This window comes from Bordetella bronchialis (assembly GCF_001676705.1).
Classification (GTDB): Bacteria; Pseudomonadota; Gammaproteobacteria; order Burkholderiales; family Burkholderiaceae_B; genus Bordetella_C; species Bordetella_C bronchialis.
In genome coordinates this window covers 2,383,909-2,845,281 of the sequence record NZ_CP016170.1, presented here as the reverse complement: position 1 = coordinate 2,845,281, position 461,373 = coordinate 2,383,909, and the positions used below count along the sequence as shown (strand labels likewise).

Genomic DNA, 461,373 nt, shown 5'->3' with positions numbered 1-461,373 from the left:
AGTGACGATGACGCGACCGGCAAGCCGTGGTCCGCCAAGGCCGCGCGCCGCGGCATTCCCGCGCATCCGGGGTGGCGTCAGCGCCCGCCCTGCCCTTGCCGCTGCAACACGGTGGTATAGCTGAAGCGGTCCGCCGGATGCAGGCTGACCGCGACCTCGAACAGCTGTCCGGTCTGGTCGTAGTACTGGCGCACGAATTCCAGGGCGTGGGCGCCCGGCTCCGTGCCCAGGGTTTCGGCCAGCGTGGCGGGCACGCCGACGGCACGGACGGTCTGGCGGATTTCCTTGACCACCCTGCCGGTGGCCTGGCAGATCAGGTCGCAGACCAGCGCCTGCTGGTCTTCCATGGACTTGCGGATGCGTGTGCCCATCTCCTGCGGCACGTACAGATGGGACCATGCCAGCGGGTAATCGGGGGAATGCGGATTGGTGCGCGAGGTCTGGATGTGTATCCACCGGGTGCCGGGCGGCAAGCCCAGCCGGGACGCCAGCGCCATGTCGACCACGATGGTGCGCAGGCTGTGCACGACGCGCCGGGTGTCGGCGCCGTACTGCACCAGTTCTTCCACGGTGGAGATGGTGGGACCGTATTCGGTGGCGCGCGGCTCGGCGGCCTCGACGCGGGTGCCCGCCCTTTTCCGCCGCGAAATCAGGCCCAGGGTCTGGATGCGATCCAGCGCGACACGGACGGTTCCGCGGCTGACGCCGTACTTGCTTGCCAGTTCGATCTCGGAAGGCAGGCTACCCCCTACGGGGTAGACGCCGGCGGCGATGTCTCGAACCAGCGTCCTGGTCAGTTCAGCGTAACGCGGCTCCATCGGACGGCGCGACCTTTCCATGCGTTTGCGACGGGGCATTGTATATCGCGAACTGGTGCATCGAGCCGCCACGCGCGTCCAGCGCCACGGTGACTGGCATGTCGCGCACCTGGAACTCGTAGATGGCTTCCATGCCCAGGTCCGCGAAGGCCACGACGCGCGCCGAGCGTACGGCCTGCGAGACCAGATAGGCGGCCCCGCCGACGGCGATCAGGTAGGCGCCGCCCGCTTGCCGGATCGCCGCCGCGGCCTCGGGCCCGCGTTCGGCCTTGCCTATGGTCAGCAGCAGCCCCGTGCGGGACATCAAGGCCGGCATGAATTTATCCATGCGATTGGAGGTGGTGGGCCCCGCCGGTCCGACGGCTTCTCCCGCCACGGGATCGACCGGCCCCACGTAGTAGACGGCGCGGTCGCGCAGGTCCACCGGCAGCGGCTCGCCGCGATCCAGCATGTCCGCGAGCCGCTTGTGCGCGGCATCGCGGGCGGTCAGCAGCGTGCCGGACAGCAGCAGGGTTTCACCGGCGCGCCATCGCGCCACGTCCTGCCGTGTCAGCGTGTCCAGGTCGACGCGGCGTCCTTCGTCCAGCGGCAAGGCGTCCGGCAGGCCTTCCCATAGTGCGGGATCGGGCGGCTCCAGCCGTGCCGGGCCGGAGCCATCCAGTTCGAAGGACACGAAACGGGTCGCCGCGCAGTTGGGCACCATCGCGACAGCCTGCAAGGCCGCATGGGTCGGCGCTTCCGCCACCTTGACGTCCAGCACGGTCAGGTCGCCGCCCAGGCCCTGCGCGCCGATGCCCAGCGCGTTGATGCGCTCGTAGAGCTCCAGGCGCAGGGCCTCGGCCGCGGTCGCGGCGCCGCGCGCGCGAAGCTCGCCGATATCGATGGGCGCGAACAGCGCGCGCTTGGCGTTGAACATCGCCTGCTCCGGGCTGCCGCCCACGCCGATGCCCAGGCTGCCGGGCGGACACCAGCCCGCCCCCATGCCGGGCAGCTGCGCGACGACCCAGTCGGCCACGGAGTCGCTGGGATTGAGCATGGTGTAGCGGGCCTTGACGTCGCCGCCGCCGCCCTTTGCGGCCACGGTCAGGTGCAAGCCCTCGCCTTCCACCAGTTCGACGTGCAGGATCGCCGGCGTGTTGTCGCGCGTATTCGTGCGCTTGCCCAGGGGATCGCGGATCACGGACGCCCGCAGCGGATTGTCGGGCCAGCCATAGGCCCGCGCGACGGCCCGGTTGGCCAGGGACTGCAAGGTGGGCGTGGGCGATCCCGGCTCGCCCACCACCCGCGCGTCCATGCCCAGCCGGGCATAGACGTGGACCACGCCGGTGTCCTGGCAGATCGGCCGGCGGGCCCGCGCGCTCAGCCGGCTGTTGATCAGCAACTGCAGCATGGCGTTGCGGGCCGCCGGCCGGGTTTCGGCGTCATGCGCGCGCCGCAAGGCCCGCACGAAATCCGCCGGATGGTAGTAGCTGACGAATTGGAGTGCGTCCGCGATGCTGGTGACGATGTCTTCGGCGTGGATGTCGCGCATGGCTGGGCCGGGATAAGGCGGCCATGCGGCCGCCGGGTAAGGTCATTGCTTGGGAATATGCGCCTGCTCGATCACGCCGGCCCAGCGCTTGACCTCTTCGGCCGTGAACGACTGGAAGGCCGCCGGCGCGTATTGCCCGGCATCGAGCAGTTGTATGCCCTGCTCCGTCATCTTGCCCGTGAAGTCCTGGTCCTTCAAGGCGTGCTGCCAGGCGGCGTACAGCGTGTCTATCACCTGGCGCGGGGTCCCCTTGGGCGCATACAGGCCGTACCAGGTGGACGCTTCGAAGCCGGGCACCGCGCTTTCGGCGACGGTGGGCACGCCCGGGAACTGCGCCATCGGCGAGGTGGACGTCAGCGCCAGCGCGCGTATCTTGCCGCCGCGCGTCTGCGGCAAGGCGGTATTGGTCTGGTCGAACATCGCATCGACCTGGCCACCCATCAAGTCGTTCATGGCCGGGCCGGCGCCCTTGTACGCGATGGGCGTGATGTCGATACGCGCCTGCGCGGCGAACATGGCGGCCACCAGGTGCGAGGTGGATCCCACGCCGGCATTGCCGAAGTTCAATTTGCCGGGATTCGCCCGCGCATAGGCGACCAGCGACTTGACGTCCTTCTGCGGCGACCCCGCGCCGACCAGCAGCACCAGCGGCGTATCGGGAAAGCGGAAGACGGCGTCGAAGTCCTTGACGGGGTCGTACTGCAGGCGCTGGTACAGCGAGGGCGCCGCCGCCATATAACCCACGTGGCCCACCAGGAAGGTATAGCCGTCCGGCGTGGACTTCGCCGCCTTGGCGGCGCCGATGGTGCCCCCCGCGCCGGCGACATTCTCGATCAGGATGGTCTGCTTCAGTTCCTGTCCGACCCGGTTGGCGATATTGCGCGCCATGGCGTCGGTGGGACCGCCGGCGGCGAAGGGCACGATCCACGTGATCGCGCGGGACGGATAGTCCGCCGCAACGGCGTTGCCGGCAATACCGGCGGCCAGCGCCAGCGCGCCGACGATGAACTTCGATTTCATTAACTCCTCCGGGTCTGTGTATATGTCTATATTAATTATTAAGTATGGACATATTATCCAGGCGTTCCGGCCTCTGTCAATGGTCATCGCCGAAGCTGTCGTGGCGGGAAATCACACGGGGAATTACCCAGCCGCCCGACGGGGCGGGCCATAGCATTGCGCAGGGGCGACGCGGAAGTATGCGAACCGCTCGGAAACCCGCGCGGATTCCTCACGGAATATCCGCCGCGCGAGCCCCATCAGCCTGTCCAAGGCGAATTCATGGGGTTCCTGGTAGATGAGGCCGCGCAAAGGCCTACGGCACTTCTGGCCGTGGCGACGTCATGCCTGGCGACGTCATGCCGTTTGAAACGCTAATTCCTGGGGCTGCCGCCGGCCGGCACGCGATCCGGCGCGCGGCCGCGCAACAGCGCTTCGGGATGGGTTTGCAGGTAGTCCGCCAAACCGCGCAGCGAACGCGCGGCGCGGTCCAGTTCGCGCATGGTGCGCTCGGTGTTCGCCGCCAGCCCATACTCGGAGGACAGCATATTGCTGACCTCGGCCAGGGATCTGGCGGCCTCGCGCAGCGCCTTTTGGGCCTCGGGCACCACCTGCTTATCGAGCCGCGCCAGCAGGCGCGATGCGTTGCCCAGCGTAGTGCGAAGATCGGCGCCGATCTGGTCGAAGGGAATCTTCTCGATCTTGTTCGCGATGCTGACCAATTGCTGCTGCAACTGCTCCAGGTTGTTGGGTACGGTGGGAATGTCCGCCGGAATACTCATCCGGAACGACGCCGGCGGCGCATTGGGGAAAACGTCAAGCGCGACATACAGCTGGCCGGTCAGCAGATTGCCGGTGCGCAGCTGCGCGCGCATGCCGTTCTCGATCAGGCCCGCAAGCAGGCGCCCGGTGGGACGCTCGACGTCCTGCCCCATGTATTCCTGGCGCACCACCCGCGCCACGGAGCCCAGCCGGTCCGGATAGATCGTGCCGCTGACCACGGCATAGAAGCGCTTATGCTCCACATCCAGGTCCATGTCGATGGCGTCGACCTGCCCCAAGGCGATGCCGTTGAAGTCGACGGGCGCGCCCACGCTCAAGCCGCGCACCGATTGGTCGAAGCGCATGCGTATCTTCAAGGCCAGGGTATCCGGCATGCTGCGCGCCGCCTGCTCGTTGTCGTACACGCGATAGCTGGTGTCGGCCGCCGCGACGGCCTGGCCGCCGTCGCCGATATCCTCGAAAGCCAGTCCGCCCAGGGCCACCGACAGCAAGGACTGCGTGCGGACCTTCAAGCCGTCCGCGCCCAGGCTGAAATCGAAGCCGCTGGCATTCCAGAAGCGCGTGGCCTGGGTGACGAAGCGGTCGTTGGGCGCATCGATGAAGATCTGCACATCGACGCTGCGCCCGTCGTTGCTCAATTGATAGCCGATGACCTGGCCCACCGGGATGCGGCGGAAGTACACCGGCGACCCGATGTCCAGCGAACCCAGCGTATCCGTGCTCAGGCGAAAGCGCTTTCCCGCGCGGTCCTGCGCCACTTCCGGCGGCACTTCCAGTCCCGCGAACTCCGTCTTGGTGCGCTTGTGCTCGACATTGCGCGGGGCGTCCACGCCGATATAGGCGCCGGACAGCAGCGTTCCCAGGCCGGACACGCCGCTCAACCCCAGGCGAGGACGCACCACCCAGAAAATGGTGCCTTCCTGCGCCAGCGATGCGGCCTCCTTGACCAGTTGGGCGGTGGTGATCACGTGCGACCGGTCGTCGCTGAGCCGGATGCTCTCGATCAGGCCGACGTTGACATCCTTGTAGCGGATTTGCGTCTTGCCGGCCTCCAGCCCTTCCGCCGTCTGGAACGTGATGGTGACGGTGGGGCCGGCCTGCAACCAGGTGCGCAGCACCAGTAGGCCGCCCGCGATGGCGGCCACGATGGGCACCAGCCATATCCAGGACAGGCGCCGCTTCTTGCGGGTGATGGACGGATCGCGGACCTCCGTCCCATCCGGCGTGCTGGAACTGGCCATGGCCGCACGCTATCGCGTCACGTCACGTCACCGCGACGTATTTGACGATTTCCTGGGACGCTCCCGTGGTCCAGGTATCGATCAGGGGCTTCAGGCTGTCCAGGCGGACGCCGCCCTGGGCCTCCGTGGACTTCTTGATCTCTTCTCCTGTCCCGCCGCGCACCGCCGCGTAGAGGACTTCATTGGTCACGCTATCCGTGACCGAGGTCTCGATGGCGACCGTCGCTTCCTGGGGACGCCCGCCCTCGATGGCCGCCTTGGCGCCGGTCACCACCAGTGCGATGGGAATGTACTGGTAAGGCGCCAGCGGCTCGTTCTCGCTGCCGACCGCGGTGAGCGCGATACGGATGCGCGCGACGCCGGGTCCCGGCCTGTCCACCAACCGGACCTGGCTACCCAGCTTCTGCCGCAGCGACGTATCGATATAGGTGCGGAGCTGGTTGAGGGTCTCCATGGAGACGTTCTCGGTGGGTTGCGGCTCCGGGTAATAGACCACCGGCTCCAGCAGGACGGCCTTGTAGTTGGCCGGCGTGAAGCGCGGATTCAGGTAGGACAGGCGGGTACCGCCGCCCGGCGCGTCCATCTTGTGCATCTTGGAGTATTCGTTGCCCAGGAATCCGGATTCCTTGGGCGGCGGTGTCGTACAACCCGCCAATGCAATAACCACGACTCCGATACCGATTGCTTTTATTGTGTTCATCATTACTCCTTCCGGGACATGGCCCAAACGCATTGAACGACTGGGAACGGCAAGGCTCGAATCGCGCTTCGCATACCGGCCAGGGCGGCGGCGATGGCCTGCTGCCGGACGGCTGGATGAACAGATGTACTTTCTCACTTGCTCTGGCGCCGCGCGTCGGCCGAATTTACCACCCATGGTCCAATCCGCTGTATGTCCGTCCACGTGTGTTCGCCGTAGAGCGTCATTTCGGCTACCGCGCCCATCGCGGTTTCCGCTAAAAAACAAGCTCGTTCGGACTAGGCCGTTCCTCGCGCGCACGGCCGATCTCAGGTGCGGATTCCGCCCAAGGTGATCCAGATGTACTACCGCCATCCCCGTATCGGCCTTGCCTTCGACCTGCCCGATGACTGGCGATTCGACAGCGCGCACCTGTCCGCGGACGGGGCCAGGGTGGTCCTGCGGCTGGGAGACACCCGCCTGCTGCTGCAGGTGCGCCGCTCGCAAGGCAATGCGGCGGCCCGGCTCAATGTCATGAAGGAGCACCTCGAATCTGTACGCGCCGGCCGCATCGCCCCCTGCCACGCGCCGCCGTTCGGGCAGTCGCGCGATATCGTCGCGCTGAGCTATTTCATCGGCGGGCATCAGCAACGCTGGATTTCCGTGGGCCAGGACGGCTACGACTACACGCTGAGCCACACCGACGACTGGCAGGACGTGGCCGGGGCCGTGGACCGCCTGTCGGCGTCCTTCGTTTTTCCGGCGCCGGCGCAGCTAGCCCGCGCGCTTGCGCACGCGGCCGCCACCGCGCCCGCCGGAGCGGCCTTCGAGCGGCCGGCCGCCGCGCAGGACGCCTATCCCGCCGCCGAGCCGGCGCAGCCCTGGCATCCCGCGGACGCCCCGGCCGCCGTGGCCGCCTTGTGGCACCGCGTCAGCGAGCGACTGCGGCGCGTGGCGCGGCCGCAGCATTAGGCCATGGCGCGCCGCCGCCCCTCAGGGATAACCGCAATACGCGGGCGCCCGCCAAAAGCAGGGTTTCACGGGCGTTCGGTGTTATAAGTGTCGGGCCTGCCATCCACGCCTGGAACAGCAGCGTTCCGCACCGGCGCGGGCGGGCAGGAATAAAGAAAGTCCTGATCGCTGACACCGCTTGTGATCGGGCGTCTCCGCGATCGGCACCTATAACATCACGGAGATAAGCCTCATGAAGTCCCTTTCCTCGATCGCGGCCGTCGTGCTTGGCCTGACGCTGGCCGGCGGCGCGCAGGCGCAGTCCTCGGCAGCGGCCAACTATCCCGATCATCCCATCAAGCTGGTGGTGGGCTATGCGCCTGGCGGCGGCAACGACGTGGCGGCGCGCCTGATCGCCAAGGAACTGACGCCCATCCTGAACCAGAGCATCGTGGTAGAGAACCGGCCCGGCGCGGGGACCAATATCGCCGCATCCTACGTGGCGCGCTCCGCGCCGGACGGCTACACGCTGTCGCTGTCCTCCACGGCACTGGCCGTGAACGTCACCCTGTATCCCAAGCTGGATTACGACGCGGTGAAGGATTTCGCGCCCATCGCCATCTTCGCCGAGGCGCCCAATCTGTTGATCATCAATCCCAAGCTGCCGATCAATTCGGTGGCCGAGCTGGTGGCCTATGGCAAGAAGCATCCCGGCAAACTGAATTTTTCGTCGGCGGGCAGCGGCAGCACGCAGCACCTGGCGGGCGAGCTGTTCAAGACCAAGGCGGGATTCGACGCGACACACGTGCCGTACAAGGGATCCGCGCCGTCCCTGACGGCCGTGATCAGCGGCGAATCGGACTTTACCTTCGTCAACATACCCAGCAGCAAGCAGCTGATCGAAAGCGGTCAGGTCAAGGCGCTGGCGATCACCAGCGCGAAGCGCTTCCCGGCCGTGCCGAATATTCCGACGATGGCGGAAGCCGGCGTCCCCGGCATGGAAGTGGCCACCTGGTATTCCATACTGGCGCCCGCGGGAACGCCACGGCCCATCATCGACAAGCTCAACAAGGCCGTGAACCAGGCGGTAGCCAAGCCGGAGTTCCGCAAGCAGCTGGAAGACCTGGGCACGGCGCCGATGACGGAATCGCCGGAGTTCTTCCAGAAATTCCTGGCCGAGGAAATCGTGCGGTGGCGGCAGATCGTGCAGCAGTCGCACGCCACCGTGAACTGAGCGGCCGCATGCCGGTGCGCGGGGCGCACCGGCGCGAACCTACTTCCTGGTGCTGCCGCCCAGCCCGCCCAGGCCGGCTGGCGCGCCCGATCCCCCGGCGGGCGCGGCCGCGCCGCTGCTGGACGAGGCCGGGGGATTGTCCGCCGACTTGTTGCAGGCCGTCAGGGCCATCGCCATCATCAAGGCTGCAATAGTGGTCTTCATCATCGTGGGTCTCCTTGCAGGAAGCCGCCGCGTGGCGGCGCCTGCTCTGCCTGCAACCCACATGCCGCCTGCTTACATATTCCTGTGCGTCCCGGCGCGCACGGTGGCGCCGGTCGCGTCACGTGCGGGACAAGGCGCCCAGATCCAGCGTCAGCGTGGGCCGGAAACCCTCCTGCTCGCCCTTGGCCTCATAGCCCAGCGGATTGGACACGACGCGGCAGCCGTCCTGGACGTAATCGAAGGCATGATGCAGATGCCCGTGCAGCCACAGGTCGGCCCGCGGGATCAACTCGTCCAGGCTGTTGCAAAACCCCGCGGTGCCCGGCGTCAGGCCATAGCGGGGGTCCGCGCTGGATAGCGTGGGCGCGAAATGCGTGACGGCCACCGTGGGCCCGTCGAAGGGCTCGGCCAGCGCCTGCTTGAGCCACGCCTGGCACGCCAGTCCCTGTTCGCGCAGTTCCTCCGCCAGGAACGGTTTGCCGCCGCGCGTCGTCGCGGCTTTTTCCAGATAGAAGTTCGCCGCGCGGAAGGCCTTGCCGCGTTTGGTCAGGACCTGCGTCAGCGTATCGCCCGGCTGGACCATTGCGTCGAAGTCCGTCCACAGCGTGGTGCCGATGAAGCGTATGCCGTCGATCGCCAGCGTCTCGCGCTCCAGCCACTGGATGCCCAGGCGTTCGCACCAGGCCCGCAGGCTGTCATGCGTGGCATCGAAATCGCGCGCATCGTATTCGTGGTTGCCCGGCAGGTACACCACGGGCACCGGCCAGCGGTCGCGCGGAGAAAATCGGCGCAGGCCGAAGTCGTCGTCCGCCAGCCGTGAGCCGTGCTGGTAGGAACCGATGTCGCCCGCCAGGATCAGCAGGTCGGCGTCCGGCGCCGGGGTCGGGATGAAATCGGCGTTGGTCTCGAGGTGCAGGTCGGAAAGCAGCTGTATCTTCATGCGGGTAGCGTACCCCATACGCAGGGCTTTCCCGCCCGTCATGCCTGCCGCATCGCCGGCACGCGCAGGCCGCCATGCAGCTTCACCGTCAGCGTGGCCAATAACACCAGGTTCACCACGTTGGCCGCCACGCCCAGCATGAAGGCCGGGTCGTAGCTGGCATACCGGTCATACAGGAAGCCCGCCACCCAGCCGCCCGCTGCCATGCCCGAGCCCGTCATCAGCAGCATGGCGGGCACGCGCCAATAGGCGTCGCGCGGCGGGAAGATCTCGCGCACGGACAGCACGTAGGCGGGGATGAGCGCGCTGAACCCCAGGCCATAGGCGATGGACACGGCGAACAGCCCGAACTGCTGCTGCACGTATAAATAGCCGGATACCGCGACCATCTGCATGAAGGAGCTGATCAGCGCCGTGCGCACGCCGCCTATCCGGTCGGCGACCAGCCCCCAGCCCTGGCGGCTGAGAAACGCCACCGCCAGCAGCGAGGACAGCATGGCGGCGCCGACGGTTGCCGGCAGGCCGCGGTCGCTGCACAGCGCGACCAGGTGGCCTTGCGGCATGGCCATGGGTACGCAGCACAGGAAGCCCGCGACGCCCAGCATCGCGAACACCGTGTTCGGCCGCATTCCGGCCAACTTGCCCGCGCGCGATGGCGCGGCCGCGCCGGCCGGCGTGCCGGCCTGCGGCGGCGGACGCAGGAAAATCATGGCCAGCGTGGCCACCAGCGACACCTGGACCAGACCGTAGCCCACCATCGTGGCGCGCCATCCGAAACGGTCGATGACGGACTCGAAGATGACCGGCCAGACGATGCCGGCAATGTAGTTGCCGCTGGACAACAGCGCCAGCGCGGAGCCGCGGCGGCGCACGAACCAATGGCTGATATAGACGTACAGGGGGGCGTTCAGTCCGCTCAATCCGAGCAGGCCGATGAAGACGCCGTGGCCCAGGTAAAGCGCCCAGGACGTGCCCAGGGTCGAAATCGCCAGGCCCGCGCACACCGACAAGGCGCCGCCGATCACCGTCCAGCGTATGCCGAAGCGATTCGCCAGCCGGCCCATCAGCACACCGCCCACCGCCGAGCCCAGCCAGGCCAGCGAGCCCGCCAGCGCGGGCACCGAACGCGCGTCGCCCATATCCGCGGCAATGGTCTTCAGGCCGACGATGGCGATCAGGGGCGCCCCGAAGGACAGGCCCAGGCAGGCCAGCGCCATGGTCGCCACCATCCAGGCGCGGCGCGTATCCAGAAGGTCCTCCGGCCGGCCGTCATTGTGTGCGTTCGAGGGTCCCCGCCCCGGGGCCTGGGGCTGTGCGCGCCCCTGATGTTTCGTCTCCATGCGCGGCACTATACCAACGCGGGCCCTTCCGGACGGCAATACCCGACTGCGCGCGGTGCGTATGCCGGTGGCCATCGGGCCGCCCGGGCCCGGAAATTGCTGACACGCGCCGCTTCGCCGGCCGCGCGCGAAGCCGGCGCGATCCGCCGCGAAAAACGGCGCCGGGGCAGTGATATCCTTGGGTCCGGCCTGCCACCGGCGCCGCGCAATTCTCACCGCAACGGAGCTATCCCGGTGCCGCATGAAGACACCCTTTCCTACCCGCAACCGGACCTGGACCGTTGCGCGCAAGAGCCCATCCGCATCCCCGGCGCCATCCAACCCTACGCGGCGCTCCTGCTGCTCGCCCCGGACACGCTGGAAGTCCTGACCCGCAGCGCCAACACGGAAGAAATCCTGGGCATCGCCGTGCAGGCGGGCCAGCCGCTGCGCGCCGGACGCGACGCACCGGGCCTGGAAGCGCTGCTGCAAGCCCTGCGCGGCTGGGACGCGGATGCCGATGCCGCGCTCTCGCTGCAGGTCCATTGCGGCGGCCATTACCTGCATGTGTCCGGCGCGCGCACCGCGCAGGGCCTGCTCGTGGAGCTCGAGCCCCATGACCAGGCGCAGAGCGTCACGCTGGATGCCCTCTACCCGCGGCTGCGCACCCTGCTGGACGACATCCCGCCCGGCGGAGAGCCAGAGCTCATCCTGCAGCGCGCCGTCGAGGAAGTGCGCAGGCTGACCGGTTTTGACCGCGTGCTGGCCTACCGTTTCGATAGCGACGGCCACGGCACCGTGGTGGCCGAAGACGGCACCGGCGCCCTGCCTTCCTACCTGGGCCATCGCTTTCCGGCGGGAGACATCCCCGCCCAGGCGCGCGAGCTGTACTGCCAGAATCGCGTGCGCCTGATTCCCGACGCGGACTACCGGCCGGTTCCGCTGGAGCCCGCGCTGATCGGCCCCGATCGCCAGCCGGTGGACCTGACCGCCGCCAACTGGCGCAGCGTGTCGCCCATCCATCTGGAGTACATGCGCAATATGGGCACCGGCTCGTCCATGTCGGTGTCCGTGGTCATAGACGGACAGCTGTGGGGCCTGGTGTCCTGCCACAGCGCCGGCCCGCGGCTGGTCGGCCCGCAGATACGCGCGGCCTGCGAATTCCTGGGGCGCATCGTTGCCCACCAGATCGGCGCGCACGAGCGGATCTCCGAACATGCGCATCGCATCGAGCTCAAGAAGATCGAAATCGAACTGGTGGAACTGCTGTCCCGCGCCAGCACGCTGCTGGAAGGCTATACGGAACGCGATCCCGCCTGGACCCGGCTGCTGAACGCGCACGGCGCCGCGCTGGTGTGGCAGGACGATGTCCACACCATGGGCAATACGCCGTCCAAGGCGCAGGTCCTGCAAATCGCCCGCTGGCTGCATGCCAACAATGTGGAGCAGTCGTATCACACCGACCGCCTGCCGCTGGTCTGGCCCGAGGCCGCCGCCTTCGCCGAAGTGGCCAGCGGCCTGGCCGCCGCGTCCATCTCCAGCCTGCACACGGCCTACCTGATGTGGTTCCGCCCGGAAGTCGTGCGCACCGTCCAGTGGCGCGGCGACCCGCGCAAGCCCATGGACCCGGTATCGGGACGCCTGCATCCGCGCAAGTCCTTCGAGCTCTGGCAAGAAGAACTGCGCGGCCGCGCCGCGCCCTGGCGGCGCTCCGAAGTGGACGCACTCACCGATTTCCGCACCGTCGTGGTCAACCTGATCCTGAAACGCGCCGAGGAAAGAGCGGAACTCAGCGAGCAGTTGCAACGCAGCAATATCGAACTGGAGTCGTTTTCCTATTCCGTCTCGCACGATCTGCGCGCCCCTTTCCGCCACATCGCGGGTTTCGCGGAACTGCTGAAGCAACGCGAGAACAATCTCGACCAGACGTCCACGCGCTACATCGAGAACATCATGCGGGCCGCGGTCATGGCCGGCAGGCTGGTGGACGACCTGCTGCGCTTTTCGCACCTGGGGCGCGCCGCGCTGACGCCGTCCGAACTCGACATGAACAAGCTGGTCGCGGAGGTCCGCCAGGCCGTCGAACTGACTTTGCCGGAAAGAAAAGTGCAATGGCGGATCGAGCCGCTGCCGCGGGCGTGGGGCGATGCGCAATACATCCGCCAGGTCTGGTACAACCTGCTGGAAAACGCGGTCAAGTATTCCGGCAGCCGGCCCGAATCCGTCGTCACGGTCGGCGGACAGAATTGCGGTACATTCACCCTATTCAGCGTTGCCGACAATGGCGTGGGTTTCGACATGGCGTATGCCGGCAAACTGTTCGGGGTGTTCCAGCGGCTGCACCGGCTGGAAGACTTCGACGGGACCGGCATCGGATTGGCCCTGTGCAAGCGCATCGTCGAAAAACATGGCGGGTGGATCAAGGGCGAAGGCGCCGTCGATCAGGGCGCCAAATTCTCGTTCGCGCTGCCCAATCCGTAAACACGTAGTGCATTGCCAATAGAATGAACGACCTACGGCCTATCCTGCTGGTAGAAGACAATCCGAACGACATCGAGTTGACGCTGACGGCGCTCCGGCAGTGCAACATCGCCAACGAGGTCATCGTCCTGCGCGACGGCGCCGAAGCGCTCGACTACGTCTATCGGCGCGGCACCCATGCGGGCCGCCCGGTGGGCGAGCCATCCGTCATCCTGCTGGACCTGAAACTGCCCAAGGTGGACGGACTGGAAGTGCTGGAACGCATCAAGTCGGATGCCGACCACAAGCAGATCCCCATCGTGATGCTGACCTCGTCCAAGGAAGAAAAAGACCTGGTGCGCAGCTATCAGTCCGGCGTGAATTCCTTCGTCGTCAAGCCGGTCGAATTCTCGGAATTCTTCGAGGCGATCCGCAATCTCGGCATGTTCTGGGCCATCCTGAACCAGCCGCCTCCTCTGCGCCGGGACAGCGCCCGCATCGACGGCCGGGAACAACCTTGATTCTGCTGCTCGAGGACAATGACCTGGACGCCGAATTGATGATGCATCATTTGGCGGACGCGCTGCCCGACATCGCCCTGCGGCGGGCGCATGACCGGCGCTCGTACGCGCAGGCCCTGGACGGCGGCGATATCTGCCTGGTCATTTCGGATTTCTCCCTGCCCGACATCGATGGCTGGGAAGCGCTGTCCATGGCGTCGGGCAGGCTGCCCGAGGTCCCTTTCATCTTCGTGTCCGGCGTCATCGGCGAGGACCTGGCCGTCAAGGCGCTGAAAACGGGCGCCACCGACTACGTCCTGAAGCAGCGCCTGGACCGGCTGGGCGGCGCGGCGCGCCGTGCCTTGTCGGAAGCCGAAGACCGCCGCGAACGCCGGCGCGTGGAACAGGCGCTGCGCGAAAGCGAAACGCGTTTCCGGGCGCTGTCCGATTCGGCTCCGGCCCTGATCTGGGAGACCGACGCGTCCGGCCAGGTCACCTTCGTCAACCGCCACTATGAAACCATGTTCGGCATGCCCTGCGAGGCCATGCTGGGCAAAGGCTGGCACCGCATGGTGTACCCGCCGGACCTGCCCGTCCTGCTCGGCGCCTTCGACCAGGCCGTCGCGGCCCGTGCGCCCCTGCAGGTCGAGATCCGCGTCGTCGATGCCGGGAAACGCCTGCGCTGGCTGGACTGCCGTGCCGTGCCGCGCTTCGACGGCGCCGGCCGCTTCCTGGGGCTGACGGGCACCAACGTCGACGTCACCGACGCCAAACTGGCGCGCGACGAGCTGGAACACATCGTGCAGGCGCGTACCGCCGAATTGCTGCGCACCAACGAGCGCCTGCTGCAGGAAATGCGGCAGCGCGCCGACGCCGACGCGGCGCGGAAACAGGCAGAAGAGCAACTGCGCCAGTCGCAGAAGATGGAAGCCTTCGGCCAGCTGACCGGCGGCGTGGCCCACGATTTCAACAACTTCCTGACCGTCATCCTGGGCAACCTGGAAACCCTGGAGCGCCAGCTGTTCAGTGGCGTGGGCAAGCCGGACCCGGCGCGCCTGCAGACCGCGGTCAGCCATGCCAAGCAGGGGGCGCAGCGCGCGGCGGCATTGACCCAGCGCCTGCTGGCCTTCGCGCGCCGGCAGCCCTTGCAGCCGCGCAGCGTGGACGTCAACGACCTGATCGCCGCCACCACCGAAATGCTGACCCGCATGCTGGGCGAGGAAGTCGATGTGCGCAACGACCTGCAGGCCGACCTGTGGCCGGCGCATATCGATCCGCACATGATGGAAAGCGCGCTGCTGAACCTGGCGGTCAACTCGCGCGACGCGATGCCCGAGGGCGGCGAGATCGTCATCCGGACCCGCAATGCCGTGCTGGACGAGACCACCGCCGGCCTGGAACCCGCCCCGGGCGATTATGTGTGCATCAGCGTTTCCGATACGGGCGTCGGCATTCCGGAAGACCTCATGGACAAGGTCTTCGAACCCTTTTTCACCACCAAGGACATCGGCGTGGGGACCGGCCTGGGACTGAGCCAGGTGTATGGCTTCGTGAAGCAGTCGGGCGGCTACGTGCGCCTGGACAGTACCGTCGGTCAGGGCACCACGGTCCATATCTACCTGCCCCGCCAGGCGCAGGCGCAGGTACATCCGGGCGAAAGAACGCACAGCGGCGCCATGCCGGTCGCCGCGCGCGGCGAGACCATCCTGGTGGTGGAAGACGATGAAGCCGTGCGCGCCCATTCGGCGGCCGCGTTGATGGAGCTGGGCTACGCCGTCCACCAGGCCGGCGATGCGGCAAGCGCCCTGCAGTGCCTGCGCGACCGGGACGATATCGCGCTGCTTTTCACCGACGTGGGCCTGCCGCGCGGCATGAACGGCCGCGACCTGGCGGACGCCGCGCGCCAACTGCGGCCGGGCTTGCCCGTCCTGTATACCTCGGCCTATGCGGAAGGACGCCTTACCCACGACGGCAAGCTGCCGCCCGGCGTCGCGCTGATTCCCAAGCCCTTTACCTTCAGCGAGCTGGCGCAGCGCGTGCGCGAGATCCTGGACGATCCGGCACACGCGGGCGCTGGCGAGGCCGCTGGCCCGGCCGCGGTCCCGGCGCGGGACGGCATGGCCGCCACCGCGGCAGGCGGCGTGCGCGTGCTGGTGGTCGAGGACGACGAACTGGTGCGGGAGCTGACGGCGGAAGCGCTGATGGAGTTCGGCTACCAGGTGGACGAGGCCGGCACGGGCGCCCAGGCCCTGGCGTCGATGGAAGCCGCCGGCGGCAATGTGGGCGCCGCCATCGTGGATCTGGGCCTGCCGGACATGCCGGGCAAGGCGTTGATCCTTAAGCTGGCGCGGCGCCATCCGGGCCTGCCCATCGTCGTGGCCAGCGGCTATGGCCAGGTCGACCTGGGCGCGGACATGCCGGCCGCGACACGCGTGGCATTCATCCAGAAACCGTACGAGCTGGACAGCCTGTACGCCACGCTGAAGGACCTGGGCGTTACGCCGTAGCGGACGCCCGGTACTGGCCCCGCGCGCGCAGCCAGCCGGCCAGGGTATCGAAGGCATCGCAGGCGCCGGCCACGGCTTCGTCCACGTCTTGCGGGGTTTGCAGCGCGAGCGCCAGGAAGGCCATGAATTCCTTCCACAGCACGGCCAGGTCCGCGCCGTAGCCCTCCATATAGTGGAACTGCCGGTCCGGCCAGGCCTGCTGCAAGCGCTTGGCCATCATGCGGCCGCCCAGTTGCGAGCCTTCGATCACATACATCACACCCAGGGCATAGGCAGCCGACCGGCCGACGTCGGGGATATCCGGGCATGGGGGCGCCGGTGGCGGCTGCATGCCCAGCGCGCGCGCGGCCTGGAAATCGCTATCCATCCTTGCGGCCTTGTCGCGGCGCCGGTCCGCTCGCAGCGACGCCGGCCAATCGCGCGCCCACAGGGCTTTTTCCACGGGTTCCAACCAGCCCCGCAGCGCGGCGATATAGGCCAGGTAATCGCGGTAATCGGCCTGGCCCGAACCGATACGCAGGCCGCTATCCAGACGCTCGTGGCGCTGCTGGGTGGCGTTTCGTAGGGTGGCATGGACATCCATGAAGCAGGCATCCCCGGGCGGCGATATGAGACAGGCTTCATGATACCGGAGGCCCCTGCCCATCCGGCGGCCCGATGGCGCGATGCGACAATGCCGGCATGGCCACGCTTATCTGGTTCCGTACCGACCTGCGCACGCAGGACAATCCGGCCCTGTCCGCCGCCCTGGCCGATGGAACGGCCTGCGCGCTGTTCATGCCCGCGCCCGGGCAGTGGCGGCGCCACGGCGATGCCCCGGCCAAGATCGACTTCTGGCTGCGCAACCTGGCCGAACTGGGCAAGCGCCTGGCGGCGCTGAACGTGCCGCTGAAATTCAGCGCGGTCCATGATTGGTCCGCGGCACCCGATGCCCTGGTTTCATTCTGCCGGCTCCACGGCATCCAGGCCGTACACGCGAACGCCGAGTGGGGGATCGATGAATGGCGCCGCGACGACGCCGTGGCGCGCAGGCTCGCCACGGAAGGCATCGCGTGGACCGTCCATCACGGCGCCACCCTGCTGCCGCCGGGATCGGTGCTCTCGGGCAAGGGCCAGTGCTACAAGGTCTTCAGCCCTTATGCGCGCGTCTGCCGGGAGCGCCTGGCCGCCGCACCGCCCCGGCCCGCTCCCGCGCCACGGCGGCAAGCCGCGATGCCGGCTCGCGCCGACCCCCTGCCCCCGCCGCGCGCCATGCTGGGCGACGCGCCGCAGCCCGGCGATGGCATCCGCGCCTTATGGCCCGCGGGCGAGGATGCCGCGGCCCGCCGGCTGCGGGCTTTCATCGATACCGCCGTGGCGGACTATCCCCGGGACCGCGACCTGCCCGGCGTGGACGGGACCAGCCGGCTTTCGCCCTACCTGGCCGCCGGCGTTATTTCGGCGGGCGCCTGCCTGCGCGCGGCCCTGTCCGCCAACCAGGGCGAGATCGACAGCGGCCAGGCCGGCATCCGCGCCTGGATCACCGAACTGCTCTGGCGCGAGTTCTATGTGCATCTCCTGGCTGCGCATCCGGCACTGTCCATGCATCGCGCCATGCGGCCGGAAACCGAGCACGTCCCTTGGCGCGAGTCGGAGCGGGATCTGCAAGCCTGGCGCGATGGGCGCACGGGCTTTCCCATCATCGATGCGGCGATGCGCCAGCTGGCCGCCACGGGCTGGATGCACAACCGCCTGCGCATGATGACGGCGATGTTCCTGAGCAAGAATCTGCTGCTCGATTGGCGCAAGGGCGAGGCCTGGTTCATGGCAAACCTGGTCGATGGCGATCTGGCATCCAACAACGGCGGCTGGCAATGGAGCGCGTCGACCGGGACCGATGCGGCGCCCTACTTCCGCGTGTTCAATCCCGAGACGCAATCGCGGAAGTTCGATCCCCGCGGAAGCTTCCTGCGGCGCTGGCTGCCGGAGCTGGCCGGCCTGGACGACCGGGCCATCCATGCGCCCACCGACGCACAGCGCCAGGCCACCGGCTATCCGGCGCGCATCGTCGATCTGCGCGAAAGCCGGCTGCGCGCCATCGAGGCCTATGCCGGGGTAGCCAAACGCCGGGCGGAATGACGGGCTTCGGTCATGGCTGCCCAGCGGGCGGCCTGGCGCGCCGCGGCCGGCCGGGTTTCCCTTGCACGGGGATGCCCAGGCGGGCGGCGCGGCGGCGCAGGTTGGCGCGGTCCACCCCCAGTTCGCGCGCCGCGGCGCTCCAGTTGTTGCCGTGCCTGGCCAGGCAGGACTCGATCGTGGCCTGCTCCACCGCCAGCAGTGTCTGCTGCAAGGACAAGGGCGGGTCGCCCGCCGGCCCGCTTCCCGGCATGCCGCCATGCGGCGACGACGCGCCACCCGGAAGGGCTCCGCCCCACGGCGCCGAGCCCGACGCGCCAGCAGCCGACCGCTGCCCGCCCGACGGATCGCCGCCCGACGGATCGCCGTCCGACGGATCGCCGCCCGGCACTTCGATATCCATATCGTCCGCGGTCACGGTCAGGATGCGCGGACGCTGCGCATGCCGGCCCAGCGCCTTGAGCACGCCGCGGCTGATCACGTGTTCCAGTTCGCGGACGTTGCCGGGCCACCCGTAGTGCTGAAGGGTGGCATGCGTTTCCGGCTGCAGGCGCAAGGCGCCCAAGCCCAGCCGCGCGCGGTTTTCTTCCAGGAAGGCCCCTGCGAGAAGCAGCACATCGCGCCCGCGTTCGCGCAGCGGCGGTACGCGCAGCGGGTACACGCTCAAGCGATGGTAGAAGTCCGCCCGCATGCGGCGCGCGCGCACTTCCTCGGCCAGGTCGCGGTTGGTGGCGGCGATCAGCCGTACGTCCACTTGATGTTCGCGGTCGGACCCCACGCGCTGCAGCTGGCCGCTTTGCAGCACGCGCAGCAACTTGGCTTGCGCGCTCAAGGGAAGCTCGCCCACTTCATCCAGGAACAGCGTGCCGCCATGCGCGAGCTCGAATTTACCCCGCCGGTCCTGCACCGCGCCGGAGAAGGCGCCGCGCACATGGCCGAACAGTTCGCTTTCGATCAGATTGTCGGGCAAGGCCGCGCAGTTCACGCTGATCATGGGCTTGCCGGCGCGCGCCGATCCCGCATGCAGCGCCTGCGCCACCAACTCCTTGCCCACGCCCGTTTCGCCCGTGACCAGGACAGTCAGATCGCTGGCGGCCACCATCTCCACGTCCTTCATGAAGCGGCGAAAAGCCGTGCTCTGCCCCGTCAGCCGGCGGGCGGGTCCGGCCACCGCCAGGCGGTAGCTTTCGGCCCGCCGCCGCTCGTCCTCCGCCGTGACCGCCAGTTGTTCGATACGGGCGGCCACCGCCACCGTGGCGGCGGCCAGCCCGGCGAAGACGTCCAGCACGGCAAGATCGTCGTCCGAGAAGCGCCCGGGCTGCAAGGCATCCAGCGTCAGCAAGCCCCATTTGCGCTGGCCTACCGTGATGGCGCAGCCCATGCAATCGTGCACGTGCAGCTCGCCGCCGTCTTCCACCAGGCCGTCGTAGGGATCGGGCAGGCTGCTGTCCGGCGCGAATCGCATGGCTTCGTCGGCCTCCAGCAGCGCATGCAAGCGCGGATGCTGCGCGACGCGGAAACGCCGGCCCATCGCATCGGGACTCAGGCCCTGCATCGCCAGCGGGATCAAGGCGTCGTTTTCCAGCCTTAGCAGGGCCACGGCGTCGCAAGGCAGCAAGGCGCGCAGGGCATCGAGCAGGCGCCGGTATCGTTCCGCGGGCGGCACATCGCGGGCCAGGTCGGACACCAGCGGAATGACGGCGCCCATCAGGGGATTCTGTGTTCTCATCACGCCCCGAGCATAACGGAATCCGCGGCAGGATATGGGTTAACCCGACTCCTTATATCAACAAACGGGTCTATAAAACTCACTTTTCGAGGCGAAGTCCCTGGCTCGATGCCGCGCCCGCGGGGAGACCCACATGGCATGGATGTTGCATTGCAATCCATGACCGCCTTCGCGCGGCCGGCCTGCCCATCCTGAACGAACACGCTGCGCGGCAGGCCCCAACAGGAGTTCTCCAACATGCTCGACTCGAACCAGCTCGCCATTATCCGCGCCACCGTCCCCTTGCTCGAAACGGGCGGCGAGGCGCTGACCACGCACTTCTACCGGATCATGCTGGCGGAGCATCCCGAGGTACGGCCTTTGTTCAACCAGGCCCACCAGGCCAGCGGCGCGCAGCCGCGCGCACTGGCCAATGGCGTGCTCATGTACGCGCGCAACATCGAGCGCCTGCAGGCGCTCGCCCCGCTGGCCTCGCAGATCGTCAACAAACACGTCTCGCTGCAGGTCCTGCCCGAGCACTATCCCATCGTCGGCGCCTGCCTGCTGCGGGCCATCCGGGAAGTGCTGGGCGCCGAAACCGCCACCGACGAAGTCATCGCCGCCTGGGCCGCGGCCTACCAGCAGCTTGCCGACATGCTGATCCAGGCCGAAGCGGCGGTCTATGAGGCGCGGGCGCACGAGCCGGGAGGCTGGCGCGGCGCGCGCCCCTTCATCGTGTCGAACAAGGTCGCCGAAAGCGCCGAGATCACATCGTTCTACCTGCACCCCGCGGACTGCGGACCTTTGCTGGCCTACCGCCCCGGGCAGTACCTGGGCCTGCGCCTGGACGTCGACGGCGAGGAAATCCGCCGCAACTACTCGCTGTCGCGCGCGCCCGATGGCGCGCAATACCGCATCAGCGTCAAGCGCGAGCCGGGTGGCGTCGCGTCCAACTTCCTGCACGACCGCGTGCGGGTGGGCGATACCCTGGATGTGTTCCCGCCGGCCGGCGATTTCGTGCTGGAGGAAAGCGAGCGGCCCCTGGCGCTGATCAGCGCCGGCGTGGGCGTGACGCCCGTGCTGGCCATGCTGGAGGCGGCCTTGCGCGAGAGCCAGCGGCCCGTGTACTTCATCCACTACGCGCGCAACGGCCAGGTGCATGCTTTCGGCGACTACATCGACCAGCTGGCGGCGCGCCATGCGCACCTGCGCCACTATGTCTGCTACGAGGACGAAGCCGGCGCGGCGCGTCGGCCGGACGCCGTGGGCCGCGCCCATGCGGAGCAATTGCGCAAATGGCTGCCCACCGCGGCGGACCTGGATGCCTACTTCGTCGGACCCAAGCCCTTCATGTCGCTCATGAAGAAGACCCTGGCAGCCCTGGGTGTGCCCGAGACCAACGCCCGCTACGAGTTCTTCGGGCCGGCGGCGGCGCTTTAGGCCGCGATGTAAAGACCGGCGCGGCGCACGGCGCGCGCCGCACCGGGCTCATCGCGGCCAGTTGGTCTGCGCCAGGTCCATGACCTCGTCGCCGCGCCCGCTGATGATGGCCTTGAGCATGTACAGGCTGAATCCCTTGGCCTGTTCCAGCTTGATCTTGGGCGGAATGACCAGCTCCTGCTTGGCGGTCAGCACATCGACCAGCGCCGGCCCGTCGTGCGCGAAGGCCTGCCGCAGCGCGGACTCCAGGTCTTCGGCGTGCTCCACCCGTATGCCCAGGATGCCCATCGCGTTGGACATGGCGGCGAAGTCGGGATTGCGCAGGTCGGTATTGGTGTCCAGATAGCCGCTGGCCTTCATTTCCATCGCGACGAAGCCCAGGGTGCCGTTGTTGACCACGACCACCTTCACCGGCAGGCCGAGCTGCGCCAGCGAGATGAAATCCCCCATCAGCATCGAGAAGCCGCCGTCGCCGGACAGCGAGATGACTTGCCGCCCGGGGAAGGCCGCCTGCGCGCCGATGGCCTGCGGCAAGGCATTGGCCATCGAGCCATGGTTGAAGGAGCCCAGCAGCCGGCGCAGGCCGTTCATCTCCAGGTAGCGCGCCGCCCAGACCGTCGGCGTCCCGACGTCGACAGAGAAAATCGCGTCCTCGGCCGCCAAGCGGCTGACGACGCGCGCCAGATATTGCGGGTGGATGGCGCGGCCGCGCGGGGATGGCACCGCCAGGTCGTCCAGCGCCTTGCGCGCGTCGGCGTAATGCCGGCGCGCCGTATCCAGGAAGCCGCGGTCGGCCTTGCGCGCCAGGCGCGGCAGCACCAGGCGCAAGGTCTCGCGCACGTCGGCGGGGATGCCCAGCGCCAGCCGCGCCCGCCGTCCCAGCGCGGCCGGATCCGCATCGACCTGGATCACCCTGGCCTGCCGCGGATAGAAATGGCGATACGGGAAATCCGTTCCCAGCATCAGCAGCGTGTCGCAATTCAGCATGGCATGGTAGCCGGAGCTGAAGCCGATGAAGCCCGTCATGCCGACGTCGCAGGGGTTGTCGTATTCGATGTGTTCCTTGCCCCGCAGCGTGTGCACGATGGGCGCGCCCAGCGCATCGGCCAGCGCCACGACTTCGTCATGCGCGCCGGCGCAGCCGGCGCCGCACAACAATGTCACGCGGCCGCTGCCGTCCAGGAGGTCCGCCAGGCGGTCGACGTCCTGGTCGGCGGGCAGTACCCGCGGCGGCGCCAGCGCGGGCCACGGCGCGGACGGCGCGGAGGCCTCCAGCAGGGCCACGTCGCCGGGCAGCACCACCACCGCGACGCCGCGGCGCAGGATCGCCGTGCGCATCGCCCGGTGCAGCACTTCCGGCATTTGCGCCGGGTTGGTGACCAGCTCCACGTAGTGGCTGCATTCCTTGAAGAGCTCCTGCGGATGGGTCTCCTGGAAATAGTCCAGGCCGATCTCGGAGGACGGGATATGCGCCGCGATGGCCAGCACGGGTACCCGGCTGCGATGGCAATCGAACAAGCCGTTGATCAGATGCAGATTGCCGGGACCGCAGCTGCCCGCGCACACGGCCAGCCGTCCGGTCACGGCGGCTTCGGCGCCCGCGGCGAAGGCCGCCACTTCTTCGTGGCGCACGTGCATCCAGGCAATGGTTTCGAGCCGGCGCAGGCTGTCGTTCAAGCCATTGAGGCTGTCGCCGGTGACGCCCCAGATGCGTTTTATTCCTGCTTCGGCGAGCGTGGCGGCGATCTGGTCGGCAAGCGTGATCCTGGGCATGGCGGTCTCCGGAAAAGGGGCGGAAGCGATACACCGCGCGGCGCGACGGACGCCACGGTTTCCTGCGTGCGCATAAGACCATACGCGATAAGCGCGACGCTGTCTGTGCCCATCCCTTGAATGGACCTGCCGCGATGGACGATCAGGCCGCGGGGGCGGACCACATCCGCAACAAGGCGCGCGTCTGCTCGCGCACTGTCTCCTTTACGAGCGCCGCGCGCGCGGCATCGATCTGCTCCCAGCCCAGCAGCGATAGCAGGCCGCGCTTGGCGGTGTGGAAGACGACCAGCTGGCCGTGCAGCGTGAAGACCCGGACCATGGTCTTGGGATCGTCCATGGACGTGCCGGTGATGCGCGCCACCAGGGCCAGGCAGATATCGTTCAGCGGCTTGCGCAGGCGCTCCTGCAGGATGTCGGAGGCGATGGGCGGCTCGTGCCCGGCCTGTTCGCGGGCGAAGAACAGCCGCTGGTCCGGTCCGCAGGGTATTTGCAGCATGCGGTCGGCGATGGCGTCCTGGAGGGCGACGAAAGCGTCGATCAAGGCATCCGCGTCGGCCGCGCCGTCCAGGATGGCGCGCGCCTGCCGCATGGCCGGCTCGAAGGCGGCGCGCGCGCTGTCGGCGATGTGTTCCGCACAGGCCCGGTACAGCCCTTCCTTGCTTTCGAAGTAGTACTGCAGCGCCGGCGCGTTGACGCCGGCGTGCGCGGCGATATCGCGGGTGGAGGCGCCGCTGAAGCCGGCTTCGCCGAAGCGCTCGATGGCGGCCTCGATGATGCGCAGGCGGGTTTCGTCCCCGCGGGCATAGCCGCTACCGGCCGGGCGCCGGCCGCGCTTGGTGTCGTTCATGGGGTCTCCCGCGCTATCTGGAGCCTGTGCCAGGCTTTTGCCACCGCAAAATATAACACTTGATAAATTTATTCCGTCCGATAAAAATATTCCGTTCGCTCAAAATTCCCTGGATACCTGCCCGCCATGTCCGCATCCGATGGTTCGTCTTCCCCGGCCGCTGCCACCGCTCTGGCGGCCACCGCTCCGGCGGCCGCCGCTCCGGCGGCCGCCGCTCCCGCGCGGCCGTCCCCGCCCGCCGGCGGTCGGGCTCCCGCCACGCGCCGGCGCCTGATCCTGGGCGGGGCGCTGCTGGCGGCGGCCGCGGCCCTGGCCTGGGGCGCGCAGTGGTGGCGGGTCGGCCGTTTCATCGAGAGCACCGACGACGCCTATCTGCAAGCCGACAGCGTCACGATCGCGCCCAAGGTCAGCGGCTACGTCATGGAGGTTTACGTCGGCGACAACCAGGTCGTCCAGGCCGGAGATTCCCTGGTACGCCTGGACGGCCGCCAGTACCGCGCCGCGCTGGACCAGGCGCAAGCCACCATCGATGCGCGGCAGGCCGACATCGCGCGCGCCCAGGCGGAGATCCGCCAGCAGGATGCCAACGTGGCGCAGGCCCAGGCCCAGGAGCGGGTGGCGCGCCTGAACGCCCAGCATGCCCAGGACGAGGTCAAACGCTATCGGCCGCTGGCGGCCACGGGCGCGGAAACCAGCGAGCGGCTGGCCAACCTGGCCAACCAGCGCGACCAAGCGCTTGCCACCCTTGCCGCCAACCAGGCCGCGGTGCAGGCGGCCCAGGCGCAGATCGCCGTCAGCACGGCGCAAATGGCGCAGGCACGCGCCCAACTGGAGGCGGCGCAGGCCAGCGCCCGCCAGGCCAACCTGGACCTGCAGGACACGGTGGTGCGCGCGACGCAGGCCGGCAAGATCGGCGACCGCACCGTGCGCGTGGGCCAGTATGTCCAGCCCGGTACGCGCATGATGACCGTCGTGCCGGTGCAGGACGTCTACCTGGAAGCCAATTTCAAGGAGACGCAGATCGGCCGCATGCGTCCCGGCCAGCCCGCCACGCTGCACGTCGATGCCCTGCCCGGCCGCGACCTGCGCGGCGTGGTGGACAGTTTCTCGCCCGGCACCGGCGCGCAATTCGCCTTGCTGCCGCCGGAGAACGCCACCGGCAATTTCACCAAGATCGTCCAGCGGGTGCCGGTACGCATCCGCATCGAGGCGGACGCGGACACGCGCAAACTGCTGGTGCCGGGCCTGTCGGTGACCGCCGAGGTCGATACGCGGTCTTCGCCCGGCGCCGCGCCCGGCGCGCCGGAGGCGGCCAGCCATGGCTGAAGGCAACGCGTCCGCGGCGGCGCCGGCGGAGCCGCGCGCGAGCGCGGCGGACTGGGTGGCCGTCGCGGGAGGCGCGCTGGGCGCGCTGATGGCGACCCTGGATATCTCCATCACCAATTCCGCCCTGCCGCAGATACAGGGCTCGATCGGCGCCACGGGCACCGAAGGCACCTGGATATCCACCGGCTACCTGATGTCCGAGATCGTCATGATCCCGTTGGCGGCCTGGTTGACGCGGGTGTTCGGCCTGCGCAATTTCCTGCTGGGCAACGCCCTGCTCTTTGCGCTGTTCTCGGTGATGTGCGGCCTGTCGCACAGCCTGCCGCAGATGGTCGCCGGCCGCATCGGCCAGGGCTTTACCGGGGGCGCGATGATCCCGACCGCGCAGACCATCATCCGCACCCGCTTGCCGCGCGCGCAGATGCCGGTGGGCATGACGGTGTTCGGCCTGATCGTGCTGCTCGGGCCCTTGCTGGGGCCGGTGGTCGGCGGCTGGCTGGCTGAGAACATCAGCTGGACGTGGTGCTTCCTGGTGAACCTGCCGGTATGCGCCGCCCTGGTGGCCCTGCTGCTGGGCGGCCTGCCCGCGGAACGGCCGCGCTGGGGCGACTTCCTCAAGGCCGATTGGCTCGGTATCGCCGGGCTCGCGATAGGCCTGAGCAGCCTGACGGTCGTGCTGGAAGAAGGCCAGCGCGAACGCTGGTTCGACTCCCACATGATCGTCGCGCTGACCGTCGCCACGCTGTTCGGAATGGTCCTGATCGGGATTTCGCAAGCGACGGCGCCCCGGCCCATCCTGCGCTTGGGCCTGCTGCGCAATCCGCGCTACGCGGCGGTCATCGCCATCGTCGTGGCCATCGGCGCGGGGCTGTACGGCGTCTCCTATCTGGTGCCGCAGTTCCTCAGCCTGATCGCCGGCTACAACGCCGAGCAATCCGGCGCCGTCATGCTGGTGGCGGGCCTGCCTTCTTTCCTGATGATGCCTTTCCTGCCCAGGCTGCTGGGCAGGGTGGACTTCCGTATCCTGGTCATCGCCGGCTTGCTGATGTTCACCGGCAGCTGCCTGCTGGATATCGGATTGACCGCGCAAAGCGTGGGCCACGACTTCTACGGATCGCAGTTCCTGCGCGGCATCGGCCAGATACTGGCGATGATGCCCTTGAACCAGGCGTCGATGGCGGCGGTGTCGCGGGAAGAGTCCGGCGACGCGGCGGGCCTGTACAACATGGCGCGCAACCTGGGCGGCTCCGTCGGCCTGTCGCTGATCGGTATCGTCATCGACCGGCGCAACACCTTCCACGACCACATGCTGCGCGAGTCCTTGACGGCCAATTCCGTCCTGGGGCAGGACCGCCTGGCGGCGAACACGGCGAACTGGTTCGCCCAGACCGGCGACATGGCGTATTCGCATATGCGCGCCCTGGGACAGATGGCCGCGCAGATCCGGCAGCAGGCCGCCGTCATGACCTACTCCGAGACCTTTTATCTGCTGGCCCTGGCCCTGCTGGCCTGCGTGCCCCTGGCCCTGTTGCTGCGCACGCCGCGCGGCGGCGACACGCCCGGCGCCGGGCACTGAGGCCACCATGCGCCCGCGCGATCCGATGCCCAAGACACCGCACACCCCGACCATGCCGTCCCCGCATACCCCGCCCCTTCCCCGCCCCGTCCACGCGGCCCGCCTGCTTATGCTGCTCCTGGCCGGAGCATCGGCCCTGGCCGGCTGCGCGGTCGGACCGGATTATCCCGGCGCGCCCGATGCGGCGCCCGATGCCGCCCGGCAGCCGGCCTTCGTGCGCGCGCCGCGGGACGCGGTGGCCACGGGCCACGCGGCCAGCCTATGGTGGCTGGCGCTGGACGACCCGCAATTGAACCAGCTGATCGAAGCGGCGCTCGCGCACAACCCAGACGTGCATGCGGCGCAGGCGCGGCTGCGGGCCTCGCGCGCGCAGCTGCAGCAGGCAAGCGCCAACGGCATGCCTACCGTGGGCGCGCTGGGAGCCGCCGTACGCACCCGTTCGCCGGACACGTCGGCATTGATACCGGCCGGGGAAAGCAATGGCGGCGGTTCCGGGCGCGGGCCGGTGCAGTTCTATACGGCCGGCTTCGACGCCTCCTGGGAGCTGGATCTATTCGGTGGATCGCGCCGCGCCGTGGAAGCCGCTTCCGCCGAGGCCGACGCCGTCCAGGCGGATCTCGCCGATACGCAGGTGTCGCTGGCCGCCGAGGTCGCGCAGGCCTATATCAGCCTGCGTGACCAGCAACAGCGGCTCACGCTGGCGCGCCGCTCCGCCGAATTGCAGCAGCGCATGCTGGACCTGACGCGGCAGCGCCGCGCCGCCGGCACCGCCGCCGACGTCGATGTCGAGCGGCTCGCCACCCAGGTGTCGACGACCCGCGCCACCCTGGTGCCGCTGGAAGCGCAGATCGACGAGTCGCTGGACCGCCTGGCGGTGCTGACCGGCCGCGAACCCGGCGCGCTGGACCGGCAACTGGCCGCCGCCGCGCCCCTGCCGGCCTTGCCGGCGCGGGTGAGCGTCGGCGATCCGGCCGCGATGCTGCGGCAGCGGCCCGACATCCGCGGCGCCGAGCGACGGCTGGCCTCGGCCTACGCGCAGATCGGCGAGCACACCGCGGACCTGTTTCCCAAGGTCACGCTGTTCGGCGACCTGAGTTTCAGCGCCGCCACGCTGGGCCATCTGGCCCGCAAGGAAAACCTGAGCTGGGTCGGCGTGCCCTACCTGCAATGGAACATCCTGGACTTCGGCCGCACCCGCGGCGCCATCCATGCCGCGGAGGCCGCCCGCGACGAAGCGCAGGCCAAATACGCGCATACCGTGTTGGCGGCCTTGCAGGATGCCAATACCGCGCTGTCCCGCTACGGGCACCAGCGCGAACACCTGGTGCGGCTGCGCCAGGTGCAGGACTACGCCGAGCGCTCCGCCGAACTGACGCGCCAGCGCTACACCGCGGGGGTCGCCACGCTGATCGATCTGCTCGACACCCAGCGCAGCGAATTCGCCGCCCAGCAGGACGTGGTGGCGGGCCAGGCGGAACTGCTGCAGGACTTCGTATCGTTGCAGAAAAGCCTGGGCCTGGGCTGGCAGGCGGGCTGAGGCGCGCGGGACCGGCCCGAGCCGGTGGCGTGCAGTCAACGGCTCGCGTAGTATCCCAAGGCCCCGATGCCGGTCCGCCGCCGTCCTGGCGAATGGACAAGGGCAAACGGCATCGCGGATTGCACATCGCAACACGACGGACGCAAGATGAAGCTTCCAATCCAACGCAGGCTGGCCGGCCTCTGCCTGTCGGCGATGGTGTCATGGCTGGCCGGGTGCGCCACGCGCACGCCCGAGCCGGCTGCGCCGGGGCCCGACCAGGTGCGCGCGGAAGTCGCCAGGCGCCTGCCGCCCGGGGTGGACGACGCAGCCGGATGGGCGCGCGATATCCAGGTCGCGCTGACGACGCAGGAGATCGACGCCTCGCCCGCCAACCAGTGCGCCGTGATCGCCATCATCGGCCAGGAATCCGGTTTCCGCGCCGATCCCGCCGTGCCCGGGCTGCCCAAAGTGGCACGGGCGGAGATCTACCGCCGCGCGGCTTCTTTGCACATTCCCGCCATGCTGGTGGACGCCGCGCTGGGTTTGAAGTCGCCCGATGGCAAGACCTACAGCCGGCGCCTGGATACGGTGCGCACCGAGCGCGACCTGAGCGAGATGTACGAGGACTTCATCGGCATGGTGCCCATGGGCCGGCAGTTGTTCGGCGGACTGAACCCCGTCCACACGGCGGGCCCCATGCAGGTCAGCGTGGACTTCGCGCAGGCGCACGCCGCCGGCTATCCCTACGCCATGGACAAGGGCCTGCGCCGGGAAGTCTTCACGCGCCGCGGCGGCATCTATTTCGGCACGCTGCACCTGCTGGGCTACACCGCCAACTACGACGCGATGATCTACCGCTTCGCGGACTACAACGCCGGCTGGTACGCCAGCCGCAACGCCGCATTCCAGAACGCCGTCAGCCGCGCCACGGGCATCCCGCTCGCCCTGGACGGCGACGTGCTGCGCGAAAACAGCATCGAGCCCGGCGAAACCGAACGCGCGCTGCGCACCCTGCGGTCGCGGCTGGATATGAGCGAGGACGCCATCCGCCGCGACCTGCGCGCCGCGGATCGCCTGGATTTCGAGAAGACCCTGCTTTATCGCCGGCTGTTCCAGATCGCCGACAAGGCGGCGGGCGCGGCGCTGCCGCGCGCCGTGCTGCCCCGCATCACGCTGCAAAGCCCGAAGATCACCCGCACGCTGACGACGGCCTGGTTCGCCGAGCGGGTCAACCAGCGCTGGAAGCAATGCATGGCGCGCGACGGCGGTTGATCGCGCGCGCATCGAGCCCCGGCCGGGCCTGCCGCGTCAGGCAAGGGCATGCCGCTTCCGGCGTCAGCCCGGCAGCCCCGCCCTTTCCAGGCCATCGGCGAAAAGCCGGATGTTGTCCGGCCGATGTATCGGCAGCCAGTCGGTCAGGTTCGCCAGGCACAGGTCCGGACTGGCCCGCCGCAGGTCCAGCATGACGCGCCGCGCTTCGGCCTCCTGGCCCAGCAGCGCCCGGCTGGCCGCGATCACCGCCAGGGCCAGCATGAAGCCGGGCAGCTCGCGCAGGGCCTTCTCCGCCCACGCGATGGCTTCCTCGTTGCGCCCCGCGAAAAGATGGGCGATGGCGATCCCCGCCTGCATGCGGTACAGCTCCGGATCCAGCGGGCTCAGCCGCATGGCGCGGGAAAACGATGCGATGGCGTCCTCCGTCTCGCCGTGCCACACGCGCAGGAATGCGCCCAGGAACCAGGCGGACGCCAGGTTCGGATTCAGCACCAGCGCGCGGTCTATCAGGGCGATGCCGCCGGACAGATCGCCGGCCAGGTGCGCCAGCGCATGGCCGCCGCGCGTCAGGGCCACCGCGTCGCCCTTGCCCAGGTCGATGGCGCGCCGCGCCAGCTGGATGCCTTCCGCGGTCTCGCGCGGCGCATCGGCCATCCAGTGGTTGACCTTGCGCCAGCAATGGCACCACGCCGCCATGGCATGGGCCGAGGCGAACCCGTCGTCGGCCCGCATGGCGTCCTGGAAGCGTTGCAGCGCCAGCCCGATGCTCTCGCGGGTGCCGCGGTGCAGCTTCGCCATGCCGCGCAGGTAGTAGTCGTAGGCGTCCAGGCTGCCGGTCGGCTTGTGCGTGGCGCGCTCGATCTCCACCTGTTCCAGCTGCGGCGCCAGGGACCCGACCACGCTTTCGCTGATCTGGTCGTACAGCGCGAAGATGTCGTCCAGCACGCCTTCGAAGCGGCCGGCCCAATGGTGCGTGCCCGTGGCGGCATCCACCAGCTGGCCCGTGATGCGCACACGGTTGCCGGCGCGGCGGAAACTGCCTTCCAGCACATAACGCACGCCCAGTTCGCGGCCTACCTGTTTCACGTCGACGGCGCGCGCCTTGTACATGAAGCTGGAGTTGCGCGAAACCACGAACAGCCAGCGGTGGCGCGACAAGGCCGCGATGATGTCCTCGACCACGCCGTCGGCCAGGTATTCCTGGTCCGGCTGCCCGCTCAGGTTGACGAAGGGCAATACCGCGATGGAGGGCCGGTTCGGCAAGGCGGGGCCTTCTTCCGTGGGCGGCTCGGCCCGCGGGCCGGCACTTGCGGCGGCGGACTCGGCGGTTTCCAGATCGACCTTGCGCACGTCGGCCACGAAGCGGAATCCCTTGCGCGGCACCGTGCGGATCACCCGCTGCTGCTGGCCGTCGTCGCCCACCGCCTTGCGCGCCGCGTTGATATGGCTGGCAAGCGTCGATTCCGACACGATGCGCCCGCCCCACACGCCGTCGAGCAGGTCGTCGCGGGTAACGACACGCTGGCGATTGCAAGCCAGGTAAACCAGCAAATCGAACACTTGCGGCGTGGTAGGAACCACCTGGGCCGAACGGAACAGCTCCCGCCTGTCGGTATCCAGCGTGCAATCCTCGAACATCAGCGGCATCCGGTCTCCCTTGAATGGAATTCCAAGGGAATTCCAAAGTTCCGGCAAAGTATTCCACACCGCGCGCGGGCATAGTTCATACACCGGTCGCCATATCGACGGCCGAGGACGCGAATAGGGAGCGAGATCATGAAAATCGTCGTCATAGGGGCCAGCGGCCTGATCGGATCGAATGTAGTGAACCGGCTGCGCCGGCAGGGCCACGAGGTGGTGGCGGCCTCGCTGCGCACGGGCGTGAACCTGCTCACGGGAGACGGCGTGGCCGACGCCGTCCAGGGCGCGGACGTCGTCGTGGACGTCTCCAACTCGCCGTCTTTCGAGGACAAGGCCGTCATGGAGTTCTTCCAGACCGCCGGCCGCAACCTGCTGGCGGCCGAAGCCGCGGCCGGCGTCAAGCATCACGTCGCGTTGTCGGTGGTGGGCGCGGACCGCCTGCCGGACAACGGCTACATGCGCGCCAAGGTCGCCCAGGAAGCGCTGATCGCGGCCTCGGGCATCCCGTACACCATCCTGCGCTCGACGCAGTTCTTCGAATTCGTGGACGGCATCATCAAGTCCAGCGGCGGCGAGACCGTCCATCTGTCTCCCGCCTTGCTGCAGCCGATCGCCTCGGACGATACGTCCGCGACGCTGGCCGACGTGGCCGTCCAGCCGCCCGTCAACGGCGTGCTGGAAGTGGCCGGACCGGAACTGATTCCGCTGGACGAACTGGCCCGGATGTACCTGGCCGCGCGCCACGACGAAACGCGCAGGATCGTCGCCGACGTGCACGCGCGCTACTTCGGTTCGGTGCTGGACGACCAGTCCCTGACCGCCGGCAAGGACGCCCGCATCTGCGCGACGCGCTTCCAGGATTGGCTGAAGCACGCGCCGGCACACGCCTGAGATTTCGCCGCGCGCCATGCGCGCGGCGATGCGCGCCCGCATGGCGGCACGCAACCGTCTACCTTTTCCAGGAACCATCATGATCCATTCCACGAAACTGGCCGCCCTGCTGCTGTGCGCGGCCACCGCGGGCTGCGCCTCGCATGCCCATCGGGCCGCCGCGCCGCAAGCCGCGGGCGCGTCCCCGGCCCCCGCCAGCAGCGCGGCCGCCGCCCAGCCACCCATGGCGGAAGTCGTCGAGCTGATGAGCAAGCCGCTGCCCGACTATCCGGGCAAGGAGGCGGTGCTGATCCACGTCGAATACCCGCCGGGTGGCGCCGACCCTGTCCACCGGCACGACGCGCACGCCTTCGTCTATGTGCTGGAGGGGTCGATCGTGATGGGCGTGCAAGGCGGCAAGACGGTCACCCTGAACGCCGGCGACACCTTTTACGAGGGTCCCGAGGACCTGCACACCGTCGGCCACAATGCCAGCGCCACCCAGCCCGCCAGGTTCGTGGTCCTGCTGTTGAAGAAGCAAGGCGCCCCCATCCTGACCCCCGTGCAATGAGCCACGCCGGTGCGTCGGACCAAGCCGGTGCAGGAGGCGGTGCACAGCGCTTTTCCTTATTTCCGGAAGGGGCATTCAAAGGACCGAAACCAAAGTTCCAGGTATATGCTTAGGGTAATTTCTTAGTTAGTTCCGGGCCTGGCCATCCATAGAATGGTGGCGTTGTAGACATATTTCATATGCGCTGTGAGCTGCTCACCACGCATGTGAAGCCCCGCCACCATGCCCGATTCTCCCGTACACGCCGCGCGCGCCGACGACCGGACCTCCGATGTGAGCGCCGGCGCCGACGCGTACGCGCGCATACGCCGGGACGTGATTTCCTGCCGCCTGGCGCCGGGCGCCTTCGTCACCGAGCCGGAGCTGATGCAGGCCTACGGCATCCGCAAGACCGGCTGCCGCATCGCCCTTACGCGGCTGGCGCACGAAGGCTTCGTGCGGTCCCGGCCGCGCAAGGGATACCAGATATCCCCGATCACCTTGCGCGACGTGGAAGAGGTCTTCACCCTGCGCGTGCAGGTCGAGCCGCTGGCCGCGCGCCTGGCCGCCGGGCGCGTCGATATCGACCTGCTGCGCCGCCTGGAAGCCGCCTGCCGGGTACAGCATCCCGTGCTGCAGCTGAGCGACCAGATCGACGTCTTCATGGACGCCAATAAGGCCTTCCACCTGGCCATTGCCGCCGCCTGCGGCAATGAACGGCTCTACCGTCTGCTCAGCCAGCTGATGGACGAGATGTCGCGCCTGGTCGCGCTGGGCTTTGGCGTGCAGCGGACCAAGCCCGAGATCAAGCACGATCACAATGCCATGATCGACGCGCTGGCCGAGGGCGACGGCAAGCGCGCCGAGACCATCGCGCGCCGCCATATCGAAACCTTCCAGGTCATGACCCTGGAAAAACTCTATGCCAGCCTGACGCAGACCGGCGCGGCCATTCCCGTTCCGGCGGCCCTGAACGGGAGCGGGCGATGACCGGAGCCGCCGTGCAATCCAAAGCAAACACCCGGGTATCCGCCGATACGCCGCGCGCGGACCAGGCGGCGCCGGCCGGCGCCGGCACCGCCGCGCAGGCCGACGCGCTGGACGTGCGCCACGTCTCCAAGCATTTCGGCGCGCTGGAAGTGCTGCGCGATATCTCTTTCACGGTGGGCCGCGGCGAGATCGTCGCCCTGCTGGGCCCTTCCGGCTGCGGCAAGAGCACGCTGCTCAACATGGTGGCCGGCCTGGAGCCCCATGACGCCGGCGAGATCTTCCTTGCCGGCCGGCCCCTGGCCGCCTACGACCAATGGCGCCACATGGCCTACCTGTTCCAGGAGGACAGGCTGCTGCCCTGGCGCAGCGTGCGCGACAACGTCGGCTTCGGACTGGAAGCCGCCAATGTGCCGAAAGCGGAACGCCATCGTCGCGCCGATGCCGTGCTCGACATGGTGGGCCTGACCGGTTTCGGCGATGCCTGGCCGCACCAGCTGTCCGGCGGCATGCGCAGCCGCGTGGCGCTGGCCCGCAGCCTGGTCATCGAACCCAGCGTGCTGCTGATGGACGAGCCCTTTTCCAAGCTGGATCCGCAGACGCGCACGCAGATGCACCAGGAAGTCCTGCGCATTCATGCCATGAAGAATATGACCGTGCTCTTCGTCACGCACGACGTGGAAGAAGCCGTCATCCTGGCCGACCGCATCGTCCTGATGGCGCCGCGCCCGGGCCGCATCCGCGAGATCGATCCGATCGCGCTGCCGCGCCCGCGCCACCCCACCGACCGCGACGTCGCCGAACAAACGCGCCAGCTGCGCATGAAGGTGCAGGAATGAGCGAACGCGCGAACAGCAAGGGACTGGACGCCAGCGCCGTGGATATCGGCGCATCCACCATCAGTCTGTCCGGCGGCGCCGCGCCCGGCAGGCGCTGGCGGGGACTGGGCTGGCTGCTTCTGCAGCGCGCGGCGCTGGCCGTGGTGTTCGTGGTGCTGTGGTCGCTGGCCGCGTCGCACGTGCCGGCCTTCGTGCTGCCGGGCCCGGAAAAAGTCATCCAGGCGCTGGTCAACCTGACCCGCTCGGATACCTTCGCGCACGATGTGCTGACCACGCTGATGCGCATCCTGATCGGCTTCGCCCTGGCGACGGCGGTCGGCACCCCGCTCGGCCTGGCGCTGGGTTCCAGCCGCGTGCTGGCGACCTTCTTCGATCCCCTGCTGGCCGTGATGAACACGGTGTCCTCGGCCATCTGGGCGGTCTTCGCCATCATCTGGTTCGGCATCTCCAACGCCACCACCATCTTCGTCGTCTTCATGACCGCCATGCCGCTGATCCTGACCAATGTCTGGCAGGGTTCCCAGAACGTCGACAAGCTGCACGTGGACCTGGCCCGCAGCTTCCGCATGTCGCGGGCACAGATCCTGCGGAAAATCTATCTTCCCACCATCCTGCCCTACTTCTTCTCGGGTGCGCGCCTGGCCTTCGGTTTCGGCTGGCGGGTGTCGCTGGTGGCGGAAACGCTGGGCTCGTCCGATGGCATCGGCTATCGCCTGCGCCAGGCCGCCGACCTGGTGCAGACCGACCAGGTATTCGCCTGGACGCTGCTGCTGGTGGTGCTGATGCTGCTCTTCGAGGGCGGCCTGCTCAAGCCGCTGGAGCGCCGCCTGTTCCGCTGGAAGCCGCTATGAGACAGGCGGAAACCCGCCCGGACCGCCCGACCGCCCACCCCCCACCGCGTATCGCCTACTGACTGGAGCCACATCATGCTATGGAGAAAACCCCTCTTCGCCGCGCTGCTCGCCCTTGCCGCGCTGGCGGGTCCGGCCGGCGCCCAGGCGGCCGACAAGGTGCGCATCGGCTACTGGAGCAGCGGCGTCAGCCTGGGCTTCGGCGCGGTGCTCGAAGCCACGCCCTTCCTGAAGCAGCAGAACCTGGAAGTGGAGTTCTTCCGCTTTCCCGACGTGAACGCGCCGCTGCGCGCGCTGGCCTCCAACTCCATCGACCTGGCCTATGGCGCGCCGGCCGCCGGTGTCTTCAGCAGCGCCGCGGAAGGCGTGCCCCTGAAGGTCTTCGCGGCCACCCAGCCGGCCGACGTGCAGTTCGTCGTGCCGGAAGGCTCGCCGATCAAATCGCTGGACCAGCTGCGCGGCAAGAAGGTCGGCATGTCGCCGGCCGGCAGTTCCGTGGCGGTGATCGCGGGCGCCATCCTGGCGGGCAACCATGGCATCAAGCCCAACGATTTTTCGCTGGTCGGCGGCAATGAATCGCGCCTGGCGCAGTTCCTGGTGCAGAAGCAGGTGGATGCCGCCGCGCTGCGCTCCGTCACCGTCGCGCAGCTGAACGAACTGAAGGTCACCCGGCTGGGCAGCTTCGCCGACGAATGGCGCAAGCTGACCAAGTCGGATTCCGTGCCCTATATCGGCATCGGCGCCGTGCGCAGCGAATACGTGCAGGCGCATCCCGATGTGGTGGCGCGCGTCATCGTCGCCATGCGCAACGCGCTGGCCTGGGCGCAATCGCACCAGCCCGAAGTCATCGCCATCCTGCAGAAATCCGCCAACCTGCCCGAGAACGACGCCAAGGTCTACGCCGGCCTGTGGAACGACATGTACCGCATCGCCTTCGAACCGGCGGATATCGACACGCTCAAGCGCGAACACCAGGTCTTTACCGAGACCGGTGTCATCAAGGGCGCCCTGAAGGACGATCTGTTCGTCACCGGCCCCTGGCAGCAGGCGAAATCCATCAAGTAAGCACGCAATCCAGCCATCACCGCGACATCAAGGAAACCATCCATGAGCAAAACCATGAAAGCCCTGGTCCTGGACCAGCACGGCGGCCTCGATCAACTGCGCGTCGTGACCGACAAGCCGGTCCCCGCCGTCGTACCGGGCCACGTCGTCATCCGCGTGCGGGCCTCGTCGTTCAACTACCACGACGTCTTCACCGTGCAAGGCATGCCGGGCATCAAGGTACCGCTGCCGGTCGTGATCGGCCTGGACATGGCCGGCGAGATCGCCGAGGTCGGCGAAGGCGTGGAAGGCTGGAAGCCCGGCGACCGGGTCCTGGTCAATCCCCTGAACAAGGCCAAGGGACTGATGGGCGAGATGCTCGACGGCGGCATGGCCGAGTACTGCCTGGTGTCGGCCGGCCAGTTGATCGCCATGCCCGACAACGTCAGCTTCGACGACGCCGCCGCGCTGCCGGTGGCCTACGGCACCGCGCACCGCATGCTGATCACCCACAACACCGTCAAGGCCGGCGACAAGGTGCTGGTCCTGGGCGCCAGCGGCGGCGTGGGCACGGCGTGCGTGATCCTGGCCAAGCAGCTGGGCGCCGAGGTCATCGCCTGCGCCGGCAGCGACGCCAAGCTCCAGGCACTGAAGGAGCTGGGCGCCGACCACCTGATCAACTACCGCGAGACCGATTTCTCCAAGTGGGCCATCGGCCAGTACGGCAAGCCGCAGCGCCGCAACTACGAAGGCGGCGTCGACGTGGTGATCAACTTCACCGGCGGGGACACCTGGGTGCCGTCGCTCAAGTGCCTGAAGCGCGGCGGCACGCTGCTGGTGTGCGGCGCCACGGCCGGCCACGACCCCAAGGAAGACCTGCGCTACGTCTGGAGCTTCGAACTGAACATCAAAGGCTCCAACAGCTTCTACGACGACAACCTGAAGGCGCTGCTGGACATGGTGTCCCAGGGCACGGTGGATCCGCTGATCGACCGCGCCGTGCCGCTGGAGCAGGCGGCCGAAGGCCTGGCCCTGATCCGCGACCGCGAAGTGCTGGGCAAAGTCATCGTCAACCCTTGAATCACCGATACGGATAAGCGCAATGACCGATAAAGCACTCCCCACCAAAGAAGACATCCAGGCGCGCCTGCTGCGCGGGCCCTATCACCAGTGGCTGGGCATCGAAGTCCTGTCCGTGGGCACGGGCGAAATCGAGCTCAAGGCCAAGTGGCGCGAGGAATGGGTCGTCAACGCCGACAAGGGCTACACGCACGGCGGCATCCTGGCCGCGCTGGTCGACCTGACCGCCGACTGGGCGCTGGTATCCGGCACCGGCCGCGGCGTGCCCACCATCGACCTGCGCGTGGACTATCACCGCGCCGCCATGCCGGGCGACCTGACCGCCAAGGGCAAGGTCATCAAGTTCGGTTCGCAGGTGTCCGTCGCGGAGGCGCAGGTCTTCGACAAGGACGGCAAGCTGGTGGCCAGCGGACGCGGCGTGTATTCCACGCCCCCGGCGCAGGCCTGACCCCACCACGCGATACTCCCGCGGCTGACAAGATGCACACACCCTACAACCTGGGCGACCTGATCGATCCCTCGGCCGATCCGTCGCGCATCGCCCTGATGGGCGTGGACGCCGAGCTGCACGAAACGCCGTGCACCTATGCCGAACTCGATGCGCTGGCCGAGGGCGTGGCCCAGGCGCTGCGCGAGCGCGGCTACGCCATCGGCGATCGCATCGCGCTGCTGTCGGCCAACTCGGTGCGCTACGTCGCCGCGGTGCTGGGCATCATGCGGGCCGGACTGGTGGCCGTGCCGGTGAATTTCAAGTTCCCGGCCGCCACCATCGCCTACGTGCTGCAGGACAGCGGCGCCAGGCTGGTGCTGTTCGACGAACCGCGCCGTGCCGGCCTGCCGGCGGGACTGGAAGCGATCCGCATGGACGGCCAGGAATTCCTGGACTTCCTGCGCCCCGCCGGCGGCCAGGCCGGCAGGGAGCCGGCGGCGCGCGTGGCGCCCTACCGCCCGGGCCCGGGGGATGTGGCGCTGATGCTGTATACGTCCGGATCCACCGGCCGGCCCAAGGGCGTGCGCCTGTCGCACGCCAGCCATCTGTGGACGGTGCAGGCCCGCCGCAAGGCCACGCCGCTGGACGACGAGCGCGCGCTCATCGCCGCGCCGCTTTACCACATGAATGCGCTGGCCCTGGCTTTCCTGTCGGTGGGCAGCCACGCCACCACCGTGCTGCTGCCGCAGTTCACCGCCCAGGCCTATATCCGCTGCATCGAGCGCTATCGCTGCACCTGGCTGACGGCGGTGCCGCCGATGATCGCCATGATGCTGCGCGAGCGCGACCTGCTGGCCCGCACGGACTTGTCCTCGGTCAAGGTCATACGCATGGGATCGGCGCCCGTCAGCGCCAGCCTGCTGGCGCAAATCCATGCCATGCTGCCCAACGCCCGCGTGATCAATGCCTTCGGCACCACCGAAGGCGGGCCGGTGGTGTTCGGCCCGCATCCGCAAGGGCTGCCCACGCCGACGACCTCGGTGGGCCATGCGCACCCCGAAGTCTCGCTGCGGCTCGCGCCCGGGCCGGGCGACGGACCGGACCAGGGCATCCTGGAAATGAAAAGCCCCGGCCTGATGCTGGGCTATCACCAGCGCCCCGACCTGGCCAACCCCTTCACGCCGGATGGCCACTACTCCACGGGCGACGTGTTCCGCCGCGATGCCGACGGCTTCTATTACTTCGTCGGCCGCCGCGACGACATGTTCGTCAGCGGCGGCGAGAACATCTACCCCGGCGAAGTCGAAAAGATGCTGGAGCAGCATCCCGCCGTGCAGCAGGCCGCCGTGGTCCCCGTCGAGGACGACATCAAGGGCCAGAAACCGGTGGCCTACATCATCCTGCGCGCCGGCCATACCGCCGATGCCGACGAGATCAAGCGCTATGCCCTGGAACATGCGCCGGCCTACCAGCATCCCCGCCACGTCTGGTTCGTCGACCACCTGCCGCTGGCATCGACCAACAAGATCGACCGCGGCCAGCTGCTGCGCGACGCCGCCGCGCGCGTGGGCAAGGCTTGAACGCGGCCGGCGGTTTATACGATGAACGGGCGCGCGGCCCGGCGCCATCGCGGCGCTCCGGCCGCGCCCCTGACCTTCCACCCGTTTTGCAAGGACTTTCCATGCGTCTTTCCACTGTATGCGCGCTGGGCGGCCTGGTGGCCGCGCTGGCCGCCACGCCGGCCTTCGCCCTGGATGAAGTCACCGTCGCCCTGGCCATCCCGCCGGCCGTGCACGACGGCGCGCCCTACGCCGCGGCCGACGAACTGGGGTACTTCAAGCAGGAGAACCTGTCGGTCAAGACCATCGTGTTCCAGGGTGCGGGCGCCCTGCTGCCGCAGGTGGCCAATAAGCGGGTGACCTTCGGCTATCCGACCTCCGAGCCGGTGATCTCCAGCTATTTCACCGGCAAGGACGTCCTGCCCCTGCGCTACTTCTACAACGGCGTGCCCGGCAACACCATGGAGTTCGCGGTGCTGGCGAATTCCCCCGTCAAGACGCTGGCCGACTTCAAGGGCAAGGAGATCGGCGTGGGCGCGCTCACCTGGGGCACCATCCCCGGCGGCCGCGCCGCGCTGCGCACGGCCGGCCTGACGCCGGGCAAGGACGTCGACTACGTGGCGGTGGGCGCGCTGGCCGCCGGCTTCCAGGCATTGAAGACCGGCAAGGTGGAAGCGCTGAACTTCAACAGCAGCTGGAACGACATGCTGGAGATGTCCGGCACGCCCATCCGCCGCATCGCCTATCCCGCCGTGTTCGCCGAAACGGCCGGCAACGGCTTCATCGCGCATGTCGATACCTTCCGCGACCATCCCGACCTGATGGTGCGCTTCGCCCGCGCCTACACCAAGGCCCAGGTGGCGTGCTCGGCCAACCCGGAGTTCTGCGTCAAGGCCTTCTGGCGCGCCAACCCGCAATCCAAGCCGGCGGGCGACGAGGCCCAGGCGCTGAAGGACCAGGCCACGCTGCTCAGCCGCCGCCTGCAGCGCGTGCTGTACACGCCGTCGGGCCAGCCGCGCGTGCCCGGCTACTACGACTTGAAAGCGATCCAGGCCGGCATCCAGGCCATGGCCGCCGCGGGCGAGTACCCCTCGGCCGACGTGCCGGTGGACAAGATCTTCTCCAACGAGTTCATCAAGCAGATCAACGATTTCGACGCCAACGCGGTACGCGCGCAGGCAAAGGCGGCGCAATGAGCAGTCTTCCGCAAGAACCGGGCGCGGCGCGCGCCACGCTGCGGGTGGAGCCCGCCGACGCCGCGCTGGACGTGGCACGCCGCATTGTCCTTGGCGGCTTTCCCGCCGGGCCGGTGCGCGTGCGCGCCGAGCTGCGGCACCCGGACGGCAGCATCTGGCAAAGCCAGGCCACCTACAGCGCCGGGCCCGACGGCACCATAGACCTGGACCGCCAGGCCCCGGACGCCGGCGATTGGGAAAGCGCCGATGCCATGGCCCTGGTGTGGGCCATGAAGCGCACGCAGGCGCCCACCGACCCCGAGCGCACCGACGAAACCGACACCCTGGCCATCGCCATCGACGCCGAGAGCGCCGACGGGCGGGCCAGCGCCCATGCCACGCTGGTGCAGCGCTACATCGTGGACGGCGTGACGCGCCAGGAAGTCGACGAGGACGGTCTGGTGGGCACGGTCTTCCGTCCCGCCGGCGGCGGCCCGCGTCCCGTCATCATGGTACTGAACGGCTCGGGCGGCGGCATTCCGCGCCAGCGTGCCGCGCTGTACGCGGCCCATGGCTACACCGCCTTCGCGCTGGGCTACTTCAAGGCGCCGGGCCTGCCGGCGCATATCTCGCGCACGCCGCTGGAATACTTCCAGCGCGCGCTGCATTGGACGCGCGCCAGGCTGGATCCGGCGCGCGGCTTCGTCGCGGTAACCGGCCAGTCGCGCGGCGGCGAACTCACGCTGCTGCTGGCCTCGCGCTTTCCCGAGCTGGTCAACGCGGCCATCGCCTACGTGCCCAGCGCGGTCGTCCATGGCACCTTGCGCGCCGGCGCGCCGGGCGAGGCGCCCGACTCGCCCACCTGGACCTGGCAAGGCGCACCCCTGCGCAATGTCTGGCAGGACAATCCCCAGGCGGACTGGGCGGCCTTCAACCAGACCCGCGACGACGGCCAGCCGGTGCGCCAGGCGCCGGCCTTCCATACGCCGCTGCGCGACCCGGCATCCGTGGCCGCGGCCCGCATCGCGGTGGAAGACATCCGCGGGCCCGTCATGCTGGTCTCCGGTACCGACGACGGTTTCTGGCCATCCACCCTGTTCAGCGAACAGATCGCGGCCACGCTGTCGCGGCACGGACACCGCTGGCCCGTGGAGCACGTGTGCGGCCATGGCGCGGGCCATGCCATCGGCCTGCCCAACGTGCCCACCACGCTGATCGCCAAGCCCCACCCGGTGGCGGGCGTGGTGCTGACCGGCGGCGGCACGCCCGAAGCCAATGCGCGGGCCAACCGGCAGTCCTGGGACGCCGTCCAGCGCTTCCTGGCCGCGGCGGTAGCCGCGCATGGGGGTGCCGCATGACCGGCCGGTCCAGCCAGCCGGCCCGCGGCACGCGCCATCGCCCGCCCGCACCGCGCCGCGGGGCACAGGCATGAGCGCCGCCCTGAGCTTCAAGGGCGTCGGCCTGACCTACCCCACGCGGCGCGGCCGCATCCAGGCGCTGGCCGATATCGACCTGGACATCGCGCCCGGTGAATTCGTCGCGGTGCTGGGCCCTTCCGGTTGCGGCAAGTCCACGCTGCTGAAACTGGCCGCCGGCCTGTTGCATCCGACCCAAGGCGAGGTACGCCTGGGCGGCGAGACCGTCGTGCGTCCCAGCCGCCGCGCCGGCGTGGTGTTCCAGAAACCCAACCTCCTGCCGTGGAAGACGGTGCTGGACAACGTCCTGCTGCCTGCCCGCACCATGAACCTGCCGGCCCGGCCGGCGCGCGAACGCGCACTGTCCCTGCTGGAGCTGGTGTCGCTGGGCGGCTTCGCGGGCAACTATCCCGGCGAACTCTCCGGCGGCATGCAGCAGCGCGTGGGCATTGCCCGCATGCTGCTTCCCGATCCCGACCTGCTGCTGATGGACGAGCCCTTCGCCGCCCTGGACGCCCTGACACGCGAGGCGCTGACGCTGGAGCTGCAACGCATCTGGAGCACCCAGCGCAAGTCCGTGCTGTTCATCACGCACAGCATTCCGGAAGCAGTGTTCCTGGCCGACCGGGTGCTGGTCATGTCGCCCCGCCCCGGCCGCATCATCGAGGACTACCGTCCCGACCTGCCGCGCCCGCGCACCCTGGACACGCTGGGCGACGCGGCCTTCAATGCCGCATGCCAGCACCTGCGCCGGCATTTCACCCATGCGGAGACGGCGTAATGTTGAAACGCCTGGACATCACATCCTTTCTCTATCCCCTGATCAGCCTTGCGGTGCTGATCGCCGCCTGGCATTGGGCCATCCAGGCCTTCGCCATCCCGGACTACCTGCTGCCGCCGCCCGCGGCGGTGTTCCGCGCGCTGTACGACGGCTTCGCCAGCGGCACGCTATGGCCGCACATCTGGGCCACGCTGGCGGAATCGCTGGCCGGCTACGCCATCGGCTGCGGCCTGGCGGTACTGCTGGGCGCCCTGCTGGCCGAATCGCGCACTTTCGAACGCTTCCTGTACCCGCTGCTGGTCGGCCTGCAAGCCATGCCCAAGGTCGCCCTGGGGCCCATCATCCTGGTGTGGTTCGGCTTCGGCATGTCGTCCAAGGTGGTGCTGGTCGCGCTGGTGTGTTTCTTTCCGCTGTTCGTCAACACGATCAACGGCATCAAGCGCACGGACAGCGAGCTGCTGGATGCCTGCCGGGCGTTCTCGGCCTCGCGGGCCTACCTGTTGCTGCACGTCAAACTGCCCGCCGCGGCCGGCGATATTTTTTCCGGCCTGCAGATCGGCGTGGCGATGGCGCTGATCGGCGCGGTGGTGGGCGAATTCCTGTCCGCGCAAGAGGGCCTGGGCTATCTGATCGCCTCGGCCTCGGTCAGCATGAGCCTGTCCACCATGTTCGCCGGCGTGCTGCTGCTGGCGGTGATCGGCCTGGCCGGGTCCATGCTGATGCGGCAGGTGCATCGCCGCGTGGTGTTCTGGGAATCGCGCGGCGACCGCGACGCCTAGGGCCTGTCGACGCTGGCCCCTGCCTGGGCATCCACGTGGATGCCGAAGCCGGCCCCGCCCGGCGCCAGGCCGGGCCGCAGCGTCAGTTCGGGGATCAGGTAGTCGCCGTGGTTCTGCCGCCGGAACGGGATGGGAGGCGTGGTCCACAGGGCGTCCAGCCTTTGCCCCAGTCCCAGCCGGATCCGGGCATAGCGTTCACTGTCCATGCGGCCGGTGCGGTAGATCACATAGGGCGGCAGCACGTCGAAGCCCGGGTAGTACAGGATCCCGTGGTGGATGGGAAACAGGATGTCGTCGATGGGACCGTTGATGCCGCGCGGCGCGTAGTGCGACTCCCAGCCCCCGGCCGTCACGACCAGCATGGCCCGTTTACCGGCCAGCATGCCCTCGCCATAGCGGTCGCCCCAATGCGTGTCGGAGTGCTCGCCCACGCCGTAGGCGAATCCGCAGGCATACACGCGCTCCACCCAGCCCTTCAGGATGGCCGGCATGGAGAACCACCACAGCGGAAACTGCAGGATCAGCGCATCCGCCCAGCGCAGCTTGTCCTGCTCGCGCGCGATATCCGGCGCCTGGGTGCCGTTCTCGTAGGCCAGCCTGGAATCCAGCGAGGGATCGAAGCGCGTGCCGGCCGCCCTGGCGGTGTTGTCGGCACTATCCAGGGCGGCCTTCCATTGCATGGCATAAAGATCCGACACCTCGACCTCGTGGCCGGCGCTGCGCAGATGTTCCACGGCGAATTCCTTCAGCGCGCCGTTCAAGGAACGCGGTTCGGGGTGGGCGTAAACGATAAGGACTTTCACGATACGGTGCTCCATGACGCGATGGGCACACGATAGGCCGGCCTGCGATATAGTAGAAATGAATTCCCAGAATTCCAGGTATTGCCATGGACAATTCCTTGCGGCGGCTGGACCTGAACCTGCTGCTGACGCTGGACGCCCTGCTGGCCGAGCACAACGTCACCCGCGCGGCTGAACGCCTGCATCTGTCACAACCGGCGGTGAGCGTGCAGCTCGCCCGCCTGCGCGAGGCTTTCGGCGATCCGCTGCTGCTGCCCGGGCCGCGCGGCATGCGGCCCACGGCCAGGGCCGAGGAATTACGCGAACCGCTCCACCAGGCTTTGCAGGCCCTGGGCCGGGCGGTTGCCCCATCCCGCCCCTTCGATCCCGCGCAGGCCACGCAAACCTGGCGCGTGGCGGCCTCGGACTACGGCGAGTCGACGATCCTGCTCCCCGCCATGCGCCGGCTTCGCGCGGCGGCGCCGCGTACCCGGCTGGCCGTGCTGGAACTGAATCCGCCCGCGCTCGCGCGCCAGCTGGACCAGGGCCTGCTGGACCTGGCCTTCCATATCGGCACGGAAGCCCCACCCGGGCTGCGCCGCCGCCCGCTGTTCGTCGAACGCTATGTCCTGGCGGGGCGCCATGGGCATCCCGCCCTGAAGCGCCGGCCGACGCTGGCGCGGTTCTGCAAGCTGGACCATGCCATCGTATCGCCCGACGGCGGCGGCTTTCACGGTGTGACGGATGCGGCGCTGGCGCGCGTGGGCGTGACGCGGCATGTCGCGCTGTCGGTACCGCATTTCCTGTTCCTTGAATCGGTGCTGGCCACCACCGATCTTGTCGCGATGGTGCCCGAGCGCCTGGTGCGCGGCCATGCGGCCCTGCGGGTCGTCGAACCGCCCGTCGACATACCGGGCTTCGAGATGGCGATGCTGTGGCACGAACGGGTGCATCGCGATCCCGCCCATGCCTGGCTGCGCGACCTGATCGCCAAGGCCGTGTGAGCGCGGGCCGGCGTATCGCGCCGGCCGATACCCGGGCGGCCCGGCCTTACTTCTTCGGTATGGGGTTCGCCACGTTGTCGAAGGCGCGGTCCAGGTTGTCCTGCGCGGCGGTCAGGCGATCGCGCGCCGCCTGCACCCAGGCCACGTCGGCGGACAGGCGCTGCTTGGCTTCGCTGAGCATGCGCGCCACTTCGGCCGGCTGCGGCCCGCCCTGCCCCTTGCTGGAGGCGATCATGTTCTGTGCCGTGAGCACCTGGCGGAAGCGCCCTTCGTCCAGCGGCAGCTTGGCGTTGTCCACGCCGTTGGCCTTGGCGGACGCCGCATAGATGCGCTGCGCCTCCGCATAGGGAAAGTCCGCCGGCTTCAGGTTGTTCTGCCTGCCGTAGGTGACCAGCTCCGAGGCGAAGTGATGGCCGATGCGGAACGGCACGTTGGCCTCGCGCTGCAGCACGTCGGCCAGTTCGGTGGTGGTCGAATAATCGGCGTCCACTTCGGCCAGCGCGCGTTCGCGGTTCAGCACCAGGCCGCCCAGCATGTCGTCCAGCTTCAGGTACATGTCGGTGGCGGCGTCCACCGCGTCCTGGGCCTCGCCGCGCTTGTAGTCGGGCATGCCGGGGGTGACGTTGTGCGCCACGACCAGCGCCGTCATCGCATCGCCCACCGTCTCGCTCGCGGCCAGCCGCACGTCGTTCAGGGCGTAGGGGTTGCGCTTCTGCGGCATGATGCTGCTGGTGCCGGTCAGCTTGCCTTCGGTCAGCATCAGCCAGGGCTTGGGCTGGTGGTACTGGGTGTGGATGTCCTGGACGAAAGCCCCCACGCTGAGCGCCATGGTGCTGGCCACGCTGGCGGCCTCGGCGCCGACATCGATTTGCGAAAACTGCGCCGCATCGTAGGAATTGTCCACGACGCCGTCGAAGCCCAGCAGGTCCGCCAGGCGCTTGCGGTCGATGGGGAAGCTGGACGTCCCCAGTGCCGCGGCGCCCATCGGGCTGAGGTTGACGCGGGCATAGGCTTCCCTGAGCCGCGCGGCATCGCGGTCCAGCACGCTGGAGAACGCCAGCAGGTAATGGCCGTAGGTGGTCGGCTGCGCCTGCACCCCATTGGTATAGGCGGGGACGATGGCGTCGGCGTACTTCTCGGCCAGCGCGTTGACGGACGCGTGCGCCTGGTTCAGCGCCTCGTAAAGATCGAGCATGCGGTCGCGCAGCATGACGCGCCGCGTGGTGGCCAGGATGTCCTGGCGGCTGCGCCCCGAATGCATGCGGGTGGCGTCCGGCCCGGCGATCTTGACGATCATGGGCTCCAGCTGCAGGTAGTCGCCGGGCCGCTTGCCGCCGGGCTTGTCGCCCTCCGCGATGACCTGGGCCACGGCGCGCGCCGTCTTCTGCGCGATATCGGCCGGCAATATGCCCTGTTCCGTCGTCATCACGATGGAAGCCTTGTTGAACTGGCCCAGCCAGAAGAAATTGTCGTGCAGGCCGCTGGCGCCGCCACTGGCGGCCTCGGCCTGCACGCCCGGCAGGGCCAGCGCCAGCAATCCGGCGGCGGCAAGACGGCGTGAGGCGCGGCGCGTGGGCCGGACGGGGCGAACGGGATGGGTCATGACGGTATCCTTGCTGTGCATCCATCGGGCCGCGCGGCGCGCCAGGCCCGGAAAAGCAGGATGATACCGTTGTCGCCCGGGCCGATCGAGAACAACAAGGACGCGCGCGCTATGACGCGGCGCCATCCACCGGCGGCGCCAGCGATACCACCAGCTTGCCGCGGATATGCCCCTCGCTCAGCAGCCGCTGCGCGCGTTCCATTTCGGCGAAGGCCAGCACCCGGCTGATATGGACACGTACCCTGCCCCGGTCGATCAGGTCGGCGATGCGGGCCAGTTGCTGCCCGTCCGGCCTGGCGGTGTAGCGCGCCGCGCGCGCGTTTTTCCGCCTGGCCATTTCCTGCGACGGCTCGTTCAGTGTCGAGACCAGCACGCCGCCTTCCTTCAGCACGTCCCAGGAGTGCTCCTGCGTTTCGCCGCCGATCAGGTCGAACACCACGTCGACGTCGCGCACCGCCTGGACGAAGTCCTGCGACCGGTAGTCGATCACGTGATCCGCGCCCAGGCCGCGGAGGAAGGCGGCGGCATCGGCCGATGCCGTGACGATGACCTCCGCGCCCTTGGCCTTGGCGAATTGCAGCGCCAGATGGCCCACGCCGCCCGCCGCGCCATGGATGAGCAGGCGCTGGCCCGCCTTCAGCGCGCCATGATCGAAGATGCCTTGCCACGCGGTCAGGCCCGCCAGGGGCACTGCCGAGGCCGTGGCGAAATCCAGCGATAGCGGCTTGCGCGCGATGCCCGCCAGCGGCACCGCGGCGTACTGCGCGTAGGCGCCCTGCCCCTGTCCCACGAAGGCGTACACGGCATCGCCGGGCTCGATACCGGGCAGCCGCTGCCGGGTTTCCTCCAGCACGCCGGCGCAGTCGCGGCCCAGCGTGTAAGGCAGGCGGTCCGCGCGGACCAGGGGGTATTTGCCCTCGCGCGTCTTGAAGTCCACGGGGTTCAGGCTGGCGGCCAGCACGCGTATCAGCCCTTCGTCGGGTGCCGGCTCGGGCACGTCCACCCATTCTTCCTGCAACACCTCGGGACCGCCGAAGCGGTGGATACGATAGGCTTGCATCCGGCTCATATGGCCCTCCTGGCTGAACGAGTCCGCACAACGACCCGTTATACACCCTGTGGAGCAAGGACAGGCATGCCCGCGCGGGGGCATGCGGCCTGCCGAAGCGCCGAGCGCCGGCGGACGATGCCGGCCGCGTACCGCCCGCCGGATGCAGGCGCCGGCACGCCGCCGGATGCAGGACTCAGGCGGCCCGCTGGTAATAGAGATTCTGCGGGTGCCGGGCCTCCGCGAAGAAAAACCAGCGCTCGGCCAGCAGCCCCAGATACTGGATGACGAAGGCCGCGGCCAGGATGGCGACGGGGGCCGCCAGCGAGGACCCGAACATCACCAGGATGAAGGGCACGACGAAGGCGCCCAGCACGAAGCCGGTCTTCACGGTGGCCAGCATCGCCGGGCTCTTGCCGTGGAAGAACTCGCGCATATTGAAGGAGCTGGACGTAAAGCCCTGCGACTTCTGCACCACCTTGTCGGCGCGGATGCCCGTGGCGCTTTGCAGGGTGGATTTGGGGTACAGGCGCGCGTTGCGCGCCAGCGAGGCCATGCGCGACATGCAGCCGGCGGCGATCAGGATGCAGGCGCACGGGCCCAGCACCCGGACCAGCGGCGGATCGCAGGCGGCGGCGACCAGCGTCGCCAGCGTGAAGCCGGAGGCACAGCCCAGCAGCACGAAGTTCACCAGCGTGAAGGGGCTGGCCCACTCCTGCAGGAAGCGCAGGCAGGCATAGATCATGGCGGTGCACAGGAACAGCACCGCGGCCGCGCAGGCGGCCACGACGCCGATGGCCAGCGTGTGGGGCCACCCCAGCACGTGGGCCAGCCCATACAGGAAGGTCAGCGCCAGGAAGGCCGGCACGGCCAGGCATTCGCGCGACAGCCAGGACGTGCGCCACATGGCAATGGCGCGCCAGGCGCGTTCCGGGTGTCCCAGGTGGAAGAACGAGGCCAGCAGGCCCAGCGCGCCCAGGACGACGGAGACGCCCGCTCCGGCGACGAAGAACGCTTGCGGCGGCATCGCCAGCGTGCCGGCGGACGCGCCGATCTCCATGCCCACCAGGGCGATCAGCAGCCCTTGCGCGGCGCCGCAAAGCGTGGTCAGGAAAACGACCGAGAATGGGGGTCGCATGTGTGCCTCCTCAGTGGGACGACGCGACGGCCGCCAGGTCCAGCTGGCCACGGTCCAGTTGCGCTTCGATATCCGCGGGCGCGGCGGAAGCCTGCGCCGAGCCGCAGGAACAGGCCGCCGAGCCGCAGCCCTGCGCCTCGGTCTTGCGGCGCGGCAGATAGTGATTCGCGGGCCGGGTGCCCCACTCCGGCATCAGTTGGTAGCCGCCGCGATCCCGGATCGCCTGCGAGACTTCCGATTCCGGGTCGTGGATATCGCCGAACAGCCGCGCGGAGGTCGGACAGGCCAGCACGCAGGCCGGCTTGCGGTCACGCTCGGGCAGCGCTTCGTTGTGGATCCGGTCCGAGCACAAGGTGCACTTGGTCATTTCCTTGCGCTGCGGATCGAGTTCGCGCGCACCGTACGGACAGGCCCATGCGCAGTAATTGCAGCCTATGCACTTGTCGTAATCCACCAGTACCAGGCCGTCGGCCTCGCGCTTGTAGCTGGCCCCGGTCGGGCAGACCGGCACGCAAGGAGGATCCTCGCAGTGCAGGCAGGACTTGGGGAAATGGATGGTCTCCGTCAGCGGGAATTCGCCGGCCTCGTAGGTCTGCACGCGGTTGAAGAAGTTGCCGCTGGGGTCGGCATCGTAGGCGCGCTCGTCCGCCAGGCTGCCGGCTTCGCCGGAGGTGTTCCATTCCTTGCAGCTGGTCACGCAGGCGTGGCAGCCCACGCAAACGTTCAGATCGATCACCAGTGCCATCTGCGTCATGTCGTTTTCCTTACTTGTTGGACGCCGCGCGGCGCAGGCGGCCCAGGAATTCGCCCTTGCCGGCGAAATAGGTCTGCACCAGGCGGGTCACGATATTCAGCGACCCGGGCAGCGGTTTCATGGGCGCGAACTGCGGCAGCGTGAAGTCGGCATCGGCCTCGGCCGGATAGATGCGCACGCGCAGGTCGTACCAGCCGGCCTGTCCCGTGATGGGATCCGAATTCGACACCCTGCCCGGCACGCCGTCGGTGCCGCCCGGCAGTTCGTCGGTGATCAGGTGGTTCAGCAGGAAACCGCGGCGCGACTCGTTCGCGTCCGGCCCCAGGTTCCAGGCGCCGGCGGCCTTGCCGATGGCGTTCCAGGTCCACACTGTGCCGGGTTCCACGGCCTCGCTGTAGCGGGCCATGCAGCGCACCTTGCCCCAGGGCGACTCGACGTAGATCCAGCCGCCGTCGGCGATGCCCTGCTCCCCGGCGGTACGCGGATTCACCATCAGGTAGTTTTCGCCATGGATCTGCCGCAGCCAGGCATTCTGCGAGTCCCAGGAGTGGTACATGGCCATGGGCCGCTGCGTCACGGCAGCCAGCGGGAAGGCCTGGGTGTCGGTCACGCCGCGCTCGATGGGTTCGTACCAGAACGGCACGGGATCGAAATAGCGCTCGACCCGCGCGCGCAGATGGTCAGGCGGCTGCCGCCCTGCCGTCCTGCCCTGGGCGGCCAGGCGGAATTTCTGCATGACCTCGGAATACAGCTGGATGACGATGGGCGTGCCGAACTTGCGCATGCCGGTTTCCACCGACCACTTCAGGTAGGGGCCGTTGCAGTTGCGCATGTACTGCATGTCTTCCGGCAGCACATAGTGGTAGTGGCAGTTGTTCTGGGCATACTGCTCCCACTGGCGCGGGTTGGGCTCGCCCACCAGCGCCTTGTCGCCATCCTTGCCGCGCCAGCCGATCAAGAAGCCCACGCCGGAATCCGGCGCGGTCTGGAAATTGACGATGAAGTCCTGGTAGCCGCTGAACTTGCGTCCGCCGTCCGGCCGCGTGAACGCCGGGAAACCGAGCCGGCCGGCCAGCTCGATCAGCACGTCCTGGAAGGGGCGGCATTCGCCGGTGGGCGGCACCACGGGGATGCGCACCGAATCCACCGGCCCGTCGAACTCAGAAATCGGGCGATCCAGCATGGACATGGCGTCATGCCGTTCCAGGTAGGTGGTGTCGGGCAGGATCAGGTCCGCGAAGGCCGTCATCTCGGACTGGAACGCATCGCAGACCACCAGGAAGGGAATCTTGTATTCCCCGTCCTCGCGCTTATCGGTCAGCATGCGCCGCGTTTCCACCGTGTTCATCGACGAATTCCACGCCATGTTGGCCATGAAGATCAACAGCGTGTCGATGGGGTACGGATCGCCGCGCCAGGCATTGGTGATGACGCTGTGCATCAGGCCGTGCACCGCCAGGGGATATTCCCAGGAAAACGCCTTGTCGATGCGTACCGGACCGCCCTGCTCGTCGATGAACAGGTCCTCCGGCGCGGCGGGCCAGCCCAGCGGGCCGCTGGGCAGGGGCGTATTCGGCTGCACGTCGCTGGCCTTGTTGGGCGGCTTGGCCGAGGGCGGGACGGCACGCGGATACGGCGCCTTGTGCCGGAAGCCGCCCGGGGTATCGATGGTGCCCAGCAAGGTCATCAGGATGGAGAGCGCCCGGATGCTCTGGAACCCGTTGGAATGCGCCGCCAGGCCGCGCATGGCATGGAAGGCGATGGGCGCGCCCCGCACGGACTCGTGCGTGACGCCCCAGGCATCGGTCCAGCGGATCGGCAGCGTCACCTGCTGCTCGCGCATGACCTGTATCAGCTCGCCCGCCAGGCGGCGTATGGTCTCCGCCGGAATGCCGGTGATTCCGGCCGCCCATTCCGGCGTACAGGATTGCACGCGTTCGCGCAGCCGCGTAAAGGACGGCGTGACCGGCGTGCCGTCGTCCAGCACATACTCGCCGTCCAGCGCCGGTTCCGCATCGGCCGCGTGGTTGACCACCGGGCGGTTGCCGCGCTTGTCCCACCACATGCGGTTCTGCGGGAACAGCGCGTTGACTTCGGGACTGGACGCGTCGCGCACGAAAAGCCCGTAAGTGTCGCTGTCCTCGCGCAGGTCTATCAGCTCGCCGGCATTGGTATAGCGCGAGACGAACTCGTGGTCGTAGGCGTCCCGGGCGATCAATTCGTGGATCAGCGCCAGGAACAACGCGCCGTCGGTGCCCGGCCGGATGGGTATCCATTCGTCGGCCACCGCCGCGTAGCCGGTACGGACCGGGTTGATCGCGATAAAGCGGCCGCCGGCCCGCTTGAATTTCGATATGGCGATCTTCAGCGGATTGGAATGATGGTCCTCGGCCGTGCCTATCATCAGGAACAGGCGGGCGCGCTCCAGGTCGGGGCCGCCGAACTCCCAGAAAGACCCGCCTATCGTGTAGATCATGCCGGCCGCCATATTGGCCGAACAGAATCCGCCGTGGGCGGCGTAATTGGGCGTGCCGAACTGCTTGGCGAACAGTCCCGTCAAGGCCTGCATCTGGTCGCGTCCCGTGAACAGGGCGAACTGGCGCGGATCGGTGGCGCGCAGGTGGGCCAGGCGCTTCTCCAGCACCGACAGGGCCTCGTCCCAGGAGATGGGTTCGAACTCCGCCGTGCCCCGTTCGGATCCCGGCTTGCGCCGCAGCGGCCGCGTCAGGCGCGCCGGCGAGTACTGCTTCATGATGCCGGAGGAACCCTTGGCGCAGATCACCCCCTGGTTCAGGGGATGTTCGGGGTTGCCGTCGATGTAGCGGACCTCGCCGTCGCGCAGATGGACCCGTATGCCGCAGCGACAGGCGCACATGTAGCAGGTGGTGGTCTTGACCTCCAGATTCTCGCGCTGCGTGCGATGCCCGTGTTCCATGCTGACTCCCGTGTGCGGTCCGGCGTACGCCCCTCGCCGGCTGGCGGCGGTGCGGGACCGATCATACGGAGGCGCGCATGGGGAGAAAAATTGTGATTTCGTATTTTAGTTATAAGCAAAGCCGATAAAGTAATTTAGGCCGTCCATCCACGCCCGGTCCGCCCCAAGTCCGGCGATGTCACGCATGGGATAAGTGAAAAGAAAGAAATGCGCGGCGTTCAGTCCGAAATGCGCGAGGATCGCGGCATAAAGCCCGCCGTGGCGATACGCCAGGCCATAGCCCACGCCGGCCATGCTGGCAAGCAGCACCCATGGCCAGCCCCCGGCGGCATGGGCCGCGCCGAACAATAGCGCCGCCACCGCCAGCGGCAGGCCGCCCTGCCCGGCGCGCGCGCCCAGCAGGCGCGTCAGCCCGCCTTGCACGTAGCCGCGGAACAAGGCCTCTTCCGCGAAGCAGACCAGCAGCAGGTTATTGACCGCCCACAGCAGGGCCTGGTCCGGCCATTTGGGCGCCCAGCCCGTCAGCCCCAGCCCGAAGGCCGGCACGAGGCAGCAGGCGGTGGTCGCGAGCCAGGCGGCGATGGCGGCGCGCGCCGCCCTGCCCGCCGGCTGCGCCGCCTGGACCCATGGCAGGGCCAGGATCAGCCAGAAGCCCGTCAGCGGCTTGTCCAGATTGAGGTACATGGTGAAGGGCACGGCGTCCGGCGCCAGCCTTTCGGGGCCGATGACCCGCGGGTTATGGAAGCCGGGCAGCCAATGCAGGCTCAGGCCCAGCGCCAGCGCGACGAACAGCACATGGCCGGCCACCCGGCAGGCATACGGCCGGGGCGGCGCCACCGCCCATGCGGCGGCAGCCAGGGCGGCGAACGCCGGCAGCGCCGCCGGACCCAGCAGGCCCCCGGCATAGGCCAGTCCCAGGGCCGCCAGCAGCAGGCCCGCGCCCAGCCGCCGCGTCGCCGGCGCCCAGATGGCCGGCACGGCAAGAAACAACGCGATCCACGGCGACATCGCCATACCCCTATCCCCCAGCGGAAAAACCGGGGCAATAGTAGTGCAGCGGCCTGCCGCGCGCGCGGCGGCGGGCGGGACCGCGCCACAGGCGTCGAACGATTATTTGAAAACCGCTCCGGCATCGTCCTGGCCGCCGCCGTAGACGCTGCCGCCGTAGCCGCCCTGCACGTCTATCTTCACGGACGCCGGATCGACCTGGGACTGGTCGCCCTTGTAGTGCATCACCATGGCGGGCATCAGCATCACCGCGGCCACCATCAGCAGCTGGATGACGATGAACGGCACCGAGCCCCAATAGATCTGCCCGGTGGTCACCGGCGCGATCGTGCGCCCGGTCACCTTGTCGCGGTACGGATCCTTGGGCGCGACCGAGCGCAGGTAGAACAAGGCAAAGCCGAAGGGCGGATGCATGAACGAGGTCTGCATGTTCACCGCCAGGATCACCCCGAACCAGATCAGGTCTATGCCCATCTTGTCGGCCACCGGCCCGAGCAGCGGCACGATGATGAAGGCCAGCTCGAAGAAGTCCAGGAAAAACGCCAGCACGAAGGTCAGCACGCTGACCACGATCAGAAAGCCCCACTGCCCGCCCGGCAGGCCGGTCAGCAGGTGCTCCACCCACAGGTCGCCGTTCACGCCGCGGAAGGTCAGGCCGAACACCGTGGAGCCCACCAGGATGAACACCACGAAGCACGACAGCTTGGTGGTCGTGTCCATCGCCTGCTTGAGCAGGTTCAGCGTCAGCCGCTTGCGCGCCACCGCCATGGCGATCGCCCCGACCGCGCCCATCGCCCCGCCCTCGGTGGGCGTGGCCACGCCGATGAAGATCGTGCCCAGCACCAGGAAGATCAGGAACAGCGGCGGGATCATCACGAAGGTGACCCGCTCGGCCAGCGCCGACAACAGCCCCAGGCGCAGCACCTTGTTGACGATGGCGATCACGAAGGCCGTCAGCCCCCACAGCAGCAGGCTGAGCACGATGCGCTCGTCGGCCGGCGCCGTGTCGTTCTCCATCCACTGGCCCAGCGCCCAGGCCACCGCCACGGAGATGGCCATCAGCACCAGCAGCGAGCGGCCCCCGCGCGTGCCGTTGGCCTCGCGAAAGCGCCGCGCCTCCTCGGGCAGCGCCGGCGCCGAGGCCGGCTTGATCACGCACATGATGGCCACGTACACCACGTACAGCCCCGCCAGCACGAAGCCCGGCACCATGGCCGCGCGGTACATGTCGCCGATGGACCGGCCCAGCTGGTCGGCCAGGATGATCAGCACCAGCGACGGCGGGATGATCTGCGACAAGGTCCCCGAAGCGGCGATCACCCCGCTGGCCAGCCGCCGGTCGTAGCCGTAGCGCAGCATGATGGGCAGCGAGATCAGCCCCATGGAGATCACCGAGGCCGACACCACGCCCGTGGTGGCCGCCAGCATCGCGCCCACGAACACCACCGCGAAGGCCAGGCCCCCGCGGATGGTGCCGAACAGCTGCCCGATGGTCTCCAGCAGGTCCTCGGCCATGCCGGATCGCTCCAGCACCAGCCCCATCAGCGTGAAGAACGGCACCGCCAGCAGCGTGTCGTTGGAGATGATGCCGAACACCCGCTGCGGCAGCGCCTGGAACAGCGCCGGCGTCAGCAGCCCCAGCTCGATGCCGATCAGCCCGTACAGGATGCCGTTGGCCGCCAGCGCGAAGGCCACCGGAAAGCCCAGCAGCAGGAACACCACCAGGGTGGCGAACATGATGGGCGCCAGATTGGCGATAAAGAATTCCATCTCAACGCCCCCCGTCGCGCGGCTGCGCCACCGCCGCGGCCGCGGCCGCTTCGCGCGCCTGCGCCTCGCGCGCGATTTCCTCGGCCAGCTCTTCCTCGGCCGAGCGCGCGCCTTCGCGCCGCGTCGGGTCCTCGCAGCGGCCCAGCAGGAAGCCCACGCACTTGATCAAGTGCGAGACCCCCGCCAGCACCAGCAGCGCGAAGCCCGCCGGAATCAGCAGCTTGACCGGCCAGCGCACCAGCCCCCCGGAGTTGGAAGACTGCTCGTTGGTCAGCCACGATTCCGTGAACACCGGCCAGGACAGCACCAGGATCAGCACGCAGGCCGGCAGCAGGAAAAACACCACCCCGAAGATCTCGATCCAGATCTGCTTGCGCCGCGACAGCCGCGACGACAGGATGTCCACCCGCACGTGCTCGTTCTTCAGGAGCGTATAGCCCGAGGCCAGCAGGAACATGGCCCCGAACATATACCACTGCAGCTCCAGCCAGGCGTTCGAGCTGGTGTGCAGCACCTTGCGCACCACCGCGTTGCCCGCGCTCACCAGCACCACCAGCAAGGTCACCCACGTTACCGCGCGGCCCACGCGCAGGTTTATCGCATCGATCAGACGCGACAGGCCGATCAACCACCGCATTGCATTCCCCTTTTTCGTGTTGATATCCGTCACGTGCCCCTGCACGGTCCTGCTTCCGGCGCCCGTGCCGCGGCGGCGGTCCGGTATGCCTCAGCGGTCCTCCGCATGGCGGCGCCACGGCGTGGCCTTGCGCTCCAGCCAGGCCAGCGCGCCGAACAGCGCCAGGCCGATGAAGGCCAGCACGAACAGCGCCGCGAAGACGCGCACCGTATCGAAGGTGCCCTGCGCCGTCATGATCACGTAGCCCAGCCCGCTTTGCGAGGACACGAACTCGCCGACGATGGCGCCCACCAGGGCCAGTGAAATAGCCACCTTCATCCCGGCCAGGATGGATGGCAGCGCGCACGGCAGCCTGACCTTGAAAAAGAAATCCCGGCGGGAACCCTTCAGCACCCGGCCCAGGTCCAGGACGTCGCGCGGCACGGAGCGCAGCCCATGCACCGTGTCCACGATCACCGCGAACACGGCGATCAGGAAGGCAATGGCGATCTTCGGCTCGGCGCCGGTTCCCATCCAGATGACGAACAAGGGCGCCACCGCGACCTTGGGTACGCTGTTCAAGGCCACGATCAGCGGCTGCAGCACGCTTTCGAACCAGCGCGATCCCACCAGCAGCACCGCGATCGCCACGCCGCCCAGCACCGACAGCGCGAAGCCGGCCAGCGTGGTCATCAAGGTGTAGGCCGCCTGCCCGGCGTACCAGCCGGCCTCGCCGGCCAGCTCCTGGCCGATCTTCGACGGCAGCGGCAGCATGATGGGCTTGATATGGAAGGCGCGCGCCAGCACTTCCCACAGGGCCAGGAAAAGCACCAGGGTGCCGGCGCCGGCCGCGCCATGCAGTAGCGTGCGGGTGGACGGTTTCATGCGTGCCCCTTCTCGTCGATCAGACCCATGTCGTGGAACAGGTCCCGGATGCGCCGCACGTAGGCGCCGAATTCCGGCGACTCGCGCACCGCCAGCGGCCGCGGCCTGGGCAGGTCGATGTGCAGGGTTTCCACGATGCGGCCGGGCCGCGGCGAAAAGACGATCACCGTATCGCCCAGGAAGATGGCCTCCGCGATGCCATGCGTGACGAACAGCACGGTGTTGCGGATCTCCATCCAGATGCGCTGCAGCTCGACGTTCATCTGGTCGCGGGTCAGCGCGTCCAGCGCGCCGAAGGGCTCATCCATCAACAGCAGGCGGGGATCGTCGATCAAGGCGCGGCAGATGGCCGCGCGCTGGCGCATCCCGCCGGACAGTTCATGCGGATAGCAGTCGGCGAAATCCCGCAGGCCCGTCAAGGCCAGCAGCTCGCGGGCCTTGGCGGCATAGCCCTTGACCGGCTTGTGCGCGAACTCGATGGGCAGCAGCACATTGCGCCGGATGCTGCGCCAATCCAGCAAGGCGTCGCGCTGGAACACCATGCCGATGCCGTCCGGCGGCCCCTTCACCGGCCAGCCTTCCACGCGCAGTTCGCCTTCGCTGATGGTTTCCAGCCCGGCGACGCAACGCAGGAAGGTGCTCTTGCCGCAGCCGCTGGGGCCCAGGATGCTGACAAAGCGCCCCCGCGGCAGCTCCAGGGAAATCGCATCCAGCGCGCGCACGCCGCGTTCGCCCGCATACTGCTTGCCGACGCCCCGCGCCGATACCGCCCATTCGGTCATCGTCCCACCATGGCATCGTAGCGTTCGGGGTGCACCATGCCGGGGGCATAGAACCCCGCCGGGTCCGCCTGCCCGCCGATCAGTCCCACCGATGACAGCGTTTTCACGGCCTGGACCCAGTCGTCCGGCACGGGCGCGCCGATGCGGCCGTCGGCCGGCGGCGTGCCGAAGTAGGCCTTCAAGGCATCGATCTGTCCGCGCAGCACCTTGGCGTCCAGGCGTGCCTGCGGGCGCTGCGCCAGGATGGCCTTGACGGCCTCGTCCTCATGGCCGGCATAGATGTATTCCCAGGCCCGGGCGGTCACGCTGGCGAAACGACCGATGGCGTCCCCGCGCGTCCTGAGTTTTTCCTCGCTGGCGAACAGGCCGAAGCTGGGCATGTTCAGCCCGAAATCGGCGAAGCGCACGGCGGTGGACGGCCGGGTCTGCGACACCACGGGCAGGAAGAAAGGAATGGTGGAAAATGCCGCGTCGGCGCGGCCGACGGCGTAGGTGGACGCCTTGCTCGCGGCATCCACGTTGATCAGCTCCAGATCGCCGCGCTTGAGCTTGCCAGCCGCCAGGAAAGCATCGATGAACGGCGCTTCCAGGGAACCGGCGGTATAGGCCACCTTGCGGCCCTTCAGCGCCGCCGGCCCCGCGATGCCGGAATCGGCGGGCACCAGCAGGCCGATATCGCTTTGCCGCGCGAATACCGCCACGGCCTTCACGGGCAGGCCCTTCTCGCGGGCGATCATCATGGAGGCCAGCGCGGCGTGTCCCACGTCGAAGGCATCGCTGGCACCGACGATCTGCACCGTGGTGACCGAACCGTTGCCGTCCTCCAGCGTCACGTCCAGGCCGGCCTGCTTGTACCAGCCCTTCTGCTGCGCCAGGTGGAACGGCGCCTGCACGCCCCAGGGCGTCCAGTCCAGCCGCACTTTCAGGGCCTCCGCCCCCTGCGCCATGGCCAGCGTGGACAGGGCCCAGAGGGCCGCCGCGCCCACGGCCGCCGCCCCGCGACGCCACGCATAGGCATGCATCATTCGCATGAACTTCCCCTTGGAGTAATGTGCGCCGATGAAAGCCGGCCTAGCCGCCGCGGCCGAACCACCTGCGGATGCGCGCCCACAGCACCTGGAAGAACATGCCGGACGCATTGAAGGAGGCCGGGGCCGGTTGCGCGTCCGCGGTTCCCGCCATGCGGGCGGCGACATTGCGGCCGAAATCGGCGATCATGCGCCGCACGAAATCCTGCACCAGGCCGGAACGCGAGAACTGCGCCAGCGGCCCCTGCAGCGAATAGGCCATCTCCACCCGCACCCGTGCGCCGCCGTTGCCGGCATCCTCTACGCGATAGACGATGTCGCCGTTGGCGCGCGACCGGCTGACCGTATCCTGCCCCGCCCCACGAAACACCGCGCGCATGGCCGCGTCATCGCGGTCCAGCCGCGCGGCGCCATTGAACGCGGCACGCATGGGGCCGAACTTCACGGAAATCGTGCCCTTGACGCGATCGCCCTGCTGTTCCTCGATGGCCGCGCCCGGCAGGCAAGCGGCCACCGCCGGCAGATCCGCCATGAAGGCCCATACCTGGCCGGCCGTAAACGGCACGTCGAACGTGCCGTCGATCCGGTTCGTCTTGCCAGCGGCCGCGCCAGCCGGGGCGCCGGTCGAAGCGGTGGCATCGCCCGCGAGCGCCGCCGGCCGCGCGGCGGAACGGGCCTCAACGCCCGGCGGCCGCGCGTCCTTCGCCGCGATAGCCGCCGCGGCAGCCGTGGCGGCGGCCGGTCCGGCCGTGGCGGCCGTGGCCGTGAAGACTTCGAAGGCGGCCGGCGCCTTGGCGGGCGTGCCGCCGTCGCCGCGCCGCACCGCCGCGCGCAATTGTTCGACCTCCGTATCCGCTGCCTCGCGCAAGGCGCCCAGCACCGACATCACCGCGGCCACAATGCCCATGTATCCCGTACAGCGGCATAGATTCCCGGACAGCTCGACCCGCACGCGGGCCTCGTCGGCATCCGGCAGGCGCAGCACGATGTCGCGCGCCGTCGCCAGCATGCCTGGCGTGCAATAGCCGCACTGCAGCGCGTGATGGCGGGTAAAGGCCTCGCGCAGGCGGCGCATGACCGGGTCGGCGTCATAGCCTTCGATGGTCGTCACGCGGCGCCCGTCGCAGGCCACCGCATAGGAGATGCAGGAACGCACCGGCTGGCCGTCCACCAGCACCGTGCAGGCGCCGCAGACGCCGTGCTCGCATCCCAGGTGCGTGCCCGTCAGGCGCAGGCGATCGCGCAGGAAATCCCCCAGGTGCATGCGAGCCGGCGCTTCCTCGGCCACGCGGCGGCCATTCACTTCCATCGTTACTTGCGTCATGGTTGCAGTCCTTTGCCCGTCGCCTGCGCCAGGCAGCGGGCCACGGCGGCGGCGTGCAGCTGGCGATGGGGGTCATCCTTGTCCGGCATGGCGTCCGCCACTTCCCGGGCGATCCCGGCCGCGTCCAGCGCGGCCGCGCCTTCGCGGGCCACGCGCGCCGCCAGCCCCGGCAGCAGGCGCGGCGGTCCGTCCAGCGCCCCCAGGGCGACGCGCGCCTGGCCGCTGGCCGGATCGAACCACGCGGCGCAGCTGGCCTCGGCGAACTCGCCGGTCTTGCGGCAGAACTTGTAATAGCCCCAGCGGGCGCGCGGGCTGCCGGCCGGTACATGTACCGCCTGTATCAGCTCGTCCTCTTGCACGGCCGTGGTATAGGCGCCTTGCATCAGCGCGTCCGCGCCAACGTGGCGCACGCCGGACGGGCCGGCCAGTTCGATGCGCGCGCCCAGGGCCGTCATCGCCACCACCCAGTCGGCGGCCGGATCCGCATGCGCCAGGCTGCCGCCCAGCGTGCCGCGATTGCGCACGGCCCGGTAGGCGATGCCCGCCGCCACCTCGCGCAGCGGCGAATCGCGCAAGGCCTCGTGCACGCCGTCCTCGATTTCCGCGTGCGTCACGGCCGCGCCGATGCGCACCGTGTCGCCGTCGCGCGCCACTCCGCGCAGATCCCGCAATCCCGAGATATCGATCACCACCGCGGGCCTTGCCAGCCGCAGGTTCAGCATGGGTCCCAGGGATTGTCCGCCCGCCATCAGCTTGGCCAGTCCGGCATGCTCGCGCAGCGCGCCCAATGCCTGGTCCACCGAGTCCGGCCGGATATAGTCGAATTTCGCCGCTTTCATGGCTTCCTCAGGCTGCCTTGGCCTGGCCGGCGTCCTGGCGCCGGCCTTGCGCGATCGCGTGCAGGACGCGGTAAGGGGTAAGCGGCGTATGGTTCAGCTCGGCCGCGCCCACGGCGCGCAAGGCGTCGTTCACCGCGTTGAACAGCACCGCGGGGGGCGCGATGGCGCCGCCTTCTCCCATGCCCTTGGCGCCGAACTCGGTATGCGGCGACGGGGTTTCGAAGTGATGCATGCGCAGATGCGGGACCTCCGTGGGCCCCGGCAGCATGTAGTCCGCCAAGGTAGAGGCCAGGGGCTGCCCATTGGCGTCGTAGGGCGTTTCCTCATAGAAGGCCGTGCCTATGCCCTGGGCGATGCCGCCCATGGTCTGGCCCTCCACGACCATCGGGTTGATCATCGTGCCGCAGTCTTCCACGACGACATAGTCCAGTATCTCCACGCCGCCCGTCTGCGGATCGACGGCGACCACCGCCGCCTGGCTCGCATAGGTAAAACAGCCCGTGTCGACCTTGGGCTTGTAGCCTACCGTGACCTCCAGCCCCAGCGGGTCGACATCGGCCGGCAGCAGATGCGGCTTCAGGTACCACGCATCGGCCACTTCGCCCATGGACACCGAGCGCTCGGCCGCGCCGGCGGCGTGGAAGCGCCCATCGGCCACGGACAGTTGTTCCACCGGCGTTCGCAGCAGGTGCGCCGCGATGTGCAGCACGCGCGGCAACAGGCGCTTGCAAGCCTGCGACACTGCGCCGCCCGACATCACCAGCGACCGCGACGCATAGGTGCCGGTGGAATACGGCGTCTGGCCGGTATCGCCGTGCAGGACCTTGATGCGCGCCACCGGGATGCCCAGGATCTCGTTGGCGATCTGGGCGAAGGTGGTCTCCATGCCCTGGCCGTGCGAGTGCACGCCCACGCGCACCTCCAGCCCGCCGTCGGGCGTGATGCGCGCCGTGGCCTGGTCGAAGCCCGGTATCACCGGGGTGCCCCAGGTCGCGAAAACCGAAGTCCCGTGCGCCGCCTGTTCCGTATAGGTGGCCACCCCCACGCCGATCAGCCGCCCGTCGCCCTGGGCCGCCTGCTGGCGCGCCCGTACCGCCGGGGCATCGATCATTTCCAGCGCCTTGCGCAGGCTGGCCGGATAGTCGCCGCTGTCCAGGTGCTTGTTGGTCACGTTGACGTACGGCATCTGCTCCGGCTGGACCAGGTTGTCCAGGCGCACGTCCCAGGGCTCGCGCCCCACTTCCCGCGCGATGGCGTCCATCATCAGCTCGATGGCGAAGCACACGCCGGTGCGGGCCACCCCGCGATACGGCACGAAGCCCGGCTTGTTGGTCGCGACCGCGCGCGTCACGCAGCGATAGCCGCGAAAGGCATAGGGCCCCGGCAGGTTGCCCACCGCCTGCCCCGGCTCCAGTCCTATCGTGAACGGCCAGACCGAATACGCCCCGCCATCCACGGTGATGTGCGCGTCCAGCGCCAGCAGTTTGCCGCGCCGGTCGACGTAGGCCGTCATGTCGTAATGATGCTCGCGCGAATTCGCGCCCGCCGTCAGGTGCTCGCGCCGGTCCTCGATGAAGCGGAACGGCCGCCGGTGGGTCAGCGCCAGCCAGGCCACGCAAAGCTCTTCCTGCTGCAGCACGCACTTGTAGCCGAAGGCGCCGCCCACGTCGGGCGAGATCACCCGCACGCGTGCCTGGTCCAGCCCCAGGCATTCGGCCAGCACCGTCCGTATCATATGCGGCACCTGGGTGGCGCTGTAGACGACCAGCTGGTCCGCCTGGTGGTCCCAGTACGCCAGCACGGCCTTGCCTTCCATCGGCACCATGCACTGGCGCGCCAGGCGCATCCGCCGCTTCACGACCACGTCCGCCTGCGCGGCAAGGGCATCGAACTCCTTGTCGGCCGTCAGGGTGACGAAGACGTTGTCCTTCCACTGCTCGTGCACGAAATCCGTCGTCGCGGCCTGGGCGGAGAACACATCGGCGTAGACCGGAAGATCCTCGTAGTCCACGTCGATGAGCTCGGCGATGTCCTCGGCCTCCGCGCGCGTGGGCGCGAAGGTCATGGCCACCGGCTCGCCGACGAAGCGCACCTTGCCGCTGGCCAGCGGCGGCTGCGCCGAGGACTGGTACGTGGGCAGCGTCGAGTCGGCGACGATGTCCCTGCACTCCCCCATGTCCGCGCGCAATACCACGCTGCCGGCCACGCTGTCGTCCACCCGTACGCCCGCGATGCGCGCATGGGCCAGCGGACTGCGCAGGAAGGCCACTTCGCACAGGCCCGGCATGGCCATGTCCGCGACGAAGTTGCCCTTGCCATGCAGATGGCGCGCGTCTTCCTTGCGGGGCACGCGCGCCCCCACTCCCTCGGCCTTGACCGGCCTGCCGTGTTCCACCGTCATCCCTGCTCCTTGTGCCGCTTACTTGGACTGCGCCCGGCTCACCTCGGCGAACGTGTAGTTGTCCAAGGCGTTCTCGGCGACGCGGAACCAGCCGGCCTCGTCCTGCTGGAACTTCTTCCATCCCGGATAAAGCGCCTTGAAGTCCGGGTTGCTGGCCGACAGCTCTTCCCACAATTCCTGCGAGGCCTTGTAGACCGCGTCCATCACCTCTTTGGGAAAATAGCGTACCTTGGCGCCGTTGGCGATCAACTGCCGCAGCGCCAGCGGGTTGCGCGCGTCGTAGTTGGCCAGCATGCGCATGCTCTGTTCGCCCGCCGCGCACTCGAAGGCCGCCTTGTAGGCCGGCGGCAGCGATTCCCAGGCCTTGTCGTGCACCATGGATGTGATGGACGCGCTGCCCTCGAACCAGCCCGGCGAATAGTAGAACGGCGCGACCTTGTTGAAGCCCAGCTTGGCGTCGTCATACGGGCCTATCCATTCCGCCGCGTCGATGGTGCCCTTTTCCAGCGCGGGATAGATGTCGCCGGGCGGGATCTGCTGCGGCACCGCGCCCAGCTTGGACAACACCATGCCGCCGATGCCGCCGATGCGCATGTTCAGGCCCTTCAGGTCGGCGACGGACTTGATCTCCTTGCGATACCAGCCGCCCATCTGCACGCCGACGTTGCCGCAGACGTGGTTGACGATGTTGTACTTCTTATAGAGCGTGCGCAGCTGCTCCAGCCCGCCGCCGTAATGGATCCAGGCATTGTGCTGCCGCGCGTTCAGGCCGAAGGAAAGGCCCGTATCGAACGTCAGGGCGGTGTTCTTGCCGATGTAGGCGGTGCTGAGCACGTGGTTGCATTCCACCGTGCCGTTGCTGACGGCATCCATGTTCTGCGCGGGCGGCACCAGCTCACCGCCCGGAAAGGGGCGTATTTCGAACTTGCCGTCGGTCAGCTGCGCGACGCGCTTGCAGAGTTCGTCCGCGGACCCGTAGATGGTGTCCAGGCTCTTGGGCCAGCTGGTGGACATGCGCCAGCGCACGGCCGGATTCGCCTGGGCCACCGCCGGCGCGGCGACGGCAGCCAGGCCCGCGCCCGCGGCTCCCGCGGCCTGTGTAAGGAAACGGCGTCGTTGCATAAGTCTGACTCCTGGAATCGCGGACCGTGGATGTGCCGCTGGAACGGGAACAACGTTGATGAAAAAACGTAAGTACACTGACTTGTTAGTCAGCATACTGAGAGACTTTTTGAGTGTCAACGATGATTACCCCAGTATCGGTGGCCGGGCCCCGTGCGTGAAAAACACTGCGCCGGATTGGCTCCGCCATGCGCCGTAACGGACCGTCCATGCACCACGCCGGCCCTATAAATACAGGGTTTTCCCTTCATCCGCCGTCCAACTCGGCGCCCGCTTTCCATGCGCGCGTCGGAACCGTCGCCACACCAGGGAAATCCCTAGCAGTTCGCGCCTTTTTATGCGCAGTACACTGACCAGAATTACTCAGCATACTGACGAGAAAGAGATGAACTGGACGAAAATCGCGACGACCGATGCGCTGGAGGACGACGAAGTCATGGCCGTGGATGCGGCGGGCAAACAGCTGGCGCTGTATCGCAGCGAGGGCGAATTCTTCGTTTCCGACAACGTCTGCACGCATGCCTACGCCCTGCTTTCCGACGGCTACCTGGAAGACGGCTGTATCGAATGCCCCCTGCACCAGGCCCGCTTCGATATCCGCAGCGGCAAGGCGCTGTGCGCGCCCGCCACCCACGATATCCGCGTGTATCCGGTCAAGGTGGAAGGCAGCGACATCCTGGCGGACGTGTCGGAATGAGCGCCACCGCGCCCACGTCCATCGTCATCGTCGGCGCCGGCCAGGCCGGTGCCATGGCCGCGACGGCCTTGCGGGCACAGGGCTATGCCGGGCGCCTGGCGCTGGTCGGGCGCGAACCCCATGCGCCCTATGAACGCCCGCCGCTCTCCAAGGCGGTGCTGTGCGGCGCCGACGCCGAAGCCGCGGCGGCGATCCACGCGGATGCGTTTTATGTCGACCAGGACATCGCGCTGATGCGCGGCATCGAAGCCGTGGCCCTGGACCGCGCCCGACGCGAGGTCCGCCTGGCGGACGGCACCACCCTTGCCTACGACCGCTGCCTGCTGGCCACGGGCGGACAGGCCCGCGAACTCGCCTTGCTGCCGCGCGGCACGCCCAATGTGCACTACGTCCGCACCCTGGACGATGCGCGCGGCCTGCGCGCCTGCCTGCGCCCCGGGGCGCGCATGGTCGTAATAGGCGGCGGCTTCCTCGGCCTGGAGGTGGCCTCCACCGCCCTGGGCACCGGCGCCGACGTGGCGCTGGTCGAATCCGCGCCGCGCCTGCTGCCCAATGCGCTGCCCGCGCCCTTCTCCGCCTGGCTCGCCGCGCGCGCGGCCGCCTCCGGCCTGCGGCTCTGCCTGGGTAGCCGCCTTGCCGGCATCGCGACCGGCGCGGACGGCCGTACGCCCGCCGCCGTAACCCTGGAAAGCGGCGAGATGCTCCCGGCGGACGCCATCGTCGTGGCGATCGGCCTGCAGCCCGACGTGACGCTGGCCCGCCAGGCCGGGCTGGAGATCGACGCCGGCAATGGCGGGATACGGGTGGACGCGCTTTGCCGCACCTCGGATCCCGACGTGCTGGCGATCGGCGACTGCGCCAGCCAGCACCGCGATTTCCTCGGCCGCCATGCACGGCTGGAGTCCTGGCAGAACGCCAACGAGCAGGCCCGCGCCGCCGCCGCGGCCATGCTGGGCAACGATCCGCCCGCCGCGCCCTACCCCTGGTTCTGGACCGACCAGTTCGGCTGCAACATCCAGATGCTGGGCATGCCGGACGCCGGCCTGGCCTACATCTGCCGCGGCGTGGCCGAGCCGGCTGCGCAGGCGCCCCGTCTCATCTGGCTGGGCCACCGCGATGGCGTGCCGGTGCATGGCGTCGCGGTGAACGCCGCGGCGGACCTGCGCCAGCTGCGGGTGCTGTTCGAACGGGGCACCCGTATCGAACCGGCCGGCTTCACCGACGCGGGCACCGCGCTGAAACCCTGGATCAAGGCCTGCCAGCAGGCCGCCGCGCCGGCGTGAAACGCCCGGCCGCCGTCGCAACCCTAGGAGTCTGACATGTACCAATCCCAAACCGTGATCGGCCGCACCGCGGGCGAGAAGGATGCCGACCTGGCGCAATGCGTCTGGCCCGAGGACAGCCTGCACGCCATCCCCGACTGGGTGTACACCAGCAATGCCGTCTACGAGCGCGAGATGGAGCGGATCTTCCGCGGACGCAGCTGGAACTACGTGGCGCTGGAGGCGGAGATCCCCCATCCGGGCGACTACAAGCGATCCTACGTGGGGCCAACGCCCGTGGTGGTCTCCCGCGCCGACGACGGCTCGGTACACGTGTTCGAGAACCGCTGCGCGCACCGGGGCGCCGAGTTCTGCCGCAACGCCCAGGGCAATACCAAGGAGTTCGTCTGCCCCTATCATCAATGGTCGTATGACCTGAAAGGGAATCTGCAGGGTATCCCCTTCAAGCGCGGCGTCAACAAGGAAGGCGGCATGCCCAGGGACTTCCGCAACGAGGCCCACGGCTTGCGGCGCCTGCGCGTGACGACCCGGCATGGCGTGGTCTTCGCCTCGTATTCCGAGGACGTCGAAACCATAGAGGAATACCTTACGCCGGAAATCCTGGCGGACTTCGACACCGTCTTCCCCGGCAAGCCGCTGAAGATACTCGGCTACTACCGCAACGAGTTGCCCTGCAACTGGAAGATGTACCACGAGAACCTGAAGGACCCCTATCACGCCACCTTGCTGCACTCCTTCCTGGTGGTGTTCGGCCTGCTCGTGGCGGGCAACAAATCGGCCATGCTGGTCGATACCGTGCATGGCCGCCACGGCACCATGGCATCGGCCAAGAGCGAAGACAAATACGCCAGCGTCAGCGAGGAGAACAAGAAAGAGATGCGCTCCTTCCATGACGGCCTGCGCCTGCGCGACGACCGCTTCCTGGAGTTCGTGAAGGAGTTCGACTCGCCCTGGTCGGTGACCATGCAGACGATCTGGCCCAACCTGGTCGTGCAGCGCGAAATGAATACGCTGGGCGTACGCCACATCATTCCCAACGGGCCGGACAGCATGATCATGCAATGGACCATGTTCGGCTATGCGGACGACACCGAAGCGATGACGCGCCACCGGCTGCGCCAGGGCAATCTGATGGGCCCGGCCGGCTTCCTGGGCCTGGAGGACAACGAAGCGATGAAGTTCGTGCAGGAAGGCGTGCGCCGCTCGACCACGGACGTGAACGTGCTGAAACTGGAATCGAACAAACTGGGCACGTCCAATACCTTGATATCGGAAGCGGCGATCCGCTCGATGTACGGCTATTACCGCTCGGTCATGGGACTCTGAAACGATGAAGACGAATTTTTCCTACTCGCCCCGCCGCATCGACCTGGCTCGCGCCATCGCCCTGCGCCAGGAGATCGAGGAATTCCACGCCGACTATTGCGCCGCGCTGGACGCCAACCAGATCGAGAGCTGGCCGGACTTCTTCACCGAGGATGCCCTGTACCGCGTGACGGCGCGCGAAAACGCCGACCGGGGGCTGCTCGTGGGGCTGGTCTATGCCGAGGGCCGCGACATGATGCAGGACCGCGCCATCGCGATCTCGCGCACGCAGATGTTCGCGCCGCGCCATATGCGCCACCTGGTCACCAACACCCGCGTGCTGGACGAATCGCCGGACGGCATCGAGGCGCAGTCGTCCTTCCTGCTGTTGCAGACCCTGGTCGAAGGCCCCACCACGCTGCACCTGGCGGGCTTCTACCACGACGTGTTCGTTCGCGCGGAAGGCGCAAGCACGTCGGGCCCGCTGAAACTGAAGGAACGCCAGGTAATCTACGACACCGAAATCCTGGCCAACGACCTCGTGTACCCGGTGTAGGAGCGCGGCGGCGCGCCGCCGGCGCTTCCTCGTGCAGGGACCGCGCTAGCGCTGCGCGGTAGCGGCCTGTGCCTCGATACGCGTCATCACGTTGGCGTATTTCTGCGCCATATCGAACAGATTGGCCTCGTGCGGGCCCAGGGCGCGATCGCCCACGCAATCCGAGACCACCAGCGGCCGGAATCCGTACTGCATGGCGTCGACCACGCTGGCGCGCACGCAGCCGCTGGTAACCGCCCCCGCCACCAGCAGGGTCTGCACGCCGCGCTGCGACAGCCAGGCGGCAAGCCCGGTGCCGAAGAAGGCGGACGGCACCGTCTTGCGCACGATGAGCTCGCCGGCGCGCGGCGCCAGTTCCGGCACGATGGCGCTGCGCGGATCATGCTCCTTCAGCGTCAGCATGCCCGGCACCTTGATGCTGAAGATATTCGAATCCGCGCCGTCGTCCGCGAAGACAATGCGGGTGTGGGCCACCGGCCAGTCCAGCCGCCGCGCGTGCGCCAGCAAGGGCACGGTGTTGGCGATCGCCTGCGGGATGTTGCCGCCGCCGAACACGGCCGGGTCGGCGAAACCGTTGACCAGGTCGACGATCAGCAGCCCATAGGGCGGCCGCGGCGCCAGCTCGGCGCCGAAGCCTTGCCTCAGGTAGGTTTGTTCTTTGCTTTCCATGCGCGATTCCTTCAGGCCTCTTCGTTGACCACCTTGCCATCCCGCACCACTTCCTTGCCGTCCAGGGTCACCGTGCAACGGCGCAAGGGAATATCGATGTGGCAAGCCGTCGTGCGCGATCCGCCGGCCTCGTTGTTGGGTCCCAGCGAGAACAGGAAATTGCCTTCATAGGCGCGCGCATCCATGCCCAGGGTGGCCTCGCGGTCGTACATCGCCAGGGTGCTCCAGTGCGCGCGCGGCTGCAGGCCCCAGCCGATGTGCGAGATCGCATAGGCCTCCGGATCGTGGAAGCTTTCCATATACGTGCGCAGCAGTTCGGCATCCACGCCGCCCTCGATGCCCGTGGCATAACCGTTTTCCACGGTCAGGACGATGGGCTCGCCGGCATAGGACTTCTGTGGCAGCACGATGTCGCCGCGGTCGATCACGATGGTGCCGTTGGCCGCGCCTTCGTTGGGGAAGGTCAGCACGAAACCGCTGGGCCAGTGGTCCCAGCGGCCCGGCTCGTCGACGTAGCCATATTCGCCGATCACGGGAAATTCACCCAGCGGGCAGCGCAGGTCCGTACCCGCCGCCGAGGCCACGCGCATCTCGCGCGCGCCCTGGATGCGCCGGGCGGCGGCCTGCACGCGGATACGGTCGGCCTCGGTGGGCACCAGGCGGGCAAGGACCTCCGGCGGCTCGACGGCCAGCAGGATCTTCGTGCCGCCTTGCAGGATGCGGTGCTGTTCCGGGGAGAACAGCAGCGTCATCAGGTCCAGCACCAGGTCGCTGGCCTGCAGCGCCGCCATGGCGGCCTTGTTGCCCGTGAGCGGCGTGGTGCCCAGGTAGGCCAGCGCATCGCGGCTCAGCGCCTTCTCGCCATTGACGGGCGGCAGGTCCAGGCGGTTGACCACCGCCCCCATGTCCTGGCAGGCGATCAGGGCCGTGGAAAGGGTCTGCGGATGGGTGGCGGCGCCGGTCAGTATGGTCACCGCCTGGCCCGGCTGCAGTTTGGACAGGGTCAGCACCTGCTTCCAGGCGCGGATCAGTTCATAGTCGCTTACTGGCATTGCGCGCTCCTTGCGTGGTCCATGCCTATCCCGGCAGGCGGTCGCCCAGGAAATCGCCGAAGGCGGCATAGAAGCCCGGCTCGTTGTCCCAGGGAATCATGTGTCCGGCATCCGGCACCCGGACATGGGCCGCGCCCGGCTTCAGCGCCTGGATTTCCGCGACGTCCTCGTCTTTCACCACGTCGCCGCGCGCGGCCGTGACCAGCAGCAAGGGCACCTTCACCGCCGGCAGGTTGCCATGGATGTCCTGGGTGTGGAATTCGTCGAAGCTCTGGCGGATGGCGCGCTCGTCGCAGGTGTGCAGCCATTCCGCCCGCAAGCGCAGCTGCGCGTCCGTCCAGGTCGGGCAGAAATGCCGCATGTCGTCCGCGCCCATGCCATGGCGCGCCTGCGCGATGGAGTCCACATACCAGGGGAGCTGCGCCGGATAGGCGCGCCGCCCGGGCCCGGAAACCGGCGGATCGACCGCCACGACGCGGGCCAGGCCCGCCGGCGCGCGGCTGGCCGCACGGATGGCGATGCGCCCGCCCATGGAGTGGCCGACCAGGCTGTACCGCGCCAAGCCCAGCGCCTGCGCGAAGGCCACCACATCGGCGGCTTGTGCGTCCAGGCCATAATCCAGGTCCTGCCCCGCCTGGGACAGGCCGCGCCCGCGCACATCCAGCACATAGGTGTCGAACACCTGGCCGAAGCGCTCGCCGACGAAACCCCATGTGATGGCCGGGCTGGTGATGCCGGGGACGATGATGACTGGATCGGTGCGGCGGACGTCCGATTGGACGCTCGGCGGCGCATAGCGCAGGTAGTGCTGCCGGATGCCGTTGGCGTGCACGTTGGCGCCATATCGAAATGTGCTGGACATATCGCTACGCTCCCTTTGCGGGGCTGCTGCGGTCGCCCGTCAGGGGCCGGGCGCGTACCCTGTCCGCTCGCGCGGCGCGGAACCTCAGTAAGCGCCGGAAAGCAGCGCACCCGCGCCCGGCACGATGCGCTCCATATCCAGGGCCTTGAGCATCGCATAGGTCGTCGCGATGGCGGCGGTGATGACGGGCTTGCCGGTCATGGCCTCCACCCGCGCCACCACGGGCAGCGAAGGCATCTGCACGCAGGCCGACAGCACGATGGCGTCGGCGCGCGACAGATCCATGCCGGCGACGATGGCGGGCAGGCGGGCGGGATCGTGCCGCCCTACTTCCAGGTTGTCGGGGATCTCCAGGGCGCGGTGGTCCACGACTTCGTAGCCTTCGTTGGCGATGTAGTCGATCACCAGCTGCGTCAGCGGCTTCATATAGGGCGCGACCACGGCGATGCGGCGCGCGCCGATGACGTCCAGCGCCTCGATCAGGGCCCCCGCGCTGGTGATGACCGGCGCATCGGCGCCATTGGCCGCCGTATGCGCCTTCAGGCGGCTTTCCGACTGCCTGTGGTAGCCGGGCCCCATGGCCATGATGGCGACCAGGCAGGCGTAGCCCAATACGTCCACGCGCGCATCGCTTAGCTCGACGGCGCAGCGGTCGGACTCGGCGTCCATGGCGGCCAGCTCCTCTTTCACGACCTTCTTCATCCGCATGCGGCTGGAATGGAAGGTGAAGCGCTCCGGCCGTATCTGCTGGCGTGCCAGCAGCATGGCGGGAATTTCCGTCTCCATCGTCGTATTGGAACTGGGCACGATCTGGCCGATGCGATAGGTGCGTTGCATGCTGGACTCCTGCGGCGCGCGGTGGCGGACGATGGCTGTCAAAGCTTGAAGAGGCGGCGGGCGTTGCCGCTGCAGACTTTTTCCCGGACGCGTTCGTCCATGGGCGTTTCCTCGATGAAGCGGGCGGCGACGCGCGTCGACTCATAGGGATAATCCACCGAGAACATGACGGCGTCCTCGCCCATTTCGGCGATGGCGCCCAACAAGGTGGGAGACGAACACACGCCAGAGGTCGTGATCACGATGTTGCTGCCTATGTATTCGGACGGCGCGCGCTGTAGCGTGATGCCGTGCGAGTAGACGGCAAAGCGGCTGTCGAAGCGCCAGCGCTGGAACGGAAGGCCCTCTCCCATATGTCCCAGAATCAGCTTGAGCCTGGGAAAGCGGTCGAAGACACCGCCGAAGAGCAGGCGCAAGGCATGCGTGGCGGTTTCGACGCCCCAGCCCCACGATGCCCCCACGAGTTCCGGATGGCCCTGGCAGGCATGCGGCACGACATAGGGATCGACGGGGTGCAGGTACAGGGGCACGTCCAGGGACTGCATGCATTCCCAGAAGGCGTCGTAGGCGGGGTCGTCGTAGTAGCGGCCATTGGTGTGGCCGTTGACGAGCGATCCCTTGAAGCCATACTGCGTGACGCAACGTTCGAGTTCGCGCGCCGCGGATTCGGGATCGTGCATGGCGAGTACGGCGAAACCGCCGAAGCGGTCCGGGTGGCGTGCAACCTGCTCGGCCAGGAAATCGTTATTCTGCCGGGCGCGGCTGAGCGCCAGCGCGGGATCGGGCTCGGCCTGAACACCGGGGCCGGTCTGGGACAAAATGACGTAGTCGATGCCGGCTTCGTCCATTTCGCTCAGCCGCAGCCGGTCGAAGTCCTCCAGCCTGGCGCCGATGTCGGCGAAGACGGCCGGGTCGATGTGCTGCGAAAAGCTCTTCGTGTAGTCCTTGAAGCCTACCGCGGTGTAGTGCTCTTCAAAGGCGATCTTGCGCACCCTGGCCATGCCTGTGCTCCTCTTGGTTCGATTTGCCGGGTCGGGATGTTCCGACCTATTTCTCAGCATACTGAGTATGGATCTGGATTTTTGCCCTGTGCGTGGCGAGCCTGGGCGGAAGTTTCGGGGGCCTTCGGTCGCTCTTTTGGCGGGTTGTATGTCAGTATACTGACTTTATAGTCAGCGTACTGACAAATTAGGGAAATCCTGGGTATTGGGGTGTCGGTGGGGGTTGGGGTGTCGGTGGGTGTCGCTGCTGGTTGGCGTGCTGGGGCCGTCCGTCGGGGTGGTCGCCTGTCGGGGCCAGCCTGATCGGCCGGTCCGGCCCCCGGGGGCCGGACACCGCTGCGCTAATCTCGTCCGGCGGGCGTTTGTCGTTTGCGTTCTTCTTCATGGCATCCGCGCCACGCCTCCCTTCGATTCCGCTCGCTCGTCCTCAACAGGCTGGCCCCGACAGGCGACCACCCCGCCGGACTCCGGTGTCTCTCACTCAAGACCGCCGGGGCGAGCGGGGTTCTTGCGCTTCGTGGACGTGGTTCCTGGAGCTGGAAGATCGTACAGGGCTTGTGAAGCCCGGCCGCCCAGCGCGGCCGCGCTTCACGTACGAGCTCGGCTTGCCACGTACGAGCTCGGCTTGCCACGTACGAGCTCGGCTTGCCACGTACGAGCCTCGGCTTGTGACCGGGCCTCGCAACTGTGGCCAAGCCGCCTCTGCGAAAGCCTCGTGGCAGAGGCACGGCTTCCACTCCGAACCCCAGCCCAGGCATGCCAGCACCCCCACAATGAACGCAAACGCGTAGGTCGTTTTCCGGCCGCGCTGGGCGGCCGGAAAACGACGGGCACGCCAAGATTCTCCCCCCACCCCAGAGGCCGCCGACGAAGCAAAAGAACGCAAGCCGTCCCAGCACCCGTGAATGAGAGACACCGGAGTCCGGCGGGGTGGTCACCTGCCGGGGCCAGCCTGTTGAGGACGAGCGAGCGGAATCGAAGGGAGGCGTGGCGCGGACGCCATGGAGAAGAAAGCGCACAAAAAACGCCCGCCGGACGAGATTAGCGCAGCGGTGTCCGGCCCCCGGGGGCCGGACCGGCCGATCAGGCTGGCCCCGGCAGGTGACCACCCCGCCGGACGGCCCCAGCACGCCACCCCGCACCCACCAGCAACCAACAACGAACAACCCGGCCGCCTAGAAAGCCCGTAACTGCGCCCGCCCGTATTGATTATTGGCCTCCACCAACGTAGACAACAGCTTCATGAAGATCTGCTGATTCCGAGGCGATAAAGGCTCGAGCAGCCGCTGCTGGGCCCGCGCCATCCCCGCCTGCAGCAACCCCATGATCCGCATGCCTTCTTCGGTGATGACGGCCTGGCGCGAGCGCTTGTCGTTGGGATTGACCCGCCGCTGCACCAGCCCCCTTTCCTGCAGCCGCTTGATGACGTCCGCGGTGGTCGTCCTATCCAGGCCCAGTTCCATTCCGATCGCCGTCTGGTCCATCCAAGGGCTGAGCGATAGCGCCGTCAGTACCCCGTACTGTACCGGCGTGATGTTCTGCGTCTTGCATTCCTCGAAGAACATCGCGTAATGGATCTGGTTCAGCCGCCGCACCAGATACCCCGGCCGCGCCCAGAGCACCTGCTTGGCCGGCGCGAATACGGTATCGTCCGGCCCCGACGTTGCCGGGATGCGTCGCCGTCTTGTTGCCTTGGTCTGGATATCCGCGTCTGCCATGGGTAAGGACTGCGAGGTGGCCGCAAAAAGTTGTTAGTACACTGAATATTACACGATCGGCCCCCGGCCAGGCCCCCTGCCCCGCCCCTGGAGCGCGGCCCCCGCCACACGGCGTGCTACTTCAGCGGCGCCTTCCCATCGCAGATATCCATGATCATCCGTGACGCCAGGTACATCCGCGGCACGATCGTCTTGATCTCGATGTATTCGGCCGCGTTCGAATGCGCGCCGAAGCCGTTCACCCCCATGCCTTCGATCACCGGCCCGCGCGCCTTCAGCGCGGCGAAGGCGGCGTCGGTGCCGCCGCCGGCCGCGCGGTCGATCACGTTCATCGGCATACCCAGCTCCTGGTAGATCGCCTTCCCATGCTCGGCCAGCGCCCGCGAAGCCGGCGTCGCCTCCAGCGGCGGGCGGCGCACCTCGAACTTCATGCTGACCTTGGATTCGGGAAGCAGCTTGTTCTTGACGCGCTCCTGCAGCGCCTTCTCCAGCGCGTCGAAATCCGCGACCCGCAGCGCGCGGGCATCGGCCTGCGCGGTGGCATTGCCGGGAATCACGTTGCGGTTGGTGCCCGCCTGCGCCACCGTCCAATTCAGCTTCAGGCCCTCCTGCGGCTTGGACAGATCGTCCAGCTGCAGGATCTGGTGCGATAGTTCGTACAGGGCGTTGACGCCGCCCTCCGGCCGCGAGCCCGCGTGCGACGTGCGGCCTTCCACGGTCAGATAGGCCGCGCCGATCCCGCTGGTCGCCAGCCGCAGATCGCCGTGCGAACCGCCGCCCTCGAACGAGAAAACCGCATCCTGGTCGGCGGCCACCCGGGTAATCGTGCTGCGCGCGCCGGGGGAACTGATTTCCTCGTCGCCGTTGAACAGCACCGTCAAGGTGCCGAAGTCGTCGAACTTCAGCTTTTGCAGCAGCGCGACCGTATGGATCACCAGCGCCACGCCCTGCTTGTCGTCGGCGATGCCCAGGCCATAGGCGCGGTCGCCATCCACGCGGAAAGGCTGGTCCTTCAGCATGCCGTTGCGGTACACCGTGTCCATATGGGCGATCAGCATGATCTTCTTGCTGCCCTTGCCCTTGAACTCCGCCTGCACCATGGGGCCGATTTTCTCCGGGGTATCGCCCATGCGGAAGACGTCGGTGGGCGCGATCACCTGCACCGAGCCGCCCAAGGCCTTGAGCTTGTCGGCGACCAGCGCGGCGATCTGTTCCACGCCCTCCACATCGCGGCTGCCGGATTCGATCCCCACCAGCTCCCGCAAGGTGTCCAGCATGGGCTGCTGCTCCGCCTTGGCGGCGTCATGGACCGCGGCGACCGGCGCGGCCTGGGCGGCGGCCCCCAGGCCCACCAGCGCCAGCAGTGCCGATGCGGCGGCGCGACGAAAACACAGCGCAGTGAACGACATGGCGATTCTCCTTTCCCGTGTTGTGGTCCAGGGATGATAGACCCGCGGCGCGGCCCGCGCGAACCCGACGCGACCCCCGGGGTCCCGGCAGTAGACGCCGGGCGGGCGCCGATGCTAATCTGCGCCCATATTCCAACATTCGTGAACCAGTTCCCAAATTTTAGGAAATATGGATATGCCGGATTCCATGGTTGCGCCGCTGTCGGGCATCAGGGTCATCGAAATCTGCAACGTCGCCGCCGGCCCCTTCTGCGGCATGCTGCTGGCCGACATGGGCGCGGACGTGATCAAGATCGAACACCCGGAAGGCGGCGACACGCTGCGCAGCTGGCCGCCGATCTCCCAGGGCTACAGCGAGAACTTCGCCTCGCTGAACCGCAACAAGCGCTCGGTCACCCTGAACCTGAAAGACGCGGGGGATATCGAACTGGCCCGCGCGATGATCGCCGATGCCGACGTGCTGCTCGAGAACAACCGGCCCGGCGTCATGGACCGCCTGGGCCTGGGCTACCAGGCCTTGCGCGAGCGCAATCCCCGCCTGCTGTACTGCTCGATATCGGCCTATGGCCAATCCGGGCCGCGCGCGCAGGAAGGCGGATTCGACCTGACGATACAGGCCATGAGCGGGATCATGAGCGTGACCGGCGAGCAAGGCGGCGCGCCCGTGAAGTGCGGCGTGCCGGTGGCGGATTTCTCGGCGGGCCTGTATGCGGCATTCAGCATCGCCAGCGCCCTGCGCCAGGTGCAGGCCACCGGGCAAGGCGCCCACGTCGATGTCTCCATGCTGGGCGCCACGCTGGGCATCGCCGCGCTGCAGACCTCGGAGTTCTTCGGCAGCGGCCGCGATCCCGTCAAGCTGGGATCGGCCCATCCGCGCAATGCGCCCTACCAGGCATTCCGCTGCCGCGACGGCTATTTCGGCATGGCGGCAGGCAACAATGCGCTTTGGAAAAACGTGTGCGCCGTGGTCGGCCGCGAAGCGCTCTACGCGGATCCGCGCTTTGCCGATACCTCGCTGCGCGCGCGCAACCAGGATAGCTTGCGCGACATGCTGGAAGAAATTTTCCTGCGCGAGGACGCGGAATACTGGCTGGCGCGATTCCGCCAGGCCGGCGTGCCCTGCGCGCCCATCAACTCCTATTCCCAGGTGCTGGAAGATCCGCAGGTCGCGCACATGGGCTGGGTCCAGCCGGTGGAATTGCCCAACGGCGTGCGGACCCGCACCTTTGGCATGCCGGTGCGTTTCGACGGCCGTGCATCCCCCATCCGCCAGCGGCCCCCCGCGCTGGGCGAGCACAACGACGAAATCCTCGCCCCCCTGCGCGCCGCCGCCACGGAGACCGCCAAATGAGCGGGCCGGTACGGATCCGGCGCGAAGGCGCCGCCTTCCACATCGGGCTGAACCGCCCGGAAAAAATGAACGCCCTGTCGGCGGACATGGTAGAGGAACTGATCGCCGCCGTCGCCCACGCGCAGGCATGCAATGCCGATGTGATCGTGCTGGAGGGCGAAGGCAGGAACTTCAGCGCGGGCTTCGACTTCGCCGATCTGGACACGCAGTCCGAAGGCGACCTGCTGCTGCGCTTCGTGCGCATCGAAACCCTTTTGCAGGCGCTGCGCGCGTCGCCCTGCCTGACCGTCGCCCTGGCGCATGGCCGCAACTTCGGCGCGGGCGTGGACCTGTTCGCGGCCTGCCGGCTGCGCTATGCGGAGCAGGACGCCACCTTCCGCATGCCGGGGCTGAAGTTCGGCCTGGTGCTGGGCACGCGCCATTTCGCATCGCTGGTGGGCAGCCAGGCGGCGCGCACCCTGCTGGAAACGGCCGCCACCTTCGATGCCGAGCATGCGCGGGAGCTCGGCTTCGTCACGGCCATCGCGCGGCGCGACGGCTGGGAAGAATTGCGCGCCCAGGCCGTGGCGCGCGCCGCGGAGCTGCCGGCGGGCAGCCGCGCGGCGCTGTACGAGACGCTGGCCGACCGCGGCGCCGACGAAGACCTGGCGCGCCTGGTGCGCTCGGCCGCCGCGCCCGGACTGAAGGCACGCATCGGCGCCTATCTGCAGGCGGCGCGCAAGTAGGAACGACAGGATATCCAAGGAGACACGCATCATGGGATCCGGCTTCAATGCAAACCCCAAACAGCGCAGCCTGGCGGAACTGGCGGCGCTGATTCCCGACGGCGCATCGGTCGCCCTGGGCGGCAGCTTCCTACATCGGGGGCCCTTCGCGCTGGTGCGCGAACTCATACGCCAGGGCCGCCGCGACCTGGAATTGATCAAGCAGTCGCCGGGCTACGACGTCGACATCCTGTGCCGCGCGGGCGTATTGCGCCGCGTACGCGCCGGCATCGTCGCCATGGAGGGCAACTTCGGGCTGGCGCCGGGTTACCGCAAGGCCGTCGAACAGGGCAAGGTCGAGCTGGAGGAACATGCCTGCGCCAGCCTGACCGCCGGCCTGCGCGCCGCCGCCTACGGCGTGCCTTTCATGCCCTGCGGCGGCCTGCACGGCAGCGACCTGCCCGCGCTCAACCGCTGGGCCTGCCTGGACGACCCCTACGGCAGCGGCGCCAAGACCTGGGTGATCCCCGCCATCCGCCCCGACTTCGCCGTCATACACGCCAGCGAAGTCGACGCCAAGGGCAATGTGCGCGTGCGCGGCACCTATCACTGGGACCGCATCATGAGCCGCGCCGCGGGCAGCGTGCTGGTCGTGGCCGAGCGCATGGTGGACAGCGCGGTCTTCGAGCGCGAACCGGAGGCGACGGTGGTCCCCTATTTCATGGTCCAGGCGCTGGCCGTGGTGCCGCGGGGCGCGTGGCCGGGATCCTGCTGGCCGGACTATGCCATCGACTATCCGGCGGTGGAACGCTATATGGACACCAGCCGCGGCCTGGATGCCCATATGGCCGAAGCGCCGGAAATCCGGGAGACCGTCCATGCGTGAAAACTGGTCCGCCTTTTCCTACATCGCGATCAACCTGGCGCGCTTCATCCGCCCCGACGAGATCACCTTCAGCGGCGTCAATTCCACCTTCCCCATGCTGGCCTGCCTGCTGGCCAAGCAGGCCTACGACTGGGACTTCGTCTATATCAACGTGGCCGGCGGCGTGGACCCGCGGCCCTCGCATGTGCCCTTGTCCAGTTCCGATCCGGTATTGGCGGAGCATTCGGCCTCGATTTTCGCCAACGAGGACTTCTACGACCTGTGCACGCGCGGACGCATGGACCTGACCTTCCTGGGCGCGGCGCAGATAGACGGCAACGGCTGCGCCAATAACTCCAGCATCGGCGACTGGCACCGGCCCAAGGTGCGCCTGCCCGGCGGCGGCGGCGGCGCCGTCATGCTGCCGACGGCGCGGCGCGCCTGCACCTGGCGTACCGAGCACTCCACCCGCACCTTCGTGCGCAAGCTGGATTTCATGACGTCCTGGGGCGGCTTTCACGGCGTGGTCACGCCCATCGCGGTGTTCGTCAAGCGCGATGGGCGGCTGGCACTGCAGTCCTGGCATCCGGAGTCCAGCCTGGACGAAGTGCGCGCCCGCACGGCCTTCGAATTCGACGCCACCGGCGCCGCGCCGACGGCCCCGCCGACCGCCAGGGAAAGCGCCGCCTTGCGCGCGCTGGATCCGGACGGCCAGTTCGAACGCGACGCGGCCGTGACGCTGCGCTGACACGGCCGCGGGCCGTGTCCACCCCCGAAGGAGCCGCCGTGCATCCAGACCACCACGACACCAGCCTGCCGGCGGCGCTGCGCGACCGCTGGCGCGATCCCGCGTGGGCCGCGCGGCCTGCCCTGGTCCACGATGAAGACACGCTGACGTACGCCGGACTGTCCCGACGGGTCGGCGCCCTGGCCGGATGGCTGCGCCAGCGCGGCGTCCCGCGCGGGGCCTGCATCGGACTGGCGATGGAGCGCTCCCCCGCGCAGGTCCTCGCGCTGCTGGCGGCGCTGGCGGCCGGCGCCTGCCCCTGTCCGCTGGAGCCCCGCATCTCGGCGGAGGAAACGCGCCGGCGCGTAAACGCCGTCGGCCTGTCCTGGCTGCTGCACGATCCCGCGCATGCCGCGCTCGCCGGCGCCTGCGGGCTGGCCGAAGGACGCGTGCTGGACTGGAGCGCCCGCGACGAGAACGCCGCGCCCGGCTGGGACACGGACGTGGCGCCCGGCGATCCGGCGCTGCTGCTGTTCACCTCCGGCAGTACCGGCCAACCCAAGGGCGTGCTGCTCAACCACCGCGGGCTGCTGTGCAACGCGCGCGGCGTGGCCCTGCATACCCGGTTGCGGCAGGACGACCGCCTGCTGCACGTGATGCCCCTGCATCACACCAACGCCATCAACAACCAGATATTGGCGCCCTTGTATGCCGGCGCCGCCGTGGCCCTGGGCGGGCGCTTCCGGGCCGAGGACATGCCCGGCCTGATGGCGCGGCACCGGCCCACCATCATCACCGGCGTGCCTACCATGTATGCGCGCATGCTGGATCTCTCCTTCGACCCCGGCGACCTGGCGCGCCTGCGCTTCGCCCGCTGCGGCTCGGCGCCCATCACCGAGGCCCTGCACCGGCGCATCGAGGATTTCCTGGGCTGCCCGCTGGTCGTCTCCTATGGCTTGTCCGAAGCCACCTGCACCTCCACGATGAACCCGCCGCACGCCCGCCGCATCGGCACCGTGGGAACGGTACTGCCGGGCCAGACGGTATTCCTGCGGCGGCCGGACGGCAGCGTGGCCGGTCCCGGCGCCGAAGGGGAGATCTGCATCGCCGGAGACAACCTGATGACGGGCTATCTGGGCGCGGCCGATCCCGGCATCCATGGCGGCGTGCTGCGCACCGGGGACCTTGGCCGCTTCGACGCCGACGGCTATCTCAGCATCACCGGCCGCATCAAGGACGTGATCATTCGCGGCGGCGAGAACATCTCGCCCTCCCTGATCGAACGCGCGCTGGCCGCGATGCCCACCGTCGCCGCGTGCGCCGTGGTGGGCGGCCCGCATGCCGATCTGGGAGAGGTGCCGGTGGCCTTCGTGGTCGGCCGCGGCGGCGCCATCGATGAAGCGGCGCTGCGCGGTGAAATGCTGCGCGTGCTGGGGCGCATCTACGTGCCGGAACGCATCATCGCCGTCGACGCCCTGCCGGAGAACGCCGTGGGCAAGGTAGACCGCAGCGCCCTGGCCGCGCGCCTGCGCGCCGCACCCGCATGAAACCGGCCGTGACCCGGCGGGCGGCGCCGCGGGCCCGCCGCCGGGTCCGGCGCGCCGGCCCGTCCAAAGAGGTATGCCGGGCCCGCATGAGCAAGCAGTCGTCATGCCGCATCGAAGAATGCGGCGCATACACAAGCCCCCAAGGGGATACTGAAGGAGACTCATCATGCATCACCACTGGCGTACCCTCGCAGGCACCCTCGTGCTTGCCCTATGCGCGGCCGCGGGTCCCGCGCACGCGCAAGCCGACAACTGGCCGGCGCGGCCCATCAAGCTGGTCGTCCCCTTCCCGCCCGGCGGCGCCAGCGACGCCGCCGGCCGCATCTACGCGCAATACCTGACCGACAAGCTGGGCCAGCCCGTGGTGGTGGAAAACCGCGCCGGCGCCGGCGGTGAAATCGGCGCGGACCACGTCGCCAAATCCGACCCGGACGGCTACACCCTGCTGCTGGGCGCGCTGGGCAGCCATTCCATCCATGCGGCACTGGGCGAAAGCCCGTACGACCTGGGCAAGGCCTTTGTCGGCGTGTCCATGGCCTCGACCGTGCCCATGGTCGTCGCCGTCAATAGCAAGGTCCCCGTGAAGTCCGTCCACGAACTGGTGGCGCTGGCCAAACAGAAGCCGGGCCAGCTCACTTTCGGTTCCGCCGGGCCGGGCACGCCGCAGCAGATGGCCGTCGAGCTCTTCAAGGCCGACACGCATACCAATCTGATGCACGTGCCCTACAAGGGCAGCGGCCCTTCGGTGGCCGCGCTTTTGGGCGGCCAGGTGGACCTGGTGTTCGAGACCCTGCCCGCCTTGCAGGGCAATATCAACGGCGGCCGCATCCGGGTGCTGGCCGTGACCAGCGCCAAGCGCTCGCCCAGCATGCCCGACCTGCCCACGCTGCAGGAAGAAGGCGTGCGCGGCTACGATGTGACCAACGCCTACGCCGTGCTGGCGCCGGCACGCACGCCCCAGCCGGTCGTCGACAAGCTGGCCGCCGCGATGAAGGCCGTCGGCGCCATGCCGGAGGTGCAGCAGAAGTTCCGCCAGCAAGGCGCCGAGGCGGTCACCACCACGCCGGACGAGACCACGCGCATGCTGCAGGCCGAACTCAAGAAGTGGACGGCGGTCGTGCAGGCCGCCGGCGGGCGCGAGATCGCGAAGAAGTAGCGCGCGCCGCCGCCGGCGACGCCAGGCCCGCCGCCAGGGAGGGAAACTCGCTGGTTTCGCGGGCCAGCTCGGCGATGGCGCCGACCAGCGGGTCCAGTACGTCGCGCTTGTACAGGGCGACGAATTCCACCGGCGGCAGGGCCGGCCGGGTCTTTATGATGCGCAGTTCCCCGGCTTCCAGCTCCTTGCGGCAGGAACGCAGGGGCAGCAGGCTGACGCCCAGGCCCGCCATGGTCAGGTCCGCCAGCACGCGCACATTGCTGCACGACACCACCGGCTGGTAGGACGCCTGCCCGGCGCTGAACCACTGTTCGATCACGGGGTAATGATGCGAGGCCTGCGACAGGCCCAGCACCGGCCGGCTCGCCAGTTCGGCCGGGGTCAGCGCGTGGCGCGGCAGGCGCATCGCCGGCGGCGCCATCCAGACGAACTCGTCATGGCCCAGCGGCAGGCATTCCAGGCGGCTGCCTTGCACCGGCCCCGTGGCGATGGCCAGGTCCAGTTCGCCGCTGGCCAGGCGCTCCACCAGCGGCGTGGTCAGCGCGATCTCCAGCTGCACCGTCACGGCCGGGAACCGCCGGCGCAACGCCGCCATCAGGCGCGGCAACCAGGTCATCGCCACCAGGCCCGCCACGCCCATGCGGATGACGCCGCCGGCCGCCCGGGCGTCGCCGATGTCGCGCACGATATCGGCGGCCAGGCCGACCACCTGCCGCGCCCGCTCCAGCAGCGCGCGGCCGCGCGGCGTCAGCACGGCGCGATGGCCGCTGCGGTCGAACAGCGGCACGCCCAGGGCGCCTTCCAGTTCGCGCATCCGCGCGGAGATCGTCGACTGCGTCGTGTGCATGGCGTGCGCCGCGCCGGCGAAGCTGCCGGTATCGACAATGCGGATAAAGGTCTCCAGCTGGCGTATGTGCATGCCGCCCCCGTTCGTATCATCGAAGTATGCGATCAATCTTCTTAGAAATAAATCGCTTTCTTCGATATACCGCCAGGCCTAGACTGTCCATCGGGCCGTGCACCCGCCGGGTCGCGCGGCCGGCCGAACAGGAGGAAGACATGGGCGCCATCGAACGCATCCTTACCGAAAACCACGGCGACGCCGCGCAGGTGCGCGACACGCCGTTCCAGGGCCCCATCGTGTGGCGCCGCGAGACGCTGGCGCCGGACGACGGCATCGTCGCGCTGGACGCCGGCTGCCGCCGGGAGCTGGACGAACTCGTCGAAACGCTGCGCCGCAACCCGCTGGCCACGCCGCTGCTGCAGCTGGAGGACTTCGACCTGCCCGCCTGCCGCGCCATGATGACCCGCGCGCGCGGCGTACTCGAACACGGAGTGGGCTTCGTCATCATCGACAAGCTGCCCATGGACGACTACACCGTCGACGAGGCCCGCGCGGTGTACTGGCTGCTATCGCAGATGGTGTCGCGGCCGGTCGCGCAAAGCTGGGACGGCAAGGTGATCTACGACGTACGCGACCTGGGCAAGCCGCCGGGCAACGGCGTGCGGCCCGACATCACCAATGCGGAACAGAACTTCCATACCGACAACAGCTATAACCTTTATCCCCCCGACTATGTGGCGCTGCTGTGCCTGCGCCCCGCCATGGAAGGCGGCATCAGCAGCATCGTCAGCTTCTATTCGGTCTACAACGAAATGCTGGCCTCGCATCCGGACCTGGTGGAGCGGCTCTTCCAGCCCTACCTGTTCGACCGCCAGCGCGAGCACGCGCCGGACGACGCCAGGCTGATCAGCCATCCCCTGTTCCAGACCCGCGAAGGCCGCACCCTGTGCCGGCTGTCGCACCGGCATGTGGTCACGGGATACGCCATGGCCGGCCAGGACATGGACGAAATGACCAAGGCGGCCCTGTTCACGCTCGAGGCCATCATGATGGAGCCGCGCTGGTCGCGCGAATTCTTCTTCGAGGCCGGCCAGATCCAGATCGTGGACAACACGCGCCTGGGCCACCGCCGCACGGCCTTTGTCGACTATCCGGAGGAAGACCGCAAGCGGCACCTGGTACGGTTGTGGCTGCGCAACCACGGACGGCGGTTCTATAACGGCTGAGGCGGGCGCCCGCGCCCCGAAGCCGGTCGGCCTCGTTCAGCCGCCGGGCGCCCGGTGCCCCATGAGCTCGGAGACCTCGCTGGCGCGAGCGGCCACGGTGGGCGCCAGTTCACGCATGCGGGCGGCGGTCAGCCGCTCCAGGGGCCCCGATATGCCCAGCGCGGCGATGGGCTGCCCCAGGCCATTGAAAATGGCGACCGCCACGCCGCCCACGGTGGCCCGCCACTCGCCCCGATTGATGGCATGGCCCTGGCGGCGTATTTTGCGCATTTCTTCTTCCAGCGCGTCCAGGGTCACGATGGTCTTGGGCGTGTGGGCTTGCAGCACGCCGGCGTAGCGGGCGATATAGCCTTCCGGCTGGTGCGCCAGCAGCACCTTGCCGGTGGCCACTGCATAAGCCGGCGCCCGGCCGCCGATGTACGAATAGGCGCGCACCGGCTGCGCGCTGTCTATCTTGTCGATGTAGACGACCTCGATGCCGTCCAGCAGCGACAGGTGCACGGTCTCGCCCGAATGCTCGGCCAGGCGCCGCATCGCGGGCTGCGCCAGCTTGCGCACGTCCAGCTGGGCCAGCTGGCGCGCGCCGAGCTCGAACAGGCGTACCGTCGCGCGGTATTCGCCGCTGGCGTCGTCCTTCACGATATAGCCGGCATGCGCCAGCGTCTGCAGGGTGCGGTGCGTATTGCTGCGCGTCAGTCCCACCCGGGCGGCCAGTTCTTCGATGGTGCGCGGCCGGTGGTCCACCTCGGTCACGGCCTCGAGCACCATCAGCCCCTTCAATAGCGTCTTGTCCATAAGGGATCCTCTGTGGCGGCAAAGATATCACGCCCCCGCTCCCCGCACGCATCGACGCGCGGCGGGCGGAACCTCGCGGCACGCGAGGCGACGCACGCGCGCCTATTCCAATAATTCTGCTCGAGGTGCCCCGATGATCGTCATCAGTCCGATGGTTCGCACGATCCCCACGTCGCTGGAAATTCCCACCATACCCGTCGATGCCTATGTCAAGCGCGACGTCCTGGCCGAAGCCACCGTCGGCTTGGAACGGGCCGCGGCGCCGCAAGGCCCATTGACGCTGACCACGGGCTTCAAGCTGGATCCGCGCGTGGTCCAGGCGCTGGACGCCTGGGTCGCCAGGGCCGGCACCGGGGAAGACCGCGCCACGGCGCGCAGCCGTATCGTGGAGACGATGGCTCACGATGCCCGCAAGGCGCGGCTTTCCCTGAAAGGCCTGGGGCTGCGGGAGGTGCCGCCCGTCATCCCGGATGTCTACAGCCTGGATGTGTCGGACAACCGCATCGTCGACCTGCCCCCGCTGCCCTGCGGCATCCAATACCTGCTGGCCGCGAACAACCGCATCGCGGAATTGAAGTATCCCTTGCCGGGCGACCTGGTGGTGGCCGACCTGTCCCACAACAGGCTGACCGAGCTGCCGGAGACGCTGCCCGGGCGCATGGTGCGGCTGGACGTGCAGAACAACGCCTTGAAAACGCTGCCCCGCAACATGTCGCGCGAACTGCGCATCCTGAATGTCGATGAGAACGCGGCGGACCTGTCCAAAGCCGCCGCGGATTGCCTGTCCAGCCGACGCGTGCTGCGCGTCTTCGATGTTTCCTTGGGCGGCCCCGGCCTGTCGGCCACTCGCGCCGCCCGGAAACTGGACACGCTGCGATGCACGGCCAATCGGGATCATCACCTAGCCGCGATTCCGCTCGTCAGGGCGTGAATCCGGCCCCGTCATCCGTGCCTTGCATTCACGCCAGGCCGGGCCGCGTCAGGCCGGGCCGCGTCAGGCCGGGCCGCGTCAGGCCGGGACGCGCCAGGCCGGGCCGCGCCAGGCCCGTCGCATCCCACATCATTGCAGGTACGCGGGCGTGTCCAGGCTCAGCGAACCCTTCACCGTGCGGCTCAGCTCGTCGATCAGCAGCTCGGGCTGGTCCGCGCGGATGGCGGCGACGATCTTCTCGGCGGCCACGGCCGGCGAGGTCTTGGGCGCATCGATGCGCTTGACCATGTCGGTGTCCATATAGCCCACATGCACGCCCGTGACGTGGATGTTCCGGTCCTTGAGCTCCCGGCGCATGCCGTTGGTCAGGGCCCAGGCCGCCGCCTTCGAGGCGCTGTAAAGCGTCGAGCCTTCGATCACGACCCAGCTCAGCACGGACAGCACGTTCACGAAGGCGCCGCCGCCATTGCGGGCGAGGATGGGCGCGAAGGCGCTGCTGACATTCAGGACGCCGAAGAAATTGACGTCGAACAGGCTGCGGATGCGCGCCGGCGCATCGTCGCCCAGCGCGGGACCGGGCAGCGAGATGCCGGCATTGTTGATGACGATGTCCACGTCGCCGCAGCGCTCCGCCGCCGCGCGCACGCTGGCGGGGTCCGTCACGTCCAGCGCGACCGGCACGACGCCGGGCAGATCGACGCTGGCGGGATCGCGCGCGGCCGCATATACCTTGGCGGCGCCGGCCTGCAGCAGGGCCTGGGCGATCGCCTTGCCCAAACCGCGGTTGGCGCCCGTTACCAGCGCCACGTGTCCTTTGATTTCCATGATGCACTCCTGTCGGGTTACGCCGGTCGGGATCCACCCTCCGGCCCGCGGCCGGGCCCGATGCCCGGCCGGCGTGGTTAGATGTCAAGCGACATCTAATTAGATGTCGGGTATCATCTAAATGTCAACCACTTTTTTGGCAGACAGGCGATGCGAAAATCCCGCGAAGAAACCGCCCGCACCCGCGAACGCATCATTGCCGCGGCGGGACATGAATTCCGCCGCAACGGCATTGCCGCCACCGGACTGGCCGGGCTCATGAGCGCCGCCGGCCTGACGCACGGCGGCTTCTACAAGCACTTTTCCTCCAAGGATGAGCTGGTCGCGGAGGCCTGCGGAAAATCCATCAATGGAACGCTGGACGACCTGGTCGAGCGCGTGGCCGCGGAGCCGCCGGAACGCCGGCTGCGGGCCTTCCTGGCCGCCTATCTGTCGGCGGCGCACCGCGACCACCCGGAAAACGGCTGCGGGCTGGCCGCGCTGGGCAGCGAACTGGGCCGGGCCGGCGATGCAACCCGGGCGGCCGTCACCCGGGCGTTCGAACGCATGGTGGACATCATCGTCCAGTACCTGCCGGCGCCACAAGCGCCGGACGCGCGCGCACGGGCCCGCACGATCATGGCGGCCCTGGTCGGCACCGTCGCCATGGCCCGCGCGATCGACGATCCCGCGCTGTCGGACCGCCTGCTGGAGGACGCGCAGGACTCCCTGGCCGCCATGGCGGGGCCGCCGGCGGGCTGACGCCCCGCGCCGCACGGCTGGGCATGGCGCATGCTGAAGCGCGCCGTTTCCGCAGCCACGCGGCGCTGCCCAGGGCGGCGTCCCCAAGAACGAGGAACAGCCTGCCCATGATAGAAGCGGTCTGGTACGTGCTGGTGGGCGGCCTGCTGATCGCCATGGCGCTGGCGCGCAATGTGATCGCACGGCTGCCCGTGACCGGCGCCATGATCTACCTGGCGGTCGGATTCGCCCTCGGCCCCGGGGGCGTCGGCCTGCTGGACGTGGACATATACCGCGACACCCATGCCCTGCGGGCGATCACCGAAGCCGGCTTGATCGTCGCCCTGTTCGCCATCGGGCTGCACCTGCGGGCGCCACTGGGCCACCGGCTATGGTCGCCGCCCTTTCGCCTGGCCTTGCCGGCAATGGTGGTCACCATCGCCATCATGGCGGCCGCCGCGCATTTATGGCTGGGCTACGCATGGGGACCCGCATTGCTGCAGGCCGCCGCCCTGGCCCCCACCGACCCCGTCCTGGCCAGCGAGCTGCGCCCAAGGGAGGCGGGCGACGACGATCCGCTGCGGTTTTCCCTGTCCGGCGAAGGCGGCGCCAACGATGGCGCGGCCTATCCTTTCGCGCTGCTGGGCATCATCCTGTGCACGATGCCGGCGGGCGGGATCGAAGCACCCTGGAAGCTGGCCGCCGAGCTGGTATGGGGTGTCGTCGCGGCGGTCGGGATCGGCTGGGTCATGGGAACGTATACGGAGATCCTGGTCGCGCGGCTGCGCATCCGCTATGCGAAGGCGCTGGGTTTCGAGGGCTTCCTGGCGCTGGGCCTGATGGCCGCCTGCTATGGCCTGACGCTGCTGGCGCACGGCTATGGTTTCCTGGCGGTGTTCTGCGCGGGCGTGGCGCTGCGCCGCCGCGAAATGCAGGCCACGGGCGAAGCGACGCCCAGCGAAACGCTGCACGATGTGCCGCGCGGCGAGCGCCGCCAGGCCGCCAAGGATCCCGAGCTGGCGCATGCCTATCTGGCCGAGTCCATGATGGCCTTCTCCGTCGAAATGGAGCGCATCGTCGAGCTGGCGCTGATGCTGCTCGTGGGCAGCGTGATTTCCGCGCACTGGCGCGAAATGCTGGGCTGGGCGCCGCTGGCCATGATCGCGCTGCTGTTCTTCGTGGCCAGGCCCGTGGCCGTGCAGGCCGCGATGGCGGGCACCGATGCGCCGTGGCGCGAACGGCTGGTCGCCTCCTGGCTGGGATTCCGCGGCGTGGGCACTTTTTTTTATCTGCTTTTCGGCCTGGAACACGCGCCGGAGCAGGTCAAGCCCCTGATGCCTATCCTGCTCGGCGCCATCACCGTATCGGTATTCGTGCACGGCATTTCGGCCCTGCCCGTGCTGACCTGGTACTACCGCGAAAAACCGGTAGAGGAATGACGGCCCGCGCAATGACGAACGGGGCGGATCCCGTCGGCATCCGCCCCGCCCATCGCGCCGTTGCGGCTCAGTCCGAACCGAGTTGCAGCGAATTCGGCTGCCGCTTCTCGATATTCCACTTCAGCAGCGCCGCGCTGCGGTAGATGCCGTGCGCGAACTTGCCGTATGGCAGCGTCAGGAACAGCGCCATCACGGTACCCAGGTGTATGGACAGCAGCAGGCCCATCGCCCCGGTGTCGCGGCCCGCCAGCAGGGCCAGGCCGGTCACCGATATCAGCAGCAGCAGCACGATGAACCCCCGGTCCATGGGCCGCTGGGCCACGTCGCCCTGCTCCGGATGGCGGCGCAGGTTCAGCCACAGCAGGCCCGCCGGGCCGATCACCAGGCCGATGCCGCCCAGCGTGCCCAGCACGACCGGCGCGCTGAAGAAGGGATAAGGCGCGTGGTAGTCCAGCAGGTAGTGGTACAGCGTGGCGACGCAGGTCGCCGCGAAGCACAGCATGAAGCCGTAAAAGGTGAAGTGATGGAAGCGGCGGCGCGCCAGCGTGAACGCGTCGTCGTTCTCATTGCAACCCTTGCCGTGGCCGCCGTCCAGGTAGCGCAGCCGCAGGGCGTCGTGCGCGGCCTCGGCCACCGCCGGCCCGCTTGCCTTGCCCGGCGACACATTGCGCCAGAAGCGCGTCACGCCTATGCCCAGCGCCAGGATGGCGAACAGGAAGACCACCCCGAACAGCAGGGCCAGCAGATTGTGCGGGAAGATGGCGTAGAAGTTGCCCGCCAGGGGGGCATGGATCAACGAACCCGTCGACGCCATGGCCAGCACCAGGAACAAGGCCAGCATGGCGGCGGTGGCCAGCGATACCGTCAGGCCGTTGCGCTTGTACAGCGTGCCCAGGGCCGCCGGCCAGGCGTAATCGGTGTAGGTCTGCACCCGCACCTTGGCCATGGCCTGCGGCACGTTGACGCCGAACTCATGCGGCGGCGCGTACTGGCAGGCGTACAGACAGGCCCCGCAGTTGTGGCACAGATTGGCCAGGTAATTGACGTCGGCCTTGCCGAACTCCAGGCGGCGCGTCATGGCGGGAAACACCGCGCAGAAGCCCTCGCAGTAGCGGCAGGCGTTGCAGATCTGCATGACGCGGGCGACTTCGGTTTCGTTCTCGGTGGTCGGCGCCTGCGCGCGCACGAACTTCACCGGGGTTTCCTTCATGGCGCTGTGTCCCTCGGCCGTGCGGGCCGGGGTGATGGACGCATCGGGCGTCACGACGTGCATGGCGCTCGCCTGTTTGACGAGGGCTTCAAGCTGTTTCAAGGGAGGCTCCCATGGATGATTTCTTTCCCGCGGCCTGCGCGGCCTGCGTACCGGCGATACGGCCGAATGCCGTGCCGATCGACATGCCGACACCGGCGGTATAACCCTTGCCCAGGACGTTGCCGGCCATCATTTCGCCCGCCACGAACAGGTTGTCGCTGGGCACGCCGTTGAAATGCACGGCGGCCCGGTCGTTCACCTTCAGGCCCAGGTAGGTGAAGGTGATGCCGGGACGCAGGGGATAGCCGAAGAACGGCGCGCGGTCGATGGGACGGGCCCAGTGCGTCTTGGCGGGCGCGATGCCTTCGGTGTGGCAGTCGTCCAGCTTGGTGTGGTCGAAAGTGCCGACGCGGCAGGCCGCGTTGTACTCGCGCAGCGTCCGCATGAAGCGGTCCTCGTCCAGTCCCAGCTTGCGCGCCAGTTCTTCCAGCGTGTCGGCCTGCGTGCCCGGGAATACGGGCGGCATGAAGCGGCCCACCGCCTTGGCGTCGATGATGGAATAGCCGATCTGCCCGGGCTGGCCCGCCACCAGGCGGCCCCAGATGGCGTAGCGCTTGGGCCAGAAGTCCTCGCCTTCGTCGTAGAAGCGCTCGGCATCGCGGTTGACCACCACGCCCAGCGACACGCAATCGATGCGCGTGCAGATGCCGCCGTCGTACAGCGGCGCGCGCGCGTCGATGGCCACGCAGTGCGACTGCGACGGATCGCCGATGATATCCGCGCCCGCGTCCATCATGAACTTCAGCAGGACGCCCTTGTTGAAGCGCGTGCCGCGGATCAGGAAGTTGTCCGCGGGCCATTCGCCGCGCTCGTTCTGGCCCCAGGCCTCGCGCAGCCATTCACGGTTGGATTCGAACCCGCCGGCGGCCAGCACGCAGGACTTGGCCTCGATGCGCTCCTGCCCGACGAAAGCGGCGACGAAGCGGCCGTCGCGCAATTCCAGGCGCTCGACGGGCGCGTTGTAGCGCACCTGCACGCCCAGCGACTCGGCGCTGCGGTAATAGGCATTGACCAGCGCCTTGCCGCCGCCCATGAAGAAGGCGTTGGTGCGCGCCACGTGCAAGGCGCCGGACAGCGGCGGCTGGAAATTCACGCCGTGCTTGCGCATCCAGGGCCGACAGGTCGACGAGGCGCGTATCGTCAGCCGCGCCAGGTGTTCATTCGTGATGCCGCCGGTGACCTTCAGCAGATCCTGCCAGAATTCTTCTTCCGGATAGGCTTCCACCAGAACATCCTGCGGCGCATCGTGCATGCAGCGCAGGTTGCGCGTGTGCTGCGAGTTTCCGCCGCGCCATTCCTTGGGCGCGGCCTCCAGCATCAGGACGCTGGCGCCGGCCTCGCGGGCCATCAGCGCAGCGCAAAGGGCGGCGTTGCCGCCGCCGATAACCAAAACATCCCACATGGCTTCGTAGCCCTCCTTGGACAGGTGCGGACTTTAGACCAGAAGCCATCCGGCCGTAAGGGCTTTTATTTCAATGGGTCTTCACGAATTTTGAAGACGGGCGCCGGGCCAGCCGCCCTCGTTGACCAGCTCTCGCGCCACATCGCCCAGGACGACCCGGGCCGCAAGGCCGGCCGGCGAAAGCTCGTCTTCAGGCAAACTGACGAGGAGATTCTTGCGATGCAGGTCCGGCCCGGTCAGCCAGATGCGCCCCAGCGTCGGGTCCGCCGCCAGCGCGGCGCCCGGCTGGATGGTGGCCACGTGGCCCACCTTGACCATGGCCATCAGGGTGGCCAGGCCGTCCACTTCCGCGACGATATTGGGTTCCGCGCCCAGGCGGGCGTAGGCGCTGTCCACCAGGCTGCGCAGCCCGTGGGCCGCGCTGGGCAGCACCAGCGGGACGCGGGTCAGCTCGCCCAGGCTGGCGGTTTCCGCGGCCGGCCAATACGGCGTGGTCGGCTGGCCGATCAGGACGAGCTGTTCGTCCAGCAGCGGCAGCACCGTCCAGCGCTGGGCGGCATCCGTATTGAAAACGATGGCCAGGTCCACCTGGCGGGCGTTCAGCATGGCGGCCAGATGGCCGGACAGGCTTTCCGTCATGCGCAGCCGCACGTCGGGATAGCGCTGCTGCATCGCATGGATGAAGCGCGGCGCCAGCACTGTCGCGGTGGTGGAGGCCAGCCCCACGCTGACCTGGCCGCTGAGGCGGGCTTCGCGCGCGGCCATGACCGCCGCGTCGGCATGGCGGATCGCCAGCTGCGCCTGCCGCAGGAAGGCCCGGCCGGCGTCGGTGGGCACCACGCCGGTGGACGTCCGCTGCAGCAGCCGGGTGGCCAGCTCGCTTTCCAGCCGGCTGATCTGCTGGCTGAGCGCCGACGTCACGACCCCCAGCTCAGCCGCCGCGCGTCCCATGCTGCCCAGTTCGACGATGCGCGCGAAGGCGCGCAGCTGCCGCAATTCCATGACCTGTTCTATGAATAAGTAAGCCGTCCCGATAGCCGGATTGTGACATGGCGGCCCAGCCTGTCGGGAATTACCCGTAGAGGGCCCGCCCAGAGCCATATCGGGCCATCAGTCCCCTTAGAATTGCCCGGTCTTCGCATCGCCGAGCCCGCCAGAAGCGGCGCGCCGCCCGATGCGGGCGCGACGGCAGCCGCGCGACACCAGACTCCACATATCCAAGAGGACAGCCACATGCTGAAGAAAATCACCTTGTTCGCGGGTACCGTACTGCTGGCCGCCACGGCCCAGGCCCAGACGAAATGGGATCTGCCCAGCGCCTATCCCCCCAGCAACTTCCATGTGGAAAACCTCAACCAGTTCGTCAAGGACGTCGGCACGCTGTCCAACGGCAAGCTGGCGATCACCGTCCACAACAACGCCTCGCTGTACAAAGCCCCGGAGATCAAGCGCGCCGTGCAGGGCAACCAGGCCCAGATCGGCGAGATCCTGCTGACCAATTTCGCCAACGAGGCACCGGTCTATGCCCTGGACGGCCTGCCCTTCCTGGCCACCGGCTACGACGCTTCATTCAAGCTGTACCAGGCGCAGAAGCCCTTCCTGGAGAAGAAGCTGGCCTCCCAGGGCATGATGCTGCTGTACGCGGTGGCCTGGCCGCCGCAGGGCATCTTCGCCAACAAGGACATCAAGTCCGTCGCCGACATGAAAGGCCTGAAGTGGCGCGCCTACAGCCCGGTCACCGCCCGCATCGCCGAACTGGTCGGCGCCCAGCCGGTGACCGTCCAGCAGGCGGAGCTGGCGCAGGCCATGGCCACAGGTGTCATCGACTCGTATATGTCTTCGGCCTCCACCGGCTACGACACCAAGACCTACGAGTACATCAAGAAGTTCTACGACACGCAGGCCTGGCTGCCCAAGAACGCCGTCATCGTCAACAAGCGGGCCTTCGACGCATTGGATCCCGCCACGCAGGACGCCCTGAAGAAAGCCGGCGCCCAGGCCGAGGAGCGCGGCTGGAAGCTTTCCCAGGAAAAGAACAAGTGGTACCAGCAGGAGCTGACCAAGAACGGCATGGCCATCGTCGCCCCCAGCGATGAGCTCAAGCAGGGCCTGCAGAAGGTGGGCGAACAGATGATCGCCGAATGGGTGAAGAGCGCCGGCGCCGACGGCCAGGCCATGATCGACGCATACAAGAAGTAGCCATGCGACGTTTCCTGGATGGCCTCTACGGCCTGGGCGCCGTGCTCGGCGCCCTGTGCACGGTCGGCGTACTGGTCGCCGTGCTGGCCGGCATCGTGGCGCGGGAGGCGGGGTGGAACATCCCCGGCACCGATGCCTATGCCGGCTATTTCATGGCGGCGGCCGGTTTCCTGGCCCTGGCCAGTACGTTCAAGCATGGCGAGCACATCCGCGTGACGCTGATCCTGAATTCCCTGGCGCCGGCCGGCGGACGCCGCCTGGACATCTTCGCGCTGGCCGTGGGTGTCCTGCTTGCCGCCGCCTTTGCCTGGTACAGCGTCAAACTGGCGCATGACTCCTGGGAGTTCAACGACGTATCCACCTCCAACGACGCCACGCCCTTGTGGATACCGCAGATCAGCATGGCGCTCGGCACACTGCTGTTCTTCATCGCGCTGGTCGACGAACTGATCCGTCGCATCCGCGGCCACGCCGCTCCTTCCTCGCAGCAAGTCCATGAATGACATCGCGGTAATCACCCTGCTGATCGTATCGATCTTCCTGCTGCTGGGCTGCGGCGTATGGGTCGGCCTGACGCTGACCGGCACGGCCTGGATCGCCATGGAGATTTTCTCCAGCCGCCCGGCGGGCGACGCCATGGCCGTGACGGTGTGGGGGGCGGCCTCCAGCTGGACGCTGACCGCCCTGCCCCTGTTCCTGTGGATGGGCGAAATCCTGTTCCGCACGCGGCTGTCCGAGGACCTTTTCAAGGGCCTGGCGCCCTGGCTGGAGCGCCTGCCCGGGCGGCTGCTGCACACCAATGTGATCGGCTGCGCCATCTTCGCGGCGGTGTCCGGCTCTTCGGCGGCCACCTGCGCCACCGTCGGCAAGATGACCATCCCGGAATTGAAGCGGCGCGGCTACCCCGAAAAGCAGGTACTGGGCACGCTTTCGGGCGCCGGCACGCTGGGACTGCTGATCCCGCCGTCCATCATCATGATCGTCTATGGCGTCGCGGCCGATGTATCCATCGCCCATCTCTTCATCGCCGGCATCATTCCGGGCATCCTGCTGGCGGGGCTGTTCATGGGCTATATCGCCTGGTGGGCGCTGCGCAATCCCGGCGCGATACCGGCCCCCGAGCGCACCCTGCGGCTGTCGGAAAAGCTGCACGAGGCGCGCCATCTGATTCCGGTCATCCTGCTGATCGCGGCGGTGCTGGGCTCCATCTACACCGGCCTGGCCACGGCCACGGAAGCCGCGGCGGTCGGCGTGGTGGGCGCGCTGATCCTGTCGGCGCTGCAGGGGTCATTGACCCGATCCAGCTTCATCGACTCGCTGATGGGCGCGACGCGGCTTTACTGCATGATCGCGCTGATCCTGGCGGGCGCGCAGTTCCTGACCCTGGCCATGGGCTATATCGGCCTGCCGCGCCAGCTGGCGGAATGGATAGGCGGCCTGGGACTGACGCCATTCTGGCTGATCATGGCGCTGATGGTGTTCTTCATCATCCTGGGCTGCTTCCTGGACGGCATCTCCATCGTCGTGCTGACCATGGGCGTACTGCTGCCCACCGTGCAGGCCGCCCACATCGACCTGATCTGGTTCGGCATCTTCATCGTGTTCGTCGTCGAAATGGCGCAGATCACGCCGCCCGTGGGCTTCAACCTTTTCGTGCTGTCCGGCATGACGGGGCGCGAGCTGCCTTATATCGCCCGCGCGTCCGTGCCGATGTTCCTGCTGATGATCGTGGCCGTGCTGCTCCTGTACGTGGCGCCCGGCATCGCGACCTGGCTTCCGCAGCACATGCGCATGTAAACCCCGCGACGGCGGCCGGGCGCGCCCTCAGCCCGCCTGGTTGTCGTTGCGCGGCTCGGGCGCCCGATAGCCCGTCAGCGTCACCACCACCTGGCGCTGGTGGGGACGCTGGCGGTGCTCCCACAGGTAGATGCCCTGCCAGGTTCCCAGGTCCAGCTCGCCGCCGGAAAAGGGAATGGACAGGCTGGCGCCCGTCAGCGCGGCGCGGACGTGGGCCGGCATATCGTCGGGCCCTTCGGCGTCATGCAGGAACAGCGGATCGCCGTCCGGAACCAGGCGCGAGAAATAACGCTCCAGGTCGGCCCGCACCTGCGGGTCGGCGTTCTCGGTGATCAGCAGCGAGCAGCTGGTGTGCCGGGTGAACACATAGGCCATGCCGAATTCCAGGCCGCTGTGCGAGACCATCGCGCGGACGGAGCCGGTCAGTTCGACGAAACCGCGCCCCGGCGTAGCGACGTCCAGTTCATCCCGCAGCATGGTGTTCAGGGGCATGACACGGGCCTTGGTCTTTCGCATAGTCGCTCCACGGAAACATTGCCCGACACCTGCATCGGGTATAAAAAGTTTAGCCGCCTTGTCGATTTCCCTTGCGGCCGTTCGTCGTGTGACAGGCCTACCCCGCCGCGGCCTGGCCCGCCGCCTAGCTGAAAGGAAGCTTAACCATGCCCAAGCCCTCTGCCCATCCCATCCCGCCCGGCATGCATAGCCTGACCCCGCACCTGGTCTGCGCCAATGCCCTGGATGCCATCGAGTTCTATCAAAAAGCCTTCGGCGCCCGGCTGGAAGGCAAGCTGATGGCGCCGGACGGCAAGACGCTGATGCATGCCATGCTGCGCATCGGCGATTCCGCCCTGATGCTGGCCGACGAGTGTCCCGAATGGGGATCGCTGGGCCCGCAGGCCAGCCAGGGCAAGCCCGTGGTGATCCATCTGTACGTCGAGGACGTCGACGCCACGGTTGCCACCGCCACGGCCGCCGGCGCCAAGGTCGTCATGCCGGTCAGCGACATGTTCTGGGGCGACCGCTACGGCCAGATCGACGACCCCTTCGGGCATCGCTGGTCCGTGGCCACGCACAAGCTGGAAATGACGCCGGAAGAAATGAAGGAAGGAATGGAGAAGAGCTTCCGCGAACATCAATGATGCGCGGAGACGATGCGCGGGACCCGCCGGCTGGCGGGGCCGGGCCTTCGGCCGCCGTACCGATACGGCGCCCCGCCGGCCGGCGCCCGGCCATCCTGCCACGCGGCAGGTGAGCCGGCGCGGATCAGCCCTTGCGCGCCAGCGCCAGGAAACCCGGCACGGCCAGCAGGCCGGCCAGGCGCGCGAAGGCCACCATGGCGGTCTCCACGCGCTCCGCGGGCATCAGCAGATTGAGCGTGCCCAGGCAGGCATCGTTGGCGACCACCGGCACGTTGATGACCGACTTCAAGCCCAGGGCCAGGATCGCATCGTGGTCATCGAAGGACTCGCGGATGGCCGCGGTGCCCTCGCCCACGTAGATGCGCCGCTCCAGCAGCACATGCTGGCCCCAGCGCGTGCCGGCCTTTTCCTTCGATCCGCCGGGCGGATACGAGACCGGATCGGAGCTATACAGCCTGACCACCGCGATGCGCGCCGGATCGAAGCGGTTGACGGTGCACAAGGTGTGGCGCAGCACCGGCTTGGCATAGGCGTCGATCGCGGCGAACAAGGCGATCGGATCCGTGCCGGCGCAGGCCGCGGCAATCGCATCGATGCCCTTCAGCACCGCCTGCTGCAAGGGGATGCCGTTGATGGAGAAAGCGGTGTCCGTCATGAAACAGCTCTGTCTTGATGAGTGGCGCGAATGCATGCGCCCACGGGGCGCAGCGGCACCCCGTGGACGGACCGCGAATTACTCGTCGGCCTTGATATTGAGTTCGCGCACCAGCTTGCCGTACTTGTCGGCATCGCGCTCCAGCGTCTTCTGGAACTCGGCCGGCGTGGTCTGCATGACCTGCACGCCGATATCGCCCATCTGCTTCTGCACTTCGGGCAGGGCCAGGATGCGGTTGATCTCGGTGTTCAGCTTCTGCACGATCGCGGGGTCCATGCCCGCCGGACCGAAGGCGCCGTACCACACGGCCAGCTCATAGCCCGGCACGGTTTCCGCCACGGTGGGCACGTCGGGCAGCAGCGGCGAACGCTTTTCTTCCGTGACGGCCAGCAGCTTCAGCTTGCCGGTCTTGACGTGCGGCAGCGTTTGCGTGCCGGCGCTGAACAGCAGCTGGGTGCGGCCGGCCACCGTATCGAGCACCGCCGGCGCGCCGCCGCGGTAAGGCACGTGCACCATCTGGATGCCGGTGGCCTTCTGGAACAGGGCCGCGCTCAGGTGGTTGGTCGAACCGGCGCCGGCCGACGCGTAGGCGATCTGGTTGGGATGCGCCTTGGCGTAGGCGATGAACTCGGCGACGTTGTTGGCCGGGACTTCGGGATTGATCACCATGGTGTTGGTCACCAGGGCCAGTTCGGCGATGGGGCTGAAGTCCTTGACGCCGTCGAAGGGCATCGTGGCGTACAGCGCCTGGTTCATGGTGTGCGTGCTCATCGAGCCGATCAGCAGCGTGTAGCCGTCCGGCTTGGCACGCGCCACGAAAGCCGAACCGATGTTGCCGGAGGCGCCGGAGCGGTTTTCCACGACCACGGACTGGCCGAAGGACTGGCTCATGTGCTGGGCCAGCAGGCGCGCCAGGATATCGGTGGAACCGCCGGCGGCCCACGGCACGATCAATGTGATCGGCTTTTCAGGATAGGCGGCCAGGGCCAGCCCGGGCAGGATCGCCAGCGCGACGGCTGCCGCGCGAAGTAGACGTTGTATCGATTTCATAGGAATCCCCACGATAAAAGCGCGCGCGATGCGGCTGCCGCGCGCTGGACTGAAACAGAATGGCCGCGGCCCGCGTGCCGCGGCCTTGGGACGCCGCGGGCCTAGCGGCCCACCGCGTACCCTTGCATGCCGCGCGGGTTGGCGCCCGCGCGCAACAGGCGCCCGCCGCCCGCTTCGGGTTCGCGGGTGCAGGCGCTGATACGGCCCTCCGACCAGTCGCCGCCCAGCTTGACCTCATGCCCGGCCGCGCGCAGGGCATCGATGGTCGATGCCGGAAAGCGCGATTCCGCGGTGATGCGATTCAAGGTGGTCGTACGCGGCCAGAAGGAGCCGGGGAAATGATCCACGTGCCAGGACGGGCACTCGATGGCTTCCTGCAGGTTCAGGCCGTGCAGCGCATGGCGCAGGAAGAACGCCACCGTCCACTGGTCCTGCTGGTCGCCGCCCGGCGTGCCGAAAGCCATATAGGGTTCGCCGTCGCGCAGCGCCATGCCCGGCGAAAGCGTGGTGCACGGGCGCATGCGCGGGCGCAGCGTGCCGGGCAGGCCCTCGTCCAGCCAGGTCATCTGCAGGCGCGTCGTAATGGAAAAGCCCAGTCCGGGCACCGCGGGGCTGGACGACAGCCAGCCGCCGGACGGCGTGGCCGCGACCATATTGCCGTTGCGGTCGATCACATCGATATGGCAGGTATCGCCGACGAATACTTCACGCTCCAGCCACTCCCGCACCGGCGGCAATTGCGCGAAAGTGGGCTCGCCCACGCCAAAGCGCGTGTCCGAGGCGGCCAGCGTGCGCACGGCGGCATCCAGGTCCGGCAGGCGGAACTCGCGCCCGCCCGGCCGGCCCGGACGCAATTCCGTGGAGGCGCGATCGCCGATCAGGGCGGCGCGCTCGCGCGCATACTCGTCCGACAGCAGCGCTTGCAGCGGGACGTCCACCGCATCGGGGTCGCCGTACCAGGCCAGTTTGTCGGCGAAGGCCAGCTTGGCGGCCTCGGCCACCTTGTGCACGAATTCCGGCGAGTCGGGGGCGACATTCTCCAGCCCCAGGTGCTTGAGCATCGCCACCTGCTGCAGGAACACCGGCCCCTGGGACCAGGGACCGCACTTGGCCACGGTGTAGCGGCCCAGCTGGGCGGTCGCGGGCGCCTCGTAGCGCGCCTGCCAGGCGGCCATGTCGTCCAGGCGCAGCAGGCCGGTGTTGCGTTCGCCGGTGGTGTCGCGGATCGGCTCGGTGCGATAGAACCGGTCGATGGCCCGCGCGACGAAGCCGCGGTACCACACGTCGATCGCCGCATCGATGCGCGCGCGCCGGTCGCCCTTGGCGCTGGCTTCGTCCAGGATGCGGGTATAGGTGTCGGCGATGGCCGGCGTGCGGAACAGGCGCTCCGGATGCGGCACGCGGCCGTCGGGCATCCACACGGCGGCGGACGACGACCATTCGTCGCGGAACAGCGCCTGCACGGCATAGATGGCTTGTACGATGCGGGGCACCAGCGGGAAGCCGTTGCGCGCGTATTCGATGGCGGGCCGCAGCACGTCGGCCAGCTCCCAGGTGCCGTGGTCGCGCAGCAGCGTCAGCCACGCGCCGAAGGCGCCGGGCACGGTGGCCGGCAGCAGGCCTATCCCCGGCACCATGTCCACGCCCAGGCCCCGGAAGTACGCGGGCGTGGCCAGGGCCGGCGCGCTGCCCTGCCCGCACAGCGACTGGATGCGCCGATCGCGCTCGTTCCAGAACAGGATGGGGACTTCGCCGCCGGGCCCGTTCAGATGAGGCTCGACGATCTGCAGCATGAAGCCGCCGGCGGCGGCCGCGTCGAAGGCATTGCCGCCCCGCTCCAGCACGCTCATCGCGACCTGGGAGGCCAGCCAATGCGTGGAGGAAACGACGCCGAAACTGCCCCGGATCTCCGGGCGCGCGGTGAATGCGGAGGTGGCCATGACGCCCCCCAAAGGTTGAAACACAAAGTAAGTATAGGCCGCGAGCAATAACGGAACTCATGTTTTTTATAATGGCGCGATAACCGGATGGTTATGGGCGCGCGGGCCGAACGTACCGCGCCCGTCCCTGCCCGTCCGGCCGGCCATTCACCCTCGATCCACCGGCCATGCACCGGCATATCGCCGGCCCCTTCCACCACCGGACCCCCGCCATGGTTACCGCATCGTCCCGCCTGCTGTCCCGCCTGAAGCTGCGCCACCTGACGCTGCTGACGCGCATCGCCCCCGGCGATTCGCTGACGCGCGTGGCGGAATCCATGGGCGTCAGCCAGCCGGCCGCCACCAAGTCCCTGGCGGAAATCGAGGACCTGTTCGGCGGCCCCTTGTTCGTCCGCACGGCGCGCGGACTGCATCCCACTCCGCTCGGAGAACTGGCGCAGGTGCGCGCGCGGCACATGCTGCAGGACATCGACCACTGGGCCATCGAGATGGACGCGCTGCGCGGCGGCCATTCGGCGCACCTGCACGTGGGCGCCATTCCGTTTATCTCCGCGCGCATCCTGGTGCCCACCGTGGAACGCCTGTACGCGCGGCACCGGATCACCGTCAGGCTGGAGCGCGCCACCACGGACCAGTTGCTGCAGTCGCTGCGGGCGCACGTGCTCGACTGCGTCATCGGCCGCGCCTCTGTCATGGTGGGCACCGACGACCTGCATCACGAGGTCCTGTATCCGCAGCGCCCCGCGCTGATCGCCAATCCCAGGCTGGCCCGGCGCATGGCGCGGCGCCAGCCCGATTGGCGCGAACTGGCCGGCATGAACTGGATCCTGCCCACGCCCGCCACGCCGATCGGCAACATGGTCAGCGAGCTCTTCACCCGGGCGGGCGTGCGGCCGCCATCGCCGCGCATGCAGACGTATTCCATGGACGTCATCGCGGCCCTGATGCGCAACGACGACAGCCTCGTCTCCATCGTCCCGGAAGACATTGCCGACGACCTGGCCCTGGGCGGCCACGTCACACGCATTCCCTGGCGCTTCGACTGGTCGCTGCCGCCCATCAGCCTGATCCGCCGCCGCCGCGACGTCGCGCTGGAAGCGGAAGAACGCTTTGTCGAAATCCTGCGCAGCGTCTGCCGCGAGACCGTGGCCGACGCGTCGGACCAGGATATCCGACCGGGCCCGCCGCTGGCCCATGCCGGCGGCGATGCCGCGCACGGCCCCGCGCCACGGGCCGCGGCAGCGACCGCGCATCGTGCGCCGGCAAAAAGGCCGCGCGCCAACGCGGCCGCGCGCCGCCGGCCGCCTCACAGTCTGGAAGACTCGTAAGCAATGGCAAGGCCGCTTGCCGGGTCCGGACGCGGGCCGGCGGCGGTCCTCCCTGGTACCGCCCGGCCTCGGCCGCCATGCGCCCCCAAGCTGACAGTACGATTCATCACCAAATAAGGGGGACGGCACAAATTCGCGCCATGGCGCATGCGTATCCTTGGCAGCGCTTCCCGGACGGCCATGCGGTTCCCGCTGGCCGACAGGACATGTACCCCGCATTTCCCAAGGAGAACAGGATGAAATTGCGCATCACCGTGCTGGCCGCGTCCTTGCTTTTCGGCACTGCGGCCCTGGCGCAAACCCAGGCCGTCAGCGCCACCGGTGCGCCGGCGGCGTCCCAGGCCGACGCGCGTATCGAGCAGCACATCAAGGCACTGCACGCGCAACTGAAAATCACGCCGGCCGAGGAACAGCAGTGGTCCGTCGTCGCCCAGACCATGCGCGACAACGCCACGCAGATCGACCAGCTGATTTCCAAGCGCGAGAGCCGCGACACGATGACGGCCCTGGACGACCTGGACTCCTATGCCCAGATCACGCAGGCCAACTCCGACGGCGTGAAGAAACTGGCCGCCGTGTTCGCCCCCCTGTACAACGCCATGCCCGACGAGCAGAAGCGCAACGCGGACAAGGTATTCGCCGAATCGCACGAGCGCCACGCCGCGCGCCGGGGCAAGGCCCCTGCCCCCGCCGCACCGGCCCCCGGCAAGGGCTGAGCCCCGGCCATAGGACCCGCCACATGAAACGAGCCATCCTGACCGCCCTGGCCGGCGTCGCGGCGGCGGCCGCCATTCCCGCCGCCCAGGCGCAAGTCAGCATCAACCTGGGCATCGGCACGCCCCTCTACACCGCGCCGCCGCCCGTCGTCGTCGCGCCCCGCCCGGTATATGTCGCGCCGCCGCCCGTGGTCTATCGCGGCCACGACGAATGGGGACACGCGCGGCGGCCGGTCGTGGTCGTGCACCACGACGATCACCGCCACCATCGCGACGATCATCGCGACTACCGCCACTGAAGCCCGCGGCGCGTGCGTGCCCGCGCGTGCGCGCTATTCCAGGGTGATGTGCATGTCGTCCCCCAGCTTGCGTATCGTCGCGACATAGTCCTTCAGCATCGCGTCGAACTGCTCCGGGGTACTGGACTGCGGTTCCGCGCCCAGGTCGTTCAGGCGCTTGCTCACTTCGGGCAGCGCCAGTACGCGGGCGATTTCAGCGCTCAGCTTCTGGCGCACGGGCATGGGCGTCCCGCCCGGGACCAGGGCGCCGAACCAGTCGTCGGCATTGAATCCGCTCATGCCCGGCTTGTCGACCACCGCCACGCCGGGCATGAACTTGTCCGCGGCCGCCGATGTCGCGCCCAGCACCAGCAGGCGTCCGTCGCGCGCCAGGGGCAAGGCGTTCGGGCCAGGGGCGAAGGCATATTGCACGCGGTTCTGCATGACGTCGGTCACCGCTTCCGGCGTGCCGCGGTACGGGACGTGTACGGCCGCGAAACCGTAGACCGCCGCGAACTGCGCCGCATGCAGGTGTCCCGTGCTGCCCATGCCGGCGGAGCCGTAGCTCACCCCTTCGGGCCGGGACTTGCCATAGGCGGCCAGCTCGGCCAGCGACTTCACGCCCAGGCTGGGCGACACCACCAGGAAGCTGGGCGATCGCGCCATCAGGCCCACGCCCGCCAGGTCCTTCAAGGGGTCGTAGGGCAGCCGGCGATCCAGCGCCGACCGTACGCCGAACGCACTGGGCGCGACCAGTACGGTCTGGCCGTCGGGCTTGCTGGACACCACGTACGAAGCCCCGATGACACCGCCCGCGCCCGCGCGGTTGTCGACCACCACCGGCACGCCCCACGATTGCGAGATGTGCTGCGCCACGACGCGCGCGATGACATCGGTCGGGCCGCCCGGCGTGGCGGGGACGACGAAGCGGATGGGACCGCTGGGATAGGATGGCGCGCCGCCCGCCATGGCGGATGAGGCGCCGAGCACGACACACGCCAGCGCCCCACGCAGGAAACGGGATCGAGATATGGACATGATGGCAAAAGGCGCCCACCGCGAGACGGCGCGGCGCCACTCCTGTGACGATTGAACACAGCGCCGCCGCGCTCCGTATCCGGAGCGGCCACGGCGTCCCCGCATCGGTCCCGTGCATTGCTGTCCGCCGGCACCTATGCTTTGCCGTCTCCACCCTTACCCTGGTGGGACCTTCCGCGCCCTGCGGCGCGGACCCTTATGCCGCGGCCGCCTGGCGCGACTGCCACCAGTGCCTGAGCCAGCCTTCGTTGCCGCCGCAGGCCAGCAGCTCGCGCAGCGCCTGCGGCACCGGCGGCAGCTCGCGCGAGATGCCACGGCTATGGTTGACGAAGCGCCCGTCCAGGAAATCGACTTCCAGGTCGTCGCCGGTCTCGCAACACGCGGCGATGCCCTCGCAGTGGTTCAGCACGCGCAATCCGGTGCTGATGGCCGCGCGGTAGGCCTGCACCGACATCGATTCGCACACCAGGCCCAGCCCCAGGGCCTGCATCGCCACATAGCCGTTGCCCTTGGGCCCCATGCCGAAATTGCGGCCGGTGACGATGATATCGCCCGGCCGGCAGCGCTCGTGGAAGCCGGGATCGGTCTCTTCGAACAGATGCGGAACGAGCACCTGGGGATCCATTTCGCGCGCGGTGATGAAGCGCGCCGGGATGACGCCGCCGGGATGCGGCACGTCATCGCCCAGCCTGTAGCAGCGGCCGCGCAGTACCCACTGGTAGTCATTCATAGGCGTTCTCGCTCAGGTCGGACAGCGCGGCATCGGCCTCCACGCCGCGCGGATCGGCGATACAGCCCGCCACGGCCGAGGCCGCCACGGTGGCGGGATTGCCCAGGAACAATCGCGCGTCCACCGGACCGAAGCGACCGGCATTGTTATTGGTGGCCGTGGATATCGAGGCCTCGCCCGGCGCCAGCGGACCGACGACGGCGTCGTTGCAGGGCCCGCAGCCCGCCGGCAGCAGCATCGCGCCGGCGTCCAGCAGGATCTGCATGACGCCGTCGCGCGCCAGGCGCCGCGTGGAGCGTTCCGTGCCCGGCACCACGAACAGCCTGACGTGATCGGCGACCCGGCGCCCCTTCAGGATGCTGGCGGCGCGCAGGACGTCCTCGTAGGTGCCCGAGCCACAGGAGCCGATGAAGGCGTGGTCGATACGCGTGCCGGCGGCCTCGTCGACGTCCACGGCATTGCCGACATTGCCCGGCAGCGATACCTGGGGCGCGATATCCGCCAGCGCGATGGCATGGCGCGATTCGTATTCGGCGTCGGGATCGCTATAGACCGGTTCGAACTCGCGCTGGGCATGCCGCCGGCAGTACGCCAGGATGGCCGGAGAAGGCGGCACGAACACCCCGGCCGCCCGCATTTCGGTGGGCGTGCTGCACAGGGCCACGCGCGCGCCGAAGCCGAAGGCATCCAGCTCCCCGCCGTACTCCAGCACCCGGTAATCGAGGTCGATATCCAGGGCCTTGCGCTTGACCTGCCGCGCCAGATAGAAACCGATATCGCGCGCCATCACCCCTGGCGCCAGCCGCCCGTGCAGCGTCAGCAGCACGGTGCGCGGTACTTCCACCCATGTCGTGCCGGTGGCCAGCACGCGCGAAATCTCGTTGCCCACGCGCATGCCGAAGGCGCCCACCGCGCCGGCGTTGGTCGCGTGGGTATCGTTGTCGAAATAGAACATGCCCGGCAGCACCTTGCCGTCTTCCATCGGGAAGATGTGGCCATGGCCGCCGCGGCCCGCGTCGTAGAACTGGCCCACGCCCCATTGCGCCGCCGCCTGCCGGTTGTAGGCGCCGCGCTCGGCCGCCCGCGCGCTGCCATAGACCACGTCGTGGTCGCTGACCATCATCACTTTCTTCGGCTGCATCACGCGGCCGATGCCGATGCGGTCCAGCTCCATCTTGGCTTCTTTCACCAGGCCGTCATGGATCATCACCATATCGGGCTCCGGGTAAACCAGGTCGCCGGCGCGCACGCCGGGTTTACCCGAAGTTCGCGCCAAGACCTTCTCGATCGCGGTATAGCCCATATCCGTGGCCCTGCATGAAGTAGCGATGCGACAGTGTCAGGCCATGACGTTGATAAGTAAAATAACAGTAGCCTATCCACTCATTGCAGACTTTTATGAATCTGAACCTGCGCCAGTTGGAAGCCTTCGTGCTGCTGGCACGCCTGGGCGGGTTTTCCCGTGCCGCGGACCAACTGCATCTGACGCAGGCCGGCCTGAGCATCCTGATCCGGCGCCTGGAGGAAAGGCTGGATACGCGCCTGGTCGAGCGCACGACGCGCAGCGTCGCCCTCACCCCCGCGGGCAAGCAGGTGCTGCCCATCGCCGAACGCATGCTGGCGGACGCCCAGTCCATCCTGGCCTGCGGCCGCGGCATCGCGGCGGACCAGGCCGGCCGGATTTCCTTCGGGCTGGCGCCCCAGTTGGCCGGCACCGTCCTGCCCGAGGTCCTGAAAGCCTTCCGCGCGGACTATCCGCGCGTGTCCGTGGTGTTCCGCGAATGCGTGAACGAGGAGATCATCGGCCGCATCTATGCGCGGGAAATCGATTTCGGCCTGGGCTTCGGCATCCAGAAGAACAGCGAACTGGACAGCCAGCCGCTGACCGAAGACACGCTCGCGGCGGCCTTGCCGCCCGGCCACGAACTGGCGCGCAAGCGCGTCGTGCGGTGGAAGGACGTCCTGCAGCAACCCATCATCACGCTGACCGTGGGCAGCACGGTCCGCACCTTGACGGAGAACGTTTTCCTGGCCGCCGGCCAGGCCTTGCAGCCCGCCTACGAAGCCAGCAACACGATCACCGCGCTGGCGCTGGCGCGAGAGCAACTGGGCATTGCCATCGTGCCCACCAGTATCCGCCCCGCCGCCAGTGCCCAGGACATGGTGCTCAAGCCGCTGCGCGATCCGCTGGTGCGGCGTTCGCTGAACCTGATCACGCGGCGCGGTTCGGTGCTGTCCGAACCGGCGCTGCGCTTCATCGAGCTGTTCCGCGGCGCCGTCGCGCAGATCGGCACGCAGCCGGCCGAGGGACGCAAGGGCTCCGGCGCCCGGGCACACCCGCCGGCCGATCTCAGGGGTTCATCAGCGCGGTAAGTTCGCGTATCTCGTTTGCGCAGGCCGCATGGGCGCGCGCCTCGATACCGCGATACAGCGCGACGATGCGCTCGCCCACCGGCGTCAGGCTGCTGCCGCCGCCGCTCACGCCGCCCGGCCCGGATTGCGTGGCGGGCTCGCGCAGCGCGCGATTCAATTCGTCGATCAGCAGCCAGGCGCGGCGATATGACATGCCCAGGCTGCGCGCCGCCGCGGAGATCGACCCGTGTTCGGCGATCGCCTCCAGCAGGGCCACCTTGCCGGGCCCGATGGCCAGCAGGTCTCCCTTGCGGATACGCAGGCGGAACCGCACGTCGGCCTGGCCGGCCGGCGTATCGGAACCGGATGTCTTGATGGAGGGTGTCGCCATGGGCGCAAGGATACTGCAAGCGGCCGGGCGGGTTGCACGCCCGTGGCGCCTCGGCCCCTGCGCGGCACGCCGCCGCCGCTCAGGCCAGTAGCGACACGGACTTGATTTGCGCCCAGAAGCGCTTGCCCGGGGCGACTTCCAGGCGGTCGTGGGAATAGCGCGTGATGCGCGCCAGCAGCGATGTGCCGTCCGCATCCAGTCGCACCATGACGTGGGCGGGATTGTCGGCCGGCGTGCTGCCTTGCACGGTGACCGGCAGGATGTTGAGCATGCTGCCGTCCTCCTGCCGGGTGCGCGCCAGGCTGATGTCGCGCGCGTTGACCACCAGCCGCATGGCACGGCCGGCGGGCACGGCCGCATGCACCACGCGCAGGATGGAGCGGCTGCCCGGCAGCGCCACCGACAGCAGGCGGTAGGCATCGTCGTAGCCGGTCACCACGCCCTGGACCATGACCGCGGCCTGTTCGCCGCGCGCCGGCGGCAAGCCCAGGTCGGCCAGCGTCCCCGCGATCGGGCCGCTGGAAAGGACGCGCCCGTTTTCCATCAGCACCACGTGGTCGGCCAGGCGCGCGACCTCCCGCGCGGCATGGCTGACGTAAACGATGGGAATGTCCAGTTCGTCGTGCAGGCGCTCCAGATAGGGCAGGATCTCCTGCTTGCGGCGGTCGTCCAGCGCGGCGAGCGGCTCGTCCATCAAAAGCAGGCGCGGGCTGGTCAGCAAGGCGCGCGCGATGCCCACCCGCTGGCGCTCGCCGCCGGACAGATGGTCCGGCATGCGCGCCAGCAGATGGTCGATGCCCAGCAAGGCGGCCGCCTCCGCCGGCTGTATGCGCCGCGCGGACGGCGCCACGCGCTTGTAGCCATAGGCCAGGTTGGCGCGCACGTCCAGATGGGGGAACAGGTTCGCGTCCTGGAAAACATAGCCGACCTCGCGGCGATGCGGCGGCAGCGCGTGGCGGCGCGCGGTATCGAGCCAGGTCTCGCCGTTTACCCGCAGATAGCCGGGATCGGGCATGGCCAGTCCCGCCAGGCATCGCAGCAGGCTGGTCTTGCCGGAGCCGGAAGGCCCGAACAGCGCCGTCACCCCACGGCCCGGCAGGCGCAGATCGACATCCAGGTCGAAGCTGCCCTGCCGCAGGCGCAGGCGCGCCTCTATGACGCTATCGTCCGGCGGACGCGGTGCCGGGGCGGCAGGCACGGCGCCGGCATGCGGCATGGCTTGCGGCGAGGCGCTCATGGCCTTCCCCCGGCGCGGTCGCGCCGCGCATAAAGCAGCAGCAGCACCAGGAAAGACAGCACCACCATGCCCGCGGACAGGACGTGTGCCCGCCCGTATTCCAGCGCTTCCACATGGTCGTAGATCTGCACGGACACCACGCGGGTACTGCCCGGGATATTGCCGCCTATCATGAGCACCACGCCGAACTCCCCGACCGTGTGGGCGAAGCCCAGCACGGCGGCCGTCAGGTAGCCGGGCCGGGCCAGGGGCAAGGCGACCGTCGCGAAGCGGTCCCAGGGCCCCGCGCGCAGCGTGGCGGCCGCTTCCAGCGGCAAGCGGCCGACGGCGCTGAACGCGTTATGCAGGGGCTGCACCACGAAGGGCAGCGAATACACCAGCGAGCCCACCACCAGCCCCGCGAAGCTGAAAGGCAAGGTGCCCAGGCCCAGCGCCTGGGTCAGGCGCCCGATGGTGCCGTTCGGCCCCATCGCCAGCAGCAGATAGAAGCCGATGACGGTGGGCGGCAGCACCAGCGGCAAGGCCACGACCGCGCTGACCGGGCCGCGCCAGCGCGATGCCGTGCGCGCCAGCCACCAGGCGATGGGCGTGCCGATGACCAGCAATAGCAAGGTCGTCAGGGCCGCCAGCTTGAGCGTCAGCCAGATGGCGGCGGCGTCTTCGGCGGTCAGCATGGGCGGGTCCCGTCAGCGCTTGTAGCCATAGGACAGGATGATTTTTTCGGCCTGCGGGCCCTTCAGGAAATCGACGAAGGCGCGCGCCGCGGGATTGCCCGCGCCTTTCCGCAGGATGACGGCATCCTGGCGGATGGGCTGGTGCAGGGATTCGGGCACCACCCAGGCCGAGCCGCCGGTCAGTTTGCCGTCCTTGTAGATCTGCGACAGCGCGACGAAGCCCAGTTCGGCGTTGCCGCTGGCGACGAACTGCCGGGCCTGGCTGATGTTCTGTCCTTCGACGATCTTGGGCCGCAGGGCGTCCAGCAGGCCGAGTTGCTCCAGGGTCTGCAGCGCGGCCAGTCCGTACGGGGCGGCCTTGGGATTGGCGATGGCCAGATGGGCGTAGGCATTGCCCCGGAGCACCTGGCCATCCTGGTCGACGACGCCCGCCTTGGCGGACCACAGCGCCAGGGCGCCGACCGCATAGGTGAACCGAGAGCCCGGCACGGTGGCATTCTCCTGCTCCAGCCGCGCCGGCGTCGTGTCGTCGGCGGCCAGGAAGACCTCGAAGGGCGCGCCGTTGCGGATCTGCGCATAGAACTGCCCCGTCGCGCCGTAGGCGGCAATGACCGTATCGCCGGTCTTCCTGTGGAACGCGTCGGCGATGGCTTTCATGGGCGCGGTGAAGTTGGCGGCCACGGCCACCTGCACCTCCGCGGCCAGGGCGGGAAGCGCCCCCGCGGCCGCGAGCAGGCCGAGCGCCAGTGCAACGGCACGCGGTTTCATGCGGACTCCCATATCCATGCGATGGACTCCCAGTGACGGACTCGTTATGTCCGGATGTATACGACGGGCGATATAGTACGCCAGAAACCGGGCCCGAAGGCCGACGATTCAACGCAGGCCATACGCCGCGCGCGCTTCCCTCTTTTAGAATCGATGCCACCGCCCTTGTCTGTCCGCATGCCCTCGCCCATGCCGATGTTCCGCACGCCCGCCCAATTGCTCCAACGCTGCCTTGCGCCGGCGGGGCGCTGGCTGCGCCGGGCGGGCGCGGCCGCGCTCGTGCTGGTCCTGGCCGCGTGCAGCACGAGCTACCAGCCCATGGGCCCCGCGCGCGCCACGCCGGCCCTGGCCGGCGATACGCTGGTGGCCATCGATGGCGCGCGCCTGCCCTTGCGCACCTGGCAGGCGACGCCGTCGCCCTGGGCCGCCATCGTCGCCTTGCACGGCATGAACGATTATTCCAATGCCTTCGACCAGGCGGCGCGCTACTGGGCCGCGCAGGGCATCGTCACCTACGCCTACGACCAGCGCGGCTTCGGTGCGGGGCCGCGCCCCGGTATCTGGGCGGATACGGCCACCATGGTCGCCGACCTGAACGCCGCCGTGGATGCCGTGTCGGCCGCCCACCCCGGCCTGCCTGTCTACGTCCTGGGCGAAAGCATGGGCGGCGCCGTGGTGGCGACGGCCCTGGGCACCCCGCCCATGGGCGGCACGGTGCCGCTGTCGCGCCGCATCGCCGGCGCCATCCTGTCGGCTCCCGCGATGTGGGGACGCCAGGTGATGAACCCCTTCTATCGCTTCACGCTCTGGGTGGGCTACAACACCATGCCCGGCATGGAGGTCGAGCCCCCGCGCGGCCTGAAGATCATGCCGTCGGACAATATTGAAATGCTGCGCGCGCTGGGCAAGGACCCCTTGGTGATCAAGCGCACGCGCATCGATGCCCTGAAAGGCCTGGTCGACCTGATGAGCAGCGCCGAGGCCGCCCTGCCCGCCATCCCGCCCGACGTCCCGCTGCTGGTGCTGTTCGGCCGCCACGAACAGGTACTGCCGGACAAAGTGGTGGCGGAAACCCTGCGCCGCATCGAGGACAGTCCCGCCAATGCCCGCCCGCGCGTCGCACTGTACCAAGACGGCTACCACATGCTGCTACGGGACCTGCAGGCCGAAACCGTCTGGCGCGACATCGCCGCCTGGATGCGCGCGCCGCTGGTGGCCGCGCTGCCCAGCGGCGCGGAACAGCATTACCCCACGGCCCGCGCGCCCGCGCCGGACGCCCGCCAGGCGTATGCCGGCGGCAGCGGTCCGTCGTCCGCCACGCCACGCTAGCTTGCCGTACACGCCGCGGCTGGGGCGCCGGTCAGCGCCCGGGCGCCGGTAGCCCGCGCGCTTTCAGATCGCGCAGCACGGCGGGTATCGAGGCCGGCAGGTCTTCCGCGATCAAGCCCGGGCCATGCAGGGCGGCGGCCGCGCCATGGATCCAGGCCGCCGCGCAGGCAGCGTCGAAGGCCTCCATGCCCTGGGCCAGCAGCCCGGCGATCATTCCCGTCAACACATCGCCCGTGCCGCCGGTCGCCAGGTCGGGCGGCGCGTTGGCATTGATGGCGGTACGGCCGTCCGGCGCTGCGATCACCGTGTCGGCGCCCTTCAGCAGGACCACCGCCCCGCTGCGCTGCGCGGCCCGCCTGACGCGCGCCAGCTTGTCGCCGGCGCGGTCGAACAGGCGGCCGAACTCGCCTTCGTGCGGGGTCAGCACGCAAGGGCCGTGTATCGCGTGGAACAGCGCGGCGGGCTTGTCGGCGAAGGCCGTCAGCGCATCGGCATCCAGCACCACGGCGCGATGGGTAGCCAGGGCGTCGAGCACATGCGCGCGGGTGGCATCCGCCACGCCGGCGCCGGGACCGATGGCGATGGCGTTCTTGCGCGTGTCCGCCAGCAAGTCGGCGAATGCGCGGTCGTTCTCCATCGGCTGCACCATGATGCTGGTCAACGCGGCGGCGTAGACGGCCCACGCGGGGCGCGGGGCCGCCACGGTGACCAGGCCCGCGCCGATGCGCGCGGCCGCCAACGCGGAAAGGCGCGCGGCGCCCGTCATGACCGCGCCGCCCATGACCACGGCGTGCCCGCGGGCATACTTGTGCCCGTCCAGCCGCGGCCAGGGGAAACGCGGCAGCCAGGCGGCCGGCGTGTTCTCGTGCGCGTGGGAGGCCACCGTCCGCAGCACCGCATCCGGGATACCGATATCGGCCACGATCAGCTCGCCGCATAGTGCGCGGCCGGGCAGTAGCAGATGGCCGGGCTTCTTGCGGAAGAAGGTCACGGTGCAGGCCGCCTGCATGGCGATGCCGCGTACTTCGCCGGTGGCGCCGTCCACCCCGCTGGGCGTATCCACCGCGCAGATGGGCAGGCCGGCCTCCGCGGCCGCCCGCAGCGTGGCGGCCGCCAGGCCCTCTACCGGACGCGCCAGGCCGGCGCCGAAGACCGCATCGACGACCAGCCCCGCGTCTTCCAGCACGGACGGCGTCAGCGGCAGCACGTCGCCCTGCCACAAGCCGGCATGATGGGCGGCGTCGCCCTTCAGTTCGTCCACCGTGCCCATCAGCGCGACCGTGACGGGCCAGCCGGCGGCCCGCAGATAGCGCGCGGCGACGAAGCCGTCGCCGCCGTTATTGCCCGGACCGCACAGCACCGCCACGGGACGCGGCGACCAGCGCGCCCGGACGGCGCGCGCCACCGCGGCGCCGGCGTTTTCCATCAGGGTGACGCCCGCATGGCCGGCCAGCATCGCGGCGTGGTCGGCGGCGGCCATTTCCTGGGGCGTCAACAAGGCGTGGTCGTTCATGGGCGGGCCTCCGTCGTCATACCGGGAAGGCGCACCCGCGCCGCCGGCCTGCGTAGACTGTAGCGCAGCCGGCGGCGGTGCTCACCCCGCCAGAAGCAGGTGCAGGCCCAATACGCCGATGCCGGCGAAAAAACAGCGGCGGAAGACCGTCGCGCTGACCCGGTGGCGCAGCCATTGCCCCGCCATCATCCCCAGCAACGCGGGCAACAGGGCCAGCAGCGAGGCCCAGGCTTCGCGCCCGCCCAACTGGCCGCCATGGATCAGGTCCCCGGCCAGCGCCACGGTGGATGCCGTGAACGCCAGCCCCATCGCCTGCACCAGCTCGTTGCGGTCCAGGCCCAGGGCCTGCAGATACGGCACGGCGGGAATGACGAAAACGCCCGTCGCCGACGTGATCGCGCCGGTGGTGGCGCCGACGAGGGGGCCCGCCCAACCCTGAGCCTGGGCCGGAACGCTGAGCCGCACGGCACTCAGGCCGAGGGCGGCGTATACCAGCAACGCCGCGCCCAATGCGTGGCCGGCCCACGCCGTCTCGCGCCCGGCCAGCCACAGTCCCGCCGCCCAGGTACCGGCGACGACGCCCACCAGCATGGTCCACAGGCGGCGCAGCAGATACACGAAGCGTCCGCCGGCGGCCAGTTGCCAGACGTTGGTCACCATGGAGGGAATGATCAGGAGCGCGGCAGCCTGCGCGGGCGCCATAGCCACACTGAGCAGCGCGATGGAAACGGTGGGCAGGCCCAGGCCGATGACACCCTTTACCAGGCCGGCCACGCCGAAGCTGGCGGCCACCAGCAGCGCCAGGGCCACGCCGCCCTCGCGGTAGAAGTCGAACAAATTATTCATGCCGGCATCATGCCCGCCGCGCGCGCCGCGGAAAAGCGGTATTACACTTAGGGAGCCTTCGGACCATCCGAAGGCTGGACCCGCCCAGGAACCGCCGGGCGCACCCCATGGACATCGCTTGCATTTCGACCTGACCGATCTCCGGCTGTTCCTGAACACGACCGAAACCGGCAGCATTACGGCCGGCGCCGCCCGCACCCACCTTGCGCTGGCATCGGCCAGCGCACGGCTGCGCGGTCTGGAAGACTCGCTGGGTACCGCCTTGCTGACGCGCGGCCGCCGCGGCGTGCGGCCCACGCCGGCCGGCCAGGCGCTGGCCTATCATGCGCGCAGCCTGCTGCAGCATGTGGAACGCATGCGGGAAGACCTGGGCGACTACGCCAGCGGCTTCAAGGGCCGCGTACGGCTCCTGTGCAACACCGCCGCCGTCACCGAGCACCTGCCCGAGCCGCTGGGCGCTTTCCTGCGCGATCATCCCAGCATCGACGTGGACCTGCAGGAAGAACCCAGCCACCGCATCCTGCCCGAATTGCGCGCGGGCACGGCGGACGTGGGCATCGTCTCCGACGCGGTGGACCTGGGCGGCCTGTACGCCACGCCCTTCCGGCGCGACCGGCTGGTGCTGCTGGCGCCGCGCGGCCATGCGCTGGCGCGTCGCGCCCGCGTGCGATACAGCGAAACCCTGGACCATCCCCACGTGGGCCTGCCGGCCACGACGGCCTTGTGCGTCTACCTGGACGACCAGGCGGCGCGCATCGGCCGCTCGCTGCCCGCGCGCGTGCGGGTACAGGGCTTCGATGCCGTGGCGCGGCTCGTCATCCAGGGCGCCGGCCTGGGCATCATGCCCGAGTCCGCCGCGCGCCGCTGGCGCGGCCGCGGCGGCGCCCGCCTGCTTATACTGGACGAGACCTGGGCCGATCGCCGACTGATGCTGTGCGCGCGCACGCTGGAAGGCCTGCCCCATTACGCGCGCGCCCTGATCCTGGCGCTGCAGCCGAAAGCCGGAGACCCGTTATGACCGCCCCCACCCCGCCCCGCGTCGCGATCACCTATTGCACGCAATGCCAATGGTTGCTGCGCGCGGCCTGGATGGCCCAGGAACTGTTGTCCACCTTCGGCACCGACCTGGGCGAGGTCGCGCTCATTCCCGGCACCGGCGGCATCTTCCAGGTGCATTGCGGCGGGGCGCTGGTCTGGGACCGCAAGGCCCAGGGCGGCTTCCCCGATGCCAAGACCCTGAAGCAGCTGGTTCGCGACCATATCGATCCCGGGCGCGACCTGGGCCATATCGACCGCGACCATCATGCCCAGGGCCGTTAGGCCGATACCGCCGACGCCCGGATACATCGCGCCACCGCCCCGCTTGACAACCGCATGAACTTCGACTTGGCAGACCTGCGCGCCTTCGTGGCCGCCAGCGATCACGGCAGTTTCCGCGCCGCCGCGGAAGTCCTGTGCATTTCCCAATCCGCCCTGAGCCGGCGCATCGAAAAGCTGGAAGGCGCGCTGGGCATACGCCTGTTCGAGCGCACCACCCGGCGCCTGGAACTGACCACCGCGGGGCGTGGCTTCGTGCACAAGGCCAGGCATGTGCTGAACGAACTGGAAAGCGCCCTGCTCGGCACGCGCGACCTGGCAGACCGCATGTCCGGCGAGGTCACCATCGCCTGCGTCCCGTCGGCGGTCGCGTTTTTCCTGCCGCGCGTGATCAAGGCCTATCACGACGAATACCCGCGCATCCGCCTGCGCATCCGCGACGAAACCTCCGCGGAAATACTGACTACCGTCGCGCGCAGCGAGGCCGACTTCGGCCTGACCTATATCGGCACGCAGGAGCCCGACGTGGAGTTCGAGCCGTTGATCGAAGACCCCTTCGTCCTGGCCTGCTCGCGCGAACACCCCCTGGCCCGCAGGCGCAAGGTACGCTGGGCCGAGCTGGCCGGGCACGACTACGTCGCCGTCGCGCAGGGCAGCGGCAACCGCATGCTGATCGACCAGGCACTGGCCAATACCGCGGCCCTGCCGCGCTGGTTCTGCGAAGTCCAGCACGTGCCCGCGCTGGTCAGCCTGGTGGAAGCCGGGGTGGGCGTGGGCGTGGTGCCCAAGCTGGGCATGCCGCACCTGGGCCATGCGACCCTGGTCAGCGTGCCGCTGGTGGAGCCGGCCATCGCGCGTACCCTGGGCCTGATCAAGCGGCGCGGCCGCGCGCTGTCGGCCGCGGCGCAGCGCCTGTACGACTTCATCGTGCAATCGCGGCCTTAGCGCCGGTCCGGCGGCCACCGCCGGACCCGCCCGTCACGGCGTCGGATAGGTGCCCGGCATCAGGATTCCGCGATCGATGTCGTGGATGTTGCGGTGGCCGCACAGGGCCATGGTGACATCCAGCTCATTGGCCAGGATCTGCAGCGCCTTGGTCACGCCTTCGCGCCCGCCCGCCCCCAGGCCGTACAGGAACGACCGGCCGATCAGCGTGCCCCGCGCGCCCAGCGCCACGGCGCGCAGGATGTCCTGCCCCGAGCGTATCCCGCTGTCCATCCATACCTCGATGCGCTTGTCCACCGCATCCACGATGGAAGGCAGCATGCTGACGGCCGACATCGCGCCGTCCAGCTGGCGCCCGCCATGGTTGCTGACGACCAGGGCGTCCGCCCCGGTATCGGCGGCCAGGCGCGCGTCCTCGGCATCCAGGATGCCTTTCAGGATGAGCTTGCCGCCCCAGCGCTTCTTGATCCATTCGACGTCGCCCCAATCCAGGCGCGGATCGAACTGCTCCGCCGTCCAGGACGACAGCGACGACATGTCGCCCACGCCCTTTGCATGGCCGACGATATTGCGGAAGGCCCGCCGCTTGGTGCCCAGCATGTGGTAGCACCAGGCCGGCTTGCCCATCATGTTCAGGATGTTGCGCAGCGTCAGGCGCGGCGGCGCCGTCAGGCCGTTGCGCAGGTCCTTGTGGCGCTGGCCCAGGATCTGCAGGTCCAGCGTCAGCATCAGCGCCGAACAATTGGCCGCCTTGGCGCGGTCGATCAGCCGTTCGATGAAGTCGCGGTCGCGCATCATGTACAGCTGGAACCAGAAGGGCTTGGTGGTGTTTTCCGCCACGTCCTCGATGGAGCAGATGCTCATGGTGGACAAGGTGAACGGCACGCCGAAGGCTTCCGCCGCCTGCGCGGCCAGGATCTCGCCATCGGCATGCTGCATCCCGGTCAGGCCCGTGGGCGCCAGCGCCACCGGCATGGCGGTGGGTATCCCCACCATCGTGGTGGCGATATTGCGGTTTTCCATGTTTCGCGCCACGCGCTGGCGGAAACGGATCTTCTGCAGATCGGCCTCGTTGGCGCGATAGGTCGATTCAGTCCATGAGCCGGAATCCGCGTAGTCGTAAAACATGCGCGGCACCCGCTTTTCGGCGATCTTGCGCAGGTCTTCTATGGTGGCGATAAAGGATCGTGACGGCAAAGGCATGGTCGAGTAGGCAGTCCTTGGTTGGCGGCGGTCTGAAAGGCGATCTGGAGTGACGCGAGGCGAGAGCTTAACCCAGGCCCCGGGACGGGGCGGCCGCCCCGGCCCGCCGCGACGACCGCGGCGTGGCGGCCGGACCGGTAGCGTCATTGAACCAGGGCACCCACAAAAAGCAGGATATCAGGGCAAACCCCTCGTTTATCCGCCTTGCGCTTTGCCGCGCCATGCCCAAAAATAGCTGTTACGTTTCGTAGTCTTCTAGCAGCAGTCCGAGCCGCTTACGTCCCGGGAGTCGCCGTGTCGGTAGTGCAATTGGCATTGCGGCGCCCTTATACGTTCATCGTGATGGCGCTGCTGATCATCCTGGCCACGCCATTCGCCTTGATGCGCATGGCTACGGACATCTTCCCGGAAATCAATATTCCGGTCATCAGCATCATCTGGAACTACAACGGCCTGTCCGCCCAGGAAATGGGCGCGCGCATCGCCGCGCAGAACGAGCGCAGCCTGACCACCACCGTCAGCGATATCGAGCACATCGAATCCACCTCGCTGGCCGGCATTTCGGTCATCAAGATCTTCTTCCAGCCCACCGCCAACATCCAGACCGCCATCGCCCAGGTCGTGGCGGCCGAGCAGACGCAGGTGCGCCAGCTGCCGCCCGGCATCACGCCGCCCCTGGTGATCAAATACTCGGCCTCCAGCATTCCGGTGATCCAGCTGGGCCTTTCGAGCCCGACGATGCCGGAACAGGCCCTGTTCGACGCCGCGCTGAATACCCTGCGCCCCCGGCTGATCACGATTCCCGGCGTGGCGGTGCCCTTCCCCTACGGCGGCAAGAACCGCGTCATTTCGGTGGACCTGGATTTGCAGGCGCTGCAGGCCCGCGGCCTGTCGCCGTCCGACGTCGTCAACGCCATCAATGCGCAGAACCTGATCCTGCCCTCGGGCACGGCGAAGTTCGGCGAGACGGAGTACAACGTCCGCATGAACAGCTCGCCGGAGACGATCGCCGGCCTGAACAATCTGCCGGTCCGGGCCATACCGGGCGGCGCCACGACCTACCTGCGCGACGTGGCCTATGTGCGCGACGGCTACAACCCCCAGACCAATATCGTGCGGCAGGACGGCGTGCGCGGCGTGCTGCTGTCGGTACTGAAGAACGGCGGCGCGTCCACGCTGGACATCGTGTCCAACCTGTACGAGCTGCTGCCCAGCGTGGTCGCGACCCTGCCGCCGGAAATCAAGCTGACGCCGCTGTTCGACCAGTCGGTGTTCGTGAAGGCGGCCGTCAAGGGCGTGGTGCTGGAGGCGATCATCGCCGCGCTGCTGACCGCCACCATGGTGCTGCTGTTCCTGGGCAACTGGCGCAGCACGCTGATCATCGCCCTGACCATCCCGCTGTCCATCCTGGCGTCCATCCTGGCGCTGAAGGCGCTGGGCGAAACTTTGAACCTGATGACCCTGGGCGGACTGGCGCTGTCCGTGGGCATCCTGGTGGACCAGGCCATCGTGACCATCGAGAACATCGAGCGCCACATGCACCTGGGCAAGAAGCTGGAGGCCGCCATCCTGGACGGCGCCAACGAAATCGGCGTGGCCGCCTTCGTGTCGACGATCTGTATCTGTATCGTCTTCGTGCCGATGTTCTTCCTGTCCGGCGTCGCGCGCTTCCTGTTCGTCCCGCTGGCCGAGGCCGTGGTGTTCGCGATGCTGGCGTCCTACGTCCTGTCGCGCACGCTCGTGCCCACGCTGGTCATGCTGCTGATGCGCAATCACGGCAAGGAAGATCCGGATGCCCGGCACAGCACACTGCAGCGCGTGTACCGCGCCTTCGACCAGCGCTTCGAACGCATGCGGCGCGCCTACACCCTGCTGCTGTCGGCGCAACTGGCGCGCCGCAAGGCATTCGCCCTGCTCTTTCTGGGCTTCTGCCTGCTGTCCTGCCTGCTCTATCCCTTCCTGGGCCGCGACTTCTTCCCGTCCGTGGACGCGGGCCAGATCCGCCTGCACGTACGCATGCCCACCGGCACACGCATAGAGGAAACCGCCCGATTGGCCGACGAGGTGGAAAACCATATCCGCGAGTTGATTCCGGCCAGGGATCTGGAAACCATCCTGGACAACCTGGGCGTGCCCAATAGCGGCATCAACCTGTCCTATAGCAATGCCGGCACCTTCGGCTCGCTGGACGGCGAGATCCTGATGTCGCTGCGCGACGGCCACGCGCCCACCGACGACTACATCGCCCTGCTCCGCGCCGAGCTGCCCAAGCGCTTTCCCGGCCTGGAGTTCTTCTTCCAGCCCGCGGACATCGTCACGCAGATCCTCAACTTCGGCCTGCCCGCCGCCATCAACGTCAAGTTCACCGGCGCCGACATGGAAGCCAACGCACGGCTGGCCGCCGAGCTCGTGCGCGGCATACGCCAGATTCCCGGCGCGGTGGACGCCCACATCCACCAGAGGCTGGACCTGCCCACGCTGAACATGGTCATGGACCGCACGCGCCTGCAGCAGGTGGGCCTGAGCGCGGCCAACGTCGGCCAGAGCGTCCTGATCGCGCTTTCCGGCAGCACGCAGACCTCGCCTGCCTTCTGGCTGAATCCGCGCAACGGCATCGTCTACAGCGTGGCCGTGCAGGCGCCGCAATACCAGATCGACGGCATGGACCAATTGCTGGCGCTGCCCGTGGGCGCGCCCGGCGCGGCCGGCGGCGGCAATACCCAGTTGCTGGGCAACCTGGTGGACATCCGCCCCGCCCGCCAGCCCGCCGTGGTCTCGCGCTACAACATCCAGCCCGCCATCGACGTCTACGTCGGGGTGCAGGGCAAGGACCTGGCCAGCGTGGCCTCGCAGGTGTCCAGGCAGGTCGACGAGATCCGCCACAAGCTGCCGCGCGGCAGCCAGGTGCAAATCCTGGGCCAGGTCGAGACCATGCAGAACTCCTTCATCGGCCTGGGCGTGGGCCTGCTGATGGCCATCGTGCTGGTCTATCTGCTGATCGTGGTGAACTTCCAATCCTGGATAGACGCCTTCATCATCATCACCGCCCTGCCGGCGGCGCTGGCGGGCATCGCCTGGATGCTGTTCATCACCGGCACGACACTGAGCGTGCCGGCGCTGACCGGGGCCATCATGACCATGGGCGTGGCCACGGCCAACAGCATCCTGCTGGTTTCCTTCGCGCGGCAGCGGCGCGAGGAAGGCGCGCCCGTGCTTTCGGCCGCCCTGGAAGCCGGCGCCACGCGCCTGCGTCCCGTGATGATGACGGCGCTGGCCATGATCATCGGCATGATTCCCATGGCACTGGGCCTGGGCGAAGGCGCCGAGCAGAACGCGCCGCTGGGCCGCGCCGTGATCGGCGGCCTGCTGTTCGCCACCGTTTCCACCCTTTTCTTCGTGCCGGTGGTGTTCGCCGGCATACATCATCGCCTGGAACGCCGCAAGGCCGGCTCCGCGGGCGCCGGGCCCGTCCCGCCGCTCGCGCCGGACGCCTCGCAGCGGGAGATTTGAGCATGTCGGAGCAGCGACACAACGAATTGGGGATACATCCGCTGGAGCCCGGCGGTGCCGGCGCGGGCGACTTGCTCAAGCGCGACCAGATCGTGCGCCGCAGCCGCTGGCTGATGCTGATCGTGCTTGCCGTGCTGGCCCTGGGCGCGGCGCGCACGGTGGTCAGCCGCATCCAGAACGCGAATGAGCTGGAAAGCGGCACGCACCAGCGCGCGATGCAGTATGTACAGACGACCCTGCCCTCCACGCCGGAGAACGGCCAGTCGCTGGCGCTGCCCGGCACCCTGCAGGGCTACGTGCAGGCGCCGCTGTCGGCACGCGCCAGCGGCTACCTGAAGCGCTGGACCAAGGACATCGGCAGCCGCGTCGAGAAAGGCGAACTGCTGGCGGAAATCGAGACCCCGGAAATCGACCAGCAGCTTTCGCAGGCCATTGCCGCGCGCGAGCAGGCGAAAGCGGCGCTGAACCTGGCCAACAGCACGCTGGCGCGCTGGGAAGCGCTGCGCCGCAAGGACGTCGTTTCGCAGCAGGACCTGGAAGAGAAGCGCGGCAGCGCGGCCCAGGCGGCCGCCAACCTGGCCGCCGCCCAGGCCAACGAACAGCGCCTGCGCCAGCTGGAAGGCTTCAAGCGCATCGTGGCGCCGTTCTCGGGCATCATCACGCGCCGCAACGTCGACGTCGGCGACCTGATCGACGCGGGCAGCGGCCGCCCCCTGTTCCTGATGGCGCAGACCGATCCCCTGCGGGTCTATATCAACGTACCGCAGCGCTACGCGCAGCTGGTCAAGGTAGGCGAGCACGTCACGGTCACGCAGGCCGAACTGGGCGGCCAGAAATTCACCGGCACGATCGCGCGCACCGCCGCGTCCATCGATCTGGCGACCCGCACCATGCAGGTGGAGATCAGCCTGCGCAATCCCGACGGCGCGCTGCTGCCGGGCGCCTACGTATCGGTGGCCCTGAATCTGCCGGCGGGCGACACGCTGGCCGTGCCCACCAACACCCTGCTATTCCGCCGCGAAGGCACCATGGTGGCCGTCGTCGGGCCGGAAGGCCGCATCGACCTGCGCCGCGTCACGCTGGGCCGCAATTTCGGCCAGACCATCGAAGTGGCCGACGGCCTGCAAGGGACGGACCGCATCGTGCTGAATCCGGCCGACTCGCTGGCCGCGGGCGACGTGGTGCAGGTGGCCCAGGGCAAGACGCCCGCGCCCACGCCGGTGCCCGCCATCGGCGCCGCGGCGGCCGGCCATGCGTCGGGAACGGAACAATGACGAGTGGCCGTGGAGGACAGGCGCGGATGACCGGCGGCCATGGCGCCGGCACATCGTCGCGGCGCAAGGCCCACACCGGCCACCCGGGGACGCGCGCCGCGCTGCTGGGGCTGGCCCTGCTGCTGTCGGCCTGTGCCGTCGGCCCCGACTACCGCAAACCCCAGGTCGACCTGCCCGTCACATGGAAGCTGGAATCGCCCTGGCGCCAGGCATCGCCCGCCGACGCCCTGGACAAGGGCGAGTGGTGGCTGCGCTATAACGATCCGACGCTGAATCGCCTGCAGGCGCAGGCGCTGGCGGCCAACCCGACGCTGGCGATCGCCGCGGCGCGGCTGGCCCAGGCGCGCGCCAGCGCCGACGCCAGCCGCGCCGGCCTTTTCCCGCAGCTGAGCCTGGGCACGCGCGTGTCGCGCTTCAAGATTTCGGGCAACCGGCCGCTGACCAACTACGCGTCGCCGCAGTACTCGACGGTACAGAACGACTACAACTTTTCCTTCAACGCCAGCTACGAGGTCGACCTGTTCGGCCGGGTGTCGCGCGCCACCGAGGCCTCGGCGGCCACGGCACAGCAGGCCGAGGCCGACCTGGCCAATGCCCGCCTGGTGCTGAGCGCGGAACTGGCCGCCAACTACATCAACCTGCGCGCGCTGGACACGGAGATCGATGTGGTCAATCGCTCCGTGGCCTTGCAGCGCCGCGCGCTGGAGCTCATCACCGCCCGCTATGACGGCGGCGCGGCATCCGGCCTGGAAGTGGCGCAGCAGCAGGCGCTGCTGGACAACACGCTGACCCAGGTAGAGGTCCTGGCCCGGCAGCGCGCGCAGTTCGAGCACGCCATCGCCTCGCTGACCGGCACGCCCGCGCCCAACTTCGAGCTGCCGCCGCAACCCCTTACCGTGGCCATCATGCCGCCGCCCATCCCGCTGGGCCTGCCTTCGGACCTGCTGGAACGCCGGCCCGATATCGCGGCCGCCGAACGCGCCATGGCCGCCGCCAACGCGCAGATCGGCGTGGCGACGGCGGCTTTCTATCCCAGCGTCATCCTCAATCCCAGCATCGGCGCCGATAGCCGCGAGATCGGCGCCTTGCTCGACGCGCCCAGCCTGTTGTGGTCGGTCGGCGTATCGGCGGTGCAAACCCTGTTCGACGCCGGGCGCACGCGCGCCAACGTCGATTTCGCCCGGGCCGGCTACGACGCCACCGTGGCCAATTACCGCCGCATCGTGCTGGGCGCCATGCAGGAGGTGGAAGACGGCATCACCGGCCTGGCGGCCCTGGACCGGGCCACCACCCAATCGCAGAAGGCGGTCGCCGACGCGCGCAAGGTGCTGGACATGGCCGCCGACCGCTACAGCGGCGGCGCCACCACCTACCTTGACGTCATCACGGCCCAGCAGGCCGTCCTGAATACCGAGCGGCAGGCCGCCCAGCTGAAAGGCCAGCAACTGCTGGTCTCGGTGTTCCTGGTGAAGGCGCTGGGCGGGGACTGGAGCGGCCGTGCCGCGCCGGACGCCATGGGGCCGCGCGCCCAGGCGGACTAGCTTCGCGCCGGCGTCGGATTAACGCCGCGGCCGGCAAATCGCCGACGGCGCCGGCGGATCGATTACTGGCACAAGTAGGAACTTGCTATTTCGACTTCGCGGGGGCCGAGCGCCATTGTGCGGGCGCTTGCGTGCTCGGTAATCTTGTCTCCCCTTGTTGTTTTGAGAGATTCAAGATGTTGTTCCGCGTCGAAATTTCGCCGTTTTTCAAGAAGCTCGGCGAGTATCTGGATACCGCTGCCTCGCGGCGCCCGGCCTCACTGGCCGCGGCGGCAAAGCCCGGCGACGGCAAGGAGCCCGGCGCCACGCGTATCGGCTATTACCAGAATGACTACTACTCCAATGTGGACGCCCATCCCCACGCGGAGAAGAAAATCCGCAAGGCGATCGAGCGGGAATGGAAAGGCGAGATCGGGCGCTATGTGAAGATGGGCGGCGACAAAGCCCTGTTCATCGATTTCATCCGCGCCGCCAAGACCGGCTTTCCCGCCGAGCGCGACCGGAAGGCCAACGATATCGTCAAGGCGTTCCGGGATGACTTCATCGCGCGGGCCTCCGAGCAGGACGTCACGCGCATCATGAAATTCCATGAGGACATCCGCGCCAAGCTGCAGCACTTCCAGGATCACTCGTTCGTCGAGGGCAACGAACGGGCATACCAGGAGTTCTCGGGCCGCATCCACCGGCTCGACTGCGCCCGCCGCCAGCTTGAGACCATCCTGAGCCACAAATCGGCCGCCCTGGCCGCCGCCTGACGCCAGGCAGGAAGGCGGCGCGAACGGCGGCGGCGCCCGTCCCGGCGCGCCGCCGTTTCGATAGCCCGAAGACAGGCAAGCTCCACCAGACCGCGATACCGTTGCGATGCGTCGGTCGTGGAACCGTCTGGTGTTGCATCGACCGACATGCGCCCGGCCAATCGCTCGCAGGCGTACGCGGTTTTGAGCAGTCGCGGCCGCGACAGGCGCTTATTTGTCGGCGTACTTCTTTTCCAGCTCGTCGTACAGCGGCTTCTGCACCAGGCGCTGGCGCTCGAGGAAAGGCGCGACCAGGCCGGGATCTTCTTTCAGCAGGCCATCGCGCTTGAGCATGCCCAGCGCGCGCTGCATGCCGGCGACCGCGCTTTGCAGCGCCGCGTTGGCGTAAAGGATGATGCCGTAGCCCATCTGGCCGAGTTCCTCGGCGGTAAGCGCGGGCGTCTTGCCGCCGATCACGATATTGATCAGTTGGGGTTTATCCAGCAGCTTGGGCAGCGCGCGGACTTCCTCCAGGCTTTCCGTCGCCTCCACGAAAAGGATGTCGGCGCCCGCGTCGGCAAAGGCCTGGGCCCGCTCCACCGCGGCATCGAAGCCCAGCACGGCGCGGGAATCCGTGCGCGCGATGATCAGGAAGTCCTGGTCGCGGCGCGCGTCCGCGGCCGCACGGATCTTGGACAGCATCTCCGGCAGCGGCGCGACTTCCTTGCCGGAAAAATGGCCGCAGCGCTTGGGAAAGAGCTGGTCTTCCAGCTGGATCGCATCCGCGCCGGCGCGCTCCAGCGCGCGCACGGTATGCCAGACGTTGACCGCGTTGCCGAAACCGGTGTCGCCGTCGACGATGATGGGCAGGTCCACCGCCTCGCGCAGGCGCGACGTGGCGTCCGCGACATCGCGCAGGCCGATGATGCCCAGGTCGGGCACGCCGTAGTGCATATTGGTCAGCCCGGCGCCCGTCAGGTAAACCGCCTCGAAGCCCTGGTCGGCCACGACCCGGGCGCTCATGGCATTGAAGGCGCCAGGAACGAGCAGGCCGTTGCGCTGCTCCACCCGGCGGCGCAGGCGCTGTTTCGTCGTTTCGCTCATGATGATGTCTCGTATACGCGTTGATGGCCGGGCCCTGCGGCCCGCGACGCGGGTCCCGGCAGTGTCCCGCCGGGCCGCGGCCGTTGCAGTCTAGTCAGGTCGTCCCGCCGGGTCAATCCGGCCCAGGTCAGTTCATTAATGAAGTGTATTCATTAAAAACGAATCGCGTATCGCGTTGACATCGCAGCTGACATCGGGATTAAGCGGCCAGCCGCTTCACCCATGCCGCCCCGGCTTCACGCGTGCCCAGCGTGCCGCCGACATCCTTGGTGCATTCGCGTGCGGCGACGGCCTCTTCCAGGGCCTTGTCGATCGCGGCGGCGGCCTGCACGAAGGCCTGCTTGCCCTTGCGCTGGCCGTACCAGTTCAGCAGCATCGCGGCCGACAGCACCTGCGAGGCAGGGTTGGCGATGTTCTGGCCCGCGATATCGGGCGCGGAGCCGTGCGCCGCCTGGCCCATCGCATGATCGCGGCCGGCGTTCAACGAGCCGCCCAGGCCCAGGCTGCCCGACATTTCCGCCGTCAGGTCCGAGAGGATGTCGCCGAACATATTGGTGGTCACCACCACGTCGTAGCGGTCGGGCGCGCGCACCACGTGCGCCATCATGGCGTCCACGATGACGTCGTCGACCCGCACTTCCGGGAATTCCCTGGCGACCTTGTGGCATTCGCCGATGAACATGCCATCGCCGATTTTCAGCACATTCGCCTTGTGCACGATGGTGACGTGCTTCTTGCGCGTCATGGCCAGCTCGAAGGCCGAACGCGCGATGCGCTCGCAGCACAGCCGCGTAATACGGCGCAGCGACACCACCACGTCCGGCGTGATCAGCATTTCGCTGGCGCCCGACTCGATATTGCGGTCCGCGTAGAAGCCTTCGGTGTTTTCGCGCACCACCACCAGGTCGAACTCGCCCAGGCGGACGGGAATGCCCTTGTATGTGCGCGCGGGCCGGATATTGGCGTACAGGTCCAGCTTCTTGCGGAAGAACATCGAGGGGTTGATTTCGCCCTTCGCTTCGTCCTTGAAGTCGTACGTCGACATGGGACCCAGCATCAGGCCATCGGCGGCGCGCACTTTCTCCAGCAGCGCGGGCGTCACCGTGGCGCCATGGCGCTTCAGGCTTTCGTGGCCGGCGATGTCGTGCTCCAGTTGCAAGCCCAGGCCGAAGCGCCGGTCGACGGCCTGCAGCATGTCGACGGCCACGGCCATGGTTTCCGGACCGATCCCGTCACCGGGCAGCACTACGATTTTCATGTGATTTCCTCGATTACGAAGGGGCGGATGCGGCCGAGTCGAGCCCGATGCTCAATCCAGCTTCACGCCCGACTGCTTGACCACGCCTTTCCACAGCGCCAGTTCGCTGTGCAGCACGCCGGCAAAATCCGCGGGCGTTCCCTTGAACGATTGCGCGCCCTCGTCCGTCAGCCGCTGGCGTACCAGGTCCGCGGCGGCGGCGTCGTTGACCGCCGCGTTCAGCCGGGCGACCACTTCCGGCGGCGTGCCGGCCGGCGCCAGCACGCCCCACCAAGTGCTGACGTCGAAATCCGGGATACCGGCCTCGGCCATCGTGGGCGTGTCCGGGAACAGGGGCGACCGTGTCCTGCTCGTCACGGCAAGCAGTTTCACGCGCTGGTCCTTGACCTGCGGCAGGATGGTCGGCACCGTGGCGAAAAATACCTGCACGCGTCCGGCCAGCAGGTCCAGCGTCGCGGGACCGCTGCCCTTGTAGGGGATGTGGATCATCTGCACGCCGGCCCGCTGCTTGAAGAGCTCGCCGGACATGTGGTTGATGCTGCCGTTGCCCGCGGAGCAAAAGTTGATCTCATTGGGCTTTTTCAGCGCCAGTTCGCGCAACTGCGCGATATTGTCGGCCGGCACGTTTTTGTTGGCGACAACCAGCAGCGGCCCGCGGCCGATCAGCGCGATGGGCTGGAAGGACTTCTCCACGTCGTATAGCGTCGTGCCTTCCGCCGCGGCATTCGTCACGAAGGTCGACGTGGCGAACAATAGCGTGTAGCCGTCCGGCGCCGCATGTGCCACCAGATTCGCGCCTATGGAGCCGCCGCCGCCCCCGCGGTTCTCCACCACGATGGCCTGGCCGAGTTTTTCGCCCAGCGTGCGCGCCATGTCGCGCGCGATGCTGTCGGTGCCGCCGCCCGGCGCGAAAGGCACGATCAGGCGTATCGGCTTGTCCGGGTAGGTCTGGGCGCCGGCCAGGGCCGGCAGCAGCACGGTGGCGGCAAGCAGCCACCGGCGCAAGGGAAGAAAGCGCGATTTGGGCACGTCGGGTGTCTCCTGTGATGCGATCGGGCGGCCGCGCCGCCCGCGCAAGTTATGCATATCTTTGCATACAAAAAATCCCGATGCAAGATGAAACGGGGGCCGGATCGCATCCCGGCTTACCATAGGACGGATCCCCACGGCCTGCGCAAGACCGATCCGGCGGCGGCGCACCGCGCCCCGGCGCCGCCGCCCCTTCCCAGGAGCCAGCAGTGACCTCCCTGACCCAACGACTGCAACGTCCCGACCTGCTACGCGATGCCTGCTACATCGACGGCAAATGGCATGGCGCCGGCAAGGGCCCGGCCATCCCCGTGAACAATCCTTCCACCGGCGAGATCATTGTCTCCGTGCCCAAGCTGGGCCGCGCCGAGACGGAACACGCCATCGAACGCGCCGCGGCCGCCCAGCCGGCCTGGGCCGCGCGGCCCGCCAAGGAGCGCGCCCTGATCCTGCAGCGCTGGTCGCAACTGATGATGCAGCACCAGAAGGACCTGGCGGCCATCATGACGGCCGAACAGGGCAAACCGGTGACCGAGGCCGCCGGCGAAATCGGCTATGCCGCCTCCTTCCTGGAGTGGTTCGCCGAGGAAGCCAAGCGCATGGATGGCGAGGTCCTGCAAAGCCCCAAGGCCGGACAGCGCATGATGGTGCTGAAGCAGGCGGTGGGCGTCACCGCGGCCATCACCCCGTGGAATTTCCCGGCCGCCATGATCACCCGCAAATTGGGTCCGGCGCTGGCGGCGGGCTGCACCATGATCGTCAAGCCCGCGCAACAGACGCCGTTGACGGCCCTGGCCCTGGCCGTGCTTGCCGAGGAAGCCGGCGTGCCGGCCGGCGTCATGCACGTCATCACGGGCAGTTCCAGCGAAATCGGCGCCGCGCTATGCGAAAGCGAAACGGTGCGCAAACTGAGCTTTACCGGATCGACGGAAGTCGGCCGCAAACTCATGGCGCAGTGCGCGCCGACGATCAAGAAGCTCTCCCTGGAGCTGGGCGGCAATGCCCCCTTCATCGTGTTCGACGACGCCGACCTGGACAAGGCCGTCGACGGCATCATCGCTTCCAAGTTCCGCAATGCCGGACAGACTTGCGTCTGCGCCAATCGCATTTATGTGCAGTCGGGCGTCTACGACGAAGTCGCCCGGCGCCTGGCCGGGAAAGTCGGCGCCATGAAGGTCGGCGATGGCTTCGAACAAGGCGTGGTGCAGGGGCCGCTGATCGACGAGCACGCCGTGAAAAAGGTCCGCGAGCACATCGACGACGCGACCCGCTCGGGCGCCAGGGTGGTGACGGGCGGCAAGGCCCACGCGCTGGGCGGCACCTTCTTCGAGCCCACCGTCGTGCGCGATGTGACGCAGTCCATGCTGTTCGCGCGCGAGGAAACCTTCGGGCCGGTCGCGCCGCTGTTCCGCTTCGACACCGAGGAAGAAGCGCTGAAGCTGGCCAATGACACCATCTTCGGCCTGGCCGCCTATTTCTACACCCGCGACAACGCCCGCGTGTGGCGCGTATCGGAGGGCCTGGAGTACGGCATCGTGGGCATCAACACGGGCCTGATCTCCAATGAAGTCGGACCTTTCGGCGGCGTCAAGCAGTCCGGGCTGGGCCGCGAGGGATCCCGCCACGGCCTGGACGAGTACGTGGAGCTGAAGTATCTGTGCGTGGATATCGGCGGCTGAACATGGGCTCCGGCGCGCCGGGATCGGCGGCTGGAACGGCCACGGGAACCTGGCGGCAAGGGTCAAGTACATACCTGCGCCGCCAGGTGGGCGGCTCACTCCCAAGGAGCCCGAACCATGTCCACGAGTATCTCGCTGTTCTCTTCGAACCCCGCCATCCTGCTGTCTTCGCCGGTTCAGGCGCCGCGGGACGACGATGGATCGAACGGCATGAGCATCGCGTTCGCCACCCATTCCAAAAAACTGCACCAGGCCGTCGCGGACGAAGTACTCGAACGCGGCTGGAATGACGGTACGCCCGCCCAGGTCTGCGACAAACTGGCGCAGGCCAAGGACATCGTCTCCCGGCAATTGAAGCAGTCGGCCTGGGAGCAGGAATTCAGCAAACTGAAGCTGGACACCCAGACCGCGCTGGGCAGGAGCTACCTGTTCGGCCCGCGCGAGGAACAGCTGCGGCGCCACGCGGACCTGATGCACGAATTGAACCGGCTGGGCGAGCACATCAAGGCAGGCCCGGACAAGTACGTGGGCGACTTCGCCCCCTTCATGCCCGACAAGGAAACCTGCCTCGCCATGTACCCGCCCGCCCCGCCGGCGGACGCCACGACCGCATGACGCCACGGGTTTGCGCGGCGCATCCCAGGCGGCCGCCTCCGTCCGCGCGACGGGATGCGCCGGCTACCCGTCAGATGACGGGCGCCAGCCCGCCCGTCATCGGCACCACGGCGCCAACCACATAGCTTGCCCGGTCGCTGGCCAGGAACACGGCGACATCGGCCACTTCTTCGGGCTGGGCATAACGTCCCAGCGGGATGCGGCCTTCACCCTGGCGGCGCGCTTCCTCCACGCTGACTCCCATGGTCCTGGCCTCTACCGCCAGGCCTTCCTGCACGCGCTCCGTCACGGTGGCGCCGGGGTTGATGGCATTGATGCGTATGCCGTACTGCGCGTAATGGTGGGCGGCCCCCACCGTCGCCAGCATCAGCGCGGCATTGGCAGAGCCGCCGGCCAGGTGCGTGGTCGTGGGCGTCTTGCCGCCCGAACCGATGATGTTGACGATGGCACCCCGGGCGCCGCGGGCGCGCAACCGCCGTAACACTTCGTCCTGCGTATGCACATAGGTGAAAAATTTGGCGTCCATGGCGGCACGCCATTTCCCGGCATCCAGGGTTTCCGGATCGTGGCGCTTGGCCGCCCCGGCGCTATTGACCAGGATATCGATGGGGCCCAGCTCGGCCTCGATCTGCGCCACGGCGCGCGCGGCCTGCGCCGGGTCGATCAGATCGGCCGCCACCGCGCACACCTTGCCGCCCTGCCTGGTCAGTTGCGTACGCGCCGCGTCCAGTGCTTCCTGGCTGCGCGCCACGATGCCCACGCGCGCGCCTTCCTTCACCAGCGCGCGCGCCACCGCCAGGCCTATGCCTTTGCTGCCGCCGGTCACGACGGCCGTCTTTCCCTGAAGTCCCAATTCCATGCGCTTGCTCCAATTCGAACGGCCGCCCGGCCGGGGGTCGTGTCGGCATGGTACTCCCGCCGCGCGCCGGCACGGCATGCGGCGCAGAACTCGAACGGCGGTCTTGCTACTCAACGCCCGCCGTCGCCCGGGCGCCGTGGCCGACGGGTGCCACGGGAAGGCCGGCTTGGCCGCGCCGCGGGCCATCGTCCCGAACCCGCACGCGGTCGCAGGATGAAGCCCGCGCGATTCTGTTTCCACACGGAGCCAGCCATGCATCTACCTCACAGCCCCATCGCCAGCCCCTTGGCCTCCACACCCTCGCTCGCGTCCCCTTGCCCGCCGCCGCCCGCGCCCCCCGCGCATCGCGAGCCCAGCGTCGTGAACCTTGCCGAACTTCTGCATGCCGTCGTGACGGGCAATCCCGACGAAACGCGGCTGCGGCTCGCCGAGGCCCATTTCCGCGAACTGCATGGCACCGACCACGGCGCCGCCGCGCTCCACCGCTTGCGGATGGTGACCCAGCAATACCAGTGCCATCCGGTGCTGCAATTCAATTCCGATGCGCTGGAGCTGCCCGTGCTGCTGGCCGCGCCGGATGACCGCCCGCCCGCCACGCCCGCGCAGGATGCCCTGCGGGCCGCCGTGGCCGAGGTCGCCCGTTCGCAAGTGCGCTTGTTGTCGCTGCAGTATTTCTCCGTGGTCACGCACACGGCCATGGACGGGGGCACGCATGCGCGGGCACAGGACCCGGGTGTGCCGGGGATCGCGGATGCCGGTGGCCCCCTGCGGACCCGCCGGTGGCTGGAAAGGCCGGACACCGTCGCCGCGCTGCACCCGCGCATCGCGCCGTATATCCGCGGCCAGCAATCCAGCACGCTCCCGCTGGGCACCATCGTCGAACGCTGGCTCGACCGCGAAGACCCCATGCTGGCAGGACGCTGGAACGACATCGCGCGCGACCAGCCGGCGGTCAGCAGCGGCCCATCGACGACGCGGGCCTTCAAGATCTGGCTGATCCAGCTGATGGAGTCGCACATCCACCGCAACGCCGCCACACGCGATGAGGTCGTGCTATGGCTGCGCAACGCCGCACAGCCCGGCCGCCAGGCGCTGGTCGCCGAGGCTCTCGATATCTGCGCGGAAGGGACGACGATGTGCAGGGACAATGCGCTCCTTACCTGGAACCGGCTGAAAATGCTCCTGCACAAGCACGATGCGATCGATGGCCGCTACGCCGGCAGGCTGAACGAACTCTGCCAGCTGGCGCTGGCGACCTTGCGCACGGAGCTGCTCACGGCGATCGGCCAGGACAAGATCATCGCCCTGCACAAGGAAAACCAGCGGCGCCAGCAGAGCAACGAAACGCCGATCAACATCGACCCGGCCGAGATCATGCTCGACTATCAGGTCAGCCTGCGGCCGGCGCTATCCCTGCCCTTCAGCGTCGAAAGCATGCACTACCCGACGCTCAGCGCCTTGACGCCGGAAGACATACATTTCGCCCGCAACCTGATCGCTCGCGCGGAGGCGGAGTCCTTCCACGCTTACCTGATGCTGGACTTCTCCCCTTTCCTGGCGGAGGTCCAGCGGCTGGCCGGCCCGCGGGCGCATCGCCAGGTCACCGACGCGCTCCACCTTGCGGCCGCCGATCTCCCGTCGCGTGTCCACGAACGCTTGCGCGCCCTGGATCTTCCGGCGGACGACGACACCTTCAATACTTTGGCCGTCCAGATGGACCGCGAGCTGCGCTACAACGCATGGCTGCCGCATGCCAATCGCGCCTTGGCGAGCGTGGGGCTGATGCCCTTGCCGCCGTTCGGCACGGCGAGCGCCCCGCCGCGATCCCCCGCCTAGCCGGGGCTCTTGTCCTGCCCGTTCGCGCGCGGGGGCGAACGCCGCCGCCCGGCCGGGACACCGCGCGCGGCCGGACGCTCCGCGCCCCTGGCGTCCTTCAGGGTGGCTTCGATCAGGGCGCCCACCATCCAGAAGACGATGCTTTCCACCTCTTTGTTCTTGGCTCCCCAGATATCCTTCAGGATGATGTGCGGCTCAATGCCATAGATAATGGACAGCGCCTTCTGCAGGCGGTCGATCGCCTTGGCCGGCACCTGCGCGCCGAAGGGCTCGACGGCGTGCGCCAGGATGCGGATGCGATGTCCGCGGCGATACGGTTCTTCTTCCAGGATGCCCGCACGCTCCAGGGCCTGGTGCTCCAGCGCCAGCTGGGCGGCCGCCCGCATGTGCGGCTCGAATTCCTTGAAACGGATGAAGGTGGATTCGAAGAGCTCCGTGATGCGGGCTCGTCCATCGCTCTGCGACGACGACCACGAGCGCACCGGCCCCAGCGCCGTATCGACCATGGCCGTGATCAGGCGGCTGCGCGTGGGAAAGTACCGATAGGCGGTCGCGCGCGAAACCTGCGCCCGCTTGGCGACTTCCGCGACGGTCGGCGTGTGGCCTTCCTCGATGAGGCTGCTGGCCGCTTCCATCAGCAGCTTCCATGTGCGCGCGCGCGGGCCCCGGGTAGGCGCCTGCGGCACGGCGGTGATTGCGTTAGGGGAATATCCCATGCTCGTGTGCCCAGATTTTTATTGACAGCCCCAAAACCGTCTTCTAGCATGATTCTCAAAACGAGACACGTATCTTAAATCGGGGCGCGTGTCTCAACCAGCTGCACCGCTGCATATTCCTATAAAAATCCTCATCGAGGAGACAACCGTGACGATGGTCATCGCGCGGACAGCCGGCATGCGCCTGGCTGCAAGGGTGCCGGCATGAGCACCGAGTTCGTCAATCGCATCGCGGTGGAAGTCGATGGCCAGGGCGATCCGGTGGTCTGCATACATGGACTGGGCGGGTCGTCGAACAACTGGACGCCCGTCATGGAGGCATTCACGCGCTTCCGCGTCCTGCGCATCGACCTGCCCGGCAGCGCGCGTTCGCACGCGGTGCAGGGTCCGCTCAGCATAGACAGCCTGGCCCAGGCCGTACGCGAGGTCTGCGCGCGGCTGGGCGTGGCGCGCGCCCACCTGGTCGGCCATTCGCTGGGCACCATCGTGTGCTTCAAGCTGGCGACGGAATCGCCGGAACTGGTACGCAGCCTGGCCTTGTTCGGCCCCCTGCTCTGTCCGCCCGACGGCGCCCGCGCGAACATCCGCGCCCGCGCCCAGCGGGCGCGCGACGAAGGCATGGCCGGCATGCAGGCCATCGCCGATGCCATCGTCGCCGGCGCGACATCCGCCGATACGCGCCAGCACCAGCCGGCCTCGGTGGCGCTGGTGCGCGAGAGTGTCATGCGCCAGGATCCCGACGGCTACGCGCGCAGTTGCGAAGCGCTGGCCGAGGCGCAGGCGGCCCCGGTGGAGCGCATCGCCTGCCCCACCCTGCTGGTCGCAGGCGACGAGGACGCCGTGGCGCCGCCGCTTTCCGTGCGCGCCATCGGCGAGCGTATCCGCGACAGCCGGGTGCTGGTCTATCCCCGGTGCGGGCATTGGACTACCTTCGAACGTCCCGCCGAATGCCTGCGGGACCTGAAGGACTTCTATACGGCCTACGCGCGCTAGTCCGCGCCCACCGCTTTTTGCACACCCTAACGCCAGGAGACCGCCATGGCAGAGGTGCTGTTCACCAACGTACGCGTATTCGATGGAACCGGCGCGCTTCCCTATACCGGTGAAGTGCTGGTGCAAGGCAACCGCATCGTGCGCGTATCGCGCTCCACGCGTTCCATTCCCATGGGCGGCGTGACCGTGGTCGACGGCGCGGGGGCATTCCTGATGCCCGGCATGACCGAGGCCCATACCCATTTCTCCTGGAACGACCAGCCGTCACTGGATGCCATCCAGCGCATGCCGGTGGAAGAGCACGTCGTCTGGTGCATCAACGTGGCGCGCCGCTATCTGGATATGGGCTGGACTTCCTGTGTGGGCGCGGCCACCGCCAAGCCGCGGCTGGATGTCGTCACCCGCAATGCGATCCGCGAAGGCCAGGTGCCCGGCCCGCGCTACCTGGCGGCCAGCCAGGAGATCACCACCACCGGCGGGCTGGGCGACTCCACGCCGCCCCATATGCCCTACCCGGAATTGAGCTTCGGGGCCATCGTGAACGGCCCCGAAGAGATGCGCAAGATGGTGCGCCAGTTCGTGAAGTACGGCGTCGACCAGCTGAAGATCAACCTTTCGGGGGAGTACATCGCCGGCTTGCCCGCCGAAATGACGCAGTTCTCGGAAGAGGAAGTCGCCATGTGCGTGGCCGAGGCCAAGCGCTTCGGCAAGCGCGTCGCGGCGCATGCGCGGTCCTGCGAATCGATCAAGCAATGCATCCGGCACGGCATCGACATCATCTACCACGCCAGCTTTACCGATGAAGAGTCGCTGGACATGCTGGAGTCGAAGAAGGACCAGGTATTCGTCGCGCCGGGGCTGGCCTGGCTAGTGAACACCTCGTACCACGCCAGCGAATGGGGCCTGACGCCCGAGGTCACCGCCAGGATGGGCTACCACCGCGAGCTGGAAGTCGCCATCGAATCCATGAAGAAGATGCATCGCCGGGGCATCCGCATCCTGCCGGGCGGCGACTACGGCTTCGCCTGGACGCCCCACGGCACGAATGCCACGGACCTGGAGTACTTCGTCAAATACGTGGGCATGTCGCCGCAGGAGGCCCTGCTCTCGGCCACCACGCTGGGCGGCCAGATCATGATGCAGGGCAACGAACTGGGCCAGATCCGCGACGGCTACCTGGCCGACCTGCTGCTGATCGATGGCGATCCCCTGGCCGACATTCGCATCCTGCAGGACAAGAAACGCATCCTGGCCGTCATGAAGGACGGCGAGTTCCATCGCGCGCCGCAGATCGTCAGCGCGCGCAGCACCCGCTGGGCCGCCTGAGGATACGACGTGAAGCCACGCGCCGCGGGCATACTGGGTATCGCCGTGCTGGCCCTGCTCCTGGGCCTGGCCGGGGTGGCCATTGCGAACAATGCGCGCCTGTTCGGGCTTTCGCTGCTGAACGGACTGACGCTGGCCGCGCTGTATTTCCTGGTGGCCAGCGGCTTCACGCTGGTGTTCGGACTGATGCGCAATGTCAATCTGGCCCACGGCTCGCTGTTCCTGCTGGGCGGGTATATCGGCTACACCGTGGGCGATGCCAGCGGCTCCTGGTTCCTGGCCCTGCTGGCGGGATTCCTGGCCACCGCGCTGGCCGGGCTGCTGCTGCAGTTGCTGGTCTTCCAGTACATGGAAGGCCAGGACCTGCGGCAAACGCTGGTGACCCTGGGCCTGTCGATCGTCCTGGCCGATCTCTTCCTGTGGATCTGGGGCGGCGAGGCCTACCAGTTCGATCCGCCCGCATGGCTGCTGGGCGTGGTCAGCGTGCCCGGCGTGGGCAAGTATTCGGGCTTCCGCCTGGTCGTGCTGCTATCGGCCATCGTGATCGGCCTGGCGCTGTGGCTGTTCCTGAATCGCACACGCGTCGGCATGATGATCCGCGCGGGCGTGGACAACAAGCGCATGCTGTCGGCCAGCGGCGTCAATGTGCAGAAGGTCTTTGCCATCACCTTCGCCGTGGGGGCCGGCCTGGCCGGCTTCGCCGGCGTGATGGGCGGCACGGCGCTGTCCATCGCGCCGGGCGAGGACGTGCGCTATCTGCTGGCCTCGCTGATCGTCGTGATCGTGGGCGGCATGGGCAGTATCGCCGGCGCGGCCATCGGCGCGCTGCTGATCGGGCTGGCCGAGACCTTCGGCCTGGCCTATGCGCCGACCTATGGCGTGGTATTCACTTTTCTCATCATGGTCGCCGTGCTGGCCTTTCGCCCCCAGGGGCTGATGGGCAGGCGGGCCTGATCGCGGGAACAGGAGCAAAGGCGCAATGAGCGCGGCGAAATGGCGGCGAGTGATGTCCCAGGGGACGATGGCCTATCCCATGGCGGGCACGGCCACGGTGCGGCAGGCGGCAGGCGCCGCGGTGGGATTGCCCCATCCGGCCGCGGCGGCGGGCGGCGGCACGGCGGCCGTGGGCAGCGGCCCCGGAGCCGATACGGGACTGGCCATGCCGCCCGCGGCGCGCGGCGGTGTCTCCGGACGGACCATCCTGTCGGGCCGGGCCATCGCCCACCTTGCCGTGGTGCTGGCCCTGCTGCTTTATCCGGCCGTTGCCACGCCCTTCTTCACCTTCCAGGTGGGCGCGCAGTCGCTGGTGCTGGGCTTGATCGCCTTGTCGCTGGCCTTGCTTGCCGGCTACGGCGGCATGGTGACCCTGTCGCAGATGACGGTGGCCGGCATCGCCGGCTATTCGGTGGCCCTGCTGGGCGTGAATGCCGACACCGCGCACAGCCTGGGATGGCCCTGGTGGCTGGCCGTACTGGCGGCGCTGGCGATCGGCACCCTGGCGGCCACGCTGATCGGCATGCTGGCCGTGCGCACCGAAGGCATCTACACCATCATGATCACGCTGGCCATCGGTGTGGCGTTCTTCTACCTGGTGCAGCAGAACTACACCGTCTTCAACGGCTTCCAGGGCCTGGCGCGCGTACTGCCGCCGGCCCTGTACGGCGCGGACCTGCGCGCGCCGCTGCCCTTCTACTACATCAGCCTGGCCTGCGCCGCGCTGGGCTATGCCACCGTGGCCTATATCGCGCGCGCGCCCTTCGGCATGGCCCTGCAGGGCATCCGCGACAACGCGCGGCGCATGCGGGCCCTGGGCTTTCACGTCACGGCGCACCGTGTCGCGGCCCATGCGCTGGCCGGCCTGATCGCCAGCGTCGGGGGCGTGCTGCTGGTCTGGTACAACTCGCAGATATCCCCTGGCTCGGTCAATACGACGTCGATGATCAATATCCTGATCATCGCGGTGCTGGGCGGCATGCGGCATCCCGCGGGCGCATTCCTGGGCGCGCTGCTTTTCGTGCTGCTGCAGAACTTCGCCGTCGATCTGGTGGACCGCGAGCGGTTCAACCTGGTGATCGGCGGCGTGTTCCTGCTGGTCTTGACGGTTTCGCCGGACGGCCTGCTGGGCCTCTGGCGGCGCTTGCGCGGGTCGGCTCGCCCCGCCGTGCAGGTTGATGCAAAGGGCGCCAGCCCGGCGGCCACCCCCCATGGAATAACCACGAAAACCAGGAGACATCCATGAAATACGCGAACCCCGCAGTCCATACGCACTGGTCCAGACGGCGCGCCGTCGCCGCCGCCGGCACGCTGGCGGTGGCCATCGCCGCCGCGCTGGCCGCGCAGCCGGCACGGGCCCAGCAAGTGATCAAGATCGGCGCGCTGGCCACGCTGGAAGGCCCGTTCGCCGTGCCGGGCCAGGACGGCATGCGCGGCGTGGAACTGGCCGTCGCCCAGCACAAGGGCATGGTCGCCGGCAAGAAGATAGAGATCATCAAGGCCTCGTCCAACGGCAACCCGGATACCGCGGTCAACGCCGCCCGCAAGCTGGTGGAACAGGACGGTGTGCAGATCCTGATCGGGCCGTTGTCGGGTTCCGAAGGCATCGCGGTGAAGAACTATGCCAAGACCCATCCCGAAGTGACATTCGTCAACGGCTCGTCGGCCGCCCAGGCCACGACACTGCAGGATCCCGCGCCCAACTTCTTCCGGTTCTCCACCGACGGCGCGCAGTGGCAGGCGGGGCTGGGCAGCTACGCCTACAAGGACAAGGGCTACAAGCGCATCGTCTCCGTGGCCGAGGACTATTCCTTCCCCTATTCCTTGCTGCAGGGCTTCATGATCGAGTTCTGCAAGGCCGGCGGCAAGGTGGTGGACAAGCATTGGGTGCCGCTGGGCACCAAGGATTATTCCTCGGTGATCGCGCGCCTGCCCGACAACATCGACGCCATCTATGTCGCGCTGGGCGGCTCGGACGCCGTCAACTTTTTCTCGCAATACGAGCAGGCGGGGGGCGACAAGCCGCTGATCGCGGGATCCATCACCATCGACCAATCGGTGCTGGGCTACAAGGGCAAGCGCCGCGACGCGCTGGTCGGCACGCCATCGGCCGGTCCCATCGCGGACAACTATGACGATCCGGCATGGAAGAAATTCGTCGCCGACTACCGCGCGGCCTACAAGGACGGCCTGCCCAGCCCCAGCCTGTTCGCGCACGCCTACTACGTCAATACCAAGGCCGTGCTGGACGCGCTGGAACAGGAGAAAGCGGACCTGTCGAACAACCAGGCCAAGCTGCGCCAGACCTTGTCCACCATGACGGTGTCCACGCCCACCGGCAACGTCAAGCTGGACGAGAACCGCAACGCCGTGGCCAACATCTTCCTGACCGAGGTCGCGAAGAACAGCGACGGCAGCCTGTACAACAAGTTCGTCAAGGTCATTCCCGACGTCAACCAGCGCCTGGGCCTGTCCAAGGAGGAGTTCGACAAGATGGGACTGGGGTCGCGCACCAATCCGGAATGCAAATGAACGGCGTGCACGCGGCCACGGGCTTCTCTTCCGGCAACGCGCTGGAGCTGCACGGCATCACGCGCGCCTTCGGCGCGCTCAAGGCCATCGACGGCGTTTCGTTCAATGTCGAGGCCGGGCAGCGCTATGCCGTGCTGGGCTCGAACGGCGCCGGCAAAACCACCCTGTTCAATATGATCACGGGCGATTTTCCGGTCACCGGCGGCCGCGTGCTGCTGTTCGGCGAGGACGTGACGGCGCTGCCGCCGTGGGAGCGCATCCGCCGCGGACTGCGCCGCACGTATCAGTCCTCGCTGCTGTTCCGCGACCTGAGCGTGCGCGACAACCTGTACCTGGCGGTGCGCGGCGTTTCGCCGGGGCGATTCAGCCTGCGGCGCACCGGCCGCGCCTCCGCGTCCGATGCGGCGGCGGACGAACTGCTGGCCCATGCGCGGCTGGAGCACCTGGCCGATACGCCGGTGGCCTTGCTATCGCATGGACAGCAGCGCCAGCTGGAAATCGGCATGGCGCTGGCCGGCGCGCCGCGCCTCATCCTTTTCGACGAACCGGCGGCGGGGCTGTCGCCGGCCGAACGCCGCGAGCTGGTGGCGCTGCTGCAGGCGCTGCCGCGCCATATCGGCTACGTCATCATCGAGCACGACCTGGAGATCGCCCTGTCGGTTGCCGTGCGCGTCACGGTCATGCACAACGGCCGCGTGCTGCGGCACGGCACGCCGCGCGAGATCGAGGACGATCCGGACGTACAGGCCATCTATATGGGGGAACGGCAGCATGGCCACTGACGCGCGATACCCGCGAGCCGCCGCCCTGGCCGACCGGCAAGCCATTCGGGCGCCCGGCCAGGGCGGCAATGGCGGCGAACCGCCCGTCCTGGAAATCGCCGGGCTCAACGTGTATTACGGCAGCGCGCACGCCCTGCACGACGTATCGCTGGTCCTGCCGCGAGGCGTCCTGGCCGTGGTGGGCCGCAACGGCATGGGCAAGACCACGCTGTGCAATGCCGTGACCGGCCTGGTGCCGGCGCGCGGCGTTATCCGGCTGCACGGGCGCGACATCCTGGGCAAGCCCGCGCATGCCATCGCCGAACTCGGTATCGGTTATGTTCCGCAGGGACGGCACGTGTGGCCGTCCCTGACCGTGGACGAACATTTCCGCCTGGCGGCGCGCAGCGCCCGGCGCGGCGAGTGGACCACGGAGCGCGTCTACGCCACCTTTCCGCGCCTGGCGGAACGCCGCCATCATGGCGGCGCGCAATTGTCCGGCGGCGAACAGCAGATGCTGGCCATCGGCCGCGCCCTGCTCTTCAATCCCACGCTGCTGGTGATGGACGAGCCCACCGAAGGACTGGCGCCCGTCATCGTCGACCAGGTGGCCGCCATGCTGAAGGACCTGGCCGCGGAGGGCCGCATCGCCGTTCTGCTGATCGAGCAGAACCTCGGCGTGGCGATGGACGTGGCCGACACGGTGGCCGTGCTGGTCAACGGACAGGTGGCCCGTGTCCTGCCGGCCGCCGGCCTGGCGGCGGACCGCGCGCTGCAGCAGCGCTTGCTGGGGGTGGCATCGGGCACGGCCGTGGACGGCGAGACGCCCGCCGCGACGGGCCGGCCCGTAATCGGCGAAGGCGCAGGCATGGTGGAAGTGCTGACGGTGCGGCGCGAGCATCCGTCCGAGGTCTCCGTGCCGGCCTACGCGCCGGGCGGCGAAGGCTTCAACCGCTGGCAGGCGGCGGCCGTGCTGCCGGGCGCCACGCAAGACAACGGCACGGGCGGCGATGCGACGCGCCGCCATCCGGCCGAAGCCGGTCCAGCCGAACGCGGCCCGGCCGATCGCGGCCACACGATCCCGGATGCGGCCGACGGCCTGATCGACCGCGGCGCCGCCCCGCTGTCTTCCATGGGCGCGCTGGCCGACCGCGCCGCGTATGTCGTCGGCACCTTCGACACCAAGGCGCGCGAACTCCTGCTGGTGCGCGACTGCCTGCAGCGCCTGGGGCTGCGCACCGTCACCGTGGACGTCTCGACTTCCGGGCAGCCCTCGCCGGCGGGCGTGCATCCGCGCGAAGTCGCGCGCCACCATCCGGATGGCGAGCGGGCGGTATTCACCGGCGACCGCGGCTCCGCGGTGTCCGCCATGTCGCGGGCCCTGGCGCGATACCTGGCTACGCGCCGCGACCTGGGCGGTGTCATCGGCGCCGGCGGCTCGGGCGGCACCGCCCTGGCCACCGCCGGGATGCGCGCCCTGCCCGTGGGCGTCCCCAAGGTCATGGTGTCCACCGTCGCATCGGGCGACGTACGGCCGTACGTGGGGCCCTGCGACATCTGCATGATGTACTCCGTCACCGACGTGTCCGGCATCCACCCCATCAGCAGCCAGGTGCTGGGCAACGCCGCCCACGCGCTGGCCGGCATGATCCTGAACCGCCGGCCGCCGCCCGCCGCCCCGCGTCCCGCCGTCGGCTTGACCATGTTCGGCGTCACCACGCCCTGCGTGCAGGCCGTTACCGCGGCCCTGCGGGGCGACTACGACTGCATGGTCTTCCACGCCACCGGCATCGGCGGCAACTCCATGGAGAAACTGGTCGAGTCCCACCTGCTGCAAGGCGTGATAGACGTATCGACCACCGAAATCGCCGACGAGATCGTGGGCGGCGTGTTCTCCGCGGGCCCGGGGCGCCTGGACGCCATTATCGAGACGGGCATTCCCTACGTGGGGGCATGCGGCGCCCTGGACATGGTCAACTTCATGGCCATGGACACCGTGCCCGAGCGCTTTCACGGCCGCCGGCTGTACAAGCACAACGACAACGTGACGCTGATGCGCACGACTGCGGACGAGAACCGCCGCATCGGCGCTTTCCTGGCCGACAAGCTGAACCGCATGACCGGTCCGGTGCGCTTCCTGTTGCCCGAAGGCGGCGTCTCGGCCATCGACATGCCCGGCCAGCCGTTCTGGGATCCGGAGGCCGATCGCGCGCTCTTCGACACCATCGAAAAGGCCTTCCAGTCCACCCCCAGGCGACAGCTGCGCCGGCTGCCCTATCACATCAACGACCCGCGCTTCGCCGACGCGCTGGTCCAGGCTTTTCGCGACATCCAGGCCGCCGAGCCGGCCCTCGCCCAACGCCCACGCCAGGAGACCGCCCATGCCGCGCATCGCGCGTGACACCATACTCGAACGCCTGCGCGGCATGATCGCGCGCGGCGAGCCCATCGTCGGCGCCGGCGCCGGCACGGGCTTGTCGGCGCGCTGCGAGGAAGCCGGCGGCGTCGACCTGATCGTCATCTATAACTCCGGGCGCTACCGCATGGCGGGGCGCGGTTCGCTGGCGGGGCTGATGGCCTATGGCAACGCCAACGACGTGGTATTGGAGATGGCGCACGAAGTCCTGCCCGTGGTGCAACGCACGCCGGTTCTGGCCGGCGTGAATGGCACCGACCCGTTCATGATCGCGGACGACCTGCTGCAGCGCCTGCGCGCGCTAGGCTTCTCGGGCGTGCAGAACTTTCCCACCGTCGGCCTGATCGACGGCGTCTTCCGCGCCAACCTGGAAGAGACCGGCATGAGCTACGGCATGGAAGTCGAGATGATCGCGCGCGCCCACGCACTGGACATGCTGACCACGCCCTATGTGTTCAGCGAATCCGACGCCGCGGATATGGCGCGCGCGGGCGCCGACGTCGTCGTCTGCCACCTGGGCCTGACGACGGGCGGGGATATCGGCGCCCGGACCGCGCTTACGCTGCCCGACTGCGTGCCGCGCATCCAGGCCTGGGCCGATGCCGCGCGCACGGCCCGCGACGACGTGATCGTGCTATGCCATGGCGGTCCCATCGCCACCCCGCAGGACGCCGCCACCATCCTCTCGCAGTGCGGCGCCTGCCATGGATTCTTCGGCGCCTCCAGCATGGAGCGCCTGCCGGCCGAGACCGCGCTGACCGAAACGGCGCGGCGCTTCAAACAAATCACCCGATAGAAGAGGCTCATCATGTCAGGCTCACAATTCGGCACTTTCCTGCTGATCGTGCTCGCGGTCGCGATCGTTGCCGCCATCGTCGTCGGGCTGCTGCACTGGCTGTACCTGCGGGCGTCCAAGGAGCGCGCCTTCGTGCGTACCGGCCTGGGCGGCCAGCGGGTCGTCCTGGACGGCGGCGCGCTGGTACTGCCCATCGTCCACGACGTGATTCCGGTCAATATGAACACGCTCAGGCTGGAGGTCTCGCGCGGGCGGGACAAGGCCCTGATCACCAAGGACCGCATGCGCGTGGACGTCATCGCGGAGTTCTATGTGCGCGTGCAGGCCAGCGCGCAGGCCGTCTCGGACGCCGCCCAGACGCTGGGCCAGCGCACCATGGCGCCGGAGCAGCTGAAGGAATTGCTGGAGGGCAAATTCGTCGATGCCCTGCGCACCGTCGCGGCGGAACTGACCATGGAAGAGCTGCATGAACGCCGTGGCGACTACGTGCGGCGCGTGCGGGAAGCCGTCGCCGAGAACCTGATCAAGAACGGCCTGGAACTGGAAGGCGCATCGCTGACCCAGCTGGACCAGACCCCCATGGAGTTCTTCAATCCCAGCAATGCCTTCGATGCCGAAGGCTTGACGCGCCTGACCGAACAGATCGAACGGCGCAAGAAGCAGCGCAACGATATCGAGCAGGACACACTGATCGCGATACGCAACAAGAACCTGGAAGCCGAAAAGCTTTCCCTGGATATCGATCGCGAGTCGGAAGGCGCGCGCCTGGCGCAGGAACGGGAGCTGGAGATCGCCCGCGCCGAACAGCGCGCCACGCTGGCGCGCGAACGCGCCGAGCGCGACAAGGAAGGCCAGCGGGCCCAGATCGCCGCCCAGCAGGCCGTGGAGGAAGCCCGCCTGCGCGCCGAACAGACCGTCGAATCCAGCCGCATCAACAAGGACCGCGAGATACAGGCGGCGGAGATCGAGCGCCGCAAGACCATCGAGCTGGCCGAACAGCAGCGCTCCATCGCCGTGGCCATGCAATCGAAGTCCCAATCCGAGGCGCAGGCCGCGGCCGATGCCGCGCGCGCCCTGGCCGTCTCGGCGGAAGAAAAGATCTTCACCGCGCGCGAGCTTGAAATGGCCGAGCGGCGCAAGCGCATCGAACTGGTCGCGGCGGCGCAGGCCGCCGAGCGCGACGCCCTGGGCATGCGGGTGGCCGCCGAGGCCGAACGTGCCGCCAGCGAGGACCGCGGCTACGCGATGCGCGCCCAGGCCGAAGCGCAGGCCGACGCGGAACGCATACGCCTTGCCGCCGCCCGCATCCGCCACGAAGTGGAAGCCGAAGGCCTGCGCATGATGAACGAGTCGTCCAATATCCTGACGCCGGAGGCCCGCGCCTCGGCCCTGCGCATGCGGCTCCTGGACAAGGTCGAAGGCATCATCCGCGAATCCGTCAAGCCCATGGAGAAGATCGACAGCATACGCATCATGCATGTCGACGGCCTGGCGGGCGGCGCCGGCGGCCATGACCATGGCGGAAACTTCGCCGATTCGGTGGTCAATTCGGCGCTGCGCTTCCGCGCCCAGGCGCCCATCGTCGACCAACTGCTCAAGGAAATCGGGCTGGATACCGCCGACATCAATCGCATGGCCGGCGCCGGTACGCTGGCCGCGCCAGCCGGAGAGAAAAAGCAATGACCACGGTTTTCGTATCCAGCGTCATCGACGCGCCGGCGGCCGACGTCTGGGCCATCGTGCGGGACTTCAACGGCATGCCGCTCTGGCATCCCCTGATCGCCGATTCGCTTATCGAAAATGGCCTGACCTCCGACCGCATCGGTTGCGTGCGGTATTTTCATACCCGCGAGGGCGGCGTCATCCGCGAGCAGTTGCTGGCCCTGTCCGATTACGACTACACCTTCACGTACGCCATCCTGGAAAGCCCCATGGGCGTGACCGACTACGTCGCGACCCTGAAGCTGACGCCCGTCACCGACGGCGACCGCTGCTTCGGCGAATGGACCGCCGAGTTCAACGCACCGCCGGAACGCGAAGCCGAGCTCAAGCGCTTCATCGGGCAGGAAGTCTTCCTGGCGGGCTTCCACGCGCTGGCCGCGCGGCTGGCGCAGCGCCGCTAAGGCGCGCGGGCCGCCCGGGGATCCGGCAGGTATGCCAGGAATCAGCCGCCCGCCGGGGGCATGACGTACAGCACATACTTCCGCGGCGCGGACTGCACGCCCCATACGGTGCGCCGCACCGCAATCGCGACGGGCGGAGCCCCGGAGTAGCCGGCGGCGGCATGTTGGCACTGGGCGTCGTCGTCGCGGCAGACGAACAGGACGCCCTGGCGCCGGACCTGCATCCGGTCGATCCACGGGGTCGTGCCCGGATCGAAAATGTCCCAGTAATGAATCCGCTGGCTGGCGTAGAACGCGACCGCCCTTGCTTCCTTTTCGTCGCCGGCCACGATGGCCAGGGGTTCGCCGACCCGGCTATCCCACACGGCGTGCGCGGCCCGCGCCAGCGCCTGGCGCGGCTCCATGGCGCCGCGGTCGTGATGAATGGCCTTGAGGTAGCCGCCGCCCGCCGACAGCACCAGCGCCAGGATCCAGTAGACCGCCATGATCGCTGGAATGCGCCGCGTCTCCAGCCCGATGCCGGCATTGGCGAGCACCGCCAGCCAGAATGCACTGATGGCGAACCACTGCGCATTGCCCCAAAGCGGGGAAAAATGCGTCCGCGTGGCCAGGGCGAGCACGCAGATGGCCACGAAGGTGCCCATGGCAAGCCACCATAGGTCGCGGTGCAGCGAACGGCGCACGAAGCCATGCAGCATCAGCTTGGCCGCGCGTCCGCGCGAATGGCGTGCCAGCAGCCACAGGAAAGCCATGCCGGGCAACAGATAAAGCAGTTGCGTCATGGCGTACCGCACCAGCTCGCCCGCGACGGCCGGCAGCGGCCGCACGATTTCCTGCATCCGCTCGTCGGCGTAGGCGAACGTGGGCATGTCGTTTTGCGCCAGCCAGCGCAGATGCGGCCAAAGCACGATCACCCCCGTCATGACCGCAAGAAGCGTCTGCGGCTGTTTCAGGCGCGCGCGCCATGCGGGCCGGCATAGCCCGGCCAGCGCCAGCCCCGCCAGCAGCGCCACCGAGAAATACTTGCCTAGCATGGCAAGGGCGGCGGCGGCGCCCAGCGCCATGGCGGCCCGGCGCGACCCCGTCTGCATATACCGCACGAAGAAATAAGCGGTCCAGGGCCACAGCGACAGCAGCACGGTATTGGCGTTGAACTTGATCGCCAGCGTCGTGTAGATGGGCGATACCGCCATGGCCACGCCGGCCAGCGCGGCCTCTCGCGCCGGCAGGAAGCGGCGCGCCAGCGAGACGATGCCGCACACGCCCAGAATGGCGTTGGCCATCGACAACGCGAAATACGCCGCGTCGGTATGCGGAAAGACGCTGAACCACGCCGCCGTCATCCACGCGAACAAGGGCGGATGCTTGTAGTAGCCGGGCTGCCAGGCTATGCCCCAGCTGTAGTTTTCCAGCATATCGCCCGCCCAATCCAGATTGGCGCGATACAGCCAGGAGGCGGCCGTCCAGACGGCGAAATGAATAACGAGCAATACGGACAGGCGCACCGATCCGCTATCGGCATCGGCCAGGCCGCGATGGCCGGGGGAATAGGAGGGAACGAGGATTTCTGCCATGGATCCTGAATAGCGAACGGAATGGCGCATCCCACTCCAATGCCATTTAGGAAAGCCTGGGAGCCACGACGTTCCGCGGCCTATTCCTGGCAACGTTGAACATGCCGTGGAAGCCGGACAGTACCGGCCGTTGAACCGCCGCAACAACGGCGGCAGGCCGTGCAACTTCCGTCAAACGCGCGTGCGCCTCACGGATGTGGCGCCGTGCGACTCATGGACCCTGGCGTGCCGCGCACTAGTAATGCGGCGGCAGTTCATCCCGCGGACCGCGCGAGCCCGCCTTGGCGTCCTCCATGTCGGCCAGGCGCCCGCGCAGCTGGCCGATCTGCTGGGCCAGCCTTTCGATCTGCGACTGCTGCCTGTGCACGATTTCGTTCAGCCGGTCCAGCAGGTCCTCCGCGAAGCCGGCCTTGATTTCCAGTTCCTTGACACGATCCGCCAGGTCCCCTGCTTCATCCATTGCCATCAATACCCCATTGCCGCGCCGGCCGGACGGCGGGCGTCGTTGGCGCCATACAGGTAACCGGGCCGGACGGCGCCGGATACGGATGCATCGTTGCCCGAACTGGCCGCACCGTCCTTGCGCGCTTCGTCGGGCAGGCCCACCAGCACCAGTTCCGCCGCGCCCCAAGGCGTCTGTTCCACCATCTTGTATCCCATGCCGCGCAGAATACCCAGCGTATCGGGCGACAGGCCGTATTTCTCGTAATAGACCTCGTCGGGCAGCCACTGGTGATGGATGCGCGGGGCATCCACGGCTTCCTGAGGCGCCATGCCATGGTCGATGACATTGATCGCCGTTTCCAGCGTAATGGTGATGATGCGCGACCCGCCCGGCGAGCCCAGCACCATATAGGTCTTGCCATTGCGCGTGACCAGCGTGGGCGCCATGGAGGACAAGGGCCGCTTGCCGGGGGCGATCGCGTTGGTGGCGCCCTGCACCAGCCCGAACAGATTCTGCGCGCCGAGCTTGGTGGTGAAGTCGTCCATTTCGTCGTTCAGGAAGAAACCGGTGCCCGGCGCGATCACGCCGGCGCCGAACCGGCCGTTCACCGTATACGTGGTGGACACGGCATTGCCGTCCTTGTCCACGATGGAGTAATGGGTGGTCTCGGTCTTCTCGTGCGGCGCCGCCCCAGGGACGACTTGCGCGGATGGCGTGGCGCGGTCGGCGGCGATCTTCTCGCGTATGGCCGCGGCGTAGGACTTGCTCAGCAAGCGCCCCAGCGGATTGTCGACGAAGGCCGGATCGCCCAGGTAGGTATTGCGGTCCATATAGGCGTGGCGCATGGCTTCGGTCATGACATGCACCGATTGCGCCGACCCGTAACCCATGGCGCGCAGGTCATAGCCGGACAGGATGTTCAGGATCTGGCACAGGGTGGTTCCGCCGGAACTGGGCGGCGGCGCCGAAACGAAAACGTAGCCCCGGTAATTGCAGGTGACGGGTGCCGTCTCCGCGATCTTGTAGGCGGCGAAATCCGCGGCCCGGATCACGCCGCCGCCGCGCATGGACGCCTGCTCCACCGCGGCCGGTATGCGGCCTTTGTAGAAGGCGTCGGGCCCGGCGTCCGCGATGGCCTGCAGCGTGCGCGCCAGGTCCGCCTGCACCAGGCGGTCGCCCGGCTGCAGCGGCGTACCGTCGGCGCGCAGGAAGACCTTGGCCGCCTCCGCGTCGCGACGGAACATGTCCGTGCTGGTGTCCAGGATATCGGTGTCCGCGCGGGTCAGCACGAAGCCGTCGCGGGCCAGCCGGATGGCCGGCGCCATCACGTCCTGGCGGGACAGCCGGCCGTATTTGCGCAGCGCGGTATCCATGCCCATGACGGTGCCGGGCGTGGCGACGGCGCGGTAGCCGTACAGGCTGGCGCCCTTGATCAGTTCGCCCTTGGCGTCCAGGTACATATCGCGCGACGCGCCGGCCGGCGCGGTCTCGCGGAAATTGATGAAGGTATCGCGCCCGTCGGCCAGGTGTATGGTCATGAAGCCGCCGCCGCCGATATTGCCGCAACAGGGATTGACCACCGCCTGGGCGTAGCCCACGGCGACGGCGGCGTCGATGGCGTTGCCGCCCATTTTCAAAATGTCGACGCCCACCTGCGTGGCCAGGTATTGCGACGTCACGACCATGCCGTTGCGGGCCTCCACGGCCGGGGCCGACGCCGCGCGCGCCGCCAGCGGCACGCCCGCCCACAGAACCGCCGCGAGCAGCCCCGCGGCCACGCGGCCAAAGCGCTGAATAGCCATCGTTTCATCCCCTTGCCATGGTGGTGTTATCCAGGAGCGGGCATTGTAAGATGCCGCCGATGTCACGGAACCTATCCTATCCCAAAGCCATGGCGCGGCGCCACGTGTTGAGCCTGCTGGGATTCATGCTGGCCTATGCCTGCCTGGCGGCGGTCAGCATGCGCGAGCGCGACGCGGTCACCTTGTCCACGCTCTTCTGGCCGCCCGCGGGCGTGCTCATGGCTGCCCTCATGCTGAGCCCGCCGCGGCGCTGGTGCATATGGATGGTCCTGGCGGCGACGATGCATATCGCGATCGGCATCGTCGTCGGCGAACGCCCGCTCGCGGTCGCCCTGGTGTTCGCCGTGACCGACCTGCTGTTCTGCGGCGCCGTCGCGTCCTTGTGGCGCTGGCGCGCGCACGCGGCCGATACCTTGGCCACGCTGCGCGCCGCGCTGTGGTTCATCGTCCTGCTGGCCGCAGGCAGCGTGGGCGGTGGCGCGCTGGCCGCCTTGGGCCTGCGTGCGGTCGATGCCTCCGCATCGGCCGAACACTGGTATGTATGGAGCCTTGCCGGCTTCGTCGGCTGCATCATCACCACGCCGGCGATCCTGGCCTGGTCCCGCTTTCGGCCCCGCGCGCTGGCCGAGCAGAACATGCTGCACCTGTGGATCGGCCTGATCGCCGCGTTCGCGTTGCTGGCCGGCACGAATATCGTTTTCAACAATCCGCCCAAGGGGCCGCATTTCGTCTGGCACGACGGCTTCGGCATGAGCTACGGGCCACTGCTGTTCGTCGCCATCGTGGCCCTGGCATGGGGCGCGGCCGGCAGCTCGCTGGTGGTGGCGGGACTGGCGCTGCTGGCCGGCTCCTACACCCTGAGCGGCATGGGCCCCTACGCCAACATCGCGCACTTCAGCGGCGAGCCGCTGTTGGCCGTGCAAGGTTTCCTGGGCTGCGCCGCGCTGTTGAGCCTGGTCACGACGGCCCTGTCCGCCGACCGCGAGCAGGCCTTGAAACGCACCGCCGCCCTGACGCGGCAACTGGAAGCGGCGCTGCACGTCAGCGGCCAGGTCGCCTGGGAATACCGCCGCGCGGAACAGCGCCTGTCCTGGCTGGGACGGCTGCCCTACGGCATCGAAGTGCCCGACGGCCCGATGAGCCTGGACGACTGGCTGGCCCGCGTGCACGCCGACGACCGCGACCGCGTGCGGGCGTGGCTGCACACGGGTGCCGATTCCTATGCCCTGCGGCGGCTGCGCCTGCGCATCCGTGGCGCCGATGGCGGATTTCACGCGACGGAAATGGCCGGATCGGCGATGAGCCAGGTGCCGGACCGGATGACGGGCCTGATGGGCACGGCCGTGGACGACGCGCAATACCAGGGCTTGCCGTGACGCCGGGCTTGCCGCTCCGCCCGCTGTGTTGTCTTCAAAGCCGCTGGACTTCGCGTTCGATCTCGTCGACGGTCCGCGCGAACCGCGCCAGGAAATCCGTCATCCGCGGCGAAAGCTCCGGCCCGGGCGTACCGCGCAAGGCGTCCTCCAGCGCATTGCCTTCTTCCACGACGGGCCAGTGCCCCAGCATGCTCAGCGCGCCCAGCGCGCGGTGCAGCCAATCCGCATAGCGTACGCAAACCTGCGGGCACACTCCCGACGGGGCCTGGGCCAGGTCGGCCCGCAAGGCCGACAGCGATGCCCGCAGGAATTCGCGCAGAACCGCATCGTCCTGGCGGAAATGTGCCCGCAGCGTGTCCAGCGCCAGGCCGGCGCGCCGCTCCGGCATCCGCGCGAGGCCGGCATCGGGCGGTTCGCTGGCCAGCGCGGCCGTCACCGCCCCCGATGGCAGGCAGTCCAGCAATACCGCGCGCAGTCTATCCAGCGTGACGGGCTTGCGGATGCGCGCGTCCACGTCCGTCGTGCATGGCTCCTCGGCGTCCGCCTTGGCGGTCACCATCACGACGGGCAGCCGTGGCGAAACGGCACCCTCGCGCCTTTCCTCCCGGCGCCACGCCCGCACCAGTTCGGCGCCGTCCATGGCGGGCATGTGGCAATCCGTCAGGAGCATGGCATAGCGGCCCGAGCGCAAGGCCTGCAGCGCGGCCGCGCCATCGCCCCGCACATCGCAGGCATAGCCCAGGGTGGCCAACTGCCGGCGTATCAGGTCGCGGTTGATGGCATGGTCGTCCACCACCAGCAGGCGCGGCACATCGCGCGCGAGATCATGCGTAGCCGTCACGGCATCCGCCGGCGCCGGCATGGACGTCGGCGTGGCGGGTATCGCGGATGTGGCGGATGCGGCGGATGCAACGGACGCGGTCGATGCAAGCGATGCGGCGCCACGCGGCCGTTGCGTGCCGGCGGGAACCGGCCGCGGCGCGGCCACGGGAGACACCGGCAACCGGCACACGAACGTCGCGCGCGTTCCTTGGCCGGGGACGCTGTCGAGCACCAGCTTTCCTCCCATCAATGCCGCCAGCCGGCTGGACACCGACAGGCCCAGGCCGCTGCCGCCATAGTGCCGCGAGATCGACGGCTCGGCCTGGCGAAACGGCGCCATCACCTGCGACAGCTTTTCGCGCGGAATACCGATGCCCGTATCCGCTACGACGAAACGCAATGACTGGTGGCCGCCGTCCGCGGCATCCACGGTCAGCGTCAGCCGCACCTCGCCCTGCGAGGTGAACTTGGCGGCGTTGCTGATCAGATTCGTCAGGATCTGGCGGATACGCAAAGGGTCGCCGAGCAGCGCGTCGCTGACCGCGTCGTCGATTTCATAGTTGGTGTCCACCCCGCGGCGCCGCGCGGGCTCGCCCATGACCATGACCACGCTCTGGATCATGGCGCGCAGGTCCACCGGCACGGACTCCAGGCTCATGCGGTTGGCCTCCATCTTGGAGAAGTCCATCACCTGGTCCAGGATCTGCAACAGCGAATTGGCGGACGAATTCACTGCCATCAGCATCTGCCGCTGCTCCGCGCCCATCGACGCGCGCATCAGCAGGTCCAGCATGCCGATGATGCCGCTCAAGGGTGTCCGGATCTCATGGCTCATCGTGGCCAGGAAGGTGGACTTGGCCAGCGCGGCGCTATCGGCCAGGTCGCGCGCCGCCTGCAGCTGGGCCTCGACGGCGCGCCGCCGCATGACCTCGCGACGCAATTGCCAATAGCCCAGCGACACGCCGATGGCCGTGGCCAGCAGCAGGACCATGGCCGGGAAGACCTCCCGCCAGAACGCGGCGGGGCCGATGACGAAACCCTGTTCCATTCAGGTCCCGACCGGCGCCAGCGCCAGGGGCTGGACGCCGGCCTGCGGCCCGACACGCATCTCGTGCGTATGGAAGCGCGCCAGCGTATCGCGGTGCGCGACGCTGATCACCGCCGCGTCGGGCAGGCGCTGCAACAGGGTTTCGTACAAGTGACGCTCGGTATCGGCGTCCAGCGAGGACGTCGATTCGTCCATGAAAAGGAAGTCCGGCTTCAGCAGCAGGGCCCGCGCGAACGACAGCCGCTGCTTCTCGCCGGGCGACAGCCGGCGCGACCACGCATCGGTCACGTAGAGCTGGTCGGCATAGGACTCCAGCCGGCACAGGCGCAGCGCTTCCGCGCAGGCCTGGTCGCTATAGGCGTCCGTGGCTTCCGGATAGCAGACCGCCTGCTTCAAGGTGCCGTCCGGCACATACGTCGACTGGGGCAGGAACAAGGCGACGCGGCCATGCGCGCGTTCGCCGGCCGGCATGGCCAACGCGCCGGACGCATGCGGCCACAGGCCCGCCAGGGTCCGCAACAAGGTGCTCTTGCCCGCGCCCGAGGGGCCTCGCACCAGCCAGCGCTCGCCGGGCCGCACGCGGAAGGCCGCCGGGACCGCCAGCGGCTGGCCATCGGGACGGAAGACCTGCAGGTCGCGCGCGGCTACTTCGTCGCGCTGTTCGCGCGCCAGGCGATCGTGGTCGCCCTCGCCCATCCGGGTGCTGAATTCGCGCAAGCGGTTGATCGTGGCGCGCCAATCCGCCAGCGTGGCATAGCTGTTGATGAACCAGGAACAGGCGCCGCTGACCTGTCCGAAGGCATTATTGAGCTGCATCAGCACGCCCAGGGTGAAGGCGCCGGCGAAGTAGCGCGGCGCCGCCGCCACCAGCGGAAAGATGATGGCGACCTGCCCGTAGATCGAACTGGCGAACACCAGCCGCTTGGTATAGCGCATGATCTCGCGCCAGTTGTTGCGGACCGCGCCGAACGCGGCGCGCGCGCGCCGGCCTTCCTCCGGACCGCCATCGTAAAAGGCGATCTGCTCGGCGTTTTCGCGCACGCGCACCAGCAGCACGCGGAAATCGGCCTCTACCTTCTGCTGGCGATAGCCGACGTCCACCAGGCGACGCGCGATCTTGTGCACGGCGAAAGAACCGAGTATGCCGTAGATCACCGCCGCCCAGACCATATAGCCCGGAATCTGCACGGGATGGCCGAACACCGCGAAACCCAGCGCGCCGGACAGCATCCACAGCAGCGACACGAAAACGCAGAACGTCGCGATGGTGGAGATCAGGTCGATGGAGAGCGCCAGGGTATTGGACGCCATGCTGCGCAGGTCCTCCGCGATGCGCTGGTCCGGGTTGTCGACGATGTGGTCGCGTTCCATGCGGTAATACGAGCGGCTGACCAGCCACTGGCGCAGGTAGACGTCCGTCAGCCATTGGCGCCAGCGGAATTCCAGCATCTGGCGAAAATAGATCTGCGCGGTGCTCAACGCGATGAAGATGAAAGCCAGCAGGGTAAAAACCAAAACCAAGTGTGTGAACGCGGGAAGATCGCGCTTGTCCAGTGCATCATAGAACGTGGCGTACCAGGTATTGACCCGCAGGTTCACGTAGACGATCGCCAGGTTCAACGCCAGCACCAACGCGAGCAGGCCCCGGGCCTTATGGCGGTCCTCGGAAACCCAGTAAGGCTTGATCAGCCGCCATGCGGAAACCTTCTGGCCGTGCGCCGGAAACATGGCGCCCAGCAGGGCCGGGGAGGTCTTGCCGCCGTTGTCCAGACTGTGGCCGGGGCCCGCTTCCGCCGGGGAAGGATGCGCTTGTCCGCGGGAACCGCCCTGCTTTGCTCGATCTGAAACCATGGTTGTGGACTCGTAAGGTGATGCCGTTCAGACATACCATTACCGAGAAGGTTTCAACGCTTGCCCGGCCGCCGCGTATCAGGCTGGGCATGGCCGGCGGCTTACATTCAGCCTAAAGGCAGGGCCGCTTCAGGCAGGGCCGCTTCAGGCTTGCTCGCCGAACGTGTGCCGGGTATCGGGCGCGTATCCGCGGCGTGGTAGGTGTGGACTACGGAAAACTTGACCTGGTCGCTCTGGTTGCGCCCCGCCGCGTGCAAGGTGCGGCAGTGGAAAAACAAAACATCGCCGGGTTCGAGTTCCGGCGTGACCGCGCTGGCGATCAGCGCGGCATTCTCGGGCAGGTCCTCGCGCAGAAATTGCGCGGCATCGAAGCGTTCGGCGGGAAGATCCATGACGTGCGATCCGGGCACCAGCCACAAGCCGCCGTTATGGGCGGTCTCCGGGCCCAGGGCCAGCCACGTGGACACCAGGTCTTCGCGGTCGAAAGACCAATAGCGGATGTCGCGATGCCAGCCGGTCAGGCTGCCGAAGCGCGGATGCTTGGTCATGACACAGTTGTGATGGGCGCGCGACAGCACCGCCGGCTGGCCGAAATAGCGCTGCAGCGAGGCCGCGACGGCCGGGTCGGTGGCCCAGGCGGCGAACAGGGGGTCGCGCGCATAGGCGTCCAGCAGCCGCCGGACCGTACCGCCGCCTTCGGCCTGGCGCGACGCGGGGGCGCCGGGATAGGCCAGGTCGGCCTCGTATTCGACCGGCGCGGCGGCCTGCTCCAGTTGCGCGGTGGCCAGCGCCCGCAGCGCATCGCGGCGCGCGGCGGGCAGGAAAGCGCGGGCGACGACGAAGCCCTGCTCCCGCAGGACGGCGAGTTGGGCAGGGGTAAGCGGCGAAGACATCGAGTTTTCCGGAGGCGAAGCACGCATCGGGCAGGCGATGCGCCAGGGTTTCATGCCACGCACGGGATTTTACGCCATCGCGCAAGGCAGCCCTGCCGCCGCGGATCGCGGCCGCCGCGCTTGTGGCGGGCATTTGCCAGGCACTAGAATTCGCGGATGCAGCGCAAAGACTTCGGATCCATGGAATGCCCCGTCGCCCGCGGCCTGGAACGCGTGGGCGAGTGGTGGAGCATCCTGATCCTGCGCGACGCGCTGCAGGGCCTGACGCGCTTCGACCAGTTCCAGAAAAGCCTGGAGATCGCGCCCAATATCCTGGCCCGCCGGCTGGCCTCGCTGGTGCAATCGGGGCTGCTGGAAAAACGCCTGTATAGCGAACGGCCGCCGCGATACGAATACGTTCCCACCGCGATAGGCCGCGATTTCCAACCCGTGCTGATGGCACTGCTGGCGTGGGGCAACAGGCATTTCGCGCCGGAGGGCGCCCGCGTGGTCGTCGCCGAACAAGCCACCGGCCGCATCGTCGAACCGGCCGTGGTCGACCCGCAGACCGGCAAACCCCTGCGGGCGCCCGACTATGCGATGCGACCGGGCCCGCTGGCCAGCGAAGCCCTGATCCGGCGACTGGCGGGCGGCGGATCGCTCGCGGCGGATGCACCGGCCGGCGATACCTGATACCTGATACCTGGCCCTGCCCGCTCATACGCCTGGGTATTGCCGCCGCGCACGGCCCCGCGCTCAGGACACGCCCGGCACGTTCATTCCCGCCAATCCCACCAGGGCGCCCCCCAGCAACAGCCACAGGGGGTGCAGCCTGGTGCGCCACCCCAGCACCGCGACGGCGGCGACGATGGCGCCCAGCAGCCAGCCCTCTACGGAGGCTTCGGTAATCAAGGCGGCGCTGGCCGCCAGCAAGCCCACGGTGACGGGGAAAATCCCCGTCTGCGCCACCGCGCGCCAGGGCTTGTCCTTGAAGCGGTCCCACAGGCGCATCACCAGGATGGTCACCAGCGAGGACGGCACGAATTTGGCGACGCTGCTGACCAGCATGCCCTGCCAGCCCGCGATGTGCCAGCCGACCATGGGCACGATCATCAGGTTGGGGCCGGGCGCGGCCTGCGCCAGCGCGAACAGCGCCGTGAAGTTTTCCGCCGTCATCCAGTGATGCACGTCGACGACCTGGCGCTGCATCTCCGGCAGAATGGTATTGCCGCCACCGAAGGCCAGCAGCGACAACTGCGTGAACAGGATGGCGAGCTGGATCAGGACCGTGGTCATCGACGCATCCTCCAGGTGATCAGGATGCTGAGCGGCGTCAGCACCAGCATGGTGGGCAGCAGCGGCACGCGCAGCACGGCGATGGCGATAAAGCACAGCACCGCGACCGCCATGCCCCAGCGATTCTTCAGCAAGGGCGCGCCTATCTTGAAGGTGAGCGAAATCAGCAGGCCCGCCGCCGCGGCCGCCAGCCCCGCGAACAGGTGCCTCACGTGCGGATCGTCCTGGTAATGCTCGTAGACCACGCCCAGCATCATTACCACGATGGTGGGCACGAGCACGAAGCCCAGCATCGCGCCCACCGCCCCCGGCACGCCGCGAAAGCGCATGCCCAGCGCGACCGACAGGTTGATGATGTTGCCGCCGGGAAGGAACTGGCACAGCCCCAGCAGCGTGGTGAACTCTTCGCTGGAGATCCACCTGTGCTTTTCCACCACCATGCGGCGGGCCAGCGGCAGCGCGCCGCCGAACGCCGTCATGCCCAGCCAGAAAAACCCGATGAACAGCTGCCAGACGGTGGGAGGATCGGCGAGCGGCTGCTCGATCATGGGCGCTGCGGGATGGGCTGCGGGCTTCATGCCTGAAGATCCATGGAGAAGTTGCGGGACGGGGGACGGCTTCGACACCGCCGTCCACGGCTGCGGACGGCGGACCGGGCGGGGTGTCTTATGTATTATATAAGAGTGGCAAAGCACGGCACTCCGTGGCTGCATAAAAAAAAAGCCGGGCTGCGCGTCGGCAGAGCCCGGCCTTCAACGAGGTTCGTCCGCCATCAGGGCAGATCGGCCTCGCTATCCACGTATACCAGTCCGGCTTCGCGCAGCTTATCGCGCATGCCATAGATGTCCAGCCCCAATTCCCCCGCGGCCAGGCGCTTGCGGTTCAGGGCTTCCTTCTGCAGGCGCGCGTCGCAAGCCTGGGCAACCTCCCCCGCACGGCGGCGCGGCACGATGACGACGCCGTCATCGTCGGCCACCACCACGTCTCCGGCGGACACCATGGCGCCCGCGCACACCACCGGCAGGTTGACCGAACCGGGGGTCGCCTTGATGGTGCCCTTGGCCGAGACCGCCTTGGACCACACGGGAAACCCCATGTCCTTCAGGGCCTGCACGTCGCGGCAGCCGGCATCGATGACCAGGCCCACGATGCCGCGGGCGCGCATGGAGGTCGCCAGCAGTTCGCCGAACATGCCGTCGGTATTGGGCGCGCTGCAGGCCACGACCATCACGTCGCCAGGCTGGCAGAGCTCGATGGCCACGTGCAGCATCCAGTTGTCGCCAGGATGGGCCAGCACCGTCACCGCGCTGCCGCCGATCGCGGCGCCGGCCTGGATGGGCCGCATGTACGGCTGCAGCAGCCCGCCGCGGCCCTGCGCTTCATGGACGGTGGCGGTGCCGGCGGCGGCCAGCCGCGCGATGACCTCGCGGTCGGCGCGCGGGATATTGCGAACTGCGAAACTCATGAACCTCTCCGGAGAAAGAACGCGGGCCGCTGCCGCGGCCCGCGCGATGCCATGCCCTGGACGGCGATCAGTCGGCCTTGATGTTGGCCGACTGGATCACGCGCGACCACTTGACGGTCTCGGCCTGCACGAAGGCGCCGAAATCCGCCGCGCTGCCGGGGGTCGTGACGGCGCCCAGTTCCGACAAACGCGTCTGCACGGCGCTATCGGCCAGCGCCTTCTGCAGGGCGGCATTCAGCGTGGCCACCACGTCGGCCGGCGTGCCCTTGGGCGCGCACAGGCCCCACCAGACCGAGGCAGCCGCGTTGGGCAGGCCCAGCGAGGCGATGGTCGGCACGCCGGGAAGCAGCGCGGAAGGCTTGTTGTCCAGCACGGCGAGCGCCGTCATCTTGCCGGCCTTGATGTGCGGAATGGCTTCGACGGGATTGATCGCCATGAAGCTGATCCGGCCGCCCAGCATGTCGGTAATGGCGGGGGCGCCGCCCTTGTACGGCACGTGCAGGGCCTCGAACTTGCCCTCGCTCTTCAGCAGTTCGCTGGCCAGGTGGCCCGAGCTGCCATTGCCGGCGGTACCGTAGGTCAGCTTGTCGGGATTGGCCTTGCCGTAGGCGATCAGGTCGGGCAGCGCCTTGAACTCCGACGACGCCGGCACGACGACGACCAGCGGCGCGTAGCCGATGGCGCCCACCGGAATCAGGTCCTTGGCGGGGTCGAAGTTCAGGTTCTTGAACAGCGAGGCATTGCTGGCCAGGGAATTGGACGAGGTCAGCAGGGTGTAGCCATCGGCCGGGGCGCGGGCCACGATGTCCATGCCGATATTGGTCGCGCCGCCCGGGCGGTTGTCGATGATAATGCTTTGCTTGAGCGTTTCGCCCATCTTCTGGGCCACCAGCCGGGTGACGATGTCCACCGCGCCGCCCGGCGCATACGGGACGACGATCTTGATGGGTTTGGACGGATAGTCGGTTGCCTGGCTCATGCCCGGTATTGCGGCAAAGGCGACGGCGGTCGCCAGGCCGGCAACGCGGAAAAACTTGGAAAGCGCGCTGCTTGCTCGCATTCGGGTCTCCTGTTTAAAAAGATTACGGACTATTGCAGCCTCTATAATGGTTTACCCTTAGTCATAGCGTCCAATACTTTTTCCATTGCGTATTCATATTCTTTTCAAATAACCATGGATTTCCGCCAACTCCGCTATTTCGTGGCGGTGGCCGAGGAACTGAGTTTCAGCGCGGCCGCCCGCCGCCTGCACGTCAGCCAGCCGCCCTTGAGCATGCAGGTGAAATCCCTGGAAGACGAACTGGGGGCGACGCTGCTGCGCCGGACCAAGCGCCACGTGGAATTGACCGAAGCGGGCACGCTGTTCCTGGACCAGGCGCGCCGCGCCCTGCAGCACCTGGAACGGGCGGGCGACGTGGTGCGCCAGGCCATGCAGGGCGAAGCGGGCGAAATCCGCGTGGCGTTCACCGCCTCCGTGCCGATGTTCGAGGCCTTTCCGCGCATCGTCCAGGCTTTCCGCAGCCGGCATCCCGCCGCCCGGGCCGATCTGCTGCACATGTCGACCGGCCAGCAATTGCAGGCCCTGGCCGATCGCAGCATCGACGTCGGCTTCCTGCGCCCGTCGATACTCTTCTGTCCGCCGCCGGATATCCGGGTCGTCACGCTGTGGAGCGACCGGCTGATGGCCGCCCTGCCCGCCAGCCATCCCCTGGCGCGGGAGGACGCGCCGCTGCCGGTGGCGGCGCTGGCGGGTTCGTCCTTCATCCTGTTCCCGCGCGGGCTGGGCTGCGGGCTGTTCGAGCATGTCGGTGTCCTGGCAAGCCGTGCCGGCTTCGCCCTGCAGGTCGGCCAGGAAGCGCGCGAAGGCGCCACCATCGTGGGCCTGGTGGCGGCCGGGATGGGGGTGTCCATCCTGCCGGAAACCTATGCCAGGACGGGGATACCCGGCGTGGTCTATCGCCCGCTGGACACGCCGGACGCCGCCAGCCAGATCCTGCTGGCGCACCGGTACGACAACGACACGCCGCTGCTCGCGCGCTTTTTCGAGACGGCCGCCGCCAGCTGACGCCGCGCCCTTATTTGGGCGTGGCGAATATCGTGATAGTGAATTCGGTCAGGCTATAGCCCATATCGTCGGCGATCTGCCGCAGGCGCCGCTCGATTTCGGGATCGACGAATTCCTCTACGTCGCCAGTCGAGGTGCTGACCAGGTGGCCATGATGCCGGTCGCCGTCGTTCAACTCGAACACGGCCTTGTTGCCGCCAAGCTGGCTGCGTTTGAGCAGCCCGGCCTGTTCGAACTGGGTCAGCACGCGATAGACGGTGGCCAGGCCCATTTCAACGCCTTCGTTCATCAGATGGCGATAGACGTCTTCGGCGCTGAGGTGCCGTTGCTCGCTGTTGCGGAACAGATCCAGTATTTTCAGGCGTGGGAATGTGACTTTGAGCCCGATACCCTTAAGATCGACCGAATCCGTCATGTCTGGCCTCCACCTGCCAAGATAACCGCCCGCGCCCCGGCGACAATGGCATCATGCGCATGGCGCCGGACCGAACCGGCAGTGCGCGCTATCGCGGGAATCCCCAACCAATGAGCAATTCCAACCTGCATTACCGGACCTTCCTGTTCCTTCTGATCGTGGTATCGATCGCGTTCGGCTGGATCCTGTGGCCATTCTACGGCGCCGTGTTCTGGGGCACCATCCTGGCCATCATATTTTCCCCGCTGCACCGCCGCCTGCTGGCGCGCCTGGGCAAGCGCCGCAACCTGGCGGCGCTGATCACCCTGCTGCTGTGCGTGTTGATCGCCATTCTGCCGGTCATCCTGATCACCGGCTCGCTCGTCCAGGAAGGCACGGCGCTGTACCAGCAGATCCGTTCCGGCGACCTGAATTTCGGCCTGTACCTGGAGCGCATCCTGAACGCCCTGCCGCCCTCCGTGCATGCCTTGCTGGACCGCTTCGACATCGCCGACGTCCGCGGGCTGCAGCAGAAGCTCAGCGCGGCCACCGTCCAGGGCAGCCAGTTCCTGGCCACGCAGGCCTTCAGCATCGGGCAGGACACTTTCCAGTTCGTGGTCAGCTTCGGCGTCATGCTCTACCTGCTGTTCTTCCTGCTGCGCGACGGCGCCACCCTGTCGCGCAGCATCAGCCGGGCGATCCCGCTGAGCGAGGCCTACAAACAGCACCTGGCGCGCAAGTTCACCACGGTCATCCGCGCCACCATCAAGGGCAACGTGGCGGTGGCCGCCACCCAGGGCCTGCTCGGGGGCCTGGCCTTCTGGGTGCTGGGCATCCAGGGCTCGTTGCTGTGGGGCGTGCTGATGGCTTTCCTGTCGCTGCTGCCGGCCATCGGCGCGGCGCTGATCTGGGTGCCGGTGGCCGTGTACTTCCTGGTCACCGGCGCGATCTGGCAAGGCGTGGGGCTGATTGCCTTCTGCGTGCTGGTGATCGGCATGGTGGACAACATCATGCGCCCCATCCTGGTGGGCAAGGACACCAAGCTGCCGGACTGGATCATCCTGATTTCCACGTTGGGCGGCATGGCGCTGTTCGGCCTGAACGGCTTCGTGATCGGCCCCCTGATCGCGGCCCTGTTCACCGCGGTGTGGGATCTTTTCGCACTGGAAGGCGATACGCCCAACGAGGAATGATGCTTACCAGGGGAAGTCGATCAGGTCGCCGTACAGGCGCCGCAAGGTCGCCTTGACCTGCTCCGACCCCTGGTACACCGCGATAAGCTTCAACAGCCGCGGATCCTGCGCGCGTTCCGGCAGGGACACCCAGCGTATGGCGTAGCGGCGCACATTGCCGGGGTCGTTGTTGTCGAAGGCCAGGCCGTCTTTTTCATCCAGCCCGCCGTGCTTGGCGAAGGTGGTATAGGTGGCCGAGGCCGTGACATCGTCGAAGGCGCGGGCGGCCTGCGCCCCTTCGATCGCCACGAATTTCAGGTCCATGGGATTGCTTTCCACGTCCAGCAAGGTGGCGCGTTCGGCGGCGCCGGGCTTCAACGCGATCAAGCCCATGGACTGCAGCAATAGCAAGGCCCGGCCGGTGTTGACCGGATCGGCCGGGATACCGATGGACGCGCCGCGCGGAATGGGTTCCCCGCGCTTCACCTTCTTGGAAAACAGGCCCATGGTGGTCGAATAGCCATAGGCCACCGGCACCAGGTTGGCGGCCCGGCTGCGGTTGAACAAGTCCAGGAAGGGCTGGTGCTGGAAGAAGTTGGCATCGATGGAGCCATCGGCGACCGCGACATTGGGCATGACCCAATCGGCGAATTCCACCAGCCTGGCGTTGACGCCCTGGTCGCGGGCCTGCGCGATGGCGATTTCCGTGGCTTCGTTGGCGACGCTGGCGATGACGCCGACGCGCAGCGGCGCCGGCTGCGCCAGCGTCCTGACGGGGGCGGCCGCGAGACCGGCGGCCGCGCCGGCCAGGGTGCGCAGGACGCGACGTCGCGGCGGATGGTCGGGCGCGGGCATGGCGGCGTTCGTCAGGCCGCGCGCCCGGTCGCGAGGTCGTCCGCGGGGCCTTCGCCGAACGGCACGAATTCGCCCGAGTGGGGATCGCGGATGAAAAGCAGCCCCGTCGCCACGCCGAAGTAGGCGCCGTGCAGTTGCAGCTCGCCACGTTCCACGCGCTGGCGGATATAGGGGAACGTCATCAGGTTCTTCAGGCTGTGCTCCACGACGCGCAGTTCCAGGCGGCGCAGGTCGTCCTGCCGCTGGCCGGTGCGGTCCACCTTGCGCGCGGTTTCCTCGATCTGCGACATCCATTTGCCGATGAAGTCGCCCTTGGCCAGGGGCTCGGCGTCGTCGTAGTACGAACGGATGCCGCCACAGGAGGCATGGCCCATGACCACGATATGCTTGACGTTCAAGCCATTGACGGCGAACTCGATGGCCGAACTGGTGCCGTGGTAATGCGAGTCGGGCTCGTACGGCGGCACCAGGTTGGCGACGTTGCGCAGGACGAAGATCTCGCCGGGGCCGGCGTCGAAAATCAGTTCAGGCGCCACGCGCGAGTCGCAACAGCCGATGACCATGATCTCCGGGCTTTGCCCTTCCGCCAGCTGGCGGAAGCGGTTGCGTTCGGCGGGAAAGCGTCCCGCGAGGAAATCCTGGTAGCCGGCGGTAAGCCGCTTGGGGAAATTGAAGGTATCGCTCATGCTGATCAGCCTGCATCGAAATCGAAGCCTATTCTAGCGCCCCGTCGGGCTGCCCCGCCGGCCTACAATGCGGGCATGCGTGACAAAGGACTCCCGCCTCCGTCCACCGGCGACCTGTTCGGCAGCCCGGACGACGAAACGCCCTGGGATGAACCCATCGCCCCCGGTGCGGTGCTGCTGCGCCGCTATGCCTGCGCGCGCGCGCCGCAAGTGCTGGCCGCGGTCAAGGCCATCGCCGCATCGGCGCCTTTCCGGCACCTGATCACCCCTGGCGGCCAGCGCATGTCCGTGGCCATGACCAACTGCGGGGCCCAGGGCTGGATATCCGACCGGCGCGGCTACCGCTACGGTGCGGAAGACCCCCTCAGCGGCCGTCCCTGGCCCGCCATGCCGGAGGTCCTGTCCACCCTGGCGCGAGAGGCCGCCGAACGCGCCGGCTATGCCGGCTTCGCCCCGGAGGCCTGCCTGATCAACCTTTACCGTCCGGGTGCGCGGCTGACGCTGCACCAGGACCGCGATGAACTGGACCTGGACGCGCCCATCGTGTCCATTTCCCTGGGCTTGCCGGCGACCTTCCTGTTCGGCGGCCTGCAGCGCGGCGATCGCCCGCGCCGCTTTCCCGTGGTGCATGGCGACGTGGCCGTATGGGGCGGGCCGTCGCGGCTGGCTTTCCATGGCATCGCGCCCCTGCCCGACGGCGTGCATCCGGCCACCGGCGCCAGCCGCGTCAATCTGACTTTCCGCAAAACCCGCTAGCGGACCGGGGCCGCGCTCGCGCCGGCGGGCGGTCCGGCGCGAAGCGCGGCCCCGGTCCCGCCCCGCCGGGCGGACCCGCCGCATTCGCCCGCCCACGCATCATCCGCGCGGATGATGCTGCGCGTGCAGGCTCTTCAGGCGCTCGCGCGCGACATGCGTGTAGATCTGCGTGGTCGAGATATCGGCGTGGCCCAGCAGCATCTGCACGACGCGCAGGTCCGCCCCATGGTTGACCAGGTGGGTGGCGAAGGCATGCCGCAGCACGTGCGGCGAGATCGGCGCGCGGATGTCGGCCTCGCGCGCATACCGGCCCACCATCAGCCAGAACGTCTGGCGGTGCATGGCCTCGCCGCGTACCGTGACGAACAGGGCGTCGCACAGGCGCCCGGCCAGCAACAGCGGACGCGCCTGCTTCACATAGCGGTCGATCCAGTGCGCGGCCTCCGCGCCCAGGGGCACCAGGCGATCCTTGCCGCCCTTGCCGCCGACCACCCGCACCACGCCTTCGTTCAGGTTGACATCCAGGGCCGCCAGGCCGACGAGCTCGGACACCCGCAGGCCGGTGGCGTACAGGGTTTCGAGCATGGCCTTGTCGCGCAGGCCGAGCTCGGTTTCCACGCGCGGCGCGCGCAGCAAGGCGTCGACCTGCGCCTCCGACAGGGTCTTGGGCGTGCGCAAAGGCTGCCGGGCGGAACGCACGGCCAGGCAGGGGTCCTGGGCGACCAGGCGTTCGCGCAGGGCCCACTGGAAATAGCGCCGCAGGGCGGACAGCCGCCGGTTGGCGGTGGTCGGGCGGGTATCGGCGTGTACCGAGGCGAACCAGCCTTCGATATCGCCGGTCAGCGCCGTGGAGATACGGCGCCCGTGGTTTTCGTGCAGCCAGACGTCGAAGGCCGCCAGATCGTTGCGGTAGGCGCCCAGCGTGTTGCGCGACAGGCCGTCTTCCAGCCACAGGGCGTCGAGGAACTGCGCGACGCTGGGATCGATGTCGCGCCGGCTTTGCAGCGACGGCGCATCGCCCGGGGCGGTACGGCGCGGAGGCGAAGCCGCCATGCGCGATCAGCCGCCGGTAGCCCGCGCCGAGGCGGACGCCGTGGCGTCCAGCGAGGCGTCGGCGCCGGCTTGTGCCGCCTGCTGGCGCGCGACCCAGGCGTTGTACCCGCCGGCCAGCGCGGACACATTGCGATAGCCCGCCCGGAGCAGGCGGTCGGCCAGGACCGCGGCGGAGATTTCCTCCGGGCAGGCGCAGTACACCACGATGTGCGCGTCCATCGGCCACTGTTCCTTGGCGATGGGCCCGCGCGGATCGACCACGATGGCGCCCGGCAGGGGGGCGTCTCCGCCGGCGCGCACGTCCAGCAGCACCGGCACGCAGCCCTGCGCCTGCATTTCGTCGAGTTCATCGAGGGTGACCCGGCGCACGTGGGCGAAGCGCCGTATCGTGCGCTTGCGCCGCGCCCAGCGGTAGGCCAGATAGCCGGCCAGCACCACGGCGATGGCGACCAGCCCATAGACCCCGTAATCGCTCAGCATATCGAGGATGTCGCCCACCATGTCATTGAAGGCGATGCCGATAAGCAGGGCCGAACCGGCCCAGATCAGCGAGCCCGCCGCGTCGTAGGCCAGGAAGCTGCGGAACCGCAGCCCGGCGAAGCCCGACATCACGGTGGACAGGGCGCTGGCGCCCGGCAGGAACTTGGCCACGAGCAGGATGCGCGGGCCGGTACGCCAGTACAGCGATTGGGTCTGGCGTATGCAGGAATCGCGCGAGATCGACACCCGGCAGACGGTGTTGAGCAGGCCGCTGCCGAAGCGCTTGCCCCCGGCATACCAGGCCGCGTCGGCGATCAGGCAGGCCAGCACGGCGGCGGCCAGCGTGACGGCCCACGGCAGATCGCCATGCAGGACCAGCGCGCCCGCCACGACCAGCAGGGGATACGCCGGGATGGGCAGGCCGGCCTGCTCCAGCAGCACGTTCAGGAATACCAGGAACGGGCCGTACTCCAGCAGCAGGGTCTCGATGTCTTTCAAAGCGGTTCTCGTGAGGTAAAGCGGCACGCCCCGGCGGCGTGGGACAACGGCGCGACGGGCCGCCATACCGATACGGCGGCCCGTCAGCACCATATCGGATAATGAGGGCGCGCCGGATATTTTTCAATTCGGCGGAGAACCGCATGCGCCGCCCTCCTCTCCTGACCCGGATTCTTGCCATCGGCATCCTGCTGCACGTCTACATCGGCCTGCGCCTGATACCGGACGCCCCCGTGCCGGAGGCCGTCCAGGTGTTGGCCGCGCTCTACCTGGCCGTGTCCTGCGTCCTGATCCCGCTGGGCGCGCGGGCCCGGCAGATGGCGCCGCGCTGGTCGCGCCCCGCCGCGTGGACGGGCCTGATGGCAATGGGGTTTTTCTCGTCCCTGCTGGTGCTGACGCTGCTGCGCGACGTGGCGCTCGCCATCGCCTGGGCCGCCGGGGCCCTGGGCGGCCAGCCGCTGCATCTCCAGGAAGTGCGCGCGGCTTCCGCGCTGGCCGTGCCGGTGCTGGCGGTGCTCATCACCCTGGTGGGCCTGTACAACGCCCGGCGGCTGGCGCGCACGGTCACGGTCGACGTCCCCATCGCGGGCCTGCCTCCCGCCCTGTCCGGCTTCACGATCGCGCAGATCAGCGATGTGCACGTGGGCCCGACGATCCGGCGGCCCTACGTGGAAGCCATCGTGGCGGCCGTCAATGCCATGCAGGCAGACGTCGTCGCCATCACCGGCGATGTGGTCGATGGCCCGGTGGACGTGCTGTCGCCGCATACGGCCCCGCTCGCGGGCCTGGTCGGCCGCTATGGGACCTACCTGGTGACCGGCAACCACGAGTATTACTCGGGGGCCCGGGAATGGGTGACGGAATTCCAGCGCCTGGGCCTGACGGTGCTGTCGAACCGCCACGTGGTCATTTCGCACAACGGCGTCCCGCTGGTCCTGGCGGGCGTCACCGATTACAGCGCCGGGCAATTCGATCCGGCCCAGCGCAGCGATCCGCGCGGCGCGCTGCTGGGCGCGCCGCCCGACGCGGCGGTCCGCATCCTGCTGGCGCACCAGCCGCGCACGGCGGTGGCCGCCGAGCCGGTCGGCTACACGCTGCAGATTTCCGGCCATACGCACGGGGGACAATTCCTGCCCTGGAATTTCTTCGTCCGCCTGCAGCAGCCTTTCACCGCCGGCCTGAAGAAGACGGGCAAGCTGTGGGTCTATACCAGCCGCGGCACGGGCTATTGGGGCCCGCCCAAGCGCTTCGGCGCGCCGTCCGAAATCACGCGGATCCGGCTGGTCCCCGCGCGCCAGCGCTGACAGGACCGCGGGACGCCGGCCCTATTCCGCGGGGACCGAGGGCAGATGCAGCCGGCCGGTGTGATAGTCGTAGCCGTAGACTTCGCCGTAGCGGCCCCATTCGACGGCCACTTTCAGGACGCGCTCGGCCTCGTCCGCCTTCAGGAATTCCTCCAGCATGTCCAGGAACTGCTTGTCGGGCAATTCGCCGGTGGGCTCCTGGCGCAGCGAGTGGCAGATGTTGGCCGCCAGCGGAATATGCGCCAGGAGCTGCCGGCCGAAAATCTCCTGGCGTTCCTGCTGCTCCGCGCCGGCGTAACGGCGCCCCACGGGAGTCAGCGCGATGTCGCCGTGCTCGACGACCGCCAGGCCCAGCAAGCCCAGCGCCTCGTAGGCGGGGAAGAGTTCCTCGTCGGGCAGGCCCGCCTCTTCGGCCAGGCGCGGCAGGTCGGCGCGGCCGTTCAGGGGCGGCTCCGACAGCAGCTCCAGCACGGCCTCCATGGTGCCGACGTTGGCATCGGGCAGGCGATAGGCCTGGTGCACCGGCGCGGCGGGCGCGCCGGCCGCCGTCGCGGGCAAGGGCTTGGCGGTCATGAGCGAATACACCTGGTCCACCAGCGCCCGGACCTCCGGCGAATCGGCATTGCGCGGACGCGGCAGGGTGACGTGGATTTCGTCGCGCACCCGGCCCGGATCGCTGGCGAAGATCAGGATGCGGTCCGCCATCATGACCGCCTCTTCGATATTGTGCGAAACCACCAGGATGCCGCGCGTGCCCATGCGGCGCTCTTCCCATAGTTCCAGCATGTCGTCGCGCAGGGATTCGCCGGTCAGCACGTCCAGGGCGGAGAAAGCCTCGTCCATCAAGAGCACGTCGGGGTTGGTGGCCAAGGCGCGCGCGATGCCCACGCGCTGCCGCATGCCGCCGGACAGCTCGCGCGGCAGCGCGCCGCCGAAGCCGGCCAGGCCGATCAGCTCCAGCGCGGCCTCGGCGCGCTGTTCGCGCTCGGCGGGCGGCACGCCCTGGGCTTCCAGCCCCAGCGCCACGTTCTGGCGCACGGTCAGCCAGGGAAACAGCGCGAAAGACTGGAAAACCATGGCGATGCCGGCGGCCGGGCCGTAAAGCGGCTGCCCACGGTAATGGATGCTGCCATGGTCCGCCGGAATCAGCCCCGCCATGATGCGCAGCAGCGTGGACTTGCCCGAGCCGGATTTCCCCAGCAAGGCGACGATCTCGCCTTCGCGCAACTGGAAGTCCACCCCTTCGAGCACCGATCGCGTGGCGCCGTCGGCGGTACGGAACATTTTGCTGACGCCGGCCAGGTCCAGCAGATTCTTGTCGGCCATCATGCTATCTGCTCCACTTTTCCGCCAACACGTACAGCCGGCGCCACAGCAGCCGGTTCAGGCCCATCACGAAAACACACATCACGCCGATACCCAGGGCGATACGCGGGAAGTCCCCGCGCGAGGTCATGTCGGCGATATAGCCGCCCAGGCCGGTGGCCGTCAGGGTGGTCTTGCCCCAGGTGACGACCTCGGCCACGATGCTGGCGTTCCAGGATCCGCCGCTGGCGGTGATCGCCCCAGTCACGAAGCTGGGGAACACGGCGGGCAGGTAGAAACGCCGCCACTTCAGCCACCCCTTCAGGCCCAGGTTGTCGGCGGCGTAGCGCAGTTCGCTGGGGATGGTGGTGGCCCCGGCCACGACGTTGAACAGGATATACCACTGCGTGCCGAAGATGATCAGCGGACTGAGCCAGATCTCCGGGTTCAGCCGGAAGGCCACGATAACGATGACGGCCAGCGGAAACAGCAGATTGGACGGAAAGGCCGCCAGCAGTTGCGCCACCGCCTGCACGCGTTGCGACCATTCCGGCCGCAGGCCGATCATGATGCCCACCGGCACCCAGACCAGCGATGCCAGGCAGATCAGCACCAGCACGCGCACCAGCGTGATCAGGCCCAGCCCGAACACGCGCAGCACTTCGGCCCAGCCGACCTCTGCATGGACGAAGATCACCAGCCGCCATACGGCAATCAGGGCCAGGGCCGTCAGGACGGCATCCACCGCGCGCTCGACGTAGGCACTGCGGCTGCGCACGCGCGCCCGGACCGAGGTGCCGTCATAGTCGCGGCGAAACCAGCCCAGCACGCGCTGCGCTTGCAGCGACAGGGCTTCGCTGCAAGCGCGAGTCAACCGGCCGCGGCGCAGCCAATCCAGCACCCAGGACTGCTGGGCCGTATTGCCCTGGGTTTCCTCGAAGCGGAATTTGTCGGCCCATGCCAGCAGCGGTCGGAAGAACAACTGGTCGTACAGCAGGATGCCGATCGCCATGGCGATGATCGCGTAGACGATGGCGTGCACGTTCTGCGCATCGATGGCGACCGCGATATACGAGCCGATGCCGGGCAGCTTGATGTCCTGGTTGGACACGGTGATCGCCTCGGACGCCACCACGAAAAACCATCCGCCCGACATCGAGAGCATCATGTTCCAGAGCAGCGCCGGCGTCGCATAGGGCAGTTCCAGCCGCCAGAAGCGCTGCCACGCGCTAAGGCGGAATACCCGTGCGGCTTCGTTCAGCTCCGACGGCACGGTACGCATCGATTGATACAGGCTCAGGGCCATGTTCCACGCCTGCGAGGTGAAGATGGCGAAGATGGCCGCGCACTCCACGCCCAGCAGGCTGCCGGGAAACAGCGCGATGAACCCCGTAACCGTGATCGACAGGAAGCCCAGGATGGGTATGGACTGCAGGATGTCCACCATCGGCACCAGGATTTTTTCGGCGGTGCGCGACTTGGACGCCACGGCGGCGAACGCAAAGCTGAACAGCAGCGAGGCGCCCAGCGCCATGAACATGCGCAGCGTGGTCCGCAGCAGGTAATACGGCAGATAGGAAGGATCGAGGGATATCGGCAGCGGCGTGCCCACCGCATAGGGCTTGGCCATCTGCGAGGCGCCGAATGCCAGCGCCGCGAGCACGCCCAGGATCAGCGGCAATAAAGCCCAGTCCCAGCGATTCGGACCGCGGCCATCGGCGGTCCGGCCCGCCGGCTTGGAGACGAAAATCGGATACATGCCCTGCTCCGGCAGGCAAAAACACAATGGCGGACCGATGCGGGGCAGGTTCCGGCGGCAACCGTGGCCCGCCCGCGAAGGCGTGCGCAAGGTATCACGAGGCACGGCAGAGCGTCCACCGTAAAAACTTGACGAAATTCTGAATATGCCGGGGGCTCCGCGCGCGCGGATCAGGCCGCCGGCCGGGCGGGCATGGCCGGGCCGCGCGTCCCGTCGAGGAGGGCTCGGACGCGGCATGCCCGGTTCGTCGCCGGGCTCCGCGACGGGCAGGCGAATCGCGCGGCCGCGGGACCCGACCGAATACGGCGTGAAATCGCGCATGCCACGCCGGCCGCGCCTGCCCATATCCCCCGGGGCGCCCGTTGTAGAATCGGGGACGGACGATTTCCGTCCTCTCTGGAAAGCCCGCCATGATCGACCGCGTCTTCGTTTTTCTCGGCGCCCTGAATATGTTCCTGGCCGTCGGCGCCGGCGCATTCGGCGCGCACGGGCTGCGCCGCATCCTCACCCCGGAAATGCTGCAGGTCTGGCAAACCGCGGTCACCTATCACATTGCCCACGCACTCGGCCTGCTGGCGATCGCCGCCCTGTCCCCGCGCTATGCCTCCGGCCTGTGGACGACGGCTGGCTGGCTGATGTTCGCCGGCATCATCCTGTTCAGCGGCAGCCTGTACCTGCTCTCCGGCACCGGCATCCGCTGGCTGGGCGCGATCACGCCGCTGGGCGGCACGGCTTTCCTGGCCGGCTGGGCACTGGTCGCCTGGGCCGCGGTGCGCGCCATGCCGCCCGGCTAGCACCGAACCTATTGTTCTCCCCATGTCGCCAACTTCTTCCGCTCGCAGTACGGCGGGTACCGGGATCGTCTGTATCCTGTGCGGCATACTTTGCCTGACGATCAGCGACGCCATCGCCAAGTGGCTGGGCGGCACGTATCCGCCCACGCAGATCCTGTTTCTGCGCTGCGTGATCGCCCTGCCCTTTATCGCGGCCATCGTCGTCGCACTGGGCGGTCGGCATGCGCTGCGCACCCGCCATCCCGGCATCCACCTGCTGCGCGGCGCGATCAACGTGGTATCGGCCACCGCTTTCTATTCCGGCCTGCGCTACCTGCCCTTCGCGGAAGCGACCGCGATTTCCTACGCCGCGCCGCTGTGCGTCACGCTGCTATCGGTGTTCGCGCTCAAGGAGCGCGTCGACGCCACGCGCTGGACCGCCCTGGCACTGGGATTCGCCGGCGTACTCCTGATCGTGCGTCCCGGCACGGCCAGCTTCCAGGCGGCGGCGCTGCTGCCGCTGGTCACGGCGATGCTCTATGCCGTCATGATGATCACCGCGCGGGCCATCGGCCCGGGCGAGAGCTTCCTGACCATGTCTTTCTACATCGTGGCCGCGCAACTGGTTTGCAGCGCCACTACCCTGCCCTGGTTCTGGCGGTCGCCGGACGCCACGCACTGGCCTTTCTTCGCCGGCGTGGCCTTGTTCAGCACCCTGGGGCTTACCTTGATCACGCAGGCCTTTCGCATCGCGCCGGCTTCGGTGGTGGCGCCCTTCGACTACACCGGACTGATCTGGGCCAGCCTGCTGGGCTGGGTCATCTGGCAGGAAACGCCGGACCTGATGACGTGTATCGGCGCGGCCATCATCGTGGCCGCGGGACTGAGCATCATCCTGCGCGAAGCGATACGGCCGAAGCGGGGACGCGACACGTAGCGGCGCGCAGCGCGTTGGCGGGACAGGCGCCGCTGCCCGCGGGGAGGCGTGAAACCGTGCCTTCGCGCCCAGGCAGGACGTCCGGGCGCCGGCCATCCCGCGGGCGCCGCGTTCACCTGGCCTTCGATGGCGCCGCGCCCGCGCCCCGGGCGGCATCGGCGCCGACCACCGCATACAGCCGCCAGGCCAGGCCCAATCCCAGGACCAGCAAGGCAGCGATCAAGGCGACGACGCCATTCCACCCGGCCAGCTCCCAGCACTTGCCGCCGACCGAGCCCAGCACGCTGGACCCCAGGTAATACGCCAGCAGGTACAGCGAGGCCGCCTGCGCCTTGTAGCCGCGCGCCAGCTGGCCCACCCAGCCGCTGGCGACGGAATGCGCGGCGAAGAATCCAAAGGTGGCGACGATCACGCCCGCGATCACTACTCCCAGCATCGAAGACAGCGTCAGCAGGGTACCCAGCAGCATGGTGCCCGCGCCCAGGCAAAGCATCAGGCCGCGGCCATGGCGGTCGGCCAGCCGGCCGAACAGCGCCGAGGCGAATATCCCCACCACGTAGGCGGTGAAGATCGCGCTGATGGTGGCCTGGCTCAGCGAGTACGGCGGCGCCAGCAGGCGAAAGCCGGCGTAGTTGTAGACCGTGACGAAGCTGCCCATCAGCAGGAATCCCAGCGCGAACAGCGACAGCAGGTTGGCGTCCACCAGGTGCGTCATGATCCCGGCGCGCGCCGCGCGCCAGCCGCCGCCGCGCTGCGGCGTGAAATGCCGCGATGCCGGCAGGCTCATGGCGAACAGGATGGCCGCGCCGATGCCCAGCACCCCGACGACCATCATGGCCACGCGCCAATCGAAATAATCCGCCACCAGCCCCGTCATGACGCGGCCCGCCATGCCGCCGAAAGCGCTGCCGCCGATGTACAGCCCCATGGCGAATCCCAGGTCCGAAGGCGCGACCTCTTCCGCCAGGTAGGCCATGGCGACGGCCGGCACGCCGCCCAGCACCAGGCCTTGCAGCGCCCGCACCGCGAGCAGCGCCTGCCAGGTCGGCGTGAGCGCCACGGCCAGGGTCAGGATGCCGGAGGCGAACAGCGACGCCGCCATGACGCCCTTGCGCGGCAAACGGCTGGACCAGAAACCCACGATAAAGATCGCCACCGCCAGCAGGCCCGTGGTCAGGGACAGCGACAGGCTGCTTTGCGTCGGGCTGATGCCGAAGTGGTCCGTGAACAGCGGCAGCAGCGGCTGCACGCAGTACATCAGCGAGAAAGTGGAAAAACCGGCGGCGAACAGCGCCCAGTTGGTATTGCGGTAACCCGGCGTGCCACGCGTGTGCCGCGGCGGCGCGCCCGTACCGTCCGGCGCGTCGCGCCCGGTCGATGGCGAAGTCATGGAAACAGGAAGCGTGGCGACCGGCCCGAGGACGTCCCCGGACAAAAAAAGCGGCGCGCCGCAACCCGTAACAGTAGGACGATTCAGAGCGCCTGTCCAATCCGCCCGGGGCCCGCGGCCTGCGCCGCCTTATCGTGGCCCGCCGCGCGAGCCGTGTGACGGGCCCGCGGAACCCGCGCGTGGCCCAGGGCCGCGTCCTAATCGCCGGCACCGGAAAAATGCCGGTGCAGCACGTCGCGCACGCGCGGATGGCCCGCCGCCTGGTCCGCCACCGCGGCCAGGCGGGGGCAGTGCTCGTCGAACCAGGCCCGGCGCGGGCGCCAGTGCGTCATGACGGTGATGTACAGATCCAGCGCGGTCAACTGATCCCCCAACACATGGGGTTCGCTTACCTGCTCTTCGATACTGCGCCAGAGCATCTCGCGCCGCTTGTCGGTGGCCGCGCGCAGCTTGCGGGCGGCCTCGCCTTCGCCAGTCCAGCGCGCCGGGTCGTCGCCGAAGGTGAATGTGGGATAGACCGCCGCCGCCATCCGCAACAGCATTTCGAAAAAGCGCGCCCGCTGCATGCTGCCGGAGGCCGGCGCCAGGTTGGCGTGGGGGGCCGCATCGTTCAGGTGCAGGATCATGGCGGCGCTTTCCGTCATGACCGCGCCACCCGGCAGGATCAGCGTGGGAACCTGTCCCAGCGGATTGAGGCGCAATAGCCGGTCGCGTCCCGGGCCGGGCTTGAGGTAAGGAATATCCGTAAGGCGGACGTCCAGTCCGGACAGGCGCAGCGCGGCCTCGACGATGGCCGAGCCGCAACCGCGCGAACCGATCAATTCGTACTGCGTCATGGCGGCGCTCCCCTGCGAGACTCCCCCCGCGGCCGGCGTGGCGACTACTGCTGCGGCCACTGTACACCCGTGCCGCGGCGGCGGGCGCATCAGGACGTAACCGGATCCCCGTAGAGCGGCTCGGGCTCGGCATCGATGACTGTGCGCAGCACCGCCAGGAAGCGGCGCGCCATAAGTGGCAAGGGCTGCAGGTCGGAATACGTCGCCCAGATGGCCATCCGGGCCGCCGGCGCGATGGGCCGCACCGCGACGGCGCGCCGCAGCTCCGGCCCGACGCACCAGGCATCCACCATGGCCGGCCCCAGCCCCTGTTGCACGAAGGCGGCCGCCATCACCGGCGTATGGACTTCCAGCGCCGCGGCGCGGGGCGGCGCGCCACCGAAGAACGACGCCAGCATCCGGCCCAGCGGGGCTTGCGCGGGGTAGCCGATCCAGTCCACCGCCGCGAAATCCCCGGGCCGCAGCACCTCGCGGCTGGCCAGCGGATGCCCCGGCGGCAGGATGCAGACGACCGGCGTGCTGCCCAGTTCGATCGCCGCCAGATTGGGATGGTCCGGCGGCTGCATGGACACGGCGATATCCGCGTGGCCGCCCAGGAAGTGCCCGGCCAGCTCATCGAAGGTCGCGCTACGGTAATCGACGCGCACCTGGGCGCTGGCGGCGCGCAGCGCGCGCAAGGCCATGGGCACCATGCGCTGGCCGAAACTGGCGCTGGACACCACCCGCAGCATGCCCGCCCCGGCTTCGCCCAGGCTGGTGGCCAGCTCGTTGACGCGCTGGATGCCGCCGTACACCTGCTCGACCTCCGCATACAGGCGGCGCGCCTCCGCCGTGGGCGCCAGGCGCGTGCGCGAGCGTTCGAACAGCGGATAGCGCAGGCGGCTCTCCATCAGCGCCAGCACCCGGCTGATGGCCGGCTGCGAAACATGCAGCATGCGTCCGGCGCCACTGATGGATCCGGACAGCATGATGGCGCGGAAGACCTCGATCTGGCGCAGGTTCAGCGGCGGACGCGGCCCGGAATCGCCGCCGCGCGGCATGCCGTCTTCCGGCGTCCCCTCGATGTCATGCATGCCGGACTGGCTCCCCTGGGCGGCGGTTACAAGCGTGCTCATGCGGGCCGCGCGCAGCGGCGACCCACCGGCGACGGCCCACATTTGGATAACACGCGATTATAGGTTTTCCACATTTTTTGATATGCGCTGCGCGGCGGGGCGGTGGTACCTTGCCGGGTTCGATACACCCGTCACGTTCTACCCACACCAAGCAAGGGGAAATGGACCATGTCCACGTTCAAGCAGTTTCGTAGCTGGGCCGCCGCGGCAGCCCTGGTCGCCGTCGCCGGCAGCGCCGCCGCGGCGGATGCCAACTGGCCGGATCGTCCGGTCACTTTCATCGTGCCCTCCGCGGCCGGCGGTTCGCCCGACGTCCTGTCGCGCCTGATCACCACCCAGGTCGCCAAGCAGACCGGCGCCTCGCTCATCGTCGAGAACCGCCCCGGCGCGGCCGGCAACATCGGCATCAACCTGGTCAAGCGCGCGGCCGCCGACGGCTACACCATCGGCTACGGCAACATCAACACGCTGGCCGTGAACCGTTCGCTGTTCAAGAAGCTGCCCTATGACGTGGACAAGGACCTGGTGCCGGTCGTCCACATGATCGATCTGTACAACGTCCTGGTCGTGCCGGCCGATTCGCCCGCGCACAGCGTGCAGGAACTGATAGACCTGGCGCGCAAGAACCCCGGCAAGCTTTCCTACGGCGCGCCCGGCGTCGGCACGACCGGCCACATGGGCGGCGAGCTCTTCAAGAGCATGGCCAAGATCGACGTCATGTTCATCCCGTACAACGGCGGTCCCGCCGCGATCCAGGATCTGCTGGGCGGCCGCATCGATTACCTGTTCGCCAATTCCTCCGAAGCCGTGCCCCTGGTCAAGAGCGGCAAGGTCCGCGCCCTGGGCGTCAGCAGCCTGAAGCGCCTGGACTTGCTGCCTGAAATCCCGACCCTGGACGAAGCCGGCCTGAAGGGCTACGAAACCGTGGCCTGGGGCGGCGTGGTGGCGCCGCACGGCACCCCCAAGGAGGTCGTCGCCAAGATCAACGCCGATATCAACGAAGCGCTGAAGGCGCCGGAAGTGCGCGAGGGCCTGGCCACGCTGGGCGCGGTGCCCGCGGGCGGCACGCCGGAGGACTTCAAGAAGCTGATCGACAGCGAAACCGCCAAGTGGCACGACATCATCGAAACCGCCAAAATCGAAAAACTGGACTGATATGGACGCCGACCTGATCCTGCGCAAGGCCACCGTCATCGACGGCAGCGGCAAGGACCGCTACGTCGCCGACGTCGCCATTTCCGGCGAACGCATCGCCGGCATCGGCAGCTTCGCATCCTCCGACGTGCCCTCGCTGGACGCGCAAGGCCAGGTCGTCGCGCCCGGCTTCATCGATTCCCATACCCACGACGACGGTTACCTGCTGGCGCACCCGGACATGACGCCCAAGGTGTCGCAGGGTATCACCACGGTGGTCACGGGCAACTGCGGCGTCAGCCTGGCGCCGCTGGTGGCCGAGCGGATTCCGCAGCCGCTGGATCTGCTGGGCCCGCCCTCGCTGTTCCGCTTCGAGACGTTCGCGCGCTGGCTGGACGCGCTGCGCGCGGCGCCGGCGGCGGTCAATGTCATTCCCCTGGTCGGCCACACCACGCTGCGCGTGGCCGCCATGGACGACACCGACCGCCCCGCCACCGAAGCGGAGATCGCCGCCATGCGCGGGATGATGGAAGAAGCCATGGCGGCCGGCGCCTTCGGCATGTCCACGGGCACCTTCTATCCCCCGGCGGCGCACGCGCCGACCGAGGAGATCATCGGCGTGGGCGCGCCCATCCGGGAGCACGGCGGCCTGTACGCCACGCACCTGCGCGACGAGGCCGACCACATCGTGCCGGCCATGGACGAAGCCCTGGCCATCGGCAAGGCATTGGACTGCCTGGTCGTGTTCTCGCACCACAAGCTGGCCGGCGAGAAAAACCACGGCCGCTCCGCCGAAACCCTGGCGCTGATGGAGCGCGCCGGCAAAATGCAGCCGGTGTGCCTGGATTGCCATCCCTACCCCGCGACCTCCACCATGCTGCGCCTGGACCGCGTGCGCATTTCGCGGCGGACGATGATCACCTGGTCCAAGGGCTATCCCGAAGCGAAAGGACGCGACTTCGCCGAGGTCATGCAGGAGCTGGGACTCAGCGAGGAAGAGACGCTGCGCAAGCTGTCCCCGGCCGGCGCCATCTATTTCCTGCTCGACGAAAAAGACGTCAAGCGCATCATGACGCACCCGCTGGCGATGGTGGGCTCGGACGGGCTGCCTTTCGATCCGCATCCGCACCCCCGCCAATGGGGCACTTTCACGAATGTATTGCGCACCCTGGTGCGCGAGCAGTCGCTGCTGTCGCTGGAGCAGGCGGTCCACAAGATGACCGGCCAGGCCGCGCGCAACTACGGGCTGGCCGAGCGCGGCCTGCTGCAGCCGGGCTATTATGCCGATCTGGTGTTGTTCGATCCGGACCGCGTCTCCGACCGCGCGACCTTCGAGCAACCCATCCAGGTCAGCCAGGGCATCCTGGGCGTCTGGGTCAACGGCCGCCGGGTATGGAAGGACGGCGCCGCGGACGCCAACCGCCCGGGCAAAGTGCTGACGCCCACCCGAAAACCGGAGTCACTGCAGTGAACGACGCGCATCCTGGCTGCTATCTCGGCATCCTGGGCGGCATGGGCCCGATGGCGGGCGCCGCCTTCGCCTTGCGGCTTTCCGCCCTTACCCCCGCCGATCGCGACCAGGACCATATCCCCGCGGTGCTGCTGAACGATCCCCGCGTGCCGGACCGCACGGCGGCGACCCGCGGCGGCGAGGATCCCCTGCCCTATCTGCTGCGCGGGATCCGCTTCCTGAACGAGAGCGGCGCCCGGCTGATCGCCATTCCCTGCAATACGGCGCACCTGTGGTACGAACAGATGACGCAGGCATCGCGCGCGCCGGTGCTGCATATCATCGAGTCCGTGGTCGAAGACCTGCACCGCCGCGGCATACGGCAGGGAAAGGTCGGGCTGATGGGGACGGAAGCGACGCTGCGGCTGGGGCTGTACCAGCGGACGCTGGAGCGCCACGGGTACGAATGCCTGGTCCCCAGCGAAGAAGAACAGGTGGCGTACTGCACCAAGTCCATCCTGGCGGTCAAGGCCAACCGCCTGGCCGAAGCCTACGAACCCGCCGCCGCCTGCGTCCGTCTCCTTGAGTCCCGCGGCGCCGTGGCGGTGGCGCTAGGCTGCACGGAACTGCCGCTGGCGATTCCGCATGATCGCCGGCCCGAGTTCGATGTGCCGATGACGGATTCGATCGATGCGCTGGCGCTGGCGGTGATACAGCGCTACCAGGCCGAACAGGGCGCCGGCGTGTCACGGGCTGCGTAGGCGGGTCCTGGGCATGTCGTGGGTCGGGGGCGGTTTTCGACGGCACGGTTGCTGATGGGGTCTGGCGCGGGATGCCGTTTTTAGGGCGGCTTGCTATTGCCGTCCGGGGTGCGCCGTTTCGGGGCGGCTTGCTATTGCCATCCGGGGTGCGCCGTTTCGGGGCGGCTTGCTATTGCCGTTCGGGGTGCGCCGTTTCGGGGCGGCTTGCTATTGCCATCCGGGGTGCGCCGTTTCGGGGCGGCTTGCTATTGCCGTTCGGGGTGCGCCGTTTCGGGGGCGGCTTGCTATTGCCGTTCGGGGTGCGCCGTTTCGGGGCGGCTTGCTATTGCCGTCCGGCGGGGGGGAGGGCTGTCGGGGCTGGCCCGGTCGGCCGGTCCAGGGCCTTCGCCCTGGACTACCGCTTCGTCTTCCTCCTCCGGCGGCCGAACAAACACTGATTTTCTTGCGGCTTTCTTGCCCGGCCGTCCTCCGTACGGAAGCCCTCGCGCGGCGCTCCGACGGGCCAGCCCCGACAGCCCTCACCCCCGCCGGACTCACGGCCTGCCTCACGCCACGGTCGCTGCCATGATCTTCGTGCTTGGCCCTTCGTGGGTCGCATCCCGAAATTTGGAAGATCTTCATTGCCCGTCGTTTTCGGGCCGCCCTGCGCGGCCCAAAAACGCCTACGCGGTTGGTACATGTCGCGGTTGTTGGTCTGCGGCGATTCCGATCATGCGGCGGCTCCGATCATGCGGCGGCTCCGATCATGCGGCGGTTCCGATCATGCGGCGGTTCATGCTGTGGGCGGGAAATCGGAGTGGAATCATGGCCCGCGCGTTGGGGGGTAACAAGTCGGTGCGGCGGGCCGCCAACGGCCCGCCGCACCGTAGGCACCGTACCTTGCCATGGATCCCAGGGATAGGCGCGGCCCTACTATCTGGGATTTCGTGTGCGGGCCGTCAAGCCGAACGATCGTTCTGGACTTCCCTCGCTCGTGCAGCCCAGCCGGCGGCGGCATTTCGAGGGAGTGTCAGGAATTTTGTGCTTGAGGCCTAACATGTCGAAAACGGAGCATGTATGGCAACCCGAAAGAAGAATCCCCCTAAAGAGCTGCCGGCGATTCCTGCCGAGTTGGTCGAGCAATTGGTCAAAGGGCCGATGACGGCCGAGGCGGTGCAGGACCTGTCGATGGCGTTCAAGAAGGCGTTGATCGAGCGGGCACTGGGCGCGGAGCTGGGTCATCACCTGGGTTACGCACCGGGCCAACGGTCTGAAACGGCAACGAACCGACGCAATGGCACGAGCTCGAAGACCGTGCTGACCGACGACGGGGCCATCTCGGTAGATGTGCCGCGCGATCGCGACGGCAGCTTCGCCCCGATCCTGATTCCCAAGCATGAGCGGCGCTTCACGGGGTTCGATGACAAGATCATCGCGATGTACGCGCGCGGCATGACAGTGCGCGAGATACAGGCGTTTCTTCTGGAGCAGTACGGCACTGAGGTATCGCCAGAGTTCATCAGCTCGGTGACCGATGCGGTGGTCGAGGAGGTTACAGCCTGGCAAACCCGCCCGCTGGAGACGATGTACCCGGTGGTGTTCTTCGATGCGCTGCGGGTGAAGATCCGCGAGGACGGCGTGGTCAGAAACAAGGCCGTGTATCTGGCCCTGGCCATCCTGGCCGACGGCACACGCGACGTGTTGGGCTTATGGATCGAGCAGACCGAAGGCGCCAAATTCTGGATGAAGGTCTTCAACGAGCTCAAGACTCGTGGCACGCAGGACATCCTGATTGCAGTCACCGACGGCCTGAAGGGCATGGAGCAGGCCTTAAACGCCGTATTCCCTGCCACGACGTTGCAGACCTGCATCGTGCATTTGATGCGCTCAAGCCTGGACTATGCCAGCTGGAAGGAGCGCCGTGCCGTGGCTGCTGCGCTCAGGCCCATCTACAGTGCGCCAACGGTGGAGGCCGCGCAAGCCGAGCTGGCACGCTTCGAACAGGGCCTGTGGGGACAGCGCTACGCGCCGATCGCGCAGGCTTGGCGCAGCGCCTGGGACCGCGTGATCCCGTTTTTTACCTTCCCGCCGGCGATCCGCAAGATCATCTATACCACCAACGCCATCGAGAGCATCAACGCCCAGCTGCGCCGGGCGGTCAAAACGCGCGGGCACTTCCCCTCCGACGAGGCGGCCACCAAGCTGCTGTGGCTGGTGCTACGTAATATCACCGGCACCTGGGGCAGTTCCACTCACGAGTGGAAGGCAGCCATGAACCAGTTTGCGATCATCTACGCAGAGCGCTTCACCAATCCATATCGCTGAAATATCATCACTGGGCTGGGGCTCTTATAGACCGGCCTTTAATGCCTCAAGCACAAAAATACTGACACACCCCATTTCGACCGATGGCGCCCAAGTGCGTGAACCGGAACCCGGCCGAGTACTTCAGGCCGTAGCCCAACGCGCGGTCGAAGCCGATGTGCGCCGCCCAAATGATGCCCGCGACAATCGCGGCCGGCCTGGAGAGGAAGATTCCAGCCGCCAATACCGCCACGGGGCCGATGAACGAGTGTGCGAAGTTGTAGGAGACCGCACCGACCCTGGGGCCGGCCAGATACCCCAGGAACGAAAGGTCCGGCACAAAAAAGAACAGTCCGAACGTCCCCCAACCAGCGCCGAACTTCGCATAGGCCAGCAGACTCGCCGCCAGGATGGCCAGTCCTTCGAGACGAAGAAGAACGCGAACACCGCCCGATACTGCAGTCATCATGACAATAATCCTGGGTATGACTACACCCCCCGTTTCGCAGCCGTTGAAAACCAGCGCATGGCCCTTTTGGCGGAATAAACGGCTGTGTTTTCGCACTCTCGATCGAGCCAGCATCTCGCCCGAGCCTAGGGGTCGAATCATTGTAATCAGAACGCCAGACTTCGATAACCGCGACGGCCATACGCGCTAGCGCGCATGGCGCCTATGCCAGCATCCGCCGCAAGCCCAGGTGCCACGGTGTGGCGGGCCGGCGGGCGGCCCGCCACACCGCCTTGTTACCCCCCACCCTGCGCGGCCAAAATTCCACTCCGATTCCCCGACCTCCGCATTACCAGCACCGATGGCATTACCAGCACCGGTCGCATTCCAGCAGCCGTGGCATTACCAGCACCGGTAGCATTACCAGCACACGTCGCATTACCATCACCCGTAGCATCACCGACAACCGTCGCATTACCAGCAACCACCGCATGCACCACTGCGTAGGCGTATTCGGGCCGCGCAGGGCGGCCCAAATACGACGGGCAACAGAAGATCTTCCTTAACCCGAAACCCCCGCCCCACGAAGGGCCAAGAACACCGACCATCCCAGCGACCGGCTCTAAGGCAACCCGTGAGTCCGGCGGGGGAGATGCCTGGCGGGGCCGGCCCGTCCGAGGGCGCGCGAGGGCTTCCGTAGGGAGGTCGGCCGGGCAAAAAACCCGCAAAAACCCCACCGCTCCTTCGGCCGCCGGACGAGGAAGACGACGCGGAAGTCCAGGGCGAAGGCCCTGGACCGCCCGAGCGGGCCGGACACGACAGGCATCTCCCCCGACGGACGGCACCAGCAAGACGACCTTCGAAAGCCATCTCCCCACGGACGCCACCAGCAAGACGACCTTCGAAAGCCATCTCCCCCCACGGACGCCACCAGCAAAACGACATTCGAAAGCCATCTCCCCCGACGGCCGGCACCCCTTCTACCCCGACTCACCCACCCAGGTAAGCCTTCCGCACATCCGCATTGGACAGCAGATTCGCCCCCGTATCCTGCAATACCACCCGCCCGTTCTCCAGCACATACCCGCGATCCGCGACCTGCAGCGCCTTGTTGGCGTTCTGCTCCACCAGGAACACCGTTACGCCCTGCTCCCGTATCGTCCGTATGATGTCGAATATCTGCGCGATGATCAGCGGCGCCAATCCCAACGTGGGTTCATCAAGCAGCAGCAAGCGCGGCCGCGTCATCAGCGCCCGCCCGATGGCCAGCATCTGTTGCTCGCCCCCCGACATCGTCCCCGCCCGCTGCTCCGCGCGTTCCTTCAAACGCGGGAACAACTCATAGACGTAATCCAGCCCCTGCTGGATCTCCGGCCGGCTCGAAAAAAACCCGCCCATCATCAGGTTCTCCGCCACCGTCAGGTCCTTGAACACCCGCCGTCCCTCCGGAGAAATCGCGATCCCGCTGCGCATGATGCGCGACGTTTCCTTTTGGGTGATGTCCTGCCCTTCGAAAGTGATGGTTCCCGACCGCGCACGCGGATTGCCGCACACCGTCATCAGCAGCGTCGTCTTGCCCGCGCCATTGGCGCCGATCAGCGTAACGATCTCGCCCTTGTTGACTTCCACGGACACGCCGTTCAGCGCCTGGATCGCGCCGTAATACGTGTGCACGTTCTCCAGCTTCAGCATTATTCTTCTCCCAGGTACGCCTTGATGACGCGCTCGTCGCTGCGCACCGCGTCCGGCGTACCCGTCATGATCGGTTTGCCATGCTCCATGACCAGGATGCGGTCGGAAATCCCCATGATCAGGCTCATATCGTGCTCGATCAGCAGCACCGCCACGCCGAACTCGCGGCGCAGGCGGTCGATCAGGCGCTGCAAGTCCTGCTTTTCCTGGGGGTTCAGGCCGGCGGCCGGCTCGTCCAGCATCAGCAGACGCGGCTTGGTGATCATGCAGCGGGCGATCTCCAGGCGGCGCTGGTGGCCATAGGCCAGATTGCCGGCCTCGCGGTTGGCATACTGCCGCAATCCCATGAAGTCCAGCCACTGCGCGGCGCGCGCCAGCGCGTCGGCCTCGGACTGCCGGTAGGACTTCAGCTTGAGCAAACCGGGCAGCAGGCGCGTCTCCACCTGAGTATGTTGCGCCACCAGCAGGTTCTCCAGCACCGTCAACTGCTTGAACAGCCGGACGTTCTGGAAAGTGCGCACCAGCCCGTGGCGCGCCACCGTGTGGCTGGACAGGCCGGTGATGCGTTCGCCGTCCATGACGATATCGCCGTCCGTGGGCTTGTAGAAGCCGCCCACGCAGTTGAACACCGTCGTCTTGCCGGCGCCGTTGGGGCCGATGATGGCGAAGACCTCATCGCTCTTGACGTCGAATTCGACATGATCCACGGCCAGCAAGCCACCGAAGCGCATGCACAGGCCCGATACTTTCAGCAGGACGTCGCTCATTTACCCAACTCCACGTGAGGACGCTTCATCGGCAGCAGGCCCTGCGGACGCCACATCATCATCAACACCATCACCAGGCCGAACATCAGCATGCGATATTCGGCGAACTCGCGCGCCAGCTCGGGCAACACCGTCAGCAGTATGGCCGCCAGGATCACGCCCACCTGCGAGCCCATGCCGCCCAGCACCACGATGGCCAGGATCAGCGCGGATTCGATGAAGGTGAACGATTCCGGATTGACCAGGCCCTGGCGCGCGGCGAAGAACGCGCCGCCGAAGCCGGCGAACATCGCCCCCAGCGTAAAGGCGGACAGCTTGATGCGCGTCGGGTTCAGGCCCAGCGAACGGCAGGCGATTTCATCCTCGCGCAAGGCTTCCCATGCACGGCCCACCGGCATGCGCTTCAGGCGCGTCGCCACGAACAGCGTGATCAAGGCCAGCATCAGCGCCATCAGGTACAGATAGATGATGACGTGCTGGTTTTGGAAGGTCAGGCCCAGCAGTTCGTGGAAGGTGCGCTGGCCTTCCACGCTGGATGTACGGGCCATCTCGAAACCGAAGACCGTGGGCTTGGGGATGCCTGAAATGCCGTCGGGGCCGCCCGTCAGCCAATTCAGGTTGATCAGCAGCAGGCGAATGATCTCGCCGAAGCCCAGCGTCACGATGGCCAGGTAGTCGCCGCGCAGGCGCAGCACCGGGAAACCCAGCACGAAGCCGAACAAGGCAGCCACCGCGCCCGAAAACGGCAGCGCTTCCCAGAAGCTCCAGCCGCCCCAGTGATACAGCAAGGCATAGGTATAGGCGCCCACCGCATAGAAACCGACGAAGCCCAGGTCCAGCAGCCCGGCAAAGCCCACCACGATGTTCAGGCCCAGGCCCAGCATCACGTAGATCAGCACCAGCGTGGCGATGTCCACGGAGCCGCGGTCGCTGAAGAACGGCCACACGACGGCCGCGACGATCACCGCGATCATCAGCCACTTGTGACCCTGCACCGGCGCGGCCGGCAAGGTGGGCAATTCCCGCTTCAGGCGCTTGAACGGCAGCGCCAGCCAGGGCCGCAGCAGCTGCCCCACGAACACGACCGCCATGGCGATCAATACATTGCTCCAGTGCGGATCCATCAGCGTGCGGGCGCCTTGGCGCACCAGCTGCAGGCCGAACACCGGCGTGACGATGAACGCGGTCAGGATGGCCGCGATGAACGCATTTTTGAGTTGATTCGCCATCAGACTTTTTCCACCTCGGGTTTGCCCAGGAGTCCAGTGGGACGGAACAGCAGGATCAGGACCAGCAGCAGGAAGGCGATGATGTCCTTGTACTGGGACGAGATATAGGCGGCGGCGAACGTTTCCACCAGGCCCAGCAAGGCGCCGCCCAGCATGGCGCCGGGAATGCTGCCGATGCCGCCCAGCACCGCGGCCGTGAAGGCCTTGATGCCGACGATGAAGCCGATGAAGGGATTGAGCTTGCCGATGGTCAGCGCGATAAGGACGCCACCCACGGCGGCCAGCACCGCGCCCAGCACGAAGGTGAACGAGATGACGCGGTTGGTATCGATGCCCAGCAGGTTCGCCATGTGCATGTCCTGCGAGCAGGCGCGCGAGGCGCGACCCATGCGCGAATACTTGATGAACAGCGACAGGCCGATCATCAGCACGACCGTCACGACGATGATCATGATGCGCGAGTACGGCACCGTGACGTCGAAGTTTTCCCCCATCTTGAAGCTGACGGCGCCGAAGATGATGTTGGGCACCGCCATATCGCGCGCGCCCTGGCCGAGCGCCACCCAGTTCTGCAGGAAGATCGACATGCCGATCGCGGAAATCAGGGCCACCAGGCGCGGACTGCTGCGCAGCGGCCGGTATGCCACGCGTTCCACGGCGAAGCCGTAGACCCCCGTGACGGCCATCGCCACGATAAGCATCGCGGCCACGATCAGCGGAACGGGCGTGCCGCTTTGCGCGCCGATGGCCGTGAGCGTCACCAGGCCGACGTAGGCGCCGATCATATAGATCTCGCCATGCGCGAAGTTGATCATGCCGATGATGCCGTACACCATCGTGTAGCCGATGGCGATCAAGGCATAAATGGCACCTAGCGACAATCCATTGAAGAACTGTTGCGTTAACTGCGGGAGAAGGTCAGACATGTCTTATGTAGGCTCCAAATAGCACCGGCCCCGGTAATACGACCCGGAGCCGGAAACCTGGGCGTTCGAATGAGGCCCCCTGGCATGGGGCAATCACCTTAAAGCTGGGTTTTCTTACCGTTCTTGTCCCACTTGAAGACCGCGAATTCGAAATTCTTCAGGTCACCCTTCGCATCGTATTCGACCTTGCCGATGGCGGTGTTGAAAGAGTGTTTATGCATATAGTCGGCGACCTTGGTCGGATCCTCGCCCACCGCGCCGATGCTGTCCGCGAGGATTTGCACCGCGGCGTAGGCCGGCATCTGGAAGGCGCCGTCGGGATCGCGCTTCTTGTCGTGGAAGGCCTTGACGATGCCTTCGTTGCCGGGCAGCTTGGTGAAGTCCGAGGGCAGCGTGACCAGCAGTCCATCGATGGCCGGGCCGGCGATGGCGACCAGATCCTGGTTGGCGGTGCCTTCCGGGCCCATGAACTGCACGTTCAGTCCCTGCTCGCGCGACTGGCGCAGCAGCAAGCCGAGCTCGGGATGGTAGCCGCCGAAATACACGAAATCCACGCCGGCGGACTTCAGCTTGGTGATCACCGCGGAATAATCGCTGTCGCCGACGTTGATGCCCTCGAAAATGGCGACGTTCACGCCGTCCTTCTGCAGCGTATCGCGCACCTGCGTCGCGACGCCGGAACCGTAGGTCTGCTTGTCATGCAGCACCGCGACCTTCTTGGGCTTGACCGTCTTGGCGATGTAGTTCGCCGCGAAAGGCCCTTGCTGGTCGTCGCGCCCGATCGTACGGAAGAAGTAATGCGGCTTGATGGTGTCCGTGACCAGGGGCGACGTGGCGCCCGGGGTGATGGCGACGATATGTTCCTGCTCGTAGACATTCACGGCCGGGACCGTGACGCCGGAGCAAGCGTGCGCGACGGCGAACTTGGCGCCGGAGTTGACCACGCGGTTGGCGGCCGGTACGGCCTGCTTGGGCTCGCAGCCGTCGTCGATCAGGATGGGCTCGAGCTTCTTGCCCTTGACGCCGCCCTTGGCATTGATGGTTTCGATGGCGGTCAATGCGCCGGCTTGGATCTGGTCGCCGTACTGCGTATTGGGCCCCGTCATGGGTTGGGGGATGCCGATCTTGATGGTATCGGCGGCCTGCGCTGCGCCCGCGAGCGTCAGCGCCCCGAGCATGATAGCGATCGGGGTAAGGCGTTGCAGCATAGTCATGCGAGAGATCTCCGCTAGGGTTGAGCGGCTCTGCACGTGGCAGCCGTGGCGGAAGGATGTTCCTTGGCCTATCGTGCATCACCGGCTTCTTGGGCAAACCACGATGTGGCGCGTATTCTGAAAGGTGCCATTCAGGCTGTCACTGGGTGTATTCCCCAATATCGTGGAACGTGACGGGATCCGGTGACAGATGGACCAGACAGCCGACAGCCGTCCCCCGCCCGAGCGCGGATGCAATCGAACAGGCACCCCGGGGCCAGGACAGGCGCGCCGCCTTGCCATGGCGGGCCGCGCGGCCGCACCTAGCCGGCCGCACCGAACAGCGCGCCGACGCCGGCGGTCAGCGCGATCGCGGCCACGCCCAGGACGGTGACGCGCAGCACGGCCCGGACCTTGGGCGCGCCGCCCGCCCAGGCCGCCACCGCGCCCAACAGACCCAGGCAGGCGATGGACCCCACGGCCACCGCGGGCAATTGCCATCCCGGCCGCGGCACCAGGGCCGCGAGCGCCAGGGGCAGCACGGCGCCGATGGCGAAGCTGGAGGCCGACGCCGCCGCGGCCATCAAGGGCTGCGCGCGCGTGTTCTTGGAAATGCCCAATTCGTCGCGGGCATGCGCGTCCAGCGCATCGTGCGCCGTCAAGGCCTGGGCCACCTGCATCGCCAGGCCCGGCGGCAGGCCCCGGTTTACGTAGATATCCGCCAGCTCCTGCAGTTCGACCGCCGAATTGCCGGCCAAGGCCTTCTGTTCCAGCTTCAGGTCCGCACGCTCGACGTCCGATTGGGACTTGACCGATACATACTCGCCGGCCGCCATGGAAAGCGCGCCCGCCACCAGGCCGGCCAGGCCGGCCGTCAGCACGGCGCCATGGCTGCCCTGGGCGGCGGACACGCCGGCGATCAGGCTGGCCGTGGACACGATGCCGTCGTTGGCGCCCAATACGGCGGCGCGCAGCCAGCCCGTGCGGTGAATACGATGATGTTGCGGAGCCGGCATCGGTACCTCATGGCGGAAAGTCGGAGAAAACGCCATCGCCCGGCCCTGCCGGGGCGATGGCCCGAATCGCCCGAGATACTACGCCGTACCGGTCAATCCTGCTGATACAGCTTCAGGATGCTGGAGAAGTCCAGCTTGCCGTGCCCCGCGGCGCCATGCAGCGCGTACAGATTCCGCGCCAGCGCGCCCAGCGGAATGGATGCGCGCGTGGCCTGCGCGGCTTCTCCGGCCAGCCCCAGGTCCTTGAGCATGAGATCGCTGCCGAAGCCGCCCGCATAGCCCTTGGACGCCGGCGCGTGTTCCATGACGCCGGGCCACGGGTTGTAAAGCTCGGTCGCCCAGTTGCGGCCGGAACTCTTGGCGATGATGTCGGAAAGCACCTTGGGATCCAGCCCGTTGGCCACGCCCAGCGACAGGGCCTCGGCCGTGCCGGCCATCAATATGCCCAACAGCATGTTGTTGCATATCTTGGCCACCTGCCCCGCGCCGGCCGGTCCGGCGTGAAAGATGTTCTTGCCCATCTGTTCCAGCACCGGCCGCGCGCGGGCCAGCGCCTGGTCCTCGCCCCCCACGATAAAGGTCAGCGTGCCGGCGGCGGCGCCGGCCGTGCCGCCCGACACCGGCGCGTCCAGCATGGAGATGCCGCGCGCCTGCGCCGCGGCCGCCACCTTGCGCGCGCTTTCCGGCGCGATGGTGCTGCACTCGATGACAAGGGCGCGGGGATCGATATGGGCCAGCAGGTCGCCGCCCAGGTACAGGCCTTCGACGTGCTGGCTGGCGGGCAGCATGGTGATGACGATGTCGGCGCCCGCGACCGCGTCCCTGGCGGTGGCCGCGGCGCGCGCGCCGGCCGCCGCCAGCTTGTCCATGTTGGCGGGCAGCAGATCGTGCACCGCCAGCTGGCGTCCGGCCTTGATCAGGTTCAAGGCCATCGGCGTGCCCATATTTCCCAAACCGATGAATGCGATGTTGCTCACGGCTGTCTCCTATGTGTCGTTTTCCACGCGGCAACCCGGGCCCATCCCGGCGGGGTCCGCGCTAGGCCGCGCCCAGGTCCGCCAGCGGATGCGGCTGGTCCTCCGGCCACGGCTCTTCGAAGAACTTCAGTACCCACTGCTTGTCCGCCGCCTCGATGGTGGCGGGATTCCAGCGCGGCCGGCGGTCCTTGTCGATCAGCAAGGCGCGTATGCCTTCGGCGAAGTCGCCATGCGCCGCGGCCTGCAGCGCCGCGACGTACTCCGCGCGGAAGACGTCCTCCAGCGAGCGTTGGCGCATGCGCAGCAACAAGGTAAAGGCCAGCCGGGCCGTGCCCGGCGAGCCCGCGAGCATCGTGCGGGCGGCCTTCGACAGCCACGGGTCGTCGTTGTCCGCCAGGGCGGCGATGTTCTCGTAGATTTCTTCCAGGTCCGTGCCGGAGCACAGGTTGTTGATCTGGAAGGAATGCTGTTTCAACGGCCCGGGCGCCAGGCCCTCGGCGGGCTCCAGCGCCAGCAGGGCCTGGCGCAGCAGGCCATCGTTCATGGAGCGCGGGGCGAAGGCCGGCGCATCGTCGCCGCCGATGGTTCCCGCGCTGCCGGCCCAGGGCAGGGTCTCCAGTTGGGCCAGCAGGCGCGGCCAATCGGCCTGCCGCACATGGAAATCCGCCAGCCCCGTAAAGAAAGCATCCGAGGCATTCAGCTGCGCGCCGGTCAGGGCCAGGAAAACGCCGGTATTGCCGGGCATGCGGTTGAGCAGCCAGCTGCCGCCGACGTCGGGGAACAGGCCGATGCTGATTTCCGGCATGGCGAGCCGGACGGTTTCGCTGACCACCCGATGGCTGGCGCCCATCATCAGCCCGATGCCGCCGCCCATGACGAATCCATTGCCCCAGCACAGCACCGGCTTGGGATAGGTATGGATACGGTAGTCCAGCCGGTATTCGACCTCGAAGAACTCGCGCGCATAGCGGTTGGCCCAGGGCTTGCCGGCCGGCGCTTCGCGCATACTGCGGTACAGCCCGTGCAAATCGCCGCCCGCGCAGAAGGCCTTGTCGCCGGCGCCCTGCAGGACGACGATGGCCACGCGCGGGTCGGCGGCCCACGCCATGAGCCGCTCGTCCAGCATGCGCGCCATATCCAGCGACAGCCCGTTCAATGTCTGCGGCGCATTCAGCGTGGCCACGCCGATCCGCATGCCGTTTTCCGTGGGACGTTCCTCGAAAAGCACCGGCTGATTCATCGTAAATCCGCTCCCTTTTCCAACAGCTGGCGGGCCACGATCACACGCATGATCTCGTTGGTGCCCTCCAGGATCTGATGCACGCGAGTATCGCGCACCAGGCGTTCCAATGGATAGTCTTTCAGATATCCGTAGCCGCCGTGTATCTGTTGCGCATCCAGGCAGACCTGGAACCCCACGTCGGTGGCGAAGCGCTTGGCCATTGCGCAATACGCGCCGGCATCGGGCGAGCCGCCATCCAGCTTGCATGCGGCCAGGCGCACCATCTGGCGCGCCGCCACCAGGTGCGTGGCCATGTCGGCGAGCTTGAACTGCAAGGCCTGGAAATCCGACAGCGGGGCGCCGAACTGGCGGCGCTCGCGCATATAGCGGCGCGCGGCGTCCAGCGCGCCCTGGGCCGCGCCGACCGAACACGTCGCGATGTTGATGCGCCCGCCGTCCAGCCCCCGCATCGCGATCTTGAAGCCCTGCCCCGGCTCGCCCAGCATATTGACCGCCGGCACCCGCACGTTCTCGAAGCTAATGGCGCGGGTGGACTGGCTGTTCCAGCCCATCTTGTCCTCCTTGCGGCCGTAGGTAATGCCGGGGCTGTCCGCGGGCACGGCGAAGGCGCTGACCCCGCCCGCCCCGCCGCCGCCGGTGCGGGCCATGACGATGAGAAGGTCGGTATCCCCCCCGCCGGAGATAAACGCCTTGGAGCCGTTCAGGATGTAATCCCCGCCATCTTCATCCGCGCGCGTGCGCAGCGAGGCCGCGTCCGAGCCCGATCCCGGTTCGGTCAGGCAGTACGAAGCCAGCCGGCTGCCGGAACACAGCAGCGGGCCCCAGCTTTCGCGCAATGCGGGCTGGCCCCAGGATCCCACCATCCAGGCGGCCATGTTGTGTATGGTCAGGAACGCGGTCGTCGACGGATCCACCGCGGCCATTTCCTCGAACACCAGGGTAGCGTCCAGCCGCGGCAATCCCAGGCCCCCGATGTCCTGCGGCGCATACAGCCCGCAGAACCCGAGTTCGCCGGCGCGATGGAAGGCCTGCTTGGGAAAGATGCCCTCGGCGTCCCAGCGCGCGGCGTTCGGCGCGAGTTCTCCCATGGCGAATTCGCGCGCCGCCTCCGCGAACGCTTGTTGTTCGTCGTTCAGCTGCATGTCCATGATCCCGCTCTCCTCCTGATGGCCCGCTGTCCCCGCGCGCATTCACGCCGGTCCGGGCGGGCGGTTTTACGTCGGTTTACGTTAACGTAAACGGAAACGGAATGACAAGAGGACAGACCCGCCAATCACTCAGCGGGGCGCCTTGGGCGTACGCGGCGGTTTGCCGGAAAGCGATTTGCGGGCGCGGTGCGCCGCCCGGCGGCGGCGCGACTCCATAGGGTCGAACGCCAGCGGCCGGTAGATTTCGACGCGGTCGCCATCGTGCAAGGTGTAGCCCGGCTGGACGACCCGCCCGAACACCCCCACGCCGGCCCGCCAGGGGTCCACGCCCGGAAAGTCCTGCATGAAACCGCTGGCGGCGATCGCCTCGGCTGCGGTAGCGCCGGCCGGCAACTCGACCTGGCGCTGCCAGGCGTCATGCGGCCGCGCATGGCACACCCAGACGGCGACCGCCTGCCTGTCATTCCCCATAGATCGCCTGGGCCCGCTTGGTGAAGGAATCGATGAAACTCGTGGCGATGCGGTTGAATACCGGGCCGACCACCAATTCCAGCGCCCGGTTCGAGAACTCGTATTCCATGGTGAACAACACCTTGCAGGCGTCCTTCGCCAGGGCCTGGAACACCCAATGCCCCACCAGCAGTGAGAACGGGCCATCCACGAGCTCCAGGTCGATCCGATGCGGAAACGCGTGGGTGTTGCGCGTCGTGAAGGTCTGCTTGATACCGGCGAAGCTGATGGTGATGGAGGCCTGCATGCCGTGTTCGTCGCGGGACAGGACCTGCGCGCCGCCGCACCACGGCATGAACTCCGGATAATGCTCAACCCCGGCAACCAGCTCGAACATCTGGGCATCGCTGTAAGGGACGAGAACGGAACGCTGGACTTTGTGCATCGATGGTCGCAAATCGCTAGAATGGCAAGATTTTACCGGCTATACGCGGGCACCGCCGCCGCGCCCCCTGTGCGTGGCCGATCCGGGTTCCATGGCCCGGGCGGGACACCATCAAGCCCTGCGCCCACCGTCCCGACGAATCGACGTGGGTATCCCGTCAGCATGTTCCGCGCGGAAACCAAATGAGTATTGTCGAAAACCGCAAAGCGTCCCACGAATATTTCATCGAAGACCGCTACGAGGCCGGCCTGGTCCTGCAGGGTTGGGAGGTGAAAGCCATACGCGAGGGCCGCGTGCAACTGAACGAAAGCTATGTGATCGTGCGCGATGGCGAGCTGTACATCCTGGGCATGCATGTCAGTCCCCTGCCCACGGCGTCCACGCACATCCATCCCGACGCGGCGCGCACGCGCAAGCTGCTGCTGCACGCCGAAGAGATCAGCAAGCTGATAGGCAAGGTCGAACAGCGCGGCTACACTCTGGTCCCCTTGAACCTGCACTACAAGGCCGGACGGGTCAAGCTGGACTTTGCCCTGGGCCGCGGCAAGAAGCTGCACGACAAGCGCGATACGGCCCGCGACAAGGACTGGGCGCGGGAAAAGGAACGGCTGATGAAGCACGACACCAGGGCCTCGCGCCGCGACGCGTCCTGATCTACCGGATCACCACGCGGTCCCGGCCGTCCACCTTGGCCGCATACAAGGCGCGGTCGGCGCGCTGCACCAGCGCCTCCATGCTTTCCTCGCCGTCCCACTCCACCAGTCCGCCGCTGAAGGTATAGGCAATCGTCCGTTCGCCGTGCGGGCAGCCGCTGCCCCGCACCGCGTCCAGCAGGCGGGTGGTGGCGAAGGCCGCGGCGTCGATGCGGGTGTCGGGAAACAGCACGGCGAACTCTTCGCCGCCCAGCCTCCCCAGGATGTCCTCCCGGCGCAGCGCCGCCGCCGCGACCCGGCCGAAGTGCTTCAACACGGCGTCGCCCAAGGCATGCCCGTGCGTATCGTTGACGTTCTTGAAGCGGTCGATGTCCAGCATCAGCAGCGATAGACGCTGGTCGCCGCGCATGGCGCGCGCCATGGTCTTCTCGGCCAGCAGCCACCAGGCCTTGCGCGATAAGGTACCGGTCAGCGAATCGGTATTGGCCTCGCTTTCGCGCTCCGCCAGCATGCGGTCATGCACCATCAGCACCATGCCCAGCGTCAGGCTGGGCACCACCAGCACGCCGATCGACAGGAAGATCAGGTGCAGCGGCGTGTCGGTGGCCAGCATGGGCATGACCTCCCATCTCACCCCGTAAAGCACGCCCCGCACGCCATGGCCGATGGATTCGAACCAGGCCACCGACAAGGCGAACAGGTAGGGATAGCCGGGGCGGTCGCGCGGCCGGCCACGCTGGATGGCCAGGCCGATCGCGGCCATCAGTACACAGTGCAGGATGGAAACGACCAGGATGCGGGTGTTCGTGTCGCGCCATACATACCAGAACAGCACGATGCCCAGCGTCGTCGCCGCGACCGCGGTGGCCAAGGCCTTGCGCGGTACGGCGCGCCCGAAGAACAACAATACCGACGCATAAAAATAGGCGACGCCGGCCGCCATCAGGAAATTGGCCAGCACGACGCCCAGGATGGGCGGCAAGGCCGCCTGCGCGGCGAAGCCGATCAAGGATACGAAAACCAGCCCGGCTCCCCATATCGCTTCGCGTATCCCGGCGATGCCGCTGCGCGCCAGGGATCCCAGCACCACCAGCATCAGGCAATTGGTGAGCGCCGTGAGTATCAGCAGTACGACGGATGGGGCCATTGAGAACGCGCGTGGCGGCGGGCTGGCGATCGCCCGCCAGCGCCGGTTCTATTTCTGCGTCGATTTGACGATGGACATCGCCGAGGCGATCAGGCCGCCGACGTCGGCCAGGTTGGCCGGCAGGATCAGCGTATTGCCCTTTTGCGCCACATTGCCGAAGGCCTCGACATAGCGCTCGGCCACCCGCAGGTTGACCGCCTCCATGCCGCCGGGCTGGCGTATGGACTCGGCGACCTGCGTCACGGCGCGCGCCGTGGCTTCGGCGATCGCCAGGACCGCGGCGGCCTCGCCCTGGGCCTTGTTGATCTGCGCCTGCTTTTCGCCTTCCGAGCGGGCGATGGCGGCCTCGCGCTCGCCGGTCGCGATGTTGATCTGTTCCTGGCGGCGGCCTTCGGACGCGGCGATGAGCGCGCGCTTCTCCCGCTCGGCGGTGATCTGCGCCTGCATCGCGCGCAGGATTTCGCCGGGCGGGGTCAGGTCCTTGATCTCGTAGCGCAGGACCTTCACGCCCCAGTTCAGTGCGGCCTCGTCCAGCGATGCGACGATGGTCGTATTGATGAACTCGCGCTCTTCGAACGTGCGGTCCAGCTCCAGCTTGCCGATGACGGAGCGCAGCGTGGTCTGCGAAAGCTGCGTGATCGCCGAGATGTAGTTCGACGAGCCGTACGAGGCGCGCATGGGATCGGTCACCTGGAAATAGAGCACCCCATCGACCTGCAGCTGCGTGTTGTCGCGCGTGATGCAGACCTGGCTGGGCACGTCCAGGGGGATTTCCTTGAGCGAATGCTTGTAGGCCACGCGCTCGATGAAGGGGATGACGAAGCCGGCGCCGGGCGACAGCACGCGATCGAATTTGCCCAGGCGCTCCACCACCCAGGCATGCTGCTGCGGCACGATGGCGATGGATTTCACGACGATCAGGATCGCCAGCAGGACGACGACGATCAGGACGATGGTGGAAGGATCTAGCATGGCATCAGCCTTGGACGGAGGAAGAAGAAACGGACGGTCGCGGCTTGACGATCAACTGGCTGCCCCGCACTTCCGCGATGACTTGTTCGCCCGGGACGGGATCGCAGCCGGACGCCAGCACGGCATCCCAGCTGGCGCCGCGATACCAGACCCGGGCCGTGCGCCCGCCGGCCCAGTCCGTGACGGTGACGGTCTGGCCGATATCCAGATTGATGTCGGCATTGCCGTGCGGATCGATTCCACGCTTCTTCAATACGCCAGTGAAGCGCAACAGCAACAGCCCGGCGATCACCACCACGCCGCACACGGCCAGTTGCCCGGCCACCGCCAACCCGCCGATGGCGGCCAGGCCGCCCGCCGCCAGGCCAGTCGCCACCAGCAGCAGATAGAACGTCCCCGTGGCGACCTCGCCGATAAGCGCCAGCACGGCCAGCCCGAACCATATCCACATCACATATACCTTTCTTGCAGTTAGCGACCGATTGTACGATTTTGCAGAAATTAGGGAGAAATGGATGAGCATGGCGCGCGATCTGCCGCCATCGCGGGCCGCGCGGAGATCAACGTCCGTTCAACGGCAGCCCCGCCGCGCTACATTATGATCGTGCCCTGCTATCTCGCGGCGCACATCCCGCGGCGCACATCAATCATGACCGCAATCGACCTGCCTGTACTCATCATCCACACCGGCGACCCCGAAGATCCCATCCGGGCCCGGCACGACAGCTATGCCGGCTTCGTACGCCGCGCCGCCGGCCTTGCGCCGGAAGACGTCCATATCGTTCCCGTATTCCAGGGCGAACCGCTGCCGGACCCGGCGCGCTACCGCGCCGCCTTTATCACCGGATCTCCGGCCATGGTCACCGACCGCGAACCCTGGAGCGAGCAGACGGCCCAGTGGCTGCGCCACGCGGCCGCGCAGGGCTTGCCGATGTTCGGCATCTGCTACGGCCACCAATTGCTGGCGCACGCGCTGGGAGGCCTGGTGGCGTACAACCCGGCCGGCCGCGAAGTCGGCACCCACATGGTCCAGCACCTGGCGGAAGACCCGCTGCTCGTGGATCTGCCGCGCCCCTTCCCCGCGCAGATGATGCACCTGCAATCCGTCATCCAGCCTCCGCCGGGCGCGATCGTGCTGGCCAGTTCGGCGCTGGACGCCCACCAGATGCTGCGCATGGGCCCCAACATCGTGTCGACGCAGTTCCATCCGGAATTCCCGCCCGAATTCGTGCTGGACAATCTGGAACGCAACACCGCCAAGTACGGCCGCGAAGACATGGATGTCGAAGCCCTGAAACAGGACGTCCGCCCCACGCCGGAAGCAGCCGGCCTGCTGCGCCGCTTCCTGGCCCTGCACGCCCCCGTACCGGCCTGACGGCGCAGCAAAAACCGGAGTGCGCGCCGCGCCCGCATGGGGCATCCTGGCACCGTGACGGTGTACGAAGGACACAACAATGCGGGGTACGATGACGGCAAATCCCACCACGGCGCGCGCCATGAATCCTCCCTCCCCACCCGCGCACCCCCATGCGGCCCTGGTCGAACAGGCCTGCCGCGCCATGGAGTCCGGCCAGGCCGCGGACCTGGCCACGCTTGCCGGCCAGGCCGGCATGAGCCGCTTTCATTTCCATCGCGTGTTCAAGGCGGTCACCGGCATCACGCCCAAGGCCTATGCCAACGCGGTGCGGGCATCGCGGGCGCGGCAGCAGCTGGACCAGAAGCGCAAGGTGACCGACGCGATCTACGAAGCGGGCTTCAACTCCAGCGGCCGCTTCTACGAGTGCGTGCCCGACATGCTGGGCATGACGCCCACCGAGTTCCGGCGGCGCGGCGCCGGCCTGCGCATCCGCTTCGCGGTGGCCCAGTGTTCCCTGGGCGCCCTGCTGGTGGCGGCCACGGACAAAGGCGTCTGCCAGATCGCCCTGCACGACGATCCGCAGGCGCTGGTGCGTAACCTGCAGGACCGTTTCGCCCAAGCCAGCCTGGTGGGGGCGGACGAAGAATTCGAGCGCTGGGTGGCCCAGGTGGTGGGATATGTCGAAAACCCCGCCACGGGCTTGTCCTTGCCCCTGGACGTGCGGGGTACCGCCTTCCAGCAGCGGGTCTGGGAAGCGCTGCGGCAGATCCCGCTGGGCAGCACGGCAAGCTACAGCGATATCGCGCGCCGCATCGGCGCGCCGGCCGCCGTGCGGGCGGTGGCCCGGGCCTGCGCCACGAACGAACTCGCGCTGGCCATACCCTGCCACCGCGTGGTTCGTACCGACGGCTCGGCGGGCGGCTATCGATGGGGCGTCGCGCGCAAGCTGGAATTGCTGGCGCGCGAAGAACAGGCCGGCAAACGCTGACGCCTACGGTCCGCCCCCTTCACGGGGACCGGACCGTCCGGCCGTGCTTAGCGATCAGCCGGCCAGGCGCTGCCAGGTATCGACCACCGTGTCCGGGTTCAGCGACATCGACAGGATGCCCTCGTCCTTGAGCCACTGCGCGAAGTCGGGATGGTCGCTGGGACCCTGTCCGCAAATGCCGACATACTTGCCCTTGGCCAGGCAAGCCTGGATCGCCCGCCGCAGCATGAACTTGACGGCCTCGTCGCGCTCGTCGAAGTCGGCGGCAAGGAGCTCCATGCCGGAGTCGCGGTCCAGGCCCAGCGTCAGCTGCGTCATGTCGTTCGAGCCGATGGAGAACCCGTCGAAATAGTCCAGGAAGGACTCGGCCAGGATGGCGTTGGACGGCACTTCGCACATCATGATCAGCTTCAGGCCGTTCTCGCCGCGCTTCAGGCCGTTCTTGGCGAGCAGGTCCACGACACGGCCCGCCTGGCCCAGCGTACGCACGAAGGGAACCATGATCTCGACGTTGGTCAGGCCCATGTCGCCACGGACGCGCTTCAGGGCCTCGCATTCCATGCGGAAGCAATCGTCGAATTCCTGGGCGATGTAGCGCGACGCGCCGCGGAAGCCCAGCATGGGGTTTTCTTCCTCGGGCTCGTAGCGCGAACCGCCCACCAGCTTGCGGTATTCGTTGGACTTGAAGTCCGACAGGCGCACGATGACCGGCTTGGGCCAGAAGGCCGCGGCGATGGTGGCGATGCCCTCGGCGAGCTTTTCGACGAAGAAGGCCCGCGGGCTGGCATAGCCGCGCGCGGCGGATTCCACCGCCTTTTTCAGCTCGGTATCGACGTTGGGATAATCCAGCACCGCCTTGGGGTGGATGCCGATATTGTTGTTGATGATGAATTCCAGGCGCGCCAGGCCGACCCCTTCGTTGGGGATCTGCGCGAAATCGAAGGCCAGCTGCGGATTCCCGACGTTCATCATGATCTTCACGTCGATTGCCGGCATCTCGCCACGGCGGACTTCCTCGACTTCGGTTTCGATCAGGCCGTCGTAGATGCGGCCCTCGTCGCCCTCCGCGCAGGACACGGTAACCGCCTGGCCTTCCTTCAGGTCGTCGGTGGCCGTGGCGCAGCCCACGACCGCGGGAATGCCCAGCTCACGCGCGATGATCGCGGCATGGCAGGTACGGCCGCCACGATTCGTGACGATGGCCGCCGCGCGCTTCATCACCGGCTCCCAGTTGGGGTCCGTCATATCGGTGACCAGCACATCGCCCGGCTGCACCTTGTCCATTTCCGACACGTCGGCCACGATGCGCACCGGGCCGGAACCGATCTTCTGGCCGATCGCGCGGCCCGTGACCAGCACGTGGCCGGTCGCCTTCAGGCGATAGCGCTGCTGTACCTCGTTGCCGTTCTGCTGCGACTTCACGGTTTCCGGACGCGCCTGCAGGATGTAGAGCTTGCCGTCGACGCCATCGCGTCCCCATTCGATATCCATGGGGCGGCCGTAGTGCTTTTCGATGATGACCGCGTAGCGCGCCAGCTCGATGACTTCCTCATCGGTGAGCGAATAGCGGTTGCGCTCGGACACCGGCACGTCCACCGTGCGGACGGCGCGGCCTTCCGGACGTTCCGGGTCGAATTCCATCTTGATCAGCTTGGAACCGATGCGGCGGCCGACGATGGGGTACAGGTTCTTTTCCAGCGTGGGCTTGAACACGTAGAACTCGTCGGGGTTGACGGCGCCCTGCACCACCGTTTCGCCCAGCCCGTAGGAGGACGTGATGAACACCACGTCCTTGAAGCCGGATTCGGTGTCGATGGTGAACATCACCCCCGCGCTGCCCTTGTCGGAGCGCACCATGCGCTGCACGCCGGCGGACAAGGCCACGTCGGCATGCGCATAGCCCTTGTGCACGCGGTAGGAGATGGCACGGTCGTTGTACAGCGACGCGAAGACGTGACGGATCTTGTCCAGCACGTCGTCGATGCCCACCACGTTCAGGAAGGTTTCCTGCTGCCCGGCGAAGGAAGCGTCGGGCAGGTCTTCCGCGGTGGCGGACGAACGCACCGCGAACGAGCCCTTGCCATCCGCGTCCAGCGCGGCAAAAGCGGTACGGATCTGCTGTTCGAATTCGGACGAGAACGGGGCGTCGACGATCCATTGGCGGATCTGCGCGCCGGCCGTTGCCAATTCGCGTACGTCTTCGGGGTTGAGGGAGGCAAGACGATCGGCGATGCGCTGGTCCAGGCCCGACGACTTGAGGAAATCGCGGAAGGCCTCGGCCGTGGTCGCGAAACCGCCGGGCACGCGTACCCCCGCGCCCGCCAGCTGGCTGATCATTTCACCTAGTGATGCGTTCTTGCCTCCTACCGAGTCCACATCCGACATGCGGAGCTGCTCGAACGAAACGACGTACGACATTGAAGTCACCTTTTACAATGGAAAGAAAGCGAGTTTGGTCAGGGCGTGAAAGACGCGCTGGCCAAACTGGCCTTGGGACCGCATTGGGGTGACTTATCGGGGCCTGATTGTACCCGGTAGGATCTGCCTTACCTCCTGCCTCGTTGGAATTTTTTACATATGACCCAGCCCCCGCTCGAACGCACTGTCTACATCGTTTCGGACAGCACCGGCATCACCGCCGAGACCTTCAGCCACTCGGTACTGGCCCAGTTCGAGAACGTGAACTTCCGCCAGATCCGCCTGCCATTTGTCGACACTTTGCAGAAGGCCGAGGAAGCTGCCCTGCGGATCGACCGCAATGCCGCGGAAACCGGCATGCAGCCCATCGTTTTCAGTACGCTGGTGCATCCCGAAATCATGGCGCGGGTGCGGCAGGCCAACGGTATCTTCCTGGATCTGTTTGGAACCTTTGTAAGCCATATCGAGCAGGAATTGGGGCTGAAATCCAGCCATTCCATCGGCCGCTCCCACATGGCCGCCAACAGCGAGAAGTACCGCAACCGCATCGACGCCATCAATTTCAGCCTGTCCCATGACGACGGGCAATTCGTTACAAACCTGAGCCAGGCGGACGTCATCCTGGTGGGGGTTTCCCGCTGCGGCAAAACGCCCACCAGCCTGTACCTGGCCATGCAGTATGCGATCAAGGCGGCCAACTTCCCCCTGACGCCCGACGACTTCGAACGGGGCGTCCTGCCCGCGACGCTGGCGCCCCACCGCAGCAAGCTGTTCGGCCTGTCCATCCAGCCTGACCGGCTGGCGGAGGTGCGCCACGAGCGCCGCCCCAACAGCAAGTACGCATCCATCGAGCAATGCCGCTATGAGGTGGCCGAGGCCGAGCGGCTGATGCGGCGCGAAGGCATCGAGTGGCTATCCACCACGACCAAATCCATCGAGGAAATCTCCACGACGGTGCTGCAGGAAGTGGGGCTGGATCGCGGCGGCTGACGGCCGTGCGCTATCGCGCGTCGCCGGCGCCGTGGAAGCGGCGCCGCTGCTCGAACAGGCAGATCGCGGCGGCGACCGCCACGTTCAAGGACTCCACGGCCTGCGTATCGTGCGGGATGCGCACCCGCAGGCCGGCGGCGCCCAGCAGGGCCGGGTCCACGCCCTGCCCTTCGTGGCCGAAGATCCATGCGCAGCGCATGGGCAGATTCGCGTCGTAGAGCGAAATCGATTCCTGCAGCGCGGTGGCCACCAGGGGCACATCCAGCGTGTGCAACATCGCGGCAAGGTCCACGCGTTCGTGCAGCGCCACCGCGAAATGCGCGCCCTGGGCGCTGCGCAGCACCTTGGGCGACCAGGCGGCGGCGCAGCCTTCGGACAGCAGGATGCGCGGGATGCCCGCCGCCGCGCAGGTGCGGATCACGGTCCCGACGTTGCCGGGATCCTGCAGACGGTCCAGCAGCACGCAGGTTTCGTCGATGCGCGCCGGCAAGGCAGGCTGTGGCGGCTGGACCAGGAAGGCGACACCCTGGTCGCTCTGGACGCTGGCCAGGCCGTGCAACAGGCGACCGTCCAGGCTGACGCAGATCTCCTGGGGCAGCGCTTGTATAAGGTCGGCGATCTCGGGTCGATCCAGCCGCGCGGCATCGAACACGGCCCGCAGCGGGGCCCCATGATGCCGCAGCCAGGTCTGGCAAAGATGCACGCCGTCCAGCAGGACCTGGGATTCGCGCCTGCCGGCCGCGGCGGCCACGCGTTGCAGGGACTTGACCAGCGGATTGTCGCGCGAGGCGATGTGCTTCATAGCTGGATGAGCAGATCCTTGACCGGCGAAAAGCTGCGCCGGTGCTCCGGACACGGTCCGTGCTCGCGCAGGCGTTCCAGGTGCATCACGGTGCCATAGCCCTTGTGCTGGTCGAATCCATAATGGGGATACAAGCCATGCAGGCGTACGAGATCGGCGTCCCGCGCGGTCTTGGCCAGTATGGAAGCGGCCGATATGGCCGGCACCAGGGCGTCGCCCTGGATCACGGTTTTCACGCCGCAAGGCAGGCGCGGCGCCTGGTTGCCGTCGACCAGGGCCAAGCCCGGCTTGATGCCCAGGCCCAGCACCGCGCGCCGCATCGCCAGCAAGGTGGCGCGCAGGATATTCAGCGTATCGATTTCGCGCACGCTGGCGCGCGCCACCGACCACGCCAGTGCGTACTCCTTGATTTCCAGGGCGAGTTCTTCGCGCCTGAGCGCGGTCAGCATCTTGGAGTCGGCCAGGCCGTCTATGGGGCGGGCGGGATCCAGGATGACGGCGGCGGCATAGACGGCGCCCGCCAGCGGTCCCCTGCCGGCTTCGTCCACGCCGGTGATGATGACCTCGCGCAGGCCCTCGTCGCCGAACATGTCACCTTGCTCCACGCGCCACCTCGTTTATCGCCTGCGCCGCCAGTGTCGGCGTATCGCGCAGCAGATCCGTATGCAGGGCGGTGAAGCGGGCCTCGATGCTTGCGGCGTGGGCCTCGTCGGTCAGTGCGCGCCAGGTCGCTTCCGCCAGTTTGTCGGGGGTGGCGTCGTCCTGCAGCAACTCTGGAACGGCAAAGTCGCGCAGCAGCACGTTGGGCAGGCCCACCCATGGCAAATAGGGACGTTGCTGCCCCGATTTCCAGGCCATGATACGTCTCATCCACGGCGACAGCACATAGGAGATAACCATGGGACGCTTGTAGAGCGCCGCTTCCAGGGTGGCGGTGCCGCTGGCAACCAGCACGGCATCGGCGGCCTCCATCGCGGACCAGGCGACGGGCGCCGTCGCTTCGCTTCCCGTGGCGCCGCCGGGCACCGGCGCGGCGCCGACGACGGGCCCCTCACTACCCAGGACGGACCGCGAGGCCGCCTGGATGTCCTCGGCCGTGACGATGCGTAGATTTTTTACGGGATGCTGGCGCAGGAAGCCTTCGAATTCCGCCCGACGCGCCGCATTGACCATGGGGACCACGCATTGCAAGGCGGGATCGCGCGCCTGCAACTGTTGCAGTGCCTGCAAAAAGCGCGGCGCCAGCACGCGGATCTCCGACGAGCGGCTACCCGGCAGCATGGCCAGCACGCGCGCGCCGGCGTCGATGCCCAGCCGGGCGCGCGCGGCGGCGCGGTCCGGCTTCATGGGGATGGTTCCGGCAAGCGGATGGCCCACGTAGGTGACCGGGATGCCCTCCTTGCGATAGATATCGACCTCGAAGGGAAACAGCACCAGCATGTGCGAAACCGCCTGGCGGATCTTATGGATGCGGTCGTAGCGCCACGCCCAGATGGAAGGCCCCACGAAGTGCACCGTGGGGACCCCCGCCTGCCGCAGCTGGAGTTCGAGCTTCAGGTTGAAGTCCGGCGCGTCGATGCCGACAAAGACGGATGGCCGTTCGGCCTGCATGCGCCGCTTGACGTCGCCATAGATGGCCAGCAGGCTGGGGATGCGCTTGAGGGCGTCGACATAGCCGAAGACCGTCAGCGCATGCATGGGATGCCAGCTGTCGAAACCTTGCGCCTGCATGCGCGGCCCGCCGATGCCCGCGCAGGACACCGCGGCATCGTATCGGCGCAGGCCTTCGATGATGCGGCCGGCCAGCAGATCCCCGGAGGGCTCGCCGGCGACCATGCCGATGCGCATGTTCACGGCCGGATAATGCCGCGGCGCGATTGATCCAGGAAGTCCAGCATCACCTGCAGGACTTCGCGGGTTTCCGGTTCGGTGTTCTGGCGTTCGCGCAGTTCGGCGCGCGCTTCGTCCAGCGACAGGCCGCGCCGGTAGATGGCCTTGTAGGCATCGCGCAGCGCCGATATGACGGCCGGCGTAAAGCCGCGGCGCTTCAGGCCTTCGACATTGATGCCGACCGGCCGGCAGGGGTTGCCCGCGGCCAGCACATAGGGCGGCGTGTCCTGCATGAGCGAACTATTGCCGCCCGTCATGCTGTGCGCGCCTATCGTGCTGAACTGGTGCACGCCGGTCAGCCCGCCCAGAATGGCCCAATCGCCTACCCGCACGTGGCCGCCCAGTTGCACGCCGTTGGCCAGGATGGTGTTGCTGCCGATATGGCAATCGTGCGCGATGTGCACGTAGGCCATGATCCAGTTGTCGCTGCCCAGCGTCGTCACGCCGCCGTCCTGCACCGTTCCCGTGTTGAAGGTGGTGAACTCGCGCACGGTGTTGCGGTCGCCGATTTCCAGGCGGGTGGGCTCGCCGTTGTATTTCTTGTCCTGCGGCATGCCGCCGATGGAGCAAAAACGGTAGAAGCGGTTATCGCGGCCGATGGTGGTGACGCCGTCGATGACGCAATGCGCGCCGATCTCAGTCCCCGCGCCGATACGAACCTGCGGGCCGACGATGCTGTACGGACCGATAACAACGGAACTGTCGATCTCAGCGGCCGGATCGACCACGGCGGTGGGATGGATGTGACCGGTCATTTATGCTTCCAGGCTGCGGATGGCACACATGAGCTTGGCTTCGGCGACCAGCTGGCCGTCCACCAGGGCACGGCCGGCATATTTGCAGATGCTGCGGCTCAGCCGCTCGGCGTCCACTTCGATACGCAGCTGGTCGCCCGGCAGCACGGGACGGCGGAAGCGCGCGCCGTCGATGCCAACGAAGTAATACACCGTGGACGCGCCGCCGGCATCGTCATTCTTCAGCGCGGATTCATCCGAGAAGGAGAACAGCGCGGCCGCCTGGGCCATGGCTTCCAGGATAAGCACGCCCGGCATGACCGGATGGTGCGGGAAGTGTCCGGTGAAGAAAGGCTCGTTGATTGAAACGTTCTTCAGGGCAACGATGGATTTGCCGGGCTGGATGTCGATCACGCGGTCGATCAACAGCATCGGGTAACGATGCGGCAAGCGATCCAGGATCCCCTTAATGTCGAGTTCCATGAGTATGTTCCTGCATTGCAATTCTTTTACGGCATGCCGCGCTAGCCATGCACGCGATGTTATTCCTGTTCCAGCGTCCGCACGCGGCGGCGCAGCTGTCCCAACTGCTGGATGACAGCGGCATTGCGCTGCCAATCGCCATGTTCCGCATACGGATAGACGCCCGTATAACGCCCGGGCTTGGAAATATTCGACGTAATGGCGGTACCGCCGGAAATATGAACGTCGTCGGCCAGGGTCAGATGGCCGGACAGCATGGAGGCGCCGCCTATGGTGCAGCGTTCTCCTATGGTGGTGGATCCCGCGATGCCGACGCAAGCGGCAACGGCCGTATGCGCGCCGATCCGGACGTTATGGGCCACCATGATCTGGTTGTCCAGCTTGACGCCATTGCCGATGACGGTGTCCTCGAGCGCGCCACGGTCTATCGTGGTGTTGGCGCCGATTTCGACGTCATCGCCCACCGTCACGCCACCGAACTGCGGAATCTTGCCCCAGGCGCCCTTGCCCAGCGCCGGGTCCGGCGCGAAACCGAAGCCATCCGCGCCCAGCACGGCCCCCGAATGGATGATGGCGCGCGCCCCGATCGTTACGCCTGCATACAACGTTACCCGGGCATGCAAGAGCCCCGACGCGCCGATGGACGAGCCGGCGCCGATGACGCACCCTGCTCCCAGGACGGTATCCCGGCCGATGCGCGCCCCGGCTTCGACCACGCAGTGCGGGCCGATGCGCGCGCCGGACTCGATGACGGCGTCGTCGGCGACCACCGCCGTGGGATGGACCGAGCCCGGCAGCGCCGGGCGGCGCGCACGGTCGAACCACTGGGCGATGCGCGCGTACAGCAGGTATGGGTGGGGCGTGACCACCCGCGCGAAACCGGGCGCGGCGGACTGGGCCGCCAAGGCCTGCTCCACGTCGGGCGTGACGATGACCGCGCAGGCCCGCGTGGCGGGCAGCTGGTTCTGGTAACGGGGATTCGAAAGAAAGCTGATTTCGCCGGGACCGGCGGTGGCCAGGGTGCCCAATCCCTGTATGCGAGGCAGCGTCCCGCCGGACGGGACGCTGATCTGCCAGCTCAGGCCTTGTGTGTCGGTATCCGCCAATAACTCGTCAAGTAACGGCGCGCGAGTGGAATCTAGCAGAACCGGCATGGTGGACGCGTTACTTGCCCAGGGCCTGGATCACTTTGTCGGTGATATCCACGCGCGGGCTGACGGTGACCGCGTCCTGCACGATCAGGTCGTAGTTCTCTTTCTCGGCGATGTTCTTGATGGCCGCGTTGGCCTTCTGAACGATGGAAGAGAACTCTTCGTTGCGGCGGCGGTTGAAGTCTTCCTGGAATTCGCGGCGGCGACGCTGCAGGTCGGCATCCATGTTGCTGAGGTCGCGCTGGCGCTTCATGCGATCCGACTCGGACAGCACGGGCGCGTCCTTGTCGAATTTTTCGGCCTGGGCGCGCAGATTGGTTGCCATGCGCTGCAGCTCGGCGTCGCGCGCCTTGAACTCGGATTCGATCTTGGCTTGCGCCGCGCGGGCCGGGCCCGATTCGCGCAGGATGCGCTCGGTATTGACGAAGCCGATTTTCGTCCCTTGCGCAGCCGCGGGCGCCGCGTACGACGCGCCCAGCAGCAGCGCGCCCGCCAGCGCCAGCACCGCCGCCAGGGAAGCGGGGCCTTTGCGCGATGAACGGGACAATTTGCGTACGAAAATAGACATCATGAAAATTTCACCTTCCGATAAGGTCAAGCAAACCAGTATTGTGCCACTAAACCGGCAGCGGATTGGGCGGCCGGAAACATCCGGCCACCTTTGATTTGCGTTTAGAAACCAGTACCGATCTGGAACTGGAAGCTCTGGGTGTCGTCACCCGACTTCGCATTGAGCGGACGGCCATAGGACAGCTGCAGCGGTCCCAGGGGCGATTGCCAGGACAGGCCGACACCCGCCGAATAGCGCCATCCGCAGGGGTCCTCGACTTCGTTGTTCTTGCCGGCCGTGCAGGTCAGGCCCGAGCCCGGCTGCACGCGGCCCGCGTCCGTGAACAGGAACCAGCGCAGGGTCTTGTCCTTGGTGGCGCCGGGGAACGGCAGGTACAGCTGTGCATTGGCAACGATACGGCGCGCGCCGCCCAGGAAGTCGCCGGTAAGCGTATCGCGCGGGCCCAGCGAAGCGCCCTCGTAGCCGCGCACCGAACCGATACCGCCTGCATACACGTTCTTGATGACGGGGAAATCCTTGCCGCCGTACGCCTGCCCCCAGTCCATCATGCCATTCAGGGCCAGCGTGTAGCTGCGGCCCAGCGGCAGGTAGTACTGCTGCTGCGCCGACAGCATGGTGTACTTCAGGTCCATCGTCGACACATTGGCCTGCAGCTTGGTGAAGTAGCCCTTGGTGGGCGCCAGGGCGCTGTCGCGGGTGTCCTTGTTCCAGCCGGTGGTCAGCAGGATGGAGTTGGTGGTATCGCCATATTGGTCGACGTACTCCTGGTAGGCCAGCGGGGAATTGCTATCCAGGTGGACCCGGTTGCGCTCGAAGGCGGCGCCCAGGATGATGCGGTCGTACTCGGAGATGGGCACGCCGAAGTTCATGCCCAGGCCCATCGTGTCGACCCGGTATTCGCCATCGTTGTCGATGAAGGGCCTGGTCTGGCGGTAGTACAGCGACGTCGTGCGGCTGATGCCGTCCTTGGTCCAGTAGGGATCGGTGTGCGACAGCACCACGGCGCGGTTGGTCTTGCTGGTGTTCAGCTGCAGCGTCAGGTTGGTGCCGCTGCCGAAGACGTTGTCTTCGCTGATGCCGGCGCTGAAGATCGCCCGGTCGGTGGACCCATAGCCCACGCCCAGGTTGACCATGCCGGTCGGCTTTTCCTTGACGTCCACGTTGACGTCCACCTGGTCGGGCGAACCCGGCACCGGATCGGTCTTGACGTTGACGTCGTTGAAATAACCCAGGCGGTCGACACGGTCGCGGGACATCTTGATATCCCCCGCGTCGTACCACGCGGCCTCTTCCTGGCGCATTTCGCGGCGGATGACCTCGTCGCGGGTACGGGTGTTGCCGCCGATCTGGATGCGGCGGACGTACACACGGCGGCTGGGATCGACGTAGAAGGTCAGATCGGCCTCGTGCTTGGCGCGATCCAGCTGGGGATTCGGGTTGACGTTGGCGAAGGCGTAGCCCAATTCGCCCAGGTAGTCCGTGATGGCCTTGGCGCTGTCGTTGGTCTTGGCGGCGGAGAACGTTTCACCGGCCTTGACCTGCACCAGGGCTTCGATCTGCTTGTCCAGGCCGAGCAGGTTGCCGGCCAGCTTGACGCTGCGGACCTTGTAGGGCTCGCCCTCGTGCACGGTATACGTGATGTAGATGTCCTTGCGGTCCGGCGAGATGGTGACCTGCGGCGGCTCCAGCGTCATTTCCAGGTAGCCGCGATCCAGGTAGAACGAGCGGATCCGCTCCATGTCGCCTTCGAGCTTTTCACGCGAATACTTGTCGGTATCCGTGTACCAGGTCAGCCAGCCCGGCGTGGTCATCTGGATCTGGTCCAGCAGTTCGCTTTCCGAGAACGCCTTGTTGCCGACGAAGTGGATTTCGCGGATCTTGGCCACATCGCCTTCGAAGATATCGAAACTGATACCGACGCGGTTGCGGGGCAGCGGCGTCACCGTGGAGGTGACTTCCACGCCGTACTTGCCCTTGGACATGTACTGCTGCTTGAGTTCGAGCTCGGCGCGCTCCAGCATGGAACGGTCGAAGATGCGGCCCTCGGCGAAGCCGACGGTGCGCAGCGAATCCAGGATGGCCTTGCTGTCGAACTCCCGCATGCCATTGAACGTGATGGAGGCGATGGTGGCGCGCTCCTGCACCACGACGACCACGACGTTGTTGTTGGTCTCGATCCGCACATCGCTGAAGAAACCGCTGCCGTACAGGCGGCGGACGGCGTCGGTGGCGGTGTCCTCGGTGAAGGTATCGCCGACCTTGAACGGCAGGTAGCCGAAGACGGTGCCCGCATCGATACGCTGGATGCCCTCCACGCGGATGTCCTTGACGACAAAGGGATCGAAGGCGTGCGCCAGCGCCGGCAACAGCAGCAGCATGGCGACTAGCCCCGCCCAAATAGCCTTGGTGGGCTTAAACATCCAGCGGAAAAACATCCTGGGGGATCCTTGGTGGTCCAAATGGCGGAGTTGTTGGTGCAAATGGCGGAGGATTTTAAGGCAGAACACGCCTGAACGAAAGGCAGGGGCCGCCGGGGGCCGGGCCGGATCCGGGCCCGGCGCGCGCGCCTAGGTGAAAAGCCGGGCGAAATCGTTGAACAAGGCCAGCCCCATCAGGCCCGCCAGCAAACCCAGCCCGGCCCGCTGGCCGATGTCCAGCCACCGCGACGGGGGCGGGCTGCCACGCACGATTTCGATCAGGTAATACAGCAGATGGCCCCCGTCCAGCATAGGAATGGGCAGGAGATTGAGCACGCCCAGGCTGATGCTGATCAAGGCCAGGTAGGCGATGTACGCCGCCAGGCCCACGCGCGCGGTCTGGCCGGCGTAGTCGGCGATGGTGACCGGCCCGCTGATATTGCGCCAGGACACGGCGCCGGTGACCATGCGTCCCAGCATGCGCAGCGAGAACCAGGCCGTATCCGCCGTGCGCGTCACGCCCTGCCACAGGCTGTCCATCGGGCCATAGCGCACGGTCACCATGGGGATATCGCCGCCCAGCTGTACGCCGATGCGGCCGACGGTCTCGCCGTTTTCGATGCGTTCGGCGCGCGGCGTGACAGTCAGGGTGACATCGGCGCCATCGCGCCGCACCAGCAGCGGCACGGCCCGGCCGGCCTGCCGCTGCACGGCCTGCACCACCGAGCTGACGTCCCCGGCGGGCTGGCCGTCCACCGCAAGAATGACATCGCCCGCCCGCAGGCCCGCCTGTTCGCCGGCGCTGCCGGCCACCACACCGCGCACCACCGGGCGCGGCTCCTGCAACCGCAAGCCGGCCAGCGCCAGCGGATCCCCCTGGGCGGGATCCAGGCTGCTTTCGCCCAGCGTCAGCTCGCGTTCGTGCGTGGCGCCTTGCGGCGATCGCACGCCGATCTGCACCCGCCCGCCGCTGGAAATGTGGTCCATCAACTGCCAGCGGGCGTCGTTCCACGACACGACCGGTTCGCCGTCGATGGACAGGATGCGGTCCCCGCCTTCCAGGCCGGCGTGGGCCGCGGCGGTGCCGGCGGCCGGCCGCGCCAGGAAGGCCGCGGGCTCTTCCACCCCGGCCAGGTTCAGGCCGGCGTACAGGAAGACCGCCAGGATCAGGTTGAAAACCGGCCCCGCGGCGACGATAAGGATGCGCTTGCCCACCGGCTGCGGATTGAAGGCCCGGGCGGCTTCCGCCGCCGGGGCCCCGGGTGGCGGGTCGTCCTGCATCTTGACGTAGCCGCCCAGCGGAATCGCCGAAACCGCCCATTCGGTGCCATGGCGGTCGACGCGGCGCAGCAGGACCTTGCCGAATCCGACGGAAAAGCGCAGCACCCGCACGCCGCACAGCCGTGCCGCCCAATAGTGGCCCAGCTCGTGGAAAGTGATCAGGATGCCCAGCGCGACGGCGAAGGCGAGCAAGGTGAAAAGCATGGGGCTATACCAAGATGATGAATGCGCCTGGGCCGCGCGGGGACCGCGCGGAGCGCCCGCGTGGCAGGGCGCGATCAACGGCAGGCAGGGACGGAACGCTCGGCCTGGGCGCGGGCCGCGGCGTCCGCCGCCAGGACGTCGTCCAGGTGGCCCAGCGTAACAGATGGCCGACCGGCATGCCACTCCAGGGTCCGCGCGATGACGGAAGAAATCCCGGTATACGGCAGGCGCTCGTGCAGGAAGGCATCGACGGCGACCTCATTGGCGGCGTTCAGCGCAATGCAGGCCCCCTGTCCCGCCGACAGCGCGTCGAAGGCCAGTCCCAGGCAGGGAAAGCGCCGCAAGTCCGGCTTTTCGAAGTCCAGCCGCCCCCAGCGCGCCAGGTCCAGCAGCCCCACCCCGCTGGCCAGCCGGTCCGGAAACCCCAGGCCATATGCGATGGGCGTACGCATGTCCGGCTGGCCCAGCTGCGCCAGGACCGAACCATCGTCGTACTCGACCATGGAATGGACCACGCTCTGCGGGTGTATCAGCACCTCGATGCGATCCTGCGGCATGGCGAACAGCCAATGGGCCTCGATGACCTCCAGCCCTTTGTTGAGCATGGTGGCGGAATCCACGGAGATCTTGCGCCCCATGCTCCAGTTGGGGTGCTTGCAGGCCTGGGCCGGCGTAATGCCGTGCAGCTGGTCCGGGTCGTGCTGGCGAAAGGGCCCGCCCGACGCGGTCAGTATCAGGCGGCGCACGCCGGCGGCCGGTCGCGTGGGGGCCGACGCGCGTTCGCCATGCGGCAGGCACTGGAAGATGGCGTTGTGTTCGCTGTCGATGGGCAGCAGTTCGGCGCCATGGTCGCGGACCGCCCCCATGAACAGGGAGCCGGCGGCGACCAGGGCTTCTTTGTTGGCCAGCAGCACCCGCTTGCCGGCCCGCGCGGCCGCCAGCGCGGACGGCAGCCCGGCCGCGCCGACGATGGCCGCCATGACCGTATCGCAGTCCGGATCGGCCGCGGTCTCGGCCAGGGCCTGCGTGCCCACCCGGACAGCGGGCAGCGGGACACCCGGCTGCCACGCCTGGACGAAGCGCGCCCTGGCGTCCTCGTCCGGCACGACGACGACCCGCGCGCCGGTGGCGCGTGCCTGCTCCGCGAGCTTTTCCATGCGGCTATGGGCGGACAGCGCATGAACGCCAAGCCTGTCGGGGTGGCGGGCGATCACATCCAGGGTGCTTTCGCCGATCGACCCCGTGGAACCCAGCACGGCGATACGCTGAAACGCAGTCAAAACAGTACTCCACTGAGAAGCAAGGCCACCGGGGCCACCGGCAGGATGGCATCGATGCGATCATAGACCCCACCGTGCCCAGGCAGGAGGTTGCTGGAATCCTTGCGGCCGGCGCGTCGCTTGAGCAGCGATTCGAACAGGTCGCCGACGATGGAAAGCACGGCGAGCAGCACCGCCACGGGCAACGCGCCCCACAGCGTCCAGCGCTGGACCAGCGCGTGGCCGAAGGTGCCGTCCCAGGCGCTGCTGACGCCTATCCACAGCACGGCGGCGGCCACGCCGCATACCGCCCCTTCGATGGTCTTGCCCGGGCTGACGCGGGGCGCCAGCTTGTGGCGGCCCAGGGCGCGTCCGCCGAAATACGCGGCGATATCGGCCGCCCAGACCAGCGCCAGCAGGGACAACAGGAAGACCGCCCCGCGCGACATGAACAGCAAGGCCAGTACGGCCCAGGCCGCCATCAGCGCCAGGATCGCGAACAGGGTCAGCGACAGGCTGGCGGGCGGCGCATCGCTGCGGCCGCGCACGACGGCGATGGTGCCGCCGACGATCCACAGCAGCGCCGACACGGGCACCACCCAGTTGAACAGCAAGGCGTGAGAGGCCTCGGCGGCGAAGTCATGGTCGCCGCCAGCCGTCCACCAGAATGTCACGCACAAGGCCGCGACGCCCAGTAAAGCGCCGACCGCGACGGCGCCGGCGCCGCCCTGCGCGGGCAGCGTAAGGCGCGCCCATTCCCAGCCGGCACAGGCGGTGGCCACGGCAAGCAGGGCCATGAACGGCCAGGGCGTGGGCGCCGCCATCGTGGCGGCCAGGATGGCAAGAAGGATGACGGCTGTGACGATGCGCTGGCGCAGCATGAAGTCTCCTAGGACGAGAGTCCCGCCCTCATGGCGGGTACCGCGTATTCTGCCGCCTTTTTATCCCGGCGCCGCGCGGTCACCGCTTCGCGGATGCGATCACCTGGGCGCTGGTGCGGCCGAAACGCCGTTCCCGCGTCCGGTACCACTCGAAGGCTTCTTCCAGTTCGGGACCGCCGAAGTCCGGCCAATAACGGTCGGTAAAGAAGAGCTCGGTATAGGCCAATTGCCAGATCAGGTAATTGGAGATGCGCTGTTCGCCCCCGGTGCGGATGAACAGGTCGGGTTCGGGCGCCCAGGCCATGGACAGATAGCGGCCCAGCGTGTCTTCGTCGATGCGTTCGGGCGTCTGCGCCAACGTGGGGTTTTCGACGATCATCCGCCGCATGGCCTGCAGGATGTCCCAGCGCCCGCCGTAGTTGGCGCATACGGAAAGATGCAGGCGGTCATTGTGCGCGGTGCGCGCCTGGGCCTGCTCGATGAGTTCGCGCAGCCGCGGTTCGAACGGAGACAGGTCTCCCACCACGCGCAGGCGCACGCCCTGGGTATCGAGCTTGTCGACTTCCCGTTCCAGAGCCTGGACGAACAGGCGCATCAGCAGGGAGACTTCCTCGGCGGGCCGGCGCCAGTTTTCGGAACTGAAGGCGAACAGGGTCAGGTAGCGGACGCCGCGCCGCCCGCAGGCTTCCACGACGCGCCGCACGGCCTGCACACCCTTGGCATGCCCGGCCGTGCGCGGCAAGTGCCGCCGCGTCGCCCAGCGGCCGTTGCCATCCATGATGATGGCAACGTGCTGGGGGATATCCGACGTCTGGGGAACCGCCTGGGTGGAACTGATAGTCATGAGGATGGCAGGACCGGGCGCAAGGCCGTCAGACGGTCATGATCTCCGCTTCTTTCTGGGCGATCAGCTTGTCGATTTCGCCGACGCAGCGATCGGTGAGCTTCTGGATTTCGTCCTGCGCGCGGCGCTCTTCGTCTTCCGAGATGGACTTGTCCTTGACGAGTTTCTTCAAGGCTTCATTGCCTTCCCGGCGCAGATTGCGCACCGCGATCTTGGCGTCCTCGCCCTCGTTCTTGACCACCTTGGTCAGGTCGCGGCGCCGCTCTTCGGTGAGCGCCGGCATGGGCACGCGGATGGTGTCGCCCATGGATACGGGGTTCAGGCCGAGGTCGGATTCACGGATGGCCTTTTCCACCGGGCCGGCCATGTTTTTCTCGTACGGCTGGACGCTGATGGTACGCGCATCGACCAGGTTGACGTTGGCGACCTGGCTGATCGGCACGGGCGAACCGTAGTACTCGACATGCACGTGATCCAGGATACCGGTGTGCGCACGCCCGGTACGGATCTTGGACAGATTGACCTTGAGCGTTTCGATGGACTTGGCCATCCGGGACTCGGCCGATTTTTTGATGTCTGCGACGCTCATTGCGACTCCTTCAATTCAAACGTGTACCAGGGTACCTTCATCTTCACCGGTGACCGCGCGTTTCAGCGCGCCGGACTTGTTGATGGAAAACACCTTGATGGGCAGCTTCTGGTCGCGGCACAGCGCGAAAGCGGTGGCGTCCATCACTTCCAGGCGGCGCACGATGGCTTCGTCGAAGCTGATGCGGGAATAGCGCGTGGCGGTGGGATCCTTGTTGGGGTCCGCGCTGTAGATGCCGTCCACCTTGGTGGCTTTCAGCACGATCTCCGCGCCGATTTCGGCGCCGCGCAAGGCGGCCGCCGTATCGGTCGTGAAGAAGGGATTGCCGGTGCCGGCCGCAAAAATCACCACCTTGCCCTCTTCCAGGTAGCGCAGGGCCTTGGGACGGATATAGGGCTCCACCACTTGTTCGATGTTCAGCGCCGACTGCACCCGCGTGTCCACGCTGCGGTGCTTCAGGGCGTCCTGCAGGGCCAGCGCGTTCATGATGGTGGCCATCATGCCCATGTAATCCGCCGTCGCCCGGTCCATGCCCTGGGCGCCCGGCGCCACGCCGCGAAAGATATTGCCGCCGCCGATGACAATGGCCAGCTCCACGCCCAGATTGACGATTTCGGCGATTTCCTCGGTCATCCTGGCGATCGTGGCGCGATTGATGCCGAACGCGTCGTCGCCCATCAGGGCTTCGCCGGACAGTTTAAGAAGAACCCGCTTGTACGATCTGCTGGCCATGAGCGATATCCCTAGAACGATCCGACGGAAGTGTAAGACAAGAAATAGGCCGGTCACTCGCCGGCCTGTAATAAAAAAGCAGCAATGCGGAAGGATAAACGGCTGATCAGGCGCGGCCGGCGGCAGCGGCTGCAACTTCCGCCGCGAAGTCGGTGGTCTTCTTCTCGATGCCTTCGCCCACGATGAACAGCGAGAAACGCGCGATACCGGCGCCTTCGGCCTTCAACATTTGTTCGACGGTCTGCTTGTCGTTCTTGACGAAGGGTTGCGACAGCAGGGTCACTTCCTTCAGGAACTTCTGCACCGAGCCTTCGACCATCTTGGCGACGATGTCGGCGGGCTTGCCGGATTCGGCGGCCTTCTGCTCGGCGACCGAACGCTCGGTGGCGATGTCGGCGGCGGGCACGCCTTCGGCATTCAGCGCCTTGGGCTTGGTGGCCGCGATGTGCATGGCCAGGTCCTTGCCGATGCTATCCGCACCGTTGAAGTCCACCAGCACGCCGATCTTGCCGCCGTGCACGTAGCTGGCCAGCTTGTTGGCGGTTTCCATGCGCTGGAAGCGGCGGATGGAGATGTTCTCGCCGATCTTGCCGACCAGGCCGGTGCGCACCGTTTCCACCGTGCCGCCTTCCAGCGGCAGGTCGGACAGCGCCGCGACGTCGGCGGGGTTCTTGGTGGCGACCAGTTCCGCCAGCTTGTTGACGTAGGCGACGAAGTCGTCGTTCTTGGCCACGAAGTCGGTTTCGCAGTTGACTTCGATCACCGCGCCCTGCTTGGCGTCGGCCGAGATGTACAGGCCGATCAGGCCTTCGGCGGTGACGCGGGCGGCGGCCTTGCTGGCCTTGTTGCCCAGCTTGACGCGCAGGATTTCCTCGGCACGGGCCAGATCGCCCTGGGCTTCGGTCAGCGCCTTCTTGCATTCCATCATGGGCGCGTCGGTCTTCTCGCGCAGTTCCTTGACCATCGAGGCGGTAATTTCAGCCATGTTCGCTCCATTCTTGCTAAAGCACGCCCCGGACGGGCCGGGGCATGTCGTTTCGATACGGTACGCACCCCTGCAGCCGCCCTGCCCTGCCGGGACGCCGCAACGCGCGCGCCTGGCGGACTGGACGAGCCCGGGGTGCCGACCCGGTCCGGCGCCTGGCGGCGCGGGGACCCGGCTTGGGATCAGGCCCGGCAACGGCCGGGCCCGCGCCCCGAGGCCTGTCAGGCCTGGCCGTCCTGCACTTCGACGAACTCTTCCTGGCCTTCGCCGCCTTCCTCGACCAGACCGTTCAGGTTCTGTTCGCGGCCTTCCAGCACGGCGTCGGCCATGCCCTTGGCATACAGCGCGATGGCCTTGGCGGAGTCGTCATTACCGGGAATGACGTAATCGATGCCGTCCGGCGAGTGGTTGGTGTCGACCACGGCCACGACCGGGATACCCAGCTTGCGCGCTTCGGCGATGGCGATCTTGTGATAGCCGACGTCGATGACGAACAGGGCGTCCGGCAGGCTGGTCATGTCCTTGATACCGCCCATGGACTTGTTCAGCTTTTCCAGTTCGCGCTGGAACAGCAGGCCTTCTTTCTTGATCATGCGCTCGGCGCCGCCTTCGGCGACGACGGTTTCCATGTCCTTCAGGCGCTTGATGGACGTCTTGACCGTCTTGAAGTTGGTCAGCATGCCGCCCAGCCAGCGGGCGTCGACATAGGGCATGCCGCAACGGGCGGCTTCGGCGGCGATAAGTTCGCGGGCCGCGCGCTTGGTGCCGACGAACAGGATGTTGCCGCCGCGGGCAGCCAGCTGCTTGACGAACTTGGTGGCCTCGACATACTTGCCGACGGTCTGCTCGAGGTTGATGATGTGGATCTTGTTACGCTGACCGAAGATGAACGGGGCCATCTTCGGATTCCAGTAACGGGTCTGGTGGCCGAAGTGCACGCCGGCTTCCAGCATTTCACGCATGAGGGACATAGCGATCTCCAAGGGTTTGGACTTGCGCCAGGCCCGCATCGGGGGGCCCGCTGTTCTATCATCAGCATGGCCGCCGACACCCTCGTTGGCTTGGCGCGCGATTCAAAGCGACCGGCAAGGCAGCGCGATCCGCGAACCTTGCAACGCCCAGGGACTGGCCAGGCGGACCAAGGCTGACCTTCCAACCTTGACCCTTGGCCTTGACCGGGGGCCTTGACCCTTGGCCTTGACCCTTGGCCTTGACCCTTGGCCTTGACCCTTGGTCTCGGTCCTTGGTCTCGGCCCTTGACCTTTACCTCGACCCTAACCTGCCCCGGAGCGTACTTCCCCCGCTTTTTCAGGGAAGCCTATAATTCTACTATTTTTCCAAGACAATCCTCAAGCTGATACATGGGCATAGTCACCGACCCCGCCGATCTCGACAAGATGCGCCTCGCCTGCCAGGACGCCGCGCGTGTACTGGATTACCTCACGCCTTTCGTCAAGCCCGGCGTCACCACCGGCGAGCTCGACCGGCTGGCCCTGGACTACCTGACCAACGAACTGAAGGTGAAGTCCGCGACGGTAGGCTACGCACCGCCCGGCTATCCGCCGTTTCCCGGAGCCATCTGCACCTCCGTCAATCACCAGGTATGCCACGGCATCCCGGGCGACAAGGTGCTAAAAAACGGGGACGTACTGAACATCGACGTTACCATCATCAAGGATGGCTGGTTCGGCGATACCAGCCGGATGTTCTACGTCGGCGAACCCTCCATCCTGGCGCGGCGCCTGACCGACATCACCTATGAGTGCATGTGGCTGGGCATCCGCCAGGTGCGCGCCGGCGCCACCCTGGGCGATATCGGCAACGCCATCCAGAAACACGCGGAAGGCAGCGGCTTTTCCGTGGTGCGCGAATTCTGCGGGCATGGCGTCGGCCGGCGCTTCCACGAGGACCCGCAGGTGCTCCACTACGGCAAGCCGGGCACGGGCGTCAAACTGGTACCCGGCATGATTTTCACGATCGAGCCTATGATCAATGCGGGCCGCCGGGAAATCCGCCAGTTGTCCGACGGCTGGACCGTGGTCACGCGCGACCACAGCCTGTCGGCGCAATGGGAACACACGGTGCTGGTCACGGAAACCGGCTACGAGGTGCTGACCGTCTCGCCGGGCATGCCGGCCCCGCCCGCCTTCGTCACCGAAACCGTCGCGGTCCCCGCGATCTAGCGCCCCGTCGATCCTGGAAGGACAGCCGTATGAGTTCGCAAGCCGCACCTTCCTTGGCGGCGCCGGAGTCCGGCGCCACGGACCTGCCGTCCCTGCGCGCGCGCATGCGCGCCAGGCGCGACGCCGCCATCGCCGCCTTCCGGGAACACGAGCGCCCCGATCCCCTGCTGCAGGAATTGCGGCGCATTACCGACCAGACGCTGCGCGACCTTATCAAGCAATGCCCGCTGCCGCCGGGCGCGGTACTGGCCGCGGTGGGCGGCTATGGCCGCGGCGAACTCTATCCGCATTCCGACGTCGACCTGCTCATCCTGCTGCCGCACGCGCCCTCCCCCGACGAAGAAGCAGCGGTGGAGCGGCTGGTGGCGGCGCTGTGGGACCTCGGCCTGGAGCCCGGTCACAGTGTGCGCACGATCGCCGACTGCGAGCGCGAGGCCGACGCCGACATCACGGTCGAAACGGCCTTGCTGGAATCGCGCTGGCTGGCGGGCAATCGCGCCCTGATGAAGGCCTTCGATACGGCCATGCGCGCGCGCCTGGACCCGGCCGTGTTCTTCAGCGCCAAGCGCGTCGAAATGCAGCAGCGCCATGCGCGCTACCAGGACACCCCCTACGCCCTGGAACCGAATTGCAAGGAGTCGCCCGGGGGCCTGCGCGACCTGCAGGTCATCATGTGGATGGCGCGCGCCGCCGGCTTCGGCGAAAGCTGGCGCGAGATCGCCAGGGCCGGCCTGTTGACGGCGTCCGAAGCGCGCGGCCTGCGGCGCGCCGAACAGGCCTTCAAGCGCCTGCGCATCGAACTGCACCTGATGTCAAAGCGGCGCGAGGACCGCGTGCTGTTCGACCTGCAGCCCGCGCTGGCCGAAGTCTACGGCATCAAGGCGACCGCCACGCGGCGCGCCAGCGAACTGATGATGCAGCGCTACTACTGGGCGGCTCGGCTGGTCACGCAATTGAATTCCATCCTGGTCCAGAACATCGAAGAACGGCTGTTTCCGCGGCCGGCGTCCGATGCGCGCGATATCGACGACGACTTCCGCAGCCTGCATGACCGCCTGGACGTCATCCGCGACGACGCCTTCGAGCGCAACCCCACCCTTCTGCTGCGCGCCTTCCTGGTCATGCAGCAGCATCCGCACCTGAACGGCATGTCGGCGCGCACGGTGCGGGCGATCTGGCACGCGCGCCACCGCATCGACGCGCAGTTCCGCCGCAATCCGGTCAACCGGCGCCTGTTCCTGCAGATCCTGCAGCAGCCGTCGGGCATCGTGCACGAGCTGCGCCGCATGACGATGCTGAACATCCTGCCGCGCTATCTGCCGGTGTTCCGCCGCATCGTCGGGCAGATGCAGCACGACTTGTTCCACGTGTATACGGTGGACCAGCACACGCTGACGGTGATCCGCAACCTGCGCCGCTTCACCATGCCGGAGCACGCCCAGGAATATCCCCTGGCCAGCCAGTTGATCTCCGAGCTGGACCGCCATTGGCTGTTGTACGTCGCCGCGCTTTTCCACGACATCGCCAAGGGCCGGGGCGGCGACCATTCCGAGCTGGGCGCGCGCGAAGTGCGCAAGTTCGCCCACGATCACGGGCTGGCGCCGGAAGACGCCGAACTGGTGGAATTCCTGGTCCGCCAGCATCTGCTGATGTCCACGGTGGCGCAGAAGCGCGACCTTTCGGACCCGGAGGTCGTGCGGGATTTCGCGGCCACGGTGAAAGACGAGCGCCACCTGACGGCCTTGTACCTGTTGACCGTGGCCGATATACGCGGCACCAGCCCCAAGGTCTGGAACGCCTGGAAAGGCAAACTGCTGGAAGACCTGTATCGCCTGACGCTGGGCGCACTGGGCGGCGCGCACCATGACGCCGACACCGTGCTCAATCACCGCAAGGCCGAGGCGGCCCGTCTGACGCGGCTGGCCGGCCTGCGCGACGACGCGCGCGAAGCCTTCTGGAAACAGCTGGACGTGGCCTACTTCCTGCGCCACGATGCCTCCGATATCGCCTGGCATACGCGCCACCTGTACCATCGCCCGGCCCCGGAGCAGGCGGTGGTCAAGGCGCGCCCCACGGAACAGGGCGAAGGCCTGCAGGTGATGGTCTATACCCGGGACGCGCCGGACCTGTTCGCGGCCATCTGCGGCTATTTCGACGCCAAATCCCTGAGCATCCAGGACGCGCGCATCCATACCACGCGCCACGGCTGGGCGCTGGACAGCTTCATCGTGCTGCTGCCCGACGGCGCCAGCGACCTGCGCGCGCAAGCGGCTCTGGTGGAACACGAACTGGCCGCGCGCCTGAAGGACCCGCAGACGTTCTCGCAGGCAGGCGCCGGCGGCGCGGCGCCGTATGGACGCGCGCGCCTGTCCAGGATGTCCCGGGTGTTCCCGGTGCCGCCACAGGCGGAATTGCAGCCCGACGAGCGCAGCAAATCCTGGCGGCTGTCCGTCACGGCCACCGACCGCCCGGGGCTGCTGCACGCCCTGGCGCGGGTTTTCGCCAGCCATGGTGTGAACCTGCAGATGGCCAAGGTCATGACGCTGGGCGACCGTGTGGAAGACGTTTTCATCATCGAAGGCGCCACGCTCGAAAGACCCCGCACGCAGATGCAGTTCGAACGCGCCATCCTGGATGCGCTGGCCGGGGATGGCGTACAGCGGGCCGCTGCGTGAACAAACCGGCGGCCGTCCGGATGAAATCCGACAAGGTATTGCCGCTTGGATGCCGCGAATAACATCCAGGCTGACGTGGCCCGGATTATTGCCGCACGCTTACAATCGGTTCTCCCTTTCGCCGGCGCCACTCTCCCATGCTCGTGCACGACTATCTGCTGGTATTCGGCCGCAGTTTCCTTTTCGCGCTTGCCACGCTGCTGCCGTTCCTGAATCCACCAGCGGTCGCGCCGATTTTCTGGACGCTGACCGAAGGCGCCTCCAGCGCGACCCGCACGGTCCTGGCCAAACGCGTCGCCATCAATGTGGGCGTGATGCTGACCATCGCCATGGTGGCCGGCAACGTTCTCTTGTCGTTCTTCGGCCTGTCGCTGGCCATCGTGCGGGTCGGCGGCGGCCTGCTGGTGATCACCAGCGCCTGGCGGCTGGTGAACTCGCCCGATGCCGGCGCGCAGAATGCCGCGCGGGCCGCCGAATCCTTCACGCCGGAAATGGCCAAGGCGCGGGCGTTCTATCCGCTTACCTTTCCCATCACCTGCGGTCCCGGCTCCATCGCCGCGGCAATCACGGTGGGCGCCTCGCTGCGCGAGCCCGACCGTATCGTCAGCCTGGTCAAACTGGCCGGATCGCTGCCCGGGATCCTGGTTACTTCGCTGAGCTTGTACGCCTGCCTGCGCTTCGCCGCCCAATTCCTGTACAGGCTGGGCGACAACGGCACCGCGGTGTTCATGCGCCTTTCCGCCTTCGTCATGCTATGCCTGGGCGTGCAGATCGTGTGGGACGGCGTGCATGAACTCCTGCTTGGCGTACTGGTCGAAGCCGTGGGCAATGGGGCCGGCAACCGCTGAGTTGCCGCCGCCGCGCCGGTCGGAAGGCCTTGTATCGGGATGCCTCTCGCGCGGGCGATCCCCACCCGTTTTCCCTTAAAGGATTAGAACAGTCATGATGTCGACTTCGCAACGCACACTGGTCCTGATCGCCGTCCTGGCCTTCGGCGCCGTCTGCATCGCGCTGGTGTCCCAATATGTCTTCGGCCTGCAGCCCTGCGCCTGGTGCGTATTGCAGCGGCTGATTTATATCGTCATCGGCATCGTCTGCCTGGTACTGGCCTTCCTGGGGCCGGTGCTGCGCCGGCTGGGCGCGCTGCTGGGCCTGGGGCTGGCCCTGTGCGGCGTGTGGGCCGCCTATTACCAATACACAGTGGCGTCGCAGCTGCTGTCGTGCTCGCAAACCTTCGCCGACAAATTCATCGCCGGCAGCGGCCTGGATGGCGCGCTGCCTTCGGTATTCGGCATCTACGCGACCTGCATGGACGCGGCCGTAAAGGTGCTTGGCGTGGAATACGCCGTGTGGAGCCTGGCGCTATTCGCGATCCTGGCCCTGCTGAGCCTGCGGGCGCTGCTGCGCCGGGCTTGATGCCCGGCGCCATTGTGCCGACGGGACCGGGCTACCCCGCCATTGGCGCCCGGTTCGATCCCCGTCAGGCGTCGTTGGCGGCGTAGCCCATGTTGAACATGAGCCCACCGCGGGCGGCCTCGTCGGACTCGCCGCGGCTCTGGCCCAGCCGCTCCAGGTACTCCGGCGTGATGTCGCCGGTGATGTACTGGCCGTCGAAGCAGGATGCCTCGAAGCGCGACATTGCCGGATTCAGGTCGCGCACCGCCTGCTGCATATTGTCCAGGTCCTGGTAGACCAGGGCGTCGGCGCCGATGGTCTGGGCGATTTCCTCGTCGCTGCGGCCCGTGGCGATGAGTTCGCGCTGGGTCGGCATGTCGATGCCATAGACATTGGGAAAGCGCACCGGCGGCGCGGCAGAAGCGAAGAACACCTTGTTGGCGCCCGCCGCGCGAGCCATTTCGACGATCTCCCGGCTGGTCGTTCCACGCACGATGGAATCGTCCACCAGGAGCACGTTCTTGCCCTGGAATTCGCGGCCGATGGCATTGAGCTTTTGCCGGACGGACTTCTTGCGCACGGCCTGCCCCGGCATGATGAAGGTACGGCCGACGTAGCGGTTCTTGATAAGGCCTTCGCGGTAATCCAGGTTCAGGCGGGCAGCCAGCTGCATGGCCGCTGGGCGCGAGGAATCCGGAATCGGCATGACGACGTCGATGTCGCCCAGCCGCATGCTGCGCGCCACCTTGTCCGCCAGGTATTCGCCCATGCGCAGGCGCGCGTCGTAGACCGACACGCCATCCATCAGCGAGTCGGGACGGGCGAAATACACGTACTCGAAGATGCAGGGCACGAGCTGGGCGTTTTCCGCGCACTGGCGGCTGTAGAACCGGCCATCCATGTCAATGAAGACGGCTTCGCCGGGGGCGACATCGCGCACGAAGCTGAAGCCGCTGCCTTCCAGCGCGACGGATTCGGACGCGGCCATCCACTCCACGCCGTGCTCGGTCTCCTGGCGGCCGATACACAGCGGGCGGATGCCGTAGGGATCGCGGAACGCCAGCAAGCCGTAGCCGGCGATCTGGGCCACCACCGCGTAGGCGCCCCGCACGCGGCGGTGCACGGCGGCGATGGCGCGGAAGATCGCGTCGTCGTCCAGCGAGATGCCGTTGGCGGCGGATTGCAGCTCGTGCGCCAGCACGTTCAGCAGGACTTCGGAGTCGGAATTGGTATTGATGTGGCGGCGGTCGATGCGGAACAGGGATTCGCGCAATTCCCGCCAGTTGGTCAGGTTGCCGTTGTGCGCCATCATGATGCCGAAGGGCGCGTTCACGTAGAACGGCTGGGCTTCTTCCTCGCTGGCGCTGGAACCGGCGGTGGGATAGCGAACCTGGCCGACGCCGCTATTGCCGGGCAGGGCCCGCATGTTGCGCGTGCGGAATACGTCGCGCACCAGGCCGTGGGCCTTGTACAGATTGAACTGGCTGCCCAACGCCGTGGCGATACCGGCCGCGTCCTGGCCCCGGTGCTGCAAGAGCAGCAAACTGTCATAGAGCAGCTGGTTGACCGGTCCGCGCCCCACGACCCCTACGATTCCACACATGGCAATTTCCTGTAGATCCTACTGCGTTCTATGCGTATGCATTCTTGCTATATGGCTGCGATGCGGCCGGGTTCAATACGGCAGCATCGACGCCAGCGACGGCGGCAACCACACTTTGGTATGTTTGACGGCTTCTGTGGCCGTATGGGAAAACATGGCGTCGCGCCACCAGGCTTCCTGGGGCAGCGGCGTGTAGCCGGCGACCGTGACCAGCACCAGCACGATCAGGGCCCCGCGCACCAGGCCGAACAGCCCGCCCAGCCCATGATCCGCCGGCGACAGCCCGGTGGTGCGGATCAGGGCGGACAGGGTCATGTTGACCAGTCCCACGCCCAGCAGCACGACCAGGAAAACGGCAGCATAGGCCGCGCCCATGCGCAGCACTGTCGTTTCGATCCAGGCAGCGAGCCAGCCATAGACCGTCGGCCCCCACCAGATCGCGGCGACAAACGCCAGGATGTAGGCCAGCAGGGAAAGAATCTCCTTGAGCAGACCCCGCACCAGGCCGAGCAGGCCCGATACGGCGATGATCGCCAGGACGACGAAATCGAACCCGGTCACTGCGCGGCGATGAAACCGTTGTCATAGCCCAGGGTGCGCAGCCTTGCCTGGGCCGCCTGGGCTGCCTCGCGCGAGGGGAATGGGCCCACGCGCAGCCGGTATTGCTGTTTGCCGCCGACCGAGGCTTCCTGGACGAAAGCGTTGGTCACGCCGGCCGAATGCAGTTTGTCGCGCCGGGCCTGGGCGTCCGCCTGGGTGGTATAGGCCGCGATCTGCAGCACGAAATTGCCCTTTGCATCCGCCGCGGCGCGCGCGTCCGTCGCCGGCTTGGCGGGCGCGCTGGCCGCGCCACGGCCTTCCAGCAGCGCCAGCGCCTTGCTGCCGTCGTCGGTGCGCGGCGCGGGTTCCGGCTTGGCGGCGGGCTTGGGTTCGGGGCGGGTTTCCGGCTTGGGTTCGGGCTTGGGCGCTTCGGCACGGCTGTCCGAACGGGGAACGGCGCGGCCGGCATCGGCATGTGCCGGATCGGTGCCGGGGCGCCCGGTATCCACCCTGCCCTGCGTGGCGGGCTTGCCGGCGTCGGCGGAGGTAAGCGGCTGGCCGGAACCCACCGGTGCCTGCCCGGATGCGGGCGCCGTCCCAGGAGCCTGGGCCCCGGGCGCAACCGGAGCGGCCACGCCGGCGGTCGCGGGCGTGCCCGTGCCCGTCGCGCCGGCGGACCCTGCATCGGCGGCTGGCGCCTGCGGCTCGGATACGGCAGGCTGGTAGGGTGAGTTGCGATCGGGGATACGGATGGGAATATCGTCGCTGACGCGGGCGGGCTCGGAATCCAGCACCATGGGCAGAATGATGACCGCCGCCAGCACCAGCGCCACGGCGCCCGCCAGGCGGCGCCTGGCCCGCCCACGGAGTTCGGCCGCCTGGGCCTCGCTGGATACGGAGGGGCGCGGCCGTCCCGTCGGTGCGTCGGACGCGGAATCTTTCCGATTAAACAGACCCATGAAGCACGAATTCCTTGCAGCCGGCGCGCCGATGCGCGTTGGAAACCCTATTGGACTGCCGCCACGGCATGGTGCGGGAGCGTGTCGCCGCCGGCGGTTTGAGGCTGGTCACGGTGGAGCGCTGGCGTAGATTGCGATCAGGATTTACGCCCCAGCGACTGGAGCACGGCGGCGACCGTGTAGAACGATCCGAACACCACGATTCTATCACCCTCGCCCGCCTGGGCGCGTGCCGCGGCATAGGCCTGCGCGGGGTCGTCATAAGGGCAGATCAGGGGCACGTCGTCGCCCGCCGCGGGCGGCGGCAGGGCCATCCGCACCTGTTCGGCCAGCCCCGCCCCGCTGCCGCCGCGCGGCCCGGGCAGGCCGGCGCAATACCAGCGGTCGATGCGGCCCGCCAGCTTGCCCACGACCCCGGCCACGTCCTTGTCGTTGAGCATCCCGAACACCGCGTAGGTATAGGGATGGAAGCCCATGTTGTCCAGGTTCTGGGCCAGCACGGCGGCGGCATGCGGGTTGTGCGCCACGTCCAGGATGACCGTGGGCTGGCCGGGCAGGATCTGGAAGCGGCCGGGCAGCGTGGCCTGCAGCAGCCCCTGGCGCACCGCCTGCTGCGGCACGGGCAGGCGGTCGCGCAAGACCTCCAGCACGGCCAGGGCGGCGGCGGCGTTGAGTAACTGGTTGGCGCCGCGCAGGGCGGGATAGGCCAGCGCGCCGCGCCGCTGCGCGCGACCGCCGTAGGCCCATTGCTGCCGGTCCCCGGAATAGTTGAAATCCCGGCCGAACAACCACAGGTCGGCGCCGATGGCGGCGGCGTGGTCCACCAGGCTGTGCGGCGGCATGGGGTCGGCGCAGATGGCCGGCTTGCCGGGACGGTAGATATGCGCTTTTTCGTAGCCGATCTTTTCGCGGGTGTCCCCCAGCCAGTCCATGTGGTCCAGGTCGACGCTGGTCACCACGGCGCAGTCGGCGTCCACGATATTGACCGCGTCCAGGCGGCCGCCCAGGCCGACTTCCAGGACGACCGCGTCCAGGCGCGACTGCGCGAACAGCCGCAGGGCCGCCAGCGTGGTGAATTCGAAATAGGTGAGAGAGGTATCGCCCCGGGCGGCTTCCACCGCCTGGAACTGGGCCACCAGATCCGCGTCCGAAGCGAGTTCGCCGTTGACGCGCACCCGTTCGTTGAAGTCGATCAAATGAGGCGAGGTGTACAGCCCGGTCTTGAATCCCGCCGCCAGCAGCATGGCTTCCAGCATGGCGCAGGTGGAACCCTTGCCGTTGGTGCCGCCGACCACGATCTTGGCGCAATCCAGCCGGATGTCGAGGCGCTGCGCCACCTGGCGAACCCGCTCCAGGCCCAGATCGATGGTTTTGGGATGCAGCGATTCCAGGTATGCCAGCCACTGGGACAAGGTGGCGGCGGCCGGCGGGGCGGTAGGAGACATGGCGGAGAACGAAACTGAAGCAAACGGAATTTTAACAGGGGCCGTCGTACGCGGCCGGGCTGTGCGGCGCGGAGGCTGGCCCCAGCCTGCGCGGCCCGACCTACGCGGCCCGGCTGCCCGGCCCGGCCTGCGCGGCCCGGCCTGCGCGGCCCGGCCTAAAGTTTTGGCGCGCTCTGCCGTTACGTGGTTGTCTACCCAGAAACCCGCGTCGCCGACGCACTGCAGAAGTGGAGTCCTTATGGCTGTCAGCCCTATTGCCCCCGCGGCCCATCCGGTCCAGCCCGTCGAGGCGCAGCCGGCCCCCCTGCCCGACGCCGCCGTTCTGGTGACTCCCTCGGGCGACGCGCAGAAAAGCGGCGACACGGGTGGCGCGACCACCGGCGGCGGCTCCGGCCAGTCGCCGGATCAGCAACTGCCGCTGGACCGCGCGCTGCAGAAGATCAACGAGCAGATGCAGGCCTGGTCGACGCAGATGCAGTTCGATATCGACCCCGATACCCAGCGGGTGGTGGTGTCCATCAAGGACACGAAAACTGGGGACGTCATCAAGACCATTCCCAGCGAGACGGTCCTGAATATCGCCAAGATGATCACCAAATTACAGGGCGGTGGGGTCGAAACCAGCGCCTGAAAGCGGCCGCGCGACCGAAAGCCCCGAACAACGCCGCCTTATGCCGCTTGCCCGACGTATCGGTACGGCAAGGCGTTTGACAGAATAAGCACATCAAGGAAACAGCACGATGGCAACCTCCGCCCTTCCGCCTATCACCTCCCTGGGTTCCGGCTCGAATCTGGATCTGCAAGGCATCCTGGAAAGTCTGCAGGACAACGAAAGACAGGCCCTGGTTCCCATCAAGAACCAGCAGACCCTGATCACGACCCAGCTGTCGGCCTATGGGACCCTGCAGCAGGGGATCGAAACCCTGCAGACCGCTGCCAACGCCCTGAGCGATCCCAAGACCTACAGCGTCACGACGGCCTCCATCGTGGGCGGCAGCGACGCCTTCACGGTAAAGACCTCGGCCGGGGCCACGCCCGCCACCTACAAGGTGTCGGTCGAGCAACTGGCGACCGCGTCGCAGCTGAAGTCGGGCGCCATCGCCGATCGCACGGCGAAATTGGGCACCGGCGGCACGATCACCGTGACCTTGGCCGACGGCACGTCGGAGACGATCGATATCAGCAAGGACACCTCGCTGAACGGCATTGCCAAGGCGATCAACGCGGACGACAAGTCCGGCGTCACGGCCACCATCCTTACCGACGGGTCCGGCAAGAGCTATCTGCAATTGACGTCCAAGGATACCGGCACGCAGGCGGCGGTCGCCAAGATCACGTCGACCAACACCACCATCCAGAACGCGCTGGGCTACGACGCGTCCGCGACGCCCACCGGTGGCATGACGCAGTCGCAGGCCGCCACCGATGCCAAGGTCATCATCAACGACGTCGAGATCATCAGCGGGTCCAACACCCTGGACTCCAATATCGACAACGTCACGATTACGCTGAATGACGTCACGACCTCTCCCGTGACGGTGAAGGTCGCTTCGGACACGTCGGGCGTCGTATCGGCCACCCAGAACTTCGTCTCGGCATACAACGCGCTGCAAAAAATGGTGGCGCAGATGACGAAGTACGATCCGACCTCGGACCAGTCGTCGGTGCTGACCGGCGACAGCACCACGCGATCGATTTCCTCCACGGTGGCCAGCGCCCTGCGCGTGCTCGGATCCGCCACCGATACGCTGAAGACCATCCAGGACCTGGGCATCACCACGGATCCGACCGATGGCACGCTGGACCTGAACCTGGACACGATCGACAGCACGCACCTGCATTCGCTGAACGATTCGCTCAGCAGCAATCCCAAGGACGTGGCGGATATCCTGACGGCCCTGGGCAAGAGCGTGAGCACGGCGGTAGGCGGCATCCTGGGCTCCAACGGCACGCTGGCCGCCCGGACGGCCGGCCTGACCGAGACCCAGAAAAACCTGCAGGACCAGTATGACAACATGAACGACCGCATCGACGCGGACATCGCCAACATCCGTGCGCAGTTCGTCCAGCTGGACGCCTTCGTCGCACAGATGAACAGCACGAGCTCCTATCTGACGCAGCAGTTCGCCGCGCTTTCGAATTCGAACAAATAATGGCCTACGCATCGCGCCGTCCCGACAACGCCTACTCGGTGCGTTCCTACGCCGATGTAGGCCTGGAAACGCAGGTCATGAGCGCCAGCGCCGAACGGCTGATCACGCTGCTTTATACGGCGGCGCGAGCGGCCATCGGGCAAGCGCGGATCCATATCGAACAGGGCAATGTGGCGCCGCGCGCGGCCGCGCTCAGCAAGGCGATCCGGCTGATCGACGAGGGCCTGAAGCAGGCCCTGGATCTGGAAACCGGCGGCGAGGTCGCGGCCAATCTGAACCGGCTGTACGACTACGTGCTGCGCACGCTGGTCGAGGCCAACCTGAAGGCCGATGCCGCGCTGCTGGAATCCGCCGACGCCCTGCTCGCCCAGCTGCAGGAAGCCTGGCAAATATCCGTGGATCGCCAGGGCGACGCCGCCAGAAGCTGACCGCCCGGACATCTCAATACTATCGTTGCCGTTACAAGGCCATTTATGTCGTCCCAGTCCTCGCAAATTATTCTCGAGCTTTATCGCGAGATCGTCGCGGTCACCACGGCGATGCTGAATTCAGCACGGGCACAGGACTGGAGCAGCGTCCTGCAGTTCGGGCAGACGTACTGCGAGATCGTGGAACGCCTGCGGACCATCGGGGTGACCGAACCGCTGGACGACGCGGAACGCCGCCAGAAGCACGACATGCTGGTGCAGATCCTCGAAAACGACGCCAATACGCGCGACCTGGCGATTCCCGAGCTCGCGCGCATGAGCGAACTGCTGGGCCGCATGAAGCGCCAGCAGGCCGCACTTAACGCCTACGGATTCAAGGCGCACGTGGTATGAGCGTCGGTCCTACCGCGCTCAGCTCGCTGCTGGTGCAGCGGCTGGACGCCGTGCTGGGAACGCAGCTCGCGCAACAAGGAAGCACCAACACCGCACTGCGGGATGCCGTCATCCCGCCCGCCGGCCCCGACGGCCTGCGCCCCGACCCGCGGGGACGCGGCGGGGACCAACTCGGCAACCTGACGGGCCGCGAACGCGCCGCCCTGCGGGAAGCCGCCGAACAGGCCGATCTGGCCGCGGCGCTGCGCAGCCGTTTCGTCAGCACCGACACCACGCCATCCGCGCCCACCACACTGGGGCAGACCGCGCGCGTCATCCTTACCCTGCTCGCGCAATACCCGGAGACGGCTCCCGCCCTGGCGGGCAAGGCCCCGCTGTGGTCGGGCGATGCGGCGCCGGACGGCACCGCGCAGGACGCGGCGGGACGCCCCGGACAGGCCGGCACCGGCGCCGCCGATCCCCGTGCCATCGCGGGACCGGGCGGCGACAAGGGAACGGGCCAGGAAGCCGGCGGCCAGAATGCGGCCGCCAATGCGTCGGCCGGGTCGGCCCGCAACGCGGCCGCGGGCGGCGCCGCGCCGGCCCTGTCGTCCGCGGCGGCCGCGGACGATGGCTCGCCCACGACGGCCGCGACGCGGGCGGACAACGCCGCCGGCGCGCAGCAGGCGCAGGCCGCGCGTGCGGCGACGCTGCCCTCCGGCGGCCCGCAGCCCGGCCCGCTGGCCCAGGCGCTCAGGCAGGCCATCGAAAGCAGCGGCGTGTTCTACGAATCGCACCTGGGCGATGTCGCGTTCGGGCAGCGCACCGTGGCGCAGGTACGCGGCGAGCCGCAGGCCGCCCTGGACGCCGGCCAGGCGCAACCCATCCAGACGCCCGTGCCCAAGCAGTCCATCCTGGCGGACCAGCCCCGCTTCAACCTGCCGACCCATGCCGCGCCGACCATGGCGCAGGCGGACGGCACGCCCAGCGGCGGTGCCGCGTCGACGTGGTCCGCGTCCACGCCCGGCCACGCCCCCGCGCCGCCGCCGGGCATCCACCCGGACGCCACCCTGCTGGTGCGACAGCAGCTGGAGGTCCTGGCCAACCAGACATTGGCCTGGGAAGGCACCGCCTGGCCAGGCGCGGGCATGTGGTGGGAAATCCGCCGCGAATCGCGGGACGAGAACGCCTACGCCGATGCCGATATCGAGCCCCCGGCGGGCTGGGCCACCCGGGTGGTGCTGACCATGCCGCGCCTGGGAACGGTGGAAGCGAATATTTCCTTGTCCGGCCAACGCCTGGCCTTGCAGATCGTCGCCCCGGAAAGCGAGAGCGAAATCGCCGCCGGGGGCAACGACCTGCGCAAGCGCCTGGAAAGCGCCGGCCTGCAACTGACTCAACTGAGCGTCAGCGCGCACGCGCCAGCCCCGGAGCCCGCGCCGTGACCTTGCCGACCGCCAGCAACGAAGACCCGCCGCGCGCCGCCGCGGTCGCCCTGTCCTACCAGGACGGCGAGACCGCCCCGCGCGTCGTCGCCAAGGGCTATGGCACCCTGGCCGACACCATCATACGAACCGCCCGCGAGAACGGCATGTACGTCCATCAGTCGCCCGAGCTGGTCGGCTTGCTGATGCAGGTGGACCTGGATGCGCACATACCGCCCCAGCTGTATCTCGCGGTCGCCGAACTGCTGGCATGGCTTTATCGGCTGGAAGCACGGCCCGACAAGGCGCCGCCGGGTATGCCGCAAATCAAAATCGATTGATATCCACGCTGGAACCGCCATGCCGTTGAACGAGCCTGAATCGGACTTTCTGTTGACGCGGCCGGAGGAAATACGCTCCGCCATTTTCGAGCTGACGCACCAGGACTGCACGACCCTGGTGCGCGATGCCGCCGATCGCGAGACCGCGATACTGGTCCTGGGCATCGATAAACAGACCGACCATTTCTTCTGGCGCCCGCGCGATTTCGCCGGTTCGGACTTCGCGACCAACGACACCCGGGGCTTGCGGGTCGGTACGGTGCTGCAATTCCACGGCAACGGCTACGGCGGCGTACAGATCCACTTCCGCGTGCCGCGCCCCGAGCTGGTCCGTTTCGATGACGGCAGCGCGGCCTTCGTGTCACCGCTGCCCGAACGCGTGTCGCGCATCCAGCGCCGCAAGCTGTTTCGCGCTTCGGTCATTGGCACGGCCGTACGCTGCGCCGGCCAATGGCGACCCGATCCGGCGTCCAAGCCCATCCTGTTTTCCATCCGCGATATTTCGGTGGAGGGCATAGGCCTGCGCGTGGAACGGCTTGCCGCCGAATTGCCGCCCGCCGGCGCGCTCATGGAAGACGTCTACCTGGATTTCGGCGATCTGGGCAATATAACGACGCAGCTGCGGATACGCACGGTGATTCCGCTTTCCGGACAACCGCTGCCGCAAGCCGCGGAAGACGGCGCCGATGCCGCGCGCGAGGGAACGGGCGAAGCGCCTGCCGCGCCGGCCTTGCGTCCCAGCCTGAGCATCCAGGATCCGCTGACCCATATCGGCGCGGAGTTCGCCGCGCTCAATGGACGTCAGGAAGCCTGGCTGCAGCAAGTGGTGTGGCGCCTGGAGAAGGCGCGCGCCGCGATCTAGCGCACCGCGCCCCGTTGCCGGACCGGGTGCGACCCTTCCCGTCTAGGTGGGATCGGCCGCCTGGTCCACCCACGGCACTTCCCGCACCTCGCCATCCTGGGCGGCCGAGGGGAAGTAATGCAGGGCGATTTCCTCCGGCGGCATGGGCTTGCCCAGCAGCCACCCCTGCACGCGATGGCATTGCAGGGCGTTCAGGATGGCGTACTGGCCTTCCGTTTCGACGCCCTCGGCGACGATTTCCCGGTTCAGGCGACGCGATAGCTCGACAATGGTGCCCACGATGGCCTGGGCGCTGGAATCGCTTTCCAGGTTGCGCACGAAAGACCGGTCGATCTTGATCGTGTCGAAAGGCAGTTGCCGCAGATAGCCCAGGCTGGAATAACCCGTGCCGAAATCGTCGATGGCGATCCGCACGCCGGCCCGGCGCAGCTCGGCCAGGCGCGAGATCTCTCCCCCTTCCGCCGCCACCAGGACGCCTTCGGTGATTTCCAGTTCCAGTCGCTCGGCCTTCAGGCCGGTGCGGTCCATCACCGCCCGCACATCGCGGACAAGCTGGATTTTTTCGAGCTGCACCGGCGACAGGTTCACCGACAGGTACCAGGGCTCGGGCCAGGTGGCGGCCTCGGCGCAGGCGGTCTCCAGCACCCATGCCCCCAAGGGCACGATCAACTCGGTTTGCTCGGCCAGGGGAATGAACTGCATGGGCGCGACCAGGCCCCGATGCGGATGGTTCCAGCGCAGCAATGCCTCGAAGCCCACCAGCGTACGGGTGCCGGCGCTGTAGATGGGCTGGTAATGGACATAGAGCTGCCCCGTTTCCTGCATGGCCTGGCGCAGGTCTTCTTCCAGGGCCTCGGAATCGGCCACCTGGGACAGGCCCAGGACGCTCTGGCCGCTGCGGGTGATCCGCACCGCGCGCAGGATGGCTTCCGACCGGACCAGGTGCAAGGCCAGGAACAGCAGCAGCCCCGAGGGCACCACCACGATCAGCGCAAGCAGTATCCAGTGGAATCCGGCGATATGGGCGATCCCGGTATCCCACAGATACCAGATCGGCAACAGGCACATCGCCGCGACCAGCGCCATGGCTCCGCCACCGCCCAGGGCGCCGCGGGCGCGCCGGGAAATGAACCATGTTGTCAGCAGCACGACGCCGATGATCTCGAACTGGATTACGGCTACGACAAGCAATGTAAGAGTGTCAAGCATCGCACACCGTCGACGGCGATAACGGAATTAGTCCGAAGCGTGCCGCACGGGCAGGATTCTTGCACAAAACCGGCAAGTCTCACACCGACAGGGACGAGATTTCCTTGTAAGCCGCGACAAGGCGATTACGCACCTGCACCGCCGTCTGGAATCCGACGTTGGCCTTTTGCATGTCGACGATCACGTCGTTCAAGGAAACATTGGGCGCGCCCAGCTCGAAGGCCTTGGCCTGGGCGACGGCGGCATTCTGGGCGCCGGACACCCGCTTCAGGGAACGCTGAAGCTCGGCGGCGAAACCGTCGCCGATCGGTGATGCGCCGTTGGAGGCGTCGGGAGCGGAGCCTTGGGCGACGCGCACCACCTGGCGCATCTGCTCCAGCATGTTCTCTATTCCAGCCAGTCCGGCTATTGCCATGGCAAATCTATCCTTTATTGTCGGTTGCGAGAGACTACCGCTCCGCGCCCCTGCGCATATGGCATAAATGAAGTCAAAAAACCCGATATTTCGCCTGCTTGGGGTCCGGCACTTGTACCGGGAAAGACATAAATGGCAAATGACGCCAAAAACCCGGGTTTTTCTTCCCTTGGGATGCAGGGCCGGGCCGCCATAATCCACGCTCCGATACCCGAAGCACGTTGCATGTGTAACTTGCCTACCCCTAACGTACATCCCCGGAACTCGCGCCGTCTGGCGAGCGGGGGCAGCCGATGAACCAGCAGGCCACCCTGACCGCTTCCCTGATGTCCCGGTTTCCCGTGCTGGAAAAGCTGCGGACCGTCCCGAAACCGCTCTTGCTGGGCGCGGCGGCGGCGGTCATCGCGCTGATCGTCGCGGCCGTGATGTGGGGACGCGATCCCAACTACAAGGTACTGTTCTCCAATCTGGACGACCGGGACGGGGGGGCGATCGTCTCGGCGCTGAACCAGATGAACGTGCCCTACCGCTTCAATGAGACCGGTACGGCCATCCTGGTGCCCGCGGAGAAAGTCTACGACGCCCGCCTGCAGCTGGCGGGCCAGGGCCTGCCGCGCGGCGGCTCGGTCGGCTTCGAGCTGCTGGACAACACACGTTTCGGCGCCAGCCAGTTCACCGAGCAAATCAATTACCAGCGCGGCCTGGAAGGCGAACTGGCACGCTCGATCGAGTCCATGAACGCCGTGCAGCACGCCCGTGTGCATCTGGCCCTGCCGCGCCAGACGCTGTTCGTGCGCGACCGCCGTCCGCCCACCGCATCCATCGTGCTGACGCTCTACCCGGGACGCAGCATCGGCGATTCCCAGGTGTCGGCCATTTCGTGGCTGGTGGCCTCCAGCGTGCCGGAACTGACCGTCAGCAATGTGTCCATCGTCGACCAGAACGGCCGACTGCTGTCCTCCCCCACCGGGGAAGGCCGCGGCATGGACGCCGACCAGACGCGCTTCGTGCGCGAGACGGAACAGCGCACGGTCGAACGCATCCTGGCGATCCTGAACCCGCTGGTCGGTCCGGGCAATGTCCACGCCCAGGCCAGCGTCGACATGGATTTCTCCCGCCGGGAAGAAACGTCGGAGGTCTACCGGCCCAACCAGGAGCCGGGCCAGGCCGCGGTGCGCAGCCAGCAGACCAACGATTCGCAGCAGACGGGTGTCAACCCGGCGCAAGGCGTGCCGGGCGCCCTGACCAACGAGCCGCCGGCCAATGCCCAGGCGCCCATCGTCAATCCGCCGGCCAACCAGCAGCCGCAACGCCCGGGGCAACCCGGCGCGCAGCAGGCCCAGGCCGGCCAGCAGCAGACCGCCACCGCGCCCGCCGTCCCGCAGGGGCCGTCGACCACGCGCCGCGAGAACACGACCAACTACGAAGTCGACCGCACCATCAGCCATGTCAAGCAGCCGGTGGGCTCCGTCAAGCGCCTGTCCGTGGCCGTGGTCATCAACTACATGCCGGACAAGGATGGCGAGCCCAAGGCCCTGCCCGAGGAACAGCTGAACAAGCTGACCACGCTGGTGAAGGAAGCCATGGGCTATTCCGAGGCGCGCGGCGACTCGCTGAACGTGGTCAACAGCCAGTTCAACGACACCGAGCCGACGCCGCCGTGGTGGAAGGACCCCGCCAACATCGCGATGGCCAAGACCGCGCTGGGCTGGCTGGTGCTGGCACTCCTGGCCCTGTGGGTGTGGCGTTCGCTGGTGCGGCCCATCTACGAACGCTATATGAATCCGCCCATCGATCCCGAGCTGGCCGAGATGGAGCGCCAGGAAGCCCTGCGCGAGGCCCAGGAGCAAGCCCGCGCCAAGGAGATGGATCGTTTCGACGAGAACATGAAGCGCGCCCGCGATATGGCTACCAAGGACCCGCGCGCGGTGGCCATGGTGCTGCGTACCTGGATAAGCAAAGATGCCAAGTGATAAACCGATCGACGGCATGACCCGGGCAGCGGTGCTGCTGATGTCATTGGGCGAGGACGCCGCCGCCGAGGTATTCCGTTTCCTGAGCGCGCGCGAAGTACAGCAGGTGGGCGCCGCCATGGCGCAGCTCAAGCAGGTGACGCGCGAAGACGTGGCCGAGGTGCTGGAGGAGTTCCGCCAGGAGTCCGACCAGTTCATCGCCGTCACGCTGGGTTCGGACGACTACATCCGCAGCGTCCTGACCAAGGCGCTGGGCAGCGACCGGGCGGCCGGCCTGATCGAAGACATCCTGGAAGCCGGCGACAGCGGCAGCGGCATCGATGCGCTGAACTGGCTGGACCCGCACATCGTGGCCGAACTGATCGGCGACGAGCATCCGCAGATCATCGCCACCATCCTGGTGCACCTGGAACGCGACCGCGCGGCAGCCGTGCTGACCCGCCTGACCGAACGCCTGCGCAACGACGTGATGCTGCGCATCGCGACTTTCGGCGGCGTCCAGCCCACCGCACTGTCGGAACTGACGGAAACGCTGAACGCCGTGCTGGCCGGCCAGGGCGCCAAGCGCAGCAAGATGGGCGGCGTGCGTACCGCGGCGGAAATCCTCAATATGATGAATTCCACCGACGAGGAAAACGTCGTCAACAGCCTGCGCGAGCGCGACGCCGACCTGGCGCAGAAGATCGTCGACGAGATGTTCGTGTTCGAGAACCTGCTCGACGTCGAGGACCGCGGCATCCAGCTCATTCTCAAGGAAGTCGACAACGACACCCTCATGGTGGCGCTCAAGGGCGCGGTGGAAGACCTGCGCGACAAGTTCCTGCGCAATATGTCCAGCCGCGCGGCCGAGATGCTGCGCGAAGACCTGGAGGCCCAGGGCCCCATCCGCATGTCCAAGGTAGAGGCCGAGCAGAAGAAGATCCTGCTGGTGGCGCGCCGCCTGGCGGAGAGCGGACAGATCGTCCTGGGCGGCCAGGGAGACGACGCGTATGTCTGAGCGCCGCGCCGTCCCGGCGTCGTCCCCCGGCGCGACGTGGCAGCGCTGGCGCCTGGCGTCGTTCGAGGAACAGGACGCGGCGGCGCACGTGCCGGAGGTGCTGCCCGACCCGGGGCCCGATCCCCGCCAGGTGCGCGAAGAAGCGCGCCGTGCCGGCCATGCGCAAGGGCTGGCCGAAGGCCGCTCGGAAGGCTACGACCTGGGCGTGGCGGAAGGCCGCGCGCGCGGCTACGAGCAGGGACTGGAAGAAGGCCGCAAGGCCGGGCATGCCGCCGGCCTGATCGACGCGCGCGAGCAAGGCGCGGAGGAAGCGACGCGCCTGCGCGCGATCGCCGAGGCCACGGCTTCCTCGCTGGCGCAGCTGGAAGAAAAGACCGGCCAGGCGCTCCTGACCCTGGCGCTGGACATCGCCCGCCAGGTCGTGCGTGTCACCGTCGCCCAACAGCCCGAGGCGCTGCTGGCCGCCGTGCGGGAAGTGCTGCACATGAATCCCACCGCCGGCGCGCCGCTGCGCCTGTGGCTGCATCCCCTGGACCTGGAGCTGGTGCGCCTGCACCTGGCCGAAGAACTGAAAACCGGTCCGTGGCGCGTGCTGGCCGACGAATCGATCACGCGCGGCGGCTGCCGGGCGGAGACCTCGCTGGGCGAAATCGACGCCACGCTGGAAACGCGCTGGCGCCGCGTGGCCGCCTCGCTGGGCCGCGACATGCCGCTGGAGGACGCGCAATGAGCGATCCGCACGCGACCGCACCGATTGCCGGCGTGCCCGCCGTCCCGGTGGTGGATCGCTGGGTCACGCAACTGCAGATCGGATCCATCCGGGCCAATTCGACGGACCCATGGCTGGCGACGGGGCGCGTCACCCGCGCCACCGGACTGGTGTTGCAGGCCACCGGCCTGCGCCTGCCGGTGGGCGCGGTGTGCCGCATCGAGATCGCGCCGGGCCACGATCACTGGGCCGACGCGGAGGTCGTGGGCTTCGACGGCCACACGCTGTACCTGATGCCGCAGTCGGATATTTCCGGCCTGCCGCCGGGCGCGCGCGTGGTGCCGGGCGAACCGCCCCTGCAGCGGCAGATCCCCCTGCCCCGCAAGGCCATCCTGAACGGCAACGCCAAGCCCGCGCTGGGCCGCCACCTGCCCGTCGGCAACGCCTTGCTGGGCCGCGTACTGGATGGCGGCGGACGGCCGCTGGACGACCTCGGTCCCCTGGTCGGCGCCGACCAGGCGCCCTTGTCCGCCCTGCCCATCAACCCCTTGTCGCGCGCCCCCATCGATACGGTGCTGGACGTGGGCGTGCGCGCCATCAACGGCCTGCTGACGGTCGGACGCGGCCAGCGCATGGGGCTTTTCGCCGGCTCCGGCGTCGGCAAGAGCGTGTTGCTGGGCATGATGGCCCGCTACACCAAGGCCGACGTCATCGTCGTGGGCCTGATCGGCGAACGGGGCCGCGAAGTCAAGGAATTCATCGAACACAACCTGGGGCCGGAAGGCCTGGCCCGCTCCGTCGTGGTGGCCGCGCCGGCCGACGTATCGCCCCTGCTGCGACTGCAAGGAGCGGCCTACGCGACCCGCATCGCCGAGCATTTCCGCGACCAGGGCCTGGACGTGCTGCTGATCATGGACTCGCTGACCCGCTATGCCATGGCGCAGCGCGAGATCGCCCTGGCCATCGGCGAGCCGCCCGCCACCAAGGGTTACCCGCCCTCGGTGTTCGCGCGCCTGCCGGCGCTGGTGGAACGCGCCGGCAATGGCGCGCCCGGCCCCAACGGGAAGGCGGGATCGATCACCGGCTTCTATACCGTGCTGGCGGAGGGCGACGACCAGCAGGACCCCATCGCCGATTCCGCGCGCGCCATCCTGGACGGCCATATCGTGCTGTCGCGCCATCTGGCCGAGGCGGGCCACTACCCCGCCATCGACATCGAGGCGTCGATCTCGCGGGCCATGACGTCGCTGATCACGCAGGAGCAGTTCGCCGTAGTGCGGCGCTTCAAGCAGGTGGTATCGCGCTATCAGCGCAACCGCGACCTGATCGCCGTGGGCGCCTATGCGCCGGGCCACGACCTTGCCCTGGACGATGCCATCGCCCGCTATCCGCGGCTGGAGGCATTCCTGCAACAGAACATCGGCGAAAAAGTGGACTACACGACTGCCGTCGCGCAGTTGCAGGCCACGCTACAAACGGGTGACGCGCATGCCTAGCCAACTTCCCCTTGACATGCTGATTTCGCTGGCCAAGGATCATACCGACGAGGCCGCCAAGCAGCTTGGCGGCCTGCACGTGGCGCGCAACAACGCCGAACAGCAGCTGACCATGCTGAACGACTATCGCGCCGACTACCTGCTGCGGCTGCAGAACGCCATGATGACGGGCATGTCGGCGGCGGACTGCCACAACTACCAGCGCTTCATCGCCACGCTGGACGATGCCATCGACCAGCAGCGCGCGGTCCTGGAGCAGGCCGCCACCCACTTGGAGCAGGGCAAGGAACGCTGGCGCGAGGAGCGCCGCAAGCTCAACTCCCTGGACGCGCTGGCACAGCGCCAGCAGCAGGTGGTGGCGCGCGAGGACGCGCGCCGCGAACAGCGCCTGAACGACGAGTACTCCGCCCGCCTGGTCAGGCAGGGCGCGGGACTGCACTGATATAGATAGAGGACGCCGACCATGACTACTCCGCTTGCCATGCTGGCCGTTGCCGCGCCCGCGCCCTCTTCCGGCCCGGCCTCCGGCGCCTCCGCGTCGGATGGCCGGGGCGCGCGCGAGGGCGATGCCTCCAGTTTTTCCGACATCATGGCGCGCCAGCGTGCCGGCCAGGACAGCGCCGCGGCGCCCGCCGCCGACGCTGGCCAGCCCGCCGCGGCCGATGCGCCGGCGGCCCAGCCGGCGGGCACCGCCGGCCCGGTGAACGACGCCGCCGCCGTCGACGCCGGCGCCAAGGATGATGACAAGACCGCCGCGGACCTGGCGGCCGGCGCCGCGCCCACCCTGGCGCAACAGGCCCTGGCCATCGCCGCCATGTCCCTGCAGATACAGGCCGGCGCCGACAACGGCTCGAGCCCGGCGCCTGGATCGCCGGCGCAGGCCGGCCTCGGCCAGGGTGCCGCGCCGTCCGGCCTGGGCGCCGCGGCCGATGTGCCGGCCTTGCCGCAGGCCGGCGCCGCCGGCGCCCCGACGCAGGCGGCCGGACAGAACTCCGGCACGGCCGCCGGATTCGCGGGCGCCGCCAGCCAGGCCGGTGCGGCGCAGGACGGCCTCCCTGGGACGCCATCCACGGCGAACGCCCTGGCCACCCCGGACACATCGGCGCCCAAGGGCCGGGTGGCGGCGCCAGCGCGCGGCGCCGACACGCATGGCCAGGATCCGCGTGCCGCCGGCGGATCCGCCGATGCCGCCAGCGCCTCGGCCGCCGACATCCGCGACGCGGCCCATGCGACCGGGCAGGAGGACGCCGCCCATGCCGCCATCGCCGGCAGGACCAGCGGCCGCGACGAGAACGCCGCGCCGGACGCCACCGCCGTTCCGCGCAATGCCGCCCACGCGGCCCAGGCCGACATGACGCAGACGCTGGCAAGCGCCTGGCAGGCGCCCGCCGCACCGGCCGGCGGCAATACCGCCGCACCGGCCGTCCGGACACCGGTCGGCCAGCCGCAATGGGGCGCGGAGCTCGGCAGCCAGCTGGTGCTGATGACGCATCGTGGCGGCAACGACTCGCACACCGCCGAACTGCGCCTGGACCCGCCGGACCTGGGGCCGCTGCGCGTCACGATCAAGCTGAGCGACGGCGTGGCCGAGGCCTCCTTCGTCTCCGCCCACGCCGCCGTCCGCCAGGCGGTGGAATCCGCCCTGCCCCAATTGCAGCAGACCCTGGCCCAGGCGGGCATCTCGCTGGGCCAGGCCAATGTCAGCGACCAGGGCGCGCAGGCCGGGTTCGGCGGCATGAACCAGGGCGGCGACCGCCCCGGCCAGGGCGCCGGGCAGGCCCAGCCGTCGCAGGCCGATGCGTCGGGCGAAACCGTGCAGATCGCCGTGCCGGCGCCGCGCCGCGCCAACGCCGGACTGGTCGACACCTTCGCATGAACGCCGCGGTTCGCCCCCTTGGCCGGCCGCCCCGCGGCCGGCTCGGAGCGCCTTCGAGCAATAGGCGGAGATACCCAGTTTTCGCCCTGTTTTTCCCTTGCGTCCCGCCTGCCCAAGTCAGGCAAAATGCAATCGAATAATCGATATCCGTTTCCCAGGCAAACAACCACCATCCAAGATGGCGACATCCAAAACCTCCACCATGCCGTCCCGCAGCACCCTGCCGATGCGCAACAACGGCTCGTCGCGATTCCTGCGCCCGATCATCGGCCTGCTGGTTCTGCTGATCGTCGCCGCCGCCAGCGTCGCGACGACGTGGATGATCACGACCCGGTCGCAGCGCAACGCCGCCAATTCGGCCGTGCAGATCAACGTGGGGCAGGCGCAGCAGCCTACGGTCGGCGCCACGCCGACCACCTTCGTGCCGCCGCCGCAGACGCCGCAGGCGGTGCCGGCGCCCATCTTCATTCCCATTACGCCTTTCACGGTCACGCTGCAGAGTGCCGACCGCGAGCGCATCGTGCACATCGCGATGACGCTGCGCGTGGCCGACGAACAGTCGCGCCAGCGCATCGAGAAATACATGCCGGAAGTCCGCAGCCGCGTACTGATGCTGCTGTCGGCCCAGACGCCGGAAAGCGTGCAGACGCCGCAGGGCAAGGTCGACCTGGCCAACGCCTTGCTGAAGGCGGTCAACAAGCCCTTTACTCCCCTGCCTGACGGACAGTATGTCACCGACGTGCTGTTCACCGAATTCGTGGTGCAATAAGCATGGCTTACGAGGCGTTCCTATCGCAGGACGAAGTAGACGCCCTGCTGGCGGGCGTCACCGGCGAAAGCGACGGCAAGGAAACCAGCCAGAACGAACAGGACGGCGTGCGCGCCTACGACCTCAGCTCTCCGGAGCGGGTGGTACGGCGCCGCATGCAGACGCTGGAGCTGATCAACGAGCGTTTCGCGCGTCACATGCGCAACGTCCTGCTGAACTTCATGCGCCGCAACGCCGACATCACCGTCGGCTCCATCCGCATCCTGAAGTACTCGGATTTCGAGCGCAATCTGCCCGTGCCCAGCAACCTGAACATGGTGCAGATGAAGCCGCTGCGCGGCACCGCCCTGTTCAGCTACGACCCCAACCTGGTGTTCCTGGTCATCGACAGCCTGTTCGGCGGCGACGGCCGCTATCACACCCGGGTCGAGGGCCGCGATTTCACCACGACCGAACAGCGCATCATCCGCCGCCTGCTGAACCTGACGCTGGAAAGCTACGGCAAGGCCTGGGAAGCGGTCTACCCGATAGAGTTCGAGTACGTGCGCTCGGAGATGCACACCAAGTTCGCCAGCATCACCGGCTCGAATGAAGTCGTCGTGGTCACGCCCTTCCACATCGAATTCGGCGCGACCGGCGGCGACCTGAACATCTGCCTGCCCTACTCCATGATCGAGCCGGTGCGGGATCTGCTGACCCGCCCGCTGCAGGAGACGGCGCTGGAAGCGGTGGACCAGCGCTGGGCGCGCCAGCTGTCGCGCCAGATCCGCAGCGCCGATGTCGAGCTCATCGCCGAATTCGCCCGCATACCTTCCTCCATCGGCGAGCTGATGAAGCTGAAGGTCGGCGACGTACTGCCGGTGGACGTGCCGGAAATCGTCACCGCCCATGTCGATGCCGTGCCGGTGCTGGAATGCGGCTACGGCGTGTTCAACAACCAATACGCGCTGCGCGTACAGAAACTGCTTACCCCCGTGGATCCCGAGAACGAGGCCCCCGACCATGACTGATCAGAACGCCGAGCGGCCCGACCAAAACAAACCCGCCGCGGCGAGCGCCAGCGACGACTGGGCCGACGCCCTGGCCGAGCAATCTCGCGCCGCGCCGCCCACGCAGGCCGACGGCCTGAAGCCGGCCGACGACTGGGCCGATGCCCTGGCCGAACAGACCGCCGCCGCCACGCCGGCGGCCTCGCCAGCGCCGGCCGCGCCCGCCGCCCCCGCCGCCAAGCCCGCGGGCGCATCCGTCTTCAAACCGCTGTCCGGCTCTAGCGAAAAGTCCACCGCCGACATCGACCTGATCATGGACGTGCCCGTCCAGCTGACGGTGGAACTGGGCCGCACGCGCCTGACCATCAAGAACCTGCTGCAGCTGGGACAGGGATCGGTGGTGGAGCTCGACGGCCTGGCCGGCGAGCCGATGGACATTTTCGTCAACGGCTACCTGATCGCCCAGGGCGAAGTCGTGGTCGTCGACGACAAATACGGCATCCGCCTCACCGACATCATCACGCCGGCCGAACGCATCAACCGCCTGAACGGCCGCCGCTGAAGGCATCATGGGCGACGCCGCTACCGTCCGTGTCATCGTGGGCCTGGTCTTCGTCATCGCGGCGATCCTGGCCTGCGGCTGGCTGGCGCGCCGGACCGGCCTGGCCGGACGCGCGGCGGGCGGCACGATGCGCATCGTCGATAGCCTGAACCTGGGGCCGCGCCAGCGCATCGTGCTGCTGGAGCTCGCCGACGCCTGGGTGCTGGTAGGCGTTACGGCCGGCCAGATGAACGTCCTGCACACCATGCCGGCAGGCGTAGCGGGCGCCCCCGCCCAGGCGCCCGGCGCCCTGGTGACCTCATTCCTGGCCCGCCGCCGCGCCAAGGCCGGCGAGACCGCCGCGACGGCCGACGGCGAGCCCTTGCAATCCGCGCTGCCGCGCGACGTTTCCTTCGCCAGCAAACTCAGCCAGGCGCTGCGCCGGGGCTGATACCGCTGGATGGTCCCATGACACGTTTCCACCGCGCCCACTCCGGCGAAGCCGGCGCCCTGCGCCGCGTCCTGACGGGCCTGGCCCTGCTGGCCCTGGCCTGCCTGCCCATCGCGGCGTCGGCGCAGGCCACCCTGCCGGCGCTGACGGCGACCCCGGGCCCGAACGGCAGCGAAACCTATTCGCTCAGCGTGCAGACGCTGCTGATGCTGACCTCGCTGACCTTCATCCCGGCAGTCCTGCTGATGATGACCGGCTTCACGCGCATCATCATCGTGCTCAGCCTGATGCGCAACGCGCTGGGCACGCAGACCACCCCGCCCAATCTGGTGCTGGTCGGACTGGCCCTGTTCCTGACCGCGTACACGATGTCGCCGGTATTCGACCAGATCTACAAGGACGCCTACGAGCCCCTGTCCAATGGCGCGATCTCGTTCGAAACGGCGATCGAACGCGGCGCCCAGCCGCTGCGCACCTTCATGATGCACCAGACGCGAGAGACGGACCTGTCGCTGTTCGCCAACCTGACCAACCAGCCGCCGCTGGAGGATCCCTCGGCGGTGCCCATGAAAATCCTGGTGCCCGCCTTCATCACGAGCGAACTGAAGACCGCTTTCCAGATCGGTTTCACCATCTTCATCCCCTTCCTGATCATCGACATGGTGGTGGCCAGCGTCCTGATGGGCCTGGGCATGATGATGGTGCCGCCGATTTCGGTATCGCTGCCGTTCAAGCTGATGCTGTTCGTGCTGGCCGACGGCTGGCATATGCTGCTGGGCTCGCTGGCCCGCAGCTTCTACCAGTAACCGGAGGCCAGGCATGGACGCCGAAACCGTAATGACGCTGACCTACCAGGCGATGCGCATGATCCTGATCGTGGCCGGGCCCCTGCTGCTGGTCACGCTGCTCGTCGGCCTGCTGATCAGCGTGTTCCAGGCCGCGACGCAGATCAACGAAATGACGCTGTCCTTCATCCCCAAGCTGGTGGCCGTGGCCGGCACGCTGGTGCTGCTGGGGCCGTGGCTGATCGGCATGCTGACGGACTACATCCGCCAGATCATGGACCAGATTCCCCACCTGGTCTCGTAAGCCGCCCACGCGGCACGCCGCCATGATCACTTTCACGCTGGACCAGTGGTATGGATGGATCAATACTTTCCTGTGGCCGTTCGCGCGCCTGCTGGCCCTGATCGGCGTGGCGCCGCTGTTCGGCGAAACCTCCGCGCCGCGCACCACCAAGATCGGGCTGGCCGCCATCCTGGCCATCGTGATCTCGCCCTCGCTGCCCCCCATGCCCACCGTGGCCCCCGGCTCTTTGGCGGGGCTATGGATACTGGCCCAGCAGGTGTTCATCGGCGTCGCGATGGGCTTTTGCATGCGGGTCTGCTTCGCGGCCGTGCAGACGGCCGGGGATTTCGTCGGCCTGCAGATGGGCCTGTCGCTGGCCACCATCTTCGATCCGACCACGCAGGCCAATACCGAGGTGCTGGCGCGCCTGTTCAACATCCTGGCGATGCTCATGTTCCTGAGCGTGAACGGGCATCTGATGATGCTGGGCATGCTGGTCAAGACCTTCACCATCCTGCCGATCGGCACGCCTGCCCTGAACCCGGAAGGCTGGTCCATGGTGGCGCAGCTGGGCAGCAAGATTTTTTCTTCGGGCTTATTGCTGGCGCTGCCGCTGATCGCCTCGCTGCTGGCGATCCAGCTGGCCTTGGGCATACTGAACCGCGCGGCGCCGCAGTTGTCCGTCTTCGCGGTCGGTTTTCCCCTTACGCTGATTGCCGGTGTCCTCCTTCTGGCCGTCGCGTTACCGCAAAGCACGGGCTTCCTGTCCGGGCTGTTCCAGGAAGGTATTAACGCGATGGAACGGCTGGCCGGATTGCTGGGCGGGACATAGTCGCCAGAGGGTTATGGCGCGTCGGTCTCGCCGAGCCAGACGGAGGAAAATGAACCCTTGCCGTTGTAGTTCCTGCCGGCGCAGTACAGGGTAACCGGGATGCCGCTCAAATAGGCCGACATCAACACGTTATATTGAGCCGCACCCTCGGCCGAATCGTTGCGATATGCAGACCATTCCGCGGAAAGCTCATCCGAAGAATCCCACCTGAAGGCAATCGATATATTCGTGTCGCCGAGCCAGCTCGACGCCACCGATGCCACATAACCCTTTCTCATGATTCCGGCGTCCGCGCCGACACAACTTCCGCCGGTCGCCGCCTTCTGTGCTCCGGATTTGGCAGTGGGTACATTGCCGCTTTCATTCGCTGAGGCGGCGAGAAACGCCGTGGACAACAGCGCGAAACCCAACAAAGCTGTGGCGATATTCTTCATGATAGTGTCCTGGCGAAAATCGGGCCGGTTGGAACGTCGGGGTGCCGCGCCATCGGTCACGGCGCGCTCGTATCACCGAACCACACGGAGCTGAACGAATCTCTTCCTGTGGCCGGACTCTTGCCCATGCAATACAAGGTCGTCTTGGACCCGGTCACCAAAGCCGTTATCAAGGCTGTCAGTTGGACGATCCCGTCATCCTCATTGGTGAAATAACCTGACGACTCGATGGTGTAGGTACTGCTGGTCGGCTGTTCCTTGAAGGCGATCGTCGTATTGTTCGTGCCGAACCAGCTGGCGCCGACCGAAACCACGTAGCCGACACGCTCCTCGCCGGACTTGGCGCCCTTGCAAGTGCCAGCGGACGCCTTCGCGCGGGGAACACCATATTCAGGGCTGGGCACCTTCTCGCCTGGACCCGCCGCGAGGGTCGCGACTGACGTCGCCCACAGGCACAAACCGAATGTTGCAGTCATGATTTTGTTCATGATAGGGTCCTGAGCGAATCGAATGGAGCGAAATCCATGACCGGTGGCCAGATGTGGCATAAGCGGTTATGGCGCGTCCACATGACCGACCCAGAGATAGGTGAATGAGTCCCTGCCGGTCTTGGGATTTTTGCCGCTGCAATACAAAGTCACCGGGACTTTGGCCAAATAGGCCGAAACAAGTGAGGTGAGCTGGGCGCTTCCTTCGGCCGTATCGGTGAAGTAACCGGAGGACTCTATGGAGTAGTTATCGCTGCTCAGTTGATCCTTGAACGCGATAGTGGTGTTATTCGTTCCAAACCAGCTGGTCCCCACGGAGGCGACGTAGCCGGTGCGCCGCTCGCCGGCAATCGCGTGAGCACAACTGCCCGCCGTCGCCAGCTCGCGCGGGAGACCCCGTTGTTCCTTGCCTGGCGCATTCCGGATTTCTTCCGCGGCGGATGCGGAAACCGACGCGCATATCAGGTAGAGTCCAAACACTGCCGCGGCTATGTTTTTCATGGTGTAGTTCTGCCAGCAAAATGGGCCGAGGGAAAGCCAGGCGCCGTTCGCCCGGCGAAGGGCCTTATCGCGCCGCTCACAAGCACCACACGCGCCCCACGCCAGTGGCGGTCACGGCGTCGTGGTGTATCCGAGCCATACATAGGTAAACGAATATCTGTGGGTATCCCGGCTCCTGCCTATGCAGTAGATGGTCACCGGATCGCCAGTCAGATAGGCGGATATCAAGGTACTGTATTGAGCGAGCCCTTCATCCGTGTCGGTGAAATACCCGGACGACTCGACGGTAGAATTGCCCGCGGAATCCGCAAAAGCGATGGTCGTATTGTTCGTGCCGAACCAGTTCGTTCCCACCGAAACGACATAACCGATCCTCGTTTCCCCTTCGACCGCGCCCGCGCAAGTGCCCTCCGACGCATCCTTGCCGGCGCTTTTGCCCTGGGTTATCGGCGACACGTCTTTCAGGAGCGACGACTGTCGGCTCGCATCGGCGGCCATTGCAGCCCCGCAGGCCGACAATGAAGCCAGACCGAATAAGCCAATGGCGATCTTTTTCATGGATAGCGTCCTCAGGCGGAAGCCGCGGATCAGCGCGGCGAACCCACGGCATGATTGCCCGCAGCGGAAGCGCCCGGTCGGGAAACCGCCCGCGATCCGGCGCGCGTGATGCTGCGCGCCGCATTCGAGGCATAACCGGCCACGGAAGCGTAGGCCTGGCCCACCCACCCTACTTCCACCCGGAGATCGACCGAAGACATCTCCTTGGAGCCAGCATAGTGATTGCAGGGGTAGTTGGTCTTAGGTGGGCCGCACGTAACGCTCTCGATATTTGCTATGCCGTTGCGTTGCAGAAGAGGACCGAACAGCGGGTGCGAATCCGGGTCCGGCTGGTTGGAAAATTTCGCCTTCAAGGCGCCCTTGGGACCCTTGAATGAATATTCCCAGAATCGCTCCTCTATCGTCAGCAACCCTAATCCGGTGTACGCGCGATACCGCCATTTGACTGCGAAGTCGGTACTCGTATTGGAGCCGCAATACTGCACCTTGAACACCGTGGTTACCACTGTGACTCTATCGTCCGCCGCGCGTGCAGCAACGGGTATGCTATCCGGGAGGTCGCGGACAGGGCATGACGAAAGGGAGACCATCTTCAATTCATAATCGGTACGCGTGCTATTGGTAAAGGTCAAATTGACCGTCAACCACTCCGCAGTAACCTTATCCGCGGTTTCGTCGGCATAGGCTGCATGGCATGCCGCCACCAGTACGGAAGCCAAAAAAAATGCCGCTTGCCTTGCCTTCCCGGTTTTCATCGTCGGTCCTTATTTCCCGGTCATCGAAATGGGAGTGTTCCCGCCGTTCCACTGGCTCCACATTAATCGACGAAAACGCTGCTGCGCGTTCTTCCGACGTAATCTAATGTCAGTAGGCGTCTCGCGCGCATCCGCTTTGGCGGGTTGACCTTGAACGCCGATTGCCGGAACCCGGTACGCGACATCCGTACACATGTGCCCGGCTCGGGCGTCGAGCCGCCATTGGAAGTCGCGCCATGTCAATCGACACTCTCTATTCCCGCTCTCGCGAGCTGCACACGCCTTATGCGCCTGCGGCCCAGGCCGAGATCTCCGACAGCGTCGACGTGTTCTCGCGATGGCGGCGCGATGTCGCCGTTCACGACGAAGTCGGCACGACGATTCCAGACAATACGTCGCAGCCGCCTGTCCAGCTGGCGCCGCCGACGGCGGACGCATTCATCCGCGGAATCGACTGGACAACCGCCCTGGGACCGGTGCCAGGACAGGGACAAGCGGTCTATTACGATGGACTGACGCTGCGCAATGCCGGTGGCAAGCCCATGACGCAGGTCGTGGAGGACCTGGAATCGCGCATCGGCGCAGTCCTGCGTGCACGGGGAGTGGCCGCGATTCTCGGCGCGGGCGACTGCGTCTCACTGGAGCGGCGCGTCCGCCGGACGATGATCGCGGACCCGACGCTATCGCTGCATCCGCCGCCCGACGTGCGCTACGGCGGCCCACGCTGGTTGGCGATATGGACGGCGATCCGCGTCTTGGAAGAACTGGGCCTTTCCTCGCACGACCGGTCCGTAGACGACCTTGTCGCAATAGGCCGGGCGGAGGCCGCTGCAAGAGCGCAAAGAAATACCGTCACCAGCGGCGGGCCGGGGCCTGCGATCGTCACCCCGCGGGTCGACCTGGGCGCCCTGCTGCTGATGTCCCATGCGGCAGGCACCATCGACCTCCATGCCTGCGCCCGATCCGATGCAACAATCGCACCCCGGCTGCTGATCGAGCGCTACCGAGACGTGTTCGCCGACGATCTGCGTTTTCTCGATCTGCTGTGGAGTTCCGCGCATCTGCAGCTATCGACCGGCGCGGAGCTGGCGCGAGGCGCATTGCGCGCCGCGGGCATCGATCCAGACCACCGGATGGACGGGCAATCTGCCCCCATTCCCAGTATCCACGGGCCTCTGCGGCTCAAGCATCCATCCCCGCCAGCCGCGCAGGGGCAACGCGTGTGCGACTTCTACCTGTCACGAGGAAAACTGGAGTTCGACGACATCCCCAGGGAAACGGCGCCCGTATCCGCACCGGATTCCCGAAGGGAGCCGGCCCAGGCGGCGCGCATCCGCGCGCTGCTGGCGCTTCCTTTGCAGGACCAGTTCAACAGCCTGTTCAGCGCACAGGCCACATTAGTAAGCCAGTACACGGCCGCCCTCATCGATGCCTCCATCTCTCGTTATGGCAAGCAGTATGGCATCGACTTCGACAATGCCGCGATCACCGTCAGCCTTGCCCGGCCAGGGGGTCCGGAACACGCCCGGCCGCAAGGCGGGAACACCGGCGCCGACGGGGCAGCGGCGTTCACATTCACATCCACATCGGCGAACGACAGCCGCGGCTATTTCGTCGCCATCGAGACGCCGGCCGGCAGCCACGTTTACTTCCTGTCCTGGGAGACCGGCACCGAGCTCGCGCTTCCTGCCGACGTGGGCATCCACGAATGGGCCCGACAGCATCGCGACCTGGTGTTCGGCTCGACAGGTATCGGCGATAAGGGCACGCAAGCGCCTGCCCAAGATCCTGGGCTGCTTGTGCGGACGCTGGCGTCCGGAACACGATCGGAGATTGTGGCCGCAATCACGGCCAAGATCATGGCTGCCCAGGAGGCCGGCCGTGCCGCGGCATACCGCCGCGACGAACCCGTTCAAGCGCAAGGATCCGGTCTGGAGAGACCCGGTCTGGAGAGACCCGGTCTGGAGGGACCCGGTCTGGAGAGACCCGGTCCGGACGGGCCCGGGCTTGCCCTCGCGCCTTTGCGCGCCGCCTTGCGTGCAATATCCGGAGGACATCCGCATCATGTCTACGACTGCGCTGCCATGGAGGTACTTATCCTGGCCCCTGGTATCCGGGAAGGAATAACGGCGGGCTCTGGTGCGGCCCAGGCATTCGCAGACGAAATCGAGCGCGCGTTCGCGGAAGTGGGAAGCACACACATCTCGCGCATTATCGGGCAGGCGCTCGCCGCTCCAAGGGACTTGCCGCGCCTGTTGCGGGGCGGTGGCCGGCTCACGTCCAAGGGCGTGGAGATCCTGTCGATGCGCCTGAAATCGGCGCGGCCCGGCCTGGCGAAGGAGCTGACCCGCGCAATAGAGACACGTGCGCTGTCGCCTTACGGCCTGGACTCCGTCCAGCATGGCGCGCCTGCGACCGTCGTCTCCCCGCGCGCTGGCGCAACGGACGGCGCCGCGACTTCACGCACGATCGACGCCGACGCCGCACGTCGCCTGGACAGGAAAGTGCCCGACGGAACGCCAAACTATCGAGGCGCCCATACCATCTACGACGCTGTTGGCGCATACGCATACGACTGGTGGAAGGATGGCGACTTTGCGTATACCGGCTTTCTGGCGGACACCCCGACGGTCGCCCTGGCGATGGATATCCTGCGACATGCCACGGACCTGTCTGAGCACGGCTGGTGGAAAAATGAATTCGACGAATACTTCGATATTCGGGTCTTGAACCTGGAAAAATCCGCGTACCGCATTACGGGCACCGATTTGGCGGACGCGTCCGCCGCGGCCGGGCACGAAGCCGCGATGAGGGACGCGCTTAGGACATTCCTGGCCAGCGTCTACGCTTCGTCGGAGACCTTCCGAGGTTTGGCGAATGACGCCAGAGCCGCGGGCCGGCTCGGCAAGGACAAAAAATGGCGTTTGCGCATCGCCGCGCCTGACACGATTTCGCAGGGGCGATCGACATATGCCGGGCTATGGCCGCATGTTGACTTCGCCTCCAGAACCGCCGAAATACCCGACGTCCAGGCGCCCCCTGAAGGATCGCCGGGCTCGACGCTGACCGATTCCGGTGCGTTCGCACCTGCCGACGCTCGCGCCGTCGTCCTGCACGAAATACTTCACATCCTGACGGCGAAGGGCGACCCTCCGGTGGGTCGCTGGGACAATGATCCATCCCTGCTTGCTCGTGGCTTTCCAGAACGCGGCCCGGTCGAATACTTGACGCAACGGATTCTGAAGGAATGCGGCATCGACGTGTCGCGGCGGCTATGTTATCTGCATCTGACACAGGCGCACCGCGACGTAGTGCGCGACCGCATCCCGTTGCAAGACCTCGGATCGCTGCAGCGCTACGTCGACATGCAGGATGAGTATCTTTCCAAGGTGTTCCCGAACCGGATAGCCGCACCAACCCCAGTCCGTCGGCCTGTAGGCGCGGACGCTACGGTGCCTTGAAAGCCCCGATCCACGTGGACGAAAATGTCCCATCGCCAGTGCAGTACAGGGTGACCGGGGCTTGGCTGACATAAGCGGACATCAGCACACTATATTGCGCGGCGCCTTCGGCGCTGTCGTTCCGATAGGCCGAGATTTCGATGCTCGATAGACCCGACGAGGGCGCCAGGAACGAGATCGACATCGTGGTGTCGGTCCGCCAACTGGGTGACACCGAGGCGACGACGCCTTTTTTCATGGCACCGCCGCCGGCTCCCACGCAACTGCCCTCGTCCGCGTCCTTTGCTTGCCGGCCGAATTCCGTCGTGGGCACCTTCTTGCCGGCGTCCGCGGCGCTGGCGGAAAGCGATGTGGACAACAAGGCAAAGCCGAATAAAGCCGTGATGATAGGTTTCATGGTAGCGTCCTTTAGAGGGAGTCTGGCGGAATCTGGGATCGCGCTTCTTCGTACATGGGTCAAGGCGCGGGGATATCGCCCACCCAGACGGAGCTGAACGAATACCTATGGGTAGCGGGACTCCTGCCCATGCAGTACAGGGTGACCGGGTAGCCGGTCAGATAAGCCGTCATCAGCGCATCCAGTTGCGCGATGCCCTCGTCCGAGTCGGTGAACAATCCCGACGACTCGATGCTGGTCGTCTCGGACGAATACCGTTGGAAAGCGATGGTGGTGTTATTGGTGCCGAACCAACTGGTCCCCACGGACGTGACGTAGCCGATTTTCTCGTCGCCGGAGTTGGCGCCGTCGCACGTTCCTTCCGACGCCTTCACGGCGGGGCGGCCGTATTCCGCTGTCGGCGCCTTGGGGCTCGCGTCCGCGGCAAACGCGCAGACCGGCGCCAATAGCAGGGAAAAACTGATTATTGCGGTGGTGGTTTTCTTCATGGTCGCGTCCTCACGCAGTCGTCCAACAACGCCGGCATTCCCGCATCCGGATAGCGGCTACGGCACGGCGGCGTCGCCGAGCCAGATATAGGTGAACGAATCGCGGCCCGTCTTGGCGTTCTTGCCGGTGCAATAGATGGTCACCTTGGCGGTCATCAGATAGGCCAAGACCAGGCTGGTGAGCTGGGCGACGCCCTCGTCCGTATCGGTGAAGTAGCCGGAGGATTCGATGCTGTAATCGTTTCGGGACAAATTCTCGAAGGCGATCGTGGTGTTGTTCGTACCGAACCAGCTCGTGCCTACCGACCCGATGTACCCGACTCTGGTGTCACCCTTGCTGGCACCGACACATGTGCCTTCCGTTGCGTCCTTCGTCGGGGAAGTCCCCCTTGGCGGATCGGCGGCCAGGGCGGCGGCCGGGACGCACAGCAGGGAAAAACTCAATATTGCCGCGGCGATCTTTTCCATCATCGTGTCCTATGAGCGAATTGGTAATGCCGGATACCCATGCCGCGTGGCCGGACGGCGGGATTTTCCCCGGCGTGTCGCGGCAATAGACGGCTTGGATCGCGTCAGCGCGGTTGCGGGGGATCGGTCGCCATGGTTCCCACCCACACATAGGTGAATGAATACCTGCCGGTACTCCTGCTCTTGCCGATGCAATATATGGCGACCGGAGCATTGGTCAAAAAGGCGGAGAACAGGGTGCTGTATTGCTCCCTGCCTTCCGGCGTGTCGGTCGAATAGTCTGACGACTCGATCGAATAGGCATCCGAATCAATCTCTTCCAATGCAATGGTTATCGCGTTGGAGCCATACCAATTCGCTCCCATCGAGGCGACATATCCGGTTCTCCACTGCCCCTCCTGGGCGCCTCTGCATGTGTTGTCCGACTCTTTGGTAGCGGGCTTCTTGCCGGCTTTCGTGGCGGATGCATGCGGGCCGGTATCCGCGGCAAGGGCAGCGACGGAAGTCGACAGCAAGGCGATAGTCAAGGAGGCGGCGGCTAGCTTTTTCATGGAGACCTTCCTGAGCGAAATTTACGGGGAGCTACGCGGTACCTGGCCTGCCCCGCGAGGGTAAGCGCCAGTCATATCTCCGGCCCCTGAACCAGCAAAATCCGTATCGCCGGTCGGGGGTAGCAACTTATCCGGCGCCGTTCGGCTCGCCGGATGTCGCCGCAGCCAATACCTGGAAAGCGGACTGTCGGTCGGTGACGTGCCTACATTAGCGGATGTGTTTTCTGCCTGGCGTGGCCGCAGGCGTAATGTCTTGTCAGGAAGCGTGAACGACGCTTCGCCCGCCGGCTGCCCCGGGACACACCGATTCAAGGCGACGAAGCCCCCCCGCAAGGGTAAAAAAAAATGCGGCCCCGAAGGGCCGCATCGATACGTTTATAGAATTGAACCGAATCGGCGTTACCCCGCCGCGAGCGGCGCGTACGCCGCCCCACCCGCCAATTGCTGCGCGGGCACGTCGATGACCTGCCCTTCGTTGATCTTGAACACCGACACGGCCTCGGCCAGGCGCTGCGCCTGTTCCTGCAGCGAGCCGGCGGCCGCCGCGGCTTCTTCCACCAGCGCTGCGTTCTGCTGCGTGACTTCGTCCATCTGCGACACCGCGCGGTTGACCTGGTCGATGCCGCTGGATTGTTCCTCCGACGCCGCCGAGATCTCGCCCATGATGTCCGTGACCCGCTTCACCGAGGCCACGATCTCCTGCATCGTCGAGCCCGCCCGCTCCACCTGCTGCGAGCCCGCCCCCACCTTGGTCACCGAATCCTCGATCAGCGCCTTGATCTCCTTGGCCGCCTGCGCGCTGCGCTGCGCCAGCGAGCGCACTTCGCCCGCCACCACCGCGAAGCCCTTGCCCTGCTCGCCCGCGCGCGCCGCTTCCACCGCCGCGTTCAGCGCCAGTATGTTCGTCTGGAACGCAATGCCGTCGATCACGCTCACGATCTCGGAAATCTTGCGCGAGCTGCCCGAGATCTCCTGCATCGTGTTCACCACCTCGGCCACCGCCGCGCCACCGCGCTCGGCCACGTCCGAGGCGCTGGCCGCCAGCTGGTTCGCCTGCCGCGCGTTCTCTGCGTTCTGCTTCACCGTCGAGGCCAGTTCCTCCATCGAGGCCGCCGTCTCTTCCAGCGAGGCCGCCTGCTGTTCCGTGCGGCTGGACAGGTCCGTATTGCCCGCCGAAATCTCCCGCGAACCCACGTTGATCTCGTCCACCCCGCGACGCACCGCCGACACCGTGCGCGTCAGGCTCTCCTGCATGCGCTTGAGTGCGCCGTACAGCATACCGATCTCGTTGTGCGAACGGATGTCCACGCGCTGGGTCAGGTCGCCGTTGGCGATCTTGTCGAAATGCTGGCCCGCTTCGACCAGCGGCCGGACGACGACGCGGCCGAATACCACGCGCGCCAGGATCATCAGGATGATGGCCAGGCCCACGGCGCCCGCCACGGCGATCAGTGCCAGGTTCAGGTTCTGCCTGGCCTGCGCGGCCGTGTCGGTCTGCGCGGTCTTGATGTACTTGGAGAACTCTTCGATGGCATCGATGAAGGCGGCGCTACGGGGCGTGCCGTATTCCGTGTTGACCATATAGAAGGTGCTGTAGTCCTGGCTGCGCAGCGCCTCTACCATGGTGTCGACGCCGTCGTCGATGTAGGAGCGGTAGCGGCGCACCAGGTTCATGGACAGCTGGCGGCCGGTGTCGTCTTCCAGCATGTTCTTCTGGAAGTCGCCGAAGTTATTGCGCACTTCCGCGAGCAGGTCGTTGGCCGACTTCAGCGAGTCGGCCGCGTCCTTCTTGGCGGTCGCCGCGGCTTCGGGCGATACGTTGGGCGCGCCGGCTTCCTGCAGATCGCGCGCCGATACCAGCAGCGCGACACGCGCGCGCAACATGTTGGCGTTGATGATCTGTACCTGCGTGGCGCGATCGGTCAGGGCGCCCAGTTCGATCACCGCGCGGTAGTTCTGGTTCAGGAAAAAGGCCGCCATGCCGCCCACCGCCACGATCAGCAAGGCGAAGATGGCCAGGACGAACACCAGCATCGTGCCGACGCGCGTATCGCGCACCGAGAACTTGCGCTTGACCTTGGGTGTACGGCCCGCCTTGCGCTTGCTGGCCTTGGCCTTACGGCTCGTATCTGCGATGGCTTCCATGAGGCCCTCCAAACTCGCAATTAGATTCTAAAAAGTGGCCGGTGGCGATCCTCTTGCGAGGCGGCGCCGCGGCCGTCGGGTGTCGCGGGCCTTACGGCGCGGACACGGGTATCGCGGTCGTGCCGGGCGATGTGGTCATGGCGGCGCCGCTTGCCGGCGTTTGCGCGCCGCTTCCGTCCGTCGCCGCTGTCTCCGTCGGAATGGACGCGGCGCCCAAAAGCTTGCGCCGCGTCGCGTCCGTCAACGGGACATTGGTGGTATCCAGCACCCGCGCCAGGCGGCCATCCGGCCCGAACTGCAACATCGCCTCGCGGCGGTAATAAATCGCGTCCGTCACCAGGGATATCTTGTACGCCCACAGCGCGATGGTCGAACCGTCGGATTGGGGCAGGACCTGCTGCGGCATGCCCTGCAGCACCTGCACGGCATCGACCATGGTCGTCTTGCCCGGCTGCAGGCCGGCGACCGCGTCCGTGGAAAAATGCTGTCCCGTCGCGCAGCCCAGCAGCATGCTGCCTGCCAGGCAGGCCAGCAAGGCGGCCCGCCATTTCACGATGAGATGCGATGGTCGGTTCATGGCGGTCCTAGAAGGATTCCCAGTCGTCGTCGCTCAGGGCCGCGGCCCCGCCGCCGGCCGCCACGGCGCGCGGCTTGGCCGGCGCGGCGGCAGGCTTGCGGGCCGGCGCGTTATCGTTGGCGGCCGGCGCACGCCTGCTGGGCGCGGCGGCCGCGCGTGGCGGGGCGGCGGGCGTCCTGGCGGCACGCGGCGCGGCCGCAGCGGCCGACGTGGCCGTCGACGTCGCGGCCGGGGCCGCATGGTTCAGGCGCGGCGCCTCGGCCGGCACGACGGGTTCCGCCGGCGTCGCGGCGACGCGGGGCGCGGCGGGCGACGGGATGGCCCGGGCCGCCACGTCGATGACCTGGCCCTGGTTCAGCTTGAACACCGACACGGCCTCGGCCAGGCGCTGCGCCTGTTCCTGCAGCGAGCCGGCGGCCGCCGCGGCTTCTTCCACCAGCGCGGCGTTCTGCTGCGTGACTTCGTCCATCTGCGACACCGCGCGGTTGACCTGGTCGATGCCGCTGGATTGTTCCTCCGACGCCGCCGAGATCTCGCCCATGATGTCCGTGACCCGCTTCACCGAGGCCACGATCTCCTGCATCGTCGAGCCCGCCCGCTCCACCTGCTGCGAGCCCGCCCCCACCTTGGTCACCGAATCCTCGATCAGCGCCTTGATCTCCTTGGCCGCCTGCGCGCTGCGCTGCGCCAGCGAGCGCACTTCGCCCGCCACCACCGCGAAGCCCTTGCCCTGCTCGCCCGCGCGCGCCGCTTCCACCGCCGCGTTCAGCGCCAGTATGTTCGTCTGGAACGCAATGCCGTCGATCACGCTCACGATCTCGGAAATCTTGCGCGAGCTGCCCGAGATCTCCTGCATCGTGTTCACCACCTCGGCCACCGCCGCGCCACCGCGCTCGGCCACGTCCGAGGCGCTGGCCGCCAGCTGGTTCGCCTGCCGCGCGTTCTCTGCGTTCTGCTTCACCGTCGAGGCCAGTTCCTCCATCGAGGCCGCCGTCTCTTCCAGCGAGGCCGCCTGCTGTTCCGTGCGGCTGGACAGGTCCGTATTGCCCGCCGAAATCTCCCGCGAACCCACGTTGATCTCATCCACCCCGCGACGCACCGCCGACACCGTGCGCGTCAGGCTTTCCTGCATGCGCTTGACCGCGCCGTACAGGGCGCCGATTTCATTGGTGCTGCGCACCTCGATATGCTGGCTGAGGTCGCCCGCGGCGATCTTGTCGAAATGCTGCCCGGCTTCGCGCAGGGGGCGCAGCACCATGCGGCTCAGGACCAGCCAGCAGGCAACGGTAAGGATCAAGGCGATGACCACCATGACCACCGTCACGGCGCGAGCCAGGGTGAAGTCGGAATGGCCCTGCGCCACCATGTCGTCCGTGCCCTTGTCCAGGTACTCGAGCATGACTTGGACCGACTTGTCCAGGGTCTGGTTCGCGCTGGAAGAGGCCTTGGACGACGCCATATACGCGTCGACCTGCCGGGACCGCAAGGCATCGATCTGCGCGTCGATCAGGCCGGCGTAGGTCTTGTAGTTGGCCTGTATGGCCTGCGCCATGTCGACCGTGGCCGGCAGCTTGGGGGACTGGTTGAACAGGCTCATGCGCTTGTCCGCGTCGGCCTTGAAGCCCGCGGCACGCGTGAGCTGGTTCATGCCCTCGTCGACGCGGTTGGTCTGCATCATCTCGTAGGCGTTGTTCAGCACCTGGCGAGCGCGCAGCACCTGCGCGTACGAGGCGTACAGGTTCACCACCTGGTCGCTGTACAGCGTGTTGACGGTATCCAGCTTACTGTTGCTGGACTGCAAGCCCAGCCAGGACACGGCATTGGAGCCGAGCATGGCCGCCAGGTACAACGCCAGCAGGGCAATAATGGACGTGCGGACTTTCATATTGGCGAACATATCGTTATCTATCCAGCAGGCCGGCGTTCTTGTGATGCGAATACATGGGGGGTAGGTTTATTGCCTTACTTGTTCATACTGAACAGCGACGTGCCCTTGACGGCGCTAAAGGCCGACATGGAGGCCTGCAGCGAAAGCTGGCGCATGCTCATTTCCGAAATGGCGGAGTAGTAATTGATCTGCGTCAGGTCGGTCAGCGTCTTGTTGTCCGTGAGCGCCCGCTGCGTGCCGGTGGTGTCCAGCGCATCCAGTTCGTTCTGGCGCGCGCCCACCGACGCCTGTATGGTCGACACATTGTCCAGATTGATCGACAGCGTCTTGTTGGCGGTGGCCAGCAGATTGACCAGCTGGGCCTGCGCGGCGGGATCGCCCTGCGAAGGCGCCTTCAGCGCGGTAATCAGGGAATCGAACGTCGCGAACATGTCGACGTCGGCGGTCTGGGCGGTCTTGATGGTGAAGGTGTCGCCTTCCTGCGGTTCGCCGTCCACGACCATGGTCACGCCGTGGCCCGTATCGATCGCCTCGCCCGGCTCGTACGCGACGGGGGTGCTGGTGGTTCCCAGGCCCGTGGACGGATCCGAAGTGGTGATCGTATACATCATCTGGTTGGTGGTCGGATCCTTCGCGAAGCTGACCACATAGTTCAGGCTGGGGCCCGAGCTGGCGGCGTCGACCGTGGGGGCGGAGAATGTCGCCGTGCCCGTGTTGAAGGGCGATGCCGCCGCCACATAGCTGACCGTGCCCGGACTGGCCCGGTTGAAGATATCGCTGCCGATATCGGACACGCTCATCTGCCGGCTCTGCTCCACCTGCACCAGGCGCTGTCCGGCATTGCCGTTGTACGTGATTTCGCCCGTCGTCGGATTCTTCACGTAGGCCGCCGCGTTGCCGGCGGTGCCCGAGAACAGGTATTCGCCGTTGCCATCGGTGCTGTTGGCCAGGGCAAAGAGCGCATCGCGCGATTGCTCGAGCACGGTGGCCAGGCTGTTGCGATCCTGGTCGGCAAGCGTGCCGTTGCCCGCCTGGACGACGCGCGTCAGCACGCTGGTCAGCGTCGTGACCACGGACGCCAGGGCGTTGGTTTCCAGGCCCAGCGAACGGTTGGCCGCGTCGCGGTTGCTCGCGTACGTCTGCGTCATGTTCAGGTTCTGGAACGCCGTGACCGCCTGTCCCGCCGCGAGCGGATCGTCGGATGGCGTCACGACGCGCCGGCCGGAACTCAACTGCTGCTGCAGGTAGTTGACGTCCGACTCGTTCTTCAGAATGCCGTTCAGGCCGCTCTGGTAGATCGTGGTGGTGCTCAGGCGGATCATGCTATGTAACTCCGGATGCGTATCTCGAGACGACGGACGACCGCGCTTACTTCAGGCCCAGCAGGGCGTCGAAGATCGTGCTTGCGACGTCGATAATCTTGGCGGCGGCCTGGTATTGCTCCTGGTACTGCGAAAGATTCACATACTCTTCGTTCAGGTTCACGCCGGAGACCGAGGCGTTGTTCTGCATCCGCTGGTTCACCACGGTGGTCTGTGCCTTGTCGTTCGCCTTGGCGTCGGCGGTCTGCTGCCCGACGTTATTGACGATCTGCGAGAACAGGTCGGTCACGCTCAGCGAGTTGCCCGACAGGTTGCGCGTGGTCTGCAGCTGCGCCAGCGCCAGGGCGTTGGCGCCATTGGAGGTGCCGGGATCGGTCGTGCTGGACGCCGCGATCTTGGCCGGATCGGTGATCGCCATGCCCAGGTCGCGCGCCGCGTTGCGGGTGGGCTGCAGGGTCCAGGTATCGCCCGCCGCCGCCGTCCCCGTGATATTCACCGTCAGGCCGTCGAAGGCCAGCGAAGTGGGCGGGGTACCCGTGGGCGTGGCCGTCACCGCGGCGTTGTCCGGCAGGCGGGTCACCGTATAGTTCGTGCCGTCGTAGGAAATCTTGTAGTCGTAGGCGGTAAGCTGGCTGGCGTCGGTGTATTCCGCCGTCAGCATGGCGTTGCCCGTATTCTTGGCGCCGGTCAGCGCCGTGGGCGAAGCGAGCGAAAAGAAATCGCCGCCCGCATTGCCCTGCAGATCGATACCCTGCTGATGCAGCGTGTTGAAGGTCACCGCCAGCCCGGCCGCCATCTGGCCCAACTGGTTCTGGATCACGTCCAGCGAATTGGTACGGAATTGCAGCAGGCCGCCCAGCGTGCCGTTGGTCAGCTTGGAGTCGCTCAATTCCACCGGCGTCGTGGCGCCGCCCGGGCCGGAAGGCAGGTTGTACGCCACCACGGTGCGCGACGGATCGGCGGCCGACGGAACCGCCTGCAGCGAGTACACCGTGTTGCCGGAGAGCAGCGCCTGCCCGGATTCCAGCGAAATGCTGACGGTATCGCCCTGGGTGGTATAGCGGATGCCCACGGTCTTGGACAGTTCCGACAGCAACTGGTCGCGCTGGTCCAGCAGATCGTTGGGCGCATTGCCATTGCCCTGGCCGCGGGCGATGACGATCTCCTGGTTCAGCTTGTTGATCTGGTTCAGGTAGCCATTGACCGAATTGACGGCCTGGGCGATCTGCTGGTTCAGGCCGTCGCGCTGGGTCTGCAGGTCCTGGTAGGCCGAATTGATCTGCGAGACCAGCGACTGGCCCTTGCCGATCAGGTCCTGGCGGGTGGCCGCGTCGGCGGGCTTGCTGGCGACGGCGTTCACGCTGGCGAAGAAATCCGCCAGCGCCGGCGAGATGCCCACCGTCTCGTTGCCCAGCATATTGTCGATCTGCGACACCTGGTCCAGGTAGGTCGAATACGACGAGCTGCTGCTTTGCGCGCCGACCAGCTGCTTGTACAGGAAACTGTCGTACTGGCGCTGCACCGTGTCGACTTGCACGCCCCGGCCATAGAAGCCCGCCGAGGTGGCGGTCGCGCCGGCCGTCGACGTCAACACGCGCTGGCGGTTGTAACCGTCCGTCGTGGAGTTGTCGATGTTATGGCCGGTGGTCGTCAACCCCGCTTGCGCGGCGTTCAGGCCGCTGATGCCCAGGCTGTACAAACTCATGGTCGGGATGCCTCTCGAATTACCGTGTTGAAACGTCTGGATATTGGTTTAACGGCAAGCGCGGACGAAACTTAATGAAATGAAAAGCCATGCCCGGCGTCCCCCTCAGGGATCGCCGGCTCCCTCGAAATCCGAGCCCAGGAGCTCGGCCTTGCCTTCCAGGCCGGCGGTTTCCAGCCCCCTGCCCGCCCGTCCGGCCCCCTGGAGCTGCCCCATGATGCCGATCAGCTTGTCGGCGTAGCGCGGGTCGGTCGCGTAGCCGGCGGCCTGGATGCGGCGCGCCGCATCGATCTCGTCCCGGGCATCGGCCACGGCGTCGTAGCGCGGGTTGGTGCCGATCAGGCGGGCGTAATCGGCGAAGGACTCCTCGTAGGAGTTATAGGCGCGGAACGCCTGCGTCACCTTGCGTGGCGTGCCGTTCTCGTACTCGGTGGTCAGCACATTGACCGTTTTGCCCTTCCAGCTGTCCCCGGCCTTGATGCCGAACAGGTTGTAGCTGGTGCGACCGTCGGGATAGCGGATCTCGCGCTGGCCCCAGCCGGACTCCAGGGCCGCCTGGCCCAGGATCAGGCGGGCCGGCACCCCGCTCTGGCGTTCGGCCGCCTTGGCCGCGGGCGCCATCTGCGCCACGAAGTCCACCACGTGGTCCGGCGCGCCCTCCGCCGCGGCCAGGGCGCGGTCGGCCGCGCCGCCGCGCCGCAGCACCCGCAACAGCGCCGCCACCTCGGGATTGGACGATCCCGATGTCACCGTGCGCGCGGCCAGGTCCAGGGGCTTCATGGCCTGCGCCGCAGCGTCCTGGCCTTCCTGCCCGTCGGCGGCCGGCTGGTTGGCCTGCATCTGCTTGAGCAGTGACTGCGCCAGGCCGATGCCCGGGTTGGCCAGCTGCAACGCCAGCTGCTCGTCGGCCATGGAGCGCATCATCTGCGACTCATTGGAATCGAACAGACCACTTTTCATGGTGGCCTGGCGCATCTGCTTGAGCAGCATCTGGATGTAGACCGCCTCGAACTGGCGCGCCACCTCGGCCTGCTTCTCGGCGGAGGGCGGCTGGCCGGTCACGTCGCGATGCAGGCTGGACAGCGAACCGAAATCGAAAATCGACGGCTGGCCGGCACCGGAAGCCTGGGAGGAACCGAGCGCCATGGCTTAGATGATCTCCAGCTCCGCCCGCAGCGCGCCGGCCGTCTGCATGGCCTGCAGGATGGCCAGCAGGTCCTGCGGCGTGGCGCCCAGGGCGTTCAGCGCGCGCACGACGTCGGCCAGGTTGGCGCTGGTGCGCACGTGCTGCAGCGAGCCGTTCTCCTGGCGCACGTCGATCTGGGTATTGGGCACCACCACCGTCTGCCCGCCGCCGAACGGCGTATTGGGCTGCGAGACCGCATTGGTCTGGTTGACCACCACCGACAGGTTGCCGTGCGCGACGGCGGATTCCTCCAGCATGACGGTGCGGTTCATGACCACCGACCCGGTGCGGGCGTTGACGATAACCTTGGCCGACGCCGGCGCGCGCGTCACCTGCAGGTTCTCCAGCTGCGAAATGAAGGCGGCCTGGGCGGCCGGGTCGACCGGCGCCTGCACGCGTATCGTGCGGCCGTCGACGACCTGCGATACGGCCCCGCCGAAATGCCGGTTCAAGGCCGCGGCGACGTTCTGCGCGGTACCGAAATCCAGCTCGTTCAATTCCAGGAACAGATTGCCGTTGCGCGCGAAGGTGGTCGGCACCCCGCGCTCGACCACCGCGCCGTTGCTGATGCGGCCGCCGTTCAACTGGTTGATCTGCACGCTGGAGCCACCCGCCGATGCGCCGGCGCCGCCGACCAGGATGTTGCCCTGCGCCAGCGCATACACCTGGCCGTCGGCACCCTTCATGGGGGTCAGCAGCAGCGTCCCGCCGCGCAGGCTCTTGGCGTTGCCCATGGAGGACACCACCACGTCGTAGGTCTGGCCCGGCCGGGCGAACGCGGGCAGGCTCATGGTAACCATGACCGCCGCCACGTTCTTCAACTGCATATTGCTGTTGTTGGGCATCGTGACACCCAGCTGCGACAGCATGTTAGTGACGCTCTGCTGGGTGAACGGCGCCTGCCGCACCTGGTCGCCCGTACCGTCCAGGCCCACGACCAGGCCGTAGCCGATCAGCTGGTTGCCGCGCACGCCCTGGATGCTGGCCAGGTCCTTCAGGCGCTCCGCGTGCGCGCCGCCGGCCACCGCCAGCAACAAGCCCCCCAGCAGCACGCCCGCCAAGCGGCGGACAAGAATGAAATAGGCTGTGTAATACGTCATATCAGCATGGCTCCGCAGCCCACTCGTCCAATAAAACAACTGCCCGGGCGGCATCGCCCCCTTGAGGGGGAAGCGCGCAGCGCTTCGAGGGTGGGCATCGTCGGCATCAGAACGGATTGGCGATCAGGAAGAAGCGCTGCAGCCAGCCCATGGTCTGGACTTCGTCCATCACGCCCTTGCTGCGGTATTCGATGCGGGCATCGGCCACCTGGGTGGACGAGACCGAATTCGTGCCCGTGACCGAGCGCGGATCCACCACGCCGGAAAAGCGGATGTACTCGCTGCCGCGGTTGATGGCGATCTGCTTTTCGCCGGCCACCTGCAGGTTGCCGTTGGGCAGCACGCCCACCACGGTGGTGGTCAGGACGCCTGTGAAGGTGTTGTTGGCGCTGCTGTCGCCGGCGCCCTTGTTGACGTTGCTGCCGGAGGTATTCGTATCCAACTTGGCATTGAACCAGCTGCTCATGAAACCGGGCGAGGCGGCGATCGAGTTGTCGGTGCTGGAAGTGCGCGTCGTATTGGTCGCCACGTTTTTGGCGGCGGCGGTCCTTTCTTCCAGGACGACGGTCACGACGTCGCCGACGTTGCGCGGCCGGCGGTCCTCGAACAGCGGATAGTTGCCGTAGACGGTCGGCTGGTAGATGGAGCCGTCCGGCACGGGCGTGGGCGCGGCGGGGGGCGGCGGCATGGCCGTCGTCGGCCCCAGCACGACGGGTTCGGGCGGCACCAGCGCGCAGCCGGCCAGGCCGACGCCCAACAGCACCGACGCCGCCAGCGCGCGCCAGCCGGCCGGCACGCCACCCGCCAAGGCCGCAACGGAACGAAGGAAAGGCATGGCGCGCATGGGTCGTTTCATCAAAGCTGGGTCAGGCGGGCAAGCATCTGGTCGGATGTCTCCACCGCCTTGCTGTTCATTTCATAGGCACGTTGGGTGGTGATCATGTTCACCAGCTCCTCCGCGACATTCACGTTGGAGGTTTCCACATACTGCTGCAGGATGCTGCCCAGGCCGTCGACCGTGGGCTGGCCGATGTTGGGCGCGCCCGAGGCGTCGGTCTCCAGGTACAGGTTATCGCCGATCGCCTGCAGGCCGTTGGGATTGATGAAATTGGCCAGCTGCAATTGGCCGATCTGCACGTTGGTGCCCGGCGCGGCGGGCTGGGTCACCGAAACGGTGCCATCCTTGCCGATGGTCAGCGACAGCGCATTGTTGGGCACGTTGATGGGCGGCTGGATCACCAGGCCGCCGGCCGTGGTCAGCTGGCCGTTCTGGTCGACCTGCAGCGAACCGTCGCGGGTATAGGCGTCGGTGCCGTCGGGCAGCTGCACGTTCAGGAAGCCCTGGCCCTGGATGGCGATGTCCATCGGGTCGCTGGTGCTCGTCAGGTTGCCCTCGGTGTGCAGACGCTCCGTGGCGGCCACGCGGGTGCCGGTGCCCAGCTGCAGGCCGGAAGGCAATTGGTTGGCGTCGCCGACCTGGGCGCCGGGCTGGCGCAGCGTCTGGTACATCAGGTCCTGGAACACGGCACGGCCGCGCTTGAAGCCGTTCGTGTTGACGTTGGCCAGGTTATTGGAAATGACGTCCAGCGAAGTCTGCTGGCCTTCCAGGCCGGTCTTGGCGATCCAGAGCGAACGTAGCATGGTGTTTAAGGCTCCTGGGTGCGCGGCAAGGCCGCGTCACGGTGTATACGTACTAAATCAATCAACCGACGGACAGCAGGCTGTTCGCCTTGTCCTCGTTGGTCTGCGCGTCGCGGATGACCTGCATCTGCATTTCGAAGCGGCGGGAATTCTCGATCATGCCCACCATCGAGGCGGCCGCGTTGGCGTTGCTGCCTTCCAGCACGCCGGGCATCACGCGCAGCGTGGGGTCGGCGGGCATGGGGGGCGCGGGCTGGCCGTTGGCCGCGACGCGCCGGAACACGCCGTCGTCGCCATGCACCAGCGACGCCAGCGCCGGGCTGACCAGCTTGATCGTGCCCAGGTTGAGGATGGTGTTCGGCGGATCGCCGGCACCGATGGCGGTGATGGTGCCATCCGACGCGATGGTCAGCGTCGCGTTGGGCGGCACATCGATGGGACCGTTCTGGTTGGACAGCACCGGCATGCCCTGCGCGGTCTGCAGCAGGCCGTTCACCCCCACCTGCAGGTCGCCGGCGCGGGTGTAGGCTTCGCCCTGCGGCGTCTGCACGGCGATCCAGCCATTGCCGGTCACGGCGATATCCAGGTCGCGCCCCGTCGCATCCATCACGCCGGGCGTGAAGTCGTTGCGCGGCGTGGATGCCACCGTGGAGACCCGGGTAGGCAAGCTGGTGCCGTCGTTGACCGGCACCGAACGGTAGACCGCCATCTGCGCCCGGAAGCCGGGCGTATTCACGTTCGCCATATTGTTGGTCAGAACGGCCTGTTCCTCGTTGATGCGAACAGCACCGTTCATGGCGGTGTAAATGACTCGATCCATGCGCGCTTATCCTGCCTGGGTTCCGCTTACCGTCGCGTTTACTGGATGGACAACAGGGATTGCAGTACCTGGTCCTGGGTCTTGATCGTGTTGGTGTTGGCCTGGTAGGTACGCTGGGCCACGATCATGTTCACCAGCTCGGTGCTCAGGTTGACGTTGGATGCCTCCACCGCCTGGCCCTGCAGGGTGGCCAGGCCGTTGGTGCCCGGCTGGCCCAGCACCGCCTGGCCCGACTCGGAGGTTTCGCTCCAGTTGTTGTCGCCGATCGGCTGCAGGCCGTTGACGTTGTTGAAGTTGGCCAGGGCCACCGTGCCGACGGTCTGCGTCTTGCCGTTGGTGTAGTTGGCGATGATGCTGCCGTCCTTGCCGAAGCTGATATTGGTGAACTGGCCGGTGGTATTGCCGTCCGGCGTGAAGTCGGCGGAGAAATCGCCGCCGAACTGCGTGCTGCCGGTGTAGTCCATCGTGATGGCCAGCGCCGCCGCGGGCGAGCCGGTGCCGCCCGGGGTGGCGAACGACAGGTTGACCGTCGGCGTGCTGGTCAGGCGGCCGGAGTCGTCGAAGGTCATCTGGGTGGCGCCGCCCCAGACCGGCGGGGTGGCGGCCGTCGCCGTGGTGGGCGCCATGGCCGCGCCATCCAGCGTGTAGTACACGTCATAGACGCTCTGCGACGGGGGGCCCGCCACGCCGGGACGCTTGACGAAGTACGTGGTCAGCTGGTGCGAGTTGCCCAGCGAGTCGTACACCGTCATCGGCTGCGAATCCGTGTACGTCGCGGTATTGGTCGGATCGAAGGCCGTCGTCGTGGGAATGACGGTGGCGTTCGCGTTCAGGTTGGCCGTGAAGCCGGAACGCGAGGTCGCGGCCGGCGGGATGTTCGCGGTCGGCAGCGTCAGCGGCACCGGCGCGGTACCCACCCCGCCGGGGCCATAGCCGGTCAGCTGCTGGCCGGCGGCGTTCACGATGTTGTTGTTCTTGTCGATGCCGAACTGGCCATTGCGCGTATACGAGATCGCGCCGCTGGCGTCGACCAGCCGGAAGAAGCCGTTGGCGCCGTCGATGGCCAGGTCGTACTGGCCGCCCGTGGCGGTCACGTTGCCCACCGTGAAGCGCTGGTCGATGGAGGCGACTTTCACACCCAGGCCGACGCGCGAGGTGGCGTAGATGTCGGCGAAGGTCGCCGAGGCCGCCTTGAAACCGACGGTGTTCGCGTTGGCGATGTTGTTGCCGATTACGTCCAGATTCTGCGACGCGGCATCCAGGCCGCTAAGTCCTTGTCCGAAACCCATGCGTTCTCTCGCTTGTTCAGAAAGTTGATGGAAGCCGGAAGACCGGCAACTGGGCGGCCCGGCCGCCCTTGTCTATCAGGAAGCCAAAACCTTGCGCACATCCAGCATGCTGACCTGGCCGGCCAGGCCCAGGTCCAGCCGCACGCCCTGCGTCCCGTACGAAACGCCGCCGACCTGGCCGTAGGTCAGCGCCTCGGCCGTGACGGCATTGCCATTCTGGTCGGTCGCCGCCACCGTGAAGGTGTACTTGCCGTCCGGCATGACATTGCCGCTGTCGTCCTTGCCGTCCCAGGTCGGCGTGATGATGCCCGCGTCCTGCGCGCCCAGGTTCATGGTGCGCACCACGCGGCCGGTGTTGTCCAGTATCTTCATCGACACGTTGTGCGCGTCCGACTGCACGTCGATACCGATGGGTGTCAGGACGCGGTTACCGGAGGCGTCGGTATCGACCTTCATCGAGTCCCCGGGGAAGAGCACCTGCTTGCCGATCATCGACACGGCGTCCATGGACTGGCCCAGGTCGACCTGGCTGCTGATGGTCTGCAGCACCGTCTTCAGGTCCTGCACGCCCTGCACGGTGGAGATCTGCGCCAACTGCGAGGTCAACTGGTAGTTGTCCATCGGGTTGAGCGGATCCTGGTTGTTCATCTGCGCGACGAGCAGGGTCAGGAACTGGTCCTGCAGCGATTGGGCGCTGCCCGCGGCGTTCGACGATCCGCTGCCGGTGGCGTTGTTGGTCGTGCTGTTATTGTTGACGGTACTGGTGGTGGTCATGCAAGACTCCGGGGTCCAGGGAAGCCGCCATCGGGCGGCGGCCTGCTAGGCTATTGGCCTATCGTCAAGGTTTTCTGCATCAGGGCCTTGGCGGTGTTCAGGACTTCGACGTTGGCCTGGTAGGAGCGCGACGCCGAAATCATGTTCACCGTTTCGGCCACCGGGTCGACGTTGGGCATGGTGACGTAGCCCTGGTTGTCGGCCAGCGGATTGGTCGGGTCGTACAGGCGCTTCATGGGGGCATCGCTCTGGACGACCCCGGCCACGCGCACGCCGCCGATTTCCGCGCCGGTGGCCTGGCCCTGCGAGGGATTCACCTGGAACACCACCTGGCGCGCCCGGTAGGGCTGGCCGTCCGGCCCGACGGCGCTGTCGGCGTTGGCCAGGTTGCTCGCGGCCACGTTCATCCGCTGCGACTGCGCGGTCAGCGCCGAACCGGCGATATCGAAAATGCTCAACAAACCCATGGTCTATCCTGTGTTTGCGTTATTCGGAAATGGCCAGCAGCATGTCCTTGATCTTGGCGGTCAGGACGGTGGAAGTGCTCTGGTAGTGCAGCGTGTTGTCGGCGAAGCGCACCCGCTCGCCGTCCATATCGACCGTGTTGCCATCCAGGCTGGCCTGGTAGGGATTGCGGTACAGCAGGTCCACGGTCGGCTGGGTCGGGCCTTGCGCCGGGATGTGCCGGGCCGAGGTCAGCGTCAGGTTGACCGCCGGCAGGTTCATGTTGGCGCCCATCGCGCTTTCCAGGGCCGAGCGGAAGTCGAAATCCCGCGCCTTGTAGTTGGGCGTGTCGGCATTGGCGATGTTGGCCGACAGCACTTCCTGGCGCTGCGCGCGCAGTCCCAGCGATTGCTGGAAAAAGCCTAGATCCTGGCTGAGGCGGTCTATCATCCGGGTCGCGTCCCTGCTGGTGCGGCGGCCATGCGGCCATCCAGCCCGGCGGATGCCGGGCCGGCGCGTACGGGCTGCCCCATGGCGAAAAGCGCCCGCCCCTTGCGGGACGGCGCTACGCGGGCAAGCCTTTCGGCACGGAAGGAATCATAGGTGGGCCCGCCGCCGCACAATCATCCAAATAACCGACTATTCGTCCGCCAATTCGGGTATTGCTCGCGCGGCCGGGCTTCTACAATTCCCTGGACGCTGAGTCTTTCCGCGTGCCAGGGCCCATGCCGGCCCGGCGCCCCCGGATGCGGCCGGCGACGCTTTTCTCCAGTACCAACAGGCGGCCCCATGGCGGTCCGCCCCGGGATGCCCATGAACGGACGCGTTTTCCTCCTTGCCCTGGCGCTGGCCGCACAGGGCGGCCTGGCCGGCGCCGCGCGCGCCCAGGCGCTCGACCGTCCGCAGGACCCCGCGGCGGTGCAGCAGATCGCCCAGGACTATCTGCTGCAGCAGCTGTCTTCCCTGCCCGCCCAGCCCAGCGTCCGCATGGACGAAGTCCATACCGATCGCCTGCCCACCTGCGATGCCCTGACGCCGTACATGACCGGCCCGACCCGGCCGCGCGCCCGCATGAGCGTCGGCGTGCGCTGCACGTCGCCCAGGCCCTGGAGCGTCTACGTCCAGGCCACCGTCAGCCTGCCCGGGCAATATTTCGTGGCGGCGCGGCCCCTCAATGCCGGCGAAACCCTGCGGCCGGAGGACCTGGCCCCGCGCGACGGCGACCTGATCAACCTGCCCCCGGGCGCCATCACGGATCCGCAGAGCGTCGTCGGCATGACGGTGGGCTACCGCATCGGCATGGGGCAGCCCATCCGGGCCAGCAGCCTGCGCAGCGCCGGGTCGGTACAGCGCGGGCAGACGGTGCGCATCACGGCGCGCGGCGCCGGCTTCGTGGTCAGCAGCGAGGGCCAGGTCATGCAGAACGCCACGCCGGGTTCCACGGTGGAGGTCAAGACCGCGTCCGGGCAGATCGTCAGCGGCGTGCTGCAACCCCAGGGCAACGTCGAGGTGCCGCTCTAGCCGGCGGATTCCTGACACAATGCTAAATAATTGCATTGACGATGGCCGGCGATGCCGGGTTTTAGGGGGAAGTTCCAGGCCGGATAAACTGGCCGCAGCCTCCCTAAAGTTCGACGCCGGCCTGCCGTTACAGAGACATAGGCAGGCGCTTCGGCCTGTATACCCAGGAGCCCGTTCCGCGGGATTTGGACTGTGAAGATCAATTCCTCGACCGCCCGTCCCTCGACGACCGCCACCGAGACCGCCAGCACGCGCACCGCGATCGGCCAGGCCTATGGCGGCGTCGCCGGTGGCGGATCGAGCAGCGCCCAGGTGGACCTGAGCCCGATGTCGCGCAAGCTGATCGACCTGCAAAGCGGCGCCGGCGACATCGACACCGCCAAGGTGCAGGCCATACGCGACGCCATCGCCGCCGGCCAACTGAAGATCGACCCGACCAAGATCGCCGACGGCTTGATCGCAAGCGCCAAGGAATTGCTGAAGTAGCCGTCCATTCGCTTGCCTCCCGCCCGTGGCGCATGGCGCCGGGGCGATCTCCCTTGCAGCATCCGCCGCAGTATCCCTCGCGTAACCCTCTCTTCTGACGCCATGAACGCCACGGAAAAACTCCAAGAATGCCTGCTGGAAGAAGATGCGCTGGTTGTCGAATTCACCGAATTGCTGGGCTCCGAGACCGTAGCCCTGACCGAGCGCCAGTCCTTCAATGCCTTGAACGCCATCACGGAATCGAAGAACGGCATCGCCGCGCGCCTGCATGAACTGAGCGCGCGCCGCGACAGCCTGCTGGAGGAACTGGGCTTCGGCCCCGGCCACGCCGGCACCACCCAGGCCGCCGAGCAATACCCCGAGATCGCCGGCATCTGGCGCCAGCTGCTGGACCGCTGCGCGGCCGCCGCCGGCATCAACGACCGCAACGGCGCGCTGATCGACATGCATTTGCGCTATACCGAGGAAGCCCTGGACGCGCTGCAGGCCCTGACCAAGCGATCCAACCTGTACGAGGCCAACGGCCGCGCACGGCAAGGCAACACGGGCAAGACCATCGTGGCGACCTGAACCAGGCGGGTGCCCAGATGCGGAAAGGCCGGCGTATGCCGGCCTTTTGTTTACGCGATAGGGCATTCCTTTAAACGCGACCCATCGGAACCATAGGAACGGCCCTGTGAACACAGCGGTCCGCTACCTTCTCAGCGCGCTTGACACTTGCTGAGAATTAACCTATCAGGTTAATATCCGATGGAGAAACGAACCCCTCATTGCCGGTTGGCCGTAGTCAAGTCCATGGTCCAAACCGGCCAGGTGCGCTGTACCGCTACCGCCTTGTCTGGAGCAGCGGCCCTGGGACTGGATTTCTCGGGAATGCTGGATATCGTCATGAGGCTATCGCCATCCGACTTTCACAAAAGCATGACGACCTATGCAGACCATAAAGTCTGGCAAGACGTCTATCGCCCGTCAACCAACATGGGCGACATATACCTGAAGCTGACGGTGATCGACAAGGTCCTGATCGTCTCTTTCAAGGAGCTTTGATGATGAGATGCCCAACATGCGGGGCGGCCGAACTCCGACCGGACGTGCGCGATCTGCCCTATACCTACAAGAGCGAGTCCACCATAATTCCCGCAGTGGCCGGCGAATACTGTCCCGCATGCGGCGAGTCCATCCTTGAACAAGCGGAATCCGCCCGTGTCAGCACTGCAATGCTGACATTCAACAAACAGGTCAACTCATCCATCGTCGATCCAGATTTCATTTTGATGGTGCGCAGAAAGCTGGCGCTGGATCAACGCGAAGCGGGGGAGATTTTCGGCGGGGGCGTCAATGCCTTCTCCCGCTACGAGAATGGAAAATCGAAGCCGCCTCTTTCACTCGTCAAGTTACTGAAGGTATTGGACAAGCACCCTGAACTTCTTGATGAAGTGAAAGCAGCGTAGCAACCGCCACGCGCGGCACAACAGCCGAATGTGAACAAGGCCGGCGTATGCCGGCCTCTTCTTTCCATGCGTCGGTGCGCCGGTCAGGGCGCGCCGCCCTCGCCCGCCATTTCCACCATGGCCAGGAAGCGCAGCAGCGCCGGCGGCACCAGGCGGGCGGGAAGCTTGCGTTCCGGTCCCATCAAGCCCTGCAGCAGTTTGCGCATGATGGACGCCGAGGGTGCATGGGCCAGTTGCCAGCAGGCCGCGCCCAGCTGGCCGGCCATCAGCATCTGCCGCAGCGTGGAGTCGTCGCCCGAGGCGGCGCCGGCCAGGGGTTGCCAGGCATGGGCCATGTAGCGGAAAGCCCCCTTGGCATGGTCGTGCAGGACCAGCCAGCGCGCGATGGTGGCGGCATCGGCCTGCGCCACGCCCACATTGGTCAGTCCATAGACCTGCTGGACCACACGGCCGGAAGGATCGATCAGTTTGGCGCAGACGGCGCGCACGGGCGTCGTGTCGGCGCCGCGTCCGGCCAGCGTGACCTCCGTGCCGGCGGCCCAGAGCCTCAGCGGCACGACGGCGTCGCCCACGACATGGCTCAGGCCCACCATGTCGCCGGCCTCGCCCACCGGCACATAGCCCAGCGTCTTGCCGATCGCCTGCAGGATGGTGGGACTTTCATCCTGCACCACGCGCAGCGCGCCCGTGCAGCGCGACATCCAGTCCATGCCCTGCGCGGACAGGGATTGCCATAGCGCCGCGGTCCCGGCCGCGATCAGGTGCACCACCGGCAGCGGCTTCAGGGCGCCCTGCAGCCATGCCGCCCGCGCGGCCAGGGCGTCGCCCACATTGGCGTGGGGCGCCGCACCGGTGTCGATACTGGAGACGGTGCCGTGTTCCAGGGCCAGTTGCTGCACCGGCGCGGCCAGCGCCGCGCCGCGGTCGCTCATCAGCAGCGAGGACATCAAGGTTCCGCCCGGCATGCCCTGCCCGCTCATGGCCACCTGCCCGTGCAGCACCAGCAGGTGCCGGGAGCAGGTCGCGGAGAATTCCCCGCGCACCATATCCAGGGGCATGCGCACCAGGGCGGGCGTGGCCAGCGGCGGCCGGCTGCCCAGCCCGCGCCACAGCTCCCGCGCCTGCACGCAAGCCGGATCGGTATTGATCCAGGCCAGCGCCGCATCCATGTCCTGCTCGGTTTCCGCGCTGGCGCCCTGCGGACGCAGCATGGCCGAGGCCAGCAGCTGGCGCCGCCGCACGGGGTCCATGCCGATCAGCCCGCCGGCCTCCTCGCGCGAGGCCGACCACAGCGCCGCCAGGTCCGCCTCGCTGGGGGTGTACAGCGCGGGCCGGCGCAGGCAGGCGAAGGCGCCATCGACCAGCTCGGCGGCCGTGGGAACCTCCATGTGCTCGGGCACGCGCTGGCCGCGCGACACGTAGTGGATGGGAAGGCGGTGCCGGATGGCGGTGTCCAGCGCCGCCGCGTAGCGCGAGGCCTCGTCGATCTTGGTGATGATGCAGCCGCGCACGTCTTCGTCGGCGCCGTTGCGATAGGCGTGCGCGACCTCGTCCAGCGTGTCGCCCTGGCTGGCCGCGTTCAGCACGACCAGGCGCTGCACCGGCCGGCCGGCGCCGCAAAGCATCGCGGCCTGTTCGGCGACGTGCCGGTCGCGCTGGCTGATGCCCGTCGTGTCGATCAGGATAATCCTGCGCGCGCCCAGTTCGGCCAGCGTCTCGCGCAGCTGCGCGACATCGCGCACCGAACGGGTCGGCACGCCCATCAGGCGGCCGTAGATTTGCAACTGCTCGTGCGCGCCGATACGGAAGTTGTCGGTGGTGAGCATCGCGACCTGGTCGCGGCCCACGCGGGCCACGCAGCGCGCCGCCAGCTTGGCCAGCGTGGTGGTCTTGCCGACCCCGGTCGGCCCGACCAGCGCGAACACGCCGCCGTTGCCCAGCAACTCGTCTTCGTCGCCCATGACGGGCAGATGGTTGATCAGCTCGTTGCGCGCCCAGTTCATGGCCGCCGCGAAGGTCATGCGCGGCGGCAGGCGCGTCAGCATGGCGCGGATCAGGTTGGCGCTGAAGCCGGCCTCCATCAGGGTGCGGAACAGCGTGGTGGGCACGGGCTCGCGGCTCAGTCCCTTGCCCCACATCAGGCCGTCGATGCGGGTTTCCAGCGCGCCGCGCAGGGCGTTCAGCGCCTCCGTTACCTGGCTGGCGTCGGGCACCGCGGCGCCGGCGGCCTGGTACTGGGTGTTTTCCTCGTCCACCAGCGCGAACGTATGGTCCGCCGGGCCATAGACCGGCGCGGGCGGCGGCGGCGGGGCCGGCGCACGCGGCGCGGCGGCCGGCGTGGCGCCGGTGAATGCCGGCATACGGGCCTCCGCGTGGGCCGGCTCGGCCGCGCGCGCATCGACGATCCTGGGTTCGGCCAGGCCGTTGCCCGCGAATCGCGGTGGGTGGACGGGCGCTTCCACGGCAGGCGCCACATCGGCGCGCGGCGCCGCGGCCGGCGCGTCCTGCGCCGCGCGCACTTCCGCCACGGCTGGCTCCGGCTCGCGGAACACGATGCGGCCCTCGTCGTCGATGGCGGAGGGGTCCGTGGCCATGACCTCCACGCCGCCGTCCATGCTGCGGCTGGAGATAATCAATGCGTCCGGCCCCAGGGCCATGCGCACTTCGCGCATGACCTCGCGATGGGTCGCCGCGAAAAAGCGGGTGATCTTCAAGAGTTACCCCCGATCAGCGCCGTGACTCGCACGATGCGTTCATCCGGAATTTCGGTATTGGCCAGCACGCCCAGTTGCGGAACGTGGTGGCGCAGGAAACGGGACAGGGCCGGCCGCAGGACCGGCGATACGACCAGGACGGGCGCATTGCCCAGCGCCTCCTGGCGGGAGACGGCCGCGCGCGTTTCGCGCAGCAGGGTGTCGGCCAGGCCGGGCTCCAGCACGCCGCTGGTGCCGATGGCCTGCGACAGCACGCGCTCCAGCCGGACGTCCAGGCCGATGACGCGGACTTCGCCTTCGCCGGGGAACCATTGCTGCGTAATGGCGCGGCCCAGCGAGCGGCGCACCAGGGCGATGAGCTCGCCGACATCGGGCTGGCCGCCCGAGGTGGCGTTGAGCGCCGACAGGCGCGGCCCATGTTCCGAGATGGTGTCCACGATCGAGCGCATGTCGCGGATGGGGACCTCTTCGGCCAACAAGCCCTGCAGCACCTTTTGCAGCAAGGTGAGCGAGATGGTCTTGGGCACCAGGTCCTCGACCAGCTTGGGCGCCTCGCGCGCGATGCGGTCCAGCAGCTGCTGCACTTCCTGGCGTCCCAGCAGCTGGGAGCCATGGCGATGCATCAGGTGGTTCAGGTGGGTGGCGACCACGGTGCTGGCGTCCACCACCGTATAGCCCGCCACCTGGGCCTGGTCGCGCAGCGACGCATCGATCCAGACCGCCGGCAGGCCGAAGGCCGGATCCGTGGTCGGCGTGCCCTTGAGCTTGATGGTCACGCCGCCGGGATCGATGGCCAGCCACTGGCCCGGCATTGCCACGCCGCGGCCGACCTCCACGCCGGACAGCAGGATGACGTAATCGTTGGGCTTGAGTTCCAGGTTGTCGCGGATATGCACCACCGGCGGCAGGAAGCCCACGTCCTGCGCGAACTTCTTGCGCAGGCTGCGCACCCGGTGCAGCAGCTCGCCGTTCTGCGAGTGGTCCACCAGCGGAATCAGGCGATAGCCGACTTCCAGTCCCAACTGGTCGACCATGGAAACGTCGTCCCAGCTGGCCTCGGCAGCGGCGATCTTGGCCTGTTCCTGCGCGGGCGTGGGCGCGCGGCTCTCCTCGGCGGCGTCGCGCATCTGCTTCTTGTACAGCAGCCAGCCGCCCGTGCCGAACGCCGCCGCCAGCGCCAGGAAAGCGATGTGCGGCATATTGGGGATCAGCCCCATCACGCCCACGATACCGGCGGTCAGGAACAGCACGCTGGGATTGGAGAACAGCTGGCCGATGATCTGCTGGCCGACGTCCTGCCCGTTCGCGACCCGCGATACGACCACGCCCGCGGCCGTGGAAATGATCAGCGCCGGGATCTGCGCCACCAGGCCGTCGCCGATGGTCAACAGCGTATACACGCGCGCCGAATCGCCCACCGACAGGCCGTGCTGGGCCACGCCGACGATCAGGCCGCCGATGACGTTGATCGCCATGATCAACAGGCCGGCCACCGCGTCGCCGCGCACGAATTTGCTGGCGCCGTCCATGGAGCCATAGAAATCCGCTTCCTGGGCGACCTCGCCACGGCGCCGCCGCGCTTCGTCCTCGCGGATCAGGCCGGCGTTCAGGTCGGCATCGATCGCCATCTGCTTGCCGGGCATGGCGTCCAGGGTGAAGCGCGCGCCGACTTCGGCGATCCGGCCCGCGCCCTTGGTGATCACGATGAAGTTGATGATCGTCAGGATCACGAACAGGATGATGCCGATGGCGAAGTTGCCGCCCACCAGGAAGTGCCCGAAGGCCTCGATCACCTTGCCCGCCGCGTCCGGTCCGGTATGGCCATGCAGCAGCACGACGCGGGTGGAGGCCACGTTCAGCGACAGCCGCAGCAGCGTGGCGAACAGCAGCACCGACGGAAAGGCGGCGAAGTCCAGCGGCTTGCGGGTGAACATGGCCACCAGCAGGATCATGATCGCCAGCGAGATATTGAACGTGAACAGCAGGTCCAGGATGAATGCCGGCAAAGGCAGGATCATCATCCCCAGGACCATCACGATCAGCAAGGGACCGGCCAGCAGCCGCGCCTGGGCGCCGCCGTTGTTCTTGAACATGGCGATCAACGCGCCCATTCCTTAAGCTCCTTCGGCGGCCGCCAAGGCCGCGGGCCCGGCCTGCGGGTCCATTCCCTCGGGCACGGGCAGATTGGTCGGGGCAACCGGCGGCGCCCAGCCCGGGCGCCACGACCGCAGCTGGAACACCCAGGCCAGCACCTCGGCGACCGCTGTGTACAGGGCGGCGGGGATTTCCTGCCCCAGTTCGACGTGACGGTACAGCGCGCGCGCCAGGGGCGGCGCCTCCAGCATGGGCACGCGGTTTTCCTGCGCGAGCTCGCGGATGCGGGCGGCGATCTCTCCCATGCCCTTGGCCACGACGCGCGGGGCGGCCATATCGCCGTCGCTATAGCGGAGCGCGACGGCGTAATGCGTGGGATTGGTGACGACCACGTCGGCCTTGGGCACCTCGGCCATCATGCGGCGGCGCGCCGCCTGGCGCTGCAGCTGCCGCATGCGCGCCTTGATCATGGGATCGCCCTCGCTTTCCTTGAACTCCTGTTTCACGTCTTCCTTGCTCATGCGCAGCTTCTTGGCATGGCTGAATATCTGCCAGGGCACGTCGAGCAAGGCGATCAGCAGCAGCGAGGCGACCGCGAAGGCGCAGCACAGGCCGATGAGGTTCAGCATATTGGCGAGCGCCGCGGCCGGCGCCGCGTGCATCAGGCCGGTCATTTCGTCGATGTAATGCCAGATGGTGGCTGCCGCCACCCCGCCGACGACCAGCGCCTTGCTGATGGCCTTGGCCAGTTCGACCACGGTCTGCCATGAGAACATGCGGCCGATGCCGGTCAGCGGATTGAGCTTGTTGAAATTGAATTCCAAAGGCTTGCCCGACCACACCAGGCCACCCAGCAGCAAGCCGGCGAACACGCCGGCGACCCCAAGCAGGCCCAGGATGGGCAGCGCGGTGATCAGGCCCTGCCAGCCGCTTTCGGCGGCGCTCGTCAGCATGACATTCGTATCGCGCGCGAGATCCGGCTCGAAGCCCAGCGCATGCCGCATGATGCCGTCGAGCGACTGGTAGATATACGCGCCGCCGCCCCACAGCACCGCCACGCCGGTGGCCAGCACCAGAAAGGTGCTCAGCTCCCGGGATCGGGGAACCTGCCCTTCCTCGCGCGCCTTTTCCAGGCGCCGGGGTGAGGCGGCTTCGGTTTTTTCGAGATCGCTTTCTTCGGCCATGCTGCGCGCTTATCCGGACGTCGGCCGGGCCTGTGGGCGCTCTCTCGAGAGCCTCCTTGCGGATGAAACAGGCCGGCGATGAAATTTTAGGAAAAGCGCGGAAAAGCGAATCCGCGATCAAGCCGGGGAAAGCGGCGCTTTTCGATCCAAGCAAAAAAGCCGGCCGCCCGGCCCGCTGTGGCCGCACGACGGCCCCACGCAAGAAACAGGCGCCCCCGACCCGGGACGCCGAGGATCCGGCTCCGCCGGTCCTCCAGCGTCGCCCCCCTTGAGGGGGGAAGCGCGCAGCGCTTCGGGGGGCGGGTCCTCCCCTTCGGGGTGGGCCCTCCCTTTCTAGAAGCCCAGGCTGGCCAGCAGGTCGTCCACCTGGTCCTGGCTCGTCACCACGTCGGCCTTGCCGGTCGGGTTGACCTGCGGGCCGTTCAGCAGCGACGTGGCTTCCTCGCGCCGTTCGGTGGGCACATTGTCGATGAGCACCTGCAGGAGCTCCTTCTCGATCGCGCCCACCACGTCCATCATCTTCATGATGACCTGGCCGGTCAGGTCCTGGAAATCCTGGGCCATCATGATTTCCAGCAGCTTGGACTGGGTCGCCTGCGTCTGCTTGGGCACGTCCTGCAGGAAGTCGCGCGTGTCCTTCACCAGTTCGCGCGCCTGGGCCAGCTCCAGCGGCTGGTCGAACCATTCGCGCCAGCGGGCGTCCAGGGTCTGCGCGTTCTTGGCCATCTCGTCCTGGATGGGCTGCGTCTGGTCGATGGCGTTCAATACCCGGTGCGCGGCCTGTTCCGTCATCTGCGCCACGTAGCGCAGGCGGTCGCGGGCGTCGGGTATGGCTTCGGCCGCATCCTTGATGGCCTGGTCCAGGCCAAGCTCGCGCATGCTGTCGCGCAGCATGCGCGTCAGGGATGCGATGCGGTGGATCAGTTCGCCGGGATCGCCGTTGGGGCTTTGCGTCGTCTCCATGCCATCCTCAGCCGCCGAGTTTTTCGAAAATCTTGTTCAGCTTTTCTTCCAGCGTGGCGGCCGTGAAGGGCTTGACCACGTAGCCGTTCGCGCCGGCCTGCGCGGCCGCGACGATGTTTTCCTTCTTGGCTTCCGCCGTCACCATCAGCACGGGCAGCTTGGAGAGATTGGCGTCGGCGCGTATCTGCTGCAGCATCGACAGCCCGTCCAGATTGGGCATGTTCCAGTCCGAGACGACGAACTGGAAGCCGCCGGTACGCAGCTTGTCCAGGGCCATCTGGCCGTCCTCGGCCTCGTCGACGTTTTCGAACCCCAGCTCCTTCAGCAGGTTGCGGACGATGCGACGCATGGTCGGGAAATCGTCCACCACCAAAATTTTCAAATTCTTGTCAACCATCTCATCGACTCCAAAAAATTCAGTTGCATGCCAGGACGACCGCCGTCCGGCATCATACGCGGTGTCCGCGATCCCCGGCATTGGCCAGGATGCGTTCGCTCATCGCGTCCAGCGATACCACTTCGTCGGCCGCTCCCAGCGCGATGGCCTCGCGCGGCATGCCGAAGACCACGCAGCTGGTTTCGTCCTGCGCCAGCGTGCGCGCGCCCGCGCGTTTCATTTCCAGCAGTCCCGCCGCGCCGTCCTTGCCCATGCCGGTCAGGATGACGCCCACGGCGTTGCGCCCCGCCGACACCGCCACCGAATGGAACAGCACATCCACCGAAGGCCGGTGCCGGTTCACCGGCTCGGACGGGTCCAGCTCGACGATATAGTTGGCGCCGCTACGCCCGAGCCGCATATGGCATTCGCCACCCGGCGCCAGGTAGACGTGCCCGGGCAGCACGCGCTCGCCATGGGTGGCCTCGCGCACCGTCAGGCTGCACAGGCTGTCCAGCCGCTGGGCGAAAGAGCGCGTGAAGCCCGCCGGCATGTGCTGCGTGATCAGGATGGCGGGGCTGTCCGGCGGCAGCGGCTGCAGCACGTGGCGGATGGCCTCGGTGCCGCCGGTGGACGCGCCGATGATGACCAGCTTTTCCGAGCTGGACAGCGGCGAGCGCAGCACCTGCTTGGGGGCTTCCGGCATCGCCTGCAATGCCTTGGGCCGGGCACGGGCGGCGGCACGCAGCTTGTCGGCGATGACCTCGGTGTATTCGAGCAGGCCGTCGCGTATGCCCAGCTTGGGCTTGGTGACGAAATCCACGGCGCCCAGCTCCAGCGCGCGCAATGTGATTTCGGAGCCCCGTTCGGTCAGCGACGACACCATCAGCACGGGCATCGGCCGCAGGCGCATCAGCTTTTCCAGGAAGTCCAGGCCGTCCATGCGCGGCATTTCGACATCCAGCGTCAGCACGTCGGGATTGTGCTTCTTGATCAGCTCGCGGGCCACCAGCGGATCGGGCGCGGTCGCGACCACCTCCATATCGGGCTGGCTGTTGATGATCTCCGTCATCAAGCCACGCACCAGCGCGGAGTCGTCGACGCACAAAACGGTTATTTTTTTCTGCATGTCGTTCGCCGATGAGGCGCCTTTTACTGTCGCCCCAAGCACTCGTAGACGGTCTGTCCGCGCAAGCGGAAATCGCGGCTGATATAGCTGAAGTTTTCGGAATGGCCCGCGAACAGCAGGCCGCCAGGCTTCAACAGCGGCGCGAAGCGCTCCAGGATGCGCGCCTGCGTCGGCTTGTCGAAGTAGATCATGACGTTGCGGCAGAAGATCGCATCGAACTTCTCCTGGATGGGCCAATCCGGCGCCAGCAGGTTCAAGGGTTCGAAGCGCACCATGCCGGCCACTTCCGGCCGCACGCGGACCTGGCCGGCGGCGGCGCCCTTGCCCTTCAGGAAGAAGCGCTTGAGCCGGGCCTCTTCGATCTTGGCCACGCGCTCGAAGGGATAGACCGCGGTACGGGCCCGCTGCAGGACGTTGGTGTCGATGTCCGTCGCCAGGACGCTGGCGGAGGCGGCGCGCGCGCCCAGGGCCTCCATCAGCGTGATGGCGATCGAGTACGGCTCTTCGCCCGTCGAGGCCGCGCAGCACCAGATCGACACCGGCTGCGGCCGCTCGGCGGCGAACTTGGCCAGTATGGGGAAATGATGCGCTTCGCGGAAGAACGCCGTCAGGTTGGTGGTCAAGGCATTGACGAACTCTTCCCACTCCGGATCGGCGGGAGATGCCTCCAGCCGGTCCAGGTAACTGGCGAAATCGCCACGGCCCAGGCTGCGCAGCCGGCGGGCCAGCCGGCTATAGACCATCTCGCGCTTGTGGGTGCCCAGCGAAATGCCGGCGCGCTCGTGGATCATGCGGCGCACGCGGGAAAAGTCCGCCTCGCGGAATTCGAACTGCCGCTCGGCCTGACCGGATGCCACTGCTGTCGCTGTCGCCACGGGATTCCCTTGCTCGACTCGGTCAGGCAGGCTGGGCGACGTGCCCGGCCAGCCTGGGCGCGCCCGGGCCGGCCGCACCCGGGCCGGCCGCACCTGACCCGGCCGCCTCGATGCGGCGGGCGGGCACGTCGATGACCTGGCCTTCGTTGATCTTGAACACCGACACGGCCTCGGCCAGGCGCTGCGCCTGTTCCTGCAGCGAGCCGGCGGCCGCCGCGGCTTCTTCCACCAGCGCGGCGTTCTGCTGCGTGACTTCGTCCATCTGCGACACCGCGCGGTTGACCTGGTCGATGCCGCTGGATTGTTCCTCCGACGCCGCCGAGATCTCGCCCATGATGTCCGTGACCCGCTTCACCGAGGCCACGATCTCCTGCATCGTCGAGCCCGCCCGCTCCACCTGCTGCGAGCCCGCCCCCACCTTGGTCACCGAATCCTCGATCAGCGCCTTGATCTCCTTGGCCGCCTGCGCGCTGCGCTGCGCCAGCGAGCGCACTTCGCCCGCCACCACCGCGAAGCCCTTGCCCTGCTCGCCCGCGCGCGCCGCTTCCACCGCCGCGTTCAGCGCCAGTATGTTCGTCTGGAACGCAATGCCGTCGATCACGCTCACGATCTCGGAAATCTTGCGCGAGCTGCCCGAGATCTCCTGCATCGTGTTCACCACCTCGGCCACCGCCGCGCCACCGCGCTCGGCCACGTCCGAGGCGCTGGCCGCCAGCTGGTTCGCCTGCCGCGCGTTCTCTGCGTTCTGCTTCACCGTCGAGGCCAGTTCCTCCATCGAGGCCGCCGTCTCTTCCAGCGAGGCCGCCTGCTGTTCCGTGCGGCTGGACAGGTCCGTATTGCCCGCCGAAATCTCCCGCGAACCCACGTTGATCTCGTCCACCCCGCGACGCACCGCCGACACCGTGCGCGTCAGGCTTTCCTGCATGCGCTTCATCGCGCCGTACAGGGCGCCGATCTCGTTGCTGGAATCCACCGTCACGGCATCGGTCAGGTCGCCCGCCGCGATGCGGTCGAAATGACGCACCGCCTCGGCCAGCGGCCGCACCACCCGCCGGCGCAGGAAGACATAAGTGGCCAGCACCAGCAGCAGCGCAAGAACGCCGCCCGCCGCCACGGCGGACAGCACCAGGTTGTAGCGCTGCTCCGCTTCGTCGAATGCCTCGTCCGTCGTGCGCATGCGCCAGGTCATGTATTGACCGATCGCCAGGTTCAGGCGGTCCTCCATGACGTCGGCGACCATTTGCGCATGCGTCTGGTAGGCCGGCAGGTCGCCCTTGTTCAGGTCGTCGAACATGACCCTCAAGCCCTGGCCGAGGATGGCGGAGAACGCCTCGTCGATTTCCTTGAACTCGTTGTCCAGCCCCGGCGGCTTGGGCAGCGCCTGGTATTTCTTGAAGTCGGCCTGCGCCTTGTCGTAGGAGATGCGCGCGAAATCCAGCAAGGGCTTGGCGGCGCCGCTCAGGCCGGCCTGCGGAATGGTCGGCTGCCCAATCTGCTTGATGACTTCGTTAAGGTGCAGCGCGGCGGCACGGCCCAGGCCTATCATGGCGCTTTTGTAGTCGCTGACCATGTCCTGCAGGACATTGCTCACGGCCTGGCTGCGACGCATCTCGCGCATGGTGCTGTCGCCGACCTTCAGCGACAGCACACCCAGCGCGGCGCCCAGTACCAGCATCAGCGAGAAAAAGACCAACACCCAGAGCAGGCTCGCGCGTATCGTCATATTGGAAAAGAATTTGCGCATCTGCATCCCCTCTATCGGACAGGTTGGCCTCCGCCCATCTCCCTCCGGTGCGAGCCGCTCAACTGGCGACTTTTTCCACCAGCGCCATCTCGTCGCTGGTCATCAGCTTTTCGATATCGACCAGGATCAGCATGCGGTCATCCACGGTGCCCAGCCCGGTCAGGTATTCCGTCGACAGGGTCGCGCCGAATTCCGGCGCGGGGCGCACCTGGCTGGCGCCCAGCATCAGCACGTCGGACACGCCGTCGACCACGATGCCGACCACCCGGCGATCCAGGTTCAGGATGATGACGACGGTCTGCTCGTTGTATTCGACCTTGCCCAGGTTGAACTTGATGCGCAGGTCGACGATAGGAACGATGATGCCGCGCAGGTTGGTCACACCCTTGATGAATTGCGGCACATTGGCGATGCGGGTCACCGTGGCGGCGTCGTAGCCGCGGATCTCCTGCACCTTCAGGATGTCGATGCCGTATTCTTCCTCACCCAGGGTGAAGACCAGGAATTCGCGGCCCATGTCCTCGACACGGGCCCCTTGCGCTTGGGGTTTGGCTGCCATGTGGTTCTCCCTCAGTTCAGGACCGCTTCGGCCGGCGTCCATTTTTCACGGTTCGCGCGGGCCATGGCGAACACGTCGATAATCAGCGCGACGCTGCCGTCGCCCAGGATGGTGGCCGCCGATACGCCGGGCACCTTGCGGTAATTGGATTCCAGATTCTTCACGACGACCTGGTGCTGTCCGACCAGGTGGTCCACCAGCAGCGCGAAACGCTTGTCCTCGGCCTGCATGATCACCGCGATGGCCTGCGTCGGATCATCCTGCGCGCCCGCCACCGAGAATACGCGGTGCAATTCGACCAGCGGCAGGTACTCGCCGCGCACGTGCATGACGCGCTCGTTGCCCGCCACGGAATAGATCTGCTCGTTGGTCGGTTGCAGCGATTCGGTCACGTGGTTCAGCGGCAGGATGAAGGTCTCGGCGCCGACGCGCACGGACATGCCATCCAGGATGGCCAGCGTAAGCGGCAGCACAATGCGCGTCGTGGTGCCGTTGCCCGGCACGGAGGACAGCTGCACATGGCCGCCCATGTCCTGGATATTGCGGCGCACGACGTCCATGCCGACCCCGCGGCCGGAGATATCGGTGATCTGTTCCGCCGTCGAGAAGCCCGGCGCGAAGATCAGCTGCCACACTTCGTCGTCGGTGGCGTTTTCGCTCACGGCGATGCCTTGCTGGATGGCCTTGTTCAGGATGCGCTCGCGGTTCAGCCCGCCGCCGTCGTCGCTGACCTCGATGACGATATTGCCGCCGCTATGCTGCGCCGACAGGACCAGCTGGCCCACGGGGTCCTTGCCCGCCGCGACGCGCTTTTCCGGCGTTTCGATGCCGTGGTCCAGGCTGTTGCGCACCAGGTGGGTCAAGGGATCGATGATGCGCTCGATCAGGCTCTTGTCCAGTTCGGTCGCACGGCCATAGGTCTGCAGCTCGATCTGCTTGCCCATCTTGCCGGCCAGGTCGCGGACCAGGCGCGGGAAGCGGCTGAATACATAGTCCATCGGCATCATGCGGATGGACATCACGGCCTCCTGCAGGTCGCGCGCATTGCGCTCCAGCTGCTCCATGCCGTTCAGGAGCCGGTCGTGCAGGACCGGATCCAGGGTAGAGGCCGTCTGCGACAGCATGGCCTGCGTGATCACCAGCTCGCCGACCAGGTTGATGATCTGGTCCACCTTCTCCACGCCGACGCGGATGGAAGTCGATTCCTTGTCCGCCGCCGGGGCGGCGGCGGCGCTGCGCGGGGCGCGCGGCGTGGCGGCCTCGGCGGCGGGCCGGGCCGCCGGGGCGGCCGCTTCGGGCGCCTGCGCCGGCGCGGCCGCCGCTACCGGGGCGGATACCGCCGCGGCGGGCGCCGGGGCCTGCGCGGCGAACTCCGCGGCGGCCTGGGCGAAATCGTCGACGGCATGGGCGGGACCGGGAACCGCCTCGCGGCCGATGGAGATCTGGTCGGCGTCGACGATGAAGCAGCACACTGCCTCGATGTCGTCGGCCGAACATGTGCTTTCCAGCCATACGGTCAGGCCGCCGCCGGCCTGGTCGCTGGCCAGTACATGGCCCAGATTGTTCATTTCCTCCAGCAAGGACTGGGCATCCTTGGCCGACACGCGGTTGATGCGCACGCGCAGCGGCAGGTTGTCGGCGCCGGCCTCGGGGGCCGGCGCGGCGGGAGCCGCCGGCGGGGCGACGGGCGCCGCCGTTACGGGCGGCGGAGCCGCCGGTGCCGGGGCCGCGGGGGCCGGCGCGGCCTGGCCGCCTTGCTGCTCCAACGCCAGCTGGCGCAGGACCTCGCAGATGCGCTCGTAGGCGGCGGCGTCGGGCTCCTCGGAGGCGCGGTAGGCGTCCAATTGGCTTTTCAGCACGTCCTTGGTTTCCAGAAAAATGTCGATCATGTCCGTGCGCAAGGCCATCTCGCCACGGCGGATGGCATCGAGCAGGTTCTCCAGCAGGTGCGTGGTTTCGGCCAGCTGGGTAAAGCAACCGAATGTGGCGGCGCCCCCCTTGATCGAGTGCGCGGCACGGAAGATCGCGTTCAACTGCTCGATGTCGGGCTGCCCGGCGTCCAGTTCGAGCAGCAGCTGCTCCATCTGGGCGAGCAACTCATCCGCCTCATCGAAGAACGTCTCGTAAAACTGACTCAGATCAAGACCGCTCATGACGCCCTTCTCTTCTCAATGCGAAGGCTCGCCGGGTTGCCCCAGGAGCTCCGACGCCATCTCTATCAACAAGTCCGGATCGACCGGCTTCTGCAGCCAGCCGCACACGCCCAGGTCGCGCGCGGCGGTCTTGCTTTCCACGTCGTCCTCGGTGGTCAGCACCAGGACGGGAACTTCCTCGTAGCGATCCACCTGGCGCAGGCCGCGTATCAGGTCCAGGCCGCCCATGACCGGCATATTCCAGTCGCTCACCACCAGGTCCACCGGCTCGGCCTGCTCCATCGCCAGCGCCAGCGCATCCTTGCCGTTGCCGGCGGCCAGCACCTTCCAGCCGGCACCCGTCAGGGTGGCCTGGACAATCATGCGCATCGTCGCGGAATCGTCCGCGACCAATATCGTCGCCGTCATGGTCGAACTACTCCTATTGTGCGGGGCGGACCGGCACGATGACCGTCGTTCCGGCTTGCGTCACCACGGCCCCTGGCGCCGCCCCCTGTCCCGTCGTGGCGGAACCGGCCCCCGTCGCGCCGGACCCTTGCCCGGACGACGGCACTTCCTGGACCACGCCGCTATTGCGGCCCGGCGCGGGCGCCGAGCGCACCAGCCCGCTGCCAACCTGCCTGGCATCGGCGGCCGAGATATCCGCCGCCGACGCGTTCTCGCGCTCCAGCCGTTGCTGCGTGGCCCGGTTCAACACCACCAGGCTGATGCGTCTATTAACGGCAGCATAGGGGTCATCCTTAACCAGGCTGACGCTGGAAGACAGGCCCATCACCCGCGCGACCTTGGTCTCGTTCATGCCGCCGGCCACGAGCTCCTGCCGGGACGCATTGGCACGGTCCGCGGACAGCTCCCAGTTGCTGTAGGCACGCTCGCCGCGCGCGTACTGGGTGGCGTCGGTATGGCCGGAGATACTGATCTTGTTGGGAATCTCGTTCAGCACCGGACCCAGTTCGCGCAGGATGTCGCGCATATAGGGCTGGACCTCCGCCGAGCCCGTGGCGAACATCGGCCGGTTCTTGTTGTCGATGATCTGGATGCGCAGGCCTTCGGTGGTCATGTCGATCAGCAGCTGCGGCCGGAAATTCTTCAGGACCGGGCTGTTTTCGATCAGGTTGTTCAGGCGCTTCTGCAGATCTTCCAGGCGGCGCTGGTCGCGGCGCTGCGCCTCGTCGCCCTGCACCTGGGCCTCGACGCGATTGCCGTCGGCGCGCCGCACGTCGCCCTCGCTGCGCAAGGGATCGACGCCGCCGCCCGGGATCGCGCTGGTCTCGGCGGAATTGCTGGGCCCGCCGGTCAGGGCGACCCGCAGGGGCATGCGGAAGTATTCGGCGATGCCCTTGAGCTCTTCGCGCGGCACCACGCTGATCAGCCACATCACCAGGAAGAACGCCATCATCGCGGTGATGAAGTCGGCGTAGGCGATCTTCCAGCTGCCGCCGTGGTGCCCGCCATGCGCGCCCTTCTTGCGCCGGATCACCACCCGATGGTTATTGACTGGAGCCATGCGACAGGATCCCCGTCAAGCCTTGGAGGTGGAGGTCTTGGCCTGGCGGACGTGCTCTTCCAGTTCGGCGAACGACGGACGCACGCCGGAGAACAGGACCTTGCGGCCGAACTCCACCGCCAGTTGCGGCGGATAGCCGTTCATGCTGGCCAGCAGCGTGGTCTTGATGCATTCCAGGATCTTGACCGCCTCGCTGGTCTGGCGATCCACGCGCGAGGCCAGCGGCCCGACGAAACCGTAGGCCAGCAGGATGCCCAGGAAGGTCCCCACCATGGCCTTGGAGATCAGGTCGCCCAGCACGGCGGGCGGCTGGTCGACCGCCGCCAGCGCCTTGATCACGCCCAGCACCGCGGCCACGATGCCGAAGGCGGGCATGGCGTCGGCGACGTTCTGCAGCGCCAGCACCGGCACCTGGCGCTCGTGGCGGAAGGTTTCGATTTCCTCGTCCATGAGCGTCTCGATCTCGAAGGAGCTCATGTTGCCGCTGATCATGATGCGCAGGTAGTCGGTGAGAAACTCCATCAGCTTCTCGTCCTTCATGATGCGCGGGCATTCCGTGAAGATGGGGCTGGAAGCCGGATCCTCGATGTGCGACTCGACGGCCATCAGGCCCTCGCGGCGCGCCTTGTTCAGGATCACGTACATCAAGGACATGAGTTCCATGTACACGTCCTTGTTGTAGCGGGCGCCGCGCAGCGCATTGGGCACCGCGCTTTTGATCAGCTGCAGCGACTTGCGGCTATTGCCCGCCAGGAAGGCGCCGGCCGCCGCGCCCGCGATGAGCGTGAACTCGAAAGGCTGGTACAGCGCGCCCATATGGCCGCCCAGGGCAACGAAGCTGCCCACGACGGACACGATCACCACGAGATAACCAATAACAATCAGCACATCAGGCCCCTGCCAAGCATAGATGTATTACCCAGGCGCCCATCATCCCCCGGGACCGTCGCCGTGAAAGCGTGGTTTACGGGGAATTTTCAGGGGCTTTTGGGGTTATTGAGCGCAAGAGGCTCACAAACCGACGGCATCGGCCGCCGCGGCATTGGCCGCCGCGGCACCGGCCACCGCCGCGCTCGCCGTGGGGGCTGCCGGCACGGCGGCTCCGGCCGCCGGCATGGCGCGCCGGCCGGCCCGCTCCTTGGCCGCCGCGCGCGTCTTGCCCGCTCGTGGGGGCGGACGGCAGATGGCGCAGACGAAATCGGCGCGCGGATCGTGCGCGTGGGCGATGAAATGCCCCCCGCACTGCCGGCATTCCGACAATTGCAGCATCTTGCCGTCGAAGAAGCGCACCAGCATCCAGGCCCGGGTGAAGCTCAGCACGGGCTCGCCCTGCTCCGGATCGGCCACGCCGGCATGCTCCAGGTACAGGCGGTAGGCATCGATGATGGCCCGCACGCCCTTGCTGCCGGTGTGCTCGTTGAGGAACTTATAGACGTTGTAGAACAGGGACGAATGGATGTTCGGCAGCCAGGTCATGAACCAGTCCACCGAGAACGGCAGCATCCCCTTCGGGGGCGAGCAACCGCGGATCTCGCGGTACAGCCGCGCGAGCCGGTCGTGGCTCAGGCTGGTTTCCGACTCCAGGACCTGGAGGCGGGCGCCGAGACCGATCATGGCGCTGGCCAGCAGAATCTCGTCGGCTTCTTGGGAAACGCTTTTGATAGCCATGACCTTTGCGGGATAAGAAAGATCAGGCCAGCTGCTCGACGGGCTGCTTGGCCAGCAGGATGGTCGCGTGGGCCTGTTGCAGGGCCCCGCCCAGTACGTCGTGCGTCAGCGCCGACAACAGGCTGTAGTCGTCGAAGCGGAAGCGGCACAGCAAGGAACTGGAGCTGGCCAGCTTGACCAGTTGCGCCGGCGACAGCCGCATCAGGATGTCCGCCACCTGTTCGCTGAAGCCCAGGCGGAACATGGAAGCCGCATAATCATCGCGCAGCATGCGCTGCGCGAGGAGCAGGTAGGACAGGTTCACTTCTCGAATGTCGGCGAGCAAAGTGTTCTCAGGCTGTTTCATCGGAATATCCCTTGTTCACTATTTCGGTTCTGTCCTGGGACCAGCCGACCCCCGTGCCGGCTGGGTTACTACGGGAGTGCAACAAATGTCTAAATATTTCGTTTGTTCCAACAAGTCATACAATTTACCATGCGCAATGTCATTTTGTGTGACAGACATGACAAATCTTTGGAACAAGTGAAATATCGCACCGAAAGGACATATATAGCAACAAAGACTTTTGTGAGTGTAAGGCAATTCCGTAAACAACCATTAGAAAGCTTGTGTCTTTGTGCCAATGAAACGTGGCGAAGTACTCACAATGCAAGGTGAAACATGGTTTCGGGATGAGTCTGGCTGGTCGGACCGCCAGACCTAACGATGTCGCGCGCAGGCAACACCACAACGTGGCGGGCGACGGGTCAACCTTCTAGTCGAGTGCAATGCCCCTTTCCGAAGATCGCCTGGCTGAGTACGCCCCCCTGGTGCGCAAGCTGGCCCTGCAACTGCTGGCGCGCCTGCCCGCCAGCGTGGAACTGGACGACCTGATCCAGGCGGGGATGATCGGTCTGCTGGATGCGGCCCGCCGCTACCAGGAGGTGGCGGACGCCCAGTTCGAGACCTACGCGACGGCGCGCATCCGCGGCGCCATGCTGGATGAATTGCGCAACCAGGACTGGCTGCCGCGCAGCGTGCGCAGCAAGGCCAAGCGCATCGACCAGGCCATCGCGCAGCTCACGCAACAGCTGATGCGCCCGCCCAGCGAGGCGGAAATCGCCGGACACCTGGAGCTGCCCCTGGGCGAATACCATCAATTGCTCTATGACGCGCAGGGAGCGCAGATCGTCCATTACGAGGACTTCGGCTCGGAAAACGCCGGCGAAGGCCGCGACGGCGACTGGGCCGCCGGCGCCGCAGAGACGTCCGGGTCCGGCAATCCGCTGGAGGCCTTGCTGGCGGAAGACTTCCGCAGCGCCCTGGCCGAGGCCATCGCCGCCCTCCCCGAGCGCGAGAAGCTGCTGCTATCCCTGTGCTACGAGCAGGGGCTCAATCTGAAGGAAGTCGGCGCGGTCATGGGCGTGACCGAGGCGCGGGTGTGCCAGCTTCGCTCCCAGGCCATGGGCCGGCTGCGCGCCAGGCTGAAGGAAGGCGCCTGGCAGCAATTGCCGGAAGATGTCCGGGTGGCCTCCATAGCCTGAGGCGCCGCCGCCCGGGTCCGCTGTGCCACATATGGAAATTTTTCGCTCCCCCTCCCCCTAAAGGTTTACGCCGGCTTGCCGTTACCCAGTCAGCGGCGCGGCATGCGGCCCATCTCTCCGGTGGACGATACCGTGCCCGCAGGGCGGCCTGGCTGCCCGGTTTGAAGAAGCCTTTCTCTCTTGGGAGCTATTCATGGCTGCAGTGATCAATACCAACTATCTTTCTCTGGTTGCTCAAAACAACCTGAACAACTCGCAGTCGGCCCTGGGCTCTGCGATCGAGCGCCTGTCCTCCGGCCTGCGTATCAACAGCGCCAAGGACGACGCCGCTGGTCAGGCAATTGCCAACCGCTTTACGGCGAACGTGAACGGCCTGACCCAGGCTGCCCGCAACGCCAACGACGGCATCTCCATCGCGCAAACGACGGAAGGCGCCCTGAACGAAATCAACAACAACCTGCAGCGCATCCGCGAACTGACCGTTCAAGCCACCAACGGCACGAACTCCCAGTCCGACCTGGATTCGATCCAGGCTGAAATCCAGCAGCGCCTGGACGAAATCGACCGCGTGTCCGCCCAGACCCAGTTCAACGGCGTGAACGTGCTGGCCAAGGACCAGAACCTGAGCATCCAGGTTGGCGCCAACGACGGCCAGACCATCAACATCAGCCTGAAGGGCATCACCTCCAAGTCCCTGGGCCTGGATGGTTTCAACATCAACGGCACGGGCACGACGCAGAACCGCACCGCCACGGTCAGCGACCTGGTCGCCGCCGGCGGCAACACCGCCGCGGGCGCCAACACCTACACGGTGACCACGCAGTTCGACGCCGTGACGGCCGACCAGGCCTTCGCCAAGCTGAACGACGGCGACAAGGTCACGATCGAAGGTGGCGCGACGGACGTCGAATACACGTACCACGCCGCGTCGGGCAACTTCTCTTACGAAGCCACGCTGGACACCACCAACGCCACCGACGTCTCGGCCATCACCAGCAGCTACCTGCCGACCTCCGGCAAGGTGACGGGCACCTACGACGCCACCAACGGCGCCGTGGCGACCTTCGAAGTCGACTCCAGCGGCAACCTGACCATCGGCGGCCAGAAGGCGTACCTGACCGCTGGCGGCGAGCTGACCACCAACGACACCTCGGGCGGCGCCACGCAAGCCACGCTGGACGACCTGTTCGCGAACGGTGTCGCCGGTTCCAAGGTGACCATTGGCGGCACGGAGTACTCGAACGACGGCGCCGGCTCGGTGACCTACACCGCCACGGCCTCGAAGGACAGCGTCCTGACCGACCTGAAGACCAACACCGCTGCTGGTTCGAAGATCGACTACCAGGACGGCCTGCTGAAGGCGACGGTCACGTTCGACGCCACCGGCAAGTCGAGCGACACGTTCGTCGACAATGAGGGCGACTTCACCAACATCTCGACGTACGACACGGTCTACAGCGTCGATCCCGACACCGGTTCGGTCACCGTCAAGAGCACCGACGCCGCCGTGGACGGCACCAAGTACGAAGAAAATGTGGGCGACGCCGTCTACATCGACTCGGCTGGCCACCTGACCACCAAGACGACCAGCGCCGGCAAGCTGACCAGCAACCCGCTGGCCGCCCTGGACCAGGCCCTGTCGGACGTGGATTCGCTGCGCAGCGACCTGGGTGCCATCCAGAACCGCTTCGAGTCGACCATCGCCAACCTGAACAACACGGTCAACAACCTGTCCGACGCCCGTTCGCGTATTCAAGACGCCGACTACGCGACCGAAGTGTCGAACATGACCCGTGCCCAGATCCTGCAACAGGCTGGTACCGCGGTGCTGGCGCAAGCCAACCAGGTCCCGCAATCGGTTCTGTCGCTGCTGCGTTAATTCGCGACGGATCGATAAGTTCGGATCGCCGGACGCGCCGCAAGGCGTGTCCGTTCAAGACCCCCGGCCCCGGCCGGGGGTTTTTTCATTGTGGCGGGAACTGACGGGGATTTCACGCGTTCAACGGCCAATTGCCTGCATGGGTCCACGGGTAAGCTTCCCCGGATCATTGTTCTATGCGGCTGCGCGAGATGGCGAAATCTTCCCTTTTGAACCCCGGCCGGCGCTCGCCGGCATCCGCCGACAAAAAAGACCGGGCCCCGCGTGCCGGCAGATCCAAGGCGGCCGCCACGGCGCGGGAACTCAAGGAGCTGGGCCAGCGCCAGCGCACCGAAGGCAAGTTCGACGAGGCGCGCGCCACGCTGCGCAAGGCCGCGGACGCCGATCCCGCCGACGCCCAGCCCTGGGTGATGCTTGGCTATATCGACCTGTCCCAGAGCCTGCAGGACAGCGCCCAGGCGCACTTCGAGCGCGCGCTGGAACTGCAGCCGGACGACCCCGACGCCCACCAGGGGATCGCGACGATCTACTACATGAGCAGCAGGAACGAATCCGCCCTGCGCCACATCGACCGCACGCTGGAGAAGAAGCCCGGCCATGCCCCCGCGCTGGTCCTCAAGGTGCAGCTGCTGACCCGCCTGTTCCGCATGGAGGAAGCGACGGCCCTGTCCGAGAAGCTGGTCGAGACCGACAGCGGCGACCCCGAAAAGGATGCCACGCACTGGAACGACCTGGGCAATATCAAGCGGGGCATGGGGCAGCTGGAGGACGCGGAGCGCTGCTACCGCAAGGCGGCCTCGCTGACCCGGACCGATCCCGTGCCGCTATCGAACTGGCTGACGATCATGCACTACATGCCCGATCGCAGCCCGCTGGACATTCTGGAAGGCTGCAAGGAGTGGGCACGGCGGTTCGCTCCGGCAGTGCCTGTCCAGCGCCCCGTCCCCGCCGACCTGTCGCCCGGACGCAAGCTGCGCGTGGGCATGTTCTCCGACGGCTTCCGCCAGCACCCGGTCGGCGCGATGACCACATCGGCGCTCGAAAATCTGGCCGAGCTGGGCTTCGAGCTGTACCTATACACGACCAACAACCGCGTGGACAAGATCACACAGCGGCTGCAAGCGATCGCAACGCGGTGGACATCGATCTCGAATATCCGCGACGAGGAACTGGCACGTCGTATCAGGGAAGATGGCATCGATATCCTGATGGACCTTGCGGGCCATAATGCGGGCAATCGCATACGGACTATGACGCTGCAGCCCGCCCCTATCCTGATGAAGTGGGTAGGGGGGCTGATCAATACCACTGGCGTGGAGGCGATTGATTACCTGCTGACGGACTGCGTCGAATCGCCTCCGGGAAGCGACGACTTCTATACCGAAAAGCTCGTCCGCATGCCTGACGACTATATCTGCTACCTACCACCCGACGACGCGCCGGAGGTCGGCCCCCTACCCGCGTTGACGAATGGCCATATAACTTTTGGCTGCTTCAATAACCCCGCGAAGGTCAATGAAGTGGTGTTGAGCCATTGGGCGGCCCTGATGAACGCCATACCAGGGTCGCGACTGTATCTGAAGGGTGGCGCATACGGCAGCGCGGAACTGCGCCAGCGCGTGGTCGGTATCCTCGAAAGGCATGGCATCGATCCGCAGCGGGTACGCCTGGAAGGGCAGTCCGTCCATCACGAGCTGCTGCAGTGCTACAACCAGATCGACATTGCGCTGGATCCGTGGCCCTATTCAGGGGGGCTGACCACCTGCGAGGCCCTTCTGATGGGAGTGCCGGTGGTAACGCTCCCAGGTCCCACTTTCGCGGGCCGACATTCGGCGACACACCTGGTCAATGCTGGCATGCCCGAGCTGGTCGTGCAGGATTGGGACCAGTACAGAGCCAGGGTGCTGGACCTCGCCGGGGACTTGCAGGCCCTGGCCACTATACGCGCGAACCTGCGCCGCGTATTGCGGGCATCACCGGTTTGCGACGCGTCCCGCTACGCACGCCACTTGGCGAACGCCCTGCGGGCGGTGTGGCAGCGGTACTGCGAGGGCAAAAGCCCTGCCGCGCTGACTTTCACTGCCGACGGACAACCCCGGTTCGAAGACGAGGACAGGCCCATGGCACTCGTCCACCCGCCCCTTGAGCCCCCCGCGAGGACGGCCGGCCGCGCCGACGAGACGTTCGAGTTTACGTTCCAGGGGCGCATCGTCACGCTGGACCATGGCCTTGCCCTTGTCGGAGGGGCAATGTTCGAGTCGCTCAGCGGCCATCGGGCACTGCAGACGATCCTGATCGACCCCACGGCGCAACTGCACGACGGCGCCGCCTTGGTACAAGGCGGTCAACTGGACCACTACCTATCCCACGTGGCCCTTGGCGACGGCAATCCAACGCAACTGAATGCCTGCCTGGACGCAAAGCTGAGCGGCACTTTAGCCCCGCTCGCCGTTCAATCGCCGGTCTTGCGACAGCGGGCCACCGTACTCGCACGGGTGCCGATCGCCACCAATCGCCTGGACAATGTCGACGGACTGGACAGGGTCGAATGGCTGACGCTCAACCCAACGCACGACAACATGAAGATCCTGGAAGGCGCCGAACGGCTGCTGTCCCGGGCCCTGGTGGTGCAAGTAGGAGTGTTCTTCATCGATGTGTTCGACAGGCAGCCCAGCCTGTCCGATATTGCCGCGCGCCTAGCGCACAGCGGCATGCGGCTGCTGCGCGTGTCCGATGCAACATATGACACCTTCTTCCCGCAGGAGGGCCGAATGCGCGGCCATTACGGTTCTCAACTGATCGGTGCGAACGCCATTTTCGTACCGGACGAGAATCGCATGCGAACGTTGGACGCGAATGAGGCAGTGAAGCTCGCGTTTATCCTCCATTCCGCGTACGGACTCCAGGATGCCGCTTACAAGGTGCTTCACAGCGTCAATATTGACATGGCCACACGTTATCTGCGTGCCAACGGTTGGCTCGACGACGGGGTGCCGACCATCGCAGCGTCCCCGTCCGCAGAATACGCGCAGCCAACCGGACGATTGGAATATCGTCCCGAAGCTTCAGCAGTCGTCATTTCCCCTTCCACGACCGAACGGCCGGTACCGCGGACTTATCCGCCCGGTGCAGCTGCAGCGGCGCCGACGACCGAGCCTGCGTCCGTCAAGCCGGTTTCGGACCGGATACAGGTGGTCGATATCGGCGCAAATCCCATCGACGGCGACCCGCCTTACAAAAGCCTACTGCAAGCCGGCAAGATCGACCTCGTGGGTTTCGAGCCGCAGGAAGCCGCCTTGCGCAAGCTCAATAAGCACAAGAGCGCATTCGAGACTTATCTTCCTCATGCCGTCGGGTCCGGAGACGAGGTTACGTTATACCTTTGCCATGCCCCAGGCATGACGTCTACTCTGCGCCCGAATTTCAAAGTTCTAAATCAGTTCCAGGGTTACCCGGTATGGGCAAAGATCCTGCGCGAAGCGCGGGTCCGAACCCGCCGCCTGGATGATATAGCGGAAGTCGGCACAATCGACTGGCTCAAAATCGACATACAAGGCGGCGAGCTCGCGGTCTTCAAGAACGGCGAAAGTAAGCTCCGGGACACGCTGGTCATTCAGACCGAAGTGAATTTCATACAGCTGTACGAGGACCAGCCGCTCTTCGCCGAAATCGATCAGTGGATGCGGGCACATGGGTTCATGCTGCATACGCTGCTTGAAGAGCGGCGCCGCTTGTATGCACCATACGTGTTGAGAGGACAGATACACCAGGGCTTGAACCAACTCACCACCGCCGACGCCGTCTATATCCGCGACATCAATACGCTGGAAGCTCTCACGCCGGAGCAGCGTAGCAAGATGGCAACCATTCTGCATACCGCCTATGGCAGTGTAGACCTCGCGCAAAAAATACTGGCGCTAAACAACACGCAACCGCAAGAGAGCGCACGGCGCTCAGCCGGCACAGCAAGCGCAAACGGCAAGAAGCGGTTCATGCACCTTTGTTACAACAATATTCATACCCAAAAGCTCATTACTCTGATGGAGGAACGGTCAATGCATGAGACGTTCGACCATCAGATTTATATTGAGAAGCACCGGTCGATACCGGGCTATGACAACGATATTGCGGATATTTCATATGCGGAGTTTTTCGACGGCGCGAACGACATGCAGCGCCTGCTGAACACCGCGCTCGAGGGAGATGTCGAGGCCGTATATCTTCATGGACTATTCTTTCCTTGGCAGAAAGAGTTTGTACTCAATCTGGCCGGGCGCAAAAAGGTTGTATGGGTGATTTGGGGCGGGGATCTATACGGCCCTATACGCGAAGGCAAGCCCATGCATGATGTGGTCCAGCACATTAGCGCGGTTGCAACGGTACTAGACGGTGACTATCGGCTATTCTGTGAGACCTACGGTGAACGGCCGCGACTGGATTTTACATATCCGGCCAGCCAAGACTTCCGTTCAATACCGATTCCACCAAAGAAGTCCAAAACGATCTTCGTCGGCAATAGTGGCGACCCCGGCAACATGCACGCCGAAATTCTGGATATCCTGGCCCGGAAATCGGACATCGAGACGTACGAGATCGTGATGCCTCTGGGCTACAACTGCCCGGCACCCTATTACCAGCTACTGAAGGAAAAACTAGAGAGCTTTGAGGGACGGCTAAAGGCTCGGCTCCTGACCAAATTCCTCGCGCCTGAGGAATACTTCGTCGAATTAGCCCGAGCCGAATGTCTTATCACTGCCCATCATCGCCAGCAAGCGATAGGCAACTTACGCGCCTCTTTGTTCTTCGGCAACAAGACCATATTGCGCCGAACGATATCGTTCAATGGTTTACCCCGCAAGAACCCGTCATGGGAAATGTTGGTCGACCAAGTAGGTGCACAAGCAATTGACTATGAGCACTTTGTCGCGTGCAAGGCGATGAGCGACCTTCGTGCGCCAACTGGAAAATCGCTAAAGGTGCAGCAGGAGCGGCTACTGAATGCTCACGGCATAGAAGCCACCCGAGAAATGCTGAAGAAGCAATTCAATGCTGCAACGGCTTTGCCTCACAAATAAACAGACCGCATCCACATTGTGCAGGGATGGCATGACAAACAAAATACCGTTCAACTCGCCCTACCGGACGGGAAAAGAGCTGACTTACATAGCGGAAGCTGGCTTCAATCGCCAACTCGCGGGAGACGGTCAGTTCACTAAACGTTGCCACGCGTGGCTGGAGTCGCAGACTGGGGCGTACAAGGCCTTGCTGACGCATTCATGCACCGCAGCGCTAGAACTCGCAGCGCTCCTGCTCGACATAGAGGCCGGTGATGAAATCATCATGCCCTCCTACACTTTTGTATCAACTGCCAACGCCTTCGTATTACGCGGTGCAGTCCCGGTATTTGTCGACGTCAGGCCAGACACCCTGAACCTTGACGAAGACCTGCTGGAGGAGGCGATAACCGAGCGTACGCGCGTCATTGTGCCTGTCCATTATGCGGGCGTAGCGTGCAACATGGAAAAGATACTGACCGTTGCTGCGAGACATTCGATACGTGTTGTCGAAGACGCGGCCCAGGCCATCATGTCGACCTACAAAGGTCGCCCTCTCGGGACATTCGGCGATCTCGGTGCTCTAAGCTTCCATGAAACCAAAAACATAATCTCCGGAGAGGGCGGTGCACTGCTAGTGAATGATCCCGGATTGGCCGTACGCGCCGAGATCATACGAGAGAAGGGTACGGACCGGAGTCGGTTCTTTCGTGGTGAAGTCGACAAGTACACCTGGCAGGAAGTGGGCTCATCTTTCCTACCCGGAGAATTGATCGCCGCGTTTCTTTGGGCGCAGATGGAACAAGCCGAAGCGATCACGCGCGCCCGGATAGAAATGTGGAATCGGTATCACATGGCGCTACAAGGATTGGAAAGTCAAGGCTTAATGCGTAGACCGATAGTGCCGCCCCATTGTGGGCACAATGCCCATATGTATTATGTGTTGCTTGGCGAGGAGGTAGATCGCGAAGCGGTCCTTCGGGAAATGAAACAAGTCGGCGTGTCGGTTGTTTTTCATTATGTCCCCCTGCACTCATCACCCGCAGGCAGGCGATACGGCCGCACCCAGGGGGCCCTACATCACACCGAACAACTGGCGGACCGCCTAATCAGGCTTCCGCTATGGCTTGACATGACGGCGACGCAGCAGGACTTCGTAGTGGAGAGATTACAAAGGTCTATCACGAACGCAGCCCATTCACGGATGTTCGTGAGCGCGACATAACCGAGAACCATCAGCCAGAAGTACCCTGACTAACACAGCACACCCGAGGGGCTTGCCAGCCGTTCTCGCCGCCGAAACAGTACGTTAGGAGAAGCGAACCCTGAATTTCGGCAAGGGGAGCACGCTCGTCCCCGAGTCGTCAGCGACGCATCGCAGGATCCTCAGCAATCCTTGTCCGCACACCACTACTGGACGGCCGTCATCTATAAAGATGACCTTTCCCGCGACCCGATTTTCGATATGAACATCGGGCACTTCTTCGGCTTCAATGACGCGGGCGGCGCAAGTGTCGACATAACAAAGCGCTCCTTTATAAGGGTATCCGACAGCATCTACGAACCGCCGTATCTTCGACGCGGGTAGAGACCAGTCAATACGATAGTCGTCGTCATCTCTCCACAGGCTGTAGGTTGCCTGTGTCTCGTCCTGCCGGGAGGCGTGGAGGGGCTCACCCGATGCCAGCGCTTCCAGCACTTTCAGTCCCAAACTCAAATAGCACTGAGTAAGCGAGGTAATGGCCTCCGCGATGGTGATCGGGTACGCAACCTCGAGTGCGCTTTGATGGAGGATGTCACCTCGGTCGTACTCACTCGCGCCGAACAGGGCTGATACGCCAATGGTCGTATCACCATTGATCAATGCGCTGACCAGGGGGGCGAATCCCCGATATCTAGGTAGAAGTGAGTCGTGGAAGACGATTAGCTTCTCCGCAGGGTGATTAATCATCCATCTCCATGAAATGGCAATTACGTACTCACTTTCCACTCCTGGAAAGTCCTGTCGAAACGAATGCCTGACCCCGGCCTCCTCGCAGACAGCTACAATTTCGGCAGAGTAATCATTGATCACCGAAGCGTCCTGGCCGATCACGACTTGGCTTATGATATCTCTGAACTTAGAAACGGCCTGTTTCGTGAATTCGAGGCCCTTCTCAGTCATGACGAATAGGGTAAGAGTACTTTGCTTTGTCACGGTTTATATCTACAGGACGATTGATTCGAGAAGGCAGTGCTCGCAGGCCGCATGACGGCCTATCGCGCCCCAAAGGCTGCGCTGTCCCGTTTGCTGTAGCAACACGACCAACCTGCATCGTGGATGAAAAACGCACACAACGCAGCCAGACCGCGGGCGCCTACGCGACTCAGTAGAAATTCTAGCCTTTGACGAGAAACGAAGGCGCAGTAAAACGCGAAGCAGGATTTCGCGGCATGTTTCGGTCGCCGGGCATCCCGCTGAGCTGGTAACGGGGATAGTGGCCCGTCACCAGCTCGTTTAGCTCGTACTTCTTACTTCTTCTTCACCGGCGGCAAATCCGTGCAGACGCCCTCGGCCACTTCCGCCGCCATGCCGACGGATTCGCCCAGGGTGGGATGCGGATGGATGGTCTTGGCGATGTCCACGACGTCCGCGCCCATCTCCACGGCCAAGGCCAGCTCGCTGATCAGGTCGCCCGCGTGGGTCCCCACTATCCCGCCGCCCAGGATGCGGTGGTTGTCCGCATCGAAGATCAGCTTCGTGAAGCCCTCGTCGCGCCCATTGGCGATGGCGCGGCCGGAAGCGGCCCAGGGGAACACTCCCTTCTCGACCTTGATGCCCTGCTTCTTGGCATCGTCCTCCGTCAGGCCCACCCAGGCCACTTCCGGGTCCGTGTAGGCGACGGCGGGAATCACGCGCGCATCGAAGAAAGACTTCTCGCCGGCGGCGGCCTCGGCCGCCACATGGCCTTCGTGCACCGCCTTGTGCGCCAGCATGGGATTGCCGACGATGTCGCCGATCGCGAAGATGTGCGGCACGTTCGTGCGCATCTGCTTGTCCACGGGGATATAGCCCCGGTCCGTGACCGCGATGCCCGCCTTGTCGGCGCCGATCTTCTTGCCGTTGGGCGAGCGGCCCACGGCTTGCAGGACCAGGTCGTAGCGCTGCGGTTCCTTGGGCGCGCCTTCGCCCTCGAAGGTGACGTAGATGCCGTCCTTGCGCGCTTCCGCGGCCACCGTCTTGGTCTTCAGCATGATGTTGTCGAAGCGCGGCGCATTCATCTTCTGCCACACCTTGACCATGTCGCGGTCCGCGCCCTGCATCAGGCCGTCCAGCATCTCGACCACGTCCAGGCGCGCGCCCAGCGTCGAGTACACCGTGCCCATTTCCAGGCCGATGATGCCGCCGCCGACGATCAGCATCTTCTTGGGGATGCTGCGCAGCAGGAGCGCGCCGGTGGAATCCACCACGCGTTCATCGTCCGGCATGAAGGGCAGGCGCACCGCCTGGCTGCCGGCGGCGATGATCGCTTGCTTGAAGCGCACCGTCTGCGTCTTGCCATCGGCGGCCTGGACCGTCATGTGGTAGGGGTCGGCGAACTCGCCCACGCCGGTCACCACCGTCACCTTGCGCATCTTGGCCATGCCGGCCAGGCCGCCGGTCAGCTTGCCGACCACGCTGTCCTTGAAGCTGCGCAGCTTGTCCAGGTCGATCCTGGGTTCGCCGAAGGAGATGCCATGGTCCGCCAGCGCCTTGGCTTCTTCCATGACCGCGGCCACGTGCAGCAGGGCCTTGGAGGGAATGCAGCCGACGTTCAGGCACACGCCGCCCAGCGTCGAATAACGCTCGACCAGCACCGTCTTCATGCCCAGGTCCGCTGCGCGGAAGGCGGCGGAATAGCCGCCGGGGCCGGCGCCCAGCACCAGCATGTCGCACTCGATGTCGACGTTGCCTGAATACGTGGCGGCTGCGGGGGCAGCCGCTTGCACGGCGCCCGCTTGCACGGCGCCCGCCGCCGGGGGCGGCGGGGCTTTTTCCGTGGCCGGGGCTTGCGCTTTCGCCTTGCCGGCCGCCGGCGCGGGGGCGGCCTGGTCCGCGGCGGGAGCCGGCGCGGCCTGCGCGGCGCCGCCTTCGGCGGGCTCCAGGTCCAGCACGACGGTGCCTTCGGACACCTTGTCGCCTACCTTCACCTTGACCGACTTGACCACCCCGCCCTGCGAGGACGGGATTTCCATCGAGGCCTTGTCCGACTCCACCGTGATCAGGCTTTGCTCGGCCTTGATCGTGTCGCCAGCGGCCACCAGCACTTCGATGACCTCGACCTCCTTGAAGTCGCCGATATCGGGTACCTTGATTTCCACCGTATTGCTCATGTCGATCCCCGATTACAGCGCGATGCGGCGGAAGTCGGCCAGCAAGGCGCCCAGATAGGCGTTGAAGCGGGCGGCGGCCGCGCCGTCGATGACGCGATGGTCATAGGACAGCGACAGCGGCAGCTTCAGGCGCGGCACGAACTGCTTGCCGTCCCATACCGGCTTGAACTCGGAGCGCGACACGCCCAGGATGGCGACTTCGGGCGCGTTGATGATAGGCGTGAAGTGGGTGCCGCCGATACCGCCCAGCGAGGAAATCGAGAAGCAGCCGCCCTGCATTTCGGCCGGCGACAGCTTGCCGTCGCGGGCCTTCTTGGCCATGTCGGAGGTTTCCTTGGCCAGGTCCAGGATGCCTTTCCTGTCGGCATCGCGGATCACGGGCACCACGAGGCCGTTGGGCGTGTCGGCGGCGAAGCCGATGTGGTAGTACTGCTTCAGCACCAGGTTGTCGCCGTCCAGCGAGGCATTGAACTCGGGGTACTTCTTCAGCGCCGCGACCACCGCCTTGATCAGGAAGGCCAGCATAGTCACCTTGATGCCGGATTTCTCGTTTTCCTTGTTCAAGGTCACGCGCAGCGCTTCCAGGTCGGTGATGTCCGCTTCGTCGTTGTTGGTGACGTGCGGGATCATGACCCAGTTGCGATGCAGGTTCGCGCCCGAGATCTTCTTGATGCGCGACAGCGGCTTGGCTTCGATCGGACCGAACTTGGCGAAGTCGATCTGCGGCCAGGCCAGCACATTGAGCCCGCCCACATTGCCGCCGGCCGCCGCGCCGGCCGCCGCCGGGGCGCCGCCGGCCAGGGCCTGCTTGACGAAGTTGCGCACGTCGTCCTGGGTGATGCGGCCCTTGGCGCCGCTGCCCTGCACCCGCGTCAAGTCCACGCCCAGCTCGCGCGCGAACTTGCGCACCGAGGGCGAGGCATGCGGCAGCTGGCCGGGCTTGAGCTCCGCCTCGGGCAGCGCCGCCGCGGGCGCGGGGCGCGCGGCGGGCGTTTGCGCGGGCGCGGCGGCCTCGGCTTTTGCCGGAGCCGGCGCCGCGGGCGGCGCGGCCGCCGGGGCGGACGCCGGGGCCGCGGACTCGCCGCCGGCTTGCACCACGATCAGCGGCGTGCCCTTGGACACCTTGTCGCCGACCTTGACGCGGATTTCCTTCACCACGCCGCCCTGCGACGAGGGGATTTCCATCGAGGCCTTGTCCGACTCCACCGTGATCAGGCTTTGCTCGGCCTTGATCGTGTCGCCGACCGCGACCATGACCTCGATGACTTCCACATCCTTGAAGTCGCCGATATCCGGCACTTCGATGACGGCCTCGCCACCGCCCTGTGCCGCGGCGGGCGCTTGCACGGCCGCCTGCGCCTGGGGTTGCGCGGCCGCCTCGGCCTTGGCCGCGGGTTTTTCTTCCTGCCTGGCCGGCGCGGCGGCGGGTGCCTGTGCGGCGGCGTCGGCTTCCAGTTCCAGCAGGACGGTGCCCTCGGACACCTTGTCGCCCACCTTCACCTTGACCGACTTGACCACGCCGCCCTGCGAGGACGGAATTTCCATCGAGGCCTTGTCCGACTCCACCGTGATCAGGCTCTGCTCGGCCTTGATCGTGTCGCCAGCGGCCACCAGCACTTCGATGACCTCGACCTCCTTGAAGTCGCCGATGTCAGGAACCTTGATTTCCACCGTATTGCTCATGTCGTTCGGGCCTCAGGCGTATTGCGGGTTGGCTTTTTCGGGATTGATGCCGTACTTCTTGATGGCCTCGGCCACCTTGGCAGCCGGCACGGCGCCTTCGTCCGCAAGCGCCTTCAGGGCAGCCACCACGACGAAGTGGCGGTCGACCTCGAAATGCTCGCGCAGTTTGTAGCGGAAATCGGAACGGCCGAAACCATCCGTGCCCAGTACGCGGTACTCGCGGCCCTTGGGGATGAACGGACGGATCTGGTCGGCGTACAGCTTCATGTAGTCGGTCGATGCGATGATCGGGCCGGCGGTCTTCTCCAGCTGCTGGGTCACGTAGGCGACTTGCGGCTTCTTCGCGTCCGGATGCAGCAGGTTGTGGCGATCGACGTCCTGGCCCTCGCGGCGCAGCAGCGTGAAGCTGGTCACGCTCCACACGTCGGAGGAAACGCCCCAGTCCGAATCCAGCAGCGCCGCGGCCGCTTCGACCTCGCGCAGGATGGTGCCGGAGCCCATCAGCTGCACGTGCTGCTTGCCCTTGCCCACCGTCTTGAGCTTGTACATGCCGCGCACGATGCCTTCCTCGTCGCCCGGCTTCAGCCCCGGGTGCGGGTAGTTCTCGTTCATCACGGTCAGGTAGTAGTAGACGTTCTCCTGGTTCTGCACCATGCGGCGCAGGCCGTCCTGGATGATGACCGCCACTTCATGCGCGTAGGTCGGGTCGTAGGGCAGGCAGTTCGGGATGGTGGCCGCCATCAGGTGGCTGTGGCCGTCCTCGTGCTGCAGGCCTTCGCCGTTCAGCGTGGTGCGGCCCGCCGTGCCGCCGATCAGGAAGCCGCGCGCCTGCATGTCGCCGGCCAGCCAGGCCAGGTCGCCGATGCGCTGGAAACCGAACATCGAGTAGTACACGTAGAACGGCACCATGATGCGGTTATTCGTCGAATACGACGTGGCCGCGGCGATCCAGGAGCTCATCGCGCCCGCTTCGTTGATGCCTTCCTGCAGCAGCTGGCCATCGGCCGCTTCCTTGTAGTACATCACCTGGTCCTTATCGACCGGGGTGTACTTCTGCCCTTCCGGCGCATAGATGCCGATCTGGCGGAACAGGCCTTCCATGCCGAAGGTACGCGATTCGTCGGCCAGGATGGGCACGACGCGCGGCGCCAGTTCCTTGTCGCGCAGGATCTGGTTCAGCGAACGCACGAAGGCTTGCGTGGTGGAGATCTCGCGGCCTTCCGCGGTGGGCTCCAGCACGGGCTTGAAGGCCTCCAGCGCGGGCGCCTTCAGCTGCTCGTCCGCCTTGACGCGGCGCTTGGGCAGGTAGCCGCCCAGCGCCTTGCGGCGTTCGTGCAGGTATTTCATTTCCGGCGAATCCTCGGCCGGCTTGAAGAACGGCAGTTCTTCCAGCTTGTCGTCCGGGATGGGGATGCCGAAGCGGTCGCGGAACTCGCGCACCGCGGCGATGTCCAGCTTCTTCTGCTGGTGGGTGGGGTTCTTGGCCTGGCCGACCTGGCCCATGCCGTAGCCCTTGATGGTCTTGGCCAGGATGACGGTGGGCTGGCCCTTGTGGTTGGAGGCCGCCTCGAATGCCGCGTACACCTTGTGCGGGTCGTGGCCGCCGCGGTTCAGGCGCCAGACGTCCTCGTCGCTCATGCGGGCGACCATTTCCAGCAGCTTGGGGTGCTTGCCGAAGAACTTCTCGCGCACGAACTTGCCGTCGTTGGCCTTGTAGGCCTGGTATTCGCCGTCGACGGTTTCCTCCATCACGCGGCGCAGGATGCCTTCCTTGTCGTGGGCCAGCAGCGGATCCCAGTAGCCGCCCCAGATCAGCTTGATCACGTTCCAGCCGCTGCCGCGGAAGTCGCCTTCCAGTTCCTGGATGATCTTGCCATTGCCGCGCACCGGGCCGTCCAGGCGCTGCAGATTGCAGTTGATGACGAAAATCAGGTTATCCAGCTTCTCGCGCGCCGCCAGGGCGATCGCGCCCAGCGATTCCGGCTCGTCCATCTCGCCGTCGCCGCAGAAGACCCAGACCTTGCGGTTGGCGGTATTGGCCAGGCCGCGCGCGTGCAGGTATTTCAGGAAGCGCGCCTGATAGATGGCCGTGATGGGACCCAGGCCCATCGACACGGTGGGGAACTGCCAGAATTCCGGCATCAGCTTGGGATGCGGATACGACGACAGGCCCTTGCCGTCCACTTCCTGGCGGAAGTGGTTCAATTGTTCTTCCGTCAAGCGGCCTTCCAGGAAGGCGCGGGCGTACACGCCGGGCGACGAGTGGCCCTGGAAGTACACCAGGTCGCCGCCATGCCCTTCGCTTTCCGCGTGCCAGAAGTGATTCTGGCCGGTGCCTATCATGGTGGCCAGCGAGGCGAACGAGGCGATGTGGCCGCCCAGGTCGCCGCCGTCCGGAGGCGAATGGCGGTTGGCCCGCACCACCATGGCCATGGCGTTCCAGCGCACATAGGCGCGGATGCGCGATTCCAGCTCCAGGTTGCCGGGATGCGCCGGCTCCAGTCCCGGAGGTATCGTGTTCACATAAGCGGTGTTGGGCGAATACGGGATATGCGCACCGGACCGGCGGGCCTCGTCGATCAGGCGTTCCAGCAGATAGTGGGCACGTTCCGGACCTTCGCGGTCGAGCACCGCCGCCAGCGCTTCGAGCCACTCCTGGGTTTCCAGGGTGTCTTCGTCATTGGCAGCCGTGTAGGCGCCAGCCAGGGCGTTAGAGGACATCGTGTGTCTCCAGAGCAGAGAGGGTTATAGCCGTGCGCCTGTGCCGGCGCGATGGGCATACGAAAACGCCCGCAGAAACCGGTCCTATCCCACGTTCCCGCGACAGGTGGCTAGTCCAGGGCAGCTTATGCGGCGCATTCTAGGAAACAAGATTACCCGCACGCAAGAGAAATTTCATGTTGCGGTACGGCATTTCATAATATGAAAACATCGCCATTCGAAACAAGCGACTAAAATGCGCGAAGTTCCTGCGACATAGCCATGGCCAGCGCACCAAAGTCGAATATTCCAACGCCGTTCCACGACCATGCCCGACTACGCCGGCGGGGCCTGTATTGGCTGACGCCCGTCGTCGTGCTCATACTCTATATATGTGTGATGGGCGTGTTCTTCTGGCTGCAGCGCATCCACGACGACAGCGTCATGTTCGTCACCATCGACCAGGAGATGCGGCAGCAGCGCCTGCTGTGGATCGTGCTGGCGCTGTCCTGCGTGATCGTCATCAGCCTGCTCATGCTGTGGCGCTACACGCGCTTCCGCTCGCACGCCGAGGCCGCGCTCATCGCCGAAACCGGCTTCCGGCGGGCGATGGAGAACTCCATGTCCACCGGCATGCGCGTGCTCGACATGGAAGGCCGCATCGCCTACGTCAACCCCGCATTCTGCCGCATGATCGGCTGGAACGAGGCCGACCTGCTCGGCCGCAGCCCGCCCTTCCCCTACTGGGTGCCGGGCCGCCACGAGCAGCACCAGCACACGCTGGACATCCTGCTCTCCGGCAAGACGCCCAGCAGCGGCCTGGAAGTAGAAGCCCAGCGGCGCGACGGCTCGCGCTTCACCGCGCGCATGTACGTCTCGCCCCTGCTGGATCCCAACGGCAACCAGATCGGCTGGATGACGTCGATGACCGACATCACCGAGCCCAAGCGCATCCGCGAGGCCCTGACCGCCGCGCATGAACGCTTCATGACCGTGCTGGAAGGCCTGGACGATGCCATCTCCGTCACCGCCGACACGCACGACGGCCTGGAACTGCTCTTCGCCAACCGCACCTACCGCCGCGTGTTCGGCGCCCAGACCGGCGGCCACGATGAACTCCTGGCGGGCCGCCGCGGCCGCTTCACCGACGAATCCGTCGAGGTCTTCGCCCCGTCCGTGCAGCGCTGGTTCGAAGTCCACCACCGCATGCTGGCCTGGACCGATGGCCGCCGCGTACGCCTGCAGGTCGCGCGCGACATCACCGAGCGCCGGCAGCACGAAGAAGCCTCCCGCATCCAGCAGGAAAAGATCCAGCTCACCAGCCGCCTTACCACCATGGGCGAAATGGCGTCGTCCCTGGCCCACGAGCTGAACCAGCCGCTGACGGCCATCAGCAACTACAGCATGGGGGCGGTCGCCCTCGTCAAGGCGGGCCATACCAATCCGCGCATGCTGCTGCCGGCCCTGGAAAAGGCCGCGGCCCAGGCCGAACGCGCCGGCAAGATCATCAGCCGCATCCGTGAATTCGTGAAACGCAGCGAACCGCGCCGCCAGCGCGTTTCCATCGCCGGCATTGTCGACAATGCCATCGGCTTCGCCGAAATCGATGCGCGCAAGCGCCGCATCCGCATCGAGCGCTTCGTGCCGTCCAACGCGCCCGACGTGCTGGCCGACCCCATCCTCATCGAACAGGTCTTGCTGAATCTGCTGAAAAACGGCCTGGAGGCCATGGAGAACAGCGAGTCCGACGAACTCAAGGTCGCGGTCATCCTGCACGAACAGCACATCGAAGTGGCGGTGGTCGACCGCGGCCACGGCCTGGCCGATCCGGAAAGGCTCTTCGAACCGTTTTTCAGCACCAAGGCCCAGGGCCTGGGCATGGGGCTGAATATCTGCCGTACCATTATCGAGTCGCACCACGGCCGCCTCTGGGCGGACCCCAATCCCGCGGGCGGCACGATCTTCCGCTTCACCCTGCCTTGCGCGGCGCCACAAGCGCAGTCGCAGAACGACCAGTCCGAGGAGCTTCACGCATGAACACCCCCAATCCGTCCAGCACGGTATTCATCGTCGACGATGACGAAGCGGTACGCGATTCGCTGCGCTGGCTGCTGGAAGCCAACGGCTATCGTGTGCGCGCCTACAGCAGCGCGGAAAGCTTTCTGGAAGACTACGACCCCAACCAGGTCGGCGTACTGATCGCCGACGTCCGCATGCCCGGCATGAGCGGCCTGGAGCTGCAGGAACAACTCATCGCCCGCAAGGCGCCGCTGCCCATCGTCTTCATCACCGGCCATGGCGACGTGCCCATGGCCGTCACCACCATGAAGAAAGGCGCGATCGACTTCCTGGAAAAACCCTTCAACGAATCGGACCTGCGGGAAATCGTCGCGCGCATGCTGGAACAGGCCACCCAGCGCGTCTCCAAATTCCAGGCGCAGCGCGACCACGAAGCCATGCTCGCCCGCCTGACGGCGCGCGAACAGCAGGTCCTGGAGCGCATCGTCGCCGGCCGCCTGAACAAGCAGATCGCCGACGACCTGGGCATCAGCATCAAAACCGTGGAAGCGCACCGCGCCAACATCATGGAAAAACTGGAAGTCACGACCGTGGCCGACCTGATGAAGGTCGCCTTGGCCAAACCCGAGGCACACGCATGACCGCACGCATCATCGATGGTTCGGCGCTGTCCCAGCGCATCCGCGACGACGTCGCGCACCGCGTGGCCGAACTGGCGAAACAAGGGGTACGACCCGGCCTGGCCGTCGTCCTGGTCGGCGACAACCCGGCCTCGCAAGTCTATGTCCGCAACAAAGTCCTGGCCTGCGAAAAAGCCGGCCTGCACTCCGTCAAAGAGCAGTATCCCGCCACCATGAGCGAAGCGGAACTGCTGCAGCGCATCGCGGTGCTCAACGGCGATCCCACCATCCATGGCATCCTGGTGCAGCTGCCGCTGCCCGCGCACATGGACGCCCACAAGGTCATCGAGGCCATCGCGCCCGAGAAAGACGTGGACGGCTTCCATATCAGCAACGCCGGCCTGCTCATGACGGGCCAGCCCCTGTTCCGCCCCTGCACCCCCTACGGCGTCATGAAAATGCTGGAAGCCGAAGGCGTGGCCCTGCGCGGCGCCGAAGCCGTCATCGTCGGCGCCAGCAACATCGTCGGCAAGCCGATGGCCATGCTCCTGCTCGCCGCCGGCGCCACGGTCACCCTCTGCAATTCCAAGACGCGCGACCTGGCCGCGCACACCCGCCGCGCCGACGTCCTGGTCGTGGCCACCGGCAAGCCGGGCATCGTCAAGGGCGACATGATCAAGCCCGGCGCCGTCGTCATCGACGTCGGCATCAACCGCGGCGAAGACGGCAAGCTGCGCGGCGACGTCGACTTCGACAGCGCCGTCCACGTCGCCGGCGCCATCACCCCCGTCCCCGGCGGCGTCGGCCCCATGACCATCGCCATGCTGCTCGTCAACACCGTCGAAGCCGCCGAACGCCTGCGCTGACGTCCCGCCAACATGGCACAAACCGATGGCCCGGCTCCCCCCGGGCCACGCCGCAACACCCCCCCCCCCCATCCCCCGAGCCCCCGCGCATCGAGACACACGCGCCCCCCCCCCCCCCCCCCCCCGCATCAGCCTCACCCCAGACACCCGCATCAACCTCGCCCCACACACACGCGTCAACCTCGCCCCACATACGCGCGCCGACCTCGCCCCACACACACGCATCAATCTCGCCCCACACACACGCGCGTAAGGCCTGCCTGGCTCCGCAGGGGAGCCAGGCAGGCCGGGCACCGCACATCCCCCACCCCCACACCGCCCGCCCCCACGAAGCCTACGCACCCCACCCGTCCCAGCGATCGCCCCTTCTGCACGTCGGAGTCCGCCGGGGGTGGTGCCTGTCCCGGACGGCCCGTCGGAGGGCGAGCGAGCGGACGTCGAAGGGAGCCGTGGCGCGGACACCATCAACCAGAACCACCCCCTTGAACGCCCGGCGGACGAGACGAGCGACGCGGTGTCCGGGGCCCGGGCCCCGGACCGCCCGACCGGGCCGGCCGGGACAGGCACCACCCCCGGCGGACGCCAATAGAACCCGAAACAGCCAACAGCACCCGAAACCGTCAACAGCACCCAAAACCGCCAACAGCACCCAAAACGGCAAATAGCACCGAAGCCCCCCACCCCGCAATCCCGCGCCAAATACCTCCCACCCTTGCAACCCCCACCCCCCGTCTCCATCTAAACTGCATCATTCTCAGCCCCACCCCGAGCCACAACATGAGCGCCAACCCCCTACTCGCCCCCGTCGAAGACCTGGTGGACTACGCCGCCATCAAACCCGGGCACATCGTGCCCGCGATGGACACCCTCCTGGACGCCGCCAGGCAAGCGGTAGACCGCGCCGCCGATCCGACCCTGCCCGCCACATGGGAAGCCGTCATCGAACCCCTGGATTCCAGCTCGGAACGCCTGTGGCGCGCCTGGTCCGTGGCAGGCCACCTGAACGCCGTCGTCAACACCCCCGAACTGCGCGAAGCCTATAACGCCGCCCTTCCCAAGGTCACGGAATTTTCCACCTGGGTCGGCCTGCACGAAGGCCTGTACAAGCAATACCAGCGCCTGCGCGCCAGCCCTGCCTTCGCCTCGTGGAGCCCGGTGCGGCAACGCGTCATCGACCTCGCCCTGCGCGACTTCCGCCTCAGCGGCGTCGAACTCCAGGGCGCCGACCGCGAGCGCTACGCCGAAATCTCCGACCGCGAAGCCCAGACTTCACAGAAATTCTCCGAAAACGTCCTCGACGCCATCGACGCCTGGTCCCTGCTCATCGAAGACCCGGCCCGCCTGGACGGCATCCCGGCCGATGTCCTGCAGGCCGCGCGCCAGGCCGCCGAAGCCGACGGCAAGGACGGCTGGAAACTGACGCTGAAGATGCCGTGCTATCTGCCCGTCATGCAGTACGCCCGCGATCGCGCCCTGCGCGAAACCTTGTACCGGGCCTATGGCACCGTGGCCTCCGAACAGGGTGACGGCAACTTCGACAACTCCCCGCTGATCGAAGAACTCCTCGCCCTGCGCGCCGAAGAATCGCGCCTGCTCGGCTTCCGCAATTTTGCCGAACTGCGCCTGCAAACCCGCATGGCGCGCAGCGCCGAACAAGTCGTCGCCTTCCTGCGCGACCTGGCCGCCCGTGCGCGGCCCTATGCCGAGCGCGACCTTGCCCAACTGCGCGACTACGCGCACCGGGAACTCGGCATGGACGACCTCCAGCCCTGGGACATCCCCTATGCCTCCGAACGCATGCGCGAGGCCCGCTACGCCTACTCCGAAGACGAGATCAAGCAGTATTTCACCGAGCCACGCGTCCTGGCCGGCCTATTCGAAGTCATCGAAACCCTCTTCACCGTACGCCTGCGGGAATTTCCCGTCTCGGCCTGGCATGCGGACGTGCGTGGCGTGCGCGTCGAACGTCCCGATGGAGAACTCGTCGGCTATTTGTACCTGGACCTCTACGCGCGCGCCGGCAAGCAAGGCGGCGCCTGGGTCGACAGCGAGCGCAGCCGCCGTCTGGCCGCCGGCACCTTGCACACGCCTGTCGCCTATCTGACCTGCAACTTCTCGCGTCCGAACGGCGGCAAGGCCGCGCTGCTCACGCACGATGATGTCATCACCCTCTTTCACGAAACCGGCCATGCCCTGCATGCCCTGCTCTCTGAAGTCGACGAACCTGGCGCCGCGGCCTTCGCCAGCGTGGAATGGGACGCCATCGAACTGCCCTCGCAGTTCATGGAAAACTTCTGCTGGGAATGGCCGGTGGTCCAGCGCCTGTCCGCCCACGTGGACACCGGCGAGCCGCTGCCGCGCGCGCTGTACGACAAGCTGAAGGCGGCGCGCAACTTCCAGAGCGGGATGCAGACCGTACGGCAGATCGAGTTCGCGCTGTTCGACATGCTGCTGCACGACCGGCCCGAGGGCGGCAGCATTCAATCGGTGCTGGACCTGCTGGGCGAAGTCCGCCGCGAAGTCGCGGTACTGATTCCGCCGGCCTGGCATCGCATGCCGCACAGTTTCTCCCACCTTTTCGCCGGGGGCTACGGCGCCGGGTACTACAGCTACAAGTGGGCGGAAGTCCTGTCGGCCGACGCCTACGAGGCGTTCGAGGAAGCGGCCCAAGGCGGCGAACAGGGCACCTTGGACGCCGCCACCGGCGCACGCTTCCGGCGCGAGATCCTGGCGGTCGGGGGCGCCCGTCCCGCCGCGGACTCCTTCAAGGCCTTCCGTGGCCGGGAACCGCGCATCGACGCCTTGCTGCGACACAGCGGCATGACTGCCCTGCAGGAGTAATGCCATGCGCGCCCTTGCCTCGCAGCGATCGCTCAACCCGCGCCCGGCGCTGTCCTGGCTCCCGGCATTGCGGGCCGGGCTCCTGCGGCTTTTCGCCGCCGCGGCCGTCCTGCTGGGCGCCGCCGCCCATGCCGCGACCCAGCCGGCGGTCTACGACATCCACGGCCACCTGCCCGATCTGAAATTCACACTGTCCGGCGCACAGGGGCATACCGTCAGCCAGGACGACGTCAAAGGCAAGACGGTATTGCTGTTCTTCGGCTACGCCAGTTGCCCCGACGTCTGCCCGACCACCATGGCGCAACTGGCCGATGTGATGAACCGACTGGGCCAGGATGCCGCCGAGGTGCGCATCCTGTTCGTCAGCGTGGACCCGCATCGCGATACGCCGGACGGATTGCAAGCTTATGTGAACGCGTTCAACAGCAATGCCATCGGGCTGACCGGCAGCGAGCGGCAGATCGCCGATGTCGCCCGGCGATATCGCGTCTCGTACCAGATCGACAAGCCCAGGCCCGGCGCCGATCCCGACAGCTATAACGTGACGCACAGCCGCGGCGTGTATGTGTTCGACCGAGACGGCGAAGCACGCCTGCTGCTGTCCGACAGCAGCTCTACCGACCAGATCGTTGATGCACTGCGGAAGCTGATCGGCCCGGCGCGGCAATAAAACAACAGGGCAATTTGTTGTTACATGACGTGCACGATCGCCGCTTGCGGCCGCCGCTATCATGCCCGTGTTGCGGTTTCCCTTTGAACGCGTATCGAAACGGAAGGAGCACGTATGGACATCATCATCATGATCATCGTGGGTTTCATCGTCGGGCTGATCGCACGTGCGCTCATGCCGGGCGACCAATCCATGGGCATCATCCTGACGACGATTCTGGGCATCGTCGGCGCCGTGGTCGCCGGGTTCCTGGGACGGACGCTGGGCTGGTATGCCGCGGGAGAACCGGCCGGGTGGATCGCCTCGGTCATCGGCGCGATCATCGTATTGTTCGTGGTGGGCATGTTCACGCGACGCCGCGCCTAGACCGCTGCCGCGCCAGGTCCTGGCCGGGGCCCCTCAGGGCCTGCCGCCGCGGCGCGCCTCGATGCTGTCGCACCCCAAAAGCCGGACGCCTGCTCCGCTTTTGGGGTGTTTTTCATGGCGTCACAGCGGTATGTCCAGGGCCGTCAGAACCGTCTGCGTGGGCGTGGCCATGTCGGGACTTCGGACGCTGGGCTGGAACAAGCGATCGAACACCATCGTCTTGTAGATGGCCTTCTGGTTGTCCACGTCGATGATCGGATTGTTGGCGTCCGGATAGCGCACCGTATATTCGGGCGGGGTGTCGAACGAAAAGACATCGCCCGGTGCCGGCGCGCCGTACATCCCGGCACGCAGGCCTTCCGCCTCGACCACCGTGCCGCGCTCGTCGTACGGACGCGGCGCGGATTTTTCCCCGGTGCGCTGGTTTTCGACGGTGTAGGTCAGAAGGGATAGGCCGTCCGCGCCTTCCGTCCGGCCGAACTCGACGCGGAAAGGTCCGTTCGCCTGGACGCTGGCCTTGTCGCCATAGACCGCGGCCGATCCCTTGTTGCCAACATAGGGCCACACCCCTTCGTACGCGACACGCAGGTCGAAGTACGGCTCGCCAGCACGGAAACCGGCATCGATGCTGTCCGGATCGAATTGGCGTTCTATCCATTTCTCGGCCCAGGCTCGATCGCGCGTGCGTCCCTGCGTGGCCTCCGACGCCACGACGCGGTCGATCAAGGCTTCGTAGTTGCCGGAGGCCTTCAGGCGCTGTACGGCGGCCTGAGTCAGGGCGTCGTGCAGGCCGCTTTTCTTGGCTTCGGCGACGACATAATCCAGCGTGGCCTGCCGTACGCCTACCCGATCGGCCGCGGGCGACGTGGGGCCGAGTGCCGGGTCCGCGTCCATGCGGCGGATGGCTGCGTTCAGTTCCGTTTCGGCGCGCTTGATCAGGCCGACGTTCTCGCGCAGATCCAGGATGTCGTGCCATCGGGCAAGCAGCCTCGCCTGGGCATCGGGCATCGGCGTAACAGGCTGGCCACCGGCCTTGGCAGGCGCGCCGGCGCCACTCGCCGCATCCAACGGGGGACTCAGCAGGCGCGCCTGGCGCGCCCGATATGAGGCCAGGGCCTGCGCGGCGCCATCCAGCTCTTCACGCGGCGCAAGGGGTGCCGCGTTGGCGGCATGGGGAAGAGCCGGAATGGCGTTGACTGTGGCGACAGACATTGTGTACTCCTTGTCTTGCACCAAAAGCGATGCGCCGGTTGGTGTTCCCGGGCGGCCCGTCGTTCGCCAAGATGACGTCCGATTTCCGCGAGCCCGCCAAATTTGCTCCGCATCCGGTCAACGCGGCTCGCGACCGCAAAACGAGGGATAAATTGCGCCGCCCCGCGAAGGAATCAATCACGGAGGAAACGCACGCACGCACCATCGGCAGTCGTGGCATTGTTCTTTCGGGCGATGCGCGCATCACCGATCTCCATGGAATTAACCGATGCCCGACAGTAATCTTCCCATCGCCTCCCGCATCCCTTATCAAGCCCCTCTTCAGCCGCTCCCGCAGGACGCGGACACGGCGGCATTCCGGTCCGCCGCCACGCCCCCCAGGTCGCGCGCGTCACTCGACCGCGCGCCCGTGGGGTCGGATACGCGCGCCTTTGCCGCGAGGCCGGCCTCGCGGCTCACGAGCGCCGACAATGATGGTGCTCCGATCCGACACGCTCCAGGGCGCCCGCAGGGCGGCCATATCGGCAGCCTGCACGCTTCGCTCAGGCTGCGGCGGGCCGGCCCGGAAACCAGGTTCACCGATGCCCAGGCATCCCCGCTGGGCCGCAGCGCCAGCGTCGGCAGCGGCGATAGCGGCCGTCATGGCATAAGCCATGGCACCCGCCATGGCAGCCCGCACGGCGCCGGCCATTGCAGCGCGGAAAGCCTGGCCAGCAGCGGCTATCACAGCGCGAGCAACGCCACCTCCTTGTCCTCGCCCTACAACAGCCACGGCAGCCTGGCCGACAGCCCTTCCGTCGCGGCGGCGTCCCTATGTGGACTCGACGAAGCGATGGAATCGCTGGCCCACGCCATGCACGGGTTCGCGTCGGCGGACCCGCGCGCGTCCGGGCACACGCGCACGAGCCGGCCGGCCACACGCTCGCCGGCCCAGGAAACGCCAGCCAATTCCCGCGCGGCACAGGCAAGCCCGGTGGCGGACATCCCTGCCGGCATGCATGGCGCGCAGCAGGTCGGCAAGTGGTTATCCGGCACGCCTCCCCTGGCGCGCTCGCAGGCCATACGCATCGCGACGGACGCCCTGTTGATCGAATGCGCGCTGCCGGAGGACGGCGCCGCCGCTGGCGCGCGGGCGGCCATGGACGACGAATCGCCGCGCGATACCCATGCCGCGCCGGATGGCGGCGACCTGCTGCGACTGGGCGGGGACCTGTACGCCGCGGTCTTCGGACAAGGCGCCGGCTGGGCCGCGCGCGCGGCCTGGGCGATGGTACGCGCCGCGGCGGAACTGGCAAGCGGGGCCCGCAAGGACGACATCGATATCGCATTCGTACAGTTGGGACTTGGTCACGCCATCGATAACGCGGTCCGCCCGGATGCGCCCGCGGCAGGCCAGGGCGCCGATGTCGCCGCGCAGCTGGAGATGCTCGATGCCGTCCGGCAACTGCGCGCCTGGGGCGGTCCTCGGCGCGAGCAGCTGGAGCAAGCCCTGGACGATATCCTGCAAGAGGTCGGCACGCCCAAGCTGCGCCGCATCACTGAATCGATCGCCGATGTGGTGGTGGAAATGGCGGACGAAGCCTACAAGCGGCGGCTGATCGCCACGCTCCTGGCGGCGGACGAACGTGACGATGCCGCGGCCGTGCATGCGGCGTTCCAGCAGCTGTACAGGCTGGACCGGTCTTCCGCGACGCACTACGAGTCAGGGGTGGAACGCTGCCTGACATTTATCAGAACCCTGCCCCAACCGCTACAGGCCAGCTTCGTGGACGCCCTGGTTCCGGCGGGCGACAAGGGAACGGACGACACGGCCGCGCGGGGCCTGCGTGCCTACGCCGGCCTCATGCGCGCGGACCAGCCGCCGTTCGACCAGTTGTCCGCCGCGCTGCGCTACGACCAGCGCAAAGTCATGACCGACATGATGGCCGCGGCCGCTACCTTGCGCGGCGACCAATCCAACGTAGTACCGCTGGTCGATACCGTGAAGCGCGCGCCACAGGGCGGCGCGCCCGGCGTCGCGCAACCGGCGCGCGTGGCACCGCTGCGGACCATCGCGCAGGCAATAAGGCGCTACTTCCGCCCCACCGCGCTGGATCGGGCGGAAAGGAAAATCGCCCAGGCACTGAAGCGGCAGACCGCGTCCGCGACCCGCGACGCGGATCCCGCGACCGCCTACCGCCTGGCGGCACAAGCCTACGTCGCTACGCTGCCACAGAAAGAGCGCCTGGCCCTGCACCGCATGACGACCCCCTACGAATTCCTGAAGATCGACGCAGGGGAACGCGCGCGCATGGTGGCGATCCACACCGCGCTGGAACGGGACCGCAAGCTGCACGAGGCCTTTATTCCTTCCGTCGTCAACTTCCTTGACGCCCTCAACGCCGATAACAGCGATGACTTCGTGGACGCACTGGATCAATTGACCTACGAGATCAACCTGACCAGCGGACCCGCGGAAGCAAGGGATCTGTGCGAAGCCGCGGCCCGGCATCGTGCCGTGCGAGACATGCTTGCCAGCCACCGCCATGCACGGGATACGGCGGCTCGCCATGAGCGAAATATCGAAGCCGTCTTGCTTGCCCGGGGCCATCGCGACGCGCGCAGCGAAACGATGAGGCTGCTGCCCGCGCTACGCGCCATGACTGACGTACTGGGATAAGAAAGCGCCGTCGCCCAAGCAGGGAGGGCGGCGTGGGTGGCCAGTGCAGGGGCCCCGGTTGCGCCTTGACGGCCGCAACCGCGCCTCTTGCGTCCTACGCCGCGTTCGCCAGCGCCGCGCCGTGCTGACGCACCTGCGCATCGGCATCCCGCAGCGCGGTGCGCAGTCCCTCTTCCACCACGGGATGGTAGAAGGGCATTTCCAGCATGCGGGCCACGGTCAGCTCCTGCTGCAGGGACCAGGCCAGCAGGTGCGCCAGGTGCTCGACACTGGGCCCCGCCATTTCCGCGCCCAGGAACCGGCCCGTGGCGCGATCCGCGTACACATGCAGGCGGCCTTTGTTCTTAAGCATGACGCGCGAACGTCCCTGGTTGCCGAAGTCCACCTCGCCGGTCACGTAGGTCCCTTCCGGCAGCCGGTTATAGGGCGTGCCCACAATCGCGATCTGCGGATCGGAGAACACCACCGCCATGGGAGCGCGGCGCCGGCCGGCCTTGACGTTGGGAAAACGCGCCGCGTTCTCGCCGGCGATCCGGCCTTCGTCCGCCGCTTCGTGCAACAGCGGCAGATCGCCGTTCGCGTCGCCCGCGATGAAGATGGGCGTATCGCCCGCCTGCATCGTGTAGCGGTCGTATTCCGGGATGCCGGACGCGTGCAGCTTCAGGCTGGTGTTCTGCAACGCCAGTCCACCCAGATTGGCGCGGCGGCCGGTCGCGACGAGCGCATAGTCGAAATGCTCGACGCGTTCGGTATTGTCCAGGGCGACATAGCGCACCCGCACCCGGTCGCCGTCGCGCGTCGTTTCCAGCACCCGCGCATCCGGATCCAGGTAGAACTCTTCCTGGAAGGCCTTGCGGGCGCTTTGGCGCACGGCGGGATCGGTGATGCCGCCCAGGCTGCCGCTGACGCCGAACACGCGTACGCGCACGCCCAGCCGCGACAGCGCCTGGCCGAGCTCCAAGCCGATAACGCCAGGCCCGAAGACCGCGACGCTGCCGGGCAGATCGTCCCAATAAAAAACGTCATCGTTGACGACCAGGCGATCGCCCAGGGCCTGGAAAGGCGGCGGTACCGCGGGCGTGGACCCCGTGGCGATCACCACGCTGGCCGCGTGCACCTCGACATCGTCGTTGACGCGCAGCACCGTATCGGAGACAAAGCGCGCGTAGCCACGCAGCTTGTCCTCGGCGGGAATGGTTTCCACGCCCTCCAGGACGAAACCGACGAAGCGGTCGCGCTCGCGCTTGACACGGTCCATGACCTCGCGCCCGTCCACACGAACCTTGCCGTCCACATGGACGCCGAAGGGGGCCCCGTGCGCGGCGGCATGCGCGGCCTCCGCCGCCGCGATCAGCAGCTTGGAGGGCATGCAACCCACGCGGGCGCAGGTGGTGCCGTATTGCCCGCCCTCGATGATCAGGGCGCGCTTGCCCGCGGCCACGGCGGCACGGTAGGCCCCCAGGCCCGCCGTGCCGGCCCCGATCACGGCCACATCGGTATGCAAGGTTTTCATGCGTAATCCTTATGATGCTCGGATTGTTATTGGCAGGTCATGGACGCGCCGCGCCGGTCAGGCGAAATGCGCCTTCAGTTCTTCCAGGCCACCGACCAGCGAACCGTTGATGAACACCTGGGGCGCGGTGGCCTTGCCCGAGATGGCGCCGATGACGCGGCCGCGCACTTTGTTCTCCAGCGGGATATCGATGGGCGCGTAGCCTTTGCTTTCCAGCAGCGCCTTGGCCTCGATGCAGAACGGGCAACCCGGCTTCGAGAACACCACCACCTGATCGGGCTTGCGGGCCTCCGGCGCGATGTAGTTCAACATGGTGTCGGCATCGGACACTTCGAAGGGGTCGCCTTCTTTTTCCGGCTCGATGAACATCTTTTCGACCACGCCGTCGCGCACCAGCATGGAATAGCGCCAGCTGCGCTTGCCGAAGCCCAGGTCGCGCTTGTCGACCAGCATGCCCATGCCTTCGGTGAAGTCGCCGTTGCCGTCAGGCAGCAGGGTGATGTTGGCGCACTCCTGGTCCTTGGCCCATTCGTTCATGACGAAAGTGTCGTTGACCGACACGCAGACGATGCTGTCCACGCCGTTCGCGAACAGGGCCGGCGCCAGTTCGTTATAGCGCGGCAGATGGGTGGACGAGCAGGTGGGCGTGAAGGCGCCGGGCAGCGAAAAAACCACCACGGTCTTGTTCTTGAATATGTCGTCGCTGGACACCTGCTTCCAGGCATTGTTCTCGCGGACGGGGAACGTCACGTTCGGGACGCGTTGTCCTTCGCGGGCTTGCAGCATCGGTAAATCTCCTGTTCGGGTTGGGGGCGCGAACGCCATGAAGGAATAATAAATATCATCTATCGGTATATCAAATTTAATTATTCTTATTAATTGATAGCCTGCTTCAATGACGCCCGCCGGGGAGCCGCCTATGCCGGCGTGGGCGTGTAGCCGGCGCCGCGTATCGCGCCCTCCACCAGCGGTTTGTCGTCCGTGCCCGTCACCGTCACGCGGTGGTTGGGCAGATCGGCCCGGACCTGCGCCCCGGGAAGCGCCTGGGTGACGGCGCGGGTGATTGTCTGGACGCAATGCTCGCAAGACATGTCGGGAACCTGATATTGCAAGACCATGATGACTCCTTCAAGTAAGACCCTGCCCACGCAGTGGCGGTTATGCCGGCGGGCGGCCTGGGAATAGGTGTTAGGCTATACCTTCCCACTATGGGAAGGTCAAGGCGGGGACTGCCGCTTGACCTTCCCATCATGGGAAGGATCAGACTGCCAAGCATAGACTTTGCGGATGGAAACCCCTATGAATGCCACTCTCGCCGACGGCACCGCCGTGGACCTGGCCATCGAAGGCATGAGCTGCGCCTCCTGCGTCAAGCGGGTGGAGAACGCCCTGGCGGCCGTACCCGGCGTGCGCGGCGCCAGCGTCAACCTGGCCACCGAACGCGCCCACGTCCAGTTCGACCGCGCCGCCAGCGTGCTGCCGGACGCCCTGGTAGAGGCGGTGGGCAAGGTGGGCTATGGCGCCCGTCCGGTCACCAGCGGCCAGGACCACGCGGCCGCCCAGGCGGCGGCTCGCGACGCCGAGACCCGTGTCCTGGCGCGCCGCTTTGCCGCCGCCCTGCTGCTGACCCTGCCGGTTTTCCTGCTGGAGATGGGCGGCCATCTGTTTCCGGCGGTGCACCACGCCCTGGACATATATATAGGGTCCACGCGGCTGTGGCTGTTGCAATGGGCCTTGACGACCGCGGTGCTGGCCGGACCGGGCCGCATGTTTTTCGTCAAAGGCGGCGCCATGCTGGCCCGCCGCGCGCCGGACATGAACTCGCTGGTCGCGGTGGGCGCCGGCAGCGCCTGGCTTTACTCCACCGTTGCCACCTTCGCCCCTGGCTGGCTGCCGGAGGACGCGCGCCATGTGTATTTCGAGGCCGCCGCCGTCATCGTGACGCTCATCCTGCTTGGACGCCTGCTGGAAGCCCGCGCCAAGGGCAGGACCGGCGCCGCCATCGCGCGGCTGGCCTCGCTGCAGCCGCGCCAGGCCCGGGTGCTGCGTGGTGACGATACGGTGGATGTGCCCATCGAGGCGGTGCGGCCCGGGGACGTGGTGCGCATCCGCCCCGGCGAGAAAATCCCCGTCGACGGCACGGTGCTGGAAGGGGCGTCCTTCGTGGACGAATCCATGATCACCGGCGAACCGATTCCCGCGGAAAGAACCACGGGCGACGCCGTCACGGGCGGGACACTTAATACACAGGGCAGCCTGACGGTGCGGGTCACCCGCACCGGCGCCGACACCGCGCTCGCCCGCATCGCCCGCATGGTGCAGGACGCCCAGGGCGCCAAGTTGCCCATCCAGGGCCTGGTGGACCGCATCACCTACCGGTTCGTGCCGGCCATCATGGCGATCGCCGCCCTGACGTTCTTCGCCTGGCTTGCGTTCGGCGCGGAGCCTGCCCTGCCGCAGGCCCTGGTGCACGCCGTGGCGGTGCTCATCGTTGCCTGCCCCTGCGCCATGGGACTGGCCACGCCCATGTCCATCATGGTGGGAACCGGCCGCGCCGCGGAGATGGGCGTCCTGTTCCGCCACGGAGATGCGCTGCAAAGCCTGCGCGACGTCAGGACAGTGGCCTTCGACAAGACGGGCACGCTGACGCTGGGCAAGCCTACCCTGACCGGCGTGGCCACCGCCGCCGGCTTCGGGCGCGAAGAGATCCTTTCATGGACGGCGTCGCTACAGGCCGCCTCGGAACACCCCATCGCGTCGGCCATCGTGGCGGCGGCGCGCGAGGCCGGCGTAGCCATCGCGCCCGTGGACGGCTTTCTTGCCATTTCGGGGGCCGGCGTGCGTGGCGCCGTGCAGGGACGACAGCTGCTCGCCGGCGCGGAACGCCTGATGCGCGAGCAAGGCATCGATATCGCTCCCCTGGCCGGCCAGGCGGACGAGTGGGCGCGCGACGGCAAGACGGCGATCTACGTGGCCGTCGACGGAACGGCTGCCGCCGTCATGGCGGTCTCCGACCCCGTCCGTCCCACCTCGGCCAGCGCCATCGCGGCCCTGCGCGCGGCGGGCATCCGCACGGTGATGATCACCGGGGATAACCGGCATACGGCGCAGGCGGTGGCGCGCGTATTGGGCATCGATGACGTGCGCGCGGAAGTGCTGCCGGAGGGCAAGGTCGAGGCGGTGCGCGCCCTGCGCGCACACGCCGCCGGCGGGCCGGACGACGCATCGGGCGCCACCGCGCCCGGCGGCCCGCCCGGACCTGTCGCGGGCAAGACTGGGCCTCGTTCGCTGCTGGCCTTCGTCGGCGACGGCATCAACGACGCGCCGGCGCTGGCGGCGGCGGACGTGGGCATCGCCATCGGCACGGGCACCGACGTCGCCATCGACGCCGCGTCCGTGGTCTTGATGGCCGGCGATCCGGCCGGCGTCGCGCGCGCCATCGCGATCAGCCGCGCCACGTTGGCGAACATCCGGCAGAACCTGTTCTGGGCCTTCGTCTACAACGTCGCCCTGATTCCCCTGGCGGCCGGCATCCCGGCGTTGTTCCAGGGACCGTCGCTGTCGCCCGTGTTCGCCGCCGCGGCAATGGCCCTGTCCAGCCTTTTCGTGGTGGGCAACGCGCTGCGGCTGCGCGGACTGCGCGCCGCTTCCACTCCGGAGGTTAAGAGACCATGAATATCGGCCAGGCGGCAGCGGCATCCGGCATTACCGCCAAGATGATCCGCTACTACGAGAGCATAGGCCTGACGCAGGCCCCGCAACGCACCGACGCCGGCTATCGCATCTACGGCGATAACGACGTCCACACGCTGCGCTTCATACGGCGCGCCCGCGACCTGGGCTTCTCGGTGGACCAGATGCGCGACCTGCTGGCGCTATGGCGCGATCGCAGCCGCGCCAGCGGCGACGTCAAGCGCATTGCCATGGAACACGTGGCCGAACTCGAACGCAAGGCGCGCGAACTGCAGCAGATGGCCGATACGCTGCATCACCTGGCCGACCATTGCCATGGCGACCGGCGACCGGAGTGCCCCATCATGGATGAACTGGCCGGCCGCTGACGGTCGTGGTCAGGCCCCCGTCCACTCGGACACGAACTCGTGGAAGTCCGGACGGGTCGCCGTGGGCACGGCGCACGCGGGGGTGCCGATCGCCAGGAAGCCCAGGAAGCGGTAGTCCAGCGGATCGAAGCCCAGCGCTTCCTGGACGGGCTCCAGGTAGGTGCCCAGGCCGGTGCTCCAGAATGCGCCGTAGCCCAGCATGTGCGCGGCATTCAGGATGTTCATCACCGAAGCGCCGGTGGCAAGCAACTGCTCCTGCTCCGGGATCTTGGTGTTGTCGTGGGCGATCTTCTGCGCCAGCGCGATCAGCACCGGCACGCCGGCCAGCCATTCGCGCACGGATTTTTCCTTTTCGGGCGTCATGCGCTTGTCGCCGCTGCGCTTGACCGCGTCCAGCGCGAGATCGGCGAAGCGGCCGATGGCCGAGCCGCGGATCAGCTTGAAGCGCCACGGGCGCAGGGAGCCGTGGTCCGGAGCGGACATGGCGGCTTGCAGCATCTGGTCCAGTTCCTCCGGACGCGGCGCGGGCGCCCTCAGGAATTTCATGGAGCGGCGCGTGTGCAGGGCATGTATGGGCGCGGAAACCGGCAGGGAGTCGGGCGCGGAAACGGGGGCGGTGGCGGATACGGATGTCATGGATGGGATGGAGAAAAAAGTCTGTGGCCGGCGGCGGCCGGGCTCAACCCAGATGGGTGTGGCGTTCGGGGCGCTCCTCGACCTGCATTTCCGCCAGGCCGTGGAGGATGCCACAGTCCTCCGCATGGGGCCGTGCCGACACGCAGCGCTGGCGCAAGGCCGACAACTGCCCCTTCAGGTGCATCAGTTCGGCGATCCGTTCATCGACGTGCCGGATGTGGTCTTCGAAGATCTCATTGATGGGACCGCAGTCGGCGGCCTGGCTGTCGGCCAGGCGAAGGATGGCGCGAATCTCGTCCTGGGTCATGTCCAGGGCGCGGCAGTTACGGATCAGCCGCAGCCGCTCCGCGTGCACGGGACCGTAGCTGCGGTAGTTGTTGGCGCCGCGCTCGGGGGCGGGTAACAAGCCTTCCTTTTCGTAGTATCGGACCGTCTCCACCGTCGTACCGGCGGCCTTGGCAAGTTCTCCGATCTTCATGGAGGCTCTCCTCTGGGTGGACTTGACCCTATAGTAACCCCAGGGTGTGGAATACGCCCATGAGCAAGAAAACCATCGCCATTCACGCGCCGGCCGCCCACCAGGGCGATGGCTGCTGCAACGGTCACCACACCCACGACGGCGCGGGCCGCGGGCACGAACACGGCCACGAACACGGCCACGCGCACTCGCACGCGCACGCGCACGCGCACGCGCAGAAGCACCAGCACGGGCACAACCACGAGCACGAGCACAAGCACGAGCACAAGCACAAGCACAAGCACGAGCACGAACACGAGCACGAACACGAACACGCGCACGGACATGGCGCCGGGACGGCGTGCTGCCACGGCGCTGCCGGGACGGCCGCATCGTCCGCGGCTGCGGAGCCTCCCATCGCGGTGGAAGCAGGCATGACCCTGACCCGCATCCGCATCGGCCAGATGGACTGCCCGACGGAAGAAGCCCTGCTGCGCAAGAAGCTGGGCGGGATGGAAGGCGTGCGCGATATGCACTTCGACCTGATGCGCCGCGTGCTGTCGGTGGTGCATGGCGAGGGCATGCAGGAGCAGGTGCTGGCCGGCGTGCGCGCGGTCGGCATGACGCCGGAGCTGCTGGCGGGCCAGGCCCCCGCGGCGGCGCCGGCCGTCGAGCGGCCGCGCTGGAAGCTGCTGGCCGCCGCCGGCGTCCTGGCCGCGCTGGCCGAGGCTGCGCATTTCGCCGGCCTGCCGGAAGCCGTCGCGGCCGTGCTGGCGGCGGCATCGGTGCTGGCCTGCGGCCTGAACACCTACCGCAAGGGCTGGATCGCCGTGCGCAACGGCAACTTGAACATCAATGCCTTGATGAGCATCGCGGTCACCGGCGCTGCGCTGATCGGACAGTGGCCGGAAGCCGCGATGGTGATGTTCCTGTTCAACGTCGCCGAACACATCGAGGCGCGCTCGCTCGACCGCGCGCGCAAGGCGGTACGCGGCCTGCTGGAACTGGCGCCGCCCAGCGCCACCCGGCGCGAACCGGACGGCACGTGGCGCGAAGTGCCGGCGGCCGAACTGGCCGCCGGCGATATCGTCCGGGTGCGGCCGGGCGAACGCATCGCGGCCGATGGCGTGGTGGTGGACGGCCGCTCCGCCGTGGACCAATCGGCCATCACGGGCGAAAGCCTGCCGGCGGACAAAGCGGCGGGCGATACCGTATATGCCGCCACCGTGAACGCCGAAGGCTCCTTCGACTACCGCGTCACGGCAGCCGCGCAGGACACCACGCTGGCGCGCATCATTCATGCGGTGGAGCAGGCTGCCGCGTCGCGGGCGCCCATGCAGCGCTTCATCGACCGCTTCTCGCGCGTCTATACGCCGACGGTCGTGGGCATCGCCCTGCTGGCGGCCTGCCTGCCGCCGCTGGCGTGGGGGCAGCCCTGGCATGAAGCCGTCTATCGCGCGCTGGCCCTGCTGATCATCGCCTGCCCCTGCGCGCTGGTCATCTCCACCCCCGTGAGCATCGTCAGCGGCCTGACGGCCGCCTCCCGCCGGGGCATCCTGGTCAAGGGCGGCGTCTATCTGGAGAACGGCCGCAAACTGCGCTGGCTGGCTTTCGACAAGACCGGCACCCTGACGCACGGCCAGCCCGCCCTGACCGATCTGATGGACATCGATGGCGATGGCGCGCCCCGCGCCGCGGCGCCGTCCGCGCCGGACGATGCGACGCGCCCCGCGGCGCCCTGGACAGGCGTGGCGCAAGACACCGTGCGCCTCGCCGCCAGCCTGGCGGCGCGGTCGGACCATCCCGTTTCGCGCGCCATCGCGCGCGACCTGGGGGAAACCGCGCTGCATGAGGTCGAGGACTTCAGCGCCCTGCCCGGCCGCGGCACGCGCGGGCGCATCGGCGGCAATCAATACCACATGGGCAATCGCCGCCTGCTGCGGGAACAGGGTTGGGAAACGCCGGCGCTGGCGCGGGCGCTGGACGCCCTGGAAGCCCAGGGCAAGACCGCCGTCGCGCTGTGCGGCGAGGACGGCGCGCGGGCGGTCGCGGCCGTGGCCGATACCGTGCGCCCCCACAGCCGCGCGGCGATCGATGCCTTGCACCGGCTCGGGGTGCGCACGCTGATGCTCAGCGGAGACAACGTCGCGGCGGTACGCGCCATCGCCGCGCAACTGGGCATCGACGACGCCCGCGGCGACCAGTTGCCCGAGGACAAGCTGGCCGCCCTGGAAACGCGCATGCGCGATGGCCTGGTGGGCATGGCGGGAGACGGCATCAACGACGCACCCGCGCTGGCGCGCGCGGATATCGGCTTCGCCATGGGCGCGGCGGGCACGGGCACGGCGATCGAAACCGCGGACGTTGCGCTGATGGACGACGACCCGCGCAAGATCGCCGAATTCGTGGAATTGTCCCGGGCCACCCATCGCGTGCTGGTGCAGAACATCGTGCTGGCGCTCGGCATCAAGGCCATCTTCCTGGTGCTGGCGCTGTCCGGCATGGCTACCTTGTGGATGGCTGTTTTCGCCGACGTGGGTACCAGCCTGCTGGTCGTGGCCAACGGCATGCGGCTCTTGCGCGCACGCGGGACCGGCGGCCGGACCGCGCGTGCACGGCGAACGAATGAAAGCGAGCCGTTACTAACGCGGCCGACCTCACAATAAAACGCCGCCTCCCGCCCCTGCGCGCGATACCGCGGCGATCCCGAAAGCGATGCCCCTTTTTCCCCGCGCGGTCCCGGCGGCCTGGAGCCCCGTGGCCCGCGCCGCACCGGCCTTCGCGCCCACCTTGCCCGCCCGGCCCCCCAACTGCCAAACAACGGCCGCCGCGGCTTTCGCGGCCTATCGCGAACCCGTGCCGCCCAGGCCGGTCCGCGCCGCCGATCCCGCCACGGCCCCGGCGTGCGCGGCCGTGGAAGCGGACCAACCCCGGCCAGGATCGCTGCTGGGCGCACGCATCGCCGGCGCGCGCGCCATCCTGCGGGAAGGCGCGGACGAAGAGGACGACGTGTTGCTGCTGGCGGCCAACGCCTTGCACCAAAAGGCGGTGGCGCATCCGGACGACGCCGACGCGCAGGCGGCATCGCTGACCCTGTGGCGCGCCGAGGCACAGGCCTGGGCCGCGGCCAACGGCGCCGCGCCCTCGCTGGACGAGGCCACGCGTTTGCAGGCCTACCTGGATCTGTGGAAGCTGGCGCTGGACCCGCCCGCGCCGCCGGCGTTCCTGACGCGGCGCGATGTCGCGCGGGAGTACTTGCTGGAGCGCGCCCGCACCGGCCAGTCCATCGCCATCGCGGCGACGCCCTCGATGCAAGCCGTGCCCGTGGAGGCGTTGGTCGACCATTACATGGAGACGCCGGAGGTCCGCGTCCGATACTACGGCCAGTTCGCCGACTATGTGAACGCGCATCTGGACCACTTCAGCAAGCTGAGCGCCATCGCCGATGCCGCCGCCGCGGGCGTGCACCGGCTGCGCCTAGAGGAAGTCCCCAGGCGGATGTGGCACATCAGCAGCCTGATCGCCTATCCCGCTGGCGCGCACAAACTGCCCTCCGGCGCATTGCTGGACACGCTGGGCAGATCGCTGGGTCCCAGCTACGTGGCCGAGATGGCCGACGGCGAATTCCTGCATATCGACGCCGGCGGAAAGGTCGCGCGGCTGGGCGGCACCGTCGCGAACGAGGCAGGCCAGCTGGATCCCGGCGCCCTCTTGAGAAGCCTGGGCCTGGTGGCGCCGCCGGCCTCGCCCGCACCCGCCGCGTCCGCGCCAGGTCCGCTTCCCGGCCATGCCGCGCCAGCGGACGCCGCCACGCCGGCGCGACCGCGCCCCGCCGCGGAATACATCGTCAACCATGCGCCTTGCGCGCCGGTGACGCTGCGCGCGCACATCGTCACGCTGCGGCGCGTCGCCGTGCTAGGCGCGATCCAGCAATGGAAGACCGACAACTATCTGCCCTCGCGCATGGAAACGGTGCTGCGGCTGATCGTGCCCTTCTACGCCTTCTACCACCAGATGAAGTGGGACCCCGGCTATGAACCGCAGCTCGGGGACGTCGCATGGGACGCGGCCGCGCTGGCGATCACGCTGGCCTTGATCGCGGTCACCGCCGGCGGCGGCAGCGCCGGCATCGCGGCGGCGCATATCTCGATGCGCGCCGTCGCGGCGCAAGGCGCCCGGGCCATGATGGCGGCGGGAATGCGCTCGCTATTGCAGCAGTTCCACCTGCGCGTCCTGTTGGTAAGCGGGGCGCGCGAACTTACCGATTTCGTGGTGCCGGTTTTTTCCGCGGCACGGCTATTGGGCAGCGCGGCGCGCGTCACGCCGCTGGCCGCGCGCGCCCTGAAAGGCGCCGCCCTGCGGGCAAATACCGCCCTGCGCACGGCCAACGCGCGCTTGTTGCTGGACGGCATTTACGAGCTGGTGGCGCGCGGCAACACGGCCCACCGCAATGTATCGGCCGCGACGATACGGCAGAGCCTGGAGGCCGCGGCCCGCCGGCCGGTGCCCATGCGCGTCTATCACCGCCAGGACAAGGGATCAAGCGGCACTATGCTGATGGCGACGATGGATCCGTACGCCTCGGCCGACGACATCCTGGCCGCCATCATCCGGCACGCCGCCTGTGGGGCCGGCCCGGGCCCGCTGCCGTCCTTGACCGGCGCCCGCGACGCATCGCCGGAATCGGCCCGCGCGGCGCCGGGCACGGGCGCCGCGGCGCCGCATGTCATTGCCATCGATACCACGGCAGCGCCCGGAAAATTCCGCAACCTGGAAGACATCCTGGTCAACGACGGCCCGCGGCTGGTGCAGGAAGGCAGGTTGCCCAGCGCGATCCTGCGGTCCGCCATCACGCAGGCGCTGGCGCGGAAAGACGAAAGGATCTTCTATATCGGCGGGCGCATTCCGGACGCGCTGATCCTGGGCCGGGATGCGGCGGCGAGCGCCGGCGCGCCGGCCGAGCCTTCCTGCTCGCGCACCTGCACGGCGGCCAGCGCCTCGCCCAGCGCCGCGGCGCCCGCGCCATCGAACAGCCCGTTCGCCCGTTCCAGTATCCGTTCCGCGGCTTCCGCGCCCACCGACGCGCCCGCCAGCGACAGGTATTTGCGTTCGATGTCCCTGCGCGGCATGGGGTTCTCCGGCATGCCCAGGGAATAATCCACGCGGCAGTCATGTGCCTGGCCGCCGCGCAGGACCAGCCTGACGCGCCCGCCATAGATGCCGGGATAGGCGCGGTCGATGTCCGGATCGATTTCGATCTCCACCCGGCGCGCCAGGGCGACCACGCGGGGGTCGACGATGCGGCCGGGCGTGAACTGCTCCAGATAGGCCTGGCCATCCATCAAGGCGACCGCGATGTTGTAGCGCAGGCTCATCTGCGCGTTCAGCACCGAATCGGCGCGATACTCGAAGCCCGTTTGCGTATTCACGACCGCCGGAATGCCGGCGACGATACGTTCGATATCGTCCACGTCGATACGGTGCTCGCGCAGCAGCCGCAGCGCGGCATCCACGCAGGCGTGGTTGCTGCCGCAGCAGGCGTGCGGCTTGAAGCAGGTGGCGTCCGTATGCCAGGTCGTTCCCAGGCCCTGCGCGATCATGCCGGGGCGGGGGCTATCGGACATGCCGAACAGGAAGCTGCCGTCCTCGGCCTCCAGGATGAAGCGCGGTCCCTCGTATCCCCGCGCCGCCAGCAGCGCGGCCGTCACGCCCGCTTCGGCCGACCGCCCGGGATGCATGCGCTTGCTCATGCCGCCGTCGGCGGTAAAGGCCCACAAGCCGGCCGATTGCGTGCCGGCCAGCCCCAGCGCGCTGGCCGTGGTGGAGGCATCCAGGCCCAGGATCACGCTGGCGGCCGCCGCGGCGGCGAAGGTGCCGGTGGTGCCGGTCAGGTGCCACCCTCGCATGCGGGTACGGCCGGGATTGGCCGCCTGGCTGACCCGGTTCATGGTCTCGTAGCCGGCAGCCATGGCCGTCATCAAGGTCGCCCCGTCCACGCGCTCGCGCTCGCCCAGCGCCAGCACGACCGGCAGCACGACGGCCCCGGGATGGATCTTGGCACGGCTGTGGTCGTCGAAGTCGAAGGCATGGATGGCGGTACCCGCCGCCAGCACGCTATTGCCGACGCTGACGCGCGCCTGCCCGCCCCATAGCGCGGCCTCGGCAGGGCCCTGCCGGTCGCGGGCGTACTCGCGCATGATGCGGCCCCAGGGCGTGGCGAGTCCGTACAGGCCGCAGCCCAGCCCGTCCACCAGCGCCTTGTCCAGCACCTCGCGCGTCGGCCCGGGGATCGCCGAGGGCCTGAGCCCGGCGATGAATTCCGCCAGTGCCATCGTGATGCCGCGATGCTCGCGCGCCAATGCCTTCCATGATTCCAGGTCGTCCATGGGTCTTCCTCCATTCTCTGGCTGTCGCCGCGGCCGCCCGCGGCGCACGGGTTCCGCGCGGAGCGCCTAGTCGGCCTTGGCGCCCGAGGCGCGCGCCACCTCGCCCCAGCGCACCAGCTCCGTCTTCATGAACTGCGCGAAGGCCTCCGGCGACGCCTGCGTGTACGGCTCGATGCCCAGCTTGGTCAGGCTGGCCTTGACCTCCGGCGACTGCACGGTACGCACCAGGGCCTGGTAGAGCTTGTCGACGATGGGCTTGGGGGTCTTGGCGGGCGCCATGACGGCGAACCAGTTGAAGGCCAGCACGGTGGGCAGGCCGCCTTCGGCCGACGTCGGCACGTCCTTCATGACATCCGCGCGGTGGGTGTTGGTGACCGCGATGGCGCGCAGCTTGCCTTCGTTCACCATCGTGTACAGCGCGGGCAGGTCCACGATAATGCCGTCGACGTGCCCGCCCACGGCGTCGGTGATGGCCGGGCCGGCGCCCTTGTAGGGCACGTGCACGATGCGCCCCTTGGAAGCGATCTTGAGCAACTCGATGGCCAGATGGGGCAGCCCGCCATTGCCCGAAGACGAGAAGGTCACGTCGCGCGTCTTCGACAGCGCCACCAGCTCGGGCAAGGTCTTGGCCGGGACCTTCGGATTGACGGCGATCAGTTCAGGCGTTTGCGCGACCGTGGTGATGCCGACCAGGTCCTTCAGCGGATCGAAGGGCATGTTGCTGTACGTATGCGGGCTGATCGCCAGGGGACTGGCGCTACCCAGCGTGATCGTGTAGCCGTCGGGCGCGGAACGCGCGACGTAATCGGTACCGATGATGGCATTGGCGCCCGGACGGTTCTCCACCACCACGCTGGCGCCGATGATTTCGCCGAGCTTGGGCGCGAGGATACGGGCCACGATATCGTTGGACCCGCCGGGGGGAAAGCCCACCACCAGGTGGATGGGCCGCGACGGGTAGTCGGGATCCTGCGCCGCGGCGGGCAAGGCGGCGGCGGCCATCGCGGTGGCGGCGATCAGGGTGGCCAGGGGCTTGAGCAATTGCAGCATGTCGGTCTCCTTTAGGTGGGCATCGCCCCCGTCGGCGATATCCGGCGGCCTATCGGGCAGCCGGCATCGCGGGAGGCGTTTCTTGTCTTCGTACGCCGCGCGGCGCTCAGCCGCCTGGCGCCAGCAGGCGCATCAGCGCCCCGACGTCGCGGCAGGCTTCGATATCCGCCACCTGTTCCGCCACCTGGGCCGCGCGCGCGCCGCCCAGCACCGGTGTCGCCAGGCTGTCGAACTTGGCGCGCAATTCGTCGTCGGACATGGGATTCTGGATCGAACCCTTGGGGTAATCCACCTGGGCGCGATAGGTCGTGCCGTCGTCCATCTCCAGCGTCATCAGGCAGGACACGCCGCGCGGCAGGCTTTCGTCGACGGTGATCCGCACCATCTCCGACAGCTTTTTCAGCACGGGCTCTTTCAGCCGCGCGTTGTTGTACTGCGGGAACAGGGCCTGGCCGTCGGTCAGCGCCACCGCCACCGAGTACGGCAGGCTGACCTGGGCCTCGTGGTACGTGACGGGCCGGGCGTTCTGGTGATACAGCGCCCAGTCCGGATGGCGGGCCATGCGGATGGCCTTGATGCGGTCCAGGTCGGGCGCGTGATTGCGGCGGATCTCCAGCGCGCAATCGATGGCGTTGTGGATGGGCCGTGCGCAGGAATACGGCTTGAATTCGATATCCAGCATGTAGGGCCGCGCCAGATCCTTGACGAGTTGGCCGGGGTCGTTGGCATCGGTGAATGCCTTCAGGAAGCCGCGCTCGCCTTCGAAGATGGTGGCCGCGCCGGTGAATCCCAGCTGCGCCATCAGCGAGGCGGTCACCCCGCTGCGCGAAGCGGGCCCGGGGTTGAAGCGCTTCTGCATGGACGGGCCGTACATCTCCATCAGGCCGCCGGATTGCGCGCCGGCCAGGCCCAGCGCGGACACCATCTGCTCGGCCGTGAGCCCGAGCAGGCAGGCCGACGCAATGGTCGCGCCGAAGATGCCGCAGGTCGGCGTGGTGTGGTAGCCGCGATTGCGCAGCGAGTTATTGGCCGCCTTGCTGACGCGCTCCATCATCTCGCAGCCGGCGGCCAGTGCGGAAAGCAGCGCCTTGCCGTCGGCTTTCTGGCGTTCGGCGGTGGCCAGCGCGGCGGAGAACACCGGCGGACTGAAGTGGAACAGGGCCAGCACGTCGATATCGTCCAACTCGACGCTGTGCGAGGAAATGGCGTTCGCGAAAGCCGCCTGCATGGCCGGCACACGGGTGCCCTCGCCGATCAGCGTGGACTCTTCATGGCCGCCGCTGGCTTGCGCGAAGCGGCGCGCCACCTCGCCGCTGCCGGTCTGGCTGCCGGCCACGGCCACGCCCAGATAGTCCAGCAGCAGCCGCTTCATCGCCTTGCGGTTGGCATCGGGCAGCGGCTTGCCGCCGAAGCCGGAGAAGTGATCGGCGAGTTGTTCTGAAAGCGTCTTGGACATGATCTTCCTGTTCGAAGGGTGATGAAGAAAGGGATGGGGACGGACGGGCGGCGCCAGGCCCGCTCACGCCGCCCTGCCCGGCTGGGCCAGCAAGGCGAGCAGCGGCCCGACGTCGTCCATGGTCTCCAGCGTGTCGCACATGCGCACCGCCTGGTCGATGTCCCGTGGCGCCAGGCAGGACGCCACCACATTGCGGAACTTGTATTCCACGTCTTCCGGGCGCAGGGGATTCTCCGGACTGCCGCGGCGGTTGAGGATTTGCTTGCTGAGCGTGCGGCCATCGCGCGTGCGCACCGCCACCGTGGCGGCGTGGCGAAAGGCCGGGCCCATGGCGTTGATGTCCGCGTCCGAACGGGCATGGATGCGGCGGATGAAATCCAGCAGGCGCGGATCGGCCAGGCGGTCCTCGCGGTACTGGCTGACGAAGGCCACGCCGTCGTGCGCGATGACGGCCAGGCCGTAGTACAGATTCATCTGCGCCGCGGTCACGCCCTGCGCCTTGTAGTCCCAGGCGCAGTGCACGAAGGTCATCTCGCTGACGCCGACATCCACGGATTCGATATCGTCCGGCGCCAGGCGGTTTTCCCGCATGATGTGCGCCAAGGCGTCCAGCGCCGAATGGATGCTGGTCACGCTGGCATGCGGCTTGTAGCCAACCTTGGCCGTTTCCCAGTCGCTGCCCAGGCCGTCGGTCAGCCGCGCCGCATTCGGCGAATCGGAATAGGCCGCCAGGTAGCCGCCGTAGCTGGCCTCCAGCACGTCGGTAATGCCGGTGAAATCGCGCGCCGCCAGTTGCGCCGAATACACGCCGCTTTGCGCGGCGCGGCCGGCATGGAAGCGCTTGACCATGGCGCCTTCCTGCGCCGCCATCAGCCCGCCCGCCTGCGAGCCGACGATACCCAGCGCATGCTGCATGCGGCCGGCGTCCAGCCCCAGGCTCTTGCCGGCGCAGGCCGCGCCGACGAACACGCCGGACGAGCCTTGCGGATGAAAGCCGCGGAAGAACAGCCCCATGGTGGCGGCGTTGCCGACGCGGATGCCGACCTCGTAGCCGGTGGCCATCGCCGCGATGAGATCGCGGCCGCTCCAGCCGCCGTCGCGTTCCGCATAGGCGGCGGCGATGGGCAGCGCGATGGACCCCGGGTGCAGGATCGATTCCTTGTGGATGTCGTCCAGCTCGAAGGCATGCCCGGCGGTGGCATTGACCAGCACGGCGTTGGCGACCGAGGTACGCCGGCCGGTGCCCATGATGGACGCGACGGGCGCGGCGCCCTCGTCCTCTACCATCTCGCCGACCTTGCGCGTCCACGGCAAGGTGGCGCCATACAGGCAGCAGGCGATGCTGTCCAGCGCGCTGGTCTTGATGCGCTGGACCACTTCGGCCGGCAGGTCCTCGTAGCGGATGGACGCCGCGAAAGCGGCCAGGTCGCGGGTGGCGTTCGCCAGCAAGGGCGGTTTGGAACTGCTCATGGGGAGGTTCTCCTGTCCTTCAATCGATATGGGTGCCCGATGCCGCGATCGCCTTCGCCCAGCTGGCCGCCTGTTGATCCAGGAAGGCCTTGGTCTGCCGGGGTCCCTCGTTGAGGATGCCGACGCCGGCGTTGCGCAGCTTCTCCTGCAGGTCGGGGGACTTCAGCGCCTGGTCGAACTTGGCGGCCAGCGTCTGCACGACCGGATCGGGCAGCTTGGCGGGACCGAGCAGCATGTACCAGGTGGTCACGGAATATCCCGTGACGCCCTCTTCCGCCAGCGTGGGAATTTCCGGCGCGATGGGCGAGCGCTTGCCACCCGTCTGGCCGAGCGCGCGCAGGCGGTTGTCGCGGATATACGGCAGGCTTTCGGAAATGGGCAGCATGGTCACGTCCACCCGCTTGCCCAGCATGTCGGCCATGGCCGCCCCGCCGCCCTTGTAGGGCACGTGCAGGTACTGCATGCCGGTCATGGATTTCAGCACCTCCATGGCCAGGTGCGAGGAACTGCCGTTGCCGGAGCTGGCGAAGCGGATCGCGTCGGGCTTCTGCTTGCTGGCGGCGACCAGTTCCTTGATGTTGTGGATAGGCAGGTCCGGACGCACCATCAGCACCAGCGGCGCCTCGCCCACCAGCGCAATGGGCTTGAAGTCGCTGAGCTTGTACTCGACCTTGCGGTACAGGCTGGGATTGATGGCGATGCCGGGCGTACTGAACAGCACCGTGTAGCCGTCCGCCGGCGCCGAGGCCGTGGCATCGAAGGCCAGGTTGCCGCCGGCGCCCGGCCGGTTCTCCACCACGAAGTTGAACCCCGAGAGCTCGCCCACCTTTTGCGTGACCAGGCGCGCGACGATGTCGGCGCTGCCGCCGGCCGGGAAGGCGACCAGGGTGCGGATGGGGCGGGACGGATAGGTATCCGCGTGGGCGGCGGGCGCCAGCGCCCACCCCAGCAGCGCGCAGGTCAACAGCGATCGTATCGGTTTCATGTGTTGTCTCCTTGGTGGTTCTTGTGACGGGGCGGGCGGTGGACGCGTCCCGCCCCTGCCCGCCGCGCTATTCCGACGGCGCGGTGTCCAGCCGCACCGCGATGTCGCGCAGTTCCTCCGACGCCGCCGGATAGCGCCGCATGACCTGCGGGTCATGGCCGGGCACGATGTGGGCGGGCGTATCCGCCAGGCGTTCCAGGGTGTCGTAGCCCTCCATGGCCTGGCCGACGTGAAAGACCGTGGTAAAGACCCGCCGCTTCTCGAAATGCTCGTAGAAGTGGCTGGTATCGGAGGCCAGCACCACCCAGCCGCGCCGCGTGTGCACGCGCACGCATTGCAGGCCGTGCGTATGGCCGCCCACGTGATGCACGCTCAGGCCCGGCGCCAGCGTCGCGTCGCCCGCATGGAAGACGACCCGATCCTTGTAGACCATGCGCACCATGCCGGTGACCTCCTCCACTTCGTAGCCGTGGTTGAACTGGCGATGACGCATGTGCCGCCCCGTGGCATAGGCCATCTCGGCATCCTGCAGGTGAAAGCGCGCGGACGCGAAGGTGTCGAAGGTACCGACATGGTCGTAGTGCAGGTGCGTGATGATGACCTCGGGTACCCGGGCCGCGTCCACGCCCAGCAGCGCCAGGCCCTCGGCCGGCGTGCGCAGCAGCGTGCGGCCGCGCTTGCGCGCCACCTCCGGCCCGAAGCCGGTATCGACGACGATTTCCCGGCCGTCGCCGCGCACCAGCCAGACGTAATAGTCCATGGGCATGGGCCCGTCGTGCGGATCGCCACCGACGAAATTGTTCTGCCGGCGTCCGTCGCGCGTGGCGTAGCGGATGGCGTAGACCTCGTATTCGGGCAGCGGGATGGAAGACTCGGGATATGTCGTGGTCATGGTTGTACGGCATGGGAGGTGGAAGAATGGCCGGCTGGAGCGTTCAGCAGCGCGGCAAGGCGGGCGGGCGTGTTCCCCCCGTCGTCCGCCTTATCCGCGTCCAGCGCCAGCACCGCGTCGCGGATGCGTGCCCGGCCCGCGCCATAGATGGGCGCGGCGACGGTATCGAACTTGCGCGCGATGTCCTCGCGCGACATGGGGTTCTCCGGCTCGCCCCTGGCATGGTCCAGCGCATGGCGCAGTTCGGTGCCATCGGTCAGCGTGACAGTCACCAGGGCGGGACGGCGGTCGGGATAGCCGGCGTCCAGGCCCGGATCCGCGCCGACCGTGGTCATGTCCATCAGCGCGCGTACCCGCTCGTCGGCCAGCATGGCCTGGGTATAGCGGCCGGGCGTCGCGTCGCCCGCCACCAGCATGACGGCAATGGAAAACGCGATGGAGAACTGCGCCTGGTCGGCATTGCGCGGGAGCTCGATGGCGGCCGCATAGGTGACGGTGTCGACCCGGGCGTCGATGCGCGCGATGCGCGCGGGGTCCACGCCTTGCAAGGCGGCCGCCGCCGCGTCGATGGGCGCATGGTTGCCGCGGCATCCGCCGTGCGCTTTCAGGTAGGTTTCGCCTATGCTCCAGCGCGCGCCCAGGTCCAGGCTCGCCGCCTGTGCGTCGGCGGCGCCGGCGAAGGCCGGCAAGAAGCCGGTTTCGAAAATATCGGCGGCGCCGGTCGCGCCCTGGGCGGCGTACAACGCCGCCAGCAAGCCGCCTTCGCTGCTGCGTCCGACTTGCAAGGGCTGGCTATCGGCGCTCTTCAGGGCCGCCTTCAGGCCCGCGCCATGGCTGCACGCGATCGCCACGGCGTGGGCGGCCTGGCGCGGTTCCAGTTCCAGCAGCGTGGCCGCCGCCGCGGCCGTGGCGGGCGCCGCCAGGATCGCCGTGCTCTGGAAGCCGCGCCGCACGGTCGCGGGGTAGATGGCGCGGCCCAGGCGCAGGAAGACTTCGTAGCCGTTGGCGATGGCGGCCACCAGCAGCCGCCCCGAAGCGCCGCGCGCGGCGGCCAGGGTCATCGCCGCCGGAATCACCGCCGAGGACGGATGCCCGCCGGTAAAACGCGAGCCGTCCTCGAAATACGTGGAGTGCGACACCGCGCTATTGACGATGACCGCGTCGCGCAGCCCGCGCCCCTGCGACGTACCCCAGACGCCGCAGGCGCCCTGCTCCGGCAGCAGGCGCAGCAGTCCTTCGTGGTTGCCCGCCAGCACGCCGCTGCAGGCGGCGGCCAGTACATCCAGCACGCGCAGCTTGACCGCATCGGCCACGTCCGCGGGCAGCGTCTCATGGCGCGAGCGGGCAATGAAGCGGCCCAGCCGCGCGGCAAGCATATCGGCGTTATCCAGGGCCATGGTGCTGCCTCAATCCATCTTCAGGCCGATGGCATCGATCACCGCGCGCCATTTCCCCACTTCCGCCCGGACCTTGGCATTGGCGTCGGCCGGGCTGTCGCCGATGACTTCCGCGCCCTGCTCCGCGAAGAAAGCCTGGATGTCGGGCGACTTCAGCGCCGCGACGACGTCGGCGTTGAGCTTGGCGACGACGGCCGGCGGGGTGCCGGCCGGCACGAACAAGCCGTACCAGGTATCGGCCTCGTAGCCCTTCAGGCCGCTTTCCGATAGCGTCGGAAGATCGCGCAGCATGCCGGGGCGCGTCGCGCTGGTGGACGCCAGCCCGACCAGTTTGCCGGACTTGATATACGGCAGCACCACGGGCGCGTTGGCGATCATCATCTGCACCTGGCCGCCCAGCAGGTCCGTCATGGCCGGCGCGCTGCCTTTGTAGGGCACGTGCGTGATCGAAACACCGGCCATGCTTTTGAAGATCTCCGCCGCCAGGTGCGGCGGGGTGCCGTTGCCCGGCGTGGCGTAGTTCAAGGCTCCGGGGCTGGCCTTGGCCATGGCGATCAGTTCCGCCACCGAACGCGCGGGCACGCCCGGATTCAGCACCAGCACGTTGGGCGTATTCGCCACCAGCGTGATCGCGGTGAAATCGCGCGTCGCGTCATAGGAAAGGTTGCGATACAGGCTCTGGTTGATGGCGTGCGTGCCCACCGTGCCCAGGACCAGGGTGTAGCCGTCGGCCGGCGCGCGCGCGGCGGCTTCCGTGCCGATATTGCCGCCCGCGCCGGCGCGGTTCTCGATGACCACGGGCTGCTTCCATCTTTCCCCCAGCTTCTGGGCCAGGGGGCGCGCCAGGATATCGGTGCCGCCGCCCGGTGGAAACGGCACGATCAGCTTCACCGGCCGGTCGGGAAAATTCGCCGCGGCCCGCGCCGCGTCGTCCGCGGAAGCGGCTGCCACGACCGGCAAGCCGGCGCCGGCCAGCAGCGCCGCGGCGAGAACCCGCCGCACCGCGCCGCCCCGCCATCCTTTCGGCCGCGCCCCGGCGCCGCGCGGCCTGTCCTGCCGCGCCGTGGCGTCGGGCGTGCAACCGCCCATCATGCCGTCGTTCCGCGCGGAAACACCGCTCGCCGGCCTGCCGTTTCCTTCCATGTTTGCCTTCCCCTTCATGTTGTTGTCCATTGCTCGCGCTCCCTCGGTCCGCGCCACCGTGGCCCGCCATGCCCGTCGCGGTTCACGCTTCCACCTTCCTGCGCAGGTCCGCGCCGGCGCGCGGGCGCCTGGCATGCGCATCGACACTCACGGCCACCATCCAGGCATCGCGCAGCGCCGCCAGGAAGTCGCCCGGCACATTGCAATCGCCGATGCGGGCATGGGGAATCCCGCTGGCCTCGACCGCGGGCAGCACGTCCAGGTTGGGACGCGGGCCGGTCGCGAACACCAGCATGTCGCCGGCGGGAATGCGCCGTGGCGCCGCGTCGCCCTCCTGTATCTCCAGCGTCCCGCCTTCCGCCTTCAGGATGCGGCAGCGCGTCAGCAGGGCCACGCCGTCGGCCGCCAGGCGCTCGACCAATTCGAATCTGTTGTTGCGCGCCATGCCGGTGGCGATACCCGCCTGCAGCTCCAGCACCGTGACGCGAGCGCCGCGCACACGCAGCGCGTCGGCCGTCTCCGCCCCCACCATGCCGCCGCCGACGATGGTGACGTGCATCCCCGCCGTTACCGCATCCAGATCCGCCAGTACATCCCAGGCATGCCGCACCCGCACGCCGGGGGCCAGCGCGCCCACATCCAGCGGCGGCGCAGCGGGCCGGGAACCGGTGGCCACGACGATGTAGTCCGGCGCACAGGCGCGGATGGCGCGTTCGTCCGCCCTCATCCCCGTCCGCACCGGGACGCCCAGGCGCTGCACCGTCCGCCAGCGATAGCTCCAGACCGGCTCTACTTCCTGTTTGTCCGGAGAGGCCGTGGCCAGCGGCATCTGGCCGCCCGGGCGATCCCGGGTCTCCCAAATTTCCACCGTATGTCCGCGGCCCTTCAGGACACGCGCGGCCTCGATGCCCGCCACGCCAGCGCCCAGCACCAGCACCCGCGCGCGCGGTCCCGGCGGCGGCGCGAAGAGCTGGGGCTCGGCGTATTCCAGCCGCTCGAACTCCGTACCCATCATGGGGTTCTGCACACAGGCGACGTCCTTCTCCAGCGTCAGCCGCTCGAAGCAGACATTGCAGGCGATACAGGCGCGTATGGGCGCGTCGACCTGGCCGAAGGCCTTCGCGGCCCAGTGCGGGTCCGCGTACAGCGCGCGGCCGATGGAAACGAAATCGGCGGCGCCGCTGGCCAGTACGCGTTCGGCGTCCTCCGGCTGCACCATGCGGCCGGCCACGAAGACCGGAATCCCCACGGCCTGCTTGATGGGCCGCGCCGCATCGGCCAGGCAGCCGCGCGGGAAAGACGGCGGCTGGATACAGAATTTGGACAGCTGCGGGCTTTCGTTGCTGCCGCCGGACAGGTCTATCGCGTCGGCCCCGGCGCGCTCCACGGCCCGCGCCAGCGCGATGATGTCGTTCTGGCCATACCCGCCCTCTGCGAACTCGCTCGCGCTCAGGCGGATCACCAGCCGCAGCTCCGGCAATGCGTCGCGCATGCGGCCCATGGTTTCCAGCAGGAAGCGCATGCGGTTGTCCAGCGACCCGCCATAGGCGTCGTCGCGGCGATTGATGCGGGGACTGAAAAACTGCTGGAACAGATATCCATTGGCGGCGTGGATCTCCACGCCGTCATAGCCGGCCAGCCACAGGCGCCGGGCGGCCGCCACGAAAAGCTTCTGGATATCGGCGATTTCCGTCGTCGACAATGGACGCACCGTATCGCCGGTGTTGGGATTGGCCCAGGGCGACGGGCCGACGGGCTCCATGTTCAGCACGGACCGGCGCAACAGCGCCCCCCGATGGTTGAGCTGGCCGAATACCGCGCAGCCATGGCGCTTGATGGCCTCTACGATGCTGGCCAGCCCGGGAATGAAGCGGTCGTGGTAGCAGCACAGCGAGTTGTTGTGCGGACGTGCCTGCTCGGTCACGACCATGGCCTCGGTCATGATCATGCCGACGCCGCCGCGGGCGCGCTCCTCGTAGTATTGCTTGTCCCGTTCGGTGGACAGGCCATCCGTGGTGCTGTAGTTGGTGCCCATGGGGGCCATCGCCACACGGTTCTTCAGGCGCAATCCGCCTACCAGCCCGGGCTGTTGCAGCAGCATCGGCTTGTCTCCTTGTCGGCTTCGAATCGATCGCTTCAGCGGCGCGGCGCTTCGTGCAGGCGCGCCACGATGCCCTCCAGGCCCGGCCCGGCGGCCGGATAGCGCGCCATGACCAGCGGGTCGTGTCCCGGCACCACGTGTTCGGGCGATGCCGCCAATTCCTTCAGGCGCCGGTAACCCTGCAGTACGTCGCCGACGCTGTAGACCAGGGGAAATACGCGATCCTGTTCGAAGTGCTCGTAGTAATGGCTGGCGTCCGAGGCCAGCACCACCCAGCCGCGCGCCGTATGGACGCGCACGGCCTGCAGGCCGGCGGTGTGGCCGCCTATCGCGTGCACACCGATGCCCGGCGCGATCTCGGCGTCGCCATCGTGAAAAACCACCCGGTCGCCATAGACCAGGCGCACCATGCCGCACACATGATCGGGCTCGTACGCGCGATTCAATAGGCCGCAGCACATATGTCTACCGGTCGCGAAGGCCATCTCGCCATCCTGCAAATGGAAGCGTGCGTTCGGATAGTCGCCCAGCGTGCCGGCGTGGTCGTTGTGCAAATGGGTGATGACGATGTCGCGGATATCGCGGGCCTGGATGCCCAGCAGCTCCAGCGCCGCGGCGGGGTGGCGCAACAGCTGGCGGTGGCGCTTGTCCGCCATGTCCTGCGCGAAACCGGTATCCACCAGCACGAGGCGCGAGGCACCGCGGATGACCCAGACGTAGTAGTCCATCGGCATGGGCGCGTCATGCGGGTCGCCTCCCAGGAAGTTCGCCGTGCGCCGCGCGGCGCGCGTTGCGTACTTCAGGGCGTACACCTCGTAGGCGGGCGGGCTGGCGGCGTGCCGGGAAGCGTCCCGGCCCGCGGACGTACCGGTGGCGATCGGCGGCTGCGGCATTGAATGCAAGTCTCCATGCGGCGCGCCCCGCCGCGCGGCGGGCGCCGCACCGGTGGAATGCGCTCTTGTCATGCAGAGCAGTCTAATTTCCGCCGCCAGGCCGATCAATTGGCTAGAATGACAAACACTGATGAACTGGATTCATGAATAAGCCGGCACGCCGATGCGCTCGCCGGGGCGCTTCCGGGTGCCCTTGCCATGGCGGCCGGCCCAGGGGACAAGCATGGAGAACCTGAACGCCCTGCGCGTATTCGCCCGGGTCGCCGAAACGCGCAGCTTCACCGACGCGGCCAAGCATCTAGGCCTGACTTCCTCGGCGGTGAGCAAGGCCATTACGCGCCTGGAACAGGAACTGGGGCTGCGCCTGCTGCACCGGACCACGCGCTCGGTCGGGCTGACGAACGACGGCGCCAGCTTCTTCGAACGCTGCCAGCAGATCCTGGCTGACGTGCGGGACGCGGAAAACTCCTTGAACCGTTCCCGGGCCGCGCCGCACGGACGCTTGCGCGTGCATATGCCGGTGGGCTTCGGGCGCCGCGTCATCGTCCCGCACCTGAGCGGATTCATCGAACGCTATCCCGACCTGGTGCTCGACGCCGAGCTGAGCGACCGCATGGTGGACCTGGCCTACGAAGGCATAGACGTCGCGGTGCACATCGGCGAGCTGGCCGACGCGCGCCTGATCGCCCGCCGCCTGTGCAACCTGCGCTTCGTCGCCTGCGCGGCGCCGGAATACCTGGCACGGCACGGCGAGCCCGCCACGCCGGACGAGCTGGACCGCCATCATTGCCTGGCCTATGTACTGATGCACACCGGCCGCTACCGCGAGTGGCAGTTCATCAAGAATGGCCGCACGTTCGGCAAGACCGTGTCCGGGCGACTGAACATCAACAATGCCGAATCGCTGCTGGAAGCCGCCACGGCCGGCCTGGGCGTGGCGATGATCAGCAACTTCATCGCCGCCGACGCCTTGCGCGACGGCCGGCTGCGCGCCGTCCTGACCGACTACGTCGCCCTGGGCCCGCAGGTGTCGGCGGTGTACCTGCCCAGCAAGAATATGTCGCCCAAGGTGCGCGCTTTCGTCGATTTCCTGATCGACCTGATCGCCAGCAATCCGCACTGGGACGAAGCCGGCGGGCTGCCCTATCGGCAGCCCACATAGCTCGCTATACTGCCCGACGGCCCGCCATCCCGGAACGCCCACACTTGTCCACGCAGAGACCTACCCCCGCCCTGCCGAAGTCCCGCGCCGCGCGCGCGCAGAAAAACGGATACACGCAAAAGGACGTCGCCCGCGAAGCCGGCGTATCGCAAAGCGCCGTATCCCGCGTGTTCGCCGGCCGCGGGTATGTCGCCGCGGAAGTCCGCCAGCAGATCGAAAAGGCGGCGCGCAAGCTTGGCTACCTGCCGGACATGGCGGCGCGCTCGCTGGTCAAGGGCCGCTCCAACATCGTGGCGGTGGTCACCAGCAATATCACCCACCCTTTCGTGCCGCAGATGCTGGAAAAAATGACCCTGGCCATCCAGCAGCGCGGACAGGAAGTGCTGCTGCTGAACTCGCCGCCAGGCCAGGACATCGACCGCCAGCTGCCGCTGGCCCTGCGCTACCGGGTCAAGGGCATCCTGATCGCCAACGTCAGCATCGGCGCGCGCGCCGCGCGGCAGGTGCGGCAAAGCGGCACGCCCATCGTCATGGTCAACCGCTATGTCGAGGAAAAAGCCGTGCATGGCGTCTCCTGCGACAACGCCCATGGCAGCCGGCTGGTGGCCCAGGGTTTCATTGCCGCGGGCAAGCGGCGCATCGCGTATATCGGCGGCCTGCCCGACTCGCCCACCAATGTCGTCCGCCGGGAAGCTTTCCTGCAGGCCCTGCGCGAACAAGGCCGGGCGCCGGACGTCGTGCTGGAAGGCGCTTTCAGCCATGCATGGGGCTACGAGGCGGCCGGCCTGCTGTGCCGGCGGCGGTCGCCGGTGGATGCGGTGTTCTGCGGCGACGACATGGTGGCCATCGGCATGCTGGACGGCTACCGCGGCATGCCCGGCGGGCTGGGCGCGGCGCCGGCCATCGTGGGCTTCGACGACATTCCCAATGCCAGCTGGCCGCCCTACATGCTGACCACGTACAGCAACCCCCTGGACCGCATGATCGCCGTGGCGCTGGACCTGCTGGACCGGCCGGCGGACCAGGCGCCCGTGCGCGAAGTGCTGCAAGGCGAGCTGGTACGGCGGGCGTCTTTCTAGCGTTAACAGGCCCTAGCGTCCTTCCACCCGCACCCGCGGGTCCAGCACGTCGCGCAAGCCGTCGCCGATAAGATTCAGTCCCAGCACCGTCATGCCCAGGACCAGCCCCGGGAACAGGCAGATCCACGGCGCATCCGGAATGAAATCGCGGCCGTCGGCGATGATGTTGCCCCAGGTCGGGGTGGGCGGCGGCGGGCCGACGCCGATGAAGCTGAGCACCGCTTCGGCCAATATCGAGATCGCGAAGATAAAAGTCATCTGCACGATCAGCGGCGCTAGGCTGTTGGCGGCGATGTGGCGGACCAGGATGCGCAAGTGCCCCGCGCCCGCCACCTTGGCGGCCTGCACGAATTCCATCTGCGATAGCACCAGCGCGGCCGCCCGCATGATCCGCGCGGTGCGCGGCGTATAGGTGATCACCAGGGCGATCACCACGTTCATCTCGGAAGGCCCCAGCACCGAGGACAGCGCGATCGCCAGCAGGATGCCGGGAAAGGCCATCAGCGCGTCCATCACGCGCATGATGGGGTTTTCCAGGCGCCGGAAGTAGCCCGCGCACAAGCCGATGACAGTGCCCGCCAGCCCGGTGAACAGGGTCACGAAGAACCCGATGCGCAGCGACACCCGGCTGCCGTACAGCATGCGGCTGAACACATCGCGTCCGAAACTGTCGGTACCCATCCAGTGCGCGGCATTGGGCGCCCCCAGGCGGTAGCGGTAGTCGTTCACCACCGGGGAATACGGCGCCAGCCAGCCGGCCAGCAGCGACATCAGCACGATGACCGTCAACAGCACCAGGCCGGTCATGAACAGGCGGTGGCCGCGCAGGCGGGCCAGCATGCGCGAGGACGCCACGCGGCGCCACCGGCCCGGCACGGCGTCGGCCTTGCCGGCGGTCATTTCAGCGGCCATAGCGCACCCTGGGATCGAAAACGGCGTAGAGCAGGTCGACGACAAGATTCACCAGCACCATCGCGCAGGCGATCATCAGCAGGCCGCCCTGGATCACCGGCAGATCGCGGCGCTGGATCGCGCCGATGACCAGGCGGCCCACGCCGGGAATGGAAAACACCGATTCCACGATCACCGCGCCGCCGATCAGGATGCCCACATTCACGCCTATCACGGTCAGCGTCGGCACGGCGATGTTGATCAGGGCGTGCCGGCCGATCACGCTGCGCGGCGGCGCCCCCTTGGCCCGCGCGGTACGGATGTAGTCCTGGCTCAATACTTCCAGCATGCTGGAGCGCGTCATGCGCGCCAGCAGGCCCAGTTGCGTGGCGGCCAGCGCCGCCGCCGGCAGGAACATGCTGTGCAGCCAGCCCAGCGGGCTTTGCGTGAACGGCACATAGCCGCCCGTCGGAAACCAGCCCAGCTGCACGGAAAAAAGATAGATGCCCACCAAGCCCAGCCAGAAGTCGGGCAGCGACAGCCCCAGCATCGCCAGCGACATCGACAGCTGGTCCACCCAGGTATTGCGGCGCACGGCGGCCAATACGCCGGCGCTCATGCCCACGGCCACCGTCATCAGCAAAGCCAGCAAGGTCAGGGACGCCGTTACCGGCAGCCGCTCGAGTATGGCTTCGGTCACGCCGCGATTCAGCAGCAGCGAACGGCCCAGGTCGCCATGCAGCACATTGACGTACCAGCGCCAGGCTTGCACGTAGGCCGGCTGGTCCAGGCCCAGCTCGGTGCGCAGGCGCGCCAGCTCCTGCGTGCTGGCGCCCGGCCCGGCCAGTTCCGCCGCGGCGTCGCCCGGCACCAGCCAGATCAGGCTCAGGGTCAACAGCGACACCAGCACCAGCACCGGAATGGCGCTCAGCAAGCGGCGCAGCAGATACATCAACATGCGAGACTCCCGGCGCGGGGCCGCGGCGCGCGGGGCGCCCGGCCTGCCCGCGCTTCACGCTTATTCGTACCAGACGTCCCACATGCGCGGCACGCGGTGCGGCACGAAATTCTTCAGGTTGGAGCGCGCCGCTTCCAGCACGCCGATGTCGCCCACCTTGATCGCGTACACCTGCTCATACACGATCTGCTGGATGGTGGCGAAGGCCGCCTTGCGGTCGGCGAAATCCGGCGCGCTGTTCAGCTTGGCGACCGCGGCCTCCAGGCCGGCGTCCTTGTGATGCTGCCAGTTCTGGTCGCCGGTGAACAGTACCGCCACGCCGTTCGGTCCCTCGTACGGCTCGATGCCGACCATGATGGGGAACAGGTTCCAGCCCGTGGGTTTTTCGCGGGCGGCCAGCGTCGTGGGCCAGTCGGCGATGCGCAGCTTGACGTTCATGCCTATGGCCTGCAGCTGCTGCGTGGCGATGACGGCGGTGTCGTTATGGTTCTTGAAGCCGTTGTCGGCGATGAAGGTGATTTCCTCGCCCTTGTAGCCGGATTCCTTCAGCAGCTTCCTGGCCAGGTCCAGGTTGTGCTGGTTGTACAGGCTTTTGCCCACATCCCCCGCGTAATACGGCGTGCCGGGATGCTGCCAGCCGTGCGTCATGCGGTACAGGCCATCGGTGGAGATCGCCATGATCTCCTCGTCGTCCAGCGCGGCCTGGATGGCCTGGCGCACCTTCAGGTTGTCGGTGGGCGGCGCGCCGGCGTTCAGGATGATGGTCTGGAAGGCCCAGGGCATCATTTCGTAGATCTTGATATTGCTGTCGTTCTTCAGGCGCTTGGCGGCGGTGGGAGAGATGGCCTCCAGCACCTGCACTTCATTGGTCTGCAGCGCCGATTCGCGGGCGCCGGCCTCCGGCATGAAGCGGAAGGTGACCGTATCGAAATACGCCGTCTTGCGTCCGCCCAGGCCGTCGCGCCCCTTGTAGTTGGGGTTGGCGGAATAGGCGTCGAAGCGCTTGAGCTTGACGTAGCTGTCGGGCTTGTACTCGACCAGCTGGAAAGGCCCCGTGCCGATCACATTGATCTGGTTCGGCCCCTTGGCGGCCTCTTCGGCCGGATAGATGGCCACGGGCGCGCGCGGCGATCCCAGGAATTCGATGAAGCCCTGGAAGGGCTTCTTCATGAAAATCCTGATCGTATAGTCGTCGACGATGTCGATATGGTCGACCAGCGACATATTCTGGGCGCTGCCGCCATAGCGGGCGTAGCGCTCCAGCGACGCCTTGACGTCGGCCGCCTTCATTTCCTTCATATTGTGGAACAGGACGCCCTTGCGCAGCTTGATTTCGTACGACAGGCTGTCCGGGGCCGCGGTATAGCTTTCCGCGAGCTCGGGTATGGTCTCGCCCTTGTCGTTGCGGGCGAACAGCGCCTCGTAAATGTGCAGGTTGATATTGCGGGCGGCCTGGGCGAAGGTAATCTGGGCATCCAGGCTGGGCGGCTGCGCCTGCTGCGCCACGACCACGTCGCCACCGCGCTTTTGCGCCTGCGCCGGCGCCGCGGCCAGCGCGAATACCGTCATGCATGCCGCCGCCAGCACGCCGGCGGACGGAAAAAATCGCTTCATGGTTGCTTCCCCTTGACTAGTCTGTGGTCCTCGACGCACCGGCGCGCCCCTGCGGGCCTTCACATGGCGTAATCCGGTTCCTGCTTGTCCAGCATGCGGCGCCAGGCATCCAGGTGCAGGCGCGCGTCGAAACGCTCGCCCCACGGGCCGTTGTAGCGGTCGCGCAACTCGTCGCCGATGTGCTTGAGCTTCATGCCGGTGTTCATTGCCGTCATCTGGTACATGCAGGTGCGCTCGGCGATATAGAGCTCGTCGAAGGCCTCGGCCACGCTCGGGCCGACCACCGTGACGCCGTGGTTCTTCATGATCAGGATGGTGCGGTCGCCCAGGACGCCGGCGATGCGGTCGCCTTCCTCGTCCCACAGGACGACGCCGTTGTGGATTTCGTCGTAGGCCACGCGGTCGTACAGCATGGCGCTGTTCTGGTGCACCAGTTCCAGCCTGCCCTCTTCCAGCATGGACAGCGCGGTCAGGTATTGCGGATGGACATGCAGGATGCAGCGCGCCTGAGGATGCTTCAGGTGCAGGCGCGCGTGGATGTGAAAGGCCACCTTGCGCAGCTCGCCATCGCCGCGCACCACATTGCCTTGCAGGTCGCAGACGATCAGGTTGCTGGCCGTGATCTCGCTGTAGTGATACCCACGTGCGTTGATCAGGAACAGATTGTCGCTGCCGGGCAGCATCATGCTGCAGTGGTTGGCGATCTGTTCATTCATCCCCAGGCGGTTCATCGCCCGGAACATCGCCGCCATGTCGCAGCGGATCTGCCATTCGCCCTCGATCATGCCGGCCGCCTGCGGCGGCGCGGCGTGCGTGCTTGCACTCATTTCGTGTATTTCCCCGGTCCGCGGGCGAGAGCCCCTGGATGTGACTACGTATGCACATCATGGTAGGAGCGCCCGGTGCCCGTCGTCAACGGGAAAGAGCGGGCTTGCGGGTTTTACCTAGGGGTCACTGTTTGGTGAAGAAGTCGACCAGGGCGTCCACCAGCGGACCGGGCGCCTCCACCGGCATGGTATGGCCACCAGGCAGCTCGACGTAGCGTCCGTCCAGGCTACGCGCCAAGGCCTGGCCTTCGGTCGCCGTCGTGATCAAGTCCTCGCTGCCCGATATCACCAGCGCGGGAGACCGCCACTGCGGGGTCACCCCCATGCCAAAGCTTTCCAGGGCCCGCAGCTGTCTCTCCTGGTCGGCCAGCGATTGGGGGGCCGGATGGTCCCGCAGGGCGGCAAGGAATGCCTCGCGGTTTGCCGGGTCCGCCAGCCATCGCTCGCCCGCGAACCACGGCAGCGCTGCGTCGACCAGCAGACTTAGGTCCGCGCCCGCCTTGCGTAGCGCAAACAAGGTGTTCAAGGCCAGCCGGGTGGTGGTGCTGAAGGCGGGTGTCGAGTTGACGAAAGCGCAGGGTCCGCACGCTTGCGGGAATCGTGCCAGCATGGTCTGGACGACGGCGCCACCCATGGACTGCCCCACCAGGCACGGCCGCGACCATCCCTGATGCCGAATGAGGGCGGCCGTGTCCGCGGCCATGGTTTCCATGGTGAAAGGCCGGCCGGCGTCGCGGGTCCGGCCCACCGCCCGGTTGTCGAATACCAGGACCGCGTAACGCTCGGCCAGCGCTGGGACGACGGCGTCCCAGAACGTGTGATCGCAGGTATAGCCGGCGACGAGCACCACAGGCTCGCCGCTGCCATGGACTTCGTAGTACATCCGCAGCTCGCCGATGCGCGCAATTGCCATAAAAGGGATCTCCTTGTGTCCAGACCGCGCCCCGACGGCGGCGTCCCGCCTTCGCCGGGAGAACAGGAGTAGGTTTCATATCACGGGCGGTGTGCCGGCACGTAGTAACTTCCCGTGTGCGGGATTATCCGTCGCCTTTGCGCGGCACGCAGGGATATCCGCGCGCGCTTGTGCCGCCCGTTCAGCGCTCGTTCAACGGTGCAGGCACTGTCCCCGACGCTTCCGCCAACGCCCACTCGTGAAAGGCCCGCATGCCCGGCGTCAATGCACGCGAGCGCAGCCACACCAGCCAATAGCCGCCCAGGCTGACCTCTGTCTGAAAGGGACGCACCAGCGTGCCGCGGCGTAACTCACTGGCGAACATGCAGGGCGGAGCCAGCGCGACGCCCGCTCCCTGTACGGCCGCCTCCACCATCAGGCGCGAGGAATCGAAGACCGGCCCGCTCAGCGTCCAGGGTTCCAGCCCCGCCGCCGCGAACCACAGGCTCCATTCATCGGCCCGGTAGGAACGCAGCAAGGTCTCGCGCGTAAGGTCGCCGGGCGTGGAAAGGCGTTGCGCCACCGCCGGCGCGCACAGGACGGTCAACGGCGCGTCCAGCAACAGCGTGCCTTCCGTGCCGGGCCATCCGCCCGCGCCGAAGCGCACGGCGAAGTCCAGGCCCTCCGCGGCCAGGTCCACCAGGTTGTTGTGCGTCAACAGACGCAATTCCACGAAGGGATGCATATCGCGGAATCGCTTCAGGCGGGGCAGCAGCCAGCCCACCGCGAAGGTGCCCACCACGCCGACGGTCAGCACTTCGCGCAGGCGTCCGCCATCGAACTGCTTGATGACGGCCTCGATCCGGTTGAAGGCGTCGCTCAGCACGGGCAACAGGGCCCGTCCTTCGTCGGTCAGCGCCAGGCCGCGCGGTACCCGCTTGAACAAGCGGGTGGCCAGGCGCTCCTCCAGCATGCGCACCTGCTGGCTGACCGCTGCCTGCGTAACGCTCAGCTCATTGGCCGCCAGCGTGAAACTCAGGTGGCGCGCCGAGGCTTCGAAAGCGCGCAGTGCATTCAACGGCAAGTGTGGCCGCACGGGAACTCCGGCATAAGTTTTTCTATCGAATGGCCCCAATTATCCTCGTTTGCCGCCGGGATGAAATGGATGGATAGTGGCGACCGGCCGGCCGCTGACCCACGTTTTTTTTATCCCCAAGGAGAATCGCGCATGCCGCGAAACACGGATCCCGTCCCCCTGTCCCGCCGCCGCGCCCTGCTCTGGGCGGCCATGGCCCCCTTGCTGCTGGCGCGGCCCGCGCTGGCCGCCGGCACGCAGGCATCATCGTCGGGCACCAAGGCAGGCCAAGCCGCCGGCGGACATGCCCGTCCCGATGGCGACGTCGAATATGCCGCCCTGGAACAGTCCCATCGCCGCCGGCTGGGCGTTTACGCGCTGGACACCGGCAGCGGACAAGAAGTGGCCTATCGGGCCGGCGAGCGCTTTGCCTTCTGCAGCACCTTCAAGGCCATCCTCGCAGCCGCCGTCCTGGCGCAGGATGCCGGCAAGCCCGGGCTGCTCCGGCAGCGCGTCGCCTATACGAAAAGCGATCTGGTTTCCTATTCGCCCGTCACCGGCGAACATGCCGGCGCCGGCATGACGATCGCCGAACTATGCGCGGCCGCCGTCCAGTACAGCGACAACACGGCGGCCAACCTGCTGTTGCATCGCCTGGGCGGGCCGGCGGCCTTGACGGCCTTCGCGCGCCAGGCGGGCAACCCCAGCTTCCGCATGGACCGCTACGAGACCGCATTGAACACCGCCATCCCGGGCGACGAGCGGGACACTTCCACCCCGGCGGACATGGCCGGACTGCTGCGCGCGCTGGTCCTGGGCGACGCCCTGCCCGCGCCGGCGCGCGCGCAGCTCAAGACCTGGCTGCTGGGAAACAAGACCGGCGCGCACCGCATCCGCGCCGCCGTGCCCGGCGGCTGGGCGGTCGGCGACAAGACCGGCACGGGCGACTATGGCAGCGCCAACGACGTCGGCATCATCTGGCCGCCGTCGCGGCCACCCATCGTCATGGCGATCTATACCGGCAGCCGCGACAAGCGCGCCAAGGCCGACGAAGGCCTGATCGCGGAAGCCGCCCGCATCGCGCTGGCACGCCTGGCGTAGCGGACGCCCGCGCTTGGGGCTGGCCTCATGCACCCGGCCGGCTTCAGGCCGCCGGGTTGCCCGCCACGACGCCGGGACCGCGCATCACCGCCACGCCCAGGCGCGCCAGCAGCCCGCGCGTCGCCTCGTCCGGCACGTCCTCGGCGTAGACCTGGATGCCCAGCGAGCGGGCGGTTTCCAGCACGGACATCGCCAGCTGCTGGCTACCCAGGCTGCGCGCCATCCCGGTCACGAATCCGCCGCCCAGCTTGACATAGGCCAGCGACAGGCTGTGCAGCTGGCTGACCGCGCTGAGCTGCTGCGCCAGGCGACGCACCCCCACGTGCGCGCCGCAATCGCGCGCGATGCGGCACAGCTCGGCCACGGCATCGCGGCGCTCGGCCACGGCATGCGCGTCCACCTCCAGGTACAGGCGCGACGCCAGCGGCTTGCGTTCGGCCAGCATGCGCTCGACCTGCAGCAGGAAGTTGGGATGCGACAGCGAGGGCATGGCGATGCGCACCGTCACGTCGCCCTCGTTCATCATCAGCCAGCTGACGGCCAGGCGCACCGCCTGGATGTCGCACTCCGCGGTCAGGTCCAGGCGCGTCGCGGCGGGAATGAAGAGCTTGGCCGGGATCGGTTCCGGCGACCCCTGGCTATGCAGCATCAGGGTCGCTTCCTGGCGGATGACCGAGCCGTCCTGCGCCCGTAGCGGCTCCAGGGCCAGCGTGAAACGCTGCCGCTCGATGCCGTCCGTAATGGCCTGCCGCCACGCCGACTCGCCGTGGGCGGACAAGGCCTGGGCCTCGTCGGTGGCCAGTTGCACGTGATCGTCGCCCGCGCTTTCGCCGCGCATCAAGGCAAAATCCAGGCGTCCCAGCAGGTCGCCCACCTTGGCGCCGCGCTGGTAATCGGTCATGGCCAGCGCCCAGCGGCACAGGCCGCCCTCCCCCACGGGGATGCGCGCCTCGCGCAGCTCGCTGCGCAGCCGCTCGGCCACCAGCATGGCGGTGGGCGCGGTGCAAGCGGGCAGCAGCAAGGCGAAATCCGAACCGTTCAGCCGCGCCACCAGGGTGCCGCCCAGCTGGAATTGATCCAGCAAGGCCGCCACGCGGCTGCCCAGGCCGGCCAGCCATTGGTCGACGAATTCGCGCGGCATATGCCGGTTGATGGCCGCCAGGTCGCGCTGGCGGAACACCAGCACGTGGCCGCTTTCCGGCAAGGGCTCGCCCCGGGGCGCGGCCTTGGCCGCGTCGACGTCGACCGCGCGCAGGAATTCGTTGATGAAGTACTTGCGATTGGCCAGGCCGGTGACGGGGTCCTGGTTGACCTCGATTTCCAGGGATTCGATGCGCGCCGTCTGCTCCTCGGCGGTGGCGCGCAGCTGCTCGCGCGTCTGGTTCAAGGCCTGCGTGATACCGGACAGCTCCGGCACGCGGGCCGTGAGCGGGCCGCCGAACTGCCCGCGGCCGATGGCCAGCATGTGCTCGCCCACTTCGGCCAGCAACCGCTTCTCGATCCAGCGCACCAGCACAAAGGCGAACAGCGCCCACACCGCCCCCGCCGCGACAATCACCAGGATCATCTGCACGCTGCTTTCCCACAGCGTTTCCCAGGCGTAGACGTCGTTGGCCGTCAATGTGACCTCGCCGATCTGGCGCCAGCCATCGGTGACGACATGGCTGGCCGACTTGGCGGACAACGGCACCAGCCGCTGGAACCAGCCGGGCACGGTCGTGGAGGCGCTCTGCCCGCTGCGTTCGATGATGACCTTGCCCTGGGGATCGGTCAGCCGGACCAATGCGAAATGCCCGCCGTCATACAGCGCCGACACCAGCAGCTCCTGCGTGACGCGGGAACTGTTGGCGGGCTGCGACAGCGACAGCGCCAGCGACACGGCCGCGTCGCTGCTCTGGACCTGCAGCTGGCCCGCCAGATAGTCCCGCGCCGCGTTCACGCTCAGCGCCAGGGTGCCGAGCAGGATGATCGCGATGGCGATGGTGATACTGAGCAGTAGTTGTCGGAGTATGGACATAGATGGATTCCTGCAATGCCTATTGCCGGATGCCTTCGCGCGCCATGCGCTGAAGCAGGTCGCGCCAGCGGCCGATGCGATCGACCGGCGCGGCATGTTTGCCGTCGACGTAGACGCCGTCGGCATTGAAACTGAATACGGGTGTCAGGTCCCGGCGCTGGCTTGCGGGCAGGATATCGGATATCAGGCTGTCCAACACCAGCGGCACGGCGTTGGCCGACGGATAGTAGGCCAGGACCATGTGGGCGATCTGTTCGCTGCTCTCCGGGCCGCCGATGCGCGCCCGCACATAGACGAAGCGCAGCTTGCTTGTCGGCACGCCCAGCTTGATCAAGGAGAAATACTTGCCGATGACGAAATCTTCGCAATCGCCGGCGCCCTTGCCCAGGGCCTCCAGCGGCGTGGCCCAATAATCGGCCTGTCCCCAGACGGTCTGGTCCTCGGCCTGCATCAGGCTGCGGTTCCAGAAGTTATTGATACTGGCCAGCTTTTCCGGCTCGGACAGCGCGCCATCGTTCTGCAGCACTTGCAGCCAGGCGGCCACCGCATGGGCGCCCTTGGCGCCGTAGCGGCTGGCCGCCACCTGCTCCAGGCGCGCCGAGTCCAGCTCCAGGGCGCCGCTGATTCCCCACCCGAACAACAGGCAGAAGAAAGCCGCCCTGGCCCAGGCCAGGGCGGCGCGCGTAGGAGTCAGGCTAGCCATGAAACATATTGTAAAGCCAACCCATGCGACGCCGTGGAGCGCGTCGCATGGGCCGGCGGCGGCCCTAGGACCTAGTTGTGGCCATGCAGTTTGCCCTTCTGGATCAGGTCATTGATGATGGCCTGGTCGTTCTGCAGGGCGCCACCGTTGGTCAGGTCCACGCCGTGCAGCACGATCTTCTGGTCGAAGGCCTGCTGCGCGGCACCGCCCGTGGTGCTGACGTTGATCACCGTGTCGCTGCCGCTCTTGGAGAAGTGCAGGTACTTGGACAGATCGCCGTCGGCGGGGTTGTTCAGCAGCTCGTGCAGGTCCAGGACATCGCCGCCGGCCGAAGCCGCCCGGTTGTCGAAGTCCATGATGGTATCGACCGCGGGATTGGCCGTCGTGCCGCCGTCGTGCAGCGACCACTTGAAGGTGTCGCTGCCGTCGCCGCCGTACAACGTGTCGTTGCCCGCGCCGCCCACCAGGGTATCGTTGCCCGCATCGCCGTACAGGGTGTCGTTGCCGCCCTGGCCGTAGATGATGTCGTTGCCGTTGCCGCCGTGGATCGTATCGTTGCCGCCGCGCGTGTCGCCGCCCACGTTCAGCGTATCGCTATGCTGGCTGACGTAGTTGTAGACATCGCTGGACGTCGGTGCATGGCCCAGCGTATCGGTCAGGTAGTCCAACAGCCCTTGCAGGCCCTGGCCGTTGTGCGTGCCGGCCGGATGCTGCGCCGAATTCAAGGCGTCGGTGTTGATCGTGTCGCCGAAGATGATGTCGTTGCCATCGCCGCCGTTGATCACGTCTCCGCCCACCGGGTTGGGATCGGAGTGCGAACCGCCACCCGTGAGCGCCGTGCTCAGGTCGCCAGGCTGCAGGACGATGTCGACCTCGCCGGTGGGACCGGTGACGTACTGGTGGTCGACCAGCGTGATGTTGTCCACGCTGATGCCCGCGCTGTTGCTGTTGTTGGTCGCGTCGTAGACCTCGAACGCCAGGCGGTACGTGCCCGAACCCACATCGTTGGTCGTGATGTGGCCCGTGCTGGTGCCGGTCTGCACGTCCGTCCAGGCGTTGTTGATCCACTGCTGCAGGTGCCAGGTCACCGAGTCGCCCGACTTGAACGAGGACAAGGTCGCCAGATCGAATTCGAAGTGGCCGGTATGGCCGTTCGATATCGTGATGTTGGAGCTGGGATCCGTCGCATAGATCGTGGACCGGGCGTTATTGCCGCTGCTGCCGTACGTGTCCGTGATCTGGATCGACGTACCGCTGCCTTCGGTCAGGCTGCCCCCGCCGTTCTGGGCGCGCGTCCAGTTCGAATCGTTGTCCAGGTCGTAGGTCCGCGACGAGCTCAGGTTGGTCGAACCGGCGCCGAAGTCGACCTGGCCCGTGCCGGTCTTGTCGGTGTTGTCGAAGAACTTCAGGTAGTTCTGGTTGACACCGTCGCCGATACCGATGCCGTGCACCGTGCTCATGGCGGCCAGGGCCTGGAAGGCATCGATGGAGTGCTGCAGCGTGGTCGCGCTGGTCGACGAACCGCTGCCGCCGCCGTTGTACACGGTGGGATCGCCGTCGGTCAGGAAGAAGCTCAGGTTCTCGTAACCGTCCGCCTTGCCCTTGCCCGCGTCGGCCTGGTTCTCGAACCAGTTCGCGGCCTCATCGAAGGCATCTTCGTAGTTGGTGGAGCCGCTGGCGCGCAGGTCGTTGATCGCCTTGATGAGCTTGTCCGCCGCCTGGTCCACGTCGCTCAGGTCCAGGTTCTGCACGGTCACCGGATTATCGGCGCTGCTGCCGAAGCCGATCAGCGTGATGTTGACGATGCCATCGTGGCCGGCCAACTGCTTGACGAACTGCGTCAGCGCGCTCTTGACCAGGTCCATGCGGGACTGGTTGCCGATGCTGTCGTCCATGCTGCCCGAGTGGTCGACGATCAGCGCGATGTTGTAGTTCTGGCCCGGCGTGGTCGTGGTGACCGTACCGCCCTTGTCGCCCAGGATGATGTCGTCGCCCGAGCCGCCGTTCAGCGGCGGCGTGGTGCCGCCATGGCCGTCGTTGTCGCCCGTGCTGGTGTTGTCGCCGGTGATCAGGTTATTGGTCGACAGGCCGAAGTTGTGCTCCGTCGACGTATCCTGGCCGCCGTGCGCCGTGCCGCCGTTGTCCTGCACCTTGAAGCCGAAGGACGTATCCTTGCCGTCGGCGCCCGGGGTGTAGACCAGCTTGCCGGCCGCGATGTCGGCGGCCGAAATCACCTGGCCCTGCGTCACCGCCTGGCCGTTCAGGGTCAGCGAGCCGCTGTCCGGAACACGGGTGATGATCACGTTCTGCAGGCTGTCGTGCTCGCCGTTGCTGTCGGCGAAGTTGAACTCGCTGGCCGTGAAGGTGTGCTTGCCCCCGATGTCCACCGTCGTCGAATTGTCGGTGGCGGTCGGCGCGTCGTTGGTGCCGTTGATGGTCACCTTCACGTCATGCGTCGCCGTGCCGTCGGCCGACACCACGGTGAAGGTACGGGTACCCAGGCTGTCGTTGCCGGACAGGGCCTGCACCGCGGGATTGGAGTTATCCAGCGTGTAGGTCCACTTGCCGTTGGCGTCGATGGTAAAGGTGCCGTACTGGTCGTGGATGGTGTTCGCCTGGAAGCTGCTTTCGCCGGTGTCCTTGTCCGAGATGGTCAGGGTACCGTTCAGCGCGGCGCCGTCTTCGTAGACCGTGCCCTTGTCCGAGCCGTTCTGGCCCACGGAGATGACCGGTACGTCGTTGGTGCCCGTGACGGTGACCGTCAGGGTCGCCGTATCGGTGCCGCCCTTGCCGTCCGAGACCGTATAGGTGATGGACGTGGTCGCCGTCTTGCCGGCGCCCAGGTAGTCGAAGGCATCGCCCGTGGAGAACGTGTAGGTGCCGTTCGGGTTCAGCACGAAGGTCCCGCCGTGGTCGCCCTGTACCTGCTGGCCCACATTGCCCGCCACGCCATTGACCGCGCCGACCGTCAGCGTGTCGCCGGGGTTGCCGTCGTGGTCGTTGGCCAGCACGCCGTGCGACGGGTCGGTGACCGCCAGCACGGTGTCCTGCTTGGTGGCGCCGGTGTCGTCCGCCGCGACCGGGGGCACGTTGCTGCCCGTCACGGTGACGGTGAGCGTGGCCGTGCTGGTGCCGCCCTCGCCATCCGAGATGGTGTAGGTGACCGACGTGGTCTTGCTCTGGCCCGCGCCCAGGCCGTCGAAATCGTGGCCGGCGTTGAAGCTGTAGGTGCCGTCGGCGTTCAGGGTGAACGTACCGCCATGATCGCCCGTGACCTGCGTGCCGTGGCCTTCGACGACGGACTGCGCGTCGCCGTTGCCCTTCACGCTGACCACCTTGAGCGTATCGCCGTCCGGATCCGAGTCCTTGCCGGCGCCGGCGTTGCCCAGGATCACGTTGCCGTTGGCCTGGCCGCTGGCGTCGGCGGTGGCGACGTCATTGACGGCGGTCGGCGCCGGGTTGGTGACGTCCCATTCGAAGCTCTGCGTGGCGGTCTTGCCATCGGGATCGGTCGCGGTGACCGTCACGGTGTACTTGCCGTCGTGGTTGTCGCCGCCCTGCGACGCGGAGTGATCGATGGTGCCGGTGATCTTGCCGGTGTCCTTGTCGATCGTCAGTCCGGGCGGCAGGCCGTTGGCGGTGTAGGTCAGCTTGTCGCCGGTGTCCACGTCCTTGAAGTGGCTGGCCGTGTCCACGTCGATGCCCGTGTCGGCATCCTTGCCGACCTGCGTACCGATGTGGCCGACCACCGTGGGCGCGTCATTCGTGCCGTTGATGGTGATGGTGATCGTGCTGGTGGCGGTGCCGTCGGCGCTGGTGACCGTGTAGGTCTCGACGATGCTCTGGCCGGACTTCAGGCCCTGCACCACCGCGTTGTCGTTGGCCACCGAGTACGTGTAGGAACCGTCGGCGTTGAACACCAGCGTGCCCAGGGGCGCGTTGCCGTTGCCCGTGCTGCCGTCGAAGTGCGCGCCCGGCTTGAAGCTGCTTTCGCCGGTATCCGCATCCGTGATGGTCAGCTGGCCGCCGGTGACCAGCTTGCCGTCGCTGCCGACGTTCTGGTCTTCCGTGACCGCGCCCGTGCCGCTGCTCAGCACCGGCACGTCATTGGTGCCGACGATGGTCACGACGACCTGGTGCGTGGCGCTGCCGTCGGCCGAGCTTACCGTGAAGGTCTCGGTAAGGGTCTTGCCCGCGCCCAGCGCCTGCACCGCCGGGTCCTGGTTGTTCAGCTTGTACGTCCAGTTGCCGTTCTCGTCGATGGCGAAGGTGCCATGCTCGCCGGCATGATCCGGCGTGGTCGAGAACCTGGCGTCGCCGGCGTCCGCGTCCTTCACATCCAGCTTGCCGCCGGTCGTGTCGGGCGTGGCGTCTTCCACCACGGTGCCATGGTCGCTGGCCGTCTCCGGCTGGCCCGGCGTGCCCGGATCGTGCGGCGTGATGGTCGCGCCGTCGTCGGTGCCGTTGATGGTGATCGTGATGGTGCTGGTCTTGGAGCCGTCCAGGCTGGTCACGGTGTAGGTCTCGACGATGCTCTGGCCCGTCTTCAGGCCCTGCACCACCGGATTGTCGTTGGCCACCGTGTAGGTGTAGGAACCGTCGGCGTTGAACACCAGCGTGCCAAGGGGCGCGTTGCCGTTGCCCGTGCTGCCGTCGAAGTGCGCGCCCGGCTTGAAGCTGCTTTCGCCGGTATCCGCGTCCGTGATGGTCAGCTGGCCGCCGGTGACCAGGTTGCCGTCGTTGCCGACGTTCTGGTCTTCCGTGACCGCGCCCGTGCCGCTGCTCAGCACCGGCACATCGTTGGTGCCGACGATGGTGACCGTCACCTGATGGGTGCCGGTACCGTCGGCCGACGTCACCGTGAACTGCTCGGTCAGCGTCTGGCCGGCGCCCAGCGCCTGGACGGCCGGATCGTTGTTGTTCAGGTGGTAGACCCAATTGCCGTTCTGGTCGATGGAGAACGTGCCATGGTCGCCGGGATTATTCGTCTGCGGCGCGAACTTGTTCTGGCCCGCGTCGGCGTCCTGGATGTCCAGCTTGCCGCCGGTGGTATTCGGCGTGGCGTCCTCGACCACCGTGCCGTGGTCGCTGGCGCTGCCCGGATCCTGCGGGTTGCCCGGATCGTGCGGGGTGATGACCGGCACGTCGTTGGTGCCGGTGATCGTCACGGTCACCGTTTGCGTGTCGGTGCCGCCGTGGCCGTCATCGACCTTGATGGTGAAGGTGTCGGTCTGCTTCTCGCCCTCCTTCAGCGCCTGTACCGCCTGCGGGTCGACCGTGTAGGTCCACTTGCCATTGGCGTCCACGCTGATGGAGCCGTAGTCGCCCTTCGAGCCGTTGACGACCGTCCACGTGTGGGAGTCGTTCTTGTCCACATCGGACACGGTCAGCTGGCCGGTCACCGCGGGGGCGCCATCCTCGGTCAGCGCGCCGGTGTGCACGCCGCCGATCACCGGGTTGTCGTTCGTGCCATTGATGGTGACCGTCACGGTGGACGTGGTGCCATCGGCCGACTTGACGGTGAACTGCTCCGTCAGGTGCTCGCCGGCGCCCAGCGCCTGCACGCGCGGATCGTTGTTGTGCAGCTGGTAGGTCCAGGTGCCCTGGGAGTTGATGGAGAAATCGCCGTACTGGCCGGGGGTCTTGCTCTGCGTCTGGAAGGTCGATTGGCCGCGGTCGGGGTCCGTCACGTCCAGGTTGCCCGTGGCGGTCTGCACGCGGTCCTCCTGCACCGTGCCCTGGTCATCGCCCGGATGATGCGGCGTGATCACGGCCGCGTCGTTGGTGCCGGTCAGGGTCACGGTAACCGTCTGCCAATCGTAGCCGCCATGGCCGTCGCTGACCTGCACGACGAACTTCTCCTGCACGGTCTCGCCTTCGCGCAGCGACTGGATGTTCTGGTTGGCCGTGTAGGTCCACTTGCCGGTCTGGTCGACCGACAGGGTGCCATAGTCGCCCTTGTTGCTGCCGAAGATCGACCAGCTGTGGCTGTCGCGCACGTCCACGTCGCTGACGTTCAGCTGGCCGCTGACCGAGGGCGCCGCGTCTTCCTTCAGCGCGCCGCTGCTGACGCCGCTGATGTGCGGCGCATCGTTGGTGCCCAGGATGGTCACCGTGACCGTCTCGGGCGTGCCGTCGGCGGTCTTGACAGTGAAATGCTCGATCAGCTTCTCGCCGTCGCCCAGCGCCTGCACTTCGGCATTGCCGTTATTCAGCGTGAAGGTCCAGTTGCCGCTGCCGTTGACCGCGAAGACACCGTGCGGCGTCACGATGACGTTGGCCTGGAAGGTGTTCTGGCCGGCGTCGGCATCCTTGATATCCAGGTCGCCGCCCGTCACTTGCTGGAACAGGTAGTCTTCGCGCACGGTGCCGGAGTCGTCGCCCGTCACGACCGGCACGTCGTTGGTGCCGGTCACGGTGACCGTGACCTTCTGCACGTCCGTGCCGCCATGGCCGTCGCTGACCAGGACATCGAAGGTCTCGGTCTTTTGCTGGCCTTCGGCCAGCGCCTGCACGGCCTTGCTGTCCACCGTGTACGTCCACTTGCCGGTCTGGTCGACCGTCAGCGTGCCGTACGCGCCCTTCGGATTGCCCTGCACCGACCACGTGTGCGTGTCGTGTACGTCGACGTCCGACACCGCCAGCTGGCCCGACACCGACGGCGCCACGTCTTCCTTGATGGCGCCGGTGGCCTGGCCGCTGATCTCCGGCTTGTCGTTCGTGCCGTCGATGGTGATCGTCACTTCCGTCGGCGTGCCGTCGGCCGTCAGCACCGTGATCTTCTCGGTCAGGCTCTCGCCCACGCCCAGTTCCTGGACCTTGGGATCGCTGTTGTTCAGGTTGTACGTCCAGTTGCCATTGGCGTCGATGCTGAACGTGCCGTGCGCCAGGACCGTGTTGTCCTGCGCCTGGAAGAACGACTGGTCGTGGTCCGCGTCCACGATGTCCAGCTTGCCGCTGGTGCTCAGCGTCGTGTCTTCCTTCACCAGGCCCTTGTCGCTGTCGGGCGAGTGCGGGGTGATCACCGGAACGTCATCCGTGCCGTTGATCGTGATGGTGATCGTGCTGGTGGCCGTGCCGTCGGCGCTGGTCACCGTGTACGTCTCGACGATGCTCTCGCCGCTGCGCAGGCCCTGCACCACCGCATTGTTGTTGGCCACCGAGTAGGTGTAGGAACCGTCGGCGTTGAACACCAGCGTGCCCAGGGGCGCGTTGCCGTTGCCCGTGCTGCCGTCGAAGTGCGCGCCCGGCTTGAAGCTGCTTTCGCCGGTATCCACGTCCGTGATGGTCAGCTGGCCGCCGGTGACCAGGTTGCCGTCATTGCCGACGTTCTGGTCTTCCGTGACCGCGCCCGTGCCGCTGCTCAGCACCGGCACGTCGTTGGTGCCGATGATGGTCACCGTGACCTGGTGCGTGGCGCTGCCGTCGGCGGAGGTCACCGTGAACTGCTCGGTCAGCGTCTGGCCGGCGCCCAGCGCCTGCACCGCGGCGTCGCCGTTGTTCAGGTGGTAAGTCCAGTTGCCGTTCTGGTCGATGGAGAAGGTGCCGTGTGCGCCGGCCTGGTTGGTCTGCGGGGTGAACTTGCTCTCGCCCGCGTCCGCATCCTTGATGTCCAGCTTGCCGCCGGTGGTGTCGGGCGTGGCGTCCTCGATCACCGTGCCATGGTCGCTGGCGCTGCCCGGATCCTGCGGATTGCCCGGATCGTGCGGGGTGATCACCGGCACATCGTTGGTGCCGGTCAGGGTCACCGTGATGGTCTGCCAGTCGTAGCCGCCATGGCCGTCGCTGACCTGCACGACGAACTTCTGCTGCACCGTGTCGCCCTCGCCCAGCGACTGCACGTTCTGGTTGGCGGTAAACGTCCACTTGCCGGTCTGGTCGATCGAGATCGTGCCGTACTCGCCCTTGTTGCTGCCGAAGATGGACCAGCTGTGGCTATCGTGGGCATCGACGTCGCTGACCTGCAGCTGGCCGCTGACCGTGGTGGCCGCGTCTTCCTTGAGCGCGCCCGTGCTCTGCCCGCTGATGTGCGGCAGGTCGTTGGTACCGACGATGGTCACCGTGACCGTCTCGGTGGTGCCGTCCGCGGTCTTGACCGTGAAGTGCTCGACCAGCTTCTCGCCCACGCCCAGGGCCTGTACCTGCGCATTGTTATTGTTGAGCAGATAGCCCCAGGTGCCGTTCGAGGCGATCGCGAAGGTGCCGTAGTCGCCGCTGATCTTTTCCGGCTGGAAGTGGCTCTGCCCGGCGTCGGCGTCCTTGATATCCAGGTCGCCGCCGGTGATGGGCAGGAAGTCTTCATAGACGGTGCCCGAACCCGAACCGGTCACGACCGGCACGTCGTTGGTGCCGGTGACGGTTACCGTGACGGTCTGCACGTCCGTGCCGCCATGGCCGTCGCTGACCAGGACGTTGAAAGTCTCGGTCTTTTGCTGGCCTTCGGCCAGCGCCTGCACGGCCTTGCTGTCCACCGTGTACGTCCACTTGCCGGTCTGGTCGACCGTCAGCGTGCCGTACGCGCCCTTCGGGTTGCCCTGCACCGACCACGTGTGCGTGTCATGTACGTCGACGTCCGACACCGCCAGCTGGCCCGACACCGAGGGCGCCGCGTCTTCCTTGATGGCGCCGGTGGCCTGGCCGCTGATCTCCGGCTTGTCGTTCGTGCCGTCGATGGTGATCGTCACTTCCGTCGGCGTGCCGTCGGCCGTCAGCACCGTGATCTTCTCGGTCAGGCTCTCGCCCACGCCCAGTTCCTGGACCTTGGGATCGCTGTTGTTCAGGTTGTAGGTCCAGTTGCCATTGGCATCGATGCTGAACGTGCCGTGCGCCAGGACCGTGTTGTTCTGTACCTGGAAGACCGACTCGCCCTGGTCCGCGTCCACGATGTCCAGCTTGCCGCTGGTGCTCAGCGTCGTATCTTCCTGCACCAGGCCCTTGTCGCTGTCGGGTGAGTGCGGGGTGACCACCGGCACGTCGTTGGTGCCCGTGATGGTGATGGTGACGTCCTGGATGGCCGTGCCGCCATGGCCGTCGTCCACCAGGATGTGGAAGGTTTCCTGGACCTGCTGATCCTTGGCCAGGGCCTGGGTGGCCTGCGGGTCGATGGTGTAGGTCCACTTGCCGTTCTGGTCCACGCTGATGGTGCCGTACTGGCCCTTGGGCTCGCCCGACACCGACCAGGTATGCGTATCGCTCTTGTCCACATCGGCGACTGCCAGCTGGCCCGACACCGATTGCTCGACGTCTTCCGTGGCCGCCGCGGTGCTCGTGCCGCTGATGACCGGCACATCGTTGGTGCCGTCGATGGTGACGGTCACGGTGGTTTCGGTGCCATCCGCCGACTTCACCGTGAAGGTTTCGGTCAGGTGCTCGCCCACGGCCAGTTCCTGCACCCGCGGATCGTCGTTGGTCAGCGTGTAGGTCCAGTTTCCTTGCGCGTCGATGGAGAAGGTGCCGTGCTGGCCGGCCGTACCGGTCTGCGGCTGGAAGAACGATTGGTCGTGGTCGGGGTCGACGATGTTCAGCTTGCCCTCGGTCGTGAGGACTTCGTCTTCCTTGACATGATTGGCATCGGGGCCGCCCTCGCCCGGGGTGATGACGGGCACGTCGTTGGTGCCGGTGACCGTCAGCGTCAGGGTCGCGGTGGACGTACCGCCTTCGCCATCGGAGATGGTGTAGGTAACGGTGGTCGTCTTCGTTTCGCCGGCCGCCAGGCTCTGGAAGTCCTCGCCCGGGTTGAAGGTGTACGAGCCGTCCGCGCGGATGATGAACGTGCCGCCGGCGGAGCCGGCCACTTCCACGCCTTGCGCCGTCACGTCCTTGTTGCCGGCATGCACGACCGTCAGCGTATCGCCGTCCGGATCGATGTCGCGGCCCACGCCCTGCGCGTTGCCGGTCAGGACATTGCCCGACACGCCGTTGTCCTCGGTGGTCGAGGCGGCGTCATTCACGGCCAGCGGGCCCGGGTTGGTGACGTTCCAGTTGAAGGTTTCGGTGACCGTGGCGCCGCTGGTATCGGTGGCCGTGACGGTGACCTGGTAGACGCCGTTGTTGCCGCCCTGGGAGGCGGAATGGTCGATCGTACCGGTGATGACGCCCGTTTCGGGGTTGATGGTCAGCCCCGGCGGCAGGCCGGTGGCGGTGTAGGTCAGCCTGTCGCCGTTGTCCACGTCGGCGAAGTGGCTGGACACGTCCACGTTGATGTTCTGCTGCGCGTCCACGCCGTTGACGTTGTCGATGGCGGTGGCCGTGGGCGCGTCGTTCACGCCGTTCACGGTCACCGTGACGGTGGCCGTGGACGTATTGCCGAAGGGATCGGAGATCGTATACGTCAGCGTGCTGGTGGCGGTCTGGCCGGCGCCCAGGTTGTGATACGAATTACCGGGATTGAAAATGTAGCTGCCGTCCGGGAACACCGTGAACGTGCCGCCGGTCGAGCCGGCGACCTGCACGCCGCCGGTCGCCATGGGCGTGCCGCCCACCGACTGGATGAACACCGCATCGCCGTTGGGGTCGGTGTCGTTCGTCAGGATATTGCCCGTCACAAGCGACTTCTCGGTCGTCGTGTTCGTGTCATTGCCGGCGGCCGGGGGATCGTTGCCAGGCGCGTTGTTGTTCGTCGCCAGGCCGGCCGGCGTCAGCAGGTTGATGCCCGGCGTGCCGGCGCCCGGATAAGCCAGGTCCAGCGGCGAAGTCGATTCCACCACGCGGGCCAGCCGCACGAAGCTGCTGCCGCCGGCATCGCCGCCGCCGGCCACCAGGGCGGCCGTCGGATCCAGGTTGTCGAACGGGTCCTGTCCATTCTGCAGCGCGGCCAGCAGGCGGTCGGAATCGGTGCCGGTGGGCGGCGCCACCGCGGCTTCGGAGCGGTCGACCGGCTGGCCCGCCATGTCGGCATTGAAGGCCACGTCACGGTTCTCGCCTATCGTCAGCGGCATCCCGCCTTCCGTCTGCAGGGCGACGGTGCCGCCCGACGCGGTCACGATCTCGGTATCCGGCGGAATCCGGCTGCCGACGTGCAGCTCGGTCAGCGAACCGTCCTTATTGCGGATCCAGGCACGTCCAACGACTTGCGTAACTACGGCGGGAATGGTGAAGGCCATTTTTCTTGCTCCGGTTTAGGATGGCGTAATCCTATAGACCGGGCCCGATGGCCGATATTGTCCTGGAGGACAGTTTTCCGGATTAATTCAGCATCGCCGGCCGCGGCTACTTCCGGAGCCCGATGCCATGCTCGCGGCGCGTACAAAGGATGCACGCCGGCCGGCCGGAAAAGATCCGCAATAAAACGCGGACCGCTGCAATCAACGGCTGATGCCGTGCACCCGCAGCGCCAGCTGCAGGCGGTCGCTGACGCCCAGCTTTTCGAAGACCGAGGACAAATGGGCCTTGACGGTGCGCTCGGTGATGCCCAGCGCCGCCGCGATCTCGCCATTGGCCTCGCCGACGGCGGCGCGGCGCGCCACCATGTCCTCGCGTTCGGTCAGGGCGTTGGCATGCCATTCCTCCTTGCCGCCCGCCCTGCTCTCCACCAGCCGCAGCAGCCGGGTCACCAGCGAACGCCCCATCCAGATTTCCCCGGCGTCGACGACTTCCAGCACCTGGTTCATCAAGGTCGCCGGCGCGTACGCATGGCAATAGCCCACCGCTCCGGATGCCAGCACCTTGGTCCCCTGTTCGTCATGCGGCCGCGCGCTTGCGACAACCGCGCGCAGGCCCGCGATGGCGCCGGTCCACTGCTCGGAAGTCCAGCCGGGCAGCTTGGGCAGGTCGGCATCCACCACGACCAGCGACCGGCCCTGCTCGCGCCAGCGCGCCAGGTCCGGCAGCGTGCGTCCGCGCGCGGGCAGCCAGCGGCGCGCGTCCAGGCCCGACCAGTGCTTCCACAGCAGATCGTCATGGGTGACGAACAGAACCGGTGCCACGTGCATCAATACCTCTCCAGTCGCCTGCCGGCGCGCGACGTGAGGCGCCGCGGCAGGTGTGCGGATGCGAATCCGACGGAATGGGAACCAGCGGGATCTTCCAGCCTGGGACTGCCTAACGTTCGGTGAATGCGTTCTCTTTGGCGCGCAGGATGGGCTTGAGCAGGTATTGCAGCACCGTCCGCTTGCCGGTAAGGATATGCACCTCGGCGATCATGCCGGGGATGATGGGCAAATGCTTGTCGCCGACCGTGGCCCGGTCGGTGCGCACCCGCACGATATAGAACGAATTGCCGCGTTCGTCGGTGGTGGTATCGGCATTGATCTGCTCCACGACGCCCTGCAGGCCGCCGTAGATGGAATAGTCGTAGGCCGTGAACTTGACGTCGGCCTTCTGGTCCGCGTGCAGGAAGCCGATATCGCGCGGCTGTATGCGCACCTCCAGCAGCAGCGTGTCGTCCGTCGGCACGATCTCGATGATGTCCTTGCCGGGCTGCACCACCCCGCCGACCGTATTCGCCAGCAGGGTCTTCACCGTGCCGCGCACCGGGGACCGGATCTCCGCCAGCTTGACCTTGTCCGCCAGCGCCAGCTTGCCTTCGCGCAGGGTACGCAGCTTGGTGTTGACGTCGGACAGGTCGCTGCGGGCCTGGTTGCGGATATTCAGCTCCGCTTCCTTGGTCTTGCTCAGCGCTTCCTGGATGGACGCCTGGATGCGATCGATCTGGGCATCCGCCGCTTTCTGGTCGCCGCAGCTCTTGGCCACATCGCGCTGCAGGCGCAACAGGTCCACTTCGGATACCGCCCCGCTGGCCAGCAGCGGCCGCGTCACGGAAAGCTCCTTGGACGTCAACGCGCACGTGGTCGCGGCCTGATCGCGCTTGGCCTGGGTCTCGCGCAGTTCTTCCTGGCGCTGCTTGACCTGCTCCTTGGCGACGCTGACCGTGGCGTTCAGTTCGTTGGTACGCTGGATCCAGGCATTGCGCTCGGCTTCCGCGGCGGCGGGCAACTGTTGCAGCACATCGTCCGGCACCTGGAAGGGCTCGCCCGTCGCCAGGGCGTGCAGCCGGGCCGCCTTGGCCTGCAAGGAAAGGTACTCGGCCTGGTTTTCGCCCAGGGATGAATTGAAGCGGGTCGGGTCTATCTTCAGCAGAATCTGGCCCGGTTCCACCGTCTGGCCGGGCTTGACCAGGATCTCCTTGACGACGCCGCCGTCCAGGCTTTGCACCACCTGGACCTGGCGCGACGGCACTACCTTGCCTTCGCCCCGCACCACTTCGTCGATGGGGCTGAAGCCCGCCCACACCAGCAGGGCGGTGACCACGACCAGCGAGGTCCACAGCAGCACGCGCGCACCGCGGGCATCGGAATGGTAGATCGCCCATTCGGCGTTGCCGGCATAGCCGGCGGTCACCTTGGGCTTGCCGCGCTCTTCGCCGTCCAGCAGCACATCGAAGAGCTTGACGAATATCGTCCGCGGAAGACGGACAAGCGCGCCCAGGAACGAGCCGCCTTCGTTCGCAACATGCGTATTCATGCTCAGGCTCCCCGTCCCACCCGGCCGGTGCGCAGGGCTTCCACGACCTGCTCCTTGGGACCGTCCGCCACCACCCGGCCGCCATCGATCACGATCAGGCGGCTGACCAGTTCCAGCAGCGCGGTGCGGTGCGTGATCAGGAACATCGTCTTGTTGGCGCTGGCCGCGGCAAGCTGCTTGCGCAGGCGGGTTTCGCTCTGGTGGTCCATATTGCTGCTGGGTTCATCCAGCAGCAGCACCGGCGGATCGTTGATCAGCGCCCGCGATATCGCCACGGATTGCCGCTGGCCGCCGGACAGGGACTCGCCGCGTTCGCCGATCAGCATGTCGAAGCCGTCGGGGTGCACATTGGCGAACTCGCTCACGCCGGCCACCTCGGCCGCGGCCAGGATGCTGGCGTCGTCCGCATACGGAGCGCCCATGGCGATGTTGTGCTTCAGGCTGCCGTAGAAAAGCACCGGATCCTGGGGCACGTAGCCGATCGCGCGGCGCAGGTCGGCCGGGTCGATCTGGCGCACGTCCACGCCGTCCAGCAGCACCGTGCCTTCCGACGGTTGGTACAGGCCCAGGATCAGCTTTTCCAGCGTGGTCTTGCCCGAACCGATACGGCCGATGATCCCGACTTTCTCGCCGGGATTCAGCTTGAAGGAGACGTTCCGCAGCACGGGCTGCGCCGCGCCGGGATACGAGAAGGTCACGTCGCGGAACTCCACGGCGCCGTGGAAAACCGGGCGGTGCATGAATTCCGCGGTCTCGGGGCGTTCCACCGGCAGCTGCATATAGCCGTCGATCGAGCCCAGAGAGGTCCGCGCATTCTGGTACTGCATCAGCAGCCCGGCGACCTGGCCCAGCGGCATCAGGCAGCGGCCGGAAATCATCGACGCCGCGATGATGCCGCCCATGGATACGGCCGAGTCATGCGCCAGGTACACGCCTATCGTCACGACCGCCACCGAGACCAACTGCGACATGGCCCCGACGAAACCCACCGTGGTGCTGGACATCAGCTTGAGCTTGCTGCTGATGTTGGCGATGTACTCGGTGGACCGCTCCCAGTTGCGCTGCATGGCGCCCTGGGCGTTCAGCGTCTTGACGGTCTCGAAGCCGGTCAGGGCCTCGACCAGGGTCGCATTGCGCTGGGACGAGGCCTGGTAAGAGGCCATGGTCAGCGTCTCCATGCGGAACTGGGCGGCCAGCGATACCAGTATCACCAGCACGATGGCGATCACCGGCGGAATCAGCATCCACGGCGAAATCCAGGCCAGTACCAGCAGGAAAAGGATCACGAAGGGCAGATCCACCAGCGTGGTGATACTGGCTGAGGCGATGAAGTCCCGTATGGCCTCGAACGACCGCAGGTTGGCCGCGAACGAGCCCACCGAAACCGGCCGCCCTTCCATGCGCAGGTCCAGCACCCGCTCCATGATCAGCGCGGAAAGCTTGATGTCGACGCGCTTGCTCGCGCTGTCGATGACGTGCGCCCGCGCGGTGCTCAGGATGGTATTGAAGATCACCACGATGGCGATGCCGACGACCAGCACCCACAGCGTTTCCACGGCGTTGTTGGGGACGACGCGGTCGTACACGTTCATCGTGAACAAGGGCATCGCCATGGCGAACACGTTGATCAGCACGGCGGCCACGATGGCGTCGCGGTACAACCGGCGGTTCTCGAAGATCGCCGACCAGAACCAATGCCGGCCGCGCACCTTGCCGACCTCCGGCGAGCGCGCGTCGAAGCGGAACTGCGGCCGCACGAAGCAGGCCATACCGGTGTAGTCCTGCGCCAGCTCTTCCGCGCTGATTTCCACCGCGCCGGCGCCCAGCTCGGGATGGCTGATCAGGTACTTGCCTTCGCGCGCCTCCAGCAACAGGCAGGCGCGTTCGCCGTGCAGCAGCAGGATCGCCGGCAGGATGTCCGTGGGGATCTCCGCGACGGCGCGGCGGACCAGACGCGCCGACAGGCGGGCCCGCGCGGCAGCGCGCGGCAGCAGCCCGGGCGTCAGCCGCTGGTCGACCAGCGGCAGGCCGGCCGACAAGGCCTGCGCCGTCGCCGGCACGCCATGAACCCGGGTCAGCTCGACCAGGCACTCCAGCAAGGGATCGTCATGGGTCGAGCGCGGGTCTACGCGCCACGAGTCCACCGAGCGGTCAAATGACTTGTCCGTCTTCATCGTCCAACAAATCCAGATGTTCGGATAACCTGGCCCGGTGCTGCTTGCGCTCGTTGAGCTTGCGCTGCGCGTGCGGCGGCAGATCGGTCAGCCGCAGCGTGCCGTTGGCGATCAAGGCGTCGATCAGGTCCTCGAGGACGCGTACGAAATCCAGGTCAAGCTTGGAAAACTCGTCGTCTCGATGCTTGTCGCCTTGAGTCGCCATGGCGGATCACCACTTCGGGGTAGTGCCCGGCTTGGCCGGGCTGGGTTGCGTGGACTTGCCCGCGGGGACCAAGTCCGGCGGCGTCATGCCGCTGTTGTAGTTCACCTTCACGGGTTCCAGGCGGGAAGCGTCCGGCACCGTGGAGTTGCACAGCTTGATGACTTCGTCGCTGACTTCCAGCTTGCTGTTCTCGTCCGGCGTCTCGTCGTTGGCGGGACGCAGGCCCAGCGTGGGCAGCAGCTTGTGCGACAGCGTCAGCCAGCGATACTGGGCGACCTGCAGGTCGTACAGCGCGTTGGTCAGGGCACGGCGCGATTCGAACAGTTCGTTTTCCGTATCCAGCAGGTCCAGCAGCGTGCGCTGGCCGATCTGGAATTGCTGGCGATACGCGTCGCGCACCTTGGTGGTGGCCACTTCGTGATCGCGCAGGAAAGGCAGCGACTGGCGCAGGTGCACGATATTGTTCCAGGCGATCGCCAGGTCCTGCTGGATGTTGCGGCAGGTGTAGTTGCGCACGTCGCGCGCGGCGTAGCTCTGGGCCGAGGTCTGCCGCACCCGCGCGGAATCCGAGCCGCCGCGGTACAGGTTGTAGGACATGACGACCTGCACGTTGGTGCTGCGCGTGTTCTTGTAGTCGGGGCCCGGCTGGGAGGTATCCGTACCCGTCGACGCCACGAACTCGAACTTGGGCGAGAACGCGCCCTTGGACGACTGGACGCCGGCGTCCGCGGCCTGCAGCAGCGCCTGCTTGGACAGGAAGGCGGGATTGCTGCGCAGCGAATCGTTGAAGTTCTTGGGGTTCTTGGGGAGCTTATCGTCCAGGCGGGGCGGCGGCGCCAGCGTGGCCGGCACATCCAGGCCCGTGACGCGGCGGAAGCGCGCCGTCACGTCATTCAGGTTGGCGCTTTCCGTCATCAGGTTGGTCTGCGCGAGCGCCAGGCGGCCGCCGGCCTGCTCCATGTCCACGCGGCGACCGACACCGGAGTCGGCGCGCTCGCGGATCTGCTTGAGCGTCTCTTCGTGCAGGGAATAGTTCTGGCGGGCCAGCAGCTCCAGATCGCGATAGCGCTCCACGTCCAGGAAGGACTGGGTCGCGTTGAAGGCGAGTTCGTCGCTGGTGGCGAGCAGGTCGTAATAGCGCGACAGTTTTTCGAAGCCTGCCTGCTTGACGTCGTTGTTGGTCTTGAAGCCATCGAACAGCAACTGGCGCAGTTCCAGCGTGTAGCCCGGCCGGTTCCAGCTGGCCGAGCCTTCGCCCGGCAGATTGCTCTGCCACTCATGGCCCACCCAGCCCTGTGCGTTGACCTGCGGCAGGAAGCCGCCGCGGGCCACGTTCTGCCCTTCCAGCGAGGAACGGAAGTCGTTGTAGCGAGCCTGGATTTCCGGATTGGTCAGCAGCGTCTGTTCGACGACCTGGTACAGGCTGGCGCCGCCCTTCACGTCCGTGGCCTGGGGCACGGCGGCCCCGGCGGGAGCGACGGGAGGCTTGGCGAGTTGACCGTTGGATTGAGCGGGCTGTGCGGCGACGGCGGCGGTGGCAGCAGTTGCAATTGCAGCAACAAGATACTTCAAACGAAACGAGTGCATGACAATCCCGTAATGCGTAATCGTGGTTGAGTAACAGCTGATTTCCCGGCTGTAATACTTCGCGCTCAGCACGTGCCGCTCCGCATACAGGTCGTTTTTAGAAGAGGAACGGGCGTTGGAACAGCTATGAAGAAACTGCGGCCGGCATTGTCAGTTCCGTTCAACGCCCGATCAACTCCATAAAAACGCGCTTTATTTCACAACCTATCAAGGAATGTAAATATTATGGTCGCCAAATCTTTCAAGCGGTGGACGCATTTGTAAAGCGCAACGCCGATTTGCGTGCTCTACAGTGCTAACGTCGTGCTTTGGTCGACAACTACACGCAACAGCGGGTAACAGTGCGTCGGACACGCGCGGCCGGAAACGTAACGGCGCGAGCCTGCCAGAAAACCCGCTGCAACGTTGTGGGTTAGAAACCACGCCGTGGTGTTGTAACAACATATCTTGATACATACATTTGAGTGGATGTCGACCCCGATTCAAAAGGACGCACCCTGCCTCGCTGCGGGGCGGATGGGCTGCCATGCGCCTGGCTGATCCCTCATCCTCGCGTGCCAATCTTGGAATTTCTGGTATAGTTGCGGACTTGCTTGCTGTGGGGCGGTAGCTCAGCTGGGAGAGCGTCGCGTTCGCAATGCGAAGGTCGGGAGTTCGATCCTCCTCCGCTCCACCAAAATTCCCAGTAGAAACAAGGCACTACATCTCGCGATGCAGTGCCTTGTTTTGCTTTGGGGTGCAGCGTTTTGCCTTGCGTGGGGATTTGCGGCAAACCACAGTTGCACATCCGATCCGTATGCGGATGGAGGGGCGCATGTGCAGGCCGGATAGACGCGCAGATGGTCGAAACGCTGTGCGGCACGCCTTTATTTACTCAACCGGATGGATGTGTCGGGCGTCTTTCCTCTCACCCCAGCCTTTCGCAAGCGCGGCGCAGCCGTTCGCACCCTTCCTCGATAGCTGCCATGGACGCCGCGAACGACAACCGGAAGTATGGCGACACGCCATAGGCCGCTCCTTGCAGGACGGCGAAGTCGACTTCCTCCAGCAGGTACATGACGAAATCTTCGTCGCTGGCCAGCACCTTGCCCTGGGGCGTACGGCGCCCCATCAGCCCCGCGCAGGACGGCAAGGCGTAGAACGCGCCCTCGGGGGCATGGCAGCGGATGCCGGGGATGCGGTTCAAGGCGTCCACCAGGAAGTCCCGGCGCTGCTGGAAAATCGCGGTGCGCTCGGCGATGAAGTCCTGCGGCCCCGCCAGCGCTTCGCGCGCCGCGGCCTGGCCGATGGAAGACGGGTTGGAGGTGCTTTGCGACTGCAGCTTGGTCATGGCCTTGACCAGTTCGGCCGGCCCGCCGGCGTAGCCGATGCGCCATCCCGTCATCGCATAGGCCTTCGACACGCCGTTCACCGTCAGCGTGCGTGCCTTCAGCTCCGGCGCGACCTGGGCCAGGGTGCTGAAGCGCCGGCCGTCGTACAGGATGTGCTCGTACATATCGTCCGACAGCACCCAGACATGGGGATGCCGCTCCAGTACCTCGGCCAATGCCCGCAGTTCTTCCGCCGTATACGTCGCGCCGCTGGGATTATTGGGCGCGTTCAATATCAGCCACCGCGTGCGCGGCGTAATGGCGCGCTCCAGGTCCTGCGGCCGCAGCTTGAAGCCGTCCTCCACGCGCGTCATGGCGAACACGGGCGTGGCGCCCGCCAATAGCGCGATGTCCGGATAGGAGACCCAGTACGGCGCGGGCACGATCACTTCGTCGCCCTTGCCCACCGTGCACATCAAGGCGTTGAAGATCACCTGCTTGCCACCCGTGCCCGCGATGATCTCTTCCTTCCGGTATTCCAGGCCGTTCTCGCGCAGGAATTTGTCGGCGATGGCGGCCTTCAATTCGGGGGTGCCGCCGACGTCCGTGTACTTCGTGCGCGATTGCGCCATGGCGCGGGTGGCGGCCTCGATGACGTTTTCCGGCGTATCGAAATCCGGCTCGCCGGCGGTCAGTCCCAGGATATCGCGCCCGCTGGCGCGCAGTTCGCGCGCGCGCTGTCCGGCCATGGAACTGGGAGAAGGCTTGATGCGGTTGACCCGGTCTGCGAGTAGGCCCATGTCTATGTCCTTTGCGATTCGTGGCGCGGGCGCCGGTATGCGTGTTCCCGGAACGGAACGACGGAAGAATTCTAGAAAGCCGGTTTGTTCATAACAAACGATTAGTTTTTATTGTTTATTCGTTTTCACCAATATATGATCTTTCCATCCCCAGGCTTGAATGGAAGGACGCGATGCTGCGCAATATCTCCCTGCGACACTTGCGATGCTTCGTGGCGGTGGCCGAGGCAGGGTCCTTCACCGTGGCGGCATCGCGCCTGTTCCTGACCCAGTCGTCGCTGACCGCCACCATCCAGCAGTTCGAGGAAACCGTCGGCGTCAAGCTGTTCGACCGCAGCACGCGCCGCGTGGCCATGACCAACGAAGCGGTACGCTTCAAGGTCGAGGCCGACAAGATACTCAGCCACTTCGACGGCGCGCTCAGCGACCTGCAGGCTTTTTCACAGGGGCGGCAAGGACATATCCGCATCGCGGCGGCGGCCTCGGTGATCGAGCATTTCCTGGCCAGCGCCGCCCACGCCTTCAAGCAGGAATATCCCGAGACCACCATTTCGCTGCGCGATGCCGGCGCGGAACTGGTCGAGACCATGGTGGCCGGCGGCGACCTGGACTTTGCCGTCACCAGCCGACACCGCGGGCATGAAGACCTGGTCTATACGCCCTTGCTGGAGGACCGCTACGGGGTCGTGTGCGATCCGCGGCATCGCTACGGGGCCAGCCGCAAACCGCTGCGCTGGTCGGAACTGGATCCGGCGGACTACGTCAGCTTTTCGCCGGACACCGGCATCGGCGCCTTCCTGCGGCAGAACGCGGGACGCCAGGACATGTTCGCCGGCATGCGCGACGAGATCTCCAGCACGACCTCGCTGCACGCCGTCCTGCGCCTGGGGGCCAGCTACGCCATCATTCCCGCGCTGGCGGCCGGCATGGGGCAGTTCTCGCCTTTCGTATTCCGCGAAGTCACGGGCCCCCGCCTGTCGCGCGAGATCTGCCTGATCAGCCGCAAGCTGCGCGCGCTGTCGCCCAGCTCCAGCCGCCTGCTGGCCTTCATGCGCCGCGCCATCGAAGAACGCCCCTTGCCGCCGGGCGTCAAGGCGCTGGGCGGCAAGGGCCGATCGCCCGCGTCCCGCGCGACGCGGCCGGGGGCTACTCCAGCTTGATACCGGCCTTGTCGATCACCTGCTTCCATTTGACGGATTCGCTGCGCATCAGGTCGCTCAAGGCCTGGGGCGGGCCGCCGGCCACCTCGAATCCCAGGTCCTGCAGTTTCTTGCGCGTTTCCGCATCCTGCAGCGCCTTGTTGAAGGCCTTGTTCAAGGTGTCGACGATGTCGGGCGGCGTGCGGGCCGGCGCCAGGAAGCCATACCAGCCGATCAGCTCGTAGCCGGGCACGCCCGATTCCGCCACGGTCGGGATATCCGGATAGGCGGGCAGCCGCTTCGCCGTGGTCACCGCCAGCGCACGCAACTGCCCGGTCTTAACCAGCGGCATGGCCTCGGGCAGGATGGCGAACATATAGGCGGTCTGGCCGCCGACCAGGTCGGTCAGGGCCGGCGCGCCGCCCTTGTAGGGGACGTGGGTGGCGTGCGTGCCGGTCATGAACTTGTACAGTTCGCCGCCCAGGTGCGCCGGCGTGCCGGCGCCCGACGAGGCATAGCTGGCGGCGCGGCCCGGACCTTTCAGCCAGTCGGTCAATTCCTGCACGGTCTTCACCGGCACCTTGTCGTTGACCACCACCAGGCTGGGCAGCATGGTTGCCAGCACGATGGGCGCGAAGTCCTTCTGCGGGTCATAGGGCAAGGACTTGTACAGGCTCTGGTTCACGGACAACGCGGTGGAGGTTCCGAGAAAGAGCGTGTAGCCGTCCGGGTCGGACTTCGCCACGAAGGACGCGCCGATGTTGCCGCTGGCGCCGGGCCGGTTCTCCACGATGACGGTCTGGCCCAGCGATTCGCCCACCTTCTGGCCCAGCATGCGGGCCAGTACGTCGGTGGACCCGCCCGCGGGATACGGAACGATCAGGCGGATGGGCTTGGCGGGATAGGCCCCCGCCGCCGGCGCAACGGCGGATGCCATGGCGCCGCATAGCGATAACGCCGCCACGCCACACTTCAACGCGATCTTCATGTGCTTTCCCTTGTATCGGCCGCTCTGGCGGCTTGGTTGATTTACCGAGGCGGGGGCGGCATGCCGCCCCCGCGCTCAGTCCGCCGGGACATAGCCTTGGGCGATATCCCGTGTCCTGGCCGCGGCGTCCCGCCGCGCGGCGTCGCCGTAGCCGCCACCGCCCGGGGTGCGCAGTACCACTTCGTCCCCCGGATTCAGTACATGCGGGCGGCGGCTGTCGATGGCCTGGCCGTTGATGGTGACTTCGCCGAGCGCACCGTCGCCGCCGCCGCCCAGGCCGGGCGCCGCGACACGCAGGCGTTCGGTCAGGAACACGATGGACAGCGGCGCGTGATGCCTGCTGACGAAGCTGATCTCCTGGCCCAGCCCACCCCGGTAGGCGCCCTGCCCGCCCGAGCCGGGGCGCAGGCGCTTGTACTGGAAGAACAGCGGGGCCTCGCGTTCGGCGACCTCGATGGGCGTGGCCGAGATATTGCTGGGCCAGGACATGACCGAGGCGCCGTCCTTGCCCGCCGTCCCGCCCATGCCGCCGTTGTAGAACAGCACGGTGGCGAAAGGCCGTCCGTCCTCGCGCGTGCCGCTCAGGTTGGCGATCCATAGCGGCGAGCCCACGCCCGCCATGACCTTGTGCGGCAGGATTCCGTACAGGGCGCCGAAGATCACCGTCGGCACGTAGTGGCCGGTGCAGGCGCGGCCGCCCACGGGGGCCGGCATGCGCGGGTTCAGGATCGTGCCCTCCGGCGCGGCGATCCGGATGGGACGGAACAGGCCATCGTTGTTGGGCAGCTCGGGCAACAGCAGGCTCTTGATCGCGTAGACCGTCATGGCGCTGGTATAGGCCAGGACGCAGTTGATGCCGCGCGGCTGCTGCGGCGAGGTCCCCGTGAAGTCGCACTCGATCTCGTCGCCATCTATCCGCACCGCGACGTGGTACTGGAAGCGGTTTTCGAAGCCGTCGGTTTCCATGGCGTAGCGGTACTCGCCATCGGGCAGCTCGCGTATGGCGCGCCGCATGGCGGTTTCGCTGCGGTCGAACAAGGCCCGCGCCAGCGTGTCGATGCCGTCCAGGCGGTATTCGTCAAGGATGGCGCCCAGGCGGCTGGCGATCAGCTCCACCGCGCCCACCTGCGACCAGATGTCGCCCACGGTCTGCTGCGGCGTACGGACGTTGGTGCGGATCAGCGACAGCAGCGTTTCGTCGGGCTGCCCATCGCGCAGCAGGCGCATCAGCGGGATATGGAAGCCTTCCTCGAAAAGCTCGCGCGCATCGACGGAGCGTATCTTGCCGCCGATATCCGGCACATGCGCCGCGGTGGCGGCGAAGCCCGCCAGCCGGCCGCCATGGAAAATGGGCTTGACCAGGCTGACGTCGTTCAGGTGACCGGTGCCTATCCAAGGATTGTTGGTGATGAACACATCGCCGTCGCGGATATCGTCGGGACCGAAGCGGGCGATGGCCGCCTGCACGGTGCGCGGCAAGGTGCCGATGAAGGACGGAATGCTGCCGCTGTTTTCCGCCAGCGATCGTCCGGCCGTATCGGTCAGCACCACGGCGAAGTCGTTGGCCTCGGTGGATAGCGTCGAGAACGAGGTGCGCACGATCAGCTTGGCCGCTTCGTTCACCACGGAGCGTATGCGGGTCCAGAAGACTTCCAGGAAGATCGGGTCGGCGGCTTCGGCGCCGTGCCGGGTGTTCGGGGTCGTCATGCCTGCTGCTCCTGAATCGTGACGATCAAATTGCCGCTGGGTAGCTGGCGCACATGGCCGCGCGGCCCCACCACCAGGGTGGATCCTTCATCCTCGATCAGCATCGGCCCGGCACGGTCGAAACCCGGATGCAGCGTGTCGCGCTTGTAGACCGGGGTATCGACGAAGCCCGCCGACTCGCGGAAATACACCTGGCGCCGGCCGGCGGGCGCGATATCGCCACCCGTCTTCATGTCGGCATGGGCCAGTTGCTGGCGCGGCGGCGCGGTGGCGCTGACACGCAGGTTCAACAGCTCGATGGGCACGTCGGGCGGCGTACGGCCGAACTTCTCCCGATAGGCGGACTCGAAGGCCCGCAGCAAAGCCTGCCGCACGGCATCGCCCTTGTCCGCGCCGGCACCGGCATAAGGGCCGGCCGGCAGGTCCACCGTCAGGCTGAAGCCTTGCCCGGCGTAGCGGCCATCGGCGCCGCGGCGCACCGTGGCCGGACCGAATGCCGCATCCAGCGGACGCAGGGATTCCAGCGCCTGGCCTTCCAGGTCCGCGTAGGCGCGCTCCAGGTCTTCCAGGCTGTCGGAAGCGGGCCGCACATTGACCGTGCGCGAGCGGTCGGCGCGCGCGGGCGCCACCAGCAGGCCGTAGGCGGAAGCGACGCCGGCGGCCGGCGGGCAGATGATGGTGCGCACGCCTATCTTTTGCGCGACGTAATAGGAATGCAGGGGGCCGCCGCCGCCCGTGCACAACAGCACGAAGTCGCGCGGGTCGCGGCCACGTTCGGCGACGTGCACGCGCGCGGCGCCGGCCATGTTCTCGGCGACGATGTCGTGGATGCCCCAGGCGACGTCCATCGCCCGGTGGCCCAGCGCATCGCCCAGCGCGCCAATGGCGGCCGCCGACAGATCGGCATCGATGGACATCGTGCCGCCGGCGAAGTAGTCGGGGTTCAGGTAGCCCAGCAGGAGGTTGGCGTCGGTCACGGTCGGGCGATCGCCGCCACGCCCGTAGCAGACGGGTCCCGGCTCGGAACCGGCGCTCTGCGGGCCCACCTTCAGCAGTCCCAATGCATCCTGGCTGGCGATGCTGCCGCCGCCCGCGCCGATCTCGATCAGGTCTATGGTGGTGATGCGTATCGGCAGGCCGCTGCCCTCGGCGAAGCGCTTCTGCCGCGCGGCCTCGAAGCCGAAGGCGATCGAAGGCTGGCCGTTCTCCACCAGGCAAAGCTTGGCCGTCGTCCCGCCCATATCGAAGGCCAGCAGATCCGGCTGGCGATCGCGCGCGCTGTAGCAGGCGGCCGATATCGCGCCGGCCGCGGGGCCCGACTCCAGCAGCTCGATGGGGACGCGCCGCGCTTCGCCCAAGTGCGACAGGCCGCCATTGGAAAGCATCATCAGGATGTCCGCGCGCAGGCCGAGGTCGCGCAGGCGGCGCTGCAGATTGTCCAGGTAGCGGCTGGCCAGCGGCTTGATATAGGCGTTGGCCGATGTCGTCGACATGCGCTCGAACTCGCGCACGACGGGCGCCACTTCGCTGGACAGGGTGATCGCCAGGCCGGGATAGGCTTCGCGCAGGATGGCGGCCACCTGGCGTTCGTGCGCGTCACTGGCATAGGCATGCAGCAGGCACACCGCCAGGGATTCGATGCCCTCGCGCACCAGCTCGCCCACGGCCGCGATGGTCTCGCGCGGGTCCACGGGCGCGATCTCCGTGCCGCGGGCGTCCATGCGGGCGCCGATTTCCGCGCGCAGGCGGCGCTCCACCAGGGCGGGCGCCGCCTCGATCTGCAGATCGTAGAGATCGTATTTGCGCTCGTGGCCGATCTCGATCACATCCTTGAAGCCGCGCGTCACCAGCAGGCCCGTCCTGCAGCCGCGGCGCTCGATCAGCGCATTGGTGAACAGCGTGGTGGCATGGACGATGCGGGTCACGTCCTTGGGCCCGATGCCGCAGGTGGCGACGATGCGGCGCACGCCTTCGGCCACGCCCTCCGCCGGGTCGCCATGCGTGGTGAGCACCTTCAGGCTGTGCAGGGCCGAGGCCCCGTAATCCAGCGCCACGATATCGGTGAAGGTCCCGCCGATATCTATCCCGATCGCCCAACCCGCCACATCGTTCTCCCTGTCGGCCATGTCGATGCGGGGATCATAGGAGCCGGGATTGATTTACTCCAATGAAAGATAACGAATGACTTTTCGCGCAAAGCGATAAATAGGGAGGGCGCGCCAGCCTGGTGCGACGCGCGCCGACGCGACGCACCGCGGAGGGGACGCCTTGCGCCGGACCGGGGCACGCGGTGGCGCAAAGTCCCATCCGATGGGACGGTGGGGATACCTCCGAAACCTAGGGTTTTCCCGCAATTCCTGATGTGCCCAGGACAATCAACGACTTCCGTGCCGAAGCCGATGCCGCAAGAGACGGCGGAAAACCGCGCTCATTCCCATCCCCTGGGAATCACCACTTGGCCCGCCCCCCTGCTCTGCCCGATACTGGCGGCGCCATGTCGACGACCGCTCAACCCGCCGCTTCCCAGGACCGTGTGCTGCTGGTGCTTGCCACCCTGGCGCAATGGAACGGCCCCGTCACGGCCCAGCAGCTGGCGGAAGCCACCGGCCTGCCGCGCAGTTCGCTGTACCGCCAATTGGCACGGCTGAAGCACTGGGGCTTCGTGCAGGAAGAAGACGGCAGTTACGCGCCCGGTCCCATGGGGCTGCAACTGGCGCAGGGCTTCGATGCCAGTTCCAGCCTGGTCCATCTGGCGCGCATGGATATGCAGCGCCTGGTGCACCAGTCGCACGAAAGCGTCGGCCTGATCGTGGCCGTGAACGACCGCGCCATCTGCCTGGACATGCTGGAAAGCCCGCAGGCATTGCGCTGTTCCTTTGAAAAAGGCCGCAGCGTTCCGCTGCGCAAGGGCGCCACGGCCAAATGCCTGCTCGCCCACCTGCCGGCCGCCCGCCGCGATGCGCTGCTGGATGCCTGGCAAGGCGATCCGCCGGACCCGCAGCTGCCGGACCGCGCGTCGCTGGCGGCGATACGCAAGGCGGGCTATGCGTGCAGCCAGAACGAAGTCGACGAAGGCGTGTGGGGCGCCAGCGCGCCGCTGTTCGGCCCCGGCCAGCGCCTGGCCGCTTGCATGACCCTGATGGCGCCGACGTCCCGGGCCCTGCCCCGCGCCGACGAACTGATCCAGATGGTGGTGGTGGCCGCCGCGCGCGTGTCCCGCCTCTTGAGCCTGACCTGAACTTTCAGTCCACCGGACCTTCGTGTCCCGAACCCCAAGGAGCCTTACATGAAAGCACTCCGCCGCCGCGTCCTGCAGGCCGCGATCGCCCTGTGTCCCCTGCTCTGGGCGGCCGCGCCGGCCCCTGCCCGCGCCGACCAGGACGTGATCCGCGTCGTTACCGACGCCACCTTCCCGCCCATGGAGTACGTGGAGAACGGCAAGCTGACCGGCTTCGATATCGAGCTGGTCGAAGCCCTGGCCAAGGCCATGGGCAAAAAGGTGGAATGGACGCAGATCGATTTCAAGGGGCTCATCCCGGGCCTGGTGGCCAAGCGCTACGACATGGCGGTGTCGGCCATCTACATCACCGACGAGCGCCGCAAAGTGGTGGACTTTGGCGACTCCTACTACGCCGGCGGCCTGGTCGCGATGGTCAAGGCCGACAACAACGCCATCAAGTCGCCCAAGGACCTGGACGGCAAGCAGGTCACCGTGCAGGTGGGCACGAAGTCAGTCGGCTACCTGAAGGAACACTACCCGGGCGTGAAGCTGGTCGAAGTCGAAAAGAACGACCAGATGTTCAACCTGGTGGCGATCGGCCGCGCCGATGCGGCGGTCACCGGATTGCCGGCCGCCTACCAGTACGTGCGCACCCGCGGCGGCCTGAAGGTACTGCCCGAGCAGTTGACGACCGAGGCCTATGGCATGGCCGTGCGCAAGGACATGCCCGAACTGACCGCCAGCCTGAACAAGGCCCTGGCCCAGTTGAAGGCCGATGGCACCTACGATGCCATCGTCAAGAAGTGGTTCAGCAACTGAGGCCCTGAATGGATCTGGATTTCTCCCCGGTCTGGGCCAACTGGCCGGACCTGCTACGAGGCGCCGCGGTCACGGTGGAGATCGTGTCCGTGTCGCTGCTGTGCGGCTGCGTGATCGGCCTGCTCGTGGGCATCGGCCGGCTGGATCCGCGCCGGCGCTTCATCTATGGCGCGTGCTCGGCCTACGTGGCCGCCATCCGGGGCACGCCCCTGCTGGTGCAACTGTTCATCCTGTTCTTCGGACTGCCGCAGTTCGGCATCATGCTGCCGGCCTTCGTCTGCGGCACCATCGGGCTGTCGGTGTACAGCGGCGCCTACGTATCCGAGATCGTGCGGGGAGCCATCCAATCCATCGATCGCGGGCAGGTCGAGGCCGCGCGCTCGCTGGGCATGCCGGCCCGCATGGCCATGACCAGCGTGGTGCTGCCGCAGGCCTTCGTGCGCATGATCCCGCCGCTGGGCAACGAGTTCATCGCGCTGATCAAGAATTCGGCGCTGGTGTCGCTGCTGACCATCCACGACGTCATGCACGAAGGCCAGAAGATCATCTCGGTGTCCTACCGGTCGCTGGAAGTCTACCTGGCCATCGCTGTGATCTATTTCATATTGACCGGCGCGACGACGTTCCTGCTGCGGCGTATCGAGCTGCGCCTGCGCGCGGGAGGGATGGTGCAATGAACGCGAACGACCGGCAATCCATGGTGCGCATACGGCGGCTGACCAAGGCCTATGGCGACAATGTCGTCCTGCATGGCGTCGACCTGGACGTCCTGCCCTCGCAGGTCGTGGTGGTGATCGGGCCCAGCGGCTCGGGCAAGAGCACCCTGCTGCGCTGCTGCAATGGACTGGAGCTGGCCCAGGACGGCGACATCGAGATCTGCGGCCAGCCGCTGCTGTCCGCGGGGCGCATGCTGCCCGACGGCCGGCTCAACAAGCTGCGCGAAGAAGTGGGCATGGTGTTCCAGTCCTTCAATCTTTTCGCGCACTTGAACGTGCTGCACAACATCACGCTGGGCCCGCGCAAGCTGCGCGGCACGCCCCGGCGGCAGGCCGAGGACGAAGCGCGCGCGCTGCTGGAAAAAGTCGGCCTTGCGCACAAGGCGGACGCCATGCCCGCCAGCCTGTCGGGCGGCCAGAAGCAGCGGGTGGCCATCGCGCGGGCGCTGGCCATGCGGCCGCGCGTGATGCTGTTCGACGAGCCGACCTCCGCGCTGGACCCGGAACTGGTCGGCGAGGTCCTGAAGGTCATGAAGATGCTGGCGGCCGAAGGCATGACCATGATGGTGGTGACGCATGAAATGGGCTTCGCCCAGGAAGTGGCGGACGTGGTGGTGGTGATGGACCACGGCGGCATCATCGAGGCCGGCCCGCCGTCGCAGATCTTCACCGCTCCCACCCAGCCGCGCACGCGGGAGTTCCTGCAGGCGGTACTGAAGCGTGGCTGACATGGAAACCGTCCCCTTCCGCCTGGCCGATGTGGCGGCGCGCCCCTGGAAGAACGGCGGCGGAACGACGCGGGAGATCGCCTGCTGGCCGCCCGGCGCGGGCCTGGACGATTTCCTGTGGCGCATCAGTGTCGCGCGCATCGACGCGGGCGGTCCCTTTTCCCGGTTCGCGGGCGTGGATCGCGTCATCACGCTGCTGAGCGGTGACGGCGTCCTGCTGCGCGGCGGCTTCCCCGGCGGCGAACATGCCTTGACCCGGCCGCTGGCGCCCTTCGCCTTTCCCGGCGACGTGGACGTCGATTGCGCCTTGCAGGGCGGCCCGTCCGAGGACTTCAACGTGATGAGCCGGCGCGGCCGCGCGCGGGCGCGCGTCACGGTGTTGCCGGCGGCGGGCGAGTTGCCGCCGGCGTCCTGCGGATTGCTCATGGCGGTGGGCGGCACGTGGCGGGTGGGGGGCGACAAGGGCCATGAGCACATCCTGGCGCCCGACATGGGATTGTGGTGGGCGGCGACTGCCCGGGGCTGGCGCATCCGGCGCGATGCCGGCCAGGGCGACGGCGGGCTCATCGCCGTGACGATCGATACCGGTACGTATGCGTCCACCGGGGACGCGCAAGGACACGAGCCATTATGAATCACGCAAGCAGTCTATGGGCCGCGGATGCCTTATTGCCGGACGGCTGGGCCCGCGACGTCGTCCTGGCCTGGGACGCCGGCGGCCGCCTGACCGACGTCCGCCACGGCGTGCCGGCGCAGGCGGGACAACCGCGCGCCACCGGCCCCCTGATCCCCGGCATGCCGAACCTGCATTCGCATGCTTTCCAGCGCGGCTTCTGCGGCCTGACGGAATACCGCGCCCAGGCGGCCGACAGCTTCTGGAGCTGGCGCGAACTGATGTACCGCTGCGCCCAACGCATCACCCCCGCCCAGGCGGAAGCCATCGCCACCTGGCTGTACGTGGAGATGCTCGAAGCCGGCTATACCAGCGTCTGCGAATTCCACTACCTGCACCACGATCCGCAGGGCCGCCCCTATGGCCAGGCGCCGGAGATGGCGCTGGCCATCCTGCGCGCCGCCCGGCGGGCCGGCATCGGCCTTACGCTGCTGCCCGTGCTGTACCAGACCGGCGGGTTCGGCGGCGCCGCGCCGCACGCGGGGCAGCGCCGCTTCCTGCACGACACCGACGCCATGCTGCGGCTGCTGGACACGCTGAAGCCGCTTTGCGACGCGCAGGGCGCCCGGCTCGGACTGGCGCCGCATTCCCTGCGCGCCGTGCCGCCGGCCACCCTGGACCGGGCGCTGGCCGGACTGGAAGCGCTGGATCCGACCGCGCCCATCCACATCCACGTCGCCGAACAGGTGAAGGAAGTGGAAGACTGCATCGCCTGGAGCGGCCTGCCGCCCGTGCGCTGGCTGCTGGAGCACGCTCCCCTCGGGCCCCGCTGGTGCCTGGTGCATGCGACGCACATGACGCCCGACGAAGCCCGGGATGCCGCGCGCACCGGCGCGGTGGCCGGCCTGTGCCCGACCACCGAGGCCAACCTGGGCGACGGGCTGTTCGACATGGCGCACTGGCGCGAAGGCCGGGGCCGCTGGGGCGTGGGCTCCGACAGCCATTCCACCGTCAACGCCGGCGAGGAACTGCAATGGCTGGAATACGGCCTGCGCCTGACCACCCGCCAGCGCAACGTCATGGCCGAGGCCGGGCAGCCGCACGTCGCCACGGCGATGACGCTGGCCGCCGTCGCCGGTGGCGCGCAGGCCAGCGGCCGCGCGGTGGATGGACTGGCGCCCGGCCGGCAGGCCGACTTCCTGGAGCTGGACCCGCACCATGTGGCGCTGGCCGGGCTGCCCGCGCGCGACATGCTGTCGGCCCACGTGTTCGGCAGCCACCGTACGTCCGCCATCCGCAACGTGTGGGTGGGCGGGCAGCCGCGGATACAGGAAGGCCGGCACGCGCTGCGCGACACCGCGGCCGCGGCATTCGTGGAGGTCCGCCGCGCGCTCGTGGCGGAAAGCTGACTTATCGTCTGGAGGAAACCCATGTCACCCGCAATCACCGACCGCCCGGTCTACACCTTCCGGCAGGGCACCGCGCCGCTGCTGGTCTCCATGCCGCACGTCGGCACCTACGTGCCGCCGGCCATCGCCGACCGCCTGACCGACGAAGCCCGCCATGTGCCGGATACCGACTGGCACCTGGAACGGCTCTATGATTTCGTGGTCGGCATGGGCGCGTCCGTGCTCGTCGCCACGCATTCGCGCTACGTCGCCGACCTGAACCGTCCGCCCGACGGCAGCAGCCTGTATCCCGGGCAGAGCGTGACGGGCCTCTGTCCCGTGGATACCTTCGACGATACGCCGCTCTATCGCGATGCGGGGGATGTTCCCGGCGCCGAGGAAGTCGCCGCGCGCCGCGCGCAGGTCTGGCAACCCTATCACGACAAACTGGCCCAGGAGCTGGCCCGCCTGCGTGCCCAGCATGGCGTCGCGCTGCTGTGGGACGCGCACTCCATCCGCTCCGTGCTGCCGCGTTTTTTCGAAGGCAAGCTCACCGACCTGAACCTGGGCACGGGCAAGGGCATCGCCTGCGCGCAGGACATCGCCGAAGCGGTGTACGCGGTCGCCCGCGAAGGCGAGCCGCAGGGCTATACCAGCGTATTGAACGGTCGCTTCACCGGCGGGTACATCACCCGTCATTACGGCCAGCCGGAACAAGGCATACACGCCATCCAGCTGGAAATGACGCAATGCAGCTACATGCAGGAAGCCCTGCCTTTCGACTACCTGCCTGAACGGGCGGACCGCATCCAGCCGCTGCTCCAGCGCATGGTGCAGACGGCCTTCGACGGCGTGATGCGGTCGCGCAAGGGCTGACCGGCACATCGCCTGCGCCGAACCGGCGCGCGGGGCGGCGGATCGCGCCGCCCCGCGCCAGGCTGGCCGTCGACCGCTGGCCCCCTGCTTGCGTCCCTTGGAGATCCACTTGTATGATAACCATGCAATAGGCTGACCATCTTGCCAGCCATCCAAGGAATCCGACCGCCATGCCGCCGACCCTGCGCAACGCCAACCTGACCGAAAAGCTCAGCGAAATCCTGACCCGGCAGATCGAATCCGGCGAGCGTGCCCCCGGCAGCCGGCTGCCCACGGAGGAACAGCTGGCCGCCGAGTACGGCGTCAGCCGCACCGTCGTGCGCGAAGGGATCGCGCGGCTGAAATCCGACGGCCTGGTCACCACCCGGCAAGGCCTGGGCGCCTTCGTCGCCGAAACCCTGACCGCCGCGCCCTTCCGCATCCAGGCGGCCGGCGCCGAGACGCCGCAAGAGATGGTCCAGCAGGTATTCGAGCTGCGGATCGGCGTGGAGACCCAGGCCGCCGCGCTGGCCGCCGAGCGCGCCACCGCCGCGCAGCTGCGCGAAATCCGCACGGCCTTGAAGCAGTTGGAGCAAGTCCAGAAACACGGCGGCGACGGCGTGGAAGAAGACATGCGCTTCCACCGCGCGATCGCCCGCGCCACCAACAACCGGATCTACGACGACTTCGCGCGTTTCCTGGAGCGCCACGTCCGCGAGCAGCTGGGCATCAGCCGCCGCAACAGCACCGTCGCCGGGTGGCTGCAGGCGGTGCAGCAGGAACACCAGGCCATCTACGACGCCATCGCCGCGCGCGACGGCATGGCGGCCGCGCAGGCCGCCGGCGCCCACGTGCGCAACGGGATGGAGCGCCTACGCAAGTTCCACGCTCATTAGGGCCGTAGGCCCAGGGGCGACACCCCGCCCACGCCCGGGAACACGGGCGGGGCAAATTCCCCGGAGGAGACAACATGAATGCACGGCATTGGTTGGCCATCCTGGGCGTCGCATCGGCGCTCGCAACCGGCATGGCACCCGGCGTTGCCCGCGCCGAATACCCGGACAAGCCGCTGAAGCTGATCGTGGGCTTCCCGCCCGGCGGCGGCACCGACATGCTGGCGCGCTATCTCGCCCAGCAGATGGGCAAATCGCTGGGCCAGTCCGTCGTCGTGGAAAATCGCGGCGGCGCCAATGGCGTAATCGGCACGACGGAACTGGCGCGCTCGACCCCCGACGGCTACACCCTGATGCTGACGATCTCGTCGCACATCACCAACGGCCTGCTGTACAAGGACCTGCCGTATAACGTCCTGAAGGACTTCGCCCCCGTTTCGGTGGTGGCGACGTCGCCCTTCGTGCTGCTGGCCAATCCCAAGCTGCCCGCGGACAACGTGGCGCAACTGATCGCCCTGGCCAAGGCGAAGCCGGGCAGCATCAACTTCGGCTCGCCCGGCAATGGCTCGACGCAGCATCTGTCGCACGAGCTGATGAACCAGATGGCCGACATCAAGATGACCCACGTCGCCTATCGCGGCGGCGGTCCGGCCATGAACGACCTGCTGGCCGGCCAGGTCTCGCTGATGTTCCTGACCACGGTGCAGTCCCTGCCCTTCCTGAAGGAAAAGCGGCTCAAGGCGCTGGCCGTGAGTTCGGCGCAGCGGGCGGCGGTACTGCCCGATGTGCCGACCGTCGCGGAGACCATCCCCGGCTATGACTCCGACGTCTGGTTTGGCGTCATCGCGCCGGCCGGCACGCCCAAGGCCGTGGTGGACAAACTCAACAAGGACATCGTCGCCATCGTGCGCAAGCCCGAAACCCAGCAATGGCTGGCCCAGCAAGGCGCCGTCCCCGTCGGCGACACGCCGGCCGAATTCGCGTCGCTGATGCAGGCCGAATACAGCAAGTGGACGGACGTCTTCAAGAAAACCGGCATCAAGGCGGAGTGAACATGGCATCGATCGAATCGGTATCGGCCTGCATCGCCAGGGTCCCCCTGGATAACCCGGTGCAGTTCTCCACGCGCACGGTCAGCGCGCGCGAATACTGCCTGGTGCGCATCCGCGACAGCGATGGCGTCGAAGGCATCGGCTACTGCTACGCCGTCAACACCTCCGGCCGCCTGCTGCAGGTCGCCGTGACGGACCTGCTGGGCCCCTTGCTGCTGGGCCAGGACAGCTGGCGCGTCGAGGGACTGTGGCGCGAGATGTACCAGGAAGCCCTGCTGCAGGGACGCGCGGGCGCGGTGATGCGGGCGCTTTCGGCGCTGGACGTGGCGCTGTGGGACCTGAACGCGCGCAGCGTCGGCCAGCCGCTGTACAAGCTGCTGGGCGCGACCGTGCTGGACAAGGTACCGGCCTATGCCAGCGGCGGCTATTACTGGCCCGGCAAGACCGACGACGACCTGGCCGCCGAAATGCGCGCCTTCGCGGACGAGGGATATAAAGCCGTAAAGATCAAGGTCGGCAAGCTGTCGCCCGGCCAGGAAGGCACGCGCGTCGGCAAGGTCCGCGCGGCGATCGGCCCGGACGTGCACCTGATGCTGGATGCGAACAACGCGTGGCCGGACCTGGCGACGGCGCTGCGGTATATGGAGCGCATCGAGCCGCATGCTCCGTACTGGATAGAGGAGCCGTTTTCTCCCGACGACATCGACAACCATGCGCGCCTGGCCCGCGCCACGCGCGTTGCCGTGGCGACCGGCGAAATCGAAGCGGGCCGCTGGCGCTTCAAGGACCTGCTGGCGCGCGGCGCCACCACCATCCTGCAGACGGATGCGACCGTATGCGGCGGCATCACCGAATGGCGCCGCATCGCCGCCACCGCCGCCAGTTACGGCGTGCCCGTGGCGCCGCATGCCTGGCACGACATCCACGTGCATCTGGTGGCCTCCTGCCCCAACGCCAATTGGATGGAGTTCATGCCGGATGACCATATCGTCAACCTGCGGCGCCTGCTGGACCGGCAGCTGGTGGCCAAGGATGGGTATCTGCTGCTGCCGGCGGAACCGGGACTGGCCTTCAATTTCGATGCGGATGCGGTCGCGCGCTATGGCGTGACCTATCCGGGCAACCCCGGCCCCTGGGTCACGCTGGGAAAAGGAAGCACACGATGAAAATCACCGCCGTACAGACCATGACGCTGGAAGCCCCGCTGGATAAGCCCTGGCGGATCTCCACCTTTACCCTGGCGTCGCTGACCGCCACGGCCGTGCGCATCGTCACGGACGAAGGCATCCACGGCACGGGCGAATGCATCGCCCGCCTGGGCCCCGGCGTGGCCGCCGCCGTGGTCCGCGAGATCCTGGCGCCGGTGCTCATCGGCCGCGATCCGCAGCACGTCGAAGGCCTGTGGGAAGACATGTACCGGACGATGCGCGCGCGCGGACACTCGCGCGGCTTCCTGATGGAAGCCATCTCGGGCGTCGACATCGCGCTGTGGGACCTGCTCGGCAAGGCGGCGGGCCGGCCCACGTGGCAACTGCTGGCCGGACACGGCCGCCGGCGGATCGAGGTATATGCGTCTTCCGTGCTGCTGGATACGCCGGAAGTCATGGCCAGGGAATCGCGCGCCCTGGTCGAACTGGGTTACCGCGCCATCAAGCTGAAGGTGGGCCAGGGCATACACGCCGACATCCCGCGCATGGAGGCCGTACGGGCGGCGGTCGGGCCCGGCATCGAAATCATGCTCGACGCCAATGCCGGCTACGACCCGACTTCCGCCATCGTGGTGGGACGCGCGGCGGAACGCCTGGGCATCTATTGGCTGGAAGAGCCCGTGCTGGCCGACGACCTGCCCGGCTATGCCCGCGTGCGCGGCGCCGTCAAGGATATCCGCATCGCGGCGGGCGAAGGCGAATTCACCAGTGCGGGCTTCCGGCCGTTCTTCGAGCAGGGGCTGCTGGATGTCGCCCAGCCCGACATCGCGCGCGCCGGCGGCTTCACGGGCTGCCGCCGCATCGCGGCGCTGGCCGACGCCTACAACATCGCGGTGTGCCCGCATACGGGGGCGTCGGGACCGATCTGCATCGCGGCATCCATGCACCTGTCGGCCGCCATCCCGCGATTCCGCTATTTCGAGGACATGTATATCCGCAACCCGCTGCACGATATGCTGGCGCATCCCCTGCCGGCGCAGCGCGACAGCGTGATTACCTTGGCGGACGAACCGGGGCTGGGCCTGGCGCTGGACGAGGAAAAACTGCGCGGCTTTTCCCGCGACGGCGCGCCGTTTTCCTGACCCGCCCGTGCGGATGCCGTACCGGCGCGCGCACAGGGCAAGCCGGTATTGGCATCGATGGGGACATTCTGTAGAGTGGACTGCCTTACTCACGATCCACGGCAGGCGATCATCCATGGCTTACGATCCGGGCATCCAGGAATATGTGGACCGCATGCGCAAGGCCCTGGGCGAGATGGGCGATACCCGCAACCTGACGCTGGCGCAGCGGCGCGCACGCGCCGACCGCCAGGCCGCGATCATCAACGAACCCTACCCCGCCTGGCTGGCGGTCAGCGATACGTACATCGTGCTGCCGGGCCGCGAGATCCCCGTGCGCGTGTATCGCCCGTGCGCGGACGGGCCGCTGCCCACCATCGTCTACCTGCACGGCGGCGCCTTCGTCGCGGGCAGCCCGCAGGGACATGATTTCATCACGGCCAGCCTGGCATGCAATACCGGCGCGCAGGTGCTTAGCGTGCATTACCGGCGCGCACCGGAAAACCCCTATCCCGCGCCCACCGAAGACGCCTACGAAGCCCTGACCTGGGCCGCCCGCGAGAGCGGGCTGCTGGGCGTCGACCCCGACCGCATCGCCGTGGCCGGCGACAGCGCCGGCGGCAACCTGGCCGCGGCCTGCACGCTGCTGGCGCGCGATCGGGGCGGTCCCAGGCTGTGCATGCAGGCCCTGATCTACCCCACGCTGGACGCCGACCTGGATACCCCGAGCTACCTGCACAACACCCAGGACGCCTTCCTGACGCGCGAGGCCATGGCCTTCGCCCTGGAGTCCTTCCTGCCGCGCGCCATGACCGGACGGGATGAAGGCTATGCGCTGCCCATGCGCGCGGCGGACCACGCCGGATTACCGCCCGCCTGCCTGATCCTGGCCGACCACGATCCCTTGCTGGACGACGGCAGGCGCTATGCCGAAAAGCTGCGTGCCGCGGGCAACGCGGTAGAGATGCATATCGGCCAAGGCATGATCCATGGCTTCTTGCGCGCGCGTCGGATGAGCGCCGTGGCGGACCGGGAATTCCATCGCCTGTGCGCGGCCTTGCGCCGGGCGCTATCGCTGCCGGAGCCCGCCCGACCCTGGTAAGCGGCCCATGCCGCGACATATCGGCTCGGCAAGAGCGCGAGGGTCGGGGTACCAAGGTTATCGATCGGCTTGCTGTCGATCCGCGCCAAACATTCCGCGAAACGACCCGCTCGGGCACAGGGACGCGCAGCGCGCGCCCGGCCACGACGCGGACGACGCGGACGGCCCCACGCGCGACCCCGCGCTAATCGAGCCGCAGCCGCCCCAGCTCCGGGGACATCCGGTCGGCGAAGGCCAGCATCGCTTCCGCGACTTCGGCGATCTTCTGCTCCGTCATCGTGTAGCTGAAATTCACGGCCGTCAGTACCAGGGCCAATGGTCCTGCCTGGGCGAATATCGGCACGGCGATCTGCGTCAGCCCGCGCCTTCTGTCACCGCAGTCCAGCGCGTAGCCGCGCGCCCGCGTCGCTTCGATACGTTCGACATATTCCTCGAAGGACGGGCGCCGGAACCATTCGGTCTGGCCATATGCAGCCTGGACCCGTTCCGGCGTGGCGCCGGAAAATGCGGCCATGACCAGGCCCGAGGCGCCGGAAAAAGGCGGCGACCGGCGGCCCACGCTGAAATAGCTGTCCACGCGAAAGCCGCCGCCGACGAAGTCCAGCAGCACCAGATCGTAGGTTTTCTCGACCTTGGCCAGCGCGACGGTGACGCCCACGCGTTCGGCCAGCGAGAACATTTCCGGCCTGACGACGTCGAGCAGCCCGCTGGTGCGCAGCACGCCATGCGCCAGCTCCAGGACCATGATGCCTATGCTGTAGGTCTGTTCGCGTTCGTTATAGGCGACCAGGCCTTCGCGCTGGAACGTTCGCAGGATATTGAACGCCGTCCCGCGATGCAGGCCGGTTTCACGCGCGACTTCGCTGGCCCGCTGGGGACGCTGCGCCCGGTGCAGCGCGCGCAGCACCGCCAGCCCGGAAACGATGGCCCCCACCGGTTTCCCCACCACGCGCTCGCCGCCTTCCGCGTGCCGGGCGGTTCCGGAACGATCGGGCTTGTTCGGTGGCGAGTCAGCCTGGATCCCGTACTCAGTACTCACGATGAATCATTCCTATCACAGCGTCGTTTGCAAGCGGCGACGTGGCGGTGGCATCGAGCGGCCACGATATTCCACCAGGGAACTCCCTGGGCGCAGGCGACATATGATACTTCCGGCGAGGCCGGCCCCCGGCCGCGGGACAGCGCTTGCGCCACGGAAAACCACGCTCGTCCGGCGCGGTGGATGCGCGCGCCATCACGACACGAGGGGCACGCCCGCCGTCGATCCTCCATCCACCGCGATGGTGGCGCCCGTCACGAACGATGCCGCTTCCGAGCACAGGAACGCCACGACCCGCACGACGTCGGCCTCGGTGCACAGGCGGCCCAGCGGCGTGGTCGCCGTCAGCCGGAAGCCCGCCGGCGCGGGGCCGGAGACGAATTTTTCCGTCATCGGGGTCTTGAGCATGCTGGGACAAATGCAGTTCACCCGTATGCGCCGATGCGCGGCTTCCAGCGCCAGCGTGCGCGCCAGGAACTGGAGCGCGACCTTGGATGCCGCGTAAGCGCCGTTGCCCGCCTTCGGACGCAGCCCCGCCGACGACGAGATGGCGACAATGGATCCGCCGCTTTCCGGGAAATAAGGCATCGCCGCCTGCGCGCAGCGCCAGAAGCCTTTGGCGTTCACATCGAATGTCAGGTCGTAGGCCTCGTCCGTCATGTCGGCCAGCGTGGCGGGAAGCAGCACGCCCGCCGTGAAAACCAGGGCGTCGATGCCACCGTGACGGCTCGCGCCTTGCTCGAAGGCACGGCGCAGGCCATCGCGGTCCCTGACATCGGCGGCCAGTGCCAGCAGGCGCCCCGCCGACGACGCAAGGGTATGCTCGGCCTGCGCGAGCTTCTCGGCGTTGGCGTCCACAATGGTGACCGCCGCGCCTTCCGCAAGAAAATGGCGCGCCGCCTCCAGCCCGATTCCCGACGCGCCACCCACGACCAGAACGTTATCCGGCTTCATCGCCTTGCCTCCATCGCCACTGGGTTTTTGCGCAGGTCGAAGCCACGGTAGCCGTCCGCGACCACCTCTTCGCATATCTTGATATAGGCGGGAAGGCCCGCGACATAAGGCATGAACACGCGCGGCTTGCCGGGGATATTCGCGCCGACATACCAGGAGTTCGTCGCCTTGGGGAACAGGGTGCCGTTGGCGACTTCGTTAACATGCCGCACCCACGCGTCCTCTGCTTGCGCGGTGGGCTCTATGGTGGCGATGCCGTTGTCGTCCAGATAGGTCAGGCAATCGCCGATCCATTCGATGTGCTGCTCGATGGCCGTGACCATATTCGCCTTGACCGATGGGCTGCCCGGGCCGGTCACCAGGAACATGTTCGGAAAGCCGTGCACCATGAGACCCAGATAAGTGGCCGGCCCTGCCCGCCACTTATGGCCCAGACGTTCGCCGCCGCGTCCGGCGATCTCGATCTCGTTCAGCGCGCCCGTCATCGCGTCGAATCCCGTCGCGAAGGCAATGATGTCCACTTCGTATTCGGCATCGGTGGTACGCAAACCCTTTTCCGTGATCTCCTGGATAGGGGTGCGGCGGACGTCGACCAGCTTGACGTTATCCCGGTTGAAGGTCTCGTAGTAATCGGTGTCCACGCACAGGCGCCGCGAGCCGATGGGGTGATCGCGCGGCGTAAGGATTTCCGCCGTTTCCGGGTCCTTGACGATGGCGCGGATCTTCTCGCGCACGAAGGACGCCAGGCTTTCGTTCGCCTCTTCGTTGCGCAGCAGGTCGGTGAACGCGCCCATCATGCGCGCGCTTCCTCCCTTCGCCCACAACTGTTCGTACAGGCGCAGGCGCTCTTCAGGGGATAGGTCGAGCGCGGATTGGGTGGGGATCGCGACGCGCGACATGCCGGATGCCTGCTTGCGCGCGGCTTTGCGTAGCGCGGGATAGTTGGCCTTCTGTTCCCGCTCTTCGTGTTCCGGCATGGGATAGTTGCGCGCGGGCACGCTGAAATTCGCGGTGCGCTGAAAGACCGTCACGAAGCTGGCCTGCGCCGCGATCTTGGGCAGCATCTGCACGCCCGTGGCACCCGTGCCGATCAGCGCCACGCGCTTGCCGCTGAAGTCCACGCCCTGTTCCGGCCACCGGGCCGAATGGTGCCATTCGCCTTGGAAACGCTCGATGCCCGGGATGTCCGGGACACGCGGCGCCGACAGATTGCCGCTGGCCATGATGCAGTAGCGGGCCTGCACCGTGGGGCCATGGTCGGTGCGGACTTCCCAGGTCTCCCGCGCTTCGTCCCAGCGCATGGAAGCGACCCGGGTTTCGAAGCGGATGTGCTGCCGCAGATCGAACCGGTCCGCCACGTGATTCAGATACGCCAGGATTTCCGGCTGCTCGGCGTACCGGTGCGACCAGCTCCATTCCTGCTGCAAGGCGTTCGAGAAAGAGTAGGAGTAATCCAGGCTTTCCACATCGCAGCGCGCGCCCGGATAGCGATTCCAGAACCAGGTACCGCCCACCCCGCTTGCCGCTTCGATGCAGCGCACCCGCAGCCCGAGCTCGCGCATCCGATAGATGGCGTAAAGCCCGCCGAAGCCCGCGCCGACGATCAGGACGTCGACGCGCTCCGGCTGGGGCTCGGGCTCGGCCTTGGCTTGCGCATGCCGTGGGAATGGATGGGGCTGGGACATGTCTCCTCCTCGGGTAACCATGAACGCCGGTCCAGGCTGACGCAGCGCGCATGACGCCGTGGATGCGCGCTCTGCAAGGGCCGGAAAGTGCGTCGGCATCCATCGTATGGCAATCGCGTACCGTATGCAATAGCATACCCATGTCTTCTATACAGAACGACGTTACGACGCGGGCGTGATGGCGTGACTCGGAGCCGCTCCACGACTATCGCGAAGCCCGCGATTGGACGACATTCTCGTCCGAAAGAATGACCCGCGTCGCCGGGATCGGCCTGTGGCGGCCCGTTCGTCTTCTATAGAGAACAATTATTTTCTTTGACGTTCAGTCGTTTTTTTGTATAGTCCGTCGAACAGGCCCGAGAAAGCCGCAGACACCAGACAAAGCCGGCACCGCGACCTGCCCCCAAGGAGGAAGACAAATGAAGCCGATCGTCCGTTTATCCATGAGCCTGTGGGCCGCCCTCGCATTGCTTTTGCCGGCCGCGCATGCCGCCGATTTCCCGACCCGCCCGGTCACGCTGATCGTCGGCTATGCCCCGGGCGGGGGCACCGACACCGTGGCACGGAGCCTGGCGGAAGTCCTGTCCCGCAAGTGGGGCCAGCAGGTCATCGTGAAGAATCGCCCGGGCGGCACGGGCGTGCTCGGCATCCGCGACCTGAAAAGCGCCGCCCCGGATGGCTACACCCTGGGCATCTGGACCGACTCCGATGTGGGCAACGCCGCGGTGCGCGACGATCTGGGCTACGACCTGGTGAAGGATTTCGACCATGTGGGCCAGATCGCGTCCGGCGGCACGGTGCTGGTCGTGAACCCGTCGGTGCCCATCAAGACCTTCGGCGATTTCATCTCCTACGCCAAGAAGAATCCGGGCAAACTGAACTTCGCGGTAGTCTCGGGCGGCGGCATGCACCTGGATAGCCTGCGTATCGAGGCCGCCGCGGGTGTGAAGACGGCGATCATCGGCTATCCCGGCACGGGCCCCGCCTTGACCGATCTGATCGCGGGCCACGTGGACATGCTGGTGCTGCCGCTGGGCGTGGCGCTTCCCTATATCAAGAGCGGCGCGGCCCGGGCGATCGCGGTGGGATCGACCACCCGCTGGGCCGGCCTGCCCGATGTCCCGACACTGTCGGAAGCGGTTCCCGGCCTGGAAAGCACCTTTTTCTACGGCATGGCGGGCCCCAAGGGAATGCCGGCCAACCTGACGGCCGCGCTGAATGCCGCCCTCATGGATGCCTTGCGCGATCCCAAGCTCGGGGAAAAATTCCTGTCCATGGGCTTCATTCCCACCGGCAATTCGCCCAGCGAGTTCAAGGCCGTCATCGCCAAAAAACTGGATGCCTCCCGCACGGCTGCCGAGCAGACGGGCCTGAAGCAGAGCCTGCAACAGGCGAAATAGCGCCCTGTCCGACGCAGTGTTGGCGGCATCGGCCCGAAGGTCATGCCGCCTCGCTCAATGCATGGAAAAGCTCGTTTTCCTGCGCGCAGTGCAAGCGGACGATCGCGTCCAGTCCATACAACAGGCGCTGGAATTCGCGCAGACGGTCCGCATCCGGCCCACCGGGCGGAATATCGGCGGCCATCTTGCCCAGCATGGCGGTTACACGGAATATCTCCCGGTGCGCGGTGCTCATCGTACCCAGCGGGTCTTCCCCGCCAAGCAGGCGCGTCAGCTGGGGATAGACCTCCGCATCGTCGCGCCTTTCGTGGGGAAGCAGTTCGCGAACCAGGGATGCATGCATATCCGCCAGCGCGCCGGCCACCGCCTGCTTCGGCAAGGTGGGTAATTCGTCGGCAAGGCGGCGGATGCGCCCCATCAACGCATCCAGTTCAGTGTGGCTCGCCCTCAGGCTTGCCGCCTCCGACGACGACAGGCGGCCTTGGATCGCTGTCTTGACGCGCAGCACGCGCAGGGCATTCAGGATGACGGCCACGTCGATCAGCTCCTGCAGCAGCGCGCCCCATACAGGCGGCAGATAGCCCCCGGCGGCCGCGATCATCGCCAGCACCGAGAGCGCCATGCCCGCCGCCACGCTTTGCACGGCGATACGCCGCGCGCGGCGCGCCACGCGGACGGCATCGACGATCCTGTCCAGGCGGTCCGCCAACAGCACGACATCGGCCGCCTCGGAGGACGCCGCAGCGCCCCTGGCCCCCATGGCGATGCCGACGTCCGCGGCGGCAAGCGCGGGTGCGTCGTTGATGCCATCGCCAACCATGACGACCGGGCCGTCCTTGCGCGCGGTCTCGATGGCCGCGAGCTTGTCCGACGGGGTCTGCTCCGCGCGCACGTCCGTCACTCCCAGCATCCCGCCCAATGTCTGCGCGACGTCGCGCCGGTCGCCCGTCAGCATGATCAGGCGCCGGATGCCCTCTTGACGCAGCATGCGCAAGGCGCGCGGCGTTTCCAAGCGGATCTCGTCGGCAAGCTGGAGCGCCCCGATCATTTCACCATCGGCGCGTACGAACACGGCGGCCGCCCCTTCGTAACCCACGCGCCGCAGGAAGTCCTTGCTCCACGCCGCCGGCGCCGCGGCCCGGGCCACATAGGCATACCCGCCCATCGATACGGAGCGGCCCGATACCGTGCCGGAGACGCCTTCGCCCGGATGCTCGACGATCGCCGACGGCTGCGACAAGACCAGGCCGCGTTCCCGCGCGGCGACGGTCACCGCCTCGGAGATGACATGCGCCGAGGCCTGCCCCAGGGAAGCAGCCAGCCGCAGGACGGTTTCGGCCTGCACGCCGGGCGCGGCCTCGATCGCCACCAGGCGCGCGCGACCGCTGGTCAATGTACCGGTCTTATCGAAGAACAAGGTGGCCGCCCTGGCGAGCCGCTCCAGCGCCCCGCCGCTTTTGACGAGCACACCGCGCCTGGCGCAGCGCGAGATGCCGGAGACGATGGCCACGGGAACGGCAAGGATCAGCGGACAGGGCGTCGCGACGACCAGCACCGCCAGCGCCCGCATCGAATCGTTCGTCCAGGCCCAACTGCCCGCCGCGATGGCCAGCGCCGCCACCACGAAGCCCGACGCATAGCGGTCGGCCAGCCGCGCTGCGGGGCTGCGCTCCTGCCGCGCGGTGCGCACCATGCGCACGATGCCGGCGAAGGTACTGTCGCCGGCGGTAGCGGCGGCCACCATTTCGAAGGGCGCGCCGGCATTCAGTACGCCGCTGCGCACCGCTGCGCCGGCCGCGCGCCGCTGGATCGCCGATTCCCCCGTCAAGGAAGATTCGTCCAGCTCGGCCTGGCCGCAAAGCGTGCCGTCCACGGGTACGACGTCGCCCGAACGGACCAGCAGGCGGTCGCCCATGCCGACGGCATCGAGCGCCACGCGGCGCCACTCTCCCGCCTCGTGGCGGGTAGCTTCCTGCGGCGCATGACGCAGCAAGGCCGTCATCTCGCGTTGCGCGCGATCCTCGGCGTATCGCTCCAGCGCGCGCCCCGTCGACAGCATCAGCGCGATCACGGCCGCGGCAAGCGATTGATCCAATCCCAGGGCGAGCGCGATGGCCAGCCATGCGAGCACGTCCACGCCGGTCTCATGGCGACGCAGCGCCTGCACGATAGAAACGGAAAGGAAGGCGAGAACCGGCGCCGCGCCCGCGACCCAGAACCCATGCGCGAAGGCGCGGCTGCCCGCGGCCCAAGAGATCAGGCCCGCGGCCAGTGTCGACGCCGAAAGGATCAGCAAGACGGCGTCGGTAGTTCGCAGCAAGCGCGGCATGGCGTGGAATTCCGCAAGAGGCCGGGCAAAGGGCGGCACGCGATGCGGTCACGAAGCGCCCCGGGCTCGCATGAGGACGCCTATCAATGTAGCCGGCAAGTCCAGTCCCCCTTTGATATGAATCACAAGCGTCGTGGCGGGCTTGACTGAGGTAATGCAATTGCATTACCATACTGTTCACCTCAGCGGAGCACCTTTCGCCCACAGGATCTGACCATGACGACTACCTTGGAAGTCGAATCCTCGCTTACCGACCGCTACCAGACCACGGTACCGGAGACGGTGCGGCGCGCCCTGGGCCTTAGAAAGCGCGACAAAATCCATTACAGCGTCCGCGCGAACGGCGAAGTGATTCTCTCGCGCGGGGAGCCGATGGATGAGCCGGACCCTGCCCTGGAAGCATTCCTGGCTTTCCTCGCGAGGGACATTGCGGCACATCCGGAACGTTTGACGCCCTTGACGGCGGACCTGTTGGCCAGGGTGCGCGAGGCGTCGGCGGGCGCCGCGGATATCGATCTCGATGCGGCCTTGTCGCCTGATGACGAATGACAGGTGAAGGGAAGGCGCCCGTCACGGCGCACGGTTGGACGATCTATCTGCATCCCCTATTCCGGGCACAACTGGAAGATCTTGCGAAACAGGTCGAAGCGCTCCAGCGCAAGGACCCGACAGGCTACCAGCGCCGGAATGCCACGAAACGCCTCGCGGCCATCGTGCGCCTGGCCTTCGATATCATCCCGCAGGATCCGACGCGGCCGGAATACCGCCCAGGAGAAACCTTGGGAGAGCAGCGCAAACATTGGTTCCGGGCCAAATTCTTCCAGCAGTACCGCCTGTTCTTCCGCTATCACGCCGCCAGCAGGATCATCGTCTTCGCATGGGTCAACGATGAAGAGACCAAGCGCGCTTATGAAAGCAACGATGACGCGTATCGGGTTTTCAGGAAAATGCTCGAAAGAGGCAAGCCGCCGGATGACTGGGGCGGACTGCTCGTAGCGGCGGCGAAGCAGGTCCGATAGCGGTCACCGATCCAGCCGTCGAACCAGTCAACCCCGCCTTGCCGCCTCGATGGCCGCGATATCGATCTTGCGCATGCCCATCATGGCGTCGAAGGCCCGCTTGGCGGCGGCGCGGTCGGGGTCGGTGACCGCCTCGATGAGCGCGCGCGGCGTGATCTGCCAGGACACGCCCCATTTGTCCTTGCACCAGCCGCAGGCGCTTTCCTGGCCACCGTTCCCCACGATGGCGTTCCACAGGCGGTCGGTCTCGGCCTGGTCCTCGGTGGAGACCTGGAAGGAGAAGGCCTCGTTATGCCTGAACGCCGGACCGCCGTTCAGCCCCAGGCAGGGAATGCCCATCACCGTGAATTCCACCGTCAGGATGTTGCCCTGCCTGCCGTCGGGATAGTCGCCCGGCGCGATGTGCGTCGCCAGGACGCGGCTGTCGGGAAATGTCGCGGCGTAGAAATTGGCGGCGTCCAGGGCGGTGCCGTCGTACCAGAGGCAAACGGTGTTCTTGCTGGGCATGTCGATTCTCCTCGGTCCGGTGGAATGCCGGCCAGGGGACAATCGTCACGGGCCGGCATCGTTGCCGATCATGCCGCAGATCCTTCGCGATGTCAGCCTAGGCAGGCGCCCGCGGGCTCGCCAGGCGTTCGATGACCAGATCGAGCAGCGCGCGCAGGCGCGACAAGCGGCGCAGGTCGCGGTGATATCCGACATAGGTGTCCCGCCCGGGCGGCGATTCGCCCACGTCCACGCGCGCCAGGTCCGGCATGCGGTCGCCCAGGAGGGTGGGAAGGACGGCCAGGCCGCTGCCCTGCCGGCACAGCTCCGCCTGCACGAGCCGGTTGTTGCTGCGCATCGCCACCACGGCCTTGGGCAGGACGCGCTGGAGCCAGCGCGCGTCCGGCATTTCGGCGAATGCGGTGTCCATGGTGATGACGCGCAGGCCTTCCCCGCCGCCCTTCGGCCTGGTCGCGGCATCCGTCCGCGCGTACAAGGCGTACGGGATGCGCACGAGCCGCCGGGAGACGACCTCTGGCTCCTGGAAGGGCTTGATCCGGAATGCGATGTCGGCCTCGCGACGCGGCAGGCTGTAGAGCCGCGCGTCGGTCAGCAGCTCGACGCAGACCTTGGGATGCCGTGCGCCGAACTCGGCCAGGATGGGCGCCAGGACGTATGTCCCGAACCACTCCGAAGACGATAGCCGCAGCATGCCTTCCAGTTGCGCGTCCGCGCCCGCCAGCCGCCGCTGGAAGGCGAGCGCTTCTTCTTCCATGCGCTCGGCATGCTCGAGCACGGCCTGGCCCTCGTCGGTCAGGACGAAGCCTTCGGCCGTGCGCTGGAACAGCGTGTGGCCGACCGCGCCTTCCAGGACGCGCAGCCGGCGGCCCATGGTCGGCTGGGACTGACCCAGGACGCGCGCGGCGCCGCCCAGCGTGCCGGCACGCGCGACGGCGAGAAAGATCCTGAGGTCACTCCATTCCATTGCGTCCTCGACAGTAGCGGCGCTTGCAGGCGCGGGGCTGCGAGGCGTCCGGGGGAATCGCGCGGCTCCTGGCCGGCACCCGGCGCGACGGCACGCCCTGCTTATACATAAATGAATGAGGGTGCTGCAACTTTATCTATTTCCATTCAAAAAAGGAACTACGACAATTTCCTCACCTTACAGGAGCGCATCATGAGCCAGACCATGAAAGCCGCGGTCCTCGCCACCTACGGGGCACCGCTACGCATTTCCGATATTCCCCTGCCGGCGCCAGGCCCGGGCGAAGTCCTCGTGCGTATCGCCGCGAGCGGCATCAACCCGCTGGACACGAAGATCCAGGCCGGCGCGGCCGAGCACGCGCGCCATCCCGCCCCGGCGGTCCTGGGGATGGATCTTGCCGGCACGGTGCAGGCCGTGGGCGCGGGCGTCACCGACTTCCGGCCGGGCGATGAGGTGCATGGTTTTGCCGGCGGCGTCGGCGGCCTGCAAGGCACCCTGGCCGAATACATTGCCGTCGACGCGGACCTGTTGGCGCGCAAACCGCGCAATCTGTCCATGCGCGAAGCGGCCGCGCTGCCGTCGGTGCTCATTACCGCGTGGAAAGGATTGGTCGACCGCATGGCGCTCGCCGCGGGCGACACCCTGCTGGTACAGGGGGGCGCGGGCGGCGTCGGGCACATCGCCGTCCAGATCGGCCGGGCCTTGGGCGCGACCGTCCACGCCACCGGATCGGCGCACAACCGCGCTTCCATCGAAGGGCTGGGCGCCACCTTCATCGACCGCGACGAGCCCGTCGCCGAGTACGTGCGGCGCCTGACCGGCGGGCGCGGTTTCGACCGCGTGTACGACACCGTCGGCGGTGTCGCGCTGGACGCGTCCTTCCAGGCGGTAAGGCGCTACGGGCATGTGGTCAGCTGCCTGGGCTGGGGCACGCACGCGCTGGCGCCGCTTTCATTCAAGGAGGCGAGCTACTCGGGCGTCTTCATCCTGCCGCCGCTGCTGTCCGGCCAGGATCGCCGGCATTATCGCGACATCCTGGACCAGGCGCGGCCCTTGATCGAATCGGGGCGCGTAATGCCCATCGTGGACGAACGGCGGTTCACGCTCGATACGCTGGAGGACGCCTACCGCATCGTCCGGGCAGGCCAGGCGCGCGGCAAACTGGTCGTGGATATCGACGCCCAGGTCCGTTGAGCGCACGACGCCGCGAAATCGCATCGGCGGCCCGGGAGCGCCGCGGAGGCCGCCGAATCCCGTTCGGATGGGGTAGCGCCTGCGCGCTAGGTCTCGCCGTCGATCGCCTTGCGCAGGTCGTCGACATGGACCATGAGTTCGCGTACCTGCCGCAGCATCGAGTATTGATGCAGGACGGGCCGCCACTCGGCCGATTCCAGCAATTGATGCCAGACCGGATCCAGGATCGAAGGATCCGGGGCTGGCTCCCCCCGCAGGGTGCTGGCGTACGCCAGGCAGGGCTGCGCCGATAGCAGCTGCATCCGGCTCGCCGCACCGAGCCAGCGCACGCGCGTCTCGGCGGGCGCGTCGCAGCAATACAGTACGGACCTTGCCAGGCCTGCGTCGTCCGTCGTCAGGGCACGCAATGGCGCCCCGCGCAGGCGGACCGTGCCCTGCCGGGTCTGGAAGGGATAGACCGTCCGCGCGTCGGCGTGGGCGAGCAGGCGCAGGCCGCGCACCAGCCGGGGTAGATCCGTGGTGGCCGCATCGACGGAGGCCTTGGCCTCCACGAGCAGGCAGACATCCCAGGGCTGGTCGACCGGCGGATGGGCGGACGCCTCGCCGGGGTCGTTCTCGCGCCTGAGCAGGACGACGTCCCACTCGCTCTTGGCGCGATCGTGGCTCGCGGGGATGGAGGCCGGCACGCGCATCGATGTGACCACGCGATAGGACGCCCGTCCGCCCTCTTCCCTGTCCAGGCGGCGCGCCAGGGCCTGTAGCGCCCGCGCGGCGGCTTCTTCGACGGCGGCACCGCGTTCCTGCGACGTGGCGCCGCGCGCAACGGCCGCGCGGGTTCCGGAGCGGGGGCCGTTGCGATCCCATAGCGACCGGTAGCGGCGGACCCGCGTATCCGCCGACAGGGATTCCAGGCGCACCAGCCGCGCCAGGGCGGGATCGTCGCGCAGGCGCCGGAGGCTATGCATGAGCAGCGTCTGCCCCTGCCCACTGATGCGCTGCGCCGACGGATGCGTGGACGGATGCGTGGACGGATGCGTGGACGGATGCGTGGACGGATGCGTGGACGGATCCGCGGACCGATGTGCCGGCGGATCCGCCAACCCGGCTGCCGAAGAAACCGCCAATCCAGGCGGCACGCGGGTGTCCTCCGCAGGGGTTTCCCGCGCGCGGGCGAGTATCTCGTGCAAGCGCCGCGCGGCGCTATCCAATTCGGTCCATGAGGCCGAGGCCGCCGCCGCGTGCAATCCTGCCAGGGCCTCGCGCCGCGGGCCGGGATCGAGCCGTTGCAGCCGGGCCGGATGCGCGATCGCATTGACGGCTGCCCGCACCTGGCGGCGGTCGGCCTGCGCGTGCGCGGACAAGGAGGCGTATTCGCGCACCGGGGCCGCGCCATGCCGCAGCACCATGGCCTGGAAGACCGGGTCGCCACCTTCCTCCCGCATGGCCTGGTGGATCAGTTCCGCCAGCGCCTGCAGGAAGGCGCAGCGCAGCGACGCATCGGGCGCCGCATTGCGCGCCAGCGCCGCGCGTGCCTCTTCGATGGTCACGGCCAGGACCGTGCCCGGGTCCGCCTCGGCCGGCACGGCGCCCATCGCGGGCAGGCGATAGCGGCGCGCCACGGCGCGCAGCGTGGCATCGAGCAAGGGCGAAGACGGCAATGGCGGCATGAGGTACGGCCCTTCCCTGGATTTCCAGCCCTTCCTTGACATAGCTCAAGCGAACGGCGCACGGGCCCCGATAGGATAGCCGGTCCCCCATCACAACTAGACGGGCGCGCCATGCCGTGCCCGCACCCACAGACGAGACTATGCGCCTGAATCTCCCGGTCACGGAAAACGCGTTCCCCTTCCCCAAAGGCCACACCCTGGTTTCCACCACCGACACCAAGGGACGTATCCTGTACTGCAATGCCATGTTCGCCGAGGTCAGCGGATACACCCGCGAGGAATTGCTCGGCCAGCCGCACAACATCATCCGCCATCCCGATATGCCGGAAGAGGCATTCCGCGATATGTGGGCGACCATCGCTTCCGGCCAGCCCTGGTCCGCGCCCGTGAAGAACCGTCGCAAGAACGGCGACTACTACTGGGTCATGGCCAATGCCACGCCGCTGCTGGAGGACGGCCAGCCCGTGGGCTATATGTCCGTGCGCACCGAGGCAAGGCCGGAACAGATCCAGGAAGCCGAGACGCTATACGCGGCAATGCGGGAAGAGGCGCATGCCGGCAGGCCGATTCACGCCCTGTCCGCAGGCCGGCCGGTGAAGCGGACGCTGGCCGGGCGGCTGGCCGAGGCGTCGCGCCCGGGCATCGTGGGCAGCGTAATGGCGCTGCTGGTGGCGATGCTGCTGGCTTTCATGGCGATAGACCGGTATCTTCCGGCCGACACGGCGATATCCGCTTGCGCCGCATGGCTGCTGCGCCTGGCCCTGGTCGGCGGCGCGTGGCGCTTCCTCAAGGCCATCCTGAAGGCCCCGCTGGACGACGTGCTGGCGGCGGCCCATCGCCTGGCGGCGGGCGACCTGGCGGAATTGCCGAGCCGGGCCCGCCACGATGAAATCGGCCGCCTGCGGCAGGCGCTGGCCCAGCTGCGCGTCAACATCGGCTCCATCGTCCGCGATGCCCGCGACCAAAGCCAGGATATCGCGGCGGGCGCGGCCCAGCTGGCCCAGGGCAATCTGCACCTGTCCGAGCGCACCGAAGCGCAAGCCCGGAATGTGCGGCAGACGGCGGGATCGATGGACGACATCACGGCCACGGTCAGCCTGGCGGCCAGTTCGGCGCGGGAAGTCAGCCGGCTCGCGGCGCGCACCCAGGACATCGCACAGCAAGGCGCCCACGCCGTCCGGCAAGCCGGCGCCACCATGCAATCCATCTCGGAATCGTCCCTGCGCATCAGCGAGATCACGCGCATCATCGACAGCATCGCCTTCCAGACCAACATCCTGGCGCTGAACGCGGCGGTGGAGGCCGCGCGTGCCGGCGAACAGGGACGCGGCTTCGCCGTGGTCGCCGCGGAGGTCCACGCCCTGGCGCAGCGCAGCGGCCATGCCGCGAAGGAGATCCGGCATCTGATCGAGGACACGGTAGCGAAGGTCCACGAGGGGAACGAAAGGACCACGGCGGCGGGCGACACCATGGGCGCGGTGCTGGACGGCGTGCGGCAGGTGAACGGCCTGGTCGAGGGCATCAGTGCCGCGGCCGAACAACAGCTTGCCGGCATCGCGCAAGCCGGTGCCGTCATCGCGCAGCTGGACGACATCACCCAGCAGAATGCCGCCCTGGTGGAAGAAGTGGCCGCCGCCGCCATGTCCCTGGAGGGCCTGGCGCGCACCACCCACGAAACGATGCGCGTGTTCCGCTTGGGGGGCATGCCTTCCCGGCGGCCCGGCGCCGGGAAGGCGGCACAGCGGCGCACCGGACAAGGCCCGTTGGCATTGTCGCAGGCCTGAGCGAGGCGGGCCGCGCCATCCCCTACAGGTTGTCCGCCAGCCAGTCCGCCACGATATTGGCGCCTACCTGGCGGTTGTCCTCCTGGCAGTGCTCGCTGCCGCCTTCGTGGGCGGTCAGGATGCGCAGCGTCTTGTTCTTCGCGCCCACCGCCTCGATCAGGCGCTGGGCGAACTCCACCGGCACGATGGTGTCGTTCTCGCCGTGCAGGCAGAAGAACGGGCACACCAGGTCCCGCGCAACGTCCTTCAGCCGGTAGTTCTCCAGCTTTTTCATGCAGGCGTCCATATCGGGCATGCCCAGCACCCAGGGCAGCTGGAAGTTGGGCGCGGAGATCTTCGTGCCGCCCGATTCCATGATGCGGCGCCGGCGCACCCAGGCCTCGTGGTAGTCGAAATGCCCGCCCCAGGCCACGCAGGCGGCGAAGCGATGGTCTTTGGCGGCGGCGCGCGGCGCGTAGTAGCCCCCCATGGAAAAGCCCATCACCGCCACGCGCGCCGGATCGACCTCCGGCCGGGCGGCAACCCAGTCGTAGGCCGCGCCGGCGGGCACTTCATAGTCGTAGCGGCTGGGGATGCCCTGCAGCCGCAGCGCTTCGCCCTGCCCCGGGCCGTCGATGGCCAGCACGTGAATCCCGCGCTTGGCGATTTCGATGCCGCCGAACAGCACGCTCATTTCCTTGGCGTTATCCAGGCCGTCGAACATGACCACGGTGGGCGCCGGACCCTGCACATCCGCGCGCAGCCACCACGCCGGCAATGTCGTGCCTTCATAGGGCACGTCGGCGCGCGAAATGGAGGGAAAGCGGCGTTCCAATCCCTTGGCGAAGCAGCGCAGGCAATCGCGGTAGGTCTGCCATTTACGCTCGGACGGCGCGATGAAGCGTTCGCCGCAGAAGTAGTAGACGGCCGCGCGAAGATAATAGGCGCCGGATGTCAGCCTGTGGCCCCGCGTTTCCTCGGCGTCGCCGAAGCCCTCGATGCGGCGCGCCATGTCCACCCATTCCCGCCACCAGCGCTCGTTGTCGCCTTCGTGGCCTTTCAGCTTCTGGCCGATCTGGTCGATCTCGCTGATCGACGCCGCGCCCCAGCCGGCCATTTCGATGCCGAACATCATGCCCTGCGACCACATGTGGTGGCCGGGAAAATACTCGAACCAGTGACTCATTGATTTCTCCATCGGCGGCGACGCGCGCCTGGAATGTGATCGTCAAGGCAATGCCGGGCAACGCGGGCCCCCACGGGCGCGCCCTATCCCGGGAAGAAAGACAGCCGCGCCTGGTCGATGCCGAAGACATCCGCCAGCCAGTCCAGCATCAGTTCCTGCCCCAGCGTGGGATTGTCGTGCTGGCAATGCTCGGCGCCGGTTTCCTCCGCACCGGTCAGCTTCAGCGTGGCCCGCACGCCGTGCGCGAGCGCGTAGTCGTGCACCTTCCTGACCGTCTCCACGCCCAGCACGTCATGGCCGCCGTGGATGATCAGGTAGGGGCACTTCATGTTCTCCAGCACGCCTTCCAGGGTAAAGGGCCGGGCGATTTCGGTGGCCTCGGCCATGCTGCGCGCGCCGAACACCCACTTGATGTGGCCGGCCAGGCCGTGGTTGTCGTCGCGGGCCTTCCAGCGTTCGTGGATGTCCCAGATCGCGCCATGGGAGATGCAGGCGGCCAGGCGGGCGTCCATGGCGGCGGCGCGCGCCGAGTAATAGCCGCCCAGGCTGGAACCGCTTACCGCGATGCGGCTGGCGTCCACATCGCCACGCGCGGCAAGCCAGTCGATGCAGCGCCCGATGGGCACTTCGTAGTCATGGCGCGTGACCAGCCCGTGCCGGCGCAAGGCGCCGCCCTGGCCCGGGCCGTCCACCATCAGCACCGACATCCCCCGCTGCACGGCGCCGCGGCCCGTCATGAACCACAGCTCATCCTTGTACGAGTCCAGCCCGCCCACGGAAATCAGCACGGGCTGGCGCGGTCCGCCGTTGGCCGACCGCACGAAATACGCGGGCAGCGTCTTGCCGTTTTCGTAGGGGATCTCGACGATTTCCGCGGGGGGATCCATGCGGGTGAAGGCCTTGGCGGAGGCGCGCTCGGCCTGGGTAAAGGCATCCAGCCTGCGCGGATCGTCCGGCTGGAGCCAGAACTCGGCCTCGCGGTAGTAGTTGGCCGCGCGCAGCCAGCAATTCATGGCGGTGCGGATATGGCCGTCTTGCAAGGCGGCGTCGCCGCGGCGCGCGTTGCGGTCGGCGATATGGCGCCATGCCGCGTACCAGGTTTCGAAATCGCCGGGGACGATGTGCGTGGCGGCCTGGAAGACCTCGCTAACGGCGCCGCCGCCCTCCTGGGTCTCGCCCAATCCACGCCGGAACTGATAGGACATCCAGAAGTCATCGGGCCAATGGTGCCAGCCGAACGGCTCGTATTTCGGCGAAGGACGATCCTGTGCGCTCATGCTGCGTTTCTCCTCGGTGATGCGGTGGCGGTCCAGCCCGGTGCGCGCCACGAGCCTGGGCGGTGCCCGGGCTGCCCTGGCCGGAGCCCGGCCGGGCCCGGCAGCTGCGGACGATTCACTTTTTCTTGTCCAGGCCCAGGTTGCGGATGATGCCGCCCCATTTGGCGTAGTCCGTCCGCCAGACCTCCGCGAACTGCGCCGGGGTGCCGGTGGCGGGATCCAGGCCCAGGCGCCGCGCCTGTACCTGGACCTTTTCATCGGCCACCGCCTTGTTCAGGGCCTGGTTGACCTTGTCCACCACATCGGCGGGCGTGCCCGCCGGCGCGAACAGGCCGAACCACCCCAGGGCCTCGTAGCCCGGCACGCTTTCTCCAAAGGTCGGTATCGCCGGCGCATTGGGCGCGCGGTCGCGGCCCGTCACGCCCAGGGCGATCAGGCGGCCGTCCTGCACATAGGGATACAGGCCGGAATACCCGAACACCGTCAATTCCACGCGGCCCGACATCAGGTCGGACATGATCTGCGTGCTGCCCTTGTACGGGATATTGGTGAACTGGAAACCCGCCTTTTCCTTCAGCAGCTCCATGGAAAGGTGCGGGAATCCGCCCTCGCCGTTCGTGCCGACGCGTATGCGGCCCGGATTCGCCTTGGAATAGGCGATCAGCTCCGGCAGCGTCCTGGCCGGAAAGTCCGGCCTGGCGACCAGCATCATGTAGTTCGTGTACGCCAGGGCCACGGGCTGCAGCGCCTTGCGCACGTCGATAGGCCAATCGTTCGTCAGGGGCGCCACCACGACGGCGCCCATCTGCCCCATGACCAGGGTATAGCCGTCCGGCTCGGCGCGCGCGGCGGCCTGCAGGCCGATCAGCCCGGACGCGCCCGGATGGTTCTCCACGACGATGGACTGCCCCAGTTCGCGCGACATGTCATTGCCGAGCAGGCGCGCGATGACGTCGGCCAGGTCCCCGGGCGGATACGGAACGATGATGCGGATGGGATGGTCGGGATAGCCGGCCGCGCGGGCCATGGCGGCGGAAGCGGCGAACGCCAGGCACAGGAACACCCTGGCGGCGCGATAGAAGATCTTGTCCATGCGACGAGCCTCTTTGCAAGGCGGTCCGCGCGCCACGCGTCCGCTCTTTCCCCTTGAACCCGGCATGCGGCAACGTGTACCCCAGCCCGGCATCGCCACCGCGCCGGCGCATGCGTGAACCGTGCGCGATGTCAGGGGATATTGGAACCGGGCAAGCACCGCGTCAACATTTCGGGCGGTTTTTCCCATTTAGTAAAACCGCGTGGCGCGAGCGTGGCGCGAGCAGCGGCGCGACCCCGCATTGCCGTGCTTCGCCGCGCCGACGCGCTCACCGGCGTGGTGCACGTTGCGGCACCAAGACCGCGCCTTCGGGCCGGGACCGCACCGTCATCGCGCGCCGCGTCGCGCCGCGACGTTTGCTGCGCCGCGAAGACGGAAAAAACTGTTTGTGCCGATGGTGGCGCGTGATATTTTGGAAAAAAGCCCGTGCCTGAAACGCATCGTGCGCGCGCCTCGCGCCGCGACATGCCGGCGTCGCGGCTTCCCAGTATCTGGAAGATTTGTGTGACGTCCCTGATGACCGCCACGCGCGGCTCCGATGAACCATGCAAAACCGAGCATCGCCGGCCAGTACCGTGGGCCGCGCCATCGACCTGCTAAGGCTGGTGGCCAGCAGCCCGTCGCAGCACTTGCGCCTGATCGACCTGGCGCGGCGCGCCGACATGGAAAAATCCACCGCGCACCGGCTGCTGCAACGCCTGGTCAGCGAACGCATGCTGGTGCGCATACCGGGACAGCGCGGCTACCGCCTGGGCCCCCTGATCTACGAACTGGGCCTGTGCGCCCTGCCGGAAAACAATCTGCGGGAAACCTGCCATCCCCATCTGCGCCGCCTGGCCGAGCAGACGGGCGACATGGCCTTCCTGGTGGCGCGCAGCGGCTACGAGACCGTCTGCCTGGACCGCATCGCCGGCAATTTCCCTATCCAGACGCTGACCTCCGGCGTGGGCGACCGTCATCCCCTGGGGGTCGGCGTGGGTGGCCTGGCCATCCTGGCCGCCATGAGCGACGAGGAAATCGATATCGCGCTGCAAGCCATCGAGCACAAGCTGACGCGGTATCCGAATTTCAGCGCGGCGTCGCTGCGCGCGTCCATCCGGCGCACGCGCGACAGCGGTTATGCGCTGGACGACGGCGTGGCCGCGGCGGGCGTCAGCGCCATCGGCATGGACATCAAGCAGCCCGGCGGGATGCCGGCCGCCGCGGTGTTCATCACCACCATCTCTCCGCGCATGGACGCCTCGCGCCGGGCCATGCTGAGCCGCCATCTGTCGGCCTGCGTCAAGCGCGTGCAGGCCGACATGGCGTACGGCGCGTCGGCCGGTTTCAGCCGCTATTGCGCAGCCCCGCCGCAATCCCGTTGATGGAGATGTGGATACCCGTCTTGACGACGGCATCGCCGCGTCCTTCGCGGTAGCGCTGCATGAGTTCGACCTGCACGTGATGCAGCGGATCCAGGTAGGGAAAGCGGTGGCTGATGGAACGGGCCAGCACCGGATTGCCGGCCAGCCGCTGCGCGGCGCCGGTAATGCGCGACAAGGCCTGCGCGGTGCGGTGCCATTCGGCTTCGATCGCCGGGAACACCCGGTCGCGCAGGGCCGCGTCGTCCACCAGCTCGGCGTAGCGCGCCGCCAGCGCCAGGTCGGATTTGGCCAGCACCATGTCCAGGTTCGACAGCAGCGTGCGGAAGAAAGGCCATTGCCGGTACATATCGCGCAGCAGCTCCCAGGCGCCGTCCGCGCCGCCCGCGTAGGCCTGCACCGCCGAGCCGAATCCATACCACCCGGGCAAGGTCAGGCGGCATTGGCCCCAGCTGAAACCCCAGGGAATGGCGCGCAGGTCCTCGATGCGCTGCCCGCCGCTGCGCGAGGCCGGGCGCGAGCCGATGTTGAGCTCGGCGATTTCGCGGATGGGAGTGGAACCGAAGAAGTACTCGCGGAAACCCGGCGTTTCGTAGACCAGCGCGCGATACGCCCGCATGCTGGCCGCGGATAGCGCGGCGGCCGCATCCAGGAAGGCGTCCGGCGCCTGCTGCTGGGTGCGCAGCAAGGTCGACTCCAGCGTGGCCGCCACCAGCGTTTCCAGGTTGCGGCGGCCGATATCCGGGTTGGTGTACTTGGAGGCGATCACCTCGCCCTGTTCGGTCAGGCGCAGTTGGCCGCGTACCGTGCCGGGCGGCTGGGCCAGGATGGCCTGGTAGGCCGGTCCGCCGCCGCGCCCCACCGTACCGCCGCGGCCGTGGAACATGCGCAGCTTGATGGGCGCGCGCGCGGCCAACTCGTCGAACAAGGCCGCCAGCGCGATTTCGGCGCGATACAGCTCCCAGTTGCTGGTGAAGATGCCGCCGTCCTTGTTGCTGTCCGAATAGCCCAGCATGATGTCCTGCTCGGCGCCGCTGCGGCACACCAGCTCGAACACGCCCGGCAGGGCATAGAAGCCGCGCATGATGTCGGTGGCGTTGCGCAGGTCCTCGATGGTCTCGAACAGCGGCACCACGATGAGCTCCGCCCGCGCGTCCTCGCGCAGCAACCCGCGCAGCAGTCCGGCCTCTTTCTGCAGCAGCAGGACTTCGAGCAGGTCGCTGACCGTCTCGGTGTGGCTGATGATGTAGTGCCGTATGGCCTGGCCGCCATAGCGCTGGCGCATCTGCCGCGCGGTTTCGAAGATGGCCAGTTCGCCGCGCGCCAGCTCGGAATACTCGACGCCCGGGACGCGCAGGGACCGGGGATCGTCCAGCTGGGCGAGCAGCAGCGCGATGCGCGCCTGCTCGTCCAGGCCGCCGTAGTCGGCGTGGACGCGCGCCGCGGCCAGCAGTTCGGCCACCACGGCCTCGTGCTTGTCGGAGCTCTGGCGCAGGTCCACCGTGGCCAGGTGGAAGCCGAATACGCCGGCGGCGCGCATCAGCGGGCGCAGCCGCTGCGCCCCGAGCGCCTCGGCGTGATGGCTGGCGAGCGAGCGCTCCACGATCGCCAGGTCTTCCAGGAAGTCCTCGGCGCGCGCGTACGGCGGCTGCGGCGCGACGGGATGCGGCGCGGCCTCCGCGCCGGACAGCGCCTGCAGCGTGGACGCCAGCCGCGCGTACACGCCCGACAGCGCCCTGCGATAGGGTTCGTCGCGCCGATGCGCGCTGTGGTCCGGCGAGCGGTCGGCCAGGGCCTTCAGCCCGGGCGATACATCGACCAGATAGTCGGACATGGACAGCTCGCCACCCAGCTGGTGCACTTCCGCCAGATAGTGGCGCAGGGCGATTTCCGACTGGCGCTTCAGCGCATGGGCCAGGGTGTCGGCGGACACATTGGGATTGCCGTCGCGGTCGCCGCCTATCCACTGCCCCATGCGCAGGAAGCCGGCCACGGGCAGGCCCGGCAGTTCGCGCTCCAGGCTGGCATACAGGCGCGGGATTTCGCGCAGGAAGGTGGTCTGGTAGTAGCTGAGCGCGTTCTCGATTTCGTCGGCCACGGTCAGGCGCGACATGCGCAGCAGCCGCGTTGTCCAGAGCTGGATGATGCGGCCGCGCAGCTGGGCGCTGTTCGCGTCCAGTTCTCGGGCCTGCACCGCATCGCCCGTCCCGCCCGTGCCGCGGGCCCGGATATCGTCGCGCTCGGCCAGCAACTGGGCGATGGCGCGCTGCGCGTCCAGGATGCTTTTGCGCTGGACCTCCGTGGGGTGCGCGGTCAGGACCGGCGATACGTGGGCATCCCGCAGGGTGTCGGCGATGCGTTCGGCCGCGATGCCGGCGCCGCGCAGGCGCGCCATCATGGCTTCGATGCTGCCTTCCTGCACGTCGCCCGCACGCTCGCGGGCCAGGCGTCGCCGGATGTAATGCCGGTCCTCCGCCAGGTTGGCCAGCAGGCTGAAGTAGGTAAAGGCGCGCACCACGCAGACCAGCATCAGGCCGGACTGCGACTGCAGCAGGCTTTTGAGCGCCTGGTCGGCGCGGGTGTCGTCGTCGCGGCGGAACGCCACGGCCAGCTGGCGCACCTGTTCGACCAGCCCATAGGCCTGGTCGCCCTCCTGTTCGCGGATGACGTCTCCCAGCAGCCTGCCCAACAGGCGGATGTCCTCGATCAGCGGTTGTCCGGCGGGGGTATCGACGGCGTCGGCACGCTCGTCGGCAAGGTCTTCCAAGCCAGGCTCCGTCATGCCGCGAGCTCCGAGATTTCAATCAGGTTCAGGTCGGGATCGCGCACGTAGACCGAACGGATGCGGGACGTGGCGCCGGTGCGCATGACCGGACCTTGTTCGATGGGCACCCGGTATTCGCGCAGCCGCGCGATGACCGCGTCCAGCGGCACGCCGGCGATGAAGCAAAGGTCCAGCGCCCCGGGCACCGGCAGGTGCGCCTTGGGCTCGAACTCGCGCCCCTTGATGTGCAGATTGATTTTCTGCCCGCCGAAGACGAAGGCCTTGCGGCCCTCGCCGAAGGTTTCCAGGCGCATGCCCAGGATGTCGACGTAGAAGCGCGCGCAGGCGGCTTCATCGGCGGTGGTCAGAACGAGATGATCCAGGTGATCGATCACTGCGGTCTCCAGTCGTTGGCCATGCCGTCCCGTGGATGGCCGGGCGGCTGTCGCCGCGGACCGCCACCGGGATCGCAGACCCCGGGCGCGGGCGACAGCACGACTGTAGGAGATTCCGCGCGGCTTGGGAATTCACATTCCGGAAGGCCGCCGTCGCGAACCGTTACGGCGGCTTATTGCGCGGGCGCCTGCCCCGGCCTGACAGGGCTGGCCGCGTCCTCGCCCACCACGGTATGCCAGGGCTTCACGGTCCAGCGCGTGACCAGGCCATGGACCACGTAGGGGTCCTGCCTGGCGAAGGCTTCCGCTACCGCGGGGGAGTCGCCCTGGAAGACAAGCAGCGCGCCATCGATGGGTTCGCCGACCGCGCCCGCCAGCACCAGGTCGCCGCGCTTGGAGGCCTGCCACGCCTGCTCCAGGTGCGCGTCGCGGAACCGCGGGCGGCGCGCGACGTAATCCGGCACGAACTCGTAGGAAAGAACGTAGTGCATGATGGCGTCTCCAATGGTGGCGGGGAATCGGGGCATGGCCGGCCCCGCGTCGGCAGGCCGAAAAAAAACCGCCGGACATGCCGGCGGGATCTTGCGGAAGAACCCGGCCGCGCACGGGGCGCGGCCTGTCGGTCCCGGACGGAAAAGCGCCGGCGGCAAGCGCCAGCTTACTTGCCGCCCTTCAGGATGTCATGCCACTTCTGGGTCTGTTCGGCGATGAACTTGCCGAACTCCTCGGGCTTCTGGCCGCCCGGTTCGGCGCCTATGGTCTCCAGGGCCTTGGCCATCTGCGGATCCTTGAAGGCATCCAGCGTGGCCTGGTACAGCTTGGCCTGGATGTCCTTGGGCACCTTGGCGGGAACCACCAGGCCGTACCAGGTCGAGAAGGTGTAGCCAGGCAGGCCGGCCTGGTCGATCGCCGGGATGCCAGGGAAATAGGCACTGGGCTTTTCGCTGCTGACGCCCAGGGCGCGCACCGTGCCGGCGCGGATCTGCGAGATCGCCGAGCCGCTGGTCTCGATGGCCATCTGGATCTGGCCCGAAATCAGGTCGGCCATCATGGGCGCGCCGCCCTTGTAGGGCACGTGCGCGATATCGATGCCGGCCATCTTCTTGAACAGCTCGCCGGCCAGGTGCTCCGTGCTGCCGATGCCGGCGGAACCGAAGTTCAGCTTGCCCGGATTTTTCTTGGCGTAGTCGATCAGTTCGGGAACGGTCTTGACCGGCAGCTTATCGTTGACGATCAGGAGGTTGGGCGACGATGCCACGATGGTGATCGGCGCGAAATCCTTCTCGAAGTTGTACGTCAGCTTGTCGTAGGTCGACGGCGCGATGGTATGCGCGATGGTCGACAGGAAGATGGTGTAGCCGTCGGGCGCGGAGCGCGCCACGTAGGCGGCGCCGATGGTGCCGCCCGCGCCGGCGCGGTTGTCCACGATCACGGGCTTGCCCAGCTTCTTGGCGATCGCTTCCGCCAGGGGACGGCCGACCATGTCGGTGGTGCCGCCGGGCGGGAAGGGAATAACCAGGGTGATCGGGCGCTCGGGCCAATCGGCGGCGTGGGCCGCCAGCGTGCTTGCACAAAGAACCGTGCCGGCCAGCAATTTCCCCAGCAGGGATTTGCCGAATCTCATGTATGTACTCCTGTGTCGCAGGTTATGGGCTCATAACAGGCGGCCCATGGGCGGCTTGCTGCCGCGCTTTTGATGGACCGCTGCTCCCGCGAGCGCTAGGGACGGGATTGTATACCCGCGTGTACAGATGAGCGGCGCGGCCGCGCCGGGTACTCTGCCGCGACGCGGCCAACGCGGCCGGCATCGCGGCCGGCATCGCGGTCGGCCGCCGGGCCAGGCCCCCGGCTAGGCGCCGACGGGCGCGCCGTCCTTGCGGCGGATCGCCACCGTGGACGAACGCGGCGTGCGGCCCGCTTGCGGCCAGCCCTGCGTCGGATGCTGGATGTTGACGAAGAAGGTCGTCAGGTCCGGCGTGTACGCGATGCCGGTCAGTTCGCAGCCCACCGGTCCGACCAGGAAGCGCCGCGATTCCCCGGTGGCGTGATCGATGCAATACATGCCGTTGTTGCCGAAGACGGCCGGCGTGGCGACCGCGCCCAGGTTCATATCGGTCTGTACCCACAGGCGCCCGGCCGCGTCCTGCCGCAGGCCGTCCGGGCTGCTGAACGCATCGCCCTTGATATTGCCCGCGAGATTCGGCTTGCCCTGCGCGGACGCCTGCCCCGGATCGCCGGCCAGCAGGAAGATCTCCCAGGTGAACCCGGTCGCCAGCGGCGAATCGCCGGCTTCCTTCCAGCGGATGATGTGCCCATGGTGGTTCTCCGGACGCGGATTGGCGTCGTCCACGGGCGCCTTGCCACCCCGCCCGCTGTAGTTGGTCAAGGTCACGTACAGGTCCTTGCGCGGCCCCACCGTGATCCATTCCGGGCGGTCCATGACCGTGCCGCCGGCCGACACGGCGGCGCGCTGGCATTCCACCAGCACGTCGGCCTGCGAGGCATAGCCGTCGGCTGCAGTCAGTCCCGCATTGCCGTGCTTCAGCGGAATCCATTTGCCCTGCCCCGAGGCATTGAATTGCGCGACGTACAGGGTGCCCTCGTCCAGCAGGCCGAGATTGGCGGCCCGGTCGGCGGCGTCATAGGCACGGTCGGGCACGAACTTGTAGATACAGCCCGGCGTGCTGTCGTCGCCCATGTAGAACGCCACGCGGCGCGCGTCGTCGGCGAGCCAGGCGACGTTCTCGTGGTTGAAGCGTCCCATGGCGGTGCGCTTGACGCCCTGCTCCAGGATCCTGCCCTGCGGATCCAGCTCCACCACCCAACCGTAGCCCTGCCGGGCCTGGGTGGAATCGAAGTAGTTGTGGGTGACCTCTTCGCAGGTCAGGTAGGTGCCCCAGGGCGTGGCGCCGCTGGAGCAGTTGTTCAGCGTCCCGGTGACCGTGGCGCCCACTTTTTCGCGCGCCGGGCCGCCCACCGCATAGCGGGTGTTGCCAGTGTAGCGGCGGTTATAGGGTGAGTCGGGCTTGACCCGCCAGGCCTTGCCGGAGAATTCGATCTCGATAATGGACACGCCCACCGCGGACAAGGCGACGCGCTTCTGCTCCGGCGTGGCTTTTTTCTCGTCGAAGGTATTGCCGGCGAAAGTCTCTTCGGCAAAGAACACCCGCATGTCGACCTGCTCGTGGTTGATCGCCAGCAGCCCGCCCTTTTGCGGATCCACGCCGGGCAAGGCGAAGTAATGCATGCCGTCATGGTCGCCGCCGGCGCGCTTGCCGGCGGTTTGCCAGGACGGGAACTCGCCTTCGCGCCAAGCGGTGGAACCGGGCTCCACGGCGTCGCCGGTGGAGAACAGGACGTGGGCCTCGTAGCCGTCGGGCACCGCGATCGCGTCGGCGGTGGAGCGCGGCACCGGCTGGAAGCGGATGCTGTAGTCCTTGGCGGGATCCAGGCCGGCGGCCGCCATGCCGGCCATGCCCTTGCCGGCGCCGGCCTGCCCGTCCACGCCGGTCGCCTGCCCCGGCCCGGCCGCCAGCGCCGGCACCCCGAACACCGAAAGCGCGGCCGCGCCCAGGCCGGATTTCAGCCAGACACGCCGCGCGGGATTGATGGCCAGGATCTCGTCCAGGCGCTGTCCTGGCCGCACGGCGACGCCCGGGGCCGGCCCGGCGTCCTGGGCAAGGGAACGATCTTTTGCTTCGTCGGTGAAGCGCGACATGCGGTGTCTCCTGGCGGGTTGGGCGTCTGCGATCGCCATAGTGTGCCGCCGGAGTTTGACAGCTTTTTGTCAGTTTCCCGCCACGCCGGCCGTGTCCTGTCCGGCATCCCAGGGATGGGCCCGGACCTGCGCGCGCAGGCACGCCAGGAATTGCGAGGTGCGCGCGGAGCGCACCTCGCGCGAAGGCAGCAGCGCGATGACGTCGGCATCCGGCAGCCGCCACGCGGGCAGCAGCGCCACCAGGCGCCCCGCGCGCAGGTCGCCGGCCACGTCCCATTCCGAGCGGACCATGATGCCCATTCCCGCCACCGCCCAGTCGTGCACGACCGACCCTTCCGTGCTGGCCAGTACGGGATCGATGCGGACGCTGGCCGTTTCGCCCTGGGCACCGGTAAAGCGCCAGAGCGTGACGTCCTCGTCGTTTTCCCGCAGGGCGATGCATTCGTGGTCGCGCAGGTCCTGCGGCCGGGACGGCGCGCCGCGCCGCCGCAGATAGGCGGGCGCGGCGCACAGGATGCGGCGGTTGGACGCGATGCGCTGCATCACCAGCGCCGAATCGCGCAGCTCGCCGATATGCACCATCACATCCCAGCTGTCCTCGGCGTGGCGGCCGGGGCGGTCCGACAGCGTCAGCGTGGCGGTGACCTCGGGATGATCGCGCCGTACGCGCGCCACGGCGGGCGCGACATAGCGATGGCCGAAGCCCAGCGGCGCCAGGACGCGCAGATGGCCGGCGACGACCCCGCGGCGGCTGCCCAGCGCATCCGCCAGCAGCCCGATTTCGTCGCAGATGCGGCGGCCGCGCGCGGCCAGCAAATGCCCTTCATCGGTAAGGCCGACGCGCCTTCCCGTGCGCTCGACCAGCCGTATGCCCAGGCGCTTTTCCAATGCGGCCAGCCGCTGCGTGACGGCCGGCGGCGTCACATCGAGCGTGCGCGCCGCATCGGCCAGCGACCGGGCCGCCGCCACGGTCAGGAAAAAGCGCAGATCCTCGCTGGAAAGCACCCCTTGCTCCCTTAAGCCGCGGCTTAAGCCGGAATTCAATGCCGCTTAACCCTGGACTTTAGCCTTCTGTCCATACTGCCGGCACCCGTGCTTTACCTCATTGCCGCCGCGGGCGGCCGTCCGGCCTTTCGGGCGCGCGCCCCAGGCGGCTCGGCGCCGGGCGCCGGCGGCACAGGCGCGGCCCGTTCCCGATCCGGAGGTTGTATGCGACGTACCCTCACCCACCTGTATTCCGCCCTGCTCGCCACCGGCGCGCTGGGTATGCTGGCGCCCGCCCATGCGGCGGACACCGATTGGCCCAAGCGGCCCGTCACGGTCATCGTGGCCTCGGCCGCCGGCGGTTCGGCCGACGTACTGAGCCGCATCGTGCTCAAGCACGTGGCCGATGACACGGGCGCCAATTTCGTGATCGAGAACCGCCCCGGGGCCGCGGGCAATATCGGCATGAGCCAGGTCAAGCGCGCCGCGCCCGACGGCTACACGCTGGGCTACGGCAACATCAATACGCTGGCCGTGAATCCCTCGCTTTTCAAAAAACTGCCCTACGACGCCGCCAGGGATTTCGCGCCGGTCGGGCAGATGTTCGCGGTCTATAACCTGCTGGTGGTAAGGGGCGACTCGCCCATCCATACCGTCGACGACCTGATCGCCCAGGCCAGGCGCGAACCTGGCAAGCTGTCCTATGGCGCGGCCGGCATAGGCAGCAGCGGCCAGATGGCCGGCGAGCTCTTCAAGCAGATGGCGGGCATCGACGTCATGTTCATTCCCTACAACGGCGATCCGGCGTCGCTGTCGGACCTGGCCGGCGGCCGGCTGGACTACACCTTTACCAATGCCTCCGTCGCCTATCCGCTGGTCAAGAGCGGCAAGCTGCGCGCGCTGGCGATCACCAGCAAGGAACGCGTGGCGCTATTCCCGGACATGCCCACCTTGAACGAACTGGGGCTGAAGGGCTACGAGAACGTATCGTGGGGCGGCCTGGTGTTCCCGGCCGGCACGCCGCAGCCCATCGTCGACCGCCTGTCGCGGTCGTTGCGCAAGGTGCTGGCCAGCGATTCGCTGAAGCAGGACCTTGCCGGCGCCAGCGCGTCTCCCGGCACCCCGGGCACGCCGGCGGATTTCGCGCGCTTCATAAGCGCCGAACAGCGCAAATGGGGCGACCTGATCACCGCCGCCCATATCGAGAAACAGGATTGAGGCCGCCATGTCCCTACGCATCGCCCTGCTGGGCTTCGCCATCGAATCGAACCGCTACGCGCCGGTCTCGACGCGCGAGGATTTCGTCTCGCGCGCCTACCTGGCCGGCGACGCGCTGATGCGGGACGCGCGCAGCGCCGCGCCGCGCATGACGCCGGAGATCCCCGCCTTCGTGCGGCGCATGGACGCGACCACCGCCTGGACGGCGGTGCCCATCCTGTTCGCCAATGCGGAGTCGGGCGGCCCCGTCGAACATGGATTCTTCGCCGACACGCTGGCGCGCTTCGAGGCCGGCCTGCGCGCCGCCCTGCCCGTGGACGCCGTGTATATCTGCGAACATGGCGCGGCGATCACCACGCAGGAGGACGATCCCGACGGCCTGGTCTTCGAAACCGTGCGGCGCATCGTCGGGCCCGACGTCCCCATCGTCGCCACGGTGGACCTGCACGCCAACGTGTCGGACCGCATGGTGGACCAGGTCGACACCTTGATTTCCTATCGGCGCAACCCGCATGTGGACATGGCCGAACGCGGCGCCGAGGCGGCCGACGTGCTGCGCGAGCTGGTCGCGGGCATGCGGGTGGAAGTGGCGCACGCGCGCATGCCGGTCTGTGCGCCGCCGACGCAATTGCTGACGGCCCCGGGTACCGGCCCCTACGCCGACATGATCCAGAAGGCGGAAGCCTTGCTGGACGACCCGCGCATCGTGAACATTTCCGCCGTGGGCGGTTTCGCCTATGGCGACACGCCGAAGAACGGCCTGACCGTACTGGTCACGACCCGCGACGATGCCGGGCTGGCCGAGCGCATCGCGCTGGACCTGGTCGCGCCCGCATGGCGGGACCGCGCGGCCTTCTTTCCGCGCCTGACGCCCCTGGACGAGGCGGTGGCGCTGGCGGTGGCAACGGGCCAGGATGCCTTGCGCCCGGCCGTACTGCTGGCCGATGTGGCCGACAATCCCGGCGGCGGCGCGCGCGGCAATACGCCCTACCTGGTGCGGGCCCTGCTCAAGGCCGGCGCGCAAGGCGTCATCGTCGGCGTCATCACGGACCCGGAACTGGCCGCCGACGCGCATGCGGCCGGCGTGGGCGCATCGCTGCGCGCGCGCTTCAACCGCAGCGAAACGACACGCTATTCGGAGGCCTTCGAGACCGATGCCACGGTGCTGGCGCTGCGCGACGGCAAGGGCGTAGGCCGGCGCGGCCAGCTGGCCGGGTGCAGCTTCGACCTGGGCCCCAGCGCGCTGATCGCCGTGGACGGCCTGCGCATTGTCGTCATTACCCACCGCCACCAATGCCACGAACCGGCCTTCTTCGAGATGTTCGGCCTGGACATCGGCGCCGCGCGCACGGTTGTGGTCAAATCGCGCGGGCACTTCCGGGCGGCCTTCGACGAGTTCTTCCCGCCGGAACGGATCTATAGCGTCGATGCGCCGGGCTTGACCTCGCCCATCCTGTCGCGCTTCGACTTCCGGCGGCTGCCGCGGCCGGTGGTGCCGCTGGATCCCGATACCGAATGGACGCCCGCCGTCCGGCGGCGTCCCGCGCGCGCCCCGGGGGCCTAGTTATCCCATGGAGACACAATGAATCCGCCGAACACCGACCTGCGCGCCACGCCGCTGCTGCGCGAGCAGGACACGCCCAGCCTGGTGCTGGACGAGCGCCGCATGACGGCCAATATCCGCCGCATGCGCGAACGCGCCCAGGCACTGGGCGTACAGCTGCGGCCGCACCTGAAAACCCCCAAGTCCATCGAGGTCGCGCGCCGCGTCATGGATACGCCGGAAGGCCCGGCGACGGTATCCACGCTGCAAGAAGCCGAGCAATTCGCCCAGGCGGGCGTGCGCGACATCCTGTATGCCGTGGGCATCGCGCCCAACAAACTGGACCGCGTGGTGGCGCTGCGCCGCCAGGGCGTGGACCTGACCATCGTGGTCGACAGCGTGGAGGCCGCCCGGGCCGTGGCCGACAAGTCGCGGGCCAGCGGCCTGCGCATCCCCTGCCTCATCGAGCTGGACACGGACGGCCACCGCGCCGGCGTGGCGCCGGACCAGGGCGAACGCCTGGTGGCCATCGGCCGCGCGCTGCATGAACACGGCGCCGAACTGCGCGGCGTGATGACGCACGCGGGCGAATCCTATCAGTGCACCTCCACGCAGGCGATCGAGGCCATGGCCGAACGGGAGCGCAGCGGTGCCGTGGCCTGCGCGGAAACGCTGCGCGCCGCCGGCCTGCCCTGCCCCGTCGTCAGCGTGGGATCGACACCCACCGCGCTGTTCAGCCGCGACCTGACGGGCGTGACCGAAGTGCGCGCCGGCGTGTTCGTGTTCTTCGACCTGTTCATGGCCGGACTGGGCGTGTGCGCGCAAGAGGATATCGCGCTGAGTGTGCTGACCACCGTCATCGGCCACCAGGAAGACAAGGGCTGGATACTGGTGGACGCCGGCTGGATGGCCATGTCGCGCGACCGGGGCACGGCGAAACAGAAGGTGGACCAGTATTACGGCGTGGTGTGCGATATCGACGGCAAGCCCTATCCCGACCTGGTCATGCGCGAGACCAACCAGGAGCAAGGCATCCTGGCGCTGCGTCCGGGCAGCACCGCGACGCTGCCGGAACTGCCGCTGGGCACGATGGTGCGGGTGCTGCCCAACCACGCCTGCGCGACCGGCGCGCAGCACGACGCGTATCGGGTCATCCGGGACGACTCGGGGCGCGTGGCCGCGCAGTGGCCGCGCTTTCGCGGCTGGTAGGCGCGGGGCGGCGCACCGGCGGCGCGCCGCCGCACCACGGCGGGGCAGCGCGCGCACCATAAAGCATCGGGCCGCGGCCGGCCGGAGGCAGCCGTCGCGCGCCACGGCGTGGTTGCCGCCGGGCGAGCGCCGCGGCGCACGGTTGGCATAGGCTTTGCATGGGTATCCCTCCAGACCCCAACCGGCCTGGAGCCCCCCATGAGCGTATCCGCAGAAGCCGCACTGAACAGTCCCAAGGACATCCTGAGCAACCGCTGGACCCAATTGCTGCTTGGACTGGTCTGCATGATGGCCATTTCGAGCCCGCAGTATGTCTGGACCCTCTTCACCAAACCGCTGGCCGCCAAACTGGGCGTGCCGCTGTCCGAACTGCAGATCACCTTTTCGCTGCTGATCGTCCTGCAGACCTTTTTCTCGCCTTTCCAGGGCAGCCTGATCGACCGCTTCGGTCCGCGCAGGCTGATCGCGCTGGGCACGCTGATGTCCGGATGCAGCTGGATCCTGGCCGCCTCGGCCGGCAGCATCGGCATGCTGTACCTGACCTACGGCATCGTGGGCGGCCTGGGCACCGGCATCGTCTATGTGGGCGTGGTCGGCCTGATGGTGCGCTGGTTTCCCGACCGGCGCGGTTTTGCCGCGGGCATGGTGGCGGCCGGCTACGGCATGGGCGCCATCCTGACCACCTTTCCCATCGCCAATGCCCTGGCAGGCGCAGGCCTGGAAACCACGCTCTGGCAGTTCGGCGCGCTGTTCGCCGTGATCGGCGTGATCGCCGCCCAGGGACTGCGCTCGCCCGCGGAGCCCGAAGCCGCCGCCAGCACCGCCGCGACCGGCGCCCCCGCCGGCCTGGCGCCCCGCGAAATGCTGAAGCAGCCGCTGTTCTGGCTGATGTTCGCCATGATGACGATGATGTCGACCTCCGGCCTGATGGTGACCTCGCAGATGGCGAGCTTCGCGCGCGACTTCGGTGTCGCCGACCTGATGGTGTTCGGCATGGCCGCGCTGCCGCTGGCGCTTACCGTGGACCGCCTGACCAATGGCCTGACGCGGCCTTTCTTTGGCTGGGTCTCGGACCGGGTCGGCCGCGAGAACACCATGTTCGTGGCTTTCGCGCTGGAAGGCGTCGCCATGGCGGTCTGGCTGGCGACGCGCGAGCATCCGCTGCTGTTCGTACTGTTGTCGGGCGTCGTGTTCTTCGGCTGGGGCGAGATCTTCTCGCTGTTTCCCTCCACGCTGACGGACACCTTCGGCACGCGGCACGCCACGGCGAACTATGGCTGGCTGTATATCTCGCAAGGCATAGGGTCCATCCTGGGCGGTCCGCTGGCCGCGCTGATGCACGAGAAAACCGCCAGCTGGCATCCCGTCTTCTACTCCGCCATTACGCTGGACATCGTCGCGGCCCTGCTGGCCATCGCGGTGCTCAAGCCCGCGCGCAGGAAATACCTGGCGCGCTGATCCGCCCCGGATGGCGGCATGCCCTGGCCTACAATGCCCGCGACGATGGCGAAGCGGCAGGCGGGGGCATGGAAGACGACACGCGGCACGAAGACGGGCGGGCACGGGCAGCGCCCTGGCCGCTTCGCGATGCGCCGGCGGACCTGCGCATATGGCGCCTGGACCTGTCCCTGCGCCATCCCCTGCCCGACGCCGATATGGCGCTGCTGGACGCCGCCGAGCGCGCGCGGCTGGACCGTTTCCAGCGCCATGAGGACAAGGTGCGCTTCGGCGCCACGCGGGCGGCCCTCAAGCGCCTGCTCGCCGCGGCCGCCACGCGCGCCGCGCGGCCCGATCCCGCCGCCGTCCGGCTGGCGCTGACGGGCGCCGGACGCCCGGTCTGGCCGGGCTCGGGCCTGCATTTCAATGTGGCGCATTCGGGCGCGCTGGCGCTGATCGCCCTCTCGCCCCGCCGCCCCGTGGGCATAGACGTGGAACTGCGCCAGGAAGTGGACGTCGACGCCCTGGCGGCCATCGTGCTGACGCCGCGCGAGCGCGATGTGCTGGCGCGCCTGCCTGCCCCGCGACGGGGCGGCGCCTTCCATGACTATTGGGTGTGCAAGGAAGCCGCACTGAAGGCAACGGGCCAGGGCATCGCCGACGCGCTGCAGCGCATCGAGGTCCTGCCCGACGGACGGCACGCGGACGCGCGCCGCATCGCCTGCGACGATAACGAGCTGGCCGAAGGCGCGCTGCTGCGCGCGCTGGCGCTGCGCCTGCTGCCCCTGGCGGACGGCTACGCCGGCGCGGTGGCCTGGGGCCCGGACGCCGGCGCGGCCTGAGCCGGGGGGCCTTCCGACAGCTGGCCGCTCTCCATGCGCAGAATGCGGTCGGCGACGTCGAAATAGCGGTCGTCGTGCGAGATCACCAGCACCGTCTTGCCGCGCGCTTTCAGCTCGGGCAGCAGCTCCAGGTAGAAAACGCGCTTGAAGACCGGATCCTGGTCCGCGGCCCATTCGTCGAACACCACGATGGGCCGGTCTTCCAGATAAGCGGCCACCAGCGCCAGACGCTTGCGCTGCCCCTGCGACAAGGCCCGCGTATCGAAGGCGCCGTCGCGCACCCGCACTTTGTGCTGCAGGTGCAGGCGCGCCAGCCAGCCGTTGGCCTCGCGGTCCAGCGTGTCGCGCGGCGTCTCCAGCAGGCGGTCGAACAAGTGGAAGTCCGCGAAGATGGCGGTGTAGGCCTGCCGGTAGCGGTCGCGGCTGCTGTCGTCCACGGCCACGCCGTCGTACAGGATCTGGCCGCCTTCCGGCCGGTACAGCCCCACCAGCAGCTTGGCCAGGGTGGTCTTGCCGCTGCCGTTGCCGCCGACCAGGAACACGATTTGGCCGGGCTCCAGCACCAGGTCTATGGGGCCCATTGCGAACAGGTAATCGCTTTGCTCGTTGTAGTAGCGATGCGTGACGCCGCGCAGCGCCACGCGCGCGGCGGCCACCTTGCAGTCCTCGGGGGCAGGCGGTTCGGTGGCCGACAGCTGGCCGGTCAGTTCGGCGATGCGCCGCGCCGCCACCTTGGCCAGGTTGGCGCGGGGGATGTTCAGCAACAGGGCCTCCAGCGGGGCCACCATATACAGGAACAACAGCGCGAAACCCGTCATGACGCGCTGCTGCGCGGCTTCGCCGGCCGCCAGCACGAACAGCACCAGGCCGATGAAGGCATAGATCAGGAAGCTGCTCCAGGCGGCCGACACCACGAAAATCGACATGCCGCGCGTACGCGCGCGGCGCACGGCCTCGATGGCGGCGTTCAGCATCCCGCTCAGGAAGGCGCGGCGCTTGCCGGCGTTCAGGCGCAGCTCCTTGGCGCCGCCGCCGATGGCGCGGAAGTGGCCGAACAAGGCATCCTGGTGGCCGGCGGCGGCGTCCAGGTGGCGGATGGCGCGCAGGTGCGCCAGGTGATAGCCCAGCGAGCCCAGCCCCACGACAAGCAGGGCGGCAAGGAAAACCCGCCAGGACAGCATGGCCATGTAGACCAGGCACCCGGCCACGATCACGGTATTCGTCAGGATGGCGGGCAGGCTGACGAAGTACTGCGCCACGTTGGTGCTGTGCTCGGTCAGCGCGGATTGCAGCCGGTCCGCGCCCACGCGTTCCTGCGCGGCGTAGTCGGCGTGAACGGCCCGTTCGGCGATGTGGCGCCGCAAGTCCGCATGGGCGCGCTGGCTCAGGCGCTCGAACAGCAGCGCGGACAGCATGCGGAAAACCATGACGCACAAGGCCGTGGCGGCGAAGCGCCACGCCAGGTGCATGCGGTCGGCCGCCGGTTCCGTCAACGCGATGTTGATCTGGGCCACCAGCAGGACGCTGGCCGCCCCCGCCGCGATACTGGCCAGCGTCGCCATGACGAGCAGGCCCCGCGTCTGTCTGACTAGCTGTTTGATCAATGCGGGCATCGGCTCACAGTGAAATCCATGCATTCAAGGTGACGATCCAGCGGCGGCGATGTTTAGCCCGCATACCCGCGTGCGCGGCCCCGCGGGAAATCCCTGATGAATTTCCGGCGCGCCGGTTCGTCCGCAGGGATATGCCGCTGCTCACACTCGTCCCGGCGCCGATGTGCCGTACCGCCTGATCGCCCCGCTGCTGCCCTTGTTCGGGGCCGGCCTGGGGCGCCACGCCCGCCGCGTCGTGCTGGCCCGCGGCACGCCGGCCCCCGCCGGCGGCGGCACGCTGGCCGGCGTGCTGGCCGATCCGGCCGCGCTGCGGCGCCTGCTGGACGCGCAGGCGCGGTATTTCGGCAGCGAGGACCGCGTGGCCGTGGCGGCGGTCTGGCACCTGACCTATCTGGAACGCCTGATCCCGCCGGTGGCCGCCGCGGCCAGCGTGCTGGATCGCGTGCTGCCCGTCGGCGCCGGCCAGCTGATCCCGCGATGGACGCGCGACGGGGCGGCCTGGCGCTTCGCCATCCCGGACGACGGCATGCACATGCCGGGCGCGCCGACGACGCGGCGCTATGCCACGCTGCTGGACGATCACCTGCATCCGCTGGCGGAAGCGCTGGCGCTGCACGCACGGCTGCCGCGCGCCGTCGCCTGGGGCAATGCCGCGCGCCTGCTGGACATGACGCTGTCGCGGCTGGCGCGGGCCATGCCGCACCGTCCCGCCATCCTGCTGGACCGCCAGCGCCTGCTGGAATCCGCCACGCTGCGCGGCACGGCCCCCAATCCCATGTACCGGCCCCCGCGGCATGCCCTGCGCGACGGCGGCCCCGTCACCCTGCTGCGCCGCTGCTGCCTTTACTACCGGCTGCCCGGCCACGGCTATTGCGATCTCTGCCCGCTCTCGCCCTGCAACCGGCGCCAGCCGGCGTCCTGACTAAACAGCAACCGTTCTCATTCGTCTCCCAAAGAACACGGTCCGCGCCTCGACCCCGGCAGGCCGCACCCTTTACCAGGACACGCATCGATGGACGACATACGGGACCAGGCAACACCGCCGCGGCTGGCATGGCCGGGCCCATGCGCCGCCCTTCCGTCGTTCGAGGCCATGCTGGCGGCCGCCGCCGGCGCTTTCGCGCGCCGCCCGCTCGCCCACGCTGTGGCGCTGGATGTCCCGCCGCCCTACCTGGAGCGGCTGCGCATGCAGGGCCTGCTGGACGCGGCGGCCGCCGGCGAGCCGGGCCTGTGCGCCGTGGCCTTCTACCAGTACGCGCCCGCCTGGCTGCCCGGCCGGCGCGGCGAGCCTTATCCGCTGCGCTACGCCATGACGGGCGGCCACCGCCATCCCGTCCGTCCGCCCAAGCCGGCCGGCGTGGTCTACCGCCGCCACATTCCCTGGCTGGACGCCACGCTGTCGCTGCGCGTGGCCAGCGCCGAGCTGGACGCCGCGCGGCTGAACCGCTGGATGAACGACCCGCACGTCGCCGCCTTCTGGCAGGAGGAAGGCGACCTGGACAAACATCGCGAGTACCTGCGCCGCGGCGCCGGGGACCCGCACCTGCTGGCCTTGATCGCCTGCCTGGACAACGTGCCCTTCGGCTACTTCGAGGCCTATTGGGCCAAGGAGGACCGCATCGCGCCCTTCTGCGACGCGCGGGACTACGACCGCGGCTGGCATGTGCTGATCGGCGAGCCCGCCTATCGCGGCGGCCGCTACGTGGCCGCCTGGCTGCCCTCGATTTCGCACTACCTGTTCCTGGACGACCCGCGCACCCAGCGCATCGTCATCGAGCCGCGCATCGACAACGCCCGCATGCTGCGCAACCTGGCCCGCAGCGGCTATGCCCTGGAGAAAGCCTTCGATTTCCCGCACAAGCGGGCGATGCTGGGGACGCTGTCGCGCGAGCGTTTCTTCGCGGAACGCTTCTGGATACCTAGAGGGCCGGACGGCGCATGCCTGGCCGCGCCGGCATGCTGAACGGGACGATATGCACGTACACGATCTGATCGGTATCGGTTTCGGACCCTCGAACATCGCCCTGGCCATCGCGCTGGAAGAGCGCCATGGCCGCGGCTCGCCCACCGGGCCGCTGTTCATCGAGAAGCAGCCCTGCTTCGCCTGGCATCCCGACATGATGCTGGACGGCGCGCATATGCAGATCTCCTTCCTGAAGGACCTGGTGACGCTGCGCAATCCGGCCAGCCGCTATTCCTTCCTGAACTACCTGCACAGCAAGGGACGCCTGCAGGACTTCATCAACCTGAAGACGTTTTTTCCCAGCCGCCAGGAATTCAACGACTACCTGGCCTGGGCGGCGGGCCACTTCGACGATTGCTGCGCCTATGGCGAACAGGTGCTGGAGGTTCAGCCGGAACCGGCGGGCGGCGTCGTCGAACTGCTGCGCGTGCGCTCGCGCGGCGCCGACGGCGGCCTGCGCGAACGGCTGGCGCGCAATCTGGTGGTCAGCGTGGGCGGACGGCCGCGGATTCCGGATGTCTTCGCATCCTGCATGGACGATAGCCGCGTCTTCCACACCAGCGGCTACCTGTCCGCGCTGTCGCGGCAGCCGCGCCTGGACCGCATCGCCGTGATCGGCGCGGGCCAGAGCGCGGCCGAGATCTTCATGCATCTGCACGGACATCCCGCCCGCCCGCGCGTGGACCTGCTGGTACGCGGGCACACCATACGCCCGTCGGACGACAGTCCCTTCGTCAACGAGGTCTTCAACGCGGCGCATACGGATTACCTGTATGCGCGGCCCGACGCGGAACGTGCCGCCCTGCTCGCGCAGACGCGGCATACCAACTACTCGGCGCCGGACGTGGACCTGATCGAACGCATCTACGACGTGCTGTACCAGCAGAAAGTCCGCGGCGAACCGCGCCACCGGCTGCTGCGGCGCCGCGAGGTGGAAGCCGTGCGCACGGCCGAGGCCGGCGTGGCGCTGTCGGTGCGGGAGCGCGACGCCGGCACGCTGGACACGCTGCACTACGACGCGGTAGTGCTGGCCACCGGCTACGAACGCGACCAGCATCGCAGCCTGCTGGCGCCGCTGGACGACTACCTGGACAGCTACGAACCGGACCGGCATTACCGGCTGCGCGCCGACGAACGCCTGCGTCCCGCGATCTACGTGCAGGGCGGCAGCGAGGCCACGCACGGCATCAGCGACAGCCTGCTGTCCATCCTGGCGATCCGCTCCTGGGAAATCGGCGCGGCGCTGAAGCGGCCCGAGACGGCCGCCGGTCCCCAGGCGGCACGCGCCGCCCTGGCCTCCTGAACCGTTGCGCGAGGTGCATACCATGGCTTACATCCACACGGCGACGCCAACGGAAACCGAACTGGCCAGGCGCCACGATGCCTTGTCGCGGCCCTATGAATTGACGGACAACGCACTGCTGCGCTACCAGGCCGGCCGCGAATCCAACGCGCGCAGCTATCCGCGGCGCCTGCCCCTGGCGCTGCGCCGCGCCAAGGGCATCTACGTGGAAGACGTGGACGGACGCGTCTTCATCGATTGCCTGGCCGGCGCCGGCGCGCTGGCCCTGGGCCACAACCATCCCGCCGTGCTGGAGGCGATCCAGGCGGCGCTGCGCGACGACGCGCCCATGCTGACGCTGGACCTGACCACGCCGGCCAAGGACCGCTTCATGCGCGACCTGTTCGACATGCTGCCGGCCGGTTTCGCGCGCGATGCGCGCGTGCAGTTCTGCGGCCCGGCCGGCACGGACGCCGTGGAAGCCGCCATGAAGCTGGTCAAGAGCGCGACGGGACGCGGCGATATCCTGGCCTTCCAGGGCGCTTATCACGGCATGACGCACGGCGCGCTGCAGCTGATGGGGAATCTGCAGCCCAAGCGCTCGCTGAACGCGCCGCTGGCCGGGGTGCAATTCCTGCCCTATCCCTACGACTACCGCTGCCCCTTCGGCCTGCGCGGCGATGCCGGCGTGCGCGCGGGACTGAATTACATCGCATCGGTGCTGCGCGACCCCGAGGGCGGCGTGCCGCGGCCGGCCGGCATGATCCTGGAGGCCATCCAGGGCGAAGGCGGCGTGATCCCGGCGCCGCTACCGTGGCTGCGCGGCATCCGCGAGCTGACGCGGGACGCCGGCGTGCCGCTTATCGCCGACGAGATCCAGAGCGGCTTCTGCCGCACCGGCAAGGCGTTCGCGTTCGAGCATGCGGATATCGCGCCCGATGCGGTCGTCCTGTCCAAGGCGGTGGGCGGCGGCCTGCCCTTGGCCGTCGTGGTGTATCGCCCCGAACTGGATCGCTGGACGGGCGGCACGCATGCCGGCACCTTCCGCGGCAACCAGCTGGCGATGGCGGCGGGCTCGGCCACCATGCGGCGCCTGCGCGAAGACGGCCTGGCCGAGCATGCGGCGGCGATGGGATTGCGCCTGCAGGGCTTGCTGCGGCAGTTGCAAGGCGCCCTTCCCCAAGTGGGCGACGTGCGCGGGCGCGGCCTGATGCTGGGCGTGGAGCTGGTACAGCCGGGCGCGGCGGCCGTGCCCGACGCGCATGGCCTGGCCGCCCATCCCGCGCTGGCCGGCGCCGTGCAGGGCGAATGCCTGCGCCGCGGCCTGATCGTCGAACTGGGCGGCCGCCACGGCAGCGTGGTGCGCTTCCTGCCGCCCCTGATCATCACCGAAGCCCAGATAGACCGGGTTTTCGAAATCTTTGCCCTTTCCGTGCGCGCGGCGCTGTCGGCCATGCCGCACGGAAAGGAATCGCCGGCACCGGCGCATATCGCCGCCGGTCCGCCGGCGCTCGCCTCCGCGGTCTGAAGCCGGCAAGGCCGGCTTCCAAGCCCAAGGGGATTTCAATCAAGACCACTCATGAAAAACCAAAACAACACGCTGCCAACCGGGGTTCTTTCCTGCTCACTGCGACGGCCCTTGCTTAGTACGCCCCTGATACTCGGACTGACCCTGGCGGGCGGTGCGCAGGCCCAGCAGACACCGCAGACACCGCAGACACAACAAACGCAGCAGACGACGCAGCAGACGCAGCAGACGCAGCAAGCGCAGCCAGGGCCCGGCACCGCCACCCTGCCCACCGTCAACGTGACGGGCACCGCGCAGGATCCGGTCACGGGACCGGCCAGCGGCTACGTCGCCACCGATACGCTGACGGGCTCCAAGACCGACACGCCGCTACGCGAGATCCCGCAATCCATCTCGGTGGTGACGCAGCAGGAAATGCGCGACCGCAATGACCTGAGCGTCGCGCAGGCGGTGCAGTACGTGCCGGGCGTGCAGGTCAACAACTTCGGCAGCAACGATGTCCGCAACGACTGGATCGTGCTGCGCGGCTTCGACGCCAAGCTCAGCGGCGACTACCGCGACAACCTGAGCCAGATGCCCTATGACCAGATACGCATGCGCATGGACCCGTATGCGCTGGAACGCATCGACGTGATCCGCGGTCCGTCGTCCGTGCTGTACGGGCAGGTGGCGCCCGGCGGCATCGTCAATCGCGTCACCAAGCGGCCGACCGCGGAGGCCTTCGGCGACGTGGGCATACAGTTCGGCAGCTGGGATCGCAAGCAGGCGCAGTTCGACCTGGGCGGCCCCATCGACAAGGACGGCAAGTACCTGTACCGCCTGACCGGCATCTGGCGCGACGCCGGCACGCAGGACAAATACGATGCGGGGCACCGCTATCCGGACGACCTGGGCTATATCGCGCCGGCCTTTACCTGGCGGCCCGACGCCGATACGTCCTTCACGCTCCTGACCAATTGGCAGCACGATCGCACCGGGGGCGAATCGCGGCCGGTCTATCCCACGCACACGCTGGTGGGCGACTACGACTTCAACAAGTACGACCGCGAGCAATACTCGATCGGATACCAGTTCTCCCACCGCTTCAACTCGGCCTTCACGGTGCGCCAGAACGCGCGCTACCAGAAAGGCTGGCTGGACCAGCGCGACCTGTATGCGCTGCGCATGCTGCCCGACGGCCATACCATCAGCCGCTACGCCCTGGTGTCCAAGGAAAGCGCCGACAGCTTCGTCATCGACAACCAGGCGGAATTCAAATTCCAGACCGGGCCGGCGGAACACGTGCTGCTGGCGGGCGTCGATTACCAATTCCTGGACGGACAACAGCACTACCGCCAGGGCACGGCGCCGACGCTGGACCTGGACAACCCGAAGTACGGGCTGGACATCCCCTATCCCTCCGAGGCCGGCACCATCATCGACCTGAAGCAGATCAACCGGCAGTTGGGCGTGTACCTGCAGGACCAGATCAAGCTGGACAAGAAATGGGTGCTGACGCTGGGCGGCCGCCAGGACTGGGCCCGCAGCGACAGCAACGACCGCCTGGCCGGGGACACCACCCGGCAGAACGACGACGACTTCACGACCCGCGCCGGCCTGGCTTACCTGTTCGACAACGGCATCACGCCTTACGTGAGCTACAGCACGTCCTTCCTGCCGCAGGCAGGCGCCACCAAGGACGGCACGCCCTTCAAGCCCACCAAGGGACAGCAGTACGAAGTGGGCGTCAAGTACCAGCCGCCGGGCGGCAACAGCTATGTCGCCGTGTCCGTGTACGACCTGACGCAGACCAATGTGCTGACCATCGACCCCACCGATATCGCCTTCAGCGTGCAGACCGGCAAGGTCCGGGCGCGCGGCGTAGAGCTGGAAGGCAAGGCCAACCTGACGCGCAACCTGGATGTGCTGGCGTCATATACCTTCAACGATATCCGGGTCAAGCGCAGCAACAATCCGGCCGAGGAAGGCAACATGCCCATCGTCACGCCGGAGCACATGGCCTCGGCGTGGCTGAACTACACGCTGCCGTCCGGGCTGCTGCGCGGGTTGGGCATGGGCGCGGGCGTGCGCTACATCGGCAAGACCTATGCCGACGTGGCCAACACCATCACCAACGACGACGCGGTGCTGTTCGATGCGGGCCTGCACTACGAAATCCGCGGATGGCGCCTGGGCCTGAACGTGATCAACCTGTTCAACAAGGAGACCGTGGTATGCCGCAACACGACGCTGAACTGCCGCTATGGACAGGAACGCACCTTCGTCGGCACCCTGTCGTACAGCTGGTAGCCTGAACATGCTGCATCCCGACCTGGCCGCCTTCCTGGAGATGGTGGCCGCGGGCAACGCCCGCCCGATGCACCTGTCCACGCCGGACCAGGCGCGCGCGGACTACGATGCGGCCACGCCGGTGCTGGACACGCCGGGCGCGAACCACGTGCAAGCGAGCGCCCTGCACATCGGCAGGCGCGACGGCGGCCGCCTGCCGCTGCGGCTGTACCGTCCGCCCGGCGCGGCGGCGCCCCTGCCCCTGCTGGTGTTCTTCCACGGCGGGGGCTACTGCGTGGGCGGCCTGGACTCCCACGATTCCTTGTGCCGCGACCTGGCGGCGCTGGCGCCGTGCGCGGTGCTGGCCGTCGATTACCGCCTGGCCCCCGAACACCGGTTTCCCGCCGCGGTCGAGGACGCCTGGGACGCCTACGAATGGGCGCGCTGGCATGCCGACGCGCTGGGATGCGATGCGGCGCGCGTGGCGGTGGCTGGCGATAGCGCCGGCGGCACGCTGGCGACGGGACTGGCCATCGCCTCGCGCGATGCCGGGCTTCCGCAGCCCGCGGCGCAGGTGCTGCTCTATCCCTGCACCAGCGCGACCGGCGAGCACGACTCGCGCCGCCGCTACGCCACGGGGCATCTGCTGGAGGCCGCCACGCTGCGCTGGATGATGCGGCATTACCTGGGCGACGCCGGCAACCCGCGCGACTGGCGCTTCGCGCCGTTGGAATGCCCGGACCTGGCGGGCCTGGCGCCCGCGCACATCGTGCTGGCCGAATGCGACATGCTGACCGACGAGGGGCTCGCCTACGGCCAGCGGCTGCGCGAGGCCGGGGTAAGCGCCGACTGCGTGGTGTATCCCGGGATGGTGCACGACTTCGCCCGGCTGGGAAATATCGTCCCCGACGCCATGCGGGTGCGCCGCGACATCGCGCGGCGCCTGGCGGCGGCATTCGCGACCGCCACCCCTTGAGCCGCTGAGCCTGCCGAGCCACTGAGCCGCTGAGCCGCTGAGCCTGCCGAGCCGCTGGCCGATGAGCCACGGGGCCGAGGCCGGGGCTTCAGGCCCCGGCCGCTTCCATCGCGTCCATATCGGCCGGCGCGGCGCTCCCCGGCGCCGTCTCCAGCGCCGCCAGATCGGCCGCCACCTGCTCCAACAGCGTATCCGCGCGGACGATGCCGTAGTGGTCCGCATCCAGGGTGCGATGTACGGCGCCGGCCGCATGGCCCAACTGCGCCGAGAGGCTCCAGCGCTGCACGGGATCGCGGTCCGCGCGCCACCAGCAGCGCGGCAACGCCCCGACGCGGCCCGCCGGACCGGCCTGGAGCGACAACACCTGCAGGCGCCGGGCCACCAGGAAAATCCGCGCCAGTTCCTGCGCGCCCAAGGCCGCCTGGCCGGCGCTGGCGCCCCGCAGCAGTTCGCCCAGCCACCCTTCGGCGGCTTCCTGCGTCAAGCCGGACGCGGCCTCGTCGCCGTCCGTGGCGGCCACGGGCGCGCCGGTCTCGCCGTCCGGCCGACGCGTCGCCAGTGCGCGGTCATGGACGGCGCCAGGGAAGGAGACGGGCCCCTCGTCCGCACGCCAGGCCGCCCGGAAGGCGTCGACGCGGGCGGCCGGGACGTCCGGCACCATCAGCCTTGCGTAGTCCAGCAGATCCTCGCGCCAGTCGCGCAGCGGCGCGGTCTCCAGGCCGCTGACATACGGATCCACCAGGCCCAGGAATGCCACGGCACGGCCCTGCGCCTCCAGGCGCTGTGCCATCAGCGCCGCCAGGGTGCCGCCCAGGGACCAACCCAGCAGGTGGATGGGTCCGCTCGGCCGCGCGGCAGTCACCATGGCGCAGTAGTCGTCCGCCATCTGTGCCAACGAGCAGTCCTGGTGCGCGCCATCCAGCAGCATGCGGCATGGCAGGCCATAGACCGGCCGGATGCCGTCGAAGCGCCGTGCCAGCGGCTGGTAGTCGTAGAGCGTGCCCATGCCCGCATGCACGCAGAACAGCGGCGCACCGGCTCCCTGCCCGCCGTTCAGCGGGACAGGCGCGGCCGCGGCGGTTTCCTCCAGTCCCAGCAAGCCGGCGATGGTGGGACGCTGCATCAGGTCGCGCAAGCTGAAGGCCCATTCCGGCTGGTCCAGCTGGCGTACGCGGCCCAGCATCTTCAGGCTGAGCAGGGAGTCCCCGCCGAGTTCGAAGAAATTGTCGGTCTGGCCCACGCGAGGCACGCCTAGCACTTCCTGCCAGATGGCGGCCAGCTGGCGCGCGGCCTCGGTCGACGGCGCCACATAGCCGCGCCGCGTCCCCGCGCCGGGGGCCGGCAGCGCCTCCCTGTCCAGCTTGCCGCTGACCAGGCGCGGCAGCCGGGGCAGCACGGTGATCGACGCCGGCACCATGTAGTCCGGCAACTGCGCGGCGAGCTGGGCGCGCAGCCGCGCACCCAGCTGTGCCGCGGTGGCCCCGTTGGCAGCGGCCTGTTCCCCCGGCGCGGTCGCCGGCAAAGGCGAGGACGCGGCGGGCGTCGGCGCGTCCGGGGAATCGGCGGCCGCGGGCCCTGCGTCTCCCACGCCGATATAGCCGGCCAGTTGCGCGCCGGACGGCCCCTGGTGGATGACGACGGCCGCTTCCTCCACGCCCGGCATGGCCAGGATGCGGGCCTCGATCTCGCCCAGTTCGATGCGGAAGCCGCGGATCTTCACCTGGCTATCGCGCCTGCCGATGTACTCGACGTTGCCGTCGGGCAGCCAGCGCACCAGGTCCCCGCTGCGATACATGCGCGCCCCGGGCGCGTCGAAGGGATCGGCCACGAAGCTTTCCGCGGTCAGCGCGCCGCGGCCCAGGTAGCCGCGCGCCACGCCGTAGCCGCCGATATACAGCTCGCCCACATGGCCTGCCGGAACCGGACGCAGGTCCCCGTCCAGCACATAGAGCCTGCGCTCGCCTACCGTGCGGCCGATGGGTGCGTAGGCGCACTCGAAACCCTGGCCGGCCGGCGTCTTCCATATCAGCGGCGTGACCACCGTTTCCGTGGGGCCGTAGCCATTGATATAGCTGCGCGCCGGAAGGTGCGCCAGCACGCGTTCATAGACGGCGCGCGGCATCGCTTCGCCGCCGAACACGTACAGATCCATCGGCGGCGCATTCCCGTGCAAGGCGGCATGGTCGGCCATCTGCGCCAGATAGGCGGGCGGGAAAGCCGCATGGGTGATGCCGTAGCGGCGCAAAGCCTGCAGCGTTTCCTGCGCCGTCCAGAGCTCCGGGCCGCGCACCGCCAGCCCCGCCCCGGTCGTCAATGCCGTCAGCCAGCGCTCGTGCGCGCCGTCGAAGGAGAAGGACATGAACAGCAGTTCGCGCGAATCCCGCGTCATGCCGTAGATGCGCGCGGTGGCCTGGCAATGCATGGCCAGCGGGCCGTGGCTGACCGCCACGCCCTTGGGCTGGCCCGTGGAGCCCGACGTATAAATGATGTAGGCCAGGTTGTCCGGCGACAGGCGCACGCCGGGATCCGCCGCCGGCGCGTCGGCCAGGAGGGCCGCGTCGCACGCCAGCACCGGCACGCCCAGGCCGGACAAATGCGCTGGCCCCTGCGCCGAGGCCAGCAGCAGCGCCATGCCGCTGTCGCGCGCGATATAGGCCAGGCGTTCCGGCGGATGCGCCAGGTCCATCGGCACGTAGGCGCCGCCCGCCTTCAGCACCGCCAGAAAGGCCACGACCGCATCGAGCGAGCGCGGCATCGCCACGCCGATGCGGGTCTCCGGCCGGACGCCGGCCTCGATCAGCCGGTGGGCCAGGCGATTGGCCGCGGCATCCAGGCTTGCATAGCTGTGCTCGTCATCCTCCATGACCAGGGCCAGCGCGTCCGGCTGCCGGGCCGCGTGGGCGGCGATGAGATGGTGCACGTAGCCATGGTCGGCGGCCGGCGGCTGGCCCGCGTCGCGGCCCCAGTCGCGCAGGCGTGCCAGGGCCTGCTCGTCCAGCCAGCCCAGCTCGCCCACCGGCGCCCCGGCATCGCGCATGATGTCGCGCAACAACTGTTCCATGTGGCGCCGCAGGTCCAGCACCATGGCCTGCGGGAGATGCGCGGTGGAATAGCAGTATTCCAGTTCGATCTCGTCCGTGGCCACCACCTGGATGTCCATCACGTAACCGGTCAGGCCCGCGCCCTCGCTGCCCTCGAAGCGCAGGCCGTACCGTTCGCGTCCCTTCAGCGTGCGGTCCACGGGATAGTTCTCGAAGACGATGATGCTGTCGAACAAGGCGCGGCCGGACGAGCCGGCCCAGCGCTGGATGTCCGCCAGGCCGGCATGCTCGTGTTCGCGCAGTCGCAGGTTCTCCGCCTGCAGGTCGCGCAGGAAGTCGCCCACCGCGCGCGACGGCGCGGCGCGCACCGGTACCGGGATAGTGTTGATGAAGAGCCCCAGTATGTCCTCCACGCCATCCAGGGCCGCGGGCCGGCCCGATACCGTTGCGCCGAACACGACCATGTCCTTGCCGGCGTAACGCTGCAGCAACAAGCCCCAGGCCGCCTGGATGACGGTGTTCAGGGTGATGCGCTGGGACTGGGCGAACTCGCGCAGGGCGGCGGTCGCGGCCGCGTCGAAACGGCTGTAGATGCGGGCGTAGCCTTCCTCTTCCGGCACAGCCCGCGCGCCCGGGCATTGCGCCAGCAAGGTCGGGCCTTCCAGGCCATCCAGCGATGCTTTCCAGAAGCGTTCGCTGGCCGCGCGGTCCTGACTGCCCAGCCAGCGGACGTAGTGCCCGTAGGCCGGCCCCGGAGGCGGCAGGGTCTCGCCGCCGTAGGTCCGCAGCCATTCCCCCACCAGGCGCGAGGCGCTCCAGCCGTCGAGCAGCAGGTGATGGTGCGTCCAGATCAAGCGGTGCGTGTCCGCGTCCAGGCGGATCAGCGCCAGGCGCGACAAGGGCGGACGGGCAAGGTCGATGCCGCGTTCCAGTTCCCGCGCGGCATAGGCCGCCAGGTCCTGGTCCTGCCTTGCGCGGTCGCGCCAATCCAGCAATGCCACACCGGGATCGACCCGCCGATGAACCAGCTGCAGGGGACGCGCCATGCCCGCCTGCCACAGGAAGGACGTACGCAGCGTCGGATGGCGCGCCACCATGGCGGCCCACGCATCGGCCAGGCGCGCCGCGTCGGCGCCATGCACGCGCACGCTGATCTGATTGACGTACAAGCCGCTGCCCGGGGACTCCAGGGAGTGGAAGAGCATGCCTTCCTGCGTGGGCGACAGCGGGTGCACATCCTGGATGTCGGCATCGTCCAGGCCCAGCGCGCCGGCGGACGGCGCGTCGGGATAGTCCGCCAAACTCTGGCCCCGGGCCGCAGGGTCCGGGATTTCCGCCCGCGCCGCGAAGATATCGCCGGTGACGTAGGCGTCCATGGCTTCCGCGACCGCCGCCAGGGCCGCCACGGTCTGGCATTCGAAGACCTGGCGCGGACTGATCCGCCAGCCCGCGTTGCGGGCGCGCGCGACGATCTGCAGGCTCAGGATGGAATCGCCGCCCACTTCGAAGAAGTTGTCGTGGCGGCCGACGCGGGCCACGCCCAGGATCTCCTGCCAGCTCGCCGCCAGGGCTTCTTCGGCGGGGCCTTGTGGCGCTTCATAGTGGGTGGTGGCGGCGAACTCGGCTTGCGGCAGCGCCTTGCGGTCCAGCTTGCCATTGGCCGTGATGGGCAAGGCGTCCAGGGTCACGAAGGCGGACGGCACCATGTAGGCGGGCAGCGTGCGTTCCAGCGCCTGCCGCAGCGCGGGGATGTCCAGGGTGGCGGGCGTCACGTAGGCAACCAGGCGCATGGCCGGGGCGGCGGATGCCAAGGTAGCGGATGGCGAGTCGGACGCCGCGGGTCCGGCCTGCGCCAGCACCACGGCCTGCTTCACCCCCGCTTGCGCCAGCAGCTGCGCTTCGATCTCGCCCAGCTCGATGCGCTGGCCGCGCAGCTTGACCTGGTGATCCAGGCGGCCCAGATATTCCAGCTGGCCTTCGCGATTCCAGCGTGCCAGGTCGCCCGTGCGATACAGCCGCTCGCCGCTGCCAAAAGGGTCGGCGACGAAGCGTTCGGTGCTCAGACCCGGGCGGTCCAGGTAGCCCCGGCCCAGGCCGATGCCCCCCAGGTACAGCTCTCCGGCCACGCCCGGCGGCACTTCGTTCAAGTGCGCATCCAGCACGTGCGTGCGCAGGCCCGCGATCGGACGGCCGATCGGCACGCCCGCCGGGCCCGGCCGCGCGCAGTCCCAGTGCGTGACGTCGATGGCCGCTTCCGTGGGGCCGTACAGGTTGTGCAGCGCTACGCCGGGGAACAGCGCCTGGAATCGCTCGCACAGCTCCGCGGGCAGGGCCTCGCCGCTGCAGAAGACTTGGCGCAGGACTTTGCGGGCTGAAGACAGCAGCGGTGCCGGTGTAAGCGGTGCCGGCGTAAGGGCTGTTGATGTAGGGGCTGTTGATGTAGGGGCTGTTGATGTAGGGGCTGTTGATCTAGGGGCTGCTGATGTAAGGGGTGCCGATGTAAGGGCTGCCGATGAAGAGGGTGCCGGTGTAAGGGCTACCGATGAAATGGGCGCCGGTGCATCTGCCTGCGCCTCGCAGTACGACACGAAGGCATGCAGCATCGACGGCACGAAATGCAGCGTGCTCACGCCATGCTCCACGATGCGCGCCAGCAGCCGCTCGGCGTCCCGATGCTCGCCCACGCCAGCCAGCGCCAGCCGCGCCCCCGCCATCAAGGGCCAGAAGAACTCCCACACCGACACGTCGAAGCTGAACGGTGTCTTCTGCAACACCGTGTCCCGCGGCCCCAGGCCAAACGCCTGCTGCATCCATGCCAGCCGGTTGCCGAGACCCACGTGGCGGTTGGTCGCGCCTTTCGGTTTGCCCGTCGATCCGGAGGTGTAGATCGCGTAGCAGGCCTGCTCAGGATGGATCGCAATGTCGGGGGCGTGGGATGGCTCGGCCGTCAGATCCAGCGTGTCGACTTCCAGCACAGGCGTGGCGGCGGCAACGCCGGAAGCACTCGCAACAGGTGCCGCACTCGCGGTACTCGCAGCATCCACACCTTCTGCACCGCCGCCAGCCCTTGCGCCGGCCGCGTGATCGTCCTGCGGCATCCAGCCGCGAACCCGCTGCGCCAGCCAGGATTGCGTCAGCACCAGCGCGGGCGCGCTGTCCTCGATCATGCCCGACAGCCGCTCGTCCGGATACTCCGGATCCAGCGGCACATAGGCCGCGCCCGTCTTCAGCACGGCCAGCAGGCTCACGACCAGCGAGGGATGGCGCTGCGCCGCGATGGCCACGCGCCGCTCGGGGCCCGCGCCCAAGGAGACCAGGCGATGCGCCAGCCGGTTGGACTGAAGCTCCAGTTCCGCATAAGTCAGCGTCAATGAAGGCGCCGAATCGTCGGACGCCATGACCACCGCGACCGCCTGCGGCGTGCGCGCCGCTTGCTCGGCTATCACCGCATGGACCGGCGACGCCCGCCACGCCGCGACATGCGCTTCAAGCTGCCCGCCCATGCTCCAGCGATGCAGGATGTCCCGCTCCGCGCCGGCCAGCAATGTCAGCGAGCCCACGCCCGCACGGGCGTTTTCGCTCAACTGCCGCAGGGCTTGCAATAGCCTCTGCCCCAGTCGGGCTATCGTCCCATCGCCATAGTGCGCCCTGTCATAGCTGAGCCGCATGTGCAGACGGCCGCGCTGCGCGACCACGACGGTCAGCGGATAACTGGTCTGCTCCGTGGTGGACAATCCATAGAACCGCTCGCCGCCGGGCAGCGATTGCCCCAGCGCCTCGTCCACGGGGTAGTTTTCGAATACGAGCAAGGTGTCGAACAGCGCCTGGCCGCCCTGCCCGGCCCAGCGCTGCACCTGATACAAGGGCGTGTGTTCGTGCTCGCGGGCCGCCACATTGCGCGCTTGCAGATCGCGCAGCCACTCGCCTACCGGCTGGTCCGCCGGCAGCCGCACCAGCATGGGCAACGTATTGATGTACAGGCCCGGCACGCGCTGTACGCCCGGCAGATCGTCGGGCCGGCCGGAGGTCGTCGCACCGAAGGCCACGGTTTCCTGGCCGGTGTGCAGGCCCAGCACCAGGGACCAGGCCGCCTGCACCAGGGTATTGAGCGTCACGCGCTCGGTGCGGGCGTAGGCGGCCAGCGCCTCGGTCCGCGCGGGATCCAGATCCATCGTCCATGTGCCATGGCCGAGGTCCGGGATAGCGGGATCGAGGTCTTGGATAGAAGGGTCCGCGGATGGGGATGCCGCGTCCGTCGCAGGACTGGGGTCTTCCCCGGATTCGCCGCCCGCACCCGTGGCGTCGCGGGTGGGATAAGCGGAGGTTGCGGTGGGCGCAATATCTGCCAGCGCAATGCTCCGCGCCAACAAAGTGGGCGCTTCCAGCTCTCGCAGCTGCTCGATCCAATAATCGCGCGTTGCCGCTTCGTCGCGGACCGATAGCCAGTGCAGGTAATCCCGATAACGCCCTGTAGGTCGCGCCACCGGCTTGCCGGCGTAGTCGCTCAGGACCTCGCCCAGCAACTGCGACGTACTCCAGCCGTCCAGCAGCAGGTGATGGTGCGTCCAGATGAAATGATCGTAGTCGTCGTTGACCCGCACCAGCATGCAGCGCATCAAGGGCGGGCAGGACAGATCGAAGCCAGGCGCGCGCTGCCGCGCGGCAAGTTCGTCCAGCCGCTTGGCAACGGCGCGGTCATCGCCGTGCACCTGCGCCCGCTCGAAAGGCAGGCGCACCTGTCGCGCCACCCATTGCAGGGCAGCGCCCGGACGGGCGAGAAAGCCCGTACGCAGCACCTCGTGCCGCGCCACGGCCGACTCCCATGCCGCCTGGAAGCGGGCACCGTCCAGGCCGCGGACATCCACACGCAATTGGTTGATGTAGGGTTGGTCCTTGATGACTTCAACGGCCTTGTCGGCTTTATCCGTTTGATCGGCCACATGGATTTCACCGGCCTCGGCAGCACCGGCAGCACCGGCAGCGTTGGTGATGGCAGCGACCTCATGCACTGCGCCATCGGACCGTGGGCGTCGAGCCTCGCGGTCGATGTCCTTTTCATACATCGAGTGGAACAACATCCCCGCCTGCATCGGCGTGACCGGATAGATGTCCTGCCATTGGTCGACCGCAAAACTGATCGGCAAGGCATCGAGCTCCGCCTGCGTCAGCCCCGCCAGCGGGAAGTCCGACGGCGTCACCCCTTGCGCGCCGCTGGTGCAGTGCGCGATCACCGTCGCCAGCGCTTGTGTCCAGCACGCGGCCAGCTCCCGCATGCTGTCCTCGCGCCACTGTTGGCCGCTATACCCCACCGACAGCGAGAGCTGCCCGTCGTAGACCCGGCCGTTGATCGTCAGCGCGTGCGACAGCGGCGCCTCGGCAAGCTGGCCCGGTCCCACGTCCTCGCTCGCGATGCGCCAGTCGCCCTCCCCTGCCACGTCCGCGTCGAACTGGCCCAGGTAGTTGAACAGGATGAAGCCGCGCGGCGCCGATGCCAGCGCCTGGCGCACCTTGGCGTCGCCCCAGCGACCGAGCACGCCGTGGCCCATGCCGTGGCGCGGCACCGCCCGCAGCCGCTCCTTGGTGCGGCGGATCGCAAGCGCCGGATCGTCATCCGTCTCCAGCACCACGGGGTGGATCGCGGTGAACCATCCCACCGTGCGGCTGACGTCCATATCGGGCCCGGCCGCCTGCCGGCCGTGGCCTTCCAGATCGATGCGCATTCGGCCCAACCCGCGCCATTGCCGCAGCGCCAGCGCGAGCGAGGCCAGCAGCAGGTCATTGACCTGCGTGCGGTAGGCCGCCGGCGCTTGCCGCAGCAGCGCCTGGGTTTGCGCGCGGGTCAGGCCGACCTCGACATGACGCTGGTCGCGCACGCGCGCACTGGCGCCCGGCTGGTCCGGCATGGGCGCATCGCCGGCCGGCAAGTCCATCCAATACCGGGCTTCATCGGCATGGACCTCCGCCTGCTCATGCAGGTGCCGCGCCCATGCGCCATAGCTGGCCGTGCGCGCCGGCAATTTGGGCGCCGCTTGCCTTCTCAGCGCTTCGTACGCCCGCCCAAGGTCCTCCAGCAGGATGCGCCAGGACACGCCGTCCACCGCCAGGTGATGGATTACCAGCAGCAGGCGCCAGCTGCCATCGGCCACCCGCATCCGCACGGCCCGCAGCAACGGCCCGTCTGTAATGTCCAGGCTGGCCTGGGCCCGTGCGCAATGCGCTTCGATTGCCTCGCGGTCGACCGCGGACACGTCCCACACCGAGGCGGATGCGTCGCGCGCGGCCTCGTCCGCATAGGCGGACACCCACTGGCCGTCTTCGCCACGGCGAAAGCGCAGCCGCAGCGCATCGTGATGCGCCACCACCGCCGAGAGCGCGCCATGCAGGGCGCCAAGGTCGATCTCCGTCTGGCTGCGCAGCAGCACCGCCTGGTTCCAGTGATGGTGGCTGGGCAGCGGTTGCGACAGGAATTGCGCCTGGATGGGGAGCAATGGCACGTCGGCGCCCGGCACTGCCTCGTCGGCATCCGCGATCCCGCCTGCGATCCGGTTCAAGGCCTTGCTTGCGGCCCCGCTCGCTGCCGCGTCCCCCGCCACACGCACCGCCACCTCGGCCAAGGCCGCCACGCTTTGGCGTTCGAACACCTGGCGCGGGCTGATCCGCCAGCCGGCCTGCCGCAGCCTGGCCACGATCCGCAGGCTCAGGATGGAATCGCCGCCCACCTCGAAGAAGTTGTCGTGCCGCCCGACGCGGGGCAGCCCCAGGATCTCCTGCCAGATCGCCGCCAAGGCTTCTTCGGCGGCGCCTTGTGGCGCCTCATAGTCACCCGTGGCGGCAAACTCGGCTTGCGGCAGCGCCTTGCGGTCCAGCTTGCCATTGGCCGTGATCGGCAAAGCGTCCAGCGCCACGATAGCGGCCGGCACCATGTACGAAGGCAGCGCGTCCTCCAGGGCATGGCGCAACGCGGCGGTGTCCAGGCTGGCTGGCGTCACGTAGGCGACCAGGCGCATGGCCGGGGCGGCGGATGGCGACCCGGGCATCACCGTCGGCGGGTTCGCGCCCGCAGGCGCGGTCGCATGGGATGGCAGCCCTGCTTCGCTCGCGGTACGCGGGGAGCCTCCACCGGCTACCCGCTGTGCGGGCGCCGCCGGCCCTGCCTGCGCCAACACCACCGCCTGGCGTACGCCCGGCCGCGACAGCAAGCTCGCCTCGATCTCGCCCAACTCGATACGAAAACCCCGGATCTTTACCTGCTGGTCCAGGCGGCCCAGGTATTCCAATTGGCCGTCCTGCGTCCAGCGCGCGAGGTCGCCGGTGCGGTACAGCCGTTCCCCATTGCCGCCGGGATGCGCGATGAAACGCTCGGCGGTCAGGCCGGGGCGATGCAGGTACCCCCGCGCCAGGCCCGCGCCGCTGACATGGAGTTCACCGGGCACGCCTATCGGCACGGGCGCCAGCTCCTCGTCCAGGATCGCCAGCCCCAGGTCGGGAATGCCGGTACCTATGGGGCTGCTGCCGGCCTGCGCATCGGCCAGCGTGATGGGACGATACGTCACGTGTACGGTGGTTTCGGTGATGCCGTACATATTCACCAGCCGCGGCGAGCGGTCGCCGAAGCGGTCCATCCATCCGCTTAGCGTGCGCGGGTCCAGTGCCTCGCCGCCGAATATCACCGTGCGCAAGGCCAGGCCATGGCCTTCGGCACGGCCGTACAGCCCGGGCGCCTGCATCAGTTGCTGGAAGGCCGAGGGAGTCTGGTTCAGCACCGACACGCGCTGCGCGCGCAACAGGTCCAGGAAGTCCTCCGGGGAACGGCTGACGGCATAGGGCACCACCACCAGCTTGCCCCCGGTGCACAGCGCGCCGAAGATCTCCCACACCGAGAAATCGAAGGCGTAGGAGTGGAACAGCGTCCAGACGTCGCCGGGCCCGAAACCGAACCATGCATCGGTGGACGTCAACAGGCGCAGCACCTGCCCGTGGCCCAGCTGGGCGCCCTTGGGACGCCCCGTCGAACCGGAGGTATAGATGACATAGGCCAGATGGTCGTCGCGCACCCGCACGCCGGGATCGTGGTCCGGTTCGCCGCCCTGGACGGCGGGCAAGCCATCGTCGGCGAATTCGACGATGGCCGTGTCGGGCGGCAATGCCTGCCGCAGCCAGGCCATGCGCGGCGCCAACCGCGCCTGCATCATCAGCTGCCTGATGCCGCTATCCCGCGCCATGTAGTGCAAGCGCTCTTCCGGATAGTCCGGGTCCAGCGGCACATACGCGCCCCCGGCCTTCAGGATCGCCAGCATCGCCACCACCATGCCGGCCGAGCGCTCGGCCACCAGCCCGACGCGGACTTCCGGTCCCACGCCCCGCGCGCGCAGCCGGTGCGCCAGCCGGTTGGCGCGTGCGTTGAGTCCGGCGTAATCCAGGACGGTATCGCCGCACGCCAGCGCGGGCGCATGCGGATGGCGGGCCGCGGCTTCTTCGAAGCGACGATGGATGCCTCCGTGGACGGCCGCGGACGCGATGGCGCGCCGCGCGCCCCAACGCGCCAGGCGCGCATGTTCCGCAGGCGCGTTCAGCGGCACCCGGGCGACAGGCATGCCGGCGTCCTTCCCGATCTGGTCCAGCATGGCCAGGTAGTGCCGGCCGAACTGCTCTATCGTGCGCCGCTCGAAGAGCTCGCCGGCATAGACCAGATTGACGGCGATGCGGCCGTCGGGCAGTTCCGCCGTATTGCAGGTCAGCTCGAACTGGGCGGACTGACCGCCCGTCGGGTACTCGGCCACCTCCAGCCCCGGCAAGGCGCGCAGCGAACCATAGTCGGGACGCTGGTGATTGAACATGACCTGGAACAGCGGCGTCTGTCCGACGGCGCGGTCCGGCTGCAGGGCCTCGACCAGGTGTTCGAACGGCAGATCCTGGTGGGCCTGGGCCTGCCGCGCGGCATCGCGTGTCCGCGCCACCAGGGCGGCGAGCGTGCAGGCGGGCGCGATCTCCGCGCGCATGACCTGCGTGTTGACGAAGAAGCCGATGACCTGTTCCGTCCCTTCCCCATGCCGGTTGGCGATGGGCACGCCCACGCGGATATCGGGCTCGCGGCAATAGCGGTGCAGCAGCGCCTGGAAGGCCGCGAGCAGCACGACGTATACCGTCGCATCGTGCGCGCGCGCCGCCTGGCGCAGCGCCTGGGCGAGCGCGTCCGGCACATCGAAGCCGTGCGTGTCCGCGCGATATATTCCGTCGGCACGCCGGGGCGCGTCGACGGGCAATTGCAGCACCGGCTGCTCTCCGCCCAGCCTCGCCATCCAATAGTCGAGCTGGCGCCTGCCCTCGCCCTGCTCCAGCCATGCGCGCTGCCGGGCGGCGTAGCCGGCATAGTCGCCCGCCATCGCCGGCAGGGATGGCGCCTGCCCCTGGGCATGGGCGCGATACAGCGCGGAAAACTCGTCCACCAGGATCTGCATGGACCAGCCGTCGGACACGATATGGTGCATCGCCAGCACCAATACGTGCTCCGTATCGGCCAGCTCGATCAGTCCCACCCGCAATAGCGGCCCGGCCTGCAAGTCGAAGGGCTCGGCGATCCATGCGCGGGCCTGCGCGCGCGCCAGCGCGTCGCGCTCACCGTCGCCGGCGGCGCTCAGGTCGCATTCGCGGATGCGAACCGGCCCGCCCGGCTCGACGACGGGACGCGCAAGGCCATCCGGCGTGGGCTCGAAGCGGGTACGCAGGCCGGCGTGACGCCGGACCAGCGCATCGAAGCTGCGCGACAGTGCCTGCCGATGCAGCACGCCACGCAGGCGCATGGCGCCCGATACGTGGTAAGCCGATCCCTGCGGGTCCAGGCGCCAAAGAAACCATTGCCGCTGCTGGGCATAGGACATGACCGGCGGCGGCGCCGTGGAGACGGCATTGTCCGCGGCAGGCACGGCATCGGGCACGCCTGTTCGCGGTCCGGCGTCCGGAAGCGCGGAGGCGTTGGCGGCGATGGCGCTTGCCAGCGCCTGCAAGGTCGGGTGATCGAAGATCAGGCGCGGCTCGATGCGCAGCTTCTGGCGCCGCGCGCGCGCCATGACTTTGAGGCTGAGGATAGAGTCGCCCCCCAGCTCGAAAAAATTATCCTGGCGTCCCACGCGCGCCAGCCCGAGCACATCCGTCCAGATCGCCGCCAACGCTTCCTCGACGGGCCCTTCCGGCGCCCGATAGCCCGATACCTCGGCGCGGCGGGGCTCCGGCAAGGCGGCGCGGTCGAGCTTGCCATTCGCGGTACGCGGCAGGGACGGCAGCACGGTGATGGTGGACGGCACCATGTATTCCGGCAACCGCGCCGCCGCATGGCGACGCAGCGCGTCCACATCCAGGGCCATAGCTGGGCACACACTCGGGCCCATACTCGGCGCCATACCCGGGTCCGCACCCGCGTCCTCGATGCGGGGCGTCCCGCCGCAGGCCACATAGGCGTGCAATTGCAGGCGCCCATCCGGCTCGGCGCGCGGCACCACCGCGGCGTCGTCCACACCCTTTACCGCCCGCAATACCGCCGCCACTTCGGCCGGCTCCACGCGGTAGCCGCGGATCTTGACCTGGTCGTCGACACGGCCCAGGAAGGCCACCGTGCCATCGCGCAGGACCCGCACGCGATCGCCGGTGCGGTACATGCGCTGCCCGGGCATGGCCGGCGACGCGACGAAGCGCTCCGCGGTCTGGCCCGGCCGGCCCTGGTAGCCGCGCGCCAGGGCAGCGCCGGCGATATAGAGCTCGCCCTCCGCGCCCGGCGGCAAGGGATTCAGGTCGCCATCCAGGACGCTGGCCAGGATATTCGGCAATGGCCGGCCCACCGGCACCGTGTCCGCCAATCTTGCCGCCGCGGGCGAGACCGCGTGGGTCAGGACGCCCACCGTGGTTTCGGTGGGGCCGTAGTGATTCAGCACGCGGCACGCCGGCGCCAGGCTGGCGATGCGGTCATACAGCGCCCAGCTGCTGGCTTCGCCACCCAGCACCAGCACATGGCGGGGCAGCACGTCCGCCGCGCGCGACGACTGCAGCAAGGCCTGCAGATGGCCGGGGACGATCTTCAGTACCCCGACCCGATGTTCCGCCATATACGCCGCGAAGCCATCGGGATCGAACGCCCGCGCCGGCGCGATCATGTGCAGCGTGCGGCCCGCGCACAGCGCGCCAAACAGCACGGTATGGCCCAGGTCCGCCGCCACGGTGGAGACCATGGCCATGCTGTCCGCTTCATCGGGCAAGGCCAGGCGCGACAACACCCCTTGCACATAGTTGTTCAAGGCCCCGCGGCTGATGACCACGCCCTTGGGCGTGCCGGTGGAGCCGGAGGTATAGATCAGGTAGGCCGCCTGCGCGGGATGGACAGGCGGGGCCTGCCACGCCGGCAAGGCGCCGGCTTCGGCTGCCATGTCGGCTGCCATGTCGGCTGCCATGTCGGCGGCCAGGCCGATGCAGGGAAGGTCCCCGCGCCACGCGGCGCTGCCTTGCGCCGCATCGTCGCTCAGGATCGCGCAAGCCCCGCTGTCGCGCAGCAGGTGGGCCAGCCGTTCCGCCGGCATGGCCGGGTCCATGGGCACGCACGCCGCCCCGCTCTTCAGGATGGCAAGCAGGCCCGCGATGAACTCGCAGCCACGCCCCGCGTGCAGGCCGACGCGCGATTCCGGTCCCGCGCCGACGGCCGCCAGCCGCGCCGCCAGGCGATCGGCCGCGGCATCCAGCTCCCGGTAGCGGATCGCCTGGGCATCGGCGCGCACGGCGATGCGCTCGCCATGCCGGGCCGCCTGCCGCGACCATAGTTCCAGTATGTCGCCGGTGGGATACGGGGCCGTCTCGCCCTGGATATCCGGCGCCGCGTTTGGCAGCGCCAGCGCGCGCAGCGGCCGGTCGGCGTCCCGCGCCACGGCCGCCGCGCAGGCGGCGAACGTAGCCGCGATGCCTTCGATGGTGTGTGCTTCCCAGATATCGGTGGGGTAGATCAGCGAGCACGCGATGGTATCGCCCTCTGGCTGGTAATCCAGGCTCAGGTCGAAATGCGCGTGTTCCGCGGTGGCGCGCACGCCGCGCAGCAGCAGGTCGCCGAAGCGTCCCACGGCCATTGCGTCCAGCGAGGCCTGTTCCGTGCACTTGACCTGGAATAACGGGTTGACGCCTGGCGTGCGAATCGACGCCAGTTCGGACACCAGCAGATCGTAGGGGCAGTCCTGGTTGGCCTGCGCATCGAGCACCGTGGCGCGCACCGCGGAGACCAAGGCGCCGAAACCCTGCCGCGTGTCGACACGGGTGCGCAGCACCGTCATATTGGTCAGATAGCCGATCAAGCCGTGCGTTTCCGCGCGCATGCGGTCGGCGACGGGGGAACCCACGACGATGTCATCCTGCCCGCAGTAGCGGGACAGCGTCAGCTTCAGTAGCGCCAGCATGCACATGTACAGGGACGCCCCCGCGCCCCGCGCATGGCGCCTGAGGCCCTCGGCGACGGTAGAGGGCAGGACGAAACGCAGCGTCGCGCCCTGGCCCGAACGGTGACCCGGACGCGGCCGGTCCAGCGGCAGCCGCAGCGTGTCGGCGGCGGGATCCAGCCTGGACTTCCAGTACGCCAGCTGTGCCGGCAGCCGGCTGGCGGCATACCATTCGCGCTGCCATATCGCATAGTCGCCGAATTGGATCGGCAAGGGCGCGAGCGCCGGCGCCTGTCCGGCGGCGCGGGCGGCATAGCAGGCGGCCAGGTCTTTCAGCAGCACATCCTGCGACCATCCATCGGCCAGGATGTGGTGGATGACGATGGACAACCAGTGCGTGCGGCCATCCAGGCGGATGAGCGCCACGCGCCAGGCCGGCGCCACGGCCAGGTCGAAAGGCCGCGCCGCGAAATCCGCCGCCATCTGGCGGGCGTGCGCTTCGCGCTCCCCGGCCGGCAGGCCGGAGACGTCCAGTTCCGATGGGGGCGGCAAGGCCGTAGACGCGGGCAACACCCGCTGCATGGGTGCATCCTGTTCGCCCTCGAACACGGTGCGCAGCACGGCATGCCGCGCCGTCAGGTCGGCCAGCGCCTGGCCCAGCGCGCCGCGATCCAGCGATCCCTCCAGCGCCAGCAGCCCCGCCATGTTGTAGGCGTTGGACTCCGGGTCCATGCGCCAGGTCAGCCACAGCCCCTGTTGCGCATAGGACAAGGGATAAAGCGTCGTCTCCGGGAAGGGCGCGATGGGCAAGGTGGCAATGTCCACACCCTGCCCGGCCAGGCGCCGCAGCAGCTCGGCGCGCGGCTGCGGTTCGAGCCTGGCGATGCGCAGGGCGAGTTCGCGCGGATCGTATGCCATGTATCTACATCTCCAATTCGTTCAACAGGGAGTCGATGGTCGCCAGGTCGTCGTGCCGGCCGGCATTCGCGGCCAGGGCCCGCAGCATGGGTAAGCCGGCCAGGCCGGCGATATCCGGCGCGTCGAACACGGCCCGCAGGCCCAAATCCACGCCATGTCGCTGCCTGAGCTGCGCGCAGACCTGCATCACCGTGATGGAGTCGCCGCCCAGTTCGAAGAAGTTGTCGTGGCGGCCGACGCGGGGCACGCCCAGGATCTCCTGCCAGATCGCCGCCAGGGCTTCTTCGGCGGGGCCCTGTGGCGCTTCATAGTGGGTGGTGGCGGCGAACCCGGCTTGCGGCAGCGCCTTGCGGTCCAGCTTGCCATTGGCCGTGATGGGCAAGGCATCCAGGGTCACGAAGGCGGATGGCACCATGTAGGCCGGCAGCGTGCGCTCCAGCGCCTGGCGCAGCACGGCGATGTCCAGGCTGGCTGGCGTCACGTAGGCGACCAGGCGCAGGGACGCGGTGGTGGATGGGGTAGCGGATGGCGAGTCGGACGCCGCGGGTCCGGCCTGCGCCAGCACCACGGCCTGCTTCACCCCCGCTTGCGCCAGCAGTTGCGCTTCGATCTCACCCAGCTCGATGCGCTGGCCGCGCAGCTTGACCTGGTGATCCAGGCGGCCCAGGTATTCCAGCTGGCCTTCGCGATTCCAGCGTGCCAGGTCGCCCGTGCGATATAGCCGCTCGCCGCTGCCAAAAGGGTCGGCGACGAAGCGTTCTGCGCTCAGGCCCGGGCGGTCCAAGTAGCCGCGCCCCAGGCCGATGCCCCCCAGGTACAGCTCTCCGGCCACGCCCGGCGGCACTTCGTTCAAGTGCGCATCCAGCACGTGCGCGCGCAGGCCCGCGATCGGACGGCCGATCGGCACACCCGCCGGGCTGGGCCGCGCGCAATCCCAGTGCGTGACGTCGATGGCCGCTTCCGTGGGGCCGTACAGGTTGTGCAGCGCTACCCCGGGGAACAGCGCCTGGAATCGCGTGCACAGCTCCGCGGGCAGGGCCTCGCCGCTGCAGAACACTTGGCGCAGCACTTTGCGGGCTGAAGACAGCGGCGATACCGGTGTAAGCGGTGCCGGTGTAGGGGCTATTGATGTAAGGGGTGCCGGTGTAAGCGGTGCCGATTTAAGGGCTGCCGATGAAGAGGGCGCCGATGTAAGGGCTGCCGATGAAAGGGATGCCGGTGCATCGGCCTGCGCTTCGCAGTACGACACGAAGGCATGCAGCATCGACGGCACGAAATGCAGTGTGGTGACGCCGTGTTCCACGATGCGCGCCAGCAGCCGCTCGGCGTCCCGTTGTTCGCCCACGCCAGCCAGCGCCAGCCGCGCGCCCGCCATCAAGGGCCAGAAGAACTCCCATACCGACACGTCGAAGCTGAACGGTGTCTTCTGCAACACCGTGTCCCGCGGCCCCAGGCCAAACGCCTGCTGCATCCATGCCAGCCGGTTGCCGAGACCCACGTGGCGGTTGGTCGCGCCTTTCGGTTTGCCCGTCGATCCGGAGGTGTAGATCGCGTAGCAGGCCTGCTCAGGATGGATCGCGATGTCGGGGGCGTGGGATGGCTCGGCCGTCAGATCCAGCGTGTCGACTTCCAGCACAGGCGTGGCGACGGCAACGCCGGAAGCACTCGCAACAGGTGCGGCACTCGCGGTACTCGCAGCATCCACACCCCCTGCACCGCCGCCAGCCCTTGCGCCGGCCGCGTGATCGTCCTGCGGCATCCAGCCGCGAACCCGCTGCGCCAGCCAGGACTGCGTCAGCACCAGCGCGGGCGCGCTGTCCTCGATCATGCCCGACAGCCGCTCGTCCGGATACTCCGGATCCAGCGGCACATAGGCCGCGCCCGTCTTCAGAACGGCCAGCAGGCTCACGACCAGCGAGGGATGGCGCTGCGCCGCGATGGCCACGCGCCGCTCGGGGCCCGCGCCCAAGGACAGCAGCCGATGCGCCAGCCGGTTGGACTGAAGCTCCAGTTCCGCGTAAGTCAGCGTCAATGAAGGCGCCGAATCGTCGGACGCCATGACCACCGCGACCGCCTGCGGCGTGCGCGCCGCTTGCTCGGCTATCACCGCATGGACCGGCGACGCCCGCCACGCCTGCACGGCCGGTGCCAGTGGTCCCCCAGCGCTCCACGACCGCAGCGCGGCCTTTTCGGGACCGGAGAGCAGGGTCATTGCGCCAAGCTTTCCCCGTCCATTAGCCAGCTGCCGCAAGCCCCGCAGCAACTGCTGGCCCAGCAGGTCGATCGTCCGTGCGCCGCAACGGCTACGGTCATGGCGGATGGCGATGTGCAGGCCCTCGCGGCGCGACACGATCAGGGCCAGGGGATAGTTGGTCTGCTCGACCAGAGCGAGACGGCTGAACCGCGGTGCGCCGGACAGCGATTGCCCGAGCGCCTCATCCACGGGGTAGTTTTCGAATACGAGCAAGGTGTCGAACAGCGCCTGGCCGCCCTGCCCGGCCCAGCGCTGTACCTGATACAAGGGCGTGTGTTCGTGCTCGCGGGCCGCCACATTGCGCGCTTGCAGATCGCGCAGCCAGTCGCCTACCGGCTGGTCCGCCGGCAGCCGCACCAGCATGGGCAACGTATTGATGTACAGGCCCAGCACGCGCTGTACGCCCGGCAGATCGTCGGGCCGGCCGGAGGTCGTCGCACCGAAGGCCACGGTTTCCTGGCCGGTGTGCAGCCCCAGCACCAGGGACCAGGCCGCCTGCACCAGGGTATTGAGCGTCACGCGCTCGGCTCGGGCGCGGGCGGCCAGGGCCTCGGTCTGCTCGGCATCCAGATCCACCGTCCACGTGCCATGGCCGAGGTCCGGGATAGCGGGATCGAGGTCCTGGATAGTGGAGCCCGCAATATCTGCCAGCGCAATGCTCCGCGCCAACAACGTGGGCGCTTCCAGCTCTCGCAGCTGTTCGATCCAATAATGGCGCGTTGCCGCTTCGTCGCGGCCCGATAGCCAGTGCAGGTAATCCCGATAACGTCCTGTAGGTCGCGCCACCGGCTTGCCGGCGTAGTCGCTCAGGACCTCGCCCAGCAACTGCGACGTACTCCAGCCGTCCAGCAGCAGGTGATGGTGCGTCCAGATGAAATGATCGTAGTCGTCGTTGACCCGCACCAGCATGCAGCGCATCAAGGGCGGGCAGGACAGATCGAAGCCAGGCGCGCGCTGCCGCGCGGCAAGTTCGTCCAGCCGCTTGGCAACGGCGCGGTCATCGCCGTGCACCTGCGCCCGCTCGAAAGGCAGGCGCACCTGTCGCGCCACCCATTGCAGGGCAGCGCCCGGACGGGCGAGAAAGCCCGTACGCAGCACCTCGTGCCGCGCCACGGCCGACTCCCATGCCGCCTGGAAGCGGGCACCGTCCAGGCCGCGGACATCCACACGCAATTGGTTGATGTAGGGTTGGGTCTCGACATATGGCAGCGCAGTCGATTCCGCCTCGGACGCCGAGCGGCGAGCCGCGCCTTCGATGTCCTTTTCATACATCGAGTGGAACAACATCCCCGCCTGCATCGGCGTGACCGGATAGATGTCCTGCCATTGGCTGGCCGGCAAGCCGATCGGCAAGGCATCGAGCTCCGCCTGCGTCAGCCCCGCCAGCGGGAAGTCCGACGGCGTCACCCCTTGCACGCCGCTGGTGCAGTGCGCGATCACCGTCGCCAGCGCTTGCGTCCAGCACGCGGCCAGCTCCCGCATGCTGTCCTCGCGCCACTGTTGGCCGCTATAGCCCACCGACAGCGAGAGCTGCCCGTCGTAGACCCGGCCGTTGATCGTCAGCGCGTGCGACAGCGGCGCCTCGGCAAGCTGGCCCGGTCCCACGTCCTCGCCCGCGATGCGCCAATCGCCCTCCCCACCCACACCCGCATCGAACTGGCCCAGGTAGTTGAACAGGATGAAGCCGCGCGGCGCCGATGCCAGCGCCTGGCGCACCTTGGCGTCGCCCCAGCGACCGAGCACGCCGTAGCCCATGCCGTGGCGCGGCACCGCCCGCAGCCGCTCCTTGGTGCGGCGGATCGCAAGCGCCGGATCGTCGTCCGTCTCCAGCACCACGGGGTGGATCGCGGTGAACCATCCCACCGTGCGGCTGACGTCCATATCGAGCGCGGCCACCTGCCGGCCGTGGCCTTCCAGATCGATGCGCACCCGGCCCAACCCGCGCCATTGCCGCAGCGCCAGCGCGAGCGAGGCCAGCAGCAGGTCATTGACCTGCGTGCGGTAGGCCGCCGGCGCTTGCCGCAGCAGCGCCTGGGTTTGCGCGCGGGTCAGGCCGACCTCGACATGACGCTGGTCGCGCACGCGCGCACTGGCGCCCGGCTGGTCCGGCATGGGCGCATCGCCGGCCGGCAAGTCCATCCAATACCGGGCTTCATCGGCATGGACCTCCGCCTGCTCATGCAGGTGCCGCGCCCATGCGCCATAGCTGGCCGTGCGCGCCGGCAATTTGGGCGCCGCTTGCCTTCTCAGCGCTTCGTACGCCCGCCCAAGGTCCTCCAGCAGGATGCGCCAGGACACGCCGTCCACCGCCAGGTGATGGATTACCAGCAGCAGGCGCCAGCTGCCATCGGCCACCCGCATCCGCACGGCCCGCAGCAACGGCCCGTCTGTAATGTCCAGGCTGGCCTGGGCCCGTGCGCAATGCGCTTCGATGTCCTCGCGGTCGACCGCGGACACGTCCCACACCGCGGCGGATGCGTCGCGCGCGGCCTCGTCCGCATAGGCGGACACCCACTGGCCGTCTTCGCCGCGGCGAAAGCTCAGCCGCAGCGCATCGTGATGCGCCACCACCGCCGAGAGCGCGCCATGCAGGGCGCCAAGGTCGATCTCCGTCTGGCTGCGCAGCAGCACCGCCTGGTTCCAGTGATGGTGGCTGGGCAGCGGCTGCGACAGGAACTGTGCTTGGATGGGCAGTAAAGGCACGTTGGTGCCCGGCAGTGCCTCGTCCGCAACCGCAACCGCAACCGCAACCGCCTGCGCGCCCGCGATCCCGTCTGCGCTCCCGTCTGTGATCCCGTGTGTGACCCCGTGTTTGACCCCGTGTTTGACCCCGTCCGCGATCCCGACTGCGGTCCTGCTGTCGATGCCGCTCGCCGCCCCGCCTGTAGTCCCGCCTGGGATCCGGTTCAAGGCCCTGCTTACTGCCCCGCTCGTTACCGCGTCACCCGCCACGCGGACCGCCACCTGCGCCAAGGCCGCCACGCTTTGACGCTCGAACACCTGGCGCGGACTGATCCGCCAGCCGGCCTGCCGCAGCCTGGCCACGATCCGCAGGCTCAGGATGGAATCGCCGCCCACCTCGAAGAAGTTGTCGTGCCGCCCTACGCGTGGCACGCCCAGGATCTCCTGCCAGATCGCCGCCAGGGCTTCTTCGGCGGGGCCTTGTGGCGCCTCATAGTCACCCGTGGCGGCGAACTCGGCTTGCGGCAGCGCCTTGCGGTCCAGCTTGCCATTGGCCGTGATCGGCAAGGCATCCAGGGTCACGAAGGCGGACGGCACCATGTAGGCGGGTAGCGTGCGTTCCAGCGCCTGCCGCAGCGTGGCGATGTCCAGCGTGGCTGGCGTCACGTAGGCGACCAGCCGCAGGGACGCGGTGGCGGATGCGACGGGCGCCGATGCCAGGATGGCGGATGTCGAGTCGGACGCCATCGCCGGAGCGTGCGCGCCAGCCCGCGCAGGCCCGTGGGATTGCGGTCCCGGCCCGGTCGCGGTACGCGGCGCGCTGCCATGCCTTGCCTGTCCTTCGAACGGCGCAGGCCCCGCCTGCGCCAGCACCACGGCCTGCTTCACCCCCGCTTGCGCCAGCAGCTGCGCTTCGATCTCGCCCAGCTCGATGCGCTGGCCGCGCAGCTTGACCTGGTGATCCAGGCGGCCCAGGTATTCCAGCTGGCCTTCGTGATTCCAGCGTGCCAGATCGCCCGTGCGATACAGCCGCTCGCCGCTGCCAAAAGGGTCGGCGACGAAGCGTTCGGCGCTCAGGCCCGGGCGGTCCAGGTAGCCCCGCCCCAGGCCGATGCCCCCCAGGTACAGCTCTCCGGCCACGCCGGGCGGCACTTCGTTCAAGTGCGCATCCAGCACGTGCGTGCGCAGGCCCGCGATCGGACGGCCGATCGGCACGCCCGCCGGGCTGGGCCGCGCGCAATTCCAGTGCGTGACGTCGATGGCCGCTTCCGTGGGGCCGTACAGGTTGTGCAGCGCTACGCCGGGGAACAGCGCCTGGAATCGCTCGCACAGCTCCGCGGGCAGGGCCTCGCCGCTGCAGAAGACCTGGCGCAGCACTCTGCGGGCGGAAGATAGCAGCGGTGCCGGTGTAAGTGGTGCCGGTGTAAGGGCTATTGATGTAGGGGCTGTTGATGTAGGGGCTGTTGATTTAGGGGCTGCTGATGTAAGGGGTGTCGATGTAAGTGCTGCCGATGAAGAGGGTGCCGGTGTAAGGGCTGCCGACGAAATGGGCGCCGGTGCATCTGCCTGCGCCTCGCAGTACGCCACGAAGGCATGCAGCATCGAGGGCACGAAATGCAGCGTGCTCACGCCATGCTCCACGATGCGCGCCAGCAGCCGTTCTGCGTCCCGATGTTCGCCCACGCCAGCCAGCGCCAGCCGCGCGCCCACCATCAAGGGCCAGAAGAACTCCCATACCGACACGTCGAAGCTGAACGGTGTCTTCTGCAACACCGTGTCCCGCGGCCCCAGGCCAAACGCCTGCTGCATCCATGCCAGCCGGTTGCCCAGCCCGACGTGGCGGTTGGTCGCGCCCTTGGGCTTGCCCGTCGATCCGGAGGTGTAGATCGCGTAGCAGGCCTGCTCAGGATGGATCGCGATGTCGGGGGCGTGCGATGGTTCGGCCGACAGGTCCAGCGTGTCGACTTCCAGCACAGGCGCATCGGCGGCGTCATCCCGCTGCGGCATCCAGCCATGAACCCGTCGCGCCAGCCACGACTGCGTCAGCACCAAGGCCGGAGCGCTGTCCTCGATCATGCTCGACAGCCGCCCGTCCGGATACTCCGGATCCAGCGGCACATAGGCCGCGCCCGTCTTCAGCACGGCCAGCAGACTCACGACCAGCGAGGGATGGCGCTGCGCCGCGATGGCCACGCACCGTTCCGGACCAGCCCCCAAGGACAGCAGCCGATGCGCCAGCCGGTTGGACTGAAGCTCCAGTTCGACATAAGTCAGCGTCAATGAAGCCGCCGAATCGTCGGACGCCATGACCACCGCGACTGCCTCCGGCGTGCGCGCCGCTTGCTCGGCTATCACCGCATGGACCGGCGACTCCCGCCACGCCCGCATCGCCGGGGCCAAGTCCTGCCCGACGCTCCACGTGCGCAGCGTCTGTATCTCCTGCGGTGCGAGCAGTGGCGCATCCACCACGCGGGTTTCCGGCGACCGCGCCAGCGTCCTTAGCAGCGCGACATAATGGTCGGCCAGCCGCCGCATCGTGGCGGCATGGTAGCGATCCCGCGCGTAGCGCAGCGTGAAGCCGACGCGGCCGTCCGCATAGTCGGCCGTATCGCATTGCAGGTCGACCGGAAGCGCCGCCACGCCCAAGGGATAGCCCCGGCAGGACAGGCCCGGCAGCGCCAGCGTTTCCGCACCAGTCGATGGCTGATGATTGAAAAGCACCTGGAACAGCGGGTTGCGATCCACACCCCGTTCGGGACGCAGCGCATCGACCAGGATATCGAAAGGAAGATCGGGATGGGCCTGCGCGCCCAGTACCGAGGCACGTGCCGCGCTGGCGAGATCCTCGAACGTGGTCGTCGCCCGCGCTTGCGCACGCAGCACCTGCGTGTTGACGAACAAGCCGACGACATCCTGCGTTTCCGCGCGATGCCGGCCCGCTGCCGGCACGCCGATGCGGATATCCTCCTGTCCGGTATGCCGGTACAGCAAGGCCTGGAAGCCCGCCAGCAATAGCATGAACATCGTATCGCCGCGTGCGCGGGCCAGCGTCCGCAAGGACGTCACGATGTCGGCGTCCAGCTCGGCGGCCACATGCGCGGCCACGCGCGGGCCTGGCGACGGTGCCAAATCGCAGGGCAGGTGCAACTCCGCTTGCTCGTCGCCCAGATACTCGCGCCAATACAGCAGCTGGCGCTTCTGCTCCCCCGCGTCCAGCAGCTCGGCCTGCCAGGCGGCGTAGTCCGTGTAGGCGATGGCCGGCGGAGCCTGCAGCCGCGCCGTGCCGCCCGCATGCAAGGCCGCGTACGCGGCGGCGAAGTCCTCCAGCGCCAGCCGCACGGACCAGCCATCCGACACGATGTGGTGCATCGCGATGACCAGCAGATACTCGTCATCCGCCAGCTGGATCAGGCCCGCGCGCAACAGCGGCCCGGCCGTCAGGTCGAAGGGACGGGCCAGCCAGTCCCGTGCCAATGCAGCGGCGCGCTGTTCGCGGTCCGCGGCGGAATCGTCCGCGCCGCCGCCGGCGCGCAGATCCTCGCGGGCCAGCACGAGGGACGCGTCATCGTCCACCACCGGCGCCGCCAGGCCGGCCTCGTCGGCCACGAATCGGGTGCGCAAAGCGGCATGCCGCGCGCGTACCGCTTCCAGGGCGGCTCGCACAGCGCCTGCGTCCACCGCGCCCTTCAGCCTTAGGGCGCCCGGCAGATGATAGGTGGCGTCTGCGGGATCCATGCGCCACAGGAACCATAGCCGGCGCTGCGCATGCGACATTGCCGCCGCCCGGTCGCGAGGCAGGATAGGCAGTTGCGCCGGTTCCATGCCGGAGTCCCGCATCTGCCTGTAGGCCACGCGGCGCTGCGCCGGCGCCAGCGCCATGAACTTGGCGGCGACGCGACGCGCCAGGGTCTGGTCCATTACATCGCCTCCAGCGTATCCAGGAAGTCGTCCATGCGCCGCAGCGCCTGGTCATGGTCGGCGGCGGCCGCCGACGCCCCATCCACCCGCGCGGCGAAGGCCGCCAGGGTTTGCGCCTCGAACAAGGCCGTCAGCGGTACGTCCACATGCAGTTCGCGCTGGATGCGCGCGACCACCTGCATCACCATCAGCGAATGTCCGCCCAGCTCGAAAAAGCTGTCGTGCCGTCCCACCCGGGGTACGCCCAGCACTTGCGACCAGATCTCCGCCACGCGCCGTTCCTGCTCGCCGGCCGGCTCCACGTGGCCGCCACCTGTGTCGCGGGGCGCCGGCGCGGGCAGCGCCTTGCGGTCGATCTTGCCGTTGGCGCTGAGCGGAAGCGCATCGAGCGCCATCCACAGGCCGGGCACCATGTAGGCCGGCAGGGCCAGGGCCAGGCTCGCGCGCAGATCGCCCAGCCAGCGATCCCGCGCCGACTGCGTCGCGGTCGCGCCGGGCTCGCGCGCAACCACATAGGCGACCAGGCGGCGCCCGCCCTGGCCGTCGTCCCGGGCCGCCACCACCGCCTGGCGCACCGACGGCAGCCGGGCCAGCTGCGCATCGATCTCGCCCAGCTCGATACGGAAGCCGTGCACCTTGACCTGGTGGTCCGCGCGTCCCGCGTACTCCAGGACACCGTCTTCGCGAAAGCGCGCCAGATCGCCCGTGCGGTACATGCGCGCCCCGGGCACCGCGGCCAGCGGATCGGCCACGTAGCGTTCCGCCGTGGCCGCCGCGCGATGCAGATACCCGCGTCCCACGCCGACGCCCGCCACGCACAGCTCGCCCACCACGCCGGCCGGCAGCGGCGACAGGGAATCGTCGACCACGTACAGCCGTGTGTGGTCGGTGGGGCTGCCGATGGCCAGCACCGATCCCGCGCCGGCATCGTCCGCGACGGCCGGCATGCGGTATAGCGCGACGTCGTCCGCGCATTCGGCCGGGCCATAGGCGTTGACCAGGGCGATGCCCGGATAGCGCTGCTGCCACGCGCGGGCCAGCGCCATCGGCGTGGCCTCTCCCGTGGGCAGCAGCCAGCGCAGCCGGGGCAGGTCCACCGGATCCTGCAGCAACATGCCCTGGATCAGCGTCGGCACGCACTCCAGCACCGTTATGCCGTCTTCCCGCACCTGGCGCAGCAGCGCGGCCGGGTCCCGGGCCACGGCATCGGGAACGATGCGCACGCAGGCGCCGCACAGCAGGCCCGCCAGCAGCTGCCAGACGGAGATATCGAAACTCTGCGAGGCGGTTTGCGCGATGACGTCCTCGGGGCCCAGCCCCAGATACGGCACCTTGCTCAACTGGTTGTTGAGCATGCCGCGCGAGGTCACCACCACGCCCTTGGGCTCGCCCGTCGATCCGGAGGTAAAGATCACGTACGCCGCCTGATCCGGATGCGGCGCGGCGCGCGCCCGGCCCGTATGGGCGCCGGCTTCCTCACGCTCGAACGCTTCTTCATGCACGATCCGTATCGACGCGGGCAGCATCGCCAGCCCGGCGTCGCCCAGCATGGCGGCCGCCTGGGCCGATACCGCCAGCACGCGCACGCCCGCCAGCTCCAGCACTTGGGCGATACGGCGCGGCGGCAAC

Annotated in this window: 376 protein-coding genes, 1 tRNA gene and 1 pseudogene (1 of these 378 only partly in view); 163 read left to right on the top strand and 215 right to left on the bottom strand. The window is 67.6% G+C overall.

All coding sequences use genetic code 11. From position 1 onward, the window contains the following. Positions 1-77: 77 nt before the first annotated feature. The 5 genes from BAU06_RS12585 to BAU06_RS12565 form a co-directional block, all read right to left on the bottom strand. Positions 78-818, bottom strand: coding sequence for a GntR family transcriptional regulator (locus tag BAU06_RS12585; RefSeq protein ID WP_066349591.1), 741 nt, complete (start codon positions 816-818; stop codon positions 78-80). Next, positions 799-2,349: a fumarate hydratase gene (locus BAU06_RS12580; protein WP_066349590.1), complete on the bottom strand. Its 1,551-nt coding sequence runs from the start codon at positions 2,347-2,349 to the stop codon at positions 799-801. Before BAU06_RS12580 ends, BAU06_RS12585 begins: the two co-directional genes overlap by 20 nt. 42 nt (positions 2,350-2,391) lie before the next feature. Beyond that, complete coding sequence (locus BAU06_RS12575) at positions 2,392-3,369, bottom strand: tripartite tricarboxylate transporter substrate-binding protein (protein ID WP_066349587.1); 978 nt, start codon at positions 3,367-3,369, stop codon at positions 2,392-2,394. Positions 3,370-3,722: 353 nt separating this feature from the next. Further along, positions 3,723-5,372: a PqiB family protein gene (locus tag BAU06_RS12570; protein ID WP_066349586.1), complete on the bottom strand. Its 1,650-nt coding sequence runs from the start codon at positions 5,370-5,372 to the stop codon at positions 3,723-3,725. A gap of 22 nt (positions 5,373-5,394) precedes the next feature. After that, positions 5,395-6,039 (bottom strand): DUF3313 domain-containing protein, encoded by a 645-nt coding sequence (locus BAU06_RS12565; RefSeq protein WP_231934054.1) that lies wholly within the window; start codon positions 6,037-6,039, stop codon positions 5,395-5,397. Positions 6,040-6,411: 372 nt separating this feature from the next. Here BAU06_RS12565 and BAU06_RS12560 point away from each other — a divergent pair, with 372 nt between their 5' ends. Both BAU06_RS12560 and BAU06_RS12555 read left to right on the top strand, forming a co-directional pair. Beyond that, positions 6,412-7,023 (top strand): hypothetical protein, encoded by a 612-nt coding sequence (locus BAU06_RS12560; protein WP_066349575.1) that lies wholly within the window; start codon positions 6,412-6,414, stop codon positions 7,021-7,023. 232 nt (positions 7,024-7,255) lie between these two features. Beyond that, the gene (locus BAU06_RS12555) at positions 7,256-8,236 is read left to right on the top strand and encodes a tripartite tricarboxylate transporter substrate binding protein (protein WP_066349573.1); all 981 of its coding nucleotides are present in this window, start codon (positions 7,256-7,258) and stop codon (positions 8,234-8,236) included. Positions 8,237-8,275: 39 nt separating this feature from the next. On the opposite strand, the gene BAU06_RS26620 is transcribed toward BAU06_RS12555, so the two are convergent. The 3 genes from BAU06_RS26620 to BAU06_RS12545 form a co-directional block, all read right to left on the bottom strand. Continuing rightward, entirely contained in the window at positions 8,276-8,443 is a 168-nt protein-coding gene (locus BAU06_RS26620; RefSeq protein WP_156770218.1) for a hypothetical protein, read from the bottom strand. A 115-nt stretch (positions 8,444-8,558) separates the two neighbouring features. Continuing rightward, the gene (locus tag BAU06_RS12550; protein ID WP_066349571.1) at positions 8,559-9,380 is read right to left on the bottom strand and encodes a metallophosphoesterase; all 822 of its coding nucleotides are present in this window, start codon (positions 9,378-9,380) and stop codon (positions 8,559-8,561) included. Positions 9,381-9,418: 38 nt separating this feature from the next. Next, complete coding sequence (locus tag BAU06_RS12545; RefSeq protein WP_197509499.1) at positions 9,419-10,720, bottom strand: MFS transporter; 1,302 nt, start codon at positions 10,718-10,720, stop codon at positions 9,419-9,421. Between the two features lie 234 nt (positions 10,721-10,954). On the opposite strand from BAU06_RS12545, the gene BAU06_RS12540 reads away from it, so the two are divergent. The 3 genes from BAU06_RS12540 to BAU06_RS12530 are packed head-to-tail and all read left to right on the top strand — an operon-like array spanning position 10,955 to position 16,166. Continuing rightward, positions 10,955-13,180: an ATP-binding protein gene (locus BAU06_RS12540; protein ID WP_066349567.1), complete on the top strand. Its 2,226-nt coding sequence runs from the start codon at positions 10,955-10,957 to the stop codon at positions 13,178-13,180. Between the two features lie 23 nt (positions 13,181-13,203). Then, positions 13,204-13,680, top strand: a complete 477-nt coding sequence (locus BAU06_RS12535) for a response regulator (protein WP_066349564.1) — start codon at positions 13,204-13,206, stop codon at positions 13,678-13,680. Continuing rightward, positions 13,677-16,166 carry a response regulator gene (locus BAU06_RS12530; protein WP_066349563.1) on the top strand — a complete coding sequence of 830 codons (2,490 nt, stop codon included), beginning with the start codon at positions 13,677-13,679 and terminating at the stop codon, positions 16,164-16,166. Before BAU06_RS12535 ends, BAU06_RS12530 begins: the two co-directional genes overlap by 4 nt. Here the strand turns inward: BAU06_RS12530 and BAU06_RS12525 are convergent. Further along, on the bottom strand, positions 16,156-16,749 hold the full coding sequence (locus BAU06_RS12525) for a biliverdin-producing heme oxygenase (RefSeq protein WP_066349562.1): 594 nt from the start codon (positions 16,747-16,749) through the stop codon (positions 16,156-16,158). The two genes, BAU06_RS12530 and BAU06_RS12525, sit on opposite strands and share 11 nt — an antisense overlap. Before the next feature lie 98 nt (positions 16,750-16,847). Between BAU06_RS12525 and phrB the strand changes: the two genes are divergently transcribed. Further along, positions 16,848-18,284, top strand: coding sequence for a deoxyribodipyrimidine photo-lyase (gene phrB, locus BAU06_RS12520; protein WP_066358964.1), 1,437 nt, complete (start codon positions 16,848-16,850; stop codon positions 18,282-18,284). 10 nt (positions 18,285-18,294) lie between these two features. On the opposite strand, the gene norR is transcribed toward phrB, so the two are convergent. After that, entirely contained in the window at positions 18,295-20,010 is a 1,716-nt protein-coding gene (gene norR, locus BAU06_RS12515) for a nitric oxide reductase transcriptional regulator NorR (RefSeq protein WP_066349561.1), read from the bottom strand. 237 nt (positions 20,011-20,247) lie between these two features. On the opposite strand from norR, the gene hmpA reads away from it, so the two are divergent. Beyond that, a complete protein-coding gene (gene hmpA, locus BAU06_RS12510; protein ID WP_066349558.1) occupies positions 20,248-21,429 on the top strand; it encodes an NO-inducible flavohemoprotein in 1,182 nt (393 codons plus the stop codon). 48 nt (positions 21,430-21,477) lie between these two features. On the opposite strand, the gene poxB is transcribed toward hmpA, so the two are convergent. Further along, a complete protein-coding gene (gene poxB, locus BAU06_RS12505) occupies positions 21,478-23,202 on the bottom strand; it encodes a ubiquinone-dependent pyruvate dehydrogenase (protein WP_066349556.1) in 1,725 nt (574 codons plus the stop codon). 142 nt (positions 23,203-23,344) lie between these two features. Continuing rightward, entirely contained in the window at positions 23,345-24,049 is a 705-nt protein-coding gene (locus tag BAU06_RS12500) for a CerR family C-terminal domain-containing protein (RefSeq protein WP_066349554.1), read from the bottom strand. 126 nt (positions 24,050-24,175) lie between these two features. On the opposite strand from BAU06_RS12500, the gene BAU06_RS12495 reads away from it, so the two are divergent. From BAU06_RS12495 to BAU06_RS12480, 4 genes are all read left to right on the top strand, one after another. Beyond that, positions 24,176-25,375, top strand: coding sequence for an HlyD family secretion protein (locus tag BAU06_RS12495; protein ID WP_066349548.1), 1,200 nt, complete (start codon positions 24,176-24,178; stop codon positions 25,373-25,375). Next, positions 25,368-26,951 carry an MDR family MFS transporter gene (locus BAU06_RS12490; RefSeq protein WP_066349544.1) on the top strand — a complete coding sequence of 528 codons (1,584 nt, stop codon included), beginning with the start codon at positions 25,368-25,370 and terminating at the stop codon, positions 26,949-26,951. The genes BAU06_RS12495 and BAU06_RS12490 overlap by 8 nt, the downstream gene beginning before the upstream one ends. Positions 26,952-27,060: 109 nt before the next feature. Next, positions 27,061-28,488: an efflux transporter outer membrane subunit gene (locus BAU06_RS12485; protein ID WP_066358963.1), complete on the top strand. Its 1,428-nt coding sequence runs from the start codon at positions 27,061-27,063 to the stop codon at positions 28,486-28,488. 147 nt (positions 28,489-28,635) lie between these two features. After that, complete coding sequence (locus tag BAU06_RS12480; RefSeq protein WP_066349543.1) at positions 28,636-29,742, top strand: DUF1615 domain-containing protein; 1,107 nt, start codon at positions 28,636-28,638, stop codon at positions 29,740-29,742. Between the two features lie 63 nt (positions 29,743-29,805). Here the strand turns inward: BAU06_RS12480 and BAU06_RS12475 are convergent, their stop codons facing one another. After that, the gene (locus tag BAU06_RS12475) at positions 29,806-31,389 is read right to left on the bottom strand and encodes a winged helix-turn-helix domain-containing tetratricopeptide repeat protein (RefSeq protein WP_066349542.1); all 1,584 of its coding nucleotides are present in this window, start codon (positions 31,387-31,389) and stop codon (positions 29,806-29,808) included. 129 nt (positions 31,390-31,518) lie between these two features. On the opposite strand from BAU06_RS12475, the gene BAU06_RS12470 reads away from it, so the two are divergent. The 13 genes from BAU06_RS12470 (at position 31,519) to BAU06_RS12410 (ending at position 43,743) form a co-directional block, all read left to right on the top strand. Beyond that, positions 31,519-32,274 carry an SDR family oxidoreductase gene (locus BAU06_RS12470; RefSeq protein ID WP_066349537.1) on the top strand — a complete coding sequence of 252 codons (756 nt, stop codon included), beginning with the start codon at positions 31,519-31,521 and terminating at the stop codon, positions 32,272-32,274. A 223-nt stretch (positions 32,275-32,497) separates the two neighbouring features. Continuing rightward, complete coding sequence (locus BAU06_RS12465) at positions 32,498-32,824, top strand: cupin domain-containing protein (protein WP_231934088.1); 327 nt, start codon at positions 32,498-32,500, stop codon at positions 32,822-32,824. A 222-nt stretch (positions 32,825-33,046) separates the two neighbouring features. Beyond that, positions 33,047-33,793, top strand: a complete 747-nt coding sequence (locus BAU06_RS12460) for a GntR family transcriptional regulator (protein ID WP_066349535.1) — start codon at positions 33,047-33,049, stop codon at positions 33,791-33,793. An 11-nt stretch (positions 33,794-33,804) separates the two neighbouring features. Then, the gene (locus BAU06_RS12455; RefSeq protein ID WP_231934053.1) at positions 33,805-34,629 is read left to right on the top strand and encodes an ABC transporter ATP-binding protein; all 825 of its coding nucleotides are present in this window, start codon (positions 33,805-33,807) and stop codon (positions 34,627-34,629) included. Then, the gene (locus BAU06_RS12450) at positions 34,626-35,480 is read left to right on the top strand and encodes an ABC transporter permease (protein ID WP_082988170.1); all 855 of its coding nucleotides are present in this window, start codon (positions 34,626-34,628) and stop codon (positions 35,478-35,480) included. Before BAU06_RS12455 ends, BAU06_RS12450 begins: the two co-directional genes overlap by 4 nt. A gap of 75 nt (positions 35,481-35,555) precedes the next feature. After that, the gene (locus BAU06_RS12445) at positions 35,556-36,545 is read left to right on the top strand and encodes an ABC transporter substrate-binding protein (protein ID WP_066349533.1); all 990 of its coding nucleotides are present in this window, start codon (positions 35,556-35,558) and stop codon (positions 36,543-36,545) included. Between the two features lie 54 nt (positions 36,546-36,599). Then, positions 36,600-37,604, top strand: coding sequence for an SDR family NAD(P)-dependent oxidoreductase (locus tag BAU06_RS12440; protein ID WP_197509529.1), 1,005 nt, complete (start codon positions 36,600-36,602; stop codon positions 37,602-37,604). Positions 37,605-37,626: 22 nt separating this feature from the next. After that, complete coding sequence (locus BAU06_RS12435) at positions 37,627-38,052, top strand: PaaI family thioesterase (RefSeq protein ID WP_066349527.1); 426 nt, start codon at positions 37,627-37,629, stop codon at positions 38,050-38,052. 32 nt (positions 38,053-38,084) lie between these two features. After that, the gene (locus BAU06_RS12430) at positions 38,085-39,614 is read left to right on the top strand and encodes a class I adenylate-forming enzyme family protein (protein ID WP_066349521.1); all 1,530 of its coding nucleotides are present in this window, start codon (positions 38,085-38,087) and stop codon (positions 39,612-39,614) included. 101 nt (positions 39,615-39,715) lie between these two features. Next, positions 39,716-40,789 (top strand): ABC transporter substrate-binding protein, encoded by a 1,074-nt coding sequence (locus tag BAU06_RS12425; protein ID WP_066349513.1) that lies wholly within the window; start codon positions 39,716-39,718, stop codon positions 40,787-40,789. Further along, a complete protein-coding gene (locus BAU06_RS12420; protein ID WP_066349512.1) occupies positions 40,786-42,126 on the top strand; it encodes an acyl-CoA thioesterase/bile acid-CoA:amino acid N-acyltransferase family protein in 1,341 nt (446 codons plus the stop codon). Before BAU06_RS12425 ends, BAU06_RS12420 begins: the two co-directional genes overlap by 4 nt. Positions 42,127-42,196: 70 nt before the next feature. Next, positions 42,197-42,964, top strand: coding sequence for an ABC transporter ATP-binding protein (locus BAU06_RS12415; RefSeq protein WP_066349510.1), 768 nt, complete (start codon positions 42,197-42,199; stop codon positions 42,962-42,964). Then, positions 42,964-43,743: an ABC transporter permease gene (locus BAU06_RS12410; protein ID WP_066349508.1), complete on the top strand. Its 780-nt coding sequence runs from the start codon at positions 42,964-42,966 to the stop codon at positions 43,741-43,743. The genes BAU06_RS12415 and BAU06_RS12410 overlap by 1 nt, the downstream gene beginning before the upstream one ends. Here the strand turns inward: BAU06_RS12410 and BAU06_RS12405 are convergent. Further along, on the bottom strand, positions 43,740-44,546 hold the full coding sequence (locus tag BAU06_RS12405) for an NAD(P)H-dependent oxidoreductase (RefSeq protein ID WP_156770216.1): 807 nt from the start codon (positions 44,544-44,546) through the stop codon (positions 43,740-43,742). The two genes, BAU06_RS12410 and BAU06_RS12405, sit on opposite strands and share 4 nt — an antisense overlap. An 86-nt stretch (positions 44,547-44,632) precedes the next feature. On the opposite strand from BAU06_RS12405, the gene BAU06_RS12400 reads away from it, so the two are divergent. Beyond that, on the top strand, positions 44,633-45,529 hold the full coding sequence (locus tag BAU06_RS12400; RefSeq protein ID WP_066349504.1) for a LysR family transcriptional regulator: 897 nt from the start codon (positions 44,633-44,635) through the stop codon (positions 45,527-45,529). Positions 45,530-45,575: 46 nt separating this feature from the next. On the opposite strand, the gene BAU06_RS12395 is transcribed toward BAU06_RS12400, so the two are convergent. The 15 genes from BAU06_RS12395 to BAU06_RS12325 form a co-directional block, all read right to left on the bottom strand. Beyond that, positions 45,576-47,132 (bottom strand): argininosuccinate lyase, encoded by a 1,557-nt coding sequence (locus BAU06_RS12395; protein WP_066349497.1) that lies wholly within the window; start codon positions 47,130-47,132, stop codon positions 45,576-45,578. 109 nt (positions 47,133-47,241) lie between these two features. Then, on the bottom strand, positions 47,242-48,201 hold the full coding sequence (locus tag BAU06_RS12390; RefSeq protein WP_066349496.1) for an NADP-dependent oxidoreductase: 960 nt from the start codon (positions 48,199-48,201) through the stop codon (positions 47,242-47,244). Positions 48,202-48,376: 175 nt separating this feature from the next. Next, the gene (locus tag BAU06_RS12385) at positions 48,377-49,318 is read right to left on the bottom strand and encodes a dimethyl sulfoxide reductase anchor subunit family protein (protein WP_066349493.1); all 942 of its coding nucleotides are present in this window, start codon (positions 49,316-49,318) and stop codon (positions 48,377-48,379) included. 10 nt (positions 49,319-49,328) lie between these two features. Further along, positions 49,329-50,072, bottom strand: a complete 744-nt coding sequence (locus tag BAU06_RS12380) for a 4Fe-4S dicluster domain-containing protein (RefSeq protein ID WP_066349491.1) — start codon at positions 50,070-50,072, stop codon at positions 49,329-49,331. A gap of 10 nt (positions 50,073-50,082) precedes the next feature. Further along, positions 50,083-53,007, bottom strand: coding sequence for a molybdopterin oxidoreductase family protein (locus BAU06_RS12375; protein WP_066349486.1), 2,925 nt, complete (start codon positions 53,005-53,007; stop codon positions 50,083-50,085). A gap of 105 nt (positions 53,008-53,112) precedes the next feature. Then, a complete protein-coding gene (locus BAU06_RS12370) occupies positions 53,113-54,021 on the bottom strand; it encodes a CPBP family intramembrane glutamic endopeptidase (protein ID WP_066349481.1) in 909 nt (302 codons plus the stop codon). Between the two features lie 96 nt (positions 54,022-54,117). After that, positions 54,118-55,785, bottom strand: a complete 1,668-nt coding sequence (locus BAU06_RS12365; protein ID WP_066349475.1) for a TRAP transporter large permease — start codon at positions 55,783-55,785, stop codon at positions 54,118-54,120. A 1-nt stretch (position 55,786) separates the two neighbouring features. Then, positions 55,787-56,422: a TRAP transporter small permease subunit gene (locus BAU06_RS12360; protein WP_066349473.1), complete on the bottom strand. Its 636-nt coding sequence runs from the start codon at positions 56,420-56,422 to the stop codon at positions 55,787-55,789. 90 nt (positions 56,423-56,512) lie between these two features. Beyond that, positions 56,513-57,286 carry an ABC transporter permease gene (locus tag BAU06_RS12355; protein ID WP_066349471.1) on the bottom strand — a complete coding sequence of 258 codons (774 nt, stop codon included), beginning with the start codon at positions 57,284-57,286 and terminating at the stop codon, positions 56,513-56,515. After that, positions 57,283-58,068, bottom strand: coding sequence for an ABC transporter ATP-binding protein (locus tag BAU06_RS12350; RefSeq protein ID WP_066349469.1), 786 nt, complete (start codon positions 58,066-58,068; stop codon positions 57,283-57,285). The genes BAU06_RS12355 and BAU06_RS12350 overlap by 4 nt, the downstream gene beginning before the upstream one ends. After that, complete coding sequence (locus tag BAU06_RS12345) at positions 58,065-59,099, bottom strand: ABC transporter substrate-binding protein (protein WP_066349466.1); 1,035 nt, start codon at positions 59,097-59,099, stop codon at positions 58,065-58,067. The genes BAU06_RS12350 and BAU06_RS12345 overlap by 4 nt, the downstream gene beginning before the upstream one ends. Before the next feature lie 40 nt (positions 59,100-59,139). Continuing rightward, on the bottom strand, positions 59,140-60,420 hold the full coding sequence (locus BAU06_RS12340; RefSeq protein ID WP_066349465.1) for a xanthine dehydrogenase family Fe-S subunit: 1,281 nt from the start codon (positions 60,418-60,420) through the stop codon (positions 59,140-59,142). Beyond that, complete coding sequence (locus BAU06_RS12335) at positions 60,417-61,259, bottom strand: FAD binding domain-containing protein (protein WP_066349464.1); 843 nt, start codon at positions 61,257-61,259, stop codon at positions 60,417-60,419. Before BAU06_RS12335 ends, BAU06_RS12340 begins: the two co-directional genes overlap by 4 nt. Before the next feature lie 7 nt (positions 61,260-61,266). Beyond that, a complete protein-coding gene (locus BAU06_RS12330; RefSeq protein WP_066349463.1) occupies positions 61,267-63,660 on the bottom strand; it encodes a xanthine dehydrogenase family protein molybdopterin-binding subunit in 2,394 nt (797 codons plus the stop codon). A gap of 18 nt (positions 63,661-63,678) precedes the next feature. Next, complete coding sequence (locus BAU06_RS12325) at positions 63,679-64,782, bottom strand: TRAP transporter substrate-binding protein (RefSeq protein WP_066349462.1); 1,104 nt, start codon at positions 64,780-64,782, stop codon at positions 63,679-63,681. A gap of 385 nt (positions 64,783-65,167) precedes the next feature. On the opposite strand from BAU06_RS12325, the gene BAU06_RS12320 reads away from it, so the two are divergent. The 4 genes from BAU06_RS12320 to BAU06_RS12305 are packed head-to-tail and all read left to right on the top strand — an operon-like array spanning position 65,168 to position 68,623. Next, positions 65,168-65,479, top strand: a complete 312-nt coding sequence (locus tag BAU06_RS12320; protein WP_066349460.1) for a non-heme iron oxygenase ferredoxin subunit — start codon at positions 65,168-65,170, stop codon at positions 65,477-65,479. Continuing rightward, the gene (locus BAU06_RS12315) at positions 65,476-66,762 is read left to right on the top strand and encodes an NAD(P)/FAD-dependent oxidoreductase (RefSeq protein WP_066349458.1); all 1,287 of its coding nucleotides are present in this window, start codon (positions 65,476-65,478) and stop codon (positions 66,760-66,762) included. The genes BAU06_RS12320 and BAU06_RS12315 overlap by 4 nt, the downstream gene beginning before the upstream one ends. Before the next feature lie 36 nt (positions 66,763-66,798). Further along, positions 66,799-68,088, top strand: coding sequence for an aromatic ring-hydroxylating dioxygenase subunit alpha (locus tag BAU06_RS12310; RefSeq protein WP_066349456.1), 1,290 nt, complete (start codon positions 66,799-66,801; stop codon positions 68,086-68,088). A 4-nt stretch (positions 68,089-68,092) separates the two neighbouring features. Beyond that, on the top strand, positions 68,093-68,623 hold the full coding sequence (locus BAU06_RS12305) for an aromatic-ring-hydroxylating dioxygenase subunit beta (RefSeq protein ID WP_066349454.1): 531 nt from the start codon (positions 68,093-68,095) through the stop codon (positions 68,621-68,623). Between the two features lie 45 nt (positions 68,624-68,668). On the opposite strand, the gene BAU06_RS12300 is transcribed toward BAU06_RS12305, so the two are convergent. The 7 genes from BAU06_RS12300 to BAU06_RS12270 all read right to left on the bottom strand — a co-directional run bounded on the left by BAU06_RS12300 (position 68,669) and on the right by BAU06_RS12270 (position 76,171). Next, complete coding sequence (locus tag BAU06_RS12300; RefSeq protein ID WP_066349448.1) at positions 68,669-69,292, bottom strand: N-carbamoylsarcosine amidohydrolase; 624 nt, start codon at positions 69,290-69,292, stop codon at positions 68,669-68,671. An 11-nt stretch (positions 69,293-69,303) separates the two neighbouring features. Further along, complete coding sequence (locus BAU06_RS12295) at positions 69,304-70,344, bottom strand: 2,5-dihydroxypyridine 5,6-dioxygenase NicX family protein (protein WP_066349445.1); 1,041 nt, start codon at positions 70,342-70,344, stop codon at positions 69,304-69,306. A gap of 25 nt (positions 70,345-70,369) precedes the next feature. Beyond that, on the bottom strand, positions 70,370-71,206 hold the full coding sequence (locus BAU06_RS12290) for an alpha/beta fold hydrolase (RefSeq protein ID WP_066349443.1): 837 nt from the start codon (positions 71,204-71,206) through the stop codon (positions 70,370-70,372). 84 nt (positions 71,207-71,290) lie between these two features. Beyond that, on the bottom strand, positions 71,291-72,043 hold the full coding sequence (locus BAU06_RS12285; RefSeq protein WP_066349439.1) for a maleate cis-trans isomerase family protein: 753 nt from the start codon (positions 72,041-72,043) through the stop codon (positions 71,291-71,293). 38 nt (positions 72,044-72,081) lie between these two features. Next, positions 72,082-73,044 carry an amidohydrolase family protein gene (locus BAU06_RS12280; RefSeq protein ID WP_066349438.1) on the bottom strand — a complete coding sequence of 321 codons (963 nt, stop codon included), beginning with the start codon at positions 73,042-73,044 and terminating at the stop codon, positions 72,082-72,084. 1,175 nt (positions 73,045-74,219) lie between these two features. Next, positions 74,220-74,762 carry a MarR family winged helix-turn-helix transcriptional regulator gene (locus tag BAU06_RS12275; protein WP_066349436.1) on the bottom strand — a complete coding sequence of 181 codons (543 nt, stop codon included), beginning with the start codon at positions 74,760-74,762 and terminating at the stop codon, positions 74,220-74,222. A 116-nt stretch (positions 74,763-74,878) separates the two neighbouring features. Further along, a complete protein-coding gene (locus tag BAU06_RS12270) occupies positions 74,879-76,171 on the bottom strand; it encodes a M20/M25/M40 family metallo-hydrolase (RefSeq protein ID WP_066349434.1) in 1,293 nt (430 codons plus the stop codon). Between the two features lie 175 nt (positions 76,172-76,346). Between BAU06_RS12270 and BAU06_RS12265 the strand changes: the two genes are divergently transcribed. The 6 genes from BAU06_RS12265 (at position 76,347) to BAU06_RS12240 (ending at position 82,521) form a co-directional block, all read left to right on the top strand. Continuing rightward, positions 76,347-77,522, top strand: a complete 1,176-nt coding sequence (locus tag BAU06_RS12265; protein ID WP_066358952.1) for a CaiB/BaiF CoA transferase family protein — start codon at positions 76,347-76,349, stop codon at positions 77,520-77,522. Continuing rightward, entirely contained in the window at positions 77,519-78,247 is a 729-nt protein-coding gene (locus BAU06_RS12260) for an enoyl-CoA hydratase/isomerase family protein (protein ID WP_066349429.1), read from the top strand. The genes BAU06_RS12265 and BAU06_RS12260 overlap by 4 nt, the downstream gene beginning before the upstream one ends. A gap of 31 nt (positions 78,248-78,278) precedes the next feature. After that, the gene (locus tag BAU06_RS12255) at positions 78,279-79,112 is read left to right on the top strand and encodes a CoA transferase subunit A (RefSeq protein WP_066349426.1); all 834 of its coding nucleotides are present in this window, start codon (positions 78,279-78,281) and stop codon (positions 79,110-79,112) included. After that, positions 79,105-79,839 (top strand): CoA-transferase subunit beta, encoded by a 735-nt coding sequence (locus tag BAU06_RS12250; protein WP_066349424.1) that lies wholly within the window; start codon positions 79,105-79,107, stop codon positions 79,837-79,839. Before BAU06_RS12255 ends, BAU06_RS12250 begins: the two co-directional genes overlap by 8 nt. Positions 79,840-79,877: 38 nt before the next feature. Next, positions 79,878-81,365, top strand: a complete 1,488-nt coding sequence (locus BAU06_RS12245; RefSeq protein ID WP_066349422.1) for a class I adenylate-forming enzyme family protein — start codon at positions 79,878-79,880, stop codon at positions 81,363-81,365. A gap of 166 nt (positions 81,366-81,531) precedes the next feature. Beyond that, positions 81,532-82,521, top strand: a complete 990-nt coding sequence (locus BAU06_RS12240; protein ID WP_066349420.1) for a Bug family tripartite tricarboxylate transporter substrate binding protein — start codon at positions 81,532-81,534, stop codon at positions 82,519-82,521. On the opposite strand, the gene BAU06_RS12235 is transcribed toward BAU06_RS12240, so the two are convergent. Continuing rightward, on the bottom strand, positions 82,463-83,440 hold the full coding sequence (locus BAU06_RS12235) for a LysR family transcriptional regulator (protein WP_066349418.1): 978 nt from the start codon (positions 83,438-83,440) through the stop codon (positions 82,463-82,465). The two genes, BAU06_RS12240 and BAU06_RS12235, sit on opposite strands and share 59 nt — an antisense overlap. Positions 83,441-83,580: 140 nt before the next feature. Between BAU06_RS12235 and BAU06_RS12230 the strand changes: the two genes are divergently transcribed. Further along, positions 83,581-84,591 carry a TauD/TfdA family dioxygenase gene (locus BAU06_RS12230; RefSeq protein WP_066349416.1) on the top strand — a complete coding sequence of 337 codons (1,011 nt, stop codon included), beginning with the start codon at positions 83,581-83,583 and terminating at the stop codon, positions 84,589-84,591. A 36-nt stretch (positions 84,592-84,627) separates the two neighbouring features. Here BAU06_RS12230 and BAU06_RS12225 read toward each other — a convergent pair whose 3' ends face one another. Continuing rightward, positions 84,628-85,386, bottom strand: coding sequence for an IclR family transcriptional regulator (locus BAU06_RS12225; RefSeq protein ID WP_066349415.1), 759 nt, complete (start codon positions 85,384-85,386; stop codon positions 84,628-84,630). Between the two features lie 133 nt (positions 85,387-85,519). Here BAU06_RS12225 and BAU06_RS12220 point away from each other — a divergent pair, with 133 nt between their 5' ends. After that, a complete protein-coding gene (locus BAU06_RS12220; protein ID WP_066349414.1) occupies positions 85,520-86,317 on the top strand; it encodes a leucine-rich repeat domain-containing protein in 798 nt (265 codons plus the stop codon). Positions 86,318-86,446: 129 nt separating this feature from the next. Here BAU06_RS12220 and BAU06_RS12215 read toward each other — a convergent pair whose 3' ends face one another. Then, positions 86,447-87,142 (bottom strand): SDR family oxidoreductase, encoded by a 696-nt coding sequence (locus BAU06_RS12215; protein ID WP_066349413.1) that lies wholly within the window; start codon positions 87,140-87,142, stop codon positions 86,447-86,449. 150 nt (positions 87,143-87,292) lie between these two features. Here BAU06_RS12215 and BAU06_RS12210 point away from each other — a divergent pair, with 150 nt between their 5' ends. Together BAU06_RS12210 and BAU06_RS12205 are read left to right on the top strand one after the other, a co-directional pair. Next, entirely contained in the window at positions 87,293-87,883 is a 591-nt protein-coding gene (locus BAU06_RS12210; protein ID WP_066349409.1) for a TetR/AcrR family transcriptional regulator, read from the top strand. A 107-nt stretch (positions 87,884-87,990) separates the two neighbouring features. Continuing rightward, positions 87,991-89,301 carry a cation:proton antiporter gene (locus tag BAU06_RS12205; protein WP_066349408.1) on the top strand — a complete coding sequence of 437 codons (1,311 nt, stop codon included), beginning with the start codon at positions 87,991-87,993 and terminating at the stop codon, positions 89,299-89,301. A 67-nt stretch (positions 89,302-89,368) separates the two neighbouring features. On the opposite strand, the gene tcuB is transcribed toward BAU06_RS12205, so the two are convergent. The 3 genes from tcuB to BAU06_RS12190 form a co-directional block, all read right to left on the bottom strand. After that, positions 89,369-90,511, bottom strand: a complete 1,143-nt coding sequence (tcuB, locus tag BAU06_RS12200; protein ID WP_156770387.1) for a tricarballylate utilization 4Fe-4S protein TcuB — start codon at positions 90,509-90,511, stop codon at positions 89,369-89,371. Between the two features lie 88 nt (positions 90,512-90,599). Then, complete coding sequence (tcuA, locus tag BAU06_RS12195; RefSeq protein ID WP_066349404.1) at positions 90,600-92,015, bottom strand: FAD-dependent tricarballylate dehydrogenase TcuA; 1,416 nt, start codon at positions 92,013-92,015, stop codon at positions 90,600-90,602. Positions 92,016-92,096: 81 nt separating this feature from the next. Continuing rightward, positions 92,097-93,017, bottom strand: a complete 921-nt coding sequence (locus BAU06_RS12190) for a LysR family transcriptional regulator (protein ID WP_066349402.1) — start codon at positions 93,015-93,017, stop codon at positions 92,097-92,099. Positions 93,018-93,248: 231 nt separating this feature from the next. On the opposite strand from BAU06_RS12190, the gene BAU06_RS12185 reads away from it, so the two are divergent. From BAU06_RS12185 to BAU06_RS12175, 3 genes are read left to right on the top strand one after another with little or no spacing between them, the layout of a single operon-like run. Then, positions 93,249-94,214, top strand: a complete 966-nt coding sequence (locus BAU06_RS12185; protein ID WP_066349400.1) for a TRAP transporter substrate-binding protein — start codon at positions 93,249-93,251, stop codon at positions 94,212-94,214. Positions 94,215-94,216: 2 nt separating this feature from the next. Beyond that, complete coding sequence (locus BAU06_RS12180; RefSeq protein WP_066349398.1) at positions 94,217-94,717, top strand: TRAP transporter small permease; 501 nt, start codon at positions 94,217-94,219, stop codon at positions 94,715-94,717. Continuing rightward, positions 94,710-96,011 (top strand): TRAP transporter large permease, encoded by a 1,302-nt coding sequence (locus BAU06_RS12175; protein ID WP_066349394.1) that lies wholly within the window; start codon positions 94,710-94,712, stop codon positions 96,009-96,011. Before BAU06_RS12180 ends, BAU06_RS12175 begins: the two co-directional genes overlap by 8 nt. A gap of 27 nt (positions 96,012-96,038) precedes the next feature. On the opposite strand, the gene BAU06_RS12170 is transcribed toward BAU06_RS12175, so the two are convergent. Further along, positions 96,039-96,527, bottom strand: coding sequence for a secondary thiamine-phosphate synthase enzyme YjbQ (locus tag BAU06_RS12170; protein WP_231934052.1), 489 nt, complete (start codon positions 96,525-96,527; stop codon positions 96,039-96,041). Positions 96,528-96,673: 146 nt separating this feature from the next. On the opposite strand from BAU06_RS12170, the gene BAU06_RS12165 reads away from it, so the two are divergent. Beyond that, positions 96,674-97,153 carry a VOC family protein gene (locus BAU06_RS12165; protein ID WP_066349392.1) on the top strand — a complete coding sequence of 160 codons (480 nt, stop codon included), beginning with the start codon at positions 96,674-96,676 and terminating at the stop codon, positions 97,151-97,153. Positions 97,154-97,277: 124 nt separating this feature from the next. Here the strand turns inward: BAU06_RS12165 and BAU06_RS12160 are convergent, their stop codons facing one another. The 3 genes from BAU06_RS12160 to BAU06_RS12150 form a co-directional block, all read right to left on the bottom strand. After that, positions 97,278-97,808: a GAF domain-containing protein gene (locus BAU06_RS12160; protein WP_066349391.1), complete on the bottom strand. Its 531-nt coding sequence runs from the start codon at positions 97,806-97,808 to the stop codon at positions 97,278-97,280. Between the two features lie 78 nt (positions 97,809-97,886). Next, on the bottom strand, positions 97,887-98,858 hold the full coding sequence (locus tag BAU06_RS12155; protein ID WP_066349389.1) for a Bug family tripartite tricarboxylate transporter substrate binding protein: 972 nt from the start codon (positions 98,856-98,858) through the stop codon (positions 97,887-97,889). 101 nt (positions 98,859-98,959) lie between these two features. Further along, entirely contained in the window at positions 98,960-100,798 is a 1,839-nt protein-coding gene (locus BAU06_RS12150) for a gamma-glutamyltransferase family protein (protein WP_066349387.1), read from the bottom strand. Between the two features lie 212 nt (positions 100,799-101,010). Here BAU06_RS12150 and BAU06_RS12145 point away from each other — a divergent pair, with 212 nt between their 5' ends. From BAU06_RS12145 to BAU06_RS12135, 3 genes are all read left to right on the top strand, one after another. Continuing rightward, entirely contained in the window at positions 101,011-102,126 is a 1,116-nt protein-coding gene (locus BAU06_RS12145; RefSeq protein ID WP_082993866.1) for a LysR substrate-binding domain-containing protein, read from the top strand. A gap of 236 nt (positions 102,127-102,362) precedes the next feature. Further along, positions 102,363-102,842 (top strand): Spy/CpxP family protein refolding chaperone, encoded by a 480-nt coding sequence (locus tag BAU06_RS12140; protein ID WP_066349378.1) that lies wholly within the window; start codon positions 102,363-102,365, stop codon positions 102,840-102,842. A gap of 23 nt (positions 102,843-102,865) precedes the next feature. Continuing rightward, positions 102,866-103,141, top strand: coding sequence for a hypothetical protein (locus BAU06_RS12135; RefSeq protein ID WP_066349375.1), 276 nt, complete (start codon positions 102,866-102,868; stop codon positions 103,139-103,141). 33 nt (positions 103,142-103,174) lie between these two features. Here the strand turns inward: BAU06_RS12135 and BAU06_RS12130 are convergent, their stop codons facing one another. From BAU06_RS12130 to BAU06_RS12120, 3 genes are all read right to left on the bottom strand, one after another. Then, the gene (locus BAU06_RS12130; RefSeq protein ID WP_066349373.1) at positions 103,175-104,158 is read right to left on the bottom strand and encodes a Bug family tripartite tricarboxylate transporter substrate binding protein; all 984 of its coding nucleotides are present in this window, start codon (positions 104,156-104,158) and stop codon (positions 103,175-103,177) included. 196 nt (positions 104,159-104,354) lie between these two features. Further along, positions 104,355-104,888, bottom strand: coding sequence for a 3-isopropylmalate dehydratase small subunit (locus tag BAU06_RS12125; RefSeq protein WP_066349366.1), 534 nt, complete (start codon positions 104,886-104,888; stop codon positions 104,355-104,357). Beyond that, positions 104,881-106,164 (bottom strand): 3-isopropylmalate dehydratase large subunit, encoded by a 1,284-nt coding sequence (locus BAU06_RS12120; protein ID WP_197509498.1) that lies wholly within the window; start codon positions 106,162-106,164, stop codon positions 104,881-104,883. Before BAU06_RS12120 ends, BAU06_RS12125 begins: the two co-directional genes overlap by 8 nt. 122 nt (positions 106,165-106,286) lie before the next feature. Here BAU06_RS12120 and BAU06_RS12115 point away from each other — a divergent pair, with 122 nt between their 5' ends. Continuing rightward, complete coding sequence (locus tag BAU06_RS12115; protein WP_066349362.1) at positions 106,287-107,261, top strand: LysR family transcriptional regulator; 975 nt, start codon at positions 106,287-106,289, stop codon at positions 107,259-107,261. Here BAU06_RS12115 and BAU06_RS12110 read toward each other — a convergent pair. From BAU06_RS12110 to modA, 4 genes are all read right to left on the bottom strand, one after another. After that, a complete protein-coding gene (locus tag BAU06_RS12110; protein WP_082988166.1) occupies positions 107,239-107,631 on the bottom strand; it encodes a winged helix-turn-helix domain-containing protein in 393 nt (130 codons plus the stop codon). The two genes, BAU06_RS12115 and BAU06_RS12110, sit on opposite strands and share 23 nt — an antisense overlap. A gap of 79 nt (positions 107,632-107,710) precedes the next feature. Continuing rightward, positions 107,711-108,847: a molybdenum ABC transporter ATP-binding protein gene (gene modC, locus BAU06_RS12105; protein ID WP_066358944.1), complete on the bottom strand. Its 1,137-nt coding sequence runs from the start codon at positions 108,845-108,847 to the stop codon at positions 107,711-107,713. Between the two features lie 17 nt (positions 108,848-108,864). After that, positions 108,865-109,542: a molybdate ABC transporter permease subunit gene (modB, locus tag BAU06_RS12100; protein WP_066349356.1), complete on the bottom strand. Its 678-nt coding sequence runs from the start codon at positions 109,540-109,542 to the stop codon at positions 108,865-108,867. A gap of 12 nt (positions 109,543-109,554) precedes the next feature. Continuing rightward, entirely contained in the window at positions 109,555-110,310 is a 756-nt protein-coding gene (gene modA, locus BAU06_RS12095) for a molybdate ABC transporter substrate-binding protein (protein WP_415834899.1), read from the bottom strand. Positions 110,311-110,475: 165 nt separating this feature from the next. On the opposite strand from modA, the gene BAU06_RS12090 reads away from it, so the two are divergent. Then, positions 110,476-111,639, top strand: a complete 1,164-nt coding sequence (locus BAU06_RS12090) for an alpha/beta hydrolase (protein ID WP_197509497.1) — start codon at positions 110,476-110,478, stop codon at positions 111,637-111,639. A 31-nt stretch (positions 111,640-111,670) separates the two neighbouring features. Here BAU06_RS12090 and BAU06_RS12085 read toward each other — a convergent pair whose 3' ends face one another. Both BAU06_RS12085 and BAU06_RS12080 read right to left on the bottom strand, forming a co-directional pair. Further along, a complete protein-coding gene (locus tag BAU06_RS12085) occupies positions 111,671-113,152 on the bottom strand; it encodes a bifunctional ADP-dependent NAD(P)H-hydrate dehydratase/NAD(P)H-hydrate epimerase (protein WP_066349355.1) in 1,482 nt (493 codons plus the stop codon). 81 nt (positions 113,153-113,233) lie between these two features. Then, positions 113,234-113,998 (bottom strand): sulfite exporter TauE/SafE family protein, encoded by a 765-nt coding sequence (locus BAU06_RS12080; protein ID WP_066349354.1) that lies wholly within the window; start codon positions 113,996-113,998, stop codon positions 113,234-113,236. A 118-nt stretch (positions 113,999-114,116) separates the two neighbouring features. Between BAU06_RS12080 and BAU06_RS12075 the strand changes: the two genes are divergently transcribed. From BAU06_RS12075 to BAU06_RS12065, 3 genes are read left to right on the top strand one after another with little or no spacing between them, the layout of a single operon-like run. Continuing rightward, positions 114,117-115,016, top strand: a complete 900-nt coding sequence (locus BAU06_RS12075; RefSeq protein ID WP_066349352.1) for a LysR family transcriptional regulator — start codon at positions 114,117-114,119, stop codon at positions 115,014-115,016. After that, a complete protein-coding gene (locus BAU06_RS12070) occupies positions 115,013-115,318 on the top strand; it encodes an Rdx family protein (protein WP_066349331.1) in 306 nt (101 codons plus the stop codon). Before BAU06_RS12075 ends, BAU06_RS12070 begins: the two co-directional genes overlap by 4 nt. A gap of 54 nt (positions 115,319-115,372) precedes the next feature. Further along, positions 115,373-116,260: a LysR family transcriptional regulator gene (locus tag BAU06_RS12065; RefSeq protein ID WP_066349329.1), complete on the top strand. Its 888-nt coding sequence runs from the start codon at positions 115,373-115,375 to the stop codon at positions 116,258-116,260. Positions 116,261-116,293: 33 nt separating this feature from the next. On the opposite strand, the gene BAU06_RS12060 is transcribed toward BAU06_RS12065, so the two are convergent. After that, entirely contained in the window at positions 116,294-117,463 is a 1,170-nt protein-coding gene (locus tag BAU06_RS12060) for an alpha-hydroxy acid oxidase (protein WP_066349327.1), read from the bottom strand. A 294-nt stretch (positions 117,464-117,757) separates the two neighbouring features. Between BAU06_RS12060 and BAU06_RS12055 the strand changes: the two genes are divergently transcribed. The 4 genes from BAU06_RS12055 (at position 117,758) to BAU06_RS12040 (ending at position 124,543) form a co-directional block, all read left to right on the top strand. After that, positions 117,758-120,973: an efflux RND transporter permease subunit gene (locus BAU06_RS12055; protein ID WP_066349325.1), complete on the top strand. Its 3,216-nt coding sequence runs from the start codon at positions 117,758-117,760 to the stop codon at positions 120,971-120,973. Positions 120,974-120,975: 2 nt separating this feature from the next. Next, positions 120,976-122,247 (top strand): efflux RND transporter periplasmic adaptor subunit, encoded by a 1,272-nt coding sequence (locus tag BAU06_RS12050; RefSeq protein WP_066349319.1) that lies wholly within the window; start codon positions 120,976-120,978, stop codon positions 122,245-122,247. Positions 122,248-122,273: 26 nt separating this feature from the next. After that, entirely contained in the window at positions 122,274-123,788 is a 1,515-nt protein-coding gene (locus tag BAU06_RS12045) for an efflux transporter outer membrane subunit (RefSeq protein ID WP_082993648.1), read from the top strand. Between the two features lie 176 nt (positions 123,789-123,964). Continuing rightward, on the top strand, positions 123,965-124,543 hold the full coding sequence (locus BAU06_RS12040; RefSeq protein ID WP_066349316.1) for a hypothetical protein: 579 nt from the start codon (positions 123,965-123,967) through the stop codon (positions 124,541-124,543). A gap of 210 nt (positions 124,544-124,753) precedes the next feature. On the opposite strand, the gene BAU06_RS12035 is transcribed toward BAU06_RS12040, so the two are convergent. The 3 genes from BAU06_RS12035 to BAU06_RS12025 all read right to left on the bottom strand — a co-directional run bounded on the left by BAU06_RS12035 (position 124,754) and on the right by BAU06_RS12025 (position 127,913). Further along, the gene (locus tag BAU06_RS12035; RefSeq protein ID WP_066349310.1) at positions 124,754-125,626 is read right to left on the bottom strand and encodes an isocitrate lyase/PEP mutase family protein; all 873 of its coding nucleotides are present in this window, start codon (positions 125,624-125,626) and stop codon (positions 124,754-124,756) included. Positions 125,627-125,825: 199 nt separating this feature from the next. Beyond that, a complete protein-coding gene (locus BAU06_RS12030) occupies positions 125,826-126,884 on the bottom strand; it encodes an isocitrate/isopropylmalate dehydrogenase family protein (protein ID WP_066349305.1) in 1,059 nt (352 codons plus the stop codon). Between the two features lie 51 nt (positions 126,885-126,935). Further along, positions 126,936-127,913, bottom strand: a complete 978-nt coding sequence (locus BAU06_RS12025; protein ID WP_415834898.1) for a tripartite tricarboxylate transporter substrate binding protein — start codon at positions 127,911-127,913, stop codon at positions 126,936-126,938. A 209-nt stretch (positions 127,914-128,122) separates the two neighbouring features. Between BAU06_RS12025 and BAU06_RS12020 the strand changes: the two genes are divergently transcribed. Beyond that, the gene (locus tag BAU06_RS12020; RefSeq protein WP_066349304.1) at positions 128,123-129,592 is read left to right on the top strand and encodes an NAD-dependent succinate-semialdehyde dehydrogenase; all 1,470 of its coding nucleotides are present in this window, start codon (positions 128,123-128,125) and stop codon (positions 129,590-129,592) included. Positions 129,593-129,709: 117 nt separating this feature from the next. Further along, complete coding sequence (locus BAU06_RS12015; RefSeq protein ID WP_066349303.1) at positions 129,710-130,207, top strand: hypothetical protein; 498 nt, start codon at positions 129,710-129,712, stop codon at positions 130,205-130,207. A 70-nt stretch (positions 130,208-130,277) separates the two neighbouring features. Here the strand turns inward: BAU06_RS12015 and BAU06_RS12010 are convergent, their stop codons facing one another. Next, positions 130,278-131,066, bottom strand: a complete 789-nt coding sequence (locus BAU06_RS12010) for an SDR family NAD(P)-dependent oxidoreductase (protein WP_066349302.1) — start codon at positions 131,064-131,066, stop codon at positions 130,278-130,280. A gap of 252 nt (positions 131,067-131,318) precedes the next feature. On the opposite strand from BAU06_RS12010, the gene BAU06_RS12005 reads away from it, so the two are divergent. Further along, a complete protein-coding gene (locus BAU06_RS12005; RefSeq protein WP_197509496.1) occupies positions 131,319-132,902 on the top strand; it encodes an NEL-type E3 ubiquitin ligase domain-containing protein in 1,584 nt (527 codons plus the stop codon). Here BAU06_RS12005 and BAU06_RS12000 read toward each other — a convergent pair. Then, entirely contained in the window at positions 132,899-133,618 is a 720-nt protein-coding gene (locus tag BAU06_RS12000; RefSeq protein WP_066349292.1) for a TetR/AcrR family transcriptional regulator, read from the bottom strand. The genes BAU06_RS12005 and BAU06_RS12000 overlap by 4 nt on opposite strands. 204 nt (positions 133,619-133,822) lie before the next feature. On the opposite strand from BAU06_RS12000, the gene BAU06_RS11995 reads away from it, so the two are divergent. The 11 genes and pseudogenes from BAU06_RS11995 to BAU06_RS11950 all read left to right on the top strand — a co-directional run bounded on the left by BAU06_RS11995 (position 133,823) and on the right by BAU06_RS11950 (position 145,558). Further along, positions 133,823-134,611, top strand: a complete 789-nt coding sequence (locus BAU06_RS11995; protein WP_066349286.1) for an alpha/beta fold hydrolase — start codon at positions 133,823-133,825, stop codon at positions 134,609-134,611. A 45-nt stretch (positions 134,612-134,656) separates the two neighbouring features. Next, positions 134,657-135,937: a metal-dependent hydrolase family protein gene (locus tag BAU06_RS11990; RefSeq protein WP_066349283.1), complete on the top strand. Its 1,281-nt coding sequence runs from the start codon at positions 134,657-134,659 to the stop codon at positions 135,935-135,937. 9 nt (positions 135,938-135,946) lie between these two features. Then, complete coding sequence (locus BAU06_RS11985; RefSeq protein WP_066349282.1) at positions 135,947-136,891, top strand: branched-chain amino acid ABC transporter permease; 945 nt, start codon at positions 135,947-135,949, stop codon at positions 136,889-136,891. Between the two features lie 25 nt (positions 136,892-136,916). Beyond that, positions 136,917-138,176 (top strand): branched-chain amino acid ABC transporter permease, encoded by a 1,260-nt coding sequence (locus tag BAU06_RS11980; RefSeq protein ID WP_156770215.1) that lies wholly within the window; start codon positions 136,917-136,919, stop codon positions 138,174-138,176. After that, positions 138,173-139,462 carry an ABC transporter substrate-binding protein gene (locus BAU06_RS11975; RefSeq protein WP_082993646.1) on the top strand — a complete coding sequence of 430 codons (1,290 nt, stop codon included), beginning with the start codon at positions 138,173-138,175 and terminating at the stop codon, positions 139,460-139,462. Before BAU06_RS11980 ends, BAU06_RS11975 begins: the two co-directional genes overlap by 4 nt. After that, positions 139,459-140,244 carry an ABC transporter ATP-binding protein gene (locus BAU06_RS11970; RefSeq protein WP_066349272.1) on the top strand — a complete coding sequence of 262 codons (786 nt, stop codon included), beginning with the start codon at positions 139,459-139,461 and terminating at the stop codon, positions 140,242-140,244. Before BAU06_RS11975 ends, BAU06_RS11970 begins: the two co-directional genes overlap by 4 nt. Further along, a pseudogene (locus BAU06_RS27280) lies at positions 140,234-140,740 on the top strand (ABC transporter ATP-binding protein); the annotation flags it as partial. The gene BAU06_RS11970 and the pseudogene BAU06_RS27280, both read left to right, overlap by 11 nt. Positions 140,741-141,355: 615 nt before the next feature. Continuing rightward, positions 141,356-142,624, top strand: a complete 1,269-nt coding sequence (locus tag BAU06_RS27275) for a Tm-1-like ATP-binding domain-containing protein (RefSeq protein ID WP_197509527.1) — start codon at positions 141,356-141,358, stop codon at positions 142,622-142,624. After that, positions 142,605-143,435 (top strand): phosphoenolpyruvate hydrolase family protein, encoded by an 831-nt coding sequence (locus tag BAU06_RS11960; protein ID WP_066349265.1) that lies wholly within the window; start codon positions 142,605-142,607, stop codon positions 143,433-143,435. Before BAU06_RS27275 ends, BAU06_RS11960 begins: the two co-directional genes overlap by 20 nt. A gap of 12 nt (positions 143,436-143,447) precedes the next feature. Then, positions 143,448-145,118, top strand: coding sequence for a flotillin family protein (locus tag BAU06_RS11955; protein WP_066349260.1), 1,671 nt, complete (start codon positions 143,448-143,450; stop codon positions 145,116-145,118). After that, positions 145,115-145,558, top strand: coding sequence for an SRPBCC family protein (locus BAU06_RS11950; RefSeq protein WP_066349255.1), 444 nt, complete (start codon positions 145,115-145,117; stop codon positions 145,556-145,558). The genes BAU06_RS11955 and BAU06_RS11950 overlap by 4 nt, the downstream gene beginning before the upstream one ends. A 41-nt stretch (positions 145,559-145,599) precedes the next feature. On the opposite strand, the gene BAU06_RS11945 is transcribed toward BAU06_RS11950, so the two are convergent. The 3 genes from BAU06_RS11945 to ggt all read right to left on the bottom strand — a co-directional run bounded on the left by BAU06_RS11945 (position 145,600) and on the right by ggt (position 149,262). After that, positions 145,600-147,132, bottom strand: a complete 1,533-nt coding sequence (locus BAU06_RS11945) for a glycosyltransferase family 39 protein (protein WP_066349249.1) — start codon at positions 147,130-147,132, stop codon at positions 145,600-145,602. A gap of 235 nt (positions 147,133-147,367) precedes the next feature. Further along, on the bottom strand, positions 147,368-147,592 hold the full coding sequence (locus BAU06_RS11940; protein ID WP_066349246.1) for a SlyX family protein: 225 nt from the start codon (positions 147,590-147,592) through the stop codon (positions 147,368-147,370). 5 nt (positions 147,593-147,597) lie between these two features. Then, positions 147,598-149,262, bottom strand: coding sequence for a gamma-glutamyltransferase (gene ggt / locus BAU06_RS11935; RefSeq protein ID WP_231934086.1), 1,665 nt, complete (start codon positions 149,260-149,262; stop codon positions 147,598-147,600). Between the two features lie 176 nt (positions 149,263-149,438). On the opposite strand from ggt, the gene BAU06_RS11930 reads away from it, so the two are divergent. Further along, positions 149,439-150,755: an MASE1 domain-containing protein gene (locus tag BAU06_RS11930; protein WP_197509495.1), complete on the top strand. Its 1,317-nt coding sequence runs from the start codon at positions 149,439-149,441 to the stop codon at positions 150,753-150,755. Between the two features lie 34 nt (positions 150,756-150,789). Here the strand turns inward: BAU06_RS11930 and BAU06_RS11925 are convergent, their stop codons facing one another. The 3 genes from BAU06_RS11925 to BAU06_RS11915 all read right to left on the bottom strand — a co-directional run bounded on the left by BAU06_RS11925 (position 150,790) and on the right by BAU06_RS11915 (position 155,369). Beyond that, on the bottom strand, positions 150,790-152,625 hold the full coding sequence (locus tag BAU06_RS11925; protein ID WP_066349237.1) for an ATP-binding protein: 1,836 nt from the start codon (positions 152,623-152,625) through the stop codon (positions 150,790-150,792). Then, on the bottom strand, positions 152,626-154,353 hold the full coding sequence (locus BAU06_RS11920) for an ABC transporter ATP-binding protein/permease (RefSeq protein WP_066349233.1): 1,728 nt from the start codon (positions 154,351-154,353) through the stop codon (positions 152,626-152,628). Positions 154,354-154,583: 230 nt separating this feature from the next. Further along, positions 154,584-155,369, bottom strand: a complete 786-nt coding sequence (locus tag BAU06_RS11915) for a phytanoyl-CoA dioxygenase family protein (protein WP_066349232.1) — start codon at positions 155,367-155,369, stop codon at positions 154,584-154,586. A 156-nt stretch (positions 155,370-155,525) separates the two neighbouring features. Between BAU06_RS11915 and BAU06_RS11910 the strand changes: the two genes are divergently transcribed. Further along, entirely contained in the window at positions 155,526-156,041 is a 516-nt protein-coding gene (locus BAU06_RS11910) for a winged helix-turn-helix transcriptional regulator (protein ID WP_066349231.1), read from the top strand. A 63-nt stretch (positions 156,042-156,104) separates the two neighbouring features. On the opposite strand, the gene BAU06_RS11905 is transcribed toward BAU06_RS11910, so the two are convergent. From BAU06_RS11905 to BAU06_RS11890, 4 genes are all read right to left on the bottom strand, one after another. Beyond that, positions 156,105-156,644 (bottom strand): chromate transporter, encoded by a 540-nt coding sequence (locus BAU06_RS11905; RefSeq protein WP_066349230.1) that lies wholly within the window; start codon positions 156,642-156,644, stop codon positions 156,105-156,107. Further along, positions 156,641-157,222 (bottom strand): chromate transporter, encoded by a 582-nt coding sequence (locus BAU06_RS11900; RefSeq protein ID WP_231934051.1) that lies wholly within the window; start codon positions 157,220-157,222, stop codon positions 156,641-156,643. Before BAU06_RS11900 ends, BAU06_RS11905 begins: the two co-directional genes overlap by 4 nt. A gap of 194 nt (positions 157,223-157,416) precedes the next feature. Next, positions 157,417-158,109: a 4-carboxy-4-hydroxy-2-oxoadipate aldolase/oxaloacetate decarboxylase gene (locus BAU06_RS11895; RefSeq protein WP_066349228.1), complete on the bottom strand. Its 693-nt coding sequence runs from the start codon at positions 158,107-158,109 to the stop codon at positions 157,417-157,419. A 67-nt stretch (positions 158,110-158,176) separates the two neighbouring features. Further along, positions 158,177-159,169, bottom strand: coding sequence for a Bug family tripartite tricarboxylate transporter substrate binding protein (locus BAU06_RS11890; protein ID WP_066349227.1), 993 nt, complete (start codon positions 159,167-159,169; stop codon positions 158,177-158,179). A 114-nt stretch (positions 159,170-159,283) separates the two neighbouring features. Here BAU06_RS11890 and BAU06_RS11885 point away from each other — a divergent pair, with 114 nt between their 5' ends. Next, a complete protein-coding gene (locus BAU06_RS11885; RefSeq protein WP_066349225.1) occupies positions 159,284-160,174 on the top strand; it encodes a LysR substrate-binding domain-containing protein in 891 nt (296 codons plus the stop codon). Between the two features lie 10 nt (positions 160,175-160,184). On the opposite strand, the gene BAU06_RS11880 is transcribed toward BAU06_RS11885, so the two are convergent. After that, the gene (locus tag BAU06_RS11880) at positions 160,185-160,589 is read right to left on the bottom strand and encodes a transcriptional repressor (RefSeq protein WP_066349224.1); all 405 of its coding nucleotides are present in this window, start codon (positions 160,587-160,589) and stop codon (positions 160,185-160,187) included. Between the two features lie 110 nt (positions 160,590-160,699). On the opposite strand from BAU06_RS11880, the gene BAU06_RS11875 reads away from it, so the two are divergent. Then, entirely contained in the window at positions 160,700-161,761 is a 1,062-nt protein-coding gene (locus BAU06_RS11875) for an AI-2E family transporter (RefSeq protein WP_066349223.1), read from the top strand. A gap of 3 nt (positions 161,762-161,764) precedes the next feature. Here the strand turns inward: BAU06_RS11875 and BAU06_RS11870 are convergent, their stop codons facing one another. Together BAU06_RS11870 and BAU06_RS11865 are read right to left on the bottom strand one after the other, a co-directional pair. Continuing rightward, positions 161,765-162,595: a MetQ/NlpA family ABC transporter substrate-binding protein gene (locus tag BAU06_RS11870; protein WP_082988159.1), complete on the bottom strand. Its 831-nt coding sequence runs from the start codon at positions 162,593-162,595 to the stop codon at positions 161,765-161,767. Positions 162,596-162,606: 11 nt separating this feature from the next. Beyond that, a complete protein-coding gene (locus BAU06_RS11865; protein WP_066349222.1) occupies positions 162,607-163,281 on the bottom strand; it encodes a carbonic anhydrase in 675 nt (224 codons plus the stop codon). 75 nt (positions 163,282-163,356) lie between these two features. Between BAU06_RS11865 and alkB the strand changes: the two genes are divergently transcribed. Further along, on the top strand, positions 163,357-164,037 hold the full coding sequence (gene alkB, locus BAU06_RS11860; protein WP_066349218.1) for a DNA oxidative demethylase AlkB: 681 nt from the start codon (positions 163,357-163,359) through the stop codon (positions 164,035-164,037). A 99-nt stretch (positions 164,038-164,136) separates the two neighbouring features. On the opposite strand, the gene xerD is transcribed toward alkB, so the two are convergent. Together xerD and BAU06_RS11850 are read right to left on the bottom strand one after the other, a co-directional pair. Next, complete coding sequence (gene xerD / locus BAU06_RS11855) at positions 164,137-165,090, bottom strand: site-specific tyrosine recombinase XerD (RefSeq protein WP_066349216.1); 954 nt, start codon at positions 165,088-165,090, stop codon at positions 164,137-164,139. 6 nt (positions 165,091-165,096) lie between these two features. After that, entirely contained in the window at positions 165,097-166,068 is a 972-nt protein-coding gene (locus BAU06_RS11850; RefSeq protein WP_066349208.1) for a VTT domain-containing protein, read from the bottom strand. Positions 166,069-166,211: 143 nt separating this feature from the next. Here BAU06_RS11850 and BAU06_RS11845 point away from each other — a divergent pair, with 143 nt between their 5' ends. Beyond that, positions 166,212-167,372, top strand: coding sequence for a metallophosphoesterase (locus BAU06_RS11845; protein WP_066358910.1), 1,161 nt, complete (start codon positions 166,212-166,214; stop codon positions 167,370-167,372). A 21-nt stretch (positions 167,373-167,393) separates the two neighbouring features. Here the strand turns inward: BAU06_RS11845 and BAU06_RS11840 are convergent, their stop codons facing one another. Both BAU06_RS11840 and BAU06_RS11835 read right to left on the bottom strand, forming a co-directional pair. Then, on the bottom strand, positions 167,394-168,698 hold the full coding sequence (locus tag BAU06_RS11840; protein WP_066358908.1) for an ABC transporter ATP-binding protein: 1,305 nt from the start codon (positions 168,696-168,698) through the stop codon (positions 167,394-167,396). 4 nt (positions 168,699-168,702) lie between these two features. Continuing rightward, complete coding sequence (locus BAU06_RS11835; RefSeq protein WP_066349205.1) at positions 168,703-170,436, bottom strand: ABC transporter permease; 1,734 nt, start codon at positions 170,434-170,436, stop codon at positions 168,703-168,705. A 410-nt stretch (positions 170,437-170,846) separates the two neighbouring features. Between BAU06_RS11835 and BAU06_RS11830 the strand changes: the two genes are divergently transcribed. After that, positions 170,847-171,230: a DUF423 domain-containing protein gene (locus tag BAU06_RS11830; RefSeq protein WP_066349204.1), complete on the top strand. Its 384-nt coding sequence runs from the start codon at positions 170,847-170,849 to the stop codon at positions 171,228-171,230. Positions 171,231-171,252: 22 nt separating this feature from the next. Beyond that, positions 171,253-172,146 carry a DMT family transporter gene (locus BAU06_RS11825; RefSeq protein ID WP_066349202.1) on the top strand — a complete coding sequence of 298 codons (894 nt, stop codon included), beginning with the start codon at positions 171,253-171,255 and terminating at the stop codon, positions 172,144-172,146. Between the two features lie 112 nt (positions 172,147-172,258). Here the strand turns inward: BAU06_RS11825 and BAU06_RS11820 are convergent, their stop codons facing one another. The 3 genes from BAU06_RS11820 to BAU06_RS11810 form a co-directional block, all read right to left on the bottom strand. Next, positions 172,259-173,536 (bottom strand): MFS transporter, encoded by a 1,278-nt coding sequence (locus BAU06_RS11820; protein WP_082993642.1) that lies wholly within the window; start codon positions 173,534-173,536, stop codon positions 172,259-172,261. Positions 173,537-173,733: 197 nt separating this feature from the next. Beyond that, positions 173,734-174,372 (bottom strand): glutathione S-transferase family protein, encoded by a 639-nt coding sequence (locus tag BAU06_RS11815; RefSeq protein WP_066349201.1) that lies wholly within the window; start codon positions 174,370-174,372, stop codon positions 173,734-173,736. A gap of 89 nt (positions 174,373-174,461) precedes the next feature. Further along, the gene (locus BAU06_RS11810) at positions 174,462-175,412 is read right to left on the bottom strand and encodes a LysR family transcriptional regulator (RefSeq protein ID WP_066358902.1); all 951 of its coding nucleotides are present in this window, start codon (positions 175,410-175,412) and stop codon (positions 174,462-174,464) included. Between the two features lie 243 nt (positions 175,413-175,655). Here BAU06_RS11810 and BAU06_RS11805 point away from each other — a divergent pair, with 243 nt between their 5' ends. The 4 genes from BAU06_RS11805 to BAU06_RS11790 all read left to right on the top strand — a co-directional run bounded on the left by BAU06_RS11805 (position 175,656) and on the right by BAU06_RS11790 (position 181,136). Further along, entirely contained in the window at positions 175,656-176,642 is a 987-nt protein-coding gene (locus tag BAU06_RS11805) for a Bug family tripartite tricarboxylate transporter substrate binding protein (protein WP_066349200.1), read from the top strand. 1 nt (position 176,643) lies between these two features. Next, on the top strand, positions 176,644-178,092 hold the full coding sequence (locus BAU06_RS11800) for an N-acyl-D-amino-acid deacylase family protein (RefSeq protein ID WP_066349199.1): 1,449 nt from the start codon (positions 176,644-176,646) through the stop codon (positions 178,090-178,092). A gap of 41 nt (positions 178,093-178,133) precedes the next feature. Beyond that, a complete protein-coding gene (gene cuyB / locus BAU06_RS11795; RefSeq protein WP_231934084.1) occupies positions 178,134-178,832 on the top strand; it encodes a cysteate racemase in 699 nt (232 codons plus the stop codon). A 1,056-nt stretch (positions 178,833-179,888) separates the two neighbouring features. Beyond that, entirely contained in the window at positions 179,889-181,136 is a 1,248-nt protein-coding gene (locus BAU06_RS11790; RefSeq protein ID WP_066342657.1) for an IS256 family transposase, read from the top strand. A gap of 46 nt (positions 181,137-181,182) precedes the next feature. On the opposite strand, the gene BAU06_RS11785 is transcribed toward BAU06_RS11790, so the two are convergent. The 12 genes from BAU06_RS11785 to BAU06_RS11730 form a co-directional block, all read right to left on the bottom strand. After that, complete coding sequence (locus BAU06_RS11785) at positions 181,183-181,584, bottom strand: DUF4260 domain-containing protein (RefSeq protein WP_066349191.1); 402 nt, start codon at positions 181,582-181,584, stop codon at positions 181,183-181,185. A gap of 969 nt (positions 181,585-182,553) precedes the next feature. Further along, the gene (locus BAU06_RS11780; protein ID WP_066349189.1) at positions 182,554-183,255 is read right to left on the bottom strand and encodes an ABC transporter ATP-binding protein; all 702 of its coding nucleotides are present in this window, start codon (positions 183,253-183,255) and stop codon (positions 182,554-182,556) included. Continuing rightward, positions 183,255-184,022 carry a high-affinity branched-chain amino acid ABC transporter ATP-binding protein LivG gene (gene livG, locus BAU06_RS11775; protein WP_066349187.1) on the bottom strand — a complete coding sequence of 256 codons (768 nt, stop codon included), beginning with the start codon at positions 184,020-184,022 and terminating at the stop codon, positions 183,255-183,257. The genes BAU06_RS11780 and livG overlap by 1 nt, the downstream gene beginning before the upstream one ends. Further along, a complete protein-coding gene (locus tag BAU06_RS11770; protein WP_066349181.1) occupies positions 184,019-185,251 on the bottom strand; it encodes a high-affinity branched-chain amino acid ABC transporter permease LivM in 1,233 nt (410 codons plus the stop codon). Before BAU06_RS11770 ends, livG begins: the two co-directional genes overlap by 4 nt. Then, positions 185,251-186,177 carry a high-affinity branched-chain amino acid ABC transporter permease LivH gene (gene livH, locus BAU06_RS11765; protein ID WP_066349176.1) on the bottom strand — a complete coding sequence of 309 codons (927 nt, stop codon included), beginning with the start codon at positions 186,175-186,177 and terminating at the stop codon, positions 185,251-185,253. The genes BAU06_RS11770 and livH overlap by 1 nt, the downstream gene beginning before the upstream one ends. A 98-nt stretch (positions 186,178-186,275) precedes the next feature. Continuing rightward, positions 186,276-187,391, bottom strand: coding sequence for a branched-chain amino acid ABC transporter substrate-binding protein (locus BAU06_RS11760; protein ID WP_066349173.1), 1,116 nt, complete (start codon positions 187,389-187,391; stop codon positions 186,276-186,278). A 302-nt stretch (positions 187,392-187,693) separates the two neighbouring features. Beyond that, positions 187,694-188,386 (bottom strand): VIT1/CCC1 transporter family protein, encoded by a 693-nt coding sequence (locus BAU06_RS11755; RefSeq protein WP_066349172.1) that lies wholly within the window; start codon positions 188,384-188,386, stop codon positions 187,694-187,696. 92 nt (positions 188,387-188,478) lie between these two features. Next, a complete protein-coding gene (gene mmsB / locus BAU06_RS11750; protein WP_066349167.1) occupies positions 188,479-189,363 on the bottom strand; it encodes a 3-hydroxyisobutyrate dehydrogenase in 885 nt (294 codons plus the stop codon). A gap of 61 nt (positions 189,364-189,424) precedes the next feature. Further along, entirely contained in the window at positions 189,425-190,603 is a 1,179-nt protein-coding gene (locus BAU06_RS11745) for an enoyl-CoA hydratase/isomerase family protein (protein ID WP_066349161.1), read from the bottom strand. Beyond that, positions 190,600-191,754, bottom strand: coding sequence for an acyl-CoA dehydrogenase family protein (locus BAU06_RS11740; RefSeq protein ID WP_066349159.1), 1,155 nt, complete (start codon positions 191,752-191,754; stop codon positions 190,600-190,602). Before BAU06_RS11740 ends, BAU06_RS11745 begins: the two co-directional genes overlap by 4 nt. Before the next feature lie 129 nt (positions 191,755-191,883). Next, positions 191,884-192,225 (bottom strand): RnfH family protein, encoded by a 342-nt coding sequence (locus BAU06_RS11735; RefSeq protein WP_066349156.1) that lies wholly within the window; start codon positions 192,223-192,225, stop codon positions 191,884-191,886. After that, positions 192,215-192,649 carry a type II toxin-antitoxin system RatA family toxin gene (locus tag BAU06_RS11730; RefSeq protein WP_066349155.1) on the bottom strand — a complete coding sequence of 145 codons (435 nt, stop codon included), beginning with the start codon at positions 192,647-192,649 and terminating at the stop codon, positions 192,215-192,217. Before BAU06_RS11730 ends, BAU06_RS11735 begins: the two co-directional genes overlap by 11 nt. A gap of 182 nt (positions 192,650-192,831) precedes the next feature. On the opposite strand from BAU06_RS11730, the gene smpB reads away from it, so the two are divergent. Beyond that, positions 192,832-193,302: an SsrA-binding protein SmpB gene (gene smpB / locus BAU06_RS11725; RefSeq protein WP_066349154.1), complete on the top strand. Its 471-nt coding sequence runs from the start codon at positions 192,832-192,834 to the stop codon at positions 193,300-193,302. Position 193,303: 1 nt separating this feature from the next. Here smpB and BAU06_RS11720 read toward each other — a convergent pair whose 3' ends face one another. Genes BAU06_RS11720 through BAU06_RS11710 form a run of 3 tightly spaced genes read right to left on the bottom strand, consistent with a single transcriptional unit; the run spans position 193,304 to position 195,872 of the window. Continuing rightward, on the bottom strand, positions 193,304-194,449 hold the full coding sequence (locus tag BAU06_RS11720) for a GGDEF domain-containing protein (RefSeq protein WP_066349152.1): 1,146 nt from the start codon (positions 194,447-194,449) through the stop codon (positions 193,304-193,306). 48 nt (positions 194,450-194,497) lie between these two features. Then, positions 194,498-195,421 (bottom strand): SPFH domain-containing protein, encoded by a 924-nt coding sequence (locus tag BAU06_RS11715; protein WP_066349146.1) that lies wholly within the window; start codon positions 195,419-195,421, stop codon positions 194,498-194,500. A 4-nt stretch (positions 195,422-195,425) separates the two neighbouring features. Then, the gene (locus BAU06_RS11710; RefSeq protein WP_066349140.1) at positions 195,426-195,872 is read right to left on the bottom strand and encodes an NfeD family protein; all 447 of its coding nucleotides are present in this window, start codon (positions 195,870-195,872) and stop codon (positions 195,426-195,428) included. A gap of 198 nt (positions 195,873-196,070) precedes the next feature. Here BAU06_RS11710 and BAU06_RS11705 point away from each other — a divergent pair, with 198 nt between their 5' ends. Then, positions 196,071-196,796, top strand: coding sequence for a glutamine amidotransferase (locus tag BAU06_RS11705; protein ID WP_066358899.1), 726 nt, complete (start codon positions 196,071-196,073; stop codon positions 196,794-196,796). A 121-nt stretch (positions 196,797-196,917) separates the two neighbouring features. Then, a complete protein-coding gene (locus BAU06_RS11700) occupies positions 196,918-197,766 on the top strand; it encodes a bifunctional transcriptional activator/DNA repair enzyme AdaA (protein WP_082988545.1) in 849 nt (282 codons plus the stop codon). A 54-nt stretch (positions 197,767-197,820) separates the two neighbouring features. Here BAU06_RS11700 and ppsA read toward each other — a convergent pair whose 3' ends face one another. After that, a complete protein-coding gene (ppsA, locus tag BAU06_RS11695) occupies positions 197,821-200,184 on the bottom strand; it encodes a phosphoenolpyruvate synthase (protein ID WP_066349132.1) in 2,364 nt (787 codons plus the stop codon). A 159-nt stretch (positions 200,185-200,343) separates the two neighbouring features. On the opposite strand from ppsA, the gene ppsR reads away from it, so the two are divergent. Beyond that, positions 200,344-201,174 carry a posphoenolpyruvate synthetase regulatory kinase/phosphorylase PpsR gene (ppsR, locus tag BAU06_RS11690; protein ID WP_066349131.1) on the top strand — a complete coding sequence of 277 codons (831 nt, stop codon included), beginning with the start codon at positions 200,344-200,346 and terminating at the stop codon, positions 201,172-201,174. Between the two features lie 10 nt (positions 201,175-201,184). On the opposite strand, the gene BAU06_RS11685 is transcribed toward ppsR, so the two are convergent. The 16 genes from BAU06_RS11685 to rpsB form a co-directional block, all read right to left on the bottom strand. After that, on the bottom strand, positions 201,185-201,976 hold the full coding sequence (locus tag BAU06_RS11685) for a TrmH family RNA methyltransferase (protein WP_066349129.1): 792 nt from the start codon (positions 201,974-201,976) through the stop codon (positions 201,185-201,187). Then, the gene (gene rnhB, locus BAU06_RS11680) at positions 201,973-202,581 is read right to left on the bottom strand and encodes a ribonuclease HII (RefSeq protein ID WP_066349128.1); all 609 of its coding nucleotides are present in this window, start codon (positions 202,579-202,581) and stop codon (positions 201,973-201,975) included. The genes BAU06_RS11685 and rnhB overlap by 4 nt, the downstream gene beginning before the upstream one ends. Beyond that, the gene (gene lpxB / locus BAU06_RS11675; protein ID WP_066349121.1) at positions 202,568-203,830 is read right to left on the bottom strand and encodes a lipid-A-disaccharide synthase; all 1,263 of its coding nucleotides are present in this window, start codon (positions 203,828-203,830) and stop codon (positions 202,568-202,570) included. The genes rnhB and lpxB overlap by 14 nt, the downstream gene beginning before the upstream one ends. Continuing rightward, a complete protein-coding gene (gene lpxA / locus BAU06_RS11670; RefSeq protein ID WP_066349119.1) occupies positions 203,827-204,621 on the bottom strand; it encodes an acyl-ACP--UDP-N-acetylglucosamine O-acyltransferase in 795 nt (264 codons plus the stop codon). Before lpxA ends, lpxB begins: the two co-directional genes overlap by 4 nt. Then, positions 204,622-205,083: a 3-hydroxyacyl-ACP dehydratase FabZ gene (gene fabZ, locus BAU06_RS11665; protein WP_066349115.1), complete on the bottom strand. Its 462-nt coding sequence runs from the start codon at positions 205,081-205,083 to the stop codon at positions 204,622-204,624. It abuts the gene before it with no gap. A 59-nt stretch (positions 205,084-205,142) separates the two neighbouring features. Further along, positions 205,143-206,237: a UDP-3-O-(3-hydroxymyristoyl)glucosamine N-acyltransferase gene (lpxD, locus tag BAU06_RS11660; protein WP_066349113.1), complete on the bottom strand. Its 1,095-nt coding sequence runs from the start codon at positions 206,235-206,237 to the stop codon at positions 205,143-205,145. 10 nt (positions 206,238-206,247) lie between these two features. Beyond that, positions 206,248-206,805 carry an OmpH/Skp family outer membrane protein gene (locus BAU06_RS11655; protein ID WP_066349111.1) on the bottom strand — a complete coding sequence of 186 codons (558 nt, stop codon included), beginning with the start codon at positions 206,803-206,805 and terminating at the stop codon, positions 206,248-206,250. 101 nt (positions 206,806-206,906) lie between these two features. Further along, entirely contained in the window at positions 206,907-209,240 is a 2,334-nt protein-coding gene (gene bamA / locus BAU06_RS11650; protein WP_082988155.1) for an outer membrane protein assembly factor BamA, read from the bottom strand. A 132-nt stretch (positions 209,241-209,372) separates the two neighbouring features. Further along, positions 209,373-210,707: an RIP metalloprotease RseP gene (rseP, locus tag BAU06_RS11645; RefSeq protein ID WP_066349106.1), complete on the bottom strand. Its 1,335-nt coding sequence runs from the start codon at positions 210,705-210,707 to the stop codon at positions 209,373-209,375. 74 nt (positions 210,708-210,781) lie between these two features. Continuing rightward, the gene (locus BAU06_RS11640; RefSeq protein ID WP_066349104.1) at positions 210,782-211,987 is read right to left on the bottom strand and encodes a 1-deoxy-D-xylulose-5-phosphate reductoisomerase; all 1,206 of its coding nucleotides are present in this window, start codon (positions 211,985-211,987) and stop codon (positions 210,782-210,784) included. Beyond that, positions 211,984-212,847 (bottom strand): phosphatidate cytidylyltransferase, encoded by an 864-nt coding sequence (locus BAU06_RS11635; protein WP_066349102.1) that lies wholly within the window; start codon positions 212,845-212,847, stop codon positions 211,984-211,986. The genes BAU06_RS11640 and BAU06_RS11635 overlap by 4 nt, the downstream gene beginning before the upstream one ends. A 79-nt stretch (positions 212,848-212,926) precedes the next feature. Beyond that, the gene (gene uppS / locus BAU06_RS11630; RefSeq protein ID WP_066349096.1) at positions 212,927-213,691 is read right to left on the bottom strand and encodes a polyprenyl diphosphate synthase; all 765 of its coding nucleotides are present in this window, start codon (positions 213,689-213,691) and stop codon (positions 212,927-212,929) included. A 28-nt stretch (positions 213,692-213,719) separates the two neighbouring features. After that, on the bottom strand, positions 213,720-214,280 hold the full coding sequence (gene frr / locus BAU06_RS11625) for a ribosome recycling factor (protein ID WP_066349094.1): 561 nt from the start codon (positions 214,278-214,280) through the stop codon (positions 213,720-213,722). Positions 214,281-214,295: 15 nt separating this feature from the next. Further along, on the bottom strand, positions 214,296-215,012 hold the full coding sequence (gene pyrH, locus BAU06_RS11620; protein WP_066349092.1) for a UMP kinase: 717 nt from the start codon (positions 215,010-215,012) through the stop codon (positions 214,296-214,298). A 106-nt stretch (positions 215,013-215,118) separates the two neighbouring features. Further along, entirely contained in the window at positions 215,119-215,997 is an 879-nt protein-coding gene (gene tsf / locus BAU06_RS11615; protein ID WP_066349090.1) for a translation elongation factor Ts, read from the bottom strand. Between the two features lie 221 nt (positions 215,998-216,218). Next, positions 216,219-216,968, bottom strand: coding sequence for a 30S ribosomal protein S2 (rpsB, locus tag BAU06_RS11610; RefSeq protein ID WP_066349088.1), 750 nt, complete (start codon positions 216,966-216,968; stop codon positions 216,219-216,221). A gap of 390 nt (positions 216,969-217,358) precedes the next feature. Here rpsB and map point away from each other — a divergent pair, with 390 nt between their 5' ends. The 4 genes from map to BAU06_RS11590 all read left to right on the top strand — a co-directional run bounded on the left by map (position 217,359) and on the right by BAU06_RS11590 (position 222,271). Next, positions 217,359-218,180: a type I methionyl aminopeptidase gene (map, locus tag BAU06_RS11605; RefSeq protein WP_066349083.1), complete on the top strand. Its 822-nt coding sequence runs from the start codon at positions 217,359-217,361 to the stop codon at positions 218,178-218,180. A gap of 29 nt (positions 218,181-218,209) precedes the next feature. Beyond that, positions 218,210-220,855 carry a [protein-PII] uridylyltransferase gene (locus BAU06_RS11600; protein ID WP_082993640.1) on the top strand — a complete coding sequence of 882 codons (2,646 nt, stop codon included), beginning with the start codon at positions 218,210-218,212 and terminating at the stop codon, positions 220,853-220,855. 137 nt (positions 220,856-220,992) lie between these two features. Next, on the top strand, positions 220,993-221,703 hold the full coding sequence (locus BAU06_RS11595; protein WP_066349082.1) for a MarC family protein: 711 nt from the start codon (positions 220,993-220,995) through the stop codon (positions 221,701-221,703). A 94-nt stretch (positions 221,704-221,797) separates the two neighbouring features. Then, positions 221,798-222,271 carry a disulfide bond formation protein B gene (locus BAU06_RS11590; RefSeq protein WP_066349081.1) on the top strand — a complete coding sequence of 158 codons (474 nt, stop codon included), beginning with the start codon at positions 221,798-221,800 and terminating at the stop codon, positions 222,269-222,271. A 64-nt stretch (positions 222,272-222,335) separates the two neighbouring features. Here the strand turns inward: BAU06_RS11590 and purF are convergent, their stop codons facing one another. The 4 genes from purF to folC all read right to left on the bottom strand — a co-directional run bounded on the left by purF (position 222,336) and on the right by folC (position 226,797). Beyond that, a complete protein-coding gene (purF, locus tag BAU06_RS11585; RefSeq protein WP_066349076.1) occupies positions 222,336-223,853 on the bottom strand; it encodes an amidophosphoribosyltransferase in 1,518 nt (505 codons plus the stop codon). A 72-nt stretch (positions 223,854-223,925) separates the two neighbouring features. Next, a complete protein-coding gene (locus BAU06_RS11580; protein WP_066349073.1) occupies positions 223,926-224,414 on the bottom strand; it encodes a CvpA family protein in 489 nt (162 codons plus the stop codon). Next, positions 224,411-225,352: an SPOR domain-containing protein gene (locus BAU06_RS11575; RefSeq protein WP_066349071.1), complete on the bottom strand. Its 942-nt coding sequence runs from the start codon at positions 225,350-225,352 to the stop codon at positions 224,411-224,413. Before BAU06_RS11575 ends, BAU06_RS11580 begins: the two co-directional genes overlap by 4 nt. Before the next feature lie 137 nt (positions 225,353-225,489). Further along, on the bottom strand, positions 225,490-226,797 hold the full coding sequence (folC, locus tag BAU06_RS11570) for a bifunctional tetrahydrofolate synthase/dihydrofolate synthase (RefSeq protein WP_066349069.1): 1,308 nt from the start codon (positions 226,795-226,797) through the stop codon (positions 225,490-225,492). Between the two features lie 238 nt (positions 226,798-227,035). Here folC and BAU06_RS11565 point away from each other — a divergent pair, with 238 nt between their 5' ends. The 7 genes from BAU06_RS11565 (at position 227,036) to BAU06_RS11535 (ending at position 232,377) form a co-directional block, all read left to right on the top strand. After that, positions 227,036-227,428, top strand: a complete 393-nt coding sequence (locus tag BAU06_RS11565; protein ID WP_066349067.1) for a flagellar protein FlaG — start codon at positions 227,036-227,038, stop codon at positions 227,426-227,428. Between the two features lie 109 nt (positions 227,429-227,537). Continuing rightward, positions 227,538-228,950, top strand: a complete 1,413-nt coding sequence (fliD, locus tag BAU06_RS11560; protein WP_066349063.1) for a flagellar filament capping protein FliD — start codon at positions 227,538-227,540, stop codon at positions 228,948-228,950. Beyond that, positions 228,950-229,378 carry a flagellar export chaperone FliS gene (gene fliS, locus BAU06_RS11555; RefSeq protein ID WP_066349061.1) on the top strand — a complete coding sequence of 143 codons (429 nt, stop codon included), beginning with the start codon at positions 228,950-228,952 and terminating at the stop codon, positions 229,376-229,378. Before fliD ends, fliS begins: the two co-directional genes overlap by 1 nt. Positions 229,379-229,423: 45 nt before the next feature. After that, positions 229,424-229,771 (top strand): flagellar protein FliT, encoded by a 348-nt coding sequence (locus tag BAU06_RS11550; RefSeq protein ID WP_066349055.1) that lies wholly within the window; start codon positions 229,424-229,426, stop codon positions 229,769-229,771. Next, positions 229,768-231,195, top strand: coding sequence for a flagellar hook-length control protein FliK (gene fliK, locus BAU06_RS11545; RefSeq protein WP_066349050.1), 1,428 nt, complete (start codon positions 229,768-229,770; stop codon positions 231,193-231,195). Before BAU06_RS11550 ends, fliK begins: the two co-directional genes overlap by 4 nt. Further along, positions 231,192-231,515 carry an EscU/YscU/HrcU family type III secretion system export apparatus switch protein gene (locus BAU06_RS11540; protein ID WP_066349044.1) on the top strand — a complete coding sequence of 108 codons (324 nt, stop codon included), beginning with the start codon at positions 231,192-231,194 and terminating at the stop codon, positions 231,513-231,515. Before fliK ends, BAU06_RS11540 begins: the two co-directional genes overlap by 4 nt. 19 nt (positions 231,516-231,534) lie before the next feature. Continuing rightward, the gene (locus BAU06_RS11535) at positions 231,535-232,377 is read left to right on the top strand and encodes a flagellar brake protein (RefSeq protein ID WP_066349043.1); all 843 of its coding nucleotides are present in this window, start codon (positions 231,535-231,537) and stop codon (positions 232,375-232,377) included. A 42-nt stretch (positions 232,378-232,419) separates the two neighbouring features. On the opposite strand, the gene BAU06_RS11530 is transcribed toward BAU06_RS11535, so the two are convergent. Next, positions 232,420-233,586 (bottom strand): putative bifunctional diguanylate cyclase/phosphodiesterase, encoded by a 1,167-nt coding sequence (locus BAU06_RS11530; RefSeq protein ID WP_082993639.1) that lies wholly within the window; start codon positions 233,584-233,586, stop codon positions 232,420-232,422. 79 nt (positions 233,587-233,665) lie between these two features. Next, positions 233,666-234,001: a flagellar hook-basal body complex protein FliE gene (gene fliE, locus BAU06_RS11525; protein WP_066349040.1), complete on the bottom strand. Its 336-nt coding sequence runs from the start codon at positions 233,999-234,001 to the stop codon at positions 233,666-233,668. 293 nt (positions 234,002-234,294) lie between these two features. Here fliE and fliF point away from each other — a divergent pair, with 293 nt between their 5' ends. The 13 genes from fliF (at position 234,295) to fliR (ending at position 245,702) form a co-directional block, all read left to right on the top strand. Beyond that, a complete protein-coding gene (fliF, locus tag BAU06_RS11520) occupies positions 234,295-235,974 on the top strand; it encodes a flagellar basal-body MS-ring/collar protein FliF (RefSeq protein ID WP_066349038.1) in 1,680 nt (559 codons plus the stop codon). Beyond that, the gene (gene fliG / locus BAU06_RS11515) at positions 235,964-236,971 is read left to right on the top strand and encodes a flagellar motor switch protein FliG (protein ID WP_066349037.1); all 1,008 of its coding nucleotides are present in this window, start codon (positions 235,964-235,966) and stop codon (positions 236,969-236,971) included. Before fliF ends, fliG begins: the two co-directional genes overlap by 11 nt. Further along, a complete protein-coding gene (fliH, locus tag BAU06_RS11510) occupies positions 236,964-237,701 on the top strand; it encodes a flagellar assembly protein FliH (protein WP_066349035.1) in 738 nt (245 codons plus the stop codon). The genes fliG and fliH overlap by 8 nt, the downstream gene beginning before the upstream one ends. Further along, the gene (fliI, locus tag BAU06_RS11505; RefSeq protein ID WP_066349033.1) at positions 237,698-239,176 is read left to right on the top strand and encodes a flagellar protein export ATPase FliI; all 1,479 of its coding nucleotides are present in this window, start codon (positions 237,698-237,700) and stop codon (positions 239,174-239,176) included. Before fliH ends, fliI begins: the two co-directional genes overlap by 4 nt. Continuing rightward, a complete protein-coding gene (fliJ, locus tag BAU06_RS11500; RefSeq protein ID WP_066358890.1) occupies positions 239,169-239,618 on the top strand; it encodes a flagellar export protein FliJ in 450 nt (149 codons plus the stop codon). The genes fliI and fliJ overlap by 8 nt, the downstream gene beginning before the upstream one ends. A 21-nt stretch (positions 239,619-239,639) precedes the next feature. Then, a complete protein-coding gene (locus tag BAU06_RS11495; protein ID WP_066349031.1) occupies positions 239,640-241,052 on the top strand; it encodes a flagellar hook-length control protein FliK in 1,413 nt (470 codons plus the stop codon). Between the two features lie 178 nt (positions 241,053-241,230). Beyond that, a complete protein-coding gene (locus BAU06_RS11490) occupies positions 241,231-241,821 on the top strand; it encodes a flagellar basal body-associated FliL family protein (protein WP_066349026.1) in 591 nt (196 codons plus the stop codon). Positions 241,822-241,823: 2 nt separating this feature from the next. Continuing rightward, positions 241,824-242,831, top strand: coding sequence for a flagellar motor switch protein FliM (gene fliM / locus BAU06_RS11485; protein ID WP_066349024.1), 1,008 nt, complete (start codon positions 241,824-241,826; stop codon positions 242,829-242,831). After that, positions 242,824-243,372: a flagellar motor switch protein FliN gene (fliN, locus tag BAU06_RS11480; RefSeq protein WP_066349023.1), complete on the top strand. Its 549-nt coding sequence runs from the start codon at positions 242,824-242,826 to the stop codon at positions 243,370-243,372. Before fliM ends, fliN begins: the two co-directional genes overlap by 8 nt. A 7-nt stretch (positions 243,373-243,379) precedes the next feature. Next, on the top strand, positions 243,380-243,802 hold the full coding sequence (gene fliO, locus BAU06_RS11475) for a flagellar biosynthetic protein FliO (RefSeq protein WP_066349021.1): 423 nt from the start codon (positions 243,380-243,382) through the stop codon (positions 243,800-243,802). A 17-nt stretch (positions 243,803-243,819) separates the two neighbouring features. Beyond that, positions 243,820-244,608, top strand: coding sequence for a flagellar type III secretion system pore protein FliP (gene fliP, locus BAU06_RS11470; protein ID WP_066349019.1), 789 nt, complete (start codon positions 243,820-243,822; stop codon positions 244,606-244,608). A gap of 13 nt (positions 244,609-244,621) precedes the next feature. Beyond that, entirely contained in the window at positions 244,622-244,891 is a 270-nt protein-coding gene (fliQ, locus tag BAU06_RS11465) for a flagellar biosynthesis protein FliQ (RefSeq protein ID WP_066349017.1), read from the top strand. A 22-nt stretch (positions 244,892-244,913) separates the two neighbouring features. After that, complete coding sequence (gene fliR / locus BAU06_RS11460; RefSeq protein ID WP_066349015.1) at positions 244,914-245,702, top strand: flagellar biosynthetic protein FliR; 789 nt, start codon at positions 244,914-244,916, stop codon at positions 245,700-245,702. Between the two features lie 11 nt (positions 245,703-245,713). On the opposite strand, the gene BAU06_RS11455 is transcribed toward fliR, so the two are convergent. From BAU06_RS11455 to BAU06_RS26615, 5 genes are all read right to left on the bottom strand, one after another. Then, on the bottom strand, positions 245,714-246,136 hold the full coding sequence (locus BAU06_RS11455; RefSeq protein WP_066349014.1) for a hypothetical protein: 423 nt from the start codon (positions 246,134-246,136) through the stop codon (positions 245,714-245,716). A 56-nt stretch (positions 246,137-246,192) separates the two neighbouring features. Further along, the gene (locus tag BAU06_RS11450; protein ID WP_066349013.1) at positions 246,193-246,624 is read right to left on the bottom strand and encodes a hypothetical protein; all 432 of its coding nucleotides are present in this window, start codon (positions 246,622-246,624) and stop codon (positions 246,193-246,195) included. Between the two features lie 66 nt (positions 246,625-246,690). Continuing rightward, a complete protein-coding gene (locus tag BAU06_RS11445) occupies positions 246,691-247,125 on the bottom strand; it encodes a hypothetical protein (protein WP_156770213.1) in 435 nt (144 codons plus the stop codon). A 111-nt stretch (positions 247,126-247,236) separates the two neighbouring features. Beyond that, a complete protein-coding gene (locus BAU06_RS11440) occupies positions 247,237-247,683 on the bottom strand; it encodes a hypothetical protein (RefSeq protein WP_066349006.1) in 447 nt (148 codons plus the stop codon). 29 nt (positions 247,684-247,712) lie between these two features. Further along, the gene (locus BAU06_RS26615) at positions 247,713-248,438 is read right to left on the bottom strand and encodes a hypothetical protein (RefSeq protein ID WP_156770212.1); all 726 of its coding nucleotides are present in this window, start codon (positions 248,436-248,438) and stop codon (positions 247,713-247,715) included. A gap of 236 nt (positions 248,439-248,674) precedes the next feature. On the opposite strand from BAU06_RS26615, the gene BAU06_RS11430 reads away from it, so the two are divergent. Beyond that, entirely contained in the window at positions 248,675-251,899 is a 3,225-nt protein-coding gene (locus BAU06_RS11430; RefSeq protein ID WP_066348998.1) for a hypothetical protein, read from the top strand. Here BAU06_RS11430 and BAU06_RS11425 read toward each other — a convergent pair. From BAU06_RS11425 to flgB, 18 genes are all read right to left on the bottom strand, one after another. Beyond that, positions 251,886-252,296, bottom strand: a complete 411-nt coding sequence (locus BAU06_RS11425; protein ID WP_066348996.1) for a hypothetical protein — start codon at positions 252,294-252,296, stop codon at positions 251,886-251,888. The genes BAU06_RS11430 and BAU06_RS11425 overlap by 14 nt on opposite strands. A gap of 59 nt (positions 252,297-252,355) precedes the next feature. After that, positions 252,356-252,784, bottom strand: coding sequence for a hypothetical protein (locus tag BAU06_RS11420; RefSeq protein ID WP_066348994.1), 429 nt, complete (start codon positions 252,782-252,784; stop codon positions 252,356-252,358). A 57-nt stretch (positions 252,785-252,841) separates the two neighbouring features. Continuing rightward, positions 252,842-253,255: a hypothetical protein gene (locus BAU06_RS11415; protein WP_156770211.1), complete on the bottom strand. Its 414-nt coding sequence runs from the start codon at positions 253,253-253,255 to the stop codon at positions 252,842-252,844. A gap of 101 nt (positions 253,256-253,356) precedes the next feature. After that, complete coding sequence (locus tag BAU06_RS26610; protein ID WP_156770210.1) at positions 253,357-253,803, bottom strand: hypothetical protein; 447 nt, start codon at positions 253,801-253,803, stop codon at positions 253,357-253,359. Positions 253,804-254,202: 399 nt separating this feature from the next. Then, entirely contained in the window at positions 254,203-255,948 is a 1,746-nt protein-coding gene (locus BAU06_RS11400) for a methyl-accepting chemotaxis protein (RefSeq protein ID WP_066348980.1), read from the bottom strand. Between the two features lie 91 nt (positions 255,949-256,039). Beyond that, positions 256,040-256,525: a hypothetical protein gene (locus BAU06_RS11395; RefSeq protein ID WP_066348978.1), complete on the bottom strand. Its 486-nt coding sequence runs from the start codon at positions 256,523-256,525 to the stop codon at positions 256,040-256,042. 7 nt (positions 256,526-256,532) lie between these two features. Further along, on the bottom strand, positions 256,533-258,422 hold the full coding sequence (locus BAU06_RS11390) for a methyl-accepting chemotaxis protein (protein WP_066348975.1): 1,890 nt from the start codon (positions 258,420-258,422) through the stop codon (positions 256,533-256,535). Between the two features lie 65 nt (positions 258,423-258,487). Next, positions 258,488-259,735, bottom strand: coding sequence for a flagellar hook-associated protein FlgL (gene flgL / locus BAU06_RS11385; protein ID WP_231934050.1), 1,248 nt, complete (start codon positions 259,733-259,735; stop codon positions 258,488-258,490). A gap of 46 nt (positions 259,736-259,781) precedes the next feature. Next, positions 259,782-261,440: a flagellar hook-associated protein FlgK gene (gene flgK / locus BAU06_RS11380; RefSeq protein WP_066348973.1), complete on the bottom strand. Its 1,659-nt coding sequence runs from the start codon at positions 261,438-261,440 to the stop codon at positions 259,782-259,784. Between the two features lie 105 nt (positions 261,441-261,545). After that, entirely contained in the window at positions 261,546-262,586 is a 1,041-nt protein-coding gene (gene flgJ, locus BAU06_RS11375) for a flagellar assembly peptidoglycan hydrolase FlgJ (RefSeq protein ID WP_066348971.1), read from the bottom strand. A 3-nt stretch (positions 262,587-262,589) separates the two neighbouring features. Beyond that, positions 262,590-263,726: a flagellar basal body P-ring protein FlgI gene (locus BAU06_RS11370; RefSeq protein WP_066348969.1), complete on the bottom strand. Its 1,137-nt coding sequence runs from the start codon at positions 263,724-263,726 to the stop codon at positions 262,590-262,592. A 106-nt stretch (positions 263,727-263,832) separates the two neighbouring features. Next, on the bottom strand, positions 263,833-264,561 hold the full coding sequence (locus BAU06_RS11365) for a flagellar basal body L-ring protein FlgH (protein WP_082993865.1): 729 nt from the start codon (positions 264,559-264,561) through the stop codon (positions 263,833-263,835). Between the two features lie 20 nt (positions 264,562-264,581). Then, complete coding sequence (gene flgG / locus BAU06_RS11360; RefSeq protein WP_066348968.1) at positions 264,582-265,367, bottom strand: flagellar basal-body rod protein FlgG; 786 nt, start codon at positions 265,365-265,367, stop codon at positions 264,582-264,584. 61 nt (positions 265,368-265,428) lie between these two features. Continuing rightward, positions 265,429-266,187 (bottom strand): flagellar basal body rod protein FlgF, encoded by a 759-nt coding sequence (locus tag BAU06_RS11355; RefSeq protein ID WP_066348967.1) that lies wholly within the window; start codon positions 266,185-266,187, stop codon positions 265,429-265,431. Between the two features lie 38 nt (positions 266,188-266,225). Continuing rightward, a complete protein-coding gene (gene flgE / locus BAU06_RS11350) occupies positions 266,226-267,476 on the bottom strand; it encodes a flagellar hook protein FlgE (RefSeq protein ID WP_066348965.1) in 1,251 nt (416 codons plus the stop codon). 75 nt (positions 267,477-267,551) lie between these two features. Beyond that, complete coding sequence (locus tag BAU06_RS11345) at positions 267,552-268,250, bottom strand: flagellar hook capping FlgD N-terminal domain-containing protein (RefSeq protein WP_066348964.1); 699 nt, start codon at positions 268,248-268,250, stop codon at positions 267,552-267,554. A gap of 50 nt (positions 268,251-268,300) precedes the next feature. Next, entirely contained in the window at positions 268,301-268,717 is a 417-nt protein-coding gene (gene flgC, locus BAU06_RS11340) for a flagellar basal body rod protein FlgC (protein WP_066348959.1), read from the bottom strand. Positions 268,718-268,736: 19 nt separating this feature from the next. Next, positions 268,737-269,144, bottom strand: a complete 408-nt coding sequence (flgB, locus tag BAU06_RS11335; RefSeq protein ID WP_066348954.1) for a flagellar basal body rod protein FlgB — start codon at positions 269,142-269,144, stop codon at positions 268,737-268,739. 363 nt (positions 269,145-269,507) lie between these two features. Here flgB and flgA point away from each other — a divergent pair, with 363 nt between their 5' ends. From flgA to BAU06_RS11310, 5 genes are all read left to right on the top strand, one after another. Continuing rightward, entirely contained in the window at positions 269,508-270,215 is a 708-nt protein-coding gene (flgA, locus tag BAU06_RS11330) for a flagellar basal body P-ring formation chaperone FlgA (RefSeq protein WP_156770209.1), read from the top strand. 192 nt (positions 270,216-270,407) lie between these two features. Continuing rightward, on the top strand, positions 270,408-270,701 hold the full coding sequence (flgM, locus tag BAU06_RS11325) for a flagellar biosynthesis anti-sigma factor FlgM (protein WP_066348953.1): 294 nt from the start codon (positions 270,408-270,410) through the stop codon (positions 270,699-270,701). A 102-nt stretch (positions 270,702-270,803) separates the two neighbouring features. Next, positions 270,804-271,271: a flagella synthesis protein FlgN gene (locus BAU06_RS11320; protein WP_066348952.1), complete on the top strand. Its 468-nt coding sequence runs from the start codon at positions 270,804-270,806 to the stop codon at positions 271,269-271,271. Between the two features lie 180 nt (positions 271,272-271,451). After that, positions 271,452-271,748, top strand: a complete 297-nt coding sequence (locus tag BAU06_RS11315) for a type II toxin-antitoxin system MqsR family toxin (RefSeq protein WP_066348951.1) — start codon at positions 271,452-271,454, stop codon at positions 271,746-271,748. A 2-nt stretch (positions 271,749-271,750) separates the two neighbouring features. After that, positions 271,751-272,152, top strand: coding sequence for a type II TA system antitoxin MqsA family protein (locus BAU06_RS11310; RefSeq protein ID WP_066358871.1), 402 nt, complete (start codon positions 271,751-271,753; stop codon positions 272,150-272,152). Positions 272,153-272,235: 83 nt separating this feature from the next. Here BAU06_RS11310 and flhF read toward each other — a convergent pair whose 3' ends face one another. From flhF to flhD, 15 genes are all read right to left on the bottom strand, one after another. Further along, the gene (gene flhF, locus BAU06_RS11305; RefSeq protein WP_418214826.1) at positions 272,236-274,824 is read right to left on the bottom strand and encodes a flagellar biosynthesis protein FlhF; all 2,589 of its coding nucleotides are present in this window, start codon (positions 274,822-274,824) and stop codon (positions 272,236-272,238) included. 38 nt (positions 274,825-274,862) lie between these two features. Further along, positions 274,863-276,977: a flagellar biosynthesis protein FlhA gene (flhA, locus tag BAU06_RS11300; RefSeq protein WP_066348949.1), complete on the bottom strand. Its 2,115-nt coding sequence runs from the start codon at positions 276,975-276,977 to the stop codon at positions 274,863-274,865. Positions 276,978-276,980: 3 nt separating this feature from the next. Continuing rightward, positions 276,981-278,144: a flagellar biosynthesis protein FlhB gene (flhB, locus tag BAU06_RS11295; RefSeq protein ID WP_066348947.1), complete on the bottom strand. Its 1,164-nt coding sequence runs from the start codon at positions 278,142-278,144 to the stop codon at positions 276,981-276,983. A 333-nt stretch (positions 278,145-278,477) separates the two neighbouring features. Then, complete coding sequence (gene cheZ / locus BAU06_RS11290) at positions 278,478-279,107, bottom strand: protein phosphatase CheZ (protein WP_066348946.1); 630 nt, start codon at positions 279,105-279,107, stop codon at positions 278,478-278,480. Positions 279,108-279,114: 7 nt separating this feature from the next. Next, on the bottom strand, positions 279,115-279,504 hold the full coding sequence (gene cheY / locus BAU06_RS11285; protein ID WP_066348945.1) for a chemotaxis response regulator CheY: 390 nt from the start codon (positions 279,502-279,504) through the stop codon (positions 279,115-279,117). A gap of 52 nt (positions 279,505-279,556) precedes the next feature. Beyond that, complete coding sequence (locus tag BAU06_RS11280; protein WP_066348943.1) at positions 279,557-280,612, bottom strand: protein-glutamate methylesterase/protein-glutamine glutaminase; 1,056 nt, start codon at positions 280,610-280,612, stop codon at positions 279,557-279,559. Positions 280,613-280,635: 23 nt separating this feature from the next. Continuing rightward, on the bottom strand, positions 280,636-281,403 hold the full coding sequence (locus BAU06_RS11275; RefSeq protein WP_231934082.1) for a CheR family methyltransferase: 768 nt from the start codon (positions 281,401-281,403) through the stop codon (positions 280,636-280,638). Positions 281,404-281,509: 106 nt separating this feature from the next. Then, a complete protein-coding gene (locus tag BAU06_RS11270; protein ID WP_082988543.1) occupies positions 281,510-283,231 on the bottom strand; it encodes a methyl-accepting chemotaxis protein in 1,722 nt (573 codons plus the stop codon). A 58-nt stretch (positions 283,232-283,289) separates the two neighbouring features. Next, positions 283,290-283,790 (bottom strand): chemotaxis protein CheW, encoded by a 501-nt coding sequence (cheW, locus tag BAU06_RS11265; RefSeq protein WP_066348942.1) that lies wholly within the window; start codon positions 283,788-283,790, stop codon positions 283,290-283,292. Positions 283,791-283,801: 11 nt separating this feature from the next. Then, positions 283,802-285,943, bottom strand: a complete 2,142-nt coding sequence (gene cheA / locus BAU06_RS11260) for a chemotaxis protein CheA (RefSeq protein WP_066348939.1) — start codon at positions 285,941-285,943, stop codon at positions 283,802-283,804. A gap of 15 nt (positions 285,944-285,958) precedes the next feature. Beyond that, positions 285,959-286,351 carry a response regulator gene (locus BAU06_RS11255; RefSeq protein ID WP_066348936.1) on the bottom strand — a complete coding sequence of 131 codons (393 nt, stop codon included), beginning with the start codon at positions 286,349-286,351 and terminating at the stop codon, positions 285,959-285,961. A 13-nt stretch (positions 286,352-286,364) separates the two neighbouring features. Then, a complete protein-coding gene (gene motB / locus BAU06_RS11250) occupies positions 286,365-287,450 on the bottom strand; it encodes a flagellar motor protein MotB (RefSeq protein ID WP_082993638.1) in 1,086 nt (361 codons plus the stop codon). Between the two features lie 15 nt (positions 287,451-287,465). Continuing rightward, positions 287,466-288,338, bottom strand: a complete 873-nt coding sequence (motA, locus tag BAU06_RS11245) for a flagellar motor stator protein MotA (protein ID WP_066348932.1) — start codon at positions 288,336-288,338, stop codon at positions 287,466-287,468. A gap of 123 nt (positions 288,339-288,461) precedes the next feature. Next, entirely contained in the window at positions 288,462-289,118 is a 657-nt protein-coding gene (gene flhC / locus BAU06_RS11240; RefSeq protein ID WP_066348930.1) for a flagellar transcriptional regulator FlhC, read from the bottom strand. Positions 289,119-289,140: 22 nt separating this feature from the next. Then, positions 289,141-289,464, bottom strand: coding sequence for a flagellar transcriptional regulator FlhD (flhD, locus tag BAU06_RS11235; RefSeq protein WP_066348928.1), 324 nt, complete (start codon positions 289,462-289,464; stop codon positions 289,141-289,143). A 422-nt stretch (positions 289,465-289,886) separates the two neighbouring features. Here flhD and BAU06_RS11230 point away from each other — a divergent pair, with 422 nt between their 5' ends. The 4 genes from BAU06_RS11230 (at position 289,887) to rffA (ending at position 298,800) form a co-directional block, all read left to right on the top strand. Beyond that, entirely contained in the window at positions 289,887-290,642 is a 756-nt protein-coding gene (locus tag BAU06_RS11230) for an RNA polymerase sigma factor FliA (protein ID WP_066348926.1), read from the top strand. 193 nt (positions 290,643-290,835) lie between these two features. Further along, a complete protein-coding gene (locus tag BAU06_RS11225; protein WP_066348925.1) occupies positions 290,836-292,521 on the top strand; it encodes a FliC/FljB family flagellin in 1,686 nt (561 codons plus the stop codon). 176 nt (positions 292,522-292,697) lie between these two features. Further along, positions 292,698-297,596, top strand: a complete 4,899-nt coding sequence (locus tag BAU06_RS11220) for a TDP-N-acetylfucosamine:lipid II N-acetylfucosaminyltransferase family protein (RefSeq protein ID WP_066348923.1) — start codon at positions 292,698-292,700, stop codon at positions 297,594-297,596. A gap of 31 nt (positions 297,597-297,627) precedes the next feature. Further along, positions 297,628-298,800, top strand: coding sequence for a dTDP-4-amino-4,6-dideoxygalactose transaminase (gene rffA, locus BAU06_RS11215; protein ID WP_066348920.1), 1,173 nt, complete (start codon positions 297,628-297,630; stop codon positions 298,798-298,800). Positions 298,801-298,884: 84 nt separating this feature from the next. Here the strand turns inward: rffA and BAU06_RS11210 are convergent, their stop codons facing one another. The 4 genes from BAU06_RS11210 to aceE form a co-directional block, all read right to left on the bottom strand. Next, complete coding sequence (locus BAU06_RS11210) at positions 298,885-299,772, bottom strand: methionyl-tRNA formyltransferase (protein WP_231934049.1); 888 nt, start codon at positions 299,770-299,772, stop codon at positions 298,885-298,887. A 314-nt stretch (positions 299,773-300,086) separates the two neighbouring features. Beyond that, a complete protein-coding gene (gene lpdA / locus BAU06_RS11205; RefSeq protein ID WP_066348915.1) occupies positions 300,087-301,928 on the bottom strand; it encodes a dihydrolipoyl dehydrogenase in 1,842 nt (613 codons plus the stop codon). Positions 301,929-301,940: 12 nt separating this feature from the next. Continuing rightward, positions 301,941-303,611, bottom strand: a complete 1,671-nt coding sequence (gene aceF / locus BAU06_RS11200) for a dihydrolipoyllysine-residue acetyltransferase (RefSeq protein ID WP_066348904.1) — start codon at positions 303,609-303,611, stop codon at positions 301,941-301,943. A gap of 12 nt (positions 303,612-303,623) precedes the next feature. Beyond that, positions 303,624-306,332 carry a pyruvate dehydrogenase (acetyl-transferring), homodimeric type gene (gene aceE / locus BAU06_RS11195; RefSeq protein WP_066348901.1) on the bottom strand — a complete coding sequence of 903 codons (2,709 nt, stop codon included), beginning with the start codon at positions 306,330-306,332 and terminating at the stop codon, positions 303,624-303,626. Positions 306,333-306,593: 261 nt separating this feature from the next. Here aceE and BAU06_RS11190 point away from each other — a divergent pair, with 261 nt between their 5' ends. The 6 genes from BAU06_RS11190 (at position 306,594) to BAU06_RS11165 (ending at position 313,693) form a co-directional block, all read left to right on the top strand. Beyond that, entirely contained in the window at positions 306,594-308,348 is a 1,755-nt protein-coding gene (locus BAU06_RS11190) for a PAS domain-containing sensor histidine kinase (protein ID WP_066348899.1), read from the top strand. Beyond that, on the top strand, positions 308,345-308,971 hold the full coding sequence (locus BAU06_RS11185; protein ID WP_066348896.1) for a response regulator transcription factor: 627 nt from the start codon (positions 308,345-308,347) through the stop codon (positions 308,969-308,971). The genes BAU06_RS11190 and BAU06_RS11185 overlap by 4 nt, the downstream gene beginning before the upstream one ends. Beyond that, positions 308,968-309,816 carry a bifunctional methylenetetrahydrofolate dehydrogenase/methenyltetrahydrofolate cyclohydrolase FolD gene (gene folD / locus BAU06_RS11180; RefSeq protein WP_066348895.1) on the top strand — a complete coding sequence of 283 codons (849 nt, stop codon included), beginning with the start codon at positions 308,968-308,970 and terminating at the stop codon, positions 309,814-309,816. Before BAU06_RS11185 ends, folD begins: the two co-directional genes overlap by 4 nt. A gap of 777 nt (positions 309,817-310,593) precedes the next feature. Next, positions 310,594-312,657, top strand: a complete 2,064-nt coding sequence (locus tag BAU06_RS11175) for a M3 family metallopeptidase (protein WP_066348894.1) — start codon at positions 310,594-310,596, stop codon at positions 312,655-312,657. A 4-nt stretch (positions 312,658-312,661) separates the two neighbouring features. Then, positions 312,662-313,327 (top strand): SCO family protein, encoded by a 666-nt coding sequence (locus BAU06_RS11170; RefSeq protein ID WP_082988151.1) that lies wholly within the window; start codon positions 312,662-312,664, stop codon positions 313,325-313,327. 114 nt (positions 313,328-313,441) lie between these two features. Continuing rightward, positions 313,442-313,693, top strand: a complete 252-nt coding sequence (locus tag BAU06_RS11165) for a GlsB/YeaQ/YmgE family stress response membrane protein (RefSeq protein WP_066348892.1) — start codon at positions 313,442-313,444, stop codon at positions 313,691-313,693. Positions 313,694-313,813: 120 nt separating this feature from the next. Here BAU06_RS11165 and BAU06_RS11160 read toward each other — a convergent pair whose 3' ends face one another. After that, on the bottom strand, positions 313,814-314,905 hold the full coding sequence (locus BAU06_RS11160) for a hypothetical protein (RefSeq protein WP_066348888.1): 1,092 nt from the start codon (positions 314,903-314,905) through the stop codon (positions 313,814-313,816). 268 nt (positions 314,906-315,173) lie between these two features. Between BAU06_RS11160 and BAU06_RS11155 the strand changes: the two genes are divergently transcribed. Beyond that, the gene (locus BAU06_RS11155; protein WP_066348885.1) at positions 315,174-317,564 is read left to right on the top strand and encodes a hypothetical protein; all 2,391 of its coding nucleotides are present in this window, start codon (positions 315,174-315,176) and stop codon (positions 317,562-317,564) included. 94 nt (positions 317,565-317,658) lie between these two features. Here BAU06_RS11155 and BAU06_RS11150 read toward each other — a convergent pair whose 3' ends face one another. The 3 genes from BAU06_RS11150 to BAU06_RS11140 all read right to left on the bottom strand — a co-directional run bounded on the left by BAU06_RS11150 (position 317,659) and on the right by BAU06_RS11140 (position 320,195). Further along, the gene (locus BAU06_RS11150) at positions 317,659-319,077 is read right to left on the bottom strand and encodes a dihydrolipoyl dehydrogenase (protein ID WP_066348884.1); all 1,419 of its coding nucleotides are present in this window, start codon (positions 319,075-319,077) and stop codon (positions 317,659-317,661) included. Positions 319,078-319,134: 57 nt separating this feature from the next. Continuing rightward, positions 319,135-319,863: a glutathione peroxidase gene (locus BAU06_RS11145; RefSeq protein WP_066348882.1), complete on the bottom strand. Its 729-nt coding sequence runs from the start codon at positions 319,861-319,863 to the stop codon at positions 319,135-319,137. A 131-nt stretch (positions 319,864-319,994) separates the two neighbouring features. Further along, positions 319,995-320,195 carry a heavy-metal-associated domain-containing protein gene (locus BAU06_RS11140; protein WP_066348879.1) on the bottom strand — a complete coding sequence of 67 codons (201 nt, stop codon included), beginning with the start codon at positions 320,193-320,195 and terminating at the stop codon, positions 319,995-319,997. A 181-nt stretch (positions 320,196-320,376) separates the two neighbouring features. On the opposite strand from BAU06_RS11140, the gene BAU06_RS11135 reads away from it, so the two are divergent. Next, positions 320,377-322,752, top strand: a complete 2,376-nt coding sequence (locus BAU06_RS11135; protein WP_197509491.1) for a heavy metal translocating P-type ATPase — start codon at positions 320,377-320,379, stop codon at positions 322,750-322,752. Then, complete coding sequence (gene cueR, locus BAU06_RS11130) at positions 322,749-323,138, top strand: Cu(I)-responsive transcriptional regulator (RefSeq protein ID WP_066348867.1); 390 nt, start codon at positions 322,749-322,751, stop codon at positions 323,136-323,138. Before BAU06_RS11135 ends, cueR begins: the two co-directional genes overlap by 4 nt. A 9-nt stretch (positions 323,139-323,147) precedes the next feature. On the opposite strand, the gene BAU06_RS11125 is transcribed toward cueR, so the two are convergent. Together BAU06_RS11125 and cadR are read right to left on the bottom strand one after the other, a co-directional pair. Further along, on the bottom strand, positions 323,148-323,774 hold the full coding sequence (locus BAU06_RS11125) for a nitroreductase family protein (protein ID WP_066348865.1): 627 nt from the start codon (positions 323,772-323,774) through the stop codon (positions 323,148-323,150). Positions 323,775-323,817: 43 nt separating this feature from the next. Next, positions 323,818-324,252 (bottom strand): Cd(II)/Pb(II)-responsive transcriptional regulator, encoded by a 435-nt coding sequence (cadR, locus tag BAU06_RS11120; protein ID WP_066348858.1) that lies wholly within the window; start codon positions 324,250-324,252, stop codon positions 323,818-323,820. A gap of 59 nt (positions 324,253-324,311) precedes the next feature. On the opposite strand from cadR, the gene BAU06_RS11115 reads away from it, so the two are divergent. Beyond that, entirely contained in the window at positions 324,312-326,897 is a 2,586-nt protein-coding gene (locus BAU06_RS11115; protein ID WP_066348850.1) for a heavy metal translocating P-type ATPase, read from the top strand. Positions 326,898-329,117: 2,220 nt separating this feature from the next. Here the strand turns inward: BAU06_RS11115 and BAU06_RS26170 are convergent. The 10 genes from BAU06_RS26170 to BAU06_RS11065 all read right to left on the bottom strand — a co-directional run bounded on the left by BAU06_RS26170 (position 329,118) and on the right by BAU06_RS11065 (position 342,004). Further along, positions 329,118-330,617 (bottom strand): MmgE/PrpD family protein, encoded by a 1,500-nt coding sequence (locus BAU06_RS26170; protein WP_082988150.1) that lies wholly within the window; start codon positions 330,615-330,617, stop codon positions 329,118-329,120. Positions 330,618-330,683: 66 nt separating this feature from the next. Beyond that, positions 330,684-331,667 (bottom strand): Bug family tripartite tricarboxylate transporter substrate binding protein, encoded by a 984-nt coding sequence (locus BAU06_RS11105; protein WP_066348846.1) that lies wholly within the window; start codon positions 331,665-331,667, stop codon positions 330,684-330,686. 106 nt (positions 331,668-331,773) lie between these two features. Further along, complete coding sequence (locus tag BAU06_RS11100; protein WP_066348840.1) at positions 331,774-333,123, bottom strand: MmgE/PrpD family protein; 1,350 nt, start codon at positions 333,121-333,123, stop codon at positions 331,774-331,776. 63 nt (positions 333,124-333,186) lie between these two features. Then, positions 333,187-334,593: an MmgE/PrpD family protein gene (locus tag BAU06_RS11095; protein WP_066348836.1), complete on the bottom strand. Its 1,407-nt coding sequence runs from the start codon at positions 334,591-334,593 to the stop codon at positions 333,187-333,189. 19 nt (positions 334,594-334,612) lie between these two features. Next, positions 334,613-335,578, bottom strand: coding sequence for a Bug family tripartite tricarboxylate transporter substrate binding protein (locus tag BAU06_RS11090; protein ID WP_066348828.1), 966 nt, complete (start codon positions 335,576-335,578; stop codon positions 334,613-334,615). A 67-nt stretch (positions 335,579-335,645) separates the two neighbouring features. Next, complete coding sequence (locus BAU06_RS11085; protein ID WP_066348826.1) at positions 335,646-336,470, bottom strand: N-acyl homoserine lactonase family protein; 825 nt, start codon at positions 336,468-336,470, stop codon at positions 335,646-335,648. After that, positions 336,467-337,867, bottom strand: a complete 1,401-nt coding sequence (locus BAU06_RS11080) for an MmgE/PrpD family protein (protein ID WP_066348809.1) — start codon at positions 337,865-337,867, stop codon at positions 336,467-336,469. The genes BAU06_RS11085 and BAU06_RS11080 overlap by 4 nt, the downstream gene beginning before the upstream one ends. A gap of 9 nt (positions 337,868-337,876) precedes the next feature. Further along, positions 337,877-339,028 carry a tripartite tricarboxylate transporter substrate binding protein gene (locus BAU06_RS11075; protein ID WP_231934048.1) on the bottom strand — a complete coding sequence of 384 codons (1,152 nt, stop codon included), beginning with the start codon at positions 339,026-339,028 and terminating at the stop codon, positions 337,877-337,879. A 64-nt stretch (positions 339,029-339,092) separates the two neighbouring features. Continuing rightward, the gene (locus tag BAU06_RS11070) at positions 339,093-341,111 is read right to left on the bottom strand and encodes an NAD(P)/FAD-dependent oxidoreductase (protein ID WP_066348802.1); all 2,019 of its coding nucleotides are present in this window, start codon (positions 341,109-341,111) and stop codon (positions 339,093-339,095) included. A 35-nt stretch (positions 341,112-341,146) separates the two neighbouring features. After that, the gene (locus BAU06_RS11065; RefSeq protein WP_066348801.1) at positions 341,147-342,004 is read right to left on the bottom strand and encodes an N-acyl homoserine lactonase family protein; all 858 of its coding nucleotides are present in this window, start codon (positions 342,002-342,004) and stop codon (positions 341,147-341,149) included. A gap of 223 nt (positions 342,005-342,227) precedes the next feature. Here BAU06_RS11065 and BAU06_RS11060 point away from each other — a divergent pair, with 223 nt between their 5' ends. Then, positions 342,228-343,166, top strand: coding sequence for a LysR family transcriptional regulator (locus tag BAU06_RS11060; protein ID WP_066348798.1), 939 nt, complete (start codon positions 342,228-342,230; stop codon positions 343,164-343,166). A gap of 44 nt (positions 343,167-343,210) precedes the next feature. Beyond that, entirely contained in the window at positions 343,211-344,245 is a 1,035-nt protein-coding gene (locus BAU06_RS11055; protein WP_066348790.1) for a LacI family DNA-binding transcriptional regulator, read from the top strand. A 12-nt stretch (positions 344,246-344,257) separates the two neighbouring features. Here the strand turns inward: BAU06_RS11055 and BAU06_RS11050 are convergent, their stop codons facing one another. The 6 genes from BAU06_RS11050 to BAU06_RS11025 form a co-directional block, all read right to left on the bottom strand. Continuing rightward, positions 344,258-345,157, bottom strand: a complete 900-nt coding sequence (locus BAU06_RS11050) for an ABC transporter permease (protein ID WP_066348775.1) — start codon at positions 345,155-345,157, stop codon at positions 344,258-344,260. Then, on the bottom strand, positions 345,147-346,094 hold the full coding sequence (locus BAU06_RS11045) for an ABC transporter permease (RefSeq protein WP_066348772.1): 948 nt from the start codon (positions 346,092-346,094) through the stop codon (positions 345,147-345,149). Before BAU06_RS11045 ends, BAU06_RS11050 begins: the two co-directional genes overlap by 11 nt. A 60-nt stretch (positions 346,095-346,154) precedes the next feature. Next, on the bottom strand, positions 346,155-347,708 hold the full coding sequence (locus tag BAU06_RS11040) for an ABC transporter substrate-binding protein (RefSeq protein WP_066348763.1): 1,554 nt from the start codon (positions 347,706-347,708) through the stop codon (positions 346,155-346,157). Positions 347,709-347,767: 59 nt separating this feature from the next. Next, positions 347,768-348,535, bottom strand: a complete 768-nt coding sequence (locus BAU06_RS11035) for a class II aldolase/adducin family protein (protein WP_066348758.1) — start codon at positions 348,533-348,535, stop codon at positions 347,768-347,770. Between the two features lie 124 nt (positions 348,536-348,659). Further along, entirely contained in the window at positions 348,660-349,448 is a 789-nt protein-coding gene (locus BAU06_RS11030) for an alpha/beta fold hydrolase (RefSeq protein ID WP_066348755.1), read from the bottom strand. 181 nt (positions 349,449-349,629) lie between these two features. Continuing rightward, positions 349,630-350,523 carry a LysR family transcriptional regulator gene (locus tag BAU06_RS11025; protein ID WP_066348731.1) on the bottom strand — a complete coding sequence of 298 codons (894 nt, stop codon included), beginning with the start codon at positions 350,521-350,523 and terminating at the stop codon, positions 349,630-349,632. A gap of 192 nt (positions 350,524-350,715) precedes the next feature. On the opposite strand from BAU06_RS11025, the gene bla reads away from it, so the two are divergent. Beyond that, on the top strand, positions 350,716-351,603 hold the full coding sequence (bla, locus tag BAU06_RS11020) for a class A beta-lactamase (protein WP_066358844.1): 888 nt from the start codon (positions 350,716-350,718) through the stop codon (positions 351,601-351,603). A gap of 43 nt (positions 351,604-351,646) precedes the next feature. On the opposite strand, the gene BAU06_RS11015 is transcribed toward bla, so the two are convergent. The 8 genes from BAU06_RS11015 to BAU06_RS10980 all read right to left on the bottom strand — a co-directional run bounded on the left by BAU06_RS11015 (position 351,647) and on the right by BAU06_RS10980 (position 371,750). Beyond that, the gene (locus tag BAU06_RS11015) at positions 351,647-353,620 is read right to left on the bottom strand and encodes a bifunctional diguanylate cyclase/phosphodiesterase (protein WP_066348727.1); all 1,974 of its coding nucleotides are present in this window, start codon (positions 353,618-353,620) and stop codon (positions 351,647-351,649) included. A gap of 19 nt (positions 353,621-353,639) precedes the next feature. Continuing rightward, on the bottom strand, positions 353,640-354,323 hold the full coding sequence (locus BAU06_RS11010; RefSeq protein ID WP_066348716.1) for a transglutaminase-like cysteine peptidase: 684 nt from the start codon (positions 354,321-354,323) through the stop codon (positions 353,640-353,642). A 71-nt stretch (positions 354,324-354,394) separates the two neighbouring features. Further along, a complete protein-coding gene (locus BAU06_RS26605; protein WP_066348705.1) occupies positions 354,395-365,425 on the bottom strand; it encodes a retention module-containing protein in 11,031 nt (3,676 codons plus the stop codon). 201 nt (positions 365,426-365,626) lie between these two features. Next, entirely contained in the window at positions 365,627-366,253 is a 627-nt protein-coding gene (locus BAU06_RS11000; protein WP_066348689.1) for a helix-turn-helix transcriptional regulator, read from the bottom strand. Positions 366,254-366,362: 109 nt separating this feature from the next. After that, on the bottom strand, positions 366,363-367,784 hold the full coding sequence (locus tag BAU06_RS10995) for an HlyD family type I secretion periplasmic adaptor subunit (RefSeq protein ID WP_066348683.1): 1,422 nt from the start codon (positions 367,782-367,784) through the stop codon (positions 366,363-366,365). Between the two features lie 2 nt (positions 367,785-367,786). After that, entirely contained in the window at positions 367,787-369,958 is a 2,172-nt protein-coding gene (locus BAU06_RS10990; protein ID WP_066348679.1) for a type I secretion system permease/ATPase, read from the bottom strand. Continuing rightward, the gene (locus tag BAU06_RS10985; protein WP_066348676.1) at positions 369,936-370,163 is read right to left on the bottom strand and encodes a hypothetical protein; all 228 of its coding nucleotides are present in this window, start codon (positions 370,161-370,163) and stop codon (positions 369,936-369,938) included. Before BAU06_RS10985 ends, BAU06_RS10990 begins: the two co-directional genes overlap by 23 nt. A gap of 6 nt (positions 370,164-370,169) precedes the next feature. Continuing rightward, complete coding sequence (locus BAU06_RS10980) at positions 370,170-371,750, bottom strand: TolC family outer membrane protein (protein WP_066348668.1); 1,581 nt, start codon at positions 371,748-371,750, stop codon at positions 370,170-370,172. A 600-nt stretch (positions 371,751-372,350) separates the two neighbouring features. Here BAU06_RS10980 and BAU06_RS10975 point away from each other — a divergent pair. Beyond that, a tRNA-Ala gene (locus BAU06_RS10975) sits at positions 372,351-372,426 on the top strand. A 231-nt stretch (positions 372,427-372,657) separates the two neighbouring features. Here the strand turns inward: BAU06_RS10975 and BAU06_RS10970 are convergent. Next, positions 372,658-373,860, bottom strand: coding sequence for a pyridoxal phosphate-dependent aminotransferase (locus tag BAU06_RS10970; RefSeq protein WP_066348666.1), 1,203 nt, complete (start codon positions 373,858-373,860; stop codon positions 372,658-372,660). Between the two features lie 173 nt (positions 373,861-374,033). Here BAU06_RS10970 and BAU06_RS10965 point away from each other — a divergent pair, with 173 nt between their 5' ends. Continuing rightward, on the top strand, positions 374,034-375,020 hold the full coding sequence (locus tag BAU06_RS10965) for a LysR family transcriptional regulator (RefSeq protein WP_066348664.1): 987 nt from the start codon (positions 374,034-374,036) through the stop codon (positions 375,018-375,020). On the opposite strand, the gene BAU06_RS10960 is transcribed toward BAU06_RS10965, so the two are convergent. The 3 genes from BAU06_RS10960 to BAU06_RS10950 form a co-directional block, all read right to left on the bottom strand. After that, positions 375,007-375,987, bottom strand: coding sequence for a Bug family tripartite tricarboxylate transporter substrate binding protein (locus tag BAU06_RS10960; RefSeq protein ID WP_066348662.1), 981 nt, complete (start codon positions 375,985-375,987; stop codon positions 375,007-375,009). The two genes, BAU06_RS10965 and BAU06_RS10960, sit on opposite strands and share 14 nt — an antisense overlap. Before the next feature lie 75 nt (positions 375,988-376,062). Next, the gene (locus BAU06_RS10955; RefSeq protein WP_066348658.1) at positions 376,063-377,694 is read right to left on the bottom strand and encodes a hydantoinase B/oxoprolinase family protein; all 1,632 of its coding nucleotides are present in this window, start codon (positions 377,692-377,694) and stop codon (positions 376,063-376,065) included. Continuing rightward, positions 377,691-379,820 carry a hydantoinase/oxoprolinase family protein gene (locus BAU06_RS10950; protein ID WP_082993633.1) on the bottom strand — a complete coding sequence of 710 codons (2,130 nt, stop codon included), beginning with the start codon at positions 379,818-379,820 and terminating at the stop codon, positions 377,691-377,693. The genes BAU06_RS10955 and BAU06_RS10950 overlap by 4 nt, the downstream gene beginning before the upstream one ends. A 368-nt stretch (positions 379,821-380,188) precedes the next feature. On the opposite strand from BAU06_RS10950, the gene BAU06_RS10945 reads away from it, so the two are divergent. The 12 genes from BAU06_RS10945 (at position 380,189) to BAU06_RS10890 (ending at position 391,349) form a co-directional block, all read left to right on the top strand. Then, complete coding sequence (locus BAU06_RS10945; protein WP_066348650.1) at positions 380,189-380,932, top strand: IclR family transcriptional regulator; 744 nt, start codon at positions 380,189-380,191, stop codon at positions 380,930-380,932. 48 nt (positions 380,933-380,980) lie between these two features. Further along, positions 380,981-381,733 carry a glutamine ABC transporter substrate-binding protein gene (locus BAU06_RS10940; protein ID WP_066348645.1) on the top strand — a complete coding sequence of 251 codons (753 nt, stop codon included), beginning with the start codon at positions 380,981-380,983 and terminating at the stop codon, positions 381,731-381,733. Positions 381,734-381,741: 8 nt separating this feature from the next. Beyond that, entirely contained in the window at positions 381,742-382,410 is a 669-nt protein-coding gene (locus tag BAU06_RS10935) for an amino acid ABC transporter permease (protein WP_066348641.1), read from the top strand. Further along, on the top strand, positions 382,407-383,177 hold the full coding sequence (locus BAU06_RS10930) for an amino acid ABC transporter ATP-binding protein (protein WP_066348628.1): 771 nt from the start codon (positions 382,407-382,409) through the stop codon (positions 383,175-383,177). Before BAU06_RS10935 ends, BAU06_RS10930 begins: the two co-directional genes overlap by 4 nt. Before the next feature lies 1 nt (position 383,178). Continuing rightward, the gene (locus tag BAU06_RS10925; RefSeq protein ID WP_066348619.1) at positions 383,179-383,811 is read left to right on the top strand and encodes a HutD/Ves family protein; all 633 of its coding nucleotides are present in this window, start codon (positions 383,179-383,181) and stop codon (positions 383,809-383,811) included. Then, complete coding sequence (locus BAU06_RS10920; protein WP_066348616.1) at positions 383,808-385,199, top strand: formimidoylglutamate deiminase; 1,392 nt, start codon at positions 383,808-383,810, stop codon at positions 385,197-385,199. The genes BAU06_RS10925 and BAU06_RS10920 overlap by 4 nt, the downstream gene beginning before the upstream one ends. A 21-nt stretch (positions 385,200-385,220) precedes the next feature. Further along, on the top strand, positions 385,221-386,054 hold the full coding sequence (gene hutG / locus BAU06_RS10915; protein WP_066348613.1) for an N-formylglutamate deformylase: 834 nt from the start codon (positions 385,221-385,223) through the stop codon (positions 386,052-386,054). A gap of 170 nt (positions 386,055-386,224) precedes the next feature. Then, the gene (locus BAU06_RS10910; protein WP_066348608.1) at positions 386,225-386,929 is read left to right on the top strand and encodes a FadR/GntR family transcriptional regulator; all 705 of its coding nucleotides are present in this window, start codon (positions 386,225-386,227) and stop codon (positions 386,927-386,929) included. Between the two features lie 74 nt (positions 386,930-387,003). Beyond that, entirely contained in the window at positions 387,004-387,978 is a 975-nt protein-coding gene (locus tag BAU06_RS10905) for a Bug family tripartite tricarboxylate transporter substrate binding protein (RefSeq protein ID WP_066348605.1), read from the top strand. A gap of 2 nt (positions 387,979-387,980) precedes the next feature. Beyond that, entirely contained in the window at positions 387,981-389,144 is a 1,164-nt protein-coding gene (locus tag BAU06_RS10900; protein ID WP_066348593.1) for a mandelate racemase/muconate lactonizing enzyme family protein, read from the top strand. Next, positions 389,141-390,268 carry a mandelate racemase/muconate lactonizing enzyme family protein gene (locus BAU06_RS10895; RefSeq protein WP_066348590.1) on the top strand — a complete coding sequence of 376 codons (1,128 nt, stop codon included), beginning with the start codon at positions 389,141-389,143 and terminating at the stop codon, positions 390,266-390,268. Before BAU06_RS10900 ends, BAU06_RS10895 begins: the two co-directional genes overlap by 4 nt. 115 nt (positions 390,269-390,383) lie before the next feature. After that, complete coding sequence (locus BAU06_RS10890) at positions 390,384-391,349, top strand: alpha/beta hydrolase (RefSeq protein WP_066348587.1); 966 nt, start codon at positions 390,384-390,386, stop codon at positions 391,347-391,349. A 184-nt stretch (positions 391,350-391,533) separates the two neighbouring features. Here the strand turns inward: BAU06_RS10890 and BAU06_RS10885 are convergent, their stop codons facing one another. The 3 genes from BAU06_RS10885 to BAU06_RS10875 form a co-directional block, all read right to left on the bottom strand. Further along, positions 391,534-392,388, bottom strand: a complete 855-nt coding sequence (locus BAU06_RS10885; RefSeq protein ID WP_082993632.1) for an IclR family transcriptional regulator — start codon at positions 392,386-392,388, stop codon at positions 391,534-391,536. Positions 392,389-392,583: 195 nt separating this feature from the next. Continuing rightward, a complete protein-coding gene (locus tag BAU06_RS10880; protein ID WP_066348581.1) occupies positions 392,584-393,342 on the bottom strand; it encodes an SDR family NAD(P)-dependent oxidoreductase in 759 nt (252 codons plus the stop codon). Then, positions 393,339-395,027, bottom strand: a complete 1,689-nt coding sequence (locus tag BAU06_RS10875; protein ID WP_082993631.1) for a flavin-containing monooxygenase — start codon at positions 395,025-395,027, stop codon at positions 393,339-393,341. Before BAU06_RS10875 ends, BAU06_RS10880 begins: the two co-directional genes overlap by 4 nt. 419 nt (positions 395,028-395,446) lie before the next feature. On the opposite strand from BAU06_RS10875, the gene BAU06_RS10870 reads away from it, so the two are divergent. Beyond that, positions 395,447-396,427: a Bug family tripartite tricarboxylate transporter substrate binding protein gene (locus tag BAU06_RS10870; protein WP_066348579.1), complete on the top strand. Its 981-nt coding sequence runs from the start codon at positions 395,447-395,449 to the stop codon at positions 396,425-396,427. Positions 396,428-396,467: 40 nt separating this feature from the next. Here the strand turns inward: BAU06_RS10870 and BAU06_RS10865 are convergent, their stop codons facing one another. Then, complete coding sequence (locus BAU06_RS10865) at positions 396,468-398,756, bottom strand: heavy metal translocating P-type ATPase (protein ID WP_066348571.1); 2,289 nt, start codon at positions 398,754-398,756, stop codon at positions 396,468-396,470. Between the two features lie 216 nt (positions 398,757-398,972). Here BAU06_RS10865 and BAU06_RS10860 point away from each other — a divergent pair, with 216 nt between their 5' ends. Both BAU06_RS10860 and BAU06_RS10855 read left to right on the top strand, forming a co-directional pair. Then, a complete protein-coding gene (locus BAU06_RS10860; RefSeq protein WP_066348569.1) occupies positions 398,973-399,305 on the top strand; it encodes a type II toxin-antitoxin system PrlF family antitoxin in 333 nt (110 codons plus the stop codon). Beyond that, the gene (locus BAU06_RS10855; RefSeq protein ID WP_066348565.1) at positions 399,302-399,775 is read left to right on the top strand and encodes a type II toxin-antitoxin system YhaV family toxin; all 474 of its coding nucleotides are present in this window, start codon (positions 399,302-399,304) and stop codon (positions 399,773-399,775) included. Before BAU06_RS10860 ends, BAU06_RS10855 begins: the two co-directional genes overlap by 4 nt. Before the next feature lie 27 nt (positions 399,776-399,802). Here BAU06_RS10855 and BAU06_RS10850 read toward each other — a convergent pair whose 3' ends face one another. After that, on the bottom strand, positions 399,803-400,282 hold the full coding sequence (locus tag BAU06_RS10850; RefSeq protein WP_066348557.1) for a VOC family protein: 480 nt from the start codon (positions 400,280-400,282) through the stop codon (positions 399,803-399,805). Positions 400,283-400,379: 97 nt separating this feature from the next. After that, a complete protein-coding gene (locus tag BAU06_RS10845; protein ID WP_066348550.1) occupies positions 400,380-401,246 on the bottom strand; it encodes a LysR family transcriptional regulator in 867 nt (288 codons plus the stop codon). 192 nt (positions 401,247-401,438) lie between these two features. Here BAU06_RS10845 and BAU06_RS10840 point away from each other — a divergent pair, with 192 nt between their 5' ends. Continuing rightward, complete coding sequence (locus BAU06_RS10840) at positions 401,439-402,440, top strand: zinc-dependent alcohol dehydrogenase family protein (protein ID WP_197509489.1); 1,002 nt, start codon at positions 401,439-401,441, stop codon at positions 402,438-402,440. Positions 402,441-402,526: 86 nt separating this feature from the next. Here BAU06_RS10840 and BAU06_RS26600 read toward each other — a convergent pair whose 3' ends face one another. Beyond that, on the bottom strand, positions 402,527-404,107 hold the full coding sequence (locus BAU06_RS26600) for a hypothetical protein (RefSeq protein WP_066348546.1): 1,581 nt from the start codon (positions 404,105-404,107) through the stop codon (positions 402,527-402,529). 140 nt (positions 404,108-404,247) lie between these two features. On the opposite strand from BAU06_RS26600, the gene BAU06_RS10830 reads away from it, so the two are divergent. After that, the gene (locus BAU06_RS10830; protein ID WP_066348543.1) at positions 404,248-405,891 is read left to right on the top strand and encodes a methyl-accepting chemotaxis protein; all 1,644 of its coding nucleotides are present in this window, start codon (positions 404,248-404,250) and stop codon (positions 405,889-405,891) included. A 22-nt stretch (positions 405,892-405,913) separates the two neighbouring features. Here the strand turns inward: BAU06_RS10830 and BAU06_RS10825 are convergent, their stop codons facing one another. The 3 genes from BAU06_RS10825 to BAU06_RS10815 all read right to left on the bottom strand — a co-directional run bounded on the left by BAU06_RS10825 (position 405,914) and on the right by BAU06_RS10815 (position 409,426). Continuing rightward, the gene (locus BAU06_RS10825; protein ID WP_066348539.1) at positions 405,914-407,056 is read right to left on the bottom strand and encodes an alpha/beta hydrolase family protein; all 1,143 of its coding nucleotides are present in this window, start codon (positions 407,054-407,056) and stop codon (positions 405,914-405,916) included. Positions 407,057-407,139: 83 nt separating this feature from the next. Continuing rightward, complete coding sequence (locus BAU06_RS10820; protein WP_156770208.1) at positions 407,140-408,333, bottom strand: alpha/beta hydrolase family protein; 1,194 nt, start codon at positions 408,331-408,333, stop codon at positions 407,140-407,142. A 115-nt stretch (positions 408,334-408,448) separates the two neighbouring features. Then, a complete protein-coding gene (locus BAU06_RS10815; protein ID WP_066348535.1) occupies positions 408,449-409,426 on the bottom strand; it encodes a Bug family tripartite tricarboxylate transporter substrate binding protein in 978 nt (325 codons plus the stop codon). Positions 409,427-409,971: 545 nt separating this feature from the next. On the opposite strand from BAU06_RS10815, the gene BAU06_RS10810 reads away from it, so the two are divergent. Beyond that, a complete protein-coding gene (locus tag BAU06_RS10810; protein ID WP_066348532.1) occupies positions 409,972-410,790 on the top strand; it encodes an IclR family transcriptional regulator in 819 nt (272 codons plus the stop codon). Here BAU06_RS10810 and ppc read toward each other — a convergent pair. The 6 genes from ppc to BAU06_RS10780 form a co-directional block, all read right to left on the bottom strand. After that, entirely contained in the window at positions 410,753-413,569 is a 2,817-nt protein-coding gene (gene ppc / locus BAU06_RS10805; protein WP_082993626.1) for a phosphoenolpyruvate carboxylase, read from the bottom strand. The genes BAU06_RS10810 and ppc overlap by 38 nt on opposite strands. Beyond that, positions 413,566-413,946, bottom strand: a complete 381-nt coding sequence (locus BAU06_RS10800) for a VOC family protein (RefSeq protein WP_066348529.1) — start codon at positions 413,944-413,946, stop codon at positions 413,566-413,568. The genes ppc and BAU06_RS10800 overlap by 4 nt, the downstream gene beginning before the upstream one ends. A 173-nt stretch (positions 413,947-414,119) precedes the next feature. After that, a complete protein-coding gene (locus BAU06_RS10795; protein ID WP_066348527.1) occupies positions 414,120-414,437 on the bottom strand; it encodes a YciI-like protein in 318 nt (105 codons plus the stop codon). A 167-nt stretch (positions 414,438-414,604) separates the two neighbouring features. Further along, positions 414,605-415,570 carry a Bug family tripartite tricarboxylate transporter substrate binding protein gene (locus BAU06_RS10790; protein WP_082993625.1) on the bottom strand — a complete coding sequence of 322 codons (966 nt, stop codon included), beginning with the start codon at positions 415,568-415,570 and terminating at the stop codon, positions 414,605-414,607. 225 nt (positions 415,571-415,795) lie between these two features. Then, positions 415,796-417,664, bottom strand: a complete 1,869-nt coding sequence (locus BAU06_RS10785) for a PhoX family protein (protein WP_066348523.1) — start codon at positions 417,662-417,664, stop codon at positions 415,796-415,798. A gap of 69 nt (positions 417,665-417,733) precedes the next feature. Then, entirely contained in the window at positions 417,734-418,669 is a 936-nt protein-coding gene (locus tag BAU06_RS10780) for a LysR family transcriptional regulator (RefSeq protein WP_066348521.1), read from the bottom strand. Positions 418,670-418,873: 204 nt separating this feature from the next. Here BAU06_RS10780 and BAU06_RS10775 point away from each other — a divergent pair, with 204 nt between their 5' ends. The 5 genes from BAU06_RS10775 to BAU06_RS10755 all read left to right on the top strand — a co-directional run bounded on the left by BAU06_RS10775 (position 418,874) and on the right by BAU06_RS10755 (position 424,897). Next, a complete protein-coding gene (locus BAU06_RS10775) occupies positions 418,874-419,866 on the top strand; it encodes a Bug family tripartite tricarboxylate transporter substrate binding protein (RefSeq protein ID WP_082993624.1) in 993 nt (330 codons plus the stop codon). A 7-nt stretch (positions 419,867-419,873) separates the two neighbouring features. Then, positions 419,874-421,430: a M81 family metallopeptidase gene (locus BAU06_RS10770; RefSeq protein ID WP_066348519.1), complete on the top strand. Its 1,557-nt coding sequence runs from the start codon at positions 419,874-419,876 to the stop codon at positions 421,428-421,430. An 18-nt stretch (positions 421,431-421,448) separates the two neighbouring features. Beyond that, on the top strand, positions 421,449-422,618 hold the full coding sequence (locus BAU06_RS10765; protein ID WP_066348517.1) for a DSD1 family PLP-dependent enzyme: 1,170 nt from the start codon (positions 421,449-421,451) through the stop codon (positions 422,616-422,618). A 198-nt stretch (positions 422,619-422,816) separates the two neighbouring features. Further along, positions 422,817-424,076 carry an oxalate/formate MFS antiporter gene (oxlT, locus tag BAU06_RS10760; RefSeq protein ID WP_066348509.1) on the top strand — a complete coding sequence of 420 codons (1,260 nt, stop codon included), beginning with the start codon at positions 422,817-422,819 and terminating at the stop codon, positions 424,074-424,076. 68 nt (positions 424,077-424,144) lie between these two features. After that, on the top strand, positions 424,145-424,897 hold the full coding sequence (locus BAU06_RS10755; RefSeq protein ID WP_066348506.1) for a 4'-phosphopantetheinyl transferase family protein: 753 nt from the start codon (positions 424,145-424,147) through the stop codon (positions 424,895-424,897). Here the strand turns inward: BAU06_RS10755 and BAU06_RS10750 are convergent. After that, a complete protein-coding gene (locus BAU06_RS10750; RefSeq protein ID WP_197509488.1) occupies positions 424,852-426,510 on the bottom strand; it encodes a cyclic peptide export ABC transporter in 1,659 nt (552 codons plus the stop codon). The genes BAU06_RS10755 and BAU06_RS10750 overlap by 46 nt on opposite strands. A gap of 163 nt (positions 426,511-426,673) precedes the next feature. On the opposite strand from BAU06_RS10750, the gene fhuF reads away from it, so the two are divergent. From fhuF to BAU06_RS10720, 6 genes are all read left to right on the top strand, one after another. Continuing rightward, on the top strand, positions 426,674-427,432 hold the full coding sequence (gene fhuF, locus BAU06_RS10745) for a siderophore-iron reductase FhuF (protein ID WP_082988135.1): 759 nt from the start codon (positions 426,674-426,676) through the stop codon (positions 427,430-427,432). Positions 427,433-427,522: 90 nt separating this feature from the next. Further along, the gene (locus tag BAU06_RS10740) at positions 427,523-428,473 is read left to right on the top strand and encodes a GNAT family N-acetyltransferase (RefSeq protein WP_066348503.1); all 951 of its coding nucleotides are present in this window, start codon (positions 427,523-427,525) and stop codon (positions 428,471-428,473) included. Positions 428,474-428,483: 10 nt separating this feature from the next. Beyond that, positions 428,484-429,776: a lysine N(6)-hydroxylase/L-ornithine N(5)-oxygenase family protein gene (locus BAU06_RS10735; protein ID WP_066348500.1), complete on the top strand. Its 1,293-nt coding sequence runs from the start codon at positions 428,484-428,486 to the stop codon at positions 429,774-429,776. A gap of 22 nt (positions 429,777-429,798) precedes the next feature. Continuing rightward, positions 429,799-431,283: a diaminobutyrate--2-oxoglutarate transaminase gene (locus tag BAU06_RS10730; protein ID WP_082993861.1), complete on the top strand. Its 1,485-nt coding sequence runs from the start codon at positions 429,799-429,801 to the stop codon at positions 431,281-431,283. A 111-nt stretch (positions 431,284-431,394) separates the two neighbouring features. Then, entirely contained in the window at positions 431,395-433,572 is a 2,178-nt protein-coding gene (locus tag BAU06_RS10725) for a TonB-dependent siderophore receptor (RefSeq protein ID WP_231934047.1), read from the top strand. A gap of 7 nt (positions 433,573-433,579) precedes the next feature. Next, positions 433,580-434,527, top strand: a complete 948-nt coding sequence (locus tag BAU06_RS10720; RefSeq protein ID WP_066348490.1) for an alpha/beta hydrolase — start codon at positions 433,580-433,582, stop codon at positions 434,525-434,527. A gap of 88 nt (positions 434,528-434,615) precedes the next feature. Here the strand turns inward: BAU06_RS10720 and BAU06_RS10715 are convergent, their stop codons facing one another. The 3 genes in view from BAU06_RS10715 to BAU06_RS10705 are tightly spaced (at most 4 nt apart) and all read right to left on the bottom strand, a layout consistent with a single transcriptional unit that may run on beyond the window. Beyond that, a complete protein-coding gene (locus BAU06_RS10715; protein WP_066348481.1) occupies positions 434,616-450,890 on the bottom strand; it encodes a non-ribosomal peptide synthetase in 16,275 nt (5,424 codons plus the stop codon). A gap of 4 nt (positions 450,891-450,894) precedes the next feature. Next, positions 450,895-459,744 (bottom strand): D-alanine--poly(phosphoribitol) ligase subunit DltA, encoded by an 8,850-nt coding sequence (gene dltA, locus BAU06_RS10710; RefSeq protein ID WP_066348471.1) that lies wholly within the window; start codon positions 459,742-459,744, stop codon positions 450,895-450,897. Further along, positions 459,744-461,373: the end of a non-ribosomal peptide synthetase gene (locus tag BAU06_RS10705; protein ID WP_066348469.1), read on the bottom strand. It continues 6,302 nt past the right edge of the window; 1,630 of the gene's 7,932 nt are visible here — the last part of the coding sequence; the start codon falls outside the window, past its right edge — the gene reads right to left on this strand; it ends in the stop codon at positions 459,744-459,746. Before BAU06_RS10705 ends, dltA begins: the two co-directional genes overlap by 1 nt.

Coding starts and splice junctions, on each gene's coding strand:
- fliO (WP_066349021.1), top strand. CDS start 243,380: ATGGGCGACGCCGCTACCGTCCGTGTCATCGTGGGCCTGGTCTTCGTC.
- BAU06_RS11015 (WP_066348727.1), bottom strand. CDS start 353,620: ATGTCCATACTCCGACAACTACTGCTCAGTATCACCATCGCCATCGCG.
- BAU06_RS11805 (WP_066349200.1), top strand. CDS start 175,656: ATGTCCACGTTCAAGCAGTTTCGTAGCTGGGCCGCCGCGGCAGCCCTG.
- BAU06_RS11810 (WP_066358902.1), bottom strand. CDS start 175,412: ATGCCGCGCGGCGGCGATTCCGGGCCGCGTCCGCCGCTGAACCTGCGC.
- smpB (WP_066349154.1), top strand. CDS start 192,832: ATGAGTATTGTCGAAAACCGCAAAGCGTCCCACGAATATTTCATCGAA.
- livH (WP_066349176.1), bottom strand. CDS start 186,177: ATGTCTGACCTTCTCCCGCAGTTAACGCAACAGTTCTTCAATGGATTG.
- BAU06_RS11090 (WP_066348828.1), bottom strand. CDS start 335,578: ATGAAACCGATACGATCGCTGTTGACCTGCGCGCTGCTGGGGTGGGCG.
- purF (WP_066349076.1), bottom strand. CDS start 223,853: ATGTGTGGAATCGTAGGGGTCGTGGGGCGCGGACCGGTCAACCAGCTG.
- BAU06_RS10810 (WP_066348532.1), top strand. CDS start 409,972: ATGCAAAACCGAGCATCGCCGGCCAGTACCGTGGGCCGCGCCATCGAC.
- BAU06_RS11835 (WP_066349205.1), bottom strand. CDS start 170,436: ATGTATCCGATTTTCGTCTCCAAGCCGGCGGGCCGGACCGCCGATGGC.
- BAU06_RS11875 (WP_066349223.1), top strand. CDS start 160,700: ATGAGCAATTCCAACCTGCATTACCGGACCTTCCTGTTCCTTCTGATC.
- BAU06_RS11575 (WP_066349071.1), bottom strand. CDS start 225,352: ATGGGTCTGTTTAATCGGAAAGATTCCGCGTCCGACGCACCGACGGGA.
- BAU06_RS12355 (WP_066349471.1), bottom strand. CDS start 57,286: ATGAAACCGTCCACCCGCACGCTACTGCATGGCGCGGCCGGCGCCGGC.
- BAU06_RS12340 (WP_066349465.1), bottom strand. CDS start 60,420: ATGACGCAAGTAACGATGGAAGTGAATGGCCGCCGCGTGGCCGAGGAA.
- BAU06_RS12215 (WP_066349413.1), bottom strand. CDS start 87,142: ATGGAAATCAAAGGACACGTGGCGCTGGTAACGGGCGCCAACCGCGGT.
- BAU06_RS10870 (WP_066348579.1), top strand. CDS start 395,447: ATGAAGCCGATCGTCCGTTTATCCATGAGCCTGTGGGCCGCCCTCGCA.
- BAU06_RS12575 (WP_066349587.1), bottom strand. CDS start 3,369: ATGAAATCGAAGTTCATCGTCGGCGCGCTGGCGCTGGCCGCCGGTATT.
- BAU06_RS12260 (WP_066349429.1), top strand. CDS start 77,519: ATGAGCGGGCCGGTACGGATCCGGCGCGAAGGCGCCGCCTTCCACATC.
- BAU06_RS12330 (WP_066349463.1), bottom strand. CDS start 63,660: ATGACGGTGGAACACGGCAGGCCGGTCAAGGCCGAGGGAGTGGGGGCG.
- motB (WP_082993638.1), bottom strand. CDS start 287,450: ATGGCTCCAGTCAATAACCATCGGGTGGTGATCCGGCGCAAGAAGGGC.
- BAU06_RS11095 (WP_066348836.1), bottom strand. CDS start 334,593: ATGAGCAGTTCCAAACCGCCCTTGCTGGCGAACGCCACCCGCGACCTG.
- BAU06_RS11995 (WP_066349286.1), top strand. CDS start 133,823: ATGAGCACCGAGTTCGTCAATCGCATCGCGGTGGAAGTCGATGGCCAG.
- fliS (WP_066349061.1), top strand. CDS start 228,950: ATGGCCTACGCATCGCGCCGTCCCGACAACGCCTACTCGGTGCGTTCC.
- BAU06_RS10995 (WP_066348683.1), bottom strand. CDS start 367,784: ATGAATACGCATGTTGCGAACGAAGGCGGCTCGTTCCTGGGCGCGCTT.
- BAU06_RS10950 (WP_082993633.1), bottom strand. CDS start 379,820: ATGGCCGACAGGGAGAACGATGTGGCGGGTTGGGCGATCGGGATAGAT.
- BAU06_RS12035 (WP_066349310.1), bottom strand. CDS start 125,626: ATGAGCGAAACGACGAAACAGCGCCTGCGCCGCCGGGTGGAGCAGCGC.
- lpdA (WP_066348915.1), bottom strand. CDS start 301,928: ATGAGCAATACGGTGGAAATCAAGGTACCCGATATCGGCGACTTCAAG.
- tcuA (WP_066349404.1), bottom strand. CDS start 92,015: ATGTGGGATGTTTTGGTTATCGGCGGCGGCAACGCCGCCCTTTGCGCT.
- BAU06_RS10815 (WP_066348535.1), bottom strand. CDS start 409,426: ATGGACAAGATCTTCTATCGCGCCGCCAGGGTGTTCCTGTGCCTGGCG.
- flgA (WP_156770209.1), top strand. CDS start 269,508: ATGAACGGACGCGTTTTCCTCCTTGCCCTGGCGCTGGCCGCACAGGGC.
- BAU06_RS12170 (WP_231934052.1), bottom strand. CDS start 96,527: ATGCGAAAGACCAAGGCCCGTGTCATGCCCCTGAACACCATGCTGCGG.
- BAU06_RS10820 (WP_156770208.1), bottom strand. CDS start 408,333: ATGAGCGCACAGGATCGTCCTTCGCCGAAATACGAGCCGTTCGGCTGG.
- BAU06_RS12175 (WP_066349394.1), top strand. CDS start 94,710: ATGAATGACATCGCGGTAATCACCCTGCTGATCGTATCGATCTTCCTG.
- BAU06_RS11370 (WP_066348969.1), bottom strand. CDS start 263,726: ATGACGTATTACACAGCCTATTTCATTCTTGTCCGCCGCTTGGCGGGC.
- BAU06_RS12570 (WP_066349586.1), bottom strand. CDS start 5,372: ATGGCCAGTTCCAGCACGCCGGATGGGACGGAGGTCCGCGATCCGTCC.
- BAU06_RS10900 (WP_066348593.1), top strand. CDS start 387,981: ATGGCATCGATCGAATCGGTATCGGCCTGCATCGCCAGGGTCCCCCTG.
- BAU06_RS10860 (WP_066348569.1), top strand. CDS start 398,973: ATGACGACTACCTTGGAAGTCGAATCCTCGCTTACCGACCGCTACCAG.
- BAU06_RS11100 (WP_066348840.1), bottom strand. CDS start 333,123: ATGTCCAAGACGCTTTCAGAACAACTCGCCGATCACTTCTCCGGCTTC.
- BAU06_RS12150 (WP_066349387.1), bottom strand. CDS start 100,798: ATGGCCACCTCCGCATTCACCGCGCGCCCGGAGATCCGGGGCAGTTTC.
- BAU06_RS12555 (WP_066349573.1), top strand. CDS start 7,256: ATGAAGTCCCTTTCCTCGATCGCGGCCGTCGTGCTTGGCCTGACGCTG.
- BAU06_RS12370 (WP_066349481.1), bottom strand. CDS start 54,021: ATGGCGATGTCGCCGTGGATCGCGTTGTTTCTTGCCGTGCCGGCCATC.
- BAU06_RS11115 (WP_066348850.1), top strand. CDS start 324,312: ATGAGCAAGAAAACCATCGCCATTCACGCGCCGGCCGCCCACCAGGGC.
- BAU06_RS12185 (WP_066349400.1), top strand. CDS start 93,249: ATGCTGAAGAAAATCACCTTGTTCGCGGGTACCGTACTGCTGGCCGCC.
- BAU06_RS11705 (WP_066358899.1), top strand. CDS start 196,071: ATGACCGCAATCGACCTGCCTGTACTCATCATCCACACCGGCGACCCC.
- cheW (WP_066348942.1), bottom strand. CDS start 283,790: ATGGCAGCCAAACCCCAAGCGCAAGGGGCCCGTGTCGAGGACATGGGC.
- fliI (WP_066349033.1), top strand. CDS start 237,698: ATGAGCGATCCGCACGCGACCGCACCGATTGCCGGCGTGCCCGCCGTC.
- fabZ (WP_066349115.1), bottom strand. CDS start 205,083: ATGGAACTCGACATTAAGGGGATCCTGGATCGCTTGCCGCATCGTTAC.
- BAU06_RS12585 (WP_066349591.1), bottom strand. CDS start 818: ATGGAGCCGCGTTACGCTGAACTGACCAGGACGCTGGTTCGAGACATC.
- BAU06_RS10825 (WP_066348539.1), bottom strand. CDS start 407,056: ATGAGTCACTGGTTCGAGTATTTTCCCGGCCACCACATGTGGTCGCAG.
- BAU06_RS11800 (WP_066349199.1), top strand. CDS start 176,644: ATGGACGCCGACCTGATCCTGCGCAAGGCCACCGTCATCGACGGCAGC.
- flgC (WP_066348959.1), bottom strand. CDS start 268,717: ATGGGTTTGTTGAGCATTTTCGATATCGCCGGTTCGGCGCTGACCGCG.
- fliK (WP_066349050.1), top strand. CDS start 229,768: ATGAGCGTCGGTCCTACCGCGCTCAGCTCGCTGCTGGTGCAGCGGCTG.
- BAU06_RS12475 (WP_066349542.1), bottom strand. CDS start 31,389: ATGCCGCTGATGTTCGAGGATTGCACGCTGGATACCGACAGGCGGGAG.
- BAU06_RS12125 (WP_066349366.1), bottom strand. CDS start 104,888: ATGAATGACTACCAGTGGGTACTGCGCGGCCGCTGCTACAGGCTGGGC.
- cheA (WP_066348939.1), bottom strand. CDS start 285,943: ATGAGCGGTCTTGATCTGAGTCAGTTTTACGAGACGTTCTTCGATGAG.
- BAU06_RS12500 (WP_066349554.1), bottom strand. CDS start 24,049: ATGAACGACACCAAGCGCGGCCGGCGCCCGGCCGGTAGCGGCTATGCC.
- modB (WP_066349356.1), bottom strand. CDS start 109,542: ATGCTGACCGCCGAAGACGCCGCCGCCATCTGGCTGACGCTCAAGCTG.
- BAU06_RS12480 (WP_066349543.1), top strand. CDS start 28,636: ATGAAGCTTCCAATCCAACGCAGGCTGGCCGGCCTCTGCCTGTCGGCG.
- BAU06_RS10895 (WP_066348590.1), top strand. CDS start 389,141: ATGAAAATCACCGCCGTACAGACCATGACGCTGGAAGCCCCGCTGGAT.
- BAU06_RS11735 (WP_066349156.1), bottom strand. CDS start 192,225: ATGGGGAATGACAGGCAGGCGGTCGCCGTCTGGGTGTGCCATGCGCGG.
- BAU06_RS11550 (WP_066349055.1), top strand. CDS start 229,424: ATGTCGTCCCAGTCCTCGCAAATTATTCTCGAGCTTTATCGCGAGATC.
- BAU06_RS11395 (WP_066348978.1), bottom strand. CDS start 256,525: ATGAACCGACCATCGCATCTCATCGTGAAATGGCGGGCCGCCTTGCTG.
- BAU06_RS11125 (WP_066348865.1), bottom strand. CDS start 323,774: ATGACATCCGTATCCGCCACCGCCCCCGTTTCCGCGCCCGACTCCCTG.
- BAU06_RS11820 (WP_082993642.1), bottom strand. CDS start 173,536: ATGACTTCGCCATCGACCGGGCGCGACGCGCCGGACGGTACGGGCGCG.
- BAU06_RS11590 (WP_066349081.1), top strand. CDS start 221,798: ATGATGTCGACTTCGCAACGCACACTGGTCCTGATCGCCGTCCTGGCC.
- BAU06_RS10910 (WP_066348608.1), top strand. CDS start 386,225: ATGCCGCCGACCCTGCGCAACGCCAACCTGACCGAAAAGCTCAGCGAA.
- BAU06_RS12380 (WP_066349491.1), bottom strand. CDS start 50,072: ATGACGCAGATGGCACTGGTGATCGATCTGAACGTTTGCGTGGGCTGC.
- BAU06_RS11720 (WP_066349152.1), bottom strand. CDS start 194,449: ATGGCCCCATCCGTCGTACTGCTGATACTCACGGCGCTCACCAATTGC.
- hutG (WP_066348613.1), top strand. CDS start 385,221: ATGTCACCCGCAATCACCGACCGCCCGGTCTACACCTTCCGGCAGGGC.
- phrB (WP_066358964.1), top strand. CDS start 16,848: ATGGCCACGCTTATCTGGTTCCGTACCGACCTGCGCACGCAGGACAAT.
- BAU06_RS11045 (WP_066348772.1), bottom strand. CDS start 346,094: ATGTTGATGTATCTGCTGCGCCGCTTGCTGAGCGCCATTCCGGTGCTG.
- BAU06_RS12495 (WP_066349548.1), top strand. CDS start 24,176: ATGTCCGCATCCGATGGTTCGTCTTCCCCGGCCGCTGCCACCGCTCTG.
- BAU06_RS12070 (WP_066349331.1), top strand. CDS start 115,013: ATGACCGCCCCCACCCCGCCCCGCGTCGCGATCACCTATTGCACGCAA.
- BAU06_RS10985 (WP_066348676.1), bottom strand. CDS start 370,163: ATGGCGACTCAAGGCGACAAGCATCGAGACGACGAGTTTTCCAAGCTT.
- BAU06_RS12015 (WP_066349303.1), top strand. CDS start 129,710: ATGTCCACGAGTATCTCGCTGTTCTCTTCGAACCCCGCCATCCTGCTG.
- BAU06_RS11060 (WP_066348798.1), top strand. CDS start 342,228: ATGGAGAACCTGAACGCCCTGCGCGTATTCGCCCGGGTCGCCGAAACG.
- BAU06_RS12440 (WP_197509529.1), top strand. CDS start 36,600: ATGAAAGCCCTGGTCCTGGACCAGCACGGCGGCCTCGATCAACTGCGC.
- BAU06_RS26170 (WP_082988150.1), bottom strand. CDS start 330,617: ATGGACGACCTGGAATCATGGAAGGCATTGGCGCGCGAGCATCGCGGC.
- BAU06_RS26605 (WP_066348705.1), bottom strand. CDS start 365,425: ATGGCCTTCACCATTCCCGCCGTAGTTACGCAAGTCGTTGGACGTGCC.
- BAU06_RS12205 (WP_066349408.1), top strand. CDS start 87,991: ATGATAGAAGCGGTCTGGTACGTGCTGGTGGGCGGCCTGCTGATCGCC.
- BAU06_RS11320 (WP_066348952.1), top strand. CDS start 270,804: ATGAACGCCACGGAAAAACTCCAAGAATGCCTGCTGGAAGAAGATGCG.
- BAU06_RS11165 (WP_066348892.1), top strand. CDS start 313,442: ATGGACATCATCATCATGATCATCGTGGGTTTCATCGTCGGGCTGATC.
- folD (WP_066348895.1), top strand. CDS start 308,968: ATGACCGCACGCATCATCGATGGTTCGGCGCTGTCCCAGCGCATCCGC.
- BAU06_RS11355 (WP_066348967.1), bottom strand. CDS start 266,187: ATGGATCGAGTCATTTACACCGCCATGAACGGTGCTGTTCGCATCAAC.
- fliJ (WP_066358890.1), top strand. CDS start 239,169: ATGCCTAGCCAACTTCCCCTTGACATGCTGATTTCGCTGGCCAAGGAT.
- BAU06_RS11960 (WP_066349265.1), top strand. CDS start 142,605: ATGCCGCGCATCGCGCGTGACACCATACTCGAACGCCTGCGCGGCATG.
- BAU06_RS11785 (WP_066349191.1), bottom strand. CDS start 181,584: ATGATGACTGCAGTATCGGGCGGTGTTCGCGTTCTTCTTCGTCTCGAA.
- tcuB (WP_156770387.1), bottom strand. CDS start 90,511: ATGAAGGAAACCCCGGTGAAGTTCGTGCGCGCGCAGGCGCCGACCACC.
- BAU06_RS12410 (WP_066349508.1), top strand. CDS start 42,964: ATGTTGAAACGCCTGGACATCACATCCTTTCTCTATCCCCTGATCAGC.
- BAU06_RS11085 (WP_066348826.1), bottom strand. CDS start 336,470: ATGACCACGACATATCCCGAGTCTTCCATCCCGCTGCCCGAATACGAG.
- BAU06_RS11915 (WP_066349232.1), bottom strand. CDS start 155,369: ATGTCTTCGCCGCTTACCCCTGCCCAACTCGCCGTCCTGCGGGAGCAG.
- BAU06_RS11715 (WP_066349146.1), bottom strand. CDS start 195,421: ATGCTAGATCCTTCCACCATCGTCCTGATCGTCGTCGTCCTGCTGGCG.
- BAU06_RS10945 (WP_066348650.1), top strand. CDS start 380,189: ATGTCGACGACCGCTCAACCCGCCGCTTCCCAGGACCGTGTGCTGCTG.
- BAU06_RS10990 (WP_066348679.1), bottom strand. CDS start 369,958: ATGAAGACGGACAAGTCATTTGACCGCTCGGTGGACTCGTGGCGCGTA.
- cueR (WP_066348867.1), top strand. CDS start 322,749: ATGAATATCGGCCAGGCGGCAGCGGCATCCGGCATTACCGCCAAGATG.
- flhC (WP_066348930.1), bottom strand. CDS start 289,118: ATGGCTATCAAAAGCGTTTCCCAAGAAGCCGACGAGATTCTGCTGGCC.
- BAU06_RS12270 (WP_066349434.1), bottom strand. CDS start 76,171: ATGTCGTTCACTGCGCTGTGTTTTCGTCGCGCCGCCGCATCGGCACTG.
- BAU06_RS11910 (WP_066349231.1), top strand. CDS start 155,526: ATGCAGCGCAAAGACTTCGGATCCATGGAATGCCCCGTCGCCCGCGGC.
- BAU06_RS26600 (WP_066348546.1), bottom strand. CDS start 404,107: ATGCCGCCATTGCCGTCTTCGCCCTTGCTCGATGCCACGCTGCGCGCC.
- BAU06_RS11565 (WP_066349067.1), top strand. CDS start 227,036: ATGGCTGTCAGCCCTATTGCCCCCGCGGCCCATCCGGTCCAGCCCGTC.
- BAU06_RS12240 (WP_066349420.1), top strand. CDS start 81,532: ATGCATCACCACTGGCGTACCCTCGCAGGCACCCTCGTGCTTGCCCTA.
- BAU06_RS11885 (WP_066349225.1), top strand. CDS start 159,284: ATGGATTTCCGCCAACTCCGCTATTTCGTGGCGGTGGCCGAGGAACTG.
- BAU06_RS12320 (WP_066349460.1), top strand. CDS start 65,168: ATGAACTGGACGAAAATCGCGACGACCGATGCGCTGGAGGACGACGAA.
- flhF (WP_418214826.1), bottom strand. CDS start 274,824: ATGCGCGAAGTGCGCATGGCCCTGGGGCCGGACGCATTGATTATCTCC.
- BAU06_RS11445 (WP_156770213.1), bottom strand. CDS start 247,125: ATGAAAAACATAGCCGCGGCAGTGTTTGGACTCTACCTGATATGCGCG.
- flhB (WP_066348947.1), bottom strand. CDS start 278,144: ATGGCCGAAGAAAGCGATCTCGAAAAAACCGAAGCCGCCTCACCCCGG.
- flgE (WP_066348965.1), bottom strand. CDS start 267,476: ATGGGTTTCGGACAAGGACTTAGCGGCCTGGATGCCGCGTCGCAGAAT.
- BAU06_RS12485 (WP_066358963.1), top strand. CDS start 27,061: ATGCTGCTCCTGGCCGGAGCATCGGCCCTGGCCGGCTGCGCGGTCGGA.
- BAU06_RS10855 (WP_066348565.1), top strand. CDS start 399,302: ATGACAGGTGAAGGGAAGGCGCCCGTCACGGCGCACGGTTGGACGATC.
- BAU06_RS11035 (WP_066348758.1), bottom strand. CDS start 348,535: ATGAGTGCAAGCACGCACGCCGCGCCGCCGCAGGCGGCCGGCATGATC.
- BAU06_RS10785 (WP_066348523.1), bottom strand. CDS start 417,664: ATGTCGCGCTTCACCGACGAAGCAAAAGATCGTTCCCTTGCCCAGGAC.
- BAU06_RS26610 (WP_156770210.1), bottom strand. CDS start 253,803: ATGAAAAAGCTAGCCGCCGCCTCCTTGACTATCGCCTTGCTGTCGACT.
- BAU06_RS12315 (WP_066349458.1), top strand. CDS start 65,476: ATGAGCGCCACCGCGCCCACGTCCATCGTCATCGTCGGCGCCGGCCAG.
- BAU06_RS12445 (WP_066349533.1), top strand. CDS start 35,556: ATGCTATGGAGAAAACCCCTCTTCGCCGCGCTGCTCGCCCTTGCCGCG.
- BAU06_RS11990 (WP_066349283.1), top strand. CDS start 134,657: ATGGCAGAGGTGCTGTTCACCAACGTACGCGTATTCGATGGAACCGGC.
- BAU06_RS12235 (WP_066349418.1), bottom strand. CDS start 83,440: ATGCACATACGCCAGCTGGAGACCTTTATCCGCATTGTCGATACCGGC.
- BAU06_RS12155 (WP_066349389.1), bottom strand. CDS start 98,858: ATGAAATCGATACAACGTCTACTTCGCGCGGCAGCCGTCGCGCTGGCG.
- BAU06_RS12225 (WP_066349415.1), bottom strand. CDS start 85,386: ATGGACAAGACGCTATTGAAGGGGCTGATGGTGCTCGAGGCCGTGACC.
- BAU06_RS12490 (WP_066349544.1), top strand. CDS start 25,368: ATGGCTGAAGGCAACGCGTCCGCGGCGGCGCCGGCGGAGCCGCGCGCG.
- BAU06_RS11950 (WP_066349255.1), top strand. CDS start 145,115: ATGACCACGGTTTTCGTATCCAGCGTCATCGACGCGCCGGCGGCCGAC.
- BAU06_RS11105 (WP_066348846.1), bottom strand. CDS start 331,667: ATGCTGCAATTGCTCAAGCCCCTGGCCACCCTGATCGCCGCCACCGCG.
- BAU06_RS10845 (WP_066348550.1), bottom strand. CDS start 401,246: ATGGAATGGAGTGACCTCAGGATCTTTCTCGCCGTCGCGCGTGCCGGC.
- BAU06_RS12045 (WP_082993648.1), top strand. CDS start 122,274: ATGACCGGCGGCCATGGCGCCGGCACATCGTCGCGGCGCAAGGCCCAC.
- BAU06_RS12415 (WP_066349510.1), top strand. CDS start 42,197: ATGAGCGCCGCCCTGAGCTTCAAGGGCGTCGGCCTGACCTACCCCACG.
- BAU06_RS12430 (WP_066349521.1), top strand. CDS start 38,085: ATGCACACACCCTACAACCTGGGCGACCTGATCGATCCCTCGGCCGAT.
- BAU06_RS11275 (WP_231934082.1), bottom strand. CDS start 281,403: ATGATCCACGAGCGCGCCGGCATTTCGCTGGGCACCCACAAGCGCGAG.
- flgG (WP_066348968.1), bottom strand. CDS start 265,367: ATGCTACGTTCGCTCTGGATCGCCAAGACCGGCCTGGAAGGCCAGCAG.
- modC (WP_066358944.1), bottom strand. CDS start 108,847: ATGCCGCATGCCGGCGCCGTGCCTGCCGCCCCGGCACCGCGTCCGCCG.
- alkB (WP_066349218.1), top strand. CDS start 163,357: ATGCGTGACAAAGGACTCCCGCCTCCGTCCACCGGCGACCTGTTCGGC.
- BAU06_RS12145 (WP_082993866.1), top strand. CDS start 101,011: ATGGTTACCGCATCGTCCCGCCTGCTGTCCCGCCTGAAGCTGCGCCAC.
- BAU06_RS11595 (WP_066349082.1), top strand. CDS start 220,993: ATGCTCGTGCACGACTATCTGCTGGTATTCGGCCGCAGTTTCCTTTTC.
- bla (WP_066358844.1), top strand. CDS start 350,716: ATGGCCCCCTTGCTGCTGGCGCGGCCCGCGCTGGCCGCCGGCACGCAG.
- BAU06_RS12425 (WP_066349513.1), top strand. CDS start 39,716: ATGCGTCTTTCCACTGTATGCGCGCTGGGCGGCCTGGTGGCCGCGCTG.
- BAU06_RS12005 (WP_197509496.1), top strand. CDS start 131,319: ATGCATCTACCTCACAGCCCCATCGCCAGCCCCTTGGCCTCCACACCC.
- BAU06_RS12140 (WP_066349378.1), top strand. CDS start 102,363: ATGAAATTGCGCATCACCGTGCTGGCCGCGTCCTTGCTTTTCGGCACT.
- BAU06_RS12130 (WP_066349373.1), bottom strand. CDS start 104,158: ATGTCCATATCTCGATCCCGTTTCCTGCGTGGGGCGCTGGCGTGTGTC.
- BAU06_RS11255 (WP_066348936.1), bottom strand. CDS start 286,351: ATGACGGCGACGATATTGGTCGCGGACGATTCCGCGACGATGCGCATG.
- BAU06_RS12465 (WP_231934088.1), top strand. CDS start 32,498: ATGGCGGAAGTCGTCGAGCTGATGAGCAAGCCGCTGCCCGACTATCCG.
- BAU06_RS11190 (WP_066348899.1), top strand. CDS start 306,594: ATGGCCAGCGCACCAAAGTCGAATATTCCAACGCCGTTCCACGACCAT.
- BAU06_RS11050 (WP_066348775.1), bottom strand. CDS start 345,157: ATGGCCGCTGAAATGACCGCCGGCAAGGCCGACGCCGTGCCGGGCCGG.
- BAU06_RS12040 (WP_066349316.1), top strand. CDS start 123,965: ATGTTGTTCCGCGTCGAAATTTCGCCGTTTTTCAAGAAGCTCGGCGAG.
- BAU06_RS11745 (WP_066349161.1), bottom strand. CDS start 190,603: ATGAATCAGCCGGTGCTTTTCGAGGAACGTCCCACGGAAAACGGCATG.
- BAU06_RS11000 (WP_066348689.1), bottom strand. CDS start 366,253: ATGCACGTGGCACCGGTTCTGTTCGTCACCCATGACGATCTGCTGTGG.
- aceF (WP_066348904.1), bottom strand. CDS start 303,611: ATGAGCAATACGGTGGAAATCAAGGTTCCTGACATCGGCGACTTCAAG.
- BAU06_RS12310 (WP_066349456.1), top strand. CDS start 66,799: ATGTACCAATCCCAAACCGTGATCGGCCGCACCGCGGGCGAGAAGGAT.
- fliH (WP_066349035.1), top strand. CDS start 236,964: ATGTCTGAGCGCCGCGCCGTCCCGGCGTCGTCCCCCGGCGCGACGTGG.
- ppsR (WP_066349131.1), top strand. CDS start 200,344: ATGACCCAGCCCCCGCTCGAACGCACTGTCTACATCGTTTCGGACAGC.
- BAU06_RS11345 (WP_066348964.1), bottom strand. CDS start 268,250: ATGACCACCACCAGTACCGTCAACAATAACAGCACGACCAACAACGCC.
- BAU06_RS11280 (WP_066348943.1), bottom strand. CDS start 280,612: ATGCAGAAAAAAATAACCGTTTTGTGCGTCGACGACTCCGCGCTGGTG.
- BAU06_RS11065 (WP_066348801.1), bottom strand. CDS start 342,004: ATGCCGCAGCCGCCGATCGCCACCGGTACGTCCGCGGGCCGGGACGCT.
- BAU06_RS12275 (WP_066349436.1), bottom strand. CDS start 74,762: ATGGCAGACGCGGATATCCAGACCAAGGCAACAAGACGGCGACGCATC.
- modA (WP_415834899.1), bottom strand. CDS start 110,310: ATGAAACCGCGTGCCGTTGCACTGGCGCTCGGCCTGCTCGCGGCCGCG.
- BAU06_RS11440 (WP_066349006.1), bottom strand. CDS start 247,683: ATGAAAAAGATCGCCATTGGCTTATTCGGTCTGGCTTCATTGTCGGCC.
- norR (WP_066349561.1), bottom strand. CDS start 20,010: ATGAGAACACAGAATCCCCTGATGGGCGCCGTCATTCCGCTGGTGTCC.
- BAU06_RS10890 (WP_066348587.1), top strand. CDS start 390,384: ATGGCTTACGATCCGGGCATCCAGGAATATGTGGACCGCATGCGCAAG.
- BAU06_RS12375 (WP_066349486.1), bottom strand. CDS start 53,007: ATGGAACACGGGCATCGCACGCAGCGCGAGAATCTGGAGGTCAAGACC.
- BAU06_RS11175 (WP_066348894.1), top strand. CDS start 310,594: ATGAGCGCCAACCCCCTACTCGCCCCCGTCGAAGACCTGGTGGACTAC.
- fliR (WP_066349015.1), top strand. CDS start 244,914: ATGATCACTTTCACGCTGGACCAGTGGTATGGATGGATCAATACTTTC.
- flgL (WP_231934050.1), bottom strand. CDS start 259,735: ATGATCCGCCTGAGCACCACCACGATCTACCAGAGCGGCCTGAACGGC.
- fliP (WP_066349019.1), top strand. CDS start 243,820: ATGACACGTTTCCACCGCGCCCACTCCGGCGAAGCCGGCGCCCTGCGC.
- BAU06_RS10765 (WP_066348517.1), top strand. CDS start 421,449: ATGAATCCGCCGAACACCGACCTGCGCGCCACGCCGCTGCTGCGCGAG.
- BAU06_RS10735 (WP_066348500.1), top strand. CDS start 428,484: ATGCACGTACACGATCTGATCGGTATCGGTTTCGGACCCTCGAACATC.
- BAU06_RS11450 (WP_066349013.1), bottom strand. CDS start 246,624: ATGAACAAAATCATGACTGCAACATTCGGTTTGTGCCTGTGGGCGACG.
- BAU06_RS11040 (WP_066348763.1), bottom strand. CDS start 347,708: ATGAAGCGATTTTTTCCGTCCGCCGGCGTGCTGGCGGCGGCATGCATG.
- BAU06_RS11730 (WP_066349155.1), bottom strand. CDS start 192,649: ATGCACAAAGTCCAGCGTTCCGTTCTCGTCCCTTACAGCGATGCCCAG.
- BAU06_RS10730 (WP_082993861.1), top strand. CDS start 429,799: ATGGCTTACATCCACACGGCGACGCCAACGGAAACCGAACTGGCCAGG.
- BAU06_RS12470 (WP_066349537.1), top strand. CDS start 31,519: ATGAAAATCGTCGTCATAGGGGCCAGCGGCCTGATCGGATCGAATGTA.
- BAU06_RS10770 (WP_066348519.1), top strand. CDS start 419,874: ATGTCCCTACGCATCGCCCTGCTGGGCTTCGCCATCGAATCGAACCGC.
- BAU06_RS11635 (WP_066349102.1), bottom strand. CDS start 212,847: ATGCTGCGCCAGCGCATCGTCACAGCCGTCATCCTTCTTGCCATCCTG.
- BAU06_RS11815 (WP_066349201.1), bottom strand. CDS start 174,372: ATGACGCAGTACGAATTGATCGGTTCGCGCGGTTGCGGCTCGGCCATC.
- BAU06_RS10930 (WP_066348628.1), top strand. CDS start 382,407: ATGAACGCGAACGACCGGCAATCCATGGTGCGCATACGGCGGCTGACC.
- BAU06_RS11075 (WP_231934048.1), bottom strand. CDS start 339,028: ATGAAGGGGAAGGCAAACATGGAAGGAAACGGCAGGCCGGCGAGCGGT.
- BAU06_RS12065 (WP_066349329.1), top strand. CDS start 115,373: ATGAACTTCGACTTGGCAGACCTGCGCGCCTTCGTGGCCGCCAGCGAT.
- BAU06_RS11150 (WP_066348884.1), bottom strand. CDS start 319,077: ATGAAAACCTTGCATACCGATGTGGCCGTGATCGGGGCCGGCACGGCG.
- BAU06_RS11030 (WP_066348755.1), bottom strand. CDS start 349,448: ATGGCAATTGCGCGCATCGGCGAGCTGCGGATGTACTACGAAGTCCAT.
- BAU06_RS11535 (WP_066349043.1), top strand. CDS start 231,535: ATGCCGTTGAACGAGCCTGAATCGGACTTTCTGTTGACGCGGCCGGAG.
- BAU06_RS10875 (WP_082993631.1), bottom strand. CDS start 395,027: ATGTCCCAGCCCCATCCATTCCCACGGCATGCGCAAGCCAAGGCCGAG.
- fliN (WP_066349023.1), top strand. CDS start 242,824: ATGACTGATCAGAACGCCGAGCGGCCCGACCAAAACAAACCCGCCGCG.
- fliM (WP_066349024.1), top strand. CDS start 241,824: ATGGCTTACGAGGCGTTCCTATCGCAGGACGAAGTAGACGCCCTGCTG.
- flgJ (WP_066348971.1), bottom strand. CDS start 262,586: ATGGCGCTCGGTTCCTCCCAGGCTTCCGGTGCCGGCCAGCCGTCGATT.
- BAU06_RS11780 (WP_066349189.1), bottom strand. CDS start 183,255: ATGCTGAAGCTGGAGAACGTGCACACGTATTACGGCGCGATCCAGGCG.
- ppc (WP_082993626.1), bottom strand. CDS start 413,569: ATGACGGAGCCTGGCTTGGAAGACCTTGCCGACGAGCGTGCCGACGCC.
- dltA (WP_066348471.1), bottom strand. CDS start 459,744: ATGGACCAGACCCTGGCGCGTCGCGTCGCCGCCAAGTTCATGGCGCTG.
- oxlT (WP_066348509.1), top strand. CDS start 422,817: ATGAGCGTATCCGCAGAAGCCGCACTGAACAGTCCCAAGGACATCCTG.
- BAU06_RS12030 (WP_066349305.1), bottom strand. CDS start 126,884: ATGAAAATCGTAGTGCTGCCCGGTGACGGGATCGGTCCGGAAACCATG.
- BAU06_RS11270 (WP_082988543.1), bottom strand. CDS start 283,231: ATGCGCAAATTCTTTTCCAATATGACGATACGCGCGAGCCTGCTCTGG.
- BAU06_RS10880 (WP_066348581.1), bottom strand. CDS start 393,342: ATGAAGCCGGATAACGTTCTGGTCGTGGGTGGCGCGTCGGGAATCGGG.
- BAU06_RS12230 (WP_066349416.1), top strand. CDS start 83,581: ATGGGCGCCATCGAACGCATCCTTACCGAAAACCACGGCGACGCCGCG.
- uppS (WP_066349096.1), bottom strand. CDS start 213,691: ATGACTATCAGTTCCACCCAGGCGGTTCCCCAGACGTCGGATATCCCC.
- BAU06_RS11685 (WP_066349129.1), bottom strand. CDS start 201,976: ATGAAGCACATCGCCTCGCGCGACAATCCGCTGGTCAAGTCCCTGCAA.
- BAU06_RS26615 (WP_156770212.1), bottom strand. CDS start 248,438: ATGAAAACCGGGAAGGCAAGGCAAGCGGCATTTTTTTTGGCTTCCGTA.
- BAU06_RS12010 (WP_066349302.1), bottom strand. CDS start 131,066: ATGGAATTGGGACTTCAGGGAAAGACGGCCGTCGTGACCGGCGGCAGC.
- BAU06_RS11845 (WP_066358910.1), top strand. CDS start 166,212: ATGCGCCGCCCTCCTCTCCTGACCCGGATTCTTGCCATCGGCATCCTG.
- BAU06_RS11905 (WP_066349230.1), bottom strand. CDS start 156,644: ATGACCACGGTCCTGATCCAGCTCGCCATCCTGTTCACGCAGTTGTCG.
- BAU06_RS11170 (WP_082988151.1), top strand. CDS start 312,662: ATGCGCGCCCTTGCCTCGCAGCGATCGCTCAACCCGCGCCCGGCGCTG.
- BAU06_RS12420 (WP_066349512.1), top strand. CDS start 40,786: ATGAGCAGTCTTCCGCAAGAACCGGGCGCGGCGCGCGCCACGCTGCGG.
- BAU06_RS12325 (WP_066349462.1), bottom strand. CDS start 64,782: ATGCAACGACGCCGTTTCCTTACACAGGCCGCGGGAGCCGCGGGCGCG.
- BAU06_RS12115 (WP_066349362.1), top strand. CDS start 106,287: ATGAATCTGAACCTGCGCCAGTTGGAAGCCTTCGTGCTGCTGGCACGC.
- BAU06_RS11700 (WP_082988545.1), top strand. CDS start 196,918: ATGAATCCTCCCTCCCCACCCGCGCACCCCCATGCGGCCCTGGTCGAA.
- lpxA (WP_066349119.1), bottom strand. CDS start 204,621: ATGACCGGTCACATCCATCCCACCGCCGTGGTCGATCCGGCCGCTGAG.
- flgK (WP_066348973.1), bottom strand. CDS start 261,440: ATGAGTTTGTACAGCCTGGGCATCAGCGGCCTGAACGCCGCGCAAGCG.
- BAU06_RS11710 (WP_066349140.1), bottom strand. CDS start 195,872: ATGTGGATATGGTTCGGGCTGGCCGTGCTGGCGCTTATCGGCGAGGTC.
- BAU06_RS10940 (WP_066348645.1), top strand. CDS start 380,981: ATGAAAGCACTCCGCCGCCGCGTCCTGCAGGCCGCGATCGCCCTGTGT.
- ggt (WP_231934086.1), bottom strand. CDS start 149,262: ATGGTCGTGACGTCGCAATACCTGGCCACGCAGGTGGGCGTCGACATT.
- cadR (WP_066348858.1), bottom strand. CDS start 324,252: ATGAAGATCGGAGAACTTGCCAAGGCCGCCGGTACGACGGTGGAGACG.
- BAU06_RS11495 (WP_066349031.1), top strand. CDS start 239,640: ATGACTACTCCGCTTGCCATGCTGGCCGTTGCCGCGCCCGCGCCCTCT.
- BAU06_RS11070 (WP_066348802.1), bottom strand. CDS start 341,111: ATGCTGCTGCAACAGCCCGGGCTGGTAGGCGGATTGCGCCTGAAGAAC.
- BAU06_RS11420 (WP_066348994.1), bottom strand. CDS start 252,784: ATGAAGAAAACCACCACCGCAATAATCAGTTTTTCCCTGCTATTGGCG.
- BAU06_RS12435 (WP_066349527.1), top strand. CDS start 37,627: ATGACCGATAAAGCACTCCCCACCAAAGAAGACATCCAGGCGCGCCTG.
- fliE (WP_066349040.1), bottom strand. CDS start 234,001: ATGGCAATAGCCGGACTGGCTGGAATAGAGAACATGCTGGAGCAGATG.
- BAU06_RS12160 (WP_066349391.1), bottom strand. CDS start 97,808: ATGACGGACACCGCTTTCTCCATCAACGGCATCCCCTTGCAGCAGGCG.
- BAU06_RS10925 (WP_066348619.1), top strand. CDS start 383,179: ATGGAAACCGTCCCCTTCCGCCTGGCCGATGTGGCGGCGCGCCCCTGG.
- BAU06_RS11530 (WP_082993639.1), bottom strand. CDS start 233,586: ATGCTTGACACTCTTACATTGCTTGTCGTAGCCGTAATCCAGTTCGAG.
- BAU06_RS12305 (WP_066349454.1), top strand. CDS start 68,093: ATGAAGACGAATTTTTCCTACTCGCCCCGCCGCATCGACCTGGCTCGC.
- BAU06_RS11400 (WP_066348980.1), bottom strand. CDS start 255,948: ATGGAAGCCATCGCAGATACGAGCCGTAAGGCCAAGGCCAGCAAGCGC.
- livG (WP_066349187.1), bottom strand. CDS start 184,022: ATGAGCGACGTCCTGCTGAAAGTATCGGGCCTGTGCATGCGCTTCGGT.
- BAU06_RS10750 (WP_197509488.1), bottom strand. CDS start 426,510: ATGCCCGCATTGATCAAACAGCTAGTCAGACAGACGCGGGGCCTGCTC.
- BAU06_RS12190 (WP_066349402.1), bottom strand. CDS start 93,017: ATGGAATTGCGGCAGCTGCGCGCCTTCGCGCGCATCGTCGAACTGGGC.
- cheZ (WP_066348946.1), bottom strand. CDS start 279,107: ATGGAGACGACGCAAAGCCCCAACGGCGATCCCGGCGAACTGATCCAC.
- ppsA (WP_066349132.1), bottom strand. CDS start 200,184: ATGTCGTACGTCGTTTCGTTCGAGCAGCTCCGCATGTCGGATGTGGAC.
- BAU06_RS12345 (WP_066349466.1), bottom strand. CDS start 59,099: ATGCGAATGATGCATGCCTATGCGTGGCGTCGCGGGGCGGCGGCCGTG.
- BAU06_RS11895 (WP_066349228.1), bottom strand. CDS start 158,109: ATGAGTTTCGCAGTTCGCAATATCCCGCGCGCCGACCGCGAGGTCATC.
- BAU06_RS12360 (WP_066349473.1), bottom strand. CDS start 56,422: ATGCGGTGGTTGATCGGCCTGTCGCGTCTGATCGATGCGATAAACCTG.
- BAU06_RS11490 (WP_066349026.1), top strand. CDS start 241,231: ATGGCGACATCCAAAACCTCCACCATGCCGTCCCGCAGCACCCTGCCG.
- BAU06_RS12265 (WP_066358952.1), top strand. CDS start 76,347: ATGCCGGATTCCATGGTTGCGCCGCTGTCGGGCATCAGGGTCATCGAA.
- BAU06_RS11890 (WP_066349227.1), bottom strand. CDS start 159,169: ATGCGAGCAAGCAGCGCGCTTTCCAAGTTTTTCCGCGTTGCCGGCCTG.
- BAU06_RS11365 (WP_082993865.1), bottom strand. CDS start 264,561: ATGCCTTTCCTTCGTTCCGTTGCGGCCTTGGCGGGTGGCGTGCCGGCC.
- BAU06_RS10790 (WP_082993625.1), bottom strand. CDS start 415,570: ATGAGATTCGGCAAATCCCTGCTGGGGAAATTGCTGGCCGGCACGGTT.
- BAU06_RS11930 (WP_197509495.1), top strand. CDS start 149,439: ATGTCACGGAACCTATCCTATCCCAAAGCCATGGCGCGGCGCCACGTG.
- BAU06_RS11230 (WP_066348926.1), top strand. CDS start 289,887: ATGCCCCTTTCCGAAGATCGCCTGGCTGAGTACGCCCCCCTGGTGCGC.
- BAU06_RS27275 (WP_197509527.1), top strand. CDS start 141,356: ATGGGCGCGCTGGCCGACCGCGCCGCGTATGTCGTCGGCACCTTCGAC.
- BAU06_RS12395 (WP_066349497.1), bottom strand. CDS start 47,132: ATGACCCATCCCGTTCGCCCCGTCCGGCCCACGCGCCGCGCCTCACGC.
- BAU06_RS11010 (WP_066348716.1), bottom strand. CDS start 354,323: ATGGCTAGCCTGACTCCTACGCGCGCCGCCCTGGCCTGGGCCAGGGCG.
- BAU06_RS11920 (WP_066349233.1), bottom strand. CDS start 154,353: ATGTTTCCGGCGCACGGCCAGAAGGTTTCCGCATGGCGGCTGATCAAG.
- map (WP_066349083.1), top strand. CDS start 217,359: ATGGGCATAGTCACCGACCCCGCCGATCTCGACAAGATGCGCCTCGCC.
- BAU06_RS11840 (WP_066358908.1), bottom strand. CDS start 168,698: ATGGCCGACAAGAATCTGCTGGACCTGGCCGGCGTCAGCAAAATGTTC.
- BAU06_RS10840 (WP_197509489.1), top strand. CDS start 401,439: ATGAGCCAGACCATGAAAGCCGCGGTCCTCGCCACCTACGGGGCACCG.
- BAU06_RS12295 (WP_066349445.1), bottom strand. CDS start 70,344: ATGCCAGTAAGCGACTATGAACTGATCCGCGCCTGGAAGCAGGTGCTG.
- rpsB (WP_066349088.1), bottom strand. CDS start 216,968: ATGTCCCTCATGCGTGAAATGCTGGAAGCCGGCGTGCACTTCGGCCAC.
- BAU06_RS12450 (WP_082988170.1), top strand. CDS start 34,626: ATGAGCGAACGCGCGAACAGCAAGGGACTGGACGCCAGCGCCGTGGAT.
- BAU06_RS12390 (WP_066349496.1), bottom strand. CDS start 48,201: ATGAGCCGGATGCAAGCCTATCGTATCCACCGCTTCGGCGGTCCCGAG.
- BAU06_RS12335 (WP_066349464.1), bottom strand. CDS start 61,259: ATGAAAGCGGCGAAATTCGACTATATCCGGCCGGACTCGGTGGACCAG.
- fliQ (WP_066349017.1), top strand. CDS start 244,622: ATGGACGCCGAAACCGTAATGACGCTGACCTACCAGGCGATGCGCATG.
- aceE (WP_066348901.1), bottom strand. CDS start 306,332: ATGTCCTCTAACGCCCTGGCTGGCGCCTACACGGCTGCCAATGACGAA.
- hmpA (WP_066349558.1), top strand. CDS start 20,248: ATGCTCGACTCGAACCAGCTCGCCATTATCCGCGCCACCGTCCCCTTG.
- BAU06_RS11755 (WP_066349172.1), bottom strand. CDS start 188,386: ATGCCGGCTCCGCAACATCATCGTATTCACCGCACGGGCTGGCTGCGC.
- BAU06_RS10970 (WP_066348666.1), bottom strand. CDS start 373,860: ATGGGCCTACTCGCAGACCGGGTCAACCGCATCAAGCCTTCTCCCAGT.
- BAU06_RS12180 (WP_066349398.1), top strand. CDS start 94,217: ATGCGACGTTTCCTGGATGGCCTCTACGGCCTGGGCGCCGTGCTCGGC.
- BAU06_RS11455 (WP_066349014.1), bottom strand. CDS start 246,136: ATGAAGAATATCGCCACAGCTTTGTTGGGTTTCGCGCTGTTGTCCACG.
- BAU06_RS12165 (WP_066349392.1), top strand. CDS start 96,674: ATGCCCAAGCCCTCTGCCCATCCCATCCCGCCCGGCATGCATAGCCTG.
- BAU06_RS12060 (WP_066349327.1), bottom strand. CDS start 117,463: ATGCCTTTGCCGTCACGATCCTTTATCGCCACCATAGAAGACCTGCGC.
- lpxD (WP_066349113.1), bottom strand. CDS start 206,237: ATGCCGGTTCTGCTAGATTCCACTCGCGCGCCGTTACTTGACGAGTTA.
- BAU06_RS11980 (WP_156770215.1), top strand. CDS start 136,917: ATGAGCGCGGCGAAATGGCGGCGAGTGATGTCCCAGGGGACGATGGCC.
- BAU06_RS12400 (WP_066349504.1), top strand. CDS start 44,633: ATGGACAATTCCTTGCGGCGGCTGGACCTGAACCTGCTGCTGACGCTG.
- BAU06_RS11760 (WP_066349173.1), bottom strand. CDS start 187,391: ATGACTATGCTGCAACGCCTTACCCCGATCGCTATCATGCTCGGGGCG.
- BAU06_RS10955 (WP_066348658.1), bottom strand. CDS start 377,694: ATGACGACCCCGAACACCCGGCACGGCGCCGAAGCCGCCGACCCGATC.
- BAU06_RS11975 (WP_082993646.1), top strand. CDS start 138,173: ATGAAATACGCGAACCCCGCAGTCCATACGCACTGGTCCAGACGGCGC.
- BAU06_RS11315 (WP_066348951.1), top strand. CDS start 271,452: ATGGAGAAACGAACCCCTCATTGCCGGTTGGCCGTAGTCAAGTCCATG.
- BAU06_RS11770 (WP_066349181.1), bottom strand. CDS start 185,251: ATGGCGAATCAACTCAAAAATGCGTTCATCGCGGCCATCCTGACCGCG.
- BAU06_RS11220 (WP_066348923.1), top strand. CDS start 292,698: ATGCGGCTGCGCGAGATGGCGAAATCTTCCCTTTTGAACCCCGGCCGG.
- BAU06_RS10905 (WP_066348605.1), top strand. CDS start 387,004: ATGAATGCACGGCATTGGTTGGCCATCCTGGGCGTCGCATCGGCGCTC.
- BAU06_RS11870 (WP_082988159.1), bottom strand. CDS start 162,595: ATGCCCGCGCCCGACCATCCGCCGCGACGTCGCGTCCTGCGCACCCTG.
- BAU06_RS11790 (WP_066342657.1), top strand. CDS start 179,889: ATGGCAACCCGAAAGAAGAATCCCCCTAAAGAGCTGCCGGCGATTCCT.
- BAU06_RS12000 (WP_066349292.1), bottom strand. CDS start 133,618: ATGGGATATTCCCCTAACGCAATCACCGCCGTGCCGCAGGCGCCTACC.
- BAU06_RS10720 (WP_066348490.1), top strand. CDS start 433,580: ATGCTGCATCCCGACCTGGCCGCCTTCCTGGAGATGGTGGCCGCGGGC.
- BAU06_RS12210 (WP_066349409.1), top strand. CDS start 87,293: ATGCGAAAATCCCGCGAAGAAACCGCCCGCACCCGCGAACGCATCATT.
- BAU06_RS10980 (WP_066348668.1), bottom strand. CDS start 371,750: ATGCACTCGTTTCGTTTGAAGTATCTTGTTGCTGCAATTGCAACTGCT.
- BAU06_RS12080 (WP_066349354.1), bottom strand. CDS start 113,998: ATGAATAATTTGTTCGACTTCTACCGCGAGGGCGGCGTGGCCCTGGCG.
- BAU06_RS11970 (WP_066349272.1), top strand. CDS start 139,459: ATGAACGGCGTGCACGCGGCCACGGGCTTCTCTTCCGGCAACGCGCTG.
- BAU06_RS11430 (WP_066348998.1), top strand. CDS start 248,675: ATGTCAATCGACACTCTCTATTCCCGCTCTCGCGAGCTGCACACGCCT.
- BAU06_RS10935 (WP_066348641.1), top strand. CDS start 381,742: ATGGATCTGGATTTCTCCCCGGTCTGGGCCAACTGGCCGGACCTGCTA.
- BAU06_RS12365 (WP_066349475.1), bottom strand. CDS start 55,785: ATGGAATTCTTTATCGCCAATCTGGCGCCCATCATGTTCGCCACCCTG.
- BAU06_RS11655 (WP_066349111.1), bottom strand. CDS start 206,805: ATGATGTCTATTTTCGTACGCAAATTGTCCCGTTCATCGCGCAAAGGC.
- folC (WP_066349069.1), bottom strand. CDS start 226,797: ATGTCTCCTACCGCCCCGCCGGCCGCCGCCACCTTGTCCCAGTGGCTG.
- BAU06_RS12135 (WP_066349375.1), top strand. CDS start 102,866: ATGAAACGAGCCATCCTGACCGCCCTGGCCGGCGTCGCGGCGGCGGCC.
- BAU06_RS12385 (WP_066349493.1), bottom strand. CDS start 49,318: ATGCGACCCCCATTCTCGGTCGTTTTCCTGACCACGCTTTGCGGCGCC.
- BAU06_RS12350 (WP_066349469.1), bottom strand. CDS start 58,068: ATGACCGAATGGGCGGTATCGGCGCGGGGCGTCGGCAAGCAGTATGCG.
- BAU06_RS11390 (WP_066348975.1), bottom strand. CDS start 258,422: ATGTTCGCCAATATGAAAGTCCGCACGTCCATTATTGCCCTGCTGGCG.
- cheY (WP_066348945.1), bottom strand. CDS start 279,504: ATGGTTGACAAGAATTTGAAAATTTTGGTGGTGGACGATTTCCCGACC.
- BAU06_RS12460 (WP_066349535.1), top strand. CDS start 33,047: ATGCCCGATTCTCCCGTACACGCCGCGCGCGCCGACGACCGGACCTCC.
- BAU06_RS10965 (WP_066348664.1), top strand. CDS start 374,034: ATGCTGCGCAATATCTCCCTGCGACACTTGCGATGCTTCGTGGCGGTG.
- BAU06_RS12560 (WP_066349575.1), top strand. CDS start 6,412: ATGTACTACCGCCATCCCCGTATCGGCCTTGCCTTCGACCTGCCCGAT.
- pyrH (WP_066349092.1), bottom strand. CDS start 215,012: ATGGCCAGCAGATCGTACAAGCGGGTTCTTCTTAAACTGTCCGGCGAA.
- flgB (WP_066348954.1), bottom strand. CDS start 269,144: ATGATAGACCGCCTCAGCCAGGATCTAGGCTTTTTCCAGCAATCGCTG.
- BAU06_RS12300 (WP_066349448.1), bottom strand. CDS start 69,292: ATGGAAAGCAAAGAACAAACCTACCTGAGGCAAGGCTTCGGCGCCGAG.
- BAU06_RS12050 (WP_066349319.1), top strand. CDS start 120,976: ATGTCGGAGCAGCGACACAACGAATTGGGGATACATCCGCTGGAGCCC.
- BAU06_RS12580 (WP_066349590.1), bottom strand. CDS start 2,349: ATGCGCGACATCCACGCCGAAGACATCGTCACCAGCATCGCGGACGCA.
- BAU06_RS11880 (WP_066349224.1), bottom strand. CDS start 160,589: ATGACGGATTCGGTCGATCTTAAGGGTATCGGGCTCAAAGTCACATTC.
- BAU06_RS11160 (WP_066348888.1), bottom strand. CDS start 314,905: ATGTCTGTCGCCACAGTCAACGCCATTCCGGCTCTTCCCCATGCCGCC.
- BAU06_RS10795 (WP_066348527.1), bottom strand. CDS start 414,437: ATGCACTACGTTCTTTCCTACGAGTTCGTGCCGGATTACGTCGCGCGC.
- BAU06_RS12280 (WP_066349438.1), bottom strand. CDS start 73,044: ATGGCCAGGGTGCGCAAGATCGCCTTTGAAGAGCACTACACCGCGGTA.
- BAU06_RS11945 (WP_066349249.1), bottom strand. CDS start 147,132: ATGGCAGAAATCCTCGTTCCCTCCTATTCCCCCGGCCATCGCGGCCTG.
- fliD (WP_066349063.1), top strand. CDS start 227,538: ATGGCAACCTCCGCCCTTCCGCCTATCACCTCCCTGGGTTCCGGCTCG.
- flhA (WP_066348949.1), bottom strand. CDS start 276,977: ATGGGCGCGTTGATCGCCATGTTCAAGAACAACGGCGGCGCCCAGGCG.
- BAU06_RS11145 (WP_066348882.1), bottom strand. CDS start 319,863: ATGCTGCAAGCCCGCGAAGGACAACGCGTCCCGAACGTGACGTTCCCC.
- BAU06_RS11225 (WP_066348925.1), top strand. CDS start 290,836: ATGGCTGCAGTGATCAATACCAACTATCTTTCTCTGGTTGCTCAAAAC.
- BAU06_RS12550 (WP_066349571.1), bottom strand. CDS start 9,380: ATGAAGATACAGCTGCTTTCCGACCTGCACCTCGAGACCAACGCCGAT.
- BAU06_RS11310 (WP_066358871.1), top strand. CDS start 271,751: ATGAGATGCCCAACATGCGGGGCGGCCGAACTCCGACCGGACGTGCGC.
- BAU06_RS10960 (WP_066348662.1), bottom strand. CDS start 375,987: ATGAAGATCGCGTTGAAGTGTGGCGTGGCGGCGTTATCGCTATGCGGC.
- BAU06_RS11135 (WP_197509491.1), top strand. CDS start 320,377: ATGAATGCCACTCTCGCCGACGGCACCGCCGTGGACCTGGCCATCGAA.
- BAU06_RS11740 (WP_066349159.1), bottom strand. CDS start 191,754: ATGGACATGCAGCTGAACGACGAACAACAAGCGTTCGCGGAGGCGGCG.
- BAU06_RS10755 (WP_066348506.1), top strand. CDS start 424,145: ATGGAAGACGACACGCGGCACGAAGACGGGCGGGCACGGGCAGCGCCC.
- BAU06_RS10850 (WP_066348557.1), bottom strand. CDS start 400,282: ATGCCCAGCAAGAACACCGTTTGCCTCTGGTACGACGGCACCGCCCTG.
- BAU06_RS10830 (WP_066348543.1), top strand. CDS start 404,248: ATGCGCCTGAATCTCCCGGTCACGGAAAACGCGTTCCCCTTCCCCAAA.
- BAU06_RS11955 (WP_066349260.1), top strand. CDS start 143,448: ATGTCAGGCTCACAATTCGGCACTTTCCTGCTGATCGTGCTCGCGGTC.
- BAU06_RS12255 (WP_066349426.1), top strand. CDS start 78,279: ATGGGATCCGGCTTCAATGCAAACCCCAAACAGCGCAGCCTGGCGGAA.
- BAU06_RS12545 (WP_197509499.1), bottom strand. CDS start 10,720: ATGGAGACGAAACATCAGGGGCGCGCACAGCCCCAGGCCCCGGGGCGG.
- tsf (WP_066349090.1), bottom strand. CDS start 215,997: ATGGCTGAAATTACCGCCTCGATGGTCAAGGAACTGCGCGAGAAGACC.
- BAU06_RS12535 (WP_066349564.1), top strand. CDS start 13,204: ATGAACGACCTACGGCCTATCCTGCTGGTAGAAGACAATCCGAACGAC.
- rseP (WP_066349106.1), bottom strand. CDS start 210,707: ATGCTTTTCACCTTGCTCGCCTTCGCCGTCGCGCTGGGCATCCTGATC.
- BAU06_RS12290 (WP_066349443.1), bottom strand. CDS start 71,206: ATGTCCAGCACATTTCGATATGGCGCCAACGTGCACGCCAACGGCATC.
- BAU06_RS12220 (WP_066349414.1), top strand. CDS start 85,520: ATGATCGTCATCAGTCCGATGGTTCGCACGATCCCCACGTCGCTGGAA.
- BAU06_RS11900 (WP_231934051.1), bottom strand. CDS start 157,222: ATGAAGCCCGCAGCCCATCCCGCAGCGCCCATGATCGAGCAGCCGCTC.
- BAU06_RS11185 (WP_066348896.1), top strand. CDS start 308,345: ATGAACACCCCCAATCCGTCCAGCACGGTATTCATCGTCGACGATGAC.
- xerD (WP_066349216.1), bottom strand. CDS start 165,090: ATGGCGGCTTCGCCTCCGCGCCGTACCGCCCCGGGCGATGCGCCGTCG.
- BAU06_RS10740 (WP_066348503.1), top strand. CDS start 427,523: ATGGACGACATACGGGACCAGGCAACACCGCCGCGGCTGGCATGGCCG.
- frr (WP_066349094.1), bottom strand. CDS start 214,280: ATGAGCGTCGCAGACATCAAAAAATCGGCCGAGTCCCGGATGGCCAAG.
- rffA (WP_066348920.1), top strand. CDS start 297,628: ATGACAAACAAAATACCGTTCAACTCGCCCTACCGGACGGGAAAAGAG.
- cuyB (WP_231934084.1), top strand. CDS start 178,134: ATGGGCCCGATGGCGGGCGCCGCCTTCGCCTTGCGGCTTTCCGCCCTT.
- BAU06_RS11140 (WP_066348879.1), bottom strand. CDS start 320,195: ATGGTCTTGCAATATCAGGTTCCCGACATGTCTTGCGAGCATTGCGTC.
- BAU06_RS10865 (WP_066348571.1), bottom strand. CDS start 398,756: ATGCCGCGCTTGCTGCGAACTACCGACGCCGTCTTGCTGATCCTTTCG.
- fliG (WP_066349037.1), top strand. CDS start 235,964: ATGCCAAGTGATAAACCGATCGACGGCATGACCCGGGCAGCGGTGCTG.
- BAU06_RS12085 (WP_066349355.1), bottom strand. CDS start 113,152: ATGAACGACCACGCCTTGTTGACGCCCCAGGAAATGGCCGCCGCCGAC.
- BAU06_RS11080 (WP_066348809.1), bottom strand. CDS start 337,867: ATGGCCCTGGATAACGCCGATATGCTTGCCGCGCGGCTGGGCCGCTTC.
- BAU06_RS12285 (WP_066349439.1), bottom strand. CDS start 72,043: ATGCAACGCACCTATCGCATCGGCCAGATCGTGCCCAGTTCCAATACG.
- BAU06_RS10920 (WP_066348616.1), top strand. CDS start 383,808: ATGAATCACGCAAGCAGTCTATGGGCCGCGGATGCCTTATTGCCGGAC.
- BAU06_RS10715 (WP_066348481.1), bottom strand. CDS start 450,890: ATGGCATACGATCCGCGCGAACTCGCCCTGCGCATCGCCAGGCTCGAA.
- BAU06_RS11925 (WP_066349237.1), bottom strand. CDS start 152,625: ATGGAACAGGGTTTCGTCATCGGCCCCGCCGCGTTCTGGCGGGAGGTC.
- flhD (WP_066348928.1), bottom strand. CDS start 289,464: ATGAAACAGCCTGAGAACACTTTGCTCGCCGACATTCGAGAAGTGAAC.
- BAU06_RS11425 (WP_066348996.1), bottom strand. CDS start 252,296: ATGAAACCTATCATCACGGCTTTATTCGGCTTTGCCTTGTTGTCCACA.
- BAU06_RS11600 (WP_082993640.1), top strand. CDS start 218,210: ATGAGTTCGCAAGCCGCACCTTCCTTGGCGGCGCCGGAGTCCGGCGCC.
- BAU06_RS11865 (WP_066349222.1), bottom strand. CDS start 163,281: ATGAGCGATACCTTCAATTTCCCCAAGCGGCTTACCGCCGGCTACCAG.
- poxB (WP_066349556.1), bottom strand. CDS start 23,202: ATGCCCAGGATCACGCTTGCCGACCAGATCGCCGCCACGCTCGCCGAA.
- BAU06_RS11415 (WP_156770211.1), bottom strand. CDS start 253,255: ATGATGGAAAAGATCGCCGCGGCAATATTGAGTTTTTCCCTGCTGTGC.
- fliF (WP_066349038.1), top strand. CDS start 234,295: ATGAACCAGCAGGCCACCCTGACCGCTTCCCTGATGTCCCGGTTTCCC.
- BAU06_RS26620 (WP_156770218.1), bottom strand. CDS start 8,443: ATGATGAAGACCACTATTGCAGCCTTGATGATGGCGATGGCCCTGACG.
- BAU06_RS12250 (WP_066349424.1), top strand. CDS start 79,105: ATGCGTGAAAACTGGTCCGCCTTTTCCTACATCGCGATCAACCTGGCG.
- bamA (WP_082988155.1), bottom strand. CDS start 209,240: ATGTTTTTCCGCTGGATGTTTAAGCCCACCAAGGCTATTTGGGCGGGG.
- BAU06_RS12525 (WP_066349562.1), bottom strand. CDS start 16,749: ATGGATGTCCATGCCACCCTACGAAACGCCACCCAGCAGCGCCACGAG.
- BAU06_RS12110 (WP_082988166.1), bottom strand. CDS start 107,631: ATGGCGACACCCTCCATCAAGACATCCGGTTCCGATACGCCGGCCGGC.
- BAU06_RS11155 (WP_066348885.1), top strand. CDS start 315,174: ATGCCCGACAGTAATCTTCCCATCGCCTCCCGCATCCCTTATCAAGCC.
- BAU06_RS11830 (WP_066349204.1), top strand. CDS start 170,847: ATGATCGACCGCGTCTTCGTTTTTCTCGGCGCCCTGAATATGTTCCTG.
- BAU06_RS10775 (WP_082993624.1), top strand. CDS start 418,874: ATGCGACGTACCCTCACCCACCTGTATTCCGCCCTGCTCGCCACCGGC.
- BAU06_RS11825 (WP_066349202.1), top strand. CDS start 171,253: ATGTCGCCAACTTCTTCCGCTCGCAGTACGGCGGGTACCGGGATCGTC.
- BAU06_RS11940 (WP_066349246.1), bottom strand. CDS start 147,592: ATGGATGAAGCAGGGGACCTGGCGGATCGTGTCAAGGAACTGGAAATC.